Genomic DNA, 461,373 nt, shown 5'->3' with positions numbered 1-461,373 from the left:
GTCGGACGATCCGCGAGTACGGCTGATCACCCAGTACCTGTCGGGAGAAGTAGCCCGCGAGTTGTTCGCCGCCCGGGACGCCGGCGGAGGCGAGCAGCAGCAGATGGTGATCCTCGCCCGTGCTTTGGGACATGCCTACTTCCGGGACGGAGGCCTGCGTGCCCACGGTCTCGGGATCGCCTTCACCGATGTGGAATTCGCCGATTTCTCCATCGGCTGACCGTGCACCAGGGTTCGGGCTCAGCGCGAGGGCGGGATCTGGTGCCGTGTCAGCATCGCGTCGTAGTGCTGTGCTTCCTTGCGTTCGCGCCAGTCCCACTGGATACGGCCGGTGCGCTGGTCGGCGGGCGGCTGGGGCGGGCGGAGCCTGGCGCCCTCGGCCACGCGCAGCAGGTTGGTGCGGTCGTGGGGGCCGACCAGCAGATGCCGGTCCTGGCCGGGCGCGAGCCGGGCGAAGCACACGGCGGCTTTCAGGAAGACGCGTGCCCACGGCGGCACCCGGTGCGAGGCGCAGCCGTCGGTGTAGCGGGCGCGGTCATGCAGGGCCAGGGTGGCCGCGGCGTCGTCGTAGTCGCCGGGGCGGGCGGTGGCGAGCTGCTGGAGGGAAGCACCCGTGAAGAGCGCGGCAGTGACAGCGGCGGCCAGGCGGGGATGGGCCGTCGCGGCGGCCAGGCGCCGGGCGGCTTCCCGGGCCGTCTGCTCGGTGAGGGGTGTCGGTGGCGGGCGGTGCCGGAAGACGATCGGCGGCGGCGTACACGGGCCGGTACAGGCAGCGGGGCTGTCGTAGGAGACCAGGCGCTCCAATGCGGGCACAGTGAGCCACCGGTTGGCCGACCGGGCGGGCTCGTCGGCAGGCTGGGCTACGGGAGCGGTTGTGCCGTAGTAGCGGCGTCGGGCGGCCTGGAAGTCGGCGGTGATGGCGTAGTCGGCCATCTGCAGGGCCTGGTGCAGGGCGGCGGGCAGGTGAGGGCGGTGGCAGACTAGGGTCAGGTGGATGCCGGTCAGGGTGCGCAGTTCCAGGAGGCGCATCGTGCGGCGGGCGGTGAGGCGGTGGGCGCGCAGGACGGTCAGCCGGTTCACGGGCAGGGCGTTGATCCAGGCGGTGGCGGCTTCCCAGGCCGGCTGACGGCCGGCGGGGAAACGGCCCGGGAGCAGGGGCGGTTTACCCAGAGCGGCCAGAAGGTCGTGGGCGAGGCCCGTTTCGCTGGTGGTGCCCGGGCCGGGGTGCAGGGTGATCCGGCCGGACGGCGGATGGTGGGCGGCCAGGGCGGTGTGCGTGTGGACCGCGTCGTCGCCTGGGTCGAGGACCACGGTGACGGACGGTGGCACGGCTGGCGGCATGGCGACGTGGTGGTCAGGCGAGGCGGCTGAACGCCCAGCGCAGCAGCTCCTGATCCACACTGGGGCGGCCAGTGCGGGCCAGGGCGGTGCGGGTGTGGGCAGTCAACTGGGCCCAGGCGCGGAAATTGCCGTGCGCGGCGTGCTGGTCGGCGAACGTGATGTCATCGGGGTCGGCGTCGGCCCAGACCGGATGAAACAAGGGAATGGCCTCCAGGACCTCGCTGGGGGTAAGGCGGGTGAAGTGCTGCCAGATGAAGATCCGGGAGGACAGCATCGGTTCACGGCGCAGCACGGTGTGGCAGCCCTCCCCGCCGACGAAGATGATCGCGAGCTGGGTGGCCGGTTCGTCCCACAGATAGCGGAAGTACTCGAAGGCCTCCCCGTTGAGCCACTGGGCCTCGTCCACGAGGAAGGTGCGGGGGCGTTCGGCCAGGGCAGTCTTCAGCAGGCGATCGAATTCACTGGGGTGGCGCGGCGGTTCACCGGCCAGGTCAAGCGCGGTGAACAGCTCGTAGCGCACCGCACGGGCGGTGGGCCGGGCACGGAAAGTGATCTTGCGGACGTCCTCGTGGGGTTCAAGTCCGCGCAGGCAGATGTTGACGGCGAGCGTCTTGCCGAAGCCAGCGCCGCCGTGGATGCACATCATGGCGCGGGCGGCGACAGTGTCGGCGATGTTCTCCCGGGCGGTGAGCAGGGCCCGGGTGGTGACCACAGACGCATCGGGCAGGTCGACGTACTGGTAGGTGGCCGCGGTCACGAGGCGTCTCCGTCTTCAGCGGTCTCTGCAGTGGGTTCAGGTGGGCCGTCGGCGGCAGGTTCGGACAGGACGGGAGCAGGCCGTCCGGGCGTGGTCCGGGTAGCGAGGGAGGGCGGGGTGCGCCAGTCGGCCGGGGGCGCAGCGGGCGGGATGAGGTCCGGCAGCGCGAGCTGCGCGAGGTGCGTGTCGGCGCTCTGGGCGAGTTCGGCCTCGGCCTGCGCGGTGGTCAGCGCGCCAAGCCGCCGGGGCGCCTCGGGCTGGTTCACGGCGGCGTAGCGCTCGCGCTGGGAAGCCTCCAGGTCCTTCTTCAGACGGCGGGAGCGAGCGGCCCGCGCCCGCCGTACGGCGCTGATCTGTTCGTCAGTGGCCTGGTCGGCCAGGTCCGCAGGCCCCAGGTAGCGGCCGGTGGCCGCGTGGTAGACCTCGATCCGGTGGTCGTGGTGGGGCATGAAACGGACCCGGACCTGGATCCCGGCCTGGCCGGTCATCCACGGCCCCACGTAGTCACGCTTTTTGAAGCGGATGCCGCGAGTGGTCAGCGTGCGGGTGCCGGCGTCCTCCAGGGTGAACGTCCACAGATCCGCCGCAGGCACGTCCCGCAGCGGGGTGGGATCGTCCTGCCACGCCTCAAGCGGAGTCCTGCCCCGCAAGGGCGCGGGGCGATGTTCGGTGTTCCACCACAGCGTCCAATCCAGCAGCCGGGCGGTGAAGTCCTCGAAGCCGAGCAGCACTTCGTCCTTCGAACGGGAAGCACGCTTACCGGGGCGCGGCTGACGGGCATAGCCGGGCAGCGCGGCCAGGAACATGCCCTCCACCGCCCGGTTCAGCCCCTCCACCGTGCCCTTGAGATGAGGGGTGTAGGCGGGCAGGTCCTCCACCGTCACGTCCAGGAGATCGAACGCGGCAGTCACCGTCCTGGACAGGAAGTCCTTGCCGCGGTCGACACGCACCTTCTCGGGCAGGCCCCCGAACGGGCCGTAGGGGTCTTCGCGCAGGACCGCGGAGCGCAGCGCGGCCAGCACTGACTCCCGCGACGGATCCCCCGGCGTCACCGCGACGCCGATGATCGCGTTCGTCGCGCAGTCGGTGAACCAGGTGATCCACGGCCTGCGGGCCTTGCCGTCGACATCGACCAGCACCGGCGCCTGCATGTGGTCCGTCTCCCACACCTGATTGCGCCAACCGCGCGGCCGGGCCAGGAACACATCGTGCTTGCGCGCCGCCCGCTCCCCACCCGCAAGCCCGGCCCGCTCCCCCGGCGTCAGATCACGACGGATCGCGCGATGCAGCGTCGTCAGCGACGGCACATCCGGCGGCAGACCTGTACCCGGCGGCGGCCCGGCCTGTGTACCGGCATCAGCTCCGGGGCGCCCGGCCGCGCGGGCGGCGAGCTCACGCTGCACCGCGGCGACATTGCCCTTCCACAACGCCAGCAGCGCACGGACCTCCGGCGTGATCGTGAACCTCGTGCCGGTCTGGGCCCGGGCCCCGGGCTCGTCCGCCGCCTGTTCGTCGCGGCCGGCCTCGGCCAACCACCGCCACACGGTGCGCTCCGACACCCCCAGCGCATCCGCCGCCACCCGGACATGGCCGGTCGTCAGCTCGCCCCGCACCCGCAGAGCGAGCAGTCGGCGCACCGCCACACCGCGCAGCGCGGTACGCGACGCCTCCGGAAGCCCGCCCCGCGCGGCGCCGGCCGCACCACCGTCTTCCATCTCCCCCTCCTGTCCACACATTCGCTCAGGCCGGAGGGCTCAGACGCCGGAACAGACGCCGCAGCAGCGCCCGGTCCACCGTCGCATCCGGCACGGTCAGCAGCGCGTTCTGCAGATGCGTCGTCAAGGCAGCCCAGGTACGGAAGACGCCGTGCGTGCAGGACTGGTCGATCCACGCCAACTCCCCGCCCGCGACGCCGGCCCACAACGGATGAAAGGCAGACACCGTCGCAGCCACCTCGCCCCCGGCAAGACGCCCCACCTCCTGCCACGCGCAGACCCGCGACGCCAACTGCGGCACACGCGCCACCGCGCGCTCGCTGCCCGCCCCGCACAGCACCAGCGCCATCCGGGCCTGCGGGTGGTCCCACAACGACTGTAGATACTCCAGACACGGCACCGGCAACCGCTGCGCCTCATCCACCACCAGCACCCGAGCCTCGTCCAGGGCGCCGACGATCCCCGCATCCGCCTCGGACGAACGGTGCGGAAACCGGCCCGGCAACACCAGAGCCTCGAACACCGCCCGCCGCAGTTCCGACACCGACGGACGCACCGGCACCCGCACCCACGACACGCCCCAGCCCACCGGCGGATCCGACAGCGCCATCCGCAGCGCCACCGTCTTGCCCCGCCCCGCATCCCCGAACACACACGCCGCACCCCCGGCCGCCATCGCCTGCCCCACCGCCTCGGCCACCGCACGCACCGACGCCGTACGCACCGCCTGAGCCCCCACCGGCAGCACCACGCCCGGCACATCCGACACCGGCGCGGCCCGCCCTGCGGGCGTCAGCGAGGCCGGACCAGCCGCGGCAGAAGCAGACGGCGTGCCGGTGCCCACACCCGCGACGGCGAGGTCCGACAGAGCCTGCCGGGTCTCCCGCTCCACCCTTGCCCGGCGCACCACAGCACGGTCCGGCAACACCCGCCCCGAGGCCAGCTCACGCTGCACCGCCCGGTACACCGAGGCCAGCGACACCCCCGCATCCCCGTCCCCGCACTCCTTCAAATGCCGGTACAGCACAGACACATTGCCGCCCGCCTGCGCCAGCACCTCCCACGCCTGCTCCGACAACTCGAACCGGGAACGACGACGCCGCTCCACACGGCCCTCACTGCGCGCCGCCTCCACCCACCGCCACACCGTCCGCGGATGCACCCCCGCCAACTGCGCACCCGCCCGCACATGAGCCGACGTCAAACCACCAACCGCATCAAGCTCCAGCAACCGCCCCACCAACACCGGTCGCGACACCGAGACCAAGCCCTCAAGCTCCCGCTCCCCCACCCGGCCCTCCCCCGGCCACACGCCCGACAGAAGACCACCGTGAACCCGCCCGCCCCCAAAAAGATCAGAAGTACCGTTCCCATGACAGCGACATGAGACAGGGTGTAACGCCCCACGACAGTGGCATCGGCAACGAGCACCACCCCACGTCAGTGACCCCGTCCGACCTCAGGACCCCACCAGCGAAAACACCCCAACCTGACACCCCGTCACTGACACCCACCCACTGACCCCAATCCGGCACATCGCAGGTTTTGCTCGGGAAGTGGCTCACTGCCCAGCGTTTCCTCACCCGCCGCCAGGACGAACCCGGCGCGCACCTTCAGGTGCCCGACGCGATCGACTTGTGGTGAAAACCCGCCGTGGCCCTTGGCGTGGCAGCGCACCTGGTACCGGGTCCGCGCTCATGCCCGAGACCGGCGCCAAGGGGGCTGCAGAAGGTGGCCGGACGGCAGTGACGGCTGGGCCAAGGGGCTGTCCGTACAGTGCACCGGCTACAAGCAGCTGCATCCGCCGCCGCAGCAGCTGCTGCTGGCGGAGATCGGCATCACCGCCGGGACCGCCGCCCCTCGCCCCTCGCCCCTCGCCCCCACGAGATCACCGCCCAGCCCTGCGGAACGGGACCCGGGCTCGCCCACGCGCGCACCTACGCCGCCGCACACGGCCACCTCGCCACGCCCCAAAAAGCGTGTTACGAGAAGCCATCCGCATTCCGAATGTGATCGGTGAATTTCTGCTGGTCGGGCATGAACTTCGGTTGGTGGCGGGATAGTTCGGGTGTTTGTCTACTCGTGTCATGTTCGGGGAGGTGGCTGATGCCGTCGGTGCTCGGTCTGCTGGAGGCCCGGGAGAAGAAGGTCCGTGCAAAGGTCGTCCGGCTGCGCGAGGAGGCCGAGCGGATCAGGGCTGCGCTCAGCGCGGCGGAAGTGCAGCTGGTGAAGTTTCCCCGTGATCTCGGACACGTGATCGTTACGCCGCAAGGGCGTGCTGGTGTCGTTGCCTGGTCTCGGCCGGGGTGAGGTAGCCGAAGATTTTGTGCTTGCGCAGACGGCGGCGGTTGTAGAAGGTCTCGATGAAGGTGAAGACCTCGGCGCGGGCGGTCGCCCGGTCGGGCCAGGTCCGGGTGCCGATCTCCTCCTTCAGGAGGGCCCAGAAGCTCTCCGCGGCGGCATTGTCGAAACATGACCCAGTCCGCCCGCAACTCTGCCGGAGTCCCAACTCCTCTATCCGGTAACGGAATTGGGACGAGGTATACTCGCTGCCGCGATCGCTGTGGATCACACATCCCGGCTCCAGGTTCCCCCGGCCATGTGCCATGTCCAGGGCGTCGACGACGAGGTCGGCTCGGTGGTGATCGGCCATGGCATAGCCGACGACCTCGCGGGTGGCCAGGTCCAGCCAGCAGGCGAGGTAGAGCCAGCCCTCGGCGGTGGGCAGGTAGGTGATGTCGCCGACCAGCTTGATCCCGGGACGCTCGGCGTGGAAGTCACGGCCGATCAGGTCCGGGGCCGGCTTCGCCTTCGCATCCGGCCGGGTCAGCGAGCGGCGCTTGCGCCGTGTGACGCCGCGTATGTCGCGCTCGCGCATCACGCGGGCGACACGCTTGCGGTTCACCCGCTGCCCCAGGCGTCGCAGTTCAGCGTGAATGCGCGGGACACCGTAGGTATGGCGGGAGGCGATGTGCAGCACCGTGATCTCATGCCCGAGCGCGTCGTTCGCGGCCTCCCGGGCGCGGCGGGCCGCCTCGCCATCACACCACGCGTAGTACGACGAGCGGGCGACCTTCAGCACCCGGCACAGCAGAACGACCGGGTAGTTCGCCTTCTCCGTGTGGATGAACCGGTACAGCTCGCTCACCGGTCGTTCTCCTTCACGAAGAAGGCGGTCGCTTTTTTCAGGATCTCGATCGTCTGCTGTTGTTCGCGGACCTCCTTGCGCAGCCGCTTGAGTTCCTCGCGCTCGGCGCTGGTCAGCTCACCGGGCTCGCCCTCGCCCCGGTCCGCCTTGGCCCGGCGGTACCAGCCACGCAGGGACTCCGAGCTGATGCCGAGTTCCCGGGCCACCGCAGTGACCGTCTTGCCCGAGGAGTCGACGAGCGCGATCGCGTCCCGCTTGAACTCCTCGGTGTACCGCTTCGTGTACTTGCTTCCCACCTGGTGCTACTTCCTCTGGAACCTCAGGTCCCAGTCTCCAGGTGTCCACGATCAAGGGGAAGCTTCACTGGAGCGGCTCGGGCAGGCTCGTGAGACTGTCACCGAGGTGCTGGCCGAGCCGGACGCTGAGACGACGGGGCAGGTGAAGGCCGCCGCTGTGACGGGCTCGGCGGTGCCGCACCGCGTCGAGGGTGCCGGTGTGAAAGGTGCTTGCCCCGAGTACCAGCGGATCCTGGTGGTCCTGGCGGCGCCGGAGGCCGACGGCAAAATGCGGGCGAAGCAGATCGCACTCGCACTGGGCGACAGGGCGGTTCCGGCCCGGGTGGAGGGGATGCGTTCGCGGTTGGAGCGGCTTGCCGCACGGGGCTGGGCTGTCGAGGTGGAGCCGGGGCTGTTCACAGTCTGCAAGGAGCCGGTGCCGGTGGCCGCGTGAGGAAGGCGTCGCGGCGGCGTCCGGCCAGGCGGGCGTTCATCAGCATGGTCATGGACCACAGCACCATGGCCTCGTGCATCTCGGGCAGCGTCTCGATGTCGCGCACCAGCCGACGCGGGCGGACCAGCCAGCTCAGCGTTCGCTCTACTACCCGCCTTCGCGGCAGCACCACGAACCCCGTGGTGGTGTCGGAGCGTTTGACGATCTCGAGGGTGAGGCGGAGCATCTCGGCGCTCCAGTCGACGAGCCGGCCCGCACAGGCGGAGTCCGCCCGGATGAGGCGGATGGAGAAGTGCCGCTCCCGCAGCCGGGCACGGCGGCCTGGCGGTCCTGCACGCTCGCCGCGGTCACCAGCACCGCAAGCACCAGGCCGAGACAGTCCCCCACCACGTGCCGCGTTCGGCCGCCCGCCTTCTTCCCGCCATCCCATCCAGACGTTGACCTGGGGATATTCGCCGCGGCTCGCACCGATTGCGAGTCCACGATCGCCGCACTTGGATCCGGGCTGCGGCCCTCCTTCGCCCGCACCCGGTCACGGAGCCGGTCGTGGAGCTCGGCGAGCAGGCCGGTCACCTGCCGGCGGCGGGCGAAGGCGTGCACCCGCTTGAACGGCGGGAAGTCCTTCGGCAGGTTCGCCCACTTGATCCCGTCGTCGACGACGTACCGCACAGCGTCGAGCATCACGCGCTGGCCGTAGCCTTCCGGCCGCCCGCCGGCCCTGAAGCCACGCCGGCACTGGCAGCAGACGGCGCAGTTGCTGCCACTCGGTCTCCGTCATGTCCTCAGCCGTAGTACGGGATCCGCTCCGGATGACCGGCCGCGTTCCCGAACCGGTGAGCGAGACAATCGCACGGCGACACAGCCGAGTTGGACTCCGCAGACCGACACGCGTACAACAACAGGACCTCCCGTAGCTCAGCTGACTCGCATCGCCGTGCCACCAAGGAGGTCCTGTCTTCATGCATCGACCCCGGTGCGACCACCCGATCAGGAACCCGCATTCGAACCGGCAGCCCGGTCAGTGGATGACTTCTCAGATCGCGGTAGAGAGCGCTACGTGACGCCATTCGTCGAGTTCGCGTCGCACCAGATCCAGCTTCGCCTCGACGCGCTCGACCGCGTCCGCACCCAACTGCAGGCGCAGCGGCGGCTCGTCGACCTCGGTGATGTCGACGATGGCTTTGGCCGCCTTCACCGGATCACCCGGCTGGCGGCCGTCGTTGTGGGCCAGTGCCTCGCGCACCGGCCCCGCGCCGGCGGCGTAGTCCTCGATGGCGGCTGGTTCGACCTGGATGCTGGAGCCGTTGAGGAAGTCGGTGCGAAAGCCGCCCGGCTCCACGATCGTGACGCGCACGCCGAGCGGGGCCAGCTCGCCGTGCAGCGCCTCGGAAATGCCCTCCAGGGCGAACTTCGACGCACCGTACAGCCCCACCGCCGGAGCAGTGGCGAAGCCGCCCACGGAGCTGATGTTCAAGATGTGTCCGGACCGCTGGGCGCGCAGCGTCGGCAGGGTCGCCCGCAACGTGTTGAGCACGCCGAACACGTTGACGTCGAACAATGCCCGGGCAGCCGTGTCAGAGGTCTCCTCGATCGCGCCCACCAGGCCGTAACCCGCGTTGTTGACCACGACGTCGATCCGGCCGAACTCCGCCAGGCCCGCCTCCACCGCCACCGTGAGCTGCTCCGGTTCGGTCACGTCCGCGCTCACCGACAGCAGTCCTGCCGGCTTCTGCGGGTATGCGCGCAGCACCGCCGACATGTCCCTGGCCGTAGCGATCACGCGATGCCCGCGGTTAAGCGCCTCACGAGTGATCTCCGCGCCGAACCCACGCGAGGCACCCGTGACAAACCAAACGCTCATGTTCTCCCGTACTCCCCTCGTCCGATGGCCCCGATGGCCCCGATGGCCAACAGCCCGACGCTAGAACCTAGAGTCGGGTCTAGATCAACATCTGTGTGACGGGGAGGGCGCTCATGGACCTGAGTATCGGTGAGGTGGCGCGGCGCAGTGGGCTCAGCGTTCACGCACTGCGCTTCTACGAGCGGGAGGGCCTGTTCGCCAACCCGGTACGCCGCCTGTCCAACGGCCGCCGGATCTATCACGAGGAAGACCTGCAGTGGCTGGCGATCTGCACCAAGCTGCGCTCCTCCGGCATGTCACTGGCGACGATCCGGCAATACATCGACCTGGTCCGCCAGGGCCCGGGAAACGAACACGAGCGCCTCGAGCTGCTACGCCGGCACGAAAGCCACGTGGAGACGCAGATCCGGGAACTGCAACAGACCTTGGACGTGATGCGAAACAAGGTGCGGATCTACGAGGACCACGTCGCCCGCGGCGAGGCCGACCGGCTCTGGAATCCGTCCCACCCCGACACCGCACAGGCCGGGACTCGCCAGGAGTGCCACCCGCCACAAGGAGCATGACCGGCCGGATACGGAATATGCGGAGCCGGCACCCAACAGCTGCCGTTTCCGACACCCGCATCACCAGTCCGCCGACCTCCGCGCCATCCGGCTGCACACCGCCGGAAACCTGCATTCGAACTGACGACCCCATTCGATCGGTAAGCGGATGGCTTCTCAGACCCGACATGCGCACGGCCATCCACACAGCCCCGCGCCGGACGACGGCCCGGTCCGGCCCTGCGTGAATTCATCGCGGCAGGACCCTGGCCGGGGCCGCCGTGGCCGATCGCGAAGCGCCGATGCAGCTGCATCCCGGGGACGTCGGCTGGGGGCTCCGGCGGGCCGGGGCCCCAGGCCAGTACTCCCAGGGGGCGAGGCGGCTTTCCGTCTCGATCGGTATCTCCGCAACCTCCTCAGCCCGCCCCCCCCCCGCAGTGTCTCGCAGGGCACACGGCAATCCTTCGACGGTGAGCAGGTGTTCCTGATCCCCCTGCCGTTACTTGATCAGGCCGGCATCAGCGTCAAGGGGGGTGCTGCTGACGCAGCGATGGCCGACACCTGCCAGGTTGTGCTCCGCTCACGTCGCGGCGCCTGAGCGGTTCCAGCCTGCCGGTACACATCGTTGACGCAAGGATCAACTACTCAGAACCAAGGAACGATCAACGAATCGTACGGCGGCGGCTCCGTCAGGACGCAAGGCCCCGGGCCTGCTCGATGGCGGACGCCAGCTGCCGCACCGCCTCGTCCTGCGTCTGCCACGCCAGATCCTGCGCGTGCGCGGCGAGTTCACCGAGACCGGGAGCACCCGGCAGCGGGGTGAAGCGGGTGTCCCCGCGGCGCAGCGCGTCGGCGAAGTAGGCGGCCACCGCCGTGACCTGGAAGCGGGCGGACGCGCTGCGGACGGAGTCACCGAGGGCCGCGGTCTCCACCCGGCCGGACTCCTCGTGCGGGGCCCGGGTCTCGGGGTCGAGCCAGCGCACCGTGGCCGTGGCGAGGTGGCCGCCGGCACCCGGCCTGGTGCGCACGGCATACAGCGCGGTGACCGTGTGGCCGGGGCCGACCTCACCGCCGTCGACGCCATCGTCACGGAAGTCCTCGTCGGCGACCTCACGGTTCTCATAACCGATCAGGCGGAACTCGGCGACCGTCTCCGGGTCGAAGGCGACCTGCGCCTTGGCGTCACGGGCAGTCAGACCGACATGGCGCGGGAGTTCCTCGCAGAAGACCTCGCGGGCCTCCTCAGAGGTTGAGACATACGCTGTATGGCCGTCGCCACGGTCCGCGAGGCGTTCCATGAGCTCGTCGCCGTAGTCACTGCCGACACCCACACCGAAGAGGGTGATGCCGTGCTCGCGGCGGGCACCGGCGATGTTCTCCAAGATCGTGCCGGCGTCGGTGTCACCGGTGTTGGCGAGGGCGTCGGAGACCAGGACGACCCGGTTCGTGGCGCCCTCGCGCAAGCCCTCCACGGCCGCCGCGTAACCGCTCTCAACGCCCGCGCCGAGATTGGTCGACTGCCGGGCCTCAAGGCCGGAGACGGCGTCGCGGATCCTGCCGCGGTTGCCGCCCAGTCCCGTCATCGGCAGAACCGTCTCGGCCTCGTCGCTGAAGGTGACCAGCGCAACCGAGTCGTCGTCACGCAGCCGGTCCGTCATCACACCCAGGGACTCCTTCGCCAGGTCCAGACGGCCGGGCTCAGCCATGGAACCCGAGACGTCCAGGACAAAGGTGAGAGCGGCGGGCGGACGCTCACCATCATCCCCGGCCGGACGGGTAGCCAGGCCAACACGGACCAGGGACCAGTCCTCATCGCCGGTCCGGGCACCGTCCACACTCACCGAGAAACCGTTTCCGTCGGGACGCTCGTAATCCTGGCGGAAACTGTTGACGAACTCCTCCGGACGGATCGTCGACGGATGCGGCCGACCACCCTCCGCGAGCGTACGGCGGGCATAGCCGTACGAAGCCGTATCGACATCGAGCGCGAAAGTGGACAGAAAATCGGGCGCCGGCGCGAACCCGCCGTCTGTGCCGTCCCGCCGCTGCTCACCGCTGCCCTCGCCGGAGTCCGGGGCGGGCGGGGCCGGGAAGCCGTCGGCCCGTTCCGCTCTGTCCGCCCCGCCCCCGCCGCCACTCCCACCCGCGCCGCAACCCGTCAGGAGCAGGCCACCCGCCATGGTGAAGGCGAGCAGCACCCCGCTGAACCGCCGTATCCGGTACCGCTTCATGCCGTATGCCCCCAGTGTCCGCAGACTCCCACCGGACGTTGACTTCCGCCGAACGCCGCCATCTGTGACTGTGACGGCACAGACGGCCGGAACGTGCACGACAAAGCGTTGCGCTTCCATCTCGAAGGGGCTACGGCCCGGGCCCGCCGAGACCGGCAGGTGACCCTCCGGAGACCTGCCGCGCCGCCTCCCTTGCGGGCGAAACCACGCAAGGCCAGGGAAAACAGCAGCAGTGCGCACGTTACGGAAAACAACAGCGCCCCGGACCACCCCCGAACACCACGGATCGGGCCGCACAGCACCCACCAGGCCAACCACCCATGCGCGCACGGGAAATATCAACAAGGCAGCAGCAGCAGCCGATGCACAAACCTGACAGCACACCACCGCACGCCAGGACTCCGCCCAAACGCCCAGCACGCCGCGGACCCCGCCTACACGAGCAGCACCCTGGATACCCCCGCCGGGGTACGTGCCAGGCCTCTGCCCCCAACCACCGCTGACAGCTACCTTCTCGACCAGCAACCCAGCCGAACCGTGAACCGGGCAAGGAGGGACGAGGAATGAAACAGCCCAGGAGGACCGGCACAGCGATAGCCGCCACAACGGCAGCCCTGCTCCTCGCCGGATGCAACAACGCCCCAACCGACTACAGCGAGACCATCACATTCACCGACGAACACGGCCGCGTCTGCACCGCTGCAGTCGTCGTCGACCAGGACCAGAGCCAAGGCGACGACTACCACATCTCCAGCCTCGACTGCGACTACCCCCCACAAGGCCGAACACCAGGACCCACCCGCTACTCACCCCTACCGGAACGGCACACAAAGTGACCGGCACCAGCCCTCGAAGTCCAGCCCGACGGTGCGATACACCGCCCGCCCACCGCCGGGCGCACGCCAGTACAAGCCCGACGGCACGCACAAGCACGAAGCGCCTGGACCCGCCGCCGAGCACGCAACCGGCAGTGAACTGCTACAAGTTCACCGGCACGCCGGGCCAGCGGCGATCGCCGCGGCCACCCCCGTGACGTCCCTCATCGCTACCGCCGTCATAGCGGCCGCGCCAGAAGAAGACACCGATGAAGCAACCGCGGCCGTCGTGCAGAGCGGCGGCACCGGAGCGGCTGCCCCACACATGGACGAGGGCGGCCCCGGTACAGACCGACACCACGAACACGACCCTCGCCCATGCGGAAGCGGACCGTTGCCCACCCCTGCAGACGAAAGCGGTCGAAGGTGTACACGTTGCCGTCCTCCTCGGACAGCGTGCAGCCGTCCAGGTTCACGCTGCGACGAGTGGTGTTGGTGACCTCCACCCACTCCCCGATCAGGCAGCGGTTTCAACGGGTATCACGGCCCGGCCAATCGTACCGCGCAGAACTGACCTCCACCGCCGGGCCACGCCAGCCACACTCAGCCGCAAACACCCACACAACACCGGCCCCCACCAGAACAGCAACCGCCGAAAGCAGTGACCACACGGCACGAAGTCACGCACAGGCAAGGGAACACAGGCTCTCCTCGCAGAGGTGCCGGCACCCCCGGGCCCGCGGCATGAGCCGCCCGCGGATGCGTGGTGCGATGTACGGCCTGCCGGCCGACACTCACCACACTGCCCGCCAGCCCGCGCAACGCTGGTACCACGCGACCACTGTCACAAACTGCCGACATATCTGCAACAGCCGCCTGTATCGCTCACTTATCTGCCAACCAGGTCGATTTGGGGCGCCTTGCTGGCCACCGCAACCCGAGCACGGGTCACGCTCAGCCACACCCGACACGGCCGTCGTCGTCATCGGCCACACATGGCGCGCTCAATCAGCGTCCGACGTGCGGCAGCCCGTGCGTCCTCCGCCGCGGGGTCGAACGAACGGCTGAACTCCGCGACGGTCAGTCGCCTGGCGCCGGTGTGGGTGGCTATCACCTCGACGTTGTAGCCGATCCCGTTGCCGCCGTGGGTCCAGGAGCCACCGCCGCACGGCAACGGGTGGTAGTACAGCCCGAGCCCGTATCCGGTGTGCCCGCGGAGATCGGACGGTACCTCCACCAGGGTCTGCATGTCGGCGAGTTGGGCCGCGGGCAGCAGCCGGCCGCCGACGAGGGCGGTGATGAACGTGTTGAGGTCCTCGGCCGTGCTGATGATCGACCCGTCCGCGCCGCTGTCGAGAGCCCGGACAGCGATGGTGGTGTCGATCAGCGGGCCGTCGGGCGTCCACTGCTGGTAGTTGTGGGCGTGCGGGTGAGGGAGGAACGGCCAGGTACCGGGTGTGGCTGTGTGGCGCAGCCGCAGTGGGGCGATGATCCGCTCGCGGACCTCGGTGGTCCAGTCACGGCCGGTGACGGATTTGATGACCATGCCGGCGAGGACGTAATTGGTGTTGGAGTAGGCCCACACCTGATCTGCCGGGGCGTGCTGCATGGCCAGCGCGACGAGTTCGTCCGGGCCCGCGGTCCGCCACCGCTCGCGCCGGTAGTCCTCCGGCGTGGTGAGGGTCGGGTAGATGTCGTTGGCGTAGTCGTAGAGCCCGCTGGTCTGCTGCAGCAGCTGCCGTACGGTGACGTGTCGGCCGTCGTTGCCATTGCCCGCCACCACCCCCGGCAGCCACCGCTCGACCGGATCGGACAGCGACAACCTTCCTTCCGCGACCAACTGCAGCACCACGGTGGCCACGAACGTCTTGGTCACACTGCCGGCGCGCAGCACCGGGTTACCCGGCACAGGGCGGGCGGTATCGAGCTCGGCCACACCGCTTCGCGCGGTCTGCACCCCGTCGCCCGTCTCCAACCGCGCCAGCGCCCCAGTGACACCCAGATCGCGCAAGGCGTCCAGGTCCCGCTGAAGCTGGGTTTGCCCCGGGCCGGCTACCGCCGGCGTACCGGCCAGGAGCAGCGCTCCGACCACGACCAGCATCACGGACACGATCCACGCCTTCGCTGAAATCCCCATGCAGTTGAGTGTGTCGAGGCCCGGCGACGAGGTCACTGAGGTCAGCCAGCGAAGAGAACTGCGGTTAGCCCCACCCCTGGCCACCGTCCGTCGCCGACTCGCTGTTGCGGGACAGCAGGCTATTGACGCTGAGTGAGATGTTCCCTTCGTTGCAACGCAGAGACCGGAAGGCCGCGCAGCGCCCGAGCGTTGTCTCCAGCCATGAAGATCGGCGAAGCCTCCAGGGTCAGCGGCGTGAGTACCAGGTCGTTGCACTACTACGAGAACGAGAGCTTGATCGTGCCTGGTCGACGCGGCAATGGGTACCGTGACCATTGCCAGTCCACGATCGATCGGGTCCCCGTCGTCCGCTCACTGCTGGAGTCCGGGCTGCCGTCCGGTTCATCAAGGACGTCTTACCCCACCTCTCTGCTGAACCTCGCGCTGACGCACATGCGTTGTGCACGGAATTCCTGCAGGAGGTGCACGAGTAACGCGATCGGCTCGCCGCACGCACCGCCACCCTCAGCGATCAGCAGGCGGCGCTCCACGCCTACCCGAGCGAGGCACGCCGGACGGATCGAAGACCGCGACTTGACCTTGACACCAGTATGAAGTTCCTACCTTCCGGTGCATGGAGATCAACGAGCAGCAGCACCCCGCTGAGCAGACGGCACGGGCACTGCTCCAGCAGTCGCGCCGAGGACCGAAGGATCTGACCTTCACGACCACGACCGACCAGCACCGCGCCACCCCTTCGCGGACGTCATGCAGAACTATTGCTCTGACCGCCTAGGGTTCGCCGGGTTGGTGGTCGTGGCGGTTGGATGTGCGGTGACGCCCGTTCCGACTGCTGGAGGCGCTGTGGCAGAGCCTGTCCGTGTGCGCAGACTGACCGACAAGGAGGGGCAGAAGCTGCAGCAGATCGTGCACCGGGGCAGCGCGAGTCCAGTGCGCTACCGACGCGCGATGATGCTGCTGGCCTCGGCGGCGGGAACCCGGTCCCGGTGATCGCACAACTGGTGCAGGCTGACAAGGACACCGTCCGCGATGTGATCCACCGGTCCAACCAAATCGGCCTGGCCTGCTTGGCCCCTCAGTGCGCGGGAGGCCGTCCCCGCCTACTCAGCACTGACGAAGAGGACTCCGTCGTGCAGACGGCCACCACCCGCCCCACCAAGCTCGGCCAGCCTTTCACCTGCTGCTCACTGCGCAAACTCGTCGCTTACCTGCGGAAAGCCGATGGCGGCCTGACCAGATGTTCCCAGGGGTCACACCACCAGCGCCGCGTGCAGCGCACTGAATGCTTCGCGAAGTTCCAACGTGGCGATCGGATCGATCTCCATCTGCAAATGACACACGTCATCGTCGCCGTTGGGAGTCAGACGCACGAAAAAGGCGAAACCGTCCCCGACGGGCTCCGCCTTCAACCTCAGCGGATTGTTCCGACCGGGAGTCACCGCCGCCGAAAAGCGTCCACCCGACGGCACGCGCAGGTGAGAGAGCATGCGGGCCGCGAAGTCCACGACCTCCGCAGCGCTGAGATCCGCGGTGAAGTCAGCTGTCAGCCACGAGCACCAATCTGCAGTGACCTGCCAGCTGTCGCCATCGGTCCGAGCCAGTTCCAGCCACACATCATCGCTGCCGAGGCGTATCCGCGGTTCTTCCATCGTCGCCCTCCGACATCCGTGCCTGGGCTCAAGATCCTATGAGGCGGATCTCCGTCGTCGGAAGTCATTGCACGCCATCCACCCTCCCAACAACCCGGCGAACCTTCCCGGACAGAGCACTATGGCACCTACGGAGGAGGCCCGCAGGTGCCCTACGTTGCAGGCTTCGAAGCCGCGGGTGAGATCGTGCGCGAGCAGTTCAAGGCTCCGGAGCTCAACTTCGCCCGGTACATCAAGAACGGCACCGTCACCGACGCCGACAACGGAGAGTAGGAGAGGGCGATGAGCCTGTTCGGGGACGGCCTGGACGCCGCGGTGCAGAAGGCGTTCACCCACCCGGCGCCCAAGAGCGCGGGCGCGCAGATGCGGTACCTGGTCAAGCAGCTCAAGGGCACCAAGGCGGTCGCCGAACTGCTGGAGATGTCCCAGCGCCAGGTGGAGCGGTACGTGAAGGACGAGGCCAAGAAGCCTCGCCCGGAGCTCGCGGCCCGGCTGGAGCGCGAGGTCAAGGCACGCTGGCAGCCGCAGATCCGCGCCAAGGCGCGGCAGAAGGCGGCGACCACCGGCGGCATCGTCATCGACATCCAGGCCCGGCTCGGCTACACCGCGCCGGTCGGGTCGACGGACCAGGACCGCATCCGGCACCTGACCGTCGCGCTGCCGCCGCAGTACGCCGCCCGTCTCTTCGAGGCCCAGGAGCAGGCTGCCACCGAGCAGCGCCTGCAGGAGATCGCGGCCGAAGCGCTGAAGGAGGTGTACTTCCAGGACGGCGGCCGCCGCGACGGCCAGCTGGAGGAGGTGCGCTTCACCGACATCGTGCACCTCGAGTTCGAACTGTAGGCGTCCCCGAACAGCCCGCGAGCCCGGACCACTTGTGACTGAGCATTTGATATGGCGAGTGAGCGCGCGAGTTGGCGACTTGTGAGGATGCTTCAGCTGGCCCTGGAGAGTCCCGCGTCAATGGCTTGGATGAGTCGGTTGGCGTAGGCGTCGGGCAGTGGCTTCATCTGCTGGTAGTAGGGCTGCTTGTTCTGCTTGAGCCGGTGGACGATGTTGTACCGGTCCTGGCTCGATGTGCGCCGGCCAAGCCCCTGCTACATCTCCGGCGACCGCGCGCCTCGCCGTCACCGCCTGCATCTGCGCCCGGGTCGCCCACGGCGAACCGCGATTCGCCCCATGCCCTACGGAAGCCCGACACGATCCCGAACATGAGGCGTCAACCTGCCACTGCGGGAGCGTGTATCGGTGGGATGACCGATGTGCGGGAGGTGGGGGCGTGGCGATAGTCCTCGGGAGATCGTTCGTGGGTGGCCGTGGTACGCCCAGTTGTCGAAAGGACCTTCTGTGGACACGTATGCGGATCTGGTGTTTCTTGGCGGGCGGGTGGTCACGGTCGATGCGGAGTTCTCCGTAGCGTCGGCCCTGGCGGTGACCGGTGGGATCATCAGTGCCGTCGGTGGGCGGGACGACGTCGCGCCGCTCGTCGGACCGGGCACCCGCGTCGTCGACCTGCGGGGGGCGACGCTGCTTCCCGGTATCAACGATTCCCATCTGCACGGATGCGCTTTCGGCATGGCGACGCCGCCGCTCTCCCTGGATCTCGGCCATCCCGCCGTGTCCTCCCTCGAGGACGTGGCCGAGGCGGTACGGGAGTCCGTCGGGCGGGTTCCGGGCGGGCAGTGGATCACGGGGCACGGCTGGGACACCAGTTACCTCGACGAGTGCCTCTCCGATCCGTCGCGGCTGCCCTCGCGGCGCGACCTCGACGCCGTGAGCCCGGACCACCCCGTCGTCCTGTATTCCTTCTCCGGGCACGCCGCCTGGGTCAACGCCAAGGCAATGGAGCTCATCGGGATCGACCGGAACACCGTCGCGCCGCCCGGCGGGGCCATCATTGTGGACAAAGCCGGGGAACCGACCGGGCTGCTCCACGAGGGGGCCCAGGCCCTCGTCCAGAACGCGCTGCCGCCGCTCAGCCGGCAGGAGCGGACCGACGCGATCAGGTCGACCCTCGCCACGCTCGCCCGGCTCGGCGTGACCAGCTACACCGAGCCCGGGCTCGGCCCCGGCGGCGTCGGCATCATGCGGGGCGCGCTCGGCGCGGAGACCCTCGACGTCTACCGCCGGCTGCTGGCCGACGGCGAACTGACCGCCCGCGTCGGCGTCCTGCTCCTGCCCACCGGAATGGCGAGCACCGCCGAGGAGTTCACCCGCACCCTCACCGCCCTCGGCGAGTCCGGCGTCGCCGATCCGCGCCGCCTCGCGATCCACGGGGTCAAGATCTTCGCCGACGGCATCGTCCCTAACAAGACGGCCTGGATGCACGAGCCGTACGTCGGCGGCGGCTGCGGCTCCCTGTGCGTCGGCGGCGAGACCGACGCCGAGCGGATCGCCGAGATCGACGCCATGATCCGGCATGCCCACGCCGCCGGGCACCAGCTGGGCGTCCACGTCACCGGCGACCGGGCCATCGACACCGTCGCGGACGCCTTCGCCGCGGCCATGGCCGAGTACCCACGGCCCGACGCCCGCCACTACGTCATCCACGGCGACTTCCTCACCGCGCACAGCATGAAGGTGCTGGGCGCGCACAGCTTCGGCGTCAACATGAACCCCACCATCAAGTGGACCGTCGCTGACATGGAGGAGGAGTTCATCGGCGCCGAACGGGCCGCGTACGCATGGCCCTACCGCGATGCCATCGACGCCGGCGTGCGGGTCGCGAGCGGGTCCGACGCCCCCGTCACGTACCCGGACTGGCGCCAGGGCGTCGCCACCATGATGCTGCGCGAGTCGAAGGCCGCCGGCCGGGTCAGCGGCCCCGAGCAGCGCATCGGCCTGGCCGAGGCGATCCGTACGTACACGATCGACGCTGCCTGGCAGGACTTCGCCGACGACTGGAAGGGCTCCCTGGAGCCGGGCAAGGTCGCCGACCTCTGCGTGCTCGACGGGGACCTGCTCACCGCCGACCCCCACGACATCCCGGAGATGCCCGTCGTCCTCACCGTCGTGGACGGGCAGGTCGTGCACGACACCCTTCGCGATTGACGTATTCCGGGCACATGATCATCCTTGGGGGATGGCAGCGGAGCGGAGCACGGCGGACATCCTGGACGCGGCCATCCACGTCCGTGAGGCCGCCAGGAGCGCCACGAGCGGCGCGACCGGCGTCGACATGGTCCTGGCGGCGCTGTCGGAGGTGATGGAGTACGACCACGCCTCCCTGGCTCGGTGGGATCCGCTGCGCCGACGCCACACCACCCTGGCCGGGAGCTACCCGGACGACGCCACGGCCTACATCGAGACTCGCCTCCACCACGACCCGGTGTTCCCCGTGCTCCGCAGCCCGGCCCGAGGCGGGCTCTGGCTCAGGGACGTCTCCGGGCAGCTCCTGGCGGCATCCCCGGGCTTCCAGGAGGTGCTGTGTCCCCTCGGCATCGAGGACGGCGTGGCCCAGTGCCTGTTCGCCGCCGACGGCCGGTACGTCGGCATGCTGAACGTCAGCACCCGCCAGCCGCGGCGCACGCCCGACCCGGCGCGTGCCGTGCTCACCCTGCTCACCGAGGCGCTCGCCGCAGCCGTCGACACCCGCGCAGGCCCGCCGCCCGAGGAGGTCGCCGCGGCCGACCCCGCCGCGGATGCGCGGCGGCCTGGCAGACTCTCGCCACGGGAGCTCCAGGTGCTGGCCGAACTGACCGCCGGCCGCACCAACCGGGAGATCGCCGAGCGGCTGTACATCACGCCGCGCACCGTAGGAACCCATATCGAGCACATCCTCGCCAAACTCGGCCTCCCCAACCGCGCGGCCGCCGCCGCCCGAGCCGCCGCCTGGGGAATCGAACCCTCCCGCTGACGCGAGCCCGGCAGCGCAAAACGCTTGGACAGCAGGCGCGCCCCTGCGGACGCTCGTTTCCTCACCCGCTGGGGCGGCAACAGAGGGTTGAGGCAGGACCAGTGTGGTCCCACGCCTGCGGGCTGGACGATCTTGTGCTGCCGTACACGCTGCCCGCCCCGTGCTCAACTCGCCTAATCGAATGCTCAGTCACACCACTTGGTCCGGGCCGCTCGCGTATCCGCGGGGGTCGGATGTTCATGTACGCGGCGCCGTGTCCAACGCCCCGCCCCCGGGCCCGGTTACGCCGTCGGTGCGTACGGCACGGCGCGCGAGGAACTCGATGATGTGGTCGGCGACCGCGAGGTAGTCCTGGCGGGTCCGGTCGGCGTCGGCGACCGCGTCGAAGCCGTAGACCAGGCGCGCGATCTCCTCCCGCAGCGGCCGCCCGGTGTCGTCGGGAACACGCAGGTCCCGATAGCTGTCCGTCATTGCCCCTCCCTGGCCTGGGTGTCCGCCGTCAGCATCGCGGGACTGTGTCCCCCGCCGTCTCCGGCTACCGGCGGCTCGATCACACCGGAGCCCGCAACTCGCAGGCTTCGGCGCTGGTCGCGCTCGCGCACGCGCTCGCCGTCGCCAGCCGCCCGGAGGAGGCCCGCAGCGTGGCCGGTGACGCATGGCAGGCCGCCGTCCATGTGGCGCACCGGGCGCGCCGGACACGCGTGTTCACCGTCCTGGCCGGGACCTATCTGCTCACCGGTGACGCAGAGCGGGCGACGCGGGCGGCCGAAGAGACCGAGTCCACGACCCGGGCGGTCACCCGCCCGGAGGAACTGGCGACCTCGACAGCCGTGCTGGCGCGGGCGCTCGCGAGCATCGGGGACGACGAGCGGGCCGAGCGCACCGCCGCCGTCGCCGTACGGCTCACGGCCGTCATCGCCGGCTCGGCCCTTCATCCCATGCGCAAGGCAGACGTGCTCACCGAGGTGTCGCGGCTGCTCGCCGCCGCAGGACGGCCGACGAGGTGCGAAGAGGTGAGCGCGCGCCGAGGAGGTCGCCACGTCCATCGCGGACCCGCTGCGGCAGGGCGAGGCCCTCACGGCCCCGGTCGGGGTGGGGCACCACGCCGGGCTATCCGACCATGAGGACCGGTTGGCCCGCCAGGCCGTGAAACAGGCGCACCTGGTGGCCCGCGCAGCGCAGCGCAGCCCCTTCCTGCAGGGCCAGTTGCTGACCAACCTGGCCGAGGCTCTGGTCGAGGGCGGCCGGCCCGCCGATGCGCGCGCCGTCGCCGCGATGATCAGCCACTTCCCCAGCCGCCGCAGCACCTTCGCGCAGCTCGCAGCCGCGGCAGACAGGCCTGGGGCCAGAGCGGCGGACGCCGTGGAGACGGCGCTTGCCGACGTCGCACCAGAGCTCGCGAGTGTCGCCCGGCAGGCCCGCGAGCTGGCTCTGAACGGCGATCGCGAGCGGGCCGCCGCGCTCACGGCCGAGCTGCTGGCGATCGGTCCGTGGACCGCCTGCGTTCCCGTACTCGCCCTGGTCGATCCCGAGGCGCTGCGCGCCGCCGCCGACGACCTGCTCGCCGGACTCGACGGGCCGCGCGCACCGTCCGGTTCCGCGCCGCCGGAGGGCATCGGTTGCGGCCAATAGCGGGTCAGTGAGACCTGGGTCGGTGCTCGGGGCCCGGTGGTGATCCAGCATCACGCTCTCTCGGATGGGGCAAGGCAGACTGGAACACGCACGGACCGGAGCAGGCCACGGCACCCCCCTAGCCGCTGGCCCCGGGGTTGCGCTGCGCGCCGCCGCCCGGACGCGCCTCGGACGGGGCCGCGCCGGCACACACCCGGCTGCATGCGTGCTACTCCTGCCGTCTGCGGCGTGCCCGTGACGCGAGCGCCACGGCCACCGCACGGGCAACGGCCCGCCGGTGCGGCCGGGGCGTTGGCGGACCGGTCAGCGATCAGGCCGCCCCCGGTCTCGCCGCGCCCGTCGGAGCCTGGACACCGATTGCTCGCACCCGCCCGCTCACCAGCAACAACACACCCGCCGGAAAAAGGACGTCTTGGGTCTGTGCCTCGCCTTACGGCTGGCTTCCGCCACCCCGCAGCTGCCACCATCGAGCCATCGCCGGCCGCGGCACTTAAGCCCGCAGCGCCAGGCACGATCACGGCGCCCCACCGCCGGCTCACCCGCACCCTGCCTGGAGATCCGCCATGTCCTGCCCTCCCACCCCGCACACGCCTGCGGACAGCCCGAACACGCCCCCGAGCATGCGCCCTGCGGACGACGGCCGCACCGATGGCGGCTGCCTTCGACACGGCCGGCTCACCGCGCTCGAGGCCGCCGTCGTCATCACGGTCATCTGCCCCGTCCCCACGCTCAGCGCCACCCACCGACCGATCCCCGCCGTCCTGCTCGCGCTGGGCACCGCCGCCGCTCTCGTGTTGCGGACGCCCGTCACCCGCCTGCTCGGCCGCTGTCCGGGAGGCCAGGGGTGAAGCCATGGCCACGCGCAGGCAGCATGACAACCCCCGCGCGCACCCGTATGAGCCAACTGGACAGCCTCAGGCGCTGGTTACGCCATCACAAAGGTCGGCAGACCTACGACGAACTGGCCGCCTGCCCCGCCCATCACAAAGACCTTGCCGTCAGTGCCTGCACGCTCCGGCGAGCCCTCGACGGCCGCATGCCCACCTGGCGCACCGTCCACGCCTTCGCCCACGCCACCGGCGCCGACCTGGACGAAGCCCGCCGACTGTGGGAAGCCGCCCACACCGAACGCCAAAACCGCACGGGGCCGGCCAGCCCCCGCCCCTACACCCCACGCCGCATCCGCACCCGCAAAGGCCTGGCCGCCGCCCTGCGTCGCGTCCGCACCGACGCCGGAAGCCCCTCCCTCCGCGCGCTGCAGGACTCACCCCAAGCCAACGGCCAGCTGCCCAAATCCACCCTCTGCGAAGTCCTGCGCGGCCGGCTCCTGCCCAGCACCACACTCCTGCAAGCATTCCTGCGCGCCTGCCACGCCCCAGACCACGTCGTATCCGCCCTCCTCGCCGCCCGCGCGCGCATCGCCACCGGCCACCCCCGTCAGGCCCGCACCTACTCCTACATCTGCGAAGCCGCCGAAGAAGCCGACTACCGGCGCCAGCAAACAGAAGAAATCCGCGCCCGCTGCGGACTCACCCAACCCGACAACGACTACTGGGATGAAGCTTCCCCTTGATCGTGGACACCTGGAGACTGGGACCTGAGGTTCCAGAGGAAGTAGCACCAGGTGGGAAGCAAGTACACGAAGCGGTACACCGAGGAGTTCAAGCGGGACGCGATCGCGCTCGTCGACTCCTCGGGCAAGACGGTCACTGCGGTGGCCCGGGAACTCGGCATCAGCTCGGAGTCCCTGCGTGGCTGGTACCGCCGGGCCAAGGCGGACCGGGGCGAGGGCGAGCCCGGTGAGCTGACCAGCGCCGAGCGCGAGGAACTCAAGCGGCTGCGCAAGGAGGTCCGCGAACAACAGCAGACGATCGAGATCCTGAAAAAAGCGACCGCCTTCTTCGTGAAGGAGAACGACCGGTGAGCGAGCTGTACCGGTTCATCCACACGGAGAAGGCGAACTACCCGGTCGTTCTGCTGTGCCGGGTGCTGAAGGTCGCCCGCTCGTCGTACTACGCGTGGTGTGATGGCGAGGCGGCCCGCCGCGCCCGGGAGGCCGCGAACGACGCGCTCGGGCATGAGATCACGGTGCTGCACATCGCCTCCCGCCATACCTACGGTGTCCCGCGCATTCACGCTGAACTGCGACGCCTGGGGCAGCGGGTGAACCGCAAGCGTGTCGCCCGCGTGATGCGCGAGCGCGACATACGCGGCGTCACACGGCGCAAGCGCCGCTCGCTGACCCGGCCGGATGCGAAGGCGAAGCCGGCCCCGGACCTGATCGGCCGTGACTTCCACGCCGAGCGTCCCGGGATCAAGCTGGTCGGCGACATCACCTACCTGCCCACCGCCGAGGGCTGGCTCTACCTCGCCTGCTGGCTGGACCTGGCCACCCGCGAGGTCGTCGGCTATGCCATGGCCGATCACCACCGAGCCGACCTCGTCGTCGACGCCCTGGACATGGCACATGGCCGGGGGAACCTGGAGCCGGGATGTGTGATCCACAGCGATCGCGGCAGCGAGTATACCTCGTCCCAATTCCGTTACCGGATAGAGGAGTTGGGACTCCGGCAGAGTTGCGGGCGGACTGGGTCATGTTTCGACAATGCCGCCGCGGAGAGCTTCTGGGCCCTCCTGAAGGAGGAGATCGGCACCCGGACCTGGCCCGACCGGGCGACCGCCCGCGCCGAGGTCTTCACCTTCATCGAGACCTTCTACAACCGCCGCCGTCTGCGCAAGCACAAAATCTTCGGCTACCTCACCCCGGCCGAGACCAGGCAACGACACCAGCACGCCCTTGCGGCGTAACGATCACGTGTCCGAGATCACGGGGAAACTTCAGGGAGGACTACCTGACCGAAGACGACTGGCCCGACAACTTCCTACTCCCGGACACGCAAACCGCCCACCCCGCCGACCCCACCGACGAAGAAATCCAAGCCTGGCAACAAGAAATCACCCTGCCCGGTTGTCCGGGTCAGCTCACCGGCTTCCCGACCCCCTCCGCAACCCAGCATCGGGCCTGATCAGCGGTGGTTCCCGCAGCCGGGAAAAGAACACGACGCCTGCCTCCGCCTCCTGCCGAGCGCATCCACCACGCTCACAGACAGGGCGCGCGAAATTCTCCCGGGCGACGTCCCGAGCACGGACGGCCAGTTGTCGGACCCGACCCTGTGTAGCGTCATGGGCACCAGGAATCCCGCGGGACGACGAGGCCCTGGCAACACGACCCTGCTTTGGCCGGCCGGACGTGTGCCAGAACCTCCGTCGCGGTCACGGCACCTGCCTTGTCCCAGCACAGAGAGAAAGAGAGGAACCCCTTGACCGGCTACGACCGTAGCGCACCGCGTCGACAACAACCCCGACCAGCACAAACAGCTTCCCATGGCGGGGAGACGAAGCGGGCGGACGAAGCCCGGCGCATCACCCTCACCGCACCCATGCCCCGCCGCGCCGCCCTCACCGGCATCGCCACCACCGGGGCCGGCACGGGACTCCTCATCTCCTTCGTCGCGGGCAACGTCGAAACGGCCTACGTATGGCCCCCTGCGTCGCACTCGCCGCACTCGGCATGACCTACGACCTCGCCCGCCGCGCCCTCGACCAGCGCCACCACCCCTGAAACCGCCAACCACCGCCGGGCCGGGGCCCCACCCAGGGCCCCGGCCCGGCATTGCAGAAAAACCATCCCGCAGCTCTCCAACTGCTACAGATCTGCGCCTTCTCCGCACCCGACCCCATCTCCCGGACGCTCCCTCACCGGCATCGGCCCACCGGCGGCTGCTGCTAACGTCCACACCACCGGCAACAACCGCGGCGCGCGGGCGAACATCGTGGTCAAGGACGGCAAGGCAGAACACCGCGCCGGGCGCAGTACCACGCCACGGGCTTCCCCGTGGGGTTCCCGCCGAGCGAGGGTCGAGGAGAGGAGCGCTGTCTCCACGGAAGACTGTCAGTCCCCGTTCATAAGATCACGGCATGTCTGACGCCTTCACCGTCTTGTGGACCCATGACACCTGCCGTGCCCTGCGCAAGGCGGGTCGCGTGGGCGAGCAGCCGCCAGTCGCCTTCAGCGGCGTCCATTCCTCCCTGCCCGCCTGGTCGGGTGCCCGTGTTGGGGACGAGGTGTACGCGCTGCATGTCAACCGGTGCGTCGTGTTCGTGGTGAGCCGGATGCGGGTGATCGACATGGAGCGGCGCGACTGCTGCGGCACCGCCCCCGCGACGTGGCAGGATTCGGCGTTTCCCGGGCACGGCGACTGGTCGATGCTCGGTGCCGGCGGCTGCGGCGCCGCGGCGGTACACGTGGACGCGACACCCGTGCGCTTCGACATGCCGCTCCCCGGCGATCTTCTGTCGAGGCTCACCTGGCGTAACCGCCGAGGCCAGACGCGCGGCCTGAAGCACGTGGTGGACGGCCGCCTCGAGCGCTCAGCCAGCCTCCAGGGGTTCTACCGCCTGACCCCCGAGTCGGCCGACGAGTTGGCCCAGGTCATCGGCAACACCGTCCCTTGACCCGACGGCTGGTAACCAGATCACCCCTCCAAGCGTCACCGGGACCCGACTGATGACCCAGACGGACAGCCCGTTATGGTCGTGTACATGCAGGCACAGCAGCCGTACCAGGCCCCCGTCCCGCCATCCCCGCCCACCACGCCGGCCCGCAGCCGGGGTCCCCTGGTGACCGCTGTGCTGGTCGGCCTGCTGGTGGGCGGCGCAGGCGTGGGCGTGGCCTGGGCATTGACCGGCAGCACATCGAATGCAGGCAGTAGCGCCGGAACGGACGCCCGAGGGGCGTGCGATGCGCTGGCCAGCACGGACGAATCGAAGCTCTTCACGAAGGGCAAGGCGGGCGAGCAAGCGCTGTACCGCTTCGCAGGCGCCTTCGACCTGGCCACGGCCGCCGCCGCGGGCGACTCCTCGTACGAGCCGCTCGCACAGGCCATCACCCGGGCCCACAACCGCCACCGCCAAGTCTTCGAAGTCGACACCGAAGTGAAAAAGGAACTGGCCAAGGCCCGCACAATCTGCGCCGACCTCTGACCCCCGTAGAAGGCGTCTGAAAAGCCTGTCGGCGGGCAAGCCCGGAAGAACCCCTCATACACAGGGCTGCCCCTGGGCGTCATCGAAGGCCACGTAACTTTTAAAACGCTCAAGAGAGCAATGTGCGGTCGGGCCTCGTTCGAACTCCTGCGAACCCGTATCCTCACCCAGCCGTGATGCTCTGGCGGTGATCGTGGTAGGCAAGGGGGTTCACCGGCACGGCCCGGCATCCGAAGGCACTCGCCGTGCGGCTCCCCGACGGACGCGTTGCGCTGTCCAAGCGGCTGGGAACGCCGCCTCGAACTCCACAACGCCTTCCTGTTGTTGGCCTGCGGCCTGATCTGCTGGCGGCGGCTCAAGAAGACCGGATCATGAACCTCGCACCAGCTTCTAGGAGTGTCGGCTCGCGATTGAGTTGGCGTATGAAGCCAGATCGTGGGCTAGAACCTGCAGGCGCCGTCTCCTGAGCGGGTCCAGAAGGGGCAGGGTGTACCGGTAGGTTGCTGACCAGGTGATGTCGGTGCCGCCATGGAGTGCTCGGGCCAGGTCCACAGACCCCCGATGAGACGCGAACAGTCCGGCGGTCTGTTCGTAGCTGAACCGATGGTCGGGAACCAACTCGAGGATGCGCTCGCGACAGCACACCCGTCCAAGACGAGAACGAATGGTGCGAAGATCATCTGCGCGTGCCGGTCGCTCGACCCCCGCGGGCAATTCCCACTCGACCTCGTAGTAGGAGGTCCATGACGGCCAGGACTCCGCATCCAGGAGCGCGGCGTAGACGAGAGCAGCAGGCGCCGATGAGTGCACGGTGGCAGTAACAGCAAGGGACGACACCCAGCAAGGCTAGACCGAGTCTCACCATGATCGTGTTACGAGCTCTAAGGGAGCCGCTGGACCCGGATGAGCCGCTCACTCCGCAGGCCGTGCCGGTCGACAACGAGCGGCGGTTCGGCCCCGAACTCCCCAAACGCGGCCGGGCCGGACAGCTCACGATGCTCAGGGACCCGCAGACCGAGCGCTGCACGCTGTGGCTGTGCGTGGCCGATGGCGACGGTTCCGCCGCGAAGTGGGCGCAGGTGCTGCTGGGAACTCCCTTCGACGGGCGCGAATAGAGGCCGCCCCGGCGCGCGTGGTGGCTCAGGTACAGCAGGCGCGGACGCAGATCGAGGAGGCGGAGACGCTACGTAATCCGCAAAACCCTTTCCGTAATATCGGCGTCCGACTCACTTAGCAGAATACGAGCTTGACCGGCAGCAGGAACGGTATATCGAATCAGCGCGAGACCGGGTCGCCAGCTCAGCTCTTTGTGCACCCATTCACTGCGAGGAAGACTGACCGAGCGCCGACGCCCCCAGTGAAATTCAATCTCACCGCCTACCTGTATGACAATTTTCCCGTAAATGAATCTATTGGACTTAGTGGCCTCGGGCCAAGAAAGTCGACAGGGAAGGGCCACCGAGCCCTCCTTCCGTGCCGCTTCAGAGCGTTTGCCGCTCCTTCGCCGACTTTGCCGGCGAACTGCGCTACCTACTGCGTAGGCGACGATGCCGATGAGTAGCATTTCGAATAGGGTCGACATGCTATTAACCTCTTACAGAGAAGCGATGATCTAAATCGCACATAAGCTCAACTTGGACCGGGGGGCGTTGTGCTAATTCTGAGGGTTCCGTGTCACTTTGACCGGGTGTCGACCAGGAAGCCCAATTCCTCGCAGCGGTGACGTAATTCAGAGCAGATCCACCACCCGCAGACAAGCTGATAGAGCACCTAGGCAACTGCAACGAATCGTGTGCCCCTTCTTAAGTCGGTACGTGAATACAGACACGCCCGTAAGCGCGAAGATCCCAACCAGGCAGACTGCGGCAACCCAGGAAACAAGAAGGCCGAGAACCGTTGCCGCAGCAGCCCATGCTGTCAGCCCGAAAAGACACCCTCGCAGAACGGTGAATACTGAGATCTTCACGGGGCGATCCGGCAGCTTGCTGTTGTTTCCTAGTTCTATATGATTTCGGGTGGCACAGTATTCTTTGTTCATATCATCCATCCGCAGCACTTGTTCGCCAAAGGGCCGAACGGGTGGCGCAGAACCCTCTGCGCCACCCGCCCTATTTTGGACTGCTACTTACTGAACAATCCCTTATAGTCCCATTTCAGCGGGAGGCCGCCTTGCCTGGGCCCGAATACGATGCTGTCAACCCGGGCGTGTCCCCCCTTGACGGCCCAGCGATTGTAGGCGAGATTGCCGCCCTTTCGGAGTGCACCGAGTGTTCCGCGTCCGAAGGTCGCCCCCATCGCCATGCCCATGAGTTCTGACTTCGCTGTTCGCAGAAGGTACTGAGAAGCACCCTTACGGCGCTCCTCTTCAGTCGCCACAGCCATGTGCCCAGCGAGCCCCGCAGCGAACACCGCGGCTGCACCTACTGTGAACAGTCCCACGCCACACACAGCTGAGGCGATGCATGCTGCTGTTCCGGCCGTAGCGGCAAGCTTCACCGCCATGTCGACTCCCTTGTGCTTCCACCAGTCAGCACTTGTGACGTCTTCCTTAAAGTTGTCCCATTTTTCGGAGAGTCCGCGTTTGAGACTGCCGAAGATTCCGTCCTTCTTGCGCCGTTCGGCTTCGGCGGCCTTGGCGCGCGCGGCTGCCTGGGCTTTAGCCTGGGCTGCTTTGGCGCGGTAGTAGGCGTCCGTTTGCTGGACGGCCCACTGGTACGCACTCGAGCTGTAGTAGGCCCTCCAGCGCGCGTTATCCGCGGCGAGTTTCTGCTTGTATTTCTTGGTAGTACGGCCCTTGCTGTCGAGATATCCGTAGCTCTTGTAGGCGTTCTTCATAACCTTGGAGTTGCCGTAGCCCTGGCCGGTGAAGTCGTCGTAGATCATCAGGCCGTCGGGGTCTGATGCGGTGACGGGTCGGCTGTTGGCGTAGGCATAGGCGTTCATCTGCAGGGGGTCGTCGATGTCGATGAGAGGGTCGACGGAGATGAAGCTGCCGAGAGTTGGGTCGTATTCACGGGCGCCGAGGTGGATCAGGCCGGTGGGGTCGCTGGTGCCGCCGACGAAGGTACGGGTGCCGGGCATCGTCTCGCTCTGTTCAGAGCGGGGCTGCCCGAACGGCAGTTGGCGGCGACGGGTGAGGGCGAGGGTGGTCATGGCGACCGCAGCACTGGCGGTGCCCTGATGGTCGTTGATGAGGAAGGAGAAGCCCTTGCTGGTCCGCACAGCGATGGTTTCGCCGCCGTGGGTGTAGTAACGGATGCCTTCCTTGACTCCTGCAGGGGTGACCTTGAGTTCGTTGTCGCCGGGCAGGGTGAGGGTCTGCGTGCCGTCGGCGTCACGGGCGATCATGCGGTTGCCGTCGGCGTCGTAGAGGTAGCTGGTGGTCTTGCCGGCTTCGGTGAGGGTTGCGAGGTGGCCTTCGTCGTCCCAGGTGAGGTTCTGGGTGCGCGCTCCGATGGTGCGGGTCTTGGTGTTGCCGGCCGCGTCATAGGTGTAGGTGCTGGTCTGCCCGTTGTCTGGTCCGCCGCTGATGGTGGCGGTCTGCGGGGCGTGGGGGACGGTGCCGCCTGCGGGGTTGTGGGTGTAGGTGGTGGTGGCGCCGGTGCGGTGGTCGGTCAGCTGGGTGCGGTTGCCGATCGCGTCGTAGGCGAAGCTCTGCCAGTAGGGGTCCGGTCCGCCGACGGTGCTGCTGGTGGGTGCGGCGGTGCAGTCGGTGGTGGTGGTCCAGGCTTCGGTCAGGCGCTGCAGGGCGTCATTGGTGAAGCACTGGGTATCGACGGTTCTCTGAAGGTCCTGGCCGCTGGCGGTGGTGAGGCTAGTGACGTTTCCTGCGTCGTCGTAGGTGTAGGTGGTGTCGTCTATTCGCTGCGGTGCCAGGTCGCGATCCGAGGTCTGCCGGGTCAGGCGTCCGGTGAATTCGTCGTAGTCGCGGGAGAGGTAGACCTTCTTGCCGAGGGTGCCGAATTCGAGGCGGTGCGCGCGGGAGAAGACGTCGTACTGGGTGGCGTTGACGAGGTTGACGGCTCCTGCGGTGGTCTTCTGCGGGAGGCTGAGGTGGCCGTAGATGGTGGTCTGGCGTTCGCTGGGGAGGTTGCCGACGGCCGGGTGGCGGATCCATTCCTGGGCGCTGGTATAGGTGTTGTAGCCGAAGGTCCAGGTATAGGTGCCTGCGAGAGCTCCTGCGCCGGCGGGAATGGTGACGGTGCTGCTGGTGGGCTGGTAGTCGTCCGTGTAGGCGGTGGTGGCCGTGGTGTAGGCCTGGCCGTCGATGTAGCGGGTGCTGCTGGTCAGCTGGCCCTTGGCGACGGTGTCGTAGGTCCATTCGGCGAGCAGCTTGGTGCCCTTCTTCAAGGTCCGCTGCCGACCGAGTGAAGTTTCCCCGTGATCTCGGACACGTGATCGTTACGCCGCAAGGGCGTGCTGGTGTCGCTGCCTGGTCTCGGCCGGGGTGAGGTAGCCGAAGATTTTGTGCTTGCGCAGACGGCGGCGGTTGTAGAAGGTCTCGATGAAGGTGAAGACCTCGGCGCGGGCGGTCGCCCGGTCGGGCCAGGTCCGGGTGCCGATCTCCTCCTTCAGGAGGGCCCAGAAGCTCTCCGCGGCGGCATTGTCGAAACATGACCCAGTCCGCCCGCAACTCTGCCGGAGTCCCAACTCCTCTATCCGGTAACGGAATTGGGACGAGGTATACTCGCTGCCGCGATCGCTGTGGATCACACATCCCGGCTCCAGGTTCCCCCGGCCATGTGCCATGTCCAGGGCGTCGACGACGAGGTCGGCTCGGTGGTGATCGGCCATGGCATAGCCGACGACCTCGCGGGTGGCCAGGTCCAGCCAGCAGGCGAGGTAGAGCCAGCCCTCGGCGGTGGGCAGGTAGGTGATGTCGCCGACCAGCTTGATCCCGGGACGCTCGGCGTGGAAGTCACGGCCGATCAGGTCCGGGGCCGGCTTCGCCTTCGCATCCGGCCGGGTCAGCGAGCGGCGCTTGCGCCGTGTGACGCCGCGTATGTCGCGCTCGCGCATCACGCGGGCGACACGCTTGCGGTTCACCCGCTGCCCCAGGCGTCGCAGTTCAGCGTGAATGCGCGGGACACCGTAGGTATGGCGGGAGGCGATGTGCAGCACCGTGATCTCATGCCCGAGCGCGTCGTTCGCGGCCTCCCGGGCGCGGCGGGCCGCCTCGCCATCACACCACGCGTAGTACGACGAGCGGGCGACCTTCAGCACCCGGCACAGCAGAACGACCGGGTAGTTCGCCTTCTCCGTGTGGATGAACCGGTACAGCTCGCTCACCGGTCGTTCTCCTTCACGAAGAAGGCGGTCGCTTTTTTCAGGATCTCGATCGTCTGCTGTTGTTCGCGGACCTCCTTGCGCAGCCGCTTGAGTTCCTCGCGCTCGGCGCTGGTCAGCTCACCGGGCTCGCCCTCGCCCCGGTCCGCCTTGGCCCGGCGGTACCAGCCACGCAGGGACTCCGAGCTGATGCCGAGTTCCCGGGCCACCGCAGTGACCGTCTTGCCCGAGGAGTCGACGAGCGCGATCGCGTCCCGCTTGAACTCCTCGGTGTACCGCTTCGTGTACTTGCTTCCCACCTGGTGCTACTTCCTCTGGAACCTCAGGTCCCAGTCTCCAGGTGTCCACGATCAAGGGGAAGCTTCAATGTCCTTCGTCAAGCCCGAGCTGGTCATGCGAGGGCTGCGTCGGGGTTTCGTGGTTCGTAGAAGGTGCCGTCGCGGAGCATGGCGAACAGCACGCTGATGCGGTGCCGGGCGAGGCGGAGGAGTGCTTGCGTGTGGGTCTTTCCGCGGGCCCGGGATCGGTCGTAGTAGGTGCGGGAGGCGGGGTCGTGCAGGGCGGCGAAAGCGGACAGGAACATCGCGCGCTTGAGTTGCCGGTTGCCGCCTCGGGGTGCGTGTTCGCCGTGGATCGAGGTGCCCGAGGACTTTGTTGTCGGGGCGAGTCCGGCGTAGGAAGCGAGGTGGGCGGCGTTGGGGAAGCTGGTGCCGTCGCCAACGGTGACCAGCAGAACTGCGGCGGTCCTGACCGCGACCCCCGGCATCGAGGTCAGGACCGGGGAAAGAGGGTGCTCCTCCAGCAGGGCTTTGATCTGGGCTTCCAGGGCCCGGCGCTGTTCGTGGACGGCGGCCAGGGAGCGGGCCAGGGACGGGATCACGACGTCGAGGGTGCCGGTCCCGGGGACGACGACGGTCTGTTCGTCGAGCGCGTCGAAGATCTCGTCGATCAGCCGGGCGGCCATGCGCGGGGCCTTGGGTCTGATCACCTCGACGAGTCTGCGGCGTCCGGCTTTCCGCAGGGCGGCCGGGGAGCCGTAGCGTTCCAGCAGCCACGTGACGGCGGGGTGGTCCAGACGGGGGCCGAGGACACGTTCCAGCGAGGGGTGGAACTGGGTGAGCAGGCCGCGTATCCGGTTGGAGGTGCGGGTTGCTTCGGCGGCGAGGTCCTGGTCGAAGCCGACCAGCACGGTCAGTTCGGCGGTGATCTCGTCGGTGAGTTCGAGCGAGCGCAGCGTGTGTGGCATCGTGCGGGCGGCGTCGGCGATGACCGCGGCGTCTTTCGCGTCGGTTTTCGCCTCGCCCGGGTAGAGATCGGCGATCCGGCGCATTGCCAGGCCGGGCAGGTAGGCGACCTTGCAGCCGACGTCGCGGGCGACGGTGAGCGGGAGGGCGCCGATGGAGGCGGGCTGGTCGACGATGACGAGCACGGTGCCGAATTTCGCGGCCAGCTTGTCGAAGACAGCCCGCAGCTTGGGCTCGCTGTTGGGCAGCTGCTTGTCGAAGACCTTCTTGCCGGCCGGGGTGAGTCCGTGCCCGTGGTGAGCGGTCTTGCCGACGTCCAGGCCGAGGAAGACGCCCACATCGCCGATGTCGAACATCGTGCTCCCAACTGCTTCGGTGCTGGTGCTGGCCGGGGAGTTGGTGCCGTACGCGCGCATCCACGTTATGCAGACCTGCCGCCCGCGAACGGCCGGGCATTGCGCCAGGCCAGGCGGTAGTCGGACCTCTCATCAGCGTCTCCAACGGCACCCCTCGGGCCCGGTGACACCACCCCCCAGGTCATGCGTTCGACAGGGGGGACCAGTCATGCCGGGCCCGGAGGCCAGCGGCCCTCGTGCAGGACCGCGGAAAACATAACGGGGGACGGGACCATCGGCGGGCGGGTGTACGCCTGGGCACGTACCCGCCGACGGTCCCGGCCGGGAAGGTGTCAGGGCATCAGCGCGTACCTGTCCGCGGGCACGTGGGCGATGCCATCGGCGAGGCCTGGGCGTGCGAAGAACGCAGCGGCCGGAAGTAGTGGGTGATGGCCCAGACGCCGATACGGCTGCCGGCCTGGCACCCGGCCACATCCGCGGAGCGGAAGTGGATCCCGGCCCAGACGCGAGCGTTGATCATGTCCTCGTTGAGCCGGTCGGCGTATGCGTAGTGTCGTGTGGTGCCGGTGGCCTCGGAGAAGAAGGTGAGGTCGAGGCGCGTGGTGCCCAGCAGTGCGCTCAGGGTCTGGGTCACGGCTCCGGCGACCGCGGCATGGCCGCTGATGTAGTCGGGGTGCGGTGGCGTCACGAGCAGCGGTTGCCACTGCGGGTCGGCCGCGGTCGCGGGGTTGCCGTCGGTGCCGGCCAGGTGGATGGCGGTGATCGGCCGCCAGCGTCCGTAGTGGAGTTTGGCGTCCCAGGCGGCGACGACGGCGTCGGTGGCAGAAGTGTTCGCCGCGGCGAACAGCCGTGCCGTCTCAGCGATGCCCAGGTGGTGCCGGGCCGTGTAGTCCCGCAGCGCCGCCTGGATCTGCACCGCCAGATTGCCCCCGAAGAAGAGGGCGGTCTCGGTCTGCAACGCGGTGCGGGACGAGCCGGTCCTCGCCCCCATGGCCCTCACCTCGTTCACGTCCCGGGCATAGCGGGCCGAGGACAGTGCGGGCGGGGCCCCGGGACGGAACTGGGCTGGGGAAGTGAGCAGCATTGGGCGCAGCCTGCCCAGCCAGGGGTCGATGAACGGCTGGTGGCCGGGTGGCGTGGGCCGCCAGACGCCGGGCGCGGGCGGTGCGGTGAACTGCACCGGTGCATCCCGGCCGTCGCCTTCACGCAGCTCGATGAGATGTGCCGCGGCCCGCTCCCCGAAGGCCACGCCCTGCGTCCTGGCGCCGCCCTCGGGAATCCTGGCCAGAGATGCGGCGTAGGCGGCATCAAGCTGCGTCTGGGAGGCGGGGAAATAGGTGACCAGCACCCGGTGGGCCGCGGCCACGGCAGCCGCCTCGGGCGACGCGGTGGAGGGACCGCGCACCTGCCACTTGTACGTGGCGTAGTCGCCCCGGATACCCACCACGGCGTTGTAGACGGCAGCCGAGACGAACCCGTGCCAGATCACCACCTGGCCCGAAGGGCGGGTGGCGCCGAGATTGGCGCCGATCGTGTCGGTGGCGATCGTGTTCCAATCACGGATCGCATCGGGATCCGCCGCAGGCGGCGCGTGGCTGCCGGCAGTGGCCGGCGGGCCGTTCAGGACTGCAACGAGGAGAAGGAGGAGTGACATGACGGCGCCTACGGCAGCCGCTCTGCCCGATGTGGAAGCATGCACAACCGGCGTAACCGCCACCGGCGCGGATAGTCACGCAGAGGTGGTGGTTCCCCGGCACTGACGCCGCCAAAGCGGAAACCGGACACGAACCCTGCGGCCCGGTACAGACGCACGGCAACACCCGTGGCAGCCGGCGGGACCTGCCCCTCTTCAACAGCAGACCGCCTCCCAGGAGACAACCACGCCGGCCAGCAGCGCGCAGCACATGCAGCCGCCAGGCACAAACGGACAACGAACACAGCTGCACCCCATGCAGATGCAACCGCATCCGGGGGACCTGGGCTGGTTCTGGCGATTCGGTGCAGAGGCGACGGCCGCGGCGGTCCGGACCTGAACCCGGGACGGACAGATTCTCGCCGTCGGTCTGCGGACGGTCACGAGCTGTTCGATCGGTACGTCCAGGACGCAAGCCACCACGGGACAATCACCATCCCGGAGGCCGCCACCGCCGGCGGGGATCACATCACTGTGACCGTCAGCAACTTCGGGAACCTGACAGCAGTGGCCTTGGGCAATCCCGGAAGCTACGACGAGGACAAGGCACGCGAACTCTTCCAGGCCACCGACCGTCACCGGATCGACAACGAACTCGAATCACTGGGCTACGTCGTCATCTCCGAGCACCTGCTCGTGACGAGATACGACGGCGTCAGCGACCTCGTCTCCTACTACCCGCCCGAGCATCCCCCAACGTGGTGGACCCGCTTCTTCGACTATCTGTGACCGGCGTCTCGGGCGCACCGGCCGAGACATTCCAGCCGTTCCAATTCCCGACTCCACCATCTCCCTCTCCGGCCGACACGCCGAGAGCACGCACCGGACGCCGCTCCTTGACGGGCAAGCGTTGCCGGCCGGGGCCACTAGACTTGGACCGGAGACCGCCCCCCCGGGGCACGTGCGCGGTGCGGGAAAACGGTGGCGGTCCATGCCGTACGTCGCTGTGAGTGCGCTCAGCCATCCCGGGCTGCTGCGCGAGCGGAACGAGGACAGCCTCGTCATCGGGCCGTGGACCCTGTGCGCCACCGTCACCGCAACCCCGCAGACCCTGCTCTTCCCGCTCGGCACGCCCCTCGTCGTCGCCGTCGCCGACGGGCTCGGCGGGCATCCCGGCGGCGACGTGGCCAGCGCCCTCGTTGTGCGCCGCATCGCCGGGGCGGGACCCGGCCTGAGCAGCGAGGACGCCGTCCGCGACACGCTGAACGCCTGTAACCGCGCCGTGTACGTCGCCGCGGGCGGCGAGCGGGAGACCGAGCTCACCGCCATGGGGACGACGGTCGCCGGCGTCGTCCTGCGGCCCGGCTCGCTGCTGGCGTTCAACGTGGGTGACAGCCGGGTCTTCGCGACCTTGGGTAGCGGGCTGAAGCAGGTGAGCGTCGACGACAGCCCGCCGCCCGAACCCGGGCAGCGCACCACGTCCCTGGTCACCCAGTGCCTGGGCGGCAGCCCCGGCTACCGCCCCGTCCAGCCTCATGTGACGGCCGTGCCCCTGGCGCCGGGCGACCGCTGTCTGATCTGCACCGACGGCCTGACCGACCCGGTGGAGGAGGACGTGCTCGAGGCGGTGCTGCGTGAGCACGACGACGGCCGGGCGGCCTTCGAGCTGTGGAAGGCCGCCATCGCCGCGGGCGGCCCCGACAACATCACGCTGGCCGTGGTGCGCGTCGCCCAGGAGTAGGCAGCCCGGCGTCGTGCCGTGACTGCCGGGCAGGATCTGCCGGCTGTCCTTCTTTCAGTGCTCGGCGTCGCCCTTGGGGAAGCCGTAGCGCCCCTGCAGCCGCACGAAACGTGCCGCGGTCACGACCTGCCGCTGCTCCAGGCCCGTCGCGGTGCGCACGAAGCACACCACCTGCTCGTGTCCGCCCGGCCCGATCGGCTGCACCAGGCGACCGGCCGGCCGCAACTGCGCGACCAGCGGCGCGGGCACCCGCGGGAAAGCGGCCGACACGACGATCGCGTCGTAGGGAGCGCGGTCGGGGACACCGCCGCTGCCGTCGCCGACCCGCAACTGAACGTTCCGTACGCCGTGTCGGGCGAGATTGCCCCGCGCCTGCCGGGCGAGGTCCGGCCGCATCTCGACGGTGACCACGTCGGCGGCCAGCCGGGCGAGCAGTGCGGTCTGGAAGCCGAGGCCGGTGCCGACCTCAAGGACGTGCTCGCGCCCGCCCAGACCGAGGCTCTCGATCATCATGGCGGACAGCGAGGGCTGTGTGGTGACCTGTCCCTCACCGATCGCAATCGGCACGTCCAGGTAGGCGGAGGCGACCTGACCGGCCGGGACGAATCCGGCCCGCGGCGTCGCCCGCACGGCGTCGAGCAGCCGCTCCTCCCTGATCCCGAGAGCACGGAGGGCCCGTACGAGATCCTCGGGCTGCCCTGCTGCCCAGGGCAGGGACGGTACGCAGTCCACGGCTGCCTCACCCACCCCCTGGTGCTTCCCCCCTACCCCCACGCTAGGGCGTGTTTCGAAAGTAGCGTCGTCCGCCCGGAGGGCGGGGCCCGCGGCGTCTGGTGCGGTGCATCGCAAGGCGGAGGGTCGCCCGCGTACTGGGCGTACGCGGGCGATCCCGACAACGCAGCGAGGCGCCGTGCCAGGCGTCGCGGGCCAGACGGGACTTTCGAAACACGCCCTAGTGCTCGCCCCGTCGCGACGCCCGGCAAACTCCCCACGTTCTTCCAGCCCCACTCGCCGCAGCCGACGAGGCCGGCGCCGGCAGCGACGACACCCCGCGTGCCCGCGCACAGACCACGGGCGCGAACCTCAGGATCCCGTCGTCGGTGACGGTGACATACTCGTGCTCCAGGCCGGTGAGGCAGGCGACGATCTGCTCACCGTGGCGGGAGGTCCAGCGGATCAGCTCGTGCGGGCACCGGCGACTTCCACGACCGGGCGGCGCCCGGCGGCGACGGTGCGAGGCCTTGGAAAGCCGGCCCCAGCGCGCCATACGCCCCCCTTCATGACGACTTCGCCGCAGAGCGCGGACACGGCGAGAGCCGCTCCAGCAACACCGCGGAGGGCACCACCCGCGCCTCGGACGCCGTCCGGGCGCAGGCCCTGGAGCGACAGAAGGAGGTGTCGTGCAGCAGCGGCATTGCGCAGCGGCCATGGCGGCGGCGCAAGCGCGCGGCGAGTCAGGCCGTGCGCAGGACCGGTGCGGTACGCCCTTGCGCCCCGCGGCGGAACGGCGACGTCGTCCTCGACCGCCCTGCTGAAACAGTCCCCCGGTTCCGTCGCCGGCCTGGACATTGACGACAACCGCGGACAGAGCCGTTTTCAACAATCGCCGCAAGGGACCCCTGCTACGACGTGAAAACGAGCAGGCCCAGAGTGCAGACACTGCCGGTGCCGGGGCCGCTGACGGCCTCGACGGTGCCGCCATGGGCGGCGACCAAGTGGCGGACGACGGGCAGGCCGAGACCGCTGCCGCCGGTGCGCCGGCGCGGGACTTCCCCGCGCGCCAGAACCAGTCGAAGACGTGCGGCAGGTCCCCGGACGCGATGCCACTGCCGCTGTCGGCGACCTCCAGCACGACGCTGCCGCCGCCGGCTCGCGCGGCCATGGTGACGGTGCCGCCGGGCGGCGTGCGGCGCAGCGCCTCGGAGACCAGGTTGCCCAGCTCCTGCCGCAAACGGACCGGTCCTGCACCCGGCCAGGGTGCGCGCTGCGCGGTGACGGTGCGCACGCCGACGCCCGCCGTGCCGGCCGCGACACCATGGGCAGCGGCAACCCGGCCGAGGAGGCCGACGGCGCGGGTCGGCTCGCAGTGCAGCCGCAGGACCCCGGCGCCGGCTTCGACAAGGTCGCAGGTCCTCGACAACACGCTGGGGAGCGAGGACCTCCTCACGCAGGGCGGCGAGCAGGCCGGGGCCGGAATCGGGTCGGTTCTCCGCAGTTGAGAGACGTTCGGACGTACGGAACCTGGCGGATCACCTCAACGTATTGCGCTCCCGTGGCCAGGGGTACCTCGAAGTCCCGACCGTCGACCGCGCATGGGGCCTCGTGCGCGACTTCATTCGGTCGGGGACGCCCCACGATCTGGGCGAGTGGTGCGAGTGGTAACCACGCAATGATCGCCGATTGAGACATCGTCTACTGACTTCGGCTCGACAGGGTGAAATCTATGGGGACGGGCTGTCTGCTGCGAGACGCCGGCGCCTGGAGACGGTACGAATGCAGGCGGCCGAGCTGTTCGAGCAGAAGATCAAGCCGATGGAGGCCGCACGGCGGCTGCGGGTGAGCCGGAAGCCCGCCCACCAGTGACACCAGCTGTGGTGGGAGGGCGGTGCGCAGGCTCTGGCCTCCCGTGGTCGAGTGGATCGCGATGCCCTCTGTCCCGCGTTGCCTGGAGAAGCCGGCCGCGTATCTCGAGCAGGGTCCGGCAGCGCCCGCGGCCGCGGCCGCGCCCGTCTGGGCGGGATGACCGGGCAAGCCTCGCGTTTGTCGGCGCTCAGCAGGACGAACAGCCGGCGGGTCTCGGCGTAGCGGGACAGCGCGGACCAGGCGTACTGAGCGAGAACATGCCTGGTCCGACCTGGTGAGCCCGCCGGGCCTGGAGCCGGGGCAGCGCGACGAAGACCGGGACGACGTAGCTCGCGGTCGCCACCAGCCGGCTGCTCCCGGCTCCATCGCTCCCTCAGTCGAATTCGACCGTCGGTGAAGCCCCGGGGAAGTCCGGTGGCAGGCCGTCCGGGGCAACCGTGCCGGTGAGGAGGCCGGTGAGGTAGGACGTCAGGTTCCCCCGGTACTCGCACCAGTCGTCGTTGTGGCCGCTGATCAGGATGGTCCAGGTGTCCGGGTGGCCGCCGGTGGTGCGCCAGTAGAAGGTGTCGCCCTCGCTGGAGTCGCCCCACGGAATGAGTCCACCGGGTTCCGGATGCGGCACATGGCCGTGGGACATGTCCGAGTCCCGGAGGTCCGCCAGGATCTCCAGGGTTTCGCTGATGCCGCCCGTGAAATAGCGCTCCTCACCCGGCTCGGGGAGGTGCAGCGAGAGGAAGTCGTCGATGCTGAAGGGCGGGTACGCCTCGGCCAGCTCCACGAAATCGGACGGGAGCGCGGTGCCGAGCTCCGCCTCCACGAACGCCCAGTCGATGCCGCGTCCGCCCAAGACACGATGGTCACGCAGTGCCGGGAGCGCCTGTTCGAGATGGTCGAGCATCAGCATGTCACCTGACTTCCGGGACGGTTCTCCACGAACACGCCGCTGAACAGCACCTTGTCCTCCGCGACGGCCGTCATATGTATTCCCGTGGGGATGTTCTCACGGCCGTTTCCGTAGACCAACTGGGCCGAGTACAGCACCGTCTTCCTCGCTTCCAGCGCGCTGGCCATCCGGTTCTCGCAGCGCTTCATTCCGGGGTCGTTCATCTGCTTGAACCCGGTGAAGATGTTCTCCTTGATCCACTTCCCGTTGAAACGGTCACCGAGAATGTGCGAGCGGTTGAAGACGTACATCCGCTGCCGGTCCTTGGCCGACACATACCCCGGCGGCTCCCAGGTGCCCTGGCGCGCCCCCCGGGAGTTCTTCGGCTTCAAGTCGTCCGGGCACAGCAGCGCGACCACGCCGTTGGGCGTGTCCTCTTCCCCCAGGGGCTCGTAGTAGTGACGCTGCCCCCGGTCCCGAGAGCACGGATCGTCGTCGGAGTCGTCGCTCCCGGGCCGGCCCGACGGGTCCAGCGACGGGTCGAGCTCTTCGCCGCCCCGCGGGAACATCTTGAAGTACCCGCGCAACTCCTCGTCGGTGAGCTTCAGGTGCTTCTGCGCCCTGGTGAACGCGTCGTCGACGAACTTCTGGTACTCCTCGTCGACCTGGTCGTCCGAGGTCGGCCGCGCCGCCTTGGTCGTCAGGGCCTGCAGGATCAGCTCTTCCCACGGCGGCGGGGGCGGGGGCGGCGGCGGGCCCGCGTCGACGCAGCGGAACGCGCACGGGCCGGCGGTGCCGCCGCCCCCACCGCCGCCACCGCCACCGCCGTAACCGGAGGACGTGGTGATGACGCGGCCACGGTACGGGCCGGTGCTGTAGTTGTTCGGGCCCGGGGTCTTGGGGATGGGGGTGGCGTAGGGCAGCGTTTCGAAGCGGGTCTGCTGGTTGTTCAGCTGCCTGTACAGGTCGTACGCGTCCCACGCCCAGCCGATCGGGCCGAGCGCCCTCTTGCCGACGAAGCGCAGCGCCTTGCCGGGGTTCCTGACGACCCAACGGGCGCCCGACTTGGCCGCGTCGTACCCCTTGTTGGCGTAGCGCTCCAGCTTGTCGATGCCGGTTTTAACGTAGTCATCCAGGTCTGTGATGCTGATGTGACCGCTCGGGTCGGTGTTCCTCAGCGGATCGCCGTTGCCGTACCCGTACCGGTTCGCGTTGATCGACGGCACCGGGTTCAGCGTCCAGGAGTCCCGCGAGGAGAAGCCGCCCGTCGCCGGGTCGTACCAGCGGGCGTGCATGTTCACCTGGCTGGTGGCCGGGTCGGTGTACTCGCCCTGGTAGCCGAGCGGTCCGGCGGTGCCCGACTGTGCCGTGATCTCGCCGAACGGGGAGTAGGACGTCGATGTGCCCAGCGCACCGGTCGCCGTGTCGAGGGCGCCCGTCACATCGTCGTGCACCGCGTCCGACAGCAGAGCGCGCGCGTTGGTGCCGTCGTCGGCCGCCGAGGACAGCGCCTCGCCCGCGGGGTCGCGGAAGATCAGGCCCGCAGCCGTCGCGACCGGGTTGTTCGACTGGTCGGCGTACATGAGCGTGTCGGCGCCCTGCTGGACCAGGCGGCCCAGCGCGTCGTACGCGTACGTCGTGCCGTCCGCGGACACCATCCGGCCGAGCGCGTCGAAGGCCGCGGTGTGCGTGCCGCTCGCGTCCGTGCTGCCGGTGCGGGTGCCGCGCGCCGAGTACGTGTAGGTGGTGCCCCCGGCCGACAGCAGGCGGTTGCGCTCGTCGTAGACAGCCGTCACGCCGCCCGCGCCGGTGCGGTTGCCCGCCTCGTCCCAGGTGTAGGACTTGACCGTGCCGTCGACGCCGGTCCAGCTGGTCAGGCGGCCCGCCCAGTCGTATCCGTAGGACTGGGTGCCCGCGCCGGCCGTGCCCGTCGTCGTCTTCTCGGCGAGGCGGGACGCCTTGTCGTAGGTGTAGGCCGTCGACGCCGTGGTCGTCCCGGACGGGGACGTCACCTCGTCCGACGTGGGACGGTCCAGGACGTCGTAGCCCAGGGTGCGGGTCGCGCCCGCGCCGCCGTACGTCATCGACGTCAGGCGCGAGGCCGTGTCGTAGCCGTACGTCAGCGTGGTCTGCGTCAGCGGGTCCGCCGCCGTCCTCAGTCGGCCCGCCGTGTCGTAGCTGAAGGTGGCCTGGCCCGCCGCGTCCGTGCGGGCGGTGAGCCTGCCCTCCTCGTCGTAGGTGAAGGTGGCGGTGCCGGACGGGCCGCCCGCCGACAGCAGGTTGCCGCGGTCGTCGTAGGTGAACGTGTCGGTGCCGCCGGGCGCGCTCGCCGAGGTCAGGCGGCCCACCGCGTCATAGCCGAAGGTGTCCGGGGTCGTGGCCGCCTCGGCGCCCGCGCCCGCGTTCCGCGTCAGACGACCCAGCGCGTCGAAGCTGCGCTCGACCGTCACGCCGCCCGGCTGGAGCTCCTTCACCGGCTGGTCGGCCTCGTCGTACACCGTGGTCCAGGTGCGGTCCGCCGGGTCCGGGTGGGCCGTGGTGGCGGGCTCGGTCACCGACTCCAGCAGGCCGTGCGACGTGAAGTCGTACCAGGTGGTGTTCCCCCGGCCGTCCGTCAGACGCGTGCGGTGGCCCGCGGCGTCGTAGCCGTACGTCGTGGTGATCGACGTGTCGGCGTCGACCGGCTCGACCAGCTTCGTCAGGCGGCCCAGCGCGTCGAACGACTGCGTGACCGTGTGGTCCAGTGCGTCCGTGACCGCGGTCGGGTTGCCGTCCGCGTCGTACGACGAACTCGTCGTCCGCAGGATGGTGCCCGCGCTGTCCTCGTCGCTGACCTGCGTCACCCGGCCAGCCAGGTCGTACGCCGTGCGACTGGTGCGGCCCTGCGGGGTCGTCACCGACGCGGCCAGGCCCGTGGGGCCGTAGCTGTAGGCGGTCACGCCGCCCGCGCTGTCCGTGGCGGTGAGCGGCTCGCCCGCCGCGTTGTACGTCCCGGACGTGGTGAGGCCGGTCGGGCTCTTCGTCTCCAGCAGGTTGCCGGCGTCGTCGTAGCGGAGTGTCGTTGTGAACGCACCCTGCGCCGGGCGGCGTTCGATGACGGTGGACGTGATCTGGCGGCCCAGGTCGTCGTACGTCGCCTCGGTGCGGGCGCCCGTCGGGTCGGTGGCCGACAGCTGTTCGCCCAGCAGGTCGTAGGTGAACGTGGACACCGGGGCGGCGGCGCCGTCCTGCGGGGCGGGCTGCGTCACCTTGGCGAGGTTGCCGAGCTGGTCGTAGGTGTACGTCGTGACCTTGCCGAGGGCGTCGGTCTCGCTGGCCAGGTTGCCCGCCGCGTCAAAGGTGCGGGAGACCGTGCTGGTCAGCGGGGCTGTCGCGCCCGGCGGGGTGTAGGCGGGCAGGGTCGTGCCCGTCACGCGGCCCAGGCGGTCGTACGCGGTGTGCACGACCTTCCCGTTCGGGTCGCGGGCGTCGGTCACCTCGCCGAAGGCGTTGTAGCCGAGGGTGCTCGTCGGGCGGACGGTGGCCGCCGCCGACTGCCGGGTCTCAGCCGTCACCGGGGGCAGCCGCGTCTCGGTGAGGCGGCCGAGCGCGTCGTAGGTGTGGTCCGTGGTGTACGCCGTCGGGTCGGCGCCCGTCGCGTTGCCGCGGGGGGAGGTCTCCGCGACCACCAGGCCCCGGTCGTCGACCGTGTAGGTCGTGACGAGGTCCTCGGTGCCGTTCTCAACCGTCTGCCGGGTGATCGCACCCGTGACGCCACGCTCGTAGGTGACCTGCTCGGTGCGGGTGCCGCCCGCGCCCGTGCGGGTCTCGGAGAGCACCTCCCCAACGGCGTCATACGTGTAGGCGATGCGGCGCGCCAGGCCCGACGGGTCGAGGACCTCGGCCGTGGTGCGGCCGGCCGCGTCGATCTCGTAGGCGGTGGTGACCTTGCCGTTGCCGGTGGTCTCGCGGGTCAGGTGCCCCGCCGCGTCGTAGCCGCGGTCGCTGAGGACGAGGTCGCGGGTGGTGCCGTCCGGGTTGTGGAAGCCGACCAGGATCCGCTGCGCCTCCAGCCCGTCGTCGTAGTAGGTGGTGCGGGTGGTGCGGCCCATCGCGTCGGTGTGCTCGGCCAGGCGGCCCGCCGGGTCGTACGCGTACGAGTCCAGCACCACGTCCCGCGCGGCGGCCGGGTTGTTCGGGTCGCCGATGTAGCCGGTGAGGGTGACCGTCGCCAGCTTGCCGAGCGCCGTGTAGGCGTACCGGAAGGTGCCCTGGCCGGGCAGGGTGCGGCTGGTCTGGTGGCCGTTGGCGTCGTAGGTGTACGTCTCCTGGTTGCCCTCGGCGTCGGTTCGGGTGGCGAGGCGGCCGTGGGTGTCGTAGGTACGGGTGGTGGTGCGGGTCGGGTCGCCGCCGAGGAGGTCGGCGACGGACTCGGTCAGGACGCGACCGTCCTCGTCGTACGTGTACGTGGTGCGCGCCTGATGGTCGGTGCCCGTGACCGCGTTGGCGATGGCCGGACCGGTCACCGTCACCAGACGGGACTCGCCGTCGTACGCCATGGCCGACGCCACGCCGTCCGGGTGCGCGTCCGAGATCACCTTGTTGCCGGTCTCCCGGCCGAGCGCGTCGTAGGTGTACTGGGTGACGACACCCGCCGGGTCGGTGACCTTCGCCAGGTCGCCGGCCGCCGTGTACTGCCGCGTGGTCACCCGGCCGCGCATGTCGGTGCTGGTGGCGAGCAGGCCCGCCGGGACCGTGCCGCCGCCGACCGCCGCCTCGGTGCCGTCGGTGAAGGTGAACGACTCGGTGCGGCCGGACGGGAAGTCCGCGGTGGCCGGGGTCGTGGTGGAAGTCCGGTCGCCGTAGGCGTTGTAGCCGTAGCTCGTCTTGTACGTGTCGTCGCTCGCGCTCGACGAGCGGGCGTCGCGGACGGCGGTCAGCTGGTCGTTGCGTGGGTCGAGCGGGTCAGCGGTGTTCAGGTAGTAGCTGTAGTACGAGGTGTGGCAGGTGTTCTCGTCGGCGGTGTCGCGGCACGTGGTCTGCGAGATCTTGTTGCCGCGCTCGTCGTGGCCGAGGCGGGTGACCGAGCCGTCGGGGCCGGTGGTGGCCGCCAGGAAGCCGCCGGTGTCGTACGCGAAGTGCGCGGTGTTGCCGAGCGCGTCGGTCTGCTCGATCAGCCGGTTGCCCTGCAGCGGGTCGTAGGTGTAGCTGGACTCGCGCTGGTCGGGGTCGGTGATCGTGACGGTGAGGGTGGTGGTGCCGGCGACGGCCGGCTCGTCGTCGGTGGCGGGCCTGGCCTCGGTGCCGGTGACCTCCAGCGCCGACAGGGCGTAGGTGCCGCCGTTGGCGTCCGTGTAGGACGACACCCGGTCGCGCACGGTGTCGTAGGCGACCTGGGCGTGCACCCGGCCGCTGGGCAGGGTCACCTTGGTGAGCTGCTGGGCGACCTGCGCGGAGGCGTGGTGCTCGGCGATGGTACGCGCGCCGAGCGGACGGCTGTAGACCGCGGCCTCGTCGATGTCACCGGTGAAGTGGCCGATGGTGCCGGTGGTGGCGGGCCAGTTGTTCCAGTAGCCGGCACCGAGGTAGACGAAGCGCTGGTCGTACTGGGTGATGTCGCCGGTCAGGCTGCCGACCTTTGCGCCGTCCAGGTACAGCGTCTGGGTGTTGCCCGCGGCGGTCAGGGCCGCGTGGTGCCAGGTGCCGTCGTTGACGGCCCCCGCCGAGGTGATGGGAGCGGCCGTGCCGTTCCAGAACTCGCCGCGCAACTTGCCGTCCGTGCCCACGTACAGGGCCGGGGTGTACTTACCGGTGGTGGCCTCCTCCAGGGTGTGGTCCTGGTAGCTGAGGAGGACACCGCTGCCGGTGGTGCGGAACCACAACTCGGCGGCCAGGTACGGCGTGTCGGTGACCAGCTGGTCCGGCAGTTGCACATACGAGGTGGTGCCGTTGAAGGTCGCCGCCGTGTCCGCGCTGCCCGCCAGCGCGCCCGCGGTGCCGAGCTGGACGTCCCGATAGGTGCCGGCGTGGGCGTCGCGGTCGAGAGGCAGGTCGCTGACCGCGTCGGTGGCGCCGTCCTGCTCGCCCAGGCGCCAGTAGGAGAACGGCCCGGCGTCACGGACGACCGTGCGGTGGTGCGAGCCGTCGCCGTAGCCGTACGCGGTGCAGGCACCGAGGCTGTCCTCCGGGCCGCAGACAAGGGTGAGCTTGTCGCCGTCGTAGGTGTACGACCAGGTCAACGGGTCGGCGCCGGACTCGGGCGCGTCGGTGGTGACGGAGGCGACATGGCCGCCGGACCAGGTGAAGTTCAGGGCACGGCCGCCGGTGGCGGTGACCGTGATCAGCTCGCCGCCCGTGTTGTACGCGAGGGTCTGCTTGCGGCCCCGGTAGTCGGTGACCTCGGTGAGCCGGCCGCCGTCGTCGAAGACGTAGCTGGTCTGCTCCTTGTCGGTCAGCTTCCAGCCGCCGCCGGTGACGGCGGTGAGCGTGGAGAAGCTGCCGTACGGGGGCGCGTAGCTGCCGTCGGGGTTCTTGCCGAAGCGGACCTGACGGCCCGTCGGAAGGGTGGCCACCACGTTGCCGGTTCCGTCGCCGTCCGGCTCGATCCGCATGTCGTAACGAGTGGACCAGCCGGCGCCGAAGGCGTTGCCGGAGCGCGGGTCGCGGCTGTTGTAGGTGCGCGTGACGGTCAGGCCGGGACCGACCGTGGCGACCGTCGCGTCGGTGTCGGTGGTGGTGTAGTTGCCGATGCCGGGATCGACCTCACGGCCAAGGCCGCCCAGGCCCTGCCCGCCGAGATGCGAGGTGATCGCGGGCTGCTCGACGGCGGTGGTGAAGCTGTAGAAGGGGCTGAGCGGGGTCTCCAGGCCGTTCTCGCGGGCCTTGACGCGCCAGATGTACTGCTTGCCCCAGGTGAGCTTGTTCGCGGGGACGTTCCAGGTGCGCTTGGTCAGCCAGCCGGAGTTGACACAGGCCGTCGGAGCGGCGGCGGTGCCCTCGCAGACCTCGAAGTAGTAGTTGAGGGCGGCGCCGGAGGGGTAGTGGTCGATGGACTCGGCCGACATGTAGAGCGCCGGGGTGAGGCTGCCGACCTGACCGCCGGGGTCCGGATAGACGTCCGTGATGCGCGGGCCGACGTCCTGCGAGGTGACGGTGACCGTGGCCACGGGGACGCTCTCGCTGGAGAACCACTTCTGGTCCCGCAGTCGCTGCATATCGAAGTTGACCTTGTACTGGCCCGGCGGCAGCGCGGGTATGCGCACGCTGAGGGTCGCGTCGTCACCGGGCGTCAGCCGCTCGTTGAGGCGGGTGAAGGCGACCTGGCTCATCAGCGCGCCGGTGTCGTAGTCGCGCACCCGGGCGCCGAGGCGGACCTCGTTCCAGCCGAGCGGCTCCCAGGTGAAGTCGCCGAGGTTCTTGACGTTGACGCTGACCTCGCCGCTCTGGCCGCCGGTCAGCGGGGCGGTCTGCGATCCGACGGTGTACTGGGCACCGTACGCGCTGTGCGTGATCGCCAGGTAGGGCTTGTTGGTGGAGTTGGCGCTGCCGAAGCGCTTCCAGGGACCGGAGGTGGTGAAGTCGGCCCAGATGGCGAGGCCGTGGTTGGTGACCGACCCGTTGACCCAGCCCTCGACGAGGTCGGTGCCCTTCTTGCCGAGGTCGATGACGCGCCACTTGGAACCGCCGCAGTTCTCGCCGTAGGCGAAGGAGTCGGAGGCGATCAGGTTGCTGTAGCTCGGCGGGCGGTTGTTCCAGGTGACCGTGGTGGAACTCCACGTGCCGGTGACCTGGTGGACGGTCATCTCCTGCGCCGTGCAGCTGGAGGACCAGACGTTGTAGAGGCCGAGGTCGGCGTTGAGGATGTAACGGTTCTTCAGCTGGCTGGTGACGTTGTCGAACCGCATGTAGCTGATGGCGCGGTTGGTGCCCGCGTCGTAGCTGCCGACCTTCAGTTCGTCGTCACCGGCGAAATTGCTGTCCGGCCAGGTGTCCTGGACGAAGGAGTCGCCGTTGGTGTCGATGTCGTCGACGCTGGGGTCGACCCGGACCGGGTACACGCGCTGCGGCGAGTCCAGCCAGGCGTCGTCGAGTTCGACCTTCAGTGACCAGCGGCCGCCGGTCTTGGCCAGGCGGTAGTCGACGTCCCCGGAGAGGGCCGGCCCTCCGGTCTCCGGGTCGTGGGCGGAGTCCTCCATCCACCCCTTGGGGATGACGGCCTGCACCGTGCCCGCCGCGTCCTTCAGCAGCACGGCCCCGTGCTCGTCGAGCGACGGAGTGAGTCCGTCGAGGTCGAGTGGGAAGGTCCACTCGCGCGGCGCGTCTGGCGAGTTGAGGACGATCGTCTCCTTGACGGACCCGTGCGCCGCCTCCAGCACCACGTCCGAGTCGCGCCGGATGTCCTTGTAGTGGGCGGCGTCGTCGTGCACCTCTGCGGTGGCGCCGGAAGCCCCGGCGAGACCGAAGCCGACCTTGTGACGGCCGCCGTCGACCTTCAGTTCGGCCAGCGCGGGGTCGTCGCCGCGGGTGGCCAGGGTGAGTCCGGTGTCGTCGGAGGCGGCGGCGAGCCGGTCACCGTCGCCCGCGGCGGTGCCGGCCGCCCCTTTGGCCCGGTCGGCCGGGACCAGTGAGGTGTCGATCTCCTGCCAGGCGCCGGACGCGTCCTCGTAGTGCAGCGGCTCGGTGTGGACGCGGGTGGTCCGGGTGCCGTCGGGGTTGCGGAACTCCTTTGACGTGGCGGTGCGTTCACCGGGGAGCTCGACGCTGCGCTCCGGGTCGTAACCGGTCTGTCCCTCCTGGTCGCCGCCCGTGGTGCTCGGCACCGGCTGCTTCGCCTTCACCTTCGGCTCGACAGGCGTGAAGCCGGTGCCGGAGTCGTACAGCGGCAGCGAGCCCTCGGGCGTCTTCAGGTCCGCGGGATCGCCGTCGTCGCGGCCGTTGGCGTCGGTCCGCTCGGCGCCGACCGCGTGCTCACGGCCTGCCGCGGTGCCGGTGCGCTGCTCGGGCGGGGTGCTGTCGTCCCAGGACACGCCGGGGGCGGCCTGGGCGGCCAGGACGAACGGCGTCAGTCCGGGCGACGGCAACAGGGTGGCGCACAGTGCCAGCAGCACACTGCCGGACGTCAGGGCGACGGCACGCGCGGGACGTCCGGCGCGGCGGCGCCGGAGACCCGCGAGCGAGCGGTGGCGAGAGCGGCTGGGCACGGCACTCCTTCAAACCACAAGGCCGATCGCCCGCGTGGAGGCGATCGGCCGGGAGCAGGGAAGCCGGATGCGGTCGGTACCGGAGGGCAGGACGCACCCGAGCGGCGTTCACCGTAGATGATCGAAAGCGCACTGGCTATGCCCATGACAACAGGTTTATAACGAGATCCCCCGTTACGTCCCTCCCCCACAGGGCGACCACAGGATCTTGAAACAGGTCGCTACCCCCTCTGATCAGCGACAAACGTTTTCGGCCAGCGCCCGGTCGGCTCGTCGAGCGCACCTCCGGCCGTGATCAATTCGAGATGAAAGACGGGATAACCTGCGTCGTCGATCGCGCGGCCAGCTCTCCGTGACAGTGATCCGCACCCTCCGGTTACGGGTCTCCACAGCGATTTCCCGTCACGGGGACTCCCGTACGGCCGCAGACAAGTGAAGGGCAGTCATGGCCGAAGAGAAGGCAACCAGACGCCGGCCCAGGGCATGGCACGCGGCCGTCGCCCTGCTCGTGTGCGCGGGTGTGGTGACCACGGTCGCTCTCGTCGCCGGATCCGGCGGGGCCGCGGCACCGTACGACTTCGACGGCGACGGATACCCGGACCTGACCGTCGGCGTACCCGGCGACTCGGTCGGCGGCGACGCCCGTGCCGGATCGGTCGTCGTCGCGGACGGCACCTCCACCGGGCCCGCGAGTACCGCCGTCCGTATCAACCAGGACTCCACGGGCGTGCCGGCGTCCGCGGAGGCCGACGACAGCTTCGGGCAGGCGGTGGCGAGCTGCGACTTCGACCGCAACGGCTACGCCGACCTGGCGGTCTCCTCCCCGCTGGAGGCCATCGGCACCACCGAGGGCGCCGGCCTGCTGACCGTGCACTACGGCGCCTCCGGCGGGCTCTCCGGCTCGACGACCGAGGCCTTCACCGAGGACACCGCCAACTACCCCGGCTCCGTCGCCAAGGACGAGATCTTCGCCTACTCCCTGGCCGCCGGGGACGTCAACGGCGACGGCTATTGCGACCTGGCCGTCGGCCAGCCCCTCGACAACGCCGGGGGCAAATCAAACGCCGGAACCATCAAGCTGATGTTCGGCACCTCCACCGGCCTCAACGCCACCGACACCATCCAGCTCGACCAGTCCACGGCGAACGTCCCCGGCGTCCCCGAGGCCGAGGACCGCTTCGGTGAGCAACTCGCCGTCGCGGACGTCAACGGCGACGGCGTCGGCGACCTGATCTCCGCCACCATCGGCGAACAGATCGCCGGTACTTCGGACCGCGGCTCACTGCACATCCTCTACGGGCCCGTCAAGAACGGCGCCCCCGCCTCCGGCGGGTACGTCGACTCCGGAAACGTCATCGGCGTCGGCGAGTTCGCGGGCAGCGCGCTGGCCGTCGGCCACTTCAACGACGACGAGTACGCCGATGTCGCCGTCGGCGTCTCCGACCAGCAGGTCGGCACCAAGGGTGCCGCCGGGCGGATCGCCGTCTTCTACGGCGGCTCCCAGGGACTGTCCGCCACCAGCCGTGTGAAGCTCTTCGACCAGTCATCGCCCGGCATCTCCGGCGAGCCCGAGTCCGAGGACTACTTCGCCTCCTCCCTGGCCGCGGGCGACTTCGACGGGGACGGTGTGGACGATCTGGTGCTGGGCATGCGCAGTGAGGCGATCGGCTCGGCCAAGGGCTCCGGCGCCTCGATGATCCTGTTCGGCAACGCCACCGGCGGCATCACCACCAAGGGCGCGCTCTGGATCGACCAGGACACCGTCGGTGTCCCGGGCACCGTCTTCGAGGGTGACCACTTCGGCTGGACGGTCGGCGCCCTGGACACCGACGGCAACGGCCGTGTCGAGCCTCTGATCGGCGCTCCCGGCAACGCCGCGGGCACGGTGACCGTCCTCAAGGTGAAGCCCGGCACCCTGGAGTCCGCAAAGGCCCTCGCCGAGAGCGACCTCGGTTTCACCGCCGGCGGCGACGGCGACGCCTTCGGCATCGCGCTGGCGCACTGAGCAGGCGGCGGGCGCCCAGGAGCTCACGGCCGCCCGCCTCCTGGATGCCCTGGCCGAGTGCGCCCGGGGCATCCGGGATTGCCCGGCCCAAAGCCGCAGCACACCCTGCCCGTGGCACCCACCTCCCCTCTTGCGGCCGAACGCGCATGGTTCCTCGCACGGCAGATCATGGCCAAGGGGCGTCCCTCCCGGGAACACGGCCTGGGCATCGTGGCAGTGGGCCCCGGCCACAAGGCCACAAGGCCACAAGATCGACTCTGACGACGCCATCGGCTCAGCGCGCACCTGCACCACGTACAGGGGGACAGCCTCACCAGCCCCCGGCCGGCCGCCGACCGGATGCGCCCCACGTGCTGCGCGTGCAAATGCCGCGCCGCGCCCCGTAGCTGATCACGTGCCTGGAGGGCTACCGCCGGGCAACGTCGCCATAGTTGGCTCGACTACTTGGGTGTGCTGCGGTGACTGCGCAGCACGTGGCCCGGTCCACCGAGCGAGCAACCGTCGATTCTCCGTGGAATATACGCAGCGCCGGTCAAGGTCAGTCCTGGCGCCCGGAACGCACCCCTCTCGGCGATGCCGTACGAGTCCAGCCGCAGCCCCCTGATGCCGTAGATCGGTTCCCGCAGAGCTCGAACTTCGTGTCCATGCGTTCGCCGGAGGCCTCTAGGCAGGCGATGGCGACGCCGTATCCGTACACCTCATTGCGGGCCGGGAGCGGGTGCAGCAGCACGCACTCCTCCAGCATGACCGCAGCGCGCCAGAAGGCGTCGGGATGGTGCTGATCATGCCGGGGCAGGTCGACCCGGTGGCGCTGGGCTGAGCGGGCGGCCTTCCGTGTGAGTCCTTGGGCGGCGGCGCCAGCCATGCTCAGCATCGGCGGCAACAACGGCCACGCCTCCTTCACATTTCCGTTTCTCTGCGTGATTCAACAAGAGCGGGGCGTAAGCGGCATGACGCAAAGCCCCCTTGAGCCGGCCTGGACGCGGTAAAAGAATTCTGCGGTAGCAAGGCCGCACTTGCGTCCCGGGACCGGCGGCACAGCAGTCACGATCGCAATGTGAGGAGAACGTCGTATGCCCGACGCCGACTGTCGAGACGCCGCACACTCGATCACCCTGACCGACGGCACCGCCACCCGGACCCGGGAGGCAACCCCCGTCGACCTGGCGCCGGTCCAGCAACTGCACCACCGCTGCTCGCTGGGCAGCCGAGCCCTGCGGTACCACGCGGGCAAGTCCCAGCTCTCACCCGCCGAATGGCGCCACTTGTCCAACCCGGAGAGCGGCACCACCCTGGTGACCACTCCGGCCGAGCGTGCGGACCACATCATCGCCATGACCAACGTCATGCGCACCGATCATCAAGGGGTGGGGGAACTCGCGATCCTGGTCGAGGACGCGTGGCAGGCCAAGGGGCTCGGCACCGCGCTGGCCGAACACGCCACCACGGTGGCCCGCCGCGAAGGACACCACACGCTGACCGCCGCGGTGACGGCGAGCAACAAGCCGATGCTCCACGTCCTGCATCGACTGGACGCGACGCCGACCAACACCACCGGACCCGTGTTCGACCTCCGCATCCCGCTGTAAACGCGCACACCGCGGCGGACACTGGGAAATCGGCCGTGACGCCCGTCCGGCGACGCTCGTACGGGCGCAGCAAAACGCATGGGCGGCTGGACACGTACCGGTTGCAGGCCGACGCAGTGTCCGCCCGGTACGTGCGTCCGGGCCGGCCGCGTAAAAGCCAGTACATGGCAGCTCATACGACGCCCATGGCCCACCACGCGTCTTCGTCGCCGTCGACGCAGTGGTGGTCCTCGCGGGACCTCCGGCTGCGGCAGCGGCAGGCGCCGCAGCTGGCGCAGCGCGGTGCTGCGGGACACGGGCACGGCCAACAGGTCGGCAAGGCTTGCGCCCGCCCGGCCGCATGACTCCCGCGCCACCTGGGATATCTGGCCGGCCGGCCGCACCGTGCGGCGCTGATGACGCTTTAAGTCGCGCAGGATCGCCAGCCCGGAGCGGGCCTGGCTCACTGTCAGTTCGGTGGCTCTGGTCAGCTGCGGCAGCGTCAGCCCGATGCCCTGGGCCTCGAAGAGCACCGTGCGGATGCGGTCGGCGTGGGAGCGGGCCGCGTCGCCCTTCCGCCGCGGGAGCCGTCCACGGCCACGCTCGGCAGCGCAATCAACCCTCCACCACTACCGAGGAAGCCCGCTGGCTCTGGCGTTGGCCACCCATTTCACGTTCCAGGAACGGCCCAAGATCCCCGCGCAGGTCTCGGGTTCCCGTTCTGGGAACCCGACGCGGCGCGAGCGCCGACGAACACGCGGTGGACATACGGCCCGCTGATTCGCGCCGCGCATTCCGTCACCTTAGGAACCGCATTTCGTCGGTTCCCCCTCTCGGGTGGCGGGCTGCTGTTGTCCTGTGCCGGGGTTGGCCTTCCCCGGACAACGGGGATGAAAGATGCCTGTAGTCGGCTCCGACACGGTCAGCGTGCGGCGCTGAGCAGGAGACGTTCGATGTCGGGAAGCGTGTCCTCGCCGGGCTCATAGGCCTTGATCGCTTGGATGGTGCGCTCGTCAAGGACCGGTGCGACGCCTTCCAGCGCGCCAGGAGGATCCATTCGCCGGTGCTCGCGATCGTCCCGCCATTCCTGTCCCGGTGATCCTCCACTGATTGTGACGGTGCTCAGGAAGTCATCGATGCGCTGAATGACGTGATCTTGTGGGTCCGGCTCGGCTGCCTGCCGTCCACCAGCGGCAGCGCCTGGTGACGGGCTCTTGCCGGCGGACGGCTTTGCACCAGCCGCGGCCCTGGCACGAGCTCCGTCGGCAGATGGCAGCGTGCCGGCCCCGTGTTCGCTGGACTGGCCATCCCGGGGCATGGGGTCGGGCTGGCCGTTATGGCGTTGGGCTGGCGGTGGCGGGACCCTCAGGGTGCGGCAGGCGTCGGCAGACAAGAGGACGAAAACCGCGCCCGTTGCGATGTCATGGCGGGGGGCTGCGTGCTTCTCCCACACTCCAGCCATGTGAGGACTAAGCGCGATGTTATGGCCCATGCTCCAGACACGCCATGCGTCGGCGACGTCAGGGGCCTGGTGTTGCAGGAGGTCGGCGAGTGAGCGGCCGACAACCGGCGCAGGCCAGGTGAAGTCCAAGAACCGTACCCAAGGCGCCTCGCCATGAGAAAGGCGGCTCCTGCGGGAGAATTCGGTGCCCAGCGTGCTGAGGGTGAAGCGCACGTCGTCGGTAACCGCCCGGCCAGCGAGGGGGCGGGCGCAGGCGATGATTTCTGTCAGGATGTCCAAGTCCTGCTCGTTCTCGCCTGCCTGGAGGCACGTCGTGCGCCAGTTGGAGTCGCGCTCGATGGGGATCCACAGGCGCCTTGGCGGGCTTTCAGCCTGCATGTTGAGCTGGTCCAGCCTGTGATGGCTGTGGCTGGGGACCTGTGACGCCCGGCCCAGGCATGTGGTGAGGTCGTTCAGCGCCTCGACCATCCTTTGAAGGGTAGATGCGCCTGCATGTGCGCCGGTGCCTGAGCATCCGTCGATCAGCCACACCTGTGCGTCATCGGCGACTGGGCGAGCAGCGAGTGCTTGCAAGTACGCGGCAATGACCGTCTTGCCTCCCCCGCTGGAGCAGACTAGCTGCGCCTTGAGCTCCTGCATGCATTCCCCGCTCAATGGGGGTCGCGGTCCGGAATTCGGCATCACGGCTGGCGACCGGTTCCCCTGACTGGCTGGCCCGCCTGCGCCCGTCATGTTGCCTCCCACGGGGACGCGGCGCAGCCGGTCAAGTACGGCGGCGGGGTCAGTGGGAGTGAAAGACTGGGTGAAGTCGTCCACGGCAACACGCAGATCCAGCTCCGCTGCCGGGTCTTCGTCGTTCCCGCGCGCGTGCAGGCCTGCCATCTCCGGCATAGGCACGCCCTTGTGTCCGCGCGTGTGGTTATCGCTCATGTGCGTCCCCCTTTCCGTGATGTCGTGCGGCGTATCCGCTGAGCAACTGCGCGAGGCGGGCGCGGGCGTTGTGCCATGTGGCCTTTACGGTGCCCGGGGCCCGGTCGATCTCCTCTGCAATTTGTGCGATGGAGCGCTCACCGAGCAGGACCAGGGCGGCCACCTCCCGCTGCCGGGGCGGCAGCTGGGCCAGCGCCCTGACCAGGTCGATCTGGGTTGTGGCCGACGTGATGGAGTCGGGAGTTAAGCCGCTCATGTGACCGGCGTCGTTGATGGCCTGTGCCTCGCGGGCGGCACGTGAGTGGTGGCTGCGGGTGTCATTGAGGGCGACCTTGTACAGCCAACTGTCCAGGCGTTGATAGCCGCGAATCGCGGGCCACGAACGGACCGCTTTCTCGAAGGTCCGCTGAACGATGTCCTCAGCCAGGTGCCGGTCGCCGGTCATCGCGGTCACCACACGTACCAGTTTTTCGTAGTGCCTGCGTACAAGGGACGCGAAGGCCGGGTCATCGGCGGGATGTCCGTGGGCAGTTATGGCGCGGATGTCGAGCGCGCGCGCCTGGGGGATCGTCTGTGCCACCGCAGTGGCTTCCTGCTCGCTGGTCAACCGTGGGACTCCTTCCGAGCCGTTCCACTTCGTACCCCTTCGTCACAGGGCCCGGCGCATCTTGTCCACGCCGAGCCGGCCGCTTCTCCCCCCAGGCGCGGCCAAGCCGTGTCCCCTGCTGCAGTCCCGTGGTCTCGTGCAAACCCTGGGATGGTGCGCGGTGGACTTTCTGCAAGGAGAAGCCCTCCGGGGCTCAGAAGGTTTAGCCGCGCCCGAAAAAACTTCGGTCGTGTTCCCTGAGAGCCCGCACGGCATCGCTGCTGGCATCGAGTTCACCGTTCGGTTCTGCGGCGTAGAACCGCGGTGGGGGGCGGTTGCCGAGACAGCCGCCGCTCCGGCCCCGCCCTTCCGAGCACCAGAACCGGGTATCAGACGATGAGGTGGTGGAAGAAGGCGACCGCGCTGGCGAACGCCGCGCACCCTGTCAGCACTCCCACAGCCGGCGGCGCTCCGCCCAGACACGTCAGCACCCCTGCACCAATGCCCACCAACACGGACAGCGTCAGAACCAGCGTCGCCCGCAGCGACAGCAGCCCTTGGGAATCACTGCTTCCCGGTCCTGTCCTTCCAGCACCCGCCATGACCGCACCTCTCTTATTAGCACGCACCCTGTGTACAGAAGGAAAAGCCGCGTAGGCCCTCGGCAGGTTTAGTGGGCTCCTTCGGTCATGGCGAGTCAGCAGCTGAAGCGGCTGTGCAGATGACCGAGACGTCACCGCCTGCACCACAGAAGTCCGGATACCGAACTGCGGCCGTCAGAAGTGGCCGAGTTGCTCATCCGGCATGGCCGCGCTGCCGAAGCCATCGCCGGATCGCGGTCACCGGACGGGAGATCGCAGATGCCTGGCAGCGCATCATCCGCTCGCTCCAGCACAATGCCCCCGACTCGTACGCCGCGCTCCGCGCCGGCGCCAGCCCCGCCGACATCGCCGCCCTGGAAAGCGGCCTCGGCGTTCAGATACCCGTCGAGCTGCGCATCCTGTGGTCTTTGACCGCAGGCGACGACGGGGCCAACGGCTGGGGCTGCCTGCCCGGCAACCGGCCTCTGATGACTCTGGACGCTGTGGCCGCCGCCTACCGGCTGAAGATGAACTCACAGGCCGACCAGGACACCCTCAACGCCGACCGTCCGGAAGAGGAGCGGATCACCGTGTGGAAGCCGACCTGGATTCCGGTTGTCGCCCTCGGCCCGGCTGACAGCACCTCGGGCCTGTACCTGGACGCCGCGAACGGACACCTGGGTCGCTGGTCCCGCTACAACGAAGCCCCCGGCGACGAACTCGACACCCTGGTCACCTACCTGGAAGAGGCCGCCGACATGCTCGAAGCCCCGGCCCTGGCCACGCGGGACAAGCCCGGACCGCGGCAACGACCTCGTCACCCTCGACGCGACCCGGTACAGCAACGACTGGCGTTCCTTCCTCCGCTCGGACGGCGAGCACCTGTCCGACACTTCCCACACGCGGTCGACTTCTCCTGCACCGTCAACGCGTCCCTGAAGGCCGGAGATTTCTTCGGCGGCCCGCACGGCACGGCGTTCAACGACACGGACGACCTGCCGTCCGTTTTCCCCCCGCACGCTGACCCTGCGCGGCGGCGCCCGCCTCGACGCGGTGTCGCTCACGCACGACGGCGGCACGGTCCTGTCCCACGGCAGTAGGGGCGGCACGGCCACGTCCCTGGCCCTGGCGTCCGGCGAGCACCTCACCTCCGTCAAGCTGACGCAGGGCCAGAAGAACGGCCACACCCGGATCTTCTCGGTCATCTTCTCGACGGATCGGGGCCGCACCCTGTCGGCAGGTACGCCGAAGAGATCGACAAGCTGGGCGTGCCGTACGCACCGATCAGCTGATCTCCCTCGTCAGGCGCAGCTCCTCCCGGACGCGCTTGTGGACACGGACGCATGGCCAAAGACACGGACGCGTAGCCGGAGCCGTCGGCCGTACCGTGCCGTGCTCCCGCGCGGCGTCAGCGCAGCGCGGGAGCACGGGTCCATGTGCGGCGGGGCTGTTGTCAGCCGTCACCGCCGGGCGGGGGTGTGACCGGTCCGGGCCAGGCGAAGGCGTTGGTGTAGAGCCGTACCTTCGGGTCCTTGATCTCGTAGTAGCCGACGGTGTCGTAGGCCGTGGTCGCGAAGTCCAGCCTGCCGTCGCCGTTGAAGTCGGCGACGGCGATACGTGCCGTGGACTCGGTGCTCACCTGCTGCTCGACGAGCGTGTTCCCCCGGGCGTCCAGCTTGTAGTACCAGACGCCCTGTGCCGGCGCGGGGCCTCGGCGACCTCACAATGAACCAACGTGACGAAGCCGCCCTCGATCGACCTGGAGCTCACCGGCACGGCCGCGGACCCTTACGGCAACGAGCGCGTCGGCTTCGAGGGCTCGGCCGAGATCCTGCGCTCAGAGGGGCCGTTGGTAGTTGCCAAGACCAACGAGACGGCCGCCTTCCGCCCGCTGCTGGGATCCTCGATTTGGCCGGCGCCGTGGTCGCCTTCGACGCCCTGCACAGCGTCAAGGGCCAGGTGCGCCGGTTCCGATGCGGTAGAAGAAGGCAACTACATCGCGGTGATCGAGGAAATCAGCCGACCGTGTTGGCATAGTCAAGGCCCCGCCCTGGAACAGGTGCCCGTAGTGCACGCTGTCTCCGGGAGTGGGCACAGGCGGCGGGAGCCCGCTCGATCAAGACCACGGCTGTCGCGGCGAAGCTGAGCTGGATCGCTTCCCGCAAGCGCGGCTCGCCTTGCGCACCCAACGGCGCTGACCGGAGAGCGCCGAGTGCAGACACGTGAGACGGTCTACGACTTCACAAGTCGCCATACCCACGAGGCCAGCCCGCCGACCCGGGCGGATACATGCACGGACCCTGGGAAACGAGGACTCCAGCTGCCATGTCGGGGATGCCGAGCGATCCGGGACGGATCCGAACACGCCTCTGGATCTGGGGCATCACCGCCAGCCCGCTTCTATCGGGAACTTGGAACCGCCCTGGTCGCCTGGTCGATCAACATTTCGGCAAGTTCCCGGGCATCCTGGTACGGAAGCGTGTCGTTGAGCGAGGTGGAGAGGGCGCGGGCGCCCTCGAACAGCAAGGCGAGCTGCCGTCCGAGGGTTTCGGGCTTGTGCGCGCCTGCCTCGGCGGCGGTTTTGATCAGACGCTCGGTGAACTCTCTTTTGTGACGCTCGACCAGTGCTGCGGCCTCGGGCATCGTCCCGGCCGCTTCGACGGCGGCGTTGTGCAGTGGACAGCCGCGTACGACCTTTGCTGGCGGCGAGTCGGCGAACAGTGCCGAGAGACGCTCGCGCGCGCTGAGGTCGCCGCGCTCCAGAACGGTCTCGAGGTGCACGGGCCCCTCCGAGTCCGACTCGACACGTTGCAAGTAGGCGCTGACCAATGCCTCCTTGCTAGGGAAGTGCTGGTAGAACGTGCGAGTCGACACGTGCGCCACGTCTGTCAGCTTCGCGATACCGGTGACGTGTATGCCGTCGCGCGCGAACAGTTCGACCGCGGCGCGCAGGATGCGCTCCCGCGCCCCGCGCCCGCCTCGAGGGGTACCGGCCGTTGTTTCACTCGTTGCCATGCCGCAAGTATACCGATCGCTTTACTTCCCCCGCGGGGCGTGCTACGTTCGACGAAGTACAGCGATCACTTTACTTGGTGAGGGTTTCGCGCACTACCTGAACGCCGGCTCGTCTGGCGATTCTGTTGGCGGCTGCCCTTGCGATCGGATCGCGTACGGCCGCTCGGCTGTTGACCGGGCCGGTCAGGTTGATCAGGAGGCCACTGCCCGCGGCCGTGCGGGAACAGGCCGGATCGAAGAGAGGTAATCATGCAGGACAAGGAAGCCTCCGTCGGCGCGGTGCCGGCGGGAGACAATGAACTGACCGAACTCGGTGTAGCGGCCGCAGCCGCCGCAATTCGTGACGGCGACATTACGTCCGAGGCGTACTCGGCCGCACTTCTGCGGCGTGCGCGGCAATATTCCGATCTGAATTCCTTCATTACGATAGATGAATCCGCCGTGCTGTCCGCTGCCAGAGAAGCGGACAAGGCGCGCGCGGCGGGTTCCAGCGCTCCTTTCCTTGGCATCCCCATCGGAGTGAAGGACAGTTACTCAACGCGTGATCTCCCCACAACGCTCGGCGTAAAAACCCTGGAAGGTTTCACGCCAGCCGGAGACGCCGATATTGTCGGCGCAATCAAAAATGCCGGTGGTATCGTCTTCGGCAAGAACAATCTCGTTGAGATGTCCTGGGGGCTGACTGGAAACAACAGCCGCTATGGGCAGGTGAAGAATCCCTACGGCCGCGCACACGTGCCGGGGGGGTCTTCGAGCGGCGCCGGAGCGTCTGTCGCGGCCCGCATCGTGCCTGCGGCACTGGGCGGCGACACGGTCGGCTCCATCAGAGTGCCCGCGTCACTGTCTGGCGTGGTGGGCTTCAAGCCGACCACGGGACGGTGGCCGAGTCGTGGCATCGCGCCGGTTTCGCACACGCTCGACACGGCAGGGATCCTGGCGCGCAGCGTGGATGACGCCGCGCTGATCGACCAGGTCGTCATGAATGATGTCGCCGCTCCCCGTTCTGATCGTTCCGATCTGCACGGGGCGAGGTTCGCTTACGCTCCCAGGCAGCACATGGAGCTGATCGATCCTGACATCGAAAAGCATTTCCAGAGTGCGCTCCTGCGCCTGCAGGACGCTGGTGCCGAAGTTGTCGAGATCGACCTCGGCGAGGATTATTCCACGCTAACGGATCGGATAGCATGGAACCTGTTCTTCCGTGAGACGATGGAAGCGGTGACAGATTTCCTTCGCCAGAACAACTTCCCGGTTTCTTTCGATGAGATTTACCACGATCTCAAGCCGGAACTCAAGGGAGCGTGGGATCATCTCGTCCTGCCGAGCGGACAGGGCTATATTTCGCAGGAGGCCTACGAGGCGACACTCTCCGTCGATCGCCCGGAACTCCAGCGCCGACTCGGTAAGGTATTCACGCACAGCGGCTTCGATGCGCTGCTCTTCCCGACGACGCCCAGCCCCGCACCGCTGATCGAGCAGCGGTCGATGTTCACAGTCGCGGGCGAAGAGGTCCGTGACCTGTTTCTCGCGAAGAACACCGTTCCCGCCAGTGGAGCCGGCCTGCCGGGCATCAGCATCCCCGTTGGTCTGACCGGACAGGGCCTGCCCATTGGGCTCGAAATCGACGGCGCGCATGGCCATGACAGGAAGCTTCTCGATCTGGCACGTCGAGTGGAGTCCGTCTTCGACACCCTGCCCGCGCCCGCGTAAAGGTACGCGCGACGCCGCCTCACATGGAGTCATCCGGGCGGACAGCAGTCCGAAACCCATGACTCAAGCGGCGCCCCGGCGACCGGTGCTCAGCGACATTTCGAGTACCGCCTGACCAGGGTGGTTCCGGCGTAGTTTCCGACAGGACAAGCGAACGTGGCGGTCGCGCCCGGCGGTCCGGCAGTTGCGTGGCCGGCCTCCGGACGCGCCGCCGTCGGCCTGTGCGGCGGCCTCCGACTCGGGCGCTGCCTGAGTCAGCCGACCGGGAAGGTGTCGGGAGTCCTGATGCGGTCCCGGATCCACACGCCGGCGGGCTTCAGAGGTGCCGTGCCGACCCAGGAACCGGGGTTGTCGCAGGTCCCGGTTTTGAAGACAGCTCCGGTGCGGTGGTCGTCGGAGAAGTTCCAGTTCGCCCAGCTGATCTTCTTGCTCGCCATGAGGTCGAGATAACGCTGCGACATGGCGAAGTCGTTGTCGCCTTCACCGGCGTAGTTCTGGGTGCCGAACTCGGTGACGAAGACGGGCAGCGCGTCAGCTGCACGGGAGAGGGTCGCCAGGTACTCGTCGCGGTGCGAGTCGGCGTAGAAGTGGAAGGTGTACATGATGTTCGAGGCTCTGACGGGGTTATTCACGACCTCGGACTCGTTGGCGCCTTCGGAGACACCGAACGAGGACCATGCACGGGTGCCGACCAGTACCGGGGCGTCGGAGTCGATGGCCCGGATCGTCGGGATGATCTGTTCCGCGTAGCTCTTGATCCGCGACCAGCTCACGCCGCTGGGCTCGTTGGCGATCTCGTAGAGGATGTTGTTCTTGTCCTTGTTGCGATGCGCGATGTCGGTGAAGAACTGCCGGGCCTTGCTCAGGTTGGCGTGCGGATCACCGGGGGTGAGCATGTGCCAGTCGACGATCACGTACATGCCGCGGTCGGTCGCCTGCTGGATCAGGGAGTTGGCGAGGTTGGTGAAGTACTGGGGATTCGTCTCGTACCCTCCCTCCTGCACGTAGGTCGAGACGCGCAGAACGTCGGCCTTCCAGTCCAGGGCCAGGGCGTCGAGTGAACCGCTGGTCAGACAGTGCGGATACCACTGGGTGCCGTGGGTGCTCATTCCGCGCAACTGGACGGGGTTCCCCCGGCTGTTGCAGAGCTTGGTGCCGCAGACCTTGAGCTGTCCGTTGACGCCGACCGGTGTGTCTGCCGCGGCCCGCTGTCCCTGCTGCGCTTCGGTGGCGGATCGATCGATGTCTGATGTCAGCTTGACCGCCGCGGCCGACTGGCCGGCCGCCGCAGACCGCTGGTCGGGGGTCGCGTGAGCGGGGCCATCGGGGGTGGCGGTGGTCAGCAGCAGGGCACCGCCGAGTGCGGCTGCCACCGCGGCCGGACGTAACAGCTTGAGCCTCTGTTTCACCTGGACCTCCGTTTCTCGGGTCATCGCCAGGTAATGGATAGGAAGGTTTCCTAACCTGATGGAAGCAGCAGTTCCCAGTCGCCGCAAGGGTCTCATCGATACCGCGGCCCCCGGACAGTTCACTCCGCCGATGCTGACCGGCGCACTACGCGTCCGGCGGCACTCAGAAGGGGCGGGAACCGCGGCTGCCCGCATCCTGCGTGCCGTCGGTCGTACCAACGTCTCGCAGTCGCTCCCTGATTGACTTCCTCCCCCTGTACACGACCTTGCGGACATCGGTCTCTCCCGGCTCGTGGGGCCAGGCGCTGAACCCGGAGAAGGCGCCGGCGGTCGCGAAGACCGAGGTGTTCACCGCGGCCAGGGCGTCCAGCCGTCCCGCGCCCGCCTCGTACGGGCTGTACGACGGGGTGGCCTTGGCGCTGCTAACCAGTGCCTGCTTCAACTGCGCTCCGGTCCAGTCGGGGTGGACGGCGGCCAGCAGCGCGGCAGTTCCGGCGACGTGCGGCGTCGCCATCGACGTACCGCTCATCGTGGTGCAGTGACCCTGGCCGCCCCGCTGATAGCGGGAACGGGCCGCGAGGATGTCGACGCCAGGCGCGGTGATCTCGGGCTTCAGCCCGAAGTCACCGGCACGCGGACCCTGACTGGAGAAGTCGGCGAGCCGGTTGGCGGAGTCGACGGCGCCGACGGTCAGCGCGGAGTCCGCGGCGCCGGGGCTACTGATGGACCGTGGGCCTCCGTTGCCCGCCGCGACGACGAACAGCGCACCGGTCTCGGCACTGAGTCGATCCACCGCCTGGCTCATCGGGTCGGTGGCGTCGCCGCCTCTTCCAAGGCTCATGCTGACGATCTTGGCCTGCAGGTCCCGAGTGGCCCATTCCATGCCCGCGATGATCCAGGACTCCTGGCCCGAGCCGCCCTGGTCGAGCACCTTGCCGATCTCCAGCCGGGCGCCCGGGGCGACACCGCGCTCCGTGCCGTCGGAGGCGCTGCCGGTCCCGGCGACCGTGTTCGGTGTCCACACCGGTGTCGAGGACTGCTACCTTCACGTCCTTGCCGGTGTTGCCGTCCGCCCAGACCTGCTGCGCGCCGATCTGCTTGGTCGACTCGGACAGGTCGGCGTTCACCTTGCCGTCCAGCCACACCTTGGCGATGCCGTTCGCGAAGGACGGCCGCGCCGTTCGGACCGAGCCCGGGCCCGCAGCTCCGGTGAGGTCGCTCCAGAACTCCCCCGCCTGCTGACGGTTTTGTTCGAGAGCGGCACCCTGCATGCTGCCCGGCCGGCGCACGACCTTCGAGCCGGTCACCGTCGGCTGGGTCCGCGACGTGGCCGCAGCGTCGGTGTAGCTCACGATGAGCGGCATCCCGGCGGCGCGTGCGTCGTCGTAGCCGTCGGCGATCAACTGCGTCACAGCGAACAGCCGCTTGTCGAGCTTTCCGGCCCTGACGTAGGGCAGGACGGAGTCGGGGTAGACGTACGTCGCCCCGTCGACGACCGCGCGGTAGAAGCCGGTGGCCGTTCCGTCCACTCCTGGGTCGTGACGCTTCCAGGCGGGCGCTGTGCGGCATCGGCCGACGGCGCGGAGCCGGCCGGGAACCCGGGAACGCCCGAGGCGGCCGGTATGACCCCGAGCGCCAAAGCGGTGACCACGCCGAGCACAAGCAGCTCGGGTCTATGACGGAAGACGAACCGGTGCTGCCACCCGAGCAGGAGACATAACTGCCCGGGCCTTCGAATTCGGCCTGGCCGTCGCCCAACGCTCTTGCTGCGCGAACAAGGCTCAGCGCAGCAACCCTTGGAAGGGACGACCCGTCACAGCCAGCCGCGTCTCGCCGCCTGCCAGGCGAGTTGCATGCGCGTCGTGGCCCCGGCGAGTTCCATCATGCGCTGGACGTGGCGCTGCACCGTGCGCCGACTGAGCCCCATCTGACTCGCGATCGCCTTGTCGGCCACTCCCGCCACCAGCAGCGACAGCAGCCGGCGGTCGGTGGCGGACAGGAGGTCCGGTGCGCCGGCGGCGTCGGTTCCCGTCACAGAGCCGGTGTCGTCCACGACCAGCGGAACGGCGTCCTCCCAGTAGCGCTCGAAGAGCGCGATCAGGGCGGCCAGCAGATTGCTGTCGCGCACCAGCGCGGCGGTGGGCTCGTCCGGGTTCCCATTGGGGCCGCCCGGGACGAGCGGGCAGACGGCGATGGCGCGGTCGGCCACCGCCAGACGCAGCGGCAAATGGGGCACGGCGCGGGCGATCTCGCCGGCCCGCACCCCTTCGACAACGTTATCGACGGCGCCCTCGTCGTCGAAGAAGGCCTTCTCGTACAGGACGCGGTAGCGCACGCCGCGAGCCAGCGCCTCGTACTCGGCCCGGTTGGTCCCGGACGGCATCGCCACGTACTGCGCCTTGCAGAACCAGAGCAGCTCGTCACGCGCTCCGTCCTGGATCTGCCGCAGATGCTGGCGCAGCGCCTCGGCGCCCGTGATGACCTCGATGAGCTGACCGGAGTCCTGCCTGCGCAGGGTCGCGCGGTAGGTCTCCAGCAGTCCGGCCGCCTCGGCCCGGGCGAGATCGAGGGCTTCGGCGGAGCGCTTGATCCGGGGCAGCAGGGCCACGTCAGGGGGCGTGGCACGGTACTGGCGGGGCAGGACGTCGTTCTGGCTGACCAGGCCCTTGGCGGCCAGAGCGGTCAGCAGTTGCCCGGTCTCGGCGTGCGCAAGCCCCAACCGGTCCGCGACATCCTGCGCTGACGCGCGGCCCATCGCCACGAGAAGGCGGTAGACGGCCTCCTCGGCGCCCGTGACTCCAGCGGCCTCCAGCGTCAATGCGTCCTCCCCGAACAGGATGATGTTCCCCACTCCATTCGTTGAAGACCGTACAACGTGGTGGTGGCGGGTGAGAGGGCGCAGCAGCCCTCTCACCCGCCACCATGGGTCAGCCTCGGTGCAGGTATGCCCGGCTCACCGTCTGCCGGACCGAGTTGCCGTACGCGTCCTCGGCTGTGACGCGGAGCGTCACGAAGGCGTCGCCCCGGACGGCCGCCGGCTTGTGGACGGTAGCCGAGAAGACGTTGGCGCCCTTGGCTTTGACCGGCACCCGGCTGAAGTGCTCACCGTCGTCGTAGGAGACCTCGACGACCGTGCGCACACCGCGGGGAGCGCCCAGGCCGTCCTGGTTGCGCACCGTCAGGCCCAGCGAGTACGTGCGGCCAGGGCCCACGGCGTTGCGCTCGTCGACCGGGACGTCGTAGTCGACCTGGAGCAGTGGCAGCCGCGTCGCCTCCGTCGTCGAGTCGGAGCGGAACGACCAGGACGTGTCCGTCGCGGTGGCGTAGTCCCACTCGTCGGACTCCCGGGTCGTCTCCAGGCGCAGCCGGTACTCGGCGTTGCCGGCGGGGACTTCGACGTCCCGCCACGCGTCCGCCAGGTCGAGGACCTTCTTGCCGTCCCGGAACAGCTCGGCGTTCGCCGTGTCGCGCGACGTCGGCTCCCCCGTGCCGATCCCGTCGCCGAGTACGATCTGACGCGACCAGTGACCCGCCTCGGAGTCGGTGAACTCGGGTATCCGCAGTCGCAGCATGTCCCCGTTCCGCGTGCTGGGCTCCGCGCCGCGCGGGATCGAAGGGCGGACGACCGCGCCCTGCCACGTGTGGCGGACCTGCTCGCCCGCCCGGTAGGTGCGAGGCGCCTCTCGCAGGCCGGCAGTCAGCGGCCTGTCGATGTCCCCCTCCCCCACGGTCTGGTGGAGCACCACCTGATACCACTCGGTGTCGCCCGAGGTGACGTACTCGGTCCGTTCGAACGCGGTCGGCACGTGCCGGGTGTACTGAAGCCAGGTGAAGTCCTGGTAGGGCCGGCGGGCGAAGCGCTGCTCCGCCGCCCACGGGACGCCGCCGTTGTCTGCGTACACGGAGCGGACGACGGCGCTGTTGCGCTCGGAGACCGTGTGGATGACGCGTTCGGGGATGCGCTGCTCGGACACCTGCATGACGTCGTAAAGATACGGGCTGCGTGCGGTGCCGCTGAAGGCGACCGTGGTGGTGCGCTCGGCGATCCGCTTCAGCAGCGCGGCTCCCGTGCCGGAGCCGACGCGGACGGTCGGGATCTTCCAGCGGTCTCCGTGGGGCGTCCAGCGGGTCCAGCCGATGTCACTGAAGTGGACCACCAGGACGGCGCGGGCACCGGCCGCGGCGGCCTTCTCCATGAACTCGGCCCCGCCCACGCCCGTCTCGTCGGTGACGACGGCGAGCTTGCCGCGGACGCGGCGGAAGTCCGGCTCGGTCACGGAGCCGGCAGCCACCGCGGTCAGCCGCTCACCCCGCGAGTCGAAGAGGGGCGAGTGCGGCATGTAGAACGCGCCGAGATCCCGCGGACCACCGACGACCTCGGCTTCGAGCTGGGGCGCGACCAGCTGCCAGCGGGAGGCGAACTCGAAGGTGCCGTCGGTGACCTGGGCGGTGGGGCTGACGTACAGCTCCTCGGCGAGGTCGAAGTACATGGTTCCGTCGATCCAGCCGTGTCCGTCGATCTCCCGGTACGTCTGGAAGCTCAGGACGCCGCGCTGCTCGGCGGGCCGGGGCGTGCGGATATCGACCTTGGTGGTCTTCCGGGGGTCGACGACGGCGGTGGTGTCCTCGGTGACGCGCACCTGCGGCAGCACGATGTGCCGCAGCACCTCCTTGCCGTTCTCCCGCTCCGTACCGCCCGAGACGATCTGGTACGTGCCTTCTTCGACCTCGGCGACGGCGTTGTCGCGGTCGGTGTACTCCACGAACCCGTCGGGGCCCCAGATCGTCGGAAGGGAGTGGACGCGCTCGCCGGTGAGGTCGTAGGACACGACCTTGAGCTTGTGCACGGGGCCGCGCACGACCAGGCTCAGCGTCGTGTGAACCGAGACCTTCCCGTCCGCGGAGGAGGCCGTCAGGTAGCCGTAGTAGTCACCCTGCGCGGCACGGGAGGGATCCACGGTGAGCGGCAGCTCGGCCGTGCCGCCGGCCGGGACGGTGAGGGACGCGGAACCCGGGCTCACGGCACCGTCGTTGACCTTGCGGCCACTGCTGGTCGTCAGCTCGGCGCGCAGGCCGAGGGTGAGGGGAGCGTCGGAGCGGTTGGTGTAGCGCACGGTACGGGTGGACGTGCCGCTGTCGTCGGCCTCGTAGGTGCCGAGGGCCAGGGTGCCGGTGGCGCTGACCGGGGTCCGCGTGGCCGCGGCGAGGTCGATGCGTCCTGCGCCCTGTTCGGTGACCTTCTGGCCGCCGATGGTGCGTGCCGTGCTGGTGAGCGCGTCCTTCAGCCGGCTCGCCGTCCAGTCCGGGTGCTGCTGTGCCAGCAGCGCGGCCGCTCCCGCCACGTGCGGGGTCGCCATCGAGGTGCCGGAAGCGGCGACGTAAGAGCCGTCGACCACCTCCCCCATCGTGGTACCCGTGGCGCGAGCGGCCACGATGCCCACACCGGGTGCGGTCACGTCGGGCTTGACCGTGTCGTCGCCGACCCGGGGACCGCGGCTGGAGAAGCCGGCGAGGGAGTCGTCCCGGTCCACCGCGCCTACGGTCAGTGCCGCGTCGGCGGCGCCGGGGGAACCGATCGTGCCCTGGCCGGGGCCCGAGTTGCCCGCCGCGACGACGAACAACGTGCCGCTGGACGCGGAGAGTTCGTTCAGGGTCTGGCTCATCGGGTCCGTGCCGTCGCTGGCCGTCTCGGAGCCGAGCGACATGTTGACGACCTTGGCGCCCCGCGCGACGGACCACTCCATGCCGGCGATCACCTGCGACTGGGTGCCGAAACCGTCGTCGCCCAGCACCTTGCCGATCAGCAGGTCGGCGCCAGGAGCCACACCCTTGCGGCTGCCGCCGGACGCCGCTCCGGAGCCGCCGACGATGGACGCGACGTGCGTGCCGTGCCCGAAGACGTCGCCGGTGCCGGAGCTGCCGGAGAAGTCCTCCGCCGCACTGATCCGTCCGGCCAGGTCGGGGTGGGTCGTGTCCGCGCCGGTGTCCAGGACGGCGACCTTGACACCGTCGCCCTGGTAGCCGGCCTTCCACACGTCGGGCGCGCCGATCTGGGCGGTGCTCCGGTCCAGGGAGGCACTGACCCGGCTGTCCAGCCACACGCGCGGGGTGCCGGCCGCACGGGCCGCGCCCTCGCCGGCGGGGAGCAGACGCTTCCAGAACGTCCCGAGGTCCTCGGCCGGTACCCGCACGGCCTCCGCGTCGATGCTCCGCAGCCGACGTACGGGTGTCCCGTCCGCGGCGAGGGCGGTGGCCTTCCGCAGCGCCGGGTCGGCAACTCCCGGTCCGTCCCCGACGATCAGCGGCAGTGTGTCGGTGTGCGCCTCGTCGTAGCGCTGGGCGATCAGCGAGGTGACATCGAACAGTTCGCGGTCCAGGCGTCCCGCGGTGACCAGTTCGGTCGCGTCCGACGGGAGGACCGTCAGGTGCCCGTCCTCCTCAATGGTGCGGAAGAGGATGTGCTGACGCCCCTTCCCCGGCTGCACCGAGGCCGTCCGTCGGCCATCCGGCCCCACGGTGACGGTGACGCGGTCGCCGGTGACCAGGCGGACGTCGGCGACAGTACCGGCGACCGCGGGGGCGGTGGCCTGTTCCGTCCTCGCTCCCGGGCCCTCGCCCGGCTCCGCCGCCACCGGCGTCACCGCGCCGGTGAGCATGCTCAACCCCGCTGCCGCAGCAGCCGCGAGGCGTATCCGTCTCATCAGTCGCGAACCTTCCGTCGTCGTAGGCGACGCGTTGGCGTCGCGGTTCCCTGTTGTCCATGCGGCTGTCGGTGCCGTAGGTGCTGGAAAGAATCCGCCGCTGCCGAACGGTGTGTCACCGGTTTCTGGTGGCACAGGTGGGACATGTCGCAAGGGCGACAAGGAGCGGGGCGGGAGGCAGACGGACACCTCCGGCCCTGATCCTCCGTGGGGTGCGCGGGGGTACGGGGTGGGGCGGGAGAGCGTCCACGAGTCTGCGGATCTCCGCCGCGGTGGAGCGGACGGCGCTGGTGGTGTCGCGCTGGTGAGTGGGAGGACTGTTCCGTTCTCGGCGGTCGCCGTTCTCGTCGCCGCGGTGTCGGGGTGTGGCGGTGACGAGTCCGAGTCGCTCGAAGGCGGCCTCTCCATATCTGTGCCGCGCCTGCTCGCGGTTTTCGCTCACCTGACGACGCGTTGTACGCAGGCGGAGTGCTCGCCCGTCACGCAGCTGCGGGCGCGCGGACCGCAGCCGTCACGGGGTCAGGACCGCCGCCCCAGCGGCGGGCGGTGGCCTGGTGCTGATCGGTGAAGACGACTGAAGGCAGCCGGTTCCGTACCCTTACGGCATGCGCATGCGCCCCACCTTGAGCTGGACCCCTGCCGAGGACCTGCCGCCGGGCACCACGGATCTGGAGCCGGTCGTCGATGCGCTGAACGCCGGCGGTGTGCTGGTGCTCAGCGGGGCGGGCATCTCCACGGAGTCGGGCATCCCCGACTACCGGGGCGAGGGCGGGAGCCTCAGCCGGCACACCCCCATGACCTACCAGGACTTCATCGCCGGCGTCCAGGCCCGGCGTCGGTACTGGGCGCGCAGCCACCTCGGCTGGCGCACCTTCGGCCGGGCCCGCCCCAACGCCGGGCACCGGGCCGTGGCTGCGTTGGGGCGGCACGGCCTGCTCTCGGGTGTGATCACTCAGAACGTCGACGGTCTGCATCAGGCCGCCGGCAGCGAGGGCGTCGTGGAACTCCACGGCAGCCTGGACCGGGTTGTCTGCCTTTCCTGTGGTGCCTTCAGCAAGCGCCGCGAACTCGCCCGGCGACTTGAGGACGCCAACGTGGGCTTCGAGCCGGTGGCCGCCGGAATCAACCCGGACGGTGACGCCGACCTCACCGACGAGCAGGTCGGCGACTTCCGCGTGGTGCCCTGCACGAGGTGCGGCGGCATCCTCAAACCGGACGTGGTGTTCTTCGGCGAGAACGTTCCGCCACGGCGGGTCGAGCACTGCCGCGAGCTGGTCGGCGAGGCAACCTCGCTACTGGTCCTGGGTTCCTCATTGACGGTGATGTCCGGACTCCGGTTCGTCCGTCAGGCGGCCCAGGCCGGGAAGCCGGTACTGATCGTCAACCGGGACCCGACCCGGGGCGACCGGCACGCCGTCACCCGCATCGCGCTCCCACTCGGAACGGCCCTGATCACCGTGGCCGACCGGCTGGGTCTCTCCGTCGACAGCCAGGCGGCGGCCGGGGCCTGAGACCCACCGGCGCCAGTCCCATGTGCAGTTCGGCTGCGAGCTGGGTACCGGTGTGCGCGCCTACGCCTCGGCGAGTGCGCCGTACGCGATGGCGGTCGCGGTACCGCTGTCCGGGGCCCCTACGCGCCCACTCTCGCCGCCGGACTCGGCGACGCGCAGGTCTTGCGAGTCCTCCAGGTGGAACGCCGAGAGGCCCTTCACGTGTGACCGGCTCGTGGCGTCCCCGGGAGCCATGCGCACCGCGCGCTCCGGGGAGGGCTCGCCGCTGTCCAGTACCGCACGCAGCATGCTGTCGGGCGGGGCGTCGCACATCTTCTGTGCGGCGACGTTGGCCGAGAGTATGCGGAGCTCGGTGTCGGGGATGTACAGGCCGACCGGCGCCCCGGTGAAGGGTTCCCGCTCCGGCGGGCGCCGGCTCGCCGGACCCTGCGTATAATTGAGCATTAAACTAGCTCGACGCGCTCGAGGAGGCACCGTGGCAGAGCTCGGACTGGCCGACACGGTGGGGATGCTGCGCCTGCCCGGTGTGCGCCCCAGGTACACCAGCGCCGGGCTCGGCTGGGAGAACCTCTACCTCTCCGCGCAGAAGGAGCAGTCCTACCGGGCGACGTTCGACCCCGCTCCCACCCATCTGCTCATCCTGCATCTCAGCGGACCGGTCACCGTGCGCCGGGGTGAGGGCACCGCGGCGCTGTCGAGGACCGTCCCGGCCGGTGGCCTGTTCCTGCAGCCGGTAGGCCGGGAACTCAGCGTCGAGCTGGGCGGCCCCCTGGACACCGTGCACGCCTGTCTCACGGATCAGGCGCTGCGCGAGGCCAACGAGGGGCGGCCCGTCGAGCTGTCCGAAGAACTGGGCGCCACCGATCCGCTCGCCGAACAGCTCATGATCGCGCTGGACGTCGCGGTGCGCCGCTGGGAGCCGTCGGCCCGCACGTACGTGGATCATCTGACCGGCATGCTCGCCGCCCAACTGGCCCGGCGGCACGCGGCACGCCCCGCCGGGCCGGCGCCTGTCCGCTCCGGGCTCTCCGCCCGGCAACTGGCCGCCGTACGGGACCTCATCGGGGAGCGCCTGGCCGAGCCGCTACCGATCGCGGACCTGGCCGCTGCCGCCTCACTCAGCGTCAGTCAGTTCACGCGCCAGTTCCGCGCGAGCACCGGCCAGTCCCCGCACCAGTACCTGCTGGGCCTGCGCCTGGAACACGCGTGCCGGCTGCTGCGCACCGGGTCCGCGCCGATCGGGCAGGTGGCCGTCGAGTGCGGGTTCTCCCATCAGGAGCACTTGACCAGGGTGATGCGTGCCCGCCTGGGCACCACGCCGGCCGTCGTGCGCCGCGAGGGGTGAGAGGGCGACCGCGCCCTCCCCCGGTCAGCGTCCCAGCACCACCGCCCTCCGCCCTGGTCAGCGTTCCAGCACCAATGCCAGCGCTTGTCCCACTCCGATGCAGAGCGCAGCCAGGCCCGTGCCCGTCCCGGCTTCGGCCAGCTGATGGGCGACCGCGCCCGCGACGCGCGCGCCGGAGGCGCCCAGCGGGTGTCCGATGGCGATGGCGCCACCGCGCTTGTTGACCAGGGACGGGTCCAGCTCCGGGAGTGCCGCCAGACAGGCCAGCACCTGGGCGGCGTAGGCCTCGTTGAGCTCGATCGTGCGCAGGTCGGCCGCATCGACCCGTGCCTTGGTCAGGACCTTGCGGATGGCGTCCACCGGGCCCAGCCCGAAGTACTGCGGCTCGATGCCCGTGACCGCGGCCGCCCGCACCCGGGCCAGCGGTTCGCGGCCGATCGCCGCGAGCCCCTCCTCGTCGGCGAGCAGCAGCGCGGACGCCCCGTCGTTCAGCGGTGAGGCGTTGCCGGCCGTGATGGTGCCGTCGGGCAGAAACGCCGGTTTGAGCTTCGCCAGCGCCTCGAGGGAGGTGGTGTCACGGATGTTCTCGTCGCGCGGCAGGTCCACGCCGTCGACGGCGACGACCTCGCCGCTGTAGAGGCCGTCGCGCCAGGCGGCGGCGTTGCGGTGGCTGGCCAGGGCGAAGGCGTCCTGCTCCTCTCGCGTCACGCCGTACTTCGCGCCCACCAGCTCCGCACTCTCGCCGAGGGGGATGGTCCACTCCCCCGGCATCCTCGGATTGACCATCCGCCAGCCCAGGGTGGTCGAGTGGAGCTGCTGGTCCTTCGCCGGGAAGGCCCGGTCCGGTTTCGGCAGCACCCACGGGGCGCGGCTCATGGACTCCACGCCGCCCGCGATCGCGACGGAGGCGTCACCGAGGGCGATGGCGCGGGCCGCCTGGATGACGGCCTCCATGCCCGAACCGCAGAGCCGGTTGACCGTGGCGCCGGGCACGCCGACAGGCAGCCCGGCCAGCAGGACGGCCATACGCGCCACGTTCCGGTTGTCCTCCCCGGCTCCGTTGGCGTTGCCGAACAGCACGTCGTCGATGCGGGCCGGGTCGAGGCCGGGACTGCGCTCCACGAGGGCGCGCAGCACGCCGGCGGCCAGGTCGTCCGGGCGTACGCCGGACAGGGCGCCGCCGTAACGGCCGAAGGGGGTGCGAACGGCGTCGACGATGTACACGTCACGCGGTTGTTCGATCATTGAGGGCTCCTGACGATGAGAGATACGGGCGTGCGGGCGATCACCTGCTCCGCCGTCACGTCCGGCGCTGTCTCGACGAGGGCGAGGCCCTGAGGGGTGACGTCGAGCACGCACAGGTCGGTGATGACGCGGTCGACGCAGGCCCGCCCGGTCAGCGGAAGCGTGCACTGCTCGACGATCTTGGAGCTGCCGTCCTTGGCGGTGTGGTCCATCAGCACGACGACCCGTCCCACGCCGTGCACGAGGTCCATGGCGCCGCCCATGCCCTTGATCATTTTTCCGGGGACGGCCCAGTTGGCCAGGTCGCCGCGTTCCGAGACCTGCAGCGCGCCGAGGACGGCGGTGTCGATGTGGCCGCCGCGGATCATGCTGAAGGACAGCGCGGAGTCGAAGAACGACGCCCCCGGTCGTACGGTCACCGTCTCCTTGCCCGCGTTGATGAGGTCGGCGTCGACCTCGTCGGGCGCCGGGTACGGTCCGACACCGAGCAGGCCGTTCTCGGAGTGCAGGACGACGTCCACGCCCACCGGCAGGAAGTCCGCCACCAGCGTGGGCAAGCCGATGCCGAGGTTGACGTAGTCGCCGTCGCGCAGTTCGCGTGCGGCTCGTGCCGCCATCTCCTGCCTGCTCCAGCTCATCGCTCGCGTACCGTCCTCTTCTCGATGCCCTTGTCGGCCGCCTGCTCCGGAGTCAGGGCCACGACCCGCTGGACGAACACGCCCGGCAGCTGCACCTCGTCGGGGTCGAGGTCACCCGGTTCGACCAGTTCCTCCACCTCGGCCACGGTGATACGCCCGGCCATGGCGGCGAGCGGGTTGAAGTTGCGCGCCGCCCGGTGGAAGACGAGGTTGCCGTGCCGGTCGCCGCGGGCGGCCCTCACGAGGGCGTAGTCCGTGGTGACGGCGTGCTCCAGGACGTGCTCCACGCCGTCGAACACGCGTATCTCCTTGGGCGGCGAGGCCACCGCGACCGAGCCGTCGGCGGCGTACCGCCACGGCAGGCCGCCCTCCGCCACCGGTGTGCCGACACCGGCCGGTGTGAAGAACGCGGGGATGCCGCTGCCGCCCGCCCGCAGCCGCTCGGCGAGCGTGCCCTGGGGGATCAGCTCGACCTCCAGCTCACCCGCGAGGTACTGGCGGGCGAACTCCTTGTTGTCACCGATGTAGGAGCCGGTGACCCGGCTGATGCGGCCCGCCGCCAGCAACACGCCGAGACCGCGCCCGTCGACGCCGCAGTTGTTCGACACGACAGTCAGATCTCCCGCGCCGGACTCGTACAGCGCGCCGATCAGTACCTCCGGCACACCGCTCAGTCCGAACCCGCCGACGGCGAAGGACCGTCCGTCGGTGACGTCCGCCAAGGCCTCCGCGGCCGTGGCCACCTGTTTGTCCATGGTCATCGCCCCAGAACCCGGCGCAGGGCGGCGAGCAGCTCGTCCCGTGCCTCCGGCGCTGTTGCGGGTGCGGTGGCGCGGCGCCAGGCCACGTAGCCGTCCGGGCGCACCAGCAGCACCCCGTCCTCGGCTGTCTCGCTCACTCTGCTCCATTCGCCGTAGGCGTCACGGGAGTGGTCGTCGCCGACGCGCACGCAACGCAGCGATATGCCGAGTTCCGCGCGGCAGGCGGCCGCGGCCGCGTCCCACACCCCGCCCGAAAGCCCGGTCAGCACGGTGAACACACCCTTGCCGACGACGTCGAGCGTGGAGACCCGCTCGCCCGCGCTGTCCACGAGCCACGCGTGGGGCAGCTTGGCACCCGGCCGGGTCGTCGGACGCGCCACCAGCTCCGGATCGCTCTCCCCGTGCTCGGCGGGAGAGCCGTCGGCGAGGACCGCGCCGGAGACGTAGCGCTGGTTCATCTCGACGCCGTGCGCGTTGAACTCGTAGTTCTTGAGCTGGATCGCGTCCTCCAGCAGCCGGCGTCGCTTGGCGCCCTCGGCGGTGCCCGCCCGCAGTGCCGCGATCCCCTCGGCGATGGCCCGTTCGTCGCTGTCGGCACCGACACCGAGTGTCTCGAAGACCGGTCCGAACTGGTCGCGGCTGAGGTTCGCGCGTTCGACGATCTGCCGTCCCACCGGGGCGCGTTCGGCCGAGTAGCTGTCCAGCAGTACCGGTCCCGCCTCGCCACGGATGACCATGGCGAGCTTCCAGGCCAGGTTGTACGCGTCCTGGACCGAGGTGTTGGAGCCGAGCCCGTTGGACGGCGGGTGGCGGTGCACGGCGTCGCCCATGCAGAACACCCGCCCGGACGAATAGGCCGAAGCGTAGGTGTGGTTGACGGTCCACAGGGAGGTGGACGTGATCTCCACGGGCAGGTCCGGGTCGCCGACGAGATCGCGTACGATCCGGCGCGCCTCCTCCTCGTCGACCGACGGGGGCGGCTGCTCGATGTCGTAGCCCCACACCAGCAGCCACTCGTTCCACGGCCGCACCATGCGGACCAGGCCCATGCCGATGCCGCCGGTCGCCGCGCCGGGCCGCAGCACCCAGTACAGGACGCTGGGACGGTGGGCGCAGTGCTGGGTGAGGTCGGCCTTGAAGACGATGTTCATGCTGCCGGCCTTGCCCATGCGCCCGTCCATGGGGAGGCCGATCTGCTCGGCGACGGTGCTGCGTCCGCCGTCGGCGCCGATCAGATAGCGGGCCCGTACGGTGAACTCGTCGCCGCGGACCCGGTCGCGCAGCACGGCCGTGACGCCGTCCTCGTCCTGCGTGAGGCTCAGGAACTCGGTGTCGAAGCGGACCTTGGCGCCACGGGCCGCCGCGTTGGTGGTGAGGATCGGCTCCAGGTAGGTCTGCGGCAGGTCGATCATCTGACAGGGGCTGGTCGACGCGTACTCGGTCAGGGAGCCGGGTCCCGTGCCCCAGCTGCGGATCCGGCCTATCTCCTCGCCCGTGAGCGCGGTGCACAGCACCGTGTCCCCCATGAGGTGGGACGGGCTGCCGTGCGCCAGCGCCTCGGCTTCGACGCCCAGGTCGCGCAGCACCTCCATCGTGCGCTGATTGGTGATGTGCGCTCGGGGGGTGTTGGCGAGCCAGCCGTACTTGGTGACGAGGAGGGTGCGGATGCCGTAAGTGGCCAGCAGCAGGGCTGCGGAGCCCCCGGCGGGGCCGCTGCCGACGACGAGGACGTCGGTGTCGTAGCTGTCCGTGCGGGTCATGAGGGGCCTTCTCCTCGGTCAGTCGGTCAGGGGGGCGATGCGGAAGGAGTGGTCCAGACGGCGCCACGTCCCGTCGACGCTCCGGCCGTCGGGGGTGGGACCGGTCTGCGGGGCGAAGTCGACGATGAGCTCGTCCTTCACGCCGAAGACGGTGTCGCTGTCGAGGTACGAGCCGCCGGCCACGAACAGCTGCGTGACGAGCCGGCGGTGGCCGGGCGCGTCGATCATGAAGTGCATGTGCGGCGCCCGGTAGGGATGGCGGCCGACCGCGGCGAGCATCTGTCCCACGGGGCCGTCCTCCGGGATCGGGTACTCCGCGGGCAGGATCGACCAGAACGTGAGCCGCCCCTCGGCGTCGCTGCGCAGCCGGGCCCGGAGCACGGGCCCCTCCAGCTCCGGCAGCTGAACGTCGTAGAAGCCGTCCTCATTGGACTGCCATACGTCGACGACCGCGTCCTTGACCGGCGCCCCGGCCGTGTCGGTGATGCGGATGTCCACCCACAGCGGCGTGCCGGGCAGGCCGCCGGAGATGTCGCTGCCGTGCGCGGCCTCAGGGGGTCCTGCCACGTAGAAGGGACCGAGGACGGCGGACGGGGTGGTGTCCGGGGTGCGGGAGTTGGTCAGCAGATCCACAGCGCTGGAGACGCCCAGCACGTCCGAGAGCAGCACGAACTCCTGCCGGGTCGGGCCGCACAGCTGTCCCGTCCGGGTCAGGAAGTCGATCGCGTACTGCCATTCCTCCTCGGTGACGTCCTCCTCGGCCACGAAGGAGTGCAGGTGCCGGACGAGGGCGGTGAGCAGGGCGCGGACCCGGGCGTCCGGCGCGTGCGCGAAGCTCGCCACCACCTGCTCGGTGAGCCGGGCGGGCGCGGAGCCGGTGGCGGCGGGCTCGGGACGGCGGCCGTGCCAGGCGTCGGCCAGCAGGCCCTCGATGCCCTCGGAGGTCAGTTCCCGGGGGTTCGGGTACGGCGTCGCAACGGCCAGCTCGGCCGCGCGGCCCAGCTCCGACTCGGGCATGCCCAGACCGCGCAGCGAAGTCGGCCCGCCCAGCGCGGCGATCAGGTCGTACACGCCGCTCGGAGCGTCGGGCACGTCCAGCGCCCGGGCGATCCGGCGCATGGCGTCAGGGGCGGCGGGCGCGTTGTGGGCCATCGCGTGCGGCAGGATCACGGTGTGCGTCTCGGCGTGCGGCAGGCCGAAGCTGCCGCCCAGGGTGTGGCAGAGCTTGTGGTGCAGCCCCATGCCCACCGTGGCCAGGCACGTACCGGCGAGCCAGGCGGCCTGCAGCAGGTCGGCCCGCGCCTCCCGGTCGGCGGGGTCGACGGCCAGCCGGGGCAGCGCGCGCCCGATGAGGGAGATCGCGTCCAGGGCCCGGCGGTCCGTGACGGGGTCGGCGTCGGCGGAGTACAGCGCCTCCACGGCATGCGCCATGGCGTTCACGCCGCTGGTGATCGACATGGGCAAGGGCAGGGAGAGCGTGAAGTCGACGTCGTAGACGACTGTCTCGGGCAGGATCGCGGCCGAGGACCGGGTGACCTTGTGTCCGTCTCGCGTCTCCCCGAGCACGGGGGTCACCTCGGATCCGGCGTACGTGGTGGGTACGACCACCTGGGGCAGGTCCGTGCGCACAGCGAGCGCCTTGGACAGGCCCGTGGTCGAGCCCCCGCCGACGGACACGAGGCAGTCGGCGCCCGCCTCCCTCAGTGCGGCGAGCGCCGCTTCCGTCACGTCGGTCGGCGTGTGCATGGCGGCGCCGTCGAACTCCGCCGCCACCAGGCCGCCCAGGGCGTTCCGGACCCGCGCGGATGCCTCGGCGAGCGGCGGGCTGGACAGCAGCAGCACCCGGGAGCCGCCGAGGCGCCGCACCTCATCGGCCAGGTCGCCGACAGTGCCGGAGCCGAAGAGCACCCGTGCCGGATGGGAAGTGTGCACGAACGTCCGCATGGTCCATCGCCTCCGTCTGTCGGCCTCGTCGCCGTTGTGCCTGGCCACCGAGTGTGCGGGTTACACGCGGGTCAACTCCTGCATGTTCGGGGCGTGCCGTTGCACGAAAGACGCATGGCGCAGGGCGGCACCGGGAGGGGATTACTCGGCGTTCGGGCCTGCGTCCGGTCGGCCGCCCGTCGCAGCGGGCGCACGCGCATCGCCGGTGCCGCGTGCGCAGGGCACCGCAGCCGCATGTGTGCCGTGGGGCACCGCGGGACGGAACAGGTAGGGACGGTGCGACAAGGGGACTCGCCCAAGGCCTGTACGAGCTGCCGCCCGCGCGGCTACGCCGTACACCCGCACTGCCAGACGCAATGACCTCCAGGAGCTGCTGTGAGATACCAGGCCTGGCGAACAGTCCGGCGGCCCTGGGCCGGTTCGCCGCGAAGGGCTGCGACGTGATCCACTACCAGGGCGCCAACAACCTTCCGGACGCGCAGTCGCAGCTGGTGGTGACCATGTTCGCGGCGTCCGGTAGGGCTGACGTTGATCAGCGGGTGGGGAAGCAAGCCATGGCTAGTTCCCACTGGTCTGCCGCGTGAAGCAGGGCGGCTGTATCCACGTGCACCTTCACGAAGTACTGGTAGATGTCCGCACTGTGAGCACCCTGCTGCCAGGGCGGCGCCGCCTCCAGGGACAGGTGCAGGCGAATCACCGCCCCAGCCTCGCCTCGGTCGGCGAGGCTGAAGGCCAGGACCGGTTCGTTGAACCACATGTCCGGGGACACGTGGCCTTCGGTATCAGGTCGGGTGACGGCCACTGTTCCTCCGGCCACTGCGCGCAGCCAAGCGGCGACCTGGCGGGCTTCGTGGGTCAGCAAAGACGGATCGGTAAAGGACCAACTGCCCTCAGAAGTTGTCACCGTGCCGCCGATGACCAGCCAGTTGTCGTCGTAACGGTCGCCCCGGGCCGCAGCGAACTGATATCTCAGTGGGCGGAGTTCGACACTGTTTGCATGGTCGCTCAAAAGCACTGCGACAGGATGTCACGGCCGTCCCAGTGCTCCGTGGTGGGGATGGAGGATCAGGGCTACGCAGCGGCAGGCGGCGCAAAGCGAGGGCGATCACAGCCTGGGTACGGCGCTCGGCCCAACCCCGCGAACGGCTCGGCTCATCCCGTGCCGGGAACGTAAGGCAAAGCGAAGCGGGACGGGACGAGGCCCGAGGATTTCGATGCCGTAGGAACCGGCCATCGCGATCAGGGCGTCCAGATCGGGGGCCGGCTCGTCGCTCGTCCACGTGCCGACGGGGCTGAGGAGGGTTCCGCCCGCGAGCACGAACCGCTCGAAGGAGCTCTCAGTCGGTCCCGCGGTCCATGACACGGCGGGCGGCCTCGGCTTCCGCCGCAGCGGGCGACAGCTCGTCGAGGGTGTCGAGTTCGTCGTCCGCTTCGAGCTCCCGCTCCCAGGCGGCCGCGAGACGTTCCTGTTCCTCGCGAGGCTTGGCCCTGACCGCCTCCCGGTGATCCGGGTCAAGAGCCATCAGGAATCGTCCGACCGAATCTGCCGGCATGCCATGCTCCTTGTCGCTGGAAAGAGTGCCGCCGCTCCTGGCCAGCATGGGCAACCGGGCCCGCGCCGGACGCCCGACACGGCCTGCGACCACCCTGATGGCCCTCCCTTCCGGGCTTCGCTCACACGGTGTTGGACGCGCGCCGGTCTCCGCCGGTCCGCTTGGTCCTCCTGCGGAGCGGCGGCCTGCTATGCGTCCACACTGCGGCACCACCGGCAGCAGGGATCGGCCCGTGGCCGTGCACCGCGCTGCTACGCGGTCGCCACCGCGAAGATGTGCATGGCCCCGCCCTCCACGGGCACTGTCGGAAAGCACTCCGACGACGCCCCGTCGCACCTGCTTCACCCACCACCACAGCCTGCTCACGAGACAGATCCCACGAACTCACCCAGCCCCCTCCGTCGCCTGGAATCCCTTCGGCCCGGGCTTCGGTCACAGCAACAGGGGCAATCGTTGGCTACGCAGTCGCCGCCGTCGCGGCAGGCCATTTCTCTCCCGGCTCCGCCGCCTTCAGCATTCTGTGGCCCGCCATGGCCGCAGCGGCCCTCACCCACGCGGCGGAAAGGCGCACCCGTTCCCGGCCCCAGTGGGCCGACGTGGCCTTCGCCGCTGTGGGTGCGGTTCTCTACGGTTCACTGCTCATCTGACCTCTTGATGCGACGCGCCGACTGCGGGCCCGGGCCCCCACACGACGCGGTCAGCCCGAGGGCAGGGCCTGCTCCGTCCAGATGGACTTGCCGTCCCGGCTGTAGCGCGTCCCCCACCGCAGGACGAGCTGGGCCACGATGAACAGTCCGCGCCCTCCCTCGTCGTCGGCCGCGCTGTGGCGCAGGTGGGGGGCGGTGTGCGCCCTGTCCGCCACCTCGCAGACGAGGGTGCTGTCGCGGATGAGCCGCAGGTGGAGCGGGCCCTTGGCATGCCGCACGGCATTGGTGACCAGCTCGCTGACGATCAACTCGGTGGTGAACGCGAGTTCGTCCAGCCCCCAGTCGCTCAGCTGGCCGGCGACCAGCTCCCGCGCCTGGCCGGCGGCGACCGGCTCGGCCGGCAGGCTCCAGGCGGCGACCATGCGGCTGTCGAGCCCACGGGTTCGGACCAGCAGGAGAGCTGTGTCATCGGTGGTCGTACTGCCCGGAAGGAGCTCGGCGATGACACGGTCGCAGAGATCCTCCAGGGAGTTCGAGTCCTCGCCGAGGACCCTCGCCAGCGTGTCGAGCCCCTTGTCGATGTCCCGGTCGCGCGACTCGACCAGCCCGTCGGTGAAGAGGGCCAGCAGACTGCCCGCCGGCAGTTCGACCTCAAGGGACTCGAAGGGCAGTCCGCCGAGTCCCAGGGGTGGGCCGGCCGGCAGGTCCGGGAAGCTGACGCGTCCCCCCGGTTCCATGATCGCGGGCGGCAAGTGGCCCGCGCGGGCCATCGTGCAGCGCCGCGAGACGGGGTCGTAGACCGCGTAGAGGCAGGTGGCCCCGGCGGCCACGTCATCACTGCCGGCGGCCGCTCCGTAGGGGTCCGCAGCGACCTCCGCCGACTGTCCCACCAGATCGTCGAGCCGCTTGAGGAGCTCGTCGGGCGGGATGTCCATCGGCGCGAGCGCCCGCACTGTCGTACGCAGCCGACCCATGGTGGCCGCCGCGTGGAGACCGTGACCCACCACGTCGCCCACCACGAGCCCGACACGCGTTCCGGACAGCGGGATGACATCGAACCAGTCGCCGCCGACGCCGCTGAGAGCGTCCGTGGGCAGATAGCGATGAGCCACTTCGACGGCCGGGTTCGGCGGCAGATACTGCGGCAGGAGCTGCCGCTGGAGAGCCAAGGCGGCGGCGCGTTCGCGCGTGTAGCGGCGGGCGTTGTCGATGGAGACCGCGGCCCGGGCGGCCAACTCGTCAGCCACCGCGACAGCGGCGCGGTCGAAGAATCCCGATCCGCTGTGGCGTACGAAGGTGACAAGGCCCAGGGCCGTGCCACTGGCGCGCAACGGCACGACCAGGGTGTCGTCCTCGAGCACGAGCCCGCCCGAGGCGAGGCTGCGGTGCTGGGGGGAGCCGCTCGCGTACTCCACCGGTTGCGGGTGATGTCTCAGCGCAACGGAGGAGTGCGCCGGGCCCTCGGACGCGGCCGCGTGGGAGGCCGAGCAGGAGGAGGCGCGGATCAGCTCGAGCCCCGTCGGACCCGCAGCGTCCGGCACCTCGCCGTCCAGGACCACCGCAGCGAGGTCGACCTCGACGGCGTCGGCGAACTCGGGCACCACCACCGCGGCCAACTCGTCGGCCGTGGCGATCACGTCCAGCGTGGTGCCGACGCGGCGGCCGGCCTCGACCAGCAGATTCAGTTGCCGCTGCGCCTCGTAACGGTCGGAGATGTCGAACGCGTCCTCGCACACCCCGAGCGCTCGGCCGTCCGCATCCTGCAACCGGTAATAGGAACACGACCACAGATGGACCCTCCCGGGGTCGCTGGGCTGCTCTCCGAGAAAGTGCAGATCGAGGATCGGCTCCCCGGTCTCCAGCACATGGCGCATGACCGCATCCAGCGATTCCGGATAACCCGATGTCACGACTCTGCCCCTGGGATACAGCTCGTCGGCCGGCCCGCCCCGGACTTCGGCGAGCGGCCGCCCGAGTTCCTCCTCGGAAGCGGCGTTGCACCACACAAGACGGCGCTCGGTGTCATAGATGGCGAAACCCAAAGGCGACTGGGTGGCCAGACCGTCCAACATGGCCAGCCGGGATTCCCATTCCGCGAGGCCTTCCCTGTCGGCCACCACGACGACGCGCTGCGCCTCCCCGGCCAGGTGACAGACAGCGGTGACGAGTTGCAGACGGTGACCGTCACGATGCACGGCAGTGTGCAGGTCACGGTCCGGCAAGGACAGGGCCGCCGCCTCGGCGGGGCTCGCCACGAGCGGCTCGGCCGTTCGGGAATCGGCTGCCGCCGTGGGCCTCAGGAATGTGCCGACGGGCTGCCCGACGATCTCAGTCGGGCCGTAACCGAGGAGCTGCTGCGCCGCGGGACTCCAGCCGATCACGAGGTCCTGGCCGTCGACCACGAACGTGGCAGCCCTCCGAACGTCCAGCGGGCCCCGGAAGTCGATGTCCCCGCTCCCCTTCCTTACATGGCTCATGGTGCCCTCACCGGCCCGATTCATCAGATCCAGAGTCCGCCTGATGCTGACACTGCGCAAACGATCGGATCGGTCGCGCGTTCGGGCTCGCACCACCGCCCGATCAGCGGTCGACCGGAGGCGGCACGGCCCCTGGCCGCGACGGCCCAGGGCTCCGCACACAATTCGCGTATCCGATCCCGGCCCGACGGCAGGAATTAGCGGCTCCACCGGGACTCGTTCATTCAGACAAGGAAAGCAGAGATGGATTCATCTTCCAGCCGATCCGCGACGCCCCCTGACTGCCGACCACCCACCACGCTCCAACCCCCTCACACCTAAGGTAGTTCGCGCCCACGGAGACAGGTTGGACATGAAGGATCATGCAGGGTACTCAAGGAATACAGGCATGAATCCGACGCGTTTTCTCCCGCCACTCTCCCGGACGAGGAGCTGACCGCGGTGGCGCGCGAAGCGCATCGCCAGGTGCTGGGTGCCGAGCGGGTCGTGCCGTGGGCGCCGTCGATGGCGACCGAGGACTTCGGTCTCTACGGAGACGCGGGCCAGGAGATCCACGGCTGCGCGGGAGTCCCGCTGGGCTACTGGATGGTCGGGATCGTGGGCCCGCGCCAGTGATCCGCCACGGCAGGCGCGAACACCGCCGAGCGGCTCGCGGCACTCCCCGCGAACCACTCGCCCGAGTTTGCGCCGCACTTGCCCATCGCTCTGCCCTCGGCGACAAAAGCGATGACGACGGCTGCGCCGGCGGTCCTGTCAAGGTGATGCTGGCGGGACCCGGTCCCTTCCGCACCCGCTGCGCCGGCCGCTCAGAGGGTCCGTGTGACTGCGGTGAATCGCGGTGCTCGTGAAGGGATCGACGAGGATGGCGCGGTATGTGAGGACGCGGAGCATGCGCTCGGGCCGGTTGGCGGTACGGTCGGGCAGCGCGTCGATCCGCTCATGGTTCTCAACGTCGATCACCACGGTGGCATAGCGGTGCCGTCGGCGCAGAGCAACGTCGTCGACGCCGATCACGCGAGGCGCCGCACCCGCACACGGACCACCACCCGACGCCCATCGACCGGAACGTCGGCACGATCCGCCGGTCCGTCCTCGGCGCGACCCGTTGGTAAATAATTGCGCAATTACAGGACATACCAGTAAATTTCCTGCCGTTGCTTTGAGATGTCACTGGCAGACGGGGCAAAGGATGAGCACGGACGACCGCGTCGCTGTGACGACCGGGATCGCACGACTGCACGCGTCGCCCGGACTCGCCGGGCCCGGCCGGCTCGGGCTGGTGACCAACCACACCGGCGTTCTGCCCGACCTGCGCCCGGCCGCACCCGCGCTGCTTCAGGCCGGCGCGCGGCTGGTCGCCCTGTTCGGTCCCGAGCACGGGCTGTACGGGACCGGTCAGGCGGGCGAGAGCGAGGCCGCTCATGCGGACCCCGCCACCGGTCTGCCGGTCCACGACAGGTACCGGTGCAGCGGCGGGCTCCTCGACAAGGGCCCGCTGTTCGACCCGGCGTGGGCCAGCTTCGTCGGGCGCGCCGCGTTACCCGTCCGGCACGGGCTCACCTGCGGCGAGCTCGCCCGGTATCTCAACGCCTCGGTCGTTTCTCAAGTGGCGGGCACTGCAGCCGCGCGCCATGGATGCGGAGGCAACCGCCCTGCCGTGGGTCGCGCCCTCGCCGAACATCCCGACGCCCGCCACAGCCACCGTCTACCCCGGGACGTGCCTGTTCGAGGGCACCAACCTCTCGGAGGGCCGGGGCACCACGCAGCCCTTCGGGGTCGTCGGAGCCCCGTACATCGACGCGCGGTTCGCGACCTCGCTCGCCGAGCTCGATCTGCCGGGTGCGCGCTTCCGTGATCTGTGGTTCGTGCCGACATTCCACAAACACGCCGGGCGGCGGCTGCGCGGAGTCCAGCTCCATGTCACCGATCGCGCGGTCTTCGCTCCCGTACGGACCGCCGTGGCGATGCTCAGTACGCTGCGGCGGCTGTACCCGGACCACTTCGCATGGCGCGCCGCTGACCGCGGTGTGGAGGGGAGCGACCACCGTCCTTTTCTCGCCCTGCTGTGGGGGTCCGACCGGCTGCGGCGTGCCGTCGACGCGGGCGACGACCCGCCGGCGCTGTGCGATCCGCCGGCGCCGCCCGGCCGATGGGTCGGCGACGACGTGCTGCTCCACCCCTGAGACGTTCTGCCGCCCCGCGCGACGTGCTGCTGTTCCCCTGACGGAAGCGGATGCCGATGCAGAACCGACAGCCGCCACTGACACCCTGGGCCGAGCCGCCCTGGCCCCCACCGGGCAGCCGGGCGCGGACCGTCTCATCGCCCCACGCGCCCTCATGGACTGGCCCCTGATCGCCGTGGCGCCGGCGCACCCCGCACCAGACCGAAGCAGCTCTGCGGGCGACGCTCGACGCCGTCCCTGACCTGCGTATGGAAGGACAACCCCGCCGATGACCGATCGCACAACGACATCCCGGGCCGACATCCGTGGTTTTCGCGCGGGCGACGGACCGCAGGTGGTGGAGGTGTGGCGGCGCAGTGCGCCGGCCGACCCCGTCACTGCGGACCGCTTCCGCTCCCTGGTGCTGCTCGACGCCAACTTCGATCCGGAGGGTCTTCGGGTCGCCGTCGAGGGGGACCGTGTCGTCGGTGCGGCCTACGCGGTGCGCCGTCTGACGCCGATGACCGGCACCGACCTGGAGCCGGAGCAGGGCTGGATCCCGTTCTTCTTCGTCGACCCGGCCGCCCGCAGGCGCGGCCTCGGCCGCCGGCTGCTGGCCGACGCCCTCGACTGGCTGCACGGCCACGGCCGCACCCGGGTGGACTTCTCCTCGTACACCCCGAACTACGTCCTGCCCGGCCTGGACGCCGAGACGTACCCGGAAGCGGCTCCGCTCCTGGAGTCCCTGGGCTTTCGCACGCTGTACGAGGCGGCGGCGATGGATCGTGGTCTGGTGGGCTATCGGTTCCCGGAGGACGTCGCGCGCCGCGTGGAGGAACTGGCGGCGCAGGGCTACCGGTTCGCCACCCCGTCCGACGACGACCTGGTGGATCTGTTCGCGCTCGCCGGGAGCCACTTCGGTCCGGACTGGGCGTGCACGATCCGGGCGTGTCTGGCCGCGGGCACGCCGCTCGACCGGATCGTCGTCGTCCGGGACCCTTCGGGCCGCATGGTGGGCTGGGCGATGCACGGCGCGTTCGACGCGGTGGACGAGCGGTTCGGCCCGATCGGCGTGCTGGAGGAGATGCGCGGCACCGGGCTCGGCGAGGTCCTCCTGCACCTGGTTCTGGAGAGGATGCGGGCGCGCCGCGCGCACTCCGCGTGGTTCCTGTGGACCGGCGCGCAGTCCCCGGCAGGCCAGATGTACCGCAAGACCGGCTTCACCACGACCCGGGTGTTCCGCGTGATGCGCCGGGAGGTCGCTGGATGACGCCGGCACGCCGCACCAGCGGCCTGAGCCGCCGTCACTTCGCGCTTGCGCTCCCCGCAGCGCTGCTCGCCTCCGGATGCTCCGCGCCGCACCAGGGGACCGGGCGGCCCGGGGATCCGATCGTCCTCACCCTGCTCTCCCACTACGCGAGCGGGGTGCTCAAGGAGGCCCTGCAAGGCCCGGTCGACGAGTGGAACGCGACCCACGACCTGGTCAAGGTGCAGACCAAGGCCGTCGAGTTCGCGGACCTGCTGACCACGTTCATGGTCCGGCAGGCCGCGGGCCTGGGCGCCGACATCCTCCACCCGTACTGCCTGTGGAACGGCCAGCTCGTCCAGGCCGGCGTCCTGCGGCCCGCTCCGTCCGAGCACGCCGAGGAGATCACACGCGGCTACGGCGAAGCCGCGGTCGACGCCGCCTCGGTGGGCGGCCGGGTCTACGGCTACCCCACCGAGGTGCAGACGTACGCCCTCTACTACAACAAGCGGCTGCTGCGCGAAGCCGGCATCGACGGCCCGCCGCGCACCTGGCGGGAGCTGGAGGAGACCGCCTACCGCACCGCCAGCCGCGACCGGTACGGCAACACACTGGTCCAGGGCTTCGGGCTGTCGACCGTTGACGACTCCACCACCGTCGGCCAGACACTCGCCCTGCTCAACGCCGCGGGCGGCAGGTTCGTCTCCAAGGACGGCAGGAGCACCGCCATCGACTCGCCGGCCGGACGGGCCGTCTTCGAGCTGGAGCACCGGCTCGTCGTGAGGGGCGCGAGCGCCCCCGGTGTCAACGTCTACAAGGCGTTCCGGTCCGGTCAGGTGGCCATGGTGGTCAGCGCCGGCTGGTGGACCGGGAGCCTGAAGACCCTGATGGGCAAGGACTACCGCGACGTCGGTGTCGCGCCGCTGCCCCTGCCCGAGGCGGACGGCAAGCGCGCCACGCTCTCCACCGGCTTCATGCTGGGGGTCAACGCGGCCAGCAAGCACCCGCGCGCGGCCTGGGAGTTCCTGCGCTGGCTCAACACCGAGAAGGTGAACGTGAAGAGCGCGAAGGCGGGTGGGAGAGCGACCCGGATGAGCTCCCTGCAGGTGTCGGTCGGCTCCCTGACCGGCCGCGCCGACGACATGCGCACGCTCCTGGGCGCGCACAGCGATGCAAACCTGCGCCCCTTCCTGGACGCGCTGGCGTACTCGGTGCCGGAGCCGAACATGCCGGGCGCACAACAGGCCAAATCGCTGCTGCGCAAGAACATCGAGGCGCTGTGGACCGGTCAGCAGTCGGTCGACCAGGCACTGCGCACCACCCGCCGTCAGGTCGATCGAGAGGTGACACGCTCATGGTGAACGCGCTGACGCCGGCGACGACCGAGCGGGCGGCGCCCAGCACGCGCTCCGCCGGGCCCGCCGTCGACGGCCGCGCCCGGGCCCGGCGCCGCCAGGCCGTCGTCGCCTATCTCTTCCTGGCGCCGACGTTGCTGTTCTTCGCCGTCTTCCTGATCCTGCCGCTGGGCTTCGCGCTGCTGCTGTCGATGTCCCGCTGGGCCGGGTTCGACCTCGGCGACATCCAACCGGTCGGCGCGGACAACTTCGCGGGCCTCTTCGCGGACGGATCGACGTTCCTGGCGCCGATCCTCACCAACACGCTGCTGTTCGCCCTGGGCACCGTGGTCCTCGCGCTCGCCGGCTCCGTCGTCGTCGCCACCTGCATCGACAACCTGCGGTTCCAGGGGCTGTGGCGCACCCTGTACTTCCTGCCGATCGTGACGACCGTCGTCGCCGTCGGCAACGTGTGGAAGTACATGTACGAGCCGGGTGGCCTCGTCAACGGCGTCCTCAACGCCCTCGGGCTCGGCTCGGTGGCCTTCCTCCAGGACCCGGACACCGCGCTGCCCTCGGTCGTGGTCGTCCATGCCTGGGCCTCGGTCGGCTCGGCGATCCTCGTCCTGACCGCCGGGCTGAAGTCCATTCCCGAGTCGTACTACGAGGCCGCGGCGCTCGACGGCGCCGGGCCGGTCACCGTCTTCTGGAAGATCACACTTCCGCTGTTGCGGCCGTCGCTGCTGCTCGTGTGCATCACCCAGTTCATCAGCGGCCTGCAGTCGTTCGCGCTGATCATCGTGATGACCAAGGGCGGGCCGGGTGACGCGACCAACGTGGCTGCCCTGGAGATGTACCGACAGGCCTTCTCGTACGGCCACTGGGGCCCTGCGAGCGCCGCCGCCTTCGTGCTGTTCATGGTGGTCCTCGTGGTCACCCTGGTGCAGTTGTGGATCTTCCGGCGCAAGGGGGAGGACGCATGATCCGCCGCCGTTTCCCGTGGTTGTCGTATCTGGTGGTCGTGACGGGCGCCGTGCTCACGGTGGTGCCGTTCCTCGACATGGTGATGACGTCGTTCAAGGGGGCCGGCGAGGCCGGTACGCTGCCGTACCGGTTCCTGCCCGGGGCGTTCGACCTGTCGAACTACCGGGCGGCGATCGACCAGCTCGATCTGCCGGTGCTCTTCCGCAACAGCGTCATCGCGACCGCCGTGATCACCGGATCGGTGCTGCTGACGTCGTCGCTCGCCGGCTACGCGCTCGCCAAACTCCGCTTCCCCGGCCGGAACTTGATCTTCCGACTCGTGCTGTCGACGATGATGTTCCCCCCGTTCCTCTTCTTCATCCCGCACTTCGTGATCCTGGTGCACTGGCCGCTGGCGGGCGGCAACGACCTGTTCGGGCGCGGGGGCGCGGGCCTGACCGTCAGCATCGCGGCGCTCGCCATGCCGTTCCTCGTCAACGGCTTCGGGATCTTCCTGATGCGCCAGTTCATGGTCTCGATCCCGGACGAGGTCCTGGAGGCCGCACGCATCGACGGTGCCGGCGAGTTCGCCGTGTGGTGGCGGATCGTCGTGCCGCAGACCAGGCCGGTGGTGCTGACGCTCGGTCTGCTGACCTTCGTCCACGCGTGGAACGAGTACATCTGGGCGCTGCTCATCTCGACCGCCAACCCGGACGTGATGACCCTGCCCGTCGGCATCCAGCTCCTGCAGGACTATGTGGACCCGACCCGCACGATGCCGATCGTCATGGCCGGTCTCGTCCTGAGCATCCTGCCGGTCCTGATCCTCTTCCTGCTGCTGCAGAAGTACTACATCCGCGGCATGATGCTCAGCGGCCTCAAGTGACACGCTCGGCACCTGCCCGACGTGAACTCCCGCGCGTCCCGCGAAGTGGTGTAGTCACTGGCCGAGCTGGAAGGTGTGGCAGCAGCCGAGCGTGGGACACCCCAGGCGCCATGCTGCGTGAGACGGTACCGCTCCCCCCAACGTGCTGGTCGCCCGGAGTCACGGGTCGATTCCAATCCTGGTCGAAAGGCTCAACGGTCGGCGCGACGGTCTTGACGGCGAGACACAAGGCGTGTTCGCTGTTGCGCCAACAGACAAACATCTCTCATAGCGCAACACTCTGCTGCCGCTGAGTGCCTGCGGTGCAGCCGCCTCGTCCCCCCGTCATCCATGTCGCTGACCACTGCGCCGCCGCAGCGCGAGGCAGTCCGACCCGACCGTGCCCGAGCCTGACGACAGAAGGAAAGAGAGCATGGCTGCTCCCCAGATGGCGAAATCTCCAGGTGACACCTCGGATCAAGAGAAATCGGGGGCCCGCTCCCCCCTGGCGTCAATCGCACCCGGTGTCTTCTGGCCGTCGACGATCATCATCGTTGCCTTCGTGCTCTACGCCACGGTCTTCAAGAACTCCGCACAGGACGTCATCAGTACGGTGCAGGAAGAGATCATCAGTGGTCTCGGTTGGTATTACACCGCCCTCGTCTCACTCTTCGTGATCTTTGCCCTCTGGGTCGGTATCGGCCGCTTCGGAGACATCAAACTCGGCAAGGACGACGAGCGACCCGAGTTCGGCATGGGCTCATGGCTGGCGATGCTGTTCGCCGCCGGTATGGGCATCGGACTGGTCTTCTGGGGTGTCGCCGAGCCGTTGAACCACTTCGTCTCCCCGAGGCCGGGCGTCGGTGAGGGCGAGGCCGCGCGGAGCGAGTTCGCCATGGTCCAGACGTTCCTGCACTGGGGTATCCACCCCTGGGCCATCTACGTCGTGGTCGGTCTCGCCGTCGCCTACGCCGTGCACCGCAAGGGCCGCCCCATCTCGATCCGCTGGGCTCTGGAGCCGCTCTTCGGCGACAGGGTCAAGGGCGCCTGGGGCGACGCCATCGACACCATCGCCGTTGTCGGCACCGTCTTCGGCGTGGCCACCTCGCTCGGCTTCGGCGTCCTGCAGATCTCGGCGGGGCTCGGCTTCCAGGGTTGGGTGACCGACCCCGGCACGCCCCTGCGAGTCGCCCTCATCATCGGCATCACCCTGCTCGCCACCATCTCCGTGGTTACGGGCGTCGGCAAGGGCATCAAGTGGCTGTCGAACATCAATATGGGCCTGGCCGGCGCGTTGATGGTGTTCGTACTCGTCGCGGGCCCGACGCTGTTCATCCTCAACGGCTTCGTCGAGGACATCGGCGCGTATCTGCAGAACCTCCTCGCGCTGAGCTTCGACACCGGCGCCAGCCAGGGCGCCGAGGGCACCGCATGGGTCAGCGGCTGGACGGTCTTCTACTGGGGCTGGTGGATTTCCTGGGCTCCGTTCGTCGGCGTCTTCATCGCCCGCATCTCCCGCGGACGGACCGTTCGTGAGTTCGTCACGGGTGTGCTGCTGGTACCGACGCTGCTGACCTTCGTCTGGTTCGCCATCTTCGGTGGCTCGGCAATCCACCGCGAGACGGTCGGTGACGGCGGACTGGTGGGCGAGGACGGCGCGGTGGGTACGGACAGCGCGCTCTTCCAGTTGCTCGACACCCTGCCGGGCGGCGCGTTCGTCGCTGGAGCGGCGCTGCTGCTGATCGTGCTGTTCTTCGTCACCTCCTCCGACTCCGGCAGCTATGTGGTCGACGTGCTGGCCTCCGGTGGCGACCCCGAGCCGCCGACCTGGAGCCGCGTGTTCTGGTGCGCCGCCGAGGGGGCCGTGGCCATCGCACTGCTGATCGCCAGCGGCACGGGAACGTCGTCGCTGTCCACACTGCAGACGGCGGCGATCATCACGGCACTGCCCTTCAGCCTGGTGATGATCGGGATGTGCCTCGCCACGGCCAAGTCCTTCCGCCGAGAACACCACGCCTATCTCGCCGCCCAGCGGAAGAAGCAGGAGGAGCGGCTCATCGACCAGGCCGTGACGGCGTTCGAGGAGGGCCTGGAGAACGGGACTTCGTCAAACGGGGCCAAGGACAGCGCGGTAGACGCGCGCACCACGTAAGCGGGCACCGATGCGCCGCGCGCCCGGCATCGGCCGTGAAGTCCGCCGAATCGGGCCGGGACGCGCGGCGCGCACGACGACCATGTGACTCCTCCCTCAGACGCCCCACCTGCCTCCGCCGGCCCGCTTCGGGAACGCACGGCACGAGCCCGTCCCCGCTCCCCGGCCCGGCGCCTGGCGCGGCCCCGCCGCCGGTGACTGGACCTCCTCGCTCGGCCGTGCCGCGTACACCGCGGGTGGCCGTGCCCCGCGCTGTGCGCGGTCCCACAGCACCCCGGCCCGGTGCACCTGGTCTGCACCGTGCGCGGCGAGCTCGCCGGGGGCGCGGGCCAGCCGGAACTGCTGGCGGCCACCTTCCCGCCCGACTCCGTGACCGGCGCCCCCAAGTCCAGCGCCCTGCGGATCATCGAGGCGCTGGAAACCACACTCCGCGGCCTGTACTGCGGCGGTCGGCATCGGCTGGGCCGACGCCGACCGCGCACCAGCGAACCGGCCGTTGGCATCCGCGCCTTCTGGATCGAGCGGACCGCGACCGGCCACGTGCTGCGTTTCGGCACCGGCGCGGGTATCACCTGGTGCTCGGCCCCCGAGCGCGAGTGGGAGGAGGCCGAGCTGCTTCGGACTCGCCGGGGCAGGCTTGCCGGCCGCCTCGGACTCCAGAACGCCAAAGCGGCCACCGCAGGTGTGCTCCCCTACGCGGCCGCGATGACGGTGGTTGCGGGTGGCTGGGTGGCCCGCGCGTTCACGCCGACCACCCGGCCCGTTCCCTCGGGTACGGGGCGAAGCCCGTCAGTGGGCGGGGGGCGCGCCGAGTCTGTCCTGCACCCAGGTGTGGAAGGCGCCGATGTGGTGCTCGCTGGGGACGAGGACGCCGCCCTTGGCGTAGGCGCGGGAGCTCATCCCGGGCTGGGTGCGCTCGCAGGCGTCGAAGTCCTGCTGGTTGACCCGGTGGAAGAGCTCCACCGACCGGCTGACGTCCTTGCCGCTGTCGACGACATGCGGGAGGTAGAGCCAGTCGCACTCGACGATCGTGCGATCCACGGCCATCGGATACATCCGGTGGAAGATCACGTGATCGGGAACCAGGTTGATGAAGACCTGGGGCCTGACGGTGATCGCGTAATAGCGGCGGTCCTGGTCCTCGGAGACCCCCGGGATGCGGTCCAGCCCCTCGCTGCCGTCCACGGTGAAGCCCCGGATCTCCTCACCGAACTCGGCCCCGTGCCCGACGTAGTACTGCGCCGCGAAGCCGTCGGCGAACTCGGGCAGCACCTCGGTCAGTTCGGGGTGGATCGTGGCGCAGTGGTAGCACTCCATGAAGTTCTCGATGATGAGCTTCCAGTTCGCCTTCACGTCGTAGGTGATCCGCCGGCCCACCGAGAGGTTGTCGATGTCGTAGCTCTCGATCGACTCGGCGTCGCCCAGGCGCTCGGCCACCGCACCCGTCACGTCTTCCTCGAAGGACGGCGGAGTGTCCGCGAGGCACACCCACACGTACCCGAGCCACTCCCGGACGTGGACGTTGATCAGGCCGTATTCGACCCGGTCGATGTCCGGCATCGACGTCAGATTGGGCGCGGCCACCAGCTTGCCGTCGAGGCCGTAGGTCCAGGCGTGGTACGGGCACTGGAATGCGCGCTTGACCTCGCCGGACTCCGCGGTGCAGAGCTTGGCCCCGCGGTGCCGGCAGATGTTCAGGAACGCCCTGATCGAACCGTCCCTCGAGCGGGAGATCAGCACGCTCTCCCGTCCGACCTGGTAGGTGCGGAACTGGCCGGGCCTGGCCAGCTCCGAGGCGCGGGCCGCGCAGAACCACATGGACTCGAAGATGCGCTCCTGCTCCAGGGCGAAGACCTCGGGATCCGTGTAGTGGTCGCCGGGCAGCGTGGCGATCAGGCTGGACGGCAGGCCGGTCGCCGGCAGGTTGGTCATGGTCATCATGTCACCTTCGGGAAATGTCAGACCCGTACGCGGCGCGGGTCGAAGAGGGCGATGGGGTGGTCGGTGCTGCCTTCGGTGGCCAGGTCGGCGAGGATCTCGCCGATCACCGGCACGAACTTGAACCCGTGTCCGGAGAATCCGCAGGCGACGGTGGTGCGCGGGTGCTCGGGGTGCCGGGACAGGACGAAGTGTTCGTCCGGAGTGCTGGCGTACATGCAGGCCGCGCCCTTGAGGAAACGGCCGGGAAGGGCCGGGATGCGCGGACGCAGGTACGCGGCCATGGCCTCGATCTCCTCCGGGTGGATCCGGCGGTCGAGGGTGTCGGGATCGCTGGGGAGGCCTTTGCGGAAAAAAGCGACCTTGGCTCCGCCCTCCGGGCCGTCGAGGGAGGGGAAGCCGTAGATCTGGGTGCCGTCCGGGTCCTCCCAGATGTAGACGGGGTGCCGGTCGGCGGTGAACGGGCCGGTTCCGCCCTCGGGCTGGAACCAGTACATGACCTGGCGCTCCACCGTCACGCTGACGCCGAGGTCGGACAGCAGGGTCGGCGCCCAGGCGCCAGGGGCGAAGATCAGCCTCTCGGCCGTGTGGACGCCTCGGTCGGTGACCACCCATGCCTTGCTGCCGGGGCCGTCGTCCTCCCATCCGAGCACGCGTTCCGCGAAGTGCAGCTCGGCGCCGTGGGCGCGGGCCAGGTCCAGGTGAGCGCTGACGGTGACCTCCGGCCGGGCCACGCCGGCCCTGCGCTCGTAGACGGCGATGTCGTCGGCGGCCGGGGTGAAGGTGGGGAAGCGGCGCCGGATGTCGGCGGCGTCCAGGATCTCGTGGTCCAGGCCCCACTTCCGGGCACTGTTCAGGGTTCCGGCGACGGCCAGGCTGTCCTCGCGCCCGATCATCAGGCCGCCGGTCTCGGTGAAGACCTCGCGGCCGGAGTCGGTGGCCAGCTTCTGCCACAGCTCGTGCGCGCGGAGCAGCAGCGGCACATAGGCGGGGTCCTCGAAGTAGGCCTGCCGGTAGATGCGTGAACCGCCGTGGCTGGAGCCGAGGTTGTGGGCCGGGCCGAAGCGTTCCAGGCCCAGTACGCGGTGGCCGCGGGCGGCGAGGTGGTAGGCGGCTGCGCTGCCCATCCCGCCCAGGCCCACGATGATCACGTCGTACGAAGAGGGCATGTGTCCGTCTCCTGGGTTGGTGGTGAGGGTGCGTTGGTTCGCGGTCTCGTCGGCGTATCGGGTGCCGCGGCCGGATCAGCGCGGGATGCGCTACGCCGACCGGCGGGCCGTCGGCCTGCACAGGCTCCCGGGGAGTTCGATCCGCGCGGTCACAGGACCACCACCGAGCGCAGGACCTCGCCGCGGCGCATCTTCTCGAACGCCGCCTCCACCTCGTCCAGTTCGATCTTCTCGCTGACGAAGCCCGCCAGGTCGAAGCGGCCTTGCAGGTAGAGGTCGATGAGGGCGGGGAAGTCCCGGGAAGGCAGGCAGTCGCCGTACCAGGAGGACTTCAGCGTCCCGCCCCGCCCGAAGACGTCCAGCAGGGGAAGGTCGACGGTCATGTCCGGGGTGGGGACACCGACCAGGACAACGGTGCCGGCCAGATCGCGGGCGTAGAAGGCCTGCTTGTACGTCTCCGGACGCCCCACCGCGTCCACTACGACGTCCGCGCCGAAGCCGCCGGTGAGGGCGCGGACGGCCTCGACCGCGTCGGTCCTGGCGGAGTCGACGGTGTCGGTGGCCCCGAACCTCTCGGCCCACCGAAGCTTCCGCTCGTCCACGTCGACGGCGATGATCTTCGACGCGCCGGCCATCTTGGCGCCGGCGATGGCGGCCATGCCCACGCCGCCGCAGCCGATCACGGCGATCGAGTCGCCGCGGCCGACGGCACCCGTGTTGACCGCGGCGCCGAATCCCGCCATCACGCCGCAGCCGAGCAGGCCCGCCGCGGCGGGTGCGGCGGCCGGGTCGACCTTGGTGCACTGGCCGGCGGCGACCAGCGTCTTCTCGGCGAAGGCCCCGATGCCGAGCGCGGGGGCGAGCGGCGTGCCGTCGAGCAGCGTCATGGGCTGGGTCGCGTTGTGGGCGGCGAAGCAGTACCACGGCTTGCCCTTGCCGCAGGCGCGGCATGTGCCGCACACCGCACGCCAGTTGAGGACGACGAAGTCGCCGGGCGCGACGTCCGTGACGCCCTCGCCCACCGCCTCGACCACTCCTGCGGCCTCGTGACCGAGCAGGAAGGGGAACTCGTCGTTGATGCCGCCCTCCCGGTAGTGCAGGTCGGTATGGCAGACACCGCAGGCCTGTACCTGCACCAGCGCCTCACCGGGGCCGGGGTCCGGCACCAGGATGGTCTCCACCGAGACGGGGACGCCCTGTTTCCGGGCGACGACGGCGCGTACCTCGTGTGTCACAGTCGAGCTCCTCGCGGGTTTCCGTACGACCGGCGGGTGCGGTGCCGGGCCGCCTCGCCCAAGCGTTGCGCATAACGCACTTGGATGCGCTATAGGAAACACTCCTTCCTGCGGAGCGGCGGTGTCAAGGGGTGGGTCACACCCCGGCAGCACGTTCCAGCCGGACCACGACGGACTTGGACGTCGGGGTGTTGCTGATGGCCGCCGTGGAGTCCAGGGGCACCAGGACGTTGGTCTCCGGAAAGTACGCCGCGCAGCAGCCGCGGGGCGTCGGGAAGGCGACGGTGCGGAAGGCCGGTGCCCGGCGCTCCACCCCGTCCTCGTATTCACTGACGATGTCCACGAGGTCGCCGTCGGCCAGCCCACGGGCGGCGAGGTCGTCCTCGTGCACGAACAGCACGCGGCGTCCCTGGTGAATGCCGCGATAGCGGTCGTCCAGGCCGTAGATGGTGGTGTTGTACTGGTCGTGCGAGCGCAGCGTCTGCAGCAGCAGCCGGCCTTCCGGTACGCGCAGGATGTCCAGCGGGTTCACGGTGAAGTTGGCCCGGCCGGTGGCGGTGGTGAAGCGGCGCTCGTCGCGGGGCGGGTGGGGCAGGGTGAAGCCGCCGGGCCGGCGCACTCGTTCGTTGAAGTCCTCGAAGCCGGGGATCACCCGTGCGATGCGGTCGCGGATGCGGTCGTAGTCGGCCTCGAACACCTCCCAGGTCACCTGCCCCGCCGGGACGGCTGATGTTGCCGCGCGGGCCCCGAGGGCGGCCCGGGCCATCCCGCAGATGATCGCCACCTCGCTGCGGAGGCGGTCGGAGGCGGGGGCGAGCCGCCCCCGCGAGAGGTGCACCATGCCCATGGAGTCCTCCACCGTCACCAGTTGGGGCCCCGAGGGCCGCAGATCGGCCTCGGTGCGGCCGAGGCAGGGCAGGATGAGCGCCTGTTCCCCGGTGACCGCGTGGGACCGGTTGAGCTTGGTGGAGATCTGCACGGTGAGCCGGCAGCCGCGCAGCGCCTGCTCGGTCACCTCGGTGTCGGGGGCGGCGGCGACGAAGTTGCCGCCCAGCCCCACGAAGACCTTCACCCGGCCGTCGCGCATGGCGCGGATGGTCTCGACCGCGTCGTGACCGTGGTGGCGTGGCGGTTCGAAACCGAATTCGGCGGCGAGGGCGTCGAGGAAGTCCTCGCCGGGCTTCTCATGGATGCCCATCGTCCGGTCGCCCTGCACATTGGAGTGGCCGCGCACCGGGCACAGTCCGGCGCCCGGACGGCCGATGTTGCCGCGCAGGAGGAGGAAGTTGACGACATCGCGGATGGTCGGGACGGAGTGGCGGTGCTGGGTGAGGCCCATCGCCCAGCAGACGACGATCTTCTCGGCGGCGAGTACCTCCCGGAACGCGACCCCGATCGCGTCCACGGACAGCCCGGTGGCCTCCAGGACCTCCTCCCAGGAGGTCTTCCGGGCGTGCTCGGCGAATGCCTCGAAGCCGTGCGTGTGCGAGGTGATGAAAGAGGTGTCGAGGACGGTGCCGGGTGCGTCGTCCTCCGCTTCCAGCAGCAGCCGGTTGAGGGCCTGGAACAGGGCCTGATCGCCACCCAGCCTGATCTGCAGGAAGAGGTCGGCCAGCTGGGTGCCGCCGCCGACGATGCCGGACGGCCGCTGGGGGTTTTTGAACCGGAGCAGGCCGGCCTCGGGCAGCGGGTTGACCGCGATGATGCGGGCGTCGCGCTGCTTGGCCCGCTCCAGGGCGGAGAGCATCCGCGGGTGGTTGGTGCCGGGGTTCTGGCCGACGACGAGGATCAGGTCCGCCTCGTGGAGGTCCTCCAGGCTGACGCTGCCCTTGCCGATGCCGATCGTCTCGACCAGGGCCGAACCGCTGGACTCGTGGCACATGTTGGAGCAGTCCGGCAGGTTGTTGGTGCCCAGCATCCGGACGAACAGCTGATAGACGAAGGCGGCCTCGTTGCTCGCCCGGCCGGAGGTGTAGAAGGCGGCCTGATCCGGGTGGTCGAGGGCGGCGAGCTCCCGGGCGACGACGGCGAACGCGTCCTCCCACGAGATCGGACGGTAGTGGTCACTGCCCGCCGGGCGGTACATGGGATGGGTGAGACGTCCTTGCTGTCCGAGCCAGTAGTCGCTGCGGCCGGCGAGTTCCTCCAGGCTGTGCTCTGCGAAGAACTCCGGGGTCACCCGGCGCAGGGTGGCCTCTTCCGCCACGGCCTTGGCCCCGTTCTCGCAGAACTCCGCACGGTGCCGGTGTTCCGGTTCGGGCCAGGCACAGCCCGGACAGTCGAAGCCGTCCTTCTGGTTGACCCGGAGGAGGGTGAGCAGGCCACGGCGGGCGCCCATCTGGGTGCCGGCGTGGCGCAGCGAGGAGGTGACCGCCGGAATTCCGGCGGCGTGGTCCTTCGGTGGGCCCACCCGCAGTCGGGCATCGCCGGGGTCCTCAGCAGGGGCCTTGCGGGTCATCTATGGCGCTCCGCGGTGTGTGAGTGAAGGCTGCTGTTGCTCATCGCGATGAGTATTTCTCATTGCACAACACACCCCAGGAAGCCCGCACGGCCGACTTCTGTCAAGACACACCCTTGACCGGACCCACTCCCCCTTGGACCATGTTGCGTATCGCTCGCCTTGTTGCTCATTGCGCACCGATGGAGGATGCCGTGTCCCCTCGCCCCCACCCCGGCCGCGAGTTCGTCCTCACCCTCTCCTGTCCCGACCAGGCCGGACTGGTCCACGCCGTCAGCGGCTTCCTGGTCCAGCACTCCGGGAACATCCTGGAGAGCCAGCAGTTCGACGACCGCCTCCAGGGCCGCTTCTTCATGCGTGTGCACTTCGACGTCTCCGCCCCGGAGGCGTCACTGGAGCGGCTGCGTACCGGTTTCGCCCCGCTGGCAGAGGCCTACCGGATCGACTGGCGGCTGCACGATGCGGCCGCCCCCACCCGCACCCTGATCATGGTCTCCAAGTACGGCCACTGCCTGAACGACCTGCTGTTCCGCAAGAGCACCGGCGCCCTCAACATCGAGGTGCCGGTGGTCGTCTCCAACCACCGGGACTTCGAGCCGCTCGCACACAGCCACGGCGTCCCCTTCCACCACATCCCCGTCACACCGCAGACCAAGGCGGAGGCGGAGGCGGAACTGCTGGAGCTGGTGCAGCGGTTCGAGATCGACCTCGTGGTCCTCGCCCGCTATATGCAGATCCTCTCGGACGACCTGTGCAAGCGGCTCGAGGGCCGGGCCATCAACATCCACCACTCCTTCCTCCCCAGCTTCAAGGGGGCCCGGCCCTACCTCCAGGCCCACCAGCGGGGAGTCAAGCTGGTCGGGGCCACCGCCCACTACGTCACCCCCGACCTGGACGAGGGGCCCATCATCGAGCAGGACGTCCTCCGCGTGGACCACTCCCACGACCCCGACGAGCTGGTCACCATGGGCCGGGACGTCGAGGCCCGGGTCCTGGCGCGCGCCGTGCAGTGGCACAGCGAGAGCCGCATCCTGCTCAACGGCCACCACACCGTGGTGTTCCGCTGACACACCCGTTCCGTGTTCCTGTACATCGCCGGCCGAGGAGACGCATGTCCGTCCTGAACACGCCCCTGCACGAGCTCGACCCGGCCGTCGCCGCCGCGCTCGACGCCGAGCTGCACCGCCAGCAGTCCACCCTGGAGATGATCGCCTCCGAGAACTTCGCGCCGGTCGCGGTCATGGAGGCGCAGGGCTCGGTCCTGACCAACAAGTACGCCGAGGGCTACCCCGGCCGCCGCTACTACGGCGGCTGCGAGCACGTCGACGTCGCCGAGCAGATCGCCATCGACCGGGTCAAGGAACTGTTCGGCGCCGAGTACGCCAACGTCCAGCCCCACTCGGGCGCCTCCGCCAACCAGGCCGCCCTGTTCGCGCTGGCCCAGCCGGGCGACACCGTCCTCGGCCTGGACCTGGCCCACGGCGGCCACCTCACCCACGGCATGCGGCTGAACTTCTCCGGCAAGCAGTTCGAGGTCGTCCCCTACCACGTGGACTCCGAGACCGGCCTCGTCGACATGGCCGAGGTCGAGCGGCTCGCCAAGGAGCACCGGCCGAAGGTGATCATCGCGGGCTGGTCGGCGTACCCGCGGCAGCTGGACTTCGCCGAGTTCCGCCGGATCGCCGACGAGGTCGAGGCGTACCTGTGGGTCGACATGGCGCACTTCGCGGGCCTGGTCGCGGCCGGCCTCCACCCGAACCCGGTGGAACACGCGGACGTCGTCACCTCCACCACCCACAAGACGCTGGGCGGCCCGCGCGGCGGCATCATCCTCGCGAAGAAGGACTTCGCGAAGAAGCTGAACTCGTCCGTCTTCCCGGGCTTCCAGGGCGGTCCCCTGGAGCATGTGATCGCGGCGAAGGCCGTCTCCTTCAAGGTCGCCGCGAGCGAGGACTTCAAGGAGCGCCAGCGCCGTACCGTCGAGGGCGCGCAGATCCTCGCCGAGCGCCTGACGGCCGCCGACGCCCGCGAGGCCGGCGTGAACGTCCTGTCGGGCGGCACCGACGTCCACCTCATCCTGGTCGACCTGCGCGAGAGCGACCTGGACGGCCGGCAGGCCGAGGACCGCCTGCACGAGGTCGGCATCACCGTCAACCGCAACGCCGTCCCCAACGACCCGCGCCCGCCGATGGTGACCTCGGGGCTCCGGATCGGCACGCCCGCCCTCGCCACCCGCGGCTTCACGGCCGAGGACTTCGCCGAGGTCGCGGACGTCATCGCCGAGACGCTCAAGCCGTCGTACGACGTCGAGGCGCTCAAGGCCCGCGTCAAGGCACTGGCGGACAAGCACCCGCTCTACCCCGGCCTGAACCAGTAACAGCGCCCCCGTATGGAGGAGTGACCGTGGCCATCTCGGTCTTCGACCTGTTCTCGATCGGCATCGGCCCGTCCAGCTCCCATACGGTCGGCCCGATGCGCGCGGCACGCATGTTCGTCGTCCGTCTGAAGGAGAACGGCGTACTCGCGCAGACCGCCAAGGTCCACGCCGAGTTGTACGGCTCCCTCGGCGCGACCGGCCACGGCCATGGCACCCCGAAGGCCGTACTGCTCGGGCTGGAGGGCAACGAGCCGCACTCTGTCGACGTCGTCCGGGCGGACCACGACGTCGAGCGGATCAAGTCGACCGGAAGACTGCGGCTGTTGGGCGCCGAGATCGGCGACGCTCAGGAGATCGCCTTCGACTTCGACGACGATCTGGTGCTGCACCGCCGTAAAGCACTGCCGTACCACGCGAACGGCATGACACTGCGGGCGCACGACGTCACGGGGACGGAGCTGCTGTCGAAGACGTACTACTCGGTGGGCGGCGGCTTCGTCGTCGACGAGGCCGTGCTTGATCAAGACGTGGTCGGCGCGGACCGCATCAAGCTCGACGACACGGTCCTGAAGTACCGCTTCCGCACCGGCGACGACCTGCTGCGCCTCACTCGCGACACCGGCCTGTCCATCTCCGCGCTGATGCTGGAGAACGAACAGGCCTGGCGCACCGAGTCGGAGATCCGCGCCGGGCTGCTGGAGATCTGGCGGGTGATGCGGGGCTGTGTGGCCAACGGCCTTTCTCGCGAGGGCATCCTGCCGGGCGGTCTCAAAGTGCGCCGCCGTGCCGCCGTCACCGCCCGCCAGCTGCGCGCCGCGGGCGACCCGGCCGCCCATGCCCTGGAATGGACGACTCTCTATGCGATGGCGGTGAACGAGGAGAACGCCGCCGGCGGTCGCGTGGTGACGGCCCCGACGAACGGCGCGGCGGGCATCATCCCCGCGGTCCTGCACTACTACATCAACTTCGGGACGGGCGCGGCCTCCGAGGGAGAAAAGGAAGACGGAGTCGTACGATTCCTGCTCGCGGCCGGGGCCATCGGCCTGCTCTTCAAGGAGAACGCGTCCATCTCCGGCGCCGAGGTCGGCTGCCAGGGGGAGGTGGGTTCGGCCTGCTCGATGGCGGCGGGCGCGCTGGCCGAGGTCCTCGGCGGCTCCCCCGAGCAGGTCGAGAACGCCGCCGAGATCGGCATGGAGCACAACCTCGGCCTCACCTGCGATCCCGTAGGCGGCCTCGTCCAGATCCCGTGCATCGAACGCAACGGCATGGCCGCCGTCAAGGCCATCACCGCCGCCCGCATGGCCCTGCGCGGCGACGGCTCGCACATGGTGTCCCTGGACAAGGTCATCAAAACCATGAAGCAGACCGGCGCCGACATGTCGGTCAAGTACAAGGAGACCGCCCGGGGCGGCCTCGCCGTCAACATCATCGAGTGCTGAGCGGGGCGCGGGCATGGGACGAGTCACCGAGCGCCGGCGCGTTCTGCGGATCCGGGAGGGTGCCGTCGGCGCCCGGCCGGACACCCTGGTCGCCGAGGAGCCGCTGGAGATCCGGCTCGGCGGCAGGCCGCTGGCCATCACCATGCGGACGCCCGGTGACGACTTCGCGTTGGCGGCCGGATTCCTGGTGAGTGAGGGCGTCCTCGGCCGGGCCGAGGAACTCTCGGGCATCGTGTACTGCGCGGGTGCGACGGGTGGGGGCACCGCCCGCTCGAGCGAAGTCGAGAGTGGGGGAGGCTCGAACACCTACAACGTCGTCGACGTGCGGCTCGCCCCCGGTGTGGTGGTGCCCGACATCACGCTCGAGCGGAACGTGTACACCACGTCCTCTTGCGGTCTGTGCGGCAAAGCGAGCCTGGACGCCGTGCGGACCACCGCCCGCTGGCCGATCGCCGACACTCCCCCGGTACGGGTCGAGCCCGAGTTGCTGGCTGCCCTCCCCGACCGACTGCGGGCCGCGCAGCGGGTGTTCGACCGGACAGGGGGCCTGCACGCCGCCGGGCTGTTCTCACCCGACGGCGAACTGCTGGACCTGCGTGAGGACGTCGGCCGGCACAACGCCGTGGACAAGCTGCTCGGACGCGCACTGCAGTCCGGTGAACTGCCCCTGTCACAGGCCATCCTGCTGGTGTCAGGGCGGGCGTCGTTCGAGCTGGCGCAAAAGGCGGTCATGGCGGGCATCCCGGTGCTGGCGGCGGTCTCGGCTCCCTCCTCCCTCGCCGTGGACCTGGCGGCGGAGACCGGACTCACCCTCGTCGGCTTCCTGCGCGGCCAGAACATGAACGTCTACGCGGGTGAGCATCGCCTGGTCCTGCAAGCACCAAGGGGACTCGCGCGGTGAGCGTCCGGCGCCGCCCCCGCCGCGTCGCGATGCTCAGCGTGCACACCTCGCCGCTGCACCAGCCCGGCACCGGCGACGCGGGCGGGATGAACGTCTATGTCGTCGAGTTGGCCAGGCGCCTGGCCGTCGCGGGCGTCGAGGTGGAGATCTTCACCCGGGCCACCTCCGCCGCGCTCCCGCCCGTCGTCGATCTCGCGCCCGGTGTTCACGTCCGGCATGTGGAAGCGGGCCCTTACGAGGGCTCGGCCAAGGAAGACCTGCCCGCGCACCTGTGCGCCTTCACGCACGGCCTGATGCGGGCCTGGGCCGACCGGCACCCTGGGTACTACGACGTGCTCCACTCGCACTACTGGTTGTCCGGCCAGGTCGGCCGGCTCGCCGCCGAACGCTGGGATGTCCCGCTCGTGCACACCATGCACACCATGGCCAAGGTCAAGAACGCCTCCCTCGCCACGGGCGACAGACCCGAGCCCACGGCCCGCGTGACGGGCGAGACGCAGATCGTGGCGGCCGCCGACCGGCTCATCGCCAATACCGGTACCGAGGCGACCGAGCTGATCCGTCACTACGACGCCGACCCCGAACAGGTCACCGTCGTCCACCCGGGCGTGAATCTGGACTGCTTCCGGCCGGACTCCTCCGGTGGCGCAACCGGCCGGGCGGCGGCCCGTGTACGCCTCGGGCTGCCGGCCGACGCGCTGATCCCGCTGTTCGCGGGCCGCATTCAGCCACTGAAGGCGCCGGATGTGCTGCTGCTCGCGGTCGCCCGGCTCCTGAAGGAGCGGCCACGGCTGCGCGAGCGGCTCGTCGTGCCGGTGGTGGGCGGACCGAGCGGATCAGGCCTGACCGAGCCGGAGGGCCTGCAGAAGCTGGCGGCACAGCTCGGCATCTGTGACGTGGTCCTGTTCCGCCCACCTGTCTCACAGTCTCAACTCGCGGACTGGTACCGGGCGGCGTCCGTGCTCGTCATGCCTTCCTACAGCGAGTCCTTCGGTCTGGTGGCCCTGGAGGCCCAGGCCTGCGGCACGCCGGTGATCGCGGCCGAGGTGGGCGGTCTGCCGGTAGCCGTGCGGAACGAGGTGAGCGGCGTGCTCGTGCCGGGACACGACCCGGCCGACTACGCGCGAGTTCTGGGCCGCTTCGCGGACGATCCGGCGCTCTCGACCCGCATGGGAGAGGCGGCCGCCCGGCACGCCCGGTGCTTCGGCTGGGACACGGCGGCCGCCGCGACCGTTGACGTGTACGCGGCGGCGATCCGCACGCACGGAGGCTGTGGGAGCCGCTGAGGCTCCCACAGCCAGTGCCGGGCCGATCAGTCGATCAGATGTATTCCGTCGCCGCGTCCAGCAGCCAGTCCGCCAGATAGCCGGCGAAGGACGAGCGGACCAGTACCCAGAATCCGGCCCTGGGTTCGTCCCGGGCGACCAGCACGACCTGCGTGCGGCCCAGCGTCGTCTGGGCGCAGCGTCCGGCGCCGAAGGCGCGCGGATGCAGGTCCAGCGCGCAGCCGTGGGCCAGCAGGTCGCGGGCGCGGGGGCCCCCGACAAGGAGCGTGGTGCGCTGGGCGGAGACGTCGGTGGCGGAGACGGGCTCGTCGCCCGCGGCCTCCCGGATCCGACTCTCCAGGTCCCGCCGGCTGCCGGGCGGGCCCACCAGGAGCCATTCGTCCGGGCCCAGCCACAGCGCGGTCAGTTCCCCGGCGCGTACGACGGTGTTGGGTTCGAGGGGCAGTTGGAGGCCCAGCGCGAGCCCGACGGCGGCCGCCGCCGCTCCCTTGGCATCGAGGCGCACGTTGATCTGGGCCAGGAAGGGGAGTTCGGCCAGCCGGATCGCACCCCCGGACGTGCGCGTCGCGGCGGCCAGGCGGTTGGCGGCGTGCGACAGGGGGCTGCGGAGCGGGGCGGTCAGGGCGGTGTCAGCCATCGCGGCGGGCTCCCTCGGGGTCGTAGAGGACGGGGCTTGCGACGGTCACCGGGACCATCCGGTCGCCCACGGGGGCGTACAGCCGCTCGCCGATACGGTCCCGGCCGCTCTTGATCAGGGCGAGCGCGAAGGTCCGGCCGAGGGCGGCGCTGCGGTAGCTGGAGGTGACGTGACCGAGCATCGGCACGGGTGGCGCGGGCAGCACGCCGTCGGCGACCAGGTGGGTGCCCTCGGGAAGGAAGTCCTCCGGGTGCTCGGGGAGCAGGCCCACAAGGTGCTTGCGGTCGGGGCGAGCGGTGTCGCCGCGGGCGTGAGAGCGCTTGCCGATGAAGTCGGGCTTCTTCTTCGACACCACCCAGCTCATGCCGAGGTCCTGAGGGGTGACGGTGCCGTCGGTGTCCTGCCCGATGATCGGGTAGCCCTTTTCCGCGCGCAGGACGTGCATGGTCTCCGTGCCGTACGGGGTGATGCCGTACGGCGCGCCGGCCTCGTACAGCGCCTCCCACAGGGCGAGGGCCTCCCACGGTGACACGTTGATCTCATAGGCCAGTTCGCCGGAGAAGCTGATCCGGCACACGCGCGCGTCGATGCCGGCGACGGTCGTCTCCCGCCAGGCCATGAACGGGAAGTCGTCGTTGGCCACCGCCAGTTGAGGGGCGAGCGAGCCGAGGACTTCGCGCGAGCGGGGGCCGACCAGGGCGACGGTGGCCCACTGCTCGGTCACGGACGTGCAGTGGACCTTCAGCTCGGGCCACTCGGTCTGCAGCCACTCCTCCATCCAGTCCAGTACGGCCGCGGCGTTGCCGGTCGTCGTGGTGACCAGGAAGCGGTCCTGGGCGAGGCGGATGACCGTCCCGTCGTCGAAAACCATGCCGTCCGGGCGGCACATGACGCCGTAGCGGATCATGCCGACCTTCAGGGTGCTCATCATGTTGGTGTAGAGCCGGTCGAGGAAGAGCGCGGCGTCCGGGCCCTGGACGTCGATCTTGCCGAGAGTGGAGGCGTCCATGAAGGCGACGCTGTCGCGGGCGGCACCGCACTCGCGGAGGACGGCGGCCTCCATGTCCTCGCCGCTTTGCGGGTAGTACCAAGGGCGCTTCCACTGGCCGACGTTCTCGAACAGGGCGCCGTGCGCGACATGCCACTCGTGCAGGGCGGTCGTCCGGACCGGGTCGTGCAGCGCGCCCCGGTCGCGGCCCGCGAGCGTGGCGAAGGAGACCGGTGTGTACGGCGGCCGGAAGGTCGTCGTGCCGAGTGCCGAGATGTCCACACCGAGGAGCTCGGCGACGACGCCACTGGCCAGGATCCCGGAGGTCTTTGCCTGGTCGTTGGCGGTGCCGGCCGTGGTGTAGCGCTTGGTGTGCTCGACCGAGCGCAGACCGGCACCGGTCGCGCGGGCCAGGTCGTCCACGGTGACGTCCCTTTGGAGGTCGACGAAACGGGGGCCGTCCGAGACACCCGGAACGACGTACACGTGCATGGGCGGCGTCTGCCGGGGCTGGGCGGCCGCCTCCGGGTGGCGGGATGCCTCGGCGGTGTAGCCCTCGGCCTCGACGGCGCGGGCGCCGGCCGCCGCGCCCTGGGCGAGGACCGTGGCCAGGTCGAGGACGCCGCTCGCGCTGCCCGCGACCTCGACCGCCTGGCGGCAGGTGTCGGGGACGAAAGAGCCCAACTCGGCGTCGTAGCGCAGCGTGCCGCCCGCCTGGCTGAAGAGGTGCGCCACCGGGTTCCAGCCACCGGAGACCAGCAACAGGTCGGCGGCGAACTCCCGTCGGCCCGTGGACTCTCCGTACGGCGCGACGGTCACGGCGGTGAGGCGGGCCTCGCCCTCCGTGCCGATGACGGCATGACCGGTCAGCACCTCGATGCCGGCCGAGCGGGCGCGCTCCGCCCACTCCCCCGCCTCGGAGCGGGTGTCGACGATCGCCGTGATCTGCACACCCGCGGTGTGGAGGTCCAGCGCTGCCGCGTAGGCGCTGTCGTTGGTGGTGAGGACGACCGCGTGGCGGCCGGGCAGGGCGCCGTGGCGGTTGACGTGGGTGCGGGCCGAGGCGGCCAGCATCACTCCGGGGCGGTCGTTGTCCGGGAAGGCCAGCGAGCGTTCGTGGGCGCCGGTGGCGAGGACGACGCGGCGGGCCCGGATGCGCCAGACGCGTTCGCGGGAGACGTGCTCGGGGGCGTCGGCGCCGAGGTGGTTGGTGCGGCGCTCCACGGCGAGGAGGTGGTTGTCGTCGTAGTAGCCGAAGACGGTGGTGCGGCGCAGCACTCGAACCTCGGGCTCGGCATCGAGTCGTCCGGCGACCTCGGCCACCCAGTCGAGGTGTTCGGCCGTGCCCAGCAGGCTGCCGCCCGGCTCGGGCTGGTCGTCGGCGAGGATGACACGGGCGCCGCTGCGGGCGGCTGCCGCCGCGGCCGCGAGGCCTGCCGGGCCGGCGCCCACGACCAGCAGGTCGCAGTGGGCGTGTACGGCGTCGTAGCGGGCGGGGTCCGGTTCGGTGGCGAGGCGGCCCTGGCCGGGGAGGCTGGTCGCGACCAGGCCGTCGTAGAGCTCGACGGTCGTCGCGGGCAGCATCGGCTCCGGGAAGGGGGCCTCGATCTGGACGACCGCGTTGGGTTCCTCCACGCCGGCCGAGAAGATACCGCGGGGGCGGCCGAGCTTGATGCTGGTGGCGGCCTGGATGACGCCGTTGGCGAGGAGGGCGGAGGCGAGGGTGTCGCCGCGGAAGCCCTGGTATTCGATGCCGTCGAAGGTGAAGGTGAGGGGGGCGTCGCGGTCGATCCGGCCACGGGTGGGGTGGCGGAACGACCGGGTTGCGACCCCGGCTGGGGGCGCTTCCCCCAGACCCCCGTTCGGCCCTGAAGGGGCCTCGTCCTCGAACTCCCCCAGAGGGGGTACCCCCGGACGGGCTGGTGATGCCGGACGTGGCTGAGAGGTCGCCGTACGCCTCAGTTCCTCCAAGGCCGGGCGCTCCTCCCCCGCCCGGTACACCGCCAGGATCTCGTTCGTCGACGTGTCCCGTACCGCGTTGAACCAGCGGCGGCAGCCCGCCGCGTGGCTCCAGCGCTCGGCGAAGGGGCCCTTGGGATTGTCGCGGAAGAACAGGTAGCGGGCCCACTCCTCGTCGCTGAGGGCCGCCGGGTCCTCCGGATACGGCACATGGGCCTGGCCGCCGTAGTGGAACTCGGCCTCGTCGCGGGGCCCGCACCACGGGCACTGGATCAGCAGCATGGTTCGGCTCCCTAGTGGGCCACGGCGGCCGCGCCGTGCTCGTCGACGAGCGCGCCGGTGGTGAATCGGTCGAGCGAGAAGGGGGCGTTGAGGGGGTGGGGGGTGTCGTGGGCGATGGTGTGGGCGTAGACCCAGCCGACGCCCGGGGTGGCCTTGAAGCCGCCGGTGCCCCAGCCGCAGTTGAGGTAGAGGTTGTCGACGGGGGTGAGGCCGATGATCGGCGAGGCGTCGGGGCTGACGTCGACGATGCCGCCCCAGGTGCGCAGCACGTGGGCGCGGGCGAAGACCGGGAAGAGCTCCAGGGCCGCGGACATCTGCTCTTCGATGATGTGGAAGGCGCCGCGCTGGGTGTAGGAGTTGTACGCGTCGATGCCGGCGCCCATGACCAGCTCGCCCTTGTGCGCCTGGCTGACGTACACATGAACCGCGTTGGACATGACGACCGTCGGGTGCACCGGCTCCAGGAGCTCGGAGACCAGGGCCTGCAACGGGTGGCTCTGCAGCGGGAGTTCGATGCCGGCCATGGCCGCGAGGACCGAGGTGTGGCCGGCCGAGCAGAGCGCCACCTTGCCCGCCGCGATCGGGCCCAGCGTGGTCCGGACTCCCACCACCCGGCCGCCGGCCACGTCCACGCCGGTGACCTCGCAGTTCTGGATGATGTCGACACCGGCGGCGTCGGCGGAGCGGGCCAGGCCCCAGGCGACGTGGTCGTGCTTGGCGATGCCGGCGCGGGGCTGGTAGGTGGCGCCCAGGACCGGGTAGCGCACGTCCGGGGAGATGTTGACGATCGGGCAGACGTCCTTGACGCCATCCGCGTCGAGCCACTCGGCGTCCACGCCGTTGAGGCGGTTCGCCTCGACGCGCCGCACGCTGTCGCGGACGTCCTGGAGGCTGTGGGCGAGGTTCAGCACGCCGCGCTGGGAGAAGAGGATCGGGTAGTCGAGTTCGTCCGCCAGGCCCTCCCACAGCTTGAGGGCGTGCTCGTAGATGCCGGCGCTCTCGTCCCACAGGTAGTTGGAGCGGATGATGGTGGTGTTGCGGGCCATGTTGCCGCCCGCCAGCCAGCCCTTCTCCAGGACCGCCACGTTCGTGATGCCGTGGTTCTTCGCCAGGTAGTGGGCGGTGGCGAGGCCGTGACCGCCGCCGCCCACGATGACGACGTCGTACGACCGCTTCGGCTCGGGCGTGCGCCACAGCCAGTCGGGGTGCTCGGGGAGCTCGGCGCCGGGGGTGCGTGGGCTCATCGGGTGTCTCCAGCCAGGGGCGTGTTCAGCGCGTTCATACGGTGTTCGCGTTCCTCTCGGCGGCCTCGACGACGTTGGCGAGCAGCATGGCCCGGGTCATGGGGCCCACGCCGCCGGGCATGGGCGCGCGCCATCCGGCGACCTCGGCGGCCTCCGGGTTCACGTCGCCGACCAGCCCGTTGTCGGTGCGGGTGATCCCGACGTCCAGGACCGCCGCGCCGGGGCGCAGCATGTCCTTGGTGATCAGCCCGGGCGAACCGGCGGCCGCGACGACGATGTCCGCCTCGCGGACATGCCAGGCCAGGCCCTTGGTGCCGGTGTGGCAGAGGGTCACGGTGGCGTTCTCGGAGCGGCGGGTGAGCAGGAGCCCGATCGGCCGTCCGACCGTGATGCCGCGGCCGATCACGCACACCCGCGCTCCGGCGACGGGCACGTCGTAGCGGCGGAGCAGTTCGACGATGCCGCGCGGGGTGCACGGCAGCGGGGCCTCGACGCCGAGGACGAGCCGGCCGAGGTTGACGGGGTGCAGACCGTCGGCGTCCTTGGCGGGGTCCATGCGTTCCAGTACGGCGTTGGCGTCCAGGTGGCGCGGGAGCGGGAGCTGGACGATGTAGCCGGTGCATGCCGGGTCGGCGTTGAGTTCGTCGATGACGTCCTCGACCTGCCGCTGGGTGGCGTCGGCGGGCAGTTCCCGGCGGAGGGAGGCGATGCCCACCTGCGCGCAGTCCCGGTGCTTGCCCGCCACGTAGGCGTGGCTGCCGGGATCGTCACCGACCAGGACGGTGCCGAGCCCGGGCGGGCGGCCGGTGGTCGCGGTCAACTTGGCCACGCGCTCGGTGAGTTCGCGACGGATGTCGGCGGCGGTCGCCTTGCCGTCGAGGAGTTGTGCGGTCACTGGTGGCTCCTCTTCCCCACGGTCAGCCACGGAGGCGGGACATGGTCGGGTCGAACAGGGGCTCCTCGGCGACGACCGCCTCGACACTCTGGTCGAAGTAGCCGATGTGCACGGTGGTGCCAGGGGTGGCGAGCTCGGCGGGGAGCCAGGCGTAGGCGATGCCCTTGCCGATCGTGTAGCCGTAGGCGGCGCTGGTGACGTAGCCGACCACGCAGTCGCCGTCGTACACCGGTTCCTTGCCCATGACGACCGCCCGCGGGTCGTCGATGGTGAGGCAGGTCAGCTTCCGCCGTACGTCGGCCTTACGGCGTTCCAGCGCCGCCTTGCCGATGAAGTCGCCCTTGTCGAGCTTGACGGCGAAGCCTACGCCGGCCTCGTAGGGGTCGTGCTCGTAGGTCATGTCGGTGCCGAAGGAGCGGTACCCCTTCTCCAGGCGGAGGCTGTTGAAGGCGCCGCGGCCGGCGATGATGCCGCCCAGCGGCTCGGCCGCCCGCCACAGCGTGTCCCACAGCTTCAGTCCCTGGTCGGCGGTGGTGTAGAGCTCCCAGCCGAGTTCGCCGACGTACGACAGCCGCATCGCCGTCACCGGGACGCTGCCGACGTAGGCGTGCTTGGCGCGGAAGTACTTCAGGCCGTCGTTGGAGAAGTCCTCGTCGGTCAAGGGCTGCAGGACCTCGCGGGCGAGCGGTCCCCACAGGCCGATACAGCAGGTGCCGGGGGTGATGTCGCGGACCTGGACCGTGCCGTCGGCGGGGAGGTGGCGCGTGAACCAGTCGAGGTCCAGGTTGCCGTTGGCGCCGACCTGGAAGAGGTCGCGGGCGAGGCGAGCAACGGTGATGTCGCTGCGGATGCCGCCGTCGTGGTCGAGGAGCAGGGTGTACGTCACCGAGCCGACGGACTTGGCGACCTTGCCGGTGCACAGGCCCTCCAGGAAGGCGGCGGCACCAGGGCCGCTGACCTCCAGGCGCTTGAGGGCCGTCATGTCGTACATCGCGACGGTCTCGCGGGTGGCCTGTGCCTCGGCGCCGACGATGGGCGACCAGTACCGCGCGGCCCAGTCGTTGGGGGTGGGGATGGAACGGCCCTCGACCAGGTGCGCGTTGGCCTCGTACCACTGCGGGCGCTCCCAGCCGTTCGCCTCCAGGAAGAAGGCGCCCAGCTCCTGCTGGCGGGCGTGGAACGGGCTGGTGCGGATCGGGCGCGGGTGCCCCGACGGCTGCAGCGGGTGCAGGATGTCGTAGACCTCGACGAAGTTCTGGCAGTCGCGGGCCAGGACGTACTCGGGGGAGAGTTGGTGCGGCTCGAAGCGGTTGACGTCGCACTCGTGCAGGTCGAAGGAGGAGCAGTAGCCGTCGACCAGCCATTCGGCCATGGCCCGGCCCACGCCCGCGGAGTGGGTGACCCAGACCGCCTCGGCGACCCAGAAGCCCTTGACGTCGGGGGACTCGCCGAGGAGCGGATTGCCGTCGGTGGTGAAGGAGAACAGGCCGTTGATGCCCTCCTCGACCTTCGCCTCCTTCGTCGCGGGGAGCAGGGACTGGGTCTCGCTCCAGGCGTCCTCGAAGTCCTCCTCGGTGAACTTCAGGACCGAGGGCATCTCCTCGGCCTCGTCCACGGAGAGGATGTCGTCGGCCGAGACGGGCATCGGGCGGTGGCCGTAGTAGCCGATGCCGATGCCGTCGAAGCGGTCGCGGTAGTAGAGGTCGGCGTCCTGGTGGCGCAGGATCGGGCGCACCGCCTCCTCGGTCTGGCCGGCGAGGGCCGGTACCGGGCCGGTCCAGGCGAGTTGGTGGGCGAGCGGGGTGAGCGGGAGATTCATGCCGACCATGCGGGCGATCCTCGGGCCCCAGATGCCGGCGCAGCACACGACGATGTCGGCGGGGATCTCGCCCTGGTCGGTGAGGACGCCGGTGACGCGGTCCTCGCTCCGCTGGACGTCGAGGACCTCGTGGCGGGCAAGGAAGCGTACGCCGCGTTCGGTGGCCCGGCGGATCTGCGCCTCGACGGCGAGGACGGCCTTGGCGAGACCGTCCGTCGGGATGAGGAGGCCGCCGAGGACCTTGTCCCGGTTCACCAGCGGGTGCTGCTCGACGCACTCCTCGGGCGTCAGCAGCCGCGCCTCGATGCCCCAGGCACTGATCCAGCCGTGGCGGCGGTGCAGTTCCGCGAGGCGTTCGGGGGTGGTCGCCACTTCGAGGCCGCCGACCTGCAGGAAACAGGGCTTTCCGTCGACGTCGAGGGAGCAGAATTTCTCGACGGTGTAGCGGGCCAGTTCGGTCATGGTCTTCGAGGGGTTCGTCTGGAAGACCAGGCCCGGGGCGTGTGAGGTGGAGCCCCCGGTGGCGGGGAGCGGGCCCTGGTCGACCACGGTCACTTCGGTCCAGCCTCGCGCGGAGATCTCGTCCGCGAGCGCCGCACCGACGACACCCGCTCCGATGATGACCACTCGGGGTCCCGCCATCGCCGCACCTCCGGGTTGAGAAACAGTCCAGCCGATTCTTCGGTTGCTGTCTGCGCAACATGCTTCAGGTTGCGCAACTCAATGTGCCTGGCGCGGGGAGGGGTGTCAAGAGGGTCCGGGACGTCGGAAAACGGGCCGGAAACGCAGGTGGGAACACAGACCGGAACACGGAAATGCCCGGTGGGCGGAGCGCACGGGTGCGCTCCGCCCACCGGGCACGTTCGACCGGTTTCCGGCTTCGGTTTTCCGGCCCTACCCGAGCCAGGCGTCCACCTTGGCGCGGTTGGCCTCGACCCACTTCTTCGCCGCCGCCTCGGGCGCCATCTTGTCCACCGCGATGTACTTGGCCACGGTGTTCTGGTCGTCGTTCGTCCAGTTGAAGTTCTTCACCAGGTCATAGGCCGGGCTGCCCGACTCGGCGAACTTCTTGCTGACGATCTTGTCGAGCTTGTACACGGGGTAGTCGCACGCGACCTTCTCCGCGTCGGCGTCGCAGCCCTCCTTGTACTCGGGCAGCTTGACCTTGACCAGCGGCACCTCGGACATGAACCACTGCGGCTCGTAGAAGTAGCCGATCATCCATTCCTTGTCCTTCTCCGCCTTGCGGAAGGCCTGGATGAGCGCGGTCTCACTGCCCGCGTACACAACCTTGAAGTCCAGCTTGAGGTTCTTCACCAAGGCCTCGTCGTTGGTGACGAACGACGGGTCCCCGTCGAGGAGCTGCCCTTTGCCGCCCGACTCGGAGGTCTCGAACTCGGCCGCGTACTTGTCGAGGTTCTCCCAGTCGGTGATGTCCGGGTGCTCCTTGGCCAGCCACGGCGGCACATACCAGCCGATCAGACCTTCGTTGCCGGTCGGGCCGGCGTCGACGGCGGTCTTCTGGTCGGTGATGTACTTCTTCTTCAGGTCGTCGTGACCCCAGTTCTCGACGACGGCGTCGACCTCGCCCGTCCCGAAGCCCTGCCAGGCGATCTCTTCCTTGAGGTCCTTCTGGACCACCTTGCAGCCGAGGTCGTTCTCCGCGACGTAGGCGAGGACCGCCGCGTTGGCCTCGTAACCCACCCACGGGTTGACCGCGAGGTTGAAGGTGCCGCACGTGCCGGAGCTGCCCGAGCCGCCGGCCTCCGAGGAGCTGTCACCGATCTTCGCACCGCCGCAGGCGGTGAGGGTCAGCCCGAGGACAGCCACGCCCGCGATGCCGGCCGCGCCGACTCTCCACTGTCTTGCTTGCCTTGCCATGGTCAGTTGCTCCTTACGCGCTGGTACGCCGCGCCGCTGCCTGAGTGATCCGGTCGAACATGACTCCGAGAAGGACGATGGCCAGCCCCGCGGCGAGCCCCTTCCCGTACAGCTGTCCCTGCGAGAAACCGGCCACGACGTCGTAGCCGAGGGCGCCCGCGCCTACCAGGCCGCCCACAACAACCATCGACAGCACATAGATCAGGCCCTGGTTGGTGGCGAGAGTCAGGGCACTGCGTGCCATCGGCAGTTGGACCTTGGTGATGATCTGCCAGGTGTTGCACCCGGCCGAGGTGGCCGCCTCCACGGTGGTCTCGGGGACGTTCCGCACCCCGTCCGCGATGATCTTGATCGCGACGGGTGCCGCGTAGACCACGGCGGCGACGATCGCGGTGAAGCGTGTGGCACCGAACAGCGCGAGGAACGGCACCAGATAGACGAATGGCGGCATGACCTGAGCCGCGTCGAGCGTGGGCCGCAGTACCCGGTCGACCCGCGGGCTGCGCCCCATCCACACCCCGAAGCCGATGCCGAGCACCATCACCAGCACGGTGGCGACGACGGTCGACCCCAGGGTGGTCATGCTGTCCGACCACACGCCCGTGCCGACGAGCAGGCCCACACAGATCGCCGCGGTGAGCCCGGCACGCGGGCCGCCGAGCACTACGCCGAGCCCGATCAGAGCCGCGCCGACCAGCCACCACGGGGAGTCGGTGAGCAGGGACTGGAACGGGTTGAGCAGGCCGTTGGTGAGGGCGTCGCGGAAGGCGTTGGTGAGGCCCGACAGGTTGTCCTGCGCCCAGGTGGTCGCAGTGTCGGCGGCGCGCGCGATGGAGGTGCCGATGCCGCCCTCGCCGGGGAACTCCGCCGCCCACACGTAGGTGTGCGACAGGTAGACCAGCACCGCGCTGACCACGGCTCCTGCCCCCAGCAGCGGCCGCCGCCAGCTGAGGAAGCGGCTGCCGGAGCGCCGGGCCGACTCCTCGCGTGCGCTGGCCGCGGTCGTGACCCGGTCGAGGACGATGGCCATGACGACGATGGCGAGCCCCGCGTTGAAGGCCGTGCCGACGTCGAGCGACTGCAGGGCCTGGATGACGGTCTTGCCAAGGCCGGGCGCGTCGATCAGGGCCGCGATGGTCACCATGGCCAGGGCGGCCATGATGGTCTGGTTGACGCCCATCACCACGGTCCGCCTGGACATGGGCAGCAGCACCTTCAGTAGCGCCTGCCGAGGTGTCGCGCCGAGCGAGTCGGCCGCCTCGACGGCCGTCTCCGGTACGGAGCGGATGGCGTGCGCGGTGATGCGGATGGCCGGCGGTGCCGCGTAGATCAGGGTGGCGATGGTGGCGGAGGCCGGGCCGATGAGGAAGAAGAGGGTCAGCGGGGCCAGGTAGACGAAGGTCGGCATCGTCTGCATGAAGTCCAGGAAGGGCGTGACGACCCGGTTGAACCGGTCGGACAGCCCCGCCCACACGCCCAGCGGGATCGCGAACAGCAGTGCCACGAAGACCGCGACGAGGATGAGCGCCAGGGTGTCCATGCTCTCCTGCCACAGACCCTGGAGCCCGAGGAAGGTGAAGCCGGCCACGGCCAGCAGCGCCACCCGCCAGTTGCCGACGGCCCAGGAGACATAACCGGCGATGCCGACGACGCCGAGCCAGCCGATCTGCGGAACCGGGCGGCCCTCGGGCGGCTGGGAGATCAGCCCCTGGATGAAGGTCACCAGGTTGTCGATCACCAGGCGGATCTCGTTGAAGAAGTAGAGGAAGAGGGGGTTGGAGTTGCGGTTGGCGCCGATCGAGTCGTTGACATCGTTGAACCAGCGGTGCAGATCGGTGAGTTCCGCCGCCGCCAGGGCCAGGGTGTGCTTGCCGCGCAGCAGGGCGAACAGCACCAGCCAGCCGACCAGGATCGCGGCGATCACCACGCGCCGGCTGACTCTGCGCGCGGCCACGACGGGCGCGGCGGGTTCGGCGGCCTCCGTCTTCTCCGGCTTCTCCATGACGGCGGTCATCGCAGGTCGCCTTCCTGCCCGGCGACCACCGCGAGGATCTCCTCGTCGCCGACGATGCCGAGCAGCTTGCCGTTCTCGACGACCTTGACCGGCTTCTCGGCCGCCAGCACGGCCCGGGTGGCCTCCTTCACCACGACGTCCGGACCCATCTCGGGGCCGTCCAGGGCGTCGCCGTCCTCCGGGGACCGCATGATCCACCGCAGGGTGAGCACGTCGCCGCGCGGCACGTCCTTCACGAACTCGCGGACGTAGTCGTCGGCGGGGGCGCCGACCAGTTCGTCGCCGGTGCCGCACTGGACCGTCTGGCCGTCGCGCATGATGAGGATGCGGTCGCCCAGCTTGAGCGCCTCGGAGAGGTCGTGGGTGATGAACACCATGGTCTTGCCGACCTCGTGGTGCAGGCGGATGACCTCGTTCTGCATGTCACGGCGGATCAGCGGGTCGAGCGCCGAAAAGGGCTCGTCGAAGAAGAGGACGTCCGGATCGCCGGCCAGCGCCCGGGCGAGGCCGACGCGCTGCTGCATACCGCCGGAGAGCTGGTCGGGGTAGGAGTTCTCGTAGCCGGCGAGGCCGACCAGCTCGACGACCTCCATCGCCCGCTTGGTGCGTTCGGCCTTGCCCATGCCGCGGATCTCCAGCCCGAACGCCACGTTGTCGACGACGCGGCGGTGGGGCAGCAGACCGAAGTGCTGGAAGACCATGGAGAACTTGCGGCGCCGCAGGTCGCGCAGGCGCCCCGCGTCCGCCTCGCGGATGTCCTCGCCCTCGAAGACGATCTCACCGGCGGTCGGTTCGATCAGCCGGGTCAGACATCGCACCAGGGTGGACTTGCCGGAGCCGGACAGGCCCATGACGACGAAGACCTCCCCCGGCGCGACCTCGAAGTTCACATCGCGTACGGCGGCGGTGCACCCGGTGCGGTCCATGAGCTCGCGGCGGGTGAGCCCGCACAGCTCCTCGGACTCCGGCACCCGTTCGGCCTTCGGCCCGAACACCTTCCACAGCTTGCGCACGGATATCACCGGCGTGCCGTCCGAGTCCTGGGGCGTGCCGCGTCGCTGCGGCACCTCGGTCTGTGTGGGGGTCACGATCGACCTCTTTTCGGCGTTCAGCCGCGGAACCAGTGCTGCGGCCGGGGTTGGATGTTCTGCCAGATGTGCTTGGGCTCTCGGTACTCGTCCAGGCCGGTCGGTCCCAGCTCCCGGCCCACGCCCGAGTGCCCGAAGCCACCCCATTCCGCTTGCGGCACATAGGGGTGGTAGTCGTTGATCCACACCGTGCCGTGGCGCAGCCGCCGGGCGACCCGCTGGGCCTTGCCCGCGTCCTGCGTCCACACCGCTCCGGCGAGTCCGTACTCGGTGTCGTTGGCGATGCGGACGGCGTCGTCCTCGTCGGTGAAGCGCTCCACGGTCAGCACGGGCCCGAAGGACTCCTCGTGCACCACGCGCATGTCCTGCCGGCACTCGTCGAGGACGGTCGGCGGGTAGTAGTAGCCGTTCGCCAGGGCGGGGTCGGCGGGCCGTGCGCCGCCGCAGCGCAGTACGGCCCCCTCGGCGAGGCCCGCGGCGACGTACGCCTCGACCTTCTCCAGGTGGTCGGCCGAGATCAGCGCTCCGGTCTCGGCCTCGGGCTCGAAGGGACCACCGAGGCGGATCTGCCGGGCGCGCCGGACGACCTCGTCGACGAAGGCGTCGTGCAGGCAGTCCTCGACGATCAGCCGGGCGCCGGCCGAGCAGACCTGCCCGGAGTGCAGAAAGACGGCCGTGAGGGCGAAGTCCACGGCCGTGGCGAAGTCGGCGTCGGCGAAGACGACGTTGGGGTTCTTGCCGCCGAGTTCCAGCGCGATCTTCTTCACGGTCGCGGCGGCGGTGGCCATGATGCGCTTGCCGGTCTCCAGACCCCCGGTGAAGGAGACCATGTCGACGGCCGGATGCTCGCAGAGCGGGGCGCCCGCCTCCGGCCCGCTACCCAGGACGAGATTGGCGGCGCCGGCCGGGAGCCCGGCCTCCTCCAGTGCCCTCATCAGCAGGATCGAGGTGGAGGGAGTGAGCTCGCTGGGCTTGAGGACGATGGTGTTGCCCGCGAGGAGTGCGGGGGCGACCTTCCACGAGGCCTGTAGCAGTGGGTAGTTCCACGGTGTGATCAACCCGCATACGCCGACGGGCTCGTACACCACGCGGCTCACGGCGTCGGCGCGGCCGGTGTCAATCACCCGGCCTGCGTCGGTGCCGCCGAGCCCGCCGTAGTGGCGGAAGCAGGAGACGACGTCGGCGATGTCGTACTCGCTCTCCACCAGCCGCTTGCCGGTGTCCAGCGATTCGGCGCGGGCGAACTCCTTGGCGTCGCGTTCGATGAGGTCGGCGGTGCGCAGCAGCAGCGCGCCGCGCTCCCGCTCGGGGGTGCCCGGCCAGGACCCCTCGTCGAAGGCACGGCGGGCCGCGGCGATCGCCGCCTCGGTATCGGGGCGGGTCCCTTCCGACACGGTGGCGGTGAGGGTGCCGTCAGCGGGACAGCGGATCTCCCGGCGGCCTCCGGCCACCGGTTCACGCCAGGTCCCGTCCACATACAGGTCTGCCACGCGCCCAGCCCTTCAACCGAGAATGCGTTGCGCATCGTGCATTCGATTGCTTGTGGTGGAACACCCTGGCGAATGGGCAGACATGCGTCAAGAGGTTGGCGGATGACGATTCACCCAGGGCCGGCCGGCCCTTTCCGCTCCACCGAGGAGCCCCTCGACTCCCCACACCAGCGGTTTGTATACGACCTCCGGCGCACCGCCGTGAGTTCGAGGACCACGGGATGAAGACCCTGGCTGCTGGCGGGAACCGACGCACTCGCGCACCAGGGCGCGGTGGAGCGCGGACGGTAACCGCTCGAAGACGCCGGAGTCCTCGCCGACGAGCCGGAAGAACGGGGACCGCACGGCGCCAGAGCGACCGGGTCGACCAGGTCGGTTCGGGTCAGTTCCAGTCGGTGTCGGACAGCATCCTTCTCCTCGCTCAGCCGCCCAGCCGGTCCAGCAGCGCGCGGCGCCACCGTTCCGTCTCGGCGATCTGGTTGAACGTGAACAGGTGCAGGCCGACCACCCCCGCCGAGGGCACCGTGAGGGCCGCCTCCGCGCGGGCCAGCAGCCTCTCGGGGGCATACCCTCCGGGTGCCGCGAAGCGCATGAACCACGAGGCGTGCTTCGTGAGGAAGCGCGTCGACTCCCCCACGCCGATCTTCGTGGCCATCGCCAGCAGCTTCGCCCGCTGCACGGGCCCCGCGACACCCACATGGACCGGCAGGGTGACGTCCCGGCGCCGTATCCGGGTGATCCACTCCCCCAGCAGGCGCCAGTCGAAGCACAGATTGCTCACGATGTACGTGGCGTGCTCGCGCTTGTCCCACATCGCCTGGACGGTGATGTCGTCATGGATGAGCGGATGGCTCTCGGGATAGCCGGTGATCCCGACGTGTGTGAAGGGCCGGCCCAGCTCGCTCAGCCCGCGCAGCACCGGAAGCGCGCCCGCGTACACCCCGGCGGGCGGGTCCGCGTCGCCCGCCGGCACGAAGACGTCGTCCACGCCCACCTCGCGGAGCCGGTCGACGACTTCCTTCAGGTGCCCGTCGTCCCGGAGCAGGCGCGCCGGGACGTGCGGGACGACGCGGTAGCCATGTGCCGCGAGCCGCGTGGCGAGGCCGAGGGTCGGTTCCAGGCCCTTGACCGGCGACGCCGTCACCGTGACGACGACATCGCGCGGTACATGGGCGAGGACCTTGTCCTCGGTCGCCTTCGCGGGCAGCACCTCATAGCGGACAGTGCGCAGCAGCGCCCGGAGCCCGGTGGTGGCCAACGCCTACCCCGCCTGCTGCTGGGCGTCGCGGTGGCGGTAGTACGCGGCCTTCGACGGCGGCGGCGGTTCCTTGCCGAGGATCAGGTCGGCGGCCTTCTCGGCGATCATCATCACCGGTGCGTAGATATTGCCGTTGGTGACGTACGGCATGACGGAGGCGTCCACCACACGCAGGCCCTCCAGGCCGTGCACGCGCATGCTGGTGGGGTCGACGACGGACATCTCGTCGGTGCCCATCTTGCAGGTGCAGGACGGGTGCAGGGCGGTCTCGCCCTCCTTCGCGACCCAGGCGAGAATCTCCTCGTCCGTCTCCACCGACGGGCCGGGCGAGATCTCCCCGTCGTTGTAGGGAGCGAGCGCGGGCTGGTCGAGGATCTTGCGGGCCACACGGATCGCCTCGACCCATTCGCGGCGGTCCTGCTCGGTGGAGAGGTAGTTGAAGCGCAGCGCCGGGTGCTCGCGCGGGTCCTTGCTCTTGATCTTCACCGAGCCGATGGCGTCGGAGTACATGGGGCCCACGTGCACCTGGTAGCCGTGACCTCCGGACGGCGAGGAGCCGTCGTAGCGGACCGCGACCGGCAGGAAGTGGAACATCAGGTTGGGGTAGTCCACGTCGTCGTTACTGCGCGCGAAGCCGCCGGCCTCGAAGTGGTTGGTGGCGGCCGGGCCCTTGCGGAAGAGCCACTGCAGTCCGATGAAGGGGGCGCGCCACTTCGCCAGGTACGGCTGCATGGAGACCGGCTGCTTGCAGGCGTACTGGACGTAGACCTCCAGATGGTCCTGCATGTTCTCGCCGACGCCCGGCAGGTCGTGGACGACGTCGATACCGAGGGCGCTCAGCTCCTCGGCGTTTCCGACGCCGGACAGCTGCAGCAGCTGCGGGGAGTTGATCGCGCCGCCGCACAGAATGACTTCCTTGGCGCGGACCTGCTGGAGAGCGCCCCGGCCGCGCTGGTACTCGACGCCGACGGCGCGCTTGCCCTCGAAGAGGACGCGGGTGACGAGGGCGCGGGTCCTGACCGTGAGGTTCGGCCGCTTCATCGCGGGCTTGAGGTACGCCTTCGAGGCCGACAGGCGGCGTCCGCGGTGGACGTTGCGGTCGAACTTGGCGAAGCCTTCCTGCCGGTAGCCGTTGACGTCGTCGGTGGGTGCGTAGCCCGCCTCCTGGGTGGCCGCGAGGAAGGCTGTGAAGAGCGGGTTGCCGGCCGGGCCGCGTTCGAGGACGAGAGGTCCGTCGTGGCCGCGGAACTCGTCGTCGGGGTCGGCTGCGAGGCAGTTCTCCATCCGCCTGAAGTACGGCAGGCAGTGCGCGTAGTCCCAGGTCTCCATGCCGGCGTCGGCCGCCCAGCGTTCGTAGTCCAGGGGGTTGCCGCGCTGGAAGATCATGCCATTGATGCTGCTGGAGCCACCCAGCACCTTGCCCCGGGCGTGATAGATACGCCGACCGCCCATGTGGGGCTCGGGCTCGGACTCGTACTTCCAGTCGTAGAACCGGCTGCCGATCGGATAGGTCAGCGCCGCGGGCATGTGGATGAAGACGTCCCACGGGTAGTCGGACCGGCCGGCCTCCAGCACCAGCACCCGGTTCGCCGGGTCCGCGGAGAGCCTGTTCGCCAGTGCGCTGCCGGCCGAACCGCCGCCGACGATGACGAAGTCGTAGTGGAGGGGAGCCATGATGCCTCGTCTCGCTCGCGCCGTACATACGCGAGCATGCTAGCCACAGTCGCGCTATACGCACCAGGTTGCGAACCGCGCAACTTACCAGGCCATGTTTCGCCATCGTTACTTGCAGTAGCGTTGTTTACTGTGGGTATAGTTGCGTTGTGAGCAACTACAACCTTGAAACCGAAACCTCAAATTCACAGGCCGGCGGAGTGCAGTCGGTCGACCGCGCCATCAGCGTCCTGGAGATCCTGGCCCAGCGCGGCGAGGCGGGCGTCAGCGAGGTGGCGGGCGAGATTGATGTTCACAAGTCCACCGCGTTCCGCCTGCTCGGCGCCCTGGAGTCGCGCGGCCTGGTGGAGCAGGCGGGCGAGCGCGGCAAGTACCGCCTCGGCTTCGGCATCGTACGCCTGGCCGGCGCGGTGACGGGGCGCATCGACATCACCCAGCAGAGCCGCCCGGTCTGCGAGGAACTGGCCACGGAGATCGGCGAGACCGTCAACATCGCCGTGCTGCAGGAGCACTACGCGGTCAACCTCTACCAGGTGCGTGGCCCGGGGGCCGTCACCGCGCAGAACTGGGTCGGCCAGCTGACCCCGTTGCACGCCACGTCGAGCGGCAAGGTCCTGCTGGCCCACCTGCCCGCCAAGGAACGCGCCGCACTGCTGGCCCAGACCGGCCTGAAGAAGGTCACCCCGCACACCATCACCGCGAAGACAAAGCTCGAGAAGAACCTCGCCGAGGTCCGGGAGCGCGGCTACGCCTGGGCCATGGAGGAGCTGGAGGTCGGTCTCCACGCCCTGGCCGCCCCGATTCGCAATCGGGACGGAGATGTCGTCGCGGCGGTGAGCGCCTCCGGCCCCTCGTACCGGCTCTCCGAGGAGCGCCTGCACGAGATCGCTCCGGTGCTGATCAAGGGCGCGGACGAGATCAGCCACCGGATGGGTTACCTGGGCTGAGCGCCCGCCTCTCCTACTGCTGGTGCGTGCCCAGACGCTGGTGCACCCAGTCATGGAAGGCGCCGATGTGGTGCTCGCTGGGGACGAGGACGCCGCCCTTGGCGTACATCCGGGAGCTCATCCCGGGCTGGGTGCGCTCGCAGGCGTCGAAGTCCTGCTGGTTGACCCGGTGGAAGAGCTCCACCGACCGGCTGACGTCCTTGCCGCTGTCGACGACATGCGGGAGGTAGAGCCAGTCGCACTCGACGATCGTGCGATCCACGGCCATCGGATACATCCGGTGGAAGATCACGTGATCGGGAACCAGGTTGATGAATACCTGGGGCCTGACGGTGATCGCGTAATAGCGGCGGTCCTGGTCCTCGGAGACCCCCGGGATGCGGTCCAGCCCCTCGCTGCCGTCCACGGTGAAGCCCCGGATCTCCTCACCGAACTCGGCCCCGTGCCCGACGTAGTACTGCGCCGCGAAGCCGTCGGCGAACTCGGGCAGCACCTCGGTCAGTTCGGGGTGGATCGTGGCGCAGTGGTAGCACTCCATGAAGTTCTCGATGATGAGCTTCCAGTTCGCCTTCACGTCGTAGGTGATCCGCCGGCCCACCGTGAGGTTCTCGATGTCGTAGCTCTCGATCGAGTCCACGTCGCCGAGGCGGGCGACGACCTCGCCCATGACCTCGTCCTCGAAGGAGGGCGGGTTCTCTGCCAGGCAGACCCATACATAACCGAGCCATTCGCGGGTGGCCACCTTCACCAAGCCGTACTCGACGCGCCCGACATCGGGCATCTTGGTGAGGTTGGGCGCCGCGACCAGTTTGCCGGTCAGGTCGTAGGTCCAGGCGTGGTACGGGCACTGGAAGGCCCGCTTGACCTCGCCGCTCTTCTCCGTGCAGATCCGCGCGCCGCGGTGCCGGCATACGTTGAAGTACGCACGGATGCTGTTGTCCCTTGCACGGGTGACGAGGATGCCTTCGCGGCCCACGTCGACGGTCCGGAAGGCGCCGGGCCCCGCCAGGTCGGAGGAGCGCGCGACACAGAACCACATGGACTCGAATATGCGCTCCTGCTCCTGCGCGAAGATCCCGGCATCGGTGTAGAAGGAGCCGGGGAGAGTGGCGATCAGACTGTCCGGCAGGCTGGTCGAGGTCACGGTGCACTCCTCGGGAACGTCGTGGATCGGTCATTCACGCGCCGGGAAGAGCGACTCCGGACGGCGTTGTGTATGGAGCAACGCTGCGTGCTATGTGAGACCGCAGCATGGGATGCCTCAGAGGCGGTGTCAAGACGCGGGGCGGGCGAGTTGCTTGCGCCAGCGGGTGAACAGCCGCGGCTGGTTCATCCCGAGCGCGGCGACCGGCTCGCCGGCACGCCGGTAGACGGCGAGGACGTTGCGGTCCTCCGCGGAGCCTTCCTCGATCGTCACGCTGTCGGCTCCGGCCGCGTGGCCGACGAACTGGATCTTCACGCCGTACTGGTCCGACCAGAAGTACGGCGGCCGGGGCACGCCCGGTTCCACCGCGCCGCCCGCCAGCAGCGTGGCGACGGCGGCGGCGGGGCGCTCCAGCGCACCGGTCCAGTGTTCGACGCGGCGATGGGCACCCGCGCGGGGGTCGTACCAGTTGGCGCAGTCGCCGACCGCGACGACGCCGGCCAGGCTGGTGCGGCCGTCCGCACCGCACTTGACGCCGTTGTCGAGCTCGACGCCGGATCCCTCCAGCCACTCGACGCACGGTCGTGCGCCAACGCCGACCACGACGATGTCGGCCGGGATGCTGCGACCGTCCTGGAGCAGGACGGCGTCCACCTGGCGCTCACCACTCAGCCCCTTGACGCCCACGCCGCACAACAGCCGTACGCCGTGGTCCGCGTGCAGAGCGGTGACGACGGCGCCCATGGTCTCGCCGAGCGGTCCGGCGAGCGGCGTCGGGGCCGCCTCGACCACCGTCACGTCGAGCCCGAGGGCGTACGCGGTGGAGGCGACCTCGGCACCGACGAATCCGCCGCCGATCACGACCAGCCGTCCGCCGCGGGTCAGCTCGTCCCGTAGCGTGCGGGCGTCGTCCAGGGTGCGCAGGACGTGCACTCCGGCCAGCCCCTCGGAGCCGGGCAGCGTACGCGCGGCGGCGCCGGTCGCGATGACGATGCCGTCGGCGCGGACATTCCGGCCGTCGGCGAGCCGAACAGCGCGGTCGGTGCGGTCGAGTCCGGTGGCGCGGGTGCCGAGCAGCCACTCCGCCCGCAGGTCCTCGTCGTCCGTCTCCAGCGCGAGGTCCGCCTCGCCGATGGTGCCGGCCAGGAACTCCTTGGACAGCGGGGGCCGGTCGTACGGGCGGTGGAGTTCGTCTCCGATGACGACCAGCCGCCCGTCGTAGCCCTGCTTCCGCAGTGAGCGCGCCGCCGACAGACCGGCCAGCGAGGCACCCACCACGGCCACCGTCTTCACGTGGCACTGCCGGCGAGGCGGGCCGCGATGCACGGCGGCAGGTTGGGGGCGGCCGTGGACAGCCGGACGTAGATCATGCCGTCCTCGACGAGGACCTCGTGGGTCCGCACGGGGAGCTTGGCCGGTGGGGCGTCGACAGCACCGGTCTTCAGATCGAACTTGGAGGCATGCAGGGGGCATTCCACCTCGCAGCCCTCCAGCCAGCCGTCGGCGAGCGAGGCGTCCTGGTGGGTGCAGGTGTCGTCAATGGCGAAGAGCTCGCCGTCGTCGGTGTGGAACACCGAGACCGGCGGGTCGATGTCGAGCCGGATGGCCTCTCCTCGCGGGAGATCCGCGAGACGGCACGCGGGAATCATCATGACACCTCGGTGCGTATAGCGAAACGGATTGCGGTGAGCGCAACATCAGTCTGGAGTCGCCCCGAAACCTTGTCAAGGCGTTCCGAGGACCGGTTGAGCCGTCGATTTTGGTTGCCCATCACACAACTCAAATCTCCATATGAAACAAACCGGGAGAGGGCGCGACGCCGAGAACCAGCCTCTCCGACATGGTCGAAGAGGGACGGTCCAGCGTCGGGCCCCCTCCCGGGGTGGGTAGTTGCGCTGTTCGACGGGCGGCGGTCAGAACCCTCGGTCGATCCACTCCTGAAGGTACGGGGCCTCGGCGGCGATCGTGGTCGTCTCCCCGTGGCCGGTGTGTACGACGGTGTCGCCCGGCAGGATCAGCAGTCGGTCCCGGATGGAGTCGATGATGGTCGGGAAGTGGCTGTACGACCGTCCCGTCGCCCCCGGCCCGCCCGCGAAGAGCGTGTCGCCGCTGAAGAGGGCCGTGAGGGCCGGCGCGTACAGGCACACCGCGCCGGGGGCATGGCCGGGGGTGTGCAGCACGGTCAGCTCGACACCGGCCACCGTGAGGACCTGCCCGTCGGCCAGGTCGCCGTCGGGCGTCCGGTCGGGGTGGGTCTGTTTCCACAGCGGCAGATCGTCGCCGTGGAGCAGGATCGGGGCGCCGGTGCGCGCCGCGAGGTCGGGCGCGGCGTCGATGTGGTCGTTGTGCGCGTGGGTGCACACGATGGCGCGCAGGGTGCGGCCGCCGAGGGCCTCGGCGATCGCCTCGGCGTCGTGCGCGGCGTCGATGACGATCGCCTCGGTGTCGTCGCCGATGATCCACACGTTGTTGTCGACGTCCCAGGTGCCGCCGTCCAGCGAGAACGTCCCCGAGGTGACGAGATGTTCGATGCGGGGGCCGGTCGTCACAGGACCACCACCGAGCGCAGGACGTCGCCACGGTGCATCCGCTCGAAGGCCTTCTCGACGTCGTCCAGCGCGATGGTCTCCGTGACGAAGGTGTCCAGGTCCAGGCGGCCCTGCAGATAGAGGTCGATGAGCATCGGGAAGTCCCGGCTGGGCAGGCAGTCGCCGTACCAGGAGGACTTCAGCGAGCCGCCCCGGCCGAAGAGGTCCAGCAGCGGCAGTTCCAGCTTCATCTCCGGGGTCGGCACGCCGACGAGGACGACCGTGCCGGCCAGGTCTCGGGCGTAGAAGGCCTGTTGGTACGTCTCCGGGCGGCCGACCGCCTCGACGACCACGTCGGCGCCGAATCCGCCGGTCAGCTCGCGGATCGCCTCGACCGGGTCGGTGTTCCTGGAGTTGACGGTGTGGGTCGCGCCCAGCTTCTTGGCGGTGTCCAGCTTGGCGTCGTCGATGTCCACCGCGATGATCTTCGCCGCACCCGCCAGGTTCGACCCGACGACCGCTGCGGCCCCGACGCCGCCGCAACCGATGACGGCCACACTGTCACCACGTCCGACATTGCCGGTGTTGATGGCCGCGCCGATGCCCGCCATGACGCCACACCCCAGCAGACCGGCGGCGGCAGCCGACGCGGCCGGGTCGACCTTCGTGCACTGCCCCGCCGCCACCAGCGTCTTCTCCGCGAACGCGCCGATGCCCAGCGCCGGTGACAGTTCCGTGCCGTCGGTCAGGGTCATCTTCTGCTTCGCGTTGTGGGTGCTGAAGCAGTACCACGGCCGTCCGCGCTGACAGGCCCGGCACTGCCCGCACACCGCACGCCAGTTGAGGACGACGAAGTCACCGGGTGCGACGTCGGTGACCCCTTCTCCGACCGCCTCCACCACGCCCGCGGCCTCGTGCCCCAGGAGGAAGGGGAAGTCGTCGTTGATGCCGCCCTCGCGATAGTGCAGATCGGTGTGGCAGACCCCGCAGGCCTGGATCTTCACCAGCGCCTCTCCCGGGCCCGGGTCGGGCACGACGATCGTTTCCAGGCTGACGGGGGCGCCCTTGCCCCGCGCGACGACAGCACGGACCTGGTGAGTCATGGCCACTCCTCGGCTGTTACGAGATCTGAGTCAGACGTTGCTCAATACGGCACGCATCTCACGTACCGCAACACAGCATCCATGGAGTGCCGACCAGGGGTCAAGGATTCGGCGCCCGGCACATTCATCCCTTGCCACCCGGGGCCCGTCGGCCTTCGGCACCATGTGATCGGCGAGGTCAGCGCCCACCACGCCCGGCCGTCGGAAGCGACTGCCGCGGGGCATTCACCCTCCGGCCGCCGTCTTCGCCGCCAACGACGAGGAGGCGCTCGGCGCCATCGGGGCCGCCCGGCCGGTGGCCGTTCTTGTATCCGGACACTCACTCCGACGGCCGATGCGCCAACAGGGGCCAGGCTTCTGAACGACCCCGCTCAGCCAAGACCAAGATCCGGGCCATACCGGCTGCCTGAGCGGTGGGCGGTCCTCATCGGCCCTGCGAACCTACTCCGCCAGCGCACCCATCGCGCGATCGAGCAACACGGCCAGGGGAACAGTGCCTTCGCAAGCCACCCACCCCGTGGCGGCCACGTCCAGGCAGGCGAGCGCGGCGGCAGCCAGCGCACTCGGCCCGGTCTCCTCCGGCCGGTCAGGGCTGACCCCCAGCCGCCGGGCGATCTCCGGCACCAGCAGTTCCTGCCAGCTCAGCTGCTTCTGGTAGTGCCCGGCGCGCAGTGACGGGGTCTCCTGGAGCATGCGCAGATAGCTGAGTGCCTGCTCGGGCGCCTGCTCGTTCATCCGCGTGAGGACGTCGAACGCCCGGCGCAGCGCCTCCCAGGGCCGCTCGTCGTCGGGGCGGGAGGCAAGCGCTTCTGCGATCCGGCGACCGGATTCCTCCAGGCGCCCCAGGACGATCTCTTCCTTGGTGCCGAAGTACCGGAACAGGCTGGCACGCGACAGGCCCACCTCGGCCGCGATCTGGTCGACGGTCGTCCGGTCGAACCCCTGCTCGGTGAAGAGCCGGTGCGCCACCTCGACCACCTCCGCCCGAACCGTCGCACGCATGCGCTCACGCAGGCCAGGCGGCTTGCGTGCGGACTGGTCGGCGGTACGGGCGGTCTCGGTCATACCCGAAGGGTATAGCAAGGGCTCAAATTGATACTGAGTATCAAACCCACCTGCCAGACAGCCGACGAGGCGTTGCCGGCCTGCTGGACGATCACCGAAGACCGTTTAGACTGACAGTCCACGCTTGGACAATCAGTCCAGTAGTATCTCCGGGGTGGGCCTCGCTGTCGCGCTGGGCCGCATGTTCCCGGGCCTACGCCAAGTGAAGGGCAGTCCATGACCTCCGCCGCACCCGCTCCCTCTTCCGGCTCCGGCCCGTCACCGGCTGCGCGCCGTCTGCTGCACATCACCGAGGAGCAGACCGCCGCGCTCGTGGACGAGGATCTGGCCCTGAAAGCGGCCCGCACCGCCTTCGCCGCGACGGTGGACGGCACCGTCTTTCCCAGTCTCGCCGTGCACGGGTCCGACCCGCGCAACCGGTTCACCCTCAAGCCGTCCGCGTCCGCGACCCATGCGGGGGTGAAGATCGGTACCTACTGGCCCGGCAACGCCGAGCACGGGCTCCCGCGCCACCACTCCACCCTGCTGCTGTTCGACCAGACGATCGGCAGGATCGCGGCCGTCCTGGAGGTCGGCACCGCGAACGCCTACCGGACCGCCGCGGCCGACGCCCTCGCCGTCGACCTGCTGGCCCGTGCCGGTACATCCACCCTGGCCATCTTCGGCACCGGCCACCAGGCCGCCTACGAGGTGGCGGCCGTCAGCCGCGTCCGGCCCATCAGCGAGGTTCTGGTCGTGGGACGTAGCGCCGGCCGTGCCGAGCGGATGACCGCGGCACTGGCAGCCCAGGGGCACACCGCGCGCAGCGTGGGCGCCGAGGAAGCCTGTGCCCGGGCCGACGTGATCGTCACCGTCACCACCGCCCGGGCCGACACTCCGCCGCTGTTCGAGGCCGCGTGGGTCCGCCCCGGTTCACACATCTCCTGCATGGGCGCCGATGCCCCCGGCAAGCGGGAACTCCCGCCCGACCTGTTCCGGCGTGCCCGTGTCTTCTGCGACCTTCCCGAACAGGCCCGCCGCATGGGCGAGAGCCAGCACGCTCCTGCCGAGACAGTCCTCACCCCGCTCGGCGAGGTCCTCACCCAACGCGCCATCGGACGCACCGACGACAACGACATCACGATCTTCGACAGCTCCGGAATCGGCCTGCAGGACCTGTACCTGGGCCTGGCCCTCCTGAAGAAAATGGACATCTCCCTGTGAACACCCCCGCTACCGCCACCAGCCCCAGCGCCGCCCGGACGCTTGCCGATCCGGACACCCCGTTCGCCGTCGTCGACGTGCACAAGACGCGGCGCAACATCGAACGACTGGCGGCCAGGGCCGATCGGCTGGAGGTCGCCCTGCGCCCCCACGTGAAGACGGCCAAGAGCCTCGACGTCGCCGCCCTCATGCACCACGGCACCCCCTGCCCCATCACTGTCTCCACCCTTGCCGAGGCGGAGGCGTTCGCCGACGGCGGCTACACCGACATCACTTATGCCGTCGGTATCGCCCCCCACAAACTCCCGCGCGTCCTCAAGCTGCGGCGCCGCGGCGTCACCCTGCGCATCCTGTTGGACAGCGCCGAGCAGGCGGAGTCCGTCGCCGAAGCCTCCCGCCAGGCCGGCCTTCCCATCCCCACCCAGATCGAGATCGACTGCGACGGCCACCGCGGCGGGCTCAAGCCCGACACCCCCGAGCTCGTCGAGATCGGCCGCATCCTGCACGACGCGGGCTGTCTGGACGGAGTGCTGGCCCATGCCGGCGAGTCGTACTTCACCGACACCTCCGAGGAACAGCTTCTGGCGGCGAAGAACGAACGCGACACCGCCGTCACCGCGGCCGAGCGGCTGCGCGCGGCCGGCCTGCCCGTGACCACCGTCAGCGTCGGCTCCACCCCCACCGCCCACGCCGCCGAGGACCTCACCGGAGTCACCGAACTGCGCGCAGGCAACTACGTCTTCTTCGACCTGGTCATGGCCGGCATCGGCGTCTGCCGCATCGAGGACCTCGCCCTGTCCGTCGTCGTCACCGTCATCGGCCACCGCCCCGAGTACGGATGGATCGTCACCGACGGCGGCTGGATGGCCATGTCCCGCGACCGCGGCACCGCCGTGCAGGCGCAGGACCAGGGCTACGGCCTGGTCACCGAACTGGACGGCACCCTCATCCCGGGCCTGGTCATGACGGCCGCAAGCCAGGAACACGGCACCCTCACCGCCCGCGACGGCGCCCACCTGCCCGACCTGCCCGTCGGCACCCGCCTGCGCATCCTGCCCAACCACGCCTGCGCCACCGCCGCCCAGCACCAGGGCTACCACGTCATCGACAGCACCCGACCCACGGACCCCGCACCGGCGATCCAGGACTTCTGGCAGCGCGTCACCGGCTGGTAACCAACCGGGACGACGCAGAAACCAGCCGCCCGGCCGGCGGTGCCTCCCCGGCTTCATTCACCGGGAAGGGCCGTTCGCAAAGAGAGCCAGTGCCGACCGAGCCGGGAAACCGATCTGCGATGCCGCATCGTCAGCTGGACGGGACGGTGACGGCCCGGGCGTTCCATCCAGAGACACGTACGCGTGGGGTGCGGTCCGGATCGACGGTCCGATGGGAGGCCACCAAAGTTGCCGATTCGCCCGGCCACAGGCTGATCTGATTGTCGTTCCAGTGGACGGGCAGCGTGGGAGTCTTCCCGTCCGCGGACACCAGGTCGACGTCCGTGAGCAGAGCGGGGGCGTTCGTGGTGCCCGGGTGGCGGAGGGTCACGGTCGTCGTCGATGTGCCGGCCCTGGTCACTTTCGTCGTTGCTGTCACGTCCAAGGTGACCTGTGGCATCGAGTTCAGTCCCGTCAGGTCGGCGTAGGAGGTGGTGGGGGTGTAGTACCAGTCGGTTCTGGCGTAGTCGAGGACGTCGTTGCGGGTGGAGAGCCAGTAGACGTTGCGGCTCAGTTCCCGGCCGGTGGTGTCGGTGAGCTGCAGCCGGGCCAGGTACGTCCTTGCCAGGCCGGGGACCGTGGCCGGGAGGGTCAGCGAGGTGGTGGTCACGCCGCGGGCCTCGACGTCGACACCGGTCACCGTGCGGTCGTACTTCTTGGTCCCGTCGGGGTTGAAGAGAGTGACCCGGGCCTTCAGCCCTGAGGCGGCGGTTGCGCGGTTGTTGACGATGCTCACCGTGCGGTTGTCGTACCCGTACTGGATGTGGAGGGGTTCGTTGGCCTTCTTCGCACCGAAGTAGGCCCCGTTCTGGTCGAGATAGCGGTCGATGAGCTGCCAGTGGAGGGAGGTCCAGCCACTGTTGAGCATCCAGTAGATGACGCCGGTCGCGGGGGCGGTGGTGTCCTTGGCGTTGCGGGAGTAGGCCTCGAACTGCGCCCGGACGTTCTCGTACTGGGCGAGCTGGGCCTTGCGCACGTAGTCGCCGAGATCGGTCGGGCGTCCGTAGCGGCCGGCGAGCGCGGCGTTGTACAGCTTGAGTGTCGAGAATGTGGGTGAGGGAGAGCGGTGGTACTGGGGAGCGGAGGGTTGCTTCCAGAGGGTCTCCAGCTCGGCCGGGGTCAGCATCCGCCGCAGTGTGTCGAGGGTGGGGATGCTCGGGCCGGCGCTGGTCTCGGAGTTGAAGCCGGTGGCTCCTCCCTCACGTTTGTCGTACCAGTAGCCGGGCGGCACCCAGTCGTAGGGGCCGGTCATCCGCATCCCGGAGCGGCCGGTGACGGGTGTCGACTTCCCGGAGGCGGAAGGGATCACGGGCACGTTCCAGTCAGCCGCTCGCAGCGCCTTGAGGTATCCCGACTCGATCTCGGCGTTGGGCGCCGCGTCGCTGCCGATCAGGAACGAGATCACGCTGGGGTGGTGGCGCAGCCGGGCCGCCTCGGCGGCCATCGACGCCCGGGCGACCGCGTGGTCGGCGGCGTCCCACTTCTCCCCTGACTCCGCGGGGTTGACCTCCCCTTCCCACTTGTTGCAGCACTCCCAGCCGGCGATCGTGAGGATTCCGTACCGGTCGGCGAGGTCGAAGAACTCGTCGGGCTCGAGGTGGCCTTCCAGGCGCAGCGTGTTCAGGCCCAGGTCGCGGACGTACTGCATGCGGTGCTCGGCGTAGGCGGGGTCCCAGCGCAGGAACTCGTCGGGGGACCAGCCCGCGCCCTTGATCAGCAGCGGGCGGCCGTTGATCCGGTACTGGCGCGCGCCGTCGGCGTTGATCGGCGCCTGCACGTCGCGGATACCGAAGGCGGTGTGTGCGGTGTCGGAGGTGACTCCGTCGACCGTCACGGCCAGGTCGAGGTCGTACAGGGGCTGCCCGCCCATCCCGGCGGGCCACCATACGCGTGGCGACGGCACATGGAGGCGGGGGTGGTCGGCCGGGGAGAAGACCACGGTCCGGCTTTCCCCGGGCGCCAGCGTCACCTGCCGGCTGAGGGCTGCGGGCCCGGCCGTGCCGGAGAGGCGCGCCGTGACGGTGTCGGGTGAGTCGTTGCGCAGGCGGGCCTTGACGGTCAGGTCGGCGGAGGCCAGCGACGGCACGGCCAGGTCGGTGACGACGTGGGCGTCACGGAGGACCACCGGGCCGCTGCGGCGGACGACGACGTCGCGGACGATGCCCATGTTCCGGTCCGGGGGTGGCTGCAGCCAGTCGAGCCAGCCCACCGTGAGGTGCCTGCGCGGGTCGTTGGGCTGGACCCGGAAGGCAACGGTGTTGGTGCCCGGCTTGATCAGGGTGGTGATGTCCAGCTCGTGTCGGGTGTAGGTCCCGGCGACCTTGCTCGCCGTCGCGACTTGACGGCCGTTGACGAAGACGTCGGCGGCAGAGGTCACCCCACTGAAGTCGAGATACGTACGACCTGCCCGGCTGTCGTCGACCGAGAAGTCGGACCGGTACCACCACGGGACCGTGAAGTCGGCGGCAGGGATCAACTTCTGATTGGTGGAGTGGAACGGGTCGGGGTGGACCCCGGCCGCCAGCAGGGCGGCGAGGACGGTGGAGCGAGGGCCGGCCTGGTACCAGCCCTTCGTCGGATAGCCGGGGCTGGACACCTCGACCGCCGGGTCCTTCACCAGGGCGGTCGACTGGATCATGAACCTGTCCAGAGCCCTGCCGGAGCCATGCCCGACGGTGACCGCGGCGCCGGCCGGCGTACCGAACGCCGCCGCCCGGCCAGTGAAGCCGACCGGGGTGAGGGCGGGGGCCAGGAAGACCAGCAGGCCGAGGAGGGCGGAGGCGACGGACCGGCCGGATACCCGAGCCCGGCGGTGTGAGGGACCGCCGGCCGGGAGGGACGGGAACGGGTGACCAGGGCGGCACGGCGACACGCGGCCCAGCTGTTGAGGCATGCCCTTCAGCATGGTGCCGAAGCCTCGCCGGCCGACGCTCCACATGCCGCGCGTCGCCCGATCGCAGCAACCGGGGAGCGCGGGGAGGAGCAATGCCGAGGTCCTCAGGTGCTGTGCGCAACCCGGATGACGGGAGTGGTTGACGGGCGCCGGGGCCGCTCTTGGGGCCTGCGTTGTCCTCTGTGGCGGGAGTGTGGGCCCTCTGACCAAGCCCTGTCAGTGCCAACGGACGACGCGCCTGCGCATCGGCCATCGCTCTGCCGTACCTGTCGGAATAGCCGGCTCCACGTCGGCGCTGAAGCCTTGGTCCGCAGCTGTCGAACGTTCGGAAAGGCCCAGTCATGAAGATTGGCATCATCGGCGCCGGCAACATCGGCGGTAACCTCACTCGTCGCCTCACCGCCCTCGGTCACGACGTCTCCGTGGCCAACTCACGCGGCCCGCACACCCTCACTGCACTGGCCAAGGAGACCGGCGCCACCCCCACTCGGGCGGAGCAGGCGGCCCAGGGTGCCGACATCGTCGTCGTCACGGTCCCGATGAAGGCAGTCCCGAACCTCCCGTCCGGACTGCTGGACGGGGCGGCAGAAGGTGTCGCGGTCATCGACACCGGCAACTACTACCCCAGGCAGCGTGACGGCAAGATCGCCGCGATCGAGGACGAAGGCCTCACCGAGAGCCGCTGGACCGAACGCCAGATCGGGCACGCCGTGATCAAGGCCTTCAACGGCACCTTCGCCCAGGACATCCTCGAACGGGCCCGCCCGGCAGGAACTCCCGACCGTATGGCCCTGCCGGTGGCCGGTGACGACGAAGAGGCCAAGCGCAAGGTGATGGCCCTCATCGACGAGATCGGTTTCGACACAGTCGACGCGGGCGGGATCGACGAGTCCTGGCGTCAGCAGCCCGCCACCCCGGTGTACGGCTTGCGCGCCGGCACCGCCGAGGTCACCAAGGCGCTGGCGGCGGCGACACCGGATCGAAAGCCGGAGTTCCGCGCCGACTGAACAGTAATCACCCCCGTCGGAAGGCCATCGGTGTCATCGCGCGACGACAGCGCGAACGCCAGGGTGAGCAGGGCGACGTAGCACAGCCAGCGGCTCCGCCCCCCGGGAGGTGGACCCCGGTGCCGGGGCTGTCGCCCCGGCACCGCCGCGTCACTCCTCGTCGCGCAGTCGGGCAGCCAAGGACGTCAGCGGCTCGGTCTCCTCGGTGTGGCCCAGGGCGGTCAGGCGGGAGATCGCCGCGTCGAGGCGGGTGAGGGCGGGGGCCGGGCGTTCCAGGTAGATGCCCTCCACGGCACCCGCGAGGCGGACGCACTCGGCCCACTCGCCGGCGCGGTCGTCCTCCTGTCCCGGCTCGCCGAGCAGGGCGAGGGCCTTCTCCAGGGCGGCCAGGGCGTCCTCGTACTCGCCGGCGTAGGCGTTGACCCGCCCGTGTTCGTAGGCCAGGGCCGTGTCCAGGGAGCGGCCGTGCGCCTCGTACTCGGCGGCGCGGGCCTCGTCGGCGATCCGGCCCGCGTCGGCGAGGAAAGCGAGCGCGTCGGCCAGGCCGTCGGGGCCCTGCTGTTGCGCCTGGAGACGGGCGAGTTCGCGCAGGCAGTTGCTGAGCTGCTCGTAGCGCGGGTCCCGGGCGTGGGCGGCGAGTGCCTGGTCCGCGGCCTCGCGGGCCCGGCCGAACTCGCCGGACTCGCCGAGGAGTACGGCCGTCTCCGCGGCGATCATGGCGTGGCTCCCCGGGTCGTCGTCCCAACCGGCCGACTCGGCCGCGAGGGCGACGAACTCCGCCGTGGCGGCCTTGAGGTCCTCCCCCGCGTGCAGCGCGCGGGCGCGGGTCAGGCGCAGCTGAGCGACCAGCCGATCGTCCAACTCTCCGGCGACGACGTCCGGTTCGGCCAGCAGGGAGTCGAGCAGAGCGATGCAGTCCTCGACGCGGCCCAGGTCGAGGCTGAGCTGGGCCGCGTTGCTGTACGCGCAGAACGCGTCCGTCCGGCTGCCGCGGCGAAGTTCCACCTCCGCGGAGCGCGTCAGGTGCCGCAGGGCCTCGTCGGGGCGGCCCAGGTGCATGCAGGCCTCGGCCAGATCACCGTGCAGACGGGCGGTGTCGACCGCGTCGGCCGGCCAGTCGGCGGCCAGTCGCAAGCCCTCGGTCAGGTCCGCGTGCGCGGCCTGCGCGTCCCGGAGGCCGAGCTGGAGCCGGCCGCGCAGTCCGAGGGTGCGGGGCAGGTGCCAGGCGGGGCCGTGCGCCTTCAGCCGGTCGAGGAGGGCGTCGATCTCGGTGACCGCGGCGGGCAGGTCGCCGGAGAGGGCGTACGTGCTGGCGCGCAGCAGCAGGCCGCCGGAGATCTGCCCGACGACGTCGTGCCGGGTGGCGAACGCGTGCAGCAGGTCCACCTCGGCGAGGACCGGCGCTACGTGCTCCTCGCGCCTCGATGCCTGCAGGCGCAGGCCGAGCGCGGTCGCGCGCAGCCGCAGCAGGCGGGCCTCCTGAGAAGGAGTGAGGCCCGGTGTCTCGGCGTGCAGGCGGACCATGCTCTCGTGGGCAGCGGTCAGCGCGGCGGCCTTCGCCTCGGCTCCGTCCGCGTCCTGCGCCGGGGCCTCGGCGGTGGCGAGCAGGGCGCAGGCTCGGGCGAGCGCCGCATGACCCGGCTCTCCGGCGTCGTCGTACAGGGCTGCGGCCTCCTCGTGGAGGTCGGCGGCGTCGGCGAACTCGTCCTTCTCGCCCGCCCGGTTCGCCTCGTCGGCCAGCAGGTCCGCGCGCAGCTGTACGAGCGGGCCCACTGCCGGGTCGCCGGGGTGGATGTAGTCGCGGGCGGCGACGAGCGTGCGCAGCCGCGCCCAGCAGGCCTTTGCGTCGGGGTGCCCCTGCTCCTCCAACGTCCGTGCCCGGAGGATGAGTTCGGGCAGCGAGTCGGGTACCTCGGCGGCCGTACGGGTGGCGGGCGCGGCGACCGGGGCGGCCGGGGTCACGTCGTCGAGGCTGCGGGTGCGCAGGGTCAGTTCCAGTGCGTCCAGGAGCGGGGCACGGTCGAGGCGGGCCTTGCGGCGGTCGGTGTGGGCCGTGGTGCCGTTGCGGGCGTCGAAGCGGGCAGCGAGGTCGTCGGCGCGGCCGCGCACCTCGGCGCGCAGGGCGGCCACCGTCCAGGTGCGGCCCGCGTACCCGACGGTGGGCAGTTCGCCGTGGCCGAGGAACTCGACGCGCTGGAGGAGGACCTCCACGCCGGTGAGGAAACCGAGCAGGTCCAGCGGCGAGTCGACCTCGTCGAACAGGTTCCGGTTCTCGGCGAGCAGTTCCAGGCCGCGCGCCTCGTTGCCGGTCAGTGCGCAGAACTCCAGGTGCCGGCCGACCTCCTGGGACATCGAGGGGTTGCGGCGGCAGCCGCGGTAGCCGGCGAGGTGCAGTTCGCGGGCCCGGTCGGTGCGGCCGGTGCGCAGCAGGGGCAGCAGCGCGTACGAGACGGAGCGGGCCGGCTCCTCCTGGCAGGACTCCTTCCCGGCCAGGACGGGCTCCCAGGCGCGCAGCGCCCGCTCGTCGTCGCCCGCCGTCAGGTGGTAGAGGGCGCGCTCACAGATCTCGCAGGCCTCGCAGTCGCTGAACCGGGTGCGGGTGCGGCCCGCCCACAGCTCGTAGGCGAGGGTGGTGTCCTCGTCGACGTGGGCGGCGAGCTGGTACGCCTGTCCGTAGTAGGGCTGGAGGCCGAGGCCGGCCTTCTCGTACCGGTCGCGCATCTCCGTCAGCCACTGGCGCAGGCTGGCCAGTGGTATCTCGGGCAGCGCGCGCAGGGCGTTGGCCACCCACTTGAACCGCCAGAACAGCATGTGGCGCAGGCGCTCGTCGAAGACGTCGGGCTGCTCGTCGAAGAGGGTGAGCAGACGGGCGAAGACGACGGGCGACTTCCGGGGTTCGGAGCCGTAGGTGTACGCCTCCTGCAGTTCGAGGAGCGCGTGGATGAGCGGGACGGGCTCCGCGAACTGCTCGGCGGCGTCGACGAGTTCCTCGGCGGTGACGGTGCGGGTGCGGCCGTAGGGGCGCCGGTCGTTCTCCTGGAGCGCCTGGTACAGCTCGTCGGTGGTCTGTGGTGCGGTCGTCATCGTCGGCTGTCCTTAGCTGTCCTTGCGGAGGGCGTGGGCGAGAAGGTCGAGGAAGGAGCGGTTGATGAGGCTCGACTCGGCGGGCCTGAGCGGGCGCCGGGACAGCATCGCGGCCTGCCCGTAGAGGGCTTCGGCGCTGGTGCGGGCCAGCTCGGGCTCGTCGATGGTGACGGCGGTGCGGACCAGCGGGTTGAGCTGGTTGAGGATCAGCTGGGCCCGCGGGGCCTCCTGGCGCAGGGCGCCGAGGATGTCGCCCCACAGGCCGCCCTCCTGCTCACGGGCGAGCTGGGAGCGGGTGCGCTCGTGCCGGGCCTCGCGGCTGTCGACCAGGAGCGCGGGGGCGGAGGCGGGCTGGAAGGTGCGCAGCGCGACGTCGCAGTCGAAGACGGCGAGGGCGTCGCGGGCCTGGGCGAGGTAGGCCGCGGCGGCCAGTTCCGTCTCCCGGTCGACGGGGTCGAGGTGGGCGGTGAGGGTCGCCGGGTCGAGGTCGGCGACGCTGACCTCGGGCCTGATCTCGGGCAGCCGGTGGACCAGCTCACGGTCGTAGGTGTAGCCGCCGTTGACGACGCCGAGCCCGGCGGCCGAGGCGATCGCCGCGACCTGCCGGAACTCCTCCACGCTCGACGTCACGAGCACGGTGCGGTGGGTGCGCGCGAACTCGTCGAGGGTGCAGTGCCCGTCGGTGGTCTCGAACGGCAGCCAGGGCAGCAGCATCCGCAGGATCTCGTCGTCGTGCACCGCGAGCGACTTCACGGCCAGGTGGTGGGCCTGGAGGAAGCGGGCGAGCAGGTCCGGGTCGCTGGCGGCGGCCCGGGCGATCCAGGCGCGCAGCCGCTCGGCGAGGGCGTCGCGGACGGCGGCGAGGGTGTCGTCCGCGTACAGCGACTCGCGGGACGCCGTCGGGCGCAGGCTCTCGGCGTCGACGACGCAGCGGACGAAGAAGGCCCACTCGGGCAGCATCTCCTCGGCCTGCTCGGACAGCAGCATGCCCTTGACGTGTACGCGGTGGCCGTGGCGGCGCCCGGCCGGCACCGCCTCGGGCAGCACGCACGCGATGCCTTTCAGGCCTACGGCCGGCAGGTCCAGCTCGATGGTGTCCAGTGGCGTGAACCCGAAGACCTCCTCGCCGTACGCGGCCAGGGCGCGGGATCGGGCTCCAGGTGTGGGGTATGTGCGCGCCCAGGGTGCGGGGTCTGGGTTGACGGACGCTCCCGGGCTGCCCGTACCACTCGGGCCGCCTGTGCCGTCGTCGAAGGTCACCGGGTGGCGCAGCAGGGAGCCGAAGTGGCGGGCCAGCGCGTGCACCTGCGCCGGGCGGGTCCACTCGCCCGCGTCGGCGCGCGGCGTCAGCGTGACGGTGGTGCCGGGCCGGGGACGGGCGGAGGCGGGCAGGGTGCGGACGGTGTAGCTGCCGTCGCCGCGTCCGCGCCACTCCACGGCGGGGGCGTCGGGGGTGCGGGCGGAGCGGCTCAGGACGTGGATCTCGTCCGCGACCAGGAAGCAGGAGAGCAGGCCGATTCCGAACTGGCCGATGAAGTCCCCGCGTTGTTCGGCGATCTGCTCGGCGCGCTTGCTGCTGCGGCCGATGGTGGCGAGGAAGGTGTGCACGTCGGCCTCGGTGAGACCGACGCCGTCGTCCTCGACGCGTACCACCGAACCGTCGGCGTACAGGCGGACGCCGAAGGCGTCGGCGGGGGTGGCCGGTTCGAGGGCGTGCCGGGCGGTCAGCGCGTCCACCGCGTTCTGCATCAGTTCGCGCAGGTAGACGCGAGGGCTGGAGTAGAGGTGGTGGGAGAGGAGGTCGACAAGGCCGCGCAGATCCACCTGGAAGGTGCGGTCGGCGCCGGCCGGGTACGCGGCGGTGTCGGGCAGAGTCATCGGCAGTCCGGAGTGGGAGGGGTGACGGGTTGCGGGCGCGCGGCACCGGGGCCGGGTCCGGCAGGTGATCGGGCGTGACTGGGCCGGCGTGCGCTCATGCGCGGCGGGGTCCGGCGGGTGATCGGGCGCGGCGGGGCCGACCGGTGCTCAGGCGCGGCGCTGGTGGCGCGCGAACTGCTTCTCGGGCTCGGCGAAGTAGGTCCAGGGCCACTTGGTGTAGGCGCCGTCCAGCGTCTGGAAGACGCGCCGGACCGTGTGGCGCTCGCCGGCCAGCGACAGGGCCATGGCGAACATGTTGAAGTCCTGCTGCCAGCCCGGGCGCCACACGTACGCGGGGTGGAGGATGCTGTGGTCCGCCGCCTCCCGCAACTGCGCCCGGATCTCGTCGGTTTCGAGGTGGTCCCCGTGCTCCGCCTCGACCCACTCCTCGATGTACGCCATGGCGATCACGCAGCCTAGGCGGTGTCCCTGCGGGGCGCGGGCGAACGCCTCCTGGGCGAACGCCAGGGCCTGCCCCGGCTCGCCGCCCCAACGGGGCTGCAACTGCGACACCCACTCGAGATGGGTCTCCAGGTCCAGCGGGTCGCGGCGCAGGGCGGCGTCGAGCCGGGTCTCGTTGACGGCGGAGCCCAGCGACATGCCGCGGCCGGAGGTGAGGAGGCGGCGCCACGGAGTGACCCATTCCGGCCGCAACTCGGCGGCCTCGAGCAGCTGCTCCTCGGCGATGTGGAGCCGCTCGTGGAAGATCCGCCACTGCTCCTGCGTGACGTTCACGGCACGCGCGGCGGTGCGCGCCTCCCAGGCCCAGCTGATGTGGCGCGCGCCGGATATCAGCAGGGCGGTCGCCCGGTGCTCCTTGTCCTCCTCGACGGCCCGGCCGATCCAGTCCTGCACCCCGTCCAGGTCGGCGAGCTCACCCAGGACCTGGTGGTCGCGGCCGAGATCGAAGGGGGCCAGCGCCGCCTTGACGGCCTCCCAGTCACCCGCGTCGGCCGCTTCCACCAGCGCCAGCACCCGCGCGTCCCCGAGCGCGCGCAGCGTGTACATCCCGTTCTTCTGCCTGCGCGGGACGGGAAGGATATGCGGATCCGCCGCCGGTCTCTCCGCACTCCTGCCGAACAGCCTGCCCAACATGCCGCGCCCTCCCTGGTCCCGCGTGATCGTCCGGTGCAGCATAAACGGCCCCACCGACACCGCTTCCACAGGGTTTTCACCGGCGCTGCACGGTTCCCCCGAGACCTCTAGGGGTTCCGCTGGCGGTCCGTCAGCCGCGAGATGATCTGGCGCTTCCGGGAAGCGACCGTCGCCTCTTCGGAGTCGAGGATGTCGTCGCCGTACAGGTCCTGCAGCCAGTTGACCTGGTAGATCGTGTCGAGGTAGCGCTCGCCGAGGTCCGGGGCAATGGCCACGGCCGTGAGGCCGCGGGTGTCGTGCCGGTCCAGCCAGTCCATGGCACCGCTGACCACGGTTCCCGTGGAGCCGCCGAACAGGAATCCGCGCCGGGCCAGCCGGTGGCAGGTGCGGATGGTGTCCGCCTCCTCGACGCGGATCACCTCGTCGACGTACGACTCGTCGAGCAGCGGCGGGCGCATGCTCATGCCCAGGCCGGGAATCATCCGGCGACCGGGCGGGCCGCCGAAAGCGACCGAGCCCACGACGTCCACGGCGACGATCCGCACCGGCCGGTGCCACTGCCGGAAGTAGCGTGCGCAGCCCATCAGGGTCCCGGTGGTGCCCGCCCCGATGAACAGCACGTCGAGGCCCGGGAACTCGCCGGCGATCTCCGGTGCCGTCGTGCGGTAGTGGGCCCGCCAGTTGCCCGGGTTGGTGTACTGGCTCAGCCACACGTACCGGCTGTCGGCCGCGCACAGCCTACGGACGTAGTCGATGCGCCTGCCGAGGAATCCTCCGTTGGCGTCGAGATCGGCGACGATGTGCACCTCGCTGCCCAGCGCCTCCATCAGGAGTCTGGTCGACAGGTTGCAACGGGAGTCCGTCACGCACAGGAACCGGTATCCCTTGCTCGCGGCGATCACGCTGAGCGCCACGCCGAGGTTGCCGGACGAGGACTCGACGAGAATCGAGGACGGCGTCAGGTGTCCGTCGCGCTCGGCGCTTTCCACCATCTCGGTCGCGGCCTTCAGCTTGATGGAGCCGGCGAAGTTGAAGCCCTCGCATTTCAGGTAGAGACGGCGTCCGAGAATCGGCTGCAGGTCAACGTAGAGCCGGCTTTCGTTGAAGGCGTGGGGAGCGGAAATGACGGGCACGGTGGGCCTCCTGTTGCCAGGGCTGAGGGGTGTGGCTTCAGCCGTACCGGCGCAGGTCGTGGAAGAAGTCGTCGATGAGGCGGAGCTCCCCCGCCCGGGCTGCTTCGTCGTACACGTACATGCCCACGGCGAGGTCCAGGACACCGAGTCCGAACGGCGAGAAGATCACGGTCCGGTCGGTCGGCACGGTCAGCCGTCCGGTCATGACGTCGTCGAGGGTGCCGTCGAGGAAGTCACGGTTGCCGGTGAGCTGCTCGGCCAGGTGGGGTGAGGTGTCGGCCTTCAGACAGTGGTCGACGTCGTCGACGATGTTGGCCGAGTCGAGCAGGATCTCCGGAGCGAGGTCGCGCAGGGACACGTGCAGGACCAGCGGGTGGTGGGTGAACCAGGCCGGGTCGGTGACGTGCGGCTCGCCGGCGACGGTGGCGAACACGACCAGGTCGCTGGAGCGGATCAGTTCCTCGGCGCTGTCGTGGACCGCGACCTGGGCGGTGGTACCGGCCCGGCGCAGGTAGCCGGAGAAGCCGGCACTGCTGTCGGCGGAGACGTCGTACACGCCGATCGTGTCGAACGCCCAGCCGGTGCCGGCCAGGAAGGTGTGGAGGTAGCGGGCGATCAGACCGGTACCGAAGAATCCGACACGGGTGGGGCGGGTCCGGGTGCGGCTGAGCCAGTCGGCCGCCAGCGCGGCGGATGCCGCGGTCCTGGTCGCGCTGATGATGGAGCTCTCCAGGCAGGCGAAGGGGTAGCCCGTGTCATGGTCGTTGAGGATGAGGACCGCGGAGGCCCGGGGCAGGCCGGCCTGCACGTTGGCCGGGAAGCTGGAGATCCATTTCAGACCGTCCACCTGGACCGACCCGCCGATGGAGGCCGGCAGCGCGATGATGCGCGAGGTCGGGCGGTCGGGGAAGCGCAGGAAGTACGACGGGGGGTTGACCGAGTCCCCGGCGCCATGCAGCCGGTAGGCCTCCTCGACCAGCTCCACGATCTCCTTCTCGTGTCCGCTGAGTGCCTGCTGTACCTGCGCGCCGGAGATCACCGCGAAGGTCGGCGCCGAGGGTGCGTGGGAGGTGGCCCGCCCGGTGGCGGGTGACATCAGGTGGGTCATCGTCGGCTCTCCTCCGGCTGGGGGCAGCCGTCGGCCAGGCGCCGGGGCTCGGCCATGGCGACCAGCACCTCGCGCTCCCCGGTGAAGGCCTCTCTGCTGTGTGCGGTACGGATGTTGTCGACGAGCATCAGGTCGCCGGGCTGCCAGGGCTCGCGCCGGGTGTGCTCCTCGTAGGTGGTGTTGAGCAGCTGGACGATGTCCTCGCTGATCGCAGTGCCGTCGCCGAAGCGGGTGTTGAACGGCAGTCCGTCCTCGCCGTAGACGTCCAGCAGGTATTCGCGCACCTCGGGGGCGAGCGTCCACTCGTTGAGGAACGCGATCTGGTTGAACCAGCAGCGCCGGCCGGTGAGCGGGTGCCGTACGACGGCGCTGCGGCGCTGGCGGGTGTGCAGGGAGCCGTCGGGCTGCCAGCTGAAGTCGATGGCCTGGGCGCGGCAGTAGCGCTCGATGGCGGCGTGGTCGTCGGTGCCGAACGACTCCGTCAGGGAGGCCCCGATCTCGTCGTTGTAGCTGCGGGTCAGCAGCCAGCCCTCGCGCTCGAACCGGTCGCTGAGCTCGGTGGGCAGGGCCTGGAGCACCTGTTCCGCGTCGGCCACCGCCGTCGCACCGCCCTGGCTGGGCGCGGTCAGGCACGCGAACAGCATCAGGCCGGGAACCTCCAGCGTGTAGCTGAGCTCATGGTGCATGCACATCGGCTGGTTGGCCGGCCAGGTGGCCGAGGAGTACACCCCGGGGCCGTAGGTCTGGCGGGGGGCGAATGCCTCCCTCTCGGTCATGAGGCCGTCGGACAGGCCCGCGAAGACGGCACGGACCTGATCCGCATCCCGCAGGTCCAGGCCGCGGACGAGCAGCACGCCGTGCTGGGCGACGTGTGCGCGCAGCTCGTCGCGGTGCTCAGCTGCCCAGCTCGCGGCATCGCCGGGGGACTTGGCATGCAGGATCGGAGGCCGGTCCGGCCGCAGCTCCAGGTCGAGCAGGGGTGCCAGGGGTGAGGACGACATCTCGGTTTCCTTTCGGTTGCCCCGCTGAAGGCTCTGGGAGGGTGAGGAGGAGGCCGCTCGTTCGAGGCTCACGAGGAGGCCAGTGGTTCGGTGGCGCCCAGGACGGCCCGTGCGGCTTCGGCCGGACGGGTGCGCAGGAAGTAGTGGCCGCCGTCGGCGAGTTCGTGCAGCTCCACGTGGTCGGCCAGGAGGTGCCAGTCGCGGTAGCGGTCGGCGAATCCGGCCGTGTTCGGGTCGTCGGCGGCGACGACCACGGTGACCGGCGCGGACAGCTTCACCGGCGGCGGGGTCTGGAGGGCGTCGGCGAAATAGCGGTGGGCGCAGTCGCAGTCGTGCCGGTAGGCGGCACCGATGTGCTCGGCGTGCTCGGCGTTCAGCTCCGCGAGTTCCGTGTGGCCGCTGTCGCTGGTGAGTCGGGCGGCGATCTCGGCGTTGCTGCGGCGTGTCAGCTCAGCGAGGTGGGCGCGCCGGTCGGCGGCGGTGCCGAGCAGTTGTGCGGCGAGGAACACCCGCGGGACGTCGACGCCGAGTTCCTGCAGTTCCCTGGCCGTCGCCACGGCCGGCGCGGCGCCTGACGAATGGCCCCAGATCATGACCCTGGTCAGGCCCCGTTCGGCGATCTCGGCGGCGACCTGCTGCACCACCTGCTCGATGGTGGCGAAAGGCTCGCCCGGGGCGGCCAGGTCGTGACCGGGCAGCTCGACGGCATACACCGTGAGCCCGTGGTCCGCCAGCGCGCTCGCCATCGGCTGGTAGTTGACCGCGTTGCCGCCCGCGTAGGGGAAGCACACCAGTGCGCAGTCCGGCGCGCCGCTTGCCTTCCCCGACAGCGACTGAAGCAGCTCCGGGCGTTGTTGGGATGTGCCGTCGAGGAGGGCGGCCAGGTCGGCCAGGACCGGGTGCCGGGTGATGTCCTTCAGGGACACGGCGCGGTCCAGGGCGATGGTGAGTTTCACTGCCGTGAGGGAGGTGCCACCGGAGTCGAAGAAGTGGTCCTTCCGGCCGACCTGTTGTTCGGGGACGCCCAGCAGCTCGGCCCAGGCGGCCGCCAGCTTCCGCTCGGTCGGGGTGAGCGGGGCGCGGTCGTGGTCCTCACCGGCGTCGTTCTCCGTGGGTGCCGCCGACTGTTCGGCCAGCGCGGTCAGGGCCGTCCTGTCGATCTTGCCGTTGGCGGTCAGCGGCAGGCCGGGCTGCCAGTGGAAGGCTGAGGGGAGCATGTAGGCGGGCAGTACGGCACCCAGCGCCTCGCGCAGGACGTCCGTCTCCTGGCGCTCGCCCGTGTAGAAGGCGATCAGGTGCTTGCTGTGGCCGGCCCGCTCGGCGATGACGACCGCGGCGTCCCGCACGCCGTCCACCCGTAGCAGGGTGTTCTCGATCTCACCGATTTCGATGCGGAATCCGCGGATCTTGACCTGGTTGTCCCGGCGGCCGAGGAACTCCAGCCTGCCGCCCGGGTGCCAGCGTCCCCAGTCGCCGCTCAGATAGAGCCGTTCACCCGGACGGTACGGGTCCTCGCGATAGGCCTCACGGGTCCGTTCGGGATCGTTGATGTATCCGCGCCCGACGCAGACACCGGAGAACGCGAGCAGCCCCGGGGCGCCGAGCGGCACCAGCGACAGATGCTCGTCGACGACGTACACGCGCACGTTGTTGACCGCGCGCCCCAGCAGTACACGCTCGGGCACCCTGTCCATGACCTCGTGGTTGGTGTCGTCCGATGTCTCGGTCAGTCCATAGGCGTTGACGAGCTTGATGTCCGGCTGGATCGCGAACCAGCGCTGGACCAGCTCCCGCTTGAGCGCCTCACCGGTGACCGACACGCAGCGCAGGTCCGGCAGTTCGCGGGGCTGCTGCTCCAGATACGAGACCACGACCTCCAGGTAGGAGGGCACCACCTGGACGACAGCGGCCCGGCCGCGGACGATCGTGTCGAGGAACTGCTCCACGTCGACGACCGACTCCTGTCCGACGAGCAGAGTCTGCCCGCCCACCAGCAGCGCGGACACCAACTGCCACAGAGAGATGTCGAAGCACTGCGGGGCCGTCTGCGCCACCACGCGCCCCTCGGTGATCTCCAAGTCATCGATCTTGGCGAAGAGATGGTTGAGCATGCCCGCGTGCTCGCACATCGCTCCCTTCGGCTCGCCGGTGGAACCGGAGGTGAAGTAGATGTAGGCCAGCTGGTCGGCGGCGACGTCGACTCCGACGTCGGTGTCGGCGTGCTGCTGTGCGTACGCCTCCTCGATCAGCAGCTTCCTGGCTTCCGGAAGGGTGGCCAGGGCCTGGTCGAGGGTGTGGGTGCTGCCGGATTCCGTCAGCACCAGCCGGCAGCCTGCGCGTGACAGCGTTGCCGCGATACGGCCGGCCGGGAAGTGCGGCTCGATCGGCAGGTATACGCCGCCCGCCTTGAACACCGCCAACGTCGCGGCCAGCCAGTCGAGGTTGCGTTCGGTGACGATCGCGACCACGTCTTCCCGGCCCAGTCCCCGCTCCAGCAACGCCCGCGCCAACCGGTTCGCGCGCGCGTTCAGTTCCCCGTACGTCCATGAGCGGTTGCCGTGCACCGCCGCCACCCGGTCCGGGTGGGCCCGTACGCGCTGCTCGAACAGCTCGTGCGCCCGCGCGTCCGGCAGCAGCCGGCGCGGCCCGGCCAGTCCTTCGAGCTGCTCGCCCACCTCGTCGGCCGACAGCAGGCTCTGCCGTGCGTGTTCGGCGTCGCTGTCGGCCGCCATCAACCGCAGTGCGGACAGGTGATAGCCACCGATGCGGGCTGCACACTCGGCGTCCAGTACCTGCGTGCGACAGCGCAGCCGCATCACCAGCCGTCCGCCACGGTCGTACCAGCCCACCCCCAGCGCGGCGTCGCCGATCAGCTCGTCGCCGGTCCCCGCCGGATCGCACACGACCTCGTACGACGGCCCGACCACGCCCAGTTCCCGGCGCAGCTCGTCCACGGGGAACTGCCGGTGCGCGAGCAACTCCGCCTCGACGCGACGGGCGCTCGACACCAGGGCGCTCCAGGGCCCGGGGGCGACGGTCAGCCGGCACGGCAGCGGGCCGCTTCGGGCTTCGGTGACGTACCCCGTCACGACCTCCTGCTCACCGGACAACGCGGCCAGCACCTTGGCATGCGCGGCCAACAACACCGCGCTGAGCGGCACTTCCAGCTTCCGCGTCAGCCCGCGTACCGCGGCCGTCACGTGGTCCGGCACCGCCGCCTCGTACTCGACCACTCCCGTCACCGGCTCCCGGACCCACCGTGGCACCGCGGTGAAACCACCAGCGGTCAGCACACGGCTCCAGAACTCCCGGTCCGTATTCAGGCGCGCTCCCATCGAATGGCCTTTCTCGGCTCGGCGTGAGATTGATGATCGGGGGCATCCGGCATGTCGGCGGCGGGGTTTCCTCCCCACCACGCGTTCGGGGGCACCTCCTCGCCTTTCATGAGAAAGGAATCGGGTGCCAGTACGGCACCGTCACCCATCGTCACGCCGTAATGCACATGGGCGGAGACACCGAGGGTGCAGCCGGCACCGAGCGTGCTGCCGTCGGACTTGAAGGTGCCGTCCTCCTGCGAATGGCACTGGATTTTGCTCCCGGCGTTGAGCGTGCACGCGTCGCCGATGGTGGTGAGCGTCCGCTCCGTCAGATAGCAGCCGTCGTCGAACACCCTGCTGCCGATGCGCACGCCCAGCATCCGCCAGATCAGGCTTTTGAAGGGGGTCCCGTTGTAGATGTTGAGGTGCTCGTCCGGAACCTTCCACAGGCGCTCGTGCCACCAGAAGTACGGGTCATAGATGGAGCACAACCGGGGGCGAAGGGCACGGAATGACGCGATGCAGCGTTCCAACAGGATGTAGTAAAGGGTGGAGAAGCAGAGCGTCATCGCCAGGTATGCGGCGATCACCACGTGTCCCAGCGCGCCGTACACGTAGACGGAGACGAGCGCGAGCATCGTGAGCGCAAAGGTGTGCAGCCACCGTACGCACAGCATGAGGGCCATCGAGCGAAGGTTGTAGCGGTTCTTCGCGGCAAGTTGGCGGCGCAGCCTCTCCCCGGTCCTGAGGTCGTCGAACCGTGCATCGCGCTCGACCGACCGCGGAATCTCGAAGCAGGGCGAGCCCAGGAGCCCCACGCCTTGGCGGACTTCACCGTCAAGGGGAACCATGACCTTCGTCGCCAACAGGCAGTTGTCACCCGTCCTGGCGCCCACGGGGTAGGCGATGTTGTTGCCCAGGAAGTTGTGCGATCCGATCGACGCCCGGGATATCCGGAAGGACGTGCTGGAATATTCCGCGTTCACGATGGACAGGCCGTCGGCGACCATCGTTCCCCTGCCGACCGACACCAAATAGGGGCTCTCGTGCTGCACTTCGGTGCCGAAGTTCGACCCGGTCTGCTCGACCCGCGACAGATCGTAGCCGAGGCCCTTCAGGTAGTACACGATGTAGGAACTGTCACCGAACAGCCACGTGAAGAACTTGATGTTCGTCATGCGCGCCACGGCCCGGTGTACCGAGTAGTGGAATCCGTAGAGCGGATACACCTTGTCGGGCTGGATGACCAGGTTCAGCAGACGCGGAACGGTGTACAGCGCGACGAGGCCGACGACGACGAATCCGAAGAACAGCACGAGTGACAACACCAGCGCGTCACTCATCAGTTGCCCCGACGCGAGTCCGCGCGCGTCCTGTCCAAGTTGCCTGCTGATGGCGGGAACCTCTGTGAACAGCATGTAGGTTCCGCCGAGCGCCAGCGGCATGTACAGAAAGAGCAACTGAAGCAAGGTCATCAGCCCGAAGGTGGCCCGGCGGAGAGTGCCGCATCGCATGGGCGGCACCCTCACGTAGTCGACCTCCGTGGGCTGTGCCGGGGACCCGTGCCAGTGCTCGCCGTCCGGGACCGCCTGACCGCGGTACAGGGCGGACGAGTGGCCGAGCTGTGCTCCGTCGCCCATCCGCGTGTCGATGTCCAGGACGGTCTTCTCGCCTATGAACACGTCGCGGCCGAGCGTGACCGGGCCGGTCTGGATGCGCCCGGCGTGTGCCCGGTAGCAGAGCAGGAACGAGTCCTTGCGGATCACCGTGCCGGCGCCGATCGTGAGCAAGTCGGTGCAGACCGGGAGGGAGTGGGAGAGGATCGTCACCCCCTTGCCGATTCGAGCGCCCAGTGCCCGGAGATACAGCGGGTACAGGGGATTGCCCACGAACAAGAGCAACGGATTGGCGTGGAGCAGTACCTTGACAAGCCAGAAACGCAGGTAGGTCAGACTCCAGACCGGGAACTCGCATGGTTTCCAGCGGCCGATGAGAATCCATTTTGCGACGACCGGGAACACGCACAGCGCGACGAAACCGACGCCGCCGAAGACAAGCGACCGCAGATAAATGTCGGCAGTACCTGATCCCGCGGCGATCCACTCGTAGCCCCGGGCGACCATCGTTCCCGCGGCGAAGGAATACCCCAAGAACATCAACAGCTGGAAGATTCCGCAGAGAACGTATTTCAGCTGGCTCGTCGTCACCGGCGACGGGGGAGAGTTCGGGAGCGAGCAGCCGGTGGAGGCGGGAGTTGTCACGGCGAGAGCTGCTGCCAGGCTTCGGATCGTGGGGTGCCGGTATATGTCCTTCATGGACGCCGACGGCAGATCCGGTCTTTTCCTGAGCCTTGCACAGAATTGGGCCATGACCAAGGAGTTGGCACCCAAGTCGTCGAAAAAGTGTTTGCCAACCGGAACGTGGTCCACACGTATGACGGCGGCGAGGACTTGAGCGAGTTCGCTTTCGGTGTCCGTACTCGTCTCGGTCTCCGTTGTCACCGGGCCCGAGTCGTCGGCTCGCCGGTCGACAGCGGCTTTGTTCGGCCCGGCTATATCGACCTCGGCAGACTGCTCCACCGTGCGACCTCCTTGAAGACGCTTCGACAACCTGGCCACCCATGGCCGGTCCGTTGTCCTCGCCCTCCGGGAAAAGCTCGACCGAGCGATCGGGAGGCTCGAGGGTGCGTTATTTCCTGATCACGAACCGCGGGTTTCAGTTTCGGTCGGCTACCGACAGGTTGCCACTCCGAACGGAACGCAACGTAAGACGGCAACGCTCGACGGGCCCTGTCTCCCTTGGTTTCTCCACACGGCTGGGGTGAGCGACGGTTCACCCATACGGCCTCCCTCGGCGCTCGGCGAGGCGGTGAACGGACCGGGTGGCTAACGTCCGCAGGCTTCGGCCCGGGCGCCTTTCTCGTCCCGGTCGAGGGGCACGACGGGCCGGCCCGCCTGACGGTGGGTGTCGACGAAGGGCCAGACTTCGCGCAGCACGTGTGCCTCCTGGTCAGGTGCTGGGCCCGGGCCGCGACGGCCGCGCTCCGGGTGCCGGCTGTCGCGGGCGGCTCACGATCCGGGCGCTTCTTCGAGTTCGCGGTCGAGGCGGATGGGCAGGGTTCGCCGGCGGCGGCCGGTGGCGTGCCGGACGGCGTTCGCGATCGCGGCGGCGGTGCCCACGGTGCCGATTTCGCCGACGCCTTTTACCCCTGCCGGTTCCTTGAGCGCGGTCCAGCTCGACAGCCCGTGCTCGCGGGCGATGGCCAGCCGGGCTTCGTGGAGGGTGTTGAACTCCCCTGCGGCAGGCGGCGCTTGGCCTCGATCTTGAGGTACCGGAGGTTGGGCCGGTTCGGGGAGGTGGCGTGACTGTGCGGAGCGCCGGGAGGGCAGCCCGCCCCCGCCGCAGGCGCTGTCCGAGTGGCAGGGCTGGTCCGAGTGGGTGATGGTGGTGGGAGTGTGCGGTCGTGCCGGCGGCGCGGCTGACCTGCCTCGATCGCGGCGCGGACGTCCAGTTGTTTACTTCGCTCGGCCTGGCACGAGGAAGGACGACTTCAGGATGCAATCGTTCAATGGAGCCCTGAGGGCCGGTCTGGCGGTCGTCGCGGTACTGGGAGTCTCGGTCCTGACCGCGCTGTCCGCCTCCGGGAGCGCAGACGCGGCGCCCGGCAGGTACTGCGGATCGGACAGTGTCCACGGACTCGCCGTCTTCGGCAGCGGCAGCACGTCGTGCTCCACCGCTCTTGAGGTCGCCCATGCCTACCAAGCACGCGGCTCAAGCGGCTCTCCCGTGACCGTCCGCGTCGGTGGGATCGCTTGGCGCTGCCAGGAGCAGCAGGGCGACCCCGATCCCTTCGCCAGGTGCGTTGCCACCGCCGACCCGAGCCGGTGGGTTGAGCTTACGTCGTAGTCTCAGCGCCCTTCCGTTCGGAGGCTTCCCATGATGTCTCTACGCCTGTTCACCGGCGCGGCCGCGGCCGCCGCCTTGACCTTCGCTCTTCCCGCAGCAGCTCACGCGGCGCCGGTCGTCGTGCCGGACGACTGCGCCAAGGCACAAGCGATCGCCGAGATGGCGGAGAAGGACTACGAAGACATGGTGAAGTGGTACCAGGACCTCCTCACTCAAGGCGGGCACCCGGGCACCATCGGAGAGCAAGCAGTGGCCGACGCCAAGGCCGATCTCGACAGGACGGCATCACAAGCACAGCGCATCTGCGGTCCCTAGCGGGAAGGCCGGCATTACCGGGCCGGGCAGGCTTCCTACCAAGCCACTGGCAGTTGCAGCGGGAACCGTCTGATCGTCTCGGTGTCCCACCGCACCTCCTCCGGCGGCACCGCGAGCCGCAGCCCGGGGAAGCGCTCGACGAGCCGCCCGATGGCGACTTCGAGCTCTGCCATGGCCAAAGGCATGGCGATGCATCGGTGCCCGCCCCAGCCGAAGGTCATGTGGGGACTGTTCGGCCGCTCGACGTCGATGACGTGCGGGTCGGGGAAGCGTTCCGGGTCACGGTTGGCCGTCAGGTACGACACGTGGACGAAGTCGCCCGCCCGGATCCGCGCTCCGTCCAGTTCCACGTCTTCAAGAGCCACCCGGGGGATTCCCACCCCTTTGCGGAACGGGATGTAGCGAAGCATCTCGTGCAGGACGTCGGTCAGGGTCTCGGGCCGGCATCTGAGGTGTTCCATGAGCGCGGGACGTGTCAGGAGCAGGTAGGCGATGTCGCTGATCTGGCAGGTCGCCGTGTCCTGGCCGCTGAGCGCCAGCGTCAGTGCCATGACGGCCAGTTCCTTGTCGTCCAGCTGTTCCTCACCGTCCCGCGCTGCGGCCATCGCGCTGATGAGGTCCGTACCGGGTGAGTTCCGGCGCTGTTCGACGAGTTTGGCGAAGTAGGCGGTCAGATCGGCTTTGGCGCTGGCGGCGGACTGCTTGCTGTCCGCACCGACGACGAGCAACTGGTGCACGGACTCCTCGATCCGGGGCCATTCCTGCCGTTCGATGCCGAGGAGGTCGAGGATGGTGTGCTTGGGAAGTGTGTTGGACAGGTGCTGGACCAGATCCGCCGGCGGGCCCTCCTGCTCCATCTCGTCGAGCAGGAGGTCCGCGAGGTGGACGATCCGGTGCCGCATGCCCTCGACGTGCTGCTGGGTGAATGCCTGGGAGGCCAGGCGGCGGACGCGGGTGCTGTGCGGCGGGTCCATGACATTGACCGACTCGGGCGAAACGATGGGCTCGGGAGTCATCCGTGGGTAGTCGTGGCCGATGATGCCCGCCCGGCTGAGCCGGTGGTCGGTGGTCACCTGCTTGACGGCCTCGAAGCCGGTGACCAACCAGGCGTCGGCGTCGCCGTAGCGAAGCCGGATCCGTGTGGGGGAACCCAGATGCATCAGGTCGGCGAGCGCGGGGTCGAACTCCAGGGCTTCGCTGAAGTCGAAGCTGCAGGTGATCGGTTCGTTGTCCTCGGTCATCGGTTGTCTCCTCCGGCATGGGTACGACGTTGGTGGCGTCCACGGTCCGGCGAAGGACGCCGGCGAGTCTTACGACCTCGCCGACGGCCCAGTGGTGGACGAATAACAGGCGCTGTCGGTCGGTCAGGTTGTGGTGGTGCAGCTCGACGAGTTCCGTTCCTGCGCAGTCCGCCACCTTGGTCGTCACAGCCGCGCGCGAGCCTTTTCATATGCCTCCTGACGCGATGGAAGCACGAGAGCGGGCGCGGACAGGTATTCCCCACTGCGACGTCCAGCCAGGTGGACTAAGGAACGCTGAGAAACGTGCTGGAGTGCGGTCCACGGCATACGACCCGTACCGGCCGACGGCCGCATCAGACGAGGTGGGCGAAGACAACCAGGTTCTCGGTGTAGTCCTTCACCGAGCGGTCGTACTCCCCCGCGCACGTGATGAGCCGGACCTCGGGGCGCGTCGCGTCGGCGTACACCCGCTTGCTGGGGAAGTCGTCCTTGGGGAAGGTCTCCGCGTCGTCCACGACGAAGTCCGCCCTGCGTCCGTCGGCCCGGGCGACGGAGAACCGGTCGCCGGGCCGGAGTTCGTAGAGCTTGGCGAAGACCGCCGCCGAGGTGGCCGTGTCGATGTGCCCGGCGATGATCGAGGTGCCCTGCTCGCCGGGCGAGACGCCCTCGGCGTACCAGCCGACGAGATTGGTGTCGGCCGCCGGCGGCGGCTCCAGCTGGCCCGAGGCGCCGATGGAGAGGGGGGTGAAGGGGGCGTCCACGGAGATCTTCGGGATGAGCAGCCGGATCGGTGTGGAGCGGGGCAGCGGCCGCGTGGGCTGGTGCGTGTCCGTGGGAGCGGCGGTCGAGACCGGGGAACGGGAGGTTTGCGGGGTGCTGTCCGCCCCTTCGTGGTCGCCGAACACACTGACGGCGAGGATGACGATCGCCACGCCCCACAGGGTCAGTCGCCCGCTGCGGCCGGCGTACTGCCCGTCCGTCGCTCCCTCGGCGGGAGGCGTGGAGGAGGGTTCTGCTGCCATGGGACATCACCTCGCTCGGGCACGGCAGCACGGGCTTCGGGGCTCGGGAGCGCGGGCCGCCGGCACGGTGTGCGCCGGCGGCGGCCGCATTCCTGGAGTGCGCAGGACCGGTCAGGACGTCGGCGCGCCGGCCTTCTTGCGGCGCAGCGCGTACACGCCGGTGGCGCCTACGGCGAGCGTGGCCAGTCCGCCCGCGGTGACCCCGGGCGAGGCGAGGGCGCCGCCGCCGGTGTGCATACCGCCGCGCGGCTTGTCGTGATCGTCACCGCCCCACTCGCCCTTGTCGCCCTTGTCGCCCTTGTCCTTGTAGGACTCGGAGTCGTACTTCTTGTCCTCGTGGTCCGAGCTCCAGTCGTCCCCCCGCACCGCGGCGAGTGCACCGCCACCCGTGCGCATTCCGCCGCGCGGCCCGTCGTGGTTGCTGTCCTTGTCGTAGCCCTTGCTGTAGTCCTTGTCGTGGTCGCGGCCGGAATCGCTGTTGTGCTCCTTGCTGTATGAGGAGTCGTCGCCGCCTTCGTCGTGACCAGCTGGTACGGCGAACGCGGCGCCGGGCGTGGCGAAGGCGAGCGCGGCGGAGGCGGCCGCCGTGGCGAGAAGAATGCGGGCAGATCGCATATCGGTGTCCTTCCGCCGTGGCCGGGCAGCAGACAGGGCATCAGCTGGAATAGACCCGGCCTCGACATGAACCACCGTCAGTCAGGCGCTTGGCACGCACCATCCGGGCCGCCCAGCCGTGTCATCGCTCCACCCGTCTGTCCCAGCAATACGTCGCTGCGTCCCCCGTCGGGGTCAGTCCGGCGTCACCCGGCGGCACGCCAGTCGGCCGGCAGCCCTGCCCATCGCCACCCACGCCGCGGACCTCGGGATGCGCCCACCGGACGGAGCAACCAGGCGGTCGCCGGGCCGGTCGCCGGGTCGACCGAGCCGCTCGTCGTCGCTGTCGAGCGGGTCACCGAATCGATGGCGCCGGGCGTCTTCCCATTGCGGGGAGCCGCCGTGGTCGAGGTGTTCTTTCCCGGGCCGATCCTGCGCATTTAGGACGGGATCCGGCCTATATGGCTCCTAGCGTGGAGCTCGTCCACGGAACACCACCGACGGAAGCCGGAGACGATGACCGCGACGCCACACGCCACCACCCCGACCACGCCCTCGCCCTCGCCCGACGTCACCGGCGAGTACGCCGACCTGCTGGAGGCCCTGGCTCACCATCGCCGGCTGCTGCGCCTGACCACCCGTGACCTGACCGACGAGCAGGCCGGGCGGCGGACCACCGTCAGCGAACTGTGCCTGGGCGGCCTCATCAAGCACGTCACCTCGGCCGAGCGATCCTGGGTTGACTTCATCCAGCACGGCCCACAGGTGCTGGGCAACTGGAGCGACATGTCCGACGCCGACTGGGCCCGGCGGGCCGACGAGTTCCGGATGCTGCCCGGCGAGACGCTGGCCGGGGTGCTGGAGGAGTACGCCGAGGTGGCCCGCCGGACGGACGAACTGGTCGGCACGTTGCCCGACCTGGACCTGTCCCAGCCGCTGCCGTCGGCCCCTGGCACGAGCCGGGCACGTGCTGGTCCGTGCGCCGGGTTCTGCTGCACATCATCGGCGAGACGGCCCAGCACGCCGGTCACGCCGACATCATCCGCGAGTCCCTGGACGGCGCGAAGAGCATGACCCGTCCCTCGCCATACGACGCGCCCCGGCACCGCCGCCCGCAGAAGGGGTGGTGGCGGTGCCTGGAGGGCTCGCCGGGGGGATGGCGAGCCCCTGCACTGACATGGGTCATGTGTCAGGTCAGGCACTGGAAATGGTGCGCTGGAACAGGCCCGCGGCGTGGGGTGGAGCGTCAGGCGGATGCGGCCCTGCCCGGGTCGTAGCCGACACGCGAGCAATGGCTCCGGGTCAAACGTGGGTGAGGAGGCGCGCGAGCGGCCGGGGGACGCGCTCGATGTCCAGGTGCGCGACCAGCGCCTGCGCGTAGAGCGCCTTGCGACCGCTGTGCGTGCCCATGAAGCGCCGCAACTGGTGCTCCACGGGCCGTTGCCGCTGCGCCGGCTGGCCCTGGAAGGTGCGGAAGGGGCGCATCTCGCCCTGGGCTTCTATCACCTGCTGCACGCCCTCGGCCCCGAGTGCGCGGATCAACTCGTCCTCCAGGTCGGCGACGCACACATGGAACCCGAGGGTCTCCAGACCGGCGTACGTGAGACCGGACCCGAGCCCGACCCGCTCCAGATGACGCCGGAAATGCCGCTCCTCGCCGATGTCGCAGAGACCGGCCAGCGGAAGGCCGAGCCCCGAAGGACCGCAGACGTCCAGGAAACGCCCGATGTTCGTCGCACCTCCGAGCGGTACTACCGCGACGCCCTCCGCACCGAGGTCACGGCCGTGGCGCCTGGCCAGCGCTTCGAGAGCTACCTGATCACTGCTGCCCTCGACAAGCACGATCGTCCGCACGCCGCCGCCGGCCAGCTCCCGCGCCGCCGCGGCGGCCGCATCCGCCCTTGCTCCGCCGGCCGCCCACGCGACCAGCGCCAGGCGGAATCGCGTCAACTCGTCCACGAGACCTCGCTTCCCGGCGCCATCCTGGCACGGCGGAAATCCCGTACGCACGCACGTTTTCCGGCAGGCGGTCACTCAAGAGCCGGAGGAGGTGCAGGTCCGGGTGAACCGTCATATGCGTGATCCGGTCGAGGGGACGCAATGCGGGCGCCGTGGGCACGGGAATCCGCGGGAGCCGACATGCAGAGCGGGTTCGCTGAGAAGTCACCGGCCTCGGAGCCTCTCGGCTGCGTGTGCCGGCGCCACCCGGCACACGCAGCCGATCGGTCAGAAGGTCAGCTTCCAGCTGTCGATGTAGCCCGTGTCCCATGCGGCGACGTCCTGCACCCGCAGCCGCCAGGTTCCGTTCGCCGTCTCGCTGGAGGCGTCTACGGTGTACGTGGCGATGACGTTGTCCGCGGAGTCCGAGCTGCTGGAGTTCTTCAGCCGGTACGCCGTGCCGTCCGGCGCCAGCAGGTCGACGACCAGGTCACCGCGCCAGGTGTGCTTGATGTCCACCCCGACCCGGAGCGCCGCCGGCGCGTTTCCGGTGCGGCCGGAGACCGTGAGGGCCGAAGTCACCGCGGCCGCGTTGTCGGGGATGGCGACGTCGGTGGTGTTCTCGTACGACTCGCCGGGCGGCAGCGGATCCGCCGTCCCCAGCGTCCAGATCGCGTGCGCGAGGGCGTCGCTGTTGCGGTCCAGCGCGGTGTCGTTGATGTTGGCGGTTGTGTCGCAGGAGGAGTGGTAGCACCGGTCGAACGCCTGGCCGGAGGTGCCGCCCCACTTGGCGGCCTGCGCCGCCGTCTTCGTACGGCTGGCGCCGGTGAACAGGCCGCCGACCGGTATGCCGACGTTCTTGAAGGACGCGTGGTCGGAGCGGCCGTCGCCTTCCGTCTCGATCTCGGTCGGTACGCCGATGCCCGCGTACCAGTCCTTGAAGACCTTCTCGATCGCCGGATCGTCGTCGTAGACGAAGTAGCCCGGGTTCGGGGAGCCGACCATGTCGAGGTTGATGTAGCCCGAGACTCGGGCGCGGTCGGTGGAGGGCAGGTTGTTCACGTAGTACCTGCTGCCGACCAGTCCCAGCTCCTCGGCGCCCCACCAGGCGAACCGCAGGTGCTTCGTGGGCTGGAGCTGGGCGCGGGAGACGGCGAGGGCCGTCTCGAGTACGGCCGCGGAGCCGGAGCCGTTGTCGTTGATCCCGGCGCCGGAGGAGACGGAGTCGAGGTGCGCGCCGGCCATGAGGACCTGGTTCGGGTCCCCGCCGGGCCAGTCTGCGATCAGGTTGTACCCGGTGCTGCCGGAATAGGTGAACTGCTGGACGGTGGTGGTGAATCCGGCCGCGTCGAGCCTGGCCTGCACGTAGTCGAGCGAGGCCTTGTAGCCGGTACGGCCGTGCGCCCGGTTGCCGCCGTTGGCGGTGGCGATCGACTGGAACTGCGTGAGGTGGGCCTTGACGTTGCTGAGGGGGATGTCGGGTGCCGCCAGGGTCCCGTCGCCGATGTCGGCCGCCCCGGTCCGGTCGGGCGTCGCCGAGGACGTGGGCGAGGCGGCGAGCAGGCCCGCCACCGCCACGAGGGCCACGGCGGCCATACGTCTGGACATCGTCCTGGGCAGGCTGGATCTCGAATGTGTCATGTGGGGAGCCGCACTTTCTCGTCGAGGTGGGGAGTTCGAACGGTGCCTGGATCGGTGGTGCCAGAGCTGTGCGGGTGCTGTGTGCGCCTGATGCTCAGTCAGGTGGTGATGCCGCGTCAAGAGCCATATCCGGTCACGGCCGTCCGCTCAGCGGACGCCCGAGGGTGCGGCCGACGGCGGCGGGAGAGGCAGGAGGGGCGTGAGTATGGCGGACATGGATCACATGGATGACATGGACGCGTTTACCAGTCGGCTCGATCCCGATATGTGCGTGGTGACGGCCGCGGCGGGTGGGGAACGGGCCGGGTGCCTGGTCGGGTTCGCCTCGCAGTGCTCCCTGCGCCCGGTGCGGTTCGTGGTGTGGCTGTCCGAGGTCAACCGCACCTTCCGGGTGGCGCGGTCCGCACAGGTCCTGGCCGTCCATCTGCTGGCCCGGGAACAAGTGGGGCTGGCCGAGATCTTCGGCGGGCGGACCGGCGACGACGGGGTCGACAAGTTCCAGGACGTCCGCTGGCGGCAGGGGTACGGCGGCGCCGTCGTCCTTCAGGACACCGAGGCGTGGTTCGTCGGCCGGGTCGTGAGGCACGCCGACGGCGGCGATCACATCGGGTTCGTCCTCGACCCGGTCGAGTGGGGCGCGCGGGAGGGTTCCAGCACACCGCTGCTGCGGCTCAGCGACGCCCGCGGCATCGAACCCGGCCATCCCGTGGACTGACCCCGCTCGCTCGTCCTCCGGCACCCATATGTCCGGCACGCGCGCCGTCGCCCGCCTGTGGCCCGCCCTCCGCCGCTTCGTAGAGTCGTCAGCGATAAACAGCGCGTCGCCGCGGGGGTGTCCGATGCACCGTCTCGCACAGGAGTGACTGGACGTACATTCGGACGTATGGACGAGATGCCCCAGCGCATCGACCCCGCGACCGACCGGACAGCCGCCGCTCATCTGTTGGGCTGTGCTCCTGACGAGGTCGGATACTGCCCGCGCTGTCAGGGGCTCACGCACCGCTACGGACGCAACGCTCAGAGCATCTGCCCCGCGTGCCGTTCGGCGGACCCGTCGCTCGGCGCACCGTTTCCCACCACCACGCCGGCACCCCAGAACTCCCCAAGCCGATGAACGCCGAGGCGAGTTGCACCCCCCGACCCGGGGGCGTTACCTGGAAGTACGGGCGGTGAGGCGAGCCCATGGGCCACCGCGCACACGGATGGCCGCGCCCTTGTGTACGTCCCCGGCAGCGGCCCATCCTCGCTGCCGCCTCCAGCGCTCGACGGGAGGTGACAGAGGTGAAAGCCGTTGTCTACGAGAGGCCCTTCAGTGTCACGGTGAAGGACGTCGACGATCCGCAGATCCAGCACCCCAACGACGTGCTCGTCCGGGTCACGTCGTCCGCGATCTGCGGCTCCGACCTGCACATGTACGAGGGCCGCACGGCGGCCGAGTCGGGCATCGTCTTCGGACACGAGAACCTCGGCATCATCGAGGAGGTCGGCTCCGGTGTGACCTCACTGGCGAAGGGTGATCGCGTCGTGATGCCCTTCAACGTGGCCTGCGGATTCTGCAAGAACTGCCTCGCCCTGAGGACCGGGTTCTGTCTCACGGTCAATCCGGGGTTCGCCGGTGGGGCCTACGGATACGTGGCGATGGGCCCGTTCATCGGTGGCCAGGCAGAACGGTTGCGCGTACCGTACGCCGACTTCAACTGTCTGAAGCTGCCGCCGGGTGACGAGTTCGAGACTGATTTCGTCCTGCTCGCCGACATCTTCCCGACCGGTTACCACGGATGCGAACTCGCCCAGGTCTCCCCCGGCGAGAGCGTGGCCGTCTACGGGGCCGGTCCGGTGGGGCTGATGGCGGCCTACTCCGCGCTGCTGCGCGGTGCCTCGAAGGTGTTCTCCGTCGACCGGGTGCCCGAGCGGCTCGCCAAGGCGGAGGAGATCGGAGCCATTCCCATCGACTTCACCAAGGGAGACCCGGCCGAGCAGATCAAGGAGCAGACGGCAGGAGAAGGAACCGACAAGGGCGTGGACGCCGTCGGGTACCAGGCCCAGGCGCACGACGCCAGCCACGAGGAACCCGCCATCGTCCTCAACGCGCTCGTCGAGACGGTACGGCCGACCGGCCTGCTCGGCGTGCCGGGCCTGTACGTGCCCTCCGACCCGGGCGGCCCCGACGAGCACGCCAAGCACGGCCAGCTGCTGGTCTCCATCGGCAGGATGTTCGAAAAGGGTCAGCAGATGGGCACCGGTCAGTGCAACGTCAAGCGGTACAACCGCCAGCTGCGCGACCTGATCATCGCCGGGCGCGCCAAGCCCAGCTTCGTGGTCTCCCACGAACTGCCGCTGGAGCAGGCGCCGCAGGCGTACGAGAAGTTCGACAAGCGCATCGAGGGCTACACCAAGGTCGTTCTGCACCCCGGCCACGCCCTCGCCGCGTAAGCCACAGGTCCGGGCACGCACCGTGCCCGGACCCGTCATCGCACGGAGCGCACCGGGAGTCGCCGGACGGACCGGCCCTGCGGGTCCGCGAGGCCGGCGTACGACGCGCGAGGCCGGGCGAGCCCTGTGCAGTGCATGCAGCGAGCCGTCCAGGACGCAATCGCGGCGGTGCGCCACACGGCGGCCGCCCACCCGATGGGCCATGTTTCTGACCGTCGAGCCGATCGGCACCGGTCGGATGCGAAGCGCTGCGCGCCCGGCCCAAGGGATGGATGGCGCAGGGGGAGTTCACTCTGGGCCGCTGGGGCCTCGCGGTGAACGCCGCGGCGCTGGCCTACGGCACCTTCGCCATCGTCAACATCTCCTGGGCCCCCAACCCGCGGTGTGCTGGGGGCCGTCCTGGTCGTAGGCCCGCCGGGAGTCGCCGCCGCCAGCGGATCGCCTCGCACTCCCCCACGACCGCGTCTGCTCCCTCCGTCCCACGCCATGAACCCCATGCCCGGCTGTCCGGGACCAGCTCCGGACAGTGGCTTGACCAGGCCGGACAGCCTGACCGTGTCCGGGACAGGCGGATGCCGTTGCCCCGGTGCACCGACGGTCAGAAGACTCTGTGGCGCCCCGCCGGGCCAGGTCACGGGGGGGACGCCGCCCCGCCCAAAGGGGCCCATCCGGGCAATGCCGCGCAATCGCCATCCACATCGGCATGCCTCACACACAAGAGGAGGAGTTCATGCAGGGATCTCGGCTGAACGTGAACATACGCAGGGTCGCCGTGGGCACGGTACTGGCCGCAACGGCCGCCCTGGCCTTACCCGCCTCCGCCACCGCGGCGCCCGTCGGCGGCTCGAGCACGACCGGGTGCTCCCGTGCCTCCGGCGTATACACCTACGAGAAGACCGGGGAGACCTCGACCTACGACACGTACGACGCGTACTTCGACATCACCGTGTCGGACCGGTGCAGCGGTGACGGCTGGGCGGCGTCCCTGTACCTCAGCTACCGCAAGTACAGCGGCGGCGTGTGGAGCTGGAAGTCGATGCAGCGTGTGAAGACCAACGGGAACTACAACACCACCCTGCACAACGTCCAGGGCGTGCAGATCAACGTCTGCGACTACTACCCCGACCGCGCGCCCCGGGGGTGCCAGCGCATCTGGTGACCCGTCCATGAGCAGTGCGGTATCGAGCGCAGGGTGGGCGATGCGGCGTCCCAGCGGCGGACCGCCCACCCCGCGGTGAGGACGGGGAGCGCGACATGTCTGTACGTGCTGCCCGCCCCGATCGGCTCAGTGCCGCCGCCCCCCAACTGGAGCACGCCCGCTCAGCCGGTGCTCGCCGTCGCCGCTAGCGTGCGGTGTAGGACCCTGGGTCAGCCGAGGACGGGGAAGCAGAGCATGGCCACTGACGACCGGCACGACGTCACCCGCTCCGTCGCCCCGACCGGCCGACTCCCTGACGATCACGTCATCGTCATCTGCGGGGCGACCGGCGACCTGGCGCGGCGCAAGCTGCTGCCCGGTCTGTTCCATCTGGCCAGGGCGGGCCTGCTGCCCACGCGGTACCGCATCGTCGGCTCGGCGCCCGCCGCCGACTCCCTCGGCGACGAGGAGTTCCGCGAGCAGGCCCGGCAGGCGGTCGACCGGTTCGGCCGGGCGGCGCCCGAAGGGCCCCAGTGGCAGGCGTTCGAGGGGGCACTGTCGTTCGGGGCCGCCGACCCCGGCGATCCGGCCCCGCTCCTGGCCGCCGTACGGGAGGCGGAGCGCGCCGTCGGTGGCAGCCCTCGGCGGCTGTTCCATCTCGCCGTGCCGCCGGTCGCGTTCGGCTCCGTCGTCAGGATGCTCGGCGCGACCGGCCTGTCCGAGGGCGCCCGGGTGATCGTGGAGAAGCCGTTCGGCACGGACCTCGCCTCGGCCCGCGCCCTGAACGGCACCCTCCACGCCGTCTTCGACGAGTCCCGCGTCTTCCGCATCGACCATTTCCTCGGCAAGGAGTCCGTCGACAACATCCTCGCGCTGCGCTTCGCCAACGGACTGTTCGAGCCGGTGTGGAACCGCGAGCACATCAGCCATGTGCAGATCGACGTCCCTGAGAGCATCGACATCCAGGGGCGCGCCGGGTTCTTCGAGGGCACCGGCACCTTCCGGGACATGATCGTCACGCATCTCTTCCAGCTGCTCGGCTTCGTGGCGATGGAGCCTCCGTCGGCCCTCGACGCGCGCTCCCTGCGGGAGGAGAAGGACAAGGTCTTCCGCAGTCTGCGGCCCCTGGACCCGGCGCACGTGGTGCGTGGCCAGTACGAGGGCTACCGCAACGAGCCGGGTGTCGCCCCCGCCTCCGACACCGAGACCTTCGCCGCGCTCCGGGTCGAGATCGACAACTGGCGCTGGGCCGGGGTGCCCTTCTACCTCCGCTCCGGCAAGGCGCTGGCCGAGGGACGGCACATGGTGACCCTCACCTTCCGGCAGCCGCCCCTGCGCATGTTCCCGGCGGTCGCCCACGACAGCGCGGCGGCCCGCTCCGACACGCTCGCCATCGACTTCGACGACCCCGGCCGGATCACCGCGCGCTTCCTGGCGAAGGAACCCGGACCCGACATGCGGCTGGGCACGGCCGAGATGGTCTTCGACTACGCCGGCTCCTTCGCCCAGGACCACGCCCTGGAGGCCTACGAGCACCTGATCCTGGAGGCCATGCTGGGCGATCAGGCCCTGTTCACCAGCGCCGACGGCATCAATCGCCTGTGGGAGGTCTCCGAGCCCCTGCTGAAGGACCCGCCGCCGGTCGAGCCGTACACCCCGGGGTCCTGGGGGCCGGAGAGCATCCAGCGGCTCGTACGGCCCCATCACTGGTATCTGCCGGACGGGCGGTGAGCCGTGCTGGGACTTCCCGATCACATCCGTGCCTGTCTGTTCGACCTCGACGGCGTGCTGACGCAGACCGCGAAGGTCCACGCCGCCGCCTGGAAGGAGACGTTCGACGCCTTTCTGCGGCAGCGCGCCGCACGCGAGGGCGGCGCCTTCGTGCCGTTCGACGCCGTCCAGGACTACGACGACTACGTGGACGGACGGCCCCGCCAGGACGGCGTACGCACCTTTCTTGCGTCGCGCGGCATCGAACTGCCCGAGGGCTCACCGGACGACGGGCCGGACCGGGAGACCGTGCACGGCGTGGGCAACCGCAAGAACGAGCTGGTGCTGCGCATGATCCGCGAGCAGGGCGTGGAGCCGTACGAGGGGTCGGTGGCCTTTGTGCGGGCGGCTCGGGAGGCCGGGCTGCGGCGCGCCGTCGTCTCCTCCAGCGCCAACTGCCGTGACGTGTTGATCGCTGCTGGTATCGAGGACCTGTTCGAAGGGCGTGTCGACGGCATCACCACGCGCGAGCAGGGGCTGCGCGGCAAGCCCGCGCCCGACACCTATCTCGCCGGTGCCCGTCTCCTCGGCGTCGATCCCGGTGCGGCGGCGGTGTTCGAAGATGCCCTGGCCGGTGTGGAGGCGGGGCGGGCCGGGCACTTCGGTGTCGTCGTGGGGGTCGACCGGGTCGGCCAGGCGGCGGAGCTGCGCCGGCACGGGGCGGACCTCGTCGTGACCGACCTCGCCGAGCTGCTGGAGGCATCGCGGTGATCACCCACCCGTCCTTCGCCTGTGAGTCCTGGTGCCTGCGCGAGACCGAGCTGAGCCTCGACGTCCTGGCCCAGAGCGAGTCCGTGTTCGCCCTGGCCAACGGGCACATCGGCTGGCGCGGCAACCTCGACGAGGGGGAACCGCACGGGCTGCCCGGCGCGTACCTGAACGGGGTGCACGAGGTGCATCCGCTGCCGTACGCCGAGGCGGGGTACGGCTACCCGGAGTCCGGCCAGACGGCCATCAACGTCACCGACGGCAAGATCATCCGGCTGCTGGTCGACGACGAGCCGTTCGACCTGCGCTACGGCGAACTCGCCGCCCATGAGCGGGTGCTGGACTTCCGCACCGGTGTGCTGAGCAGGACCGTGGACTGGATCAGCCCGGCCGGGACCGGGGTCCGCGTCGTCTCCCGCCGTCTGGTGTCCTTCACCCAGCGGGCGATCGCCGCCGTGGAGTATCTGGTGGAGCCGCTCGACACGCCGGTCACCGTGGCCGTCCAGTCGGAGCTGGTCGCCAATGAGCAGCTCCCTCGCACCTCCGGCGATCCCCGGGTCTCCGCCGTGATCGACGCACCGCTGCGGGCGGAGGAGGACTTCGCTCGGGGCACCCGGCTGCGTCTGCTGCACTGCACCGGCCACAGCGTCCAGCGGGTGGGTGCGGCGGCGGACCACCTCGTGGAGGGGCCCGACGGCACGTCCTGGTCGGCCGAGAGCGAACCCGACGTCAGCCGCCTCACCGTCACGGCCACGCTGGCCCCTGGTCAGCGGCTGCGGCTGGTCAAGTTCGTGGCGTACGGCTGGTCGGCCCAGCGGTCGCTGCCCGCCGTCCGGGATCAGGTGGAGGGCGCGGTCGCGGCCGCCCGCAGTTCCGAATGGGAGGGTCTGCTCGCCGAACAGCGGGCCTACCTCGACGACTTCTGGTCCCGGGCGGACGTCGAGGTGGACGGTGACGAGGAGATCCAGCAGGCCGTCCGGTTCGCGCTGTTCCACGTGCTGCAGGCGGCCGCTCGGGCCGAGTGCCGCGCCGTACCGGCCAAGGGCCTGACGGGGACCGGCTACGACGGGCACGCGTTCTGGGACTCGGAGTCGTTCGTGCTGCCGCTCCTCACCTTCACGGCTCCGCACGCCGTCGCCTCGGCGCTGCGCTGGCGGCACGAGACCCTGCCCGCGGCGCTGGAGCGGGCCCGCCAGCTCGGTCTGGCGGGAGCCGCCTTCCCCTGGCGGACCATCACCGGCGCGGAGTGCTCCGGTTACTGGCCGGCCGGCACGGCCGCCTTCCACGTCAACGCGGACATCGCCGACGCGGTGGTGCGGTACGTGGCGGCCACGGGTGACGAACAGTTCGCGCGAGGGCCGGGCCTGGAGCTGCTGGTGCACACCGCCCGGCTGTGGCACTCGCTGGGCTGTCGGAACTCCGCGGGCGTCTTCCACATCGACGGGATCACGGGGCCGGACGAGTACAGTGCCATCGCCCGCGACAACCTCTACACCAACGTGATGGCACGCCGGAATCTTGAGGCCGCCGCGGACTGCGTCCTCCGGTACCCGGATGAGGCGGCGGGCCTGGGAGTGTCGGCCGAGGAGGCCTCCGCCTGGCGGGACGCCGCAGCCCGCATGGCCGTGCCGTACAACGACCGGCTCGGTGTGCACGAGCAGTCGGCGGGCTTCACCACCCTCCAGCGGTGGAACTTCGAGGCGACGCAACCGGAGCAGTACCCCCTGCTGCTGCACTTCCCGTACTTCGACCTCTACCGCAAGCAGGTCGTCAAACAGGCCGACCTCGTCCTGGCCATGCTGACCTGCCCCGACGCCTTCACCGACGAGGAGAAGGCCCGGAACTTCGCCTACTACGAGGCCCTCACCGTCCGGGACTCCTCCCTCTCCGCCTGCTGCCAGGCCGTCCTCGCCGCCGAGACCGGACATCTTCCACTCGCCTGGGACTACGTGGCCGAGGCCGCCCTGATGGACCTGAAGGACCTGGAGCACAACACCCGCGACGGGCTGCACATCGCCTCCCTCGCGGGCACCTGGATCGCCCTGGTGCTGGGGCTGGGAGGCATGCGCCAGCACGGCGGCGCCGGTGCGGGGGAGCCGGTGGTGGGGTTCGCCCCTCGCCTCCCCGGTCAGCTGGTCCGTCTCGCTTTCACCGTGCTGATCCGGGGCCGCAGACTGCGGGTCGAGATCCGCGACGGCACGGCACGCTACGTCCTTCTGGAGGGCGAACCTCTGGAGCTGCTCCACCACGGCGAACCGTTCACCGTCACGGCGGACGAGCCGACCGAGCGTGCCATCCCGCCCGCGCCCTCACGACCGGAGCCTCGGCAGCCGCGGGGGCGTGAACCCGTGCGGCGCGAGCCGTCCGGGTCCCGTGGTGTCACCGAGTGCCCTGGGAACTAGCCGACGCCGGGGGGAGGTCTACTCGGTCGCGTGGTCGGCGGGGCGTACGGCCACCGCGTCGATCTCGAAGAGCATCCCGGGCAGGGCGAGCGCGGCCACCCCGCTCAACGTCTGTGCGGGCAGCCGCTCGCCGAACGCCGCGTGGAGCGCCTTGCCGAGGATCTCCAGCTTGGCCAGGTCGTGCTCGACGATGTACGAGCCGAGCCGGACCACGTGCTCGAAGCCGAGCCCGACGCCTTCGAGGGCGCGTCGCAGGTTGGTCAGCGCAGCGTGGCCGGGTTGGTGATGGTGCGCTGGTCGTTGGTCACTGCGCAGTGTTCCTTTCCGGTGAGAGCGCCAGGAGGTTCGGGTGGCGGGGCGCTCGGGGCGAGACGGCGGCCAAAGGCCGCCGGCACCACCACCATCGCCATCCCCACCACCTCCATCGCTGCGAACACGCCGCGTCGGCCCGCCCATTCCGCAGCCGCAGAACGGCACCCCGGTGGCCGCCCGCACCGCCTGCGCGCCGGGTCACTGCGCAATCGGCAGGCGCAGGTCCGGCGGTGGAGGTGTGCCCTCCGCGAGATAGGCCGTCAGCGCGGTGCCCGTCTCTCTGGTGAGGGGGCCGCTGTCGCCCATGCCCAGTTGCTGGGCGAGATCCCGGCAGTGCAGCCGGGTGGCGGCCTCGACGAGCGTGGCGTACGCGTCGGTCGCGGCGCGGAAGCGCACCCAGCCCGTGGCCGCGACCACGAGGGGGATGAGCGCGCCGGGCCACCACACGGCGGCGACGCAGACGTACAGCAGGCCCCACCCGGTCAGCGTGGCGGCCCGGCCCATCGTTTCCCGGGCGGCGGTGACCTCGGCCCGGGTGGTGTCGGGGACGTGCAGCCACAGGTGCGGCCAGACGACGGTGACGTCGACGCCGAGGTCGTCGCGCAGTCGGGACTCCACGCCGCGCAGCCGGTCACCGGTCCAGGTGGGACGGTCGGGCCGGTCGTCGGCGACCCGGTGGAGCCGGTGGCGGGCGACGGCCACCTGGAGTGCGGCCGTGTCGGGATCGGCGCCGTCCAGGTGCTGTGCCGCCCTGGCCCGTCCGACCCGGTCGCGCCACCGGTCGTAGCGGCCGCGGCGGCGTGCGATCCGCCGTCGTACGAGACGGTGTGTGGGTGTGGGCCAGCCCGGCCAGTCGGCGGCCAGCCAGAGGCGTTCCAGGAGGGAGCCCAGCGCCTGGGCGACCACACCACAGGCCGCGGCGGCGAGCAGGAAGGCCAGGAGCAGGACGAGCAGGTGCGCGGTGGAGCCGGTCAGGGTGCCGGTCGCGCGGTCGAGCCGGCCGGGCAGTGCGGCGATGTCGTACCAGGCGCCGTGTCCGAGGCGCGCTCCGGCGAGCAGTACGGCCAGGAACAGGGCACCGGGCAGCACCAGGAGGGACAACCAGCGTTCGGCGAGCCGTTTGCCGAGTTCGGCCAGCAGTCCGTTCACCGGGTCACACGCTCTTCAGCAGCAGGGGCGTGCCGTCGAGGTCGCAGGTGGGCGGTCCGTCCGGTGCCGTCTCGGGCCAGTGGTAGCGGGTGCAGCGGCGATGGGGACAGAGATAGATCTTCATCGGCCGGTCGGCGGCGCCGAAGCCCGCGAGCTGGGCGCCTGTGCCGCGCGTGCGTCCGTACAGGCCGCGCGGGTCGCCGTCGGCCTGGAGGTGCTCGTGCAGCAGGCGCACCGCTTCGTCGATGTCCCCGTCGTCCCGTACGGCCGCCAGCAGCCGGTCCACGGGGCCGTCGTCCCGGCTCGCCCCTCGGCGCAACTCGTCGCGAATGTCCTCCAGATGGGTGCAGAAGTGGGCCAGGGCCTCGGCCGTGCGCCTGGCCTGCCAGGCGGGTCGGTCGGTCATGCTTCTCTCCGGTGGCGGTACGACCTGCTCGTGCGGGCGATGCGTGATGGTCGGCGGAATCCGCACAGTGGCGAGACCGGGGACGATCTGTCAACTCCAGCCGTCCCACGGGTTTTTGGGCTACTGTCGGCGCCCGATGGACAGCGAACCGCGGCCGCCCGCCCGTGACGGGGTCCTGGCCGCCGTACGGATGCGGTTGCGGCAGGTGAAGTCGAGCGGGGATGCCGCCCTCGTGCGGTCGGCGCAGGCGCACGCCGAAGCGGGGGCACTGAGAGCGCTCCTTGCCGAGAAGCCGGGGGACGTCGAGGCCGCGTACCGGCTCGGCTGGCTGGCGTTCCTCCAGGAGATGGCGCAGCCCTGGGACGACGACCGCACCCCTGCCGCGCTCGCCGCCGTGGTGGACCTGCTCGCCCCGTGCCTTGTCGCGGGCATCGGCGACCTGCCACGCGACCTGGTGCGGCACATCGCCAACGCCGCCGAGGACCTCGTCGTTCCCCGGCTGAAGCAGATCCTCGTCTCCTCCGATCCGGTCCTCCTCGACACGGTCATCGAGCAGTGCGAGTACCTTCTCAAGGCGACGCCCGCCGGTCATCCCGGGCTGGCGCAGCGGCTCGCCAACCTGGGGATCGCCCTGGAGACGCGCTTCGAACGCCGTGCGAGGCACGAGGACCTGGCTGCCGCGATCGACGCCTACCGCGCGGCCGTCGAGGCGACCGGTCCGGACGACTCCGATCTGGTGCTCCGGCTGAACGGTCTGGCGGGTGCCCTGCGCAGCCGGTACGAGCAGTACGGCGACCTCCCGGATCTGGACGAGGCGATCGCGGCCATGCGCAGGGCGGTGGCCTGCGTTCCCCCGGGCGATCACCGTCGCCCGATGGCGCTGTCCAATCTGGGCATGGCCCTGAGGTACCGGTTCCAGCGGGGCGCGGATCCCACCGACCTGGACGACGCGATCACGGTGGGCCGGCAGGCGGTGGAGGCCAGTGCCCCGGACGACCCCCGCCGGATGTACCGCCTGAACAATCTCGCCGACACGCTCATGGGCCGGTTCCTCCGGTTCCGGGGCATGGCGGATCTGGACACAGCCGTCACGGCGCTGCGCGAAGCACTCGACGCCATCGGCCCGGACCACCCCGACCGCTGGTCGGTGCAGACGACCCTGGGGTACGCCCTGACCCTCCGGGTGCACCGGACCAGGGACCTGGGGGACTGCGACGCCGCGGTCGCCGCGCAGCGGGCCGCCGCCCGGCTCATCCCGGTCGATCATGTCCACCGCTGGCGCGTGCTGCTCCAGCTCGGCATCGCTCTGCACGTCCGGCTCCTGTACGGCGTCCTGGCCGGACAGCCGGACCGGGACTGGGACCCGGTGATCTCCGCCTTCCGCGCGGCGGTCGACGCCGTTCCGGGCGGCCACATCGAGCGGACGACCTGTCTGTCCCACCTGGCGGGGGCGCTCGCCAACCGGGCCCGCACCTCGGGCGCCGTACCGGCGGACCTGGACGAGGCCGTCACCGTGGCCCGTTCGTCGGTGGCGGCCACCTCGCCAGGGCACGCGGAGCTGGGGAACCGACTCCTCACCCTGGGCGAGGCCCTGCGGACCAGGTTCCGGCAGTCCGGAGACCCGGCGGACCGGGAGGAGGCCATCGCCGCGTACGGGCGGGCCGCCGCCGAGGAGACAGCGCCGCCCTCCACTCGTGTGACCGCCGCCCGGCACGGCTCCCGGCTGCTGGCCGACGCCGTGGACGCACGGGCCGGGGATCTGCTCCGGACGGCCGTCGAGTTGCTGCCCTCGGTCGCCCCGCGCCACCTGGAGCGCCACGACCAGCAGTACACACTCGGTGAGTTCGCCGGGCTGGCCGCGGATGCCGCCCAGTGGACCCTCGCCCGCCGCGACGACCCGAACCGGGCGCTGCGCGCGCTCCAGCTGCTGGAGACGGGCCGCGGGGTGCTGCTCAGCCAGGCCCTCGACACGCGCAGCGACCTCACCGAACTCCGTGCGGGGCATCCCGAACTGGCGGCCCGTTTCGTCGCGTTGCGCGAGGCACTCGACGTACCGTCGCAGGATTCCGCGTTCCTCGGGGGCACGGGCGTCGCGCAGGGGCCGATCCACCGGCCGCGCGACACGACGGCGCGTGACTTCGCGGCCGTACTGGACGAGATCCGCTCCCTCGGCGACGGCTTCGAGTCCTTCGGGCTGCCGCCCTCCGCCCCGGAACTGCTGCGCGGCGCGGAGCACGGGCCGGTCGTCGTGGTCAACGTCAGCGGCTACGGCAGCAGCGCGCTGCTGCTCACCACGGAGGGGGTGAGCGCCATGGCACTCCCCCGGCTGCGCAACGACGATCTGCACTGGGCCGTGGGCACCTTCCAACAGGCGCTGCGGGAGGCCACCACGGACCCGGACGGCGACCGGCGCCGGGAGGCGCAGAAGAGGCTGAGCGGGCTCCTCGAATGGCTGTGGGACGTGGTCGCGGAACCCGTGCTGCTGCGGCTGGGGTTCGACCGGGAGCCCCCTGCCGGAGCGGACTGGCCCCGGGTGTGGTGGGTGCCGGGCGGATTGCTGAGCCTGCTCCCGCTGCACGCCGCCGGATACCACGGCACCCGCACGGAGCCCGACCCGCTGCGGCGGGCCGTCGTCGACCGGGTTGTCTCGTCGTACGCGCCGACGGTACGGGCCCTGCGTCACGCCCAGCGGCGCGACGGCGCCCCAACGGCTCCGCCGCAGGGCGACCGTGCCCTGATCGTCGCGATGCCGGCCACGCCCGGACTCCCGGACCGGGACCTCGCCCACGTGGAGATGGAACGCGAGATGCTCCTCGACCGGCTGCCCCGGCACGTCCTGCTGGAACCCGGCGGCTCCGATGCCCGCACGCCCACCCGCGACCACGTCCTGGCCCACCTGCCCGGCTGCCACGTCGCCCACTTCGCCTGCCACGGGGAGACCGATCCGGCGGACCCCTCCAGGAGCCGGCTGCTGCTGGCCGACCACGCCACCGCGCCGCTCACCGTCGCGAGCCTCACGCCGCTGAGTCTGGACGAGGTCCGGCTGGCCTTCCTGTCGGCGTGCCGCACGGCCGCCGTCGACGCCGAGCAGCTGGTGGACGAGGCGATCCATCTCGGGTCCGCCTTCCAGCTCGCGGGGTTCCCGCACGTCATCGGCACGCTGTGGGAGACCGCGGACGACACGTCCGTCGAGATCGCCGACGCCTTCTACGCGGGTCTGCGCACCGCACAGGGCACGCTCGCCTTCGGACGTTGCGCGCACGCCCTGCACACGGCGATACGCACCCTGCGGGAGCGGACCCGCCTCTCCCCCTCGCTGTGGGCCGCCCACCTGCACGTGGGCGCGTGAACCGGCCCGTTGCGCTCCCCACCGGATTCCGCTTCGGTCCGCTCAACGCGTTGAGGGACTTGGTGAGATGCCGAACCCCGCCGGGCTATACGCTGCGGAGCCGTGACCGGAATCGATCTTGCCAACGGGATGGAGGGCCTGGAGATCTCCCGCACCGTGCTCGACAACCACGCGACCGTCCGGCTGCGGCTGCGTCCCACCGACTACTTCACCTTCCTCGTGGCAGAGCAACTCGACCGCCGGCTGCCGAGGTGACGCCCTGCGCTCGCGCATCTCGCGGGGCGTCAACGACCGGTGGGAGCACCAGAGCGTCGAATGCGTGCCGTTCCGCCCGGCGGACGTGGTCCGCTACCTCCTGCGCCCGGACCGCATCCGTCGCTGGGCCCCGGTCACCCCGTGCTCTGTCCCAACTGGCCCTGGTGCACACGCACGGTCGCAGCGCCGTGCTACGCGCCGGGGCCCAGGTCGTCCGGTACCTGCGCCATAACCAGATGGGTGCGGCTCCTTTGCAGTGATGGATCAGGCGGTCAGTGTGTATCCGTCCTGGTCGGGGCTTAGCAGCCCTGTCCCGCCATACCTGATCCCACGGGCCGGGAACCGCACCGGCGTGGCCTACCAACGCCCGGTGAACGGCGTCTACCGTGCCGGCTCCGACCCCCGCAAGGACGGCCACGCCGGCGGCTGGTGACCTTGGGATTACACTGGCAGCGCCGCCAGGACGGGCGCACAGTGGGAAACGCGGGCGGCTCATGCCAAGCGACCGACATCGACGGCGAGAAAGTCACGACGCGGCGCCTGAGACCGGCGTACGACTTCGGGATTGGAGAAGGTAGTCCATGGCACGCGCTCAAGTCTTGTCGAAACCGGCCGTCGGCATCGCCGCGGTTGGTCTCTCACTCGCCATCATCGTTGGGGCCGCTCCGGCGGCCCTCGCAAACAGTTTCGGCAAATCGTACAATGACGTCTCATTTGGTTATGACGACGGCGGAGACCGATTCTGTGTAACCCCCGCGGATGGCTACGGTGCGCACGTGATGTTGGCCCCGAATGCGGCGGACAGAGGGCCCGCGTACAACGAGGAACTGCCGAAGGGCAGCGGGGGGCGGTGCTTCAGCTTGGCGACGGCCTATGAGGACAGCGGCTACAACTACGCCGTCGGTACCGGCAAGAATTGGTACGCGGGAACCTTCTACAGCTGATCCGCGGTATCACCCTGCCGGACGAGGAAGTTGGCGATGCGGGTGGTCCAGGTCCTTATGTCCGAATGCACGAGGTCCAGCCATGCCCGGCGCGATGCATCATCGTCGGGTGTGACCAGCCGATAGGTAGCGCCCTCCTGTTCGTATTATCGGGCAACCAGTTCGTGACGCGGCACCCTGCACACGGCGGTCCGCCATTCCGCCGTGTGCAGATCACCGTGGTGCCGGCACAGACACCGCGCGCGATACCCGACCAGCGGTGGGACAAGCTGTTCGCGGAGATGGGCTGCGATCGCGATCGCGCCCTGCTGGAGTTCTATGTGTCCTCTGGTGCCAGGGCGAGCGAAATGCTCGGGGTCGGCCTGGGGCACATCGACTGGGCAGGCCATCTGGTCCACGTGGTCAGCAAGAGAACCTGTGAGCGACAGGCTGTGCCGGCGTCCCCTGACGCCTTCCGTTACCTCGGCCGCTACCTGGCCACCGATGGGCTCCCGCGTCGGGGCAGCCGGTGTGGCGCACCCGGCGCGGGGAGCAGAGGCCGCTGACGTACTGGGCGATGCGCCGCATCTTGCAGCGGGCCAACGACAAGCTGGGCACGACTGGACTTTGCATGACGCGAGGCACACGGCGGCCACCAGGATGGCCGGAGACGAGCGGCTCACGCTGGCCGAGGTCCAGGCGATCCTGCGGCACGCGTACTTGGACACCACCGGCCGCTATCTGACCGCGAGGGTGGAGGACATGTATGACAAGCCGACTGGGCGCTACAGTCGGCCCCGACTGCAGCGCGTCTACGCCGCAGGTTACGACCCTGAGGACATCAAGGCGGTGTTCGGTGGCTGACCTCGGTGGGGTCCCGTCAGGGTAAGAAGGGCGTCAGCCGCTTCGTCAGCGTCGACGCCGCGCCTTCGCCCGCCCCGGCAGTCCGCGCCGCGCCCGCAGCGTGATCTGACCCGCGCCGGTGTCGAGGAGATCGCGCAGGCGGTACGCACGACCTGGCCGACGAAGTCGGCGGACAACCGGTGGCGTCGAAGCCGCGCCGCCCGGGACCTCCTTCAGCATCTGAGCGAGTTCCCGGGCCAAACCTGGCAGGACCGGTGGCAGGCCAGTGGGTTCAACGAGCCCGACCGCCACGTCTCCGTCCTGCGGTCGGTGCCCCGGGACAGGGGCCAGATCGGGACCGGCGCCGCGTGCCTGTTCTGCGTGCGTGTCATCCAGCCGTCGCTGGAAGCGTTCCGGCCAACCAATTCCTCTACTACGGCAGGCAGTTCATCCTCGCCCAGAACGACCCGCTGCTGGACGAGTTCTGGGAGCAGGTGCAGATCAGCCCGGTGAACCCGGTTGGGTGTGGCTCCCTCGTAGGGACCTTTGACCTGCATGGTTGCTGACTGGGTCCTGGTTGCTCGATCGTCATGGTGTCGAGGGGGTGGATTCCGCGGGTGGCGCCGATGGTGTCGTGGCGTGAGGAGATCGAGCGGCGGGAGGCGACTGCTCAGGCCGAGATCAGTGAACTTCGCTCATGGATGGAGGAGTTGGCTGGTCGCATTGCCGAGCGGGAGGCTGTGCTGTCCCGGGCTGGAGATCACCCGGGAGACGATGACCGGGATCCTGTCCGGCGACGGTGTCCATGGACGAGGCCGCGGGGGAAGTCCTGGTGTCGGTGGACCGGAGCCAGGCAGGATCGCCGTGCGGCTGGTGCCGCAGTGGGAGCCGGGGCTTGAGGCGGACTGCTGCCGCGCTCGTACCGGGACGTCGCCGAGGTGTCGCAGGACGCGGTGCATCCGATGCGGGCGCATCATCTGTGAGCCGCGCTGGGGTTGTCGACGGACAACAACAAGGTGGAGGGGTTTCGTTCGAAGCTGAAACGGCTGGTGGAGCGGGCTGGCTGACCGAGGACGAGCCGGGCCTGTTCGCGCGGGGCGGTGGGCGGCGGGCGGCCTAACTAGAGATCTTTAACGGCTGAGGTTACGGCGGTTGGAAGTCGAGCCCGGTCTTGGCGATGAGCCCCTCCATGAGGCGAGGGCGGTACTGCATCCGTTTCAGTCGCGTCTTCACCAACGCGGTGAGTTGGTCGAGGCTGTGTTTGGTGAGGTTGGCCAGTGACCTCTTCAGGTGCGACCACACGCCCTCGACGGGGTTGAGCTCGGGAGCGTACGGAGGCAGTTGGTAGACGGTCAGCCATAATCGGGCGGCGATCAGCTCCTGCATGGTGCGGCTGACGTGCGCGTTCAGGTTGTCCCAGACCAGCACGATGGGGCCGCCGAGCTGCTGATGCGCGGCATCCAGCAGGCGGGCGTAGTCGGTCTCGGTGAAGCCCTTGCGTCGGCCCTTGGCAGGGCCGCGGTCGAGGTGGATGCGGTAGATCAGCCGTGGCCGGTGGCCGGCTTTGGTGCAGATCAGCGCCGCCATTGAGACGCGTTTGGTGCCCGCGGCGGTGACCCGCACCACCGGGGTGTGGCCCCGGCGGCCCCAGGTGCGGCCCTTGGGCGGCCTCAGGCCCTGGCCGGCTTCGTCCTCGAAGCAGAGCCAGGCGCCCAAGTCCGCCGCCCTCTTTTTGTGACGGGCCACTGCTCGTCCTTCCAGGCGGCGATCTTCGCCTCGTCCCGCTCGGTGGCCTTGCGGGAGGGGACCTGCACGCTCCAGCCGATGCGGTGCAGCAGCAGGTCCAGCCCGGCCAGGGTGTACTCGACGCCGAACCGGCGGCGCACGATCTCGGCGATCCTCGCCAGAGTCCAGCACTGGTCACTCCAGCCGGAGGCGGCCGGGCCGGCATCCAACACCGCCTCCAGCACGCGAAGTTGTGCCGCACCGAGCTTGCAGCGGGCGCCGCCGGGTCCCTTGGAGGCCAGCGCCTGCCGACCGCCCGAAGCCAACGCCCGCCGCCAGCGGTTCGCCGACATCCGGGTCACCCTAAACCGCCGGGCCACCTCCCGGTCACTGGCCCCGGCCTCGATCAAGTCAGCAGCCGCGAGCCGGACTTGCTCACGCCGAGCCCGTTCCTCGGCCGTCAATCCACCACCATCGGGATACCTCATTCTCCCGGCATAGCGCGGCCCACGACAGCCGTCACGACCCGACGTAACCCGCACCGTTAAAGATCTCTAGTGCCGTATCAGGCAACGTTTGCCCTGTAACCGCCTGGGGGTGTCATGTGGTGCTGAGTGGTGCGCTCTACTCAGCGTCGAGCTGGTGGTCCGCCCAGACGTAGCTTTCAGGAAGCAGGTCGGTGACGGGCACTGTCCGGAGGCCGTCGTTTGTCCCGACGATGACCTTGAGGGCCGGGAAGTAGTCAAGAAGGACCTGGCGGCAGCGGCCACATGGGGGCACGACGCCTCGGTCGCGGTCACCCACGGCGACGATGATGTCCAGGTCATAGGCACCCTGGGCGGCAGCGGCGCCTATGAGCACCAGCTCCGCGCAGGGGCCTCCGGTGAAGTGATAGGCGTTCACCGCGGTGACGATCCGGCCGTCTCGGGCGCGGGCCGCAGCAGCCATGGTGTGGTTGTCGCCCCGACAGCGTGTGGCCGCGACGTGCGCGGCTGCCCGGATCAGTTCGTGGTCAACACGGCCGGTCTGTGTGGTCATCTTCTCTGCCTTCTTGCACGGTCAGGCGACGTTGGCCCTGTCGACGACGGCGCGTAGGGCCGGTCGTCGGCGTGGCGGTTTCGCCAGATGATGTAGCGGCGGATCATGCTGCCCTGCTCGTGGTGGCTGGCGTGGTCGGTGCCATCGAGGGTGAAGTAGCGCAGTGCGGTGAACTGGGCTTCGATGCGGTTGAGCCATGAGCTGTTGGTGGGGGTGTAGGCGATCTCGACGTTGTTCGCTGCCGCCCAGGTGCCGACCCGCTGGCACTTCTTCGTGGTCGGGTGCGGGGAGAAGTTGTCACAGACGATCGCGATCCGGACCCCGGGCGGGTAGAGGCTGCGCAGGTAGCGGCAGAACTCCAGGAACTGGGTGCGCTTCTTGACCGGCTTGATGTGGCCGTAGAGCTTGTCCTTGGCCAGGTCCAGGGCAGCGAACAGGTGGCGTACTCCGCCGTAGCGGTTGTAGGTCGCCCGCCGCCTGCGGCGAGGTTCGCGGTCGGGGACCTTGTGCTTGCCCCTCGTTCGGCCCACTGCCGACCTGGGCGGGGCATCAAGTTGAGCGGTCCGAACTCGTCCATGCAGAAGACGACTTCGGGCTCGCCCTCCTCGGGTATGACCTCGCCGTCGGCGATCGCGTAGAGGTGTTCGACGCGGGCCTTCTTGGCCGCGTAGTCGGGGTCGCGGGAGGTCTTCCAGGTCTTCAGGCGTTGAAACGAGACGCCTTCCTCGCGGAGCAGGATGCGCAGGCCCTCGTGGCTGATGTCGTCGACCACCCCCTCGGCGACCAGGAAGTCCGCCAGCCTGGTCAGGCTCCAGGTCGAAAAGGGCAGGTCGTGTTCGGTCGGCTTGGACTTCGCGATCTTCTTGATCTCGCGGCGCTCGGGCAGGGTGAAGGTCTTGGGCCAGCCGCCCTTGTACTTCGGATACAGGGAGTCGAAGCCGTCGGTGTTGAAGTTGTGGATCACATCCCGGACCCGGTCCGCGCTGGTGAAGGTGACCTCGGCGATCTTCGCCACCGGCATGCCCTGGGCGACAGCAGGACCATCTGGGCCCGCCGCCAGGTCACCACTGACCCGGTGCCCCGGCGGACCATCCGCAGCAGTCGTCTGCCTTCGTCATCGTCGATCTCGCGTACACGTACCCGTTCTGCCACCCGGACAGGGTGACGGCCACGCGCCGCCCGGCACAGCACCGGGACGGCGCGTCACAGGGCAAACGTTGCCTGATACGGCACTAGATGCTGGCAACTCTGAATGGGTCTCGGGGCCGAGCCTGGCTCTCATCGGTCACTCCTCCAGCTTGCGCAGGTCCGACTTGGTGATCGTCGTGGTGACCAGCAGGTCGGTGATGAGGTTGTGGTTGAGGGCGTTGCCGACGGGCTGCGGTACCTCTTCCTCCAGCAGTCCGGGGACGCCGTCCTCCTTGCTGAGCCGCTTGCGTACGTGCGCGACGATGTGGGCGGCCCGCTTCGCGCTCCACCGCTCGCCCGGTCGCAGCTCGCCCAGTTCGAAGGCGACCTACGCCTAGGTCAGGGGCTGCGGCTGTGGGTTGTTGCGGAGGTAGCGCTGGGCGAGGCAGACGAGCACCAGTCTCTCCTCGGGGCTGAGGTCTCTGCGCCCTTGTTCATACGTCTTGTCCCCGCACGCCTCGACGCCGTTCCCCGGGCCGGACGACGGCGCCGGCGCGGCGATCCGGACCTCCAGGAGGTGCTCCTGCCGGGGCGAGACGACGAACAACGGGGTGTATCCGGTGGGCAGTTGGGCTTGATCGCCGCGGAGTACGAGGCGTGAGCCGGGGAAACGGATGGGCAGCTTGCCGGTGTTGTGCAGCACCCAGCGCGAGGAGTGGCGGATGATCATTCCCTGGCGTCGGCTGACGCAGGTGTCGCCCGCTCCGACACGGACGTGGACGTCGGGCTCGTTGCGCCCGAACAGCAACAGGAAGTCCGCGTCCGGCGCCACGCTCATACCGCCGTTCGCACCCAGCACGAAGAGTGTGCCCGGCAGGGCGCGCGGCACGGCGGCTGAGACTGCCGATGTCCTTTGGCAGCAGGCTGACCTTGCTCACGCGACTCGCCATGGTGTCCCCCCTCTTCGCAGGCGTTGGTGGTGAGGTTAGACGTCGGCGCCGGGGAGGGGTCCCGAAATGGCGCTGGCGCCGCTCATGTCTACGTCGTACGGGTAGAGGTCGGGGAAACCGAGGACGCGGTCGAGCGGGTGGCGGGCGTCGGTGGTCTGGTTGCCGTCGCGGAACACGCGGACCCTGCCCCTGCCCGACGGGAAGGTGAAGCGCAGCCGCCACTCGACGCTGCCCGGCACGCCCCTCGACGGTCCGCCGCTACGTCAGCGGCACGCTGTTCAGCGTGGTGGGGTGGCCGTTGACCCAGTAGGTGAACGCGGAGAGCGGGGCGTCGCCGGTGATGACCAACTCCAGCTTGATGGGCTTCGGTGAGGGCGAGGGCGAGTTGGATGATGGAGAGGCCGCGGGCGTCGCGTTCGGGGACTTCCCGGGGTTCTTCGCCTCGTCCGTGGCCCTGCTGTCGGCGCCGGTGAGTGGGGCCGCCGCTCCGCATCCTGCCGCGGCCAGGACAACGGCGCCCCCGATCAGCAGCAAGCGTGCGGCGGCAGCCACCTCGCGGCGGAAGCGGGCGCGGTAGCGGGCGTCGGCGCCGAAGTGCTCGTGCACCAGCTTCACCGCGACGAAGCGTCCGCCCGGCGTACGCCCGAGGTAGACGACGCCCATGCCGCCCGCGCCGAGCCGGGCCAGCAGCCGATAGCCGCCCACTGTCTGAGGATCATCCGGGCTCAGCGGCTGCACCGCAGCATTTTCCAGCACGGAGGGCGGGCCGATCACCGGATTTCATGGGGATGGTGTGAAGGGTCGGCCGTCCGGGACGAACAGGCGTGGACGAGGCAAGGAGCCGGGGCACCGGAGGCCGCACCCGCCGGGCTGTGTCGAACGATGTGCGGCGGGTACACAGGGCTAGCACAGAGGGAGTGGTCGGCATGGTGCAGAACGGCGATGACGCCACGCTCGCCCCACGTGCCCAGGGCCCCGGTCTGCGGTTGGCGGCACAGCCGCCCGGTGATCGGCACGAGCCGGAGGCGGCGCGTGAGCTGCCCCGCGATCGCAACCAGGCGATCCTGGAGGCGGCCAAGCAGGTCGGCACCCTGCTGAAGCAGGGCGGGCACGACTTCGCGCTGGCGGGCAGTGTGGCCGCCTATGCGCACGGGGCCGGCGAGAACCTCCAGCACGACGCCGATTTCTGCATCAGGCCCCAGGACGCCGACGCGGTCGCGGCCACGCTGCGGGATGCCGGGCTGCCGGTGCGCACGCCGCCGGAGGACTGGCTGCTGAAGTCGACGTGCTTCGGGCAGGACATCGACATCATCTTCGAGCTGGCGCACCGGCCCGTCTCGACGGGCATGCTGGACCGGGCGCAGGAGATCCCGGTGGATTCGGTACGGATGCCGGTGCTGGCGCCGACCGACCTGCTGTCCAGCCTGATCGCCGCGTTCTCCGAGCACCACTGCGACTTCGGCGCGGTCCTGCCGATCGCCCGCGCGCTGCGCGAGAAGGTCGACTGGGAGCGGATCCGGGGAGACTTCGGGGACGAGCCCATGGCCGCCGCCTTCCTGTTCCTGCTCGAACGCCTGAAGGTGATCGCTCCACGGGAGGAGCAGCCATGACCGGTCCCGACGCCCAGGGCGCCCCCGGCGCCCCGGCCCCCGAGCACCTGGAGTACCGCGTCGCCCACCTCCGTGACCGGCTCGCCGCCGGGGACCTCGGTGAGCTGGGCGTGCGGATCGAGGTGCGCGGCGAGGCGGTGCTGCTCACCGGCACCGTGCCCTCCGCCCGCTGCCGTGACGACGTACGCCGCCTGGCCGAGGAGGCGCTGGCCGGGCTGCCGGTGCACTACGACCTCCAGGTCACCGACTCGTCCTCGCCCGATCACGCGGAGGAACTCGCATGATCCGGATCGCCGCGGTCGGGGACATCCACATGGGGCCCGACATCCAGGGTGTGCTACGCCCGGCGTTCGAAACGCTGTCCGACTGTGCCGACGTCCTGCTGCTGGCCGGGGACCTCACCCGGCACGGCACCCCGGACGAGGCCCGCGTGGTGGCCCGGGAGATCACGGACCTCGGTGTGCCCGTCGTCGCCGTGCTGGGCAACCACGACCACCACGACGACCGTCCGCAGGAGGTCACGGCCATCCTGCAGGACGTCGGCGCCCGTGTGCTGGAGGGGCAGTCCACGGTGGTGACCGCCGACGGAAGCCGCATCGGCGTGGCCGGCACCAAGGGGTTCGGGGGCGGGTTCGTGGGACGCAGCGCCGGTGAGTTCGGTGAGCCGCTGATGAAGGAGTTCGTGCGGTACTCACGCCGGTGCGCCGACGGGCTGCGTACGGCGCTGGAGGAGCTGGCCGGTGCGGACTGTGATGTGCGGGTGGCGCTGACGCACTTCTCCCCCGTGCCGGAGACGCTCGCCGGTGAGCCGCTGGAGATCTATCCGTTTCTCGGCAGCTATCTGCTGGCCGAGGCGATCGACACCGCGGGCGCCGACCTCGCGGTGCACGGGCACGCGCACGCAGGCACGGAGCACGGCATGACGAGCGGCGGCGTTCGCGTACGCAATGTGGCGCAGCCGGTGATCGGCCGGGCGTTCCACGTCTACCACGTGCCGGTGGGCGCGCGGCTGCCGTAACCCCGGACATCGCGGATACCGCGTACTGCACTTGGCGCCCCTTCGCGTCACCAAAGCGCGAAACGCCTGCGTGACTGACATTCCGCGGTCCCTTCCAGGCAAGCCCTAGGGCTTTGGGACGGTTTCTCCCCGTACCCGACTGGAAGGAGACCTTTCGCATGCTGCACAGACATGCCGCGATCGGGCGCCGCACGGCCCTGATCGCGGCGGGCACGCTGTTGCTGAGCGGGATCTGTTCGACCGCGGCCGCCGAGCCGCCGCCCGCGGCGGGGCCGCCGCCCTCGGCGGCGCAGACACTCGGGGCCGACAAACCGTCGGCGGAGGTGCTGCGTGCGCTACAGCGCGACCTCGGCCTGACCGAGCAGCAGGCGGCGACGCGGCTGGTGAACGAGGCGGAGGCGGGTACCCGTGCCGGTCGCCTCCGCCTTGCGCTGGGCGAGCGGTTCGCCGGGGCCTGGCTGAGCGGTGCCACCTCGGCCACGCTCACCGTGGCGACCACCAGCAAGGCGGACGTGGCCGCCATCCAGGGGCAGGGCGCGAAGGCCGCGGTCGTCAAGGCGTCCCTGGTGGATCTCACGGCCGTCAAGGGCAAGCTGGACAAGGCCGCGTCACGGGTCAGTTCGCGGAACACGCCGCTGTGGTACGTCGACGTGCCGAACAATCGGGTCGTGGTGGAGGCCACGAACAGGGAGGCCGCGGCTGCCTTCGTCAAGACCGCCGGCCTCGACGCCGAGCAGGTGGCCGTACGGTTGACGGCGAACCGGCCGCACCTGATGGCCAACATCACCGGCGGCGACGCCTACTACATCGACGGAACCATCCGCTGCTCGGTCGGCTTCTCGGTCACCAAGGGCCAGCAGCAGGGCTTCGCCACCGCCGGGCACTGCGGCGACCGGGGCGCCCGGACCACCGGCTACAACCGGGCCGACCAGGGCACCTTCCAGGCCTCCGTGTTTCCCGGCGAGGACATGGCGTGGGTCGCCGTGAACACGAACTGGGCCGCCACCCCCGACGTCAGGGGCGAGGGCGGCGAGACCGTGCAGATCGGTGGTTCGGTCGAGGCGCTGGTCGGGGCGTCGGTGTGCCGTTCGGGCTCCACCACGGGATGGCACTGCGGCACGATCCAGCAGCACGGCACGAGCGTCAGCTACGCCGAGGGCGTCGTGGACGGGCTGACCCGGACCATGGTGTGCGCCGAGCCGGGCGACTCCGGGGGCCCGTACGTCTCGGGCGCCCAGGGGCAGGGCCTGACCTCCGGCGGTACCGGTGACTGCGCGAGCGGTGGCACGACGTTCTACCAGCCGCTCAACCCGGTCCTCGGCGCCTTCGGGCTCACCTTGAAGACGGCGTCCACCGGGGCCGGGGCGCCGGACCAGCAGGGCGGCGGAACCGACAGCTGGTCCGCCGGACGCGTCTACCCCGTCGGGGCCGCGGTGACCCACGACGGCGTCCGCTACCAGTGCCTGCAGTCCCACCAGGCGCAGGGCGCCTGGACGCCGGCCGACACGCCGGCGCTGTGGCAGCGCATGTGACGGCCCTACGGGACTGGGCGGCATCGGAAGCGGCCGTGCGCCGCCTCCGATGCCGCCCCGCGCTCCTCCTGCGGTGTGCGGCGGTACGTGCGGGAGGAGTACGTCGGCTCCCACCACCCGGACCGCCGCGAACGCGACGCTTCGCTCCGCGTCGTCCGTCACCGCGGTGCTCCCGGCTCGCCGGTGACAGGGCGTCACTCGTCAGGCCGGGCGTTCCGGGGCAACTGCTCTGCCAGGCGGGTCGCCTGGGCCAGCAGCGCGCCGTGGACGGCCAGCGCTTCGGCGTCGTACGGGACCGATCCGGGCAGTTGCTCCCGCAGGGCGTTCAAGGCCCGGTCGAGTTTCCCGACGGCCTCGCGCAGTTCCCCGTCGGATCCTTCGCCGAAGCGGTTCCGGGCGTACAGATGGATCGCCTCCGCGGCACGGTCGAGGAAGTCCGCGTACGGTTTGGCGATCCGCGGATGGGGCCGGGCCGCGCCGCGATGCTCCTCGGCGGCCTCCATGACGGTGCGGGTCACGCCCGCGGTGTGGACGGCCACGTAGTCGAGGACGGCGACGGCGTCGTCGTAGGCCTGGCCGGGCAAGGGGCGGGAGCGCCGGTGGAGGGGGTTGACGCGCAGGCTCTCCCGGCTCCAGCCCAGGGAGGAGAGGGCCTGCTCAACCAGTCGGCTCAGACGCAGCGCCCGTTCGTGCAATGCCTCGGCGCGCTGGGAGTCCCAGTCGTCCGACCGGATCCCTTCGGCGACGGACGCCAGGATGTCGTGGGCCTCCCCCGCCGCGTCCTGGAGGGCGGCCCGCGTGTTGCGCAGATACACCGGCGGGCGGATGAGCGCGTTGACCGCGATGCCCACCAGCGCGCCGAAGACGGCCTCGGCGATCCGTGCCCCCGCGCCGATGACACTGACGTTCGGGCCGGTGAGGACGAACAGTGCTCCGGTGGCGGCGTAGATGCCCTGGCTGCCCAGTTGCCGCCAATTGCCCAGCAGCACCGCCACGGGCAGGACGAGGGCCATCGCGGCCATCGCGTTCCCCAGGGCGAGCACGCCCGCGGTGGCCGCCACGGTGCCGAACGCGATGGCGGCCAGTTGCTGCAGTCCGTGCGCCACCGACCGGTACACCGTCGACTCCACCAGGACGACCGCCACCCAGGGCGCGACGAACGCCATGGGCGCCTTGAGCCACCACCCCACCACCGCCCAGGCCAGCCACGCGGCCAGCGCCGCCTTCACCGCCTGCACCGCCAGATCGCGCTCCCGGCCCGGACCGGCGCACGCCCGCCGTACCGTCTCCAGGGCAGTGCCGTAGCGGCGCCGGACCGTGCGCACCGTCGCTCGTATCCCTCGCATGCGACCCCAGGTACACGCGGACCGGGCTCTTCAACCAGCCGAAATGCGGACGGTTCGGCCCCTGGGCTCCGGGTACTCAGGGCCTCGCGTGCGGTGTCGCGCGAGCGCGCGGTCGCCCCTGAGCGGGCGCACGGCAGGGAGCGGTGCTGCCGCTCCTCACGGTCTTCGCCGACGCATACAGACGTCGATCTTTCCTTCCCTTGGGAGTGCCATGAGCGACAAGAACCCCATCAAGGCCGTGGCCGACAAGGCCGCTGCCGCCCTGGGCGACGACGGGCCCGCGGAGGGCGTCCCGGGCCGGCCCGGAGCCGAGTCGCCGCCGGTGCACGAGCCCACCGATGTCCGGGGGCCACTGCCGCCCAAGCCCGACCAGGCCGCTCCTGAGACGGTGAGCCCCACCGGCATCCCGACCGAGGCCGACCCGACGACGCAGGGGCAGGGCGACCCTTATCTGACCACCGCGCAGGGCAACCGGCTCTACGACACCGATCACTCCCTCAAGGCCGGCGCCCGCGGGCCGGTCCTGCTCCAGGACCACCACCTGCGGGAGAAGATCACCCACTTCGACCACGAGCGCATCCCCGAGCGGGTCGTGCACGCGCGCGGCGCCGCCGCCCACGGGATCTTCCAGGGCTACGGCAGCGCGGCGAGCGTCACCAAGGCCGCCTTCCTGCAGAAGGACGTCGAGACGCCGGTGTTCGTGCGGTTCTCGACCGTGCTCGGCTCGCGCGGCTCGGCCGACACGGTCCGCGACACCCGGGGTTTCGCGACGAAGTTCTACACCAGTGAGGGCACGTTCGACCTGGTGGGCAACAACATTCCGGTGTTCTTCATCCAGGACGCGGTCAAGTTCCCCGACGTCATCCACGCCGGGAAGCCGCATCCGGACCGGGAGATCCCGCAGGCGCAGAGCGCGCACGACACGTTCTGGGACTTCGTCACCCTGCACACCGAGGCCACCCACCACACGCTGTGGAACATGTCCGACCGGGGCATCCCCAGGTCGTTCCGCATGATGGAGGGCTTCGGCGTGCACACCTTCCGGCTGGTGAACGCCGAGGGCGCGACCACGCTGGTGAAGTTCCACTGGAAGCCGAAGCTGGGGGTGCACTCCCTGGTGTGGGAGGAGGCCCAGATCGCGGGCGGCGTCGACCCCGACTTCCACCGGCGCGATCTCGCCGACGCCATCGAGGCGGGGGCGTACCCGCAGTGGGAGCTGGGCATCCAGACGTTCCCGGACACGCCGGAGCAGACGTTCGAGGGCATCGACCTGCTGGACCCCACGAACATCGTCCCCGAGGAGCTGGCGCCGGTGCAGCCGATCGGGCTGCTGACGCTGAACGCCAATCCGACCAACTTCTTCGCCGAGACCGAGCAGGTGGCCTTCCACCCCGGCCATCTCGTGCCCGGCATCGACATCACCGACGACCCGCTGCTGGCCGGGCGGCTGTTCTCCTACCTGGACACGCAGATCACCCGCCTGGGCGGGCCGAACTTCGCGCAGATCCCGGTCAACCGCCCGCACGCGCCGATCAACGACATGCTGCGCGACGGCATGCACCAGACGGCCGTGCACAGCGGGGCGGCGCCCTACCGGCCGAACTCGCTGGACGGCGGCTGCCCGTTCCTGGCGGGTGCGGACACCCGCGCGTACGTCGAGGCGCCGGTGACGGTGTCGCAGGCGCAGAAGGTGCGTGAGGCACCGGCGTCGTTCGCGGACCACTTCGGCCAGCCCCGGCGGTTCTGGCGGAGCATGAGCCCGGTGGAGCGGGAGCACATCGTCGCCGCCTACACCTTCGAGCTGGGCAAGTGCTACGAGCAGGCCATCAAGGAGCGGGGTCTGCGGGTGCTGGCCAATATCGACCCCGAGCTGTGCGAGCCCGTCGCCGCCGGTCTGGGGCTGCCGGCGCCCGAGCCGACGGTGCCGATCGAGACCGTCGAGCCGTCCCCGGCGCTGTCCCAGGTCGGCCGCACCTGGCCGCTGGACGGCCGGATCGTCGGGATCGTCACCGACGGGGCGGGCGACCTGGACGGGGTGCGCGTGGTGCGTGAGATCGTCCTGAGGGGCGGGATGGTGCCCCTGGTGATCGCTCCGGCCGGCGGCAAGCTCGACTCGGAGGGCGAGCCGATCACCGTGCAGCGGACGTTCGCCACGGCCCGCTCGATCGAGTTCGACGCCCTGTTGCTGGCGGGCGTGCCGGGGCCGGGCGGCGACGCCTACGGCGCCCGGGACGCCAAGGCGGGCAACGGTGAGCCGAACGGGGCGCGGCCCACGGATCCGCGGGTGCTGCTGATGCTGGGCGAGGCGTTCCGGCACGGCAAGGCGATCGGCGGCTGGGCGGGCGCGCAGTCCGCACTGGAGGCCGCGGGCGTGCCCGCCGACGCGCCCGGTGTGGTGACCGGCGAGACCGGCACCGGGGTGCTGGAGGAGGTCACGGGGCTGCTGAAGAGCCACCGCGTGTGGGAGCGGTTCGCGACACGCGTGTGAACGGGCACGAGGCTCGGTGTGGCGCGGATCACATGGAAACACTGCAACGCGCCACATCGGGTTTCGCTGCGATTACCGAATATCGGACACCTGGAAGTCGACATTGGAAGTCCGGCGCGGAGTCGTCAGTTAGCCTTTGAATCACAGGAACAATCATCGCTACACCATTGAATGATCGGATTTCGCGCCTTCCGTCAGGCTGACGTCACGTCGTGTCGGCACGGAAACCGCAGGATTTAACGTCCTGTTCATGACTCAGCTGGACGTACGGCCCCGGGCCGGAGACACGGGCGCGCCCCCCGTCGAGGGGATGCGCGCCAAGGGCCTGAGCGGGAACTCCGTCGGCCTGCTGGGCAGCGCGGTCATCGGTGTGTCCACCGTGGCCCCGGTGTACTGCCTCACCTCGACGCTCGGCTCCACGGCGGGCGAGGTGGGCGTGCAGATGCCCGCCGTGTTCCTCGCGGGCTTCCTGCCGATGCTGCTGGTCGCCTTCGCGTACCGCGAGCTGAACAAGGCGATGCCGGACTGCGGCACCTCGTTCACCTGGACGGTCAAGGCGTTCGGGCCGGGCGTGGGCTGGATGTGCGGCTGGGGGCTGGTGATCGCCACGATCATCGTGCTGTCCAACCTGGCCGGTGTGGCCACCTCGTACTTCTGGCTGCTCGCGGGCGAGATCACGGGCAGTGAGTCCGTCGCCGCGCTGGACGGGAACAAGGCCGTCCACATCGTCACCTGCCTGGCCCTGATCGCGGTCGCGACGGTGATCAGCTACCGGGGGATGACCGCGACCAAGGGTGTGCAGTACGCGCTGGTGGCGTTGCAGCTGCTGGTGCTGGCCGTGTTCGTGGCGATGGCCTTCGGCAAGGCGGGCAGCGCCGAGTTCCCGACCTCGGCGGAGTTCTCGTGGTCGTGGCTGAATCCGTTCGCCGTGCAGTCGTTCGCCGCGTTCACCGCGGGTCTGTCGCTGTCGATCTTCATGTACTGGGGCTGGGACGCCTGTCTGACCGCCAACGAGGAGACCAGCGGCAGCAGCCGCACCCCCGGCCGCGCGGCGCTGGTCGCCATGGTTGTGCTGGTCGGCTCGTATCTGGCCACCGGTGTGGCGGCGCAGATGGTCGTCGGCTCCGGCGACCAGGGGCTGGGTCTCGCCAACCCGGAGACCTCCGGCAACGTCTTCGCCGCGCTGGCCGGCCCCGTGATGGGTTCCGCGCTCGGCATCCTGCTCTTCGTCGCGGTGCTCGCCTCCGCCGCGGCCAGCCTGCAGACGACGTTCATCCCGGTGGCCCGTACGGTGCTGGCGATGTCGACGTACGAGGCGCTGCCGCCGTCGTACGCCCGGGTGCACCCGCGGTTCAGGACGCCGGGGCGGGCCACCGTGACCGCGGGCGTCGCGACCGGTGTGTTCTACGCGGTGATGACGCTGGTCAGCGAGCACGTGCTGGTCGACACCATCTACGCGCTCGGCCTGATGATCTGCTTCTACTACGCGCTGACGGCGTTCGCCTGCGCCTGGTACTTCCGTGCGGAGCTGCGGCGCTCCGGCCGCGACCTGGTGTTCAAGGGGCTGTTCCCGGTGGTCGGCGGGGTGCTGCTGGCGGCGGTGTTCGCCAAGACGCTGGTCGACATGTGGGACCCGGCGTACGGCAGCGGCTCCTCCGTGCTGGGTGTGGGGTCGGTGTTCGTGATCGGCGTGGGGCTGCTGGCCCTGGGCCTGGTGATCATGGCCGCGATGCGGTGGCGCAGCCCGGCGTTCTTCCGCGGCGAGGTGCTGACGCCGTCGACACCGGCGCTGGTCGCCGAGGACTGACGAGCCGCGGGCCGGCGAGCGGGCGTCCCCGCCCCAGGGGTGGCGGGACGGGGACGACGCCGTGCTACCAGGTGACGGGCAGCCGCTCGGGGATGCGCTTCATGAAGCCGGTACGCCACACGAGCTGCTCCACCGGCACGGCGAGGCTCAGGTCCGGCAGGCGCCGCTGGAGCACCTCCAGGGCGATCCGGGCGTGCGCGCGGCCCAGGGCGGTCGCCGGGCAGTAGTGGGAGCCGCCGCCGAAGGACAGATGGTCGCCGGCGTTCTCGCGGTGCACGTCGAAGCGGTGCGGGTTGGGGAACTTCTCCGGGTCGAGGTTGGCGCCCTCGACGAGGACCAGGACGAGTTCACCCCGCTTGACCTCCACCTCGCCCAGCCGGACGTCGGCGAGTGCCAGCCGGGGCAGGGCGTCGCCGATGGAGAGGTTGACCCGCAGCAGCTCCTCCACCCCGCGGTCGAGCAGTTCCGGGTGGTCCCGGAGCAGATCCCAGGTGGTGCGGTGGATGAGCAGGTGGACCAGCGCCATCGCGAGGAAGCCGGAGGTGGAGATGACGCCCGCGCCGAACATGGTGACGCCGACGGTGGCCAGCATCTCGTCCGTCAGGTGCGCGTAGTCGGGGTTGTCCCGCAGGGCGGCGAGCTCGCCCATCAGGCCCTGGGTCGCGGGATCGTTCAGGTGGGCGCTCATACGGTTGAGGTCCCGGTCCCAGTTGATCTTCGCGCCCGTGATGGGGCACGGCGAGTTCATGAACGCGATGTCGAGGCTGCGCAGGAAGTGCGGCGCCTCGCTCTGCGGGATGCCGAGGATCCGGCAGTGCATCCCGGCCGAGTACGGATCGCAGAACGCGGCCCGCAGATCCGCGGTGGGTCCGGCCTCGACGAGGGCGGCGACGAGACGTTCGGCCTCCGCGCGCATCCAGTCGGTCAGGCCCGGCGCCTTGGGGTGAGCGCCTTCATCACCGCCCGGCGCAGCCCGGCGCCGGTGATGTTGCCCATGTTGTTCACGACCTCGGGCGGGATCGTCAGGGCGTACTGGCGCGGGACACCGGGGGCGGAGGTGTCCTTCAGGGAGAACCGGTCGTCCTCCAGGACCTGCCGGCACAGGCTGTGCGAGGACACCAGCCAGGCCTCGTCGCCGGCGATGGTACGGACCCGCCGCACCGGGGTCGTGGCGCGCAGCTCCGCCACTTCGGCGGGAACCCGCGCCCCTTCCCACGAGAACGGGAAGTCGAGGATGTCCGTGGCGCGGGCGGCGTCAAGGGCGGTGGTCATGCGGCGGCTCCTTCGGCGGTGGCGGGGGTGACGACGGCGTGGCCCTGGTTGCGGGAGGCGCGCAGCCCGGCGCCGCGCGCGTAGAGCAGTTCCGCCATCGGCAGGAGCTGGTGGTAGCAGTTGAGCGAGGACGGCACACCGAGGATCGCGGGGGTGTCGAGGAACAGCGGGGCCTCGGCGCACACGTACTCAAGGCACACCGTGCGCTGCCGCTCGCTCGCCGCTTCCCCGCGGGCGGTCAGGAACCGGCTCACGAGGGCCTCGCACACGGCGCGGAAGTCGTCGTCGGTGGCCAGCCGGCTCTTCAGATGCCGGTGGATCTCCTGGTACGACGGGTTGGACCGGAAGTCGGACATCGGCTGCCAGCGCAGCCGCGCCCCCTCCGGGTCGGCGGCGGTCACCGCGTCACGGACCTTCGCGCGGACGCCCCTGAGGTTCTTCACCGCCTTTCTGCGGGCGTCGTCGGGGGTGTAGCCGGACGCCTCGTACATCTCGGCCAGGAACAGGTCGGTGTAGACGAAGTCGACCTTCTCGAAGTGGTCCAGCCCCCAGCGGGCGAGGTCGTGCAGCCGCCGGGCGGAAAAATAGCTGTTGCCCGGTGACACACCGATGACGGCGTGCGCGCCCTCGGCGTAGATCACCTCGCAGTGGGACGTGTAGGGCTGAACCTGGAAGACGTCGGCCATCAGCACGGATGCTGTGGTCAAAGGGGTAATCCTCCGCCGCGCGCAAGTCCCTGCGGGCCCTGTGCCCCCGGTGTGGCGACGCGGCGGGCTCACGTTATCCGTACGGGACGTGCCCGCCTAGTCACGCTGTGAGTTTGGCCGAAAACACTCGTATCAATCGTCGAGTGCTGTGACCCGGCAAGGGCAACTGCGCAGTCCCGCCCTTGCGCGCCCGCGGCGGCGTGCCCCATCGTTGACGCGCGTCACACAGCACCGCACGCTCGGCAGGACCTCACGTCTCCCCGGCATGGAGATCACATGTACAGACGGACCGTTCGACTCCTCGTCGCACTTGTCATGGTCATGGCTGGCGCCTGGGCGGGCACCCTCGCCACGGCAGGCAGCGCGCACGCCGACGGCTGCTACACCTGGAACCGCACCCTCTCGCAGGGCTCCTCGGGAGCCGACGTCACCCAGCTGCAGATCCGCCTCGGCGGCTACCCGGGCTACGGCGCCGTGCTGGCGGTCGACGGCGACTTCGGGCCGGCCACGGAGGCCGCCCTGAAGCGCTTCCAGTCGGCGTACGGCCTGGCCGCGGACGGTGTCGCCGGCCCGAACACCTTCAACAAGCTCTACGCCCTGCAGGACGACGACTGCACGCCGATCCACTTCTCGTACAGCGAGTTGAACGACTGCAACAGCACCTGGTCCGGCGGCGCGGTCAGTGCCTCGACCGCCAAGGCCAACGCGCTGCGCACCATGTGGAAGCTGGAGGCCATGCGGCACGCGCTCGGCGACCGGCCCATCACGGTGACCAGCGGCTTCCGCTCCTACGCCTGCAACAGCGCGGTGGGCGGCGCCAGCAACAGCCGCCACCTGTACGGGGACGCCGCCGACCTCGGGGCCGGCCCGCACTCCCTGTGCACGCTCGCCAAGCAGGCCCGCAACCACGGCTTCCGGGGCATCCTCGGCCCGGGCTACCCCGGTCACGGCGACCACACGCACCTCGACCACCGCGACAGCCGGTTCTGGTCCGCGTCCTCCTGCGGGATCTGAGCCCACCCCGCACCGATCGGCGGGTTCCCCCGCCATCCGGGGGAACCCGCCGATCCTGGTTCAGCCGTCAGTCGTTGCAGACCGTCAGTGCTTGAAGGTGTCCTTGCCCTTCTCTTTCGCCTGACGCGCATCGCCCTTCGCCTGCTCGGCCTTGCCCTCGGCCGTCATCCGCTCGTTGCCCACCGCGCGGCCGACCGCCTCCTTCGCCTTTCCCTTGGCCTGTTCCATCTTGGCCTTGGACTTCTGCTGTCGCGCCACGGTCGCTCACTCCACGTCATCGGCGGCTTCGCTGTCACCGTCCGTGTGGCCCGAAATGCGGCACTCAAACACAAAAGCGGTCACTTCTCCCGGTGGACGACATGCCCGCCGGTCACCGTCAGGCACACCGGCGCCTGAGCCAGTTCGTCGGCGGGGGCCTCGACCGGGTCCACGGCGAGGGCCGTGAGGTCGGCGCGCAGGCCGGGCGCGATCCGGCCCGCCGTGCCGGACTCCCCGGCGGCGCACGCCGCGTGGGTGGTGCAGCCCTCCAGGGCCTCCAGTCCCGTGAGGCCGGCGCGGTGCGAGGCGACGCCCTTGGGCCGGCGGGCCGTGGCCAGCACGGCGCGGGCGTCGTAGTGGGCGATCGGCCAGTCCGAGCCGAGGGCGACCGTCGCGCCCGCGTCGCGCAGGTCGCGCAGCCGCCAGGCGTGGGCGGCACGGTCGGCGCCCAGGTGGCGGGACCACTCGTCGGTGCCGTCGGGGCGGGTGTAGGCGGTGTGCGGAGGCTGCATGGACGCCGTCACGCCCAGTGCGGCGAAGCGCGGCAGCAGGTCGTCCGGTGCCGTCTCGATGTGCTCGACGCGGTGCGCCCCGCGGGCGCCGGGACCGAGGGCGGCCACCACGTCGAGGACGTGGCGTACCGCGGCGTCGCCGATGGCGTGGTGGCCGTGCGGACTCCGGCCGCGTGCAACTGCCGTACGGCGGCGGTACGCCTCGGGATCCGGCCAGAACGCCGCCGTGCCCTGGCCGTGGCAGTCCGGGTGCGCCAGCCAGGCGGTGCCGCCCTCGACGGTGCCGTCCATGAAGAACTTCACCCCGCCGACCAGCCAGTGCCGCCCGCCCCGCCCCTGCACGCCGATCAGCTCCTCCAGGTCGTCCCGGTCGGCGCCGGGCATGCACCAGGGAGCGAACCGCAGCCGCACCGGCAGGACCGTCTCACGGGCCACGGCTTCGACGAGGTCCGGATCCCCGCCGTCCATCACATGCGCGCCGGTCAGACCGGTCGCCGCCATCGCCGCCAGCAGCTCCACCAGGCGGGCGCGGCGTTCGGCGTAGGTCGGGCGGGGCATCACCCGGGACACCAGGTCCATCGCCGCGTGCTCGACGAGATGCCCGGTGGGGCGGCCGGTGGCGTCGCAGACGACTCCGAGCGCTGCGCGAGGGGACGGGGCCCGGTTACGCCCGCCGCGCTGAGGGCCGTACCGCTGGCGAGGGCGGAGTGACCGTCGTACAGCCGCAGGAAGGCCGGGGCTTCGCCGAGTGCCTCCTCGATGAGGGCGCGCTCGATGGGGCGGCCCGCGCGCAGTCCCGCCAGGTCGCGCACCGCGGACAGGTCCGTCCCGGTCGCCATCTCCAGACCCCACACCGGGTGGCTGTGGGCGTCCACCAGACCGGGCACCAGGTGGGCGCCTTGGAGGGCTACGACCTCGGTGCCCGGGCCGCGCCAGTCGCGTACGTCGCTCTCGTCGCCGACCTGAGCCCGTGTGGGCCCTGCGAGGGTGCCGCCCAACAGGCCCGGCGAGAGAGCTGTTCGCCGCCTCAGAGGTCCCGCTGTTCCAGCGGTCGTACCGCCGGGCCTTGCAGGACCTGGCCGTCGGGGGCGAAGCGGGAGCCGTGGCAGGGGCACTCCCAGGCCTGTTCGGCGCGGTTGAACGCCACGAGGCAGCCCAGATGGGTGCAGCGGGCGGACACCGCGTGCAGCCGCCCGTCCTCGTCGCGGTGGACCGCGCAGCGGCGGCCGCCGATGTGCACGACGGCGCCGTCGCCGGGGGCGAGGTCGTCCAGACCCGGCCGGGTCAGGGCCGGGAGCCGGTCGCCGATGAAGTGGCGGGCGACATTGGCCTGGTGGCGGATGAACTGGCCGCCCTCGCGCAGCACGGGGGCGATGCGGCGCGGGTCGTACAGCTCGCTCCACGGCGCCGCGTCACGCCCGGTGATCTGGTCGCAGAGCAGTCGGCCGGACATGATCCCGCCGGTCATGCCCCAGCCGCCGAAGCCGGTGGCGACGTAGACGTGGCGGCTCGCGGGGTGCAGCAGGCCGACGAGCGGGACGTGGTCGGTGGAGTCGTTGTCCTGGGTGGCCCACCGATGGCTGAGGTGCAGTGTGCCGAAGTGGCGTTCGGCCCAGCTGGTGAGGGTCGCGAACGGCTCCTCGGAGTCCCGGCCGCTGCCCGGGGTGAAGTGCTCCCCGGTCACGATGAGCAGCCGTTTGCCGTCCGCGTACGGCGCCGTGCGCACCGAACGGGTGTGGTGCTCGGGCGTGATGTACATGCCCTCGGGGGCCTTGGCCGCGTCGACGGGGGCCGCCACCACGACCTCCCGGCGGGGTGCCAGGCGGGTGAAGAGCAGGGCGCGGTCGAAGACCGGGTAGTGCGTGGCGACCACGACCGCCCGGGCGGTCACGTGGGTGCCCTCCTCCGTGGTCAGCACGCACGGCTCGCCCTCGGTGAGCCCGAGGACGCGTGTCCCCTCGTACAGCTGCCCTCCCCCGCCGCGGATGGCGTCGGCCAGCGCCAGCAGGTACTTGCGCGGATGGAACTGGGCCTGGTCGGCGACCCGAACCGCGCCCGCGACCGGGAAGGGCAGGTCCGTCTCCGTGACGAACTCGGCGGTCAGTCCCGCCTCCTTGGCGGCCTCCGCCTCGGCCCGCAGCTCGGGGATCCGGCGGCGGCCGTGGGCGAAGGTGTAGGCGGCGGTGTCCTCCCAGTCGCACTCGATGCCCAGTTCGTGGACGATCTCGGCGGCGTGGTGGATGGCCTCCGTCTGCGAGCGCGCGTAGAGGCGGGCCCCGTCGGTGCCGCGGGTGCGGCGCAGCCGGTCGTAGATCAGGGTGTGCTGGGCGCTGAGCTTGGCAGTGGTGTGCCCGGTGACGCCGGCGGCGATCCGGTCGGCCTCCAGTACGGCGACCCCGTGCCCGCGCCGGGTCAGTTCCCAGGCCGTGCTCAGCCCGGCGATGCCGCCGCCGATGACAGCGACGTCCACCTGGAAGTCGCCGGCGGGCGGAGGCGCCGGGTCGCCGGGCGGGAGGGTGTCGAGCCAGTAGGACGCGTGGAGTGCTGCCTGCTCGGTCATGGCCGCCGAGTTCCCGTGGCGAGTGCCGGTCACACGGAGCCGTCCGTGTGAGGTGCCGGTGCCTCACGCACGACGTGCCGGTGCTTCCCGGGCGGGCGCTTCGAACGCGGCTTTCAAAGGCGCCGGATGCGCCACACGTTGTCCTCGCGGAAGCCCTCCTCCCCGTCGGGTGAGACGCTCGTCCGCCGTACGGTCTGGGCCGTCTCGACGCTCCAGTCCGCGTCGCGCAGTGCCAGTTCGGCCAGGACGCTCTCCAGCGTGGGGAAGACGGCCTCGAAGGGCGGTTCCGTCTGCCAGGACGGCCAGCCGGCGTGCATCACGATCAGGAGCGTGCCGTGCGCGGCGACGGCCTCGGCGGCTCGACGTAGGACCCCCTGCTGGTCGAAGGCGACCGGGGACTGCAGGTACTGGGCGTTCACCAGGTCGTAGGTGCCCTCGGGGAAGGTGCGGCCGAGCTCGTGCCGTTCCCAGGCGGTGCGGTCGCCGACCCCGGCGTCGGCGGCGTGCAGGGCGGCGCGTTCCAGGGCGGTGGCCGAGATGTCGACGCCGGTGACCTGCCAGCCGCGGGACGCCAGCCACACCGCGTCGGCGCCCTCGCCGCAGCCCACGTCGAGAGCGGTGCCGGGCTTCAGGTCGGCCACCTCGCGGACGAGCAGCGCGTTGGGGCGGCCGCTCCAGACGCGGTCGGTGTCGCGGTAGCGGGCCTCCCAGAAGGCGGCGGGCTCGGTGGGGGCGGGGAGTTCGGTCATGGCGTCTCCGTAAGGGGGTTTCGGTGCCGGGTCGGCGTCCTGGGACCGAGCCTCGCCCGGCCGTGGCCCGGGGCCAAACGCCTTTGCCGATACCGCAAATGGCCGGTTCCGCCCTGTCGTACGGTGGGGGCCGTGCAGAGCAGCGACCAGGAGCCCGAGGCCGCGGCGGCCCGGTTCACCGGGCGGGCGGTGACCGGCGTGCGACCGGTGTCCGGCACGCTCGCCGAGGTCACCCTCGACGACGGGCGGGTGGTGATGGTGAAGAGCCAGGACGCGCCGGGCGGAGTGCGGGCCGAGGCGGCGGGACTGCGGTGGCTCGGCGCGGCCGGCGCGGTGCGGGTTCCGGCCGTGCACGGTCATGACGGGCGGTGGCTGGTGACCGACCGGGTGCCGGACGGGCGGCCCAGCGGGCGGGCGGCCGTGCGCTTCGGGCGTGACCTGGCCGCGCTGCACGCATCCGGGGCGGAGGCGTTCGGGGCTCCGCCGCCGGGCGGCCCGAGGGACGCGTCGATCGGGCTCGCCCCGATGCGCAACGTCCCCGGCACCGACTGGCCCACCTGGTACGCCGAGCACCGCGTGCTGCCGTATCTGCGGCGCGCCGTGGACGACGGCACCGTGCGCGCCGCCGAGGCGAGCGTCGTCGAGCGCGTCTGCGAGCGGCTCCCGGAACTCGCGGGGCCCGCCGAGCCGCCCGCCCGGCTGCACGGCGACCTCTGGAACGGCAATGTGCTGTGGGGCACCGACGGGCACGCCTGGCTCATCGACCCGGCCGCGCACGGCGGGCACCGCGAGACCGACCTCGCCATGCTCCATCTCTTCGGCTGCCCCCACCTCGACGAGGTGCTCGACGGCTACCAGGAGGCCGCTCCGCTGGCCGGGGGCTGGCGGGACCGTATCGCGCTGCACCAGCTGTTTCCGCTGCTGGTGCACGCCGTGCTGTTCGGCCGGTCCTACGCCGTGCAGGCGCTGCAGGCGGCCCGGGCCACGCTGGCCCGCTGAGCCACGGGGCTCGCGCGCTGCCCGTGCAACGCCCGGGATACAGTGCCCGCCTCAACCGAGAGGAGACACCGCGGTGCAGGTCGGGGCGGGGAACGCGTGGCGGGGGCTGGTCCACGTGGCGTTGGTGGCGGGGCTGTTGACGGGCTGCGGGAAGGCGGCGGAGGACGACGCCAGGGCGACCGCGAGCGCCTCGGTGACAGACAAGACAGACAGGACAGACAAGGCGGCAGACAACACAGGTAAGGGGGACGAAGAGAGAGATAAGGGGGACAAGGCAGATCCGGCGGACGCCGCGGCCAAGGGCGTGGAGAGCGGCGGCAGGATCGGGGCGGCGGGGTCGGCCTGCGAGCTGCCCGTCTCCTTCGACATCGCCGCGCAGTGGGAGGCGGAGTCCATCGCCGACGCCTCGGAGGACTTGCCGGAGGAGGTCGCGGCGCTGGAGTGGCGGCAGGGGCCGGTGACCGTCGCCTGCGAGGTGGACGCCAAGCCCGCCGGGCACATCGGCTTCCTGCGGATCTGGACCGGCGCGCCGGGCGACGCCGCCCCGCGTGCCGTACTGGAGGAGTTCCTGGGCGCCGAGCAGGGTGTCAGCGAGGAGAAGTACCAGCCGTTCGAGGCGGGTGACCTCGCCGGTGCCGAGGTGGAGTATCTGTACGCGAGCCAGCTCACGGACGAGCCGAAGACGGAGCGCGCGCTCGCCGTCGCCACGCCGGACGGCCCGGTCGTCCTGCACCTCGGCGGGCTGGACACCGCGGAGCACGAGGCGATGCTTCCGGCGTACGAGCTGGCGAAGCGGACGTTGCGGGCGTCCTGAGACGCGCGGGCGACCCGGCGAGCCCGTCGAAGGTCCCCGGCGGGCCCTGCTCGCCCCCTTCGTGCAGGGCGGCTCCTCGAAGCCTCCCTGCTACGGATTCGCGCCTGCCCCGGGTGCGGGCAAGGGGCGTCAGGGCGCATTCTTGCTGTGTCGCCTGCGCAGCAGCCTTGCTGTGTCGCCTGCGCAGCGGCGCGCATGGACGAGGTAGGGCCGATGACTGGGAGCGCCGAGGGCCGGAACGGGACGCCCGGCGGGCTGGCCACGCTGCTGGCCGACGCCGCGGCCGAGGCGGTCCGCGCCGCCGGTGGCCGCGCCGCGGGCGTCTACGTCCCGTCCGGCACACCCGGCGTCCTGCGGCTCGCCGTCCTGGTGGGGCTGCCCGGGCGGCTGTACCGGCCCTGGTGGCGGCTGCACGTCGACCGCCGGTTCCCGGTCGCCGACTGCTACCGGCTCGGCGTGAAGGTGGTGCTGCCGAACACCATCGAGAGCATGCGCCGCTATCCGCAGTTCGCGGCCGGGCTGCCGTTCCCGGTGGGGTCGATCAACGTGCCCGTCATGGGGACGTCGGCGCCCTTCGGCGTACTGACCGTGCTGCTGCCGCCCGCCTCCGACATCACCGAGGTGCTGGTCGAGCGGGACCGGGTGGCCGAGATCGCCGAGGAGCTGGGCGCCGCCGTACGGCGGCTGGAGGCGGCGGGGGTGCCGCTGGTCTGGGACGACGAGCCGCTGTGCGCACATCCACCCGGAACGCGCCCGACGGCGGGGCGGGTCGGGCGGTTCGCCTGGCAGCCCACGACCGACCTGGTCACGGCGGACGACACCGCGCGGCTGCTGCTGCCACTGGCCGCCGAGGACCGGCCCTGGTGCGCGGACGCGCTGGTCCGGGCCGTGGCCGCAGAGGACGCGGACCGGCTCGTGGACCTGCTGCGGGAGGCGGCCGCGGGCAAGCAGCCGTCCGGGCCGCTGCTTGTGCGGACCGCGGAGGGCGCGGCCCGGCTGGTGGAGCTGTGGTGCCCGGATGCCGCCGTGCACGGCCCGGACCAGCCGGTCGGCGGGATCGTGCTCGACGCGGCCTCGGTGGCCGACGCGGCCGCCGACCAGCTGCCCCAAGGGCTGATCTGCCTGGACCGGCTGGGCATGATCGTGTATGCCAATCCGCGCGCCGCCGAGCTGCTGGGCGAGCCGCGGGCACGCTTCCTCGGGCGTGCGCTGTGGGAGGGCGTGCCGTGGCTGGCCCAGCCGGCGTGCGAGGACCATCTGCGGGCGGCGCTGCTGTCCCCCGAGCCCGTCCACTTCCATGTCAGACGGCCGCCGCCGGGTGGGCGGGAGAGCAGCACCCAGCAGTTGGAGCCGTACGACGGTGACTGGCTGTCCATCTCGGTCCATCCCGGCCCGGACCTTCTGACCTGCACCATCGGCCCCGCTCATCGCGGCGCGCAGGCCCCGGTCGCGCCCGAGGCCACGGACGAGGCCCCCGGTACCGGCGTGGCCGCGACCTCGCCGGTGCACCGGCCGATCGTCCTCGCCATCGCGCTGACCGAGGCGACCACCGCGCGGCAGGTCTCCGCCGTGGTCATGCAGGAGCTGCTGCCCGCGTTCGGCGGCCACCGGCTCGCCATATACCTGCTCCAGGAGCGGCACCTGTACCTGGCCTGGGAGACCGGCTTCCCACCGGGCTTCCTCGCGCCCTTCGAGGGCGTGGGCCTGGAGGCCCGGCTGCCCGGCGTGGAGACGCTGACCACCGGCCGGCCGCTGTTCTTCGACTCGATGCAGCAACTGGCGGACGCCTACCCCGGCATCCCGCTGGACGCCACCGAGGGAGCCCGCGCCTTCCTGCCGCTGATCGCGTCGGGGCGGCCGGTCGGCTCCTGCATCCTCGGCTTCGAGGGGCCCCGCAGCTTCAGCACCGAGGAACGGACGGTCCTCACCGCCCTCGCCGGGCTGATCGCGCACGCCATGGAGAAGGCCCAGCGCTACGAGACCGAGGCGGCGCTCGCCCGCGGGCTGCAGCGCGCCCTGCTGCCCCGGCGGCTGCCGGTCCATCCCCGGGTGGAGACGGCAGGCCGGTATCTGCCGGGCACGCAGGGCATGGACGTGGGCGGCGACTGGTACGACGTCGTGGAGGCCGGGGACGGGCTCGCCCTCGTGATCGGCGATGTGCAGGGGCACGGGGTGCAGGCGGCGGCGACCATGGGGCAGCTGCGCAGCGCGGTGCGCGCGTTCGCGCTCGACGACCGGCGGCCGGACGAGGTGCTGAGCGGCACCAACCATCTGCTCATCGACCTCGACCCCGGACAGTTCGCGAGCTGCTGCTACGTCCGTCTCGACCCCGTCACCGGCCGGGCCATGGCGGCCCGCGCGGGCCATCCGCCGCCGCTGCTGCGCCGGCCGGGCGGCCGTACGCTCGTGCTGGACATTCCCGGCGGTGTGGTGCTCGGGGTGGATCCGCACGCCGAGTACCCGGTGACCGAGCTGGTGATGGATCCCGGTGCCGTGCTCGCGCTGTACACGGACGGGCTCGTGGAGCGGGCCGGCTGCGACATCGACGAGGGGATCAGCGCGCTGCGGGTCGCGCTGGCCAAGGCCGGTGCCTCGGCGGGCCGGCCGGGCGGCCGCTCCCTGGTGACCGTCGCCGACCGGCTCACGGCGATCGCCCGGCACGCCACGGACCGGCCCGACGACATCGCGCTGCTGCTCGCCGCCCGCCGGAGCGGGAAGGCGGGTCGAGCACCGTACCGCCGGACCGGCCAAGCGGGCTGAGCACCATACCGCCGGACCGGCCAAGCGGGTCGAGCGCCGTACCGCCGGACCGGCAAAGCGGGCTGAGCACCATACCGCCGGACCGGCAAAGCGGGCTGAGCACCATACCGCCGGACCGGCAAAGCGGATTGAGCACCATACCGCCGGACCGGAAAGGCGGGTCGAGCACCGAACCGCCGGACCGGGAAGGCGGGCTGAGCACCGTGCCGCCGACGCCGTCACATGACGCACGCGCCTCACCGCACTGCGTGACTTCCCTCGCCTCCTCGGGCTCGGGAGTGTAGACAGGGCACATGGTCCGCCCATCGGGCCGATCCCGGACTCGGCCCACCCGCCCCCCCGAAGCAGCGCACGCGGCACGCACGCGTGCCGCTGTGCTGAGCGAGCGGCTGGCGCGGTCGGCCGCGGACGGCGGGCCGGACGGGCGGCGGCGTGGCGCCCGGTCACGGTGGAGTCCGGCCGCGGCCATACGGTCGGCGCTCAGCGGACGCAGCGTGGCCGGACAGGTGTTCGTCTTCCAGGTCGTGATCGTGCTGCTGCTGGTCGTGGTGGCCGTGGTGGCGCTGGTGCTGCAGAGCCGCCACGACACCACGATGGAGGCCCGCAACCGGTCCCTGGCGGTCGCCGAGACCTTCGCCAACGCGCCCGGCACCCGCGAGGCGCTGAACAGCCCGGACCCGACGGCCATCCTGCAGCCACGGGCCGAGGCGGCCCGCGAGGCGGCGCAGGTCGACTTCATCGTCGTGATGAACACCGAGGGCATCCGCTACACGCACCCCATTCCGGACCGGATCGGCAAGCGGTTCGTCGGCACCCTTCAGCCCGCGCTGGCCGGTGGGACCGTCGTCGAGCAGATCACCGGGACGATAGGTCCGCTGGTGCAGGCCGTGGTGCCGATCAAGGCGCCGGACGGCAGGGTGGTCGGGCTGGTGTCGGCCGGCATCACCACCGAGCACGTGGGCGGCGCGGCCAAGGAGCAGCTGCCGCTGCTGCTGTTCACCGCGGCGGGCGGACTGGTCCTGGCCACGGCGGGCACCGCGCTGGTGAGCCGCCGGCTGCTGCGGCAGACGCGGGGCCTCGGGCCCCGTGAAATGACCCGGATGTACGAGCACCACGACGCGGTCCTGCACGCCGTACGGGAGGGCGTGCTGATCGTCGACGACGACGGCGCCCTGCTGCTCGCCAACGACGAGGCCCGCCGGCTGCTCGGCCTGCCCGACGACGCCGAGGGCCGCCGGGTCCGCGACCTCGGCCTGCCGGTGGACACCGCGGAGCTGCTGGCGTCGGGGCGGGTGGCCACGGACGAGGTGCGGCTGGTCAAGGACCGGCTGCTGGCCATCAACCAGCGGCCCACCCATCTGCGCGGCGGCCCGCACGGCAGCGTCGCGACCCTGCGCGACTCGACCGAGCTGCGGGCCCTGTCGGGCCGGGCCGAGGTGGCGCGGGAGCGTCTCGACATGCTGTACGCGGCAGGGGTGGGCATCGGCACCAGCCTGGACGTCACCCGAACCGCCGAGGAGCTGGCGGATCTGGCCGTGCCGCGGTTCGCGGACTTCGTGACCGTGGACCTGTTCGACGCCGTGCTCGGCGGTGAGCAGCCGCAGGCCGGAACCGAGCTGCGCCGGACGGCCCTGGCGGGCGTACACCAGAGTCCGCCGCTGTATCCGGTGGGTGAGCGGATCCAGTTCGTTCCGTCCTCGCCGCAGGCCCGCAGTCTGCGGGCCGGGCGGGCGACCATCGAGCCCCGCCTGCGGGATGCGCCGGGCTGGCAGGCCCAGGACTTCGAACTCACCTCGCAGGCCTTGGAGTTCGGGATCCACTCGCTGATCACCGCGCCGCTGCGGGCGGGCTCCCTGATCCTCGGGATGGTCACCTTCTGGCGCTCGGAGAACCCCGAGCCCTTCGACACGGAGGACCTGGCCCTGGCCGAGGAGCTGGTCGCCCGGGCCGCCGTGTCCATCGACAACGCCCGCCGCTACACGCGCGAGCACACCATGGCGGTGACGCTGCAGCGCAGTCTGCTGCCGCGCACGCTGCCCGAGCAGAGCGCCCTGGACATCGCCTACCGGTATCTTCCGGCCCAGGCCGGGGTCGGCGGCGACTGGTTCGACGTACTGCCGCTGTCCGGGACCCGGGTCGCCCTGGTCGTCGGGGACGTGGTGGGCCACGGGCTGCACGCGGCCGCGACGATGGGCCGGCTGCGCACGGCGGTGCACAACTTCTCCGCCCTTGATCTCGCGCCCGACGAATTGCTCGGGCTGCTCGACGAGCTGGTCGCCCGGATCGACCAGGACGAGGCGGCGGAGGGCGGCAGCGCACCCGTCACGGGCGCGACCTGCCTGTACGCGATCTACGACCCGGTGGCACGGCGCTGCGCCATCGCCCGCGCCGGGCATCCGCCGCCGGCACTGGTCCTGCCCGACGGCAGCGCGGAGTTCCCCGATGTGCCCGCCGGTCCCCCGCTGGGGCTGGGCGGCCTGCCGTTCGAGACGGCGGACATGGAGGTGCCGGAGGGCAGCCGGCTGGTCCTGTACACCGACGGGCTGGTGGAGGACCGGGAGCGGGACATCGACGTCGGCCTCGACCTGCTGCGCGCCGCGCTGGAACAGGCCGGGCCGTCGCCGGAGGACACCTGCCGGGCGGTGCTGGACTCGCGGCCGGGGGTTCGGTCGAGCGACGACATCGCCCTGATCGTCGCCCGCACCCAGGCCCTGGGGCCCGACCGGCTGGCCGCCTACGACGTGCCGTCCGATCCGGCGGCCGTCGGCGAGGTGCGCGCCTCGATCACGCGGCGTCTGACGGAGTGGGGCCTTCAGGACCTGGCGTTCACCACGGAGCTGATTCTGAGCGAGCTGGTCACCAACGCGATCCGCTACGGCGGCACGCCGATCCGGGTGCGGGTGCTGCGGGACCGGAGCCTGATCTGCGAGGTGTTCGACAGCAGCAGCACCGCCCCGCATCTGCGGTACGCGGCGATGACCGACGAGGGCGGGCGCGGCCTGTTCCTGGTCGCGCAGCTCGCCGAACGCTGGGGCACGCGCTATCTGCCCGGCGGCAAGGTGATCTGGGCCGAACAACCGCTGCCGTGAGCCGGGGCGGGGCAGGGCAGGGGCGGGCGACTCACGCCGGACCTGATGTCGTCCGAAGGTGTTCTCAGGTGTGAGCGGTATCCGATGGGAAACCTTCCTATCAGTTCTGGGCTGGTCTCCGGCGCGGAGAACTCGTCGCTGGACTTGGAAGGTGTACGGGGACAGCTACCACCTCGACTGACGGCGGCACCGCGCAGACGAGGGCCCGGACACCGGCGGCGCGTCGATGTCCGGGCCCCGGCCGTCCGGCAGGCCGGTCAGCCGCCGTCGAGCCGGGAGCGCAGGAGGGCCTTGCCCAGTTCGGCGCCCTTGCGGCTGTCCGCCTGGGCCTTGCGGAACAGGTCCACGAGCTCCGTGTCCTTGTCGCGCTCCGCGTCCTGGATGTACGTCTCCAGGCGCAGCGCGTTGTTCAGACACGCCTCCACGTACCAGATGAGGTTGTAGTCCTTGTCCGGCGTGCCGGTCACGCCGCCGGTCTCCGTGCCACTGGTCATCCGGGCCTCCTCCTTCGCCGGTTCACCGGGGCCCTTCGGGCGCGGACCCCTCAGCGCGGCTCGGGTACCCCGCTGACCGCCGGGCACACCGGAAGGTCACCACGTCGGGTTGTCGCACGTGGGGACGAGTCCCGAACGGAACCGCCGCAAACGCCAGCCTGCGCCACCCCTTCCGCCGGATAGAAATATCTACCAGCATGCATATGCCGGATCGGCCTCGACCGGGGTCGAGCGGACATCCCCCGGAGCGGAACATGAGCGATGTCGTCTGGACGCGCGGAGTGGAGTGGCTCGCGGCCGCCTCGCCCGACCCCAGGGTGTGCAAGCGGGACTGGGACCGGGGCGAGGGCGTCGTCCTGCTGGAGGCGGGCCGCTTCTGGGACGTGCTGAGCGTTCCCGACCAGTTGGGCCTGCTCACGCTGGACCTGCTGTGGCGGCCCGCGCTGCCGGTGCCGGGCCCGACGCTGGTGGACACCGCCGCCCACCGGGTCGGCTTCTTCCTGCCGCCGGACCCGGACAGCAAGTGGATCGGCGCCGGTCTGCGGCACGCGGGCCGCGGGTCCTGGGTGGCGGTGCCGCCGCCGTACCGGTCCACCCGGTGCCTGGAGTGGCTGATCCCGCCCGACGGCACGGGCGCGCTGCACTCGCCGACCACCCTGGAGCTGGCACTGCGTCAGGCGAACAGCAGCCTGTCGGTGCTGGCGCCGCTCTGCGGCACGTGAGCGACTCACTCAGGACGTCAACTCGCCTCCCACGCACGGCAATTCAGACAGTTGCCACAGAAGCGAACAGAGAGCGGCGGATTCGAAGCCAAGTCTCATCAGACCGTGCGAGATCGGTCGCTGCCGGTTGTACTGTGCTGCGAGTGCCTCGCCACCGGGGCTTCGGATTCCGTCCTGCCCGACCTCTCCTGGAACCGTTTCGATGATCGAATTACCGGACCTGGTTGCCGGCGCGCTCACCGCCGGCACACTGTCCGCGCTCGCCCTCGCCGGCGGGCTGATGCGGTCCCGTCGGCAACAGGCCCAGCACCGGGCCGAGATCGCCGCCTTGCGCCGCCAACTCGACGGCACCCTGCACGCGTTCACCGCGGAGGTCGGGCACCTCGCCGCACAGCGCATGCCGGCCGCCGCCCGGCAGCTGGACCGGCCGCACGTCACCGTGCCCGGCCCACGGCAGCCGCATCTCACCGGCACCCCGCTGGGCGGTGCGCTGGAGGACGTCCTGGCCGCGCTGCGCGTGGAGCTGACCGCGCAGCGCACCCGCATCGACGCGGCCGCGCAGGCCGGGATGCGGGGCGCCACCCGGGAGATCCAGGCGGCCCTGTACCGCCTGCAGGACGCCCTGCGGGCGCTGCAACAGCGCTACGACGACCCCGAGTTGGCGCAGACCCTGTTCGAGCTCGACCACGAGAACGAGCAGTCGCTGCGCCGGGCGCAGGTCGCCGCGGTGGTGTGCGGGGCGTGGGTCGGACTGGCCCGCGAGGAGTCCCACCTGGTGGACGCGGTGACGGGTGGTCAGGCCCGGCTCGCGGGCTACCACCGGGTGCGGGTGCACAACCATCTTCGGCCGGGTACCGCCCTGGTGTCGCACGCGGTCGAACCGGTGGCGATCATCGTCGCCGAGCTGCTGGACAACGCGCTGCGGCACTCCGCGCCCGACACCGATGTGACGGTCAACCTGGAGCACGTGCACCACGGGGTGTGCGTCACGATCGACGACGCCGGGCTCGGCATGACCCAGGACGAACGGGCCCGCGCGCAGCGGCTGGTGGCCGGTTCCGATCCGATCCTGCTGACCGACCTCGGCGATCCGCCGCGCATGGGCCTCGCCGCGATCGGCCAGCTCACCCGGCAGTTCGACCTGAGCGTGGATCTGTCCTCGCCCTCCCCGTACGGCGGGGTGCGCGCGGTACTGCTGGTCGACAGCCACCTGCTGAGCCGGATCGACCCCGAGGAGCGGCCGCCCGCCGCCGGCGCCCCGCGCTCGACCCGCCGGGCCGAGCAGGACGCGCCCGCCCCGGCACACGCGTACGGCACCGAACCGGACGACGCCGCCTCCGGCGCCGTATCCCGGCACGACGGACCGCGGGACGCCGGGGGGCTGCCGCAGCGGCGGCGCCGGACCCGGGCCACCGCCGCCGGCGAGCCCGCGCCCCGCGGGCCGGCGCGGCGGCCCGAGGAGGCCGCTGCCGCGCTGGGCGCGCTGCAGTCCGGTACGGCGGCGGCGCGGGCCGTCGCCCGGGACAGCGGGCCCGAGCGGGCCGGCGAAGCGACCAGCGACACCGAACAGACCGACTACGAAGGGGGAGCGGCTCGATGACCAGCCGCGATGCGGGCGACACGGCGTGGGTGCTCGAACCGATCGTGCAGGTACCGCACGTCGTGGCCGCCGTCCTGCTCACCCGGGACGGCCTTGTCACCGGGTACACCGACGCGCTGTCGCAGCCGTCGGCCGAGCGGGTGGCCGCCATCACCAGCACCGTGCAGGGCGCCTGCCGGACGGCCGCGGCGGCGTTCGCCGACCGGGAGCGGGCCGAGGTGCGCCAGGTCGTCATCGAGTCCGACCACGGCTACGTCCTGATCGTGCCGACCGACCACGGCACCGTCGTCGCCGGGTACGGGGACGCCGAGGTGCGCCTGGACCTGCTGGCGCACCGGGTGCACTCGCAGGTGGCACGGCTCGGTGAGAAGGCGATGGCCGCGGCGCCCCGAGGAGCCGACGGCGGCCCGTCGGCATGACCGGCCGCCCAGGCGGCCGTCCCCTGGTTCCCGCGTATCTGTCGACGGGCGGCGTGGCCCGGCCGAGCCGTGACCGGCTGGAGCGGCTCTCCGTACTCACCAGCACCGGCGAGGTAGCGCCCGCCGATCTGCCGGCCGCTCAACTGGCCCTGCTGGACGAGTTGGCCGACGGTGCGCTGACGGTGGTGGAGGCCGCGGCGCTGCTGCGGCTGCCGGTCTCCGCGGTGCGGGTGCTGGCGGCCGGTCTCGTCGACCGGAACCTGGTCCTCGCCCGCGCGCCGATCCCGCCCGCCGAACGGTTCGACCCCGACCTGCTGAAGAGAGTGGCCGATGGCCTGCGCGCCCTCAAGCACAACTAGGACAGACTCTGGCGGCGTCCACCTCCCCGACAGCGCCCGCGAACTGGTGAAGATCCTGGTCGCGGGCCCGTTCGGGGTGGGCAAGACGACCCTGATCGACTCCGTGTCCGAGATCCGGCCGCTGCACACGGAGGAGCACCTCACCGAGGCGTCCGCGACCGTGGACGATCTCGCCGGGGTGCGGGAGAAGTCGACGACGACCGTCGCCATCGACTTCGGCCGGATCAGCCTGCCCGGCGGGATCGTGCTCTATCTGTTCGGCACGCCCGGACAGGAGCGGTTCCGCTCGCTGTGGGACGACATCGCGTACGGGGCGCTGGGCGCGCTCGTGCTGGTGGACAGCCGCCGGATCGACGCCTCGTTCGACGTGCTCGGGCTGGTGGAGGAGAGCGGGCTGCCGTACGCGGTCGCCTTCAACGCCTTCCCGGACGCCCCCCGCCACTACACCGAGGAGCAGCTGCGCACCGCCCTGGACCTGGACGCGGGCACGCCGATGGTGACGTGCGACGCCCGGGAGCGCGACTCCTCCATCGACGCGCTGCTCGCCCTGGTCCAGCATCTGATCGACCGCCACCCTCCGGAGCGCCGGTGACCACCTATCCCCCTGCCCAGCAGGCCTTCTCCCGCTCGGTGCCCGTGCGGCTGTGGGAGGACGGCTTCGCGCTGGATCCGTACCGCTACTACGCCGACCTGCGCGCCCAGGGCCCGATCGGCTGGGCCGAACTGGCGCCGGGCGTACCGGCGTACGTCGTCGTCGACCGGCGGGCCGCGCTGGACCTGCTGCACGACACGGAGACGTTCTCGCACGACCCGCGGCCGTGGGAGGCGACCGTCGCCGACGACTCGCCGGTCCTCGGCATGATGCGGTGGCGGCCCAACGCGCTGTTCGCCGACGGCGCCGACCATGTGCGCTACCGCACCACGCTGATCGACACCTTCGACCTCGTCGAACCGCACGATCTGCGGGCGCGGGTGCACCGGGCGGTGCATGTGCTGGTGAGCCGGTTCGGGCCGCGCGGCGAGGCCGATCTGGTGGGCGACTTCGCCCGGCCGCTGATGGCGCTGGTGTTCAACAGCCTGTTCGGGCTGCCGGACAGCCAGAGCGACCGGCTCAACGCGGCGCTCGGCAGGATGATGGAGGGCGGCGCCGATGCCGCGGAGGGCGAGGCGGAGTACGGCGGTTACGTCCTCGAACTGATCGCGGCGAAGGCCGAGCAGCGCGGCGACGACCTGCCGAGCCGGCTCCTGGACCACCCGGCGGGGCTCACCCCGGAGGAGGTCGCCTGGCAGGTGTTCCTCACCCTCGGCGCCGGACACGAACCGACCGCCAACCTGGTGTCGAACGCGCTGTCGCGGATCCTCGGCAACCCGGACTACTACTCGACGCTCACCAGTGGCGCCCGGCCCGTGATGGACGCGGTGGTGGAGGTGCTGCACCACGAGACGCCGCTCGCCAACTACGGCATTCACTTCGCCCGCAAGCCCCTCTCCTTCCACGGCGTGTGGATCCGGGCGGCGGTGCCGGTGGTCATCTCCTACGGCGCGCTGGCCCACTTCGCCGAGCAGGAGCGCGGAGACGCCCGGCACCCCGGGGACGCCTCGCACCTGTCCTGGTCGGCGGGCCCGCACGCCTGCCCGGTCAAGCAGCACACGCTGCTCATCGCCACGGAGGCGATCGAGCGGCTCACCCAGTGGCTGCCCGACCTCGAACCCGTCCTGCCCCGGGAGCGCCTGGCCTGGCGGCCGGGTCCCTTCCACCGGTCGCTGACCGCGCTGCCCGTGCGTTTCACCCCTCGCTCCCCCGACCAGCCAGGAGACCGCCCGTGACCGTGTCCGACCACATCGACCGCTTCGCCATCGACCCGTTCGGCGCCGACATCCCCGCCGAGAGCGCCCGGCTGCGCGCCCTCGGCCCCGTGGTGCCCGTGGAGCTGCCCGGCGGCATTCCCGCCTGGGCACCCACCGGCTACGACGTGCTCAAGGAACTGATCCTCGACCCGCAGGTCAGCAAGGACCCGCGGCTGCACTGGCGGCTGTGGCCCCAGATCGGCGAACACCCCTCCTGGGGCTGGATCCTGGGCTGGGTCGGGGTGGTCAACATGCTCTCCACGTACGGCGCCGACCACGCCCGGCTGCGCAAGTTGGTCTCGCCGAGCTTCACCCACCGGCGCACCGAGGCGATGCGCCCGCGCGTCGAGGCGGTCACCGCCGAGCTGCTCGACGCGCTGGAGACGGCCGGGGCCGGTGGTGACGTGGTGGACGTGAAGGCCGGGTTCGCCCATCCGCTGCCGATGCGGATCATCTGCGACCTGTTCGGCGTGCCGGAGGAGATGCGCGACGACACCGCGCGGCTGATCGCGGCGATCATGGACACGTCCGACCCGAGCCCGGAGCACGCGGCGTTCGTGCAGCAGCAGATCGGTACGGTGCTGCCCGCGCTGATCGCCCACCGCAGCGAGCACCCCGGTGACGATCTGACCACCGAGCTGATCCGGGTGCGGGACGAGGACGGTGACCGGCTCAGCGACGAGGAGCTGCTGTACACGCTGCTGCTGGTGATCGGTGCCGGGTTCGAGACGACCGTCAACCTCATCGGGAACGCGGTGGTGGCTCTGCTGCGGCGGCCCGAGCAGCTGGCGGCGGTGCGGGCCGGGGAGATCGGCTGGGACGCGGTCGTGGACGAGACGCTGCGCGTGCACCCGTCGATCGCCTCGCTGCCGCTCCGCTTCGCGGTGACGGACCTCAAGGTCGGGGACGTCACCATTCCGGCCGGGGACGCCATCATCACGACGTACGCCGCCGCCGGGGTCGATCCCGCCCACTACGGGCCGGACGCGGATGTCTTCGACGCCACGCGCGGCGCGGACGACCATCTGGCGTTCGGGATCGGTGTGCACCGGTGCATCGGCGCGCCGCTGGCCCGGATGGAGGCGCTGACCGCACTGCCCGCGCTGTTCGACCGCTTCCCCGAGATCCGGCTCGCCGAGGGCGAGTTGCGGCAGGTGCCGTCGTTCATCGCGTTCGGCTGGCAGGAGGTGCCGGTACGACTGCGGGGCTGAGGCCGGGAGCCGCCGGGGGCGCGACCGGTCCCCCGTTCCGGTCGTGCCCCAGCGGCTTTCGCCGAACCTACGTGCACGGTCGGCTCATTGTGAACCGTGTCCATGCCCGTTCGGGCGCCGGGAGGACTCAACCGTGCACAGGTGCGTCCGGATGGCCCGGTTTCGCCCCGTGCAGGGCGGGCTGGTCCAAGTCGCCGAGCGCCAGATGGGCCAGCACGACCTCGTAGAGGTCACTGCCCCCGGCGAGCAGCTGCCGTTCGAGTACGGGCTCGGCGCTGCGTACGTGCTCACGCACCGTCTGGGCGTGGACGCCGAGGCGTTGCGCGGCTCGCTCGGCGTTGCCGCCGGCCGCGATCCAGGTGCGCAGGGTGCGGCGCAGGTTCCGGGTGTCGCTGTCCAGGCGGCGCAGGAGCTCGCCGGCCCAGGTGTGCAGGGCGGGCCCGGCCAGCAGGTCGGCCAGCCGGGTGTCCGCGCCGCTCTGGCCGTCGGGCTGCTGGTCGAGGCCGGCCTGGGTGTTCAGGGCCAGGTGGACGGCGGCCCGGACGGTGAGGTCGGACAGGTCGGTGCCGAGCAGGCCCTCGACGCGTTCCATCCGGGCGCGGACGGTGTTGCGGCTGACACCGAGCACCGCGGCCGCGTTGACGGCGGTGAACTCCAGGCCGAGGCGGGTGGTGGCGAGGAGTTCGGCGCGGGTGTGGTGCGCCAGCGCGTCAAGGGGACGCAGGACCCGGGCCGCCCAGTCGCGGAGCGCGGCCGGGTCCATGAGGCGTTCGGGGTGCGTGCGTTCGGCGTACACCGCCGCCTTGTCCGGGCGGAAGTGCGCGACGGCGAGGGCGCTGACGGCCTGGCCGTACGCGGTGGCGGTCCGGGCGAGGCTCTGCCGGGCGCTGCCGCCGAGGAAGGTGCCGGGGCGGCCGCCGACCAGCGCGCGCAGTTCCGCGGCGGCGGCCTCGCCGGGCGTCACGACGATCACATGCGAGTCGACGGCCGGGCAGCGCACGACGAGGGCCTGCTCCGACGTGGCGGCGAGGCACTCCTCGGCGAGCCGGTCGCGGTCGTCGGGGCGGCTCTCGGCGACGTAGACGCAGGCCGTGTCCGTGTCGAGGAGGCCGGGCCACAGTCCGGCGGCGACCCGGCGGGCGGAGACGGTGTCCTCGACCATGAGCAGTTGCAGGATCGCCAGCCGCAGATCCGACGTGGCGCGGCGCAGGCGCTGTCCGGCCGCGGCGCTCTCACGGGCGCGCAGCAGGAGTTCCAGCACGCCGGCGGTGTGGGTGACGATGTCGGCGGTGCGCCGGTCGAAGGGGGCTGGGCGGGAGACGGCGAGGACGCCCGCCGTCGCGGCGTGCGGGAGTTCGACCCTGACCAGCCTCAGGTGGCGTCCGTTGTCCTGGAGTGCGGCGGAGGCGATCCGGCCGGTGGTGATGTCGGCGACCAGGGCCTCGTCGAGGGGCGTGCGGGTCCCGGCGAGGCGGGTGCCGGCGTCGTCCTGGAGGGCCACGTCGGCGTGTGCGGCGGCGGCGAGCCAGGCGACGACCTTGCGGATGTCGCGCCCGGACGGCCGCAGATGGTCGAGCAACTCCTGAGCCCACGTCGCGTCCACGCCGTCGGCTCCGTCCGCGCGACGGCCCTCGCCCTCTCGGCCGGCCACGTCGTCTCCCTCCCTCCTTCGCCGCACTCCGCGCCCGGGTCGGGCACGTCGGTCGGGGACGTTACCCCAAGGGGAGCCGGGGTGCGCTGCGACTTTCGCGGGGTGGACCGGGCGGCGGGGGCGGGAAACGGGCAGGTGGCCGCTCCCGTGTCCGTGCCGGGCGGCCGGTGAGCGGCGGACGCACCGGCGGCGCGACTGCCGCCCAGGACATCCAGCGCCACCACCGGGAACATCGTGATCGTCTTCGCGCAGGTCATCGTAGGCCGGCGCAACCGCCCGCCCCGTCGGCTCGGCCACCCCCGCTCCCCCGGCATAAGCTCGACAGATGGCGAAGTACTACGACGTGCACCCCGACAACCCCCAGCCGCGCACCATCGCCCAGATCGCCGACAGTGTCCGGTCGGGGGCGCTCATCGCATACCCCACCGACTCCTGCTACGCGCTCGGCTGCCGACTGGGCAGCAAGGACGGCATCGACCGGATCCGGTCCATCCGCCGGCTGGACGACCGGCACCACTTCACCCTCGTGTGCCAGGACTTCGCGCAGCTCGGTCAGTTCGTACGGGTCGACAACGACGTGTTCCGCGCGGTCAAGGCGTCCACGCCCGGCAGTTACACGTTCATCCTGCCGGCGACGAAGGAGGTGCCGCGCATGCTCCAGCACCCCAAGAAGAAGACGGTCGGCGTGCGCATCCCCGACCACGTCGTCACCCAGGCGCTGCTCACCGAGCTCGGTGAGCCCCTGCTGTCCAGCACGCTGCTCATGCCCGACGAGGAGGAGCCGATGACGCAGGGCTGGGAGATCAAGGACCGGCTCGACCACGTCCTGGACGGAGTGGTCGACTCCGGGGACTGCGGGACGGAACCGACGACGGTGATCGACTTCTCCGGCGGTGAGGCCGAGATCGTACGGCGCGGGGCGGGTGACACCACGCGGTTCGAGTAGCCCGGGCCGGCGGCACGCGGGACGGACAACGGGACTCTTACCCGCGCGTGTCACGATGGCCGTTGTCGGGCCCGTCGAGCCGACGGGCCCCTCGTCGTCGACCGCACAGAGAGGCAGCCCAGCCATGACAGCCGTACAGGGAACGGACGTTGACATCCCCACCGAGGACGGCACCGCCGACGCCTATCTGACCCACCCGGGCGACGGCGGCCCGCGTCCGGCGGTCCTGTTCTACATGGACGCCCTCGGGCTGCGGCCGCAGCTGAAGTCGATGGCCGACCGGCTGGCGGAGGCGGGGTACACCGTCCTGGTGCCGAACGTCTTCCACCGTCACGGGCGCGCCCCGGTCGTGGAGCTGCCCGAGTTCATCGACGACGAGTCCCGCGGCGGGCTGTTCCAGCAGATCATCCCGATGGTGCAGGCCCTGACGCCCGAGCTCGCGATGCGCGACGCCGGCGCGTATCTGCGCTGGCTGGCGGAGCGCCCCGAGGTGGCGGACGGCCCGGTCGCGGTGACCGGCTACTGCTTCGGCGCGCGGCTGTCCCTGCTCACCGCCGGGACGTATCCGGAGCGGGTCGCGGCGGCGGCCGGTTTCCACGGCGCCCAGCTGGCGACGGACGCGCCGGCCAGTCCGCACCTGGTGGCCGACCGGGTCACCGCGGAACTGTACTTCGGCCACGCCGACCAGGACCCGTCCATGCCGCCCGAGCAGATTCAGCGCCTTGAGGCCGCGCTGACGGCGGCCGGGGTACGGCACCGCTGCGAGGTCTACCCGGACGCGCCGCACGGTTTCACGCAGGCCGACACCGCGGCGTACCACGCGGAGGGCGACAAGCGGCACTGGGCGGCCCTGCTGGACCTCCTGCACCGCACGCTCTGACCGGCCCCTTCCGACGACCGCCCGTCCGCCGGCCGCCTCACCGCTCCTCGGCGGCATCGGCGGACGGTACGTCGGGGGCCGCGACGGGGCGCTCCCGCTGCGCGGGCCGTACGGGACCGGGCCGCCGGTATCTGGAACCACGTCCGGCTGCGCTCCACCGGCCCGGACAGCAGACGCGTCACCGTCACCGCCGCCTTCGACGGCGTACGGCTCGCCCAGTCGGTCGGCGAACCGCATCTGCACCGGCGTCGGCGCACACGCATTGACATGCACGCGCCCCAGCGCAACGCTGAGAGCGCTCTCGGAAACAGGTACGGACCAACTCCCCCCACACCCGTACGGAGGTGGAGAGTGCTCGCCAGGCTCAAACACCGGCTCCTCACGGCCGCCGCGGCCGCCACCCTGCTCGGCGCCCTGCTCACGTTCGGCTCGTCACCGCCCGCCGACGCCGCGGTGCCCGCCACCATCCCCCTGAAGATCACCAACAGCTCCGGTCGAGGCGATCCGGTCTACGTCTACACGCTCGGCACCTCGCTGACGACAGGTCAGCAGGGCTGGGCGGACGCCAATGGCACCTTCCACGCCTGGCCCGCCGGCGGCAACCCGCCGACCCCGGCGCCGGACGCGTCGATCCCCGGTCCGGCCGCCGGACAGTCCAAGACGATCCGGATCCCCAAGCTCTCCGGCCGGATCTACTTCTCGTACGGCCAGAAGCTCGACTTCCGCCTCACCACGGGCGGTCTGGTGCAGCCGGCCGTGCAGAACCCGAGCGACCCGAACCGCACCATCCTCTTCAACTGGTCCGAGTTCACCCTCAACGACTCCGGTCTGTGGCTCAACAGCACGCAGGTCGACATGTTCTCGGCGCCGTACGCGGTCGGGGTGCAGCGCGCCGACGGCAGTGTGAGCAGCACCGGGCGGCTCAAGTCGGGCGGCTACAACGGCGTGTTCAACGCACTGCGGGCCCAGTCGGGCGGCTGGGGCGGGCTGATCCAGACGCGGCCGGACGGCACCGTGCTGCGGGCGTTGTCACCGCTGTACGGACTGGAGACGGGGGCCCTTCCGGCGTCGGTCGTGCACGACTACATCGACCGGGTCTGGCAGAAGTACGCCACGACGACGCTCACCGTCACGCCGTTCGCCGACCGGCCGGACACGAAGTACTACGGGCGCGTCTCCGGCGGCGTCATGAACTTCACCAACAGCTCCGGCGCGGTCGTCACCAGCTTCCACAAGCCCGACGCGAGCAGCGTCTTCGGCTGCCACCGGCTGCTCGACGCCCCCAACGACCAGGTGCGCGGCCCGATCTCCCGCACCCTGTGCGCGGGTTTCAACCGCTCGACGCTGCTCACCAACCCGAACCAGCCGGACACGTCGTCGGCCAACTTCTACAAGGACGCGGTGACCAACCACTACGCCCGGATCATCCATGACCGGATGGCCGACGGGAAGGCGTACGCGTTCGCCTTCGACGACGTCGGCCACCACGAGTCCCTCGTCCACGACGGCAGTCCGCAGCAGGCGTATCTGACGCTGGATCCGTTCAACTGACGCTTCAGCCGAGGCGAGCCCGTGGCGTCACCGGCGTCCGGGCTCGGTGCCGGTGATCGGCTCCGACGGCTTGCCGTCCACGCCGACCGGGACGTCCCCGGCGAGCATCACCCAGTGCATGATCCGGGGGTGGCCGAGGTGGGCGTTGTCGCTGGGGGCCAGGTGGATGGTGGCGCGGTTGTCCCAGAAGGCCACGCTGCCGGGCTCCCTGCGGAAGCGGACCGTGTACTGTCGCCGGGGCCGGGCCGGTGGCCGACGCCGAGCCGGTGCTCGGCCCGCAGTCCGGCCACGAACTCCCGTACCGGCGCGGACAGTCCGGCGTACGCCGCCGCCGGATTCGACCAGGTGGTGTCGCCGCCGTACGGCGGGACGGTCTCCGCGCGCAGGACGGTCGCGGCCGGCGGGTCGACACGGTCGCCGTGGTCGCAGTGCCGGCCGCCCAGCAGGGTGTGCCGCCGGCGCCGCAACCACTCCTCGTGCTCCATGCCGAACCGCCCGCCCAGCTCCAGCCGGTCTGCCGTCGTCTCGACCTCCGGGAAGTCGGCCGGCGAGGCACTCCCCCGCCGCGCCGGCACCACCGGCTCACCGAACCGCCGTGCGAACGCCCCATGCGCGGCTGTGGTCCAGCCGCTGCCCCGGAAGAACACCACCTTCCAGCGCAGCACCGCCTCCCGAATCGCGGCCACCTGGGCGTCGTCCCAGCTCACCGGCCAGGTCGACACCCGTGACCTCGGCTCCGATGTACCCGGCGACGGGTTCCACCCCGACACCCGCGGACCGCTCCCCGGCGAGGGCCCTGTCCGTCGTCACGCGCGCTCCGATGGTCGTCCCGGTCGCTCCGCCAACTGCTCCATGAAAGATCGTGACAGCGATCCGCCGCTGTGGCGACACGGCGGGACGGAACCACCGACGTGACGGCCTCTCAGAGCGCGAACTCCCGGATCACCGTGTTCCGGAACACCGCCCGCCCGCCGATCGTGAACAGCGCGATCCGGTCGTCGATGAGATACGGGAAGACCTCCGACGAGTGCACGTACCGGCCGTCGTCCACGAACATCTCCACCGACGTCCGGTCGACCAGGATCCGCAGCCGCACGCGGCGCGCGGACGGGTCGTACGGGCTCTTGCTCTCCTGCCACCGGCCCGAGGCGTCCGGGTTCACGGTGGTCCGGCGGTTGAGGAAGGCGTAATCGCCGTAGACACCGGCGTCGATGTGGCGGACCCCGTCCGGGGACCGGCGCAGCTGGAGGCCGGCACCGGTGAGCGCCTCCCAGGTGATCTCGCAGCTGACCTCGTAGGACAGGCCCTGGTAGTCGAGGACGCGGGTCCCGTGCACTTCCAGGTCACCGAGCTTCACCGTCCGGGAGACGTAGGAGTCCAGGGCGGTGACGGGCCGTGAGGCGAGGTAGTACGCGCCCGACGTGGCCCGCTTCAGCGTGACCTCGCGGACGATCGAGTCGGTGCCGTTGAAGCCGTCGCTGTCGATGGTGGGCGTGGTGTTGGGATAGTCCCAGTTGTTCAGCCAGCCGATCGCGTACCGCGTCTTCTCGTCGAGCCGTCCGCTCCTGTCCCGCTTCTCGAAGGTCACCGCCCCGTACCAGTCCCAGCCGTGGTCCAGCCACTGCGGCTCGGCCGCGTCCGGCGTGAAGGTGGTGCCGTCGAAGGCGCCGGTCCAGTACGCGTACGTGTTGGGCAGCCCGGAGCCCTTGCCGTTGGCGCTCACACCGAGCACCCACTTCACGGTCCCGTCACCGGCCGTGATGCGGAACAGGTCGGGGCACTCCAGCACCCCGATGCCGTCCTTGACGAAACCGCCCGCGTACGTCCAGGACTTGAGGTCGGCGGAGTGGTAGAAGCCGACCTTGTTGTTCTCGGCGAGCGCCATCACCCACCGGCCGCGTTCCTCGTCGCGGATCACCTTGGGGTCGCGGAAGTCGCGCACACCGGGGTTGGGCAGGACCGGGTCGGTGCCGTGGTGGGTGAAGGTGCGGCCGCCGTCGGTGGAGTAGTACAGGTACTGGGCCTGGGTGTTGGCGCCTTCCACGGGCTCCATGGTGGCCAGCACGACGACCGCGCCCCTGCCGAATCCGGCCGTGCCGTCCGTGTCGACCACCGCGCAGCCCGACCAGACGTCCCCGTTGGGCGTGGTGTCCTTGGGTACAGCGATCCCCCGGTCCCGGAAGCGGACCAGGTCGGTGCTGGTGGCCAGGCGCCAGGCGGTGCCCGCGGTGGTGCCGCCGGTGAAGTAGTCCGGGTTGTACAGGTAGTAGTAGTGGTACTCGCCGTCGATCCAGACCGGGCGCTGCGGGTCGTTCTTCCACTGGTCGGGGACCGTGAAGTGGTACGCCGCCCGGTACCGGGCGCAGGCCGCGGCCCGCGCGGCGGCGGGCGGCGCGGGCAGCAGCGCGGCCGTCGCCCCCACGGCCGTACCGGCGAACAGCGCCCTTCTGGACATTCCACGCATCACACATCGTTCCTCTCGCGAGAACGGCGGCTCATGTGGACCAGGACTGTAGACCTAACTCGTTAAAGGTCAAGGCGTCGCGTCTCTTGACAGGGGCGTCGGGCGGTTTCCATCATCTGGGCATCCACCCCTGATCTAACACGAGTTAGGCCCATCGATGACCGACTCGCACGTCACCCGCCGCGCGCTGTTGCGGTACGGCGCCTACGGCGCGGGAGCCGCCGCGCTGGCCGGTACCGCCGCGAGCTGGGACCGGCTCACCGGAGCCGACATCCCCGGCCGCGACGACGGCTCCCTCGTCGTCGCCACGCTCGGCCCCGCCTACGGCCCCGCCGCCATCCGCACCCTCACCGAGGGCTTTCAGCGGCTGCACCCCGACATCAAGGTCCGGATCAACGCGGTGCAGGCCGTCGACTGGTCGGACTTCTTCGCGAAGATCCTCACCCAGATCGCGGCGGGCACCGCCCCCGACCTCGTCTATGTGGCCACCGAGGGCGTGCAGTTGTTCGCGCGGCGGCTCGGCGTGCCGCTGGACCGGTGGGTCAAGCGGGACGCGGCCGAACTGCGCGAGTACTTCGCCGACGTCCATCCCGCGCTGGTCGAGTCGATGATGTACGAGGGGAGCCTGTACCAGCTGCCGGTCGAGTTCAACGCGGCCGACATGTACCTCAACAACCAGGTGCTCGACCGGGCTGGGGCGGGCTTCCCGGCGGCCGACTGGACCCGCGACGACTTCACCGCACTGCTGCGGGACATGAAGAAGTCGAGCGGCTCCCGGTTCACGCCGTACTTCTGGACCAACCGGCTGTGGGGCGGTGTGGTGCCCTGGCTGTTCGCCAACGACACCAACCTGCTCGCCGAGTCCAAGGCGCCCGGCGGCTCCTGGCTGTGGGACACCTTCTACCCGGCCGCCCAGCGCGCCGGACGCGGCGGCGGCTTCCGGTGGACCACCCCGCAGGCCGACCAGCCCCGCGTGGAGGAGGCGTACGACTATCTCGCCGCCCTCATCCAGGAGGGCCTGTGCACCCGCCCCGAGGGCGGCAACGGGCAGAACCTCATCGGCGTGTTCTCCACCGGCCGGGTCGGCGTCACCCCGGCGGGCGGCTTCTGGGCGGGCGGCCTGCATCTGGCGGGCATGCGGCCCGGCTCGTTCGACGTGCAGTTCTTCCCGCGCTGGCGCACCCAGCGCATGCAGTTCGGCGCGGCGGGCTACGCACTGCTGCGCACGTCCAGGAGACAGGACAAGGCCTGGGAGTTCATCAAGTACGCCGCCCGCCGGGACACCCTGACGAGGCTGTTCGAGACCAACCAGACGACCCCGGCCCGCCGCTCGATGCTCAACCCCGCCCGCTACGCCGAGACCGGTCCGGCGCACTGGCAGGTCTTCTACGACACCCTCGACCGGTTCCCCGACACCGCGCCGATCCCGGCGCCGCCGCAGGTCGCCGAGGTCGAGCAGGTGCTGCTCAAGCACACCGGCACCGCGCTGTCCTCGCCGCGCTCGGTGCGCCCCGCGCTGCGCCGGATGCAGGGCGACCTGGAGCAGGCCATGGAGCGTGACGTATGACGAACACCCGGATACCCGCCGTACGACCGCGCCCCGCGCCGTCGCCCGCGCCCGCTGGGCGGCCCGCCACCCGCGACCGCGGCACCCGGCTGCTGGCCGCCCTGTTCCTGGCCCCGACCGTCGTCGGCATCGTCGTGTTCACGGTCGTGCCGATCATCGGGTCGGTGGTGCTGAGCCTGTTCCACTGGAACGTGATCGACTCCCCGCGTTTCGCCGGAGCCGCCAACTACCGCGAGCTGGTGGGCGATTCGACCGTCCTGGTGTCCTTCCGCAACACGCTGGTCTTCATGGTGCTCGCGGTCGCGCTGCAACTGCTCGTCGCCCTGGTGCTGGCGCTCGCGGTGAACGGGCGGATGCCGGTGTGGCTGCGGTCGGTGTTCCGCTCGGCGTTCTTCTTCCCACTGGTGCTGTCCGCCGCGTCCATCTCGGTGGTGATGAAGTACCTGTTCAACCAGGACTTCGGGGTCGTGAACTGGCTGATCGGCCTGGTCGGCATCGCCCCGGTGCCCTGGCTGACCTCGGAGAACGGGGCCATGGCCACGGTGATCCTGGTCTACGTCTGGCAGCAGTTCGGCTTCTCGTTCCTGCTGTTCGTCGGCGGGCTGAACAACGTCCCCAAGGAGATCCACGAGGCCGCCGCCCTCGACGGCGCCACCGGCCTGCGCAAGCACCTCCACATCACGCTGCCGCTGCTCTCCCCCACGCTGCTCGTCGCGTCGGTGGTCGGCATCATCAACGCACTCCAGGTGTTCGAGCAGCCGTACGTCCTCACCGACGGCGGCCCCGGCGACTCCACCCGCACGGTCGTGATGGTCATCTACGAGACCGCCTTCGAGCAGCTCCGCTTCGGCACCGCCTCCGCGGTGGGCGTACTGCTGTTCGTGCTGATCATGGCGGTCACCGCCCTCCAGTTCCGGCTCAGCCGGCGTTTCGTCCACTACCAGTGAGCCGGGAAGTCCCATGAGCCAAGCAACCCTCACCCCCAGCCGCCTGCGGTACTCCCTGGGACCGTGGGCGCGGATCAGCGCGCTGGCCGTCTGCGCGCTGCTGACCCTCGGCCCGGTCATCTGGACGGTCTCCACCTCGCTGCGCACCCCCGCCGAGTCCTTCGAGCTGCCGCCCAGGATCATCCCGACGAACCCGACCGCCGAGGCGTACCGCGGAGTCTTCGACCAGCTCGACGTATGGCTGCTCGCGCTGAACTCCACGCTGGTGACCGCGCTGATCGCGGTCGGCCAGATGATCACCGCGGGCCTGGCCGGGTACGCCTTCGCGCGCCTGGAGTTCCGGTTCAAGAAGCCGCTGTTCGCGCTGGTCCTGGCGACCATGATGGTGCCGTTGCAGGTCACCATCGTGCCGGTGTTCCTGGTGCTGAAGTCGATGAGCCTCACCGACACGCTGCTCGGCCTGATCATCCCGGCGTTCCCGACCGCGTTCGGCACCTTCCTGATGCGCCAGTACTTCCTCGGCATGCCCAAGGACCTGGGCGAGGCCGCGATGCTGGACGGGGCCGGGCCGTGGCGGATCTTCCGGTCGGTGTACGCCCCGCTGGCCGCGCCCGGGCTCGCGATCGTCGGCGTCCTGGCCTTCAACTACCACTGGAACGAGTTCTTCCGCCCGCTGATCCTGGAGACCTCCGGCCAGAACTACACGCTGCCGCTGGGCCTGGTCTCGCTTCAGGGCAACCTCGGCACCGGCTCCATCTCCGTGGTCCTCGCCGGTGTCGTGCTGTCCATGATCCCCGCCGTCGCCGTGTTCGTCGTCGGCCAGCGCCCTCTCCGCGAGGGCATCACCTCCGCAGGAGTCAACCGTTGAGCCTCGCCGCTCCCGTCCAGGACCCCGACGCCCCCCGCTTCCGGGTCCGCCCGCCCGCCAACTGGATCAACGACCCCAACGGCCCGTTCCGTTGGCGGGGCCGCTACCACCTCTTCTACCAGCACAACCCCGACGCGCCCGTGCACGCCGACATCCACTGGGGCCATGTCTCCAGCCCCGACCTCGTCCACTGGGAGCACCATCCGATCGCGCTCACGCCGACGCCGGGCGGCCCGGACGAGGCGGGGTGCTGGTCCGGCTGCGTGGTCGACGACGACGGCGTGCCGACCGCCGTGTACACCGGCGTCGACCGCCACCACACGGGCCTCGGGAGCATCTGCCTGGCCAGGGCCGCGGACCCCGGCCTGATCGGGTGGCAGCCGCTGCCCACGCCGGTGGTGGCCGGTCCGCCCGCCGGTGAGGACGTGACGATGTTCCGCGACCCGTTCGTCTTCCGGCACGCGGGCCGGCGCTGGGCGCTGGTGGGCGCGGCGCATGCCGACGGTACGCCGTCGGTGCTGCTGTACGACTGCCAGGACCTGGCCGACTGGCGGTTCGCCGGGGTCCTCGTGAACGGCGACGACCCGGTGGCGGCGGACGCGTTCGGTGACAGGGCGGTCGGCTGGGAGTGCCCGCAGCTGTGTGTGACGCCCGGTGGGGAGTGGATGCTGGTGGTGTCGCTGTGGGACGGGGATCCCTGTTCCACGGGGTATCTGACGGGTCGCCTGGTGTCCGTCGACGACGACGGCCTGGCGTTCGAGGCCCGCGTCGGCGGCCGGCTCGACCACGGCCGCGACTTCTACGCTCCCGCCCTGCTCCAGGAGGCGGACCGCATCCTGATGTGGGGCTGGTCCTGGGAGGCACGCGACCCGCGCCCGGCCGGCTGGGCCGGTGTCCTCACCGCACCGAGGGTCGTCGACGTCCGCCCCGACGGCACCCTGCGCGTCGTACCCGCCCCGGAACTCGAACTGCTCCGCGCCGCCGAGCCGTTCGTCACCGCACCCGGCCGGACGCGGCTGCCGGAGGCGTACGACCTGCTGGTCACGGCGGCACACGGGCTGACGACCGTGAGCCTGTCCGGGGAGCGGCTGACGATCGGTCTGGACCCGGACGGTCGTACGGCCACCGTGCGCTACGAGGACTCCGATCCGGTCGTCGTGCCGTTGCCGCACGGCGAGGAACCGACCGTCCGCGTCCTCGTCGACGGCTCGTTGTACGAGGTGTTCGTCGGGGACCGGGCCACGGTGACCCAGCGTGTCTACCGGCGTCCGGGGGACGCTGCGGAGCTGGTCGTGACGGGCGCCGGGGCGGTCGTCACCGGGTGGGAGCTGGTCCCACCGAGGCGCGGCTGACGACCGGGCAGGCCAGGCGCCTCGTGGTCGCCGGAGGGGTGCGGCCGGTGTCGATGGCGTCCAGGAGCAGCCGGGCCGCGGCCTCGCCCATCGCGCGATGCGGCAGGGCCACCGAGGTGAGCGGCGGGGCGAGGAACGCCGCCATGTGCTCCTGGTCGTCGTAGCCGACCACCGACAGGTCGCCGGGTACGGCGATGCCGAGCCGGGTCGCGGCGTGCAGGACGCCCGCCGCGACCCGGTCGTTGTAGCAGAAGATCCCGGTGGGGCGGCGGTCCGGGGCGACGCCCTCCAGCAGCCGCAGGGCGCCCTCGTACCCACCGGAGATCTCGCCCCCTGCGCGCACCACCCACTCCTTGGGCACGGTGACCCCCTCGGCGCGCAGCGCGTCCCGGAAGCCGCGCAGCCGTTCGGCCGACGCGATGTCGTCCATGCCGCCGATGTGCGCGACCCGGCGGTGCCCCTGGTCGAGGAGCAACCGGGCCGCCGTACGGCCGCCCGCGCGCTCGGCGGGGATGACGGCGGGCAGGGAGTCGTCGTCGGGCAGGCAGTTGGCGAGGACGGAGTGGGTGCGGTGCAGGCCCTCGGGGACGCGGACGCGCCGCAGCGACATGGCCGCGTAGATGATGCCGTCGACACGCCGGTCGAGGAGTTCGGCGACGGCCGCGTCCTCCTTCGCCGGGTCGCCGCCGGAGTCGACGGTCAGGACGAGGTGCTCCTGGTCCCAGGCGGTCTCCATGGCACCGCGCAGCAGCCGGCCCGCGAACGGCGAGGAGGCGATCTCGTCCGTGACCAGGCCGATGACGGCGGTACGGCGGCGGCGCAGGCCGCGGGCGACGGGGTCGGGCCGGTAGCCGAGCTGCGCGGCGGCCTGGCGGATGCGTTCCTGGGTGGCGGGCGAGAGGTTGCCCTCGGCACGTCCGTTGAAGACGAAGGAGACGGCGGTGTGCGACACACCGGCGAGCCGGGCGACGTCCCGTGACGTGGGGCGTCCCGTCGTGCGCTGCTCCTCGGCCCTGGCCATGACGTCCGCTGCCCTCTTCCCCCGCCGGTCCGGTTGATCACTCCTCAGCCTATCCGCGGCGGCGAGCGCGGCCCGGCCCGCCCATACTGTCGCTACGGCACAGTCGAGCGGAAGGGTGGACCGTGAGCGGCATTCCGGCGCACACGCTCAACGACGGCACGATGCTCCCCGCCATCGGCCTGGGCACCTGGCCGCTGGACGACGCGCACGCGGAGCGGGCGGTGGTCGCCGCCCTGGATCTGGGCTATCGACTGATCGACACGGCGGCGAACTACCGCAACGAGACGGGCGTGGGCCGCGCGATCGCGCGCAGCGGTGTACCGCGCGAGGAGATCGTGGTGACGACGAAGCTCCCCGGCCGGCACCACGGCTACGAGGAGACCCTCGCCTCCTTCGAGGAGTCCCGGCGCCGACTGGGGCTGGAGGGGGTGGACCTGTATCTGATCCACTGGCCGCTCCCCCGCGTCGGCAAGTACGTCGACTCCTGGCGGGCCATGATCAAACTCCGCGAGGAGGGCCTGGTGCGGTCGATCGGGGTGTCCAACTTCACGGTCGAGCACATCGAGCGGCTGGCGCATGAGACGGGCGTGCTGCCCGCCGTGAACCAGATCGAGCTGCACCCGTACCTTCCGCAGGAGGAGCTGCGGGCCTTCCACGCCGAGAAGAACATCGTCACCGAGAGCTGGACGCCGCTCGGCCGTGGCACGGGGCTGCTCCAGGACCCGGTCGTCGTCACCGTCGCCGAGGCTCATGGGGTGACGCCCGCTCAGGTCGTACTGCGCTGGCACACCCAGCTGGGCGCACTGCCCATTCCCAAGTCGGCGGACTCCGAGCGGCAGCGGCAGAACCTCGACCTCTTCGGGTTCACGCTGGCCCCCGCCCAGATGCAGGCCATCGCCGACCGCGTCCCCCAGCGCACCGGCGGTGACCCCGAGGTGCACGAGGAGTTCTGACCCCGGCGGCCCTGGGTACCCGGTGCGCCGGGCGCACGGAAGGAGTCGCAGGGTGGGTGACGACGACCGGCTGCGGACCTACCGCGGCAAACGCGATTTCGGGCGGACCGGCGAACCCGAGGGACGTGCGGGCACCTCGGGCGACCAACCCCGGTTCGTGGTGCAGATCCATGACGCGAGCACCCTGCACTTCGACTTCCGGTTGCAGGTCGACGACGTACTGAAGTCCTGGTCGGTGCCGAAGGGGCCGTCCGCCGACCCGAAGGACAAGCGGCTCGCCGTGCCGACGGAGGACCATCCGCTGGAGTACGAGGACTTCGAGGGCGTCATCCCGGCGGGCGAGTACGGCGGCGGCACGGTGATCGTCTGGGACCGCGGCACGTACGAGCCGCTGAGCCACGACCGCAGGGGGCGGCCGGTCGACTTCGGGGAGTCGCTTCGGCGCGGGCACGCCACGTTCCGGCTCAGCGGGTCGAAGCTGCACGGCGAGTACGCGCTCACCCGGTTCCGTGGTGGTCAGGGCGAGGCGGAGGCGTGGCTGCTGGTGAAGGCCGGGCACCGGATGGCGGGCCGGGGCACGCCGGATCCGCGACGGGCCCGCTCGGTGCGCAGCGGCCGTACGCTCGCACAGGTGGCGGCGGGCGGCCCGGACTGACCGCGCCGGCGGCCGTCAGCGCAGGTGGCGGTCGAAGAAGTCCATGGTGGTGTCCATGGAGGCCCGCCACCGGGCGTAGAACGTGTGCCCCTCCCCCGGCTGCTTCACCAGCCGGACGTCCTTGCCCGCCGCCTCGAACGCGGCCGTGGTCTGCTCGGACCACTTCAGCGGGCAGGTGTCGTCGGCGGTGCCGTGCTGGATGAGGAGCGGCTCGGTCACCCGGTCGACGTAGGTGATCGGTGAGGCTTCCCGCCAGAAGGCGGGGTTCTCCTCGGGGGTGCCGTGCTCGGCCTCGATCTCGGCGACGATCGGGTCGCGTTCGGGGCGCTGGAACTGGCAGGCCGATCCGGTCGCCGTCGATCTCCGGGCGGCCGGAGGCGCGCAGCGCCTTGACGGCGGCGATGACGTCCTCGGTGTAGCCGAGGCGGAGGTTGACGTCGTTGTCGGGGTCGTCGTCGGAGCCGGCGTGGTTGCGGTAGTCGGTGTGCAGGACGACGTAGCCGCTCCGGGCGAGCAGGTCCTGCTCGCGGGCCAGTCCGCGGCCGGTGGTGTAGACGGCGGGGTCGATGGTGTCGCCGTCGCCGTTCGTGCAGCCGACGGCGGCCGCCCGTACCAGACAGACGGTGACGCAGGCCGTGCCTCGCAGCCGCATGGGGGCAGTATCGCGGACGCGGCCGGCGTCAGTCAGCGGCTTCCGGGCCCCGGTGTGCGCGCAGGGCGGCCAGGGCCCGGTCGGCGTGGGTGTTCATGCGCAGTTCGCTGCGGACGACCTCCAGGACCGTGCGGTCCTGGGCGATGACGAAGGTGACCCGCTTGGTGGGGGCCATCTGGAAGCCCCGCTTCACCCCGAACCGTTCGCGGATCGCGCCGTCGGCGTCGGACAGCAGCGGCATGCCGAGCGTGTGCCGTCCGACGAACTCCGCCTGCCGCTCGACCGGGTCACCGCTGATGCCGACGGGCCGTGCCCCGACCGCGGCGAACTCCGCGGCCAGATCACGGAAGTGGCAGGCCTCGGCGGTGCAGCCGGGGGTGAGGGCGGCGGGGTAGAAGAACAGCACGACCGGTCCGTCGGCGAGCAGTTCGGACAGCCGGCGGGGGGTTCCCGTCTCGTCCGGCAGTTCGAAGTCCTCGATCTTGTCGCCGACGAGCGGCTGGGACGGGGGCACGGTTCCTCCTCGGGTCGCCTGCTCGCGCGATCCTACTCGGCGGTACATCGGGGGCGGCGCCCGGTGTCTTCAGGAGGTGCCCGCCGGGGCGGTGGCCCGCTGTTCGGAGTCGTCGTCGATGGCCATCGCGAGGAAGTCGTCGACCATACGGTGGAACAGCGTCGCGAGCTGACCCAGCTCCTCGGGCGACCAGTCGGCCAGGGCCGGCTGCATGCCGCGCGCCCCGACGTCGCGGATCCGCTCGATGGCCTTGCGCCCGGCCTCGGTGAGCTCGATGCGCTGGGCGCGCCGGTCGTCGGGGTCGGGGACGCGGGTGACGTACCCGGCGCGCTGCAACTGCTGCACCGTACGCGTGACGTGGGAGACCTCCACGCCGAAGCGGTGGGCGAGCTCCCCCGGACGCAGCGGCTCGCGGTCAGGGGGACAGGGTGCGGCCGCCGAACCATGACACGGGCCGCCACCGCCGGTCTTTCCCGGTGGAGATCGCCCACCATGGGACCAGGCCCCCGACCGGGGATTTCGACCATCCGACGATCACCGTAAGAGGTCACCACCCGACTGCCGCCGTACACCACCTGCCAGGCAAGGGAAGAACGCACCTCATGACCATCCGCGTGCTGCTCGCCGACGACCAGGCCCTGCTACGGGCCGTCTTCCGGATCCTGATCGACTCCTGCGACGACATGGAGGTGGCGGGCGAGGCCCCCGACGGCGCCAAGGCGATCGAGCTCGCCCGGGCCCACCGGCCCGACCTCGTCCTGATGGACATCCGCCTGCCCGGCGGCGACGGACTGGCCGCGACGTCCGCCATCTGCGCGGACCCGGAACTGTCCGCGACGCGCGTGCTGGTCCTCGCCGCGTCCGAGATCGACGAGGACGTCGCCGAAGCGTTGCGGGCAGGGGCGAGCGGGTTTCTCGGCAAGGAGGCCACCGCCGACGTGTTGCTCGACGGCATCCGGACGGTGGCGGCCGGTGAAGCCCTGCTCTCCCCGCTCGCCACCCGTGCCCTGATCACGCGCTTCCTGGTCACGCCCGCCGAGGGCGCCCGGCTCGCGGCGCCCGAGGACCTCGCCGCCCTGACGGCGCAGGAGCGCGAGGTGATGGGCCGGGTGGCCGAGGGTCACTCCAACGAGGAGATCGCGGAAAAGCTCGCCGTCAGCCCGCCGGACGTCCGGGCCCATGTGCACCGGGCGATGACGAAGCTGGGCGCGCGGGACCGGGCCCAACTGGCCGTCATCGCCTACCAGTCCGGACTGGTACGGGCCGTGCCGCCGCCGTCCGGGGTGCTGTGACCCCACCCTCCGTGGCCGCCGCCGTCCGGGGCGCTGTGGCCCCACCCTCCGTTCAGGGGAAACCTGCGGGCGGGGCGCGTGGCGCCGCCCCGGCCCGTCGACATCTCAAGCCGTGACCCTGCCGCTGATCGCCCCCATGCTCGCCACGCCCGGCACCCTGCCGCCCGCCTCCCAGGACGCGCGGTGGGCGTACGAGACCAAGCAGGACGGCCAGCGCGCGGTGGTGTATCTCCCCGGCGACGGCAGCGTGGTGCTGCGCGCCAGGTCCGGTGAGGAGATCACCGCCGCCTACCCCGAACTGCGCCCCCTCGGCGGCGCCCTCGGCAGCACGCCCGCCGTACTGGACGGCGAGGTGCTGGCCCTGGACGAACAGGGGCGCGCCGACTTCCAGTTGCTCCAGTCGCGGATGGGCCTCGCGCACGCCCCGGTGCGGGCGGCGCGCCGGGCGGCGGAGGTTCCGGTGCACCTGGTGCTGTTCGACGTGATGCATCTGGCGGGGCGCTCCCTGATCGGGCAGTCCTACGCCCGCCGGCGCGCCCGGCTGGAGGAGCTGGGCCTCGCCGGGCCGTTCTGGTCCACGCCGGGCGCGCTGGTGGGCCATGGCGCCCAGGCCCTGCAGGGCACCCTCGACCACGGTCTGGAGGGCCTGGTCTGCAAGCGGCTGGACTCGGTGTACGAGCCGGGTGTGCGCTCGCGCGCCTGGATCAAGATCCGCAACATGCGCGGCGAGGACGTGGTGGTGGGCGGCTGGCAGCCCGGCAAGGGCCGGCTGACCGGCCTGCCCGGCGCCGTGCTGGTCGGCCAGCGCGACGCGGCCGGACGGCTGCGCTACGTCGGCAGCGTCGGCACCGGCTGGAGCGAGGCCGAACGCACGGACCTCGCGGCGCTGCTGCGGGAGCACGCGAGTGACGTCTGCCCCTTCGATCCGGTGCCGCCGGCGCCGGGCGCGCGCTGGGTGCTGCCCCGGCTGGTCGGCGAGGTCCGCTACAGCACCCGTACCAGGGCCGGACTGCTGCGCCAGCCGTCCTGGCTGCGGCTGCGGCCCGACCTCACGCCCGAGGAGTCCACGGCCGACCTGCCGGACCACCTCGCCTGACGAGTGATCAGCAGGCAATTATTGGGCTGCCCTTCACCAACGGGACGCCTGTGACCTCTTGGCTCCGACGGGGATCCCCGGGATGCTGAACTGCCCTTTCCCCCACAGCCGTTGGGCTGCGCCCGGACCAGGAGGAGGACGCAGTGTCGTCGCAGAAGTCCGCCCCGCACCGCAGGAGATGGCTCACCGTCGTCGGTGGAGCCGTCGCCCTCGTCGTCGCCTTCCCCGCCACCGCCTTCGCCGCCCCGCCGCCGGCGCTGCCCGCCAACGCCGACAGCCTGGAGCGGACGTACCAGCCGGCCTTCGACTACGACACGGACGGCTGCTACTCGACGCCCGCCATCAGCGCCGACGGCACCGTCAACGGCGGCCTCAAGCCGACCGGGGCGCTCAACGGCAACTGCCGGGACGCCTCGGACCTGGACAACACCAACAGCTACTCGCGCTACAAGTGCAACAACGGCTGGTGCGCCTTCATGTACGGCCTGTACTTCGAGAAGGACCAGGCCCTGCCGGGCAGCAGCCTCGGCGGGCACCGCCACGACTGGGAGCACGTCGTGGTGTGGGTGCAGAACAACCAGGTCCAGTACGTCTCGACGTCGAACCACGGCTCGTTCACGGTGCACAACGCCTCGGCGATCCGCTTCGACGGCACGCACGCGAAGATCGTGTACCACAAGGACGGCATCAGCACGCACTGCTTCCGTGCGGCGAACTCGAACGACGAGCCGCCGGAGAACCACAAGGGGACCTGGCAGTACCCGCCGCTGGTCGGCTGGAACGGCTACCCGGCGGGCGTGCGGGACAAGCTGACGTCGTACAACTTCGGCAGCGCCAACTTCGGCCTGAAGGACGGCAGCTTCAACTCCCACCTGGCCTCGGCGAAGCCTTCGGGCATCGCGTTCGACCCCAACGCCTGACCGGCGCTCTCGGGAGCAACGGGGGCCGGCGACGGTCTATCGTGTCCGCATGCCGGTCCCCGAACTGATCCGCATCGTCTCCCGTGACTCCCCCATGGCGCTCGCCCAAGTGGCCCGGGTGCAGGCCGAGCTGGCCGCACGGTATCCCGAGGTGAGAACCGAGGTCGTGCCGGTGAAGACCACCGGCGACAAGTGGCTCGGCGATCTCGCCAAGGTCGAAGGCAAGGGCGCGTTCACCAAGGAGGTCGACGCCGCGCTGCTGGCCGGTGCGGCCGATCTCGCGGTGCACTGCGTCAAGGACGTGCCCGCCGACCGGCCGCTCCCGGCGGGCACGGTGTTCGCGGCGTTCCTGGAGCGGGACGACATCCGCGACGCCCTGGTCCACCCGGGCGGGCTCACCCTGGACCAGCTTCCGGCCGGGACCCGGATCGGCACCTCGTCGGTGCGCCGGGTCGCCCAGCTGGCCGCCACCCACCCGCATCTGGAGTGCGTGCCGTTCCGCGGGAACGCCAACCGCCGGCTGGCGAAGCTCGCCGCCGGTGAGGCGGACGCGCTGCTGCTGGCCGTCTCCGGCCTGGAGCGCATCGGCCGCCGGGACGTGATCAGCGACGTTCTCTCCCCCGAGGTGATGATGCCGCCCATCGGCGCGGGCATCCTCGCCCTGCAGTGCCGTGAGGGCGACACCGACCTCATCGACGCCGTCAGCGCGCTCGGCGACCCGGACACGCACCGGGAGGCGACGGCGGAGCGGATGTTCCTGCATGTGCTGCAGGGCCACTGCAACAGCCCGATCGCCGGGTTCGCGCGGGTCGACCACGGCGAACTGTCCCTGCGGGCTTGCGTGTTCACCCCGGACGGCAAGACCCGTCTCAACGCCCACGAGTGGGCGGGCCGCCTCGGTCCGGCCACCCTGGGCACGTCGGTCGCCGTGGCGCTGCTACGGCAGGGCGCCCGCGAGATCATCGACGGCATCCCGCACTGACCCCCCGGGTCAGGCGGTGCCCTCCTCGGCCTGGTCGCGCAGGAAGTTGCTCACCTGGTGGGCCAGGCTCTCCCGGCCGGCTCCGGTGGGGGCGCAGGAGGGGCCCTCGTGCAGTCCGATGCCGCCCGCCCACAGGCGGCGGTCACTCCAGTCGTCGTCCACCCGCAACTGGATCTGGACGTCCACCTGCCCCAGGGCGGCCTCGGGTCCGGCCGCGTACAGCACGGCGGTGGCCCGGCGCAGCGGGTAGACGTCGTAGCCCTCGACGAACTGCGAGTTGCGCCAGTCCAGGAACGCGCTCTCCCCGTCGGGGCCGATCCGCACGTCGATCTGGCCGTCCTCCAGGTGGATGCCGAAGCGCCGGTCACCGCGGTTCTCGACGGTCACCCGCAGCCGGAAGTACGTCAGCCCCTCGGCGGCGTCGTCGCGTCCGCGCGGGGGCTCGGCCCGCTCCAGACGGTGGACGCGAACGCGCAGACCGGCATGCTCGTCGTACTCCTGCCAGTCCCCGATCACGTTCGGCTCGTACACGCTCCACCTCTCGACCTCTCGAAGGTGCTTCCTATCCGTGGCCCGAGCGCAGTGTCAAATGAGCGGAATGGGCCGTGGCCAGGGATTTCCCCGACTTGATCGGTGATCAAGCCGTGCGCAGGGAGAATCCACGCCGACGCCTTCACGGGCGTGCCGCACATCACGTCCGGGCCGCGATCAGCGAGCCGGCCGGCCCAGCAGTGAGGAGGCGGCGGCGATGCCGAGCAGCCGCAGCGGGTTCCAGGTCAGCGCCACGCCCAGCACGGCGGCGATGACGATCACGACCACGGCCTGGATCAACGCCTTCACTCCGGACGCGAACGCCTGGGTCTCGGCGCGCACCCTGCGCCGGATCAGCCGCTGGACTCCGACGAGCGCGTCGGCCAGCTCGCCAAATGGCCCAAGGGAGGGTCAGGCCCGCCGGAGGATGGCACGGTGGACCTGAAGAGTGTTTCGTACCTATTTGTTCAGGGAATCCCCATTTAAGTGCTTCGGACAGGAGGCACGTCCGTGGGTCGGGGCATTCCGGGCCCGCCTGACTCCTCCGAGTGGTCCGGGCGCGCCGCCCACGGTGTCTGTCCAACCGGCACCTGCTGAGGGAGGCGCGCCTCATGCGTACCGCCAGCAGAACGAAGCAACACCCCCACGACGACGCTCCTGACACGGCCGCGGATTTCGAACGCCTCCGGCAGCTCCCCGACGGCCCGGAACGCAAGGCCCTGCGTGATGAGCTGGTGCGGGTCTGGCTGCCCATGGCGGAGCGGATCGCCGTGCGGTTCCGGGGTCGCGGCGAGGCCCTGGAGGACCTCTACCAGGTGGCCGCCCTCGGCCTGGTCAAGGCCGTCGACCACTACGACCCGGCACGCGGCCGCGCCTTCGAGGCGTACGCCGTGCCGACGGTCACCGGCGAGATCAAGCGCCACTTCCGTGACCACATGTGGACGCTGCACGTCCCGCGCCGCGTCCAGGACCTGCGCAACCGGGTGCGGCGCGCCGCGAAGGAACTCGCGCAGACGACACCCGGCCGGCCCCCCACCGTCGCCGAGATCGCCGAGTACGCCGAGCTCAGCGAGAGCGAGGTGCGCACCGGGATGGAGGCCCTGGAGTGTTTCACCGCGCTGTCCCTGGAGGCGGAGATGCCGGGGACCGACGGTTACGCCCTCGCGGACGCGATCGGCGGGGTCGACCCGAGTTACGACGTGGTCGTCGACCGGGTGGCCGTGGCGCCCTGTCTCCAGGCCCTGCCAGAGCGCGAGCGGACCATCCTCTACCTGCGCTTCTTCCGGGGCATGACGCAGAGCTGCATCGCGCAGCAGCTCGGCATCTCGCAGATGCACGTCTCCCGGCTCCTCAGCGCCTGCTTCGCCCGGCTGCGCGAGGAACTGCTGGCCGGAGCGCCCCGCTGAGGGCACCCCGAGTCACTCCACAGGTGCACCGGGGATCTGCGTCGGACCGTACCGGTCGAGGGCGTCCTCCAGTTCGGCGCGGATCTCCGGGGGCATCTCCCCGTCGCGGCCCCAGATCAGAATCAGCTCCGCGATCGTGCGGAGCTTGATGTTCGTGTGCTGGGAGACCTCTTTCAGCACCGCCCACCCCTGGTCCGGCGTCACCCTGCCGAGCGCCACGACCATGCCGATGGCCTGGTCGACCACGGCATGCGACGTCATGGCCTCCTTGAGCTGGGCGACCTCGTCCTCCAACGCGCGGAGGCGGTCCGTGTCGCCCGCGGGCTCGTGCGGTACTCGTGCCACCCTTACATCCTCCCACCGCGACTGACGCGTGCCACCGGGGTACTCGGCAGGCGGCATGACCGGTTCCGGTTGGACACTGGTGTCGAACCGGTGGCTGCCGGTCGACGAGACCAGGACGACTGCCATGCAACACGACACGACACCCACGACCCGTACGACGGACGTCGTCTCCACGCACACCGCCTTCGGTGCGCCCTGCTGGGTGAGCCTCACCAGCCGCGATCTGCGGGCCACCGAGGAGTTCTACACCGCCGTACTGGGCTGGGAGTGGCGGAAGGCCAAGCTCGGCGACCACTTCCGGATCGCCCTGGCCAATGGCGCGCCGGTCGCCGGGATCGCCGCGGTCGCCGCCATGTGGCACATGGCGGTCGCCTGGACGCCGTACTTCGCCGTGCGCAGCGCGGACGAGGCGGTGGGCCGGGCGCAGGAGCGCGGCGGTACGGCGGCGGTCGGGCCGATCGCCCTGCCGCCCGGCCGGGCGGCACTGCTCGCCGACCGGGACGGAGCCACCTTCGGCATCTGGGAGGGCGAGCTGGTCACCGACTGGGAGACCTGGCGCCGTGCCTCGCCGGCCTTCATCCGCCTGCACACCAGAGACGCCTTCGACGCGGCGATCTTCTACGGCGAGGTCCTGGAGTGGGCGGCGAGCCGCGGCTGCTGCGAGGTCAACTACGAGGGCGAGGAGGTCGTCCTGCGCAGCGGCGGCGACGTGGTGGCCCGCATCGAGTCCGGCGCCCTGGGGGCGGCGCCCGACCCGACCATCCGGCCGCACTGGCAGATCCACTTCGCCGTCGGCGATGTGGCGGCCTGCGCCCGGGCGGCGGAGCACCACGGCGGCAGCGTGCTGCGTCTGGACGCCGACGAGGCGGTGCTGCGGGATCCCGACGGCGCGCAGTTCACGGTGACGGCACGCCGGCAGCGGTGAGGGCGTCCCGGGCGGCGGCCTTCTTCACCGGCGTTCCCGCGCCCAGCCCCTCTTCCGTGCCGGCGGCTGGTTCCGCGACGGCCGTGACAGCAGGACGAGGCTGCGTGCCTCAACCGTGAGGCCGGTGCCCGCCTTGTGCTCGGTCTCGTCCGGCGGGCCCTGCGGGTCGGCGGTGTCGATGAGGGTGGTCCAGCGTTCCCCGTACGTCCTGTCCGGCAGCCGGAAGTCCACCGGCTCCCAGTAGCTGTTGAGCAGCAGCAGGAAGGAGTCGTCGGTCACGCGGCGGCCGTAGGCGTCCGGTTCGGCGATGGCGTCGCCGTTGAGGAAGACGCCGACGGAGTGCGCGTCGGAGCGCTGCCAGTCCTCGTCCGACATCTCGGTGGCGTCCGGCTGCAGCCACACCAGGTCGGGCAGCGGCTGCCCGGCGTGCGTGACCGTCTCGCCCCGGAAGAAGCGCCGGCGGCGCAGCACCGGATGGGCGGCCCGCAGCGCGATGACGTACCGCGCGAAGTCCCGCAGGTCCCGCTGCTCCTCGGTCAGCCGCCAGTCGATCCAGGAGACCTCGTTGTCCTGGCAGTAGGCGTTGTTGTTGCCGCCCTGGGTGCGCCCGATCTCGTCGCCGTGGCAGAGCATCGGGATGCCCTGGGACAGCAGCAGGGTGGCGAGGAAGTTGCGCTGCTGGCGGGCGCGCAGGTCGAGCACGGCCGGGTCGTCGGAGTCGCCCTCGGCGCCGCAGTTCCAGGACCGGTTGTCGCTCTCGCCGTCGCGGTTGCCCTCGCCGTTGGCCTCGTTGTGCTTGTCGTTGTACGACACGAGGTCGCGCAGGGTGAATCCGTCGTGCGCGGTGACGAAATTGACGCTGGCGCGCGGCCGGCGCCGGCTGTGCTGGTACAGGTCGGAGGAGCCGGTCAGCCGGGACGCGAACTCGCCGAGCGTGTGCTCCTCACCGCGCCAGAAGTCCCGTACGGCGTCGCGGTACTTGCCGTTCCACTCCGACCACAGCGGCGGGAAGTTGCCCACCTGGTAGCCGCCCTCGCCGACGTCCCACGGCTCGGCGATCAGCTTGACCCTGCTGATGACCGGGTCCTGCTGGATCAGGTCGAAGAACGCCGACAGCCGGTCCACCTCGTGGAACTGCCGGGCCAGCGTGGCCGCGAGGTCGAAGCGGAAGCCGTCGACGTGCATCTCGGTGACCCAGTACCGCAGCGAGTCCATGATCAGCTGAAGGACGTACGGGTGCCGCATGAGGAGGCTGTTGCCGGTGCCGGTGGTGTCGTAGTAGTGCCTGAAGTCGCCGTCGACCAGGCGGTAGTACGAGGAGTTGTCGATGCCCCGGAAGGAGAGCGTGGGGCCCTTCTCGTTGCCCTCGGCGGTGTGGTTGTAGACCACGTCGAGGATCACTTCGAGCCCGGCCGCATGCAGCGCCTTGACCATCGACTTGAACTCGGCGACCTGCCGGCCCCTGGTGCCGTGCGCGGCGTAGGCGTTGTGCGGGGCGAAGAAGCCGATCGTGTTGTAGCCCCAGTAGTTGGACAGGCCGCGGTCCTGGAGCACACCGTCCTGCACGAACTGGTGCACCGGCATCAGCTCGACGGCGGTCACGCCGAGTGACGTGAGGTGGTCGACGATCGCGGGGTGGGCGAGTCCGGCGTAGGTGCCGCGCAGTTCGGGCGGCACGTCCGGGTGCGTACGGCTGAGTCCGCGGACGTGCGCCTCGTAGATCACGGTGTCGGCGTACGGCCGTCGGATCGGGCGGTCGTGGCCCCAGTCGAACGCCGGGTCGGTGACCACGCCCAGCATGGTGTGCCCGGCGCTGTCGGCCGGGTCGGGGCCGGACGCCGAGCGCTCGTACAGCGAGGGGTGGTTGTCGATCTGCCCGTCCACGGCGGTGGCGTACGGGTCGAGCAGCAGCTTCGCGGGGTTGCAGCGCTGGCCGGCGGCCGGGTGCCAGGGTCCGTGCACCCGGTAGCCGTAGCGCTGGCCGGGCCCGACGTCGGGCAGATAGCCGTGCCAGACGAAGCCGTCGACCTCGGTCAGGGGGACGTCGCGGTGGCGGCCCCCGTCGTCGACCAGGACGAGTTCGACGCGTTCGGCGACCTCGCTGAACAGCGCGAAGTTCGTGCCCTTGCCGTCGTAGGCGGCGCCCAAGGGGTAGGGGTGCCCGCTCCACGCGGGCACCCCGTCCTTGCGGTTCGGCTGTTTCGTCACCGCGCGTCCTCCAGGGCGCCGTCGGCCGGCCTCGGCGGGGTGGCCAGGGCGGCGACCGGGATCTCGCGGGGCACCTGCAGCCCCTCGCGCAGACTGGGCGCGGGCGCCTTCGGCACCAGCGGGACGCGCTGGCCGGCGCGGGCCCGCTGCGAGAACCAGATGACCTTGCTGCCGGTGTCGGTGGCGCAGCAGCCCCAGCCGTCGCTCACCGCGGCGATGTGCTCCAGGCACGCCCGCAGATCCTGGTCGGGGCGGAGGTCCTGGTCGTTGTCACCGACTGCGGTGATCAGGTGCTGGCCGTTCCACCACATCTCGATCGACGTGTGCTTGTCCGTCGCGTGCTCGTCGATGGCCTTCAGCAGCAGCTCGGCGCTGCGGCAGACGGGCGTGACGAGCGTTTCCAGGTCCCAGTACTTCAGGTGGGCCGCGAGGATGCGGCTGACCTGTCCCACGCGTTCCGGGCTGACTTCCACGTCGAGGTGGTAGTAGCAGGGCACTGCGGTCTTCATCGTCGTGGCTCCTCACCGACGAGGCTCTTGCTCCCTCGCCCTAGCGGGCCGACCCCCCGAACACGAAGCGTGAATGCCGATCGCTTCTGAGTCACATCAACAGTGCGGGCGCTAGCCCATTCGTGCAACACGAGCGAATGGGTGAGGTGATTGAAGCTCTAACAAGACGCTGGGTCGTCGTGCGTGCACCATGAGTGAAGGCCTCGATCGCCGTAACGGATCCGTGCCCCTCGCGGGCCCGGCCACCGGCCCGACCGTCGGGAACGTGCCCATCGAGCGCCCGGAAGGTGAACGGCGCCATGCTGCTACCCGCCAGAGCCGAAGTCACCCGGCAACTGCGGCGGTACCGGGCCTGGGAGCGCGCGATGCTCGCGGCCCCCGCCGACAGTGCGGTGCGGACCGGCTTCGAGGACTCGGGCTACACCCTCTGCGTGCTGATGGGGAAGCGTTGCGCGCGGGAGGCCGCCGAGGCGGCCGAGCGCTATCTGCGCACCACGCTGGCCACCTACCTGCGGGACGAGACCTGCCGTCCACGTCCGGGGCGCGTCCCCCGACGGGGACCCCCGAAGGGCCGGCGTTCCCGAGCGGGGCGCTAGCCCGCTTCAGGTGCAGGATCCCGAGCCGGGCCGAGGGGCCCGGCTTTGAGTACGACGGAGGTGAGACCCATGAGTATGACTGAGGCCATCGGCCGCATTCCGGTCCGGGACGTCCATCCCGCGGTGGACTGCGGCAGGCGTCCGGCGAAGGCCGTCCCTGGAGAGACGTTCCAGGTCACGGCCACTGTGTTCCGTGAGGGCCATGACGCGGTCGCCGCCAATGTCGTGCTGAGGGATCCCCAGGGCCGCCCCGGCCCCTGGACGCCGATGCGCGAACTCGCCCCCGGCACCGACCGCTGGGGCGCCGACGTCACGCCGGACGCCGTCGGCCTGTGGACGTACTCCGTCGAGGCGTGGAGCGACCCGATCACCACCTGGCGCCGTGTCGCCGGGATCAAGGTTCCGGCGGGCATCGACACCGGCCTGGTCCTCGAAGAGGGCGCCGGGCTGTACGAGCGGGCCGCCGCCGACGTTCCCGATCGGGCGGCCCGCGAGGTCGTGCTGGCCGCCGCGCGAACCCTCCGGGACGACTCGCTGCCGATCGCCACCCGCCTCGCGGCGGCGTTGACGCCGGAGGTCGATGCGGTGCTCGCGGTGTACCCGCTGCGGGAGTTGGTGACCGCGTCCGAGCCGTTGCCGCTGCTGGTGGAGCGCGAGCGCGCGTTGTTCGGGTCGTGGTACGAGTTCTTCCCGCGCTCCGAGGGCACGCCCGAGCGCCCGCACGGCACCTTCCGCACCGCCGCGCGCCGCCTTGCGGCCATCGCCGCGATGGGCTTCGACGTCGTCTACCTGCCGCCGATTCACCCGATCGGCAGCACCTTCCGCAAGGGCCCCAACAACACCCTGTCCGCCGGCCCCGACGACGTCGGCGTGCCCTGGGCGATCGGCTCGCCCGAGGGCGGCCACGACGCCGTCCACCCCGACCTGGGCACCCTGGAGGACTTCGACTGGTTCGTCACCCAGGCCAAGAGCCACGGGCTGGAGATCGCCCTCGACTTCGCCCTGCAGTGCTCCCCGGACCACCCCTGGGTCGACAAGCACCCCGACTGGTTCCACCACCGGCCCGACGGCTCCATCGCCCACGCCGAGAACCCGCCGAAGAAGTACCAGGACATCTACCCCATCGCCTTCGACCGCGACATGGACGGCCTGGTCACCGAGACGCTGCGGGTGCTGCGGCACTGGATGGCCCACGGCGTGCGCGTCTTCCGCGTCGACAACCCGCACACCAAGCCGGTGATGTTCTGGGAACGCGTCATCGCCGACGTCAACCGCACCGACCCGGACGTGATCTTCCTGGCGGAGGCGTTCACCCGCCCCGCGATGATGCACACCCTGGCCCAGATCGGCTTCCAGCAGTCGTACACGTACTTCACCTGGCGCAACACCAAGCAGGAGCTGACGGAGTATCTGACCGAGCTGTCCGGTGAGGCGGCCGCCTACATGCGGCCGAACTTCTTCGTCAACACCCCCGACATCCTGCACGCCTACCTCCAGCACGGTGGCCGCCCCGCCTTCGAGGCCCGCGCCGTCCTGGCGGCCACCCTCTCCCCCACCTGGGGCGTCTACAGCGGCTACGAGCTGTGCGAGAACACCCCCCTGCGCGAGGGCAGCGAGGAGTACCTCGACTCCGAGAAGTACCAGCTCAAGCCCCGCGACTGGGACGACCCGAACAGCATCGCCCCCCTCATCACGCAGCTGAACACGATCCGGCGCAACCATCCCGCCCTGCGCCGGCTCCGCAACCTCCGCTTCCATCACACGGACAACGACGCGCTGATCGCGTACAGCAAACGCACCGGCTCCGACACCGTCCTGGTGGTCGTGAACCTCGACCCGCACCACACCCAGGAGGCCACGGTCTCGTTGGACATGCCGCACCTCGGCCTGGACTGGCACGACTCCGTGTCCGTGCGCGACGAACTGACGGGTGAGACCTATCAGTGGGGCAGCACCAACTACGTGCGTCTGGAGCCCGGCCGGGCCCCCGCCCACGTGCTCCATGTCCAGTGGCCACCCGTGTCGCCGCAGAACGGAGGGTAAGCAGCGTCATGACTGTCAACGAGCCCGTCCCGGACACCTTCGAGGACACACCCGCCAAGGACCGGGACCCTCAGTGGTTCAAGCGTGCCGTCTTCTACGAGGTCCTCGTCCGCTCCTTCCAGGACAGCAACGGCGACGGCGTCGGCGACCTCAAGGGCCTGACCGCCAAGCTCGACTACCTGCAGTGGCTCGGCGTCGACTGCCTCTGGCTCCCGCCCTTCTTCAAGTCCCCGCTGCGCGACGGCGGCTACGACGTCTCCGACTACACGGCCGTCCTGCCCGAGTTCGGTGACCTCGCCGACTTCGTCGAGTTCGTCGACGCCGCCCACCAGCGCGGCATCCGCGTCATCATCGACTTCGTCATGAACCACACCAGCGACCAGCACCCGTGGTTCCAGGAATCCCGCAGAGACCCCGACGGCCCCTACGGCGACTACTACATGTGGGCCGACGACGACAAGCAGTACCAGGACGCCCGGATCATCTTCGTCGACACGGAAGTGTCCAACTGGACCTTCGACCCGGTGCGCAAGCAGTACTTCTTCCACCGGTTCTTCTCCCACCAGCCGGACCTCAACTACGAGAACCCGGCCGTGCAGGAGGAGATCCTGGCCGCCCTCCGCTTCTGGCTGGACCTCGGCATCGACGGCTACCGGCTGGACGCCGTGCCCTACCTCTACGCCGAGGAGGGCACCAACTGCGAAAACCTCCCGGCCACGCACGAGTTCCTCCAGCGCGTCCGCCGCGAGATCGACGCGCTGTACCCGGACACGGTCCTGCTCGCCGAGGCCAACCAGTGGCCGGAGGACGTCGTCGACTACTTCGGCGACTACACCTCCGGCGGCGACGAATGCCACATGGCGTTCCACTTCCCGGTCATGCCGCGGATCTTCATGGCGGTGCGGCGGGAGTCCCGCTACCCGGTCTCGGAGATCCTCGCCAAGACCCCGGCGATCCCGTCCGGCTGCCAGTGGGGCATCTTCCTGCGCAACCACGACGAGCTCACGCTCGAAATGGTCACCGACGAAGAGCGCGACTACATGTACGCGGAGTACGCCAAGGACCCGCGCATGCGCGCCAACATCGGCATCCGCCGCCGACTCGCCCCGCTGCTGGACAACGACCGGCACACGATCGAGCTGTTCACCGCCCTGCTGCTGTCCCTCCCCGGCAGCCCGATCCTGTACTACGGCGACGAGATCGGCATGGGCGACAACATCTGGCTCGGCGACCGCGACGCCGTGCGCACCCCCATGCAGTGGACCCCCGACCGCAACGCGGGCTTCTCCACCTGCGACCCGGGCCGGCTCACCCTCCCGACCATCATGGACCCGGTCTACGGCTACCAGGTCACCAACGTCGAGGCGTCCATGGCGTCGCCCTCGTCGCTGCTGCACTGGACCCGCCGGATGATCGAGATCCGCAAGCAGAACCCCGCCTTCGGACTCGGCTCGTACACCGAACTGCAGTCGTCGAACCCCGCGGTGCTCGCCTTCCTGCGCGAGTACGAGGACGACCTGGTGCTGTGCGTCAGCAACTTCGCCCGGTTCGCCCAGCCGACCGAGCTGGACCTGCGCGAGTTCGCCGGCCGGCATCCGGTCGAGCTGTTCGGCGGGGTGCGGTTCCCCGCCATCGGTGAGCTGCCGTATCTGCTGACCCTGGGGGGCCACGGCTTCTACTGGTTCCGGCTCGTCCGAGTCGCATCTCGTATCGGCCGACGACTGTGAGCGTGCGCCGACGAAAGGAGGCGTCACCATGACGAAGACCGCATCCCTCCTGCCGAGCGACAGTGGGCTCACCGCGTCCATGTCCTCACTCGACGGGCTGCTGCGCGAGTGGCTGCCCCGGCAGCGCTGGTTCGCAGGCAAGGACCGGCCCGTCACGGACCTGCGCCTGCTGTCGCTGACGGAGCTGTTTCCGGGCTGTCTGCATCTGCTGGTGCACGCCGGACACGCGGGCGGCCACAGCGCTCTCGCCGGGGTGCCCTCCCCCTGGGGCACTCCCCCGCCCGGGGACTGCTACCAGCTGTTCCTCGGCGTCCGGGAGCATCCGTCGCCGCGCCTGGGCCGGGCCCTGATCGGCCAGGCGCAGGACGGCCCGCTGGTGGGGATGACGGTCTACGACGCCCTTCAGGACCTCCGTTCGGCGCAGCTGCTGCTGGAACGTCTGCGGCACCCGGGCACCGCCGGGCCGCTGCGCTTCGAGGCCGACCCGGCCAAGCCGGTCCCGGCCGGACTGGTGCCGCGGGTACTGGACGCCGAGCAGTCGAACTCCTCGCTGGTGTACGGCGACGAGTTCATCCTGAAGGTCTTCCGGCGCATCCAGCCCGGCATCAACCCCGACCTGGAAGTGCCGGGCGCGCTGGCCGGGCAGGGCTGCGACCGGGTGCCCGCGCCCGTGGCCTGGTTCCACACCACCCAGCCGCAGGAGGCCACGCTCGGTGTGCTCCAGCCCTTCCTGCGCAACGCCTCCGACGGCTGGACCCTTGCCCTGCACGCACTCGCCACCGGCAGCGACTTCACCGCCGAGGCGCGTGCGCTGGGGCGGGCCACGGCCGAGGTGCACCTGGCGCTGGCCGCGGCGTTCACCGCAGGCGGGCGGTGCGAGAACGGGCGTATGGCGGCGGCGATGACCGAACGCCTCGACGCCGCCGCGCACAGCGTTCCGGCGCTGAGGCCGTTCGTGCCCGGGCTGCGGTCGGCGTTCAGCGCGCTGCTGACGTGCGACGCCGGGCCGCCGGCCCAGCGCATCCACGGCGATCTGCATCTGGGGCAGGTGCTGCGGGCGGGCCGCGAGTGGTTCGTGATCGACTTCGAGGGCGAGCCGTCCCGTCCGCTCGCCGAACGGCGCAGCGCCCAGTCCCCCGTCCGGGACATCGCGGGCATGCTGCGCTCCTTCGACTACGCGGCCCGGCAGCGCCGGCCCTGGCGTCCGCAGTGGGCGCGCCGCTGCCGGGAGGCCTACTGCGCGGGCTACGCGGCCCGGGCGGGCTGGGATCCCCGTAAGAAGCACGGCCTGCTGCGTGCTTACGAGACGGATCGGGCGGTGTACGAGGCACTGTACGAGGCCAGGCACCGCCCGGACTGGCTTCCCGTACCCATGGCGGCGATCGAACGACTCGCCGTGAGAGGAGACTGAAAGCCGTGGCGCTGCGCGACATCACACCCCCGAAGAGGCCCGGCCCGCTCCCGTCGGCTCGAACGCCCGGCGGGAGCGCGCCCGAGCCGGACCCGGCCGACCGGGAACGCCTGCTGGCGGGCGCGCATCACGACCCGCACGCCCTGCTAGGCGCGCACCCTGTCCCCGGCGGGATCGCCGTGCGGGCGCTCCGGCCGTTCGCGAGCGCGGTGAGCGTGCTGACCGACGGGAAGCGGGTCGCGCTCACCTCGGAGGGCGACGGCCTCTTCTCGGCCGTACTGCCGATGAAGACGATCCCGGACTACACGCTGCTCGTGGCGTACGGGGAGGACGAGTACGAGGTCCATGATCCGTACCGCTTCCTGCCCGCCCTCGGTGAGCTCGACCTGCATCTGATCAGGGAGGGCCGGCACGAGCAGCTGTGGCAGGCGCTGGGCGCCGAGCCCATGACACACCAGGGCGTGACCGGCACCCGGTTCACGGTGTGGGCGCCGAACGCGCGCGGGGTGCGGGTCGCCGGGGACTTCTGCCACTGGGACGGGACGGCGTTCCCGATGCGGTCGCTGGGCGCCTCCGGAGTGTGGGAGCTGTTCCTGCCGGGCATCGGCGAGGGCACCCGGTACAAGTTCGAGATCACCTCGCAGTACGGCCACCGGTTCCTGAAGGCCGACCCGATGGCACGCCGCACGGAGGTGCCGCCGGACACGGCGTCGATCGTGACGGCCTCGCACTACGAGTGGGGCGACCAGGAGTGGATGGCGCACCGCGGGGACAGGCCGGTGCACCAGGCGCCGTTCTCGGTGTACGAGGTCCATCTCCCCTCCTGGCGACCGGGGCTGACGTATCGTCAACTCGCCGAGGAACTGCCGCAGTACGTCAAGGACCTCGGCTTCACGCACGTCGAGCTGATGCCGGTCGCCGAGCATCCCTTCGGCGGCTCCTGGGGCTACCAGGTCACCGGCTTCTACGCGCCGACGGCCCGGCTCGGCAGCCCGGACGACTTCCGGTACTTCGTCGACGCCTGCCACCGGGCCGGGATCGGCGTGATCATGGACTGGGTGCCGGCGCACTTCCCGAAGGACGACTGGGCGCTGGCCCGGTTCGACGGGGACGCGCTGTACGAGCCCGGGAACGCGCAGCGGGCGGAGCATCCGGACTGGGGGACGTACGAGTTCGACTTCGGGCGCACCGAGGTGCGCAACTTCCTGGTCGCCAACGCGGTGTACTGGTGCGAGGAGTTCCACATCGACGGGCTGCGCGTGGACGCCGTCGCCTCGATGCTCTACCTGGACTACTCGCGGGAGTCCGGCCAGTGGACGCCGAACGTCCATGGCGGGCGGGAGGACCTGGACGCGGTGGCGTTCCTGCAGGAGATGAACGCGACGGTGTACCGGCGGGCGCCCGGTGTCGTGACGATCGCCGAGGAGTCCACGGCCTGGGGCGGGGTGACCCGGCCGACCGACAGCGGCGGCCTGGGCTTCGGGCTGAAGTGGAACATGGGCTGGATGCACGACTCGCTCGAGTACATGAGCAAGGATCCGATCCACCGCAAGTACCACCACCACGAGATGACCTTCTCGATGATCTACGCCTACAGCGAGAACTACGTGCTGCCCATCTCGCACGACGAGGTCGTCCACGGCAAGCAGGCGCTGGTCACCAAGATGCCCGGCGACTGGTGGCAGCGCCGCGCCAACCATCGCGCGTACCTCGGCTTCATGTGGGCCCACCCGGGCAAGCAGCTGCTGTTCATGGGGCAGGAGTTCGCCCAGGGCGGCGAGTGGTCCCAGGAGCACGGCCCCGAGTGGTGGCTGCTCGAACCCGGCTACTGCGCGGCGGGCGATCACCGTGGGGTGCAGGACCTGGTCCGCGACCTCAACGCCCGCTACCTGGCCACGCCGGCGCTCTGGCAGCGGGACACCGACCCCGGGGGCTTCCAGTGGGTGGAGTGCGACGCGGCCGACGACAACGTCTTCGCGTTCCTGCGGTACGACGAGCAGGGCAGCCCCCTGCTGGCGATCTCCCACTTCTCCCCGGCCGTCCGGCACGACTACCGGATCGGCGTCCCCGGCGACGTCCCGGCCTGGCAGGAGATCCTCAACACCGACGCGTCGCGGTACGGCGGCGGCGACATCACCCACCCCGACCCGGTCAAGGCCGAGGCGCAGGAGTCGCACGGCCGTCCCGCGAGCATCCGGCTGACCCTGCCGCCCCTGGCCACGGTCTGGCTGCGCCCGGCCTGACGGCGGCCGCGCACGGCCTTCAGGTGTCCGAGTGGCCTTCCAGGGGCATTCGGAGACGTACGGCGGGCCTGAAGCCGTCGTGCAGGGTCGACGAAAGGCCGCATGAGGTGCGCACCGTCGGAGTGGAGGAGGAACTCCTCCTGGTGGACCCGGAGAGCGGGGAGCCGCGGGCGCGGTCGGCCGCCGTGCTGGCGCGTGCCGCGCACGACCATGCCGACGGTTTCGTCTTCGAGAAGGAACTCCACGATCAGATGCTGGAGTTCAACACGCATCCGCAGACGGACATGGCGGACCTGGGCGCGGAGATCGTCCGCTGCCGCGAGGAGGCGGCGCGCAACGCCGGGGAGATCGGCTGCTCGGTGGCGGCGCTGGCCACGTCGCCGCTGCCCGTCAAGCCCGCGGTCGGCGCGCACTATCGCTACCAGTGGATGGCGCAGGAGTACGGGATCGCGACGCAGGAGCAGCTCGTCCTCGGTTGCCATGTCCATGTGGCCGTCGAGTCCGACGAGGAGGGCGTCGCGGTCATCGACCGGGTGCGGCCGTGGCTGGCGGTGCTGTCGGCGCTGAGCGCCAACTCGCCCTACTGGCAGGGCAAGGACACCAGTTACAGCAGTTACCGCAGCCGGGTGTGGCAGCGCTGGCCGTCGGCCGGGCCGACCGAGCTGTTCGGCTCGGCCGAGCGGTATCGCCGGCGGGTGGCGGACATGATGGCCACCGGGACCCTCCTCGACGAGGCCATGGTCTACTTCGACGCCCGGCTGTCCCGGAACTACCCCACCGTCGAGGTCCGGGTCGCGGACGTCTGTCTGCACGCGGACACCGCCGTCCTCATCGCAGCCCTCGTCCGCGGGCTGGTCGAGACGGCCGCGCGCGAGTGGCGGGCGGGCCGGGGGCCGGCCGAGCACAGCGTGAGCGTGCTGCGTCTCGCCGCCTGGCGGGCGGCCCGCTCGGGGCTCACCGGGGAGCTGCTGCACCCGGCGGTGATGCGGGCGGCGCCCGCGGAGACGGTCGTACGGGCCCTGCTGGAGCACGTCGGAGACGCGCTCAAGGACACCGGGGACCTGGCCCGGGCGCAGGACTCCTGCGCCGAGCTACTACGACGCGGCAACGGCGCGCGAGTGCAGCGGGAGCTGCTCGCGCGGACGGGAAGCCTGCGGGACGTCGTCCTGCAGTGCACCCGGCACACCCAGGGGTGACGCCGCACGCCGGAGCGACACCGGGCGCGGGCTGACGCCGGGCGTCGGGCTGACGCCAGGCGTCGGGCTGACGCCGGGCATCGGGGGTGACACCGGGCGCCGCGGTGACGCCAGGCGTCGGGCTGAGCCGCGCGCCGGGGCGACGCCGAGCGCGGGCTGACGCCAGGCGTCGGGGCTGACGCCAGGCGTCGGGGCTGACGCCAGGCGTCGGGGCTGACGCCACGTGCCGAGGCTCACGCCAGGCGTCGGGCTGACGCCAGGCATCGGGGCTGACGCCGCGCGCCGGGGCTGGCGTCGGGTGTCGGGCGTGATGCCAGGTGATGAGGTGGCGTCATGGGGCTGTCTGCCGCTACAGCATCAGCATCAGGCCGTACGCCAGGAAGAACGCCGCGACCAGCACGGCGACGACGATGATCAGCGTCAGCGGTGCCTTGGCCCAGCCCTTGGGCGGGTTGTGCGTCTCCCGGGGCAGGGCTCCCGGCATGCTGCTCTCCGCGGGCGGGGTCTCTCCGGGGGGTACGGAGCCGCCCGGTTCCAGCCCTGTCGAGCGGTCGGGTTCGGGATCGGGATTGGTGTGACTCATGCCGTCCGAGTCCCCCGAACGCGCCGAGATCATCAAGGCGGAAGGCCAGTTCTCCGTTCCCGGCACGAAAGGGTCTGACCTGGGCTAGATTCGCCACCGTCGATAACAGTTCTCGTCGGCGAGGTCACAGCCCGTACACGTCAGGAGCAGCGCATGCGCGACTTCGCACTCGCTCCCCCCACCGTCTCCTCCATGACCGGCGGGCTCGCCGACAGCCTCTTCGAGACGGCGGCGGACAACCCGACCCTGCCGTTGATCGCGCGCCGCCCCGACCCCTCCGCGACCGAATGGGAGGAGGTCACGGCGATCGAGCTGCGGGACGAAGTCGTCGACCTGGCCAAGGGGCTGGTCGCCTCGGGCATCACGCCGGGACACCGCGTGGCCATCATGGCCCGCACCCGCTACGAGTGGACCGTCCTCAGCTATGCGCTCTGGGCGGTGGGCGCGGAGGTCGTGCCGATCTATCCGACGGCGTCACGCGACCAGGTCGAATGGATCCTCCGGGACGCGAACTGCGTGGCGGTGGTCGTCGAGGACGAGCAGGGCGTGATGACCGTGGGCCCCGTGTGCGCGCGGCTGCCCATGCTGCGGCATGTCTGGCAGCTGGACGCGGGCGCGCTTCAGGAGCTGGCGGAGCGCGGCGAGTTCCTCCCGGCGCTCACGGTCGACTCGCTGCGCCGCATCGTGCTGCCGGACTCCACCGCCGTCATCGCCTACACCTCGGGTACGTCGGGCCGCCCCCTGGGGTGCGCGCTGAGCCACCGGGGTCTGGCGAGCCCGTGCGACATCCTGCTGGCGGGCTGGCGTCAGACGGCGGCGCCGCCCGGCGAGCAGGGCAGAGTCCTCGCCTTCCTGCCGTTCTCCCATGCGTACGGCCTGATGATCCAGGGCCTGTGCATCCGCGGCGGGCTGCTGATGGCCCACGAGCCGAACCTCGGCCAGGAGGCGCTGGCGTCGGCGCTGCGCTCCTTCCGCCCGACGTACTTCTACGCCGTGCCGTCGGTCTTCGAGAAGATGTACAAGAACTTCCTGCGGACGGCCCAGCAGGCGGGCCGCGGTGCCCTGTTCGAGCGGGCCGCGGAGACCGCGCGGGCGTTCGCCGCGGCCACCGAGCGGCAGCGGCTCGGCCGGGGTTCGGGGCCCGGGTTGGAGCTGCGGCTGCACCACGCGCTGTACGAGCGGACGGTGTACCGCCGACTGCGGGCCGCGCTCGGCGGCCAGGTCTGCCGGGGCACCTCGGGCGGCTCGCCGCTCCACCGCGAACTGTCCCTCTTCTACGAGGGCATCGGCATCTACGTACACGACGGCTACGGCCTCACCGAGACCTGCGGCGGCGTGACCATGCAGCCGCTGGGCCGGGAGAAGTCCGGGACGGTCGGGCAGGCGTTGCCGGGCACGGAGATCCGTCTCGCGGACGACGGGGAGATCCTGGTGCGCGGGCCCTCGGTGTTCCAGGGCTACATCAACGACGAGGCGGCGACGCGGGCCGCGCTGTGGGGTGGCTGGCTGGCGACCGGGGACCTGGGGCGGCTGGACTCCGAGGGCTATCTGACGATCACCGGCCGCAAGAAGGACATCATCATCACCAGCAGCGGCAAGAGCGTCGCCCCGGCCGCGCTGGAGCAGCGGCTGCGGATGCATCCCCTGATCCACCAGGCGGTGGTCGTGGGCGACGACCGGCCCTGCGTGGGTGCCCTGATCACCCTGGACCCGGAGTTCCTGGCGCACTGGCGGGCGGCGCTGGCGTTGCCGGGCGACGCGCCGGTCCGCGAGGCCCGCGAGGAGAACGCGCTGCGCGAGGAGGTCGCGCGGGCGGTCGCCGCGGCCAACAGCGCGGTGTCGCGCTCGGAGTCGATCAGGGTGTTCCGGGTGCTGCCGGAGCCGTTCGACGTGACGAACGGGCTGCTGACGCCGTCGATGAAGCTGCGGCGGGACGCGATCGTGCGGCACTACGCCGCGGAGATCGACGCCATGTACGAGGCCCGCTCGCGCCCGCCCCGGCTCGCCGCGCCGGAGGAACCGGCCGGGTGGGACGACTCGGACGACGTGTTCCGCTGAGCCGTCCGGCCGGCCGTCACCGTTCCTCGGCATCGCCGACCTGGTGATCTCCGGCGGGGGTCCGGGGGTCCGGGGGTACGTGTTGTGGGGGACTTCAGGCGCGCGAATTCTCTTTGCGCTCGCGGTGTCGCCGCCTGCTCCGGGCAGCGGTCCGGCGTTCGCGCGGGCAAGGGCCCGCACCCGGCGAATCGGGTACTCCCGGGCGGACAGACGCGTAGGCCCCACGGGTACGGGAACCCGCAGAGTGCGACCCCGTCAGACACAGGCTCAGCCTTGCGAACGAGGGGCTGGAAGGGCGACATGGCAACCGAGCCGCGTTGGGACGAAACACTGGCCGGCCAAGGAATCCCGAGCCGGACGGCAGGGTTCGCCGGTGTGCGGCAGGACGTGACCGGTGCGAGGCTGGCCGCGGAGGGTTTCCTCCGCGACCTGGCCCGCTCCGCGCCGCCCGCGACCCCGGAGTCCTGGCACGACATCCTGCTGGTCGTGACGGAGCTGGCCGCGAACGCGGTCCAGTACGCGCCCGGGCCCTTCCACCTGCGGATACGGCGGACCTACGACGGGGTGCACATCACCGTCCACGACACCAGCAGCACGCCTCCGGCACCCCGCCCCTTCCACCCCAACACCGGCGGTGGCGGCATCGGGTGGCATCTGATCCAGACGTTGTGCGACCAGGTCAGCGTGGTGAGCGACGATCACGGCAAGGACATCCATGTGTTCCTGCCCTGGTGAGGCTCGACGACGATGTGTTCCGCGCCCGCTGCTCGGCACTGTCGGTCAGGCGGTACTCGGCTCGCCCGGCGGCAGGTGGGTGTAGTAGTCACCGACCGTCGTCAGATAGTGCGGGTCGAGGGTCTCGCTGTCGGTGCGAAAGCGCGGGGCCGCCTTGACCTCCGACTTGGTGCAGGCCAGCGAGACCGTACGGTGCTCGGTGTCGATGCCGGTGACCAGGCCCACCGGGACCAGGACACTCCTGCCGAACACCCAGACGCCCGTGTCCACGACCAGATGACTCATGCCGTGCGGGTCGGCCAGCCGGTCCACGCGGCCGAGCGTGCCGTCCGTGCCGTCGACGGTGAACCCCGTGAGGTCCTGTCCCTCGACGTGGCCGGTGCCCGGTGCGTACGACCAGATTCTGTCGATGGTCACGCTGATGACTCCTCCTTCACGCCGGTGTTCCACAGCACCAACTACCCCCGCCGCCCGGTGGCATTCGGCGGGCGGCGGGCCGCTTGAAAGGGCCGATGCGGAGGTGAGCGCCGCCCCGGATCGCGGCCGGGGCGTGCATGCTGGTGGTCCACCTGTTCGTCTGCCTGCCGTGTCCGACTGGCGCAGCGGCTGCGGGCACGGTGGGATCGATGAGGTGCGAAGCCACGATCCAGGGGCACGCGCACGGCGTCGAGGCAGACCGCCCGAACCGCGGAAGGGATGGACATCGTGACACGACCCAGGATCCTGGTGGTGGGCGCGGGCTTCGCGGGAGTGGGGTGCGTACGGCGCCTGGAACGCCGCCTCGCCCCCGACGAGGCCTCGGTCACTCTGGTGACGCCGTACTCCTACCAGCTGTATCTTCCGCTGCTCCCCCAGGTCGCCTCCGGGGTGCTCACGCCGCAGTCGATCGCGCTGTCCCTGCGCCGCAGCCGCAAGTACCGCACGCGGATCATCCCGGGCGGGGCGATCGGCGTCGACCTGAAGGCCAAGATCTGTGTGATCCGCACGATCACCGACGAGATCGTCAACGAGCGGTACGACTACATCGTGCTGGCGCCGGGGAGCGTCACGCGGACGTTCGACATCCCGGGGCTCGTCGACAACGCCTTCGGGATGAAGACGCTGGCCGAGGCCGCCTACATCCGCGACCACGTCATCTCGCAGCTGGACCTCGCCGACGCCAGCCACGACCCGGCCGAGCGGACCTCGCGGCTGCAGTTCGTCGTGGTGGGCGGGGGCTACGCGGGCACGGAGACGGCGGCCTGTCTGCAGCGTCTGACGCGCAACGCCGTCAAGCGCTATCCCCGGCTGGATCCGCGCCTGATCAGGTGGCATCTGATCGACATCGCGCCCAAGCTGATGCCCGAACTGGGCGAGAAGCTGGGGCGCAGCGCCCAGGAGGTGCTGCGCCGGCGCGGTATCGAGGTCTCGCTCGGCGTGTCGATCAAGCAGGCGGGCCCGCATGAGGTGACCTTCACGGACGGCCGGGTGGTGCCCACGCGCACGCTGATCTGGACGGCGGGCGTCGTGGCCAGCCCCCTCATCGCCACGCTGGGCGCGGAGACGGTACGGGGGCGGCTCGCGGTCGCCTCCGAGATGAACCTGCCGGGCCACGACGGGGTGTTCGCGGTGGGCGACGCCGCGGCGGTGCCCGACCGGGCCAAGGACGAGGAGGGGGCGATCTGCCCGCCGACGGCGCAGCACGCGATGCGGCAGGGCAAGAGGGTCGCCGACAACGTCATCGCGACGCTGCGCAACCAGCCGATGCAGCCGTACGTCCACAAGGACCTGGGCCTGGTCGTGGACCTCGGCGGCCGCGACGCGGTCTCCAAACCCCTCGGCATCGAACTGCACGGACTGCCCGCCCAGGCCGTCGCCCGCGGCTACCACTGGGGGGCGCTGCGCACCAACGTCGCCAAGACCCGCGTCATGACCAACTGGCTGCTCAACGCGGTGGCCGGCGACGATTTCGTCCGCACCGGCTTCCAGGCCCGCCGCCCGGCGAAACTCAAGGACTCCGAGTACACGGACTCGTACCTGACGCCCGAGCAGGTACGGGCGCATGTGGAGGGGGCGGGGCCGGTGCAGGGGTGACGGGGGGGCGAAGGTTCTGGCACTGCTACCCCGCCACCCCCGAGCGGGCCCCGTTCCATCGCGGGGCCCGGTCGGTGGGCCTGGCCCGTCAGGCCGCCGCGGAGCCGGGCGGGCGGTGGCCGAGGGCCTCGTCGCGGACGCGGGCGCAGCTGCGGCTGATGAGGCGGGAGACGTGCATCTGGGAGATGCCGAGCCGGTCGGCGATGCGGCTCTGTGTCATGTCCTCGAAGAAGCGCATGTAGAGGATGGCCCGCTCACGCTCCGGCAGGTTGCGCAGGCTCTGCTTGGCGGACTCGCGGTCGACCACCACGTCGTACGAACCGTCCGGCGCGCCGAGGGTGTCCGCGAGGCTGTATCCGTCGTCGTCGGAGGAGAGTTCGGCGTCCAGCGACAGCGTGCTGAAGCTCTCCAGCGCCTCCACGCCCGTGCTCACCTCGTCCTCGGTCAGCCCCGTGTGCGCGGCCATGTCGGCGACGGTGGGCTCCGGCGCGCCCGGGTTCTGGGTCAGTTCCCGGCGGGCCAGCCGCACCTTGTTGCGCAGTTCCTGGACCCGGCGCGGCACGCGCAGCGCCCACATCCGGTCCCGGAAGTGCCGCTTGACCTCCCCGGTGATGGTGGGCACGGCGTAGCTCTCGAAGGCGCCGCGGGTGGGGTCGTACCGGTCGATCGCCTTGACCAGCCCGAGTGCCGCCACCTGGCGGAGGTCCTCCAGGGACTCGCCCCGGTCGCGGAACCGGCCGGCGATGCGGTGGGCCATGGGCAGCCACGCGGCGACGAGTTCGTCCCGCACGGCGTCGCGCTCGGGGCCGTCCTCCAGGGCGTGCAGACGGGCGAAGAGGTCGGCGGTCTCGGGAGCGTCGTCGTGGCGCCGCCGGGCGTGCGCGGGCGAGGCGGAGGAGTCGGGCGTGCCGGGACGGCTTGTCGACATGTCGATGAGCATGCGGAATCGCTCCTGAACTGTCTTTTCAGGGACTTCAGGGACTGTCCGCGGGAAGGGTGCCGGCCCCGATCACCCGGAGGCCCCGGAGCGCATACCGCTCCCCGCTGGCGCGCCTCCGGTCCGAAGCACGAAACTGCGTCTGCCCTGGAGCCGGAGCAACAAACTCCGGGCATCCGAAAGTCGCTCAGAAAACGGGCACCGCCGCGGTGATGCGCTTGCCGCCCGTGGGCAGGTCGGCCACCCGGACGTCGCATGCCAGCCGGCAGACGATCGGCCAGCCGCGTCCTCCGGTCCGCCGTCGCCCCTCCTCGTCGACCGGCGCGACGACCACCGGCAGCCGGTCGCTGCGGTCGCTCACGGAGACCCGCACCTCGTGCCCGACGACATCGACGTCGACGCCGGTGATGCCACCGCCGTGCAGGATGGCGTTGGTGGTCAGTTCCGAGGCGACGAGGAGCGCGTCCGAGAGCCTTTCCTCGTCGCAGGGGTTGCCGGTGGCCCGGCATCGCCCCGCCACCGCGTGCCGCACCGCCCGGCGGACATCGGCCGGACGGCACCCTCCACCTCGGCCGGGCCGGACCTGTCCGGCCGGTTCGCCTTCGGGTGCGGTCCACTGTTGCGCGCTCACTTCTCAGCTCCCTGACTGATCGACTCGTGGAGCAACCACTGAGTGGAAAGAAACGGCTCTGTCCGGCGCTGCCCGTATTAGGGCGTGTTTCGAAAGTCCCGTCTGGCCCGCGACGCCTGGCACGGCGCCTCGCTGCGTTGTCGGGGTCGCCCGCGTACGCCCAGTACGCGGGCGACCCTCCGCCTTGCGATGCACCGCACCAGACGCCGCGGGCCTCGCCCTCCGGGCGGACGACGCTACTTTCGAAACACGCCCTAGTCGGCTCACCCCCTTGGGCCACACCAAACCCGCGCCCCGGCCATCGATGCCGGACACGGGGGTAGGTGGAGAACATGACCGATGTCGTGGACTCAGACGAGCTGTTGCGGCGCATCCAGCGCGGCCGGGCGTGCGCGGAACAGGAGGAACGCTCGTGGCGGGCGCGCAGTGAGGCCCTGGAGCCGACGGACCCGGCCGGAGCCCGTGAGGCTGCGGTGCGGCGGCTGGCCTACGAGGCGGTGCTCAGGGTGCTGGACGAGATCCTGACGCCCGGCCGGCACGCCGAGGTGGGCTGACCGGTCACCGGGCGGCCGGATGGCCGGCCGGGGTGCCGGGAACCCGTCCCCCCATGTCCGTCGATCACACCAGAGCACCCGTGCTGGAAGCCCTCGCCGAGTACCGCCGTACGGGGCGGTTGTCGTTCACCCGGCCCGGGCACAAGCAGGCCCGGGGCGCAGACCCCGCCGTGCGCGATGTGCTGGGGGACGCGGTGTTCCTCGGTGACGTGCCGGCGTCGGGCGGTCTGGACGACCGGCTGGGCCGGGGCCGGGTGCGGGTGCGGGCCGAGGAGCTGATGGCCGACGCGGTGCACGCCGACCCCACCTTGTTCACGACGTTCGGTAGTTCCCTGTCCGTGATGGCGGCGATGTCGGCCGTCGCGGGTCCGCAAGCTGCTGATCGAGCGGGACGCCCACAAGTCCGGGTCCGAGCCCCGCTGGGACCCGGAGCGGCGTCTGGCGCATCCGCCGTCCGCCGAGGAGTTCGCCCGGGCGTTCGCCGAATATCCGGAGGCCAAGGGCGCGCTGGTCACCAGTCCGACGCCGTACGGCGGTTGCGCGGACCTGCGGGCGATCGCCGAGGTCTGTCACCGGCGCTCGGTCCCGCTGATCGTGGACGTGGCGTGGGGCGCGCATCTGCCGTTCCATCCGGGCGGTGTTCCTTCCGCAGGGCGGCCTGGTGGCGCCCGAGTCGCTGAGGCTGCGCCCCGGGCTGCTCAGCACGACCAGCCCGTCGGTGCTGATCCATGCCGGACCGGGCGGCCGGCGCCGCCAGATGGCGCTGCGCGGGCGGGAGCTCTTGGGCGCCGCCGAGGACCTCGCGGCGGACGTCCGGGCCGCCGTCGAGGCGATCGACGGGCTGGACGTGAACGACCCCGCCGACTCCTGCGGGCCGGGCCTGGCCGACGACTTCGACCCGCTGCCCGTCGTCATCGACGTCGACGTCGACGGGGCTCGGGATCACCGGGTTCCAGGCCGCGGACTGGCTGCGCGAGCACCGGGACATCGAGGCGCATCCGACCGACCGACCCGGAGACGACCGGCGAGCTGCTCAATTCGGCCCGACGCAGGACGTGCCCGTGTCCTCGGCGGCCGGTCGGGTCGCCGCCGAGATGATCAACATCCCCGACCCCAGCGACCCTCAGCTGGACACGGTCCGGGTGGTGGCAGAGCGATGACCTCACATGCGCGAGGACAGCGAAGTGAAACAGGTCACGTGACCGGCCTACGGGTGGGTAACACACCTCCAGATGGTTTATCGTTCATACATACGTGGTGACGGGGTCGACGACCTCCTCCTCCGTACACCACCCCCCAACGGCCCTGGCTGGCTTCCCCCGTCCAGCCAGGGCTTTTCCATGCGCCAACGTGCTCCGTGCGCCCGGAGCCGCTGAAATGGGCATAGGAACAGCACCGGGTCCGACCGCCGGCGAGGAGCCTTGCGCCATGACCAGAGCGACGAAACTGCTGCCCGCCCTGCCTCCGCCGCAGCGAGAGCGCCTGATGACGCTGGCGCGGGAGGTGTCCTTCCCCGAGGACAGCCGGATCTTCGAGGCGGGCGGCACGGCCGACCGCTTCTGGGTGATCCGCTCGGGCGCGGTCTCCCTCGACCAGCAGGTGACGTCCGTACAGCGGGTGACCGTGGCCAGCCTCGGCGCGGGCGATCTGCTGGGCTGGTCGTGGCTGTTCCCGCCGCACCAGTGGGACTTCGGCGCGGAGGCCTTCAGCCCCGTGCGCGCCTACGAGTTCGAGGCGGGGCCGGTGCTCGCGCTGTGCGAGCAGGACCCGCAGCTCGGCATGTCGCTGGTCCGGATCGTCGCCGAGATCCTCGCGTACCGGCTGGAGATGACCCGCGGCCAGCTGATGGAGCAGTACACGATGCACCGGCGCGGCGGCAGCCACTAGGGCTCGGTCAGACGCGGTACCGCCGCAGGTCCGGTACCGCCGCGGCCAGGGTCAGCATCACGGCGACGACCAGCACGCCGCCGCCCACGACGGCCGTGCGGGCGCCGAAGGCCGAGCCGGCCGTGCCGTGCAGGGCGTCGGCGAGCCGGGGGCCGCCCGCGACGACGACCGTGAAGACGCCCTGCATCCGGCCGCGCATCTCGTCGGTGGCGGCGGACAGCAGGATCGCGCCGCGGAACACCATCGAGACCATGTCGGCGACACCGGCGGCGGCCAGGAAGGCCACGGCGACCCACAGACTGGCGCTCAGCCCGAAGCCGGTGACGGCGACGCCCCAGGCGACGACCGCGCCGATCACCATCCAGCCGTGCCGCCGCGCCCGCGAGAAGGTGCCGGAGAACAGTCCGCCCGCCACCGCGCCGATCGGGATCGCCGCGAACAGCAGACCGAGGGCGAGGCCCTCGCCGTAGGGGGCGTACGTCTGCGCGGCGAGTTGCGGGAACAGGGCGCGGGGCATGCCGAGGACCATCGCCACCACGTCGGCGAGGAAGGACAGCAGCAGCACCTTGTGCAACGCGATGTAGCGGAAGCCGGCCACGATCTCCCGTACCCCGGCGCGCCGCGTCACCGTGGCCGCGAGCGGCGGCAGCGCGGGCAGCCGCAGCACCGCCCAGACGGCGAAGCACAGCGCCAGGGCGTCGATCAGATACAGCTCGGGCAGGCCGATGACCGGGATGAGGGCACCGGCGAGCAGCGGCCCGGCGACCAGGCCGGTCTGCATGACGGTCGAGCCGAGAGCATTGGCGGCGGCCAGTTCGTGCTCGGGGACCAGCCGGGCGATGGAGGCACTGCGGGCCGGGGCGTTCAGGCCGAAGAAGGCCTGCTGGGCGGCGAGCAGCACCATCAGGACGGCGACCGAGTCGAGGCCGGTGGCGGCCTGGAGCCAGAAAAGCACCGAGGTGACGGCTATGCCGCTGTTGGTGATCAGCAGCAGCTTGCGGCGGTCCATGCTGTCGGCGACCGCACCGCCCCACAGCGCGAACACCACCAGCGGCAGCAGACCGGCGAGGCTCGCGTAGCCGACCCAGGCCGAGGAGCCGGTGATGTCGTAGATCTGCTTGGGCACGGCGACCGCCGTCAGCTGGCTGCCGACCGCCGTGACGACGGTCGAGGCCCACAGCCGGCGGTACGCCGGGCGGCGCAGGGGGCGGGTGTCCATCGCCCAGCGCCGCCACCCGCGCCGGGGCGGCCGGGCCGGGCCGGGATCCTCTGCGGGGTGCCCGGTGCTGCTCTCGCTCGTTTCCACGCGCTTCCCGGTTGCTCGTTACATCTGTCGGAACCGGCGATCACTATCGCAGGCCCTGTGGAAGCGCCCGGGCTCAGCTCCCGGCGATGAGCATGACCCCGAGGGCGATCATGGTCGCCGCGACCAGTCCGTCCAGCACCCGCCAGGCGGCCGGTTTGGTGAGCCAGCGGCCGAGGAGCCGGGCGCCGAAGCCGAGCGCGGCGAACCAGCACAGGCTGGCCGTCGCGGCGCCGATCCCGAACGTCCAGCGCAGCGCGCCCTGGTCGGCGGCGAGCGAGCCCAGCAGGAAGACGGTGTCCAGGTAGACGTGCGGGTTGAGCCAGGTCATCGCCAGACAGGTGAGCACCGCCCGCCGACGCGACCCGGCGGTGTCCCCCTCCGTCCGCAGCGCTCCCTGGGGTTTCACGACCCGCCGGGCGGCCAGGGCGCCGTAGCAGAGCAGGAAGGCGCCGCCGATCCAGCCCACCACGGTCAGGGCGCCCGGCCAGGCCACCACCACCGCGCCGACCCCGCCGACCCCGAGGGCGATCAGGGCGGCGTCGGAGAGCGCGCAGATGCCGACCACGGCGAGGACCGCCTCCCGGCGAACCCCCTGACGCAGGACGAAGGCGTTCTGGGCGCCGATGGCGACGATGAGCGTGAGGCCGGTGCCGAATCCGGCGGCCGCGGCGGAGAGAGCGTGGGACATGCCATCGACGCTACGGAGGCGATCACCGTAGGTACAGCTAAAGATTCTTACGTACCCTTAGCGCAGGTAATGCTGACGGAACGGGCACGGTGATGACGGAGCTTCCCCTCGACCAGGTGCGGACCCTGCTGGCGGTCGTCGACGAGGGCACCTTCGAAGCGGCCGCCGCCGCACTGCACGTGACGCCGTCCGCGGTCAGTCAGCGGGTCAAGGCCCTGGAGCAGCGCACCGGGCGGATCCTGCTGATGCGGACCAAGCCGGTACGTCCGACGGAGTCCGGCGAGGTCGTGGTGCGGCTGGCGCGTCAGCTGGCCCGGCTGGAGCTGGACGCGCGCGCCGACCTCGGGATGAGCGGTGCCGGGGAGGCGACCCGGGTGTCCGTCGCGGTGAACTCGGACTCGCTGGCGACCTGGTTCCTCCCGGCGCTCACCCGGGTCCCCGAGGAGCTGCGGCTCTGCTTCGAGTTGCGCCGCGAGGACCAGGACCACACGGCGGCACTGCTGCGCGAGGGCCTGGTGATGGCCGCGGTGACGTCGTCGTCGGTGCCCGTGCCGGGCTGCTCGGTGCGGGCGCTGGGCATCATGCGGTACGTCGCCGCGGCCCGCCCCGACTTCGCCGAGCGGCATCTGGACGGGCCGCTGCACGACCGGCTCCCGGACGCGCCGGTCGTGGTCTTCGACCGGCGGGACGACCTCCAGGACGCGTTCGTCCGCCGGCTGCGGCGCGGCAGCGGCGGCGCGAGCGCGGTACGGCACTTCGTGCCCACCTCGGACGGCTTCGTCGAGGCCGTCGCCGCGGGCCTCGGCTGGGGCCTGGTCCCGGAGGTCCAGGCCGAGCCGCTGCTGGCCTCGGGCCGCCTGGTCCACCTGGCGCCCGACCGGGCGGTGGACGTACCGCTGTACTGGCAGCAGTGGAAGCTGGACTCGCCCGCGCTGGCGGCGGTGGCGCAGGCGGTGACGGCGGCGGCCGCGCGGGCACTGCGTACGGGGTGACGGCCGGGCGAGGGCGGCGCGGACCGGACCCGGCGCACCGGACACGGGCCGGGGTGTCACCTGCCCGTCCGCCGCAGCGGCCCCCAGGTGTTCTCCTGCCGTTCCACCTCCGCCCGGGCCTCCTCGATGACCCGGTGCTCCACCCAGCGCATCGGCTGCACATCCGCCACCAGCGGCTCGTTGTCCGGCCCCCGCCCCCGCTCCCGCCCCTTGAGCACCCAGGGGCGGACGCCGGGCCCCTTGTCGTGCGGCAGATGGGCGTAGTCGTACAGCCTCCGTGCCACCCACAGCTCCACCGGCCGCCCCTCCCACCACTCCTCGACGTCCAGCGGATTGGCCGACAGGCCCGTCATCGGGACGCCCGTCAGGTCGTCGGTGCTGGAGACCGACGGAAGGTCGGCATCGGGGCCGCGTGACCAGCGGACGTACAGGCCCTGGTGCCGTTCGACCAGCCCGGCGAGCTCGGCGAGGGTGTGTACGACCGGCAGGTCGTCCGGTGCGCTCATGGCGGGCCTCCCTCCTCGGCGTCCGGCGACCGAAGTACCCGAATGGGGCGAGCGGAATCGGATGAGAGGCCTCCGGTTGCCTGCGCCGACCGGTCGCAAGGTGCTCAGCGGGCCAGTGCGGCGGCGTCGCCCATGACGACCACGGGGTGCCGGTCGGGGTCCAGCGCCCGCAGCAGTTCCTTCATGTGGGCCCGGCCGAGGCTGACGCAGGCCTGGGTGGGCCCGCCGTGGTCGACGTGGAACCAGACGCCGCCGCCGCGCTCGGGGCCGAGCGGCCGGGTCCAGTCGAGGGGCGAGGTGCCGGGCTCGCGGTTGTAGTCGATGGCGACCACGTAGTCGAAGGAGCCGGCCAGCGGCTCGCCCTCGAAGCCGGAACCGGTCGCCGTGAACCCGGTCGAGTGGTCGTACGGCAGCCGGGTCCCGGGGTCGGGGAGCAGCCCGCCGGCGTCGGTGAGGGTGTAGACACCGATGGGTGAGCGCAGGTCGCCGAGCCGGTGATGGTCGGTCCAGCCGCGCAGCGCGTTGTGCGCGGGCCAACTCCTGCGCGCCTGCCAGCCGGCCGGGGTGCGCTCGTACAGGACGACGTCGGACACCGGGGAGTCCCTGCCCCGGCCGGTCACCACGACGGCCTGGCGTGCCTCGGCGGGCACCTGGGCCCGGGTCGCGGGGCCGAGCCCGGGCAGCTGCCGTGGGGCGCTCCCGAGGGAGTGCTCGGGGCTGGGCGCGGGCGCCTTGGCCTCGGCGGAAGCGACGGGCCCGTGCGCGGGCGCCGCGTCCGTGCCCTGGGCGCCGCACGCCGTGAGCAGCAGGGCGGCGGGCAGCAGGAACCGGCAGGTGCGTCTGCTCCTGTGTCGACCTTGGCCGACACAGGTGAGGAACCCTTCGGGTTCCACGGTTCCCTCCACTGGCCCGGCGTACGCTCCCGTCACACCTCTCCCCGTTCGAAACGTCGAAAGGCTTCCCGCATGAGTGTCCGTGTCCGCCGAGTCTACGAACCGCCGGAGTCCGAGGACGGCGTGCGGGTCCTGGTCGACCGGCTGTGGCCGCGCGGCCTGGCCAAGGACGCGGCCCGCGTGGACGAGTGGCCCAAGGACATCACGCCGTCCACCGAGCTGCGCCGCTGGTATCACGCGGGCGAGGGGTCGTACGAGGAGTTCGCGCGCCGGTACGAGGCGGAGCTGGCCGAGCCCGAGGCGGCCGAACTCGTGGAACGAGTGCGCGACTTGGCGGCCAAGGGCACCGTGACACTGGTGACCGCCTCGAAGAACCTGGAGCAGGGCCACGCGGCGGTGCTGGCCCGCCTCCTTCAGTCCTGAGGAACGCCCTGAGGAAAGCCCTGAGGTCAGTGCTGAGGAGGCGGGTCCGAGCCGGTCTCAGCCGGCCTGCCGGGCCGCCGCCCGCCCCGCCGCACGGCCCGAGAACAGGCAACCGCCGAGGAAGGTGCCCTCCAGCGCGTTGTAGCCGTGCACGCCGCCCCCGCCGAAGCCGGCCACCTCGCCCGCCGCGTACAACCCGTCGACGGGCTGTCCGTCGACGCCCAGGGCGCGGGAGTCCAGGTCGGTCTGGATGCCGCCGAGCGTCTTGCGGGTCAGCACATGCAGCTTGACGCCGATCAGGGGCCCTGCCGCCGGGTCGAGGATGCGGTGCGGGGTGGCGACGCGGCCGAGGCGGTCGCCGATGTAGCGGCGGGCGTTGCGGATGCCCTGCACCTGGGCGTCCTTGCTGTAAGGGTTGCCGATCTGAAGGTCGCGGGCCTCGATCTGACGTCGTATCACCTCGGCGTCGAGGAGCGGCTTGTCGGTCAGGCCGTTCATCTTCTCGACGAGTTGTTCGACGGTGGGTGCGGTCACGAAGTCGGCGCCGTTGCGCAGGAACGCCGCCACCGGGCCGGGCGCGCCCTTGCCGAGGACGCGTTCGCGCAGGAAGGCGGCGCGGTCCTTGGCGGTGATGTCGGGGTTCTGCTCGGAGCCCGACAGCGCGAACTCCTTCTCGATGATCCGCTGGGTGAGGATGAACCAGGAGTGGTCGTGACCGGCGACGTCCTCGGTGGTGCGCAGGTACTTGAGCGTGTTGAGGGTGTCGTAGCCGGGCAGGCAGGGGTCGGGCAGCCGGCGGCCGAGGGCGTCGAACCACATCGAGGACGGGCCGGGCAGGATCCGGATGCCGTGGCCGGGCCAGATCGGGTCCCAGTTCTGGAGGCCCTCGGTGTAGTGCCACATGCGGTCGCGGTTGACCAGCCGTACGCCCGCCTCGGCGCTGATGTCGAGCATGCGGCCGTCGACGTAGGCGGGGACGCCGGTGACCATCTCGGTGGGCGGGGTGCCGAGCCGTTCGGGCCAGTAGCGGCGGACGATGTCGTGGTTGGCGCCGATGCCGCCGGTGGTGACGATCACCGCCTGGGCGGTGAGTTCGAAGTCGCCGATGACATCGCGGTTGGAGGCGACGCCGCGCGGGGAGTTGTCGTCGGCCAGCACGGTGCCGTGTACGCCGCGGGCGGCGCCGTCCTCGATGACGAGCCGGTCGACCCGGTGGCGGTGGTGGAAGGTCAGCAGCCCGTCGCGGGCGGCCTGCCTGGCGTACCGCACGAACGGCTCCACGACCCCCGTGCCCGTGCCCCAGGCGATGTGGAAGCGGGGCACGGAGTTGCCGTGACCGTGGGCGCGCAGGTCACCGCGCTCGGCCCAGCCGACCGTGGGCAGGAACTTGATGCCGTGCCCCTCCAGCCAGGACCGCTTCTCCCCCGCCGCGAACTCGACGTAGGCCCGCGCCCAGCGCACCGCCCAGGAGTCCTCGTCGTCCAGCCGGTCGAATCCGGCGCTGCCCTGCCAGTCGTTCCAGGCGAGGTCGAAGGAGTCCTTCACGCCGAGCCGCCGCTGCTCCGGCGTGTCGACGAGGAACAGCCCGCCGAAGGACCAGAACGCCTGCCCGCCGAGGTTGGCGGCGTTCTCCTGGTCGACCAGCGCGACCCGGCGGCCCCGGCTGGTGAGTTCATGCGCGGCGACCAGGCCCGCGAGACCGGCTCCGACGACTATGACGTCAGCGTCCATGGCGAGAGGTTCCCTTTCTCCTACGGCGTTCGTCCGACTGTTCGGGCTTGCCGCTGCCGTCGGTCAGCAGCGCGGTGAGCAGCTGCTTGAGCCACGCGCGCGCGTGCTCGACGTCCTTGTCCAGCAGCAGTTGGGTGGTGACCCCGTCGTACGCGGCGACGACCGCGTGGGCGGCGGAGTCGATGTCGCCCAGTACGGCGGGCAGTTCGGTGTGGCTGGGGACGGCCCGGGCGAGCCGTTCGGCGATCGCGCCGCGCAGCCGTGCCCGGTGCTCCAGCAGGGACTGTGCCACGGCCGGGTCGCGGGCCGCGTGCACCAGGAAGTCGGTCTTGACCAGCAGCCAGTCCAGGTCGAGGAGCAGCACCTCGGTGACCCGGTCGACGGCGGCGGGCACGTCGAGGTTCGGTCCGTCCTGGGCCAGCGCCCCGGAGACCTGCTTGGCGATCAGGTCGGCCCGCTGCCGGTAGAGGGCGAAGAACAGCTCGTCCAGGCTGGCGAAGTTGGAGTAGAAGGCGCCCCGGCTGTACCCGGCGGCCTCGCAGACCTCCTCGATCGACACCCGCCCGAAGCCCTTGGCCGCGAACACCTCGAACGCGGCGTCCAGGAGATTGGCGCGCGTGCGGACGCGACGCCTGGTCACCCGCCCGGCTGTTCGCTCCATGTCCGGCCTCCGTTCGATACGCGAATGTATCCGATACAGGAATGTATCCATAGGGCCGCGACGCCCTGCAGTGGACGCACCGCCGAACCCGCCATCACGCCATCACGCCATCGAACACACATTCCCATCAGAGGTACGCTGAGAGCATGGCCATGCACCTCCAGGGCTCGCTCTTCGACCAGACCGACGAGGTCCGGCTCGGCCCGCTCGACGGGCTGCGCCGCATCGCGCTCGGCTCCGGCGCCTGGATCGACGTACTGCCGGGGTGGCTGAGCGGGTCGGACACCCTGTTCGAACAGCTGGCGACCGAGGTGCCGTGGCGGGCCGAGCGCCGCACGATGTACGACCACGTCGTCGACGTACCTCGGCTCCTGGCGTACTACGGCGCGGACGACCCGCTGCCGCACCCGGTGCTGGCCGAGGCACGGGACGCGCTGTCCGCGCACTACGCCGACGAACTGGGCGAGCCGTTCGCCACGGCGGGTCTGTGCTACTACCGCGACGGCCGGGACAGCGTCGCCTGGCACGGCGACCGGATCGGGCGCGGGGCCCGCGAGGACACGATGGTCGCGATCCTCTCCGTCGGCGCACCCCGTGACCTGCTGCTGCGTCCGATGCACGGCGGCGGGACCGTCCGGCGCCCGCTCGGGCACGGCGACCTGATCGTGATGGGCGGCTCCTGCCAGCGGACGTGGGAGCACTGCATACCGAAGTCCACGCGCGCGAAGGGGCCACGGATCAGCATCCAGTTCCGCCCGCACGGCGTGAACTGAGCCCGCGGAACGCTGTCGTCCCCGCGTGGCCCTCCCCCACACTGGGGGCGGGGGACTCCATGGGCACGCAGACCGAACGGCCACGGCGCGGTGAGCTGGACGCCCTGCGCGCCCTCGTCGTGCTCGGCCTGGTGTTCTTCCACGCCGCGCTGGTCTTCTCCCCCGACGACGACTTCTACGTCAAGAACGCCCGGACCACCGATGTCGTGACCGTCGTCGTCGGGTTCGGCGTGGTGTGGGCGATGCCCCTGCTGTTCCTGGTCGCGGGCCTCGGCGCCCGGTACTCGATCCGCCGGCGCGGCCCCGGCGGCTTCGCCCGCGAACGTCTGCTGCGCCTCGGCGTGCCGCTGGTCTTCGCGACGCTCGCGCTCCTCCCGGTCCCGCAGTGGCTCCGGCTGCGCGCCGCCGACCCCGGTTACGACGAGTCGTACGGGCACTTCTGGCCGCGCTTCTTCGACGTGCGCCCCGACCCGGCCGACTTCCCCTTCGTCCTGGAGGGCGAGCACTTCGAGACCGGCCATCTGTGGTTCGTGGTCCTGCTGCTCGTCTTCTGTCTGCTCCTCGCCCCGGTCGCGGCGCCGCTGGCGTCCGTCGCCGAGCGTGCGGGGGCGGCGGTGGCGCGCCGGCCGCTCCTGCTGCTGTCGCCCGCGCTGCCGCTCGCCGCGATCAACGCCCTGCTCGGCATGGAGGAGAGCTTCGCGGGCTGGCACCGGTGGGCGTATCTGCTGTTCTTCCTCTACGGCTTCGCCCTCGCCGACGACGAGCGGACCCGCGCGGCGATGCGCCGTCTAGCCGTGCCGGTCGGCGTGCTCGGGCTGGCGTTGTTCGCGGGGACCGCGCCGGGGTTCCTCACGGTCGACGACCCGTTCACCGACCAGACTCCGTTCGCGCTGTGCACGCGGGCGCTGTTCGGGGCGGCGGGCTGGTGCTGGGTGGTGGCGATCCTGGGGCTGCTGGACCGGCCCCGGAAGGACGCGGCGCGGTCCGGTCGCAGGTCGGGGGCGTGAGCGTACGTCGCCCTGGCGGCGCTGCCGCTGTATGTGCTGCACCAGCCCGTCGTGGTCGCCTTCGCCTACGGGGTGGTGGGCTGGCATGCGCCGATGGCGGTCAAGTACGTGGTCATCGTGGCCGCTTCGCTGGCGGTGATCCTCGTGGTGTACGAGGTCGGGGTGCGGCGGACGCGGGTGACGCGCTTCCTGTTCGGAATGCGGACGGACCCTCCGGCGAAGCCGGCGTCGTGATCTGCTTTGCTGTCCCTCGTCGGGCGCGGACCTCACCATGCGGGACGATCATGCGGGCGGATGTGCAGCAAGTCGCCGACGGCACCTACCTGGTGCACGGCAGCAACACGAACTGGGTGATCCTCAAGGACGGGGACGCCGTCACACTGGTCGACACCGGGTACCTCGGGGACCGGCAGCGGCTCCTCGACTCCCTCGCGGCGGTGGGGAGCTCACCGGAGGCGGTCGCCGCGGTGCTGATCACCCACGCCCACAACGACCACCTGGGCTCGGCGGAGTATCTGCGCGAGACCTACGGCACGCCGGTGTATCTGCACGAGGCGGAAGTACCGCACGCCCGCCGGGAGTTCCTGCACCAGGTGTCCGTGGGCCGGGTGCTGCGCAACGGCTGGCGTCCGGGTGTGCTGCCGTGGGCGGTGCACGCCATCCGGTCGGGCGGCACCGCGCACGTCCCGGTGAGCTCGCCCCAGCCGTTCCCGGCGCCGGGCCCGCTGGATCTGCCGGGGCGTCCGGTGCCCGTGCACACCCCCGGCCACACCGCCGGGCACTGCGTGTTCCATCTGCCCGGGGCCGGTGCCGTGATCTCCGGTGACGCCCTGGTCAGCGGCCACGCGACCTCGCGGATCAAGGGCCCGCAGCTGCTGCCCGACATGTTCCACCACGAGCGCGCCCGGGCCCTGGCCTCGCTGGAGCTGATCGAGGGCCTCGCGGCCGACGTCCTGCTGCCCGGGCACGGGCCGGTCCACCGGGGTGCCGTACGGGACGCCGCCCGCCAGGCAGGGGAACGGGCCGTCTAGGCTCCCGCCATGGCTTTGCAGATCAGCGCCACCAACCCGGAGCACCCCGCACTCCTGCTGGAGCTGCCGTGGCACCTGCCGCTGGAGGAGTGGCCGGAGGAACACCTCGTGCCGCTGCCCCGCGGTATCTCCCGGCACGTGGTGCGCTACGCCCGCGCGGGCGGCGAGGTCGTCGCCGTCAAGGAGCTGGCGCAGCGGCCCGCCCTGCGCGAGTACGAGCTGCTGCGCGACCTGGACCGGCTCGGCATCCCCGCGGTGGACGCCCTCGGCGTGGTCACCGGCCGCACGGACGCGGACGGCGGCCCGCTGGAGTCGGTGCTGATCACCCGGCATCTGGGCGGCTCGATGCCGTACCGGTCGATGTTCGAGACGACCATGCGCCCGGCGACCATGCACCGGCTGATGGACGCGCTCGCGGTACTGCTGGTGCGGCTGCACCTGGCCGGGTTCGCGTGGGGCGACTGCTCGCTGTCCAACACCCTGTTCCGCCGGGACGCCGGCGCCTACGCCGCCTACCTCGTCGACGCCGAGACCGGCGAGCTGCACGCCCGCCTCAGCGACGGCCAGCGCGACTACGACCTCGACCTCGCCCGCGTCAACATCAGCGGCGAGCTGCTCGACCTGGAGGCGTCCGGCGCGCTGCACCCGTCGGTCGACCCGATCGAGTTCGGCACGGAGATCTGCGCCCGCTACCACGACCTGTGGCGGGAGCTGACCCGGACCTCGGTCTACCCGGCGGGCCAGTACCACTACATAGAGCGCCGGATACGCCGCCTGAACGACCTCGGTTTCGACGTGGCCGAGATGCAGATCGAGCACTCCTCGAACGGCGACACGGTCACCTTCGTGCCGAAGGTCGTCGACGCGGGCCACCACCAGCGGCAGCTGCTGCGGCTGACCGGGCTGGACACCGAGGAGAACCAGGCCCGGCGGCTGCTGAACGACCTGGAGAGCTGGATGGCCACCCAGGACGACTACGCGCCGGGCGACCCCCTCGCCGCCCGCCCGGAGGTGCTCGCCCACCGCTGGGTGCGGGAGGTGTTCCGGCCGACCGTGCGCGCCGTGCCGCCCGAGCTGCGCGGCACGATGGACCCGGCCGAGATCTACCACCAGCTGCTCGAACACCGCTGGTACCTGTCCGAGCGGGCGCAGCACGACATCGGCATCGACACGGCCGTCAAGGACTACGTCGAGAACATCCTGCCGCGGGCGCGGGAAACGCTTGAGGCACCGGTGTCCGACTGACTCACGCGGGCGGTACGACCACCACCGGGCACTCCGCGTGATGCAGGACGCCGTGCGCCACCGAGCCGATCCGCGCGCCCACGGCCGTACGGCGGGCCCGGCGGCCGACGACCATCAGCTGGGCGCGCCTGGCCATCGACAGCAGCACCTGCCCCGCGCTGCCCATCTCCACGTGCTGCACCACCGGCACGTCCGGGAACCGCTCCCGCCACGGCTGCAACGCCTCGGCCAGCGCCTTGATCTCGTACGGCTCGGGCCCGCCCGCCTCGTCGAGCAGCTTCAGCGAGCCGGGGCTGTAGGCGAACACCGGCGGCAGCGTCCAGGCCCGCACCGCCCGCACCGTCGCCCCGCGCGCGGCGGCCGTCTCGAACGCGAACCGCAGCGCGGCGGCGCTGTCGTCCGCGTCGCCCTCCTGCCCGACGACGATCTCGCGGCCGTCCACCTCGGTCGCGGCACGGTCCCCGGACCGCACCAGGACGACCGGGCGGACCGTCTCGGCGATCACCTGCTGCCCGACGGAGCCGAGCAGAAAGCCGACGACCCGGCCGTGCCCGCGCGAGCCCAGCACCAGCATCTCGGACTCGGCCGCCGCGGCGGTGAGGGTGCCGACGACGTCGGCCTCCACGATGTCGGTGGTCACCTCCAGGCCGGCGTACCGCCCGCTGACGGTCCGCACGCCCGCGTCCACGGCGTCCCGCACCCACCGGGCCTGCGTCTGCCGGTCGCCCTCGACGGCCTCGTGCGGCTCGTACCGCCAGGCGTGCACCACACGCAGCGCCAGTCCGCGCCGGACGGCTTCGCGGCCTGCCCAGGCCAGTGCGGCGAGGCTCTCCTCCGATCCGTCGACCCCTGCGGTGATCGGCCGCGTCATCCGGCTGCCTCCTCGTGTCGCTTTCACATCCGTCCCGCTCAGTCTTCCCTACGCTGCCGGCATGAGCCTCGAATGGGAGCAAGTCAACGTGGACGCCGCCGATCCGGTCGCCCTGGGGAGCTGGTGGGCGGAGGCGCTCGGCTGGGTCGTGGTCAACGACTCGGCCGAGGAGTTCGAGATCCGGCCCGCCCCGGACCGGCTGCCGGGGCTGCTCTTCGCACCGGTGCCGGAGGGCAAGTCCGTCAAGAACCGCCTGCACCTCGACTTCCGCCCCGACGACCAGGAGGCCGAGGTCACCCGCCTCCTCGCCCTCGGGGCGCGGCCCGCGGACGTCGGACAGGGCGAGCAGACATGGGTGGTGCTCACGGACCCGGAGGGCAACGAGTTCTGCGTTCTGCGATCGTGGCGCCATTGAGCGGTCGCGGCACCATTGAGCGGACCCCGCCATTCCCCCAACCCGAGCGAAGCCGGACGAACACACATACGATGGCCGGGCCGGCGCGGTGACAACGGGGCCGCCGTGCACTGGCACCGACCGCTCGGGGTGGGAGACGTATGGCACAGGCCGCCGACACAGCGCGGACCGTCATCATGACCGTGGACGACGACCCGGGAGTCTCCCGTGCCGTCGCCCGCGATCTCAGGCGGCGCTACGGCGAGTCGTACCGGATCGTGCGCGCGGAGTCCGGCGAGTCCGCGCTGCAGGCGCTGCGCGAGCTGAAGCTGCGCGGCGACCTGGTGGCGGTGATCCTGGCCGACTACCGGATGCCGCAGATGAACGGCATCGAGTTCCTGGAGCAGGCCCTGGACGTGTATCCGGGCGCGCGACGGGTGCTGCTGACCGCGTACGCGGACACCAACGCGGCGATCGACGCGATCAACGTCGTCGATCTCGACCACTACCTCCTCAAGCCGTGGGACCCGCCCGAGGAGAAGCTCTACCCGGTCCTGGACGATCTGCTCGACGCGTGGCGGCGCAGCGACTACCGGCCCGTGCCCAGCACCAAGGTCGTCGGGCACCGCTGGTCGGCGCGCTCCACGGACATACGGGAGTTCCTGGCCCGCAACCAGGTGCCGTACCGCTGGTACTCGGCCGACGAGCCCGAGGGCCTGCGGCTGCTGGCCGCCGCCGAGGCGGACGGGCAGCGGCTGCCGCTGGTGATCACGCCGGACGGCACGCCGCTGGTCGAGCCGGAGGCCCCCGAGCTCGCCGCCCACGTGGGGCTGGCGACGACACCGACCGCCGACTTCTACGACCTGGTCGTCATCGGCGGCGGCCCGGCCGGGCTCGGCGCGGCCGTGTACGGGGCGTCGGAGGGGCTGCGGACGGTGCTCGTGGAGCGGTCGGCGACCGGCGGGCAGGCCGGGCAGAGCTCGCGCATCGAGAACTACCTGGGCTTCCCGGACGGCGTGTCGGGCGCGCAGCTCACGGACCGGGCGCGGCGGCAGGCGGCCAGATTCGGCGCCGAGATCCTCACCGCGCGCGAGGTGACTGGACTGGAGGTCAGCGGGGCCGCCCGGGTCGTACGGTTCGCGGACGGCTCGGCGGTCGCCGCGCACAGCGTGATCCTGGCGACCGGTGTGCAGTACCGGCAGCTTCAGGCGCGGGGCTGCGACGCGTTGAGCGGCTGCGGGGTGTACTACGGCTCGGCGCTGACCGAGGCGGCGGCCTGCCAGGGCCACGACGTGTACATCGTGGGCGGCGCCAACTCGGCCGGGCAGGCGGCGATGTACCTGGCCCGGGGCGCGAAGTCCGTCACCCTGCTGGTGCGCGGGCCGTCGCTGTCCGCGTCGATGTCCTACTACCTCATCCAGCAGATCGAGCAGGCGCCGAACATCTCGGTGCGCTGCGGCACGGTCGTCGAGGCCGCGCACGGCACCGAGCACCTGGAGCAGCTGACGCTGCGCGACGCGGCGACCGGGCAGACCGAACTGGTCGACGCGCAGTGGCTGTTCGCGTTCATCGGCGCGGCCCCGCTGACCGACTGGCTGGACGGCACGGTGCTGCGCGACGAACGCGGGTTCATCCTGGCGGGCCCCGACCTCACGCCCGACGGGCGGCCGCCGGCCGACTGGGAGCTGGACCGGCCGCCGTACCACCTGGAGACCAACGTTCCCGGCGTGTTCGTGGCGGGCGACGCGCGTGCCGAGTCCGCGAAGCGGGTCGCGTCCGCCGTCGGGGAGGGCGCCATGGCCGTCATGCTCGTCCACCGCTATCTGGAGCAGTCATGAGCGGTCAGCCGATGCCGTGCGACGCCGAGGAGATCGGCTCCCTGTTCCTGTTCGAAAAGCTCAGCCCCGAGCAGCTCGGACGGCTGTGCGCGGAGGGGCAGGTGCAGCGGTTCGAGCCCGGGCCGGTGTACACCGAGGGCGAGCCCGCCACCTGCTTCTACGTGATGCTCGAAGGCACGGTCGTGCTGTACCGCCGGGTCGGCACGGACGACGTGGAAGTCACCCGCACCTCGCAGCGCGGGGTGTACGCCGGGGCCATGCAGGCGTACATCGGCGACCGTGTCCGGCAGGTCTACAACAACTCGATGCGGGTGACCGAACCGACCCGGTTCTTCGTGCTGCCCGCCGACACGTTCGCCGGCATCATGCAGGAGTGGTTCCCGATGGCGGTGCACCTCCTGGAGGGGCTCTTCTTCGGTGCGAAGAACACCCAGCGGATGGTCGGCCAGCGTGAACGGCTGCTGGCGCTCGGCTCGTTGTCGGCCGGGCTGACGCACGAGCTGAACAACCCCGCGGCGGCGGCCGTACGGGCGACCGCGACGCTGCAGGAGCGGGTGGCGAAGATGCGGCACAAGCTCAGCATCATCTCCGCGGGCACCTACAGCCGCGAGGCGCTGGCGGATCTGATCGAGATCCAGGAGCGCACGGCCGAACGCGTCGCCAAGGCACCCGCGTTGAGTCCGCTGGAGGCCTCCGACCGTGAGGACGCCGTCAGCGACTGGCTGGACGACCACGGCATCCCCGACGGCTGGCGGCTCGCGCCCACCTTCGTGCAGGCCGGGCTCGACCCGGACTGGCTGGACCAGGTGGCGGCGGCCGTGGACGAGGAGATCCTGCCGGGCGCGATCGGGTGGCTCAACTACACGGTCGAGACCGAGCTGCTGATGGACGAGATCAAGGACTCCACGACCCGGATCTCGCAGCTGGTGGACGCGGCGAAGCAGTACTCGCAGCTCGACCGCGCCCCCTACCGGATGGCCGACGTGCACGAACTCCTCGACAGCACCCTGCTGATGCTGTCGGGCAAGATCGGGCAGCGGATCAAGGTCGTCAAGGACTACGACCATACGCTCCCGAAGATCCCCGCCTACCCGGCGGAGCTCAACCAGGTGTGGACCAACCTGATCGACAACGCGGTCGCCGCGATCAACAGCGCGGGCGGCGAAGGGGCGTTGACCGTCCGCACGGGGCTCGACCACGACCGGCTGCTGGTGGAGTTCCGCGACACCGGTCCCGGGGTGGCGCCGGAGATCCGGGACCGTATCTTCGACCCCTTCTTCACCACCAAGCCGGTGGGCGAGGGTACCGGGCTCGGCCTGGATATCTCCTGGCGGATCGTGGTCAACAAGCATCACGGCAGCCTCCAGGTCGAGTCCGTGCCGGGCGACACGCGGTTCCAGGTGCTGCTTCCGCTCACCGCCGCCGAGGACGAGACGGCCTCCGAGGAGTCGGCATGACCAGTGACATCAGCGGTATCGACCCGAGCGTCCCGCCCAGCGGCACCGGGTGCGTGGAGTGCGACGAGGCCGGGGGGTGGTGGTTCCATCTGCGGCGCTGCGCCCAGTGCGGCCACATTGGCTGCTGCGACTCCTCACCCGCCCAGCACGCCACCGCGCACTACAAGGCCACGGGGCATCCGCTGATGCGGAGTTTCGAGCCGGGTGAGGAGTGGTTCTGGAACTTCGCGACGGGGCAGATGTACGAGGCCGGGCCCGAGCTGGCGCCGCCGGTGAGCCATCCCGCCGACCAGCCGGCGCCGGGACCGGCCGGGCGGGTGCCTGCGGACTGGGCCCGGGCGTTGCGGGGTTGAGCGCTCTCGAACTCCCCGCTGTCGCGAATAAAGGCGTTCACCTCCTGGCGTACGGCTCCGGCGGCCGGGTCCCATTCGCCCGTCGTCCGATTGGGCGTGCGCCGCCGGGACGGCCGTCGCGAGGCCCGCCGTGAGGGCCAGGACGACGACGGTCTCAGGCCGCGTGCGGGCAGGACGGAGTACGAGGGTGACATGACCTCCTGCGCGGGAGGTCGAGGGCATAGGGTTGGTGGCTGATCGAAGGGCTCGCAGGAGCCGCCCTCCGGTGGTGACGTCACCGGGAACCGCCGCTCGCCGGTGCACGTTGTCCGGTCGACACCCCCGGACCTCTGACCACGACGAGCACACCAGCAGGGCGGCGCCATGAGCGAGTTGGTCCCCGGAGGCAATCTGCCGCTCCCTCGCGGCGCCTTGACCGTACGGGTTCCCGGCCCCTTCGACGTGTCCGCGCTCATCACCGACGACGACGGCAAGGTGCGCGGCGACGGCGACTTCGTGTTCTACAACCAGCCGTCCGTGCCGGGAGCCGTCCTGCGCGGCGACACGCTCACTGTCGACCCCGGGCGGCTGCGCGCCGGAGCCACCCGCGTCACGGTCGTCGTCAGCCCCGCCGACCCCGGCACCCCGCTGGGCCGACTGCCCGTCCCCACGCTGTTCGTCACCGATCCTGAGGGCCGCCACCTTGCCCGGTTCACTCCCCCGAGCCCCGGCCAGGAGACGGTCCTTCTGCTCGCCGAGCTGTACCGGCGCGGCGCGGGCTGGAAGGTGCGTGCCCTCGGGCAGGGGTACGCCGACGGACTGGCGGGCCTGGCCCGCGACTTCGGCGTGGACGTACTGGACGACGACACGCCGTCCGCGGTCCCGCAGAGCACCCCCACGGCCACGACCGGCCGGGCGAACACCCCCGCCGCCGTCACCCGCCCTACGGCCACACCCCGCTCACCGTCCGCCCCCGACCCCCACGGCCACCTCACCCTCATCAACTCCGCCCGCGCCCAGGCGGGTTCGCCACCGGTCTCCCTCGACGCCCGCCTCACCACCGCCGCCCAGCAGCACGCCTCCGCGATGGCGGCCGCGGGCCGACTCGGCGTGGAGAGCCCGGACGGTGTGGCCGTCTACCAGCGCGTGGCCGCCGCCGGATACCCGTACATCACCATCGGCGAACACCTGGTCTCCGGCCCGCGCACGCCCACCGAGTTCATCGACTACTGCCTGCGCACGGACGGCCCGCGCCGCACGCTCCACGACCCGGCGTTCACACACGCCGGACTGGCCCACGTCAACGGCGGCCGCTCCGGGGCCACCTACTGGACCGCGCTGTGGGCCAGACCGCTCACCCCGGCCGACCTCACCCGCACGGCGGCCGACGTCATCGACCTCACCAACCACGAACGCGCCCGCGCCGGTCTGCCGCCCCTGTCCCCCGACCCGGTGCTGACCAGGGCCGCGCAGGCGCACAGCGCCGACATGGTGGCCCGGGACTTCTACTCCCACACCGCCCCCGGCGGCAGCCAGCCCTGGGACCGAGCCGCCGCCGCGGGCTCCACCCGCCGCTCGATCGGCGAGAACATAGCCTGCGGCCAGCGCTCCCCCACCGAGGTGGTGACCGGCTGGATGAACAGCCCCGGTCATCGCGCCAACATCCTCAAGCCCGGCTTCACGCACATCGGCATCGGTTTCGCCGGCGGCGGCCGGGCGGGGACGTACTGGACCCAGCTCTTCGGCGGCGGGTGAGCGGCGACGCTCCGGCACGCCGCCCGCGGTTCGCCCGGCAGTGTTGGCAGAACGACATACACCGGACAGGATGCCCGCATGAAGGGTGACCTCTTTTCCAGCGAGCACATGGTCCAGCCCGCGCAGGCGCCGGGCATGACCGTCGAGAACGCCAAGTGCATCAGATACGCGGTCAACGGCGAGATGCTGGCCCGGCAGGGCGCGATGATCGCCTATCGCGGCAACCTGGCATTCGAGCGCAAGGGCCAGGGCGTGGGCGGCATGCTCAAGCGCGCGGTCACGGGCGAGGGGCTGCCCCTCATGGCGGTGCGCGGCCAGGGCGAGGCCTGGTTCGCGCACGAGGCGCAGAACTGCTTCGTCGTCGACATCGACCCGGGCGAGGAGTTCACGGTCAACGGCCGCAACGTCCTGTGTTTCGACGCCTCGCTGTCGTACCGGATCGCCACGGTGAAGGGTGCGGGCATCACCGGCGGCGGGCTGTTCAACAGCGTCTTCAGCGGACAGGGCAGGCTCGGGCTGGTGTGTGACGGCAACCCGCTGGTCATCCCCGTCTCGGCGCAGTATCCGGTGTACGTCGACACGGACGCGGTCGTCGGCTGGACCGCGGGCCTGCAGACGTCCCTGCACCGCTCGCAGTCCATCGGGTCGATGCTGCGCGGCGGTTCCGGGGAGGCCGTACAGCTCGTGCTCCAAGGAGAGGGATACGTCGTCGTACGACCGAGCGAGGCGACCCCGCAGAGGGCCCAGCAGCACTGAGGGCAGTGGCGGCTCGCCCGCCCGGCAGCGCGGCTCGCTCGCCCGCGTGGGACACCACCCGGTGCGCCGCCGCCCCGCCGTCTGAGGGGAGGCGTCCGCGGCCTGCGGGCGTCGCAGGGCGCCCGCGAGCGCGGGCGGACCTCCCAGCGCGCGCCCGGGGCCGGTGCTGCTTAGCGTGGCAGGGTGAGCGCGCGGGCCCTCTCCGACCAGGCACTGTCCCGTCCCGGCTGGGTGCAGGCCGTGGTCGTGGTGCTGGCCGGGCTGGTCGCCATGGGTGTCACCGCCACGCTGGGCCTGTGGGCGGCCGGGGCGGCGGACCTGCCGGACGGGGCGTTTCCCCGGGTGGTCGCGGCGACCGTCGTGACCTCGGTGGGCGGTGTCGTCGAACTGTCGGGAGATGTCGGAGGCCTCGCCGAGACGGCGGCGGGGCTGACCGTGATCCCGCTGTCCGTGACGCTGGTCGGCGCGCTGGTGATCGCGGCGGGTTTCCTGAGACCGCTGCGGCACCGGGCGGTGGCGGGTGCCGGGGAGCTGGGCGCGTGGGCCGGGAAGGTGGCCGTCCTGTGGCTGCTGGGGCTGCTCGGACTGGCCCTGGGGGCCCGGCAGACCTTCCGGATCTCGCTCGGCGAGGGCGCGATCTCCGACATCGGTGATCTGCTGGGTCTCACGCCGGAGATCGGCTTCACCACGGACGTGCCGCTGTCCCTGTTCTTCGGTCTGCTGTGGCTGGTGGGTGTGCTGGCGCTGGCCCTGCTGGTCTCGCGCGGCGCCCCGCTGCCGGGCCGGCTGCTGCGCTGTCAGGAGTCGGTGCGCCCGGCCGCGTACGCGATGGTCGTCCTGCTGCTCGCCTACGTCGTACTGGGGCTTGTCATCGGCCTGATCGTCGCGGCGACCCGTGGGCATGCCGCGGAGACCTTCGCCGTGCTGCTGCTCGGGCTGCCGAACCTGGCGTGGCTCGGGCTCACCCTCGGCCTGGGCGCCACGTGGGACGGCCGGGTGGAGGGGCCGTTCGAGCTGCCGATGCCACACGAGCTGGACCAGGTGCTGCGCTCCTCGGACGTCCAGGCCGTCAACGTCGGCACGCTCTCCGACCACGACGGCCGGTGGTGGTGGCTGGTGGTCGTGGCGGCGGTGCTGGTGCTCGGGGCCGCGTTCGTGATGGCGGCCCGTTCACCGGCCCGGGTCCGGCTCTGGCAGCACGCCGTGCACATGGCCGTCGCGCTGGCCCTCACCGTGCTCATGATCTGCCTGGTCGGCCGGATCTCCGCGTCCTACGGCCTGTCCGTCCTCGGCATCGGCGACCTGGGCGGCGACCTCGCCGGTGAACTGTTCCTGCGGCCGCGGATATGGACCGCGCTGGGGCTCGCCGTGCTGTGGGGGCTGGCGACCGGCTTTCTCGGCGGTCTGCTGGCCAAGAGGGTACGGCGACGGGGCCTGACGCCCCGCTGATCGGTGGCCGATCGCCGCGTGCGGCGTGGCGGCGATGGCTGGGCGTCGGGGCAGGCGGCCTTGCGGGCGCCGGGATGCCGGGCGGGCGGGGCTGAGGATGGAGCACTCCGTCACCGGCCGCACCGGTCCGGTGCGGCCGACGCGTGACGAGGCCGCTCGACGAGCTGGACCGGCAGAGCGGGCCGGGGGGACGGTGGGCCGGAACGGTCGCCACGGCGGGCGCCTACTTCCGCATCACGGCGGGCTCGCGGCGGCGTAGCAACTGGTGGACGACGCAGCCGAACGCCACCGAGAGGGCGCCGAGCATGCCGATGTCAAGCAGCCACACCCCGGCCGTGTGGTCGAACAGCGGGTCGCCGCTCAGCTCGCCGGGCGACAGCCGGCCCAGGTCGACGGTGGCGGCCATCGCGGCGAACGCCCACCGCGCGGGCACCAGCCAGGCCAGCTGTTCGAGCCCGGGCACGCCGTCCAGCTGCAACAGGGCGCCGCAGAAGACGACCTGGACGAGGGCGAGCAGCACCAGCAGCGGCATCGTCACCTCTTCCTTGCGCACCAGCGCGGAGATCAGCAGGCCGAGCATCATCGAGGTGAGCGCGAGCAGGGCGACGGCCACCGTGATCTCGATCAGCGGCGGCATCAGCACCCCCTGCCCGCCGGGCGCGTTGAGGTCGACGCCGAACAGGGCGACCAGGGTCAGCACGACGGCCTGCAGCACGGTGACCGTGCCGAGCACGACGGCCTTGGACGCGAGGTACGCCGATCTGGACAGGCCCACGGCCCGTTCCCGCTGGTAGATCACACGTTCCTTGACGAGTTCGCGCACCGCGTTGGCCGCGCCGGTGAGCACGCCGCCCACACAGAGGATGAGCAGCGTGTTCAATGCCGATCTGCGGTCCAGCTCGCCGCCCGCGAGGGCGCGGGCCATGCCGCCCATGACGAAGGGCAGCGCGATCATGACGACCAGGAAGGTGCGGTCGGCGCCGAGCACGGCCGTGTAGCGGCGGACCAGCGTGCCGAGCTGGGCGGCCCAGCCGCGCGGCCGGGGCGGCGGGCCCACGGCGACCGGGCCCTCTTCGGGCTGCTCGGGCTGGACGGTGGCGTCGGCGATGTACTGCCGGTGGAAGGGCGAGTCACGGTATTCCCCCGCCCAGTCCCGGTGCTGGTCGCGTTCGAAGGCCTCGAAGGCCTCCGGCCACTGGGTGAAGCCGAAGAAGGCGAGGGCGTCGCCGGGCGGGCCGTAGTAGGCGACCCTGCCGCCCGGGGCGAGGACGAGGAGCCGGTCGCAGACGTCGAGACTGAGAACGCTGTGCGTGACGACGATGACGGTCCGGCCGTCGTCGGCGAGGCCGCGCAGCATGTGCATCACCGAGCGGTCCATGCCGGGGTCGAGTCCGGAGGTGGGCTCGTCGAGGAACAGCAGCGATGGCTTGGTCAGCAGCTCCAGGGCCACGCTGACCCGCTTGCGCTGGCCGCCGGAGAGGCTGTGCACGGGCTGGTGGGCACGCTGCTCCAGACCGAGTTCGCGGATCACCTCGTCAACCCGGGCGCGCCGCTCCGCCTGGGCGGTGTCGTGCGGGAAGCGCAGCTCCGCGGCGTAGGACAGGGCGGCGCGGACGGTGAGCTGGGCGTGCAGGATGTCGTCCTGCGGGACCAGGCCGATGCGGTGCCGCAGCTCGGCGTAGTCGTGGTAGAGGTCGCGGCCGTCGTACAGGACGGTGCCGTGGTCCGCGGGGCGCAGTCCGGTCAGGGCGTTGAGCAGCGTGGACTTTCCGGCGCCGCTCGGCCCGACGACCGCGAGCAGGCACTTCTCCCCCACCGGGAACGACACGCCGTCCAGCAGCGTCTTGCGGTCGCGGTCGACGGCCACGGTGAGGTCCTGCACGTCGAGGGAGACCTCGCCGGTGTCGACGTACTCCTGCAGCTGGTCGCCGACCAGGCAGAACGCCGAGTGGCCGATGCCGATGATGTCACCGGGGCCGATCAGGGCGCTCGTGACGAGCTGCCCGTTGAGGTAGGTGCCGTTGTCGCTGCCGAGGTCGACGATCTCGTACGTGCCGTCGACGTGTGCGCGCAGCTCGGCGTGCCGGCGGGAGACGATCAGGTCGTCGACGACCAGGTCGTTGTGCGAGGCGCGGCCGATGCGGATGGTACGGGTGGGCAGCGGCCGTACCGAGGTGGGGTGCCGGAAGGTGTGGGTGAGGGCGGGCCGGGAGACCGCCGAGGGGCGCTCCGGGGTGGGGGCGGCAAGGCTCACCAGGACGGCGCGGGGGCCGTCGGTGGGGTTGCCGAAGCGGATGACGCAGCCGGGGCCGACGTCCCACTCCTGGATCCGGTGGCCGTCGGCGTAGGTGCCGTTGGTGCTGTGCTCGTCCTCCAGCGTCCAGTGGCCGTCCACGGGGCGCAGCACCGCGTGGTGCCAGGAGACCCGGGGGTCGTCGATGACGATGTCGCTGTGCGGGTCGCGTCCGACGTGGTAGTCACGGACGGGCCTCATCACGGTGGAGCCCGTCTCGGTCTCCACGACGAGTTCGGGCGCCGTCGACGCGGCCGGCCGCTCCGCCATGGCCAGAATTCTACCGATTCGCTCACATGTACGCCGATCGATGACTGCCCGGTGTGACTCCCCGATGGCACGTGTCAGGCGACAGGAACGACGAGCGCCGGGATGGTGCGCTGCATCCGCAGGGCATCCACGGACTCGGCGAGCAGCTCGTACTCCGTGGTGTCGTCACTGGTGGCGATCCTGACCAGCCGCCCGGCCGCCAACTGGTCGGCGATCAGCTCCTGGTGGTCGGTGTCCGCACACCAGGCGCGCAGCACCGACGGCACATCGGCCACCGAGTCACCGACCGGAATCAGCGCGTTCGGCGGGAACGGCCCGTCGTCGGGCTGCGGATCGAGCCGCTCCGCGATCCAGGTGGCGCGGTCCCGCAGCCACCACAGCGCGAGGGCCAGCGTGGGTGCCCGATAGGTGCCGAGCGGTACGCCGACGCGCCGGCCGTCGCAGAAGCCGTACGCCGTGACATGGCACAGGAATTCGTCGTGCACGTTCGCCTCCCCCGTTGCGTTGCCCGCTGCGGTGATGCCTCGCTTTCGGTGCGGCTCCTGTGCGGTGAATAAAACAGTCCCTGGCGTTCGAGTATCTTCACTCTTGAACCACTGTCACCATGCCTTTCCGGCCAGTCTCCTGGCATATTCACCGCGCGTATTGGCCGGAATGCCACGGGTGAGGAAAGTGCCGGGAGCGTCGGCGCCGGTGCGATCGGCGCGGAGGTGACAACGGTGGCGGCAGTGGAGGCCGTGGTGTCACCGTTCCGGCCACAGGTGGCGATGAGGGACCAGGCGACGGAGACGGTGCATCTTGCCGACGTCCACCCCATCCCGCGGCGGTCGGTGTGCCGGTCGAGGAGTTGCCGGGGAAGCTGGTGACTGCCGATGCCGATGGGGACGATCATCTGTCCGGTCGGCACATGAGTGGAGGTCGCGGTGTCGGAGCATCCGGTGATCGGATATCTCGTCTGGGCGGTGCTCTTCGGCGCCCTGTTCGCCTGGGAGGGCATCGCCCTCACACGGGCCGGTGATGCCTTCCCCACCCTGAGTGACACCCTGCGCGCCGTCATGCGCTACCCGATGGGCCGGTGGGCGCTGTTCGCGCTGTGGTTGTGGTTCGGCTGGCACGCCTTCGTCCGCGGCTGGCACTTCTTGCTGCGGGACTCCCCTTGATGGCCGGTCGATGGATCACAGGATTCGAACCGTGCTCCCCACCCACCTGAACGTCGGGGTCATGCTGTCGGGCTATCTCCTGGTCATGGGCTACCTGGCCATCGGCCTGCGCATCCGGCGCCGGCACCCGACGAATTCCGAACACATCACCGCAACGCACGGCCGACGCATGAGACATGGCTGGCCCGGACTTGTCCGCCAGTTGGTCTACACCGCGATCGGCGGGTACGCACTGCTCATGGCCGTCGTGGTCGGCTACTACTACGGCGTGGTACGCCTGGGCGGCCGGTTCCTGGCCAGTGCGTTCACCGGCAGCGCGACACTCGTGGGCATCGCGCTGCCCGTCTACTTCATCGCGTCATGGCTGGTCGAACGCCGGCACAGTCGCCGATCGGCTGACGAAGCTCGTCGACGGCCCCCATGACGCCGCCCCGGCCGCGCCTCTGGCTGGCGGAACTTCGCCGGATTCCCGACGGGCACCCTCTGCGCCGTGTCCAGATCACCCGTAACGTCGGCTGTGTGTCACGAGCGACGGGTGGCCCGCCCGGAGAACTGAGGCTCACGGGCCCAGGCTGGGCCATCGCCGCGCGCGTGTGGTGCCGTTCGCGTACGGCGCCGCCTGTCGTGCTGGTTCCCGGATTCGTGGTGTCCGGTGCGTACGCCGTACCGACGGCCGTGCGGCTGGCGGGCACCTTCCGGGTGTACGTGCCGGACCTCCCCGGTTTCGGGCGCAGCCGACCGCCGAGGCAGGCGCTGTCCGTCACCGAGCTGGCCGACTGCCTGCGGGCGTGGCTGCGGGCGGCCGGTGTGGAGGGCGGCGGCCTGCTCGCCAACTCCTTCGGCTGTCAGGTCGCCGCCGATCTGGCGGCACGGTATCCCGGAGCAGTCCGCGCCCTGGTGCTGACGTCGCCGACGGTGGACCCCGCGATACGGTCGACGGCGGGTCTGCTGCGTCCGTGGCTGAGTGAGGCGAGGACCCAGTCCTGGCAGCTGCGCCGCATCCTGGCCCGGGACTTCCTGCGGGCCGGGCCGCGGCGCTCCGTGCGGTTGTTCCGGCACGCGCTCGCCGATGCCATCGAGGACCGTCTGCCCCACGTCACGGTGCCCACGCTCGTCGTGCGGGGGACGGCCGACCCCTTCGTCTCCCCGCAGTGGGCGGCGCGGGTGGCCGACCTCGCCGGGGGTCGGCTGGTGGAGCTGGACGGCGGGCTCCACGCGATGGTCCACGAGTCTGCGGATGCTGTCGCGGAGGCGGTGCTGCCGTTCCTGACGGAACACCTCGGCGGCGAAGGCACCGGCGACACCGACCGCACCGGACGGAGGAGCTGACCGATGACGCGCGCGCCCGCCTTCCTCGCGAGCTTCGACTCCACGGCGGCGATGGTGCGCGCCACCGCCCGGTATCTGTCGGGCCGCGACTTCCCCGCCCTCGGCCTCAACCGCCTTCTGCAGCCCCCCGCCGTGCTGGTGAACGCACTGCCGCGCAGGGCCCGCGAGCTGGTGTACATCATGAGCGGCTGGGCGGAGACCGTACCGCCGCGCCGTCTCGACCGGTTCGACGCCGGGGAACTGTCCGCGTGGGCGGCCGCGCAGTATCCGGCAGGGCGCTTCCCGGCGGTCGCCATCGGTTCCTCCAACGGCGCCGCGGTTCACCTGTACACAGCGCTGGGCATCCCCTGGCTCCCCCAGACCTTCCTCGTGCCGCTCCGCCAGCGCGTCGACCCGGACGACCCCGCCGAAGCCCTGCGCGTCGCCCTGGGACCGGCCCGCACCGTGCTCGACCGCAACCCGGACATCCAGCTGCACCATATGCACGACGCGGTCCAGGACCGGCTGATGATCCGGACGATGACGTACTTCCGCGTCAAGCGGCTGCGGCTCGGACCGGCCTACGAGCGGTTCCTGAGGGACCGGCTGCCCCCCGGCGGCACCGTCTTCGTGATCGACTGTCAGCGGACCTGGCCCACGCGCAGGATCGCCGATCGCCACCTGTTCCAGCACGGCGCGGTCGGCGGCGCCACGGAGGACGAGTACCGCCATGGCGGCCCGCGTGTCGCCCACTACCTGCGGCGGTACGGCTCGGCCCGTGAGCGGTGGGAGGCGCCGGAGCCCGACGGCCGCAGCCCCGAGGCGGAGTGGGGTTTCGAACCGGCCCTGCTCGACGACATCCGGCGGGTCGCCCGGGAGTGCGGCCACCGGATCGTACGGATCGCCTTTCCCGAGCCGCAGGCCCTCAGTCCGCTGGTGGCCGACCTGTACCGGTGGTGGTACGAGCACCGCGGAATCCCCGCGAACCGGCTCCTCGTCGAGTCCTTCGTCGTCATGGAGCCGTGGTGGGCGCTGCGCACCGGGTCGGTGCCCTTCTGGATGGAGTTCAACACCGAGCCGGCGTTCGAGGCGGTGAGCGCGTACCTGGACCGGGCGGACCCCTTCGACGACATCCGGCTCACCCTGTTCAACCACGGCGTCGAATCGGTCGGCCTCGTCCCGGCCGAACAGTGGGAGACCCTCTTCTCCCGCACCCGCGCCGGAGGCGGCTGGCTCGGTGCGCGGCCCGACAGGTTCCCGCTCGACTTCGCCCACTACGCCCGCTATCACCGGGCCATCCGGCGCCTGCCCACCCGCTGTCCACTGCCCGCGCCCCTCACGCTGTCCCGGCTGGACTCCTTCCTCGCCGACCACGGGGACCGCTACCGGGTGCGCTGGGAGCACCTGCCGGGGACCGACTGAGCATGCGGGGGCCGACCCTGCCCGGACGACACCGTCCGCGAAGACCCGTACGCGACACAGCCGTACGGCCCGCGGCACTCCTCGTGCTCGCCGGCGCCGTCACGGTGCTCGCCGCGGTCGGCGTGCTGCCGCGGTGGCCCGGTCTGGTGCACCTCGTGGCCCTGCCGCCGCTGGACCTGATCGCCGACCTGCGGCTGCTCATGCGCTTCACCTCCGGGTACCCGCAGTTCCTCGCGGGTCTCGCCGCCTGCCTCGCCGTGCGCGTCACCGTGCTGGCCTTCCTGCTGGGCGGCCCCCGCGGAAAGGCACTGCGGTACGCCGCCCGCTACTACGTCCTCGTACTGCCGGGCGCGCTTGTGGCCTCGGCGCTGCTGCTCGGTGCCGGAGCCGTGCTGTTCTACGCGCTGTTCTGGTTCGGTACCGCCGCCGCCCTGCTGGTCTTCGCCCTGGGGGCCGCCGCGCCCTGGGCGGCGCCGCCCCGGCTGGCGCACGGCCTCGCGGTCACGCTCCGGCGCGGGCTCCGGCTCGGTACCGTCGGCGCCTACCTGGCCGCGCTGGCCGTCATCGGCGCGGTGGCCGACGCCACGCGGCCCGTGGGTCCCGTGCTGCTCGTCCCCCTTTCCGTCCTGCTCACGCTGGCGGCAGCCCGAGCGTTGCGCGAGGACCCCGGCTTCCGGTGGACGCGGCGTGCCGTGGCCCTCGTACCGGCCGCGGGGCTGGCCGCGCTGGTGCTCGTCGTCGCGACCGGTCCCGCCGGACCGCCACGGGCGGCGCCACCGCAGGAGCCGCGCCGCGGCTCCTTGATGCTCATGTCGGGCGTCGACTCGGCCTCCGGCACCGGCGCCATGCTCGAAATCGACCCGCACACCCTCGGCTACCGCTGCGGGCAGACCTTCTACTACTCGTACGCCGGCCCTGGCCCCGGACAGCCGCGCCGCAAGGCTCTCTGCCCCATCACCACCGGAGCGCCCTACCAACCGGAGGACACCCTGCGCCCCACCGCCGAGCTGATCTCCTTCCTGGATGCGCAGCTCGCCGGTCTGCCGCCGCCGGTCCTGCTCTCCACCCACTCCCAGGGGGTGTGGGTGGTCTGGGAAGCCGCCGCGCAGGGGCGCCTGCCCCGGGTGGAGACGCTCGTGCTGGCCGGGCCCTTCCCGGAGAACCCGGTGCCCTACCCCCCGCAGGGCGAACCGGGCCGGTCCCGCCTGGCCGCGGACGTCGCACGGCTGCTGACCGGCCTGCCCCGCCCCGGCGGTACCTCGGTGTTCCGCCCCGACTCGCCCCTCGGCCGGGAGTGGCTGGCCGACCCCACGGCGATCGAGCGCACCCTGTCCCGCCCGCTGCCGCACGGCCTGCGTGCCCTGGCCGTCCCGAGCGTCTTCGACCTGCCCCTGATGCCGAACGGCCCCCGCATCCCGTCGGCCATCAACGCCTGCCCGGTCCCGGTCATCCACCCGAACCTGCCTTACTCCCCCGAGTTCCGGCGCCTCGTCAACACCGTCGCCGACGGACACGAGCCACCCGCCACCTGCCCACCCTGGCGCACTCTGGTCGGCCCGCTCTTCCGCCCCTTCGCCGTTCCGGCCGAAGGCTGACCCGGCCTGCCCGCGCCCTGGCGCGCCGCTCCGCGCCCTGCCGTATCCCGGTGCCCCGGCCCGGGCCGGGGCACCCGTGCGGACCGCACCTGCATACGCAGGCGCGGTATCGCGGCGGGCTCGGTGTGGGTCAGGGCTGGGCGATGGCGTCGATACGAGACAGTTCCTCCGCGTCGAAGTCGAGGTTGCCGATCGCCGAGACGCTGTCCTCCAGCTGCTGGGGACTGCTCGCGCCGACCAGGGCGGAGGTCACCCGGCCGCCGCGCAGGACCCAGGCGAGGGCCATCTGGGCCAACGACTGGCCGCGGGACTTGGCGATGTCGTCGAGGGCGCGCAGCCGCCCGACCAACTCCTCGGTGAGCGCCTCGGAGTTCAGGAACGGGCTGTCGCTCGCGGCCCGCGAGTCCTCCGGGATGCCGTCGAGGTAGCGGCCGGTGAGCAGGCCCTGCTCCAGCGGCGAGTAGGCGATCGAGCCGACCTCCAGCTCGTCCAGCGCGTCCAGCAGGCCGTCCTCGGGGCGGCGGTCGAGCATGGAGTAGCGCGGCTGGTGGATGAGGAGCGGGGTGCCCAGCTCGCCCAGGATGCGGGCGGCCTCACGGGTCTGCTCCGGGGAGTAGTTGGAGACGCCGACGTAGAGCGCCTTGCCCTGCTGGACGGCCGAGTGCAGGGCGCCCATCGTCTCCTCCAGCGGGGTCTGGGGGTCCGGGCGGTGCGAGTAGAAGATGTCGACGTAGTCCAGGCCCATCCGCTTCAGGCTCTGGTCCAGCGAGGACAGCAGGTACTTGCGCGAGCCCCACTCGCCGTACGGGCCGGGCCACATCAGATAGCCGGCCTTGGTGGAGATCACCAGCTCGTCGCGGTACGGCGCGAAGTCGGCCTTGAGCGCCTCGCCGAACGCGGACTCGGCGGCGCCGGGCGGCGGACCGTAGTTGTTGGCCAGGTCGAAGTGGGTGACGCCGAGGTCGAACGCGCGGCGCAGGATGGCCCGCTGGGTCTCGACCGGCCGGTCCGGGCCGAAGTTGTGCCACAGACCGAGCGACAGCGCGGGGAGCTTGAGGCCGCTGCGTCCGGTGCGCCGGTAGGGCATGTCCGCGTAGCGGTCGGGGTGTGCCGTGTACAACGCGACTCCAGAGGGGTTGGCACGGATGGAACAGTGTGGCCCTCACTCTTTCGTGACCTGCGGGCAGTGGTCCAACAGAAGAATCCGATGGAATTCAGCGATTACGCTTCTCAGTCATGGAACTGCGCCATCTCCAGCACTTCGTCGCGGTCGCCGAGGACCAGCACTTCACCCGGGCGGCCGAACGGCTGATGGTGTCCCAGTCCGGCCTGTCCGCCTCGATCCGGGCGCTGGAGCGGGAGTTGCAGACGCCGCTGTTCGTGCGGACCACCCGCCGGGTGACGCTCACCCCGGCCGGACGGGCCCTGCTGGGCGAGGCGGAGCGGATCCTGGCGCAGGTGCGGGCGGCGCACGAGGCGGTGGCCGCGGTGCAGGGCGTACTGCGCGGCATGCTCGCGCTCGGCACCGAGCAGTGCATCGCGGGCGTCAACGTGGCACGGTTGCTCGCGGCGTTCCGGCACCGGCACCCGGATGTGGAGATCTGCCTGCGGCAGGCGGGCTCGGGCGCGCTGGCGGAGGAGGTCGCCGCCGGGCGCCTGGACCTGGCCTTCGCGGTGCGCCCACGGGAGAACACCGACCAGCTGCGCTCCGTACCGCTGACCAGCGAGCCGATGACCGTGCTGTGCCATTCGACGCACCGTCTCGCCGTCGCCGGCACGGCCGTCACGCCTCAGGAGCTGGGCGGCGAGGTGTTCGTCGACTTCCACCCCGACTGGGGGCCGCGCCGCGCCACCGACGCCGCGTTCGCGGGGGCGGGCGTACGGCGCAAGGTGGCCCTGGAGGTGAACGACGTGCACAGCCTGCTCGACCTGCTGGACGAGAACCTGGGCATCGCCGTCGTACCGCACCACTTCCGCCACAAGCGCGCCTCGCTCACCGCGCTGCCCCTCAAGGACACCGGCGAGGCGGTGTACGAGACGGTCGCCCTGCTGCCGCCCCGGGAGGCGACGAGCCCGGCGGCGCGGGCCCTGATGGCGCTCCTCGACGCCTGAAGCCCGGCGATGTGCCATCGTGCGCAGCCCGGTCATGCGCCATGGTGGGACGTATGCACGCCAAGGACATCCTCACCGACGGCTACAGCCGCATCCAGGAAGAAGTCCACGCCGCCGTGGAAGGCCTCACGGCCGACGACCTCAACGCCCGGCCCGGCCCCGCCGCCAACTCCATCGCCTGGCTGATCTGGCACCTGACCCGCGTCCAGGACGACCACATCGCCGACGCCTCCGGGCTCGACCAGGTCTGGCTGACGCAGGACTGGGAGAAGCGCTTCGGGCTCGGGCTGCCGCGCCACGACACCGGGTACGGGCACAGCTCGGCGAAGGTCGCCAAGGTGCGGGTCGACTCCCCCGAACTGCTCACCGGCTACTACGACGCCGTCCACGAGCAGACGCTCGGCTTCGTACGCGGGCTGACCGCCAAGGATCTCGAGGAGATCATCGACGACCGCTGGGATCCGCCGGTCAGCCTCGGCGTACGGCTGGTGAGCGTCCTGTCCGACGACCTTCAGCACGTCGGACAGGCCGCCTACGCACGAGGGCTGCTTCAGACCTCGTAGCCGGGCAGGATCACGTCCCGGATGAGCGCGTTCCGCTCGTCGAACGGGATGAAGGCGCTCTTGACGGCGTTCACGGTCACCGTGCGCAGATCCTCGATCGTCCAGCCCGCCTCCTCGACCAGCAGGGACATCTCGCGGGTCATGGTCGTGCCGGAGACCAGGCGGTTGTCGGTGTTGAGCGTGACGCGGAAGCCGAGGTCCTTGAGCGCCGTGATGGGGTGTTCGGCGATGGAGGTGGCGGCGCCGGTCTGGAGGTTGGAGGTCGGGCACATCTCCAGCGCGATCCGGCGGTCGCGCACCCACCCGGCGAGGCGGCCGAGCTTGCCGTCCACGATGTCGTCCGTGATCCGCACGCCGTGCCCGATGCGCTGGGCGCCGCACACCTGGAGCGCCTGGTGGATGCTGGGCAGGCCGTGCGCCTCACCGGCGTGGATGGTGAACGGCACGTTCTCGTGGCGCAGGTGCTCGAAGGCGGCCAGGTGGTCGGCGGGCGGGAAGCCGTCCTCGGCACCGGCGATGTCGAAGCCGACGACACCGGCGTCCCGGAAGGCGACGGCGAGGTCGGCGGCCTCCCGGGTGCGGTCGAACATCCGCATGCCGCACAGCAGCGTCCCCACCCGGACCGGCGTGCCGGCGGCGGCCGCCTTGGCCATGCCCGCCGCGAGCCCCTCCTGCACGGCCTCGACGACCTCGGGCAGGGTGAGCCCGCCCTTGACCATCAGCTCCGGCGCGTACCGGACCTCGCCGTACACCACACCGTCCGCCGCGAGGTCGAGGACGTACTCCTCGGCCGTGCGCAGCAGGCCCTCGCGGGTCTGCATCACGGCGAGGGTGTGTTCGAAGGTGGCGATGTAGCGGACCAGGTCGCCGGAGTTCGCGGCGTCGTAGTACCAGGCGGCCAGCGCGTCGGGGTCGGTGGTGGGCAGGGTGTGGCCGACGGTCTCCGCGAGCTCGACGACGGTGGCGGGGCGCAGGCCGCCGTCGAGGTGGTCGTGCAGGACGGCCTTGGGGAGGCGGCGGAGGGTGGCGGTTTCTACGCGCGTAGCGGTCATGGTGCGTCTTTCCTCGGGCGGGGCGTTGATACGGAGCGGAGGTGCGGGTCAGGCAGGCTGGAGCAGGTCCCACCGGTTGCCGTACAGGTCCTGGAAGACGGCGACCGTGCCGTACGGCTCGTGTCGCGGCTGCTCCAGGAAGGTCACGCCCGCGGCGAGCATCCGGGCGTGGTCGCGGGCGAAGTCGTCGGTGTGCAGGAAGAAGCCGACGCGACCGCCGGTCTGGTCACCGACCCGGGCACCCTGGGCCTCCCCCTTGGCACGGGCGAGCAGCAGGGCGGTGCCGGCGCCCACCGTCCCGGGCTCGACCACGACCCAGCGGGAGCCGTCCTCGCGGGGCGCGTCCTCGGCGAGACGGAAGCCGAGGGCCTCGGTGTAGAAGCGGATCGCCTCGTCGTAGTCGTCGACGACGAGGGTGACCAGGGCGATACGTCGCATCGGGGCCTTCCGGGAGGGCTGATTGACGGGAGAGGTTATACGTAAAACTCCACCGGCGCCAGTCGTCCGTCACGGACAGGGCCGTCTCACAGGCCACGCGCCAGCAGCAGGGTGACGTCGTCGGCCGGAGTCGTGGTCGGCAGCGTGTCGATCACCGTCGTACAGAGCTCCTCCGGGGACGAGGCGCTCCCGGCGAGGGCACGGGCCAGGCGTTCCAGGCCGACGTCGATGTCCTGACGGCGGTCCTCGACGAGCCCGTCACTGAACAGGGCGATGAGGCTGCCTGCGGGGAGATCGACTTCTGCGGGCTGGTACGGCAACATGCCGAGGCCGAGCGGAGGGCCAGGCGGCAGGTCGGGGTACGAAACGTCACCGTCCGGGCGCACGACGGCGGGCGGTGGATGCCCGGCGAGTGCCAGCGTGCACTTCCGCGTGGCGGGATCGTAGACCGCGTAGACGCAGGTGGCGCCCATGGACGGGCCCTCCGTGCCGGCGGCCTCCTCGTCCTGGGTGAGCCGGATGAACGTCCGGTCCAGCCTGGTCAGCAGCTCCCCAGGAGGCAGATCGAGATCGGCGAGCGTGCGGATGGCCGTGCGCAACCGGCCCATGGTCGCCGCGGCGTTGATGCCGTGTCCGACCACGTCGCCCACGACGAGCGCCAGACGTCCGCCGGGCAGGCCGATGACGTCGAACCAGTCACCGCCGACGCTGTCCGCGGCGTCCGCGGGTATGTAACGGGCGGCCACCTCCATGGCGGAACCGCCATCCACCCGGCCCGGCAGCAGACTGCGCTGAAGGGCGAGGGCCGTCTTCCGCTCGGCGGTGTATCTGCGGGCGTTGTCCAGACTCAGCGCGGCCCGCGCCACCAGCTCCTCGGCCAGCAGCTGATCGCTGTCATCGAAAGGCGTCCGGTTCTCCGTCCGTACGAAGACCGCCACGCCCAGGAGCACGCCGCGTGCGTGGACCGGAAGGATCAGCAGGGAGTGCATGCCGAACTCCCGGATCTTCGCGGCCCGCTCCGGGTCGTTGTCCAGCCAGGTGGCGTGGGAGACGTCGAGTACGGGCTCCAGCACGGGGCGGCCCGAGGACAGGACCTCCGTGAACGGCGATGTCTCGGGGACGTAGACGACCTCGCCCCGTGTCCACAGGGACTCCGGGACGCCGATGCGGATGGACGCTCTGCCCGCCCGGCGGAACTTGGGGATGCGTCCCTGCGAGAGCCCGAGCCGGTCCAGCGGCTCCTCTCCGAGCCGTACCGCCTCCGTCAGGTCGACGGTCACGTAGTCGGCGATCAACGGCACCGTGAAGTCGGCGAGCTCCTGCGCCGTGCGCATCACGTCCAGCGTGGTGCCGATGCGGGCGCCTGCCTCGCTCACCACGGCCAGGCGGTCCCCCGCCCATCGTCGGTCCTTGACGACCACCAGCACCATGCACACGCCCAGCGGGCGGCCGTCGGCGTCGTCCAGACGCACGAAGGAGGCCGAGAAGGCGCCGTCGCGCCGTCTGCCCGGAGCAGCCGGGACACGGTACTCGCGGCCGGTGACACATTCACCGGTGTCCGGTCACGGGCGATTCCGTCGTAGCGTTCGAGGGCGTCGTTGGACCAGATGCAGCGCAGATCGGTGTCCCAGAGGGCGACCCCCATGACCGAGTGGGTCAGCAGGGCACGCAGGGCCGCGCCGACGGCGTTCCCCTCATCCCCGATCATTGCCGCCACGTCGTCCGCTCTGCGGGCGGGGTCTGCCGATCCCATGGGGTGGTCAACCTTCAGAGTGCCCGGACTCATTCCGCGCCCTCTGGGCTGCCGACGCGCTGCTCAGAGAAGGTCCTCGATCATGATCGGCAGTTTCCGCACCCGCCGCCCGGTGGCATGATGCACGGCGTTGGCGATCGCGGCCGCCGCACCGACCTGGCCGATCTCACCGACCCCCTTGACGCCCAGGGGATTGACGATGTCGTCCTCGACCTCGATCAGCTCGACGTCGACGTCGGGGGCGTCCGCGTTGACGGGGACAAGATACTCCCCGAGGCTCGCGTTGACCCAGCGGCCGGTGTCCTGCTGCATGTGGTTGGCCTCCAGGAGGGCCTGGCCCAGGCCCCACAGCATGCCGCCCATCAGCTGGCTGCGGGCCGTCTTGGGGTTGAGTACCGGGCCGGGCGCGAAGGCCCCGGTCATGCGCCGCACCCGGACCAGGCCCAGCTCGGCGTCCACGGCGACCTCGGCGAACTGGGCGCCGAAGGTCATCATGGCGTAGGGGATGTCGTGGGCGGGCGGGTTCCACTGCCCCGCGGCCTCGGCGTCCGGCCGGAAGGTGCGCCGCAGCAGGTCGCTGTACGACTCGGAGGCGGTTCCGGCGGTCATGACGCCGTCGCGCACGACGACGTCGACCGGGTCGGCGCCGTGCAGCGGTGAACCGGGGTCACCGACGGCGCTCCTGATGAGCTGCCGGCGCAGCGCGGTGGCCGCGCTGTGCACGGCCGCGCTGATCATGCCGGCGCCCGCCGAGCCCACCGCGGCGGCGATGTTGGGCAGGTCGGTGTCTCCGTTCTCGAAGCGGCAGCGGTCCACGCTCAGTCCGAGGCCGTCCGCGGCGACCTGGGTCATCACCGTGGCCACGCCCGTGCCGAAGTCGGGGGTGGCGGCCTGGACGACCGCCGTGCCGTCGGCGTAGAGACGCGCGCGGGCGCGCTGGGGATTGGCGAGCGGGGGGACCGGGTAGCAGGCGGTGGCCATGCCGGTACCGATCAGCCAGTTCCCGTCCCTGCGGGTGCCCGGCCGGGGATCGGCGACCGGCCCAGCCGAAGCGCCGGGCACCGCGCTCGTAGCACTCCTTGAGGCCGCTGCTGGACCAGGGAAGGCCCGTCATGGCGTCGACATCGGTGTGGTTGCGCAGGCGCAGCGCGATGGGGTCGATACCGAGCTCGTGGGCGAGCTCGTCCAGCGAGCACTCCAGCGCGTACATGCCACTCGCCTCACCCGGCGCGCGCATGAAGGTGGGGGTCATGGTGTTGGCGCGGAACAACCGGTAGACGCCCTCGTAGTGGGGGCACGCGTAGATCTGCGAGGAGACGCCGACGGAAGGTTCCGCCCAGTCGTCGAAGTGGGACGTCGGCGACAGCTTGTGATGCCGTACGGCCGTCAGCCGGCCGTCGCGTGTCGCGCCGAGCGTCAGGTGCTGCTCCTGCTCCTCACGGTGGCCGACCGAGGTGAACATCTGCTCACGGGTGAGGACGAGCTTGACGGGCCTGCCGACCGCGCGGGCCGCCATCGCGGCGAGCGTCGGGTGGGCGTGGATCATGGCCTTGCAGCCGAAGCTGCCGCCGGCGTAGTGGCCGATGACCCGGATCTTCGACATCGGGACGCCGAGCAGCCGGGAGACGGTCATCTGTGTGGCGTTGACGCCCTGGGTGGCGTCGTACAGCAGCAGGTTGTCGCCGTCCCACTGGGCCGTGGTGCAGGACGGCTCGATCGGGTTGTGGTTGTTCGCCGCGTAGGTGTACGTGCCCTCCACCCGGACGTCCGCCTCCCGCAGTCCGGCCTCCACGTTCCCGCGTTCGATGCGGCCCGGTACCCAGCCGCCGAAGATCCGCTCGGGTTCGTAGGAGAGGTCGCGGCCCTGGTCGAGGGTGGTCACGGGCTGGGTCTGCGCGTAGGAGACGCGCAGCAGCCGCGCCGCGTACTGGGCCCGTTCCCAGGTGTCGGCGACGACGAGCGCGATCGGCTGGCCCGCGTAGTGCACGGTGTCGTCCTGCAGGGGGAAGAAGGTCTGCCCGGGGGCCGCCGTACCGGCGAGCGAGGGGATGAGCGGCGGCTGTTCGGCGATCTTCGGCAGCGTCTGATGGGTGAGGACCGCAAGGACGCCCTCCTCGGCCAGGGCGGCACTCGTGTCGATCCCGGTGACCCGTCCGGCGGCGATGCGGGAGCCGACCACGTACGCGTGCGCCATGGCCGGCAGGGGAATCTCGGCGGAGTACCGCGCGCTCCCACTGACCTTGGCGGGGCCGTCGACACGGTCGAGCGGCTGTCCGACCGCGGACGGGACGGTCGCGGTCATGACGGGCTCCCGATCCCGGGCCGGGGTGCGGGCCCCGTGCCCGTTCCGTCGCTGAGCATGTCCAGGGCACGGATGATGGCGCGCTGGGCGAGTTCCACCTTGAAGGCGTTCATGGGGGTCGGCCGGGCGTCGGCCATCTCCACGCGGGCGGCCATGGCGAAGTCGTCGCGCCGGACGGCCGCTCCGACGAGGAAGTCCTCGGCACGCCTGGCCCGCCAGGGCTTGGTGGCCACGCCACCCAGCGCCATCCTCACCTCCGCGATCGTGCCGTCCATCACGGACAGCGCCCCCGCGACCGAGACGAGCGCGAACTCGTACGACTCGCGGTCCCGGACCTTCAGATAGAGGGAGTGACGCGCCACAGGTACGGCGGGCACCTCGATCCCGGTGATCAACTCACCGTGCTCCAAGGGGTGTTCGCGGTGCGGGGAGTCACCGGGGAGGAGGAAGAAGTCGTCGATGGCATGGGTCCGTTCGCCGTTCGGGCCCAGGGTGTGCACGCGCGCGTCGAGCGCGACCAGGGCGACGGCCACGTCCGAGGGGTGGGTGGCGATGCAGTGGTCGCTGGTGCCGAGTACCGCGTGACCGCGGCTGAAGCCCTCGATGGCCGAGCAGCCGGTGCCGGGTTCACGCTTGTTGCACGGGGACTCGGCGTCACGGAAGTACGAACAGCGCACGCGTTGCAGCAGGTTGCCCCCCATGGATGCCATGTTGCGCAGCTGCGCGGACGCTCCCAGCTCCAGTGCCTGCGCGATCAGCGGAAACCGCTCGCGTACGACGGGGGCGGCCGCGACGTCGCTCATCCGGTTCCAGGGCGCCGATGTGCAGGCCGCCTTCCGGGGTGCCCTCGATGCCGGCCAGGGGGAGGTCGTTGATGTCGACGAGCCGTCGGGGGTTCAGCACGTCCTGGCGGAGCAGGTCGACCTCGGTGGTGCCCCCGGCGAGGAAGTCGCTGGTGGGATCCGTGCTCACGGCCGCGACGGCAGTCGCCGTGTCGGTCGCGCGGAGGTAGGTGATGGGCCGCACGAGGGCGCCTCCCTACGTCTGGTCGCGGACGGCGCGGATGGCAGCCCGGATGTGCGGATAGGCGGCGCAGCGGCAGATGTTGCCGCTCATCCACTCCTTGATCTCGGCGTCGTCCCCGGCATGCCCTTCCGCGATCAGTGCCACGGCGGACATGATCTGGCCGGGTGTGCAGTAGCCGCACTGGAAGGCGTCCTGCTCGACGAAGGCCTGCTGCATCGGGTGCGGTTCCCCGTCCCGGGAGAGTCCCTCGACAGTGGTGATCTCGTGGCCTTCGCAGCTCATCGCCAGCGTGAGACAGGCCAGCACGCGCCGTCCGTCGGCCCATACGGTGCAGGCCCCGCAGGTGCCCTGGTCACAGCCCTTTTTCGCGCCTGTCAGGTCGAGGCGCTCCCGGAGCGCGTCCAGCAGGCTGACGCGCGGCTCGATGTCGAGGGTGTGCTCGGTGCTGTTGACCGACAGTCTGACCCGCACCGGCCCGGGGCCTCGTTCCGCCCGTGCGATGCCTGGTTCGGTAAGGGCCGGGCCGGGAGTGGACATGGCTCACCTCCAGAGAAGGCACTTGATCGGCGTACCCGTGGGCTAGGAGTTCACGAACTCCAGGAGGTCGGGGTTGAGGACCTCCGGATGGGTCGAGAGCATGCCGTGCGGGAGCCCTTCGTACGACTTCAGGGTGCCGTGCTTCAGAAGTTGGACCGACAGCGGCGCGGAGTCCGCGTAGGGCACGACCTGGTCGTCGGTGCCGTGCGCGACGAGGACGGGCACGTCGATCTGCTGGAGGTCCTCGGTGAAGTCGGTCTCGGAGAACGCCTTGATGCACTCGTAGTGGGCGTTGGCCGCGCCCATCATCCCCTGCCGCCACCAGTTGTCGATCAGACCCTGTGACACCTCGGCGCCGTCCCGGTTGAATCCGTAGAAGGGCCCCGACGGAATGTCGATGTAGAACTGCGCGCGGTTGGCGGCGAGGGATACGCGGAATTCGTCGAAGACCTCGATCGGCGTACCGCCCGGGTTGCTCTCGGACTTGACCATGACCGGCGGAACCGCACCGACGAGCACGGCCTTTGCGACACGCCCCGGCTTGGCCCGCGCCACATAGCGCGCGACCTCGCCGCCACCGGTCGAGTGCCCGATGTGCACGGCACCCTGCAGGTCGAGCGCGTCGGTCAGCGCGGCGACGTCCGCGGCGTAGGTGTCCATCTCGTGGCCCGTGGTGGGCTGGCCGGATCGCCCGTGTCCACGCCGGTCGTGGGCGATCACCCGGCAGCCGTGGGCGAGGAAGAACAACATCTGGTTGTCCCAGTCGTCGGCAGTCAGCGGCCAGCCGTGGTGGAAGACGATCGGTTGCCCGTCGCGCGGGCCCCAGTCCTTGTAGAAGATGGTCGTGCCGTCGGAGGTGGTGACCGTGCCCATTGCTGATCCTTCTGCTGGAGAGGCCGAAGCGGCTGGGTCGTGCGAGGGTCGCTGATCGACAGCAGGGGCTGACGGAACCCAGCCATCCATACGGAAGCGCTGGATCGCAGCCGGAGGCAGCCGCCGGACCCATGCAGCCACGTTACGCCCATGTCCGACATACCTCATTTTGTACGGCTGGTCCGAGCCGGGCGGTCCGAGCCCCTTGCATACGCCCACCCGCCATCCGTCCCGTGCACGGGTGTTACCTGGGAGTAACTCCAGATGGTTTGATGTGCGGCGCCACTCACCCCTTTCACCCGCAGGGAGATCCAGTGACGCTCTCCGGACCGCGCCGCACTCATGGCGCCGTCGTGCTTGCGTTCTCGCTCGCCGCCGTCGGGCTCGCGGGCTCGGCGCCCACCGCGTCGGCCGCCGAGCAGGCTCCGTCGCTCAAGGTGCTGTCGTACAACGTCTTCCTGTTCAGCAAGACCCTGTACCCGAACTGGGGCCAGGACCACCGGGCCTCGGAGATCGCGAAGGCGGCCTTCTTCCGCGGGAACGACGTCGTGGTCGTGCAGGAGGCGTTCGACAACTCCTCTTCGGACGCGCTGAAGAGCGCCGTGGCCGGCGAGTACCCGTACCAGACGCCGGTGGTGGGGCGGAGCAAGAGCGGCTGGGACGCCACCGGCGGGGCGTACTCGGCGACGACGCCCGAGGACGGCGGGGTCACGATCCTCAGCAAGTGGCCGATCCTGCGCAAGGAGCAGTGGGTCTACAAGAACGCGTGCGGGGCCGACTGGTGGTCCAACAAGGGCTTCGCGTACGTTGTCCTGAACGTGAACGGCACCAGGGTGCACGTGCTCGGCACGCACGCCCAGTCGACCGACCCGGGCTGTGACGCGGGCGAGGCGGCCGCTGTGCGCAGCCGGCAGTTCAGGACGATCGACGCGTTCCTGGACGGCAGGAACATCCCGGCGGGCGAGCAGGTGCTGGTCGCCGGTGATCTCAACGTCGACTCACGCAGTGCCGAGCACGCCTCGATGCTCGGCGACGCCGGGCTGGTGGACAGCGACGCGCGCACCGGGCACCCGTACTCCTTCGACACCCAGGAGAACTCCATCGCGCGGGACCGGTATCCCGACGACCCGCGCGAGGACCTCGACCACGTGCTCCACCGGGCGGGGCACGTGCGGCCGGCGGTCTGGAAGAACGAGGTCGTCAAGGAGCAGAGCGCGCCCTGGACGGTGACGAGCTGGGGTACCGACTACACGTACACCAATCTCTCCGACCACTACCCGGTGATCGGGTACTGAGCCGAGCCACGTGGGCCCCGGGTGGCCGGGGCCCACCTCCTGGGCGTTACGGATACGTGTAGGTGTTCAGGGCGTTCACCGCGGACGCGGTGTCGCCGAGCTCGTAGCGGTCCACCGCGAGGAAGTTGGGCTTCTTGCGGGCGGCCGACTGGCAGAAGCGGCGGGCGCGGTCGGCGAGTTTGGTGTTGTCCGTGCGGACCGTGGCGGTGATCGGGACGTCACGGAAGTGGTTCATCACGAACAGCGGGCGGAAGCCGGGCTCGGTGCGGGTCAGCGGGATGTTGGTGCCCGCGTCGTACCAGCGGCTGTAGCAGGACCAGTCGGAGGAGCCGATGCCCGAGCCCATGGACCAGTAGTTCTCGACGGTCCACTCCCGCTGGTACATCACGCCGAAGCTGTCCCGGGTCAGGCCCGCGGACCGGTCGGCGGAGCGGCTGTGGTCGGTGAAGATCAGCAGCCGGTCGTTCGCGGCGATCAGGTCGGCGAGCCGGGGCCAGCCGTTCTGGCGGACGCCCGTGAGGTCGGGGCGGTACAGGACGTCGTCCAGGCCGTTCACGCGGGCGAGTTCGGCGCGCAGGACCCCCGGGTCGACGTAGTCCTCCAGGAAGACGGTGATGAACTGGTCGGGGTGGGTCTGAAGGAAGTCAACGATCCGCTGGAGGTCGACCCACAGGGCGACCGGCCTGCTGACCAGCGTGCAGCTGTTGTGGCAGAGGATCGCGCCGTCGGGGGTCTGGTGGATGTCCAGCATGAATCCCCGGACGCCGTCGGCGAGTTGCTGGGTGATGCCGCGCGACTGGTTCGGAACCAGATTCACGAAGGGCGGGGCGAAGCCGCCGTCGACGCCGTTGGCGTAGGCGTTGTGCGAGGTGAGGAACGTGACCTGGTCCAGGGTGCGTTGGTCCTGGGGCGGCATGGGGCTGGTGGCCGGGGTGACGGGGGTGAGGTACCAGGAGGCGAGGGTGCCGGGGGCGCCGGGGGCGCCGGGGGCGCCGGGGGCGCCGGGGGCGCCGACAGCCAGCTGTGCCGCGTAGTTGGCGCCGGAGGGTTTGGGTGCGAGTGTGAGGTGGCGGTCGGTGCCGGGGGCCTTGAGCGTGTACTGGTCGGCGCCGGTGGACGTGATCTCCCAGGCCGCGTCGGCGCTCGTGCAGGCGACGGTCCGCGCCTGGTCGCCCGAGCGGCCGAGGCAGTTGCCGGTGGCGTCCGTGCTTTCGAGTACGTACGAGGATCCACTCGGCCGCAGGTTCCACTGCTGGCGGCCCTCGTTGCCCTTGGGTCTGTGCTGTTCGACCGCGCCTTGGTTGTCGGCCGCGTTGAGACCCGTGACGGCGCTCTGCACGTAGTACGCGCCGGGAGCCGGGGCCGCCGCCGCGGCCCCGGCCGGGGGCGAGGGCGCCACGACCGCGGCGGCCAGCGCGGCGGTCGTGGCGAGCAGGGCGTGGGGGGTGCGACGCATGACGATGCCCTTCGTCCGCAGGGGTGATGGTGGACAGTCAGGTGCATGACACCATGCCCCGCGAACCGGCGTCAGCAGTAGAGGTTGCCGCCCGGTGAAACCCCGAGGATCTGCGTGAACCGCTGGTAGTTGTTCACCCGGCTCTGCACCTGCGCGGGGTTCTTGCCGTCGCACTCCAGGGCGCCGTTGATACTGCGGATGGCCTGACCGAAGCCCGCGCCGTTGACCATGGCGTTGTGGCCGGTCATGGTGCCGGGACCGGTCTGGGTGTTCCAGTACCACAGGCCCGTCTTCCAGGCGACCGAGGCGTTGTTCTGCACCATCCAGGGGTTGTTGAGGAGGTTGAGGCCGAGCGCGTCACCCGCCGCCTTGTAGTTGAAGTTCCAGCTCAGCTGGATGGGGCCGCGCCCGTAGTAGGCGGCCTGACCGGCCGGGCAGCCGTACGGGCGGCTCCAGTCGCAGTAGTGCGGGTAGTTGGCCTGGTTCTGCTCGACGATGTGCACCAGGCCGCCGGTCTCGTGGCCGACGTTGGCGAGGAAGGCCGCGGCCTCCTGCTTCTTCACGGTGTCGCTGCCCGTGTTCGCGAAGCCGGGGTACGCGCTGAGGGCGGCGGTGAGACCGCTGTAGGTGTAGAACGAGTTCCGGTTCGGGAACATCTGGTTGAACTGCGCCTCGCTGACCACGAATCCGGCTGCGGACGCGGTGGGAGCCGGCTGGAGGGCCAGGGCGGCGCCCGCGAGGGCGAGCGAGCTCAAGAGTGCGGAGATGCGCATACGACGCCTCGACACAGGTTCAGCTCCTTTGCGGTACACGGCCGCTCCCGGGGGAGGGACGGCGGGGGCGGCCGTGGTGGGGGGTTGGACCGACACTCAACCGCGTTGGTCTGTACCAGTCAAGGGTTTAGACCAGTCGAACCGTCCGGGATTTCGGACGAGTTGGGGCATGCGTCGGCCGTGGCCCATGGCGCCGTCGGTGCGACCGTCACCTCGGCGCTGAGCGAAGGGTGGTCCGACCGAGCCGGTGCGGGCCGCCCCTCGCGGGGTGGCGCCGCACAAGTCCCGTGCGCCGCAATGAGAACAGCGCGGCGGTCAGTGGGCGGGAGCGGCTGATCCACCGGCCGGACACGCAGGCGCGGCCGACCCGCGCCTTCCGATGCGGGCACCGGGGAAATCCCGGCGTTGGCCGGGCTGTCCGAGGCCCTGGTCCGGGAGGGCGGCGTCAGGCTGGTGCGCCGACGGGTGCTCTGAGGGGCGCGGCTTCCAGAAACCGCCTAGCCTGTCCGCCCCTTGTGCAGGAAGCGCCGCAGGCGGGTCAGCGGCCAGGTGTTGATCACGTCGTCCTTGGTGAGCCAGCCGCGCTGTGCCGTGCCCACGCCGTAGCGCAGGTGGGCCAGGTGGAGGGTGGAGTGGGCGTCGCTGTCGATGGCGAACTTCACCCCGTACCGCTTGGCCCGCAGGATGTGTTCGTCGTTGAGGTCGAGCCGGTCGGGGTGGGAGTTGATCTCCAGGGCCGTGCCGGTGCGGGCGCAGGCGGCGAAGAGGGCGTCCAGGTCGGCGTCGACGCCGGGGCGCTTGCCGATGATGCGGGTGGTGGGGTGGCCGATGATGTTGATGTACGGGTTCTCGATGGCCCGCAGGAAGCGCTGGGTCATCGCGTCGTGCGCCTGGTTGAAGTGCGAGTGCACGGAGGCCACGCAGATGTCGAAGTCGGCCAGGAAGTCGTCCGGCCAGTCCACGCCGCCGTCGGGGTCGATGTTCAGCTCCACGCCGTGCAGCAGCCGCATCCCGGTGCGTTTGCCGCGCCGCCCGTACTCCTCGTCGAGCTCCCGGACGCGCGTCCGCTGGGCCAGCATGCGCTCGTCGGTCATGCGCTGCATGTAGAGGTTGGGCGCGTGGTCGGTGATCGCGTAGTAGGCGTGGCCGCGTTCGGCGGCCGCGGCGACCATCTCCTCCAGCGGGGCGAGGCCGTCCGTGAGGTCGGTGTGGGTATGCAGGTCGCCCCGGATGTCGGACTCCTGGACCAGCTCGGGCAGCTCACCGCGCAGCCCCGCCTCGATCTCGCCGCGGTCCTCGCGCAGGGTCGGCGGGATCCAGGGCAGGCCGAGCCGGGCGTAGACGTCCTCCTCCGTCTCGGAGACGATCTTGTCCCCGGTCTCGACGTCGAACAGCCCGTACTCGGAGAGCTTGAGCCCCTGGTGCACGGCCAGCTCCCGGGTGCGGATGTTGTGCGCCTTGGAGCCGGTGAAGTACTGCAGCGCCGCACCCCAGGAGTCCGGCGGTACGACCCGCAGGTCGACGGCGAGGCCCTTGGTGGTGCGGATCGACGTCTTGGTCGTGCCGTGCGCGATGACCTCGCTGGTCGCCGGCAGCTCGGTGAACGCCCGCATCAGCGGCTCCGAGTCCTCGGCGGCGGCGAGGATGTCGATGTCCCCGATGGTCTCGCGGCCGCGGCGCAGCGAGCCGGCATACGCACACCGCCGGCAGCCGGTCACCTTCGACAGCTGGGCGAGGACGCCCTCGGCGACGTCCATGGCGGCGTCGATCAGCACCCGGTCGCCGGAGGACTGCAGCAGCGCGATGCCGTGCAGGATGTTCTCCTCGGTCTTGGGACCGAAGCCCTTCAGGTCCCGCAGCCGCTCCTCGTGGATGGCGTCGGCCAGTTCCTCGATCGAGGAGATGCCCAGCTCCTGGTAGATCGCCATGGCCTTCTTCGGGCCGAGCGTGGGGATGGCCGTCAGCCGCCGGACCCCGGCGGGGATCTTCGCCCGCACCTCCTCGACGGCCGACACCTGGCCGGTGCGGAAGTACTCGACGATCTTCTCCGCGATCGACTTGCCGACGTTGGGGATCTCCTGGAGGCCCTTGACGTCCAGGGTGGACACGTCTGCGTGGTAGCCGCCGATGGAGCGGGCGGCCTTCTCGTAGGTGCGCGTCCGGTACGCGTCTCCTCCGGTGATCGAGATCAGGTCCGCGTACTCGGCGAACAGCGCGGCGACCTCATCGTTGGAACGAGCCACGTCTCCAGGGTAAGCACGACCGCCGCACCCCGCTCAGCTGAGCGGCCAGGGTCTGTATCGCGACGCCGGCATGATCCGAACGACACGGGGGCAACGCGGTCATACGCGCGACGCCGACTCCCCCAGCGCGGCAGCGAGCCGCTCCAGCAGTGTGCGCAGCACCTCCGTGTCCTCCTCGTCGAGCCCCGGCCAGTCCGCCCGTACCGCCCGGTCGACGCGCCGCCAGTACTCCAGGCCGCGTGGCGTGAGGTGGGCGAGGACGCGGCGCCGGTCCAGGGGGTCGACCCTGCGGTGGACCAGGTTCTGGTCGACGAGCCGGTCGACCAGCTTGGTGAGCGTCGGCGCCGGCAGGAACGCCGCCTCGGCGACAGCGGTCATGTTGTGCCCGGCCCCGTCGGAGAGCAGCGCGAGCACCCGCCACGCCTCGACCGAGCAGCCCTCCTCGTCCAACGCGGCCTGCAGGCGGCGGGCGGCCAGCCGCTCGGCCCGCGTCAGCAGCCGCACCAGGTCCTGCGGCCGACGCGACGCAGATGAAGTGGGCATCCTGCTCCTGGATCACGGTGTGCGTACATCGTATGAGATGGACTGGAGTTCACCTGGGGGAACCGAAATCATGACGGCATGTTCCGGCACGATCCCCCACTCGGCGAGTGGTTCACGGCCGACGCCTCCGTGCTCGGCGTGGCGCTCGTCTTCCCGTTGCAGGGACCGGCCGGGATCTTCGGGCCGACCTGCGAGCTGTGCGCCCGGCTCGCCGCCGAGCGGATCAATGGCGCGGGCGGGGTACTCGGCCGCGAGCTGCGGCTGATCCCCGTCGACGGCGGGGCGCCGCCGCGCCAGATCGCCGACCATGTCGAGGCGTTGGTGGACCTGGGCGTGGTGCAGGGCGTCACGGGCTGGCACATCTCCTCGGTGCGACAGGCGCTGGCGCCGAGGATCGCCCATCGGGTGCCGTACGTCTACACCGCCTTGTACGAGGGCGGGGAGAACACCGCGGGCGTGTTCCTGACGAGTGAGACGCCCCGCGACCAACTCCGCCCCGCGATGGCCCTGCTGGCGCGCGAACGCCGGGTGCGCCGGTGGTTCGTCGTCGGCAACGACTACGTGTGGCCGCGGCGCACGGCGCGGGCGGCGCAGGCGTACGCGCGTGAGACCGGCGGGACCGTCGCCGGTGAGGTGTATCTCCCGCTCGGCACCCACGACTTCGAGCCCACGCTGCGCCGTGTCGAGCGCTCCGACGCCGACGCGGTCCTGATGCTGCTGGTCGGGAGCGACGCCGTGCGGTTCAACCGGGCGTTCGCGGAGTACGGCCTGCACGCCCGCTGCCTGCGGCTGAGCACCTTGATGGACGAGAACATGCTGATGGCGAGCGGCCCTTCGGCGACCACCGACCTCTACAGCACCGCCGGTTTCTTCGCCTCGCTCGCCAACCAGGACACCCTCGACTTCCACGGCCAGTACGCGCGCCGGTACGGCGTCGAGGCACCCGCGCTCGGCAGCCTCGGTGAGTCCTGCTACGAGGGCGTCCTGCTGCTGGCGGCACTGCTGAAGCGGGCCGGGACGCTGGACGTGGGGGCGATCGGGGCGGCGGCCGGGACGGTGTCGTACGAGGGGCCGCGCGGGCTGCTGCGGCTGCGGGGCGGCCATGTGCGTCAGCGGATCTATCTGGCGCGGGCGGACGGCTGCGACTTCGACGTGCTCACGGAGCTGGATCTGCACGGTTCCCGCTCCTGACGCGGCTGAGCCGACGTCAAGATACTTCCCACAGAAACTAACCGGAATGCCTCGGCGAATGGTGAATTCGGCTTTCGAATGCACGTCACACACCGCCGGGGCGTTTTTTGTTGCCTCCGGGAAAGTCCCGTGAAACGCCCCGGAAACAGAACGACTTGAGGCTGTGGACCGCACTTCAGGAGGTTGTCGTCCTCCACACCCGAGGGGGTCCATTTGTCCAGCGCTTCCATCGTTCTTCGCCGCCGCTTCCTGTCCGGAGGCCTCGCGCTCACGGCCGTCGTGGCGCTGTCCGCGTGCGGGGCGAAAACCGACGCGACCGGCTCGTCCGAGGGGGCCGCGCAGGCCGACGTCAGCGGTGACACGGTCAAGGTCGGTCTGCTCAACTCGCTGTCCGGCACCATGGCGATCAGCGAGGTGACCGTCCGCGACTCCCTGAAGCTGGCGATCGACGAGATCAACGCCTCCGGCGGGGTGCTCGGCAAGAAGATCCAGCCGATCAGCGAGGACGGCGCCTCCGACTGGCCGACGTTCGCCGAGAAGGCGCAGAAGCTGATCAAGGAGGACCGGGTCGCCGCCACCTTCGGCTGCTGGACCTCCGCCAGCCGCAAGGCCGTCAAGCCGGTGTTCGAGAAGAACAAGTCGCTGCTGTTCTACCCGGTGCAGTACGAGGGCCTGGAGCAGTCGCCGTACATCTTCTACACGGGCGCGACCACCAACCAGCAGATCGTCCCGGCGCTGGACTACCTCAAGAGCAAGGGCCTGAAGAAGCTCTACCTGGTCGGGAGCGACTACGTCTTCCCGCGCACCGCCAACAAGATCATCCAGGCGTACGCCAAGGCCAACGGCATGACGGTCCTCGGAGAGGACTACGCTCCGCTCGGCTCCACCGAGTTCAGCACCATCGCCAACAAGGTCAAGGCGGCCAAGGCGGACGCCGTGTTCAACACCCTCAACGGCGACTCCAACGTGGCCTTCTTCAAGGAGTACAAGTCGGCCGGGCTCACCGCGAAGTCGCTGCCGGTGGTCTCCGTCTCGATCGCCGAGGAGGAGGTCAAGTCGATCGGCTCGCAGTATCTGGCGGGCCAGTTGACGGCCTGGAACTACTACCAGACGACCGCGGGCGCCGCGAACGAGAAGTTCGTGAGGGCGTACAAGGCGAAGTACGGCGAGGACAAGCCGACCAGTGACCCCATGGAGGCCGCGTACACCTCGGTCTACCTGTGGAAGGCGATGGTCGAGAAGGCCAGGTCCTTCGACCCGGAGAAGGTGAAGGCCGCCTCCGACGGCATCACCTTCGACGCGCCCGAGGGCAAGGTCACCGTGGACGGCGCCACCCAGCACCTCTACAAGACGGCCCGCATCGGCGAGATCGGCACCGACGGTCTGATCAAGGAGGTGTGGGACTCCGGCAAGCCCATCGAGCCCGACCCGTACCTCAAGGGCTACTCCTGGGCCTCCGACCTGAGCTGAGGAGGCGCCGAATGACCGTCATCCTCGGTCAGACATTCACCGGCATCAGCATCGGTGCCGTTCTGCTGCTCATCGCACTCGGCCTGTCGCTCACCTTCGGCCAGATGAACGTCATCAACATGGCCCACGGCGAGTTCATCATGGCGGGCGCCTACACGACGTACGTCCTGCAGAAATCCATTTCCGATGCCGGAATGTCGCTGCTGGTGGCGCTGCCCGTCGCCTTTCTCGTCTCCGGTGCCCTGGGCGCGCTGCTCGAATGGCTGCTGATACGACGCCTTTATCTGCGGCCCCTGGACACCCTTCTCGTCACCTGGGGCGTCTCGCTGATGCTCCAGCAACTCGCCCGGGACATTTTCGGCGCACCCAATGTGCAGACCCGGGCGCCGGACTGGCTCACCGGGAACGTCACGCTGATCGGCGGCGCGGATCCACTCACGGTCGCGAACAGCCGGCTGTTCATCCTGGGCCTCGCCGTCACGGCGGTCGTCGCGCTCGCGTCGACGCTGCGGCTGACGCCGCTCGGCCGCCGGGTCCGGGCCGTGGTGCAGAACCGGGACCTCGCGGAGGTGTCCGGCATCTCCACCGCCCGCGTGGACCGCACCGCGTTCTTCGTCGGCTCCGGGCTCGCGGGCATCGCCGGGGTGGCGCTGACGCTGGTCGGTCCGATCGGGCCGACGATGGGCACCAACGTCATCATCGACGCCTTCCTGGTGATCGTGGTCGGCGGGATCGGGCAGCTGAAGGGCACGGTGATCGTGGCGTTCGTGCTGGGCGTGCTGCAGTCGGTCCTGGAGTACTCCACCACCGTCAGCGTCGCGAAGGTGCTGGTGCTCGTCGCCATCGTCGCGTTCCTCCAGTGGCGGCCGCAGGGGCTGTACACGCTGCGCACCAGGAGTCTCGTATGAACCCCTTGAAGGGATCACTGCGGCCGGTCGCCGGTTTCGCGGGCGCCGCCGTCCTGCTCTTCGCCGTCGCCCCGCTCGCGCTCACCGACTTCCGGCTCGGGCTGCTCGCCAAGTACCTGTGCACGGCCATGGTCGCTGTCGGCATCTGTCTGGCCTGGGGCCGCGGTGGGCTGCTGACACTCGGGCAGGGTGTCTTCTTCGGGCTGGGCGGTTACGCCATGGCGATGCACCTGAAGATCGCCGACGCGGGGCCGGGCAACCTGCCCGACTTCATGCAGCTGTACGGCACCGCCACCGAACTGCCCTGGTGGTGGCGGCCGTTCGCCAACCCGGCGTTCGCCCTCGCCGCGACCGTGCTGCTGCCGATGGCGGTCGCCGCCCTGCTGGGCCTGTTCGTCTTCCGGCGCCGGGTGAAGGGCGCGTACTTCGCGATCCTCAGCCAGGCCCTCGCCGCCGCCTTCGCCATCTGGCTGATCGGCCAGCAGGCGACGACCGGCGGCACCAACGGGCTCACCGACATCCAGGGCTTCTTCGGCTACGACCTCGACGACCCGGTCAACCAGCGGACGGTGTACTTCGTCATCGCCGCCGCCCTGCTGGCCCTCATGGCCCTCGCCCGGCAGCTGATCCACAGCCGGTACGGCGAACTCCTGGTCGCCGTGCGCGACTCGGAGGAGCGGGTGCGTTTCCTCGGCTACGACCCGGCGAACGTGAAGCTCGTCGCGTACGTCGTGGCGGCGGGCATGGCGGGGCTGGCGGGCGCGCTGTTCGTGCCGGCCGTCGGCATCATCTCACCGGCGATGATCGGCATCGTGCCGTCCATCGAGTTCGTGATCGGCGCGGCGGTCGGCGGCCGGGCCAGCCTGGTGGGCGCGGTGCTGGGCGCGATCGGCGTGGCCTGGGCGAAAACCGCGTTGTCGGAGGAGTTCCCGGCGGCGTGGACGTACTTCCAGGGGCTGCTGTTCATCGTCGCGCTGGCCTTCCTGCCGGGTGGGTTCGCCTCGCTGGCCGGGATGCTGCGGCGGCGCAGGGCCCGGCAGCGCAAGGCGACGGTCGTCGCGGTGGGAGAAGCGGCATGAGCGGACTGGAGATACGGCGACTGCGGGTGTCCTTCGACGGCTTCACCGCCGTCGACGGCGTGGACCTTGAGGTGCGCCCCGGTGACTTGCGGTTCCTCATCGGGCCGAACGGCGCCGGCAAGACGACCCTCGTCGACGCCGTCACCGGCCTGGTGAAGGCGGCGGGCTCGGTGCGCTTCGACGGCGAGGAGCTGCTCGGGCGGAGCGTGCACCGGATCGCCCGGTCGGGGATCGGGCGGACGTTCCAGACCGCCACGGTCTTCGAGGAGCTGACGGTGCTGCAGAACCTGGACATCGCGGCGGGCGCCGGCCGCAGCGTGTGGACCATGCTGCGCCGCCGCAAGGACGTACCGGAGTCGGTCGTAGGGGCGCTGGAGACGATCGGCCTCACCGATCTCGCCGACTCCCCCGCCGGGACGCTCGCGCACGGTCAGAAGCAGTGGCTGGAGATCGGCATGCTGCTGGTGCAGGACGTACGGCTGCTGCTGCTCGACGAGCCGGTGGCCGGGATGAGCCACGACGAGCGCGAGGCGACCGGCGCGCTGCTGCGGCGCATCAGCGAGGAGCGCACCGTCGTCGTGATCGAGCACGACATGGACTTCATGCGGTCCTTCGCGCGCAGCGTGAGCGTGCTGCACGCGGGCCGACTGCTCAGCGAGGGGACGGTGGCCGAGGTACAGGCGGATCCAAAGGTGCAGGAGGTGTACCTGGGGCACGCTGCTGCGACCGAGGACGCCACCGTCGTACAGGAGGCGTGATGCTGGAGATCGACGACGTCCGGGTCGGCTACCACCGGAGCACCGTCCTGCACGGCGTGAGCATCGAGGTGCCGAAGGACGGGGTGGCGGCGGTCCTCGGACACAACGGCGCGGGCAAGAGCACGCTCCTGCGGGCCGCCGTCGGCCTGCTCACCCCGACCACCGGCCGTGTCCGTCTCGACGGCGAGGACATCACCCGCCGCAAGCCGCACGAGCGCGTGGCGCGCGGGATGGCGTACGTCCCGCAGGGCCAGCAGGCGTTCCCGCACCTGACGACCGCCGAGAACCTCCGGCTCGTCGCGGACGGGCGCCGGCGCGGGAAGGCGGCGGTCGACGAGGCGCTGGACCTGTTCCCGGCGCTACGGACGCTGACGAGCCGCCGCGCGGGCCTGCTGTCGGGTGGGCAGCGGCAGCAACTCGCCATCGCACGTGCGCTGGTGACGGAGCCTCGGGTCCTGTTCCTCGACGAGCCGACGGAGGGCATCCAGCCGTCGGTCGTGGCCGAGATCGAGGAGACGATCCTCGCTCTGGCCGCGCGGGGCGGCCTGTCCGTACTGCTGGTCGAACAGCACGTCGGCTTCGCGATGCGGGCCGCCCAGCGGTACTACGTCCTGGAGTCCGGCCGGGTCACCTCGTCCGGCACGGGCGGACGAGACGCGGAGGCGTCGGTACGGGAGGCGCTCAGCGTGTGAGGCGCCGCTCGTGCGTGCCGTCCACATGATCAGTTCTGTCCACGGCGATCAGAGGATTGAGCTCTACACATAAAGGTGAAATAAGAGCAGAATGGACCTACGCGGCGCTTACCGCATACCGCACCAGACGCGGTCAGGCCAGCGGAGTCAAAGGAGACGAGTCATGGCCAACGTCCAGCCCACCAGAGGTGACATAGCCAGCCACCCCGATGCACTAGAAATGCGGGATCGCTACGCCCGCATGCTCGGCGGTCGTGATGTGGCACTCGTGGACGGACCGGTGTTCCTGCTCGGTCTGTACTGTGCCGTGTCCCCCTGGGTGGTCCACTACAGCGCCAGCCAGCCCTCACTCGCGACCCACAACCTGATCATCGGGATCGCGATCGGCCTGCTGGCACTCGGGTTCACACGGGCGCCCGAACGCATGTACGGCCTCAGCTGGGCCATGTGCGCGCTGGGTGTGTGGATGATCATCTCCCCGTGGATCGTCGGCGCCAGCCCGGATGCCGGCGTCGTCTGGAACAACGTCATCATCGGCGCTCTGGCCTTGATCCTGGGCCTGGTGTGCGCCGGTACGGCGGCGAAGAGCGCCCCCAAGCCGTAGGTAACCCCGTGAGGAAGGGAGTCGATGAGGTACACCCAGGCCGGCCCGCGACCCCTCGCGGACCGGCCCTTTCCGTGCCTCAGCGGCTGGGCGCCTCCTCAGAAGACCCGGAATCGGACTGTCCCCGGCCTCAGTGGGCACACACCAAGCAGCGGGGGTTCTGACAAAGAGGGGCGGAGATGGAGATCTCGGGCATCATCAGCGCCATCGTCATCGGCGTCATCATCGGTGTACTGGGCCGACTCGTGGTTCCGGGCCGGCAGCGCATAGGAATCCTGTGGACGATCCTGGTCGGCATCGCCGCCGCGCTGATCGGCTCGGCGATCGCCACAGCGTTCGGCGTGGCCGACACCGAGGGGGTCGACTGGATCGAGTGGCTCATCCAGATCGGCCTCGCCGCACTCGGCGTCACGGCCCTGGACCGGGCGCGCGGACGTCAGTGACGGGGCGAGGAGGACGTCCGGCGTGGTGAGCGACGCCGAGCTGCGGTATCTGCGCCGGTGTGTCGAGCTGGCCGCACAGGCGCTGGACGCCGGGGACGAGCCGTTCGGGTCGGTGCTGGTCGGCGCGGACGGCGCGGTGCTGGCGGAGGACCACAACAGGGTGGCCTCCGGAGACCGCACCCGGCACCCGGAGTTCGAGCTGGCCCGCTGGTCGGCGGCACACCTGTCGCCGCAGCAACGCGCGGCGGCGACGGTGTACACCTCCGGCGAGCACTGCCCGATGTGCGCGGCCGCGCACGCCTGGGTGGGCCTCGGCCGCATCGTGTACGTGGTGTCCTCCGAGCAACTCGCCTCATGGCTGGCAGAGCTGGGCGTGCCACCGCCTCCGGTACGCACGCTGCCCGTCAGCGAGGTCGCACCCGGGGTTGCCGTGGCCGGGCCGGTTCCCGAACTCACGGAAGAGGTACGGGACCTGCACCGCCGCTTCTACCGAGCGAGACGCTGAGTCACCGCCCCTGCCTCTCCGCAGACCGCGGCTCCAGGTCCCAGTCCTACTGGCCAAGCCTCAAGTCTCCGGGCCACCGGTCCCCAAGCCCCAGCCCAAAGCCCAGGCCCCACCGTTGATCACCCGCCGATGGGGCCTTACCCCGTGCGCGACAAGAGCCGGGTGGGCTCAGCGCACCGCCCGGGGGCGGAAGCGCCGGTACAGCAGTGCCCCGCCCAGCACCATCGCCGCGGCACCGATCCCGACGGGCAGCGTCGCGTCCGCGCCCGTGTCCGCGAGGCCCGAGGCGGTGGGCGGCGCGGGGCGCGGGGCCACCGGGTTCGGGGCCGGGAGGGTCTTCGGCGGGATCGATGGCTTGGGTGACGCGGGGCGGGCCGGGCGGTCGCCGGACGTGTTCTCGGACTCGTTGCCGACGGCCCCGTTGCCGACGCCGACGACGTTCACCGTGTTGCCGGTGACGTTGACCGGCACATGCACAGGCAGCTGCAGCCCGTTGCCGGAGATCACCCCCGGCGAATCCTTTCCGCTGCCCTTGGCGGCCGCTCCCCCACCCGACGCGGCCGACGCCCCGGAGTCCTGGTCGTCGGCCTCGCTGACGTTGGCGCAGCGGTTGCCCGCGGCGGGGTTGAGGAGCCCCACCACGTTCACGGTGTTCCCGCACACGTTCACCGGGACGTGGACCGGGAGCTGGGCGGTGTTGCCGGAGATCACCCCCGGCGAGCCGACCGCGGCCCCGTCGGCCGCGGAGTCGGCGTGCACCGGAAACGTCACAGCCATCGCGCCCGAGGCGGCGGCGACGGCGATCACACCGTTTCGGGTAACCCGTTTCATGGGGTCCCTGCCTTCCAGACGTTGTCGCGGGCACTCACCCGCACGGGATAAAACGCAGGTGAACCATCCGAGTTATGGCTTATCCGCCTTTCACCCCATCGAGTGGCACGGTTGTCGAACTAGCGGCAAAGCCACCGAACCGCTCAACACACTCCGTAATCGTCCGCACCGGAAGGGTGAGCGGGCAGGGTAAGGCAGCGCCCCGCGCCCCGCTGGCCCGGAGGCGGCGCCTCCGAGCGCCGCTTATCGTGAGCGAGGGCGCCGCCCACCCGTCCCCGGCGGGGCGCCCTGGAGGCATCGATGCTGGCCAAGCTGTCACCGCGGCGCAGGCTACGGCGCCACGCGGTCGCCGGAGCCATCGGCCTGGCGATGCTGGGCGCCGCTCTGCCGGCGACGGCCGCGGACGATCCGCAGCCCGACCTGACCCGGTTCTACCGTCAGAAGGTCGTATGGAAGGCGTGCGAGGGCATGGCGACCCCCGACGACCTGCAGTGCGGAAAGGTCACCGTCCCCCTCGACTACGCGCGGCCCGGCGCCGGAACGCTCGATCTGGCCCTGGCCCGGTACCGGGCGAGCGGCGAGAAGCGCGGCTCGCTGCTGCTGAACTTCGGCGGGCCCGGCGGCTCCGGCGTCAGCGAACTCGCCTTCAGCGACGACGACTTCATGGACCTGACCGACGGCTACGACGTGGTGAGCTTCGATCCGCGCGGTGTCGGCCGGTCCTCGCCGGTCAGCTGCGGAAACGCCCCGTACGGTGGCCCCGGCGTCTGGGCCGGGACCGATGAGACGCTCCGCGATCCGAGCGCGGTGCTGCGGCAGTTGAAGGCGGTTGCCGAGGAGTGCGCCAAGCGCTCCGGGCCCGTACTGGCGCACATAGGCACGGTGAACGTCTCCCGGGACATGGACGTCATACGTCAGGCGCTCGGCGACGACAAGCTCAACTACCTGGGCTTCTCCTACGGGACGCGCCTCGGCGCGGTGTACGCGACCCAGTTCCCGGACAAGGTGGGCCGGGTGGCGCTGGACGGAGTCGACACGCTGACGGAGTCGCTCACCCAGCAGGGCGTGACGGGTGCCGCGGGGCAGCAGATCGCGCTGGACAACTTCCTCGACTGGTGCGTGAAGGACGTCGCCTGTCCGTTCGGTCAGGATCCGCGGACCGCCCGGGAAGAAGTCGTACGCCTCGTCCGGTCGATGGACGAGGACCCGGTCCCGACCGCGTTCAGCGGCGAGTTCACCGGCCAGGACCTGGTCGGCGCGCTGAGCCAGGCGCTCTACAGCACCGATACATGGCCGTCGTTGCAGCGCGCCCTGGCCTCGCTGGTCGAGGACGGGGACACGAGCGGGGTGGAGGCCTTCGCCGCCGGCGGCTTCGCGCTCCCGGGCCTGCCACAGGGCCGGAAGCCGTCGCCGTCCGCCGACGGCGGGCTCGTGGACCAGGAGGACGTCCCCCTGGACAACCTCACGGCCGCGCTGATCGCGATCAACTGCGCCGACGACCCCGACCGCCCCACGGCCCGGCAGATCACCGCGAACCTCGGCCGGCTGCGCGCCATGTACGAGGAGGCCTCGCCGGTCTTCGGCCGATTCCGCCTCACCCAGGTACTGCTGTGCTACGGCCGCCCCAAGGGCACCGACTTCATCCGCGAGAAGGTGAAGGACGTCGACAGTCCCAAGATGCTGCTGGTCGGCACCCGGGGCGACCCGGCGACGCCGTACCGCTGGACGGTGCAGACGGCGAAGCGGCTGGGACCGTCTGCTGTGGTGCTCGACAACAAGGGCGAGGGCCACACCGCTTACACCTCGTCCAAGTGCGTGCACAACAAGGTCGACGCCTTCCTGCTCTACGGCACCCTGCCCGCGAACGGAAGCTCCTGTGGGTCCGAGAACGGCGAGGGAGCGGCGCCATGACGATCATCGCGCCCCAAATGCCCGATACGTGAATCGGCCCTATGGTGCTGTCATGGAGCACGCACTCAGTCCCACGGCCCTGGCAGAGCTGCGCCGACCGCGCCCCTATCCCGCGGTGTCCGTGCTGACGCCGACGCACCGCAGGGAGCCGTACAACGCGCAGGACCGGGTCCGGCTGCGCAATGCGGTGGCCGAGGCCAAGAAGCAGTTGGAGACCGATCCCGAGGTGACCCGGGAACGGCGTGTCGATGTGGCGGCCCAGCTCGACCAGGCGCTCGGCGAGGTCGACCTGACACACGCCGAGGACGGCCTGGTGATCTTCGCCGCCCCGGGTGAGCACCAGGTGTGGTCGCTCGGCCGCGCCGTGCCCGAGCGGGTGGTGCTCTCCGACACCTTCCTCACCCGCAACCTCGTCTCCGCACAGGTGTCCGAACGGCCGTTCTGGGTGCTGTCGGTCTCGGCCGACCGCGCCACCCTCTGGAACGGCGGCGGGGGCCGGGTCACCGAGGAGCACACCGGCGGCTTCCCGCTGACCCGCAGGAACGAGAACTTCGACCCCGAGCGCCTGGAACGGTTCGGTGACATGCCGAGCACGTTCCGCGACGAGGGCACCCGGCACTTCCTGCGGGAGACCGACACGGCGATGGGCGCGGTACTGCGCGACGACCCGCGGCCGCTGTACGTGACCGGTGAGCAGGCGGCGCTGTCCTGCCTGGACGAGGTCGGGGACGCCTCCCGGCGCGCCGTGCACATCCCGCACGGCGGCCTCACGCACGGCACCCCGGACGCCGTGTGGCAGGCCGTGCGCCCCGTGGTCGAGGCCGAGGACCTGAGGACGATCGACACCGTGACGAAGGAACTCGAATCCGCCCGGGGCCGCAAGGAGTTCGTGGCCGGCGTGGACGAGGTCTGGCAGAACGCGCGGGAGGCCCGGGTCCGGCTGCTCGCCGTCGAGGAGAACTACCGGGTGATCGTGCGCGACGACGGCGGCCATCTCGTCCCGGCCTCCAGTGACGACCGCGACGCCCGCGAGGACATCGTGGACGAGATCGTGGAGCAGTGCCTGGAGACCGGCGCCGACGTCCGCTTCGTCCCCGACGGCACGCTGGCCGACGCCAACGGCATCGCGGGCGTGCTGCGCTACTGACGGCACCCGTGCCCTTCCGCCTACGCTACGCCGGGACAGTCGGCGGAGTGGGAGGGTCACGTGGGTGAGCTGCTGGGCGTGGCGGTGCTGGGCGCGGGACACATGGGAGCCGACCACATACGGCGGCTGGACCGGGTGGTGAGCGGCGCCAGGGTGGCCGCCGTGGCCGACCCGGACCCGGCACGGGCGAAGGAGGCGGCCGCCGGTATCGACGGGGTCGCGGTGCACGCCGAGGCGGAGGCCGCGCTGGACGCGCCCGGTGTCGACGCCGTACTGATCGCCTCTCCCGGTCCCGCCCACGAGGAGGCACTGCTCGCGGCCTTCGCGCGGGGCCTTCCGGTGCTGTGCGAGAAGCCCATGGTGCCCGAGTCGGCGGGGGCGCTGCGGGTGGTGCAGGCGGAGGCGCGGCTCGGGCGACGACTGGCGCAGGTCGGTTTCATGCGGCGGTACGACGCCGAGTACGGGCAGCTCAGGTCGTTGCTGGACAGCGGCCGTCTGGGGCGTCCGCTGATGCTGCACTGCGTCCACCGCAACGTCTTCTCCCCGCCCGGTTTCACCAGCGCGATGCTGGTCAACAGCTCGGTCTCGCACGAGATCGACGCGGCGCGCTGGCTGCTCGGCCAGGAACTGACCGCCGTGACCGTGCTGCGCCCCCGGTCCTCCGGGAACGCTCCCGAGGGCCTGCTCGACCCGCTGTTCGTGCTGTTCGAGACCGCGGGCGGCGCCCTGGTCGACGTGGAGGTCTTCGTCAACTGTGGCTTCGGCTACGAGGTGCGCTGCGAGGCCGTCTGCGAGGCGGGCAGCGCCCGGATCGGGGAGGGCCGCACGATGGTCGTCACATCGGACGGCGGCGCCCGCGAGGAGGTGCCGCAGGACTACCTCGTACGGTTCGCGGACGCCTACGACCGCGAGGTGCAGGCCTGGGTCGACGCCACCCGGCAGGGGCGGGTCACCGGCCCGAGCGCCTGGGACGGATACGCGGCCTCCGCCGTCGCCGAGGCCGGGGTCCGGGCGCTGGAGAGCGGCGCCCGGGTGACCGTCGAGCTCGCGGCGCGCCCGGAGCTGTACGCGGACGTGAGCGGCTGACGTCGACGTCAGACGCCGTCGAACAGGCTGCTCAGCCCCTGTTCGACGGCGTCGGCGACGTCCTCCTCGCCGGCCGCGACGACCGCGTAGGTGCGCAGCAGGAAGCGGCGCAGGGTCGCGGTGTCGAACTGGAGCAGCGCCAGCCCGAAGGGCGAGTGGAACTCCAGCACCGTACGGGCCCGCCCGCACGGCCAGATGTGCACGTCACCGCTCCCGGCCGGGCCGCGCACTCCCTCCTGCAGCAGGGACCGGGCGAAGGTCCAGCTGAGCGCCTCGCCGTCGAGGCACACCTCGGGCGGGAAGTCGAGGTGCACGGCCAGGGGGTCGGTGGAGAGGTAGCGGAGCGTGACGGGGACGGGAACTTCCCGCTCCTGCGCCGTGATCAGCCGGGCGTGGGCGGGCTGCTGGAGGGTGATGTCCATGCTCTTACGAGCTCGTTCCGGCGTCTGACGTACACCCTGAACACATGTGCGTCGAACACTCGAATGAACGCGGTAGTCGCAACCTTACGGACGGTGGCATATGCCAGAAGCACCACCGTATCGTGTGTTGCCAAATCCCTTACAGCGCGTCGCGGGCTGTGCAACAGTCGTAACGGTCCCACCGCCAGCCTTGGTCGTACCGTCCCCCGCATCGGAGTGCGTCATGCCGTCCCATCTCTCTGCGGACCGCCCAGCCGCCCAGCCGCCAGGACGCGGCTCGGTCGACGCGCTGATATCGCAGACGCGGCGACTCAAGGGCGAGGTGGACGCCGTACGGCGGGACGCGCCCAGTGACGGCTCGGACCCGCGGGATCGTTGGCAGCGCGCACTCTACGACCTCGCGCTGCACCAACTCAACGATCTCGACGAGCACTTGGCCCAGCTGCGCGACGGCCCACCGCCCGTGACCTCGGCGGCACCGGCCGAGCCGGCCCCGGCGGCACCGCCCGCTCCCCGGGGCGAGTCACTGCTCAGCCGGGTCGGCAGCGCGGAGTGGAACCTGCTGACGGACCAGGCCAGTTGGTCCGGCGAGCTGTACGAGATCCTCGGCCGCGACCCCGCCGCTGCCCCGCTCACCCTGGACGAGCTGCCTTCCCTGGTGCTGGACGCGGACCGGCCGAAGCTGACCGCGATGGTCACGGACTGCCTGGTCGACGCCAAGCGCATCGACGGCGAGTTCCGGATCGTGCGGCCGGACGGCGAGGTGCGGACCGTGCACATGATGGGCGAGCCCGTGCTCGACACCGACGGCGGCACCGCCTCGATGTGGGCCGTGCTGCGCGACGTCAGTGAACTGCGCCGCAGCCAGCAGGCGGTGAGCGAGACCCGTGACTCGCTGGAGCGCCGGCGGCACGTCGCACAGACCGAGCACCGGCTCGCGGTCGAGCTGCAGGAGGCCGTGCTGCCACCGTGGCACGGCACTCTGCGGCTCCCGGGCCAGGGCCCGCGCAGCCTGGATCTCGCGGCCCGCTATCTGCCTGCCTCGACGAGCGCGCTGATCGGCGGCGACTGGTACGACGCGCTGGAACTGCCCGACGGCGAGACCCTGCTCAGCGTCGGCGACCTCACCGGCCACGGCGTCACGGTGACGTCGGGCATGGCGATGCTGCTCGGCGCGGTGCGCGGCATGGCGATGGCGGGCACCCGGCCCGGCCAGTTGCTGGCCTGGCTCAATCAACTGCTGGACACCACCGTCCAGCCGGCCCTCGGCAGCGCCGTCTGCTGCCGCTACCGCCCCGAGACCCACACGCTGGTGTGGGCGCAAGCAGGACACCCCGCCCCGCTGCTGTTCCGCAACGGGACGGGGCGCAGGTTGAGCGCACCGGACGGCGTCCTGCTCGGCGCGACCTCGGGAGCCGCCTACGGCGAGGCCGAGGAGACCCTCGAAGCGGGCGACCTGGTCCTGCTGCACACCGACGGACTGGTGCCCAGGGACTGGGGGTCCCCCCACCGCCTCACCGACCTGGCCCCGCGCTTCGCGGAGGCACGGACCGCACAGGACTGCGTGCGGACGGTCGTGGAGGAGTTCGGCGAGACCGAACGCGAGGACGACGCCTGTGTACTGATCGCCAAGGTCACGTCATAGGGGACAGTCGATAGGAGGCGTGATAGGAGGCGGGGACAGTGGAACTACACCTGTGAGCTGTTGCCGCCCCTCCCCTTCGTCTTCGGCAGCGCCAGCTTGATCTCCTCCCGCAGCTCCTGGATCTTCGGATACTCGCCGTACTCGGCGGTGAGCCGGTACATCTGGCGCAGCCTGTCCCAGGTGCGGCGGGAGGAGTTCTGCCCCATCGACATCAGGGCGAGTCGGGCGAACCGGTCCGCCTGTTCGGGGTCGTCGGCGATGAAGCAGGCGGAGGCCATGGACAGGAAGTCGAAGATCTTCGACCGCTGCTGTGCCTCGACCCGCAGCGCCAGCGCCTTGTCCGCGTAGTGCTGGGCGTGCGTCGCCGCGCCCGGCTCGAACTCCGCGAGCGTGCGGTAGGCCAGGGCCTGCATGCCGTACAGGTCCGCCTCGTTGAACAGCTGCATCCAGCTGGGCGGCGGCACGTCCGCCTTGTCGGAGACGAACAGGTCCTCCGCCTGGCCGAGGGTGCGGCGCATGGCCTGGCCCTTGCCCATGGACGCCTGCGCCCACGCCTCGATGGTGTGGAACATCGCCCGGGTGCGGGGCAGTACCTCCTGCCCGGAGCCGGACTGGGCGAGCTTCATCAGGTCCAGCGCGTCGTCGGGCCGTCCCAGGTGCACCATCTGGCGGGCCGCCCGGGAGAGCGCCTCGCCGGCCCGGGGCCGGTCGCCGCCCTCGCGCGCGGCATGGGCGGCAATGACGAAGTACTTCTGGGCCGTGGGCTCCAGGCCGACGTCGTGCGACATCCAGCCCGCGAGGACGGCGAGGTTGGCGGCGACGCCCCACAGGCGCCGCTGCAGATGGGGTGGGTGACGGTAGGCGAGCATTCCGCCCACCTCGTTGAGCTGGCCCACGACCGCCTTGCGCTGGAGCCCGCCGCCGCGGGCCGCGTCCCAGGCGCGGAACACTTCGACCGAGCGCTCCAGTTCCTCGATCTCCTGCGACCCGATGGGGGCGGCCTCATAGCGGTCGAACCCGGCGGGGTCGGCGTGCAGGGGGTCGTCGAGATGGGGAGCGTCGGCCGCCAGGGCCGGATCGGTGTGCAGCCAGTCGTACATGGCGCTGCTGAGTGCGGATCCCGCGGCGAGCACGGCACCCGCGCCCACCAAGCCGCGTCGGTTGAGCATGAGGTCCATTCCCGTGAATTCGGTGAGGACCGCAGCGGTCCGTTCGGGCGCCCACGGCACACCGTCGGGATGCTCCACACTCCCGCCGCCCTGCCGCTTTCCCGTACGCCCGTGCCGGACCAGACCGAGGTCCTCGATGGTCACGACACGGCCGAGACGCTCGGTGAACAGAGCCGCCAGCACCCGCGGCACCGGATCGCGCGGGATCTCTCCCATGTCGATCCAACGCCGCACCCGTGAGGTGTCGGTCGCCAGCTGGGGGTGGCCCATGGCCGCCGCCTGCTTGTTGACCAGCCTCGCGAGCTCGCCCTTGGACCAGCCGGCCAGGCCGAACAGGTCCGCAAGGCGGGTGTTGGGTTGTCCGCTCACGTCAAGCCCCCAGGTTCTCGGCTGAGTTGACAGTAGCCCGGGGCGAGTTGCCGGGCGACTATTCGCCAGGGTTCGCCAGGGTGCGCCAGATGGTGTGCCACGGGGCATCGGGTGTCAGGTAGGAACGCGCCACCCCGACCCGGTCGCCTTCTTGATACGGCTGGTGCATTCCCCAGGGTGCACCCGGGCGGTCGGTTCGGGTGGCGTAATGACTCGCAGGCACACGAAGGGATCTGTCTCGCCCATGTACGCAGCATCGTCCTCCGTGTCCGCCCCGCCCCGGCCGCTGCGCCCGCGCCCCGCGACTCCCGCCTCCCCCAGGCCGGGAGAGCCCCCCCTGCCGGGTGGCGGCGGCCCCTACCTCGCCCCCGCGCGCCCGACGGGCCCCGTGCTCGGTGCGGGCCGGACGCGGCGCCCCGCGGGGCTCGGCACCCAACCGCTCAGCGGGAGACTCGACTTGTCCGGCCCCCAGGACGCCCAGCTGCGCACGGTGATCGCCTCGGTGCACCGGATCTGCCCGGAGTTCGCCCCCGTGCAGGTGCTGCGGCGCAGCGGACGGTCCGTGCTGCTGGTCGGCACCACCGGACGCAGTACGGCCGTCGCCAAGTGTCTACTCGACCACTCCCCGGCGTGGGCCGAGCGGATCCGCCACGAAATAGCGGCATACCGCTCGTTCGTCCGGCACCGCCCGCCCGTGCGGGCGCCCCGGCTGATCGCGGCGGACCCGGACAACTGCACGCTGGTCATCGAGCGGATGCCGGGACGGGCGGCGGCCCTTCAGCGGCACCCGGCGGAGGCACCACCACGCGCGGACATCCGGCAGGCGCTGAGCGCGATCTGCCGGCTGAACGCCTGGCGGCCCCCCGCGGGCACGTTCGACGCGCCGCTGGACTACGCGGCCCGGATCTCCCGGTACCACGAGCTGGGGCTGCTCACCGACCGGGACCTGGGCGACCTGCAGAAGCTGCTGCACGGCATCGCACTCGCCGCCGGGCGGCAGGGCATGGGCCAGTTCTGCCACGGCGACGCGCTGCTGTCGAACGTCCTGCTCTCGCCCGCGGGACCGGTCCTGGTGGACTGGGAGCACGCCGGCTGGTACCTGCCGGGGTACGACCTGGCCACCCTGTGGTCGGTGCTCGGCGACGCCCCCGCGGCGCGGCGGCACATCAGTCAGATCGCCCAGTCCGCGGGGCCGGCCTCGCGGGACGCGTTCCTGGTCAACCTGATGCTCGTACTGACCCGCGAGATCCGTACGTACGAGACGGCCGTGCAGCGTTCGATGCATGACGCGACCCCGGCGGCACCGGGCGCGGCCCAGCCGGGTGCCGTGCCGTCCGGTGAGGAGCAGCGGCTGCTGCTGCGGCGGTTGCACGACGACTGCCAGCTGGCCCGCCGGGCCGTGCGCGCGGCGGTCGGCACTCGCTGAACGGGGACCACGGCCCGCGGTGCGCCAGGGACAGCGGCGCACCGCGGGCCTCGTCGTGTCCGGGGCCGTGGTGGAGGGTCCATTGGTGTACGCCACTGACGCCCCGCAGGCCCGTCGGCCGCCGCCACGAAACTCCCGCAACCCGGCCCTGACCGGCGAAATCGCCTCCTTGGTTGCACGATTGACGGACCGTCGGAGAACCGGTAGCACTGACACGCCCGGCCCGCACGGCTCATCGCGCCCAACCGTCCCAGGAGGCTGCTTTGCGAGGATCCGCCACCGACCCCGACCGAGCCGCCGGGCCGAGACGCGTACGCCGGACCGCCGGCGCCGTGGCCTCCGCCGCGCTGCTGCTGCCATTGCTCGGCGCCGCCCCGTCCGACGCCCGGTCGGACGGTGAGCTACAACAGGCGTTCGAGCAGGCCGCCGCCGCGTACGACGTGCCGCAGAGCGTGCTGCTCGGCGTCTCCTACCTCCAGTCCCGCTGGGACGCGCACGGCGGTGCGCCGAGCGTGACCGGCGGCTACGGCCCGATGCACCTCACCGACGCCCGTACGGCGCTGGCCACCGCCCCGCACCACAGCGAGGGCACGGAGGACCCGCGCGGCGACGACGCCCGCCCGCCGCTGCTCCCCGACGCGAAGCTCCCGGAGAACGCCGGACTCCCGGCCCGCCTGCGGACCTTGGCGAAGGCCGCCGAGCTGACCGGCATCAGCGCCGAGGAGCTGCGCACCGACCCGGCGGCCAATGTGGCGGGCGGTGCCGCGCTGCTCGCCGCCGCGCAGCGGGAGCTGGGCGAGCCGCCGAGCGACGACCCGGCGGACTGGTACGGGGCGGTGGCCCGTTTCTCGGGCGCCGACGACACCGCGACGGCGGCGACGTACGCGGGCGATGTGTACGACGTGCTGCGCACCGGTCAGGAACGCCGCACGGACGCCGGTCAGCGGGTCACCCTGGCCGCGCAGCCCGGACTCGCCCCCGACACTTCCCAGTTGCGGCGGGCTGGCCTGCGCAAGACGGCCACCGAGGGCACCGAATGCCCGGCCACCGTCTCCTGCGAGTGGATCCCGGCACCGTACGAGGAGTTCGGCGACGGCGACTACGGCAACCACGACCTGGGTGAGCGCCCGGTCTCGCAGAGCATCGAGTACATCATCGTGCACGACACGGAGGGCGCCTGGGAGGGCGTTCTGGACCTCGTGCAGGACCCGACCTACGTGTCCTGGCAGTACTCCCTGCGCTCGACGGACGGCCACATCGCCCAGCACGTCAAGGCGAAGGACGTGGCCTGGCACGCGGGCAACTGGTATGTCAACGCCAAGTCGATCGGCCTGGAGCACGAGGGTTTCCTGGCCTCGCCCGACGCCTGGTACACGGAGGCGATGTACCGCTCGTCGGCGCGGCTGGTGAAGTATCTCGCCAAGAAGTACGGCATCCCGCTGGACCGGCAGCACATCCTCGGCCACGACAACGTGCCCGGCCCGACCACGGCGACGGTCCCCGGCATGCACACGGACCCGGGCCCGTACTGGGACTGGCGGCACTACTTCACCCTGCTCGGCCGCCCCTTCGGCCCCACCGCCCGCGCGGGCAGCGGCCTGGTGACGATCCTGCCGGACTACGCCGCGAACCGGCCGGAGTACACGGGCTGCACCGCGCAGGGCGAGCCGTGCGACGGGCACGGTTCGAGCGCGGTACGGCTGTACTCCGGGCCCGGCGAGAGCTACCCACTGATCAAGGACATCGGTCTGCGCCCGGGCGGCGAGGACTCCACGACCGGCGTCAACGACATCGGCTCACGGGTCTCCACCGGCCAGCAGTACGCGGTGGCCGGCCGCCAGGGCGACTGGACGGCGATCTGGTACCTGGGACAGGAGGCCTGGTTCCGCAACCCGGCGAAGGCCCCGACCGCGGTGCCCGCGAAGGGCCTGGTCATCACGCCGAAGGACGGTCTGGACAGCGTCCCGGTGTACGGCCGTGCCTACCCGGAGGCGTCCGCCTACCCGGCGGGCGTGCCCGCCCAGCCGGTGTCCCCGCTGCCGTACAAGCTGCTCAAGGGCCAGAAGTACGTCGTCGGCGACAAGGTGCCCGGCGAGTACTACTACGCGGTCACCTTCGCCACCGACGGGCACAAGGTCGTCGTGGGCAAGGACCTGTACTACGAGATCCAGTTCGGCCACCGGGTCGCGTTCGTGCGGGCGGCCGACGTCAAGGTGTCGTCGTAGCGGCTCAGCCCTGCTGGAACAGCTCCGCCGGGAGCGGCTTCAGCAGGGTGTACAGGTCGTCGGTGATGGGGCGGTCCCAGGCGGCGATGGTGACCAGGACGTGGTCGCTGCGGTCGAACTGCACGCAGGAGATCCGGCTCTCGGAGAGCTTCAGACGGCGCACGATGAGGAGGTTGTCGCCCTGCATCACCGGCACGTCCTCGGTACCGACGACCGTCACCTCCTCGTCGTTCTCCAGGGCCAGCAGCAGCTGGGCCACCTCGAACGGGACCTGCCCCTCGGCGACCTCGCGGGCCGGGGAGCCCTCGGGCAGATTGCCGATGATCATCGCGGGGCCGCGGCCGCCGAACAGGTCGTAGCGCAGGAAGACGCCCTGGCAGGTGCCGTCGGGGGCGGGCAGCAGGCCCGCGCCCAGATTGCCGGGCCAGTCGCCCGGGTCCATGGCCAGCACGTCGAAGTCGGGCCCGGCGGGGGTGGCACTGCGGCGGCGGAGGAACGACATGCCGCCATGGTACGTGCCCGCAGGTCGTCGGCGTCGGGCGGGACTCCGTTGCGGCGAAGGTCGGCGGCTAGACGGGCTTCTTGTGCCGTTCGTGGTGGCGGGCGACGCGGGCGCGGTTGCCGCAGGACGGTTTGCACCACTCCTGTCGGGGGTGTTCCTTCAGGAAGTAGCGCACGCAGCGGGGGGCGTGGCAGGCGCGCAGCCGGTGGCGGTCGGGGCTCGTGAGGAAGGCGATGGCGGCCTGCGCGAGCACCGCGGTGAGGTCGTCTTCGCCGTGCGCGGACCGGTGGTGTACGACGGGGTCGGCGTCATCGGGCCAGTGCAGGACGGGGACGGTGGGGATACGGGCGGCCGCGGCGTTCAGGCGGGCCAGGGCTTCGGGCACGGGCAGCAGGCGGGCCGCGTCGGCGGGGCTCGGGGCGGCGGGGCGTACGGCGTGTGCGAAGAGGGCACGGACCGCGGCGCGCAGCTCACGGATGGCGGCGAGGGCCTCGGCGTCGGCGGTGTAGGTGGCGGCATCGGGCAGGGCGTCGGGGTGGGAGCGCACCCATGCGGTGAGGCCCTCGGCATCGGTCAGGTCGTCGGCGACGCCGCCGTGTCCGTCGTGCCGGACGGTCAGGGCGAGGTCGAGAGCGAGCCGGGCGTCTCTGCTGGTCGAGTCCTGCATGACGCTAATGGTAAAGGCCCGGGTTATCTATTAGCTTTCGGTCGGCTTCACTCCTCCGGCGGCGCAGGCGGCACCACCGCCACCGGGCTCGCCGCGTGGAGCAGTACGGGATGGGTGACCGAGCCGATCATGCGGGTGGGGGCGACCAGGCGTCGGCGGTGGCGGCCGACGACGACCAGGTCGGCGTCCAGCGAGTTCGCCACGAGGAGCGCGGCGGCGGCGCCGGGAGCCACGTACGGTTCCGCCCGGACGTCGGGGTGGCGGCGGCGGTGCGGGGCGAGGAAGCCCTCCGCGAGGGTGCGTGTCTCGCTCTCGACGGCGTCCTGGTCGATGCCGGTCGGCAGCAGCTCGCCCGCTGCGCCCGCCCAGAGTTGCACCGGCCACAGGTAGGCGGCGACCACCTGGAGGCGGGCGTCACGCAGGGCGGCCTCCTGGAAGGCGAAGGCGAGGGCGGCGTCGTCCGGGGCGTCCACGTTGAGGCCGACGACCACCCGGGGTCCCGGTTCCTGCGGCGGGACGTCGTCGACCTCGCGGCCGGGCCGGGGCACCACGACGACCGGGCACTCGGCGTCCCGGGCCGCCGCGAGACCGTTGGAGCCGAGCAGGAGCCTCGCGAAGCCGCCCCGGCCCCGGGAGCCGAGCACCAACAGCTGGGTTTCGGCGCCCAGTTCGGGAAGTACGGCAGCCGGGGCACCCTCCGGGCCGAGGTACTCCACGACCAGTCCCTCGGCGCGCCCGGCGACGTGCGCGCGGGCCCGGGCGAGCACGGGATCGTCCTCCGGCTCCGGCAGCCGGGCGACCTCGACACCGGCGGGCACCCGGACGGTGTACTGCCGCGCATGCACCACCCGCAGTGGCGCACCGCGCCTGCGGGCGGCGTCGAGGGCCCAGTCCAGGGCCCGCAGGCTGTCGTCCGAACCGTCGAACGCCGCGATGACCGGCAGGGTGCTCATGTTCCTCACCTCCGGAGTGGCGACCCACCACTTCCCGGGGCCAGCCTGGCTCAGGCCTGCGCCCTGGGAGGGCTCACTGAGTCGCGTGTCCGGAAAATCGGGCGGTACACCCCCGGATCGGCCCGTCCACCCGGTTCACCCGGGCGGCCCCCGGTCAGCTCGAACCTCAGGTCAGCTCGAACCCCAGGTCAGCTCGAACCTCAGGTCAGGTCGAACTCGCCCTCCCGCGCGCCCGACACGAACGCCCCCCACTCGGCGGGAGTGAAGATCAGGGAGGGGCTCTCCGGGCGGCCGCTGTTGCGCATGGCGATGAAACCCTCGACAAAGGCGATCTGGACATCCCCCAGTCCGCGGCTGCTGGACTGCCATTCGGCGTTGCTCAGGTCCAGTTCCGGCTTGTCCCAGCCCATGAGCGGCTGCTGCTGGATGGTGGTCTCGGCCACGTCCGTGCTCCTCCCGACTCGTCGTCCGCGGCCAGCCTAGCGATCGGTCCCCGGAGCCAACAGGCCACGTGAGGGGGACCTTTCAGGCGTCCGGCGGCCGCGCTCCCACGAGCCACATCGAGAAGAACTGCGAGCCGCCGCCGTACGCGTGCCCGAGCACCTTGCGGGCGCCGTCCACCTGATGCTCGCCCGCCAGCCCGCGCACCTGCAGGGCCGCCTCCGCGAAGCGGATCATGCCGGAGGCGCCGATGGGGTTGGTGGACAGTACGCCGCCCGACATGTTGACCGGCAGGTCCCCGTCCAGTTCGGTCACCCCGGACTCGGTGAGCTTCCAGCCCTCGCCCTCGGCGGCGAAGCCCAGGTTCTCCAGCCACATGGGCTCGTACCAGGAGAACGGCACGTAGATCTCGGCGGCGTCGATGTCCCGGCGCGGGTCGGCGATCTGGGCCTGCCGGTAGACGTCGGCGGCGCAGTCCCGGCCGGCCCGTGGCGAGACGAAGTCCTTCCCGGCGAAGAGGGTGGGTTCACTGCGCATCGCGCCGCCGAGCACCCAGGCGGGCGGGCGGGGCGCCCGGGCGGCTCCCGCGCGGTCGGTGAGGACCATGGCGCAGGCGCCGTCGGAGGACGGGCACGTCTCGGAGTAGCGGATCGGGTCCCAGAGCATCGGCGAGGCCTGGACCTTCTCCAGGGTGATGTCGTGCTCGTGGAGATGGGCGTACGGGTTCTTCAGGGCGTTGCGCCGGTCCTTGTACGCCACCAGCGAGCCGACGGTGTCGGGCGCGCCGCTGCGGCGCATGTACGCCCGTACGTGCGGTGCGAAGAAGCCGCCCGCCCCGGCCAGCAGCGGCTGCTGGAACGGGATCGGCAGGGACAGGCCCCACATGGCGTTGGACTCGGACTGCTTCTCGAAGGCGAGGGTCAGGACGGTGGCGTGCACGCGAGCGGCGACGAGCTGGGCCGCGACCATCGCGGTGGAGCCACCGACCGAGCCGGCGGTGTGCACGCGCAGCATCGGCTTGCCGACCGCGCCGAGCGCGTCCGCCAGGTACAGCTCCGGCATCATCACGCCCTCGAAGAAGTCGGGCGCCTTGCCGATGACCACGGCGTCGATGTCGGCCCAGGTCAACTCGGCGTCGTCGAGGGCGCTTCGGGCCGCCTCCCGGACGAGCCCGGCGATGGAGACGTCCCGTCGTGCGGCCACGTGCTTGGTCTGGCCGACGCCTACGACGGCCACGGGCTCCTTGCTCATCGGGGATCCCCTTCGAGTACGGCGACCAGGTTCTGTTGCAGACAGGGGCCGGACGTGGCGTGGGCGAGGGCCCGGTCGGACTCGCCCCGGTGGATGCGCGCGGCCGCCTCGCCGATGCGGATCAGGCCGGCGGCCATGATCGGGTGGGCGGCGAGCGCGCCGCCGGACGGGTTGACGCACACGGTGTCGTCGAGCCGCAGCGCCTTGCGCAGGACGATCTCCTGGGCGGTGAAGGGCGCGTGCAGCTCGGCCGTGTCGACGGGGCGTGCGAGGGCACCGGCCCGCTCGGCGGCCAGGCGGGTGGAGGGTGAGTCGGTGAGGTCGCGGACGCCGAGGCCGTGGGCCTCGATGCGGTGGTCGACGCCGCGGATCCAGGCGGGGCGTGCGCACAGCTCGCGGGCGCGCTCCCCGGCGGCGAGGATCACGGCGGCGGCGCCGTCGCCGATGGGCGGGCAGTCGCCGGTGCGCAGGGGCCGTACGACGTACTCCCCGTGCGGTACCGGACCCCGCAGCTGGGCATGGGGATTGTCCCGGGCTGCCGCGCGGCTGCGGGCGGCCACGGCCGCGAGGGCGGGCTCGTCGGTCTCCCCCGCGTCGATGAGCGCCTGGGCCTGGAGGGCGGCGAGGGCGACGGAGTCGGGCCACAGCGGGGCGACGTAGTACGGGTCGAGCTGGCGGGTGAGGACGTCGCGCACCGAGCCCGGCGAGGACTTGCCGTACGCGTAGACGAGGGCGGTGTCCGCCTCGCCGGTCAGCAGCTTGGTCCAGGCCTCGTACAGCGCCCAGGCGCCGTCCATCTCCACGTGCGACTCCGAGATCGGCGGCCAGGCGCCGACGCCGTCCAGGGCGAGCGTGAAGGAGAAGGCGCGGCCGGCGAGGTAGTCGCTGGAGCCGGAGCAGGTGAAGCCGATGTCGGCGGTCTTCAGGCCGGTGCGGTCCAGCAGCTCGTGCAGGACCGGCATGAGCATCTCGACCTCGGAGAACCCGTCGCTGGTGCGCCGGTGGTCGGTCTGGGCGAAGGCGACCACGGCGATGTCGCGGGTCACAGCAGCTCCTTGTAGGTCTCGTAGTCCGCGTCGGGTTCGCCGGCCGGCCGGTAGTGGTCGGGGTAGCGGCTGTTCCCGGTCCACACGGGTTCGACCCGCAGGCCCATCCGGACCTGGTCGTACGGGATGCCGCCGATGCGTCCGTGCAGCGCGAGGTCGGCTCCGTCGAGGGCGATGTGGGCATAGACGTAGGGGACGTCGATGTCCAGGTTCTTGGCCTTGATGTTGACGATGCAGAAGGTGGTGACGGTGCCGCGCGGGCCGACCTCGACCTGTTCGCCGGTGGCGACGCCGCAGGTGGGGCAGGCGCCGCGGGGTGGCACGTACACCTTGCGGCAGGACGGGCAGCGCTCGCCGACGGTCCGCCGGTCGGACAGGGCCTTGATGTAGGCGGACTGGGCGCGGCCGGGGCTGTAGGTGTAGTCGAGCCGGGCGGGCGCGACGATGCCGGTGATCGGGTCCTCGAACTCGCCGGTGTGGCAGGTCGGTTGGGCGCGTTCGCCGTCGTACGGCTCGAAGCAGGCGATGTCGGTGATGGCGCCGGTGCGTTGCGCCGCCCAGCGGATGCGGACCCGCATGCCGGTGTGGACGTCCTCCGGTCCCGTGGCGTCCAGGGCGTGCAGCAGGGCCGTGTCGGCGCCGTCGAGGCGGACCAGGGCCCAGGCGAAGGGGGTGTCGAGGGGCTGGCCCCGGCGGGGGGCGTGGTTCCAGGCCCAGGTGGTGACCGTGCCGGTGGGGGCGACCTCGACGAGATCGCGGATCTCCTCGGCGGTGACGGGGTCGTACTCGACCGGTGGGACGAGGGTGCGGCCGTCGCCGGTGCGCACGCCGAGGACGATCCGTTCGCGCAGGCCGGTCAGGAAGGCACTCTGGACGGGGCCGAGGGAGCGGGTGAAGGGGAATTCGACGGTCAGCGGGGCTTTGAGGACTTCGGGCATCGGGGGGCGTGCCTCCTCCGGAGGTCGGGGTGCGTGAGCGCCCCTGAAGGGGCGCGGGGAACTGCGCGACCAGCCAGAGACGGCCCGCAGCCTCTGAACCGGCCCAAGCCAGCGCAGCGCCTACGCGCGCTTGTAGTCAGGCGGCCGCTTCTCCGCGAAGGCGCGGGCGCCCTCCTTGGCGTCGGCGGTGTCGAAGATCGGCCAGCCGCGCCGTAGTTCGGCGGCCAGGCCCTCGGTCTCGGTCATCTCGGCGGTCTCGTACACCGACGCCTTGACGGCCTCGACGGCGAGCGGGCCGCAGGCGTTGATCTGCTCGGCGATCCCCAATGCCTTGGTCAGCGCGGTGCCGTCGGGGACGACGTGGCCGACCAGGCCGATGTCGGCCGCCTCACGGGCCCTGTACGGCCGTCCGGTGAGGAGCATTTCGAGGGCATGGGTGCGGGGGATCTGGCGTTGCAGCCGGACGGTCGAGCCGCCGATCGGGAACAGCCCGCGCCGGACCTCGAACAACCCGAAGGTCGCGGACTCGCCCGCGACGCGGATGTCGGTGCCCTGGAGGATCTCGGTGCCGCCCGCGACACAGTGCCCCTCGACGGCGGCGATCACCGGTTTGCGGGGCCGGTGGTGGCGCAGCATGGCCTTCCAGTGCAGGTCGGGGTCGGCCTTCAGCCGGTCCCGGTACTGCTCACCCGCCATCCCCTTGCCCGCCAGGGCCTTGAGGTCCATGCCCGCGCAGAAGGTGCCGCCCGCGCCGGTCAGCACGATCGAGCGGATCGCGTCGTCCTCGTCGGCCTCGGTCCAGCCGTCGTACAGGCCGACGAGCATCGGCAGCGAGAGCGCGTTCTTGGCCTCGGGCCGGTTGAGCGTGAGCACCAGTGTGGCGCCTTCGCGCTGCACGGTGAGGTGTTCGGTGCCACCCATGGATCGTCCTCCCCGTCCTGCCGTGTCGGGCACGTGCCGCAGGAACGAGAACAGGTTGCAGCAGGCGCGTCGGCGCTTCAAGGGTTTTCTGACAGTCAGTCAGATTTCTGCTGCGCGGACCCTTCACAGTTGTGTCGCCCTTTGCTCTGATGACCGGCACCGAGGGACAGCGAGGTCAGGAGGAGCGGTGGAGTACAACCTTGCCGACCTGTTCGAGTCGGTCGTGGACGTGGTACCGGACCGCGAGGCGCTGGTGTACGTCGACCACCCGGGCACGGGCGCGGAGCGCCGGCTGACGTACGCCGAGCTGGACGCGGCCGCCAACCGCATCGGTCACCACCTGCTCGACAGCGGCATCCGACCCGGCGAGCACGTCGGGCTGCACCTCTACAACGGCGTCGAGTACCTCCAGACGGTGCTCGGCTGCCTCAAGGCGCGGATCGTGCCGGTGAACGTCAACTACCGTTATGTCGAGGAGGAGTTGGTCTATCTCTACCGGGACGCCGATCTGGTGGCTCTGGTGTTCGACGCGGAGTTCACGGACCGGGTGGCGGCGGTGCTGCCCCGGGTGGCGAAGGTGCGGCATCTGGTGCGGGTGGGGGCGGGGGGCTCGCTGGGTGTGCCGTTCGCGGAGGCCGAGGCCGGCGGCTCCGCTGAGCGCGGGTTTCCGGCCCGCTCGGGGGACGACCAGTTCATCATCTACACCGGCGGTACGACCGGAATGCCGAAGGGCGTGATGTGGCGGCAGGAGGACCTGTTCTTCTCCGGGCTGGGCGGCGGGGCGCCGACCGGTGAGCCGGTGAAGACGCCGGAGGAGCTGGCCGAGCGGGTCGCGGCGGGCGGGTCGGGCATCACGTTCTTCCCCACTCCCCCGCTGATGCACGGCACCTCCACGCTCACGGCGTTCATCGGCTTCAACTTCGGGCAACGGGTCGTGCTGCACCGCAAGTTCGTGCCGGAGGAGGTGCTGCGGACCATCGAGAAGGAGAAGGTCAGCAGCATGTCACTGGTCGGTGACGCGATGCTGCGGCCGCTGATCGACGCGCTGGCCGGGCCCATGAAGGGCACGGACTGCTCCTCGATGTTCAGCGTGTCGTCGTCCGGCGCGATCATGTCGGAGACGGTCCGGCAGCAGTTCCTGGCGCTCGTGCCGCACGTGATGCTGCTGAACAACTTCGGGTCCTCCGAGTCCGGCTTCAACGGCACGGCGACGGACGACTCCGGGCCGAAGCGAGGCTTTCGCATCCGCGTCAACTCACGGACGCGAGTGGTGGATCCGGCGACGCACGAGCCGGTGGCCGTCGGCGAGGTGGGCCGGATCGCCCAGTGCGGCCACGTGCCGCTCGGCTACTACAACGACTTGGTGAAAACCGCCGAGACCTTCTTCGAGAGGGACGGCGAGCGATGGGTATTGCTCGGCGACATGGCCACCGTCGACGAGGAGGGCGTGGTCACCGTCCTCGGCCGTGGCTCGCAGTGCATCAACACCGGGGGCGAGAAGGTGTACCCGGAGGAGGTCGAGCAGGCCCTGAAGTCCCATCCGGACGTGTACGACGCCCTGGTGGCCGGGGTGCCGGACGCGAAGTGGGGCAACCATGTCGCGGCGGTCGTGCAGATCCGCGACGGCGCGCCGAAGCCGTCCCTGACGGACATCCAGACCCACTGCCGGGACCGCCTGGCGGGCTACAAGATCCCCCGCCAGCTGGTCATCACCGACTCCATCCGCCGCTCCCCCAGCGGCAAGGCGGACTACCGCTGGGCACGGGAGGTGGCCGTCGCGGCGGACGAGTAGGGCTTGTCCGTCGGATCAGGTTGACCGTGGGGTCTGCGGCGGCTGTGGGGTGCGGCGGCTGTACCGCTGGGCGCGTGGGCCGTCGCGGCCGACAACCAAGGCTCGTCCGGCGGAACACGCCGCCCGTTCGGTCCGGCGGATGTGCGGCGCGCGGCCATGGGACGCGGTGCTCTTCCCAGCCCCGCGATTCCGGATGATCCGCCGGACAGGCCGCCTGGCAGTGATCGGCCGCTAGTCGGCCTTCCCGCTGCCGGTGAAGAAGTCCGCCGTGCGTCCCGTGAACCACTGCGGGTCGTCCACCCACGGATAGTGCCCCGCGCCCGGCTGTACGGCGACCTCGGCGTTCGGGAAGACCTCGGCCGTGCGGCGGGCGAGGTCGGGGCGCGGGCCGCCGTCGAGTTCGCCGGCGTAGACGAGGACCGGGGCGGCCAGCGTGGCCAGTGCCGTGCGGGTCGCGGGCGGGTCGTAGGCGCCCTCGGAGCCGTACCGCTCCGCGGCCTCCTCGTTGCCCTCCTCCTCGTCCCGCCGGGCATGCGCGGCGGCCGCGTCATCCCAGCGCCCGTAGAAGAACGGGATGAACATCGGATCGAAGTCGCCGCCCTCCAGGAGCCACCTCTCGAACGTCGGGAACGCCTCCGCGAACCACGGCTCGCCTTCCCGCAGCCGTGCGGCGGCCAGCCGGTCCTCGGTCGTCGCCGGCATGCCCAGCGCCCACGGCGTCGCGGTGATCAGCGCGAGCCGTGCGACCCGGTCGGGATGGCGGGCGGCGTACAGCATGGCCAGGCTGCCGCCCGCGGAGTGGCCGAGCAGGTCCATCCGTTCCAGGCCCAGGTGAGCCCGCAGCGCCTCCACGTCGTCCACGAGGCGGTCGCAGCGGTACGTCGCCGGATCCGTCGGCACCGCGGAGTCGCCGGTGCCGCGCAGGTCGAGCAGGACCAGTCGGCGGTGGGCGGCGAGTCCGCCCAGGTCACCGAGGTAGGCGGAGGGCCGCATGGGGCCGCCGGGCAGGACGACCAGTGGGTCGCCGTCGCCGCGCAGATGGTAGGCGAGACGGGTTCCGTCGGGGGCGTTGAAGGTGGGCATGGCGGTCATCCTCAGGGCCGGTGACGCCTCTCCGCAACAGAGTTCCGCCCGCCGGAGAAAGTGCGGGCAGAGCACTTGCCTCCACCCGCGCCGGGCTGGATTACTGATCCACAACACCTCGACCGAATGATCGGTCGCCTGGATTGCTGCGGTTGGTGAGGAGAGGTCCCATGGCGGAGACGACGGACCTGCTGGACGCGGGGGAACGGCTGGGCGCGGCGGAGCTGCGGCAGGTGCAGCTGGAGCGGCTGCGGGCGCAGCTGCGGCACGCCTACGCCAACGTGCCCTTCTACCGGGAGTCCTTCGACAAGGCCGGAGTCCACCCGGACGACTGCCGCTCCCTCGCCGATCTCGCCCGCTTCCCCTTCACCACCAAGGCCGACCTGCGCGAGCACTACCCGTACGGGATGTTCGCCGTGCCCCGGGAGCGGATCCGCCGCATTCACGCGTCGAGCGGCACCACCGGGCGCCCGACGGTCGTCGGATACACGGACAACGACCTGTCGATGTGGGCCGACATGGTGGCCCGTTCGATCCGGGCGGCGGGCGGGCGGCCCGGCGACACGGTGCATGTGGCGTACGGGTACGGGTTGTTCACGGGCGGACTGGGCGCCCACTACGGTGCCGAGCGGCTCGGCTGTACGGTCATCCCCGCATCCGGGGGCATGACGGCTCGTCAGGTGCAGCTGATCCAGGACCTGAAGCCCGGCATCATCATGGTGACGCCGTCCTACATGCTCACGTTGCTGGACGAGTTCGAGCGGCAGGGTGTCGATCCGCGGGGCACCTCCCTGCGAGTGGGGGTCTTCGGTGCCGAGCCGTGGACGGAGGGCATGCGCCGGGAGATCGAGGAGCGGTGCGCGATCGACGCGGTGGACATCTACGGGCTGTCGGAGGTGATCGGCCCGGGAGTCGCCCAGGAGTGCGTGGAGACCAAGGACGGTCTGCATGTGCACGAGGACCACTTCTACCCGGAGATCGTCGACCCGATCACCGGTGAGGTGCTGCCCGACGGCGAGCGGGGCGAGCTGGTCTTCACCTCGCTGACCAAGGAGGCCATGCCCGTGATCCGGTACCGGACCCGGGACCTGACACGGCTGCTGCCGGGCACGGCCCGCACCTTCCGCCGGATGGAGAAGATCACCGGCCGCAGCGACGACATGGTGATCCTGCGCGGCGTGAACCTCTTCCCCACCCAGATCGAGGAGATCGTGCTCCGCACTCCCGGCGTGGCCCCGCACTTCCAGCTGCGCCTCATCCGCGAGGGCCGGCTCGACGCCCTCACCGTACGGGCGGAGGCCCGCCCGGGCGCGACCGCCGAGACACGACAGGACGCGGCGCGGGCCATCGCGGCGGCCGTCAAGGACGGCATCGGCGTGTCGGTGGCGGTGGAGATCGTCGAACCGGAGTCGCTGGAGCGGTCCGTGGGGAAGATCAGGCGGATCGTGGACCTGCGCCCGAGCTGACTCAGCCGTCCCCGAACCGGTCCCGCAGCTCCCGCTTGAGGATCTTGCCGCTGGCGTTGCGCGGCAGCGCGTCCACGAACACCACCCGCTTCGGCGCCTTGAAGTGCGGCAGCTTCTCGCGCGCGTGGGCGATCAGCTCCTCCTCCGTCACCTCGCCGTGCGGGACGACGACGGCGGTGATCGCCTCGATCCACTTCTCGTCGGGCAGGCCGACCACGGCGACCTCCGCGACCGACTCATGGGTGTAGAGGGCGTCCTCGACCTGCCGTGAGGCGACCAGGACACCACCGGAGTTGATGACGTCCTTCATCCGGTCGACGATCGTGAAGTAGCCGTCCGGGTCCCGCACCGCGAGGTCACCGGAGTGGAACCAGCCGTCACGGAAGGCCTCGGCGGTCTCCTCGGGCTTGTTCCAGTAGCCCTCGCACAACTGCGGGGAGCGGTAGACGATCTCGCCGGGTGTGCCGTCGGGCGCGTCCTCGCCGTCCTCGTCGACCACCCGGGCGTCCACGAAGAGCACCGGCCGGCCGCAGGAGTCGAGCCGTCCCTTGTGCTCGTCGGGTCCGAGAACCGTGGCCAGGGGGCCGATCTCGCTCTGTCCGAAGCAGTTGTAGAAGGCCAGTCTCGGCAACCGCTCCCGCAACCGCTCCAGGACAGGCACCGGCATGATCGACGCCCCGTAGTACGCCTTGCGCAGCCCGCTCAGGTCGCGGGTCGCGAAGTCGGCCCGGTTCGCCAGGCCGATCCACACGGTGGGCGGGGCGAACAGGCTGTCCACGCGCCCGGCCTCGATCAGGTCGAAGAGCCGGTCGCCGTCCGGGGCGTCCAGGACGATGTTCGTGGCCCCGACCGCGAGGTACGGCAGCAGGAAGACGTGCATCTGCGCCGAGTGGTACAGCGGCAGCGCGTGCACCGGCCGGTCGCCCGCGCCGAGGTCGAGGGCGGTGATCGCGCTGAGGTACTCGTGCACCAGCGCGCGGTGCGTCATCATCGCGCCTTTGGGCAGGGCCGTCGTGCCCGACGTGTAGAGCAGCTGCGTCAGGTCCTCGGCGCGCGCCTCCGGACCGTCGTAGGGGGCCGTGGACGGCAGCCGCGCGAGCAGCGAGTCGCCGGCGTCCCGCAGCGGCAACACCCGTACGCCGTCGGGGAGTCGATCCGCCAGGTCCGGGTCCGCGAGGACCAGCCCGCTGCCCGACTGCTCGACGATGTACGTCAGGTCGTCGCCCGTCAGGTTCTGGTTGACCGGCACGTGCACCAGGCCCGCGCGGGCGCAGGCGAGGAAGCCGATGAGGTAGGCGTCGGAGTTGTGGCCGTAGGCGCCGACCCGGTCGCCGGGGGCGAGGCCCTCGCCGAGCAGGAGGCTCGCCGCCCGGGAGACGGCGTCGTCGAGCTCCTCGTACGTCCAGCGGCGGTCGCGGTACTCGACCGCGACGCGCGCCGGGGTGCGGCGGGCGCTGCGCCGCAGCACCCCGTCAACCGTGCTGCCGTGTCCGGGCGTCATGACTGCTGATCCTCGGTCCGTGCCCGGAAGAGGTCAAGTGACCCGGCCGCAGTGGACACACCAGTCGGTACGCTCAACCGCCCCTTCCGCCAGCGAGGTTGGCGGGGCCCGCCGGCTGGGACGGCGGCCCGTGCTCGATGCCCCGCACCCTGCTGTCGTACTCCCGTCCTCGAACCCGCGCTCGGTCCACTTCGCCGACCAGACCCGGCGGTTCTCCGGGGAGAAGTGGGTGACGTCCAGGTTCTGCGAGCTCAGCGTGCGCGGCCGTCGGCGGACCCGTGCATCAGCCGTCGCAGCGCCGCTTCGGCGGGGCCGCGGCTCCGCGCGTTCCAGGGTGTGGGCGGCGGCCACGGTGAGCAGCCAGACGCCGGTCGCGAACAGGGCCATGGTGGCGCTGCCGAGGTGTGCGCCGAGGCCGAGGCCCCATGTGGCCAGCAGCGGCGCGAAGAGCAGCGAGTGGGCGAGGTAGCCGGACAGCGAGCGTTTCCCCACGGCGGTCACCGCCGCGGCGCCGCGACCATGGGCGCGGCGCTGCGTCACATCGCCCGGGTCCGCCCCTCCCAGTACGGTTCCCGCAGCCGCCGTTTGTACAGCTTGCCGTTGGGGTCGCGGGGCATCTCGGCGATGAAGCCGACGCTCTTGGGGCGTTTGTAGCCGGCGAGGCGGGCCGCGCAGTGGTCGAGGAGGGCGGCGGCGAGGGCGGGGCCGGGTTCGTGGCCTGGGGCCGGTTCGACGACCGCCTTCACCTCCTCGCCCCAGTCGTCGTGCGGGATGCCGAAGGCGGCGGCGTCGGCGACGGCGGGGTGGGCGAGCAGGACGGACTCGATCTCGGCCGGGTAGATGTTGACGCCGCCGGAGATGATCAGGTCGATCTTGCGGTCGCGCAGGAACAGATAGCCGTCCTCGTCGAGGCAGCCGAGGTCGCCGACGGTGAAGAAGTCACCGATGCGGTTCTTCCGGGTCTTGTCGTCGTCCTTGTGGTAGGCGAAGCCGCCGGTGCTCATCTTCATGTAGACGGTGCCGAGTTCGCCGGGCGGCAGCCGGTTGCCGTCGTCGTCGAAGACGGCGAGTTCGCTGATGGGCCAGGCCTTGCCGACCGTGCCGGGCTTCTTCAGCCAGTCCTCGGCGGTGGCGAAGGCCCCGCCGCCCTCGCTGGCCGCGTAGTACTCCTCGACGCAGTGACCCCACCAGTCGATCATGGCGCGTTTCACATGGTCGGGGCAGGGCGCGGCGCCGTGGATGGCATGCCGCATGGAGGAGACGTCGTACGACCGCCGGACGTCCTCCGGGAGTGCCAGCAGCCGGTGGAACTGGGTCGGGACCATGTGGGTGTGCGTGCAGTGGTGGGCGTCGATCAGGCGGAGCATCTCCTCGGGCGTCCACTTGTCCATCACGACCAGGCGGTGGCCGATGTGCAGTGAGGCACCGGCGAACTGCAGGACGGCCGTGTGGTACAGCGGCGAGCAGACGAGGTGGACATTGTCGTCGTAGGGCTTGATGCCGAAGATGCCGAGGAAGCCGCCCAGGTAGGACTCCTCCGGGAGCCTGCCGGGCAGGGGGCGGCGGATGCCGCGGGGGCGGCCGGTGGTGCCGGAGGTGTAGTTCATGACCCAGCCGAGGGTGCGGTCGGCGGGCGGTGACTCCGGCTGTCCGTCGAGGAGTTCGGCGTACGGCCGGAAGCCCGCCGGGGTGCCGACCGCGTACCGGTGTGTCGCCGGAAGGCCCGCCTCGTCGGCGGCCCGGCGGGCGGGGTCGGCGAACCGTTCGTGGGCGATGAGCACCTTGGCACCGGAGTCGGCGACGATCCAGGCGATCTCCGGGCCGACGAAGTGGTGGTTGACGGGGACCAGGTAGAACCCGGCCTGGGTGGCGGCCAGATACGCCGTGAGGAACTCGGGCCCGTTGGGCAGGACCACCGCGAAGGCGTCACCGCGTTCCAGGCCCGCGGCGCGCAGGCCGTGCACCAGCCGGTTGGCGGCGGCGTGCAGGCGTCCGGCGGTCCACTGTTCGCCGTCGGGTGCGACGAGGACGGTGCGGTCGGGGTCGGCGGTGGCCTGGGCCCAGAAGCCGGTGGGATGGTTCATGACAGGCCGCTCCTTCCGGCGATGCGGTTGATGCGGTCGACGGCACGCTCGAAGCCGCGGGTCAGATCGTCGAAGACGGCCTGGACGCTGCGTTCGCTGGTCATCCGGCCGACGATCTGGCCGACGGGCGTGCCGAGCAGGGGGTCGACCTCGTACTTCTGGATGCGCGAGACGGCCTCGGCGACCAGGAGGCCCTGGAGGGGCATGGGCAGGGTGCCCGGTCCGGCGGGGTCGTCCCAGGCGTCGGTCCACTCGGTGCGCAACTGGCGGGCGGGCTTGCCGGTCAGGGCGCGGGAGCGGACCGTGTCGCCGGAACCGGCCGCGAGGAGCTTGCGGGTCAGGGCCGGGGAATGGAGGTCGGCCTCGGTGGTGGTCAGCCAGATGGAGCCCGTCCACACGCCCTGCGCGCCGAGGGCCAGCGCGGCGGCCACCTGCTGTCCGCTGCCGATGCCTCCGGCGGCCAGCACCGGCAGCGGGTCGACGGCCTCGACGACCTCGGGCGTGAGCACCATGGAGGCGATCTCGCCGGTGTGGCCGCCCGCCTCGTACCCCTGGGCCACGACGATGTCGATCCCGGCGTCCTTGTGCTTGCGCGCATGCCGGGCGCTGCCCGCGAGCGCGGCGACCAGGACGCCCCGGTCGTGGGCGCGCCGGATGACATCGGCGGGCGGTGAGCCGAGGGCGTTCGCCAGCAGCCGGATCGGGTAGTCGAAGGCGACGTCGAGCTGGGTGCGGGCGACCTGCTCCATCCAGCCGGTGATACGCCACCCGGACGCCTCGCCCGCGGCGAGTTCGGGCACGCCGTACTTGGCGAGGGTGTCCTCGACGAACCGCCGGTGCCCCTCCGGGATCATCGCCTCCACGTCGGCCTCCGTGACGCCCTCGACCTTCTTCGCGGGCATCACGACGTCCAGGCCGTAGGGCCGGCCCTCGGCATGCGCCTCGATCCAGTCGAGGTCGCGTTTGAGGTCGTCGGGGGCGGTGTAGCGGACCGCGCCGAGCACACCGAAGCCGCCGGCCCGGCTGATGGCCGCGGCGACGGCGGGGAACGGCGTGAAGCCGAAGAGGGCGTGCTCGACTCCCAGTTGCTTGCTCAGCTCCGTCTGCATGGGCGCAGGATGCCGTAGTCCTCCGGACGACGGAAGAGGTTTCCTGACAGAGCGTCAGATTTATCGGGCCAACGTGTTGGACATGCTTTCGGGTACGTCCGCGGCCGACCCACGCTCGGGAGGATCCTCGATGACCGAAGGCATGGCAGACAGAGCGGTGACCCGTCGCCAACTCGGCAGAGCCGCCGTGGCCCTGGGTGGCGCCCTGACGCTCGTGCCCTTGCCCGCGGGACCGGCCGCGGCCGCCGCTCCGGGGACCGGGACCGGGCACCCCACTCTGCGCCACGGCTCCCCGGAGCGCGCCGGACTGCTCGGCTCGCACCTGCGCCAACTCGTCACCGACGCCGAGGCCTTCCTCGGCCCCTCCCCCAAGCACCCGTGGTACGCGGGGGCCGTGCTGCTCGCCGGGCGGGGCGGGACCGTGGCCTTGCACGAGCCGATCGGCACGGCGGTGCGGTACGCGGCGTACGACGAGGAGAGCGACACCGGCGTCGAGTTCCCGGCCGAGCAGCAGATACCGATGGCCGAGGACACCGTCTTCGACCTGGCCTCGGTGTCCAAGCTGTTCACGTCGATCCTGGCCGTGCAGCAGATCGAGCGGGGTGCGCTGGAGCTGGAGGCGACGGTCGCCTCGTATCTGCCGGAGTTCGCGGGTGCGGGCAAGCAGGACATCACGGTGCGGCAGTTGCTGACGCACACCTCGGGCCTCCGGACGTGGATTCCGCTGTACAACGCCCCGACGTACGAGGAGAAGCTGCGGCTGATCTGGGACGAGGCGCCCGTCAGCGCGCCGGGGACCAGGTATCTGTACTCGGACCTCAACCTGATCTCGCTTCAGCTGGTGCTGGAGAAGATGACGGATCTCGGTCTGGATGCCCTGCTCCGAAAGGAGATCACCGCTCCGCTCGGCATGCACCGCACGCGTTTCAATCCGCCGCCCTCCTGGAGGAGGAGGATCGCGGCCACCGAGGACGCCCGCAAGCCGTGGTCGGGGCTGGACCGGGGGCTGGTGTGGGGCGAGGTGCACGACGAGAACGCGTACAGCCTCGGCGGGGTGGCCGGGCACGCCGGTGTGTTCTCCTGCGCCTGGGACCTCGCCGTGCTCGGCCGCACGCTGCTCAACGGCGGCGCCTACGGCCGGGCGCGCATCCTGCGGCCGGAGTCGGTGGAGCTGATGTTCACCGACTTCAACACCGCCTTCCCCGGCGACGAGCACGGCCTCGGCTTCGAGCTCTACCAGCACTGGTACATGGGCGCGATGGCCACCCCGCGCACCGCCGGCCACACCGGCTTCACCGGCACCTCCCTCGTCCTCGACCCGACGACCGACTCCTTCCTCGTCGTGCTCGGCAACTCGGTGCACCCGGTGCGCGGCTGGCGCTCCGGCTCCGCGCCCCGGGTCGCCGCCGCGAACAACCTGGCGCGGGCCGTACCGGTACGGCCCGCGCGTGGTCGTACCGCCTGGTTCTCCGGGATGGCGAGCTCCGCGACCGCGACGCTGACGCTGCCCGCACTCGACACGTCCACCGGCGTGGCGCGGCTGCACTGCGCCCTGTGGTGGGACACCGAACCGGCGGCCGACGGCCTGGTCCTGGAGTCCTCGACGGACAGCGGCGCGACCTGGCAGCCGGTCCCGTTCACCACCGACCGGCGCGGCGAGGAGCCCGAGGAGCACCCGTCCGGCCGGGTCACCGGCTGGTCGGGCCGCACCTGGCACCGGCTCACGGCGACACTCCCGGCGGACCCGGCGCTCACCCTGCGCTGGCGGTACACCACCGACCGGCTGTACGTCGGCCGTGGCGCGTACGTCGACGGCCTGCGCGTCGAGGCGGGCCGCACCGTCCTCTTCGACGAGGCGCGGCCCGCGGACGCGGCGCGGATCACGGCGACCGGGTGGGCGGCTTCGGCCGACTGACCGGCAACGCCGTTCCTCAAGCGACCGGCAACGCCTGCTCCGCCCAGATCGTCTTCCCCGTCCCGCTCGGCCGCGTCCCCCACCGCTGCGTCAGCTGCGCGACCAGCAGCAGGCCACGGCCGCCCTCGTCGTAGGTGCGGGCCCGGCGCAGGTGGGGCGAGGTGCTGCTGGCGTCGGAGACCTCGCAGATGAGGGCGCGGTCGCGGATGAGCCGGAGCTGGATGGGGGCGCCGCCGTAGCGGATGGCGTTCGTGACCAGTTCGCTGACCACGAGCTCGGTGACGAACGCGGCCTCGTCGAGCCCCCAGCTGGTCAGCTGGTCGGTGGCGTGCTGCCGCGCGGTGGCGACCATCGCCGGGTCGGCGGGCACGTCCCACACGGCCACCTGGTCGGCGTCCAGGGCGCGGGTGCGGGCGATGAGCAGGGCCACGTCGTCGGCCGGGCTGTCGGGAAGCAGGGACTTGAGGACGGTGTCGCAGATGTCCTCCAGGCTCTGAGCGGGTGCGGCGAGCGCGACACGCAGGGCGTCCGTGCCCGCGTCCACGTCGAAGTCGCGGGCCTCGACGAGGCCGTCCGTGTAGAGGGCCAGGACGGAACCTTCCGGCAGTTCCAGTTCCCTGGCCTCGAAGGGCAGCCCGCCGACGCCGAGCATCGGTCCGGCGGCCATCGCGACGACCTCGGCGGTCCCGTCGGGCAGCAGGACGACGGGCGGCGGATGGCCGGCGGCGGCGACCGTGCAGCGCCGGGACACCGGGTCGTACACCGCGTACAGGCAGGTCGCGCCGAACTCGCCGGCCGCCTGGTTGTCGTCGCCGGCGAGGTGGCCGACCAGGTCGTCCAGGTGGGTGAGGAGTTCGTCGGGGGGCAGGTCGACGTCGGCCAGGGTCCACACCGCCGTACGGAGCCGTCCCATGGTCACGGAGGCGTGGATGCCGTGGCCGACGACGTCCCCGACGACCAGCGCCACCCGGGTCCCGGACAGCGGGATGACGTCGAACCAGTCGCCGCCCACGCCCGCCTGGGACAGCGCCGGCAGATAGCGGGAGGCGCACTCGACCGCGGCCTGTCCGGTCACCGCCTGCGGCAGCAGGCTGCGTTGCAGGGCGAGGGCGGTGGTCCGCTCGCGGGTGTAGCGGCGGGCGTTGTCGACGCACACGGCGGCACGGCTGGCCAGTTCCTGGGCCAGGGAGATGTCGTCGCGGTCGAAGGCGTCGGGGGCCTCGGGGGTGAGGCTGCGGACGAAGACGGCCACGCCCAGCGTCGTACCCCGGGCGATCAGGGGGACGGCCATCAGCGAGAACTCCGGCCGCTCGGCGCCGGTCAGCACGGCGGTGCGGGCCTCGTGCCGGGCGAGCCAGGTGTCGAGGTCGGCCTCGCCGGTCCGGGTGAGCACGCAGGCGCCGGTGGCCAGGGCGCGGGCGGGCGGCGACTCGGGCGGGTAGACGTCCTCCGCGCCGAGGTCGATCGCGGCTTCCGGCACCCCGGGGGTGAGCGAGTGGTGGGCGGCCCGGCGCAGCACCACGTCGGCGCCGACCACGCCGACGGCGGGCTCCTCGCCCTGCAGGACCGAGTCCAGCAGGTCAACGCTGGCGAAGTCGGCGAGCCGGGGCACCGCCAGTTCGGCCAGTTCGCGGGCGGTGTGCACGACGTCGAGTTTGGTGCCGATGCTCTCGGCGGCCTCGTTCAGCATCGCCAGCCGCTGCCGGGCCCAGTGCTGCTCGCTGCTGTCGAACGCGGCGAGCGCGGTGCCGATCAGCTCGCCGGAGGCGTCCCGCACCGGCCACATCTCGGTGTTCCAGGCATGCATACGGCGACCGGACGGGGAGCGGGTCCAGCTCTCGTAGCGGAGCGGTTCGCCCGTCTCCACCACGAGCTTCAGATGATGCAGGAAGCCGCGGCTGTGCTCGGCGTTCTCCACGGTGTCCGGGTAATAGCGGTGCCGGAACTCCGCCTCGGGTCTGCCCATGACCCGGCAGCCCGCCTCGTTCATCCGCAGATAGCACTGCGCGGTGTCGAAGACGGACATCGACATGGACGCCTGCTGGAACGCCAGCTCGCCCAGCAGGCGCGTCCGCTCGTCGGGGCACGCGGTGACGACGTAGGCCTGGGCCTGCCCGTCGGCGCCCGCCAGTGGGCAGGCGCGCAGCGCCAGGTCGGCGCGTCGTCCGTCCCGTCGCCGTACGGGCACCACGGCGGCGCCCGTCTCCCGCAGGGCGTGCCAGGCGGTGACGGCGTCCCCGTCCACCAGGTCGGCGGCCGGGCGGCCCGTCACCTCCTCGGCCGGGTGGCCGGTGAGCAGGCGCGCCCCCTCGCTCCAGCCCGTGATGATGCCGCGCGTATCGACCACCGCCACGGCGTCCCCGGCCGTGGTCGCTCGCGCCGCGTCGTCGAGCGGCGACGTCACCATGTGTACGAGGATCGCGCGCCCCGGGACCGGCATCAAGCCGGGTCCGGTGCGCGCGAGGCCTCAGCGGGGTCACCGGGACGAGCTGTCGCCGTCCTCCAGCACCGCCATCGCCGCGTTGTGCCCCGGCACCCCGCTCACCCCGCCGCCGCGCACGGCGCCCGCGCCGCACAGCAGCACGTTGGTGTGCCGGGTCTCCACGCCCCAGCGGCCCGTGCCCTCCTGGGCGTACGGCCAGGACAGCTCGCGGTGGAAGATGTTGCCGCCGGGCAGCCGCAGGTCGCGCTCCAGGTCGAGCGGCGTCTTCGCCTCGATGCAGGGCCGTCCCTCGGCGTCGGTGGCCAGGCAGTCGGCGAGGGGTTCGGCCAGGTGGGCGTCGAGCTGGGCGAGCGTCGGCTTCAGCAGGGCGTCGCGGACGGCGTCGTTGTCCGGGGCGAAGAGCCGGGCGGGGGTGTGCAGGCCGAACAGGGTGAGGGTGTGGTAGCCGCGTTCGACCAGGTCCGGGGCGAGGATCGACGGGTCGGTCAGGGAGTGGCAGTAGATCTCGGAGGGCGGGGCGGCGGGCGGGTCGCCGGCGGCGGCCTGGGCGTAGGCGGTGGCCAGCTGCTCGTACCCCTCGGCGATGTGGAAGGTTCCGGCGAACGCCTCGCGCGGGTCGACCGAGGTGTCGCGCAGCCTCGGCAGCCGTGTGAGCAGCATGTTGACCTTGAGCTGGGCGCCCTCGGCGGGCGCGGGCGGTGTGTCGCCGGTGAGGGCGGCCAGCGCCTGCGGGGAGGCGCCCACCAGGACGTGCCGGGCGACGGCGACGCCCTCGCCGTCGTGCGTGCGGTAGGTGACTTCGGCGGTGCGGCCGTCGGTGTCGATCCGTAGGGCCTCGTGGTCGGTGGCGATGACGGCGCCCGCCTCGCGGGCGGTGGCGGTGAGCGCGCCGGTCAGGGCGCCCATGCCGCCGACGGGGACGTCCCAGGCGCCGGTGCCGCCGCCGATCACGTGGTAGAGGAAGCACCGGTTCTGGCGCAGCTCCCCGTCGTGCGCGTCGGCGAACGTCCCGATCAGCGCGTCCGTCAGGACGACACCCCGGACCAGGTCGTCGGCGAAGTGGTCCTCGACGGCGACGCCGATCGGCTCCTCGAACAGCATCCGCCAGGCGTCCTCGTCGTCGATGCGCCGGCGCAGCTCGTCCCGCGTGGGCAGCGGCTGCGTCAGCGTGGGGAACACGCGCTGGGCGACGCGGCCGGTCATGCCGTAGAAGCGCTGCCAGGCCTCGTACTCACGCTCCCCGCCCGTCAGCCGCGCGAAGGCCTCCCGGGTCCGCTCCTCGCCACCGCCGACAAGGAGTCCGGTCGGCCGGCCGTCGCGTTCGACGGGGGTGTACGACGAGATGGTGCGGGTGCGCAGGCGGAAGTCCAGGCCCAGGTCGCGCACGATCTTCTGCGGGAGCAGGCTGACCAGGTAGGAGTAGCGGGAGAGGCGGGCGTCGACGCCGGGGAAGGGGCGGGTGGAGACGGCGGCACCGCCGGTGTGGTCCAGCCGTTCCAGCACCAGGACCGACCGTCCGGCGCGGGCCAGGTAGGCGGCGGCGACCAGGCCGTTGTGGCCGCCGCCGACGATGACGGCGTCGTACGCGCGGGATCCCTCGTGTGCAGGCATGGTTCTTGGTAACACGCGCCGTTCCGGGTCGGCCAGAGCGGGCCCGGCCAGGTCAGCCCCCGTGGGAGTCCCGCTGCCGGCGCAGCTCCGCGACCCTGCGGTACAGCTCCACCGCCTCGTTGCCCCGACCGAGTTGCTCCAGGCAGTGGGCCTCGTCGTTGCGGGCGGCGAGGCTGTCGGGGTGGTCGGCGCCCAGGACGCGTTCGCGGGTGTCGGCGACCGTGCGGTACTCGGTGAGCGCGTCGGCCCAGCGGCCGAGCCAGCCCAGGCCGACGGCGACCTCGCGGCGGCTGACCAGGGTGTCGGGGTGGTCGGGGCCGAGGACGCGCTCGCGGATCGCGCCCACGTCACGGGACTCGGCGAGGGCCTCCTCCCAGCGGCCGAGGCGGCCGAGGTTGACGCCGAGGCCGTGCCGGGCGCGCAGGGTCTCGGGGTGGGTGGGGCCGTGGACGCGGGTGCGGTCGTCGATCAGGTCGCGGTAGAGCTTGAGCGCCTCGGCGCTGCGGCCGAGGCGGCCGAGGCTGATGCCGGTCTCGTAGCGGGCGGCGAGCGTGTCGGGGTGGTCGGGGCCGAGCGCCCGGGCGCGGGCCTCGGCGACTTCCCGGTAGGTGTCCAGCGCCTCCGGCCAGCGGCCCAACTGGCCGAGCGCGTAGGCGACTTCGTACCGGGTGACCAGGGTGTCGGGGTGACTGGGCCCGAGCACCCGGGCGCGGGCCTCGGCCACGTCGCAGGCCATGCGGTACGAGTCCTCCAGGCGGCCGAGTCTGCTGAGGTTGAAGGCGAGGTTGTGGCGGCAGCGCAGGGTGTCGGGGTGGTCGGCGCCCATGGTGCGCTCCCGCACGGCCAGCACCGAGGTGTACTCCTGGTGCGCCTCCAGGGGACGGCCCAACTGGCCCAGCACGTATGCCGTTTCCTGCCGGGCGGCGAGCGTGTCCGGGTGCTCGGCGCCGAGCACCTGCGCGCGGACGCGGGCGACGTGCGTGTACTCGCGCAGGGCGTCGGCGGCGCGGCCGGTGCGGCTGAGGGTGAAGGCGACCTCGTAGCGGCTGGTGAGGGTGTCGGGGTGGTCGGGGCCGAGGAGGTGTTCGCGTTCGGCGGCGACCGCGCGGTGCACCTCGCCCGCCTCCGCCCAGCGGCCGAGCCGCGCCAGGCTGAGGCCCGCGTTGTGGCGTCCGGCGAGGGTGGTGAGCGCGTCCCCCGGCGGGTCGGGAGGGGTGTCCGGCACCGGAAGGGGGGCGGGGCCGGTGGTGGGGCGGGCGATCCACTCACCGGCGAGTCCGGCGCCGGCGTCCGGCGGCGGGGTGCGCAGCGCGGTGCCGACCGCCTTGGGGCCGGTGGTCATGCCGTGGCTCCAGGACGGCAGCCGCTCCGCACGGGCGGCCGGCTCGGCGCTGATCACGGTCGGCGCATACGCCGGAGCGGTCCGGGCCGCGCCGATCCTGCGGCCCAACTCGGTGGCGTCGCGCGGCCGTTGTTCCGGGAGCTTGGCGAGCAGCTCCAGGATGATCTGCTCCAGGTAGGCGGGCAGGTCGGCGCGGTGGGTGCGGGGCGGCTCGGGCGGGGTGTCGCGGTGGCCGACGAGGATCGCCCACGCCTCGCCCAGGTCGAACGGCGGCACCCCGGTGGCGAGTTCGTACAGCACGCAGCCCAGCGAGTACAGGTCGCTGCGCTGGTCGACCTCGTCCCCGCCGATCTGCTCCGGCGACATGTAGTGCGGGGTGCCCATGGCGACGCCGGTGCCGGTCAGCCGGGAGGTGTAGCCGATGTCGGCGCCGAGGCGGGCGATGCCGAAGTCGCAGATCTTCACCGTGCCGTCGGTGAGCCGCACGATGTTGGCGGGCTTGAGGTCCCGGTGCACGATGCCCTGCCGGTGGGTGTAGGCCAGGGCATCGGAGACCTGCTCGGCGATGTCGACGATGTCCGGGACCGGCAGCGGATGGTGCTTGTTGTCCTCCAGCACCTCACTGAGGTTGCGGCCCTGCAGCAGCTCCATCACCAGGAACAGCGCCCCGTCGGACTCGCCGAAGTCATGGACGACGGTCACCCCGCGGTGTTGCAGCGCGGCGGCCACCCGGGCCTCGCGGCGGAACCTTTCGCGCAGGACACGGGTGAAGGACTGGTCGTGGTGCGGGCCGAGGGGTCTGAGGCACTTCACGGCGACGTGCCGACCGAGCGACTCGTCGCGCGCCCGCCACACCTCGCCCATGCCACCGCGCCCGATCACGTCCAGCAGCCGGTACCGGCCCTGGATCAGCCTGGTCTCCCCCATCGCGCGCCGTCGCCCCCGTCACTGTGAGCCGCCCTCCCCTGGGCCCTGTCGTCGGATTCCCGCCTGCCCTCCGGGCGAACGGCGGGAATCTGACCACAGGGCCTGGCCCGACCAGTATGGCGACCTATGGTTCGAGTTTGTACGGCGCCGGGCGGGCGGCCGGGCCGAGTCGGGCCATGGCGCGCAGGATGTGCTTCGGCGGAAGCTGCCACCGCACCCGCGCCGGGACGGCGCGCAGCAGGGTGCCGGTGTGGCGCAGGCGGCGGGTGACGGCGTCGGGGGCGGGGGCGGGGCGGCCGTACAACGCGTGGGCGTACGACGGCAGGGACGCGTACGCCAGCCCGGCGACCCGGGCCCACAGCAGCTCGCGCAACGGCGTCAGCGCCGGGGGTGTCGGCGGGCGGCGAAGGAAGGCGTCGACGTCCCTGGCCTCGGGTCCGGCGGCGAGTTCGGGCCGTACCTTCTCGAAGTAGGCGGCCAGTTCGGCCCGGTCGGCCGGTACGGCGTCCGGGTCGAGGCCGACCAGGCGGGCACTGGTCCGCTGTTCGCGTACGTACCGGTCGGCCTGGGCGTCCGTGAGCGGGTAGCCGGAGCGGCGCAGCACGTGCAGATAGGAGTCGATCTCGGCGCAGTGCACCCACAGCAGCAGGTCGGGGTCGTCGATCCGGTACTCCTCCCCGGACTCCGGGTCGGTGGCCCGCAGCATGCGGTGGATCTTCCGGACGCGGGCGCCCGCCCGTTCGGCGGCCTCGGTGGTGCCGTACGTCGTGGTGCCGACGAAGTTGGCGGTGCGCATCAGCCGGCCCCAGGCGTCGCGCCGGAAGTCGGAGTTCTGCATGACCCCGCGCACCGCGCGCGGGTGCAGGGCCTGGAGGTGGAGCGCGCGGATACCGGCGATCCACATCATCGGGTCGCCGTGCAGCTGCCAGGTCACGGACCGTGGGGTGAACAGCCCCGGATCACCCGTCATGCGGGCAGGTGTGACCACAACCGCTAGGTGTCTCCTGAGCATCACGTTGACCTGCGCTTTTGCCAACCAGCTTCAGCAGCACGGTGCGCGGTCTGCCGAGGATTCTTGGCACATCCGTACAGATTCATTGATTTTCCTACCCTGCACCGGAGAAGGCCCCCTCCCGGCTCCTTCACTCGTCTGCATCGGCACATCCCCCACCACGACGTCACCTCGGATCCTCCCCAGGGCGCCGCTGGATCATTCTCCTCATGGCCAACGACGCTGCTGCTGTGAGCGCACCACCAGACCGTCCGCCCTCCTCCGCTCGGAGTCGCTGCCGTGCAACCTTTACTGGAGTGACCGGTGAGAGACACCGATGCCGCGAGCCCTTGCTGGCAACGCCGGGCGCGCTGGCGCGACGGAGATCCAATGACCTCTACGATGATCTTCGCCCTCCCATCGCACTCTCGGCATGTAAGGCGGAGACGTGGCTCCCCAGCCCGCGCTGCTCGATCACGCGCCAGTTGGCCCATCGAGCGCTGATGTCCCCTGGTCGGACACATCGACACTGCACGATCTCGCCCGTATGCATGCCATTTCGGCTGATGCGGTCGGTCAACTGGTCATGCCGCCCGACTGGAGTGCCCGATGGACTACGGCCTGGCGCTTCGGGCGGACGTTGGTCGGCTGTGCCGTCAGAGACCTGGGCGAGGTCGACTTGCTCTCGAGTGTTCCTGTCCGCCGCTTCAGTTGGCGTACCGATCAGTGGCATCGCCCCGGCCTCGGATATCTGGTCAGTACCGAGCGGCACCATGGCTTCGAGAGTTTCGAGGAGGAACTCCTCCTTCTGGCAGCGGACTTCTCGTGTTCTCTGGTGGAGGCTCTTGCTCAGCCGTTCCGTCTGCGCTTCCGAAGCGTCGAAGGCAGTGTCGAACACATCCCGGACTATCTTCTGCTGACCGATGGCACGCCGTGGCTCATCGACGTGCGGCCTTCGGAGCGGATCGAGCCTGAAGACGACGTCAAGTTCGCCGCTGCTGCCGAGGTCGCACTGGTTGCCGGGTGGAATTATGCGGTCGTTGCTGGTTGGCGCGACCATGTAGTTGGCCTGATCGATACGTTCTCGGCCGGTAGAAGGCGCTTGACCGACCCACTGCAACTCCAGGAGCAGTTGCTTCGGGCGGCAGAAGACGGTCCACAGCCATTCGGGACCCTGGTCGCGCGTTGCAGCCTGGAGGCCGTTGCCCGGGCTCATGCAATGCATCTGGATGGCGTCCCGCTTCGTGGTGTAGCCGATCAACGTTGGGGCGTACGCCCCGGGGCGTGTGTCGATAGGGATTCCGCTCCCTGCCCGGCAGGCGGGCCACCATGCAACTCTCCCTGGTAAACGGCCAGTTCAACCAGGAGGTGCATGATGGCCCTGTCCCAGCATGACTTACTTCGGCTGCTGGAGTCACTGCGTTCGGCGGACGGACTCGAACTCGTCCGTTTCGTGGCCGAGCGGATGCTGCAGGAGCTGATCGAGGCCGAGGCGACGTCGAGGATCGGTGCGGAGTGGAACGAGCACACCGAGACACGCACCGCGCTGCGCAACGGGCACCGCGACAAGACGCTGACTACGCAGGCCGGTGACCTGGACCTGGCCATACCCAAGCTGCGCTCGGGCAGCTTCTTCCCGAGCCTGCTGGAGCGTCGCCGCCGCATCGACCAGGCTCTGTTCGCCGTCATCATGGAGGCGTACGTGCACGGAGTGTCCACCCGTTCGGTCGACGACCTGGTCAAGGCGCTGGGTGCGGACAGCGGGATCTCCAAGAGCGAGGTCTCACGGATCTGCGCGGACCTGGACACCCAGCTGACCGCGTTCCGCGGCCGGCCCCTGGACCACACCCGCTTCCCCTACGTCTACCTCGATGCGACCTACTGCAAGGCACGGGTCGCGCACCAGATCGTCTCGCGGGCCGTGGTGATCGCCACCGGCATCACCGAGGACGGCGGCCGCGAGGTGCTGGGAGTGATGGTCGGCGACAGCGAGACCGAGGTGTTCTGGACCCAGTTCCTGCGTCACCTGCGCGAACGCGGTCTGGGCGGTGTCCGACTCGTACTGGGCGATCACCACTCGGGCCTGGTCAAGGCGATCCGCAAGGTCATGATCGGCGCGGCCTACCAGCGCTGCCGGGTTCATTTCCTGCGCAATGTCTTCGGCGTGATCCCCAAGGACGCCGCGGAAATGGTCGCCGCGACGATCCGCACCATCTTCGCCCAGCCCGACCAGGACGCCGTCCGCAACCAGCTCGACACGGTCGCCGACATGCTGGGCGCACAGTTTCCCCAGGTCAAGCAGATGCTCCTGGACGCCAAGGACGACCTCACCGCCTTCGCGGCCTTCCCGGAACGGCACTGGAAGAAGATTCAGTCCACGAACCCGCTGGAGCGGATCAACCGCGAGATCAAACGCCGCGTCGATGTCGTCCAGGTCTTCCCCAACGACGACGCTCTCCTCCGACTGGTCACCGCCGTGCTCTTCGAGATGCACGACGAGTGGATCGCCTTCCCCCGCCGCTACCTACCCGAAGGCAGCATGGACCAGATCTACCCCACCGAAGCCGGCGAAAGCGCCCCCGCACTCCCCAACACCACCAACACGACCGACGATTGATCGCCTACACCACGTCAAGGGACACGACCACCACCTCGCGCCCGGAACTGTCGGTGCCGGCGTCCGGACACCGCTGTGTGCAGCGCGACTCGACAAGACGGGCTGCGTAGCCGGGGAACCGGACAGCGACCTTGTCATGATGCTTGCCCTGCAACGACGCATCGATCGGAATCTGACACCCGCCCAACACTCACCCGGAACCAGCGGCACGTACTCAAGCCAAGACCAACATTTCTTTTCCGACCTGATCGCCGCCGCCCAACTCATCCGGCTCAGCTGGCCCGACAGTGCACGCTTTGCCCCCTCCAGCGCCGTCGCCGAACTGATTGCCCGCCACGTTGCCGCTTGGACAGCCCTTCGCGAGAACCACAGTCCTGGTAGGCGCGTCCGTGATGCATGGGCCGCTCCCCAAGACCCGGCCCAGTGCGCAGCACTGCTGCTGGCCGCGGACACCCTGCTCAGCGACCGGGACCAGGACGGCCCGGGTCTTCGTGAGCGGATCCAGCCGCTCGCCACCGCCGCTTTCACACGCAACGAGGCGAACACCAGTGCCGGATTCCGGCGCATGGACGTCTCCCCAGAGCTGTCAAGGGCCCTGGCGCAGCGGTCCCTTGGCTTCAACCGCGCTGGCGGCCATCACCACGCCAGAAAGCACGTTCCTTCACGTCAGTGCCATTTCGGAATCGAGCATGTCCCTGCTCTTTTGCCGGAGGCCTGGCTCGCTGCACACTTCGGCGATCTGACGTCCCTGTGGAATCCCGGAGATGTATGGAAGCCACGCCATCTACGCCGAGTAGCTTCCCTCAAGCTCGTCGAAATGGCCGGCGGCGGGACCTGGCCACACTGCGCTGCGATCCTGGGAATACCGTGGGCCACCGCCCAACGCAGCCTGACCGTACTCAAGCAAAGCCTCTTGCCCGGCGGCCTGTGGCCGCTATTCGAGACGGCGGTCGAGAGCGTCGCGCAAGGATTGGACGCCGACGCCTCGCGCGTGGATTTCGCCGCGCGTCGTCGAAGGCTGAGTACCTGGCAAGTCCCTGTCGAGGACCTTGCCGGCCTCGCGGCAGGCCTGGTCCGCCTTGTCAACGTGGAGTCCCCCGTGACCCGGGCTGCGGTAACCGCGCTTGTGTGGGCTCGTGTCACCCAGGGTGACCATTTGCACAGTCCACCGGTCCAAGCACTCCGCGAAGCGCAGCAAAGTACCAAGCCCGTGGTCGCCGCCATCGGACAGTTGCAGACCCCCAGCAACCGCAGAGGAGCCAGACTCCTTCTCTTTCAACGCATCAACGAATACGCCGATGGCCTTGCCCAGGCGTGCCATGAGGGGTACGGGTGCAGTTGACGAGGTGGCGACGCAGCGACCTGCGCTGGTCTCGCCGACTTTCGATGCGTACGGGGGTGTCGCCTGTGCCGGGTAGGCGGAAACGGCTGCCGGACCTGCTGCGCCGCTGGCGCGCCATTCTGCATTAGGACCACGACTCGTCCGCGGGTCATCCCTGCTCGCCCTGCCGCATCGCCGATCTCCACGAGCTGCGATGAGGACGCCTGCGCCGGCGGGCCAGGCATATGAAGCCCTCCAGGACGGCCGTCCTGGAGGGCTTCGCTGGCACCAATTGGGGCCGGTTCCGGACACCACCCGTGGTTTTAGCTGGGTGGCGTCCATGTCTTTGCGAGACGACCCCGCAGTGCCACTCAACCCCCCACCAGACAGACTCACCCCGACGGCCTTTTCACCCGGCCGAGCGACTGGGCCTTTGCAAGCTGCCTCCAGCTGCGGCTGATCTCGTCCTACTCGCGACCTCACCGGTCGCCATGCGGTGGGCAGTTACAACAGGCTTCCCGGTGTCTGGACGTGCAGTGCTCGGGCATGGCGGTGGGAACGGATGGTCGTGGTCACCGGTGTTCGCCTCCTTCCTGCGTCCGGCCGGGTATGGGGCCGGTGTAGCGCTCCGGGTCGGCGTCGAATGCGGTGGCGCAGTGGGCGGAGCAGAAGTAGTAGGTGCCTGTGCCGGTGTTCCGCGACTGAGACGCGGACGCATTCTCGATGCTCATGCCGCAGACGGGGTCCGTGACCGCGCTGCCCTCGGCGTGATGCTCGTGGGCGTGGTCATGCGGGGCAGAGTGGTTGTGTTCGGTGGCCGAAGTGCCGCCGGCCGGGGAACGGTCGGTGGCGAATTCGACGCGGGGCTGGACGCGCGCGGGGTGGGTGTCCGGCAGCGGGGAAGTGTGCCAGCGGCGCAGCCGGGAGGCGTTGGTGACTACCGACAGAGAGCTGAGTGCCATGGCAGCGGCGGCGATGATGGGGCTCAGGCGCAGGCCCCACAGCGGGTACAGGGCGCCTGCGGCGAGAGGGACGCCGATCGCGTTGTAGACGAGGGCGAAGAACAGGTTCTGCCTGATGTTGCGCATCGTGGCCCTCGACAGCCGGATCGCGGTGACGACCCCGCTGAGGGACCCCGAGATCAAAGTGATGTCGGCGGCCTCGATGGCCACGTCGGTGCCGGTGCCGATGGCCAGGCCGACGTCGGCGGCGGCCAGAGCGGGCGCGTCGTTGATGCCGTCGCCGACCATGCCGACCGTGCGGCCCTCACCCTGCAGGCGGCGGATCTCGTCGGCCTTGTGCTCGGGCAGCACCTCGGCCAGCACCCGGCCGATGCCGACCTGGGCGGCGATCGCCGCGGCGGTGCGGGCGTTGTCCCCGGTGAGCATGACGACCTCGACACCCAGGCGCTGCAGGGCGGCGATGGCGGCAGCGGAATCGTCCTTGACGGTGTCCGCCACAGCGAGCACGCCGGCGGGCCGTTGGTCGACCGCGGCAAGGACGGGTGTCTTGCCTGCGGCCGAGAGGTCGGCCGCGACGGGGTCCAGTGCGCTGGTGCCGATGCCGACGTCGCCCAGCAGCCGGGCGGTGCCGACCAGGACGGCGTGCCCGTCGACGGTGGCCTGGACGCCCTTGCCGGTGACCGAGTCGAAGCCGGTCGCCCCGGGCCACGCCAGCCCGCGCTCGCGGACGCCGGTGACGATGGCCTGCGCGAGGGGGTGTTCGCTGTCGGCTTCGGCCGCCGCCACGAGCCGCAGCAGCTCGGTCTCGTCGATGCCGTCGGCTGTGTGGATGTCGGTCAGGACCGGTTTGCCCTCGGTGACGGTGCCGGTCTTGTCCAGCACCACGGTGTCCAGCTTGTGTGCGGTCTCCAGGGCTTCGGCGGAGCGGATCAAGATTCCGGCCTGGGCGCCCTTGCCGGTTCCGACCATCACCGACAGCGGGGTCGCCAGTCCCAGGGCGCACGGGCAGGCGATGATCAGCACGGCGACCGCGGAGACGAGGGCCAGGGTCAGAGCGGGGGACGGGCCGAGGGTGAACCAGACGGCGAAGGTGCCGATCGCGACGGCGATCACGGCCGGCACGAAGTAGGCCGAGACCGCGTCGGCGAGCCGCTGGATGGGGGCCTTGGACGCCTGCGCCTGCTGCACCAGGCGGATGATCTGGGCGAGCATCGTATCCGCGCCGACCCTGGCCGCGCGGACCCGCAGGGAGCCGGTGCCGTTGACGGTCGCGCCGATGACCGTATCCCCGGTGCGCTTGGTAACTGGCATGGGCTCACCGGTGACCATGGACTCGTCCACCGCGGACGAGCCGGAGAGCACCTCGGCGTCGACGGGGATCTTCTCCCCGGGCCGGATGACGATCTCATCTCCAACGGCCACGTCTTCTACCGGGATCTCGGTTTCGGTGCCGTTCCGTATGACACGGGCGGTACGGGCCTGCAGGCCGAGCAGGGCCCGGATCGCCTCGCCGGTGCCGGCCTTGGCGCGGGCCTCCAGCAGGCGGCCGAGCAGGATCAGGGTGAGGATGACGCCAACGGCCTCGAAGTAGACCTCGCGCACGTCCTCGGGCAGCAGGCCGGGGACCAGGGTGACCAGCATGCTGTAGCCGTAGGCGGCAGTCGTCCCCAGGGTGATCAGGGAGTTCATGTCCGCGGCGCGGTGGCGCAGGGTCAGCCAGCCGGTCACGTGGATCGGCCGGCCGGTGTAGAACATCACCGGGGTGATGAGCGCCAGCTGCAGCCAGTGGTTGAGCATCCAGCCGGGAACCCAGTCGGCGCCGAAGAGTTCGTGCGCCATCACGGCGAACAGCACCGGGGCGGTCAGCACCGCGCCGAGCAGCACCCTGCGCGTCAGGTCCTTGATCTCCGTCTGCCGCTCGGCGGCGTCCGCCGTCTCCGCCTCGGCCGCCGTCCGGCCCTCTCCCCAGGGCGGCCCTTCGGCCGTCGGAGAATCGGGCTTGGTGCCGGTGTCGTGGCCGGCGGGGGAGGGTGGCGGGCCTGCGAAGCCGTCGGCGGGTTCGACCAGGAGCGTGCCGTGGATCATGTTCATTCCGCAGGCGAAGCCGAAGGAGCCCGGTCTGTCCGGGTTCAGCCGCACGGTGGTACGTGCGTGGGCCGGCAACCCAGCACCGACCTTCAGGTCGGGGAAGACCACGCGGGAGGTGCACTCACCTGCTTCCTGCCTGTCGAAGACCAGCTCCACCGGCGTGCCCTCATGGACTCTGATCAGGTCGGGGCTGTAGCCGCCCCGCACCGTGACCTCCACCCGCTGCACCCCGCCCTCGACCCGGGCGGCGCCGGCCCGGCGCGGCCCGAAGAAATACCAGCCCAGCCCGGCGACCAACAGCACGGCGGCCAGGACTACCACGACATCGAGGGCACCCATGAGCTGCTCGCCTCCCTTGGAAGGTCGCTCTCCAGCCTGCGCTCAAGTACCCCTGCCGGGTAGGGGCTGAACGGCCCACAGGTCCTGGACCGTCCGGCCCAAGAGCGCCACTTATACAACGGAACAATGGAGGTGAGGGCGGCAGCAGCCCGCTCCGGAGGACGGGCTCCGCGCCCGTACCAGTCGCCCAAACGAGCCGAAGCAGGTGAGTGGCGATGATGTTCTGGTACGGCCACGATGTCAGCGGCTGGGGCTGGTTCGGGATGTCGGTCGGCATGGTTCTGTTCTGGGCGCTGATCATCACAGCCCTTGTCCTGGTCTTCCGTGCCGCCAACCGGCCCCACGAACACACCCACACCCCCACCGCACCCACACCTGAGCAGATCCTCGGTGAGCGGTTCGCCCGCGGGGAGATCGACGAAGAAGAGTACTGGCGCCGCCTGAGCGCCCTGCATTCCGGCCCAGTCACCAAGTGAACACGGCCGCCCCCCCCTGTGGCCTTGGTCCTCCGCTGAAGGAGGCCCGTGATGAACGACAAGCGCAACTACGGCATGTACGCCCTCGCCGCCGCGATCGTCGTGGTCGGCGCCTGATCGTCGGCGCGTCGCTGGAAAGCCTGGCTCTCGCTCATCGCCGCCTGACCGCTGATGATGTTCTTCATGATGCGCAGCATGCGCGGCCAGGGCATGCACGGCGGACACGATCAGCACCGCGACGACCAGGACGAGGGCCCGCTGCGCAAGCACGACCACCACACCGGGCCAGGGCGGCCCTGACCGCCCCGGCCCGGATAGGGGGTGGTGCCATGGCCGCCGTGATCGCATCGATCGGCCTCCTGCTGCAACGGCCCACCATCCCGACCCTGATCATGTTTCCGGTCCTGGGTGTACGTGCATCTGCGGCTGGCCCGCAGCGAAGAATGCGAGGTCCCGTCCCGGTTCGGTGAGGAGTGGACCGCCTACGCGGCCCGGACACCGGCGTTCTGACCGAAGCTGCGTCATCGGATACGCCCGCACGGCCGGGCGCCCGGCTACGTCCGAGGACCAAAGCAGCCGATCACGCGGAGGCGAGCGCGGTGACGGCGCTGACCTGGATCCTGACCGCCGTCGGCCTCGTTACCGTCGCGGTCTGCGCGGCCCGGGTGCACCGCCGGGGCGGCCCCGTACCAGGTACCACCCTGGCCCTGTCTGTTGCCGGTTTACTCGCCTTGCCCGCGCAGTCCGCAGTGTCACGCTGGAACCAGGTCGTGCTCACGACCCGAAGGGAGGTCCGGATCATGTCTCGCCACCTGACCGCAGGCGTGGACGGCTCGGCCGAGAGCTTTCGCGCGGCGGAGTGGGCCGCCGACGAAGCGCTGCTTCGGGGGACGGATCTGCGCCTGGTGTTCGCCGACCAATGGCAGGTCTCGGCAACCCGCGCGGTGGCCGGGCTGGAGCCGCACCGGTGGGCCGACAAAATGCTTGCCGATGCCGCGAGCGGGGTGCTCCAGCGCCACCCGGGACTGGAGATCACCAAGCTGCACCTGGCCGGCCGCCCCGCGGCGGTCCTGGCCGTCGAAGCGGCAGTGGCAGAACTGCTGGTTCTTGGCTCGCGCGGCCTCGGCCGCGTGATGGGGTTCCTCATCGGATCGGTCGGTCTGGCCACGGTGTGCGCCACCGAGCGTCCGGTCGTGCTCGTGCGAGGGACGCAACGTCCCGGCGACGAGCGACCCGTCTCGCCGGACGGCCGCGGCCGCGACGTCGTCGTCGGGGTGGACGTCCATCATTCCTGCGAAGCCCTCCTGTCGTTCGCCTTCGAGGAGGCCGCACTGCGCGGGTGCACCCTGCGGGCCCTGCACGGCTGGTCACTGCCGCCGGTCGTCCGCGACGCCGCCGCCCTCGAAGCGGCCGAACGGGAGATGAGCCCGGACGTCGCTCGCCGCCTCGCCGACAGCCTGCTGCCGTGGCGGGCGAGGTTTCCGTCGGTCGAGGTCGTGGAGAGCACACCCGTGGGCGGCCCGGCCCTGCAGTTGCTGCACGCGGCAGCCGCCGCGGACCTCGTGGTCGTTGGCCGGCGGATACGCGAGAACCCCGCGGGAGCGCACATCGGATCCGTCACCCATGCTGTGCTGCATCACTCGCCCGCACCCGTCGCCGTCATCGCCCACTCCTGACCATGCCTCCGGCCGGTCGCGCGGTTCTCGCGTGTCGAACACGGCCGTGCTCACCCGTGTGGCGATATTCGGCCCATGAGCACCGCAGTCCCGGTGGTGGCCGCCTTGCTGGCCGCCATGAGCTTCGGAGTCGGGTCGGTGATCCAGCAGCAGGCGGCGCGGGAGGCACCCGCGCGGGAGTCATTGCGACTCCGTCTCGTGCTGGATCTGGCCCGTCGACCGAAGTGGCTGGCAGGCATGGTCTTGGTCGTCGCCTCCTTCGCACTTCTGGCCCTCGCACTCGCCTTCGGTCCGCTGGTTCTGGTCCAGCCTCTCGCGGCCACCGATCTGGTCTTCGCGCTGCCGCTGCTCGCCCGACACCGCCGCGTCCGGCTGACTCGCCGGGAAGTGGCCGGAATATCCTGCACGGCAGGCGGTGTGGCCCTCTTCCTCACGGTGCTTCCGCCCGCCCCGGAAGGAGCGACCGTCCCCGTGGTGCGCGACTGGATGCCCGTGATCCTGGCGATCAGCGCCGCAGTGGTGCTACTGGCGGAGACCGGCCGCAGGAGCCGTCCGACGACACGGACGGCCTTCTACGCGATCGGTGCCGGCCTGCTGTTGGGCCTGCTCGACAGCCTGACCAAGAGCACGGCGGGACGCTTCCGGGCCGACGGGCTTGGGGCGCTGTCCCACTGGGAGCCGTACTCCGTCGCCCTCGTCGGCCTGATGGCGCTGATCCTCTCGCAGAGCGCCTACCAGGCCGGCTCGCTGGCCATCAGTCTGCCGCTGATCGACACCATGGAGCCCATGGCCGCCGTGTTGATCGGTGTCGCCGTCTTCGGTGAACAACTCGCCTCGTCCACCTGGGCGCTGGCCGTGCAGGCATTGGGCGCGGCCACGGCCGTGCTCGGGATCGTGCTCCTGGACAGGTCACCGCTCGGGAGGCCCTGAACGAGGTTGGACGGCCGCCCGTGCGACGGGGCCTCACCGGTCGTTGGGTTGCGGCGGTACTGGGGGGCGGTCCGACGTCAGGACCGAGGGCGTGGCCGGAGCACGGCGCCGGAGCGCGGGCCCACCAAGTGGCAGCCCCGGACCGACCTCGAACCCGCCCACCGAGCCACTCTCCCAGCTGCAGTCGCGTGCGCCTTGCGCCACGATGAATCCATGGCCCTCATCCGATCCGCTCAGCCTTTCGATGCTTTCCGGGCGTTGGCGGACCGGCGTGGGCGGCCGGGAGACAAGCTGATCGAGTCGCTGGCCGAGGCCAGGGCCGCAACGCGGGCCGGCCCCGAGGTCTGGGCGCCGACTGTCGCCGCCCGCGTCGGCCTGCCTGCTGCCGCCGCGCTGGGACCTGCCAGTTACTACGCGGACCTCGCCGCCCCGCACGGCGACCGTCACGTGCGCGTGTGCGCTGCGACGGCGTGCTTCGCCACAGGAGGCGGACGGCACCTCGGGCAGGTGGAGCGGGAGCTGGGTGTCGCCGCACACACCGCCTCACCAAGCGGTGACGTGTCGCTGCAGGCCGTCCGATGTCTGGGCTACTGCTACGCGGGGCCCGCCGCCCTTGACGGCAACACGCCCTGTACTGGGGCCACCCTCCCCGCTCAGCTCGCCGGGCGGGAGCCACCGCGGGCGCCGGACATCCCGGTGGCCGACGACACCGGTGACCCGGTCCTGCTGAGCGGGGTGCTCTCCGGTGAGCCCGCGTGGCAGGTGTTGTCGAGGACGGTGCCGGGCGGCACTCCGGACGAGGTCCACCGAGAGGTGGCGGCGTCCGGGCTGCGTGGGCGTGGCGGCGCCGGATTCCGCGTGGCGGCGAAGTGGGAGGCGGCCGGCCGCGCACCCGGGACCGTGGTCGTCGCCAACGGGGACGAAGGCGATCCGGGTTCGTACGCCGACAGGCTGCTGATGGAAGCCGACCCGGGCCGCGTGCTGGAGGGTCTGGCCCTGGCTTGTTTCGCGTGCGGGGCCCGTCAGGGCGTGGTGCTGGTGCGCTCCGAATATCCGGCCGCTCTGGCACGGATGCGGGAAGCGGTGCGCCAGGCGTACGCCGACGGCCATCTCGGACCGTCGGTCCACAGGACGGCCATCTCCCTGGACATCCACATCGTCGAGGGCGCCGGCTCCTACGTCGCCGGTGAGGAGACCGCACTCATCGCGGGGCTGGAGGGCGGTCGCGGTTGCGCCCGGCCCCGCCCGCCGTACCCGACCGAGCGCGGGCTGTGGGACGCGCCGACCGTCGTCAACAACGTGGAGACCCTGGCGGCCGTCCCGTGGATCGTCCGGCACGGCGGTCAGGCGTACGCCCGGCGCGGCACGTCCGACGAGACGGGGACCAAGCTGGTCTGTCTCTCGGAGCGGTTCGCACGGCCTGGTTGCTACGAGGTCGAGCTCGGCACACCGGTGCGGCGGATCGTCACCGAGCTGGGAGGCGGTCTGAAGGACGGCGCCGAGCTGATGGCTCTCCAGGTCGGCGGGCCGCTGGGCGGCTTCCTCGCCGCCGACGCTCTGGACGTGCCGCTGTCGGAGGCAGGGCTGTCGGCCCGGGGCGCCGCTCTCGGCCATGCCGGTCTTGTCGCCTTCGACGAACGAGTGGCACCGGAGGAAGTGCTGCGTCACGTCTGGGAGTTCGCCGCGGTCGAGAGCTGCGGCGCGTGCTCACCCTGCCGTGTCGGCTCGCGCCGTGGCCTGGAATGGGCGTCCGCCGACACGCCGCCGGGCCGAGAGTGGGAGAGGCTGTCGCGGGTCCTGGCCGAGGCGAGCCTGTGTGCCTTCGGACGGCGGATCCCGCCCGCCGTGCACAGCCTGGCCCGCGCCTACGGGGACCGACTGGCGGGATGGGGACTATGAGCGGAGTCACGATCGAGGTCGACGGCACCGGCGTCGAGGTGCCCGAGGAGTCGTCACTGCTCACGGCGGTGCGGGCGGCCGGGATCGAACTGCCCGCGCTGTGCTCCGACGACCGGCTCAGTCCCGCCGGGTCATGCCGTACGTGTCTCGTGCGGGCCGAGGGGCGCATCGCGGCGGCCTGTGTCACTCCGGCCTCCCCCGGCATGCGGGTGGACACCGGAAGCGACGAGGTTGTGCGGCTGCGCCGGGACGCAGTGGAGGTCATCGTCTCCGCACTGCCGCCCCGGGCCCTGGCCGACGGCAGTCCCAGCGAACTGGCCCATGTCTGCCGGTCGATGGGCATCGGCCCCGAGGCGGCGCAGGGTGCCGGAGGCCGGGGCGGGGACGAGTCCCACCCGTACGTCCACCTGGACCGGGACCTGTGCATCGCCTGCGGCCGGTGCGTACGGATGTGCTCCGAGGTGCAGGGCACCTTCGCCCTCACCCTGGTCGGCAGAGGCGGCGACACCGTCGTGGCCCCCGGCACCGGCGGGCCCTGGGCCGAGTCGGACTGCGTGGCCTGCGGCGGCTGCGTGGACACCTGCCCCACGGGGGCGATCACCCAGCCGGGACCGGCGCGGGGACTCACCTCGGCGTTCCACCCCGCTCAGGCCCGGACGCGCACCACATGCGGCTACTGCGGCGTGGGCTGCACCCTCGACGTGATCGCACAGGACGGTGACGTCACGGCGGTGCTGCCCGCCCGGGACGGCCCGGTCAATCGGGGCCACGCGTGCGTGAAGGGCCGCTTCTCCCACGGATTCCGCACCTCCCCGGAACGGCTCACCCGGCCCCTGCTGCGACGCGACGGCGTGCTGGAGCCGGTCGGCTGGGACGAGGCACTGGCTCATGTCGCCCGGGGACTGCGTACCGCCGTCGACGCCGGCGGCCCGGACGCCGTGGCGGCGATCTCCTCGGCCCGCGCCACCAACGAGGAGAACTACCTCGTCCAGAAGTTCATGCGGGTCGTCATCGGAACCAACAACATCGACAACTGCTCCAGGCTCTGCCACTCCCCCTCCGCCGCCGGCCTCACCGCTTCCTTCGGGCTCTCCGGCGGCACCGACACCTTCGACGACGTGGAGCGGGCCGACTGCCTGCTGGTGGTCGGGGCCAATCCCGTCGAGGCCCACCCGGTGGTCGGAGCACGGCTGCTGAGGCGGGTCCTCCACGGCGCCAAACTGGTCGTCGCCGACCCGCGCGCGGTCGGCCTCGCCCTGCACGCCGACGTGCACCTGAGACCCCGCCCCGGCACCAACGTCGCGCTGTTCCACGGGCTCGCCCACGTCCTGCTCACCGAAGGGCTGACCGACGAGGAGTACCTGCGCGAGCGCGCCACCGGGCTACCGGAACTCACCGAACTGCTGGCCCACTACCCGCCCGGCCGCGTCGCGGACATGACCGGTGTACCGGCCGCGGACCTGATCGCCGCCGCCCGCCTCTACGGCAGGGCTGAGCGGCCGGCCATCGTCTACGGCTTGGGCGTCACCGAGCACCTCCACGGCACCGACGGGGTGCGGTCCCTGGCCAACCTGGCGATCCTGCGCGGCGCCGTGGGCACCGACCGGGGCTACGGGGTGAACCCGCTGCGCGGCCAGAACAACGTCCAGGGCGCCTCCGACATGGGCGCCCTGCCGGATGTCCTGCCCGGGTACGGAAAGGTCACCGACCCGGCCGTCCGCGCGCGGGCCGAGGACGTCTGGGGCGTACCGGTCCCCCCGCGGCCAGGGCTTCGGATCCCGGACATGTTCGCCGCCGCACGAGCCGGCGACCTGCGGGCGCTGTGGGTCATCGGCGAGGACGTCTGCGCCACCGACCCCGACACGAACCAGGTCGTCCACGCCCTGGACGCCTGCCCGCTCGTCGTCTGCAACGAACTGTTCCTGTCCGAGACGGCCCAGCACGCCGACGTCGTACTGCCGGTGGCCTCCTGGTTGGAGAAGGACGGGACCTTCGTCAACTTCGACCGCCGGTTCCAGCGCGTCCGCTCCGCCGTGCCCCCACCGGGACAGGCCCGCACCGACTTCGAGGCCCTTCGGGCCGTCGCCGAAGCCATGGGAGTCGACCTGGCCTGCGCGACTCCCGCCGACGCCCTCGCCGAGTGCGGCCGACTCGCGCCCGTCTTCGCCGGGCTCTCCCACGACCGACTGGACCGCGAGGGCTCCGTGCCATGGCCCTGCACCGCCCCCGACCGGCCGGGAGAAGCCAAGCTGTACACCGAGCGCTTCGCCACACCGGACGGGCGGGCCCACCTGGCTGCCGCCCCCTATCTCCCGCCGGGCGAACGGCCCGACGACGACTATCCGCTGATCCTGGTCACCGGGCGGCGCTGGGCGCATTACAACTCCGGAAGCATGACGCGGCGCGGCGGCAACCTCGCCCTCGATCCGGTCGACTTCCTGGACCTTCACTCCGACGACGCCGGCCGGTACGGCCTGCGAGACGGCCAGGGCGTCACTGTGGAGAGTCGGCACGGCCGAGCCCGGCTCGTCGTCCGCGTCGGTGAACAGACAGCCCCCGGGCAGGTCTTCTCCTCCTTCCACTTCCCCGCGAGCGGGGTGAACCGCCTCACCTCGGACGTCGCGGACACCGTCACCTCCTGCCCCGAGTACAAGGTCACGGCGGTCCGTGTCGCCGCGTCATGACGGCGATGTACGGACGCGCCTCAATTGGGCCTCAGGGACGATTGGCGCGTTCCCAGCCATGGCGGGTCGGCCGGGGCGCGAGGCCGGTGGTGCGTGAGCGGTAGACGATGTAGGGACGGAACAGGTAGCCGACGGGTGCGGTGAAGGCGTGCACGAGGCGGGTGAAGGGCCACAGGGCGAAGAGCAGCATGCCGATGAGCGTGTGCAGTTGGAAGGACAGGGGGGCGGCGCCCATGGCGTCGGTGTCCGGCCGCAGCGTGAAGACGGAGCGGAACCATACGGAGACGGTCGCGCGGTAGTTGTGCTCCCCTCCGGCCACTCCGGCGCCGAGCAGGGTGGCGGCGAGCCCGGTGACGATGGCGGCGACGAGGACCAGGTACATCGTCTTGTCGTTGCGTGTGGTCGCCATGAACACCGGGCCGGTGGTGCGGCGGCGGTAGACGAGGATCGCCACGCCGGTCAGGGTGGCGAAGCCGGCGATCCCGCCGAGGACGAGGGCCTGTACGTGGTAGGCGCTCTCGGACAGGCCCGCGGACGTCGTCCAGCTCTCGGGGATCACGAGGCCGATGAGGTGGCCGACGAGGACGACGAGGATGCCGAAGTGGAACAGAGGGCTGCCGATGCGCAGTAGCCGGGATTCATACAGTTCGGAGGAGCGCGTGGTCCAGCCGAACTGGTCGTACCGGTAGCGCCAGATCGTTCCGCCGATCAGGACGGCGAGGGTGAGGTAGGGCAGGACGCCCCACAGGAAGATGCCCAGGGTGTTCACCGGAGACCACCTCCGGGCGGTGCCGCGGCGTACGGTTCCAGGCCGACGGTCTCGGCGGGTGGGCCGGTGCGGGCCAGTCGCTGTGCGGCGGCGCGGTCCTGGGGCGAGGGGCCGGGCAGCAGGGTGCACACCGCCTCCACCGCGCCCGTGTACGGCGAGTCGATGTCGCGCAGGGCGAGGCGGAGCAGTTCGATGCCGGCGCGATGCTCCTGGAGCAGGGTGAGGCCGTCGGACAGGTCGCCGGTGGCGGCGTATTCGAGGACGAGCGGCAGGAAGTCCGGCAGTTCGCGGGTGCCGGGTTCGAGTCCGGCGCGGCGGTAGCGGGACTTGAGGGCGGCCAGGGAGTGGCCGCGGCGGCGGGTCTCGCCATCGGTCCACCATGTCAGGTACAGGCAGCAGCGACGGCGCCGGTCGAAGGTGGCCACGTAGCGTTCGGCCGCCGCGCGCGGCGGGGTGGCGGCGAGGTGGTCGAGGAGGCCGGTGAGCGCCGTCGGTGCGGGTCCGGACGGCAGAGCGGATACGGCCTGCGTCACCAGCGGGATGCGCTCGCGGACGGCTTCGTCGGGGTACTGCAGCAGGATCGAGGCCGCCTGGCAGATCACCGCGGCGGCGTCGTGGTCGGTGGTCACGGCTCCTCCCGATGCTGCGGGTGCCTGGGTGGGAAGAGTCCTTCGGGGTGGCCCTTGCCGTCCCAGTTGAGCAGGTTGATCCGTGCGCCGGGGCGTTCCGGGTCGGCGATTCCACCGCCGGTCTGCCGCTCCTTGAGGGCGTGGAAGGTTTCGACGGAGACCGGGACCGGCTCTCCGGACGCCTCGCCGAACGGGCCGCTGCCGTACATGCCGGGGCCACCTTCGAAGTCGAGGCTGCAAGCGGTCTCCTCCAGCCGCCGTCCCTCTGCCTCATGGGCGGTGGGGATCACATAGCGGTCGTGGTACTTGGCCACGGCGAGCAGCCGGTACAGCGCGGTGATCTCGGCGCCGCTCGTGCCGGCCGCCGTGGCGATCGATTCGTCGGGTGAGTCGCCGAGGTTGATGGCCCGCATGTAGGAGCGCATGGCGGACAGCCGCCGCAGTACCTGCTGCACCGGTTCGGGGTCACCGGCGGTGAACAGTTCGGCGAGGTATGCGAGAGGGATGCGCAGAGTGTCGATGGCGCCGAAGAGGTTGTCGAGGTCCTCGCCGTCGTGGCCGGTGCTCGTCAGCGCCTCGACGACCGGGGACAGCGGCGGGATGTACCAGACCATGGGCAGGGTGCGGAACTCCGGGTGCAGCGGCAGCGCCACCCGGTGGGTCTTGGCCAGGGCGTAGACGGGAGAGCGGCGGGCGGCCTCCAGCCAGTCCTCCGGGATGCCGTCGCGCCGTGCCGCTGCGATCACGTTCGGGTCAGTCGGGTCGAGGAACAGATCGAGCTGGGCCTGGTACAGGTCTTTCTCGTCCCCGACGGAGGCGGCCCGGCCTACGCGGTCGGCGTCGTAGAGGACCAGGCCGAGGTAGCGCAGGCGGCCCACGCAGGTCTCCGAGCACACGGTGGGCAGGCCGACCTCGACGCGGGGGTAACAGAAGTGGCACTTCTCGGCCTTGCCGGTGCGGTGGTTGAAGTAGACCTTCTTGTACGGGCAACCGGTCACACACATCCGCCAGCCGCGGCAGCGGTCCTGGTCGACCAGCACGATGCCGTCCTCGGAGCGCTTGTACAGCGCCCCGGACGGGCAGGAGGCGACGCACGAGGGGTTGAGGCAGTGCTCGCAGATCCGCGGCAGGTAGAACATGAACGCCTGCTCGAAGGCGAACCGGACCGTGTCCTCGGCCTCGCGGCGCAGGCGTTCGACGACCGGGTCGCGGTCGGCGGTCTCCGCCCCGCCGCCGAGGCTGTCGTCCCAGTTCGCGCTCCACTCCACCGACATCGGCTCACCGGAGATCAGCGACTTGGGCCGCGCGACGGGGAAGTCCTCACCGAGCGGCGCGGCGGTGAGGTTCTCGTAGTCGTACGTCCACGGCTCGTAGTAGTCGCGGATGTTGGGCAGCACCGGGTTGGCGAAGATGGTCAGCAGCTTGCGCAGCCGCCCGCCGGCCCTGAGCTTCAGCCGTCCGCCTCGGGTACGGATCCAGCCGCCCCGCCACCTGTCCTGGTCCTCGTAGCGGCGCGGGTAGCCCTGGCCGGGCCGGGTCTCGACGTTGTTGAACCAGACGTACTCCGTGCCGCTGCGGTTGGTCCACGCCTGCTTGCAGGTGACCGAGCAGGTGTGGCAGCCGATGCACTTGTCGAGGTTCATCACCATCGCCAGCTGGCCCATGCAGCGTCCAATGGTGTCTCCGCCACGGGTCATCCGTACGTCACCTCCTGCGAGCGGCGACGAATGACGGTGACCTCGTCACGCTGATTGCCGGTGGGGCCGAGGTAGTTGAAGGCGAAGGAGAGCTGGGCGTAGCCGCCAATGAGATGCGTCGGCTTGATCAGGATGCGGGTCAGGGAGTTGTGGATGCCGCCGCGCCGTCCGCTCGTCTCGGCGAGCGGGACGTTCACCACCCGCTCCTGGGCGTGGTGGACGTACACCGTCCCGGCCGGCATCCGGTGCGAGACGATCGCGCGGAGCACCATCACCCCGTTGCGGTTGACCGCCTCGACCCAGTCGTTGTCCCGCACTCCGATGGCCGCCGCGTCCTCGGGGCTCATCCACACCGTCGGCCCGCCCCGGGACAGGGTGAGCATCAGCAGGTTGTCCTGGTACTCGGAGTGGATCGACCATTTCGAGTGCGGGGTCAGATAGCGGACGCTGACCTGACGTTCGCCGTCCGGGCCCAGCTGGGGTTCGCCGAAGAGCCGGTGCATGTCCAGCGGCGGCCGGTAGACGGGCAGGGTCTCTCCGAACTCGTGCATCCAGTCGTGGTCGAGGAGGAAGTGCATCCGCCCGGTGAGGGTGTGCCAGGGTTTGAGTTGTTCGACGTTGGTGGTGAAGGGGGCGTAGCGCCGTCCGCCAGTCTCGCTGCCGGACCACTCCGGGCTGGTGAGGACGGGGACGGGGTGGGCCTGGGTGTCGGCGAAGGTGATACGGCGCTCCTCGCTGCCCTCGGCCAGGTGCGCCAGTGGTCGCCCCACCCTCCGTTCGGCGCTGCGGAAGCCCTGCACGGCGAGGCGGCCGTTGGTGGTGGCGGACAGGGCGAGGACGGCCTCGGCCATCTTGGCGTCCGTGTCCAGGGCGGGCCGCCCGTCGCCCGCTCCGCCGAGCATCACCCCGTTCACCCGGGCCAGCTGCTCGACCTCCTCGCCCGGGTGGTAGGTGACGCCCTTGGTGATCAGCCCCAGGCGTTCGGTGAGCGGGCCGAGGGCGGCGAGTTTGTCGGCGACCGCGCCGTAGTCGCGTTCCACGACGGTGAGGGTCGGCATGGTCCGCCCGGGCACGGGGGTGGTGTGGGCGTCGCGCCAGTCCCGGATCGCGCCCAGGGGCTGCGCGGTCTCGCCCGGTGTGTCGTGCTGCAACGCTGTGGCCACGAGGTCGCTGCGCACGCCGAGGTGGTCACGGGCCAGGTCGCTGAAGCGGCGGGCGATGGCGGCGAAGGCGGCGAAGTCCGAGCGGGTCTCCCAGGGCGGGTCGATGGCGGGCGTGAACGCGTGCACGTAGGGGTGCATGTCCGTCGAGGACAGATCGTGTTTCTCGTACCAGGTGGCGGCGGGCAGGACCACGTCGGCGAGCAGGGTGGAGCTGGTCATGCGGAAATCCAGCGCCAGCAGCAGGTCCAGCTTTCCCTCGGGTGCCTCGTGGTGCCAGGTCACGTCGCGGGGGCGACGGTCGGGCGGGGTCTCGTCCGCCCGCAGAGTGGAGTGCGTACCGAGCAGGTGCTTGAGAAAGTACTCGTTGCCCTTGGCCGAGGAACCGAGCAGATTGGCCCGCCACAGGGTCAGGCAGCGCGGCCAGTTCTCCGGTGCGTCCGGGTCCTCGCAGGACCAGCCGAGTTCCCCCGCCGCCAGCTTGCGGGCGATGTACGCCGGCGTCTCCTCTCCACTGGCCGCGGCCTCGTCGGCGAGGTCCAGCGGGTTGCGGTCGAACTGCGGGTAGGAGGGCATCCAGCCGAGCCGCGTCGCCAGCGCGAGCGTGTCAGCGGTGTGCAGCCCCGCCAGGTCGCCCCGGGCCAGGGGCGAGGTGAGCGCGTCGGCGCGGTAGCCGTCGTAGCGCCACTGGTCGGTGTGGGTGTACCAGTACGCCGTGCCGATCGCCTGCCGAGGCGGGCGCTGCCAGTCCGCCGCCATGGCCAGCGTGGACCAGCCGGTGAAGGGACGGCACTTCTCCTGGCCCACGTAGTGCGCCCACCCGCCGCCGTTGCGCCCCATCGCACCGGTGAGCATGAGCAGGGCCAGGATCGCCCGGTAGGTCGCGTCTCCGTGGAACCACTGGCAGATCCCCGCACCCATGATGATCATCGTGCGGCCCCCGGACCGCTCGGAGTTGCGCGCCAACTCCCGCGCCACCCGGACCGCCGCCGCAGTCGGCACGGAGGTCAGCCGCTCCTGCCATGCGGGCGTGTACGGCGCGTCGGCGTCGTCGTATCCGGTCGGCCACTGGCCGGGCAGGCCGTCGCGGCGCACGCCGTACTGCGCGAGCATCAGGTCGAAAACCGTGGTCACCAGACGGCCCGCGACACGGCGCGCCGGCACGCCCCGGCGCAGCACCGCCCCGCTTGCCTCGGCCGTGTCGAAGCGCGGCAACAGCACCTCGACCGCCTCCGCCCCTTCGCCGAGCAGGGTCAACTGGGGCGCCACCTCACCGAGACCGAGGTTCCACCGGCCCTCACCGGAGCCGGTCCACCGCTCGCCCAGGGTGCCTCCCGGCACGACCGGCCTGCCCGTACGGCCGTCGACGAGCACCGTCTTCCACTCGGCGCCTTCGCCCGTGTCGCCCAGGTCGGATGCGCGCAGGAACCTCCCCGGCACAAGGCCGCCGTCGTGCTCGTCCAGGGTCACCAGAAACGGCAGGTCGGTGTACTGCCGCACGTAGTCGACGAAGAACGGCACCCGCCGCTCGACAAAGCACTCGGAAAGGATCACATGCCCCATGGCCATCGCCAGCGCCCCGTCGGTGCCGGGCTGGGCGGGCAGCCACACGTCGGCGAACTTCGTGTGGTCGGCGTAGTCCGGCGAGACCACGACGACCTTCTGGCCCCGATAGCGGGCCTCGGCCATCCAGTGCGCGTCCGGGGTGCGGGTAACCGGCACGTTCGAGCCCCACATGATCAGGTAAGCCGCGTTCCACCAGTCGCCGGACTCCGGCACATCGGTCTGGTCCCCGAACACCTGCGGGGAGGCGACCGGCAGATCGGCGTACCAGTCGTAGAACGACGTCATGCACCCGCCGATCAGCTCGATGAACCGTGCTCCGATCGCGTGCGACACCATCGACATCGCCGGGATCGGCGAGAAACCGGCGATGCGGTCGGGCCCCCACCGCTTGATCGCATGCACATGCGCCGCAGCCACGATCTCGACCGCCTCGTCCCACGAGACCCGTACATGGCCGCCCTTGCCCCTCGCCCGCTGGTAGCGGCGGCGGCGCTCCGGATCGGACTGGATGTCGGCCCACGCCAGCACCGGGTCACCCAGCCGCGCCCTGGCCTCCCGGTACATCTCCACGAGGGCTCCGCGAGCGTAGGGGAAACGCACGCGCGTCGGCGAGTACGTGTACCAGGAGAAGGCCGCCCCTCGCGGGCAGCCCCGCGGCTCGTACTCCGGGGAATCCGGCCCGACCGACGGGTAGTCGGTCTCCTGGCTCTCCCAGGTGATGATCCCGTCCTTGACGTACACCTTCCACGAACACGAGCCCGTGCAGTTCACCCCATGAGTGGAACGCACCACCTTGTCGTGGCTCCACCGGTCCCGGTAGAAGGCATCGCCCTCGCGGCCACCCTCAAGGAAGACCGCCCGCAGATCCGAAGTGGCCTCCCGCCGCGTGAAGAACCGCCCTGCGCTCAGCAGCGCGTCCGCGGCCACTCCACCGGCTGCGGCCCCGCTGTCCGCCACGACCGTCACCTCACTGTTGGGAGGGCTTGAGGGACACCCTGCATCGCAAAATTACCGTTATGCGACATTTTTTGCCGGTTCAGGGAAGCAGAGTGCCCTGTGGCCACAAGTACACCCGCACCGCATACGGGAGGGTCAGGGGCCGTACGTCCCCGGCCCTGGGCCATACAGCCCCTCACCCAGCTCCCGGCCCCCCGCCCACCATGGCTGGTGCGTCGCCGGTGTGCGAGGAGAGGAGGAGCCGGTGAGCCGTTCCGCGCAGCCGGCGCGCATGCTGGCTCTGGCCACGGCCGGGTTCATGGCCGGCTTCTGGGCGTGGGCTCTGCTGGGGCCTCTCGGCCCGACGCTCCGCGAGGACCTGGGCCTCAGCTCGTTCCAGCAGTCCCTGGTCGTGGCCGTGCCGGTCGTCGTCGGCTCGCTCGGCCGGATCCCGGTCGGAGCCCTGACCGACCGCGTCGGCGCCCACCGGATGTTTCCCCTCGTCACCGCCCTGACCGTCCTGCCCGTTCTCTACCTGGGCCATCTGGCCGACTCCCTGGCCGAGTTCCTCATCGGTGGCTTCTTCCTCGGGCTGGGCGGCACCACGTTCGCCGTCGGCGTCCCGTTCGTCAACGCCTGGTACCCACCCGAACGGCGCGGCCTGGCGCTCGGCATCTTCGGTATCGGAACGGGCGGCACCGCCATCTCGGCGTTCACCACCGTGCAGCTGGCCGATGCCGTCGACCGGAGCTTTCCCTTTACCCTCGTCGCCGTCATCCTGGCCCTCTACGCCGTCACCGCGCACTTCCTCCTGCGCGACCGGCCCGAACGCGCCATCCCGGCCGGCTCGCTGCTCGCGCGCACCACCGCCACCCTGCGGATGCCCACCGCCTGGCAGCTGGCCTTCCTCTACGCCATGGCCTTCGGAGGGTTCGTCGCCTTCAGCGTCTACCTGCCCACCTATCTCACCACCGCCTACGCTCTCGGGCGCTCCGACGCCGCCCTGCGCACCGCCGGCTTCATCGTCCTCGCGGTCGCCGCGCGCCCGGTGGGCGGCTGGCTCTCCGACCGGCTCCACCCCGTCCCCGTGCTCATCGGGGCGTACGCCGCCATCGCCGCACTCGCCCTCCTCGCCTCCCTCGAACTCGCCCTGATCCCGATCGCCACACTGACCTTCCTCGGCATGGCCGCAGCCCTGGGAACCGGATCGGGCGCCGTATTCGCCCTCGTCGCCCGCCTCGTACCCGCCGACCAGGTCGGATCGGTCACCGGCCTCGTCGGCGCCGCCGGCGGACTGGGCGGCTTCTTCCCGCCCCTGGTCATGGGCGCGGTATACAGCATCGCCGACGACTACACTTGGGGATACCTGCTCCTGGCCCTCACCGCTGCCGCCACCTGTGCTTTCACCGCGACCGTGGTCCGGCACCATGCCCTGCGCCCGGATGTACGCGGGCGAGGCACATGACTCCTTCAGCGGAGCCCCTTTGCCCGGGCGGAACGGGAACGCCGACCACCCGGATCGCTGCCATCGGCCAAGGCGGCGCGCGGCTGCCGCTCCGGCCACAGCCGTGCCTGCAAACGCATGACCACATGGCCGAGGCCGGACAACACGCAGGCGATCGCCAGGTCCCCGAGCGACAGCAGCTCTGTGCCCAACAGGTCCCGGAGAGGGGGCAGATAGACACCGGCCGCCTGGAGACCCAAGGCCGCACCCACGGCCACCAGCAGGAACGGGTTGGCCAGGCTTCCCGGACGCGCGCGGGAGCCCAGGGCAACGCCCAGCTGGGTCGCACCGAGAACCAGGAAGATCATGGACTGCCACGGGCGGCCCGTCTCACGGGCCCACACGCCGGCCACCAGGGACACGGTGGCGACGAAGGCGCCCATGAGCAGGATGCGCGGCCACAGGCCGGCGCCCAGCACGCTCTCCGCGGGCGGCCGGGGCGGATGGCGCATCGCTTCCGGGGCGACGGGCTCCGCACCCAGCGCGACACCGGGCAGGCCATGCGTGAGCAGGTTGATCCACAGGATCTGTGCCGGCAGCAGCGGCAGCGGCATCCCCAGGAAAGGGCCGAGGAGCATCACGAGGATCTCCGCGGTTCCTCCGGCGAGCCCGTAGAGCAGGAACCGGCGTACGTTCGCGTAGACCCGGCGCCCCTCCTCAACGGCGGACACGATGGTGGCCGGGTTGTCGTCGGCGAGTACCAGGTCGGCCGCCTGGCGTGCCACCTCGGTGCCGCGCTTGCCCATGGCGACGCCGATGTCGGCGCGGCGCAGGGCCGGGCCGTCGTTGACGCCGTCCCCCGTCATCGCCACCACGTGCCCGGCCCCGCGCCACGCCTGGACGATGTCCAGCTTCTGCTCGGGGGTGGTCCGGGCGTAGACGCGTACGTCGGTCAGCTCGCCCGCCGTGCCTTCCCGGATCCGTTGCCCGGTGGTGACCTCCTCCTCCCGGGAGGCAATGCCGAGGCGCTCCGCCACGGCCCGTGCGGTCAGCGGATGGTCACCGGTGATGAGTACAGGGACGATGCCGGCGCGTTTGCAGGCGGCGATCGACGGCTCGGAAGCGGCGCGGGGCGGGTCCAGGATGCCGACAAGGCCGAGCAGCGACAGGCCCGACTCCCATGTCTCGGACGGTTCCAACGCCTCCTCGTGGTCGGCCGACGCGACGGCGAGCACCCGGTACCCGTCACGCGCCAGTACCTCCGCCTGAGCCGCCGCCCGGGCGAGCAGGTCCGGACCGTCGGCCAGGACCTGCGGCCGGAGCAGGGACTCCGGCGCTCCCTTGCACGCGACCAGCACCCCGCCCTCCGGTCGGTGGTGCACGGTCGTCATGCGCTTGCGGTCGCTGTTGAACGGAATCTCCTCCACGCGCGGCAGCTCGCGGTCCAGCGCCGCCCGGTCCAGCCCGAGACGGGCTCCGGCCACCAGCAGCGCGGCCTCCGTGGGATCGCCCAGGGCACTCCATTCCATGGAGCGGTCCGGTGGAGGCTCCAGCGCCGCGTCGTTGCAGAGCACCGCGACGCGCAGCAATGCCGCCAGGTCAGGCGCGTCGTCCGCGGTCACCGTCGCGCCGTCGCGGACGACCCGGCCCTCGGGTTCGTAGCCCGTACCCACCACCGCGGCTTCCCCGCGTGGCGTCCACAGGTGTTCGGCCGCCATCCGGCCCTCGGTCAGGGTGCCGGTCTTGTCGGTGGCAATCACGGTCACCGAGCCCAGGGTCTCCACGGCGGGCAGTCGCCGGACGATGGCGTGCCGCTCCGCCATGCGCCGCGCTCCCAGGGCGAGGGAAAGCGTCACCACGGCCGGCAGGGACTCCGGAACGGCGGCGACGGCGAGGCTGATCGCCGCCACGATCATCAGCTCCACGGGCTGTCCGCGCACCAGCCCGAGAGCGAGGACCACCGCGCACAGCGCCACAATGGCCGCCGCCAGCACCCGGCCGAACCTGGCCAGCCGGTGCTGCAGCGGAGTCAGGCCGGGCGCGGCGCCCATCAGGGAGGCGATCCGGCCGAGCGCACTGTCGGCCCCGGTGGCGGTGACCACGACACGGCCGTGGCCGCGGACGATGACCGTGCCCGCCGACACAGCACCTCGCGAGGTGTCCGTGTCGGGCACCTTCTCCACGGGAACGGACTCGCCTGTCAGGGAGGACTCGTCCGCCAGCAGCGACGCCCCGTCCAGCACGTCCGCGTCCGCGGGGACGATGTCTCCCTCGGCCACCAGGACCAGGTCGCCCGGCACCACTTCGGCCGACGGGATGGAACGTTCCTCGCCGCCCCGCACCACCCTGGCGGCCGGGGCACTCATCGCGGACAGGGCCATCACCGCCTCTTCCGCCCGTACCTCCTGCACGACGCCGACGACCGTGTTCACGGTGATCACGAGCAGGATCACGGCGGCGTCGGAGAGATCGCCGGTGGCGATCGTCAGGGCGGCAGCGCCGAGCAGGACGAGGATCAGCGGATCGCGCAGTTGCTGCAGCACCCGCCGCCACACCGGGGTACGCGGCTCCGAGGGGATCTCATTGGGCCCGTGCAGCGCCAGCCGCCGCGCGGCCTCGTCCGACGACAGCCCAGTGGCGGAAGTCGTGCCCCGCGACCGGAGCCGTTCGACCTCCGCGGTGGGCTTCTGACTCCCTTCGCGCCGGTTCACGTCCGTGGCAAAGCCTCGTCCGGACGGTGCTGTGCGTCGGGTGCCATCAGCTGCTCCCCTCATGTGCCCGGCCACCGCCCCGAGGAACGGACTCCCGCCTTCCCAGCGTGCACCTTTGCTCGGCCGCGCGCGGCCGCGACCATGGTCGGCGGCGTACGCGGCGAAGACCTCCGACGGCGGTCCGCCCGTATCGAGGGAACGCTGGTCGAGGATGGCGGCGAGGTAGCCGCGCAGCAGCGCCAGCCGGATGGCCCGGACCCTCCTGCGGGTCAGCGCCGGGGAGATCTCCCTGCACCCAGGAGACAGTGGCCGTCAGGAGGGCGAAGCCGACGAGGGCTTCCAACGGGAGACCAGGCGGAGCCAGCCCTCGCCGGGTGCGATGTGGCACTGTCGCGGACGCCGAGGTCGGCACGCCCGTCTGCGCGGATCAGCTCCCCGGCAGCACCAGCGTGCAGGTCTCTCCGGGCGCGACGGTCACCGCCCGGTCGGCCAGCACCACGCGGATCGGTGACTCCTCCGAGTCGGGCACCCGGATCTCCAGCTGTCCGCTCCGACGCCGTATGCCGACACCCCAGTGGCCGCGGTAGCGCAGGGAGAACCCGTACTCCGACAGTGCCGGAAGGGGCACCGGGTCCAGCCAGAGGGCGTCCTCACGCGTCTCCAGTCCCGTCAGGCCGCGTTGCACCAGATCCAGGGTCCCGGCCATGGCGCCGAGGTGGATGCCTTCGCCGGTCGTGCCGCCCTGGATGTCGGCGATGTCCGCCTCCAGGGCCTCCTGGACGTAACTCCACGCCTCGGCTCGCCTGGCCCGGGCGAGGACGAGGCCGTGAACGAGTCCGCTGAGGGTGGAGCCGTGGCTGGTGCGCTGCAGGTAGTAGTCGACGGTCCTGCGCCAGACAGCGTCGTCCACGTCGTACCCGAGACGGCGGAACAGATCCCGCAGCTCGGCGGGCGAGAAGAGGTAGCCGAGCATCAGGACGTCTGCTTGTTTGGAGGCTTGGTAGCGGTTGACGGTGTCGCCCTCGGCCTCGAGGATGCGGTCCAGCCGCCGGATGCTGTTGTAGCGGGTGCGGTAGGCGTCCCAGTCCAGCTCGGTGAGGTCGCCGTAGCCGTCGAACTGGCTGATGACGCCCTGGTGGAACGGCACCCGCAGGCGCCGGGAGACCTCCTCCCACTTCGGGAGTTCGCCGCTGTCCAGCTCGATGCGTTCGAACAACTCCTGCCGGCGCCATACCGGGAGGCGCCGCACCAGGTCCAGGGCGCGACTGAGGACCCAGACGGCGGTGACGTTGGTGTACGTGTTGTCGTCCAGGCCCGGCCGGGCGGCGTCGGGGTAGCTGTCGTGGTACTCGTCGGGGCCCACCACGCCACGGATGCGGTACCGGCCGAGGCCGGGGGCGAACTGCGCGCTGTCCGCCCAGAAGCGGGCGATCTGCAACAGCATCTCCGCGCCCTTGGTGTGCAGGTATTCGGTGTCACCGCTCGCCTCGCAGTACTGCCACACGTTGTAGGCGATCGCCGAGCCGACGTGGTGCTGGAGCCGGGAGTAGTCCGGCAGCCACCGGCCGGAACGGGGGTTGAGGTGCAGCTGCTGGGTCTCCTCACGGCCGTCGCTACCGGACTGCCACGGGTACATCGCCCCGGCCCGGCCCGCCGCGTGGGCCGCGCGGCATGCCTGAGGCAGGCGTCGGTGACGGTAGTTGAGCAGGGCCCGCGAGACCTCCGGGAAACGCAGGTTCAGATAGGGCAGTACGAACAGCTCGTCCCAGAAGACATGGCCCCGGTACGCCTCGCCGTGCAGCCCACGGGCCGGCACACCCACGTCCAGGTCCGCGGTGTGCGGCGACAGTGTTTGCAGCACATGGAAGAGATGCAGGCGCAGGACACGGCCCGCCTCCCCGGGCACCTGGATGTCCGCGCCCCGCCACAACCGCGCCCAGGCCGCGACATGGGAGTCCACAAGCGCCGGGAAGCCCGCAGCCGTGGCCGCCCGGTCGAGCGCCGCGCCGAGCGGGTCACTGATCGCAGGGTCACGGGAGGTGTGCAGGGCCACTGTCTTGTCCACGACTGCGGGCCGGCCCGGAGCGATCGGTATCACCAGCCGGTGTACGGCACAGTGGTGGGACGGCCGAAGCTCCGACGACGTGGGCGGCTGCCCAACCGCGACCGTACGGGCCGCCATTCCGATGCCGACGTCGGAGGTGCTGGTGCGGCAGCTCAGCCACGCCACGTCGGCCGCGGACGCGCCGGTCCGTACACGGACCAGGTGGTGACGGTTGAGGGCCCTGTAACGATGCACGTTGCTGTTGATCACGTCGCCGTCGAGGACGGCTTCGACCTCCAGTTCTCCCGACCATTCCTCGGCTGTGACAACGGTCCGCAGTGCGGCCAGGTGCGGATCCGCCATGTGCACCAAGCGAATCTGCTCCACGCTCAGCGTGCCTGCCGCCTCGTCCCGAAACCGGAACATGCGCGTCAGCGTGCCACGGCGCAGATCCAGGGTGTGCCGGTAATCGAGCACCGGACGCGTGTCGGGAGAGAACCACGGGCCCGCCGATCCGTCGGCAAGGCGGAGACGGAAGCGCAGGAGCAGCCAGTTGGGGAGATTCACAAGGTCCTCGTTCACCACCTGCCGCCCCGCGACGGTCGACTCCAGGCGGTTGTAGACCCCGGCCGCGTAGGTGGCCGGGTAGTGCACCAGGCTCGCCCTGCTCTCTGGTACGGCGCCGCGGGTGGCGAAGTAGCCGTTGCCGAGCGTGCACAACGACTCGCGCAGCCGCTCGCCGGCCGGGTCGTAGCCCTCGTACTCCCAGGTCCACTCCGACATCCGCCGCCCTCTCCTTCTCCCTTCACGAAATGTGCAGGAGCATGAGACGCGCGTCGGGTCAGGCCCGTTGGGGAACGACGGCCACCGGGCACTCGGCGTGATGCAGCAGGGCGTGGGCGACCCTGCCGAGCTGCAGACCGACATGGCCGTGGCGCCTGCGCGCACCCACAACCACCAGGTCGGCGTCGGAGGAAGCGTCCAGGAGGACCTTGTGGGCGGGGCCTTCGGCCGCCTGACGATGCACTTCTACCTGCGGGTGGTTCCGTACGGCGACGCGCAGCGCGTCGGTGAGGAGGGCGGAGGCGCGCTCCTCGTGGGCACCGGCGGCATCGTCCGCGATCAGGGCATGGTCCACGTGTTCATGGGCGGGGCGGCGCCAGGCCCGTACGGCGTGCAGGCTGCAGCCGCGCGTCTCGGCCTCGCGGAAGGCGAACCGCACGGCGGCCGAGCCCTCCATGGCGTCGCCGAGGCCGACCACCACCCGGCCGAAGGCGCCCTGCCGGTTCCGCTCCCCGCCGCGAACCACGATCACCGGGCACACGGCACGGGCGGCCACCGCGAGGCTGACCGACCCCAGCAGCATCCCGGCGATCTCACTGCGGCCACGGGAGCCCGTGACCAGGGCGAAGGATTCATGAGCCGCGTGCAGGAGCACGGACACGGCGTCGTCGGGCAGTACGTCGCTCGACACCTTCACCTCTGGGTTGCGCAGCCGGGCGCGTTCCGCGCAGGACGCGGCGATGTGCTGGGCCAAGACCTGTTCGGCCGGACGGTCAGTGCTGAAGGACGGGCGGCCGCCCTCGTACCGCTCCCACAAAGAGGCGTAGACGAGCCGCAGAGACAGCCCGAGGCGCGCCGCCTCGTCCACCGCCCAGTCCACGGCCTTCAGGCTGGAATCCGATCCGTCGACGCCCACGACCAGCGGGAGCTCCACGGTCACCACCACCTTCCTGCCCGACCACTGCCGAAAGCCAAGCCCTGTCAATACCGTCGCACCGCATGGGTTCCGTCGCGACACCTGGACCGGCTCTCGAAGGGGGCCCTCGGCCCAGGTTGCACTGCGCCGATTTGCGACGATCGTGGAGTCATGCGGCCGGACAACGAGGTTCCGTTCCTCGCATCGCCGCCACGGCCGTCGCATCGGCCCGATACGAGCCCGCTTCCGCTTCGAGGTCATGGTGAAGGGAAGGCGATCGTGGTTGCCAGGACCGGCGTCTTCGGCGCCCTGACCAAGGAGCGTCGCGAACAGCTCATGCGCGCCGCGCAGCGGTCATCGAGACCCTCGGTGCCGGGGAACTGCACCCGGAGCTGAAGGCGAGACGAGGAGGATTGCGGTGCCTGAGACCCCACACATCGTGAGCGATGTGATGACCCAGACGGTCGTGGCCGTGGGCCGCGACGCCCCCTTCAAGGAGATCGTCCGGACCATGGAGCAGTGGAAGGTCAGTGCCATGCCGGTCCTGGAGGGCGAGGGGCGCGTCATCGGCGTCGTCTCCGAGGCCGATCTGCTCCCCAAGGAGGAGTTTCACGACAGCGACCCGAGCCTCTTCGAGCAACGCCGGCGCCTGTCCGACATCGCCAAGGCCGCGGCGGTGACGGCGGAGGAACTCATGAGCACCCCCGCGATCACGGTCCACCCCGACGCCACTCTGGCCCAGGCGGCCAGGATCATGGCCGTCCGGCACGTCAAGCGGCTGCCCGTCGTCGACGACATCGGCATGCTCCAGGGCATCGTCAGCCGCGCCGACCTGCTGAAGGTCTTCCTGCGGCCGGACGAGGAGATCGAGGAGGAGGTCCGCCGCACCGTGGTTTCCTACCTCTTCCCGGCGTTCAGCCACGCCATCCACGTGAACGTGCACGAGGGAGTCGTCACGCTCCGCGGGCACATCCGTGACACCTCGCTCATCTCGGTCGCCGTGCGCCTCGTGCGCGCCGTGGAAGGCGTCGTGGACGTCGAGCCCCAACTCACCGGCGAGTCAGCCGGTCGGGACGAGCCCGGGACAACTCAGTGACCGTGTGCGCAGCCGGCCGCCGGCCGACTGCGGCCCCTCGGGCGGGTCAGGGCTGGATGGCAGGTCAGGGCTGGACATCCAGTACGTCCGACACCGGGCGGCGCGGTGTGCCGGGTCCTTTGGGGCCGTACCCCAGGCGCAGGAGCATCTGGGTGTAGCCCGTCCCGGACACCGGGTCGCGCAACGGCCAGCGCAGGTCGGTCCATTCGAGGGGCTGGGTGGCGAAGGAACTGGACAGGCCCTCAAGGGTGGCCAGCAGCAGGACGCGTTCCATGGCCTGACCGGCGCGGAGCCAGTCCTCCGGGTGGTCGTGGCTCGTACTGAGCAGGGCCGGCTGAGGAGTGCGTTCGAAGTCCGCGGCGTCACGGCCCGCCACCCTCCGGGGGCCCGCGAAGTCGCGCATGGGGGCCTTGCCCCCCGCGCTTGCGCGGCCCGAAGGCGTAGTGCGGGACTCCGTCGTCGGCGGTACCCACCGACGGGGCGTCGATACGAGTCCACCGCGCCAGGTCCTGGTCGCGGCCCGGGTCGGTGATGTTGCGTGCCTCGGCTTCCTGGACCAGTTCCAGCACCTCCTTCAGATGCCATGAGGTCGGGAAGGTCAGCGTTGCTCCCTCAACGTGAGCGGCTGCGCTGAGAGCCTCCCGCACGGGATCGGGGATCTCCCTCTCCTCGAACGGGTAACGGCTGCTGTGCCGCTGGTGAATCGCGGGATACAGCGCGCCGAGTTCGCTCCCGTCGGTTGCGGAGCCGGTCAGCCGCACGCTCGCGACCAGCGTCCGGTCGGTGGGGTCGGGCAGCAGCCGGGTTTCTGGATACCAACCCTCGTGGGCCACTGCGACTCTCAGGTTCAGCAGGGCGGCGCCGCAGCCGATGTGCAGGCCGCGGGTGTCGGGGTCGGAGTGCGGCATGGTGCGCTCGAAGTCGGCGCGGATTTCGAACGTGCGGCTGCGCCGGAAGTAGCGGAAGAGCCAGGGCTGCGCGTTGTGCATCGACGGGGCGGCGGCAGCGGCGTGGGCCAGGGCGGTCACCTGCTCGTCGGCTGGTCCTTGTCGGCTCACTGGAGCCTCCCCTCGCGAGTCGGCGGTCCGCTGGGACGGGGCCACTCTTCGGCGGCCCGTGGCGCCTACTGATCGGCCGGAGTGATGCGCCGGCCCGTGAGGCGTGTGGGCCGGATGGACACCCACATCTCGCGTGCACCGCCTGGCCATGGCCCGGTGTGTGCGCGCTGGGCGAGCCCACGCACGGCGTCGGGCTCCGTGACGACGTTCGCGGGGCCGACTGCCAGCACGCTCCAGCCCTGGCTCATCGCCTCGTCCACATGGTCGACCTCGAAGGCCACCTCCGTTCCGACAGCCGCCGCGGGTACGGAGTCGGGCGCGGTCCGGAAGACGATCGCGTCCTCCACGACGTCGTAGTTGACCGGGACGACCGCGGGGCGGCCGTCGGACGTCGACACCGCGATGCGCCCCACGCCGTGCGTGGAGAGCAGGGTGCGGCACTCCTCCGGGCTGAGATCCCGTAGCCGAGGGTGCAGCAGCGCGTGGCCCTGACCGGGTGGGAGATCGATGCCTCCCCCGCGCAGAGCGCTGACGGTAGTACCCAGCGCGTCGGCCAGGCTGATGAGAGTCGCCACGCCCGGGTCGGCGGGCTGGTCCTCCAGGTACGCCAGGTATTCGGGCGACAGGCGGGCGCGGCGGGCTGTTTCCCCCAGGCTGAGCCCACGCCGGTGGCGCTCGACGGCCACGCGCCGACCGATGTCGCCGGGGTTGGGTGTCCTGGTGGGCGGGGCTGCCCGGGACACGGTCTCCGCCTCTCCCGTGTCCGGCTGGGCAGACCCGTAGGTGGTCCCGGGCTTTTCGTGCTCGACGTGGCGGATGTGTGCGTCGGGCCCGGGGAACACGAGCGTCACTTCATCCGTGTCCGACCAGCGCACGTCGTAGGGGGGTGTTCCGTCCTCGTGGTGGAGTCCGACGATTTCACCGTCGCGCCTGGTGGCACCGGTCGTCGGGCTTTCGATGACGAGTTGGTCGCCGAGGTGAGCTCGCATGATCGCCGCCCTCTCCTCAGAATGGTGCTGTATCCAACGTGCCACGCGCGACACGCCGCCGCATGGGACGACCGGCCCATATCCGCAGAGGCGGGCTGAGCCGACTGGATGTCAAGCGGTCACAACCCGGACGGGAGAGCCGACATGCAGCACCGAACGGTCGCGGAGCTCATGACCCGAGACGTCGTCAAGGCGCAGCGCGACCTGCCGTTCAAGGAGATCGTCAGGCTGCTGGCGGACAACGACGTCACCGCTGTGCCCGTGGTGGACGACCTGGACCGCCCCATAGGTGTGGTGTCCGAGGCGGACCTGCTGCGCAAGAGCGCCGACCAGGCCGACCCGTCGGGCAGGGTCCCTGTCCCGCACCTGGATGCGTGGGAGCGGGCCAAGGCCGAGGGCTCCCGCGCCGAGGAACTGATGTCGGCTCCCGCCGTGTGCGCACGTCCGGAGTGGAACGTGGTGGAGGCCGCCCGCCTGATGGAGGCCCAGCATGTCAAGCGGCTGCCCGTCGTGGACGAGACGGACCGGCTCCTGGGCATCGTCAGCCGTGGCGACCTGCTGCGGATCTTCCTGCGCCGTGACGACGCCATCCGCGACGAGATCACCGAGGATGTGTTGCGACGCACGATGAGGCTTGCTCCCTCAGAGGTGACGGCCGAGGTTCGCGCCGGGCGGGTCGACCTCAGGGGCTCGGTCGAGTTCAGGAGTCTGATCCCCGTCATCGAGCGACTGTGCCGGAGCGTCGACGGCGTGGTCTCGGTCTCCGAGCACCTCGCGTACCGGACCGACGACGCCTGACGGTCCACCGCCACCGCCACCTGAGGGGCCATCGGAGCCGGCGGCTGAGAGACGCACGGGACCATGGCGGCGCGAGGCCCACGGCGGAGCCGTCGGCCTCGCGCGGAGGGAACGGGCACTCGCCTGCCGAACCCGGTACGTGGCCCGGCGGACGGCCCCACCCTGGCTCAGCCGGTGATCTCGATGCGGTGTGCCTTCCCTGTCTCGGTTTTCGGGACGCGCACCGTGAGGACTCCGCTCGTCAGGTCCGCGCTGATGTGCTCCGTGTCGGAGTTCGGCGGCAGAGTCGTGCGGTAGTCGAACTGCCCTATGCGGCGGGTATGCCTGCGGACCACCCCGGTGTGTTCCTTCTCCTTGATCTCACCGTGGATGTCGAGCTCGCCCTCGGCGACCTCCACGGTGATCTGGTCCTTGTCCACGCCGGGAAGCTCCAGTTCCACCAGGTAGGCGTCCTCGGTGTCCACGACGTCGGCCAGCGGCGCCCACGGCTCGGCCGTGCCGAACTCGGGGTAACCGCCGACGGGAAAGACAGCGTGCATGAGCTGGTCCATCCGGGTACGGAGATCGTCCAGCTCATGCAGGGCTGCCGAGAGCCCACCTCTGCTGTGTCGTACGGGATGTGTCATGGCTGATCCTCCTTGACTTGCTGTGCCGACCGTCGGTCACGCGGGCCATCCGGTGACCTGCCGGGTGTGCGGCATCGCCTTCCTCCTCATCTCTCTACGGACCCATGCGGTCCGGAAACGGTCCGTTCCGGGACCGAGGACCGTGCGGAAGCCGCCGCCGTTTGTTCCTCGATCCGGCGCCGGACGCGGGCGGTGAGTGCGCTCAGCCACTCGGAGGCCGTCGCGCGAGGCGCGACCGGCGCCCGGATCCGTCGGGCTGCCGGCGGTAGCCCGCTCAGGTCCGCCGTAAATCTCTCCCGGCACTCGTCGAGCGTGGGCCTGGTGCCGGTGCGCTGCCCGCGCCGCATCACCGTCTCCAGCAACGGCCTGCCACCGTCGGGTGGCGCCTCGTCGGCGAGACAGATCACGTCGGCGTATCCGGGGCGGCGGAACACCTGCTTGGGGCCGGGCGCCGTCACTTTCGCCGACGACAGCTTCATCACCGGTCGGCCGTCGTACTCCACCATCTTGTACGCCGAGTCCAGATACGGTGCGTCGGCCGAGACCCCGACGCGGGTGCCGACGGCGTAGGTGTCGATCGGCGCTCCGGAGCGGACCAGGTCGTCGACGGCGTACTCGTCGAGACCTCCGCTGGCGATGATCCGTACGTCCGGCAGGCCCGTGGCATCGAGGATGCAGCGTGCCCGTACCGCGAGGGCTCCGAGGTCGCCGCTGTCCAGTCGTACGGCAGAGCCGGGCCCCCGGTCGAGGTCCCGCAGGACGCACGCCGCGACCCGTACGCCCGCCTCGGTGTCGTAGGTGTCCACCAGCAGGGTCACTGGGCCGGGGTGGGACCGTGCGAAGGCGCAAAAGGCGTCTTCCTCCGTCGGGAACGCCTCGACGAAGGAGTGGGCCATGGTGCCGATGGCAGGGATGCCCAGGGCGGTGGCCGCGGCCACGTTGCTGGTCCCGGCGAAGCCCACCATCGCACCGAGGCGGGCGGCCTGGAATCCGGCCTGCGGGCCGTGGGTCCGCCGCAAGGAGAAGTCCACAACCGGATGCCCTGCCGCCGCGAGGACGCACCGCGCGGCCTTCGAGGCGATGGCGGTCTGGTGGCTGAGCTGGTTGAGCACGTACGTCTCGGCCAGCTGTGCCTGCGGAAGAGGCGCGGTCACCTCCAGCAGGGGTTCTCCCGCCAGCACGATCCGTCCCTCCGGCACCGCCCGCACGTCGCCGGTGAACTCCAGGCCGAGCAGGGGCTGAAGATCCCGCCGCGGCCGGTGCACCGCAGACGCGAAGGCGTCGACGTCCTCTGGGCCGACACGAAGGCCGGACAGGTGGTCCAGGGCCGACTCCAGCCCCGCGGCGACCAGGAAGCCGCGCTCAGGAGGCAGGTCGCGGACGAAGAGGCTGAACGTGGCGGGGCCGGTCATGCCCTCCCGGAGGTAGGACATGGCCATCGTCACTTCGTACAGATCAGTGGTCGCTGCATCGGACATCGGCGTCGCTTCCTCGGCTCATGTCCCGGTTGTCGGTCTGTCACTGGCGGAAGCGCGCGGACCATAGGGGCTCAACCCGGTCCCACTCGGCATCCCACTGCGCGTACCTTCTCCGGTCCAGCACGTGGCGCATGCCTGCCCGCGCCGCGAAGAACCCGGCGGCCACGCCGATCGCCGCCATACCGCCCACGAACCAGCCGGTGGTCGTCGCGTCGAGCTTGCTCATCGGCGGACTGGTGATGGTTCCGCCCCGGTCCACCCACACCCGCACAGTGGCGCCCTTGGGCGTTCCCGACTTCACGAGGGTTGTTCCCGTCCGCTCCGTGCCGTTGTCGTCGGTCCAGCGGACCTGCGCCTGCGGCATCCCGTCTGTGGTGACGGCCTTGACGTTCGACGTCAGTCGGGCGGTGACCTCCTGCCGATCCGCCGACTGGGCTTGCACGGTGCGCATCGACGACTCGTACGCCGTCGTTCCCGCGCTGAGCGCGGCCACCGGCAGGCCGAGGGCGAGGACCAGCATCAGCAGTCTGCGGAACCAGGACTCGAACCCGTCGGACGTGCGTCGTAGGGGGTTCGCCACCCTTGACGCATGCTCATGGCGCGGCGGGGGCGGACCAGGCGCGTGCGGCGAATTCTGTGCACTCATGACTTGGCCTCCAGCAAGTCGCTGGTCCGTTGCCTCCACTGCTTTGTCCCATCGTCGGACGGGACGGGGCTCCAGCCACAGGGCCGAACGTCCCTGCGGGGACGACTTCCGGGCCCCGCGGCGGCCGACCGTTGACGTGGCCCGTCTGCGGACGTCCGGTCATATCCGGGGAACGACCGCGATCGGACATGGCGCGTGATGCAGTACCGCATGGTTGATCAGTCCCAGTTGCAGGCCTAGGTGCCCCTGTCGTCTGCGGGCGCCGACGACCAGCAGGTCCGCCTCGGAGGCCGCCTCCAGCAGGGCCTGGCGTGCCGGTCCCTCGATCACCCGCCGGCTCACCGGGGCGTCGCGGTAGCGCTCCGACGCGTCGTGCAGGGCGTCGTCCAGGACCTGCGCCGGCGGGCGCCGGCGGGCCTCCAGGGCGTACCAGGACGGGGCTTGTGGTGTGGTGAAAGCATCGAACGGTGCGCTCCAGGCGTGCACCGCCACCAGCCGGCAGTGCCGGGCATGGGCCTCCCGGAACGCGAACTCCACGGCTGTGCCACTGCCTTCCCCCTCCTCGACACCGACGACGACGCTCCCGAACCGTGCATCCCGGTGCTCTACGGCGCCGCGCACTACGACGACCGGACAGTCCGCTCGGGCCGCCACGGCGAGGCTCACCGACCCCAGGAGCATGCCGCCGAGGCCCCCGAGCCCTCTGGATCCGAGCACCAGCGCGAAGGCGTTACGCCCTTTGTCGACCAGGGCGGCGGTCGCGTCCTCGTGCAGCACCTCGCTCGACAGCCGCACTGTGGGAGCGCCCTCCCTGGCACGCTCCGAGGCGGCGTCGAGCACATCGGACGCTTCTTGATCCCGCGCCGCCGCGTGCAGGAGGTGGAGGGGTACCCCGTGCCGGACGGCTTCGTCGGCGGCCCAGTCCACCGCCTCCAGGCTCGCCGCAGACCCGTCGATGCCGACCACCAGGGGAATCGTCACCGCCCCTGTCTCCTCTCGGCCGGATTCCGCGTCTCCGGCTCCCTCCGGTTCACATGCGCCGCCGAGGGGATTGGAGTATGCCTCGAATGAGAGAACCCTCCACGCCCGGCATGCTGGCGACGTCCGCACCATCCACACCGTCGGACTCGTTCAGCGTGGTCCACCCCCATTTCCAGCTTCGTACGTCACGGAGGCCGCCGCCATCCAAGCAGCCGTTACGGTGGTGGCGAAGCGTCTCGTCCACACCGCAAGCGGAGCTCCAGGCACACCACCCGGGCCGGTTCATCGCCGGGGCCAGGTCGCCGACGACGCCCAGGACGCCCTTTCCAAGCGGCGTCGGAGTCCGAGATGTTCGTGCTCGGTCCACGGAGGCTGGAGCCCGTAGAGAGCCACTTCCTGGGCGACGTGGGCATGCAGGTCGGGGTCGACGGCTCCGGGCGAAGCCTGCGCGCTCTTGTCTGGGCCACCCAGGAGGCGGCACTGCGCCGGTGCCCGTTGCGCATCATTCACGTCGTGCCCCCCGCGCACGAATACGCGACAACCGCTGAGGGTCGCGCCTGGGAAGAAAGCCAACGCGACCAGGGAATCGTGGCCGAGGCCACCGCGATCGCCCTGGACGCCCACCCGGACCTGGACGTGACATCCGCCGTGCCGTCCGGTGCCCCGGCACCCGTGCTGCTGGCCGAGGCCGAGCATGCTCACACGGTGGTACTCGGCGCCAAGGGCCGGGGCGGCTTCGGGAGCCTCCTGCTCGGATCGGTCGCCTTGCAGGTCGTCGGCCACGCGGCCAGCCCCGTGGTCATCGTCAACCACATCACCATCGGCCATCGTCGCATAGTCGTCGGCGTCGACGGGTCGGAGTACTCCGACGCTGCTCTGGCATACGCCTTCCAACAGGCGTCCCTGCGCGGCGCGCAACTGCAGGCCCTGCACGCCTGGAGCCCCCCGGTACCTCATGCGGTGGTCAGCGCTGCCCAGGATGCCATGGCCAAGGAGCACCAGCAGGCCCTGGAGGAATGGCTGGCCCCGCTTCGCGAGGAATACCCCGACGTAGACGTGGTGGAGCAACTCCCTGATGACCCCCGGTCATCGCGCTGGCCCGCGCCTCCGACCGGGCCGATCTCCTGGTTGTCGGCTCCCGTGGACGCGGCGGCTTCCGCGGCCTGGCCCTCGGCTCCGTCAGCCATCACCTCCTGCAGTTCTCCTTGTGCCCCTTGGCAGTCGTTCGCCCACGCCCCGAGACCACCCCTGTCTGACGGCCGATCAGTTGGCTTCCTCCGGGTGGCCGGCGCAGGCGTCCCTGTCACCGCACGGCGCTCACCAAGGACCAGCACGTCACCTCGGTGAGCGTCTTGGTGGTGGGCGGTCAGGGCACCGCCGTTCCACGGTAGCCCCGCCGAGGTGGGAGCCCGGGTAGCACTTTGGGCGGGGCCTGCGGCCCCGTGTCGGGGCGTTCCTTCTGCGCCGATGCCCGGCGAGGGCCGCGATGATGTCGGCTGCGGTCAGCACCCAGGCGAAACATCCGTCCTCGTCCAGCACCGGGAGGGCTTCGGCTTGGGTGTAGGTCATGAGGTTGGCTGCGTGACGTACGGTCTGCTCCGCGTGGAAGAGTGCCGGTCTGTGGCCGGGCAGGAGTTCGTCGACGCGCAGGCCGGACAGCGAAGCGCCGGACAGCGAAGCGGCTGGTGCCGCACAGGCCACCGCCACGTCGGCCCAGTCCAGCAGGCCGGCACAGCGACCGTCCGGATGCATGCCCGGAAGGTGATGGGAGGCGGATCGCTCCAGCAACTCCCAGGCCACGAACACGGTTTCGTCGACAGCGATCGTGACCGCGGCGGTGCGCGTCACGTCGGCGACCGTCCGCGCCAGGACCTCCTGCTCACCGTCGCCCCCGGCTGCTGTTCCATGGTCGCCTCCTCCTGATCTGCGGACGTCGCCGCCGTGTCACGGGGAGGGCGTCGGATTCGCTGCGGCGGCGGGGTGGTGACCGTCCGACCGAGACCTGGTCCGTGACGCCCCGATCCCGGCCCTGACCCGTGCTTCCGACCGGGCCGACCTGCTCGTCCTGGGTTCCCGCGGCCGCGGCGGCTTCCACGGCCTTGCCCTGGGCTCGGTCAGCCACCAGCTCCTGCACTTCTCGGCGTGCCCCATCGCGGTCGTCCGCCCGCGCCCCGAGCCCGCCCCTGCCTGACAGCACGACCCCGGTGCGGTTGCCCCGTTCGGAGGAAGTCCGCTGGCCGTCGGCGGTGCTGACGACCACGCTCGACCTGGTGGGCCGTGCCCACGTCAGCCGCCTGCCGCCCGCCGTCGGCGAGCCGAAAAGACATACCGACCGATACGAGGAGACCATTGTCATGGAAATGCCCGTCGTGAACGAGTGCGCGGTCGAGGACTGCGCCTACAACCGGGACCGCGCCTGCCACGCCCTGGCCATCACCGTGGGCGACCCCCGGCACCCACACTGCGACACCTTCTTCGCGGCCCCGGCCAAGGGCGGCGACCCGTCCACCACCGGCCGGGTCGGCGCCTGCAAGATGTCCGACTGCCGGCACAACGTCGACTTCGAATGCCAGGCCCCCGGCATCACCGTGGGCTACCAGCAGACCGAAGTCGACTGCCTGACCTACGCACCCGCCTGAGCCCCACGGGCCACGTCACCGCGCAGAACCGCTGGTGAGCCTGACGGACGGACATGGCCCCGGGCATGGACGATCATGGCTTTGCAACCGGTGACCGTGAGGCACAAGCATTCATCGGTCGGCTCCTGCGCGAAGACCGCCCCGATGACGCCGTGCTATCGGAGGAGACGCCCGACAATCCGGCCCAGGAACCGTGAGTTCACCGACCCGACCCGCACGACTGGCCGGGGCGATACAGGTCGCCCTGCGGGAGAAGGACCGGCTGGCAGCCGGCGCGGTCGCCCTGCCCGCCCGTGCGCTGTTCCTGTCCACCGGACAACACCCGCCCACCCGACCCGCCTGCTTCGTACGAGACGGAGGCCGCCGCCATGCAACCAGTCGTCACTGTGGGCCTCGACGGCTCGCCCGAGAGCCTCGCCGCCGCCCGCTGGGCTGCCGACGAGGCCGAGAAACGCAAGCTCACCCTGCGCCTGTTGCACGCGTGGCCACTACTGGCACCGGAACCGACCCGCGTCCGCTCGGAAGTCGATCAGAACTACTGGGCGAAGCGTCTCGTCCACACCGCGCAGGCAGAACTCCAGGCACGTCACCCGAGCCTGTCCATCGTCGGGAACCTGGTCGCCGACGATGCCCAGAACGCCTTGCTCCAAGCGGCGTCGGAGTCCGAAATGCTCGTGCTCGGTTCGCGAGGGCTGGAGCCCGTCGAGAGCTATTTCCTTGGCGACGTAAGCATGCCGGTCGTGGCACGGGCAGAGCGGCCGGTGGTACTGGTCCGCGCCCAGAGCGGCGGGGAAGGGGCAGCCCCGGCATCCGCAGACCGCGTGGTCGTGGCCCTGAAACTGCACGGTTCGTCCGACGACCTGCTCGACTTCGCCTTCCACACCGCTGCCGCCAGATGCGTTCCCCTCCAAGCCGTCCACGGCCGAAGCGTGCCACTCCACGCACGCGTTCCCTGGGGCGTGGACCACAACGTCACAGAGGAGATCACGCGGGACGCGCTGAAGGAGCTGGGCAAGGCACTCCGCCCCTGGCGCGAGAAGTACCCGCAGGTAGACGTGGCCGACGGCGTCCGTCTCGAAAGCCCTGCCAAGGCGGTCGTACGGGCTGCCGAAGGCGCCGCGCTGCTCGTCGTCGGCCGACGCGGACACCGTCCGGGTCTGGCACCCCACCTGGGTCCCGTGGCGCAGGCAGCCATCCATCACGGGCGCTGCCCCGTCGCCGTCGTTCCTCATGACTGAGCCCGGCCTCCACGGGAGGTCGCTGGGATCGGTGCCTCGGGCCGACCCATCCGTGCTCCGGTCCAGTGACCGGCACGACGGCGAGCCACTGCCGCGCGCGGAGGTGTGCGAGACCCACACCGCAATCGTCTTCTTCGTCGGCGACCGCACCTACAAGCTGAAGAAGCCGGTGGATCTGGGATTCCTCGACTACACGACGGTGACGGCCCGCCGGGCCGCGTGCGAACGCGAAGTCGCTCTCAACCGCCGCTTCGCCCCCGACGTCTATCTGGGTCTGGGCGAGATCCGAAGCCCCGACGCGCAGGCGCCCGAACCGCTCGTAGTGATGCGCCGCATGCCTGCGACCCGCCGCCTCTCCCACCTGGTACGGGAAGGGGTCGCCGTCGACGACGTCTTGCGGGCCGTCGCCCGGCATCTCGCAGCCTGGCACGCGGACGCGCCCCGGAGCCGGGAGGTGGACGAGCAAGGCACGCGGGACGCTCTGTCCTCGCGTTGGGAGGCCAGCTTCCAGCAGGTCCGCGCGTTGGCCGACGACGGCGTCGTGCCGGACGGGGTGGCGGAGGTGGAGCGGCTGGTACGCCGCTACCTCGCCGGCCGCAAGCGGTTGTTCGACTCCCGCATCGATCAGGGGCGGATGGTCGACGGCCACGGCGATCTGCTCGCCGAGGACATCTTCTGCCTCGACGACGGCCCCCGCGTCCTGGACTGCCTGGAGTTCGACGACCACCTCCGCTACGTCGACGGCCTCGACGACGCCGCCTTCCTCGCCATGGACCTGGAACAGCTCGGCGCCCCTCAGGCCGCGGCGTACTTCCTCGCCCGGTACGGCGAGTACTCCGGCGACCCCGCACCCCCCTCCCTGTGGCACCACTACGTCGCCTACCGCGCCTTCGTCCGCGCCAAGGTCTCCCTGATCCAGGCCCGCCAAGGCGCGCCGGGCGCGGAGGCCGCGTCGCGACGGCTGATCGCGACGGCGCTGCGCCACCTGCGTACCTCCGCCGTCGGCCTGACGCTCGTCGGCGGGCTGCCGGGCAGTGGGAAGTCCACCCTCTCCGGAGCGCTGGCCGACCGGCTGGGGGTCACGCTGCTCAGCAGCGACCGCCTCCGCAAGGAGCTGGCGGGGATCCCGGCTGAGCAGTCCGCGGCGGCCGGCTACGGCGAGGGCCTGTACACGCCGGAGTGGACGGCCAGGACCTACGCCGCTCTGCTCGACCGTGCGTCCGCCCTGCTGTCCTCCGGCGAGTCCGTCGTCCTGGACGCCACCTGGTCTGATGCGGCACAACGTGAAACGGCCCTGAGCGTGGCCGAACGCACCAGCTCCGATCTGGTGGCCCTGCACTGCCGCGTGCCGGGCGACGTGTCAGCGGCTCGCCTGACCACGCGCGCTCCCGGAGCGTCCGACGCCGACCTCGACATCGCCACCACCATGGCGGCCAGGGAACAGCCGTGGCCCGAGGCCGTCGCGGTAGACACCAGTGGCACGTTGGAGTCCGCGGTCGCCCAGGCGCTGGCTGCCACACGACCGTGGGGCACCGGCCAGGCACCGGTCTTCCGCCGCCCCTACATGGAGCCGGACTAGACGAGCGGGTATCCCCGCTGGTGTTCGGGCCCGACCACTGACTGCGGGGCCGCGCCACCAGGTTTCGCGGGGCGTGGCGCATTGCCTCATGGTGGGTTGTACGGGGAACCCCGGCCCGGCGGGCGTGGCAGAGCCCGGCATCGTACGCCGTTACGGCTTTGTGGGAGAGGCCACCGTGGGTGAACAGAGACCGCTCGCACCTGGCGAGGCATGGCGGGCCATGGCCGCATGCTTCCCCGCCACTTCGCGCTGCTCGCGCGGCACCGGGTTCGCCTGCCGAAGGAACGGCTGGGGATGCGGCTCCGTTTCGCCGACAGCACCTCGGCCCGGGTATACCCGGGAGACCCGCATCGGCAGCGGCTTGGCGAAGGGCCCGCGCAGGGAGCGCAGAGCCGCTGCCCAACGTCGGCTGATCCTCACCCACATGGCGTGCTGGGCGGAGGCGTCCACCGGCCGGGCCCCTCATGGCTGCGCGCGGTGGCCGCTCCGCGGGCAGCCCCCGCCCTCCTCGCTCGCCGACGGCTGGTCGCCGAGGCCATCCGTCTCGTATCCCAGCTGCGGGTGAACTACCGGCACAGTCCCCTGTCGGTGCAGGGGACACCGCCCCTGCGTGGTGCTCCTCGCCCAGGAGACCGCCTGCTCGACGCGACCGTCAGCGTCGGAGGACCTGCCGAGCCGCTGCACGGCCTGCTGGCCCGCCCCGGGGTGCACCTGCTGCTGCAGCGCGATACCGCCCCGCCGCCGGACACGGTGGCCGGACCTCGGGTCACCGTCCTCCGGCTGATGAGATGAACAGCCCCGGTCGCGGTCTGGTGGCCGTCCGCCCGGACGGCCATGTCGGCTTCCGCTGCGGGGCCGCCGACCCCGCCGGGCTGACCGGCTGGCTCTCCCTGATCGGCGCAGCGGCATCTCCACCCGTCCGGCCGTGAACACCAGGCGACGGAGCCCACCTCCCCGCCACAAGAGTCCGATGATCCTGAGGAGTCAACGGGCTGATGGTCCCGGTTGCCCGGGCGTCCTTCCAGAGCGACGGTGGAGAGAGCCGGCCAAGTCGGCCAGGGAGTGGATGACCATGCGAGCCCTCGTCTACCACGGTCCCGGACAGATCTCCTGGGACACGGTCACGGATCCGGCGATCGAGGACCCTGGCGACGCCGTCGTGCGCATCGAGGCCACGACCATCTGCGGCACCGATCTGCACATCCTGCGCGGAGACCTGCCCGAGGTGAAGCCGGGGACGATCCTCGGCCACGAGGCCGTCGGCGAGGTCATGGAGGTCGGCGGCGAGGTCCACGACCTGCGCCCCGGGGACCAGGTGATCGTGTCGTCCGTCTCGGCCTGCGGCCGCTGTCCGGCGTGCCGTGACGGCAAGTGCGGACAGTGCCGAGGGGGCGGTGGATGGATCCTCGGGAATCTGATCAACGGCACTCAGGCGGAGTTCGTACGGGTTCCCTTCGCCGACCACTCCACTCACCGACAGCCCTCGGCGCTCTCCCTCGATGACGCGGTCCTGCTCGCCGAAGTCCTCCCCACCGCCTACGAAGTCGGCGTGCGGCATGGAGAGGTGGGCCCGGGAGACACCGTCGTCGTGGTGGGCGCGGGTCCCGTCGGTCTCGCCTGCGTCGTCGTCGCGCGGCTCTACTCGCCACGCCGGATCATCGTGGTGGACCTGTCCTCCGCCCGGCTGAAAGCCGCCGCCCGCGCGGGGGCCGATGCCGCCGAACTACCGGGGACGATGATCGCCGAGCTGTCCGAGGGACCGGGTGCCGACGTGGCCATCGAGGCATCAGGTGAACCGGAGGGCTTCGTCCTGTGCACCCGCGCCGTCCGCGCGGGAGGGCACATCGCCAACATCGGCACCCACGGCAGGCCCGCGACCCTGCATCTCGAATCCCTGTGGCGCAAGAACGTGACGATCAGCACCGGCCAAGTGGACACGTACTCCACACCGTGGCTTACGGAGCTGGTGAGATATGGCCGCCTGCACGTCTCACAACTGGTCACTCATACATTCGGCCTCGATCAGATGGAGGACGCCTACGAGGTGTTCTCCCACGGCACTACTTCCGGCGCGCTCAAGGTCGTACTGCACCGTGAGTGAAGGGCCCGGTCGACAGGAGTCCGAAAAAGGCCATCCGTTCCCCTTTCCTGGGCCGTCCGGCCCTGGAACTCGCCGACGAGCGGCGGTGCTATGGAAATGAGCCGAGGGCCACAGCAGACACGGCGAAGCGGAGCGACACCGCGCACCGTGCAATTCGGGCCCGCAAGAAGCGGGCGGCCCTCGGCCCCATGAGCGCTGGCAGCGACCGCCGCCCGTCCCGTCAGCATCCGGCGAAAATGCGGCCAGAGCCAGGCTCGGCGACCCTGGAGATCAGGGGGACAGTGCCGGGAGGAGCCCCCCATGCACTGGGAAACCATCCACAAGGACACCGCACCGGTCGTCCCACCCCGTCTCACCGACTACGACCGGACCCGCTCCGCCTTCACCTGGTCGCAGGCGCGCGCCGAACTGTCCGGGCTGCCCGGCGGCGGCCTCAACATGGCCCACGAGGCCGTCGACCGGCACGCGGCCTGCGACCATGCCGACAAGGTCGCGCTGCGCTGCGTCGCCCGGGACGACTCCGTCTCGACGATCACGTACGCGGAACTGGCCCGCCGCACGGCCCGCTTCGCGAACGTCCTACGGTCGCTCGGCGTCGGCCACGGAGACCGGGTGTTCACGCTGCTGGGCCGCTGCCCAGAGCTCTACACCACGGTGCTGGGCACGCTGAAGAACACCAGCGTGCTCTGTCCGCTCTTCTCCGCCTTCGGCCCCGACCCGGTGGCACAGCGGCTGCGGTTGGGCGACGCACAGGTCCTGGTCACCACCGCGGCCCTCTACCGGCGCAAGGTCGCCGAGCGCCGCGCTTCGGTTCCCATCCTGAAGCACGTCCTGATCGTCGGACCGGGCGCCGAGGAACTACCCGGAACCGCCTCCTTCGACGACCTGATGGCCGCCGCCCCGGACACCTTCGCCGTCCCGCCGACCTCGCCCGACGACATGGCCCTGCTGCATTTCACCAGCGGAACCACCGGCACCCCCAAGGGCGCGGTCCATGTCCACGAGGCGGTGGTCGCCCACTACGCCACAGCCGCGTACGCCCTCGACCTGCACCCCGAGGACGTGTACTGGTGCACCGCCGACCCCGGCTGGGTCACCGGCATGTCGTACGGGATCATCGCCCCGCTCGTCCACGGCGTGACGGTGGTCGTCGACGAGGGCGACTACGACGCCCGGCGCTGGTGCCGGATCATCGGTGAACAGCGGGTCACCGTCTGGTACACCGCCCCCACAGCCCTGCGCATGCTCATGCGCGCCACGCCCCGCCAGGGCCCGTACGACCTGCCGCGTTCCTACGACCTGTCGGCCCTGCGCTTCATCGCATCCGTCGGCGAGCCCCTCAACCCGGAGGCCGTGGTGTGGGGGCGGGACGTGCTGGGCCTGCCGGTGCACGACAACTGGTGGCAGACGGAGACCGGATGCATCATGATCGCGAACTTCGCGGCATGCGAGATCCGGCCCGGCTCGATGGGACGTCCACTGCCCGGCGTCGACGCTACCGTGCTGGAGCAAGGCGAGGACGGCCGGGCGCTGGTCACCGATGGCAAGGTCACGGAAGTGAAGAGCCCCGACGTCGAGGGCGAGTTGGCGCTGCGGCCGGGCTGGCCGTCGATGTTCCGCGGCTACCTGCACGACAAGGAGCGCTACGACGCCGCGTTCGCCGACGGCTGGTATCTGACGGGTGACCTGGTCCGCCGGGACACGGACGGATGGTTCTGGTTCGTGGGGCGCGCCGACGACGTCATCAAGTCGGCGGGGCATCTGATCGGCCCGTTCGAGGTGGAGAGCGCTCTGATGGAGCACCCGGCAGTGGCCGAGGCCGGGGTGATCGGACGGCCGGACCCGGTCGCCGGGAATGTCGTCAAGGCGTTCGTGTCACTGCGCCCCGGTATCGAGCCGACCCCGGATCTGGAGCGGGAACTGCTCGCCTTCGGCCGCCGCAAGCTGGGGCCCGCCGTCGCTCCCAGGGATCTCGCGTTCGACCAGAACCTGCCCAAGACCCGCAGCGGGAAAGTGATGCGCCGAGTGTTGCGTGCGCGTGAACTGGGCCTACCAACGGGCGACTTGTCGACCTTGGAGGGAACGGCATGAGCGTGGCCCGCCCCACCCGCACGCGGAAGGACCCGGCGCCCCCGAGGTCGGGCAAGCCGACCGCGATCACCATGACGACCAATCGGAAGGCGGACATCGGACACAGGACCGGCCTCCTGGAGTCAATGCTGCGCATCCGGCGCTTTGAGGAGCGGTGCGTCGAGTTGTACAGCGCCGCGAAGATCCGCGGGTTCGTCCACCTCTACATCGGCGAGGAGGCCGTCGCCGTCGGCATCAACGAATCCCTGACACCCGAGGATGCGGTCGTCTCCACCTACCGCGAACATGGCCACGCGCTGGCCCGCGGGATCACGGCCGAGGCCGTCATGGCGGAGATGTACGGCAGGACGACGGGGTGCAGCGGTGGCAGGGGCGGATCGATGCACCTGTTCGACGCTAGCCGCCGCTTCTACGGGGGCAACGCGATCGTCGCCGGCGGGCTCCCCTTGGCCGCCGGTCTCGCGCTCGCCGACCATATGCGCGGACAGCCGAACGTCACCTGCTGCTTCTTCGGCGACGGAGCCTTCGCCGAAGGCGAGTTCCACGAGACCGCGAACCTGGCGGCCCTGTGGAAGCTCCCGCTGCTGCTGGTCTGCGAGAACAACCTCTACGCCATGGGCACGGCCCTGGAACGGCACGAGGCACAGACGGATCTGGCCATGCGCGCCGCCTCCTACGGCATGGTCGCCTGGGCCGTGGACGGCATGGACGTCGAAGCCGTCGAACACGCCGCCCGACGGGCCGTCGAGGGCATCCGGACCGGCACCGGACCGCACTTCCTGGAACTGCGCACCTACCGCTTCCGCGCCCACTCGATGTACGACCCGGACCGGTATCGCCACAAGGCGGAGATCGAGCGCTGGAAGGAGCGGGACCCGATCAGCCTGCACACCGACCGCATGCGGGAGAACGGTGAGCTGGGCGACAAGGAACTGGCCCGGATCGAGCAGCGCATCACCGACGAGATCGACCACGCCGTCGAAGCGGCGGAACAGGCACCCGAGGAACCGGTCGAGCACCTGCTCCACCACGTCACCAGTTCCTCGGCAGAGGCGGTGAGCTGACCGTGGGCGCCGAGGGAACGCAAGAGGCTAAGACGACCTACCGGGAGGCGATGCGCGAGGCGCTCCGGGAGGCCCTGCGCGCCGACGACCGGGTCTTCCTCATGGGCGAGGACGTAGGCCGCTACGGCGGATGCTTCGGCGTCAGCCTCGGTCTGCTGGAGGAGTTCGGCCCCGAACGCGTCCGCGACACCCCGCTCTCGGAGTCCGCGTTCGTCGGCGCCGGCATCGGCGCGGCCCTGGCCGGGATGCGGCCCATCGTCGAGATCATGACCGTCAACTTCAGCCTCCTCGCCCTCGACCAGATCCTCAACAACGCCGCGACCCTGCTGCACATGTCGGGCGGCCAGCTGCCCGTGCCGCTGGTCATCCGCATGACCACGGGCGCCGGACGGCAGCTCGCCGCCCAGCACTCGCACAGCCTGGAAGGCTGGTACGCGCACATCCCCGGCATCCGCGTCCTGGCCCCCGCCACCCTGGAGGACGCGCGGCACATGCTGGCCCCGGCGCTCGCCGACCCCGACCCCGTACTGATCTTCGAGCACGGAAGCCTCTACAACGTCTCCGGCGAACTCCTCCCGCCCACCGCCCCCGTGGATCTGGACCACGCCGCGATCCGCCGCCCCGGCACCGACATCTCCCTGATCACGTACGGCGGTTCACTGCCCAAGGCCCTCGCGGCGGCGGACGAACTGGCCGCCGAGGGCATCAACGCCGAGGTGATCGACCTGCGCACGCTGCGTCCCCTCGACGACGCGGCCATCACCGCTTCGGTGGCCCGAACGCATCGTGCGGTGGTCATCGACGAGGCATGGCGGACGGGAAGCCTCGCCGCGGAGGTGTCCGCCCGCATCGCGGAAGGGTCCTTCTACGACCTGGACGCGCCCGTCGAGCGGGTGTGCAGCGCGGAGGTGCCCATGCCGTACGCCCGGCGGCTGGAGGAGGCCGCCCTGCCGCAGGCCGCCGACATCGTCGCGGCCGCCCACCGGGCGGTGGACTGATCATGGCCGAGTTCACCATGCCGTCCCTCGGCGCGGACATGGACGAGGGAACGCTCCTGGAATGGCTGGTGGGGCCCGGTGACCCCGTACACAAGGGAGACCCGGTCGCGGTCGTCGAAACCGCCAAGTCGACCATCGAGGTGGAGTGCTTCGAAACCGGGACCATGACGAAGCTGCTGGTCGAGCCCGGGACGACGGTGCCGGTGGGCACGCCGCTCGCGCTGATCGGACCGGCCAAGGAGCGACGACCCGCCCGTCACGCACCGAAGAAGGGCAAACCTTCCAAGCCTGCCGAGCCCGCCGAGATATCCAAGCCCTCCGAGATCCCCTCCCCACCGCCTGAGCCCGTCCCGGTCCCAGTGCCGGCACCCTCCGCCGCTCGGCTGCCCGGCCACATCGAGGCCGGCCCCTTGGTCCGGCACCTCGCGGAGCAGAGCGGCGTCGACCTGGAGACACTGCACGGCTCCGGACCCGGTGGACGCGTCACCCGAACGGACGTCGAACACGCGGCAGCCGCCCGAGCCAGTACCAAGCCATCGCGGGTGCGGGCCACCCCCCTCGCCCGTCGGCTCGCCGCCGAACTGGGCGTCGACCTCGCCACGGTGAGAGGGACGGGCAGGCAGTCGGCCGTCCGTGCATCGGACGTACGTCAGGCAGCACCCGGCCCATCGGCCCCGGCCCCGCCCGCGCCTGCGGCCGCCGCCCCCGTACGTCCTTCCCATGCACGCCCTTCCCCTGTCCGCCCTTCTGCCACGCGCCCGTCCGAGGACCGGACGGCGGCCATGCGCCAGGCGATCGCCGGATTGATGAGCCGCGCCAACCGGGACATCCCCCACTACTACCTCTCCACCACCGTGGACATGGCCGCCGCGATGGACTGGCTGCATGAGCACAACCGGCGCAGCCCGGTCGGTGAACGGCTGCTCCCCGCGGCCCTGCTGCTCAAGGCGGCGGCCCTGGCTGCCCGGGAGGTCCCCGAACTCAATGGCTTCTGGACCGATGACCACTTCACGGCAGGCGAGGGCGTCCATGTCGGTGTGGCTGTGTCCCTGCGTGGCGGCGGGCTCGTCGCTCCTGCGCTGCACGACGCCGACACCCTGGCGCTCCCCCAACTGATGGCCGCCCTTAAGGACCTGGTCACCCGGGCCCGCACAGGCAGGCTGCGCGGGTCCGAGGTGTCCGACGCCACGATCACGGTCACCAATCTCGGCGATCAGGGTGTGGAGACGGTCTTCGGCGTGATCTACCCGCCTCAGGTGGCCCTGGTCGGCTTCGGGACGGTGATCGACCGGCCATGGGCCGTCGACGGCCTGCTGGGCGTGCGCCCCGTGGTCACAGCGACCCTCTCGGCCGACCACCGGGCGACGAACGGTGCCGTCGGCGCCCGCTATCTCACGGCGGTCTCCCGCCTCCTGCGGCACCCGGAGGAGTTGTGAACCGAACCGATGCACTGGACATGGTCAGGGACTCGATCTCCCGCGTCATCCCCGACGCCGACGTCGCCGCGCTGGGGCCCGACGACGCGTTCCGCGACGCTCTCGACATGGACTCGCTGGACTTCCTGAGTTTCGTCGAGGTGCTCAGCGAACGGTCCGGCGTGCGCATCGAGGACGAGGACACGCCCCAGCTGTCCACGCTGTCCGGCAGCGCCGACTTCCTTGTCGCCCACACGCAGTGACGCGCGCTCCGTGGACGACCACGGCTCAGACCGCTTCGGTGTCGTCGACCACACCGACCACGTCGTCGATGCCCCGCACCGATGCGATCAGTTCGGCGACAACGGCCTTGTCCAGTCTCCCCGTCACGGTGACCACGCCGTTCTCCACCGTGATCCCGACAGCGCGCGGATCCAGCAGGTGCTGACCGACCAGGGACTCGACCTCGGCCCGGATCTCGGCGTCGTCACGGATCAGGGCCCGCAGCAGGTAGCGCCGGGTCACCACACCGACGAGCCGGCCGCGATAGTCGGTCACGGGCAGCCGCTTCAACCGCGCGTGGGCGGCGGTCCACGCGGCGTCCGCCACTCGTTCCGCCGGATGGACGGTGACCGGCGGGAAGGTCATCAACGTGGCCGCCGTGTCGCCGTGGCTCTTCTCGTAGAGGCGGTGCTGCCACAGCCTGCCGACTGCTCCGTGTCGGCGCGGTTCCGCCATGACGGCGGCCTTGGCCAGCAGGTCCGACTCCGAGACGACACCGATCACATGGTCGTCGGCGTCGACCACCGGTACGGCGCTCACCTGCTCGCGGGCGAGTGTGTGGGCCACGTCCACGAACGGCATGTCGCCGGGGACGGCGACCGCCGGGACCTGCATGACGTCCCGTACATGGAGGGTGACTGGTTCCCGTTCCGAGGGCCCGCGCGCGGAAGTTGCCTGCGGCGGTTCGGACTTCGCCCTGCCGGGAGCGGCCTCGGGCTCCTGGGCGCTCCTTGCCGATGCCGCGGCGGCGACTGCTGCGAGGTAGCGGCCCAATGCGTCCTGGCGGGGTTCCTCCTGGGGTGTCCAGGGGCGGCCCGGCGTGCTACGGCGGGCTTCTTTCTCCGCGGAGCTGTGTTCCAAGTCGCTCACGGCTGCCTCCCTGGGACGCCGTCCACCTACGGGGCCAGTTTCGCATCGATCGAGGGGCGTGGTCTGCGGGCCGAGTGGCCCCGCGGCGGGACGGGCGGCCCCATGCGGCACGACATGACACCGCCCTGCGGGGAGACTGGAAGCGGGGGCCTGGGCCGACACGAGGAGAGTTGGTGACGGGTTTCCGGGACTTTCTGACACGGTTCCGACCGGCGGCCTCGCCCGGCCGGGCCGCACCGAGCGGTGTCCCGGCGGACCGCTCCGCCGAACTCCGTGCGGAACTGGCACCGCCCCTGGCCCTGCTCGAACAGGCGGAGGCGGAAGCCCGGGCCGTACGCGAACAGGCCGACGACGCCGCCGCGTCGCTCCGACATGAAGCCGAACGGCAGGCCGAGGCGATGGTGGCCGCGGCGCGTGCGGAGGCCCGCCGAGTGCAGGCGCGCACCGCGGAGCAAGTGCTGCGTGCGGCCGAGGGCGAGGCAGCGGCACTGCTCGCCGAAGCGGATCGTGAGGCCGTCGCCGTACGTGACCGTGCCAGGAGCGGTACGCCCGCGCTCGCCGACCGAGTGCTCGCGCTGGTGCTGGAAGACCTCGCAGCGGAGCAGGGACGCCGGGCTCCCGAACGGGGGCACCCCCAGGAGGGCGACCTCTGATGGACGCCGGATGGGTGGCCGGCGTGACCCGGGCACGGGCTCTGCGGACCAGGTGCCTGGGCGCGGAGGGCACCAGGGACGTGGCCGCCTCCCACACCCTTGAGGATGCCCTGCGCTACTTGGCGGCCACCCCGTACCGGCACGACGTCAGCCCGGGCGCAACGCCGGCCGAAGCCCAGCGCGCGGTCTCGGCGACACTGCTGTGGCATCTCCGGGTTCTCGCCGGCTGGCAGCCGGCCACCGGCGCCGAGGCCATCCGGGCGCTCGCCGCCGGGTTCGAGATCTCCAACACCCGACACCATCTGCGGTCCTTCTCCGCCGAGGACCCGCGCCCCGCCTCGGCCGGCGCACCAACCTTGGACACAGGACGCCTGCCGCCCTACCGCCTCGGCGCTCTGGCGACCGCCTGGACAAGGCTCGCCCACACCCGCACGCCGTCGGAGTTGCGTGCCGCGCTGGCGGCCTCCGTGTGGGGCGACCCCGGGGACGACTCCCCGGCGGCGGTCGCCACCGGTATGCGCATCTCCGCCGCCGTACGGCTCGCCACCGCCGTTCCCGACGCGGCGCGCTGGGCGGCGGCCCGGCTCGCCCTGCTCTTCGGCCGCGAGGTGTTCGTCGTCGGCCGCCGGTTGCCGGACGTGTCCGTCCGCCGGGCGACCCGCCTGCTCGGTCCGCGCGCGGTGGGCGCGGGGTCGTACGCCGATTTCCGGCAGGCGCTGCCGGCCACCGCGAGGTGGCTGCTGGACGACGTCGACGAGGCGGCGGACCTGTGGCGGGCGGAGGCACGGTGGTGGGACGCGGTCGAACGGGACGGCCGGGAACTGCTGCGCCGGTCCCGCTTCGGTCCCCAGCCGGTGGTCGGGGCAGTGGCGCTGCTGTCCGTCGATGCGTGGCGGACCCGCGGGGCGCTGGAACTGGCCGCCCGGGGCGGTGGCCCGGGGGACTGGTGGGCGGAGGTGCTCGATGCTCCGCGCTGAGGCGGCGGTCCCGGTCCGGATGCGCAGGGTGGCCATCGTGGCGCCCGAGCAGGCGCTGCGGGAGAGCCTGGTGCGGATCGCCGAGGCGGGCTGCGTCCAGGTCGACCTGGCCGGGGACGGCGGGCCGGACATACGCGGGCCGGCAGCGACGCGCCTGCAGCGGCTGCGCGCCGAGTCGGCACAACCCGTACTCAGTGAGGCTCCTCCCGATCTGGACGTCCTGGAGCGCGAGGGCCGCACCGACCTGCTGGCAGGCGAGGCACAGCTGGAGGAACGGCTCGGCAGCGCGGTCCGGCACGGCGCGGTCGCGGCACTGGCCGGCTGGTGTCCCGAGACGGAGGTGGGCGCCACGGCGGCGCGCATCGCCGGTGCCGGGGGCGCGCTGGTGCCCCTGCGGACCCCGCGCGGTGTCGATCCGCCGACCTTGCTGACCGGAGCGGACACCCTGCACCCGCGCTACGCGGCGAGGACCGTGCGCCGTTCGTTCACGCCTCTGGTCAGCACGTACGGCACCGTGCCCTACGCCGACCTGGACCCCACCATGGCGGCCGGGATCGTCTACGTGGTGATGTTCGGCCTGATGTTCGGCGATGCCGGACACGGGCTGCTGCTGGTCGTCATCGCACTCCTGCTGCGGGCGGGACGGCCACGCCGGTTGGCGGCGCTGCGCCCGCTGTGGCCCTTCGTCGCCGGGGCCGGGCTGGCCGCCACCCTGGCCGGGGCGGCGTATGGCGAGTTCTTCGGCCCGACCGGGGTGCTCCCCGTGCTGTGGCTGGAACCGCTGGAGGAACCCATGCGGCTGCTGGCCGTCGCCGTCGGGATCGGCGCCGTACTGCTCGCCGTCGCCTACGCGGCGGGGATCGTGAACCGGTGGCGGGAGGGCGGACCGGCGGCTGCCCTCTACGCGACGACCGGCATCGCCGGGGCGGCGCTCTATCTCGGTCTGGCCGTCGGCGTGGGGTATGTGTGGCTCGGCCAGGTGGCATACGGCGCCGTGGGTGCCGTGATCGCCGTCGTGGGACTGGTTCTGGCAGGGACGGGACTGTACGCGACCACGGCGGGCGGGCCGGGCGGTGCCGTGCAGACCGGCATTCAGCTCTTCGACACGGTGGTCCGGATCGGCTCCAACGTCGTGTCCTTCGCGCGGCTCGCGGCCTTCGGCCTCACCCATGCGGCGCTCGGCGCGATCATCTGGGACGGCACGACGGCTCTGGCGGGCCGGGGCCCGGTCGGTGTCGCCGCCGCGCTGCTGGTGTTCCTCGTGGGCAACGCCGTCGCCTTCTCGCTGGAGGCGCTGGTGGCGGGCGTCCAGGCACTCCGGCTGGAGTTCTACGAACTGTTCTCCCGGCTCTTCGAGGGCGAGGGCCGCCCCTTCAAGCCCTGGCATCTGTCTGTCGAGCACGGGCCCGCTGCCAGCCCTCCACCAGTGGAGAAAGCCGTTCGACAAGGCCCGGCGAGGGAGGAGTCATCGTGATCACCTGGTTCTTGGCCCTGCCCGTCATCGTGGCGGGATTCGTCGCCGTACGGCTTGTGCTGCGGCGCTCGGGCCGGACGGCCCTGTGGTGGATGGTCGCCGCCGACGCCGTACTGCTGATGGCCGCCACCGTGGTGCTGACCCTGGCGCTGGGCGGCGGATCCGCGCAGGCCGCGACCACGACGGCGCAGGACTCCGGCTCCGGATCCGCCGCCCTGATCGGAGCCGCGATCGCGGTGGCCGGCGCGACGATCGGCGCCGGCATCGCCGTCGCCTACACCGGTGCGGCGGCCCTCGCGGCACTCAGCGAACGGCCCGAACTCTTCGGCAGGGCCATGGTCATCGTCGGCCTGGCCGAGGGCATCGCCATCTACGGGCTGGTCGTCGCGGTCATCCTCATCGGGAGGGCATGACCATGGGCCGCGTCGCCGCCCTCGGGGAACGTTCCAGGGTGACCGGTCTGGCCCTGGCCGGGGCGGTCGTCCTCGTGGCCGACGACGCCCGTGCTGTACGCCGGGCCTGGCGCAGCCTGCCGGACGGCATCGACCTGGTGATCCTCACACCCGCCGCGGCCGAGGCACTGGAGCCGGACCCCGCAACGTCCGGGGGCCGCCGCCCGCTGACCGCCGTGATGCCGCCATGACGACCCCGGCCCCCGACCAGACGAAGGACGTGCTCCACCCGGTCCGGGCGGGCCTGCTGCGAGCCGCTCACACCGACGCGGAAGCGCTGCTGGCCCACGCCGAGCGGGAGGCCGCCGCACTGCTCGACCAGACCCGCGCCGAGGCTCGGGCCATCCTCGACGAGGCCCGGCGGCAGGGCGAGGCCGACGGCGTGGCCGCCCGCCGCGACCTCCTCGTCAGGGCGAGGCGGGAGGCCAGGTCCCGCACGCTCGCCGCTCGCCGGGAGGCGTACGAGGAGTTGCGCCGCGAGGCCGCCGAGCGGGTCCGCGCCCTGCGCGGGACCGATGGCTACGCCTCCCTGCGGGAGTGGCTGGAGCAGCGGGCTCGTGTCCTCCTCGGTCCCGCAGCCGAAGTGAGCGACCACGCCGACGGGGGCGTGGTGGCCCGGGCGCCGGGAAGGCGGGTCGACCTCTCGCTGACCGCGCTCGCCGACCGCGCGCTGGACCGTATGAGAGGGGAGGTGCGGAGCCTGTGGGAGCCGTGACGGAAGACTCCGGGACGCGTCAGCGACAGGCTGACCGGCAGTCGGTCTCCCGGATCCTGCGTGTCACCGGACCACTCGTGGAGATGGAGTACACGGGCGGCATCGCGATGTACGACCTGGTCTCGATCGGCCCGGCCCGGCTGCCCGGGGAGATCGTGGCCATCAGCGGCCACGTGGTCACCGTCCAGGCGTACGAGTACACCGGCGGACTCGCTCCGGGACAGACGGCGCTGCCCCAGGGCCGTCCGCTGTCGGTCCGGCTCGGCCCCGAACTGCTCGGCGGAATCTTCGACGGTCTGCTGCGCCCCCTGTCCGGTGCGGGCGACTGGCTGTTGCCCGGCGCGCAGCGCAACACGGCTGAGGAACGCACCTGGTCCTTCCGCCCATTGGTGGCGCGGGGCGAGCAGGTGGCCGAAGGGCAGGCGCTCGGAGAGATCCGCGACGCGGGACCGCTGCGGGTGAAGGTCCTCGTGCCACCGGGCGGCGGGGGCGCGGTCGAGGAGATCGCCGAGGCCGGGGACCACCCGCGGGACGCCATGGTGGCTGCGGTGGGCGGCACCGAGGTGACCGTCGGCGCCCTCTGGCCGGTGCGCCGCCCTCGTCCGGTGCGGGAACGCGTCGACAGCCACGAGGCCCTGAACACCGGCCAGCGGGTGATCGACCTGCTCTTCCCCGTGGCCCGGGGCAGCACGGTGGCGGTGCCCGGTGGCTTCGGCACCGGCAAGACCATGCTCCTGCAGCAGATCGCCAAGTGGTGCGACGCGGACGTCATCGTCTACGTCGGCTGCGGGGAGCGCGGCAACGAGATGGCCGACGTCATCACCGAGTTGTCGGAGCTGAAGGACCCGCGCACGGGCGGGCGCCTCGCGGACCGCACCGTGACGATTGCCAACACCTCCAACATGCCGATGATGGCCCGTGAGGCGAGTGTGTACACGGGGATGACGGTCGCCGAGTACTTCCGGGACATGGGCCTGAATGTGGTCGTCATCGCCGACTCGACCTCCCGGTGGGCCGAGGCGCTGCGCGAGTTCGCTTCCCGCACCGGCGCGCTGCCGGCCGAGGAGGGCTACCCGGCCGGACTTGCCTCCGCCATCGCGGCCTTCTACGAGAGGGCCGCCGCCGTGACCACGCTCGGCGGCGACCGGGGATCGGTGACCGTGATCGGCGCGGTGTCCCCGCCGGGCGGGGACATGACCGAACCGGTGACCGCGCACACCGAACGCTTCGTCCGCTGCCTGTGGACCCTCGACCGCGACCTTGCCTACGCCCGCCACTATCCGGCCGTCTCCTGGGCCGGGTCCTTCTCCCGGGATGTGCCGGTCCTCGCCGCCGGACACCGGGCAGCCGGCGATCCGGCATGGACCCGGCGCCGCGACCGGGTGGGAGCGGTGCTGGCGGAAGCCGACCGGCTCGCCGACCTGGTGGACCTGATCGGCATCGCCGCCCTGCCCGCGCGGGAGCGCGTCAGCGTGCTGGCCGGGAGGCTGGTCCGGGAGGGGGTACTGCAGCAGAGCGCGCTGTCGGAGCGGGACGCCTACTGCGGGCCGGAGAAGACGGCCGCCCTGGCCGACGCCGTCCTCGCGGTCGCCGACCGCTGCCACGAACTTGTGAACTCCGGTGTCCCGGCGGCCTCGGTCGAGGAGGTCGACTTCGGCCCGCTGCTGCGCGCCCGCGAGGACACCGGCCCGCAGGATGCCGCCGGGGTGGCAGTGCGGCGGGACGCCATGCTCGCCAGGTTGGGGGACGTGCGGCCATGAGCCTGACCAGTGGGACCGAGTACACGTCGGTGCGCGAACTGCGGGGGCCGCTCGCGGTCGTCGAAGGCGTGACCGGGATCGGCTGGGACGAGTACGTACGCATCACCCTCGCCTCGGGCGAACTCCGCCACGGCGTGGTCCTGGACGCCGACCGCGACCTGGCGGTCGTCCAGGTGCTGGAGGGCACCGCGGGCATGGACCCGGAGGGAGTCCGGGCGGCCTTCTCGGGCAGCCCGCTGCGCGTCCCGGTCGGGACGGACTGGCTCGGCCGGGTCTGCAACGGCCGGGGCGAACCCCTCGACGGCGGCCCGCCCGTCCTCGGCTCCCACGACGCCGAAGTGGGTGGCGCACCCATCAACCCGGTGCGGCGCGAACCGCCGTCCGAGCCGGTGCTCACCGGCGTCGGGGTCGTCGACGCCCTGACCACGCTGGTACGCGGACAGAAACTGCCGGTGTTCTCCGTGGCCGGACTGCCGCATCTGGAACTCGCCGCCCAGATCGCCGCGCAGGCCACCGCCGCCGGAGAGGCGTTCAGCGTCGTCTTCGCGGGCATGGGACTCACTCACGCCGACGCCTCGTTCGTGCGCGACGCCCTGGAGGAACGGTCCGCGGCAGGAGAGCTCGTCCTGCTGCTGAACACTGCCGACGACCCGGTGATCGAGCGGATCCTCACCCCGCGCATCGCGCTCACCGTCGCCGAGCACCTTGCCTTCACCGAGGGACGACACGTCCTCGTGGTGATGACCGACATGACCACGTACGCCGAAGCCCTTCGCGAGGTCTCCGCCGCCCGCGGGGAGATCCCCGCCCGCCGCGCCTACCCCGGCTACCTCTACAGCGACCTGGCCTCCCTCTACGAACGCTGCGGACGCATCCGGGGCCGTCCCGGCTCGGTCACCGTGCTGCCGGTGCTCACCATGCCCGCGGGTGACATCACGCACCCCGTGCCCGACCTGACCGGCTACATCACCGAGGGCCAGATCGTGCTCTCACCCGAGACACACGCGCGGGGCGTGTACCCGCCGCTGGACGCCCTGTCCTCGCTCTCCCGGCTGATGCGCAAGGGCGCAGGGCCCGGCCGTACCCGCGACGACCACCTCGACGTCGCGGCCCAGCTACTGGCCGCCCTGGCCCGAACGCGACAGGTGCGCGATCTCGCGGACCTGGTCGGCCAGGCGGCGCTGAGCCCCACCGACCGCCGCTACCTGGGCTACGAGGAGGCGTTCCTGCGGGACTTCGCCGACCAGCGCAGCGACGAACCGCGCGACCTCGACACCTCGCTGGAACGCGGCTGGCGGGCGCTGCTCACCCTGCCCCGCAGTCAGCTCTCCATGCTCCCTGCCTCCCTCCTCGACGCCCACGGAGCGAAGGACGCCCCGGACACGGAGGCGTCCCCATGACCGGCGCCCGCCGTACGCCGCCCGGCCGTGCGGGACGCCTGCGCCTACGGCACAGCCTCGATGTTGCCGAGCGCGGAGCCGACCTGCTGGAGCAGAAGCTGCGCTTCCTGCGCTCCGAGCACCAGCGGCTGCTGCGTGCGCGGGAGGCAGCCGAGCGCGACTGGCGGGACCTGCTGTCCGAGGCCGAGAGCTGGCTGCTGCGCGGACTGCTCCTGGGCGGGGAACAATCCCTCGACTCGGCCGCCGCGGGCATCGGCGCCGCCGAGGTCACGGTGCACTGGACCACCTCCATGGGGGTACGCCACCCGGCGACGGTCTCCGCGTCCGTACCGTCCCGTCCGCCCACCGCCGCCGCTCCCACCAACACGGCCCTCGTACACGCCGAGGCGGCCTACGGCCGTGCCGTGCGCGCCGCCGCCGAGTACGCGGCCGCACACGCCGCCGCCGAGCTGGTGGGCGCGGAAGTCATCAGCACACGGCACCGGGTGCGTGCTCTGCGGCGCCACTGGATCCCCCGCCTGCGGGAGGCGCTCGACCGGAGCGACCTGGCCTTGGAGCAGGCCGAGCACGAGGACAGCGTCCGGCGGCGCTGGGCTGCTCGGCATTAGCCAGGAGATGTCTATACAAAAGCAGAAATAGAGGTAAAGTTAGCCTATCCTAAGTCAGGTCGGGCCTCAGGGAGGCGACCGGTGAGTGACCACACGCGTACCAGCCCGAGAGTCGCCGCCTCGGTCGCCCTCAGCAGCCTGCTGGCACTGAGCCTTGCGGCCTGTGGCGGCGAGAGTCAGGGAGCGCAGCCGGTCGGCCAGGCTTCCGACAAAGAGATCACGGTGTACAGCGGTCGGAGCAGGCCCCTGGTCAAGCCCGTGCTGGACGATTTCGAGAAGGCCACCGGCATCACCGTCGAGGTGCGCTACGGCGATACGGCCGCCATGGCCGCGCAGTTGCAGGAAGAGGGCGGCCGAACGCCTGCGGACGTCTTCCTCGCCCAGGATGCTGGAGCCCTGGGGGCGCTGGCCGGGGAGGATCTGTTCGCCGGTCTGCCGGACGAGGTGGTGGACAAGGTACCGGCCGCCTACCGGGACGAGGGCGGGCAGTGGGTGGGAGTGACCGGCCGTTCACGCACCATGGTCTACAACGTCGGCCAGGTGGCTGGGGACGACCTGCCGAAGTCGGTGTTCGAGCTGACCGAGCCGGAGTGGAAGGGCAGGGTGGGCATCGCGCCGACCAACGGCTCGTTCCAGGCGTTCATCACCGCGATGCGGGTCGAGCACGGCGAGCAGCGGACCCAGGACTTCCTGGACGGGCTGAAGGCCAACGACGCGCAGATCAGAGAGGGCAACGCGCCGATCGTCGCCGACATCGACAACGGCAGGCTCGCCGCGGGGCTGGTCAACCACTACTACGTGCATGAGCTGGCCAAGGAGAAGGGCACCTCCGTCGACGCGCTCAAGGCGAAGAATTACTTCTTCCCGGACGGGGACATCGGCGCCCTCGTCAATGTCTCCGGCGTCGGCGTCCTGAAGGGGGCCGGCGACGATCCCGACGCCCGCGCTTTCGTCGATTACCTGCTCGGCAGTCAGGCACAGACCTACTTCGCCCAGGAGACGTACGAGTACCCGCTGGTGGCCGGTGTGGCCAGTGCGCGAGATCTGCCGCAGCTGTCCTCGCTGAACACCCCGGACATCGACCTCAACGACCTGGACGACCTGCGGACGACTGTCGAAATGATCAGGGACTCGGGGCTGGCCTGACCATGGCATCGGTGGCCGTCGTGCGCCGCCGGGTACGGCGGCTCGTGCCACGCCCGGCGCTGGCGGTCGCCGCGGTGGCCTCGGTCGCGGTGGCACTGATCCCGCTGACGTATCTGGGCGTGCGGGTCGCTGACGCGGGCTGGGCCCGCATCAGCGAGGAGCTGTTCACGGCGCGGACCGGGGAACTCGCGGCCCGGAGCCTGGGGCTGGCCGGGGTCGTGACCGCGGCGTGTACGGCGCTCGGCGTGGCGTCGGCGTTCCTCGTCACACGCACCGACCTGCCGGCACGGCGACTGTTCGGCGTCCTCGCCGCGCTGCCGCTGGCGGTGCCCAGCTATGTAGCGGCCTTCGCCTGGGTCTCCACGGTGGAGAGGTTCGAGGGGTTCTGGGCGGCCGCGCTGGTCCTGACACTCGTGTCGTACCCGTACGTCTTCCTCCCGGTCGCCGCCGCGCTGACGAGCGCCGACCCGGCACAGGAGGAGGTGGCCCGGTCCCTGGGGAGCGGCCCGTGGCGCACCTTCATCACGGTGACGCTGCGCCAGATCCAGCCCGCGGTCGGGGCTGGTGCCCTCCTGGTTGCGCTGTATGTGCTCTCCGACTTCGGTGCGGTCTCCGTCCTGCGGGCGGATGTCTTCACCCGGGCCGTCTTCACCTCCATCAGCCTCGGCTTCGACCGCACCGGCGCACTCGTACTCGCCACCGTGCTGGTCGCCCTCACCGTGCTCATCGTCTCGGGCGAGCAGCTGACCCGACGGCGGGCCGCCCGCTACGCCCGCCTCGGCGGCGCGGGCCGCCCACCGGTACGGCTGCGCCTGGGCCGCCTGCGGTGGCTTCCCGTATCCGGCCTGGTCGGCACGGCGGGGTTGGCGCTCGGTGTCCCGGCGGCGAGCCTCGCGCGATGGTTCGGCGAGGGTGTCTCCCGGCCCGGTTCACTGACCGGACTGGCCACGGCGGCGGGGAACTCGCTCACCGTCTCCGCCGCCGGTGCGGGCCTGACCCTGCTGCTCGCCCTGCCCCTGGGGCTGCTGGGGGCCCGCGCACCCGGCACCGTCGCTGTCGTCCTGGACCGTCTGGCCTACCTCTCGCACGCGCTGCCCGGCCTGGTCATCGGCCTCTCGCTGGTGTTCTTCGGGATCAACGTGGCGTACCCGCTGTACCAGAGCGTCTGGCTGCTGGCGCTGGCCTACGCGGCGCTGTTCCTCCCGCTGGCCGTCGCAGCGGTCGGCACCGCCGCGCTGCAGGCCCCGCCGGCGCTGGAGGAGGTGGCCCGCTCGCTCGGCCGCCGCAGATCGTACGTACTGCGCACGGTCACCGTGCCACTGGCCGCGCCCGGCATCGGCGCCGGCGCGGTCCTGGTCTTCCTCACCTGCATGAAGGAGCTGCCCGCCACCCTGCTGCTCCGGCCGACCGGGATGGACACCCTCACCACCGAGCTGTGGAGCCGGACATCGGTATCCGCCTATGCGGCCGCCGCGCCCTACGCCGCGCTGCTGGTGCTGCTGGCCGCGGTACCGACCTGGTGGCTGTCGGCCCGTACCGGCGTCCTCACTCAGGGAGTCCAGGGAGGAGGAGCCTGACATGGCCGAGCTGCGCGTCACCGCGGTGCACAAGTCCTTCGGGTCGGTGCGGGCGCTGCGCGGCGTGGACCTCACGGTCCGTTCCGGAACGCTGACGGCGGTCCTCGGGCCATCCGGCAGCGGCAAGACCACACTGCTGCGCTGCATCGCCGGATTCGAAACCGTGGATGCCGGGGAGATCCGGCTCGACGGCCACCGGATCGCCGCCCCCGGCCGCACCGTGCCGCCGGAACGGCGACGGATCGCGGTGGTCCCGCAGGAAGGCGCACTCTTCCCGCACCTGACGGTGCGCGGCAATGTCTCCTATGGGCTCGACCGGCACAGCCGACGGACCGGACGGATCGAATCCGTGCTGGCGCTGGTGGGCCTCGCCGGATTCGAGCACCGGATGCCGCACCACCTCTCCGGCGGTCAGCAGCAACGCGTCGCCGTCGCCCGTGCCCTCGCCCCGCACCCGCCGGCCGTCCTGCTCGACGAGCCGTTCAGCGCCCTGGACGCCGCTCTGCGCGCCGAGGTACGCCAGGACGTACGCGGCGCCCTGCGCAGCGACGGTGCCACAGCCGTCCTCGTCACCCACGACCAGGCCGAGGCCCTGTCGATCGCGGACGAGGTCGCCGTCATGCACGACGGCCGGATCGTGCAGAGCGGACCGCCGGACCTCGTCTACAGCGCGCCCGCCGACCCCTGGGTGGCCGGCTTCGTCGGCGAAGCCGTTTGGTTGCCCGCCGAGATGACCGGCGATGGGGCCCATACATCGCTCGGCCCCATGCCGGTCGTCACCACGGACGGCCGTCCGCCTTCCGCCGCCGGACGGGTACTGCTGCGCCCCGAGCAGATCGAGGTCGTCCCGGCCGGTACTGCCGCAGTGATCACCGCGACGGTCGTACGCCGTGACTTCCAGGGCCACGATGCCCTGCTCGCGCTGCGGCTGATGGACGGAACACCGGTTTCCGCCCGGATCTTCGACCCGGTCTCGGTACCCCACGTTCCCGGCAGTGAGGTCGGCCTGCGCGTGCGCGGCGCCGCCCGGGCCTTCCCCACGCCGTCCGGAGCCCCGCAGTGGCCACTCGTTCCTGAGGCGGCGGAGCGTGGCGGAGGCGAACCTGAAGGTGAGAGGTGACGGCATCGGTGCGAGGGAGGCACGGTGAGCGGTCGCGTGGTCGTGGGCGTGGACGGTTCGGCGTCGGGTCTTGCCGCGGTGGAGATGGCCGCGCGGGAGGCGCGGTGGCGCGGGGCTGGGCTGCGGGTGGTGCATGCGTTCGTCTGGCCCGCGATGCATGTGCCCCTGGGGCCGTCACCGCTGGGACCGCCGGAGGGCGGGTTGCAGAACATGGTCGATCGCCTGGTGGCCGAGGCGGTGGAGCGGGCGCGGGCGGTGGCACCGGAGGTCGAGGTCAGTCATGTCGTGGTGACCGGTGAGCCGTTGACCGTTCTGGAGGCGCAGTCGCGTGCCGCGGAGCTGGTCGTGGTCGGATCCCGGGGCATGGGCGGGTTCGTCGGGCTGCTGGTGGGGTCGACGGCGGTGCATCTGGCGGCGCACGGCCGGTGTCCGGTACTGGTCGTGCGCGAGCAACCGCACGCCGACGGTCCGATCGTACTGGGCGTCGACGGCTCGGCCGCGGGCCAGAAGGCCGTGGATTTCGGCTACGCCGAGGCCGCCCTGCGGAACGCACCGTTGGTGGCAATGCACACCTGGACCACGTGGAACGCGCCGATGCCCGCCCCGCAGGATCCGTCCGAGCCGTACGCGAACCCGCCGGGAGCACTGGCTGAGGAGGAGGAGCGGCTGCTGGCCGAGGTGCTCGCCGGCCGTCAGGAGCGCTACCCCGGTGTGGTCGTGGAACACAGGGTGGTGCACGGCGGGACGCGGGAGGCGTTGATCGAGGCGAGCCGCTCCGCTCAGCTGCTGGTGGTCGGTGCGCGGGGGCGCGGCGGTTTCGCCGGGCTGCTTCTGGGATCGGTCAGCCAGGCCCTGCTGCATCACGCGCACTGTCCGGTCGCGGTGGTGCGGGGAGCGGGAGAGCATCGCTGAGGCACCTGTTCCGCAGCCGCCCGGCGCCCGGCCCCGCCACAGTGGCGGGCAGCCTGGCGTGCCCGGCACCGGCGCGCCTCCACCGCCAGCAACTGCTTGATCAGGGCGTGGCGGCGTGCCATCCGCCGTACGCCGATCGCCAGCGACACCGACAGCGTCGCGGGCAGCCCCTCCGGCACCAGCGGCACCATCACACCCAGTGCGAACACGAACAGGGTCACCGCGGACTACCCGGTCCTGTTCTCGTATAGCTACGGCGAACGGGCATGTAGCGCTGGGTAGTGTGCGGGCCTGAACTCGGCGCGGGGGCTCGTGGTAGGGGTCAATTTCGATCGGGCGGACCACTTACCCCTGGTTCAACCGGCTGATCACCGCGCCTGAGCTGCATGCACCTAAGGCGATGCTGACCAGCGATGCGCTCCGAGCACCCATGCGAGTTCGGACCGTCTGTCGCTAGCGATGAAACCCCCATATGCCCTCTTCGTGTATAGATGTGCTGGTTTGCGTGCGACGTGATGATTGGCGGCATGGACGTCAACGAAGTGCTGCTGCCCGGGGTGGGGATCCGCTATGAGTTCGCCACCCACGAGGGGGACCAGATGTGCGTCATCGCGCTCCGGTCCGGCGATTTCGAGCTGATGACGTATGAGGGCACGGATCCGGACGAGGCGCGGGTCGCATTCCGGCTGACCCGCGAAGAGGCCGACACTCTCGCCGAGATTCTTGGAGCCCCGCGCATCGCAGAGCGGTTCGCGGACTTGACCAAGGAGGTGCCGGGGCTGAGTGCCGGGCAGGTCGAGGTACGTGCAGGTGGGCCCTTTGCAGACCATCTGCTGGGGGAGACCAGGGCCCGGACGCGGACCGGTGCGTCGATCGTGGCGATCGTGCGCGGCGGGGAGGTGATCCCCTCCCCGGGGCCGGAGCAGGTGCTGCGCGCGGGGGATGTGCTGGTGGTGATCGGAACCCATGACGGGATCGCCCAGGTGGAACAGATCTTCCAGGCTGACCGGTGAACGTATCGGTCGCCCTGCTGCTGGAGCTGGGGATCATCCTGGCAGCGCTGAGTCTGCTCGGGACGCTGGCCCGGCGCTTCGCACTCTCGCCCATCCCGCTCTATCTCCTGGCGGGTCTGGCTCTGGGCGAGGGAGGCATCGCCCCGGCTCCAGCCGCCGGCCCGTTCGTGGAAACCGGAGCGGGCATCGGAGTAGTCCTGTTGCTGCTGGTGCTCGGCCTGGAGTTCACCATGCCGGAGTTCACCGCCAGTCTCCGCCGCCATCTGCCGTCCGGGGCAGTCGATCTCGTGCTGAACGCGACACCCGGAGCCGTGGCGGGATGGCTGCTGGGCTTGAACGCCAGCGGGATCCTGACCCTGGCGGGCGTGACGTACATCTCCTCCTCGGGCATCATCGCCCGGCTTCTGAGTGACCTGAGGCGCCTGGGCAACCGGGAGACCCCAGCCGTGCTGTCCGTGCTGGTGCTGGAGGACTTTGCGATGGCCGTGTTCCTCCCGCTGCTCGCGGTCGTCGCCGCTGGCGGCACCTGGCTGCAGGCACTCCTGGGTATCCTGCTGGCCCTCGGCGCCGTCCTGGCCGCGCTCGCCGTGTCGTACTGGTGGGGACACCATCTCGGGCGGCTGCTGCTGCATCTGCGTCCGGACGACGAGCAACTGCTGCTGCGGCTTCTCGGCGTGACGCTGATCGTCGCGGCGCTCGCCGAGGTGGTTCACATCTCCGCCGCGGTCGGCGCCTTCATCGTGGGGCTGTCACTCACCGGCGAGGTGGCCGACCGGGCGCGGCAGGTGCTGAGCCCGCTGCGGGACCTGTTCGCCGCGGTCTTCTTCCTCTCTATCGGCCTGTCGGTCAGGCCGGAGACGCTGCTTCCGGTGCTTCCCGCCGCCCTGCTGCTGGGGGTGGTCACGGCGCTGACGAAGATGGCGGCCGGTTGGTACACCGCGCGACGGGAGGGTGCGGGGTCCCGGGGGCGGCTGCGGGCCGGTACCGCGCTCATCGCACGTGGCGAGTTCTCCCTCGTCATGATCGGTCTGGCCGGGGTCCGGCAGGACCGGCTCGGTGCCCTGGTGGCCGCCTACGTCCTGCTGCTCGCCGTGACCGGTCCGGTCCTCACCCGTTTCGCCGGGACTCGCCCGGCGCCCAGCGGGGGGACAGGCGTGCAGGTGCGCACCGGCGGTGCCGCAGCGGGGCGATGACGGGCGAGGCCAGACCAGTCGGCGGCGCAGCCCCTTGTCGGCGGAGGCGAGCGCGATGAGTACCGGGTGCCGAGGTGCGCGCTTACGGGTGTCCGGTGCGGTGTGAAGGGCGGGAGTGCGCTTCCCTCCTGGGCTTCATCGGGGGATGCGTGTCGGTGGTCGCCGACGATGAGAACGGGCACGGTGTGCTGGCGCACCAATTGCTGGGCGACGTTGCCGAGCAGTCGGCGGGACAGGCCGCGTCCGTGTGTGCCGACGACAATGAGGTCGATGTCCTGTTGCTTGGCGTAGCTCATCTTCCTTGGCGTAGCTCATCAGCGCCTGCGCGGGTGGCCCGGAGATGACGTCGCAGTGCGTCACCCGCCCGGCGGCGCGCTCGGCGACGGCTCTCAGGTGGTTTTTCGCCGCGGTGATACTCGAGTCCGTCTCGTTGTCGGCCGCGTCGTAGCCGACCACCTCGACGGCGACGAGGGCTTGCGCGTACGGCCCCAGGAGTTCGGCGGCCTGGTCCAGCGCGGCCAGGGATTGTGGGGAAGCCGTCCACGCCCACCAGCACTTCTGTCCGGGCGAGCGGTCCGAGGCGGTACCGCTGGGTACGCTCGCTGGCGACGAGGGCCAGGACCGGCCCGAAGACGATCCCCACATGCGCCTCCACCACCCGGCAGTCCGCCGACACGGCGTCCCCGGCCTCCAGCACCACCACGTCACCCGGCACCAGCTCCCGGGCGGGCAGTTCCAGCCGTTCACCGCCGCGCAACACCCGGCAGGGGTGGGGCACCATCGCCGCCAGGGCCTGAGCCGTTCGTTCAGCGGAGTACTCCTGGTCGAAGCCGATGGCGGCGTTCAGGACCACGACGCCCAGAATCGCCACCGCAAGCTGGAAGGTGCCGATGTCACGCGGCTCCTCCAGCGCGTACGCCAGGAAGGTGATCCCCGAGGCGACGATCAGCAGCACCCCCGCGAAGAGATCCGTGAACTGCGCACCCAACTGCCGCCACACGGCGCGGCGCCCCGCGCGCGGCAGCTCGTTGGACCCGTACTTCTCCAGCCTGGCCCGTGCCTGAGCCGTCGGCAGGCCGCGCCGTGAGGTGCCCAGCGCGGAGAAGACCTCACCGGCAGGGAGTTCCGGTACTGCAGGACGCGGGCTGGAACCGGACGTGGTACCGACCGCCTCACCCCTGCCGCCGGGTGCCGCCACGCCACGGCTTCGCGGGCGCGTGGCCTGTTGGCTCGTCTCTTTCCACCGCACGATGCGGGGTGTCGCAGGCTGGTGAAGGCTGGAAGGAGGGCGACGGTGCACCCGTGCCGGGCGACCCCTACGGCGGTCAGGACCGGCCGCCAGGTGAGAAGGAGAGTCTGTCGTGGCGAATCCGGTCGTCGTGGGAGTGGACGGCTCGTCATCGAGCCTGCACGCGGTGGAGGTCGCGGCACGCGAGGCCGACCTGCGCGGCGTGGACCTGCGGCTCGTGCACGCCTTCGGGTGGCCGTCGATGCACGTACCGCCCGGCGGACCCCCGTGGAATCCGGCTACGGCGGGGGTACGTGGGCTGGTGGACGGCACACTGATCGAGGCCGAGCAGCGGGCCCGCGGAGCAGCGCCACACGTGGAAACAACGCGAGAGGTCACCGTCGGTGAGCCACTGATGGTGCTGGAGATCGAGTCGCGTACCGCAGGGCTCGTCGTGGTCGGCAGCCGCGGACTGGGCGCGTTCGGCAGCCTCCTGCTCGGCTCCACCGCCGTACACCTGGCCGCGCACGGCCGCTGCCCGGTGCTGGTGGTGCGCGGCCGGCCGGACCCCAGCGGCCCCGTGCTGCTGGCGGTCGACGGCTCACCGGCGGGCGAGAAAGCCGTCGCGTTCGCCTTCGCCGAGGCGTCTTTGCGCGGCGTGGACCTGGTGGCGCTGCACGTGTGGAACACCTGGAGCGAGCGGGCCTACGAGGGTCCTGGTGATCCTCTGAACGTGGTGGTGGGCATCGAGCGGCTCCGCGAGGAGGAGCAGCGGTTGCTGGACGACACGCTGTCTCCTTGGCAGGAACGCCATCCCCGGGTCACCGTACAGCGGAGCTTGGTCCGCTCCCGGGTCCGCCCGGCCCTGATCGAGGCCAGCCGCGAGGCACAGCAGGTCGTGGCCGGTGCCCGCGGCCGCGGCGGCTTCACGGGACTGCTGCTCGGCTCGGTCAGCCAGGCACTGCTGCACCACGCGCACTGCCCCGTCGCCGTAGTACCTGGCGGAAAGCGGGAAAGCTGACGGGCCATGACCCGTGAGTGACGCCTGCGCGGCTGCCGACGCCGCAGTACTCATACGTGCTGCGGCACGACCGCAACAGGGCACTGGGCGTGGTGCAGGAGTGTGTGGGCCACCCGCCCGAGCTGGAGCCCGAAGTGGCCCTGCCGCCGCGGCGCTCCGACGATCACGAGGTCGGCCGCAGCCGAACGGTCCACCAGAACCTTGCGGGCCGGTCCCTCCACCGTCGTACGGCGCACCCGCACGGCTGGGTGGTCGGCGACCGCGTCGCGGAGCAGCTCGTCCAGCTGGGCGCGGGCCCGCTCCTCGTGGTACCGGGCGGGTGTCTCGGCGAGCGCGGCCACATCGGCGGTCTCGTGCGCGGGGCAGCGCCAGGCCCGGACCACGTCGAGGGTGCATCCACGCACCTCGGCCTCACGGAAGGCGAACCGCGCCGCTTCCCCGCCGGCAGCGGGATCCCCAGCCCCGAGGAGGATCCGCTCATGGGTACCGGCCAGGCCGGCTTTGTCGCCCCGGACCACGATCACCGGACAGTGCGCGCGGGCCGCGACGGCCAGCCCGACGGAACCGAGCAGCAGTCCCTTCAGCTCGCCACGGCCCCGCGACCCGGTGACCAGGGTGGATGCGTTGTTGCTCTCCCGCAGAAGCGCGTCCGCCGCTTCGGCCGGGAGGACGTCGGTGGACACCTTCAGGTCGGGGTTGCGCCGCCGGGCGCGGTCCGCCGCGGAGGCGACGATGTGGTCGGCCATCACCTGCTCCGACGAGCGTTCCGTACTGACCGACGGGGTTTTGCCCTCATAGCGCTCCCAGAGGGAGGCGTATACCAGCCGCAGCGGAAAACCGTGCCGGGCGGCCTCGTCCACCGCCCAGTCGAGCGCCACCAGGCAACCGTCCGATCCGTCCACGCCCACGACCAGGGGCAGTTCCAGCCTCATGGTTCCCACCGCCTCACGGTCGGGCAGTCTCCGGGTTCACTCTCACCGTCACACCCCGGAACAGCCGGTCGCAAAGGGCTGTTCGGTCCCTGCCAGGGACGTTCGGCCTCACGGTCTGGCCCACCCGCGACCGGCCGGCGGGCCGTCGCGGGCGGGCGCAAGGCCACATGCCGGGCATGAGTCGCTCGGGGGACGCAACTGCTCACACGCCGTTCCCTCCGATGCACCAGCAGCTCCTGGACACACGAGGGAGCATTCATGTGCGACTCAGGGCACAGCCACGCGCAGAGGCTCCCGCACCGGGGTGGCTCCGCTGCCGGGCCTCGTCTCCCGCACCGGCATCGTGATGGTCAGGACACCATGCTGGTACTCCGCCGTGGCCTCGTCGCCCTTCGCCCCGGTCGGCAGCGGAGTGTAGTGGCCGTAGACGAACTGCTTCTCGGCGGTCACCACGCTGCGCTGCGCGCGCAAGGTCAGGAGACCTGCCGTGATGGTGATCTCGATGTCCTCGGCGTCGACTCCCGGAAGCTCGGCCAGCAGCACATACGTCCCGTCGGTCAGGCGCTCTTCCACATGGATGCCGTGCGTTTCCGGAACGGTGTCCATCACGGGGAAGCTTGCCTCCGCCCAGTCGGTCGGGGCGGACAGCACTGGCAGGCCGGGGAGCCGCTCGATCGTGCTGGTCATTTCGTTCACCTCTTCTCCACTGACAGCGTCTTCCACCGGGCCCTGTGCGCGCTTGGGCCGAGCGGCCCCACCGGGAGGGTCGGGTGGCACCTGCACTCACCGGGACGACCATCCGACCCTGGAAGGGACGAAAGTCCACACAGCTGCCGTACAGAGCTGTGGAGCCGAGGAGCGCGGTGTCATGGCCGGTTACGTGTACGACTTCACCGAGGGCGGCCGTGACCTGGCCGACCTGCTCGGCGGCAAGGGCGCGAACCTCGCCGAGATGACCCGGCTGGGCCTGCCGGTCCCGCCGGGTTTCATCGTCTCCACCGAGGCGTGCCGGGCCTTCCTGGCGACCGGCACCGAACCTGAGGGCATGTCCAGGGAGATCTCCCGGCACCTGTCGGCCGTCGAGTCCGACGCGGGACGTCGCCTCGGACAGCCGGACGACCCGCTGCTGGTGTCCGTGCGCTCCGGGGCCCGCTTCTCCATGCCCGGCATGATGGAGACGGTCCTGGACATCGGCCTCAACGACGACTCCGTCCTGGGCCTGGCCAAGGTCTCGGAGAACGAACGCTTCGCCTGGGACTCCTACAGACGCCTCATCCAGATGTTCGGCAGTACGGTCATGGGCGTCGACGGGGCACTGTTCGACCGGATCATGACCCGGCTCAAGGACCTGCGGGGCGCCCCGGACGACCTGCACCTCGACGCCGCCGACCTCGCCGAACTCGTCGAGGCTTACAAGCAGCTCATCCATGAGGAGACAGGGGACCACTTCCCCCAGTCGCCTGCCGAGCAGCTGCGCCGAGCGATCCTCGCCGTCTTCCGCTCCTGGAACGGCGAACGAGCCCGCCTCTACCGCCGCCGCGAGCACATCCCCGACGACCTGGGCACCGCCGTCACCGTGCAGCGCATGGTCTACGGCAACCTCGGCCCCGACTCCGGCAGCGGCGTCGCCTTCACCCGCGACCCGGCCACCGGACGCCCCGGCCTGTACGGCGACTACCTGCCCAACGCACAGGGCGAGGACGTCGTCGCCGGCATCCGCAACACCGTGCCCCTCGCCGAGCTCGAACGCCTGGACCCGCGCTCGTACCACCAACTGCGCGATCACATGCGCACGCTGGAGCAGCACTACCGGGACCTGTGCGATATCGAGTTCACCATCGAACGCGGCACCCTCTGGATGCTCCAGACCCGGGTCGGCAAACGCACCGCCGAAGCCGCGTTCACGATCGCCGCCCAGCTGGCCGATGAAGGGCTCATCACCCGTGAGGAGGGGCTGGCCCGGGTGAGCGGTGACGGACTCACCCGGCTGGTGTTCCCCCGCTTCGACACCTCCACGATCGGCGAACCGCTCGCCCACGGAATCCCGGCCTCGCCCGGTGCCGCGGTCGGCACGGCCGTCTTCGACTCCGCCGAGGCGGTACGCCGGGCCGCGTCCGGCGAGAAGGTGGTGCTCGTCCGCGAGGAGACGACCCCGGACGACCTGCCCGGCATGGTCGCCGCCCAGGCCGTACTGACCAGCCGCGGCGGGAAGACGTCGCACGCGGCCGTCGTCGCACGCGGCATGGGCAAGGTCTGCGTCTGCGGCGCCGAGGAACTCTCGGTGGACACCCCGGCCCGGCGTTTCACCACCCGTGACGGAACCGTCGTCGAGCAGGGCACCGTGATCTCGGTCGACGGCTCCGCAGGTGCCGTGTACGCGGGAGCGGTCCCGCTGGCCGACTCGGCGGTAATGCGCTATCTGGAGACCGGCGAGCGATCCGCCGGGGTGGTGAACGCGGTAGCCGGCGCTCTGCAACTCGCTGACGAAGTACGGAGATTGGAGGTACGGGCCAACGCCGACACACCGGAGGACGCGGCCCGTGCCCGCCGGTTCGGCGCACAGGGCATCGGGCTGTGCCGTACCGAGCACATGTTCCTCGGTGAGCGCCGCAAGCGGGTCGAGGAGATGATCCTTGCCCGCGACGACGCGGCCCGCGACCGTGCTCTGGACGCGCTGCTCCCCCTCCAGCGGCAGGACTTCGCCGGGATCCTGGAGGCGATGGACGGCCTGCCGGTCACCATCCGCCTGCTCGACCCGCCCCTGCACGAGTTCCTGCCCGACCTCACCGAACTGGCCGTCCGCGTCGGCGCCGCCGAGGCCCGCGGCGAGCAGCCGAACCTCCGCGACGCCGAGTTGCTCGCCGCTGTGCGGCGCATGCACGAGGACAACCCGATGCTCGGCCTGCGGGGCGTACGCCTCGGCCTGGTGGTCCCCGGGCTGGTCGCCATGCAGGTGCGAGCCATCGCCGAGGCGGTCGTGGAGCGCACGAGGGCCGGGGGCTCCCCTGAGGCGGAGATCATGGTGCCGCTCGTCGGGGACGTCACGGAACTCCGGCTGGCCCGCGAGGAAGTGGAACAGGTACTGGCCGAGGTTTCGGACGAGTCCGGCGTCCCTGTGCACTGCCCGGTCGGCACGATGATCGAACTGCCCCGGGCCGCGCTCACGGCGGGACGGATCGCCGAGGAAGCCGAGTTCTTCTCCTTCGGCACGAACGACCTGACCCAAACCACGTGGGGCTTCTCCCGCGACGACGTCGAGGCGGCGTTCTTCTCCGCCTACCTCGACAAGGGCGTGTTCGCCGCCTCCCCCTTCGAGACGATCGACCGCGACGGCGTCGGCCGCCTGGTGGGCATCGCCGTCGCCGAGGGCCGTGCCGCCCGCCCCGACCTGAAGATCGGTGTGTGCGGCGAACACGGCGGCGATCCCGACTCCGTGCACTTCTTCCACACGGCAGGACTTGACTACGTCTCCTGCTCGCCGTTCCGCGTTCCGGTCGCCCGCCTGGAGGCCGGACGGGCGGCCGGTTCGGGAGAGACCAGCAGCGACACGAGGTGACCCCCATGACAGAGGCGAGCACGCAACAGCAACCGAAGGCACCGGACGTGCACACGCTGGACGTCGCCCATGTCGAAGGAGACGCGTACACCGTGGACGTCCGTGGTCACCAGCTGATGGTCGATCAACCCACGGACGCGGGCGGCAGGGACACTGCACCCACTCCCACGGAGCTGTTCGCCACGTCGCTGGCCACCTGCGTCGCCTTCTACGCGGGCCGTTATCTGCACCGCCATGGCCTGCACCGCTCGGGCCTGCGGGTTCGTGCGGAGTTCACCATGGCTCCCGACCGGCCGGCCCGGGTCGCATCCGTCCGCGTCACCGTCGTCCCGCCGCCCGCCCTCTCCCCCCAGCGTCACGCGGCCCTGCTGGCCGTCGCGTCCCACTGCACGGTCCACAACACACTGCACCAACCGCCGGAGATCACCATCGCACTGGAGGCGTGAAGCCCCGCGTGGGCACTATGCCGGGATTACACCGCATACCCAGCTTGTCGCGGTCTGCCGGAAGGCACATGGGCCGGTCGGCCCCGTCCGACGACCGGACAGGAGTCTTTTCCGGCGGCTGGTCCGCGACCGCACTGACGAAGGCCCCACCGGACCCGGGCACGATGGCCGGTCGGCCTTATCGCACGCCCGATTCACCCGGCTTTGCTGGGACCATGTCCGACACTTCCATCGGGTCCACTCCGCATCCCATGGAGTGCACGGTCGGCGGCACCACCGTCGTGACAGTGCGTGGCGAGATCGACCTGCTCACGGCACCGGGTCCGGCGGCGCGCCTCGACGTACTGACCGCCGGTCCGTGTCCCGACCTGGTACTGGACCTGGGTCCGGTGTCGTTCATGGACTGCACCGGGCTGGGGGTCCTGTGCCGGACGCGGAACCGGGTCATGGCACGGCACGGCCGACTACATGTGGTCGCCGACAGCACCTTCCTCCGGCGGACCCTTCGGCACGCCAGTCTGGCAGGCGTCTTTGAAGTGCTCCCATGCCTGCCCGATGACGTGGCCGATATGCCGACCGCCGAAGCTGACAACGTCACGGCGGGCCGACCGGTCACAGGGCTCCGCTGACCGCCAGAGGCCGGGGCCGGGGCTGAGCCCTGTGCAAGGCTCGCCTTCGCCGACACGCCCCCGACCGCGGCCCTTCCCGCCAACTCGTCAACTCCTGGCCGATCCGCGCCCCCCATGCCTTGATCTGGTCGAAGTCCCGGAAACCCCCGCCCTTTCCGTTCCGGACGATCAGCCGGGCGACCCAGCCCTTCGCGCCCTCCTGCAGGCATCCGCCGAAGGTGATGTGCTCCCTGACGTCGAGCCGGGCCATGGCCTTCTTCACCCCGGGCACGGGCGGGATGTCCCGCTCAGATGCCGAGGGGTCGAGCGGGCCGCTGCTGAAGAACCACAGTGGGCGTTCGGCCAGGGCCTTGCGGTGGCGCCGGACGAAGCGACGGGCGTCCTTGTGCCAGCGACCGGCGTACAGCCCGCCGCCGACCACGACGGCGTCGTACGACGCCGCACTCGGCACGGACCGGGCCGGTAGCGCCTCGACCGTCAGCCCGTCCTTGCGCAGGACCTCGGCGATGGCCTCGGCGATCTCCGCCGTCGATCCGTTCGTTGTTCCGTAGGCGACCAGCACGTTCGTCGGCATGACGGTCCGCCTCCTCTCACCGTTTGCGCAGCCAGTCGTCGGCCACGCCGTGCAGCGCCTGTTCGTCCGACCGCAGACGCGTGTCGTCCAGGCGCCAGGTGAGCTTGTCGACGACGGCGACCACGCCGTCGATCTGCCGGATCATGGAGGTGGCGATGGCCGTCTCGCTCTTGCGTTCCAGTTCGCCGCGACCGTGGCCACGCCTTCGGTGACGGAGACGTCGATGCTGCTCGGTGCCAGCCACATCGCACGTACCAGTACCTCGTCGATCACCTCGTCGCGGATGTCCGCGTCGGGCCGCAGAAAGATCTGGAGCAGGTCGCGCCGGGTGACGATGCCGACCAGCCGGTCCTCCTCGTCCAGCACCGGCAACCGTTCCACGTGCCGCTGGGCCATGGTGCGCGCGGCCTCGATGATGGTGTCGTCGGCGTGCACGGTGACCGGCGGCGTGCTCATCAGCTGACCGGCCGTGCGCGCCGCCGCCTTCGCGACCCGACGCCGGGCGGCGGGCGTCAGCACGACGAACCGGAAGCGGCGGCTGCGCTCGTACGGGTCGGGAGTCGCGGCCTGGTGAGCCATCAGGTCGGTTTCGGAGATGACACCGATGACCCGGTCCTCCTCGTCCACCACGGGCATTCCACTGATCCGGTGGTCCGCGAGCAGCCGGGCCACTTCCTTGAACGGGGTTCCGTACACGACCCGGACCACGTCCATGGTCATGACCATTGCCGACCTTGTTGTGCTTCATGGCGCGTCCTCCTCGGCTGGCTCGGCCGACGCGGCTGACTCAGCGGAGTCGGCGCAGATAGGGGTCCCGGACCCGGCGCGGCAGCAGGCGCAGGCGGGCGTCGAGCACGGTGACCGCGCCAGGTGTCGCGAGGACCGGGTTGAAGTCGGCCTCCGCGAGCTGCGGAAGGTCGCTCGCCATCCGGGACAGGCGCAGCAGCAGTTGCTCAAGCCCAGGGAGGTCGACGGGCCGGCCGCCGCGCGAGCCAAACAGCAGCGGTGCGCAGCGCGGAGACGTGATCAGGTCGTGCACGTCGTGGTCGGTGAGTGGCGCGAGCCGGGCGGCGTGGTCTGCCAGTACCTCCGTGACCGTACCGCCGAGCCCGAACAGGACGAGCGGCCCGAAGACCTCGTCCTGGACGACACCGGCGAACAGCTCGGTGCCGCGCTCGGCGAGCTGCTGGACGATCACCCCGCTCAGCCGGTCGCCGAAACGTGTCCCGAAATCCCGGAAGCCCGCCCGCACTTGAGCGTCCCCTTGGAGATCGAGATGGACGGCACGCTCCTCGGTCTTGTGCACCAGTCCCGGCCAGTACGCCTTCAGCACCACCCGGCCGTCCGCGCCCCGCAGCCGCCGGGCCGCGAGGACCGCCTCATCCTCTGTCTCCGCCCAGGCCCACGGAATCTGGGGGATGCCGTAGCAGTCTAGGAGTTCCGCGCAGGTGCGTGGGTCGAGCCAGCCGCCGTCCGGCGACACGGCGAGATACTCCTCGGCGATCTCGTGAGCGCGCCGCGTGCCGATGCCTTCCAGTTCCGGGACCGTGCCGAGGGGCCGGCTGAGCCAGGCGGCGCGGCGCGCCGCGTGGGCCAGGGCCCGGGCCACGGCCTGCGGTTCGGCGTACGACGGGATCGTGCCGCCCTCGGATGCGGGCAGCAGCGTCACCGGAACGTCCTGCTCCAGCCGTACGACGGCGACTGGCCGGTTCCGGCGTCCCGGGATGCGGGTCACCGCCCTCACCAGGTCGTCGCCGATCGCCTCGGCGACCGCCGTGGGCACCAGGGCCACGAGCACCGCGTCGATGCCGCCGTACGTCATCAGCCGGTCGACACACGCGCTGAGCTGCTCTTCGGTCACGGCGGCCGTGGCGTCCACCGGATTGCCGATCGCGGCTCCGTCAGGCAGCACGGCCTGCAGGTCATGGGTCAGCTCGTCGCCGAACGACGACAGCGCGAGCCCCGCCTCCGCGCAGGCGTCGGCAGCAAGCACGCCGATGCCGCCCGCGTTGGTGACGACGGCAACGCCGTTACCCGCTGGGAGCGGCTGGGAATGCAGCAAGGCGGCGGTTTCCAGCAGTTCGCCGACCGAGCGGGTGGCGGTGATACCGGCTTGGGTGAACAGCGCCTGCCGGGTCATGGTGCGGGTAGCGGCAGCCGCGGTGTGCGACGCGGCAGCCCGCCGGCCCGCCTCCGTGCGGCCGGCGTCCACCGTGAGCACCGGCATACGACGGGTCACCCGCCGGGCCGTGCGGGAGAAAGCGCGCGGGTTGCCGAACGACTCAAGGTGCAGCAGCGCGAGGTCGGTGCGGCCGTCGCTCTCCCACCACTGGAGCATGTCATTGCCGCTGACGTCGTATTTGTCGCCGAGGGAGACGAAGGTCGACACGCCGATGCCGAGGCGGGACAGCCCGTCGAGGAGCGCGATGCCGACGCCGCCCGACTGCACGGCGACACCCGCCGTACCGGGGCGCGGATGGTCGGCGGCGAAGGTCGCGTGGAGACTGACGTGCGGATCCGTGTTGGAGATGCCCAGGCAGTTCGGGCCGACGAGCCGCATGCCGTACGTGCGGCAGGCGGCCATGAGCGCCTGGGCCTGGTCGGCGTCGAGGCCGGCGGTGACGACCAGGAGAGCCCGTACGCCCGCCTTGCCGCACTCCTCGGCGGTGGCCGGCACCGCGGCGGCGGGCACGGCGAGAACCGCGAGATCGGGGGTCTTGGGCAGGACACTGACCGACGGGTGGGAGGGCACGCCAAGGATCGCGGTGGCGGCGGGGTTCACTGCGAACAGATGCCGGGTGAAGCCGCCGACCTTCAGGTGGTGCAGGATCGCCCGGCCCACCGATCCGGGCCTGCGCCCGGCGCCGACGACGGCGACCGCGTCCGGCCGGAAGATCGGTTGGAGGCTGGCCACGTCGGCGGCCCGGCCCCGCTCCTCCACAGCCGACAGGTAGGCATCGTCCTGGTCGAGCCGAATGGTGCAGCGCACCTCGGGGCCATCGAAGTGCCGGGCCGTGTGCAGGCCGAGGTCGGCGAAGAGCCGGAGCACTTCATGGTTCTCGCCCAACGCGTCGGCCGTGAAGGTGGTGATGCCGTTCGCGCGGGCGGCGGAAACCAAGTGCTCGACGAGCAGAGTGCCAACCCCACGGTGGTGCACGCCGTCCGCGACCGCGACGGAGATCTCGGCCGTATCCTCCTCGCCGCCGCTGTCGTACTCGGCGAGCCCGATCACCCGGCCCTGCGTCTCGGCGAGCAGAGCCCGGTAGCCCGGGCTGGCCGGCGCGCAGGCCCGGTCGGCAGCCATCGCGGCCGCACGGCGGCTCGCCGCGAAGAACCGCAGCCGCAGGTTCTCCGGGGACATCTCCTCGTAGAGGCTCCGCAGCCGCTCGTGATCGCCCGGCCGCACGGGGCGGATGCACACGGTGGTGCCGTCCGCGAGCAGGGCGTGGACCGGAGGGCGGTCGAGCACATCGTGCGTCATGGTGGTCTCCTCCGAGCCGCTCGGCGGCTGCCGACGCTTCGAGCATCCAGCGCGTCCTGAAGCGGCCCTATGGGCTGTCCGGGGCAGCCGGGGACCTATGGGCCTTACGGCGCCCGCGGTAAGTCCCTGGTACGCCGCGCGGCTGGTCGACCGGACCATCGCCTCTTGGGTGGTGTGTCAGTCGTGGGCGACGACGGCGACGGGCGCTGTGGCGTGGTGCAGGACGGCGTGCGTTACCGGACCGATGTGCATCCCGAACGGGTTACGGCGAATCCGTCGGCCGACGACGACCAGCGAAGCCTTGTGGGAGGCTTCGATCAGGTGGCCCGCCGGGCTGCCCGAGCTTGACTCCTCGGCCACCTCGACGGGCGGGTACTTCTGCCGCCACAGGCTCAGTGCCTCGGTGAGCGCGGAGGCGTGCCAGCGGGCGACCTGGTCGTACCGTTCCAGATCGGTCGTCGGGCCGTCCACGAAGTACGAGGGCAGATCCCACGCGTGCACGGCCCGCAGACCGGTGTCGCGCCGGGCAGCCTCGTCGAAGGCGAACTCGATCACTGACGCATCGAGGTTGTCGATGCCGATGCCGAGCACGACCGGCCGGTACCGCGTCGCGGCCGACGGTATGCCCGCCGGGTCCATCTCGTGCTCGTCCGCCGCCTGCTCACCGGCCCGGACCAGGACCACGGGGCACTCGGCGTGCGCGACGACGGCGAGGCCGACCGAACCGACCAGGAACCCGCCGATCCCGCTCAGGCCACGCGAGCCGAGGACGAGCAACTCGGCTCCCTTCGCGGCCTCGCACAGCATCTCGCTCGGGCGACCGGCCAGATGCTCCGCGGTCACCTCGACGCCTGGATGGCGCAGCCGGAGACCCTCGGCAGAATCGCGGGGAATCTTCTCGGTCCAGTGCTGATGGGTCTCGGGGCCGAGCAGCGGAGCCTGTGCCATGGGCTCCGGCACTGGCTCCCACACGTGGAGGACCTTGACCGGCAGGCCGCGCAGCTTCGCCTCGCGGGCAGCCCACTCGGCGGCGGCCCGGCTTTCGGGCGAGCCGTCGAGGCCGACGATGATCGTGCGCGTCATGGTCTCCCACCTCCTCAGTAACGGCTGATAGCTCGAGCGTGCCTGCGCGAGCGGTCTTCGTGGAAGGGCTGCAGGTCCCCTGCAGGGACCGACCGGCCCCACCGCGGCCACCGGCACGACAGGGGCCGATCCGCCCTGGTGCATCCGGCCCCGGCGCGTGACGATCGTTGTCAAGGGCAGTCCGCAGTCCGCCCTACCGGCGTTCCGGGGAACAAGGAGTCGAGATGACCGAGCCGCGCACCTTCACCGAGGAACATCCGATCCGGGTCTTCCTGCTCGACGACCACGAGGTCGTGCGCCGCGGTCTGACGGACCTCCTGGACGCCGAACCCGACATCTCGGTGGTCGGGGACGCCGAGAACGCCGAGCATGCGCTCGCCCGGGGCCCTGCGCTCCGCCCCGACGTGGCCGTTCTCGACGTACGCCTACCAGACGGCGACGACGTCGCCGTGCTGACGCTCGCGACCTCGGGTGGACATCCGTATTCTGACGCTGGACGGCCTGGAAGCGCCCCGGGAATGACCCGGCAGTGCTGATATGGGAAGCATGCTCAGACTAGCGAGGAGTCCCTGCCGTGCGGTTGCGGCGGCCAAGCTCGGCGGACGGTCGGGTCCAGCAGGTACAGCTGCTTCTCGTCCTGGGCGAGGACGTCGAGCATGCGCAGTTCTTCTAGGGCCTGTTGCGGTGCGGGGTGGGAGTCCTGGAGGAGTTCCACCAAGTCGTCCCACGGCAGGGGTTCATCGAAAGCGGCCAGATCGGTCAGCAGTGTGCGCATATCGGGGGATGCTGTGAGCCCGAGGCCGTCCAGGAGGGCGGTGCCGAGTGCCCCGGAGGCGACTTCCTCGTGGATGTTCTTGCAGATCGTGAGAACGCGGCGGCCCTGGCGAGCCTGTGCGAGTGCTGCGTGCAGGAGGATCGGCCAGCCCCCGGTGGCATCCATGAGCCGGTTGCGGGCCTCCGTCTCCGCGAAGGGCGCGAGCGCCTCCACGTCGGTGGCCCAACTGCTAATTCCTTCGAGAGTCACGCGGCGCAAGGGAATCAAGGCGTTGTCGGGATCGAATTCCGCAGCGAGTGCCACATGCTCGGCCTTGCAGGCGTCGGCGAGGGCGACGACGGTCCGGGTAACACCGGCTGGCGGTTGGATCGTCTCCACCTGCCGGAGGCTGGCCCTGGCCTTGTCGAAATCGTTGAAACGGCTGAGCTTCACCACCACGATGCGGTGCAGGGGACCGGGCTTGCCCGTGCTGAGCAGTTCCTTGTAACGGGACGGAGATGTGGAGCAGACGATGGGTTCCAGCTTGGAAGGGGCCCTGTTCTGCTGGTCCTCGAGGACGGCGGCGACGGTGTCAAGGCCGGTGGCAGTACTGCCGATGACGATCCTCAGCTCGTTTCCCGGAGCGGTGAGGCGGGCGAGCTGCTGTTCGGTGAGCGGGCTGATGCGGTTGTCGGCGGCGATGGGCCGCCGCGCCTGGGCGGCGGTGAGCTTGGTCAGCGGCTTGGAGGTGTCGTGGTTCTCCAGGGCCTCCTCGATCGCATGCTGGTTGCCGAGGAGGCGAAGCACGTTGGACGAGCGCAGCCTCCAGCCCTGCGAGTCGCCAGCCAGGATGCCCAGGCCGGTCATCTCCTCCAGCAGCGCGCGGAACTCGTCGGGGCCCTGGCCGGTGAACCCCTGCGGCCACCAGTCGTCGCAGGCCCTGCTCAGCGCCCGGGTGGTCATCCTGTGGTCGACGCCGCCCGCGTGCGCTTCAAGGGCCACGATGAGCGCGATGAGCTTGTAGCGAGGATCCAGTTCGAGGGTCAGATTGATGGTGTTGCGCGTACGGTCGGTGAGGTCCTGGGAACCGATGACGCGTTCGAGGACGGCGTTGTCGACGTGCCACGGGGGGGTACCGGGAGCCGGCGGCGTGGCGACGCGGGTGTTGAGGGACGCCCGCACGAGGGCCTCCCCCGCGAGCTGCAACAGTTTGGGATGGTAGTTGCAGTAGGCGAGGATCCGGTGGACGAGCTCGTCGGGGATCCGGATCCCCAGGGCTTCCAGGGGCTGCCGGACGAGCCGGAAGGCCGGTGCCGGCGCCAGGGGTCCGATGACGACGGGCTTGCCGAAGTGGGCGTCGTATAGAGGCTGATTCGGCAGACCGGAGAAACGCTGCACCTGGTGGAGGCCAGCAAAGACGGGCTTGAACCTGCGGTTGGTGGTGCTCATGAGTTCCCGCAGGCGCGTTGTCTGCGGGAAGTTCTCCCGGGCTTCGGCGTCGAAGAAGATGTCGCACTCGTCGAACAGGACGAGGAGACGGCGGGCAGAGTCGTCATCGAGCCAGGCGGTGATGGCGGCGGTGACACGCTGTTGCGCGGTGCCGCGCCGGGCCTGCCGGACCGGTGGGGCGATGTCCTTGCGATCGAGTTCACGGCTGATCATGTCCCACAGCTCGTCGGTCTTCTGGCCGAGCCCGAGGGTAGTGGGCAGTGGGATGTAGAGAGCGACGTGACCCGGCGTCGTCTCGAAGCGGCGAGCGGCGGCGCGCAGGAGCGCCGACTTGCCGAGCTGACGCCCTCCGTACAGCAGCTGGGCCCCTGTCTTGGAGGTGATGTCGTTGAGCTCCTGCTGGCGCCCGTAGAACATCTCCGAGGGCACGGACTCGTTCGCGTCCGGGCGGTAGGGGTTGGTGGCGGCGAACGGCGCGAGGATGCGCTCTGTGGTCGTGAACCGGTTGCTGGCCTTGGATGCCAAGTAGGCCACTGCTGCCGCGTCCAGGCACAGCAAGGGCTTCATGGGCTGTTTGGCCGTCTGCAGAGCGAGCTCACGCCGGGAGGCAGCGGGCAGCGTGCCCAGGACGACGACGAGGATAGGCAGAGTGCTGGTGTCCTGGTCGGCCCACGCGGTCAGAGTGGTCACGTCCGACACGTCGGGAGTCAGGAGGACGCGCAGTCGGCCGCCCGCCTCGGAGCCGAAGGCTGGGAGCCGGCATCCACCCAGCAGCTGGACGTCGGCGAGTTCGATCCACTTCCGGTTGGGGGCGTACTGGCCGGCTGGGCGTTCGCTGCCGTACTCGATGCCCGCGATGCGCAGTGCGCCGCGGAGCAGATGGTTGCCGTTCTTGAGGGTGCGCCAGTTCCTGAGGAGCTGAGCCCAGGAACGCAGCGTCTCGGTGGTGGTGTTGCGCTCGCGGGTGCGCAGTTGAGCGAAGTCCAGACCAGCGTGCGTGCCGCCGCTGTCGACGGCCTCGATGAGGTCCGGGGTGATGCCTTCGGGGAGGCTGTCGGGCACCGAGGGGAAAAACCGCTCGAGGTCGTTCTCGGGTGCCGAAGTGGGCGGGTGTTCTCCGGCGAGCGCGGTGAGCAGGTAGTCCTCCGCCGTTGCCAGATCCCCTGCGTCGACGAGCTGTGTGATTCTCGTCATGACGTCGTCGGGGACGCCCCGCTGCGCATTGTTGATCTCGTCTTTGGCGCGTTGCATGAGGTCGGCCCTGGCCCGGTCGGCCAGCCGGGGCATGAGTTTGGCGATCGCCCTGAGCTGCCGGTCGACGGCACTGAAGTCGTCGCTGGCCAGGTCGGCTTCGGCGGCCTCAACCCGTGTCGTGATGTCGGAGCGACCTGGTTCGGGAAGGCGGCCTTGCCGGGTGGCGGTCGCCACTGTGCCGCGGATCTCGTCGATGGCCGCGCGTGCCGTGGCCAGCGCATGGCCGCGGGCTTGCTCGACGGCATCCCGGAGCGAGGTGTCGTCGTCCTCGGACTCTCCTTCGGCCGCCTCCACCGCGGCACGTGCCGCCGCAAAGTTGCCGACGTCCGCCTGGTCGCGTGCCGCCTGTGCCCAGGTGCGGGTCTGGGCGTGGACGATGTCGTCCAAGGTCACCTCGCGCGCCGGTTCCAGCGTCCTGGTCAGCGGGAGACGGGAGCAGCGCAGCAGGTCCGCGTTGAGCGCGTGGCCCGGCGCCGGTTCGGTCCCAGGCAGTGTGGCGCCGTCCAGCAGCCGGGTCGTGGTCCGGATGCTTTCCAGGACCGTCTCGGTTACGGCAGCGCTGAAGGGGTGGGAGACGGTGTCGGCGTGGGCGCGCAGCTCGGTGTAAGCGTCGTCGGCTTGGGCGCGGACGTCGTGGCGCAGATTCGCGAGCACGCTGTTCAGCCCGGGGCTGCGGGCCGCGCTGCGGGTGGCCAGCAACCAGGTGTTGACGATGTCGAGTGACTCCGCCGCGTACTGAAGAATGCGGCGACGGGCGGCGCCTTGCAGGACGGCACCTTTGCCGCGGAGCCGGTTGTCGATGTCCTTGAGGTCTTTACCCAAGGCCGCAGGGGTGAGCCGGCGCACCTGGTCGGCGACCTGGTCGGCGTGGTCGCGCCGGTCGTCAGCCGCCGCGGCGACCAGTGAGCCGATCAGGCCGTCGGCGTCCCACCATGCGCGGACGATCGTCTCCGCGCGAGGGAAGTGGAGGTGCCGCGGTGCGGTGAGGTGCAGGCGGGCGTCTTCGGAGGCCCGGCTGACCTCGGTGTCGGCCTCGGTGGCGCTTTCGAGGACGTTGAGACCGCCTGCTGCGGTGAGTTGGCCGCGTGCGGAGGCGGTTCCCACCGCGCGGCACAGCTGCTGAAGGTGCGTCATGCCAGAGCAGCTGTCGGCCAGGGCGTTGACCAGCTCACCAGCGTTTGGGTCGGCGGTGAGGAGAGCGGCTCGCAGGGCGGCGGCAAGCAGCAACATACGCTCGTCCTGACCCGTCACGCTCGGGTGGCCGCTTTCCAGGTCGATACGCTCGCGTACGGCGCCGGCACACGGACCTGTCTCCGAGCGGACGCAGTGCGCCAGTTGAAGGGTCTCCAGCGCCTGCTGGAGGGAAGGGTGGCCTGCGGCGTGTGCCGCGTGACCCGCCAGCGCGAGTTCGCCTGTGGAAATCAGACGGGTGATCAAGACGATGTCGGTGGGAACAGGCGCTGGTGACGCCAGTTCGACGGCAGGCGGTGCGAGGGCCTCCACCTCTTCGCTGTCCGGTGCCTCCTGCACCGGGGGCTCGGTGAGGACGACGGTGGGTGATGCGGCAGGAACGGCTTCGGGCTGTGGAGCCGTTGCAGGACCGGGCCGCCCGTCGGAAGGCCTCACGGGGTTGGATTCGGGGGCCGGAGCGGTGGACGAAGAGGGCACTTGCGGAGCCAGAGGGTCGGCTGTCGACTCCGGTGTGTCGCCTGCCGGGGTGGCCAGCGCGGTCACCTTCCCCCGCAGGATCAGCGCGGCGACGCTGTTGACGTCCTGGGGTGCCTCCTTGAGGAGGGCGAGAAGCTCGTCGACGGCAGAATCGTCGTCGACGGCGTGGGCGTCCGCCAGCGCGACGAGCAGCCGCAGATGCTCCGTATCGGCCGAAGGGGCGTCGAGCAGACGCAGCGCCTGCCCGCGGACGGACTCCAGGGGCGTGCTGCCGGACGGGCCCTCGAGCGCGGCAACACGCAGCATCGCCGCACGATTGCCGACCTGCTCGGCTTGCTCAGCCGCAACCGTACGGGCGGCGGCGCACAAGGCGCGGACATCGGCCGGATCCGGCGGCACGGCCACGGAGGCATGGGCGCCGAGATCTTCGTGCATGACCAGCGTGGCCGTCCGCAGAGCCGTGAGTGCGACGATGTCGTCGTGGGCGGGCGCCCGCTCCGAGGCCAGGTGGGCGGTGACGCGCGTTGCGGCGGACCGTGCCGAGACGAGCAGCGATTCCAGGTTCTCGGCCCGGGTGCTCCAATCGGTGAGTTCCGGCTCTCGTCCCGTGGACGACGGGCTGGGCGTGAGCCCGGCGTCCGCAGCGGGCGGCGACGCCCTCTCTGTGCTGCGAACGTTCTGGGAGTACGGCATGAGAAGGAGCCAAGCGCTCTCCAAGGCGGAGCACGCGTCGATGGTGTTCTGCACATCCTCCTTCGGCCACGCCGGCATGGGGAACCGCTGCAGAGCGTGGCGCAGGAGGGCTGCGTGGCCGGGCGAGAAGAGGGGAGCCGAGAAGGCGGCCAGCAGCAGCTCCGGGCGAGACTCGGAGAACGCGGCGACGGCGTCGTCGAGGTGCTGGTCGCTGCCGTGCCAATCATGGTCGTGAAGAGCGCCGGCAAGCGCTCTGATGGTGGGCTGGGAGATGGTGCCCGCTGCCCGCAGTTGTATGTCGGCATTGCGTTTACGCAGCGTGGCCAGACACTGCTCGGCGGCCCGCGAGCTGAGCCGGGCGGACGGCACACGCAGGGTCTGCAGCATGGCGATGCGGTCACGGTTGCGGACGCGTTGCAGCAGTTGGAGCAGGAGCGTGGCATCGAGTGCGGCGAGCACGTCCCCGACGGGGTTGCCCAGATGATCGATGGCCTGGCGCAGTTTCTCGGCCAGGTCGGCCGGAGGTCCAGGCAGCTGAGGTGTGTTCGATGTGTGTCGCGTCATGAGGGACCTCAAGTGCATCCGGTCAAGTCGTCGTGACGAGCAGGGGGTTGCTCGGTGCCGCGCCGGTGACCGCGGACGAAGGTGTAGCCCTGGGGGAGGGTTGTGTCGGCTTCCGGACCGAGCATCTCGATACGCCACCGCGCATAGGCGGCCCGCGCATGATCACTTGCCTGCTGGCCCGGGGGAAGCTTACGACGATCAGGTGGTACGTAATGCGCTTTTACATGATTTCGCAGTACTTGGCGTTCAAGTGTGTCCGGGGGCTTCCGCGTTGTGGGTGCCTTGTCGCCAGGCCACCAGATGAACAGGTCCGGTTCGCCCTCCGCCGTCTCGCGCTCGAGGAGCCCTCGGGCAGCCATGTCTTCACAGGTGTGAATCACCGTCCACATCAGCTGGGGCGGCACGGGACCGGGACCGAACAGCGCGGCACTGAGCCGGTGGCCGTGCATGGAGCGGGCGTCGAACATGCCCGGGTTGCCGTGCCGACGGAGCCCCGCGACGATGAGGGAAGACAGGCTGTCGACCGCTGGGGCGTAGCCGGCACGTGCCGTCCGCCGGGGAGCCGGGGGCTGCCGTTCCGGCTCTTGCGGGATGAGGCCGAGGTGGCGCCGCAGTACGGAGGTGTCGCAGTCCCAGGAGAACGGGCCGTGGTCGTCGAGGTGGAGCGGCTCGTCCAGCGGGGTCGTGATGGCGTGCAGGCGATGTCCGCCGCGCGGCACTGTGACGGTAAGTCTGATGCCGGGGTAGAACGACCACGGCCAGGCCACACCGGTCAACGCCATATCCGTGAGGCCGAGTTCCTGCGGAGCCCGAGGGTCGTCCAGGTCACCACTGTGATGGAGTTCGAGGATGAAGGGGCCGTCTGCCAAACCCTCACGGACGAATGTCGGCAGCGGGAGCGTGCCGTCGTCAATGTGGCGCGGCAGCAGGCAGCAGGTGTAGACGGCGAGACTGTCGTCGAGGTGCTCGATGACCGGTATGCGTTCGTCAGATCCGGCGTCCTCCAGGAGGGGAGGAGGTTCGATGTCCTCCGGCGGGGCGGACGACTCTCTGGAAGGCTCCTGTCGGCCTGGGGACAAGTCGGGGGGCGGTGGTGCGGCGGGGAGGGAACCGGTGTGTTCGCGGTGACCGATCCCCAGCGGTGCCAGCGGGTCGGCGCCGTCGACATACCAGGGGAGAGGGGGCTGCTGGGCACGCCAGACGCCGCCCTGTTGCCACAGGTCGTCGATACGCAGGTCGACCTGCGCCGTCGGCTCGGTCGCGCGGTCGGCGATCGCGAGGTTGATGGTTGCCAGGGAGACCATTGCGTTCGGGCCCTCGGTGAGGTCACGTGCTCCAACCGCGTCGGCGGCTGCGCACAGCAGTGGCCAGCTCGCGGTGTAGCGCGGAGGACCGGTGCGAGCCCGGTGGATTCGGTGGACGACTTCGTCGACCGCGGAGCCGGGCAGGCCAGCCGTGCCGGTCGCGGCGACGGCGTACGGTCCCCATGTACGCAGACCGGGCGAGCGGCGGAGCAGGTCGCCGAGGGTGTCGAAGCTCGCGGCGAGGGCCCGGGTCAGCAGGTCGGTGTCGTGAGGGTCGTCCAGCAGCCCGGCGAGCGGACCGGTAGCCAGCAGAGGACGCGCTTCGTTGAGCAGATACGTCTGGTAGAAGTCCACGTCCTCGAGCAGCGGAAGGTCAGGCGTCGTGTACAGAGCGGTCGACGTTATGTGCCCGCGCGTGTCCAGGAGCCCGGACCGGTGCAGTCTGGCGGTCTCTTTGACTTCTACCGCGGAGGGCGGGCCGAACGCGCCGGTGTCCGCGACCAAGGTCTCCTCGCGCCCCCAGAGGCCGTCCGAACGAAGGAAGGCGGTCCGGTCGCCCGACCGGGCTGCGGGGATCCAGCCGTCGTCGTCACAGTCCCGGGATGCGCCGAACTTGCCCACGGCCTCCGCCCACAGCCAGCGTGTGCCGCGCTCGATGCGGATAAACGCGCCGACCGGTATCGCGGCTCGGGCCGCATCGGCGGCGGGACGGACCGCATGGAAGTGCTCCGGATCCAGTAACGCCGAGTGGTAGGCGCCGAGGGCGAGGTCGAAGCCGAAGTGCAGCGCGTTCCAGGCACAGGCGAGGTGCAGGACCCCGCCGCGTGCGACCGTGACCTGACGCAGATAACGGCCCGTACGGTCCGAGACAGCCGCATCCATCTGCTCCGCGCCGAGTAATAGCTCCGGCACGAACAGCGGTTCGTCGTCGAAGGGCGCCCACGCGGGCGGCTCCGTCAGGGGCAGCACGCTCACACCTCCTACTGCCGGCGCTCGGCATAGCGACGCAGCCGCCACAGGGCCCCGTCCTCGGTGGGCAGCACATGGCCGTCCGCGTTGAGGCGTTGCAGGGCCGCGGTCACGTCCGTGGAACGGATCCCGGGATCCACGCCGCGCAGTCGGTGGTACAGCAAACGCGGCCACAGCGGTCTGCGGACGCCGTCCCTGCGGGAGAGATAGGTCTCCTCGCCGCGCAGCACACGGCGGATCATCGCCGGTGCCAGTCCTCGGTAGTTGTCCCAGAGCAAGGCATAGATCCACTGGTCGGCCGCGCGCCGGTAGGGCTCGCTCTCGCGGTGCACCGCCGGCCGTGGCCGCGGGGTGTTCAGGGCACGCAGCAGCTGCGGTGTCGTCTCGGCCGAGACGTCGGTGGCCCAGCAGGCCGAGCAGCGGGTCGCCGAGGTCGCGCACACGTGCTCGGTGCCACTGAGCGGGCTGCCGGTGAAGTAGATGTTGAACGCCTCGGTCGCGCAGTCGGCGGCGCTGTACCAGTCGCGCAGGTCGGCCAAGTCCTGGCGGGCACGTTCCCGGGCGGCACGCATGTGGGCGTCGAAGGCGTCCGGCAAGGCCGTGCCGTCGGGCACCCGGACCGCTGTCAAGGTGCGCCGGTTGCCGGCCTGCGAGACGTCGACCACGCCCAGGTCATGCAGGGCGGCGAGCGTGGTCCACGCGGAAGCGGGGTCGGGAACCGCCGGTCCCGCGCCGCGGTCCCGAAGGAGTGCGGACACATCGGTCACCTGGTGGCTTCCGGGCCGCCGCTCGGCGAGCGCGCTGACAACCGCCGCGGCCCGGCCCCACTCGGGGCCTGAGGGTCGTAGGGCGCCGGGTATCGGTGTGATCCGCACGCGCTCGGGGAAATCGCCCAGGTCGGTGAGCGCGTCCAGTGAGGCCAGGACGGCCAGCGCGCGTACCACGGAAGCGCGGTACGTGTCCCATGCGGCGGCCTGCTGTGCCTGCTGGGCCGGCAGCAGCCCCGCCTGGAGATCAGCGGCCATGCAATCGGCTGCGAGCCGCTCCGGGTCGAGGATCCCGGACGCACCGGCTCGCAGCACCGCGTGGCCCAGTCGGCGCAGGACATCGGGGGAGAGGCCCTGCGCCGCCAGCCACGCCACGGTCCGCAGCCCGCGCCCTGTGCCGAGCGCCAGACCGGCCGACGGGGCGTCGACCTCGCTCTGCGCCCGCCCGGCCTGGTCCCGGCCCGCGCGCCCGAGCTGCTGGTAGAGCGCCGACAGGTCCGTGGGCGGCGACACCACGAACACACAGCGGATGTCCCGCCGGTTCACCCCCAGCCCAAATGCGCTCGTCGCGACGATCAGTAGCGGCGCGAACCCGTCCTCACCGCGGCCCGGCGCCTCCCGGAACTCCGTGAGCACAGCAGCCTTCTCCGCCTCCGACAGCCGCCCGTGGAAACGCCTCACGCGCTGACTGCCCTGGACGGCGAACTCGCGCAGATGGGCGTAGAGCGCCTCAACCTCCTTCACCGTCAGGCAGTAGAAGATCGCATGGTCCTCGCAGGCCTCGGCGACCCGCTCGGCGAGCCCGGCCACTGCCTGCGGGCCACCGGCCCGCATCGTCCGTCGGTAGACCGCCAGCTCGGGCCGGAGTGGTGACGCCTGCACCGTCACCAGAGCCTCATCACCCGCCGCCGTGCCCTCCAGACCGAACAGCCCCTCCCGAAGCCCGGCTCGGACCTGCCGGTTCGCCGTCGCAGTCACCGCCGTGACCCGCACCCCGAACCGCTCTCTCAACTCTCGGAGCAGCACCTCCACCCGGCGGAACCCCGGACGGAAGTCGTCGCCCCACTGCACGAACGTGTGCGCCTCATCCACTGCGACCCGCTCCAGCACACCGGTGCAAGCGGCCTGCCGCAGCAGATCCGCGAAACGCCGGTCCGCGAGTCGTTCAGGTGACACGTATACCAGCTTGATGCCGTGCCGACGGGTCCCCCGGAGCTCCTCAGCGACCTCGGTCTTCCCTCCGCGGCTGTTCGACTCCGCCATGGGACCGACCAGTGCCCGCACAGCGCCCCCGACCGCCGACGACAGTTCCAGCGCCTGGTCGGCCATCAGCGCCACCAGCGGCGAGACCACCACGGTCACGCCCGGGAGCACCAGAGCCGGCAGCTGGAAGGTGTACGACTTCCCGAACCCCGTGGGCAGCAGCGCCAACACGTCCCGGTTCCCGCCCACCGCGCGGACCACGGCATGCTGTTCGGGTTTCAACGCCAGCGGGCCGTCCTGGAAGCGCAGGTGTCCGGCGACCGCCTCGCAGCGCTCGACCAGCAAGGAAGGGAGCGTCCCGTCCGCGCGGGCACGCGCAACCTCCTGGGCGCTGAGCCCGGCTTGGCGGATCCGGCGCGTGGCGGGCAGCAACGTGTGCGCCTCCAGCGCCTGCGGTGTGCACAACTCCTGTGCGCGCGACGCGTCAAGACGGCCCTGATCGGCCAGAAAGCGCCAGATAGCCTCCCATCCCTCCACCATCGTCACGATGTTCCCGCCCGCCGCCTCGCCCGTGAGCGGATCGGCTGTGAGCAGTCCCGGGTCCAGCGACTCCAGGAAGACTTGGCGGTAGGCTCGGCGCAAGGCGGTCGACCCAGCGAGTTTGCGGTCGCTGATCACCACGACGCCGCGGTGGTCCACCGAGCGCAGTAGCCGTCCCACCGCCTGGCGCAGATCCATCGCCGCCAGCGGCAGGTAGTACTCACGCGTCGCGGCCGCCTCGGGGTCGGCCTTTCCGGCCGCCCTCGCCCGCTCTGCGGCCGCCGCACGCCGGGCGGCGATGACCGGGTCCGCGAAGGGTGCGAACGGGAGTTTGTTGATCCACACCAAGCCCAGCCGCCGTGCCGGGAAGTCGACTCCCTGCCACATGCCGCGCGTGGCGATCAAGAAGCCGCCCAGCGCATGGAACTCCCTCGCTGCTCGCGCATTGCCCAGCAGTGGCGCCACCGCCACCGGCAGTGAAGCCCCATCCACAGCGAGCTGCTCCAATAGCCGCTCCGAAACCGACTCTGCCGCCGCCGTGGACGTCGTCAGCACCAGCGCACCGTGCTCGAAGGCCCCGTGCCGTTCACTGACAACCTCACGCGCGTAGCCCGCCAGCTGATGTGCAACCGTACGGTAGGCGGCCTGCGGATGCTCGGCCCAGCTGGGGAAATCCGCGAAACACAGCAGCCGGGCCTGCCGGGAGGCGTCAAATGGACTCGGTAGCACGCACGCGTCGACCTCGCCGCCCAACCCCAGACGCTGCCGCACGAACGCCCAGGACCCCGCGACCCGAAGGGTCGCCGACACATAGAGAATCCGGCCGAAGCCGCTACGAACCCGGCGCCACTGCGGATCCGCACTCAGCTCAATCGGCGCGGAGGAGACCGAGAAGGGGTAGCGACGCGCCGCCACCGCAGCGGTCACCTCACCGCCCTCGCTCGCGAACACGACCCGATTCGCCAAGCCTGTTCGCGCCGTCAGCCCCGGCAGAGCCTGTTGCAGCGGCTCGTCCACCAGATCCCGCACGCTCTCCGGGGGCTCCTCCTCCCACTCCGGTTCCTCGTCGCCGTCATCCTCAGCCGCCTCCTCCGTGGTATCCACCAGGTCCGGGGACGTCCCCAGCACATCGCTCGCGTCGGCCACCACCCTCGCGGCCTCCTGCGCCAGCAGCCCCACACGCGCGATGAGCAGTGCGGCACGTTCGCGTTCCCACCACGGCGCCTGCCGGACCTCCGGCAGGCGCGTCAGCCGTGCCAGCTCCCGGCCCGCCGCCTGAGCCCAGCTCCCCAGCCGCTCGAGGCGCCCCAGCAGCTGACGGGCGCCGGCCACCGCGATCAGTCCCCCGTACGGACTCGCCAAGGTCGCGACCCGGCGTCCCGGTTCGCCTCCCACCGCATCGAACACCCCCTGCGCCGCACGTGGCATCGCCTCGGTCTCCAGCAGCCGCTGCCCCTCCCGCAGCAGCCTCGAGAACTGCGAGGCGTCAGCGCGCCGGAACTCCCGGACCCACCGCTCCGTGTCCCCGAACAGGTTCTCCACCGCGCGGATGTCGACCTGCGCAGTCGACGCCACGGTCACCGCCTGCTCCAACGCGTGCGCCTCGTCGGCCACCAGCAGGGTCGAACGGTCGAAGGCACTTGCATGCGCTTGGAGCAACGCATGGTTCGCAATCACAAGTCGATGACCCGCCACCGCCTCGCCGACCGAGTCTGTCCACGGCGCGAGCGGCGAACCCGAACCAGGCCAGTAGTCCCCCGCCTCCTGGCTCACGCTCGCCAGCCACAGCGGCAACACCCCGCCGGACGAGGCCTGCACGTACTCGACTAGGAACGCCGGAAGATCCTGTACGTCCACACTGCGTGCCGACCACACCTGCGCCCGCCCCCGCGCCGTCGCCAAACGGCGTACGAACCACACCAGCACCTCACGGAAGACCACGTCGCCGACGAAGCGGATCCGGCCGGCCTGACGCCCGCCGGCCGTCTCGGCCGCATCCACCAGCGCGGCCACCAGGGCCCGTAACGACACCCGGTTGCGCTTGCCCTTCACCACATCGGCGAGCGACTCCAGACCTGGCATCACCCGAGCCAGCGCAACCACATCCCCCGCCAGCTGCCCCTGCAACTGGCGGGTGAATGTCGAGACCACCACCCGTCGGTCGGCGTCAGCCGCCAGCCAGTCCAAGGCCACCGCCAGCACGGCCAGACTCTTTCCCGTCCCCGTCGGCGCCTCGCACAACCCGTCCCGTCCGGCGTCGACCTGCGCGCCGAGCCACCGTGCCATCTCCTGCTGCGCCGACCGCCACTCCACCTCCCTGCCCGCCGCGACGGCCACTGCGAGCCGATGCGGGTCCACCCGCCCTTTAGGGCCCAAAAGTTGAGCCGGAAGCGTGAGAGCGGCCAGGCCCGGACTCCCTCTGTCCGGCGAACGGACGGCCTCGCCCCACTCACGCAGTGCCTCCGCCAGCAACTCGGCGACGCTCTCGTCGTCCACGACCCCGCCCGGCTTCCGGTCCGTCAACGACGCCACCAGCTCCCACGCCGCGGAGCCCGCTCCGACGGAAGCCACGAGCCGCCACCACGGATCAGACCAGCCGAACGCTTCCGCCACCACCGCCCTCACCACCAGTGCGGTCACCCGGGCGTCCACCAAAGCGTCATGCAGCCGCCCGGCCTGCGTCGCCACTCCCCCGCATGCGGCCACATCTCCGAGCCGGTAGGAGTCCAGCCACGGCCACACCGCCTGCGCCAGATACAGCGCGTCCACCCGCAGCACACCGTCGACAGCGGGAAGCCCCGCCCGCAAGCACTCCGCGTCGAACCATCTGAAGTCCGCGACCGTGCCGTTGAACGCCACCAGCGCGTCCGCGTCCCCGAGCCACTCCCGGAAGTTGCCCAACACCTCCTCGGCGGCCCGGGCTTCTCGCCGGTACCGGGCCGAGGCCTCTTCACCGCGGATCAGCGCCTCCCACTCCGGATCCGGCAGCCGCAGCCAGGCCTCGAACTCCGGCGCCTCGTCCACCCATCCGGCATCGGCGGACAGCCGCACCGCACCGAGCTGGTAGATCCGCCGCTCCCCGCCGGGATGCTGGGCACTGGCCCGGACCGCGGCCTCGACATCCAGCACCACCGCTCGTAACGCCCCAGGCCTCCGCCGGTCAGCCTCTTCCGGGTCCGCGATGTCGGCCGCCGCGCATGCCTCAACTACCCCGTCACGCGTCCTCACGGCCCCCAGGCTCTCGGCGCTGCGGACCAATTGAGCCAGACGCTGGCGACTCACACCCGGCCAGATCTCGCGTGCAGCCCGCAACAGGGCGTCCGAGTCCATAGCACCGCGATCTCGCAGCAGCTCGGCCAACCGGTGAACCAACGCATCCGACACCCGGCGTCCCCCTAGCCTTGACTAAGAGTTGAGTCGATCACATTTTGTGCCGTGTCGACCAGTGATTCGCCGATCCTTCCCGACATGGTTCGGATGCCGCCTCCCCCATGACTCGGGCGTCCTCAGCGGTGTCGTCCGGCGCCGACAAGTCCTGCTTGATGCCGTTCGCCTTGCCCTCCGGGGCTTTCCCCCACCACTGTGGTGTCTCGTTCCCTGGAACCCTCACGGATCCGGACCAGCCGCAAGTCGGGGTCGAGTCGACGAGCGCAGGCGAGGCGTCTTGCAGCCGATCCCGTTCGATCCAGCCATCCTGGAGCCAGGTGCGGACGCCGTTGGCGGTGCCGACCGTCACGGCTTCGACGTTGGCAAGCTGGTCCGCGGGCCAAGCGGCCCGACATGGCATCGAGTTCCTCGAACGTCCCCACTCCCCAGGCCTCCATCCCGCCACAGCACAGTCGTGCTCCGCCGCCTACCTGGTAGGCGGCGGGCGTCCCCCCACGTCGGACGTCAGGCCAAGATCCGGACCATTCCCGGGGCAGCGACCCGCCATCCCGCCTCGGTGGAGCCATTTCCGCCGGTCAACGGGGCGTACCGCATCCACCAGCAGACGAAGAACCTACTGGCACTCTTTGGGCTTGTCACACACGCTTGGGGCGGCTGGAAAATCTTCGATCCACGAAAGACCACCGAGGTCAAGTCGACTGCAGGCGCGCGTCACTGCAACGTAGGCGAGGCGGGCGTCCGTTTCATTCACGGGCTCCGGGATTGGGCGCCCACAGTCGTCGTGTCGGTCGCTGTCCGGAGGCGGGGGGAAGTCATCGGCGATCTTTACTGAGGGCCATTCCCTGCCTTTGGCCTTATGGGCCGTGGACACCGTGACATCGGCCTTGTTCTCGTCGGTCAGTGCGTGAACCGCGGCGATGATGGCCTCGGGCCCGTGCTGGTCGACAAGTTCCACGAAGGGCTGCAGATCACGGCCAGCGGGATCGTGATCCGCATACTCCTGCAACTCGCCCCAGGAGGCGAAGAGAACGAGTTCTGGGTGCGCAGTGCGACGGCCCGCCTTGAGGTCCTGTGCAGCCATCGCAAGCGCGACGAGTGTTTGCCCTCCCCGCGTCAGCGCGACACGGTGGCCGGCGGCCAGCAGTCTCATGACCTCGGTCATGGCCCCGATGTTGGTGCGGCACAGCACCGCGTCCGGGGAAGTGACGAGGCCAACCTTCCTCGGAATCGCCTCGGTTCCTGTCAGCCGGATGGGCGCGTCGGTGAAGGCGAGCCAGCGGTTGGCTTGTTCAGCAAGGAGGGGTCCGAAGCGGAAGGAACGGGTCAGGGTGAGGTGGTTGGCATCGAAGCCAGTCATGACGTCCCGGGCTCCGCGCCAGCCGTAGATCGCCTGGGCGGAGTCGCCGACCATGACCAGCTGCGTATGGGCGCGTTGAGCGGCGAAGACCTGTTCCAGGACCGGGTTGGTGTCCTGTGCTTCGTCGAGGAAGAGGAAGTCCGCGTCGATCCTTGGTTCGGTCAGGGCCCACATCTTCAGGTAGTGGTCATGCTCGAAACGGACCACACCCTGCTCGGGGTTCTGCAGGTCTCCCCATGCCTTGACGGCAAATGGCAGGACGACCTCGGCGAGCCGAGCATGCTCGTCCGGCCCACTCAGGCCGCGCAACGTGGGTACGTGGTGCGAAGCCAGCGTGCGGTCAGCCGAGTGGCAGAAACGGGTCACCGTGCGCAGGACACTGTGTGACAACGCTCTGTGACTGATTTCGTGATCTCCGATTCGGACAGAAGAGGTGACGCCGAGTGCCTGGCCGACTTTCCACGCGGGCTGACGGGGGCTGTTGAGTCTGCGAGCAAAGCGGTGGCCGAGGGCTGCGTAGGCAGTGGCATGGGCGGTTTTACACATCACGGATCGCGGGAAGCGTGCGGAGGCGTCGCGTGCAATGTCCTTGTTGAAGGCGAGGTAGCGCCCCCGGCGATTGGTACTCGCGGCGAGCAGGCTCAGCGTGCTGGTCTTTCCTGTGCCCGCGCCGGCCTGCAGCACGAGGTGATGGCCATCTCTGAATGATTCGACGGCGTGAGCCTGTTCGTCTGTGGGCGTGTGCAACAAGGGCTCCACGGAGGAGAAGGGCTATGGGTTCGGATGCGTGTGGCTCCACGGAGCACGGCGGGGAACGTACGAGGCAGGTGCGGCCGGGCTACGGCGGCGAAGCAGGATGTGGGCTGTACAGGCCAATACCTCCTCGGATGAGTGCAGAGCGAGGATGCCTTCGAGTTGCGCCGTCAGTTGTCGGGAGTGTTCCCTCTCCTGCCGTTCCAGGGCTTCGGTCACACTCTGGCCCACGAAGTCTCCAGGCCGCAGTCCTCTGGCGGTTGCGGCCTGGCGGATCACTTTTCGCGCGGCACGGCTGAGCTCGAGGTTGAGAAGGACCTGCCCGTGCTGGTCGGGGTGGTGAGTGGTCAGGACGTCGATGGGCAGAAGTTGGTGCAACTGCCGGCGTAGAGACCGCAGCGCGCGGCCAGGCGTCTTGCCCGGATGGACGGCCATCAACCGGGTGCGGTCGGCATTCACTGCAAGAGGCACCGTGTGACGCGCTCGGCGGAGCTCGGCACTGGTAGCTCGCCTGGTCAGCAGGATTTCAATGGCGTGGTGCGATGTCACGCCCCAGCCGTTCCATGCTCGTGTTGCGTTGGGTGCGGACGACGGACGTGGTTCGGCAGACGGTTGTGGATGTGCGCCCGGTGGAGCAAGGGGTCGAAGGGCTCCCACTCGGCCAGCGCGAGGTCCGCTGCTGACGGCGTTGCGGCGTGAATGGAGCAGCGCTGCATGCGCCAGCGCAGCTGCTCGGCGTACGGTAGGGCGGTGAGGTCATACACAGCCATGAGCTCACAAGGCAGAGCGAGTTGCCCCCGTGTGGCCGTGGCGGGTACCAGCCTCCAGACGCCCAGGGGGGCGTCCGCGTTGAGGAGGCTCTGCGAGCAGCGGTCGCGGTGCCGCGTCTGCGCCACGCACTGGATTTCGTCCACGGGGTGAGCAGCGAGGTAGCGGACGTACAGGAGCTGCACGATGGGTCTGGCGGGTCGGCAGACGTCCGGTTGTGCCGTTGTCCGGCTCGGAGGGGTGTTTGGGGTGAACACGCCGGTGTCGATCAGACGGCGCGTGTTCAAAGCCAGAACCCGACGTAGGCCGTCGAGTACGGAGGCTTCGGGCGTAGCGCCACGAGCGGGGCAGACCAGGGCGTGCGCCAGGCGGCACCAGGCTCTGCCGTCGTCGGCCGGATGAGCGACGCCGGAGCTGACGTGCCAGCGGTGAGCTTTGGGCACCTTGGCCGTGGGTACTTCCCGGGGGTGCAGGCGGACGGGCCGGGCGAGGTTTCGGTCGTACCACTCGACCGGGTTGCCGCACTCTCGGCAGCGATCACGCTGAGCGCAGCGCAGGAGCCGGCTGGGGCTGTTGTGTTCGATACGCAGTGAGCGTCGGGGGAAGGCGACGGCGGGGCTGCCGTCCCAGTGCCGCCGCGTGGATGAAGAACGCATGCGCGTGAAGGTGCCAGGCAACACGCCGCCCCGGGAGCACCAATGCCGGAAGGTCCATCGAACAGCCCTGTTTAATGAAACGGGTACTCGATACGCCGATCGGAGGTTCGAGTCGCGTCGCCGGTCCGGGTGATCGACTTGAGCCCTCCCAGTCAATGGTCAGCGCCGGTCGACCCCGGGGGCTCGTGCCCCTCACACACGGTTCCGAAGAGCTCCTCGAGTGGAGTGTTCAACGCATGGGCGAGGGCGTGCCAGGTCTTGAGTGTGCCGATGGTTCGCCCCTGCTCAATCTCGATGAGGGTCCTTCTGGCCAGGCCGCTTCGAGCAGCGAGCTCGTCATAGCTCCAGCCCCGCGCCGCCCGCAGCCGCGCGAGCTCCAGACGCAGCGCCTCGAAATCCGGGTCGGGCGGGAAGATCGTCACCCGACAATCCGACGGTGCAGACCACTGCCCTGTCAGTGCAGACCTCTGCCCTATTTCTGCAGGTGGCGACGTCGGACAGAGGGCAGATGTCTGCACTACCGTGTGCGGGCCATCTCACCCTGTGCGGGTACGGCGCAGACAGGACGGGAGGAACACGCCCCCCATGAGGCTTTGCACGACACGCCCCGGCGTCCGGCGCGCCTGGACCGTGGAACTGCGCCCGCAGCCGGCGGACCGATTCTCGTATGCCAGCAGTGCTCCCACAGCGGGCGACTACTCAGCGGCACATCCGCTCGGTCAGAGCTCCTGGCCCACTTGGCGCGACATGCCCGCCTCGATCTCCTCCCCGCGCACCTTCGCACTTGCCAGTGCCACGAGCGCGGCTGCAGCTGGCACCCGCGCCATCGAGGCTGCGGTGGGCCCATCCGGCTCGTGCTCACAGTGCCACGAGCGCGGCTGCAGCTGGCACCCGCGCCATCGAGGCTGCGGTGGGCCCATCCGGCTCGTGCTCGCACGCGAGCGAGGCGGTCGGCTATGGCGCCTCGCGGACGCGTGCACGGCCTGCGCCGCCGCCACCTCACAAGCAGCCGTCGTTCCTGACACGTTCATCAACGCCGCGACGACGCCGTCAGAGCACGCGGACATCCGTCGCAGGCACCGAATCCCCAGAGGCCCGGACAGACAGACCCGAGTACGGGAGATGCTCAACTACCTCGCCTCCGCACTGCCGGCCGAGACCGGACCTGCCGCCCGGCTGATCGCCCTGCAATGCGCCTTGCGCATGAACGCCTCAGCACAAGTCCGCTTGCCTTTCGGGGTACTGCGCAGCCTCCGCCTGCAACCTGCCACGGCTTCCTGGCAGGAGCTCCACCAGGCACGATGGCTATGCGCAACCCTGCACACGTCGCGGTCCAACGCAGGCGCTGTGGTCATCCAACTCCTCGACGTCGGGCTCTTCGCCCAATGCCCGGCCCGCCCTGACCGGCTCGCTGCCGCAGACTGGGCGCTGCGAGCCGCTTGCCGCCTCCGCACGGACTGCGCCCCGCTTCCCCAGCTCATTACGACGTGCCTCACGGCACATACCGCCCCAGACAGCATTTACGGAATCGCGGAGGTGGATCGTCTGGCCCACGAATGCGGGCTGGCTACAATGGAGTTCACGGGTGCACTTAACCAATTGAAGGCCGCAGGACGCATCGACTCCTGGAGCGTGGACTCAGCGTCGGGAAATCTGCACTGGACACTGACAGAACACAGCGAGCGTGGATGCGGAGGCGGGGCTCGCCCGTGACCGACAGATGTGGACGGCCCGCCCGGCGCCGATGTCGCGAGCGTCAGTGCCAGGAAGGGGCTTCGCTCTCATTCGCAGCGTCGACGCGGGAACCTGCTGGGTTAACGTCGAATTCCCGCCGCCCGCTTCTGAAGCGTCCGCTGAGCGATTTTCCGAGCGCCTGAAGCGTTCAAGCGCCAGGCCGCGAATTGCAGGCTGACGTCGAACTGCTCCGCCACCTGTTCGTCCGTCCTACCCGACAGAGCCGCGCGGATCGCCGCGGCCATGGGAATGAGTAGCTCCCCAGAGAGTGCCGCGGCCTGCTTCTCCTTGAGTGCCATCTCGGGGCCCAGGTCGCGGCACCCACCATCAGCGAAGAGGATCCCCTCGAACTCGTGCTCCAGAAGTAGGTGTGACATCTCATGCGCGACATTGGAGCGGCGCCTCTGGAGTGTGTGCGCGGAGTTCTCCACGATGAACCGCGCCGTCCCGACCGGCACCAGGGCGGCTGACCACGCCTCGGGGCGCCTCGCTGTGAAGTAGTCCACCGTGTCGGGCGAGCATCCGCTGTCGCCGAGGTCGCTCATCGCGTACACCGGTATGCCGTACTCACCAGTCAGGCACTGAAGGTCGAGCCGGGCGTACGGTCCAGCACCAAGCTCACCACGGACCTTAAGCGCGAGATCCTCAATAGCTTTCTTGGTTCACCGCTGACCCACGCGTCACCTCGAACGGTATTCCCGATCGGAGGCGAACCGGCGCACTGCCGCACCGATCACCTCTTCCAAGTACTTCACGTCCTCGGCACCCAGATCACTGCGAGACCTCAGTAGCGGTGCCAACTGCGCCATCAACTCGGGCTCCTCAGCCCGGGCTTCCTGCCCCTCGTCCTCCGGTCCACCATGAAGGTTTCGGCGGGCATGCCGAGCCACCGCACGAGAGCTACGAAGGCATCCACGTCTGGCCGGTTCCCATTAGCCATACGCGTCATGGTCGAGGGACTGACCCCCACAGCCGCAGCAAGCTGCCGCCACGAGAGTTCCCTCTTGGTCCTCGCGGCATCGAGGGCCGCATACAAGGCGGACACGTTCACGCGGGTCCGGGCCATCACCCTCCTCGCCGCCATCGCGATCCCGTTGGTTCTCGGTGCCAACCATCCTCGGTATGTGACAACTAGCGTCGGTGGTCACAGCAGGCTAACGCCGTACCCGGGGCATGCCCAGGCCGATCCACGAGATGATCTCGCGCTGGATCTCGTTGTTGCCGCCGCCGAAGGTGAAGATCACCGCGGAGCGGTAGCCGCGCTCCAGTTCGCCGTGCAGCACCGCGCCGGCCGAGCCCTCCTGCAACGCGCCCGTCGCGCCCACGACTTCCATGAGCCAGGCGTAGGCGTCGCGGCGCGCCTCGGAGCCGTAGACCTTGACCGCGGAGGCGTCCTGCGGGGTGAGCGTGCCGTGCTGGACGGCGCTGACCATCTGCCAGTTGAGCAGCTTCAGGGCGTCCAGGCGGGTGTGGGTCTGGGCGAGGCGGCGGCGTACCCAGGGCAGGTCGATGACGCGGCGGCCGTCGGTGAGCTTGGTCCGGCTCGCCCAGCGCCGGACGTCGTGCAGGGCGCGGATCGCCATGGTGCCGTGCGCGGCGAGGGTGACGCGTTCGTGGTTGAGCTGGTTGGTGATCAGCCGCCAGCCCTGGTTCTCCTCGCCGACCCGGCGGGAGACGGGGACGCGGATGTTCTCGTAGTAGCTGGCCGTGGTGTCGTGCCCGGCGAGGGTGTTGATGACGGTGGAGGAGTAGCCGGGGTCGGACGTCGGCACGAGGAGCATGGTGATGCCCCGGTGGGGCGGGGCGTCCGGGTCGGTGCGCACGGCCAGCCAGACCCAGTCGGCGGTGTCGCCGTTGGTGGTCCAGATCTTGTGGCCGTTGACGACGTACTCGTCCCCCTCGCGCACCGCGCGGGTCTTGAGGGAGGCCAGGTCGGTGCCCGCGTCGGGCTCGCTGTAGCCGATCGCGAAGTCGATCTCGCCGGAGAGGATGCGGGGCAGGAAGTGCGCCTTCTGTTCGTCGGTGCCGTATTGCATGATCGTCGGGCCGACGGTGTTCAGCGCCATCAACGGCAGCGGTACGCCCGCCTGGGCGGCCTCGTCGAAGAAGATGAACTGCTCCATGGCGGTCAGCCCGCGCCCGCCGTACTCCTCGGGCCAGCCGACGCCGAGCCAGCCGTCGGAGCCGAGCCGCCGGATGGTGTCGCGGTAGAACCGCTTCTGCGCGGCGGGCTCGGCGTGCCGCACATGGGCGTTGTCCGGCACCAGCTCGGCGAAGTAGGCGCGCAGCTCGGTGCGCAGTCGCTGCTGCTCGGGCGTGTATTCGAGGTGCACGGCGCCTCCAGGCTCCCAGGGCCGGTCGTGCCTGACGGCGCACACCGTAGAACGTGTTCCAGAAATTGGGAATGGCGACGGCAGGGGAAGCCGCCCCGCGACTCAGCCCAACGCACCCCTCGGGCCCGGTTGCCCGACCCGCACGCGGGGCGCGACTGCCGCGCACGCCCGCAAGACCCCTCCGCCCAGCACGCCCGCGGGACCGGCTGCCCGGCACCCCCGCGCAGCCCACCACGCCCGCAGGACCCGGCTGACCAGCACCCCCGCGGGGACCCGTCTCCCCACCACCCCGCCCAAGCCAGCACACCCACCGGGCACGACTGCCCAGCACCCCCGCGAAGCCCACCACGCCGACAGGGCACGGCTGCCCCACAACCCCGCGGGACCCGTCCGTCCGGCACGCCCGCAGGACTCGGCTGCCCGGGCGCACCTGCGCAGCCCAGCGCGCCCGCAGGGCCCGACTGTCCGCCTCATCCCCGCAGTCCAGCGCGCCCAAGAGGCCGGGCTCAGCTCAGGGTCCCCAGGAATTCCGTGCAGGCCCGGGCGGAGGCGCGGCACGCTGTCGCGGCGTCCTCGGCGGCGGGGTGGCCGTCAAAGACGTGGGCGGACTCCAGGCACACGGCGCGGCACCACTCCAGCTGGACCCGCAGTGCCTCCTCGTCAACGAGGGTCTGCTCGGACAGCATCCGGCAGGTCGCGTCGCAGACCTCCGCGCACATGATCCCTTTACGGCGCAGGAGCTCCTGCTCCTCGGTTCCGTCCGGATCCACCAGGCTCGCGCGCAGCGCGCACGCCCGCGCACACTCCGTGCACGCCTGCGCGCAGGCGAAGCGATCTTCCAGGAACCGGAAGACGTCCTGCTGCGAAGTCGTCGAAGTCACACCGCGCGGGTAGCCATGGCCGCCCCCGCCAAACCCCCCCAGGGGCGAAGGGTACGGCCCGTTTTCCGCCGCCGCTCGCGGGCACCCGGAAACCCGACGAACGAGGGAGGTGGATCAGATGCCCGGACGAGAGGAACTCCCCTCGACCCTGGAGCGCTCCTCCCGGGAGGCCCAGCGCACCTGGATCAAGGCGCACGACTCGGCGGTCGAGCAGTACGGCGAGGGCGAGCGGGCCCACCGCGTGGCCTACGGCGCGCTGAAGCACACGCACGAGAAGGTCGGCGACCACTGGGAGCGCAAGGAGGGCGGCCGCAAGGGCCCCTCGGACCCGCAGTCGGCCAGGCCGCGCGGCCAGGGCGGGCGCAGCGGCCAGGGCGTCGACGAGAGCGCCTCGAAGCAGCATCTCTACGACGTCGCCAAGCGGCTCGACATCGACGGCCGGTCCCGGATGTCGAAGTCGGAGCTGCTCGACTCGATTCGCAAGGCGAACCGCTCCAAGACCCGCGCCGCCCGGTCCCAGTGATCCGGTTCACTGTCGATTTAGGGGGTATTCGTCCGATATGAACACTGCATCCATGCAGCTGGCCGCGTCGAGCGGACTGCTCCTGCTCGTGCCGATCGCGGTCGCCGTCGCCGTTCTCGTGGTGCTGTGGGGGGGCTTCTGGTTCGGCAACCGCGTCAGGCTCAGTGAACCTCCGCGCCCGCGGCCCGAGGAGCAGCCGCACCTGCCGCCGGAGGGCGCGGTGCACGAGATCCGGGAGAACCGGGAGCCGGACGACGTGCCCAGGATCCCCAAGGGCGGTCGCCCGCTCACGCCGTACGAGCTGACCAACATGCAGACCCGGCCGAGCGCGTCGAAGGACCGGCCCCGCTGGGGCAGGGGCACCACCGGTTCGTTCGGCGGCGGTGGGCTCGGCGCACACTGAGCGCCACCACCGGCAGCACGGACGCAGAGCACAGACAGAGGGAAGGGAAGATCATGGCCGACGCCGGCCGCAGCGCCCTGCCACTGCCCGACTACGACCATCTGCCGATCGGCGGTCTGGAGGCCCGTGTGCGGTCGCTGACCACCGAGGAGGTCGAGGAGCTTCTCGCGTACGAGCGGACGCACGCCGACCGGGTGCAGGTGACCGAGCTGCTCACCACGCGGCTGGAGCAGCTGAAGGCGGGCGCGGAACCGACGTCCGGCGACCCGTCGGCGCTGCGCCCCGAGCAGGGCCCGGCAAGCCGCACCGGCTCCCCGGTGTCGCCCGCGACATCGCCGGAGCCCTCGAGCCCGCCGCCGCACGGGACGCCGGACCAGCGGGGGAAACCGAAGGGGGACCGTACTTAGGGGTTGGGAAGCCTCAGGGCATGGCCCGACTGTCGTCCAGCTGTTCGATGCGGGCAACGTTCCCCCGGTCCTCGGCGTCCTCGCTGGCCTCCCCGGCGAACCAGGCGTCGAGGATCTCTTTCAGGACCGGCTCGGAGGTCAGCCGCAGGCTCAGCGCCAGCACATTGGCGTCGTTCCAGCGGCGGGCGCCGTCGGCCGTGTAGGCGTCGGTGCACAGGGCCGCCCGGACGCCCGGCACCTTGTTCGCGGCGATCGACGCGCCGGTGCCGGTCCAGCAGCACACCACCGCCATCGCCGACGTCCCGTCGGCCACGTCCCGCGCGGCCGCCGACGAGCACGCCGCCCACTGGGGGTCGTCACCGGCGCGCAGCGCGCCGTGGGTGAGCACCTCGTGGCCGCGGTCGCGCAGTTCCGTGACGAGCAGGCGGGCGACGGGTTCGTCCATGTCCGAGGAAACGGAGATCCGCATGCCTCGGAGCCTACGTCAGCCCCGGCTCGGGTGGAGGCCTGAGCGCTGTCCTTCAGGTCGCCCCAGCCGTGCCGGCGCTCGACCTCGATCCAGAGGGCATGGACATGTGGCTTTCTCCTCGGTCGCGGGTGAACGGGGTCAGGCGGAGGGCGTTTCGTCGAAGCTGGCGAAGTACGCCGCGGCCATGTCCTCGTCGCCGTGGCCCTGCGCGGCGGCGCGGGCCAGCCGCTGCGCGCCCGCGGCGGCGACATCGAGCCGTACGCCGTGCCGCTCGCCCGCCTCGACGATCAGCCGGGCGTCCTTCGCGGCCGTGGCCACGGCGAACTGGGGCGGGGACAGCCGGTCGTCGAGGATGAGCCCGCTCTTGACGCGCAGATAGCCCATGTCGAGCGGGCCGCCGGCGATGGCGTCGAAGAAGTTCTGCGGGTCCACGCCGAGCGCCTGCGCCAGGGCGAGGGCCTCGCCGGCCGCGTTGGTGGCGGCGAGGACCCAGCTGTTGGCGACCAGCTTCAGCCGGGTCGCGGTGCCGGCGGCGCCGTCCTCGCCGGTCCACACCGTGCGGGTGCCGACCGCGTCGAAGACGGGCGTGACCGTTTCCCGGCCGTGGCTCGGACCGGCGGCGAGCACGAGCAGTTGCCCGGCCTCGGCGGGCTGGCGGGTGCCGAGCACGGGAGCGTCGTAGAAGACCAGGCCGTGTTCCTCGGCGAAGGCGGCCAGCTCGGCGACGGAGTCCAGGCCCGCGGTCGTCGACTGCACCCAGGCGGTGCCGGGCCGCAGGGCGGGCGCGGCCCGGCGCATGACGTCCAGGACGGCGGCCCCGTCGTACAGCATGGTGAGGACGACGTCGGCGCCCTCGACGGCCTCTGCCGGGGTGCCGGCGATGTGCGCGCCGTCGGCGGCGAGTGGTTCGGCCTTGTCCCGGCTGCGGTTCCAGGCGTGGACGGTGTGTCCGGCCCGGGCGACGTTGCGGGCCATCGCGGCGCCCATGATGCCGGTGCCCAGGACAGTCACGGTGCGTGTGTCGGTCATGCGTCAACTTCCTGATCGGTGCGGTGATCGCTGCTCTGCTCGGACCGTCGGTTCCGACGATGCCACTGTTGGGGACGATGCCACTGCTCGGGTACGTCGCGCGCGGCGGGGCGCGGCAAGGGCCCCAGCGGTGGCCGCTCACTCCGGCAGCACCAGTCGTCCCGTCTCCCCCGGCTCCAGCCGCACGGCCCGGCCCGGCAGGCGTACGTCGATGGGCGTCTCGTCGGACGACGGAACGCTGATCTCCATGCGGCCGTGGCGCAGGCGCAGGCGGACGCCCCAGTTTCCCTGGTAGCGCAGGGAGAGGCCGTACGAGGACAGCTCCGGCAGCGGGACCGGGTCCAGCCAGAGGGCGCCCTCGCGGGTCTCCAGGCCGGTCAGGCCGCGCTGGACGAGGTCGAGGGTGCCGGCCATGGCGCCGAGGTGGATGCCCTCGCCGGTGGTGCCGCCCTGGACGTCGGCGATGTCGCCGCGCAGGGCCTCCTGCACGAACTGCCAGGCCTCGGCGCGCCGGGCCCGGGTGAGGATCCAGCCGTGCACCAGGCCGCTGAGGGTGGAGCCGTGGCTGGTGCGATGGAGGTAGTAGTCGACGGTGCGCCGCCAGATCTCCTCGTCCAGCCACAGGCCCAACCGGGCGAACAGGCCCTGCAGTTCGGCCGGTGCGAACAGGTAGCCGAGCATCAGGACGTCGGCCTGTTTGGAGGCCTGGTAGCGGTTGACGGTGTCGTCCTCGGCCTCCAGGATCCGGTCCAGTCGCCGGATGTCGCCGTACTCCTGCCGGTAGCGGTGCCAGTCGAGTTCGGCGAGGTCGCCGTAGCCGTCGAACTGGCTGATGACGCCCTCGTGGAAGGGCACGTGCAGGGTGCGGGAGATCTCGTCCCACTGGTCGAGTTCTTCGTCGTCCAGGCCGGTACGCTCGGCGAGTTCCCGGCGCCGCGGCTCGGGCAGGCCGTTCAGCAGCTCCAGGGTACGGGTGAGCACCCAGGAGGCGGTGACGTTGGTGTAGGCGTTGTCGTTCAGGCCGGGCTGCCGGGCGCCGGGGTAGGCGTCGTGGTACTCGTCGGGGCCGACCACGCCCCGGATGCGGTACCGCCCGAGGGCCTTGTCGTAACCGGCCGCGTCGGCCCAGAAGCGGGCGATCTGGAGCAGCATCTCGGCGGCCTTGGTGTGCCGGAACTCGGTGTCGCCGCTGGCCTCGCAGTACTGCCACACGTTGTACGCGATCGCCGAGCCGACGTGGTACTGGAGATGGGAGTGGTCCGGCAGCCAGCGGCCCGAGCGCGGGTTGAGGTGCAGCTGCTGGGTCTCCTCCCGGCCGTCGCTGCCGCTCTGCCAGGGGTACATCGCGCCCCGGCGGCCGGCGTGCAGGGCGGCGGTGCAGGCCTGTTCGAGGCGGCGGTGGCGGTAGCGCAGCAGGGCCCGGGAGACCTCGGGGAAGTGCAGGTTGAGGAAGGGCAGGACGAACAGCTCGTCCCAGAAGACATGGCCGCGGTAGGCCTCCCCGTGCAGCCCGCGCGCCGGTACGCCGACGTCGAGGTCGGCGGTGTGCGGGGAGAGCGTCTGCAGCACGTGGAACAGGTGCACCCGCAGGATGCTGCCGGCCTCGCCGGGGACGTCCAGGTCGGCGCGGCGCCACAGCTGGGCCCAGGCGGTGCGGTGGCTGCGCAGCAGTTCGTCGAAGGCGGGGGCGCGGCCGACGCGGTCGACGGCGGCGTACAGCGGGTCGCTGATCGCCGGGTCGCGCGAGGTGTGCACGGCGACGGTCTTGTCGACGGTGGCGGGGCGGCCGGGCAGCAGTTGCAGCCGGGTCCGCTGGATGGTGCGGGGACGGGCGTGCCGGATGGTGACGGGCGCGTCGGCGGTGATGCGGGACGCCATGCCGATACGGATGTCGGAGGTGCGGGTGCGGCAGCGCAGCCACACCGTGTCGTGCTCGGCGGTTCCGGCGTGCTCGTGGGTGAGGTGGTGGCCGTCCAGGTCCCGGTAGCGCTCCACTCCGGCGTTGGTGACGCCGCCGTCGAGGGCGGCCTCGACGTGCAGTTCGCCGGCGAAGCCGTCGGCGGTGAACTCGGTGCGCAGCGCCGCCAGGTGCGGGTCGGCCATGTGCACCAGCCGCTGCTGGCGCACCGTCAGCGCCCGTGCGTTGCCCAGCCCGTAGCGGGTCAGCCGCTCCAGTACGCCCGAGGACAGGTGCAGCACCAGGCGGTGTTCGAGGACGGTCGCGGTGTCCGGGGTGAGCCAGGGGCGGCCGCGCAGCCGGAAGCGCAGCGGCAGCCAGTTGGGCACGTTGACCAGGTCCTCGTTCTCGACCCTGCGTCCGGCCACGTCGGAGGTGAGCCGGTTGTAGCAGCCGGCCACATAGGTCCCCGGGTAGTGCACATCGTCCGCGGAGCACTCCGGAAGCGCGCCGCGGGTGGCGAAGTAGCCGTTGCCGAGCGTGCACAGCGACTCGCGCAGCCGCTCGTCGGCCGGCTCGTACCCCTCGTACTCCCAGGTCCAGCCCGTCACCTCGGTGCTCCTCCCGCAGCAGGCGGCTCGCCGAGATCCGGTACGGCGCGCTCGGCACCCGTGCGCAAGCAGTCTCTCCCCGGCGCCCTGCCGGGGGGTGCGGCCCACGCCGGTGACGAGCGGGAACCGCGCCGGAGCGGCCCTACGGGGCCAAGGGTGCCACGCCGGCCGGGTCGCGGCGCAGCACCGTGACCCGGTGGAAGTTGCACCCGCCGGGTGGGGCGGGGTCGGCCGGGGGCTCGTCCTGGTGGGCGTGCAGGGCGACGCTCACCAGGCTCAGCAGCAGATCGACGTCCGTGTCGCAGTCGAGGTGGACGGTCACCCACCGGGAGCCGGGCACCAGCCGGATCGCCGTGGAGACCGTGAGGTCCTGGGCGAACCGCCGGATGGCCCGGCTGGTCAGGTGCAGGTCCACGTCGTGGGCCGTGTGGAAGTGGGCGATCTCGCTGCGGGCGGAGCGAACTGCCCGCCCTGTGCCGCAACTGGCCGGTCCCACCGTGAGGTCGGGCCAGGCTTCCAGTTGCTCCAGGGCGCGCTGGGCCAGAGTCATGTCCCCATCGTCACCGCATCACCCCACCGATACCAGTGGTTGAGCGTTTCGTAACCCAGGCGTGAGGATCCTCACGCGGGCAACCGCCGTACCGGGCGCGCCTTGCGCGCCGCCGCCAGGGCGTTCAAGTGGGCCTCGATGTACGGCACGGCGACCGTCTCGACCTCGCCGTCGACGAAGGCGGGCTGCACGTTCACCTCGAAGACGACTCCGCCGTTCTCGATGGCGAGGTCGACACCGGCGAAGGGCAGTCCGACCGACGCGGTGGCCGCGATCGACAGCTGGGCGAGGCGCGGCGGGAGGTCGGCCGGGGCGATGGGGACGGGCGTGGCGCCCTGGCAGGTGTTGCAGGGAGTGTCGGGCTCGGGCTGGAGGTGTTCGCGGGCGTGGATGACGCGGCCGCCGAGGACGAAGACGCGGAACTGGTGGCGGGCACCGTCGGCGGTGACGTTGCCCGCGTCCCGGGACAGCAGCCAGTCGGTGCCGCGCTCGGCGTAGAAGGCGGTGGCCCGCTCCACGCCGTCCTCGGTGGTGAGGTGGAAGGTGTCGCCACCGCCGGTGCCGATGACGGGCCGCGCCCAGGTGTCCCGGCCGAGCTTGTCGAAGGCGGCGAGCGCCTCGGCGGCGCCGGGCCGGGACAGTACGACGGTTTCCATGTGGGCGATGCCGTCCCGCCGGAAGCGCTCCACGGTGAGGTCCTTCTCGGTGGCGGTGCGCCAGGCGGCGACGCCGGTGCCGAGGGTCACCACGTCGTGGTGTTCCAGGAGGCGCTGGAAACCGGCGAGTTCGTGGCGGCGGTGCGGGGGGATCTCGTAGAGCACGACGACGTCGGGTACGAGGTCCAGCTGCTCGTCGGGGACGTGCAGCCGTAAGCCGTCTCCGGCCGGAAGTCCGCGCCCGCTGCCGCCGGTCGCGAAGTGCCGGGAGTCGATGGGGACCGGCGCGGCGCCGGTGAGCAGTTCCACCGCCCGGGCGAGGAACTCGGCGCAGCCCTCGGGCGAGGTGGGGTCGGTGATCAGGGCGATGCACGGTCGGGACACGGCGGCCTCCAGCGGTTCTCGACGCGCACGGGTGCCGCGCACACTCGGTCGCGCGGCCCGAGCGAACTCATGGGGTGATGTCGGTCGCGCGGGCGGTCGTCGCTGCGGGCTGAGCCGTGCCGAACGCCCGGCGCGGACCGGGGCGCCACACTGTAGGCGCACGGCGGAACGCCAGAACAGGGCGCACACACACCCGCCTCCTGCTCCCACCTCTGCGCCGCCCGCCCCCTGGCGTGCGCCTTGCGGGCGGCCAGGGCGCGGGGGCATGGAGCCGTGGCCTTGAGGTCGCTCGGGGCGTCTCGGGGCTGGAGCCGCGACCTTGCGAGCGGTCAGGGGGTCCGGGGAACGGACCTGTGGTCTTGAGGGCGGCCAGGGCATCCGGCCAACGGACCTGCGGTCCTGCGAACGGCCAAGGCATCCGGGCAACGGACCTATGGTCCTGCGAACGGCCAGGGCATCCGGCCAACAGACCTATGGTCCTGCGAACGGCCAAGGCATCCGAGCAACAGACCTGCGGTCCTGCGGACGGCCAAGGCATCCGGGCAACGGACCTATGGTCCTGCGAACGGCCAGGGCATCCGGGCAACGGACCTATGGTCTTGAGGGCGGGGCGTCCGGGAGCGGGCCTGTGGCCCTGCGGGTGGTCGGGCCGTCGGGGGACGGACCAGTGGCCGTGCGAGGGGCCGGGCGTCAGGGCCGGGTCCGAAGCCTCGCGAGCGTCAGGGCGTCGGGGAACAGGCCCGTAGCCCCGCCAGCAGCCAAGACCCCAGGGCCGCACGCCCGAGCCTTCCGAGCAGTCAGCGCACCGGACCAACGGCCCGCAGCCCCGCCAGCAGCTGAGACCTCGGAGCCGCACCCAAGCCTTACGAGCACTCGACGCACCGGACGAACAGCCCGCAGCCCCGGCGGCACCCGAGACCTCAGCGCCGCACCCCAACCCCTCCAAGCAACTCAGCGCACACGAACAGCCTCGCAGCCTTGTGAGCGGTCGGCGCTTCGAGACCGGGCCCGCAGCTCTGCCGACCGTCAGGGCCCCGGAGCCGGGCCCGTGCTGTGGCGGATGATCAGTTCGACGGGGACGACGGGCTCGACCCTGGGTTCGACGCCGTCGATCCGGTCCAGCAGCAGGCGCAGGGCGCGGCTGCCGATCTCGGCGAAGTCGGTGCGCACGGTGGTCAGCGGCGGCAGCAGATGCGCGGCCTCGGGGATGTCGTCGTACCCGACCACACTCACGTCGTCCGGGACCCGCCGCCCGGCCTCGTGCAGGGCGCGCAGCAGGCCGAGGGCCATCTGGTCGTTGGAGGCGAACACGGCGGTGACGGCCGGGTCCCGGGCGAGGCGTCGGCCCAGTTCGTAGCCGGAGTCGGCGCTCCAGTCCCCGATCAGCGGCTCGGGGACGCGGACGCCCGCCGCGTTCAAGGTCTCGCGCCAGCTGTCCATCCGTACGTCCGCCGAGGTCCAGCCGGTGGGGCCCGCGATGTGGTGGACGGTGGTGTGGCCGAGGCCCAGGAGGTGCTCGGTGGCCTTGCGTGCCCCGGACCATGAGTCGGCGCTGATCAGGGGCGTACGGCCGCCGAGGTCGTTCTCCAGCACGACCATCGGCGCGTCGAGCCCGGCCTCGGCCAGGGCCGTACCGACCCGGCGCTGCGGGGCGATGGCGATCACGCCGTCCGCGCCCTCGGCCGACAGCCGGTCCACCGCACGGACCACGGTGTCCCGTTCGGCCGTGTCCAGGGCGATGGAGCTGACCAGGTAACCGGCGCCCTGCGCCGCCGTGTTGATCGCGGTCAGGATCGAGGCCGGTCCGTACCGCGCCGCGTCGAAGGAGATCACGCCGAGCATCCGGGTCCGCCCGCTGGCCAGCGAGCGGGCGCTGCGGCTCGGCCGGTACCCCAGCGCGCGCATGGCCTCCAGGACCGCCTCCCGGGTCTCGGTGCGGACCGCCGGATGGTCGTTGAGCACCCGGGACACGGTCTGCTTGGACACCCCGGCCAGCCGGGCCACGTCGTCCATCACCGGGCGCGTTCCGGCGAAGCTGCGGCGGCTGCGCCCCTTGGGAGCCGGGCCGCCGGGGGTGCTTCGGGTCATGGCGAGTGGTGCTTCCTTCGGCCTCGTCCCGGCGGTCCTGTCCCGCCCGGCGGAACCACAGGATAGGCCGGGCGGGGCCTCCCCCGGACGCCTCAGCCGTGGCCGACGCCGAGGCACGGCCGATCAGCGCTGCACCGGCCCGAGGTCGGGGGTGTCGGTGAGGTGGGCGCGGGTGCTGGTGGTGGCGTGCAGTTCGAGCAGGACCAGGTCGTTGACGCCGGGGCGGAGGACGGGTGCGGTGACGTACAGGGTGCGTTGGGGGCCGCGGTTCCAGTAGCGACCGAGGTGGAAGCCGTTGATCCAGGCCTGGCCCTTGGTCCAGCCGGGCAGGGACAGGAAGGTGTCGGCGGGTTCGGCGACCTCGAAAGTGCCGTGGTGGAAGGCGGGGCCGACGACGGTGGTGGTCTCGAAGGGCAGGTCGTCGACGTCCGTCAAGGGCAGGGGGTGGCAGTCCCAGCCGCGCAGCGCCTCACCGTTGAAGGTGACCGGTCCCAGCAGGCCCTTGGGTTCGCCGATGCGGGGGCCGTAGTTGGCGCCGCCCATGTTCTCGACGAGGACGTCCAGCGTGGTGCCGGGGCGGGGGACGCGGACGGGCAGGGTCTCGTCGTGGCGTTCGCGCTCCAGTACGCCGACGGGGGCGCCGTCGAGGAAGACCTGCGCCCGGTCGCCGACACCGCCCGCGAAGTGCAGCAGGCCGTCGCCGGCGGTGGAGACGGTGGTGCGGTAGAGGGTGTATCCGGAGCGCTGGCCGAGTTCCTCCATGGTGAGGGGACTCTCGGCGTGCACGGGGTCCGCCGTGCGAGGTACGAGGGGCAGGAGCGCGGCCCGCCGGCCCAACTCGACGACGGTGGACGGGAGTTTCGGGCTCGGTGCGGGGGCGGGTTCGTCGGGTACGGGGGCGTGGCGGGCGATGACCTCACGAAAGGCGTGGTACTTCGGGCCCGGGTCGCCGCTCTCGGTGAGCGGGGCGTCGTAGTCGTAGGACGTGGTGATCGGGGTGTAGGCGTGGTCGTGGTTGGCGCCGTTGGTGAAGCCGAAGTTGGTGCCGCCGTGGAACATGTAGATGTTCACCGAGGCCCCGGCCGACAGCAGCCGGTCCAGGTCCGCGGCCGCGTCGGCCGCGTCGCGCACGTGGTGACCCTCGCCCCAGTGGTCGAACCAGCCGATCCAGAACTCCGCGCACATCAGCGGCCCTTCGGGCTGGTGGGCGCGCAGCAGGCCGAGGTTCTGGTCGACCTTGCTGCCGAAGGTGGCGGTGGCCAGGGTGCCGGGGAGACTGCCGGCCGCCAGGTCGGCGGGCTGGTCACAGGTGAACAGCAGCTCCTCGACGCCACGCGAGCGCAGCGAGTGGTGCAGATGCTTGAGGTACGCGGTGTCCTCACCGTAGGCGCCCTGTTCGTTCTCCACCTGGACGGCGATCACCGGGCCGCCGGATGCCGCCATGTGCGGCAGCAGCGGGGGCAGCAGCTGGTCGAGGTAGCGGTCCACGGCGTCCGTGAAGCGCGGGTCGGCGCTGCGCAGCCGGATGCCGGGGTCGGCGGTGAGCCAGGCGGGCAGGCCGCCGCCGTCCCACTCCGCGCAGATGAAGGGTCCGGGACGCAGCAGGACGTGCAGGCCCTCGGCCCGGGCCAGGCTCAGGTAGTGCGGCAGGTCGAGGATGCCGTCGAGGACGAAGGGGCCGTCGGGGTCCGGCTGGTGGAGGTTCCACGGCACGTACGTCTCCACCGTGTTGAGCCCCATCAGCCGGGCCTTGCGCAGTCGGTCGGCCCACTGGCCGGGGTGGACGCGGAAGTAGTGCATCGCACCGGAGATGATCCGGAACGGCTCGCCGTGCAGCAGGAAGCCGTCGGAGGTGGTGGTCAGGGCGGGCATGGGCAAACTTCCCTTCGGACGAGGTTGATCGGTCTACGACGAGCGCGACGAGCGCGTGGCCCGGATCAGCCAGAGGGTCGCCGCCAGGCACAGCGCGGACACTCCGCTCAGCAGCAACGGCACGGCACGCGTCCCCGACCACTCGATGGCCTTGCCGAGCGCCGGACCGGCCACGACGCCACCGGCCACGGACGCGGCGATGACCGTCGCCCCGGCTCGACGGGCCTGTGGGACCGCCCGGTTGAGCCACGGCAGCCCGGTCGGGAAGATCGGCGCGATGAACAGGCCGACGCCCGCGTACGCGTAGGGTGCGAGGCCCGGCACCGTGGCCAGCAGCAGACAGCCGGTCATGCCCGCGCAGGAGACGGTGATGATGGCCTGGGCGGAGAAGCGCAGGGCGATCGGCACGACCAAAAAACGGCCGACCGTCATCATCAGCCAGTACACGGAGGTGGCGGTCGCCGCGAACCCGGCGCCGTACCCCACGCTCTCCAGATGGGTCGGCTCCCAGCCGCCGACGCCGGCCTCGATACCGACGTGCAGGACGTACAGCGCGACGAACACCGCGAGCACGGATCCGAGACTCCGGCCGAGCACACCGGACTCCCCCGCCGCATCGCCGGGCTTCGGCGACCGGTCGCGTACGCCCCTCAGGCACAGCAGCAACGGCAGGGTGACCAGCGCGAAGCCGAGGAAGACCGCCGGGTAGTGATCGGCGCCGATCACACCGACGACGGCCGGGCCGAGCATCGCGCCCACGCCGAAGTGGGCGTTGAGGACGTTGAGCATGGCCGTCGAGCGGTGCCCGAAGCCGATGGCGAAGAGCTGGTTGAGCCCGTAGTCGAGGCCGCCGAACCCGAGCCCGGCGAGCAGCGCCATGGCCAGCGCCGACGGCCAGTCGGGCGCCAGCGCGAAGCCCGCCGCGCCGACGGCCATCAGCAGATACGAGCAGCCCAGGAGCCGCCGGTTGCCGATCCGCCCGTACAGCCGGTCGAAGAGCAGCACCCCGGCGAAACCGCCGGCGAAATGGGCGCTCAACCCCATCCCGGCGGCCGACGGGGACAGCCCGAACTCCCTCCGGAACGCGGGGATCGCGGGCCCGTAAAGCGCCTGGAGCGCCCCGATGAGTACGAAACCCACGCAGGAGGCGACCACGGCGACCGGGCTGAAGGCGGGGGTGTCCGGGGTGGTGCGGGTGGCTGCGACGGGGGGTCCGGTCGTTGGCTCGGTCACGCAAGTGAGTGTTACCGGTAACATCACGCGCGTCAAGGCACTTTGCGCGGTGCCGTGAAAGGACTCCCCCAGACCTGTCCTCTGTCCGTCAGGCCTGCTCGATCAGACTCGTTCGCTCAGGTGGTCCAGGTGGTCCAGGTGGTCCAGGCGGTCCAGGCGGGCGAGGTGGGACGGGGACAGGTCGAGGTCGGCCGCGGCGACGTTCTCTTCGAGGTGGTCGATGCGGGCGGTGCCGGGGATGGGGCAGATCACCGGGGAGTGGGCGAGCAGCCAGGCGAGGGCCACCTGGGTCGGTGTGGCGCCGAGTTCCTCCGCGACGGCGGCGATCTCCGCGTGCGCGCCGGACGTGCCGTGCGCGACCGGCCGCCAGGGCAGGAAGGCGATGCCCGCCGCCGCGCAGGCCCGGAGCACCGGCTCGTGCTCCCGGTCGAGCAGGCTGTACCGGTTCTGCACGCTCACGACGTCGACGACGGCGCGCGCCTGGTCGAGCTGGTCGACCGTGACCTCGGAGAGACCGATCCGGCCGACCTTGCCCTCGGTCTGCAACTCCCGCAGCGTGCCGAGCTGTTCGGCCGGTGGGGTCTCCGGGTCGATACGGTGCAGCTGGAGCAGTTCGAGCCGCTCGACGCGCAGTCGCCGCAGGGCCTGGTCCACCTGGTCGCGCAGGACGGCCGGGCGTC

At 70.9% G+C, this 461,373-nt stretch carries 368 protein-coding genes and 27 pseudogenes (2 of these 395 only partly in view); 193 read left to right on the top strand and 202 right to left on the bottom strand.

All coding sequences use genetic code 11. The annotated features are described in order from the left end of the window. Positions 1-220 carry the 3' portion of a hypothetical protein gene (locus tag HJD23_RS44615; protein WP_240980956.1) on the top strand. Its footprint begins 89 nt before the window's first position, so the window shows 220 of its 309 coding nt (coding positions 90-309); its start codon lies off the left edge, out of view; its stop codon occupies positions 218-220. A 20-nt stretch (positions 221-240) separates the two neighbouring features. On the opposite strand, the gene HJD23_RS42845 is transcribed toward HJD23_RS44615, so the two are convergent. From HJD23_RS42845 to HJD23_RS42820, 6 genes are all read right to left on the bottom strand, one after another. Beyond that, entirely contained in the window at positions 241-1,341 is a 1,101-nt protein-coding gene (locus HJD23_RS42845; protein ID WP_206326316.1) for a hypothetical protein, read from the bottom strand. Between the two features lie 13 nt (positions 1,342-1,354). Beyond that, positions 1,355-2,098, bottom strand: a complete 744-nt coding sequence (locus HJD23_RS42840) for an ATP-binding protein (protein WP_171117007.1) — start codon at positions 2,096-2,098, stop codon at positions 1,355-1,357. Beyond that, positions 2,095-3,813: a transposase family protein gene (locus tag HJD23_RS44895; protein WP_277347794.1), complete on the bottom strand. Its 1,719-nt coding sequence runs from the start codon at positions 3,811-3,813 to the stop codon at positions 2,095-2,097. The genes HJD23_RS42840 and HJD23_RS44895 overlap by 4 nt, the downstream gene beginning before the upstream one ends. A gap of 25 nt (positions 3,814-3,838) precedes the next feature. Beyond that, complete coding sequence (locus HJD23_RS44890; protein ID WP_277347793.1) at positions 3,839-5,017, bottom strand: ATP-binding protein; 1,179 nt, start codon at positions 5,015-5,017, stop codon at positions 3,839-3,841. Positions 5,018-6,073: 1,056 nt separating this feature from the next. Continuing rightward, complete coding sequence (locus tag HJD23_RS42825) at positions 6,074-6,961, bottom strand: IS3 family transposase (RefSeq protein ID WP_171134108.1); 888 nt, start codon at positions 6,959-6,961, stop codon at positions 6,074-6,076. Then, the gene (locus tag HJD23_RS42820; protein ID WP_171134068.1) at positions 6,958-7,257 is read right to left on the bottom strand and encodes a transposase; all 300 of its coding nucleotides are present in this window, start codon (positions 7,255-7,257) and stop codon (positions 6,958-6,960) included. The genes HJD23_RS42825 and HJD23_RS42820 overlap by 4 nt, the downstream gene beginning before the upstream one ends. Positions 7,258-7,363: 106 nt before the next feature. Between HJD23_RS42820 and HJD23_RS42815 the strand changes: the two genes are divergently transcribed. Beyond that, complete coding sequence (locus HJD23_RS42815) at positions 7,364-7,690, top strand: hypothetical protein (RefSeq protein WP_171109913.1); 327 nt, start codon at positions 7,364-7,366, stop codon at positions 7,688-7,690. Here the strand turns inward: HJD23_RS42815 and HJD23_RS44600 are convergent. The 3 genes from HJD23_RS44600 to HJD23_RS42805 form a co-directional block, all read right to left on the bottom strand. Next, entirely contained in the window at positions 7,653-7,916 is a 264-nt protein-coding gene (locus HJD23_RS44600) for a hypothetical protein (protein ID WP_240981035.1), read from the bottom strand. The two genes, HJD23_RS42815 and HJD23_RS44600, sit on opposite strands and share 38 nt — an antisense overlap. Further along, positions 7,838-8,371, bottom strand: coding sequence for a transposase (locus HJD23_RS44595; RefSeq protein WP_240981024.1), 534 nt, complete (start codon positions 8,369-8,371; stop codon positions 7,838-7,840). The genes HJD23_RS44600 and HJD23_RS44595 overlap by 79 nt, the downstream gene beginning before the upstream one ends. A 352-nt stretch (positions 8,372-8,723) precedes the next feature. Beyond that, positions 8,724-9,551 (bottom strand): oxidoreductase, encoded by an 828-nt coding sequence (locus HJD23_RS42805; RefSeq protein ID WP_171109914.1) that lies wholly within the window; start codon positions 9,549-9,551, stop codon positions 8,724-8,726. 113 nt (positions 9,552-9,664) lie between these two features. On the opposite strand from HJD23_RS42805, the gene HJD23_RS42800 reads away from it, so the two are divergent. Beyond that, complete coding sequence (locus HJD23_RS42800) at positions 9,665-10,117, top strand: MerR family transcriptional regulator (protein ID WP_171109915.1); 453 nt, start codon at positions 9,665-9,667, stop codon at positions 10,115-10,117. Positions 10,118-10,785: 668 nt separating this feature from the next. Here the strand turns inward: HJD23_RS42800 and HJD23_RS42795 are convergent. Continuing rightward, entirely contained in the window at positions 10,786-12,327 is a 1,542-nt protein-coding gene (locus HJD23_RS42795) for a VWA domain-containing protein (protein ID WP_171109916.1), read from the bottom strand. 563 nt (positions 12,328-12,890) lie between these two features. Here HJD23_RS42795 and HJD23_RS42790 point away from each other — a divergent pair. Further along, positions 12,891-13,163 (top strand): hypothetical protein, encoded by a 273-nt coding sequence (locus HJD23_RS42790; RefSeq protein ID WP_171109917.1) that lies wholly within the window; start codon positions 12,891-12,893, stop codon positions 13,161-13,163. A 961-nt stretch (positions 13,164-14,124) separates the two neighbouring features. On the opposite strand, the gene HJD23_RS42785 is transcribed toward HJD23_RS42790, so the two are convergent. Next, positions 14,125-15,279, bottom strand: a complete 1,155-nt coding sequence (locus HJD23_RS42785) for a beta-lactamase family protein (protein ID WP_240980955.1) — start codon at positions 15,277-15,279, stop codon at positions 14,125-14,127. 201 nt (positions 15,280-15,480) lie between these two features. On the opposite strand from HJD23_RS42785, the gene HJD23_RS42780 reads away from it, so the two are divergent. Together HJD23_RS42780 and HJD23_RS42775 are read left to right on the top strand one after the other, a co-directional pair. Beyond that, a complete protein-coding gene (locus HJD23_RS42780; RefSeq protein WP_240980954.1) occupies positions 15,481-15,873 on the top strand; it encodes a MerR family transcriptional regulator in 393 nt (130 codons plus the stop codon). Positions 15,874-16,122: 249 nt separating this feature from the next. Beyond that, positions 16,123-16,496: pseudogene (locus HJD23_RS42775) on the top strand (helix-turn-helix domain-containing protein); the annotation flags it as partial. 33 nt (positions 16,497-16,529) lie between these two features. Here the strand turns inward: HJD23_RS42775 and HJD23_RS42770 are convergent. After that, positions 16,530-16,928 carry a hypothetical protein gene (locus HJD23_RS42770; RefSeq protein ID WP_171107095.1) on the bottom strand — a complete coding sequence of 133 codons (399 nt, stop codon included), beginning with the start codon at positions 16,926-16,928 and terminating at the stop codon, positions 16,530-16,532. Positions 16,929-17,075: 147 nt separating this feature from the next. Here HJD23_RS42770 and HJD23_RS44885 point away from each other — a divergent pair, with 147 nt between their 5' ends. From HJD23_RS44885 to HJD23_RS42755, 4 genes are all read left to right on the top strand, one after another. Continuing rightward, on the top strand, positions 17,076-17,201 hold the full coding sequence (locus tag HJD23_RS44885; RefSeq protein WP_277347792.1) for a hypothetical protein: 126 nt from the start codon (positions 17,076-17,078) through the stop codon (positions 17,199-17,201). Positions 17,202-17,210: 9 nt separating this feature from the next. Next, positions 17,211-17,768 (top strand): XRE family transcriptional regulator, encoded by a 558-nt coding sequence (locus tag HJD23_RS42765; protein ID WP_171109918.1) that lies wholly within the window; start codon positions 17,211-17,213, stop codon positions 17,766-17,768. Between the two features lie 504 nt (positions 17,769-18,272). Beyond that, complete coding sequence (locus HJD23_RS42760) at positions 18,273-19,976, top strand: amidohydrolase (protein WP_171109919.1); 1,704 nt, start codon at positions 18,273-18,275, stop codon at positions 19,974-19,976. Positions 19,977-20,007: 31 nt separating this feature from the next. Continuing rightward, positions 20,008-20,781, top strand: coding sequence for a LuxR family transcriptional regulator (locus tag HJD23_RS42755; protein WP_171109920.1), 774 nt, complete (start codon positions 20,008-20,010; stop codon positions 20,779-20,781). 237 nt (positions 20,782-21,018) lie between these two features. On the opposite strand, the gene HJD23_RS42750 is transcribed toward HJD23_RS42755, so the two are convergent. Further along, positions 21,019-21,252 carry a hypothetical protein gene (locus tag HJD23_RS42750; RefSeq protein ID WP_171109921.1) on the bottom strand — a complete coding sequence of 78 codons (234 nt, stop codon included), beginning with the start codon at positions 21,250-21,252 and terminating at the stop codon, positions 21,019-21,021. Positions 21,253-21,296: 44 nt separating this feature from the next. Here HJD23_RS42750 and HJD23_RS42745 point away from each other — a divergent pair, with 44 nt between their 5' ends. The 9 genes from HJD23_RS42745 (at position 21,297) to HJD23_RS42710 (ending at position 27,456) form a co-directional block, all read left to right on the top strand. Then, positions 21,297-21,905: a hypothetical protein gene (locus HJD23_RS42745; RefSeq protein WP_171109922.1), complete on the top strand. Its 609-nt coding sequence runs from the start codon at positions 21,297-21,299 to the stop codon at positions 21,903-21,905. A gap of 40 nt (positions 21,906-21,945) precedes the next feature. Next, a complete protein-coding gene (locus tag HJD23_RS42740; protein ID WP_171109923.1) occupies positions 21,946-22,413 on the top strand; it encodes a hypothetical protein in 468 nt (155 codons plus the stop codon). 620 nt (positions 22,414-23,033) lie between these two features. Continuing rightward, positions 23,034-23,261, top strand: a complete 228-nt coding sequence (locus tag HJD23_RS42735; protein WP_171109924.1) for a hypothetical protein — start codon at positions 23,034-23,036, stop codon at positions 23,259-23,261. Between the two features lie 47 nt (positions 23,262-23,308). Further along, positions 23,309-23,986, top strand: coding sequence for a hypothetical protein (locus tag HJD23_RS42730; protein ID WP_171134134.1), 678 nt, complete (start codon positions 23,309-23,311; stop codon positions 23,984-23,986). A gap of 51 nt (positions 23,987-24,037) precedes the next feature. Next, complete coding sequence (locus HJD23_RS42725) at positions 24,038-24,337, top strand: transposase (RefSeq protein ID WP_171134068.1); 300 nt, start codon at positions 24,038-24,040, stop codon at positions 24,335-24,337. Continuing rightward, a complete protein-coding gene (locus HJD23_RS42720) occupies positions 24,334-25,221 on the top strand; it encodes an IS3 family transposase (RefSeq protein WP_171134108.1) in 888 nt (295 codons plus the stop codon). Before HJD23_RS42725 ends, HJD23_RS42720 begins: the two co-directional genes overlap by 4 nt. A gap of 632 nt (positions 25,222-25,853) precedes the next feature. Beyond that, positions 25,854-25,988 (top strand): hypothetical protein, encoded by a 135-nt coding sequence (locus HJD23_RS44880; RefSeq protein ID WP_277347791.1) that lies wholly within the window; start codon positions 25,854-25,856, stop codon positions 25,986-25,988. A 403-nt stretch (positions 25,989-26,391) separates the two neighbouring features. Next, on the top strand, positions 26,392-26,928 hold the full coding sequence (locus HJD23_RS42715; protein WP_171117743.1) for a hypothetical protein: 537 nt from the start codon (positions 26,392-26,394) through the stop codon (positions 26,926-26,928). Positions 26,929-27,093: 165 nt separating this feature from the next. Next, positions 27,094-27,456 carry a hypothetical protein gene (locus HJD23_RS42710; protein WP_240980953.1) on the top strand — a complete coding sequence of 121 codons (363 nt, stop codon included), beginning with the start codon at positions 27,094-27,096 and terminating at the stop codon, positions 27,454-27,456. A 390-nt stretch (positions 27,457-27,846) separates the two neighbouring features. Here HJD23_RS42710 and HJD23_RS42705 read toward each other — a convergent pair whose 3' ends face one another. Continuing rightward, entirely contained in the window at positions 27,847-28,293 is a 447-nt protein-coding gene (locus HJD23_RS42705) for an SRPBCC family protein (protein WP_171117740.1), read from the bottom strand. A 26-nt stretch (positions 28,294-28,319) separates the two neighbouring features. Here HJD23_RS42705 and HJD23_RS42700 point away from each other — a divergent pair, with 26 nt between their 5' ends. After that, positions 28,320-28,571 carry a hypothetical protein gene (locus HJD23_RS42700; protein ID WP_171117738.1) on the top strand — a complete coding sequence of 84 codons (252 nt, stop codon included), beginning with the start codon at positions 28,320-28,322 and terminating at the stop codon, positions 28,569-28,571. Between the two features lie 1,006 nt (positions 28,572-29,577). Here the strand turns inward: HJD23_RS42700 and HJD23_RS44875 are convergent. From HJD23_RS44875 to HJD23_RS42675, 5 genes are all read right to left on the bottom strand, one after another. Then, a complete protein-coding gene (locus HJD23_RS44875; protein ID WP_171117736.1) occupies positions 29,578-31,806 on the bottom strand; it encodes an RHS repeat-associated core domain-containing protein in 2,229 nt (742 codons plus the stop codon). A gap of 51 nt (positions 31,807-31,857) precedes the next feature. After that, positions 31,858-32,745, bottom strand: a complete 888-nt coding sequence (locus HJD23_RS42690) for an IS3 family transposase (protein ID WP_171134108.1) — start codon at positions 32,743-32,745, stop codon at positions 31,858-31,860. Further along, positions 32,742-33,041 (bottom strand): transposase, encoded by a 300-nt coding sequence (locus tag HJD23_RS42685; protein ID WP_171134068.1) that lies wholly within the window; start codon positions 33,039-33,041, stop codon positions 32,742-32,744. Before HJD23_RS42685 ends, HJD23_RS42690 begins: the two co-directional genes overlap by 4 nt. 92 nt (positions 33,042-33,133) lie before the next feature. After that, positions 33,134-34,342, bottom strand: coding sequence for an IS110 family transposase (locus tag HJD23_RS42680; RefSeq protein WP_171118531.1), 1,209 nt, complete (start codon positions 34,340-34,342; stop codon positions 33,134-33,136). A gap of 340 nt (positions 34,343-34,682) precedes the next feature. After that, positions 34,683-35,996, bottom strand: coding sequence for a vanadium-dependent haloperoxidase (locus HJD23_RS42675; RefSeq protein WP_171112108.1), 1,314 nt, complete (start codon positions 35,994-35,996; stop codon positions 34,683-34,685). A gap of 513 nt (positions 35,997-36,509) precedes the next feature. Between HJD23_RS42675 and HJD23_RS42670 the strand changes: the two genes are divergently transcribed. Beyond that, entirely contained in the window at positions 36,510-36,764 is a 255-nt protein-coding gene (locus tag HJD23_RS42670) for a hypothetical protein (protein ID WP_206326246.1), read from the top strand. A 202-nt stretch (positions 36,765-36,966) separates the two neighbouring features. Then, a complete protein-coding gene (locus HJD23_RS42665; protein WP_171112107.1) occupies positions 36,967-37,716 on the top strand; it encodes a PP2C family serine/threonine-protein phosphatase in 750 nt (249 codons plus the stop codon). A gap of 54 nt (positions 37,717-37,770) precedes the next feature. Here the strand turns inward: HJD23_RS42665 and HJD23_RS42660 are convergent, their stop codons facing one another. The 4 genes and pseudogenes from HJD23_RS42660 to HJD23_RS42640 all read right to left on the bottom strand — a co-directional run bounded on the left by HJD23_RS42660 (position 37,771) and on the right by HJD23_RS42640 (position 50,361). Beyond that, complete coding sequence (locus HJD23_RS42660; RefSeq protein WP_240980952.1) at positions 37,771-38,463, bottom strand: protein-L-isoaspartate(D-aspartate) O-methyltransferase; 693 nt, start codon at positions 38,461-38,463, stop codon at positions 37,771-37,773. An 875-nt stretch (positions 38,464-39,338) separates the two neighbouring features. Then, positions 39,339-39,905, bottom strand: a pseudogene (locus tag HJD23_RS42655) (sensor histidine kinase); the annotation flags it as partial. Between the two features lie 767 nt (positions 39,906-40,672). Next, positions 40,673-41,197, bottom strand: coding sequence for a hypothetical protein (locus HJD23_RS42645; RefSeq protein ID WP_171115829.1), 525 nt, complete (start codon positions 41,195-41,197; stop codon positions 40,673-40,675). Further along, positions 41,197-50,361, bottom strand: a complete 9,165-nt coding sequence (locus HJD23_RS42640) for a DNRLRE domain-containing protein (protein ID WP_171115827.1) — start codon at positions 50,359-50,361, stop codon at positions 41,197-41,199. Before HJD23_RS42640 ends, HJD23_RS42645 begins: the two co-directional genes overlap by 1 nt. A gap of 445 nt (positions 50,362-50,806) precedes the next feature. On the opposite strand from HJD23_RS42640, the gene HJD23_RS42635 reads away from it, so the two are divergent. Next, on the top strand, positions 50,807-52,366 hold the full coding sequence (locus tag HJD23_RS42635) for an FG-GAP repeat protein (protein WP_171115825.1): 1,560 nt from the start codon (positions 50,807-50,809) through the stop codon (positions 52,364-52,366). 538 nt (positions 52,367-52,904) lie between these two features. Here HJD23_RS42635 and HJD23_RS42630 read toward each other — a convergent pair. Continuing rightward, on the bottom strand, positions 52,905-53,231 hold the full coding sequence (locus tag HJD23_RS42630; RefSeq protein WP_240980951.1) for a hypothetical protein: 327 nt from the start codon (positions 53,229-53,231) through the stop codon (positions 52,905-52,907). A gap of 208 nt (positions 53,232-53,439) precedes the next feature. On the opposite strand from HJD23_RS42630, the gene HJD23_RS42625 reads away from it, so the two are divergent. After that, positions 53,440-53,955, top strand: coding sequence for a GNAT family N-acetyltransferase (locus HJD23_RS42625; RefSeq protein ID WP_171115823.1), 516 nt, complete (start codon positions 53,440-53,442; stop codon positions 53,953-53,955). Between the two features lie 901 nt (positions 53,956-54,856). Here the strand turns inward: HJD23_RS42625 and HJD23_RS42620 are convergent. Next, entirely contained in the window at positions 54,857-55,864 is a 1,008-nt protein-coding gene (locus HJD23_RS42620; RefSeq protein ID WP_171115821.1) for a hypothetical protein, read from the bottom strand. 451 nt (positions 55,865-56,315) lie between these two features. Then, positions 56,316-56,933, bottom strand: a complete 618-nt coding sequence (locus HJD23_RS42615) for a sigma-70 family RNA polymerase sigma factor (RefSeq protein ID WP_171115820.1) — start codon at positions 56,931-56,933, stop codon at positions 56,316-56,318. A gap of 1,361 nt (positions 56,934-58,294) precedes the next feature. On the opposite strand from HJD23_RS42615, the pseudogene HJD23_RS42605 reads away from it, so the two are divergent. Next, positions 58,295-58,785, top strand: a pseudogene (locus HJD23_RS42605) (endonuclease); the annotation flags it as partial. Between the two features lie 161 nt (positions 58,786-58,946). On the opposite strand, the gene HJD23_RS42600 reads toward HJD23_RS42605, so the two are convergent. Then, on the bottom strand, positions 58,947-59,132 hold the full coding sequence (locus HJD23_RS42600; RefSeq protein WP_171115818.1) for an FG-GAP repeat protein: 186 nt from the start codon (positions 59,130-59,132) through the stop codon (positions 58,947-58,949). Between the two features lie 99 nt (positions 59,133-59,231). On the opposite strand from HJD23_RS42600, the pseudogene HJD23_RS44585 reads away from it, so the two are divergent. After that, positions 59,232-59,336, top strand: a pseudogene (locus HJD23_RS44585) (polyisoprenoid-binding protein); the annotation flags it as partial. A 557-nt stretch (positions 59,337-59,893) separates the two neighbouring features. On the opposite strand, the gene HJD23_RS42595 reads toward HJD23_RS44585, so the two are convergent. Further along, the gene (locus HJD23_RS42595) at positions 59,894-60,508 is read right to left on the bottom strand and encodes a TetR/AcrR family transcriptional regulator (RefSeq protein WP_171115816.1); all 615 of its coding nucleotides are present in this window, start codon (positions 60,506-60,508) and stop codon (positions 59,894-59,896) included. Between the two features lie 249 nt (positions 60,509-60,757). On the opposite strand from HJD23_RS42595, the gene HJD23_RS42590 reads away from it, so the two are divergent. Continuing rightward, positions 60,758-62,218, top strand: a complete 1,461-nt coding sequence (locus HJD23_RS42590; RefSeq protein WP_171115814.1) for an amidase family protein — start codon at positions 60,758-60,760, stop codon at positions 62,216-62,218. 254 nt (positions 62,219-62,472) lie between these two features. On the opposite strand, the gene HJD23_RS42585 is transcribed toward HJD23_RS42590, so the two are convergent. The 4 genes and pseudogenes from HJD23_RS42585 to HJD23_RS42570 form a co-directional block, all read right to left on the bottom strand. After that, the gene (locus HJD23_RS42585) at positions 62,473-63,462 is read right to left on the bottom strand and encodes a glycoside hydrolase family 5 protein (RefSeq protein ID WP_240981021.1); all 990 of its coding nucleotides are present in this window, start codon (positions 63,460-63,462) and stop codon (positions 62,473-62,475) included. 442 nt (positions 63,463-63,904) lie between these two features. Further along, positions 63,905-65,338: pseudogene (locus HJD23_RS42580) on the bottom strand (S8 family serine peptidase); the annotation flags it as partial. 102 nt (positions 65,339-65,440) lie between these two features. Then, positions 65,441-66,445 (bottom strand): LuxR family transcriptional regulator, encoded by a 1,005-nt coding sequence (locus HJD23_RS42575; RefSeq protein WP_171118944.1) that lies wholly within the window; start codon positions 66,443-66,445, stop codon positions 65,441-65,443. A 109-nt stretch (positions 66,446-66,554) separates the two neighbouring features. After that, positions 66,555-70,328, bottom strand: a complete 3,774-nt coding sequence (locus HJD23_RS42570) for a S8 family serine peptidase (protein ID WP_171115812.1) — start codon at positions 70,326-70,328, stop codon at positions 66,555-66,557. A gap of 605 nt (positions 70,329-70,933) precedes the next feature. Here HJD23_RS42570 and HJD23_RS42565 point away from each other — a divergent pair. Beyond that, entirely contained in the window at positions 70,934-71,839 is a 906-nt protein-coding gene (locus tag HJD23_RS42565) for an NAD-dependent protein deacetylase (protein WP_171115810.1), read from the top strand. Between the two features lie 60 nt (positions 71,840-71,899). On the opposite strand, the gene HJD23_RS42560 is transcribed toward HJD23_RS42565, so the two are convergent. Next, the gene (locus HJD23_RS42560; RefSeq protein WP_171115808.1) at positions 71,900-72,283 is read right to left on the bottom strand and encodes a hypothetical protein; all 384 of its coding nucleotides are present in this window, start codon (positions 72,281-72,283) and stop codon (positions 71,900-71,902) included. Between the two features lie 31 nt (positions 72,284-72,314). Here HJD23_RS42560 and HJD23_RS42555 point away from each other — a divergent pair, with 31 nt between their 5' ends. Beyond that, positions 72,315-73,184, top strand: a complete 870-nt coding sequence (locus HJD23_RS42555; protein WP_171115806.1) for an AraC family transcriptional regulator — start codon at positions 72,315-72,317, stop codon at positions 73,182-73,184. Positions 73,185-73,241: 57 nt separating this feature from the next. Here HJD23_RS42555 and HJD23_RS42550 read toward each other — a convergent pair whose 3' ends face one another. The 8 genes from HJD23_RS42550 to HJD23_RS42515 all read right to left on the bottom strand — a co-directional run bounded on the left by HJD23_RS42550 (position 73,242) and on the right by HJD23_RS42515 (position 84,209). Then, positions 73,242-74,429, bottom strand: a complete 1,188-nt coding sequence (locus tag HJD23_RS42550; RefSeq protein ID WP_171115804.1) for an acetyl-CoA C-acyltransferase — start codon at positions 74,427-74,429, stop codon at positions 73,242-73,244. Continuing rightward, positions 74,426-75,067, bottom strand: a complete 642-nt coding sequence (locus HJD23_RS42545; RefSeq protein ID WP_171115802.1) for a CoA transferase subunit B — start codon at positions 75,065-75,067, stop codon at positions 74,426-74,428. Before HJD23_RS42545 ends, HJD23_RS42550 begins: the two co-directional genes overlap by 4 nt. Beyond that, a complete protein-coding gene (locus tag HJD23_RS42540; RefSeq protein WP_171118942.1) occupies positions 75,064-75,822 on the bottom strand; it encodes a CoA transferase subunit A in 759 nt (252 codons plus the stop codon). Before HJD23_RS42540 ends, HJD23_RS42545 begins: the two co-directional genes overlap by 4 nt. A 2-nt stretch (positions 75,823-75,824) precedes the next feature. Continuing rightward, entirely contained in the window at positions 75,825-77,588 is a 1,764-nt protein-coding gene (locus HJD23_RS42535) for an FAD-dependent monooxygenase (RefSeq protein WP_171115800.1), read from the bottom strand. 18 nt (positions 77,589-77,606) lie between these two features. Then, on the bottom strand, positions 77,607-79,532 hold the full coding sequence (locus HJD23_RS42530; RefSeq protein WP_171115797.1) for a maleylacetate reductase and hydroxyquinol 1,2-dioxygenase domain-containing protein: 1,926 nt from the start codon (positions 79,530-79,532) through the stop codon (positions 77,607-77,609). 532 nt (positions 79,533-80,064) lie between these two features. After that, on the bottom strand, positions 80,065-80,547 hold the full coding sequence (locus tag HJD23_RS42525) for a hypothetical protein (protein ID WP_171115795.1): 483 nt from the start codon (positions 80,545-80,547) through the stop codon (positions 80,065-80,067). A gap of 322 nt (positions 80,548-80,869) precedes the next feature. Beyond that, positions 80,870-81,085: a hypothetical protein gene (locus tag HJD23_RS42520; protein WP_171115793.1), complete on the bottom strand. Its 216-nt coding sequence runs from the start codon at positions 81,083-81,085 to the stop codon at positions 80,870-80,872. Between the two features lie 697 nt (positions 81,086-81,782). Further along, positions 81,783-84,209 (bottom strand): SpoIIE family protein phosphatase, encoded by a 2,427-nt coding sequence (locus tag HJD23_RS42515; RefSeq protein ID WP_171115791.1) that lies wholly within the window; start codon positions 84,207-84,209, stop codon positions 81,783-81,785. A 441-nt stretch (positions 84,210-84,650) separates the two neighbouring features. On the opposite strand from HJD23_RS42515, the gene HJD23_RS42510 reads away from it, so the two are divergent. After that, positions 84,651-84,824, top strand: coding sequence for a hypothetical protein (locus HJD23_RS42510; protein WP_171115789.1), 174 nt, complete (start codon positions 84,651-84,653; stop codon positions 84,822-84,824). 288 nt (positions 84,825-85,112) lie between these two features. Here HJD23_RS42510 and HJD23_RS42505 read toward each other — a convergent pair. Further along, positions 85,113-85,229: pseudogene (locus HJD23_RS42505) on the bottom strand (transposase); the annotation flags it as partial. 169 nt (positions 85,230-85,398) lie between these two features. Here HJD23_RS42505 and HJD23_RS44870 point away from each other — a divergent pair. From HJD23_RS44870 to HJD23_RS42470, 8 genes and pseudogenes are all read left to right on the top strand, one after another. After that, a pseudogene (locus HJD23_RS44870) lies at positions 85,399-85,743 on the top strand (exo-beta-N-acetylmuramidase NamZ domain-containing protein); the annotation flags it as partial. 97 nt (positions 85,744-85,840) lie between these two features. Continuing rightward, positions 85,841-86,392 carry an exo-beta-N-acetylmuramidase NamZ domain-containing protein gene (locus tag HJD23_RS44865; protein ID WP_269475787.1) on the top strand — a complete coding sequence of 184 codons (552 nt, stop codon included), beginning with the start codon at positions 85,841-85,843 and terminating at the stop codon, positions 86,390-86,392. Positions 86,393-86,660: 268 nt separating this feature from the next. Then, positions 86,661-87,641, top strand: a complete 981-nt coding sequence (locus tag HJD23_RS42495) for a GNAT family N-acetyltransferase (protein WP_171115787.1) — start codon at positions 86,661-86,663, stop codon at positions 87,639-87,641. Beyond that, the gene (locus tag HJD23_RS42490; RefSeq protein WP_171115785.1) at positions 87,638-88,978 is read left to right on the top strand and encodes an ABC transporter substrate-binding protein; all 1,341 of its coding nucleotides are present in this window, start codon (positions 87,638-87,640) and stop codon (positions 88,976-88,978) included. Before HJD23_RS42495 ends, HJD23_RS42490 begins: the two co-directional genes overlap by 4 nt. Further along, a complete protein-coding gene (locus tag HJD23_RS42485) occupies positions 88,972-89,934 on the top strand; it encodes a sugar ABC transporter permease (protein ID WP_171115784.1) in 963 nt (320 codons plus the stop codon). The genes HJD23_RS42490 and HJD23_RS42485 overlap by 7 nt, the downstream gene beginning before the upstream one ends. Then, positions 89,931-90,800, top strand: coding sequence for a carbohydrate ABC transporter permease (locus HJD23_RS42480; RefSeq protein WP_171115782.1), 870 nt, complete (start codon positions 89,931-89,933; stop codon positions 90,798-90,800). Before HJD23_RS42485 ends, HJD23_RS42480 begins: the two co-directional genes overlap by 4 nt. Positions 90,801-91,212: 412 nt before the next feature. Next, the gene (locus tag HJD23_RS42475) at positions 91,213-92,931 is read left to right on the top strand and encodes a BCCT family transporter (RefSeq protein ID WP_240980950.1); all 1,719 of its coding nucleotides are present in this window, start codon (positions 91,213-91,215) and stop codon (positions 92,929-92,931) included. A 121-nt stretch (positions 92,932-93,052) separates the two neighbouring features. Beyond that, a pseudogene (locus tag HJD23_RS42470) lies at positions 93,053-93,558 on the top strand (chorismate-binding protein); the annotation flags it as partial. Between the two features lie 162 nt (positions 93,559-93,720). Here HJD23_RS42470 and HJD23_RS42465 read toward each other — a convergent pair. From HJD23_RS42465 to HJD23_RS42450, 4 genes are all read right to left on the bottom strand, one after another. Further along, positions 93,721-94,854, bottom strand: coding sequence for an aromatic ring-hydroxylating dioxygenase subunit alpha (locus HJD23_RS42465; RefSeq protein WP_171134155.1), 1,134 nt, complete (start codon positions 94,852-94,854; stop codon positions 93,721-93,723). Positions 94,855-94,889: 35 nt separating this feature from the next. Then, positions 94,890-96,038: an N-methyl-L-tryptophan oxidase gene (gene solA, locus HJD23_RS42460; RefSeq protein WP_171116329.1), complete on the bottom strand. Its 1,149-nt coding sequence runs from the start codon at positions 96,036-96,038 to the stop codon at positions 94,890-94,892. A 149-nt stretch (positions 96,039-96,187) separates the two neighbouring features. Next, positions 96,188-97,273, bottom strand: coding sequence for an S-(hydroxymethyl)mycothiol dehydrogenase (locus tag HJD23_RS42455; RefSeq protein ID WP_171116331.1), 1,086 nt, complete (start codon positions 97,271-97,273; stop codon positions 96,188-96,190). A 136-nt stretch (positions 97,274-97,409) separates the two neighbouring features. Continuing rightward, a complete protein-coding gene (locus tag HJD23_RS42450) occupies positions 97,410-99,731 on the bottom strand; it encodes an FdhF/YdeP family oxidoreductase (RefSeq protein ID WP_171116333.1) in 2,322 nt (773 codons plus the stop codon). A gap of 194 nt (positions 99,732-99,925) precedes the next feature. On the opposite strand from HJD23_RS42450, the gene purU reads away from it, so the two are divergent. Genes purU through mshA form a run of 5 tightly spaced genes read left to right on the top strand, consistent with a single transcriptional unit; the run spans position 99,926 to position 105,734 of the window. Further along, positions 99,926-100,798, top strand: coding sequence for a formyltetrahydrofolate deformylase (gene purU / locus HJD23_RS42445; RefSeq protein ID WP_171116335.1), 873 nt, complete (start codon positions 99,926-99,928; stop codon positions 100,796-100,798). A 44-nt stretch (positions 100,799-100,842) separates the two neighbouring features. Continuing rightward, positions 100,843-102,108 (top strand): serine hydroxymethyltransferase, encoded by a 1,266-nt coding sequence (gene glyA, locus HJD23_RS42440; protein WP_171116337.1) that lies wholly within the window; start codon positions 100,843-100,845, stop codon positions 102,106-102,108. A gap of 26 nt (positions 102,109-102,134) precedes the next feature. After that, positions 102,135-103,547, top strand: a complete 1,413-nt coding sequence (locus HJD23_RS42435; RefSeq protein ID WP_171116339.1) for an L-serine ammonia-lyase — start codon at positions 102,135-102,137, stop codon at positions 103,545-103,547. Positions 103,548-103,560: 13 nt separating this feature from the next. After that, positions 103,561-104,448 (top strand): formate dehydrogenase accessory sulfurtransferase FdhD, encoded by an 888-nt coding sequence (gene fdhD, locus HJD23_RS42430; protein WP_171116341.1) that lies wholly within the window; start codon positions 103,561-103,563, stop codon positions 104,446-104,448. Then, entirely contained in the window at positions 104,445-105,734 is a 1,290-nt protein-coding gene (mshA, locus tag HJD23_RS42425) for a D-inositol-3-phosphate glycosyltransferase (RefSeq protein WP_332109651.1), read from the top strand. Before fdhD ends, mshA begins: the two co-directional genes overlap by 4 nt. 34 nt (positions 105,735-105,768) lie before the next feature. On the opposite strand, the gene HJD23_RS42420 is transcribed toward mshA, so the two are convergent. From HJD23_RS42420 to betA, 12 genes and pseudogenes are all read right to left on the bottom strand, one after another. Continuing rightward, positions 105,769-106,371, bottom strand: coding sequence for a sarcosine oxidase subunit gamma family protein (locus HJD23_RS42420; protein WP_171116343.1), 603 nt, complete (start codon positions 106,369-106,371; stop codon positions 105,769-105,771). Then, the gene (locus tag HJD23_RS42415; protein WP_171116344.1) at positions 106,364-109,600 is read right to left on the bottom strand and encodes a sarcosine oxidase subunit delta family protein; all 3,237 of its coding nucleotides are present in this window, start codon (positions 109,598-109,600) and stop codon (positions 106,364-106,366) included. The genes HJD23_RS42420 and HJD23_RS42415 overlap by 8 nt, the downstream gene beginning before the upstream one ends. An 11-nt stretch (positions 109,601-109,611) precedes the next feature. Continuing rightward, positions 109,612-110,844 carry a sarcosine oxidase subunit beta family protein gene (locus tag HJD23_RS42410; RefSeq protein ID WP_171116346.1) on the bottom strand — a complete coding sequence of 411 codons (1,233 nt, stop codon included), beginning with the start codon at positions 110,842-110,844 and terminating at the stop codon, positions 109,612-109,614. 34 nt (positions 110,845-110,878) lie between these two features. Further along, entirely contained in the window at positions 110,879-111,739 is an 861-nt protein-coding gene (locus tag HJD23_RS42405) for a bifunctional methylenetetrahydrofolate dehydrogenase/methenyltetrahydrofolate cyclohydrolase (RefSeq protein WP_171116348.1), read from the bottom strand. Positions 111,740-111,761: 22 nt separating this feature from the next. Continuing rightward, positions 111,762-114,200, bottom strand: a complete 2,439-nt coding sequence (locus HJD23_RS42400; protein ID WP_171116350.1) for an FAD-dependent oxidoreductase — start codon at positions 114,198-114,200, stop codon at positions 111,762-111,764. 252 nt (positions 114,201-114,452) lie between these two features. After that, positions 114,453-115,439, bottom strand: coding sequence for an ABC transporter substrate-binding protein (locus HJD23_RS42395; protein ID WP_171116352.1), 987 nt, complete (start codon positions 115,437-115,439; stop codon positions 114,453-114,455). 13 nt (positions 115,440-115,452) lie between these two features. After that, positions 115,453-117,453: an ABC transporter permease subunit gene (locus HJD23_RS42390; RefSeq protein WP_171116354.1), complete on the bottom strand. Its 2,001-nt coding sequence runs from the start codon at positions 117,451-117,453 to the stop codon at positions 115,453-115,455. Next, entirely contained in the window at positions 117,450-118,541 is a 1,092-nt protein-coding gene (locus tag HJD23_RS42385) for a glycine betaine/L-proline ABC transporter ATP-binding protein (protein ID WP_171116356.1), read from the bottom strand. Before HJD23_RS42385 ends, HJD23_RS42390 begins: the two co-directional genes overlap by 4 nt. Positions 118,542-118,561: 20 nt before the next feature. Then, positions 118,562-120,031 (bottom strand): aldehyde dehydrogenase family protein, encoded by a 1,470-nt coding sequence (locus HJD23_RS42380; RefSeq protein ID WP_171116359.1) that lies wholly within the window; start codon positions 120,029-120,031, stop codon positions 118,562-118,564. 206 nt (positions 120,032-120,237) lie between these two features. Beyond that, a pseudogene (locus HJD23_RS44580) lies at positions 120,238-120,402 on the bottom strand (alpha/beta hydrolase); the annotation flags it as partial. 50 nt (positions 120,403-120,452) lie between these two features. After that, positions 120,453-121,289, bottom strand: a complete 837-nt coding sequence (locus tag HJD23_RS42375; protein WP_171116361.1) for a 5,10-methylenetetrahydrofolate reductase — start codon at positions 121,287-121,289, stop codon at positions 120,453-120,455. Between the two features lie 3 nt (positions 121,290-121,292). Beyond that, positions 121,293-122,963 (bottom strand): choline dehydrogenase, encoded by a 1,671-nt coding sequence (gene betA, locus HJD23_RS42370; protein ID WP_171116363.1) that lies wholly within the window; start codon positions 122,961-122,963, stop codon positions 121,293-121,295. A gap of 200 nt (positions 122,964-123,163) precedes the next feature. Here betA and HJD23_RS42365 point away from each other — a divergent pair, with 200 nt between their 5' ends. Continuing rightward, on the top strand, positions 123,164-123,910 hold the full coding sequence (locus HJD23_RS42365; protein ID WP_171118993.1) for an IclR family transcriptional regulator: 747 nt from the start codon (positions 123,164-123,166) through the stop codon (positions 123,908-123,910). A gap of 13 nt (positions 123,911-123,923) precedes the next feature. Here the strand turns inward: HJD23_RS42365 and HJD23_RS42360 are convergent, their stop codons facing one another. The 6 genes from HJD23_RS42360 to HJD23_RS42335 all read right to left on the bottom strand — a co-directional run bounded on the left by HJD23_RS42360 (position 123,924) and on the right by HJD23_RS42335 (position 129,750). Further along, the gene (locus HJD23_RS42360; RefSeq protein ID WP_171134133.1) at positions 123,924-125,054 is read right to left on the bottom strand and encodes an aromatic ring-hydroxylating dioxygenase subunit alpha; all 1,131 of its coding nucleotides are present in this window, start codon (positions 125,052-125,054) and stop codon (positions 123,924-123,926) included. 129 nt (positions 125,055-125,183) lie between these two features. Beyond that, positions 125,184-126,347: an FAD-dependent oxidoreductase gene (locus HJD23_RS42355; RefSeq protein WP_171110455.1), complete on the bottom strand. Its 1,164-nt coding sequence runs from the start codon at positions 126,345-126,347 to the stop codon at positions 125,184-125,186. Further along, positions 126,344-126,706, bottom strand: coding sequence for a bifunctional 3-phenylpropionate/cinnamic acid dioxygenase ferredoxin subunit (locus HJD23_RS42350; RefSeq protein ID WP_171110454.1), 363 nt, complete (start codon positions 126,704-126,706; stop codon positions 126,344-126,346). The genes HJD23_RS42355 and HJD23_RS42350 overlap by 4 nt, the downstream gene beginning before the upstream one ends. Before the next feature lie 261 nt (positions 126,707-126,967). Then, positions 126,968-127,603: an MBL fold metallo-hydrolase gene (locus HJD23_RS42345; protein WP_171110453.1), complete on the bottom strand. Its 636-nt coding sequence runs from the start codon at positions 127,601-127,603 to the stop codon at positions 126,968-126,970. After that, on the bottom strand, positions 127,600-128,685 hold the full coding sequence (locus tag HJD23_RS42340) for an S-(hydroxymethyl)mycothiol dehydrogenase (RefSeq protein WP_171110452.1): 1,086 nt from the start codon (positions 128,683-128,685) through the stop codon (positions 127,600-127,602). The genes HJD23_RS42345 and HJD23_RS42340 overlap by 4 nt, the downstream gene beginning before the upstream one ends. A 441-nt stretch (positions 128,686-129,126) precedes the next feature. Beyond that, complete coding sequence (locus HJD23_RS42335) at positions 129,127-129,750, bottom strand: TetR family transcriptional regulator (RefSeq protein ID WP_171110451.1); 624 nt, start codon at positions 129,748-129,750, stop codon at positions 129,127-129,129. Between the two features lie 216 nt (positions 129,751-129,966). Here HJD23_RS42335 and HJD23_RS42330 point away from each other — a divergent pair, with 216 nt between their 5' ends. Then, the gene (locus HJD23_RS42330; protein ID WP_171110450.1) at positions 129,967-130,953 is read left to right on the top strand and encodes an ornithine cyclodeaminase family protein; all 987 of its coding nucleotides are present in this window, start codon (positions 129,967-129,969) and stop codon (positions 130,951-130,953) included. Further along, a complete protein-coding gene (locus tag HJD23_RS42325) occupies positions 130,950-132,128 on the top strand; it encodes a DSD1 family PLP-dependent enzyme (RefSeq protein WP_171110449.1) in 1,179 nt (392 codons plus the stop codon). Before HJD23_RS42330 ends, HJD23_RS42325 begins: the two co-directional genes overlap by 4 nt. A gap of 130 nt (positions 132,129-132,258) precedes the next feature. Here HJD23_RS42325 and HJD23_RS42320 read toward each other — a convergent pair whose 3' ends face one another. Further along, entirely contained in the window at positions 132,259-135,060 is a 2,802-nt protein-coding gene (locus HJD23_RS42320) for a sugar-binding domain-containing protein (protein ID WP_171110448.1), read from the bottom strand. Between the two features lie 341 nt (positions 135,061-135,401). Between HJD23_RS42320 and HJD23_RS42315 the strand changes: the two genes are divergently transcribed. Beyond that, the gene (locus HJD23_RS42315) at positions 135,402-136,067 is read left to right on the top strand and encodes an NAD(P)-binding domain-containing protein (protein WP_171110447.1); all 666 of its coding nucleotides are present in this window, start codon (positions 135,402-135,404) and stop codon (positions 136,065-136,067) included. A 150-nt stretch (positions 136,068-136,217) separates the two neighbouring features. Here the strand turns inward: HJD23_RS42315 and HJD23_RS42310 are convergent, their stop codons facing one another. The 8 genes from HJD23_RS42310 to HJD23_RS42275 all read right to left on the bottom strand — a co-directional run bounded on the left by HJD23_RS42310 (position 136,218) and on the right by HJD23_RS42275 (position 151,301). Further along, positions 136,218-139,151, bottom strand: a complete 2,934-nt coding sequence (locus HJD23_RS42310) for a hypothetical protein (RefSeq protein WP_171110446.1) — start codon at positions 139,149-139,151, stop codon at positions 136,218-136,220. A gap of 12 nt (positions 139,152-139,163) precedes the next feature. Then, on the bottom strand, positions 139,164-141,029 hold the full coding sequence (locus HJD23_RS42305; protein WP_171110445.1) for an HSP90 family protein: 1,866 nt from the start codon (positions 141,027-141,029) through the stop codon (positions 139,164-139,166). Positions 141,030-141,176: 147 nt separating this feature from the next. Further along, positions 141,177-142,163: a hypothetical protein gene (locus HJD23_RS42300; RefSeq protein ID WP_171110444.1), complete on the bottom strand. Its 987-nt coding sequence runs from the start codon at positions 142,161-142,163 to the stop codon at positions 141,177-141,179. A gap of 107 nt (positions 142,164-142,270) precedes the next feature. Beyond that, positions 142,271-143,296: a 2,3-diaminopropionate biosynthesis protein SbnA gene (gene sbnA / locus HJD23_RS42295; protein ID WP_171110443.1), complete on the bottom strand. Its 1,026-nt coding sequence runs from the start codon at positions 143,294-143,296 to the stop codon at positions 142,271-142,273. Positions 143,297-143,333: 37 nt separating this feature from the next. Continuing rightward, entirely contained in the window at positions 143,334-144,404 is a 1,071-nt protein-coding gene (sbnB, locus tag HJD23_RS42290) for a 2,3-diaminopropionate biosynthesis protein SbnB (RefSeq protein ID WP_171110442.1), read from the bottom strand. Next, positions 144,401-145,405: a TauD/TfdA family dioxygenase gene (locus tag HJD23_RS42285; RefSeq protein ID WP_171110441.1), complete on the bottom strand. Its 1,005-nt coding sequence runs from the start codon at positions 145,403-145,405 to the stop codon at positions 144,401-144,403. The genes sbnB and HJD23_RS42285 overlap by 4 nt, the downstream gene beginning before the upstream one ends. Before the next feature lie 68 nt (positions 145,406-145,473). Further along, complete coding sequence (locus HJD23_RS42280) at positions 145,474-148,740, bottom strand: amino acid adenylation domain-containing protein (protein ID WP_171110440.1); 3,267 nt, start codon at positions 148,738-148,740, stop codon at positions 145,474-145,476. Further along, positions 148,725-151,301: a Pls/PosA family non-ribosomal peptide synthetase gene (locus HJD23_RS42275; RefSeq protein WP_171110439.1), complete on the bottom strand. Its 2,577-nt coding sequence runs from the start codon at positions 151,299-151,301 to the stop codon at positions 148,725-148,727. The genes HJD23_RS42280 and HJD23_RS42275 overlap by 16 nt, the downstream gene beginning before the upstream one ends. A 1,357-nt stretch (positions 151,302-152,658) precedes the next feature. Here HJD23_RS42275 and HJD23_RS42270 point away from each other — a divergent pair. Next, on the top strand, positions 152,659-152,943 hold the full coding sequence (locus tag HJD23_RS42270) for a hypothetical protein (protein ID WP_171110438.1): 285 nt from the start codon (positions 152,659-152,661) through the stop codon (positions 152,941-152,943). 35 nt (positions 152,944-152,978) lie between these two features. On the opposite strand, the gene HJD23_RS42265 is transcribed toward HJD23_RS42270, so the two are convergent. The 4 genes and pseudogenes from HJD23_RS42265 to HJD23_RS42250 all read right to left on the bottom strand — a co-directional run bounded on the left by HJD23_RS42265 (position 152,979) and on the right by HJD23_RS42250 (position 155,821). Further along, positions 152,979-154,184, bottom strand: a complete 1,206-nt coding sequence (locus HJD23_RS42265) for a cytochrome P450 (protein WP_171110437.1) — start codon at positions 154,182-154,184, stop codon at positions 152,979-152,981. 49 nt (positions 154,185-154,233) lie between these two features. Then, positions 154,234-154,359: pseudogene (locus tag HJD23_RS44860) on the bottom strand (DUF1259 domain-containing protein); the annotation flags it as partial. A 178-nt stretch (positions 154,360-154,537) separates the two neighbouring features. Continuing rightward, positions 154,538-155,206, bottom strand: a complete 669-nt coding sequence (locus HJD23_RS42255) for a class F sortase (protein ID WP_171110436.1) — start codon at positions 155,204-155,206, stop codon at positions 154,538-154,540. Between the two features lie 111 nt (positions 155,207-155,317). Then, positions 155,318-155,821: a hypothetical protein gene (locus tag HJD23_RS42250; RefSeq protein ID WP_171110435.1), complete on the bottom strand. Its 504-nt coding sequence runs from the start codon at positions 155,819-155,821 to the stop codon at positions 155,318-155,320. 495 nt (positions 155,822-156,316) lie between these two features. Between HJD23_RS42250 and HJD23_RS42245 the strand changes: the two are divergent. Further along, positions 156,317-156,873: pseudogene (locus HJD23_RS42245) on the top strand (DinB family protein); the annotation flags it as partial. 229 nt (positions 156,874-157,102) lie between these two features. On the opposite strand, the gene HJD23_RS42240 reads toward HJD23_RS42245, so the two are convergent. Together HJD23_RS42240 and HJD23_RS42235 are read right to left on the bottom strand one after the other, a co-directional pair. Further along, on the bottom strand, positions 157,103-157,759 hold the full coding sequence (locus HJD23_RS42240; RefSeq protein ID WP_171110434.1) for an ATP-dependent endonuclease: 657 nt from the start codon (positions 157,757-157,759) through the stop codon (positions 157,103-157,105). A 267-nt stretch (positions 157,760-158,026) separates the two neighbouring features. Next, the gene (locus HJD23_RS42235) at positions 158,027-159,346 is read right to left on the bottom strand and encodes a M28 family peptidase (RefSeq protein ID WP_232108044.1); all 1,320 of its coding nucleotides are present in this window, start codon (positions 159,344-159,346) and stop codon (positions 158,027-158,029) included. 256 nt (positions 159,347-159,602) lie between these two features. Between HJD23_RS42235 and HJD23_RS42230 the strand changes: the two genes are divergently transcribed. The 6 genes from HJD23_RS42230 to HJD23_RS42205 all read left to right on the top strand — a co-directional run bounded on the left by HJD23_RS42230 (position 159,603) and on the right by HJD23_RS42205 (position 167,830). Next, positions 159,603-160,094, top strand: coding sequence for a flavin reductase family protein (locus HJD23_RS42230; protein WP_171111760.1), 492 nt, complete (start codon positions 159,603-159,605; stop codon positions 160,092-160,094). A gap of 566 nt (positions 160,095-160,660) precedes the next feature. Beyond that, a complete protein-coding gene (locus HJD23_RS42225) occupies positions 160,661-161,812 on the top strand; it encodes a glutathione-independent formaldehyde dehydrogenase (RefSeq protein WP_171110432.1) in 1,152 nt (383 codons plus the stop codon). Between the two features lie 703 nt (positions 161,813-162,515). Further along, positions 162,516-162,971, top strand: a complete 456-nt coding sequence (locus HJD23_RS42220; protein WP_171110431.1) for a hypothetical protein — start codon at positions 162,516-162,518, stop codon at positions 162,969-162,971. 234 nt (positions 162,972-163,205) lie between these two features. Continuing rightward, a complete protein-coding gene (gene zwf, locus HJD23_RS42215) occupies positions 163,206-164,681 on the top strand; it encodes a glucose-6-phosphate dehydrogenase (protein WP_171110430.1) in 1,476 nt (491 codons plus the stop codon). Positions 164,682-164,684: 3 nt separating this feature from the next. Beyond that, positions 164,685-165,431, top strand: coding sequence for a beta-phosphoglucomutase family hydrolase (locus HJD23_RS42210; RefSeq protein ID WP_171110429.1), 747 nt, complete (start codon positions 164,685-164,687; stop codon positions 165,429-165,431). Then, a complete protein-coding gene (locus tag HJD23_RS42205; protein ID WP_171110428.1) occupies positions 165,428-167,830 on the top strand; it encodes a glycoside hydrolase family 65 protein in 2,403 nt (800 codons plus the stop codon). The genes HJD23_RS42210 and HJD23_RS42205 overlap by 4 nt, the downstream gene beginning before the upstream one ends. Before the next feature lie 18 nt (positions 167,831-167,848). Here the strand turns inward: HJD23_RS42205 and HJD23_RS42200 are convergent. From HJD23_RS42200 to HJD23_RS42185, 4 genes and pseudogenes are all read right to left on the bottom strand, one after another. Next, a pseudogene (locus HJD23_RS42200) lies at positions 167,849-168,076 on the bottom strand (Rid family hydrolase); the annotation flags it as partial. Positions 168,077-168,090: 14 nt separating this feature from the next. Continuing rightward, positions 168,091-168,267 carry a hypothetical protein gene (locus tag HJD23_RS42195; protein ID WP_171107099.1) on the bottom strand — a complete coding sequence of 59 codons (177 nt, stop codon included), beginning with the start codon at positions 168,265-168,267 and terminating at the stop codon, positions 168,091-168,093. Positions 168,268-168,340: 73 nt separating this feature from the next. After that, positions 168,341-169,291: a hypothetical protein gene (locus HJD23_RS42190; protein ID WP_171110427.1), complete on the bottom strand. Its 951-nt coding sequence runs from the start codon at positions 169,289-169,291 to the stop codon at positions 168,341-168,343. 4 nt (positions 169,292-169,295) lie between these two features. Next, positions 169,296-169,697, bottom strand: a complete 402-nt coding sequence (locus HJD23_RS42185; protein ID WP_171110426.1) for a hypothetical protein — start codon at positions 169,695-169,697, stop codon at positions 169,296-169,298. A gap of 136 nt (positions 169,698-169,833) precedes the next feature. On the opposite strand from HJD23_RS42185, the gene HJD23_RS42180 reads away from it, so the two are divergent. The 5 genes from HJD23_RS42180 to HJD23_RS43195 all read left to right on the top strand — a co-directional run bounded on the left by HJD23_RS42180 (position 169,834) and on the right by HJD23_RS43195 (position 175,088). Further along, positions 169,834-173,046, top strand: coding sequence for a CHAT domain-containing protein (locus HJD23_RS42180; RefSeq protein WP_171110425.1), 3,213 nt, complete (start codon positions 169,834-169,836; stop codon positions 173,044-173,046). A gap of 102 nt (positions 173,047-173,148) precedes the next feature. Beyond that, positions 173,149-173,301, top strand: coding sequence for a hypothetical protein (locus HJD23_RS42175; protein ID WP_171110424.1), 153 nt, complete (start codon positions 173,149-173,151; stop codon positions 173,299-173,301). Between the two features lie 581 nt (positions 173,302-173,882). After that, the gene (locus tag HJD23_RS42170) at positions 173,883-174,245 is read left to right on the top strand and encodes a hypothetical protein (protein ID WP_171134132.1); all 363 of its coding nucleotides are present in this window, start codon (positions 173,883-173,885) and stop codon (positions 174,243-174,245) included. Positions 174,246-174,451: 206 nt separating this feature from the next. Further along, positions 174,452-174,790 carry a hypothetical protein gene (locus HJD23_RS43200; protein WP_197973182.1) on the top strand — a complete coding sequence of 113 codons (339 nt, stop codon included), beginning with the start codon at positions 174,452-174,454 and terminating at the stop codon, positions 174,788-174,790. 61 nt (positions 174,791-174,851) lie between these two features. Continuing rightward, a complete protein-coding gene (locus HJD23_RS43195) occupies positions 174,852-175,088 on the top strand; it encodes a hypothetical protein (protein ID WP_197973181.1) in 237 nt (78 codons plus the stop codon). A gap of 1,122 nt (positions 175,089-176,210) precedes the next feature. Here the strand turns inward: HJD23_RS43195 and HJD23_RS42160 are convergent. The 7 genes and pseudogenes from HJD23_RS42160 to HJD23_RS42125 form a co-directional block, all read right to left on the bottom strand. Further along, positions 176,211-176,741, bottom strand: a complete 531-nt coding sequence (locus tag HJD23_RS42160; protein WP_180686789.1) for a transposase — start codon at positions 176,739-176,741, stop codon at positions 176,211-176,213. Further along, positions 176,738-177,280: a winged helix-turn-helix domain-containing protein gene (locus HJD23_RS42155; protein ID WP_171134130.1), complete on the bottom strand. Its 543-nt coding sequence runs from the start codon at positions 177,278-177,280 to the stop codon at positions 176,738-176,740. Before HJD23_RS42155 ends, HJD23_RS42160 begins: the two co-directional genes overlap by 4 nt. Positions 177,281-177,416: 136 nt before the next feature. Beyond that, entirely contained in the window at positions 177,417-177,830 is a 414-nt protein-coding gene (locus HJD23_RS42150) for a cytidine deaminase (RefSeq protein WP_171117353.1), read from the bottom strand. Between the two features lie 21 nt (positions 177,831-177,851). Next, a pseudogene (locus HJD23_RS45125) lies at positions 177,852-178,982 on the bottom strand (IS630 family transposase). A 370-nt stretch (positions 178,983-179,352) separates the two neighbouring features. Further along, the gene (locus HJD23_RS44570; protein ID WP_232107678.1) at positions 179,353-179,847 is read right to left on the bottom strand and encodes a hypothetical protein; all 495 of its coding nucleotides are present in this window, start codon (positions 179,845-179,847) and stop codon (positions 179,353-179,355) included. 96 nt (positions 179,848-179,943) lie between these two features. Further along, positions 179,944-180,147, bottom strand: coding sequence for a hypothetical protein (locus HJD23_RS42130; RefSeq protein WP_171117351.1), 204 nt, complete (start codon positions 180,145-180,147; stop codon positions 179,944-179,946). A gap of 274 nt (positions 180,148-180,421) precedes the next feature. After that, a pseudogene (locus tag HJD23_RS42125) lies at positions 180,422-180,646 on the bottom strand (serine/threonine protein kinase); the annotation flags it as partial. 188 nt (positions 180,647-180,834) lie between these two features. On the opposite strand from HJD23_RS42125, the gene HJD23_RS42120 reads away from it, so the two are divergent. From HJD23_RS42120 to HJD23_RS42105, 4 genes are all read left to right on the top strand, one after another. Next, a complete protein-coding gene (locus HJD23_RS42120; RefSeq protein ID WP_171117349.1) occupies positions 180,835-181,518 on the top strand; it encodes a nucleotidyltransferase family protein in 684 nt (227 codons plus the stop codon). Then, positions 181,515-181,802 (top strand): BON domain-containing protein, encoded by a 288-nt coding sequence (locus HJD23_RS42115; protein WP_171117347.1) that lies wholly within the window; start codon positions 181,515-181,517, stop codon positions 181,800-181,802. The genes HJD23_RS42120 and HJD23_RS42115 overlap by 4 nt, the downstream gene beginning before the upstream one ends. Further along, positions 181,799-182,536 (top strand): metallophosphoesterase, encoded by a 738-nt coding sequence (locus tag HJD23_RS42110; protein ID WP_171117345.1) that lies wholly within the window; start codon positions 181,799-181,801, stop codon positions 182,534-182,536. The genes HJD23_RS42115 and HJD23_RS42110 overlap by 4 nt, the downstream gene beginning before the upstream one ends. Positions 182,537-182,694: 158 nt before the next feature. Continuing rightward, positions 182,695-184,068, top strand: a complete 1,374-nt coding sequence (locus HJD23_RS42105; protein WP_171117342.1) for a carbohydrate-binding protein — start codon at positions 182,695-182,697, stop codon at positions 184,066-184,068. Between the two features lie 194 nt (positions 184,069-184,262). On the opposite strand, the gene HJD23_RS42100 is transcribed toward HJD23_RS42105, so the two are convergent. Then, positions 184,263-185,414, bottom strand: a complete 1,152-nt coding sequence (locus tag HJD23_RS42100; RefSeq protein ID WP_171117341.1) for an aromatic acid exporter family protein — start codon at positions 185,412-185,414, stop codon at positions 184,263-184,265. Between the two features lie 211 nt (positions 185,415-185,625). On the opposite strand from HJD23_RS42100, the gene HJD23_RS42095 reads away from it, so the two are divergent. Beyond that, entirely contained in the window at positions 185,626-187,902 is a 2,277-nt protein-coding gene (locus HJD23_RS42095; RefSeq protein ID WP_171117339.1) for a catalase, read from the top strand. A gap of 250 nt (positions 187,903-188,152) precedes the next feature. Continuing rightward, positions 188,153-189,709, top strand: a complete 1,557-nt coding sequence (locus HJD23_RS42090; RefSeq protein WP_171117337.1) for an APC family permease — start codon at positions 188,153-188,155, stop codon at positions 189,707-189,709. 64 nt (positions 189,710-189,773) lie between these two features. Here the strand turns inward: HJD23_RS42090 and HJD23_RS42085 are convergent, their stop codons facing one another. Genes HJD23_RS42085 through HJD23_RS42080 form a run of 3 tightly spaced genes read right to left on the bottom strand, consistent with a single transcriptional unit; the run spans position 189,774 to position 191,688 of the window. Further along, positions 189,774-190,625 carry a cytochrome P450 gene (locus tag HJD23_RS42085; RefSeq protein ID WP_277347790.1) on the bottom strand — a complete coding sequence of 284 codons (852 nt, stop codon included), beginning with the start codon at positions 190,623-190,625 and terminating at the stop codon, positions 189,774-189,776. Between the two features lie 8 nt (positions 190,626-190,633). Continuing rightward, positions 190,634-190,981 carry a hypothetical protein gene (locus HJD23_RS44855; protein WP_277347789.1) on the bottom strand — a complete coding sequence of 116 codons (348 nt, stop codon included), beginning with the start codon at positions 190,979-190,981 and terminating at the stop codon, positions 190,634-190,636. Next, entirely contained in the window at positions 190,978-191,688 is a 711-nt protein-coding gene (locus HJD23_RS42080; protein WP_232107679.1) for a tRNA-dependent cyclodipeptide synthase, read from the bottom strand. Before HJD23_RS42080 ends, HJD23_RS44855 begins: the two co-directional genes overlap by 4 nt. Positions 191,689-191,964: 276 nt before the next feature. Between HJD23_RS42080 and HJD23_RS42075 the strand changes: the two genes are divergently transcribed. Continuing rightward, entirely contained in the window at positions 191,965-192,702 is a 738-nt protein-coding gene (locus tag HJD23_RS42075; RefSeq protein WP_171117335.1) for a D-Ala-D-Ala carboxypeptidase family metallohydrolase, read from the top strand. Between the two features lie 84 nt (positions 192,703-192,786). Here the strand turns inward: HJD23_RS42075 and HJD23_RS42070 are convergent, their stop codons facing one another. The 4 genes from HJD23_RS42070 to HJD23_RS42055 all read right to left on the bottom strand — a co-directional run bounded on the left by HJD23_RS42070 (position 192,787) and on the right by HJD23_RS42055 (position 196,781). Next, the gene (locus HJD23_RS42070; RefSeq protein ID WP_171117333.1) at positions 192,787-192,960 is read right to left on the bottom strand and encodes a CsbD family protein; all 174 of its coding nucleotides are present in this window, start codon (positions 192,958-192,960) and stop codon (positions 192,787-192,789) included. A gap of 80 nt (positions 192,961-193,040) precedes the next feature. Then, entirely contained in the window at positions 193,041-194,324 is a 1,284-nt protein-coding gene (locus HJD23_RS42065; protein ID WP_240980947.1) for an amidohydrolase family protein, read from the bottom strand. Positions 194,325-194,499: 175 nt separating this feature from the next. Continuing rightward, on the bottom strand, positions 194,500-196,032 hold the full coding sequence (locus HJD23_RS42060) for an FAD-dependent oxidoreductase (RefSeq protein WP_171117331.1): 1,533 nt from the start codon (positions 196,030-196,032) through the stop codon (positions 194,500-194,502). 113 nt (positions 196,033-196,145) lie between these two features. Beyond that, a complete protein-coding gene (locus HJD23_RS42055) occupies positions 196,146-196,781 on the bottom strand; it encodes a class I SAM-dependent methyltransferase (protein WP_171117329.1) in 636 nt (211 codons plus the stop codon). Between the two features lie 132 nt (positions 196,782-196,913). On the opposite strand from HJD23_RS42055, the gene HJD23_RS42050 reads away from it, so the two are divergent. Continuing rightward, the gene (locus HJD23_RS42050) at positions 196,914-197,780 is read left to right on the top strand and encodes a fructosamine kinase family protein (protein ID WP_171117327.1); all 867 of its coding nucleotides are present in this window, start codon (positions 196,914-196,916) and stop codon (positions 197,778-197,780) included. 51 nt (positions 197,781-197,831) lie between these two features. Here HJD23_RS42050 and HJD23_RS44565 read toward each other — a convergent pair whose 3' ends face one another. After that, positions 197,832-197,984: a hypothetical protein gene (locus HJD23_RS44565; RefSeq protein ID WP_232107688.1), complete on the bottom strand. Its 153-nt coding sequence runs from the start codon at positions 197,982-197,984 to the stop codon at positions 197,832-197,834. Between HJD23_RS44565 and HJD23_RS42045 the strand changes: the two genes are divergently transcribed. From HJD23_RS42045 to HJD23_RS42035, 3 genes are all read left to right on the top strand, one after another. After that, positions 197,974-198,594, top strand: coding sequence for a lipoprotein (locus HJD23_RS42045; protein WP_240980946.1), 621 nt, complete (start codon positions 197,974-197,976; stop codon positions 198,592-198,594). The two genes, HJD23_RS44565 and HJD23_RS42045, sit on opposite strands and share 11 nt — an antisense overlap. A 213-nt stretch (positions 198,595-198,807) precedes the next feature. Continuing rightward, complete coding sequence (locus tag HJD23_RS42040; protein WP_171117323.1) at positions 198,808-201,354, top strand: SpoIIE family protein phosphatase; 2,547 nt, start codon at positions 198,808-198,810, stop codon at positions 201,352-201,354. Between the two features lie 293 nt (positions 201,355-201,647). Then, positions 201,648-204,443 (top strand): SpoIIE family protein phosphatase, encoded by a 2,796-nt coding sequence (locus HJD23_RS42035; protein ID WP_171117321.1) that lies wholly within the window; start codon positions 201,648-201,650, stop codon positions 204,441-204,443. A gap of 257 nt (positions 204,444-204,700) precedes the next feature. Here HJD23_RS42035 and HJD23_RS42030 read toward each other — a convergent pair whose 3' ends face one another. After that, the gene (locus HJD23_RS42030) at positions 204,701-204,937 is read right to left on the bottom strand and encodes a hypothetical protein (RefSeq protein WP_141312788.1); all 237 of its coding nucleotides are present in this window, start codon (positions 204,935-204,937) and stop codon (positions 204,701-204,703) included. Between the two features lie 254 nt (positions 204,938-205,191). Here HJD23_RS42030 and HJD23_RS42025 point away from each other — a divergent pair, with 254 nt between their 5' ends. The 7 genes from HJD23_RS42025 to HJD23_RS41995 all read left to right on the top strand — a co-directional run bounded on the left by HJD23_RS42025 (position 205,192) and on the right by HJD23_RS41995 (position 211,096). Further along, positions 205,192-205,659, top strand: coding sequence for a hypothetical protein (locus HJD23_RS42025; RefSeq protein WP_171117320.1), 468 nt, complete (start codon positions 205,192-205,194; stop codon positions 205,657-205,659). A gap of 202 nt (positions 205,660-205,861) precedes the next feature. Then, on the top strand, positions 205,862-207,259 hold the full coding sequence (locus HJD23_RS42020; RefSeq protein WP_171134129.1) for a sensor histidine kinase: 1,398 nt from the start codon (positions 205,862-205,864) through the stop codon (positions 207,257-207,259). Next, positions 207,256-207,678 carry a roadblock/LC7 domain-containing protein gene (locus HJD23_RS42015; protein WP_171108798.1) on the top strand — a complete coding sequence of 141 codons (423 nt, stop codon included), beginning with the start codon at positions 207,256-207,258 and terminating at the stop codon, positions 207,676-207,678. The genes HJD23_RS42020 and HJD23_RS42015 overlap by 4 nt, the downstream gene beginning before the upstream one ends. Then, the gene (locus HJD23_RS42010) at positions 207,675-208,037 is read left to right on the top strand and encodes a DUF742 domain-containing protein (protein ID WP_171108800.1); all 363 of its coding nucleotides are present in this window, start codon (positions 207,675-207,677) and stop codon (positions 208,035-208,037) included. The genes HJD23_RS42015 and HJD23_RS42010 overlap by 4 nt, the downstream gene beginning before the upstream one ends. Continuing rightward, positions 208,009-208,629, top strand: a complete 621-nt coding sequence (locus HJD23_RS42005) for an ATP/GTP-binding protein (protein WP_171108802.1) — start codon at positions 208,009-208,011, stop codon at positions 208,627-208,629. The genes HJD23_RS42010 and HJD23_RS42005 overlap by 29 nt, the downstream gene beginning before the upstream one ends. Then, positions 208,626-209,864, top strand: a complete 1,239-nt coding sequence (locus HJD23_RS42000; RefSeq protein ID WP_171108804.1) for a cytochrome P450 — start codon at positions 208,626-208,628, stop codon at positions 209,862-209,864. The genes HJD23_RS42005 and HJD23_RS42000 overlap by 4 nt, the downstream gene beginning before the upstream one ends. Then, a complete protein-coding gene (locus HJD23_RS41995) occupies positions 209,861-211,096 on the top strand; it encodes a cytochrome P450 (RefSeq protein ID WP_171108806.1) in 1,236 nt (411 codons plus the stop codon). Before HJD23_RS42000 ends, HJD23_RS41995 begins: the two co-directional genes overlap by 4 nt. A gap of 127 nt (positions 211,097-211,223) precedes the next feature. Here the strand turns inward: HJD23_RS41995 and HJD23_RS41990 are convergent, their stop codons facing one another. Then, a complete protein-coding gene (locus HJD23_RS41990) occupies positions 211,224-212,747 on the bottom strand; it encodes a helix-turn-helix domain-containing protein (RefSeq protein ID WP_171108808.1) in 1,524 nt (507 codons plus the stop codon). A 325-nt stretch (positions 212,748-213,072) separates the two neighbouring features. Between HJD23_RS41990 and HJD23_RS41985 the strand changes: the two genes are divergently transcribed. The 3 genes from HJD23_RS41985 to HJD23_RS41975 all read left to right on the top strand — a co-directional run bounded on the left by HJD23_RS41985 (position 213,073) and on the right by HJD23_RS41975 (position 216,124). After that, positions 213,073-213,693, top strand: coding sequence for an L-threonylcarbamoyladenylate synthase (locus HJD23_RS41985; RefSeq protein WP_171108810.1), 621 nt, complete (start codon positions 213,073-213,075; stop codon positions 213,691-213,693). A 124-nt stretch (positions 213,694-213,817) separates the two neighbouring features. Then, positions 213,818-214,573 (top strand): dienelactone hydrolase family protein, encoded by a 756-nt coding sequence (locus tag HJD23_RS41980; protein WP_171108812.1) that lies wholly within the window; start codon positions 213,818-213,820, stop codon positions 214,571-214,573. Between the two features lie 351 nt (positions 214,574-214,924). After that, on the top strand, positions 214,925-216,124 hold the full coding sequence (locus tag HJD23_RS41975; RefSeq protein ID WP_171108814.1) for a glycoside hydrolase family 64 protein: 1,200 nt from the start codon (positions 214,925-214,927) through the stop codon (positions 216,122-216,124). A gap of 27 nt (positions 216,125-216,151) precedes the next feature. Here the strand turns inward: HJD23_RS41975 and HJD23_RS41970 are convergent. Both HJD23_RS41970 and HJD23_RS41965 read right to left on the bottom strand, forming a co-directional pair. After that, positions 216,152-216,934 (bottom strand): annotated as a pseudogene (locus HJD23_RS41970) (TauD/TfdA family dioxygenase). A 112-nt stretch (positions 216,935-217,046) separates the two neighbouring features. Continuing rightward, a complete protein-coding gene (locus HJD23_RS41965) occupies positions 217,047-218,588 on the bottom strand; it encodes a glycoside hydrolase family 32 protein (RefSeq protein WP_171108816.1) in 1,542 nt (513 codons plus the stop codon). A gap of 157 nt (positions 218,589-218,745) precedes the next feature. Between HJD23_RS41965 and HJD23_RS41960 the strand changes: the two genes are divergently transcribed. From HJD23_RS41960 to HJD23_RS41945, 4 genes are read left to right on the top strand one after another with little or no spacing between them, the layout of a single operon-like run. Beyond that, the gene (locus tag HJD23_RS41960) at positions 218,746-220,155 is read left to right on the top strand and encodes an extracellular solute-binding protein (protein WP_171108818.1); all 1,410 of its coding nucleotides are present in this window, start codon (positions 218,746-218,748) and stop codon (positions 220,153-220,155) included. Beyond that, positions 220,152-221,102 carry a sugar ABC transporter permease gene (locus HJD23_RS41955; protein WP_171108820.1) on the top strand — a complete coding sequence of 317 codons (951 nt, stop codon included), beginning with the start codon at positions 220,152-220,154 and terminating at the stop codon, positions 221,100-221,102. Before HJD23_RS41960 ends, HJD23_RS41955 begins: the two co-directional genes overlap by 4 nt. 13 nt (positions 221,103-221,115) lie before the next feature. Further along, the gene (locus HJD23_RS41950; RefSeq protein WP_171108823.1) at positions 221,116-221,970 is read left to right on the top strand and encodes a carbohydrate ABC transporter permease; all 855 of its coding nucleotides are present in this window, start codon (positions 221,116-221,118) and stop codon (positions 221,968-221,970) included. Next, positions 221,967-223,322 carry a glycoside hydrolase family 32 protein gene (locus tag HJD23_RS41945; RefSeq protein ID WP_171108825.1) on the top strand — a complete coding sequence of 452 codons (1,356 nt, stop codon included), beginning with the start codon at positions 221,967-221,969 and terminating at the stop codon, positions 223,320-223,322. The genes HJD23_RS41950 and HJD23_RS41945 overlap by 4 nt, the downstream gene beginning before the upstream one ends. Here HJD23_RS41945 and HJD23_RS41940 read toward each other — a convergent pair. Continuing rightward, positions 223,285-224,343 carry a LacI family DNA-binding transcriptional regulator gene (locus HJD23_RS41940; RefSeq protein WP_171108827.1) on the bottom strand — a complete coding sequence of 353 codons (1,059 nt, stop codon included), beginning with the start codon at positions 224,341-224,343 and terminating at the stop codon, positions 223,285-223,287. The two genes, HJD23_RS41945 and HJD23_RS41940, sit on opposite strands and share 38 nt — an antisense overlap. 122 nt (positions 224,344-224,465) lie before the next feature. Between HJD23_RS41940 and HJD23_RS41935 the strand changes: the two genes are divergently transcribed. Further along, on the top strand, positions 224,466-225,296 hold the full coding sequence (locus HJD23_RS41935) for an aldo/keto reductase (RefSeq protein ID WP_171108829.1): 831 nt from the start codon (positions 224,466-224,468) through the stop codon (positions 225,294-225,296). 52 nt (positions 225,297-225,348) lie between these two features. Then, positions 225,349-225,951 (top strand): DNA polymerase ligase N-terminal domain-containing protein, encoded by a 603-nt coding sequence (locus HJD23_RS41930; protein ID WP_171108831.1) that lies wholly within the window; start codon positions 225,349-225,351, stop codon positions 225,949-225,951. Positions 225,952-225,966: 15 nt separating this feature from the next. Here the strand turns inward: HJD23_RS41930 and HJD23_RS44560 are convergent, their stop codons facing one another. The 3 genes and pseudogenes from HJD23_RS44560 to HJD23_RS41915 form a co-directional block, all read right to left on the bottom strand. Beyond that, positions 225,967-226,188, bottom strand: coding sequence for a prolyl oligopeptidase family serine peptidase (locus HJD23_RS44560; protein WP_240981019.1), 222 nt, complete (start codon positions 226,186-226,188; stop codon positions 225,967-225,969). A 443-nt stretch (positions 226,189-226,631) separates the two neighbouring features. Further along, positions 226,632-227,117 (bottom strand): peroxiredoxin, encoded by a 486-nt coding sequence (locus HJD23_RS41920; RefSeq protein WP_240980945.1) that lies wholly within the window; start codon positions 227,115-227,117, stop codon positions 226,632-226,634. A 69-nt stretch (positions 227,118-227,186) separates the two neighbouring features. Continuing rightward, positions 227,187-227,528 (bottom strand): annotated as a pseudogene (locus HJD23_RS41915) (MarR family transcriptional regulator); the annotation flags it as partial. Positions 227,529-227,719: 191 nt separating this feature from the next. Between HJD23_RS41915 and HJD23_RS41910 the strand changes: the two are divergent. The 4 genes from HJD23_RS41910 to hemC all read left to right on the top strand — a co-directional run bounded on the left by HJD23_RS41910 (position 227,720) and on the right by hemC (position 231,407). Next, a complete protein-coding gene (locus tag HJD23_RS41910; RefSeq protein ID WP_171108834.1) occupies positions 227,720-228,409 on the top strand; it encodes a response regulator transcription factor in 690 nt (229 codons plus the stop codon). Between the two features lie 112 nt (positions 228,410-228,521). After that, positions 228,522-229,505, top strand: a complete 984-nt coding sequence (locus HJD23_RS41905; protein ID WP_171108836.1) for an ATP-dependent DNA ligase — start codon at positions 228,522-228,524, stop codon at positions 229,503-229,505. Between the two features lie 143 nt (positions 229,506-229,648). Beyond that, on the top strand, positions 229,649-230,425 hold the full coding sequence (locus tag HJD23_RS41900) for an NPP1 family protein (RefSeq protein ID WP_171108838.1): 777 nt from the start codon (positions 229,649-229,651) through the stop codon (positions 230,423-230,425). Between the two features lie 49 nt (positions 230,426-230,474). Then, entirely contained in the window at positions 230,475-231,407 is a 933-nt protein-coding gene (gene hemC, locus HJD23_RS41895; protein WP_171108840.1) for a hydroxymethylbilane synthase, read from the top strand. Between the two features lie 9 nt (positions 231,408-231,416). Here hemC and HJD23_RS41890 read toward each other — a convergent pair whose 3' ends face one another. Beyond that, positions 231,417-231,938 (bottom strand): hypothetical protein, encoded by a 522-nt coding sequence (locus HJD23_RS41890; protein WP_171108842.1) that lies wholly within the window; start codon positions 231,936-231,938, stop codon positions 231,417-231,419. 207 nt (positions 231,939-232,145) lie between these two features. Further along, positions 232,146-232,265 (bottom strand): annotated as a pseudogene (locus HJD23_RS41885) (multidrug ABC transporter permease); the annotation flags it as partial. A 284-nt stretch (positions 232,266-232,549) separates the two neighbouring features. On the opposite strand from HJD23_RS41885, the gene HJD23_RS41880 reads away from it, so the two are divergent. Then, positions 232,550-233,344, top strand: a complete 795-nt coding sequence (locus HJD23_RS41880; protein WP_171108844.1) for a SigB/SigF/SigG family RNA polymerase sigma factor — start codon at positions 232,550-232,552, stop codon at positions 233,342-233,344. 12 nt (positions 233,345-233,356) lie between these two features. Here HJD23_RS41880 and HJD23_RS41875 read toward each other — a convergent pair whose 3' ends face one another. After that, entirely contained in the window at positions 233,357-233,689 is a 333-nt protein-coding gene (locus HJD23_RS41875; protein ID WP_240980944.1) for an ANTAR domain-containing protein, read from the bottom strand. 124 nt (positions 233,690-233,813) lie between these two features. On the opposite strand from HJD23_RS41875, the gene HJD23_RS41870 reads away from it, so the two are divergent. Then, the gene (locus HJD23_RS41870) at positions 233,814-234,614 is read left to right on the top strand and encodes a VOC family protein (protein WP_171108845.1); all 801 of its coding nucleotides are present in this window, start codon (positions 233,814-233,816) and stop codon (positions 234,612-234,614) included. A 24-nt stretch (positions 234,615-234,638) separates the two neighbouring features. Here HJD23_RS41870 and glgX read toward each other — a convergent pair whose 3' ends face one another. Together glgX and HJD23_RS41860 are read right to left on the bottom strand one after the other, a co-directional pair. Further along, the gene (gene glgX, locus HJD23_RS41865; protein ID WP_171108847.1) at positions 234,639-236,822 is read right to left on the bottom strand and encodes a glycogen debranching protein GlgX; all 2,184 of its coding nucleotides are present in this window, start codon (positions 236,820-236,822) and stop codon (positions 234,639-234,641) included. Then, on the bottom strand, positions 236,819-237,331 hold the full coding sequence (locus tag HJD23_RS41860) for a pep a2 (protein ID WP_171108849.1): 513 nt from the start codon (positions 237,329-237,331) through the stop codon (positions 236,819-236,821). Before HJD23_RS41860 ends, glgX begins: the two co-directional genes overlap by 4 nt. A 299-nt stretch (positions 237,332-237,630) precedes the next feature. Between HJD23_RS41860 and HJD23_RS41855 the strand changes: the two genes are divergently transcribed. From HJD23_RS41855 to HJD23_RS41830, 6 genes are all read left to right on the top strand, one after another. Further along, positions 237,631-237,927, top strand: coding sequence for a DUF5133 domain-containing protein (locus tag HJD23_RS41855; RefSeq protein ID WP_171108851.1), 297 nt, complete (start codon positions 237,631-237,633; stop codon positions 237,925-237,927). Between the two features lie 69 nt (positions 237,928-237,996). Further along, complete coding sequence (locus HJD23_RS41850) at positions 237,997-239,970, top strand: alpha-1,4-glucan--maltose-1-phosphate maltosyltransferase (RefSeq protein WP_171134128.1); 1,974 nt, start codon at positions 237,997-237,999, stop codon at positions 239,968-239,970. 8 nt (positions 239,971-239,978) lie between these two features. Further along, positions 239,979-241,697, top strand: a complete 1,719-nt coding sequence (gene treS / locus HJD23_RS41845; protein ID WP_171134127.1) for a maltose alpha-D-glucosyltransferase — start codon at positions 239,979-239,981, stop codon at positions 241,695-241,697. Between the two features lie 28 nt (positions 241,698-241,725). Further along, positions 241,726-243,108 (top strand): maltokinase, encoded by a 1,383-nt coding sequence (locus HJD23_RS41840; RefSeq protein ID WP_171116056.1) that lies wholly within the window; start codon positions 241,726-241,728, stop codon positions 243,106-243,108. Between the two features lie 5 nt (positions 243,109-243,113). Then, on the top strand, positions 243,114-245,351 hold the full coding sequence (gene glgB / locus HJD23_RS41835) for a 1,4-alpha-glucan branching enzyme (protein WP_171116054.1): 2,238 nt from the start codon (positions 243,114-243,116) through the stop codon (positions 245,349-245,351). A 107-nt stretch (positions 245,352-245,458) separates the two neighbouring features. After that, a complete protein-coding gene (locus HJD23_RS41830; protein ID WP_171116052.1) occupies positions 245,459-246,547 on the top strand; it encodes a glutamate--cysteine ligase in 1,089 nt (362 codons plus the stop codon). Between the two features lie 349 nt (positions 246,548-246,896). On the opposite strand, the gene HJD23_RS41825 is transcribed toward HJD23_RS41830, so the two are convergent. Then, complete coding sequence (locus HJD23_RS41825) at positions 246,897-247,130, bottom strand: DUF6480 family protein (protein ID WP_141310848.1); 234 nt, start codon at positions 247,128-247,130, stop codon at positions 246,897-246,899. 153 nt (positions 247,131-247,283) lie between these two features. On the opposite strand from HJD23_RS41825, the gene HJD23_RS41820 reads away from it, so the two are divergent. Next, positions 247,284-249,188 carry an AMP-dependent synthetase/ligase gene (locus HJD23_RS41820; RefSeq protein ID WP_171116050.1) on the top strand — a complete coding sequence of 635 codons (1,905 nt, stop codon included), beginning with the start codon at positions 247,284-247,286 and terminating at the stop codon, positions 249,186-249,188. A gap of 300 nt (positions 249,189-249,488) precedes the next feature. Next, positions 249,489-249,923 carry an ATP-binding protein gene (locus HJD23_RS41815; protein WP_171116048.1) on the top strand — a complete coding sequence of 145 codons (435 nt, stop codon included), beginning with the start codon at positions 249,489-249,491 and terminating at the stop codon, positions 249,921-249,923. 45 nt (positions 249,924-249,968) lie between these two features. Here HJD23_RS41815 and HJD23_RS41810 read toward each other — a convergent pair whose 3' ends face one another. After that, positions 249,969-250,340, bottom strand: coding sequence for a PRC-barrel domain containing protein (locus HJD23_RS41810; protein ID WP_171116046.1), 372 nt, complete (start codon positions 250,338-250,340; stop codon positions 249,969-249,971). Between the two features lie 279 nt (positions 250,341-250,619). Here HJD23_RS41810 and HJD23_RS41805 point away from each other — a divergent pair, with 279 nt between their 5' ends. Next, positions 250,620-251,996 carry an NAD(P)/FAD-dependent oxidoreductase gene (locus tag HJD23_RS41805; protein ID WP_171116044.1) on the top strand — a complete coding sequence of 459 codons (1,377 nt, stop codon included), beginning with the start codon at positions 250,620-250,622 and terminating at the stop codon, positions 251,994-251,996. Positions 251,997-252,084: 88 nt separating this feature from the next. Here the strand turns inward: HJD23_RS41805 and HJD23_RS41800 are convergent, their stop codons facing one another. Then, positions 252,085-252,936, bottom strand: a complete 852-nt coding sequence (locus HJD23_RS41800; RefSeq protein WP_171116042.1) for a SigB/SigF/SigG family RNA polymerase sigma factor — start codon at positions 252,934-252,936, stop codon at positions 252,085-252,087. Positions 252,937-253,120: 184 nt separating this feature from the next. Further along, on the bottom strand, positions 253,121-253,564 hold the full coding sequence (locus HJD23_RS41795; protein WP_171116040.1) for an ATP-binding protein: 444 nt from the start codon (positions 253,562-253,564) through the stop codon (positions 253,121-253,123). A 332-nt stretch (positions 253,565-253,896) separates the two neighbouring features. Here HJD23_RS41795 and HJD23_RS41790 point away from each other — a divergent pair, with 332 nt between their 5' ends. The 3 genes and pseudogenes from HJD23_RS41790 (at position 253,897) to HJD23_RS41780 (ending at position 256,005) form a co-directional block, all read left to right on the top strand. Next, entirely contained in the window at positions 253,897-254,118 is a 222-nt protein-coding gene (locus tag HJD23_RS41790) for a hypothetical protein (protein WP_171116038.1), read from the top strand. 53 nt (positions 254,119-254,171) lie between these two features. Beyond that, positions 254,172-255,278: pseudogene (locus HJD23_RS41785) on the top strand (ornithine decarboxylase). Between the two features lie 268 nt (positions 255,279-255,546). Next, entirely contained in the window at positions 255,547-256,005 is a 459-nt protein-coding gene (locus HJD23_RS41780) for a cyclic nucleotide-binding domain-containing protein (RefSeq protein WP_171116036.1), read from the top strand. 7 nt (positions 256,006-256,012) lie between these two features. Here HJD23_RS41780 and HJD23_RS41775 read toward each other — a convergent pair whose 3' ends face one another. Continuing rightward, positions 256,013-257,311: an MFS transporter gene (locus HJD23_RS41775; RefSeq protein WP_240980943.1), complete on the bottom strand. Its 1,299-nt coding sequence runs from the start codon at positions 257,309-257,311 to the stop codon at positions 256,013-256,015. 73 nt (positions 257,312-257,384) lie between these two features. Continuing rightward, positions 257,385-257,999 (bottom strand): LysE/ArgO family amino acid transporter, encoded by a 615-nt coding sequence (locus HJD23_RS41770; protein ID WP_171116034.1) that lies wholly within the window; start codon positions 257,997-257,999, stop codon positions 257,385-257,387. 92 nt (positions 258,000-258,091) lie between these two features. On the opposite strand from HJD23_RS41770, the gene HJD23_RS41765 reads away from it, so the two are divergent. Further along, entirely contained in the window at positions 258,092-258,991 is a 900-nt protein-coding gene (locus HJD23_RS41765) for a LysR family transcriptional regulator ArgP (protein WP_171116032.1), read from the top strand. Between the two features lie 56 nt (positions 258,992-259,047). Here HJD23_RS41765 and HJD23_RS41760 read toward each other — a convergent pair whose 3' ends face one another. Both HJD23_RS41760 and HJD23_RS41755 read right to left on the bottom strand, forming a co-directional pair. Continuing rightward, positions 259,048-259,497, bottom strand: coding sequence for a DUF6098 family protein (locus HJD23_RS41760; RefSeq protein ID WP_171116030.1), 450 nt, complete (start codon positions 259,495-259,497; stop codon positions 259,048-259,050). A 104-nt stretch (positions 259,498-259,601) separates the two neighbouring features. After that, positions 259,602-260,390, bottom strand: a complete 789-nt coding sequence (locus HJD23_RS41755; RefSeq protein WP_240980942.1) for a hypothetical protein — start codon at positions 260,388-260,390, stop codon at positions 259,602-259,604. Positions 260,391-260,462: 72 nt separating this feature from the next. Between HJD23_RS41755 and HJD23_RS41750 the strand changes: the two genes are divergently transcribed. Continuing rightward, positions 260,463-260,813 (top strand): DUF488 family protein, encoded by a 351-nt coding sequence (locus HJD23_RS41750; protein WP_171116028.1) that lies wholly within the window; start codon positions 260,463-260,465, stop codon positions 260,811-260,813. A gap of 57 nt (positions 260,814-260,870) precedes the next feature. Here the strand turns inward: HJD23_RS41750 and HJD23_RS41745 are convergent, their stop codons facing one another. Further along, entirely contained in the window at positions 260,871-262,544 is a 1,674-nt protein-coding gene (locus tag HJD23_RS41745) for an FAD-binding dehydrogenase (protein WP_171116026.1), read from the bottom strand. Continuing rightward, complete coding sequence (locus tag HJD23_RS41740) at positions 262,534-263,205, bottom strand: TetR/AcrR family transcriptional regulator (RefSeq protein WP_171116024.1); 672 nt, start codon at positions 263,203-263,205, stop codon at positions 262,534-262,536. The genes HJD23_RS41745 and HJD23_RS41740 overlap by 11 nt, the downstream gene beginning before the upstream one ends. Before the next feature lie 146 nt (positions 263,206-263,351). Here HJD23_RS41740 and HJD23_RS41735 point away from each other — a divergent pair, with 146 nt between their 5' ends. From HJD23_RS41735 to HJD23_RS41720, 5 genes are read left to right on the top strand one after another with little or no spacing between them, the layout of a single operon-like run. Beyond that, positions 263,352-263,978, top strand: coding sequence for an alpha-ketoglutarate-dependent dioxygenase AlkB (locus HJD23_RS41735; RefSeq protein WP_171116022.1), 627 nt, complete (start codon positions 263,352-263,354; stop codon positions 263,976-263,978). Between the two features lie 59 nt (positions 263,979-264,037). Then, positions 264,038-264,985, top strand: a complete 948-nt coding sequence (locus tag HJD23_RS41730) for an acyltransferase (RefSeq protein ID WP_346770330.1) — start codon at positions 264,038-264,040, stop codon at positions 264,983-264,985. A 51-nt stretch (positions 264,986-265,036) separates the two neighbouring features. Then, positions 265,037-265,219: a hypothetical protein gene (locus HJD23_RS45120; RefSeq protein ID WP_346770329.1), complete on the top strand. Its 183-nt coding sequence runs from the start codon at positions 265,037-265,039 to the stop codon at positions 265,217-265,219. 50 nt (positions 265,220-265,269) lie between these two features. Beyond that, entirely contained in the window at positions 265,270-266,016 is a 747-nt protein-coding gene (locus HJD23_RS41725) for an MBL fold metallo-hydrolase (RefSeq protein ID WP_171116020.1), read from the top strand. A gap of 9 nt (positions 266,017-266,025) precedes the next feature. Continuing rightward, positions 266,026-267,261: a DUF4032 domain-containing protein gene (locus HJD23_RS41720; RefSeq protein ID WP_171116018.1), complete on the top strand. Its 1,236-nt coding sequence runs from the start codon at positions 266,026-266,028 to the stop codon at positions 267,259-267,261. Between the two features lies 1 nt (position 267,262). Here the strand turns inward: HJD23_RS41720 and HJD23_RS41715 are convergent, their stop codons facing one another. Continuing rightward, positions 267,263-268,132 carry a universal stress protein gene (locus HJD23_RS41715; protein WP_171116016.1) on the bottom strand — a complete coding sequence of 290 codons (870 nt, stop codon included), beginning with the start codon at positions 268,130-268,132 and terminating at the stop codon, positions 267,263-267,265. 61 nt (positions 268,133-268,193) lie between these two features. On the opposite strand from HJD23_RS41715, the gene HJD23_RS41710 reads away from it, so the two are divergent. The 7 genes from HJD23_RS41710 to HJD23_RS41680 all read left to right on the top strand — a co-directional run bounded on the left by HJD23_RS41710 (position 268,194) and on the right by HJD23_RS41680 (position 276,113). Beyond that, on the top strand, positions 268,194-268,547 hold the full coding sequence (locus HJD23_RS41710; protein WP_171116014.1) for a VOC family protein: 354 nt from the start codon (positions 268,194-268,196) through the stop codon (positions 268,545-268,547). A 140-nt stretch (positions 268,548-268,687) separates the two neighbouring features. Beyond that, a complete protein-coding gene (locus tag HJD23_RS41705) occupies positions 268,688-270,364 on the top strand; it encodes an FAD-dependent oxidoreductase (RefSeq protein ID WP_171116011.1) in 1,677 nt (558 codons plus the stop codon). After that, the gene (locus HJD23_RS41700; protein WP_171116010.1) at positions 270,361-271,821 is read left to right on the top strand and encodes an ATP-binding protein; all 1,461 of its coding nucleotides are present in this window, start codon (positions 270,361-270,363) and stop codon (positions 271,819-271,821) included. The genes HJD23_RS41705 and HJD23_RS41700 overlap by 4 nt, the downstream gene beginning before the upstream one ends. Continuing rightward, positions 271,818-272,174 carry a UBP-type zinc finger domain-containing protein gene (locus HJD23_RS41695; RefSeq protein WP_171116008.1) on the top strand — a complete coding sequence of 119 codons (357 nt, stop codon included), beginning with the start codon at positions 271,818-271,820 and terminating at the stop codon, positions 272,172-272,174. The genes HJD23_RS41700 and HJD23_RS41695 overlap by 4 nt, the downstream gene beginning before the upstream one ends. Before the next feature lie 363 nt (positions 272,175-272,537). Further along, on the top strand, positions 272,538-273,908 hold the full coding sequence (locus tag HJD23_RS41690; RefSeq protein WP_171116007.1) for a CAP domain-containing protein: 1,371 nt from the start codon (positions 272,538-272,540) through the stop codon (positions 273,906-273,908). Between the two features lie 78 nt (positions 273,909-273,986). After that, positions 273,987-274,664, top strand: a complete 678-nt coding sequence (locus HJD23_RS41685; RefSeq protein ID WP_171116005.1) for an AIM24 family protein — start codon at positions 273,987-273,989, stop codon at positions 274,662-274,664. Positions 274,665-274,847: 183 nt separating this feature from the next. Next, positions 274,848-276,113 (top strand): streptophobe family protein, encoded by a 1,266-nt coding sequence (locus HJD23_RS41680; protein WP_171116003.1) that lies wholly within the window; start codon positions 274,848-274,850, stop codon positions 276,111-276,113. A gap of 223 nt (positions 276,114-276,336) precedes the next feature. On the opposite strand, the gene HJD23_RS41675 is transcribed toward HJD23_RS41680, so the two are convergent. After that, positions 276,337-278,676, bottom strand: coding sequence for an FHA domain-containing protein (locus tag HJD23_RS41675; protein ID WP_171116001.1), 2,340 nt, complete (start codon positions 278,674-278,676; stop codon positions 276,337-276,339). 74 nt (positions 278,677-278,750) lie between these two features. Continuing rightward, on the bottom strand, positions 278,751-279,161 hold the full coding sequence (locus tag HJD23_RS41670; protein ID WP_171115999.1) for a hypothetical protein: 411 nt from the start codon (positions 279,159-279,161) through the stop codon (positions 278,751-278,753). 438 nt (positions 279,162-279,599) lie between these two features. Between HJD23_RS41670 and HJD23_RS41665 the strand changes: the two genes are divergently transcribed. The 5 genes from HJD23_RS41665 to HJD23_RS41645 all read left to right on the top strand — a co-directional run bounded on the left by HJD23_RS41665 (position 279,600) and on the right by HJD23_RS41645 (position 284,161). Then, positions 279,600-279,836: a DUF6186 family protein gene (locus HJD23_RS41665; protein WP_171115998.1), complete on the top strand. Its 237-nt coding sequence runs from the start codon at positions 279,600-279,602 to the stop codon at positions 279,834-279,836. Positions 279,837-279,867: 31 nt separating this feature from the next. Further along, on the top strand, positions 279,868-280,260 hold the full coding sequence (locus tag HJD23_RS41660; protein ID WP_171115996.1) for a DUF6256 family protein: 393 nt from the start codon (positions 279,868-279,870) through the stop codon (positions 280,258-280,260). Between the two features lie 200 nt (positions 280,261-280,460). Then, on the top strand, positions 280,461-281,165 hold the full coding sequence (locus tag HJD23_RS41655; protein ID WP_171115994.1) for an alpha/beta hydrolase: 705 nt from the start codon (positions 280,461-280,463) through the stop codon (positions 281,163-281,165). 3 nt (positions 281,166-281,168) lie between these two features. Then, positions 281,169-282,566 carry a hypothetical protein gene (locus HJD23_RS41650; protein WP_171115992.1) on the top strand — a complete coding sequence of 466 codons (1,398 nt, stop codon included), beginning with the start codon at positions 281,169-281,171 and terminating at the stop codon, positions 282,564-282,566. Between the two features lie 2 nt (positions 282,567-282,568). Continuing rightward, positions 282,569-284,161 (top strand): hypothetical protein, encoded by a 1,593-nt coding sequence (locus HJD23_RS41645; protein ID WP_171115990.1) that lies wholly within the window; start codon positions 282,569-282,571, stop codon positions 284,159-284,161. 130 nt (positions 284,162-284,291) lie between these two features. Here HJD23_RS41645 and mgrA read toward each other — a convergent pair whose 3' ends face one another. After that, positions 284,292-285,281: an L-glyceraldehyde 3-phosphate reductase gene (gene mgrA / locus HJD23_RS41640; RefSeq protein ID WP_171115988.1), complete on the bottom strand. Its 990-nt coding sequence runs from the start codon at positions 285,279-285,281 to the stop codon at positions 284,292-284,294. A gap of 116 nt (positions 285,282-285,397) precedes the next feature. On the opposite strand from mgrA, the gene HJD23_RS41635 reads away from it, so the two are divergent. Continuing rightward, positions 285,398-286,273 (top strand): LysR substrate-binding domain-containing protein, encoded by an 876-nt coding sequence (locus tag HJD23_RS41635; protein WP_171115986.1) that lies wholly within the window; start codon positions 285,398-285,400, stop codon positions 286,271-286,273. Positions 286,274-286,326: 53 nt separating this feature from the next. Continuing rightward, the gene (locus HJD23_RS41630; protein WP_171115984.1) at positions 286,327-286,836 is read left to right on the top strand and encodes a DinB family protein; all 510 of its coding nucleotides are present in this window, start codon (positions 286,327-286,329) and stop codon (positions 286,834-286,836) included. Here the strand turns inward: HJD23_RS41630 and HJD23_RS41625 are convergent. The 8 genes and pseudogenes from HJD23_RS41625 to HJD23_RS41595 all read right to left on the bottom strand — a co-directional run bounded on the left by HJD23_RS41625 (position 286,824) and on the right by HJD23_RS41595 (position 294,817). Further along, entirely contained in the window at positions 286,824-287,888 is a 1,065-nt protein-coding gene (locus tag HJD23_RS41625; RefSeq protein ID WP_171115983.1) for an adenosine deaminase, read from the bottom strand. The genes HJD23_RS41630 and HJD23_RS41625 overlap by 13 nt on opposite strands. 48 nt (positions 287,889-287,936) lie before the next feature. After that, positions 287,937-288,326: a VOC family protein gene (locus HJD23_RS41620; RefSeq protein WP_171115981.1), complete on the bottom strand. Its 390-nt coding sequence runs from the start codon at positions 288,324-288,326 to the stop codon at positions 287,937-287,939. A gap of 86 nt (positions 288,327-288,412) precedes the next feature. Continuing rightward, entirely contained in the window at positions 288,413-289,798 is a 1,386-nt protein-coding gene (locus HJD23_RS41615) for a GAF domain-containing SpoIIE family protein phosphatase (protein ID WP_240980941.1), read from the bottom strand. Between the two features lie 344 nt (positions 289,799-290,142). Further along, entirely contained in the window at positions 290,143-291,060 is a 918-nt protein-coding gene (locus HJD23_RS44850; protein WP_277347788.1) for a molybdopterin cofactor-binding domain-containing protein, read from the bottom strand. Positions 291,061-291,271: 211 nt separating this feature from the next. Then, a pseudogene (locus HJD23_RS44845) lies at positions 291,272-292,273 on the bottom strand (molybdopterin cofactor-binding domain-containing protein); the annotation flags it as partial. Between the two features lie 104 nt (positions 292,274-292,377). Continuing rightward, positions 292,378-293,407 (bottom strand): annotated as a pseudogene (locus HJD23_RS41605) (xanthine dehydrogenase family protein subunit M). 12 nt (positions 293,408-293,419) lie between these two features. Beyond that, complete coding sequence (locus HJD23_RS41600) at positions 293,420-293,944, bottom strand: (2Fe-2S)-binding protein (RefSeq protein ID WP_171115979.1); 525 nt, start codon at positions 293,942-293,944, stop codon at positions 293,420-293,422. Positions 293,945-293,986: 42 nt separating this feature from the next. Next, complete coding sequence (locus tag HJD23_RS41595; RefSeq protein WP_171115978.1) at positions 293,987-294,817, bottom strand: alpha/beta hydrolase; 831 nt, start codon at positions 294,815-294,817, stop codon at positions 293,987-293,989. A gap of 272 nt (positions 294,818-295,089) precedes the next feature. Here HJD23_RS41595 and sph point away from each other — a divergent pair, with 272 nt between their 5' ends. Further along, positions 295,090-296,112 carry a sphingomyelin phosphodiesterase gene (gene sph / locus HJD23_RS41590; protein WP_171115976.1) on the top strand — a complete coding sequence of 341 codons (1,023 nt, stop codon included), beginning with the start codon at positions 295,090-295,092 and terminating at the stop codon, positions 296,110-296,112. A 46-nt stretch (positions 296,113-296,158) separates the two neighbouring features. Here the strand turns inward: sph and HJD23_RS41585 are convergent, their stop codons facing one another. From HJD23_RS41585 to HJD23_RS41570, 4 genes are all read right to left on the bottom strand, one after another. After that, complete coding sequence (locus tag HJD23_RS41585) at positions 296,159-297,568, bottom strand: phospholipase (protein WP_171115974.1); 1,410 nt, start codon at positions 297,566-297,568, stop codon at positions 296,159-296,161. A 71-nt stretch (positions 297,569-297,639) separates the two neighbouring features. Next, positions 297,640-298,341 (bottom strand): chitinase, encoded by a 702-nt coding sequence (locus HJD23_RS41580; protein ID WP_171118963.1) that lies wholly within the window; start codon positions 298,339-298,341, stop codon positions 297,640-297,642. A gap of 497 nt (positions 298,342-298,838) precedes the next feature. Continuing rightward, the gene (gene polX / locus HJD23_RS41575; protein ID WP_171115972.1) at positions 298,839-300,584 is read right to left on the bottom strand and encodes a DNA polymerase/3'-5' exonuclease PolX; all 1,746 of its coding nucleotides are present in this window, start codon (positions 300,582-300,584) and stop codon (positions 298,839-298,841) included. A gap of 99 nt (positions 300,585-300,683) precedes the next feature. Then, positions 300,684-301,127: a MarR family transcriptional regulator gene (locus tag HJD23_RS41570; RefSeq protein ID WP_171115970.1), complete on the bottom strand. Its 444-nt coding sequence runs from the start codon at positions 301,125-301,127 to the stop codon at positions 300,684-300,686. Between the two features lie 78 nt (positions 301,128-301,205). On the opposite strand from HJD23_RS41570, the gene HJD23_RS41565 reads away from it, so the two are divergent. The 9 genes from HJD23_RS41565 (at position 301,206) to HJD23_RS41525 (ending at position 308,777) form a co-directional block, all read left to right on the top strand. Then, positions 301,206-302,318, top strand: coding sequence for a substrate-binding domain-containing protein (locus HJD23_RS41565; protein ID WP_171115968.1), 1,113 nt, complete (start codon positions 301,206-301,208; stop codon positions 302,316-302,318). Positions 302,319-302,546: 228 nt separating this feature from the next. Beyond that, positions 302,547-303,788, top strand: coding sequence for an urea ABC transporter substrate-binding protein (gene urtA, locus HJD23_RS41560; RefSeq protein WP_171118961.1), 1,242 nt, complete (start codon positions 302,547-302,549; stop codon positions 303,786-303,788). 11 nt (positions 303,789-303,799) lie between these two features. Beyond that, on the top strand, positions 303,800-304,696 hold the full coding sequence (urtB, locus tag HJD23_RS41555; RefSeq protein ID WP_171115966.1) for an urea ABC transporter permease subunit UrtB: 897 nt from the start codon (positions 303,800-303,802) through the stop codon (positions 304,694-304,696). Beyond that, entirely contained in the window at positions 304,693-305,775 is a 1,083-nt protein-coding gene (gene urtC, locus HJD23_RS41550) for an urea ABC transporter permease subunit UrtC (RefSeq protein WP_171115964.1), read from the top strand. Before urtB ends, urtC begins: the two co-directional genes overlap by 4 nt. Next, positions 305,772-306,533, top strand: a complete 762-nt coding sequence (gene urtD / locus HJD23_RS41545) for an urea ABC transporter ATP-binding protein UrtD (RefSeq protein WP_171115962.1) — start codon at positions 305,772-305,774, stop codon at positions 306,531-306,533. Before urtC ends, urtD begins: the two co-directional genes overlap by 4 nt. After that, positions 306,533-307,225, top strand: coding sequence for an urea ABC transporter ATP-binding subunit UrtE (urtE, locus tag HJD23_RS41540; RefSeq protein ID WP_171115961.1), 693 nt, complete (start codon positions 306,533-306,535; stop codon positions 307,223-307,225). The genes urtD and urtE overlap by 1 nt, the downstream gene beginning before the upstream one ends. A 163-nt stretch (positions 307,226-307,388) precedes the next feature. After that, positions 307,389-307,829, top strand: a complete 441-nt coding sequence (locus tag HJD23_RS41535; RefSeq protein WP_171115959.1) for an SPW repeat protein — start codon at positions 307,389-307,391, stop codon at positions 307,827-307,829. A gap of 179 nt (positions 307,830-308,008) precedes the next feature. After that, positions 308,009-308,272, top strand: a complete 264-nt coding sequence (locus HJD23_RS41530) for a GlsB/YeaQ/YmgE family stress response membrane protein (protein ID WP_171115957.1) — start codon at positions 308,009-308,011, stop codon at positions 308,270-308,272. 22 nt (positions 308,273-308,294) lie between these two features. Continuing rightward, positions 308,295-308,777: a nucleoside deaminase gene (locus tag HJD23_RS41525; RefSeq protein ID WP_171115955.1), complete on the top strand. Its 483-nt coding sequence runs from the start codon at positions 308,295-308,297 to the stop codon at positions 308,775-308,777. A 168-nt stretch (positions 308,778-308,945) separates the two neighbouring features. On the opposite strand, the gene HJD23_RS41520 is transcribed toward HJD23_RS41525, so the two are convergent. Beyond that, positions 308,946-309,608 (bottom strand): chaplin family protein, encoded by a 663-nt coding sequence (locus HJD23_RS41520; protein ID WP_171115953.1) that lies wholly within the window; start codon positions 309,606-309,608, stop codon positions 308,946-308,948. A gap of 300 nt (positions 309,609-309,908) precedes the next feature. On the opposite strand from HJD23_RS41520, the gene HJD23_RS41515 reads away from it, so the two are divergent. The 3 genes from HJD23_RS41515 to HJD23_RS41505 are packed head-to-tail and all read left to right on the top strand — an operon-like array spanning position 309,909 to position 313,752. Beyond that, positions 309,909-311,519, top strand: coding sequence for an alpha/beta fold hydrolase (locus HJD23_RS41515; RefSeq protein WP_171115951.1), 1,611 nt, complete (start codon positions 309,909-309,911; stop codon positions 311,517-311,519). A gap of 52 nt (positions 311,520-311,571) precedes the next feature. After that, entirely contained in the window at positions 311,572-312,666 is a 1,095-nt protein-coding gene (locus HJD23_RS41510; protein ID WP_171115949.1) for a chemotaxis protein, read from the top strand. A 60-nt stretch (positions 312,667-312,726) separates the two neighbouring features. Beyond that, positions 312,727-313,752: a Gfo/Idh/MocA family oxidoreductase gene (locus HJD23_RS41505; protein ID WP_171115947.1), complete on the top strand. Its 1,026-nt coding sequence runs from the start codon at positions 312,727-312,729 to the stop codon at positions 313,750-313,752. 8 nt (positions 313,753-313,760) lie between these two features. Here the strand turns inward: HJD23_RS41505 and HJD23_RS41500 are convergent, their stop codons facing one another. Continuing rightward, positions 313,761-314,174, bottom strand: a complete 414-nt coding sequence (locus HJD23_RS41500) for an SsgA family sporulation/cell division regulator (protein ID WP_171115944.1) — start codon at positions 314,172-314,174, stop codon at positions 313,761-313,763. 223 nt (positions 314,175-314,397) lie between these two features. Here HJD23_RS41500 and HJD23_RS41495 point away from each other — a divergent pair, with 223 nt between their 5' ends. Next, positions 314,398-315,819 carry a SpoIIE family protein phosphatase gene (locus HJD23_RS41495; protein ID WP_171115942.1) on the top strand — a complete coding sequence of 474 codons (1,422 nt, stop codon included), beginning with the start codon at positions 314,398-314,400 and terminating at the stop codon, positions 315,817-315,819. 44 nt (positions 315,820-315,863) lie between these two features. Here HJD23_RS41495 and HJD23_RS41490 read toward each other — a convergent pair whose 3' ends face one another. Next, positions 315,864-317,357, bottom strand: coding sequence for a hypothetical protein (locus tag HJD23_RS41490; protein WP_171115940.1), 1,494 nt, complete (start codon positions 317,355-317,357; stop codon positions 315,864-315,866). Between the two features lie 244 nt (positions 317,358-317,601). On the opposite strand from HJD23_RS41490, the gene HJD23_RS41485 reads away from it, so the two are divergent. Together HJD23_RS41485 and HJD23_RS41480 are read left to right on the top strand one after the other, a co-directional pair. After that, positions 317,602-318,783, top strand: coding sequence for an aminoglycoside phosphotransferase family protein (locus HJD23_RS41485; RefSeq protein WP_171115938.1), 1,182 nt, complete (start codon positions 317,602-317,604; stop codon positions 318,781-318,783). A 263-nt stretch (positions 318,784-319,046) separates the two neighbouring features. Then, a complete protein-coding gene (locus tag HJD23_RS41480) occupies positions 319,047-321,008 on the top strand; it encodes an N-acetylmuramoyl-L-alanine amidase (RefSeq protein WP_171115936.1) in 1,962 nt (653 codons plus the stop codon). Positions 321,009-321,012: 4 nt separating this feature from the next. Here the strand turns inward: HJD23_RS41480 and HJD23_RS41475 are convergent, their stop codons facing one another. From HJD23_RS41475 to HJD23_RS41440, 8 genes are all read right to left on the bottom strand, one after another. Next, the gene (locus HJD23_RS41475; RefSeq protein ID WP_171115934.1) at positions 321,013-321,510 is read right to left on the bottom strand and encodes a hypothetical protein; all 498 of its coding nucleotides are present in this window, start codon (positions 321,508-321,510) and stop codon (positions 321,013-321,015) included. 67 nt (positions 321,511-321,577) lie between these two features. After that, complete coding sequence (locus tag HJD23_RS41470) at positions 321,578-322,177, bottom strand: CGNR zinc finger domain-containing protein (RefSeq protein WP_171115932.1); 600 nt, start codon at positions 322,175-322,177, stop codon at positions 321,578-321,580. 47 nt (positions 322,178-322,224) lie between these two features. Next, positions 322,225-323,130, bottom strand: coding sequence for a universal stress protein (locus HJD23_RS41465; protein WP_171115931.1), 906 nt, complete (start codon positions 323,128-323,130; stop codon positions 322,225-322,227). Between the two features lie 200 nt (positions 323,131-323,330). After that, entirely contained in the window at positions 323,331-323,573 is a 243-nt protein-coding gene (locus tag HJD23_RS41460) for a DUF397 domain-containing protein (RefSeq protein ID WP_171115929.1), read from the bottom strand. An 82-nt stretch (positions 323,574-323,655) separates the two neighbouring features. Next, entirely contained in the window at positions 323,656-324,822 is a 1,167-nt protein-coding gene (locus HJD23_RS41455; RefSeq protein WP_171115927.1) for a thiolase domain-containing protein, read from the bottom strand. Further along, positions 324,819-325,868, bottom strand: a complete 1,050-nt coding sequence (locus HJD23_RS41450; RefSeq protein WP_171115926.1) for a thiolase domain-containing protein — start codon at positions 325,866-325,868, stop codon at positions 324,819-324,821. The genes HJD23_RS41455 and HJD23_RS41450 overlap by 4 nt, the downstream gene beginning before the upstream one ends. Further along, positions 325,865-326,806 carry an OB-fold nucleic acid binding domain-containing protein gene (locus HJD23_RS41445; RefSeq protein WP_171115924.1) on the bottom strand — a complete coding sequence of 314 codons (942 nt, stop codon included), beginning with the start codon at positions 326,804-326,806 and terminating at the stop codon, positions 325,865-325,867. The genes HJD23_RS41450 and HJD23_RS41445 overlap by 4 nt, the downstream gene beginning before the upstream one ends. 120 nt (positions 326,807-326,926) lie before the next feature. Further along, entirely contained in the window at positions 326,927-327,727 is an 801-nt protein-coding gene (locus tag HJD23_RS41440) for a crotonase/enoyl-CoA hydratase family protein (RefSeq protein WP_171115922.1), read from the bottom strand. A gap of 187 nt (positions 327,728-327,914) precedes the next feature. On the opposite strand from HJD23_RS41440, the gene HJD23_RS41435 reads away from it, so the two are divergent. Continuing rightward, positions 327,915-329,519, top strand: a complete 1,605-nt coding sequence (locus HJD23_RS41435) for an acyl-CoA synthetase (RefSeq protein ID WP_171115920.1) — start codon at positions 327,915-327,917, stop codon at positions 329,517-329,519. A 231-nt stretch (positions 329,520-329,750) separates the two neighbouring features. Here HJD23_RS41435 and HJD23_RS41430 read toward each other — a convergent pair whose 3' ends face one another. Then, positions 329,751-330,602: an alpha/beta hydrolase gene (locus HJD23_RS41430; protein WP_171115918.1), complete on the bottom strand. Its 852-nt coding sequence runs from the start codon at positions 330,600-330,602 to the stop codon at positions 329,751-329,753. Between the two features lie 170 nt (positions 330,603-330,772). On the opposite strand from HJD23_RS41430, the gene paaK reads away from it, so the two are divergent. Then, on the top strand, positions 330,773-332,068 hold the full coding sequence (paaK, locus tag HJD23_RS41425) for a phenylacetate--CoA ligase PaaK (RefSeq protein ID WP_171115916.1): 1,296 nt from the start codon (positions 330,773-330,775) through the stop codon (positions 332,066-332,068). A 1-nt stretch (position 332,069) separates the two neighbouring features. On the opposite strand, the gene HJD23_RS41420 is transcribed toward paaK, so the two are convergent. From HJD23_RS41420 to HJD23_RS41405, 4 genes and pseudogenes are all read right to left on the bottom strand, one after another. After that, the gene (locus HJD23_RS41420) at positions 332,070-333,569 is read right to left on the bottom strand and encodes an acyl-CoA synthetase (protein WP_171115913.1); all 1,500 of its coding nucleotides are present in this window, start codon (positions 333,567-333,569) and stop codon (positions 332,070-332,072) included. 384 nt (positions 333,570-333,953) lie between these two features. Next, a pseudogene (locus HJD23_RS45115) lies at positions 333,954-334,061 on the bottom strand (DUF418 domain-containing protein); the annotation flags it as partial. Positions 334,062-334,105: 44 nt separating this feature from the next. Continuing rightward, positions 334,106-335,653 carry an acyl-CoA synthetase gene (locus HJD23_RS41410; protein ID WP_171115911.1) on the bottom strand — a complete coding sequence of 516 codons (1,548 nt, stop codon included), beginning with the start codon at positions 335,651-335,653 and terminating at the stop codon, positions 334,106-334,108. After that, positions 335,650-336,762, bottom strand: a complete 1,113-nt coding sequence (locus HJD23_RS41405; protein WP_171115909.1) for a nitronate monooxygenase family protein — start codon at positions 336,760-336,762, stop codon at positions 335,650-335,652. Before HJD23_RS41405 ends, HJD23_RS41410 begins: the two co-directional genes overlap by 4 nt. Before the next feature lie 130 nt (positions 336,763-336,892). On the opposite strand from HJD23_RS41405, the gene HJD23_RS41400 reads away from it, so the two are divergent. Then, positions 336,893-338,677, top strand: a complete 1,785-nt coding sequence (locus HJD23_RS41400; RefSeq protein ID WP_171115907.1) for a serine hydrolase domain-containing protein — start codon at positions 336,893-336,895, stop codon at positions 338,675-338,677. A 16-nt stretch (positions 338,678-338,693) separates the two neighbouring features. Here HJD23_RS41400 and HJD23_RS41395 read toward each other — a convergent pair whose 3' ends face one another. The 5 genes from HJD23_RS41395 to HJD23_RS41375 form a co-directional block, all read right to left on the bottom strand. Further along, entirely contained in the window at positions 338,694-341,084 is a 2,391-nt protein-coding gene (locus HJD23_RS41395) for a SpoIIE family protein phosphatase (protein ID WP_171115905.1), read from the bottom strand. Positions 341,085-341,153: 69 nt separating this feature from the next. Then, a complete protein-coding gene (locus HJD23_RS41390) occupies positions 341,154-342,731 on the bottom strand; it encodes an NAD(P)/FAD-dependent oxidoreductase (RefSeq protein WP_171115903.1) in 1,578 nt (525 codons plus the stop codon). A 52-nt stretch (positions 342,732-342,783) separates the two neighbouring features. Then, complete coding sequence (locus HJD23_RS41385; protein ID WP_171115902.1) at positions 342,784-345,000, bottom strand: serine/threonine-protein kinase; 2,217 nt, start codon at positions 344,998-345,000, stop codon at positions 342,784-342,786. 124 nt (positions 345,001-345,124) lie between these two features. Continuing rightward, on the bottom strand, positions 345,125-345,970 hold the full coding sequence (locus HJD23_RS41380) for an oxygenase MpaB family protein (protein ID WP_171115900.1): 846 nt from the start codon (positions 345,968-345,970) through the stop codon (positions 345,125-345,127). Positions 345,971-346,388: 418 nt separating this feature from the next. Then, positions 346,389-347,252, bottom strand: a complete 864-nt coding sequence (locus tag HJD23_RS41375) for a hypothetical protein (RefSeq protein ID WP_171115898.1) — start codon at positions 347,250-347,252, stop codon at positions 346,389-346,391. A 114-nt stretch (positions 347,253-347,366) separates the two neighbouring features. Between HJD23_RS41375 and HJD23_RS41370 the strand changes: the two genes are divergently transcribed. Together HJD23_RS41370 and HJD23_RS41365 are read left to right on the top strand one after the other, a co-directional pair. Then, entirely contained in the window at positions 347,367-348,608 is a 1,242-nt protein-coding gene (locus tag HJD23_RS41370) for an IS256 family transposase (protein ID WP_171134154.1), read from the top strand. Positions 348,609-348,744: 136 nt separating this feature from the next. Then, the gene (locus HJD23_RS41365; RefSeq protein ID WP_171109870.1) at positions 348,745-349,950 is read left to right on the top strand and encodes a hypothetical protein; all 1,206 of its coding nucleotides are present in this window, start codon (positions 348,745-348,747) and stop codon (positions 349,948-349,950) included. 551 nt (positions 349,951-350,501) lie between these two features. On the opposite strand, the gene HJD23_RS41360 is transcribed toward HJD23_RS41365, so the two are convergent. Continuing rightward, complete coding sequence (locus tag HJD23_RS41360; RefSeq protein ID WP_171109871.1) at positions 350,502-353,318, bottom strand: heavy metal translocating P-type ATPase; 2,817 nt, start codon at positions 353,316-353,318, stop codon at positions 350,502-350,504. 215 nt (positions 353,319-353,533) lie between these two features. On the opposite strand from HJD23_RS41360, the gene HJD23_RS41355 reads away from it, so the two are divergent. The 5 genes from HJD23_RS41355 to fdhF all read left to right on the top strand — a co-directional run bounded on the left by HJD23_RS41355 (position 353,534) and on the right by fdhF (position 360,983). Next, complete coding sequence (locus HJD23_RS41355) at positions 353,534-353,794, top strand: SHOCT domain-containing protein (protein WP_171109872.1); 261 nt, start codon at positions 353,534-353,536, stop codon at positions 353,792-353,794. An 800-nt stretch (positions 353,795-354,594) separates the two neighbouring features. Then, complete coding sequence (locus tag HJD23_RS41350; protein ID WP_171109873.1) at positions 354,595-355,470, top strand: universal stress protein; 876 nt, start codon at positions 354,595-354,597, stop codon at positions 355,468-355,470. Positions 355,471-355,545: 75 nt separating this feature from the next. Then, entirely contained in the window at positions 355,546-356,400 is an 855-nt protein-coding gene (locus tag HJD23_RS41345; protein ID WP_171109874.1) for a DMT family transporter, read from the top strand. 213 nt (positions 356,401-356,613) lie between these two features. Beyond that, on the top strand, positions 356,614-358,299 hold the full coding sequence (locus HJD23_RS41340) for an NAD(P)H-dependent oxidoreductase subunit E (RefSeq protein WP_171109875.1): 1,686 nt from the start codon (positions 356,614-356,616) through the stop codon (positions 358,297-358,299). Next, a complete protein-coding gene (fdhF, locus tag HJD23_RS41335; protein WP_171109876.1) occupies positions 358,296-360,983 on the top strand; it encodes a formate dehydrogenase subunit alpha in 2,688 nt (895 codons plus the stop codon). The genes HJD23_RS41340 and fdhF overlap by 4 nt, the downstream gene beginning before the upstream one ends. A 31-nt stretch (positions 360,984-361,014) precedes the next feature. Here the strand turns inward: fdhF and narI are convergent, their stop codons facing one another. Genes narI through HJD23_RS41315 form a run of 4 tightly spaced genes read right to left on the bottom strand, consistent with a single transcriptional unit; the run spans position 361,015 to position 367,761 of the window. Further along, positions 361,015-361,743 carry a respiratory nitrate reductase subunit gamma gene (narI, locus tag HJD23_RS41330; protein ID WP_197972402.1) on the bottom strand — a complete coding sequence of 243 codons (729 nt, stop codon included), beginning with the start codon at positions 361,741-361,743 and terminating at the stop codon, positions 361,015-361,017. Positions 361,744-361,748: 5 nt separating this feature from the next. Further along, positions 361,749-362,381, bottom strand: coding sequence for a nitrate reductase molybdenum cofactor assembly chaperone (gene narJ / locus HJD23_RS41325; protein ID WP_171109878.1), 633 nt, complete (start codon positions 362,379-362,381; stop codon positions 361,749-361,751). After that, positions 362,378-364,078: a nitrate reductase subunit beta gene (gene narH, locus HJD23_RS41320; protein WP_171109879.1), complete on the bottom strand. Its 1,701-nt coding sequence runs from the start codon at positions 364,076-364,078 to the stop codon at positions 362,378-362,380. Before narH ends, narJ begins: the two co-directional genes overlap by 4 nt. After that, complete coding sequence (locus HJD23_RS41315; protein ID WP_171109880.1) at positions 364,075-367,761, bottom strand: nitrate reductase subunit alpha; 3,687 nt, start codon at positions 367,759-367,761, stop codon at positions 364,075-364,077. Before HJD23_RS41315 ends, narH begins: the two co-directional genes overlap by 4 nt. A 271-nt stretch (positions 367,762-368,032) precedes the next feature. Here HJD23_RS41315 and HJD23_RS41310 point away from each other — a divergent pair, with 271 nt between their 5' ends. Then, the gene (locus tag HJD23_RS41310; RefSeq protein WP_171111632.1) at positions 368,033-369,205 is read left to right on the top strand and encodes an MFS transporter; all 1,173 of its coding nucleotides are present in this window, start codon (positions 368,033-368,035) and stop codon (positions 369,203-369,205) included. 5 nt (positions 369,206-369,210) lie between these two features. Here HJD23_RS41310 and HJD23_RS41305 read toward each other — a convergent pair whose 3' ends face one another. The 3 genes from HJD23_RS41305 to HJD23_RS41295 all read right to left on the bottom strand — a co-directional run bounded on the left by HJD23_RS41305 (position 369,211) and on the right by HJD23_RS41295 (position 375,656). Further along, a complete protein-coding gene (locus tag HJD23_RS41305) occupies positions 369,211-371,895 on the bottom strand; it encodes a cation-translocating P-type ATPase (RefSeq protein WP_206352710.1) in 2,685 nt (894 codons plus the stop codon). Between the two features lie 427 nt (positions 371,896-372,322). Then, positions 372,323-374,722 (bottom strand): glycoside hydrolase family 65 protein, encoded by a 2,400-nt coding sequence (locus tag HJD23_RS41300; protein WP_171109882.1) that lies wholly within the window; start codon positions 374,720-374,722, stop codon positions 372,323-372,325. 58 nt (positions 374,723-374,780) lie between these two features. Further along, positions 374,781-375,656: a universal stress protein gene (locus HJD23_RS41295; RefSeq protein ID WP_171111633.1), complete on the bottom strand. Its 876-nt coding sequence runs from the start codon at positions 375,654-375,656 to the stop codon at positions 374,781-374,783. A gap of 400 nt (positions 375,657-376,056) precedes the next feature. On the opposite strand from HJD23_RS41295, the gene HJD23_RS41290 reads away from it, so the two are divergent. Beyond that, positions 376,057-376,734: a CBS domain-containing protein gene (locus HJD23_RS41290; RefSeq protein WP_171109566.1), complete on the top strand. Its 678-nt coding sequence runs from the start codon at positions 376,057-376,059 to the stop codon at positions 376,732-376,734. Between the two features lie 64 nt (positions 376,735-376,798). Here the strand turns inward: HJD23_RS41290 and HJD23_RS41285 are convergent. Then, a pseudogene (locus HJD23_RS41285) lies at positions 376,799-377,723 on the bottom strand (nitroreductase family protein). 134 nt (positions 377,724-377,857) lie between these two features. After that, entirely contained in the window at positions 377,858-378,781 is a 924-nt protein-coding gene (locus HJD23_RS41280; protein ID WP_171113529.1) for a DUF1918 domain-containing protein, read from the bottom strand. A gap of 144 nt (positions 378,782-378,925) precedes the next feature. Between HJD23_RS41280 and HJD23_RS41275 the strand changes: the two genes are divergently transcribed. Next, entirely contained in the window at positions 378,926-379,579 is a 654-nt protein-coding gene (locus tag HJD23_RS41275; RefSeq protein WP_171113530.1) for a CBS domain-containing protein, read from the top strand. Positions 379,580-379,746: 167 nt separating this feature from the next. Here the strand turns inward: HJD23_RS41275 and HJD23_RS41270 are convergent, their stop codons facing one another. The 4 genes from HJD23_RS41270 to HJD23_RS41255 all read right to left on the bottom strand — a co-directional run bounded on the left by HJD23_RS41270 (position 379,747) and on the right by HJD23_RS41255 (position 383,310). Continuing rightward, the gene (locus HJD23_RS41270; RefSeq protein ID WP_171113532.1) at positions 379,747-380,205 is read right to left on the bottom strand and encodes an Hsp20/alpha crystallin family protein; all 459 of its coding nucleotides are present in this window, start codon (positions 380,203-380,205) and stop codon (positions 379,747-379,749) included. A gap of 86 nt (positions 380,206-380,291) precedes the next feature. After that, entirely contained in the window at positions 380,292-381,683 is a 1,392-nt protein-coding gene (locus tag HJD23_RS41265; RefSeq protein ID WP_171113534.1) for a nicotinate phosphoribosyltransferase, read from the bottom strand. A 40-nt stretch (positions 381,684-381,723) separates the two neighbouring features. Further along, positions 381,724-382,263: a hypothetical protein gene (locus tag HJD23_RS41260; RefSeq protein WP_332112409.1), complete on the bottom strand. Its 540-nt coding sequence runs from the start codon at positions 382,261-382,263 to the stop codon at positions 381,724-381,726. Between the two features lie 225 nt (positions 382,264-382,488). Continuing rightward, positions 382,489-383,310 (bottom strand): universal stress protein, encoded by an 822-nt coding sequence (locus HJD23_RS41255; RefSeq protein ID WP_171113537.1) that lies wholly within the window; start codon positions 383,308-383,310, stop codon positions 382,489-382,491. Between the two features lie 348 nt (positions 383,311-383,658). Between HJD23_RS41255 and HJD23_RS41250 the strand changes: the two are divergent. Together HJD23_RS41250 and HJD23_RS44840 are read left to right on the top strand one after the other, a co-directional pair. Next, a pseudogene (locus HJD23_RS41250) lies at positions 383,659-384,360 on the top strand (universal stress protein); the annotation flags it as partial. Between the two features lie 38 nt (positions 384,361-384,398). Continuing rightward, positions 384,399-384,566 (top strand): universal stress protein, encoded by a 168-nt coding sequence (locus tag HJD23_RS44840; protein ID WP_332112410.1) that lies wholly within the window; start codon positions 384,399-384,401, stop codon positions 384,564-384,566. A 79-nt stretch (positions 384,567-384,645) separates the two neighbouring features. On the opposite strand, the gene HJD23_RS41245 is transcribed toward HJD23_RS44840, so the two are convergent. Continuing rightward, positions 384,646-385,158 carry a CBS domain-containing protein gene (locus HJD23_RS41245; protein ID WP_171113541.1) on the bottom strand — a complete coding sequence of 171 codons (513 nt, stop codon included), beginning with the start codon at positions 385,156-385,158 and terminating at the stop codon, positions 384,646-384,648. Positions 385,159-385,312: 154 nt separating this feature from the next. On the opposite strand from HJD23_RS41245, the gene HJD23_RS41240 reads away from it, so the two are divergent. The 12 genes from HJD23_RS41240 to HJD23_RS41190 all read left to right on the top strand — a co-directional run bounded on the left by HJD23_RS41240 (position 385,313) and on the right by HJD23_RS41190 (position 396,698). After that, complete coding sequence (locus HJD23_RS41240) at positions 385,313-385,501, top strand: universal stress protein (protein WP_171118664.1); 189 nt, start codon at positions 385,313-385,315, stop codon at positions 385,499-385,501. A 19-nt stretch (positions 385,502-385,520) separates the two neighbouring features. Next, positions 385,521-385,949 (top strand): DUF1540 domain-containing protein, encoded by a 429-nt coding sequence (locus HJD23_RS41235; protein WP_232108246.1) that lies wholly within the window; start codon positions 385,521-385,523, stop codon positions 385,947-385,949. Positions 385,950-386,317: 368 nt separating this feature from the next. Further along, positions 386,318-387,187 (top strand): universal stress protein, encoded by an 870-nt coding sequence (locus HJD23_RS41230; protein WP_171113543.1) that lies wholly within the window; start codon positions 386,318-386,320, stop codon positions 387,185-387,187. Positions 387,188-387,290: 103 nt separating this feature from the next. Then, positions 387,291-388,766, top strand: a complete 1,476-nt coding sequence (locus HJD23_RS41225) for a bifunctional aminoglycoside phosphotransferase/ATP-binding protein (RefSeq protein ID WP_171118667.1) — start codon at positions 387,291-387,293, stop codon at positions 388,764-388,766. A 429-nt stretch (positions 388,767-389,195) separates the two neighbouring features. Then, positions 389,196-389,558, top strand: coding sequence for a hypothetical protein (locus HJD23_RS41220; RefSeq protein WP_232108244.1), 363 nt, complete (start codon positions 389,196-389,198; stop codon positions 389,556-389,558). Beyond that, positions 389,555-389,695: a hypothetical protein gene (locus tag HJD23_RS44555; protein WP_232108243.1), complete on the top strand. Its 141-nt coding sequence runs from the start codon at positions 389,555-389,557 to the stop codon at positions 389,693-389,695. The genes HJD23_RS41220 and HJD23_RS44555 overlap by 4 nt, the downstream gene beginning before the upstream one ends. A 143-nt stretch (positions 389,696-389,838) precedes the next feature. Then, a complete protein-coding gene (locus tag HJD23_RS41215; RefSeq protein ID WP_171118669.1) occupies positions 389,839-390,867 on the top strand; it encodes an alcohol dehydrogenase catalytic domain-containing protein in 1,029 nt (342 codons plus the stop codon). A 300-nt stretch (positions 390,868-391,167) separates the two neighbouring features. Next, positions 391,168-392,958, top strand: coding sequence for an acetate--CoA ligase (gene acsA / locus HJD23_RS41210; RefSeq protein WP_171113546.1), 1,791 nt, complete (start codon positions 391,168-391,170; stop codon positions 392,956-392,958). Beyond that, on the top strand, positions 392,955-394,022 hold the full coding sequence (gene pdhA / locus HJD23_RS41205) for a pyruvate dehydrogenase (acetyl-transferring) E1 component subunit alpha (protein WP_171113547.1): 1,068 nt from the start codon (positions 392,955-392,957) through the stop codon (positions 394,020-394,022). Before acsA ends, pdhA begins: the two co-directional genes overlap by 4 nt. Before the next feature lie 2 nt (positions 394,023-394,024). Further along, positions 394,025-395,020, top strand: coding sequence for an alpha-ketoacid dehydrogenase subunit beta (locus HJD23_RS41200; protein WP_171113549.1), 996 nt, complete (start codon positions 394,025-394,027; stop codon positions 395,018-395,020). Between the two features lie 2 nt (positions 395,021-395,022). Further along, entirely contained in the window at positions 395,023-396,456 is a 1,434-nt protein-coding gene (locus HJD23_RS41195) for a 2-oxo acid dehydrogenase subunit E2 (protein WP_171113552.1), read from the top strand. Beyond that, complete coding sequence (locus HJD23_RS41190; protein WP_332112408.1) at positions 396,453-396,698, top strand: acyl carrier protein; 246 nt, start codon at positions 396,453-396,455, stop codon at positions 396,696-396,698. Before HJD23_RS41195 ends, HJD23_RS41190 begins: the two co-directional genes overlap by 4 nt. A gap of 25 nt (positions 396,699-396,723) precedes the next feature. Here HJD23_RS41190 and HJD23_RS41185 read toward each other — a convergent pair whose 3' ends face one another. Then, positions 396,724-397,587, bottom strand: coding sequence for a CBS domain-containing protein (locus tag HJD23_RS41185; protein ID WP_171113554.1), 864 nt, complete (start codon positions 397,585-397,587; stop codon positions 396,724-396,726). A 173-nt stretch (positions 397,588-397,760) separates the two neighbouring features. Here HJD23_RS41185 and HJD23_RS41180 point away from each other — a divergent pair, with 173 nt between their 5' ends. From HJD23_RS41180 to HJD23_RS41120, 13 genes are all read left to right on the top strand, one after another. Beyond that, a complete protein-coding gene (locus HJD23_RS41180) occupies positions 397,761-398,240 on the top strand; it encodes a hypothetical protein (protein WP_171113556.1) in 480 nt (159 codons plus the stop codon). Next, positions 398,240-399,217, top strand: coding sequence for a V-type ATPase subunit (locus HJD23_RS41175; protein WP_171113558.1), 978 nt, complete (start codon positions 398,240-398,242; stop codon positions 399,215-399,217). Before HJD23_RS41180 ends, HJD23_RS41175 begins: the two co-directional genes overlap by 1 nt. Next, positions 399,204-400,691, top strand: coding sequence for a V-type ATPase 116kDa subunit family protein (locus HJD23_RS41170; RefSeq protein WP_232108241.1), 1,488 nt, complete (start codon positions 399,204-399,206; stop codon positions 400,689-400,691). The genes HJD23_RS41175 and HJD23_RS41170 overlap by 14 nt, the downstream gene beginning before the upstream one ends. After that, the gene (locus HJD23_RS41165; RefSeq protein WP_171113560.1) at positions 400,688-401,104 is read left to right on the top strand and encodes an ATP synthase subunit C; all 417 of its coding nucleotides are present in this window, start codon (positions 400,688-400,690) and stop codon (positions 401,102-401,104) included. Before HJD23_RS41170 ends, HJD23_RS41165 begins: the two co-directional genes overlap by 4 nt. Further along, a complete protein-coding gene (locus tag HJD23_RS41160; RefSeq protein WP_171113562.1) occupies positions 401,101-401,334 on the top strand; it encodes a hypothetical protein in 234 nt (77 codons plus the stop codon). The genes HJD23_RS41165 and HJD23_RS41160 overlap by 4 nt, the downstream gene beginning before the upstream one ends. Further along, complete coding sequence (locus HJD23_RS41155; protein ID WP_171111893.1) at positions 401,331-401,858, top strand: V-type ATP synthase subunit E; 528 nt, start codon at positions 401,331-401,333, stop codon at positions 401,856-401,858. Before HJD23_RS41160 ends, HJD23_RS41155 begins: the two co-directional genes overlap by 4 nt. Further along, positions 401,855-403,618: a V-type ATP synthase subunit A gene (locus tag HJD23_RS41150; protein ID WP_240980939.1), complete on the top strand. Its 1,764-nt coding sequence runs from the start codon at positions 401,855-401,857 to the stop codon at positions 403,616-403,618. Before HJD23_RS41155 ends, HJD23_RS41150 begins: the two co-directional genes overlap by 4 nt. Next, the gene (locus HJD23_RS41145; protein ID WP_171113566.1) at positions 403,615-405,018 is read left to right on the top strand and encodes a V-type ATP synthase subunit B; all 1,404 of its coding nucleotides are present in this window, start codon (positions 403,615-403,617) and stop codon (positions 405,016-405,018) included. The genes HJD23_RS41150 and HJD23_RS41145 overlap by 4 nt, the downstream gene beginning before the upstream one ends. After that, the gene (locus HJD23_RS41140) at positions 405,015-405,626 is read left to right on the top strand and encodes a V-type ATP synthase subunit D (protein WP_171113568.1); all 612 of its coding nucleotides are present in this window, start codon (positions 405,015-405,017) and stop codon (positions 405,624-405,626) included. The genes HJD23_RS41145 and HJD23_RS41140 overlap by 4 nt, the downstream gene beginning before the upstream one ends. 81 nt (positions 405,627-405,707) lie before the next feature. Beyond that, a complete protein-coding gene (locus HJD23_RS41135) occupies positions 405,708-406,772 on the top strand; it encodes an iron ABC transporter substrate-binding protein (protein WP_171113570.1) in 1,065 nt (354 codons plus the stop codon). 11 nt (positions 406,773-406,783) lie between these two features. After that, entirely contained in the window at positions 406,784-408,349 is a 1,566-nt protein-coding gene (locus HJD23_RS41130; protein ID WP_240980938.1) for an iron ABC transporter permease, read from the top strand. 1 nt (position 408,350) lies between these two features. Next, positions 408,351-409,469 (top strand): ABC transporter ATP-binding protein, encoded by a 1,119-nt coding sequence (locus tag HJD23_RS41125; protein WP_171113573.1) that lies wholly within the window; start codon positions 408,351-408,353, stop codon positions 409,467-409,469. Positions 409,470-409,493: 24 nt separating this feature from the next. Next, complete coding sequence (locus tag HJD23_RS41120; protein WP_171113574.1) at positions 409,494-410,381, top strand: universal stress protein; 888 nt, start codon at positions 409,494-409,496, stop codon at positions 410,379-410,381. On the opposite strand, the gene HJD23_RS41115 is transcribed toward HJD23_RS41120, so the two are convergent. Continuing rightward, entirely contained in the window at positions 410,330-410,602 is a 273-nt protein-coding gene (locus HJD23_RS41115; protein WP_171111894.1) for a cation-transporting P-type ATPase, read from the bottom strand. The two genes, HJD23_RS41120 and HJD23_RS41115, sit on opposite strands and share 52 nt — an antisense overlap. 306 nt (positions 410,603-410,908) lie before the next feature. Here HJD23_RS41115 and HJD23_RS41110 point away from each other — a divergent pair, with 306 nt between their 5' ends. Further along, positions 410,909-411,394 (top strand): cation:proton antiporter regulatory subunit, encoded by a 486-nt coding sequence (locus HJD23_RS41110; RefSeq protein ID WP_171113575.1) that lies wholly within the window; start codon positions 410,909-410,911, stop codon positions 411,392-411,394. Further along, positions 411,391-412,587, top strand: a complete 1,197-nt coding sequence (locus HJD23_RS41105) for a cation:proton antiporter (RefSeq protein WP_171113576.1) — start codon at positions 411,391-411,393, stop codon at positions 412,585-412,587. The genes HJD23_RS41110 and HJD23_RS41105 overlap by 4 nt, the downstream gene beginning before the upstream one ends. 224 nt (positions 412,588-412,811) lie before the next feature. Here HJD23_RS41105 and HJD23_RS44550 read toward each other — a convergent pair. Together HJD23_RS44550 and HJD23_RS45110 are read right to left on the bottom strand one after the other, a co-directional pair. After that, a pseudogene (locus HJD23_RS44550) lies at positions 412,812-412,883 on the bottom strand (universal stress protein); the annotation flags it as partial. Beyond that, on the bottom strand, positions 412,880-413,785 hold the full coding sequence (locus HJD23_RS45110) for a cation-transporting P-type ATPase (RefSeq protein WP_332112406.1): 906 nt from the start codon (positions 413,783-413,785) through the stop codon (positions 412,880-412,882). The gene HJD23_RS45110 and the pseudogene HJD23_RS44550, both read right to left, overlap by 4 nt. Before the next feature lie 163 nt (positions 413,786-413,948). On the opposite strand from HJD23_RS45110, the gene HJD23_RS41095 reads away from it, so the two are divergent. Further along, positions 413,949-414,836: a universal stress protein gene (locus tag HJD23_RS41095; protein ID WP_171113577.1), complete on the top strand. Its 888-nt coding sequence runs from the start codon at positions 413,949-413,951 to the stop codon at positions 414,834-414,836. 50 nt (positions 414,837-414,886) lie between these two features. Here HJD23_RS41095 and HJD23_RS41090 read toward each other — a convergent pair whose 3' ends face one another. Both HJD23_RS41090 and HJD23_RS41085 read right to left on the bottom strand, forming a co-directional pair. Then, positions 414,887-415,768, bottom strand: a complete 882-nt coding sequence (locus HJD23_RS41090; protein WP_171118673.1) for a universal stress protein — start codon at positions 415,766-415,768, stop codon at positions 414,887-414,889. Between the two features lie 267 nt (positions 415,769-416,035). Beyond that, a complete protein-coding gene (locus HJD23_RS41085) occupies positions 416,036-416,455 on the bottom strand; it encodes an Hsp20/alpha crystallin family protein (protein WP_171113578.1) in 420 nt (139 codons plus the stop codon). A gap of 181 nt (positions 416,456-416,636) precedes the next feature. On the opposite strand from HJD23_RS41085, the gene ppdK reads away from it, so the two are divergent. The 3 genes from ppdK (at position 416,637) to HJD23_RS41070 (ending at position 420,399) form a co-directional block, all read left to right on the top strand. Continuing rightward, on the top strand, positions 416,637-419,324 hold the full coding sequence (gene ppdK / locus HJD23_RS41080; protein ID WP_171113579.1) for a pyruvate, phosphate dikinase: 2,688 nt from the start codon (positions 416,637-416,639) through the stop codon (positions 419,322-419,324). Positions 419,325-419,329: 5 nt separating this feature from the next. After that, complete coding sequence (locus HJD23_RS41075; protein WP_171113580.1) at positions 419,330-419,770, top strand: OsmC family protein; 441 nt, start codon at positions 419,330-419,332, stop codon at positions 419,768-419,770. A 215-nt stretch (positions 419,771-419,985) separates the two neighbouring features. Further along, complete coding sequence (locus HJD23_RS41070) at positions 419,986-420,399, top strand: STAS domain-containing protein (protein ID WP_171113581.1); 414 nt, start codon at positions 419,986-419,988, stop codon at positions 420,397-420,399. An 88-nt stretch (positions 420,400-420,487) separates the two neighbouring features. Here HJD23_RS41070 and HJD23_RS41065 read toward each other — a convergent pair. From HJD23_RS41065 to HJD23_RS41050, 4 genes and pseudogenes are all read right to left on the bottom strand, one after another. Further along, positions 420,488-420,973: pseudogene (locus HJD23_RS41065) on the bottom strand (flavodoxin domain-containing protein); the annotation flags it as partial. A 16-nt stretch (positions 420,974-420,989) separates the two neighbouring features. Beyond that, a pseudogene (locus tag HJD23_RS41060) lies at positions 420,990-421,721 on the bottom strand (CBS domain-containing protein). Positions 421,722-421,760: 39 nt separating this feature from the next. Next, positions 421,761-424,454, bottom strand: coding sequence for a bifunctional GNAT family N-acetyltransferase/acetate--CoA ligase family protein (locus tag HJD23_RS41055; RefSeq protein ID WP_171113583.1), 2,694 nt, complete (start codon positions 424,452-424,454; stop codon positions 421,761-421,763). A gap of 177 nt (positions 424,455-424,631) precedes the next feature. Beyond that, on the bottom strand, positions 424,632-425,537 hold the full coding sequence (locus HJD23_RS41050; protein WP_171113584.1) for a universal stress protein: 906 nt from the start codon (positions 425,535-425,537) through the stop codon (positions 424,632-424,634). Positions 425,538-425,761: 224 nt separating this feature from the next. Between HJD23_RS41050 and HJD23_RS41045 the strand changes: the two are divergent. After that, positions 425,762-425,977: pseudogene (locus tag HJD23_RS41045) on the top strand (response regulator); the annotation flags it as partial. 110 nt (positions 425,978-426,087) lie between these two features. Here HJD23_RS41045 and HJD23_RS41040 read toward each other — a convergent pair. From HJD23_RS41040 to HJD23_RS41025, 4 genes are all read right to left on the bottom strand, one after another. After that, positions 426,088-431,919, bottom strand: a complete 5,832-nt coding sequence (locus tag HJD23_RS41040) for a hypothetical protein (protein ID WP_171113585.1) — start codon at positions 431,917-431,919, stop codon at positions 426,088-426,090. 8 nt (positions 431,920-431,927) lie between these two features. Then, on the bottom strand, positions 431,928-434,192 hold the full coding sequence (locus HJD23_RS41035; protein ID WP_171113586.1) for a hypothetical protein: 2,265 nt from the start codon (positions 434,190-434,192) through the stop codon (positions 431,928-431,930). Between the two features lie 11 nt (positions 434,193-434,203). Next, positions 434,204-439,831: a DEAD/DEAH box helicase gene (locus HJD23_RS41030; protein ID WP_171113587.1), complete on the bottom strand. Its 5,628-nt coding sequence runs from the start codon at positions 439,829-439,831 to the stop codon at positions 434,204-434,206. A gap of 871 nt (positions 439,832-440,702) precedes the next feature. After that, positions 440,703-442,193 carry a UvrD-helicase domain-containing protein gene (locus HJD23_RS41025; RefSeq protein WP_171113588.1) on the bottom strand — a complete coding sequence of 497 codons (1,491 nt, stop codon included), beginning with the start codon at positions 442,191-442,193 and terminating at the stop codon, positions 440,703-440,705. A gap of 144 nt (positions 442,194-442,337) precedes the next feature. Here HJD23_RS41025 and HJD23_RS41020 point away from each other — a divergent pair, with 144 nt between their 5' ends. After that, entirely contained in the window at positions 442,338-442,589 is a 252-nt protein-coding gene (locus HJD23_RS41020; protein WP_171113589.1) for a hypothetical protein, read from the top strand. 155 nt (positions 442,590-442,744) lie between these two features. Here HJD23_RS41020 and HJD23_RS44530 read toward each other — a convergent pair whose 3' ends face one another. From HJD23_RS44530 to HJD23_RS40995, 5 genes are all read right to left on the bottom strand, one after another. Continuing rightward, positions 442,745-443,623, bottom strand: coding sequence for a DUF6083 domain-containing protein (locus HJD23_RS44530; RefSeq protein WP_232108254.1), 879 nt, complete (start codon positions 443,621-443,623; stop codon positions 442,745-442,747). 152 nt (positions 443,624-443,775) lie between these two features. Further along, the gene (locus HJD23_RS41015) at positions 443,776-444,045 is read right to left on the bottom strand and encodes a helix-turn-helix transcriptional regulator (RefSeq protein ID WP_031119505.1); all 270 of its coding nucleotides are present in this window, start codon (positions 444,043-444,045) and stop codon (positions 443,776-443,778) included. Positions 444,046-445,437: 1,392 nt separating this feature from the next. Continuing rightward, complete coding sequence (locus HJD23_RS41010; protein ID WP_197973624.1) at positions 445,438-445,902, bottom strand: ImmA/IrrE family metallo-endopeptidase; 465 nt, start codon at positions 445,900-445,902, stop codon at positions 445,438-445,440. 609 nt (positions 445,903-446,511) lie between these two features. Continuing rightward, positions 446,512-447,690 carry an acyl-CoA dehydrogenase family protein gene (locus HJD23_RS41000; protein ID WP_171113590.1) on the bottom strand — a complete coding sequence of 393 codons (1,179 nt, stop codon included), beginning with the start codon at positions 447,688-447,690 and terminating at the stop codon, positions 446,512-446,514. Between the two features lie 506 nt (positions 447,691-448,196). Next, entirely contained in the window at positions 448,197-448,571 is a 375-nt protein-coding gene (locus HJD23_RS40995; protein ID WP_171113591.1) for a ferredoxin, read from the bottom strand. Positions 448,572-448,689: 118 nt separating this feature from the next. On the opposite strand from HJD23_RS40995, the gene HJD23_RS40990 reads away from it, so the two are divergent. The 3 genes from HJD23_RS40990 to HJD23_RS40980 are packed head-to-tail and all read left to right on the top strand — an operon-like array spanning position 448,690 to position 449,904. Continuing rightward, positions 448,690-449,094 carry a ChaB family protein gene (locus HJD23_RS40990; protein ID WP_171113592.1) on the top strand — a complete coding sequence of 135 codons (405 nt, stop codon included), beginning with the start codon at positions 448,690-448,692 and terminating at the stop codon, positions 449,092-449,094. 37 nt (positions 449,095-449,131) lie between these two features. Beyond that, the gene (locus tag HJD23_RS40985) at positions 449,132-449,497 is read left to right on the top strand and encodes a DUF6479 family protein (RefSeq protein WP_171113593.1); all 366 of its coding nucleotides are present in this window, start codon (positions 449,132-449,134) and stop codon (positions 449,495-449,497) included. A gap of 53 nt (positions 449,498-449,550) precedes the next feature. Continuing rightward, positions 449,551-449,904 (top strand): hypothetical protein, encoded by a 354-nt coding sequence (locus HJD23_RS40980; protein WP_171113594.1) that lies wholly within the window; start codon positions 449,551-449,553, stop codon positions 449,902-449,904. Positions 449,905-449,917: 13 nt separating this feature from the next. On the opposite strand, the gene HJD23_RS40975 is transcribed toward HJD23_RS40980, so the two are convergent. From HJD23_RS40975 to HJD23_RS40935, 9 genes are all read right to left on the bottom strand, one after another. Beyond that, on the bottom strand, positions 449,918-450,373 hold the full coding sequence (locus tag HJD23_RS40975) for an RpiB/LacA/LacB family sugar-phosphate isomerase (RefSeq protein WP_171113595.1): 456 nt from the start codon (positions 450,371-450,373) through the stop codon (positions 449,918-449,920). A 138-nt stretch (positions 450,374-450,511) separates the two neighbouring features. Further along, positions 450,512-451,402 (bottom strand): NAD(P)-dependent oxidoreductase, encoded by an 891-nt coding sequence (locus HJD23_RS40970; protein ID WP_171113596.1) that lies wholly within the window; start codon positions 451,400-451,402, stop codon positions 450,512-450,514. 138 nt (positions 451,403-451,540) lie between these two features. Next, positions 451,541-453,910, bottom strand: a complete 2,370-nt coding sequence (locus HJD23_RS40965; RefSeq protein ID WP_171113597.1) for a glycoside hydrolase family 65 protein — start codon at positions 453,908-453,910, stop codon at positions 451,541-451,543. A gap of 142 nt (positions 453,911-454,052) precedes the next feature. Then, complete coding sequence (locus tag HJD23_RS40960; protein WP_171113598.1) at positions 454,053-454,460, bottom strand: luciferase family protein; 408 nt, start codon at positions 454,458-454,460, stop codon at positions 454,053-454,055. Positions 454,461-454,531: 71 nt separating this feature from the next. After that, entirely contained in the window at positions 454,532-455,500 is a 969-nt protein-coding gene (locus HJD23_RS40955; protein ID WP_171113599.1) for an alpha-L-glutamate ligase, read from the bottom strand. Between the two features lie 1,026 nt (positions 455,501-456,526). Beyond that, a complete protein-coding gene (locus HJD23_RS40950; protein WP_171113600.1) occupies positions 456,527-457,588 on the bottom strand; it encodes a LacI family DNA-binding transcriptional regulator in 1,062 nt (353 codons plus the stop codon). Positions 457,589-457,711: 123 nt separating this feature from the next. After that, complete coding sequence (locus tag HJD23_RS40945) at positions 457,712-459,460, bottom strand: beta-galactosidase family protein (protein WP_171113601.1); 1,749 nt, start codon at positions 459,458-459,460, stop codon at positions 457,712-457,714. A gap of 33 nt (positions 459,461-459,493) precedes the next feature. Then, positions 459,494-460,615: an MFS transporter gene (locus HJD23_RS40940; RefSeq protein WP_240981018.1), complete on the bottom strand. Its 1,122-nt coding sequence runs from the start codon at positions 460,613-460,615 to the stop codon at positions 459,494-459,496. A gap of 180 nt (positions 460,616-460,795) precedes the next feature. Continuing rightward, positions 460,796-461,373: the 3' portion of an aldo/keto reductase gene (locus HJD23_RS40935; RefSeq protein WP_171113602.1), read on the bottom strand. It continues 289 nt past the right edge of the window; the window shows 578 of its 867 coding nt (coding positions 290-867); the start codon falls outside the window, past its right edge; it ends in the stop codon at positions 460,796-460,798.

This window comes from Streptomyces sp. Z423-1, assembly GCF_013009255.1.
Taxonomy (GTDB): Bacteria; Actinomycetota; Actinomycetes; order Streptomycetales; family Streptomycetaceae; genus Streptomyces; species Streptomyces gossypiisoli.
This window is presented reverse-complemented; position numbering and strand designations above follow the sequence as displayed.

Coding starts and splice junctions, on each gene's coding strand:
- HJD23_RS42845 (WP_206326316.1), bottom strand. CDS start 1,341: ATGCCGCCAGCCGTGCCACCGTCCGTCACCGTGGTCCTCGACCCAGGC.
- HJD23_RS44895 (WP_277347794.1), bottom strand. CDS start 3,813: ATGGAAGACGGTGGTGCGGCCGGCGCCGCGCGGGGCGGGCTTCCGGAG.
- HJD23_RS44600 (WP_240981035.1), bottom strand. CDS start 7,916: ATGCTCCGCCTCACCCTCGAGATCGTCAAACGCTCCGACACCACCACG.
- HJD23_RS44595 (WP_240981024.1), bottom strand. CDS start 8,371: ATGCTCGACGCTGTGCGGTACGTCGTCGACGACGGGATCAAGTGGGCG.
- HJD23_RS42805 (WP_171109914.1), bottom strand. CDS start 9,551: ATGAGCGTTTGGTTTGTCACGGGTGCCTCGCGTGGGTTCGGCGCGGAG.
- HJD23_RS42800 (WP_171109915.1), top strand. CDS start 9,665: ATGGACCTGAGTATCGGTGAGGTGGCGCGGCGCAGTGGGCTCAGCGTT.
- HJD23_RS42795 (WP_171109916.1), bottom strand. CDS start 12,327: ATGAAGCGGTACCGGATACGGCGGTTCAGCGGGGTGCTGCTCGCCTTC.
- HJD23_RS42790 (WP_171109917.1), top strand. CDS start 12,891: ATGAAACAGCCCAGGAGGACCGGCACAGCGATAGCCGCCACAACGGCA.
- HJD23_RS42785 (WP_240980955.1), bottom strand. CDS start 15,279: ATGGGGATTTCAGCGAAGGCGTGGATCGTGTCCGTGATGCTGGTCGTG.
- HJD23_RS42780 (WP_240980954.1), top strand. CDS start 15,481: ATGAAGATCGGCGAAGCCTCCAGGGTCAGCGGCGTGAGTACCAGGTCG.
- HJD23_RS42770 (WP_171107095.1), bottom strand. CDS start 16,928: ATGGAAGAACCGCGGATACGCCTCGGCAGCGATGATGTGTGGCTGGAA.
- HJD23_RS42765 (WP_171109918.1), top strand. CDS start 17,211: ATGAGCCTGTTCGGGGACGGCCTGGACGCCGCGGTGCAGAAGGCGTTC.
- HJD23_RS42755 (WP_171109920.1), top strand. CDS start 20,008: ATGGCAGCGGAGCGGAGCACGGCGGACATCCTGGACGCGGCCATCCAC.
- HJD23_RS42750 (WP_171109921.1), bottom strand. CDS start 21,252: ATGACGGACAGCTATCGGGACCTGCGTGTTCCCGACGACACCGGGCGG.
- HJD23_RS42735 (WP_171109924.1), top strand. CDS start 23,034: ATGCGCCCTGCGGACGACGGCCGCACCGATGGCGGCTGCCTTCGACAC.
- HJD23_RS42730 (WP_171134134.1), top strand. CDS start 23,309: ATGAGCCAACTGGACAGCCTCAGGCGCTGGTTACGCCATCACAAAGGT.
- HJD23_RS44880 (WP_277347791.1), top strand. CDS start 25,854: ATGCCCCGCCGCGCCGCCCTCACCGGCATCGCCACCACCGGGGCCGGC.
- HJD23_RS42715 (WP_171117743.1), top strand. CDS start 26,392: ATGTCTGACGCCTTCACCGTCTTGTGGACCCATGACACCTGCCGTGCC.
- HJD23_RS42700 (WP_171117738.1), top strand. CDS start 28,320: ATGATCGTGTTACGAGCTCTAAGGGAGCCGCTGGACCCGGATGAGCCG.
- HJD23_RS42680 (WP_171118531.1), bottom strand. CDS start 34,342: ATGTTCGACATCGGCGATGTGGGCGTCTTCCTCGGCCTGGACGTCGGC.
- HJD23_RS42675 (WP_171112108.1), bottom strand. CDS start 35,996: ATGTCACTCCTCCTTCTCCTCGTTGCAGTCCTGAACGGCCCGCCGGCC.
- HJD23_RS42665 (WP_171112107.1), top strand. CDS start 36,967: ATGCCGTACGTCGCTGTGAGTGCGCTCAGCCATCCCGGGCTGCTGCGC.
- HJD23_RS42645 (WP_171115829.1), bottom strand. CDS start 41,197: ATGCTCGACCATCTCGAACAGGCGCTCCCGGCACTGCGTGACCATCGT.
- HJD23_RS42635 (WP_171115825.1), top strand. CDS start 50,807: ATGGCCGAAGAGAAGGCAACCAGACGCCGGCCCAGGGCATGGCACGCG.
- HJD23_RS42630 (WP_240980951.1), bottom strand. CDS start 53,231: ATGGCTGGCGCCGCCGCCCAAGGACTCACACGGAAGGCCGCCCGCTCA.
- HJD23_RS42625 (WP_171115823.1), top strand. CDS start 53,440: ATGCCCGACGCCGACTGTCGAGACGCCGCACACTCGATCACCCTGACC.
- HJD23_RS42620 (WP_171115821.1), bottom strand. CDS start 55,864: ATGGTCGAGGCGCTGAACGACCTCACCACATGCCTGGGCCGGGCGTCA.
- HJD23_RS42595 (WP_171115816.1), bottom strand. CDS start 60,508: ATGGCAACGAGTGAAACAACGGCCGGTACCCCTCGAGGCGGGCGCGGG.
- HJD23_RS42590 (WP_171115814.1), top strand. CDS start 60,758: ATGCAGGACAAGGAAGCCTCCGTCGGCGCGGTGCCGGCGGGAGACAAT.
- HJD23_RS42570 (WP_171115812.1), bottom strand. CDS start 70,328: ATGAGACGGATACGCCTCGCGGCTGCTGCGGCAGCGGGGTTGAGCATG.
- HJD23_RS42565 (WP_171115810.1), top strand. CDS start 70,934: ATGCGCATGCGCCCCACCTTGAGCTGGACCCCTGCCGAGGACCTGCCG.
- HJD23_RS42560 (WP_171115808.1), bottom strand. CDS start 72,283: ATGCTCAATTATACGCAGGGTCCGGCGAGCCGGCGCCCGCCGGAGCGG.
- HJD23_RS42550 (WP_171115804.1), bottom strand. CDS start 74,429: ATGATCGAACAACCGCGTGACGTGTACATCGTCGACGCCGTTCGCACC.
- HJD23_RS42545 (WP_171115802.1), bottom strand. CDS start 75,067: ATGAGCTGGAGCAGGCAGGAGATGGCGGCACGAGCCGCACGCGAACTG.
- HJD23_RS42540 (WP_171118942.1), bottom strand. CDS start 75,822: ATGGACAAACAGGTGGCCACGGCCGCGGAGGCCTTGGCGGACGTCACC.
- HJD23_RS42535 (WP_171115800.1), bottom strand. CDS start 77,588: ATGACCCGCACGGACAGCTACGACACCGACGTCCTCGTCGTCGGCAGC.
- HJD23_RS42530 (WP_171115797.1), bottom strand. CDS start 79,532: ATGCGGACGTTCGTGCACACTTCCCATCCGGCACGGGTGCTCTTCGGC.
- HJD23_RS42520 (WP_171115793.1), bottom strand. CDS start 81,085: ATGCCGGCAGATTCGGTCGGACGATTCCTGATGGCTCTTGACCCGGAT.
- HJD23_RS42515 (WP_171115791.1), bottom strand. CDS start 84,209: ATGAGCCATGTAAGGAAGGGGAGCGGGGACATCGACTTCCGGGGCCCG.
- HJD23_RS44865 (WP_269475787.1), top strand. CDS start 85,841: ATGGATGCGGAGGCAACCGCCCTGCCGTGGGTCGCGCCCTCGCCGAAC.
- HJD23_RS42495 (WP_171115787.1), top strand. CDS start 86,661: ATGACCGATCGCACAACGACATCCCGGGCCGACATCCGTGGTTTTCGC.
- HJD23_RS42490 (WP_171115785.1), top strand. CDS start 87,638: ATGACGCCGGCACGCCGCACCAGCGGCCTGAGCCGCCGTCACTTCGCG.
- HJD23_RS42485 (WP_171115784.1), top strand. CDS start 88,972: ATGGTGAACGCGCTGACGCCGGCGACGACCGAGCGGGCGGCGCCCAGC.
- HJD23_RS42480 (WP_171115782.1), top strand. CDS start 89,931: ATGATCCGCCGCCGTTTCCCGTGGTTGTCGTATCTGGTGGTCGTGACG.
- HJD23_RS42475 (WP_240980950.1), top strand. CDS start 91,213: ATGGCTGCTCCCCAGATGGCGAAATCTCCAGGTGACACCTCGGATCAA.
- solA (WP_171116329.1), bottom strand. CDS start 96,038: ATGCCCTCTTCGTACGACGTGATCATCGTGGGCCTGGGCGGGATGGGC.
- HJD23_RS42450 (WP_171116333.1), bottom strand. CDS start 99,731: ATGACCCGCAAGGCCCCTGCTGAGGACCCCGGCGATGCCCGACTGCGG.
- glyA (WP_171116337.1), top strand. CDS start 100,843: ATGTCCGTCCTGAACACGCCCCTGCACGAGCTCGACCCGGCCGTCGCC.
- fdhD (WP_171116341.1), top strand. CDS start 103,561: ATGGGACGAGTCACCGAGCGCCGGCGCGTTCTGCGGATCCGGGAGGGT.
- HJD23_RS42420 (WP_171116343.1), bottom strand. CDS start 106,371: ATGGCTGACACCGCCCTGACCGCCCCGCTCCGCAGCCCCCTGTCGCAC.
- HJD23_RS42415 (WP_171116344.1), bottom strand. CDS start 109,600: ATGCTGCTGATCCAGTGCCCGTGGTGCGGGCCCCGCGACGAGGCCGAG.
- HJD23_RS42410 (WP_171116346.1), bottom strand. CDS start 110,844: ATGAGCCCACGCACCCCCGGCGCCGAGCTCCCCGAGCACCCCGACTGG.
- HJD23_RS42400 (WP_171116350.1), bottom strand. CDS start 114,200: ATGGCGGGACCCCGAGTGGTCATCATCGGAGCGGGTGTCGTCGGTGCG.
- HJD23_RS42395 (WP_171116352.1), bottom strand. CDS start 115,439: ATGGCAAGGCAAGCAAGACAGTGGAGAGTCGGCGCGGCCGGCATCGCG.
- HJD23_RS42390 (WP_171116354.1), bottom strand. CDS start 117,453: ATGACCGCCGTCATGGAGAAGCCGGAGAAGACGGAGGCCGCCGAACCC.
- betA (WP_171116363.1), bottom strand. CDS start 122,963: ATGGCTCCCCTCCACTACGACTTCGTCATCGTCGGCGGCGGTTCGGCC.
- HJD23_RS42350 (WP_171110454.1), bottom strand. CDS start 126,706: ATGATGATTCCCGCGTGCCGTCTCGCGGATCTCCCGCGAGGAGAGGCC.
- HJD23_RS42340 (WP_171110452.1), bottom strand. CDS start 128,685: ATGACTCACCAGGTCCGTGCTGTCGTCGCGCGGGGCAAGGGCGCCCCC.
- HJD23_RS42335 (WP_171110451.1), bottom strand. CDS start 129,750: ATGACCGAGACCGCCCGTACCGCCGACCAGTCCGCACGCAAGCCGCCT.
- HJD23_RS42330 (WP_171110450.1), top strand. CDS start 129,967: ATGACCTCCGCCGCACCCGCTCCCTCTTCCGGCTCCGGCCCGTCACCG.
- HJD23_RS42320 (WP_171110448.1), bottom strand. CDS start 135,060: ATGCCTCAACAGCTGGGCCGCGTGTCGCCGTGCCGCCCTGGTCACCCG.
- HJD23_RS42315 (WP_171110447.1), top strand. CDS start 135,402: ATGAAGATTGGCATCATCGGCGCCGGCAACATCGGCGGTAACCTCACT.
- HJD23_RS42310 (WP_171110446.1), bottom strand. CDS start 139,151: ATGACGACCGCACCACAGACCACCGACGAGCTGTACCAGGCGCTCCAG.
- HJD23_RS42305 (WP_171110445.1), bottom strand. CDS start 141,029: ATGACTCTGCCCGACACCGCCGCGTACCCGGCCGGCGCCGACCGCACC.
- HJD23_RS42300 (WP_171110444.1), bottom strand. CDS start 142,163: ATGTTGGGCAGGCTGTTCGGCAGGAGTGCGGAGAGACCGGCGGCGGAT.
- sbnB (WP_171110442.1), bottom strand. CDS start 144,404: ATGACCCACCTGATGTCACCCGCCACCGGGCGGGCCACCTCCCACGCA.
- HJD23_RS42285 (WP_171110441.1), bottom strand. CDS start 145,405: ATGTCGTCCTCACCCCTGGCACCCCTGCTCGACCTGGAGCTGCGGCCG.
- HJD23_RS42280 (WP_171110440.1), bottom strand. CDS start 148,740: ATGGGAGCGCGCCTGAATACGGACCGGGAGTTCTGGAGCCGTGTGCTG.
- HJD23_RS42270 (WP_171110438.1), top strand. CDS start 152,659: ATGATGTCTCTACGCCTGTTCACCGGCGCGGCCGCGGCCGCCGCCTTG.
- HJD23_RS42265 (WP_171110437.1), bottom strand. CDS start 154,184: ATGACCGAGGACAACGAACCGATCACCTGCAGCTTCGACTTCAGCGAA.
- HJD23_RS42255 (WP_171110436.1), bottom strand. CDS start 155,206: ATGGCAGCAGAACCCTCCTCCACGCCTCCCGCCGAGGGAGCGACGGAC.
- HJD23_RS42250 (WP_171110435.1), bottom strand. CDS start 155,821: ATGCGATCTGCCCGCATTCTTCTCGCCACGGCGGCCGCCTCCGCCGCG.
- HJD23_RS42235 (WP_232108044.1), bottom strand. CDS start 159,346: ATGTCCAGACGTATGGCCGCCGTGGCCCTCGTGGCGGTGGCGGGCCTG.
- HJD23_RS42230 (WP_171111760.1), top strand. CDS start 159,603: ATGGATGACATGGACGCGTTTACCAGTCGGCTCGATCCCGATATGTGC.
- HJD23_RS42220 (WP_171110431.1), top strand. CDS start 162,516: ATGCCTCACACACAAGAGGAGGAGTTCATGCAGGGATCTCGGCTGAAC.
- zwf (WP_171110430.1), top strand. CDS start 163,206: ATGGCCACTGACGACCGGCACGACGTCACCCGCTCCGTCGCCCCGACC.
- HJD23_RS42185 (WP_171110426.1), bottom strand. CDS start 169,697: ATGACCGACCGACCCGCCTGGCAGGCCAGGCGCACGGCCGAGGCCCTG.
- HJD23_RS42180 (WP_171110425.1), top strand. CDS start 169,834: ATGGACAGCGAACCGCGGCCGCCCGCCCGTGACGGGGTCCTGGCCGCC.
- HJD23_RS42170 (WP_171134132.1), top strand. CDS start 173,883: ATGGCACGCGCTCAAGTCTTGTCGAAACCGGCCGTCGGCATCGCCGCG.
- HJD23_RS42155 (WP_171134130.1), bottom strand. CDS start 177,280: ATGAGGTATCCCGATGGTGGTGGATTGACGGCCGAGGAACGGGCTCGG.
- HJD23_RS42150 (WP_171117353.1), bottom strand. CDS start 177,830: ATGACCACACAGACCGGCCGTGTTGACCACGAACTGATCCGGGCAGCC.
- HJD23_RS42120 (WP_171117349.1), top strand. CDS start 180,835: ATGGTGCAGAACGGCGATGACGCCACGCTCGCCCCACGTGCCCAGGGC.
- HJD23_RS42115 (WP_171117347.1), top strand. CDS start 181,515: ATGACCGGTCCCGACGCCCAGGGCGCCCCCGGCGCCCCGGCCCCCGAG.
- HJD23_RS42110 (WP_171117345.1), top strand. CDS start 181,799: ATGATCCGGATCGCCGCGGTCGGGGACATCCACATGGGGCCCGACATC.
- HJD23_RS42105 (WP_171117342.1), top strand. CDS start 182,695: ATGCTGCACAGACATGCCGCGATCGGGCGCCGCACGGCCCTGATCGCG.
- HJD23_RS42100 (WP_171117341.1), bottom strand. CDS start 185,414: ATGCGAGGGATACGAGCGACGGTGCGCACGGTCCGGCGCCGCTACGGC.
- HJD23_RS42095 (WP_171117339.1), top strand. CDS start 185,626: ATGAGCGACAAGAACCCCATCAAGGCCGTGGCCGACAAGGCCGCTGCC.
- HJD23_RS42090 (WP_171117337.1), top strand. CDS start 188,153: ATGACTCAGCTGGACGTACGGCCCCGGGCCGGAGACACGGGCGCGCCC.
- HJD23_RS42085 (WP_277347790.1), bottom strand. CDS start 190,625: ATGCGCGCGGAGGCCGAACGTCTCGTCGCCGCCCTCGTCGAGGCCGGA.
- HJD23_RS44855 (WP_277347789.1), bottom strand. CDS start 190,981: ATGACCACCGCCCTTGACGCCGCCCGCGCCACGGACATCCTCGACTTC.
- HJD23_RS42075 (WP_171117335.1), top strand. CDS start 191,965: ATGTACAGACGGACCGTTCGACTCCTCGTCGCACTTGTCATGGTCATG.
- HJD23_RS42060 (WP_171117331.1), bottom strand. CDS start 196,032: ATGACCGAGCAGGCAGCACTCCACGCGTCCTACTGGCTCGACACCCTC.
- HJD23_RS42055 (WP_171117329.1), bottom strand. CDS start 196,781: ATGACCGAACTCCCCGCCCCCACCGAGCCCGCCGCCTTCTGGGAGGCC.
- HJD23_RS42040 (WP_171117323.1), top strand. CDS start 198,808: ATGACTGGGAGCGCCGAGGGCCGGAACGGGACGCCCGGCGGGCTGGCC.
- HJD23_RS42035 (WP_171117321.1), top strand. CDS start 201,648: ATGGTCCGCCCATCGGGCCGATCCCGGACTCGGCCCACCCGCCCCCCC.
- HJD23_RS42030 (WP_141312788.1), bottom strand. CDS start 204,937: ATGACCAGTGGCACGGAGACCGGCGGCGTGACCGGCACGCCGGACAAG.
- HJD23_RS42025 (WP_171117320.1), top strand. CDS start 205,192: ATGAGCGATGTCGTCTGGACGCGCGGAGTGGAGTGGCTCGCGGCCGCC.
- HJD23_RS42020 (WP_171134129.1), top strand. CDS start 205,862: ATGATCGAATTACCGGACCTGGTTGCCGGCGCGCTCACCGCCGGCACA.
- HJD23_RS42015 (WP_171108798.1), top strand. CDS start 207,256: ATGACCAGCCGCGATGCGGGCGACACGGCGTGGGTGCTCGAACCGATC.
- HJD23_RS42010 (WP_171108800.1), top strand. CDS start 207,675: ATGACCGGCCGCCCAGGCGGCCGTCCCCTGGTTCCCGCGTATCTGTCG.
- HJD23_RS42005 (WP_171108802.1), top strand. CDS start 208,009: ATGGCCTGCGCGCCCTCAAGCACAACTAGGACAGACTCTGGCGGCGTC.
- HJD23_RS41985 (WP_171108810.1), top strand. CDS start 213,073: ATGGCGAAGTACTACGACGTGCACCCCGACAACCCCCAGCCGCGCACC.
- HJD23_RS41980 (WP_171108812.1), top strand. CDS start 213,818: ATGACAGCCGTACAGGGAACGGACGTTGACATCCCCACCGAGGACGGC.
- HJD23_RS41965 (WP_171108816.1), bottom strand. CDS start 218,588: ATGCGTGGAATGTCCAGAAGGGCGCTGTTCGCCGGTACGGCCGTGGGG.
- HJD23_RS41960 (WP_171108818.1), top strand. CDS start 218,746: ATGACCGACTCGCACGTCACCCGCCGCGCGCTGTTGCGGTACGGCGCC.
- HJD23_RS41955 (WP_171108820.1), top strand. CDS start 220,152: ATGACGAACACCCGGATACCCGCCGTACGACCGCGCCCCGCGCCGTCG.
- HJD23_RS41950 (WP_171108823.1), top strand. CDS start 221,116: ATGAGCCAAGCAACCCTCACCCCCAGCCGCCTGCGGTACTCCCTGGGA.
- HJD23_RS41940 (WP_171108827.1), bottom strand. CDS start 224,343: ATGGCCAGGGCCGAGGAGCAGCGCACGACGGGACGCCCCACGTCACGG.
- HJD23_RS41910 (WP_171108834.1), top strand. CDS start 227,720: ATGACCATCCGCGTGCTGCTCGCCGACGACCAGGCCCTGCTACGGGCC.
- hemC (WP_171108840.1), top strand. CDS start 230,475: ATGCCGGTCCCCGAACTGATCCGCATCGTCTCCCGTGACTCCCCCATG.
- HJD23_RS41880 (WP_171108844.1), top strand. CDS start 232,550: ATGCGTACCGCCAGCAGAACGAAGCAACACCCCCACGACGACGCTCCT.
- HJD23_RS41870 (WP_171108845.1), top strand. CDS start 233,814: ATGCAACACGACACGACACCCACGACCCGTACGACGGACGTCGTCTCC.
- HJD23_RS41860 (WP_171108849.1), bottom strand. CDS start 237,331: ATGAAGACCGCAGTGCCCTGCTACTACCACCTCGACGTGGAAGTCAGC.
- HJD23_RS41855 (WP_171108851.1), top strand. CDS start 237,631: ATGCTGCTACCCGCCAGAGCCGAAGTCACCCGGCAACTGCGGCGGTAC.
- HJD23_RS41850 (WP_171134128.1), top strand. CDS start 237,997: ATGAGTATGACTGAGGCCATCGGCCGCATTCCGGTCCGGGACGTCCAT.
- treS (WP_171134127.1), top strand. CDS start 239,979: ATGACTGTCAACGAGCCCGTCCCGGACACCTTCGAGGACACACCCGCC.
- HJD23_RS41840 (WP_171116056.1), top strand. CDS start 241,726: ATGACGAAGACCGCATCCCTCCTGCCGAGCGACAGTGGGCTCACCGCG.
- HJD23_RS41825 (WP_141310848.1), bottom strand. CDS start 247,130: ATGAGTCACACCAATCCCGATCCCGAACCCGACCGCTCGACAGGGCTG.
- HJD23_RS41820 (WP_171116050.1), top strand. CDS start 247,284: ATGCGCGACTTCGCACTCGCTCCCCCCACCGTCTCCTCCATGACCGGC.
- HJD23_RS41815 (WP_171116048.1), top strand. CDS start 249,489: ATGGCAACCGAGCCGCGTTGGGACGAAACACTGGCCGGCCAAGGAATC.
- HJD23_RS41805 (WP_171116044.1), top strand. CDS start 250,620: ATGGACATCGTGACACGACCCAGGATCCTGGTGGTGGGCGCGGGCTTC.
- HJD23_RS41800 (WP_171116042.1), bottom strand. CDS start 252,936: ATGCTCATCGACATGTCGACAAGCCGTCCCGGCACGCCCGACTCCTCC.
- HJD23_RS41790 (WP_171116038.1), top strand. CDS start 253,897: ATGACCGATGTCGTGGACTCAGACGAGCTGTTGCGGCGCATCCAGCGC.
- HJD23_RS41780 (WP_171116036.1), top strand. CDS start 255,547: ATGACCAGAGCGACGAAACTGCTGCCCGCCCTGCCTCCGCCGCAGCGA.
- HJD23_RS41770 (WP_171116034.1), bottom strand. CDS start 257,999: ATGTCCCACGCTCTCTCCGCCGCGGCCGCCGGATTCGGCACCGGCCTC.
- HJD23_RS41765 (WP_171116032.1), top strand. CDS start 258,092: ATGACGGAGCTTCCCCTCGACCAGGTGCGGACCCTGCTGGCGGTCGTC.
- HJD23_RS41760 (WP_171116030.1), bottom strand. CDS start 259,497: ATGAGCGCACCGGACGACCTGCCGGTCGTACACACCCTCGCCGAGCTC.
- HJD23_RS41750 (WP_171116028.1), top strand. CDS start 260,463: ATGAGTGTCCGTGTCCGCCGAGTCTACGAACCGCCGGAGTCCGAGGAC.
- HJD23_RS41745 (WP_171116026.1), bottom strand. CDS start 262,544: ATGGACGCTGACGTCATAGTCGTCGGAGCCGGTCTCGCGGGCCTGGTC.
- HJD23_RS41740 (WP_171116024.1), bottom strand. CDS start 263,205: ATGGAGCGAACAGCCGGGCGGGTGACCAGGCGTCGCGTCCGCACGCGC.
- HJD23_RS41735 (WP_171116022.1), top strand. CDS start 263,352: ATGGCCATGCACCTCCAGGGCTCGCTCTTCGACCAGACCGACGAGGTC.
- HJD23_RS41730 (WP_346770330.1), top strand. CDS start 264,038: ATGGGCACGCAGACCGAACGGCCACGGCGCGGTGAGCTGGACGCCCTG.
- HJD23_RS41725 (WP_171116020.1), top strand. CDS start 265,270: ATGCGGGCGGATGTGCAGCAAGTCGCCGACGGCACCTACCTGGTGCAC.
- HJD23_RS41720 (WP_171116018.1), top strand. CDS start 266,026: ATGGCTTTGCAGATCAGCGCCACCAACCCGGAGCACCCCGCACTCCTG.
- HJD23_RS41715 (WP_171116016.1), bottom strand. CDS start 268,132: ATGACGCGGCCGATCACCGCAGGGGTCGACGGATCGGAGGAGAGCCTC.
- HJD23_RS41710 (WP_171116014.1), top strand. CDS start 268,194: ATGAGCCTCGAATGGGAGCAAGTCAACGTGGACGCCGCCGATCCGGTC.
- HJD23_RS41705 (WP_171116011.1), top strand. CDS start 268,688: ATGGCACAGGCCGCCGACACAGCGCGGACCGTCATCATGACCGTGGAC.
- HJD23_RS41700 (WP_171116010.1), top strand. CDS start 270,361: ATGAGCGGTCAGCCGATGCCGTGCGACGCCGAGGAGATCGGCTCCCTG.
- HJD23_RS41695 (WP_171116008.1), top strand. CDS start 271,818: ATGACCAGTGACATCAGCGGTATCGACCCGAGCGTCCCGCCCAGCGGC.
- HJD23_RS41690 (WP_171116007.1), top strand. CDS start 272,538: ATGAGCGAGTTGGTCCCCGGAGGCAATCTGCCGCTCCCTCGCGGCGCC.
- HJD23_RS41685 (WP_171116005.1), top strand. CDS start 273,987: ATGAAGGGTGACCTCTTTTCCAGCGAGCACATGGTCCAGCCCGCGCAG.
- HJD23_RS41675 (WP_171116001.1), bottom strand. CDS start 278,676: ATGGCGGAGCGGCCGGCCGCGTCGACGGCGCCCGAACTCGTCGTGGAG.
- HJD23_RS41650 (WP_171115992.1), top strand. CDS start 281,169: ATGACGCGCGCGCCCGCCTTCCTCGCGAGCTTCGACTCCACGGCGGCG.
- HJD23_RS41645 (WP_171115990.1), top strand. CDS start 282,569: ATGCGGGGGCCGACCCTGCCCGGACGACACCGTCCGCGAAGACCCGTA.
- HJD23_RS41635 (WP_171115986.1), top strand. CDS start 285,398: ATGGAACTGCGCCATCTCCAGCACTTCGTCGCGGTCGCCGAGGACCAG.
- HJD23_RS41630 (WP_171115984.1), top strand. CDS start 286,327: ATGCACGCCAAGGACATCCTCACCGACGGCTACAGCCGCATCCAGGAA.
- HJD23_RS41625 (WP_171115983.1), bottom strand. CDS start 287,888: ATGACCGCTACGCGCGTAGAAACCGCCACCCTCCGCCGCCTCCCCAAG.
- HJD23_RS41620 (WP_171115981.1), bottom strand. CDS start 288,326: ATGCGACGTATCGCCCTGGTCACCCTCGTCGTCGACGACTACGACGAG.
- HJD23_RS44850 (WP_277347788.1), bottom strand. CDS start 291,060: ATGGCCACCGCCTGCTACCCGGTCCCCCCGCTCGCCAATCCCCAGCGC.
- HJD23_RS41600 (WP_171115979.1), bottom strand. CDS start 293,944: ATGTCCACTCCCGGCCCGGCCCTTACCGAACCAGGCATCGCACGGGCG.
- HJD23_RS41595 (WP_171115978.1), bottom strand. CDS start 294,817: ATGGGCACGGTCACCACCTCCGACGGCACGACCATCTTCTACAAGGAC.
- sph (WP_171115976.1), top strand. CDS start 295,090: ATGTGCGGCGCCACTCACCCCTTTCACCCGCAGGGAGATCCAGTGACG.
- HJD23_RS41585 (WP_171115974.1), bottom strand. CDS start 297,568: ATGCGTCGCACCCCCCACGCCCTGCTCGCCACGACCGCCGCGCTGGCC.
- HJD23_RS41580 (WP_171118963.1), bottom strand. CDS start 298,341: ATGCGCATCTCCGCACTCTTGAGCTCGCTCGCCCTCGCGGGCGCCGCC.
- HJD23_RS41570 (WP_171115970.1), bottom strand. CDS start 301,127: ATGCCCACTTCATCTGCGTCGCGTCGGCCGCAGGACCTGGTGCGGCTG.
- HJD23_RS41565 (WP_171115968.1), top strand. CDS start 301,206: ATGTTCCGGCACGATCCCCCACTCGGCGAGTGGTTCACGGCCGACGCC.
- urtB (WP_171115966.1), top strand. CDS start 303,800: ATGACCGTCATCCTCGGTCAGACATTCACCGGCATCAGCATCGGTGCC.
- urtC (WP_171115964.1), top strand. CDS start 304,693: ATGAACCCCTTGAAGGGATCACTGCGGCCGGTCGCCGGTTTCGCGGGC.
- urtD (WP_171115962.1), top strand. CDS start 305,772: ATGAGCGGACTGGAGATACGGCGACTGCGGGTGTCCTTCGACGGCTTC.
- urtE (WP_171115961.1), top strand. CDS start 306,533: ATGCTGGAGATCGACGACGTCCGGGTCGGCTACCACCGGAGCACCGTC.
- HJD23_RS41535 (WP_171115959.1), top strand. CDS start 307,389: ATGGCCAACGTCCAGCCCACCAGAGGTGACATAGCCAGCCACCCCGAT.
- HJD23_RS41530 (WP_171115957.1), top strand. CDS start 308,009: ATGGAGATCTCGGGCATCATCAGCGCCATCGTCATCGGCGTCATCATC.
- HJD23_RS41520 (WP_171115953.1), bottom strand. CDS start 309,608: ATGAAACGGGTTACCCGAAACGGTGTGATCGCCGTCGCCGCCGCCTCG.
- HJD23_RS41515 (WP_171115951.1), top strand. CDS start 309,909: ATGCTGGCCAAGCTGTCACCGCGGCGCAGGCTACGGCGCCACGCGGTC.
- HJD23_RS41510 (WP_171115949.1), top strand. CDS start 311,572: ATGGAGCACGCACTCAGTCCCACGGCCCTGGCAGAGCTGCGCCGACCG.
- HJD23_RS41500 (WP_171115944.1), bottom strand. CDS start 314,174: ATGGACATCACCCTCCAGCAGCCCGCCCACGCCCGGCTGATCACGGCG.
- HJD23_RS41495 (WP_171115942.1), top strand. CDS start 314,398: ATGCCGTCCCATCTCTCTGCGGACCGCCCAGCCGCCCAGCCGCCAGGA.
- HJD23_RS41485 (WP_171115938.1), top strand. CDS start 317,602: ATGTACGCAGCATCGTCCTCCGTGTCCGCCCCGCCCCGGCCGCTGCGC.
- HJD23_RS41475 (WP_171115934.1), bottom strand. CDS start 321,510: ATGTCGTTCCTCCGCCGCCGCAGTGCCACCCCCGCCGGGCCCGACTTC.
- HJD23_RS41470 (WP_171115932.1), bottom strand. CDS start 322,177: ATGCAGGACTCGACCAGCAGAGACGCCCGGCTCGCTCTCGACCTCGCC.
- HJD23_RS41465 (WP_171115931.1), bottom strand. CDS start 323,130: ATGAGCACCCTGCCGGTCATCGCGGCGTTCGACGGTTCGGACGACAGC.
- HJD23_RS41455 (WP_171115927.1), bottom strand. CDS start 324,822: ATGAGCAAGGAGCCCGTGGCCGTCGTAGGCGTCGGCCAGACCAAGCAC.
- HJD23_RS41445 (WP_171115924.1), bottom strand. CDS start 326,806: ATGCCCGAAGTCCTCAAAGCCCCGCTGACCGTCGAATTCCCCTTCACC.
- HJD23_RS41440 (WP_171115922.1), bottom strand. CDS start 327,727: ATGGGTGGCACCGAACACCTCACCGTGCAGCGCGAAGGCGCCACACTG.
- HJD23_RS41430 (WP_171115918.1), bottom strand. CDS start 330,602: ATGCCCACCTTCAACGCCCCCGACGGAACCCGTCTCGCCTACCATCTG.
- paaK (WP_171115916.1), top strand. CDS start 330,773: ATGGCGGAGACGACGGACCTGCTGGACGCGGGGGAACGGCTGGGCGCG.
- HJD23_RS41420 (WP_171115913.1), bottom strand. CDS start 333,569: ATGACGCCCGGACACGGCAGCACGGTTGACGGGGTGCTGCGGCGCAGC.
- HJD23_RS41410 (WP_171115911.1), bottom strand. CDS start 335,653: ATGAACCATCCCACCGGCTTCTGGGCCCAGGCCACCGCCGACCCCGAC.
- HJD23_RS41405 (WP_171115909.1), bottom strand. CDS start 336,762: ATGCAGACGGAGCTGAGCAAGCAACTGGGAGTCGAGCACGCCCTCTTC.
- HJD23_RS41400 (WP_171115907.1), top strand. CDS start 336,893: ATGACCGAAGGCATGGCAGACAGAGCGGTGACCCGTCGCCAACTCGGC.
- HJD23_RS41395 (WP_171115905.1), bottom strand. CDS start 341,084: ATGGTGACGTCGCCGCTCGACGACGCGGCGCGAGCGACCACGGCCGGG.
- HJD23_RS41390 (WP_171115903.1), bottom strand. CDS start 342,731: ATGCCTGCACACGAGGGATCCCGCGCGTACGACGCCGTCATCGTCGGC.
- HJD23_RS41385 (WP_171115902.1), bottom strand. CDS start 345,000: ATGGGGGAGACCAGGCTGATCCAGGGCCGGTACCGGCTGCTGGACGTG.
- HJD23_RS41380 (WP_171115900.1), bottom strand. CDS start 345,970: ATGACGGGTGATCCGGGGCTGTTCACCCCACGGTCCGTGACCTGGCAG.
- HJD23_RS41370 (WP_171134154.1), top strand. CDS start 347,367: ATGGCCCTGTCCCAGCATGACTTACTTCGGCTGCTGGAGTCACTGCGT.
- HJD23_RS41365 (WP_171109870.1), top strand. CDS start 348,745: ATGATGCTTGCCCTGCAACGACGCATCGATCGGAATCTGACACCCGCC.
- HJD23_RS41360 (WP_171109871.1), bottom strand. CDS start 353,318: ATGGGTGCCCTCGATGTCGTGGTAGTCCTGGCCGCCGTGCTGTTGGTC.
- HJD23_RS41355 (WP_171109872.1), top strand. CDS start 353,534: ATGATGTTCTGGTACGGCCACGATGTCAGCGGCTGGGGCTGGTTCGGG.
- HJD23_RS41350 (WP_171109873.1), top strand. CDS start 354,595: ATGTCTCGCCACCTGACCGCAGGCGTGGACGGCTCGGCCGAGAGCTTT.
- HJD23_RS41345 (WP_171109874.1), top strand. CDS start 355,546: ATGAGCACCGCAGTCCCGGTGGTGGCCGCCTTGCTGGCCGCCATGAGC.
- HJD23_RS41340 (WP_171109875.1), top strand. CDS start 356,614: ATGGCCCTCATCCGATCCGCTCAGCCTTTCGATGCTTTCCGGGCGTTG.
- fdhF (WP_171109876.1), top strand. CDS start 358,296: ATGAGCGGAGTCACGATCGAGGTCGACGGCACCGGCGTCGAGGTGCCC.
- narH (WP_171109879.1), bottom strand. CDS start 364,078: ATGACCCGTGGCGGAGACACCATTGGACGCTGCATGGGCCAGCTGGCG.
- HJD23_RS41310 (WP_171111632.1), top strand. CDS start 368,033: ATGCTGGCTCTGGCCACGGCCGGGTTCATGGCCGGCTTCTGGGCGTGG.
- HJD23_RS41300 (WP_171109882.1), bottom strand. CDS start 374,722: ATGTCGGAGTGGACCTGGGAGTACGAGGGCTACGACCCGGCCGGCGAG.
- HJD23_RS41280 (WP_171113529.1), bottom strand. CDS start 378,781: ATGCGAGCTCACCTCGGCGACCAACTCGTCATCGAAAGCCCGACGACC.
- HJD23_RS41275 (WP_171113530.1), top strand. CDS start 378,926: ATGCAGCACCGAACGGTCGCGGAGCTCATGACCCGAGACGTCGTCAAG.
- HJD23_RS41270 (WP_171113532.1), bottom strand. CDS start 380,205: ATGACACATCCCGTACGACACAGCAGAGGTGGGCTCTCGGCAGCCCTG.
- HJD23_RS41265 (WP_171113534.1), bottom strand. CDS start 381,683: ATGTCCGATGCAGCGACCACTGATCTGTACGAAGTGACGATGGCCATG.
- HJD23_RS41230 (WP_171113543.1), top strand. CDS start 386,318: ATGCAACCAGTCGTCACTGTGGGCCTCGACGGCTCGCCCGAGAGCCTC.
- HJD23_RS44555 (WP_232108243.1), top strand. CDS start 389,555: ATGAACAGCCCCGGTCGCGGTCTGGTGGCCGTCCGCCCGGACGGCCAT.
- HJD23_RS41215 (WP_171118669.1), top strand. CDS start 389,839: ATGCGAGCCCTCGTCTACCACGGTCCCGGACAGATCTCCTGGGACACG.
- acsA (WP_171113546.1), top strand. CDS start 391,168: ATGCACTGGGAAACCATCCACAAGGACACCGCACCGGTCGTCCCACCC.
- pdhA (WP_171113547.1), top strand. CDS start 392,955: ATGAGCGTGGCCCGCCCCACCCGCACGCGGAAGGACCCGGCGCCCCCG.
- HJD23_RS41195 (WP_171113552.1), top strand. CDS start 395,023: ATGGCCGAGTTCACCATGCCGTCCCTCGGCGCGGACATGGACGAGGGA.
- HJD23_RS41175 (WP_171113558.1), top strand. CDS start 398,240: ATGGACGCCGGATGGGTGGCCGGCGTGACCCGGGCACGGGCTCTGCGG.
- HJD23_RS41170 (WP_232108241.1), top strand. CDS start 399,204: ATGCTCCGCGCTGAGGCGGCGGTCCCGGTCCGGATGCGCAGGGTGGCC.
- HJD23_RS41160 (WP_171113562.1), top strand. CDS start 401,101: ATGACCATGGGCCGCGTCGCCGCCCTCGGGGAACGTTCCAGGGTGACC.
- HJD23_RS41155 (WP_171111893.1), top strand. CDS start 401,331: ATGACGACCCCGGCCCCCGACCAGACGAAGGACGTGCTCCACCCGGTC.
- HJD23_RS41145 (WP_171113566.1), top strand. CDS start 403,615: ATGAGCCTGACCAGTGGGACCGAGTACACGTCGGTGCGCGAACTGCGG.
- HJD23_RS41140 (WP_171113568.1), top strand. CDS start 405,015: ATGACCGGCGCCCGCCGTACGCCGCCCGGCCGTGCGGGACGCCTGCGC.
- HJD23_RS41125 (WP_171113573.1), top strand. CDS start 408,351: ATGGCCGAGCTGCGCGTCACCGCGGTGCACAAGTCCTTCGGGTCGGTG.
- HJD23_RS41110 (WP_171113575.1), top strand. CDS start 410,909: ATGGACGTCAACGAAGTGCTGCTGCCCGGGGTGGGGATCCGCTATGAG.
- HJD23_RS41090 (WP_171118673.1), bottom strand. CDS start 415,768: ATGAGGCTGGAACTGCCCCTGGTCGTGGGCGTGGACGGATCGGACGGT.
- HJD23_RS41085 (WP_171113578.1), bottom strand. CDS start 416,455: ATGACCAGCACGATCGAGCGGCTCCCCGGCCTGCCAGTGCTGTCCGCC.
- ppdK (WP_171113579.1), top strand. CDS start 416,637: ATGGCCGGTTACGTGTACGACTTCACCGAGGGCGGCCGTGACCTGGCC.
- HJD23_RS41075 (WP_171113580.1), top strand. CDS start 419,330: ATGACAGAGGCGAGCACGCAACAGCAACCGAAGGCACCGGACGTGCAC.
- HJD23_RS41070 (WP_171113581.1), top strand. CDS start 419,986: ATGTCCGACACTTCCATCGGGTCCACTCCGCATCCCATGGAGTGCACG.
- HJD23_RS41055 (WP_171113583.1), bottom strand. CDS start 424,454: ATGACGCACGATGTGCTCGACCGCCCTCCGGTCCACGCCCTGCTCGCG.
- HJD23_RS41050 (WP_171113584.1), bottom strand. CDS start 425,537: ATGACGCGCACGATCATCGTCGGCCTCGACGGCTCGCCCGAAAGCCGG.
- HJD23_RS41040 (WP_171113585.1), bottom strand. CDS start 431,919: ATGACGCGACACACATCGAACACACCTCAGCTGCCTGGACCTCCGGCC.
- HJD23_RS44530 (WP_232108254.1), bottom strand. CDS start 443,623: ATGCGTTCTTCATCCACGCGGCGGCACTGGGACGGCAGCCCCGCCGTC.
- HJD23_RS41010 (WP_197973624.1), bottom strand. CDS start 445,902: ATGAGCGACCTCGGCGACAGCGGATGCTCGCCCGACACGGTGGACTAC.
- HJD23_RS40990 (WP_171113592.1), top strand. CDS start 448,690: ATGCCCGGACGAGAGGAACTCCCCTCGACCCTGGAGCGCTCCTCCCGG.
- HJD23_RS40985 (WP_171113593.1), top strand. CDS start 449,132: ATGAACACTGCATCCATGCAGCTGGCCGCGTCGAGCGGACTGCTCCTG.
- HJD23_RS40980 (WP_171113594.1), top strand. CDS start 449,551: ATGGCCGACGCCGGCCGCAGCGCCCTGCCACTGCCCGACTACGACCAT.
- HJD23_RS40975 (WP_171113595.1), bottom strand. CDS start 450,373: ATGCGGATCTCCGTTTCCTCGGACATGGACGAACCCGTCGCCCGCCTG.
- HJD23_RS40970 (WP_171113596.1), bottom strand. CDS start 451,402: ATGACCGACACACGCACCGTGACTGTCCTGGGCACCGGCATCATGGGC.
- HJD23_RS40960 (WP_171113598.1), bottom strand. CDS start 454,460: ATGACTCTGGCCCAGCGCGCCCTGGAGCAACTGGAAGCCTGGCCCGAC.
- HJD23_RS40950 (WP_171113600.1), bottom strand. CDS start 457,588: ATGACCCGAAGCACCCCCGGCGGCCCGGCTCCCAAGGGGCGCAGCCGC.
- HJD23_RS40945 (WP_171113601.1), bottom strand. CDS start 459,460: ATGCCCGCCCTGACCACCACCTCCGACGGCTTCCTGCTGCACGGCGAG.